Source organism: Prosthecobacter sp. (assembly GCF_034366625.1).
In the GTDB taxonomy this organism is placed as follows: Bacteria; Verrucomicrobiota; Verrucomicrobiia; order Verrucomicrobiales; family Verrucomicrobiaceae; genus Prosthecobacter.
This window is the reverse complement of record NZ_JAXMIH010000008.1, coordinates 633,741-965,713: the sequence shown is the minus strand read 5'-3', so window position 1 is coordinate 965,713 and position 331,973 is coordinate 633,741. Positions and strand designations below refer to the sequence as shown.

At 60.4% G+C, this 331,973-nt stretch carries 237 protein-coding genes, 1 tRNA gene and 1 pseudogene (1 of these 239 only partly in view); 107 read left to right on the top strand and 132 right to left on the bottom strand.

From position 1 onward, the window contains the following. Window positions 1–166: 166 nt before the first annotated feature. The 11 genes from U1A53_RS12180 to U1A53_RS12130 all read right to left on the bottom strand — a co-directional run bounded on the left by U1A53_RS12180 (window position 167) and on the right by U1A53_RS12130 (window position 19,801). Complete coding sequence (locus U1A53_RS12180) at window positions 167–1,573, bottom strand: DUF1501 domain-containing protein (protein WP_322281231.1); 1,407 nt, start codon at window positions 1,571–1,573, stop codon at window positions 167–169. Between the two features lie 31 nt (window positions 1,574–1,604). Continuing rightward, on the bottom strand, window positions 1,605–4,709 hold the full coding sequence (locus U1A53_RS12175; protein WP_322281228.1) for a PSD1 and planctomycete cytochrome C domain-containing protein: 3,105 nt from the start codon (window positions 4,707–4,709) through the stop codon (window positions 1,605–1,607). A 32-nt stretch (window positions 4,710–4,741) separates the two neighbouring features. Continuing rightward, window positions 4,742–5,503 carry a GntR family transcriptional regulator gene (locus U1A53_RS12170; RefSeq protein WP_322281227.1) on the bottom strand — a complete coding sequence of 254 codons (762 nt, stop codon included), beginning with the start codon at window positions 5,501–5,503 and terminating at the stop codon, window positions 4,742–4,744. Window positions 5,504–5,609: 106 nt separating this feature from the next. Beyond that, window positions 5,610–6,761, bottom strand: coding sequence for a sialidase family protein (locus U1A53_RS12165; RefSeq protein WP_322281225.1), 1,152 nt, complete (start codon window positions 6,759–6,761; stop codon window positions 5,610–5,612). 49 nt (window positions 6,762–6,810) lie between these two features. Beyond that, entirely contained in the window at window positions 6,811–8,040 is a 1,230-nt protein-coding gene (locus U1A53_RS12160) for a hypothetical protein (RefSeq protein WP_322281223.1), read from the bottom strand. A gap of 46 nt (window positions 8,041–8,086) precedes the next feature. Then, complete coding sequence (locus U1A53_RS12155; protein ID WP_322281221.1) at window positions 8,087–9,649, bottom strand: hypothetical protein; 1,563 nt, start codon at window positions 9,647–9,649, stop codon at window positions 8,087–8,089. Further along, window positions 9,646–11,139 carry a right-handed parallel beta-helix repeat-containing protein gene (locus U1A53_RS12150; protein WP_322281220.1) on the bottom strand — a complete coding sequence of 498 codons (1,494 nt, stop codon included), beginning with the start codon at window positions 11,137–11,139 and terminating at the stop codon, window positions 9,646–9,648. Before U1A53_RS12150 ends, U1A53_RS12155 begins: the two co-directional genes overlap by 4 nt. A gap of 3 nt (window positions 11,140–11,142) precedes the next feature. Then, window positions 11,143–14,649: an FAD-dependent oxidoreductase gene (locus U1A53_RS12145; protein ID WP_322281218.1), complete on the bottom strand. Its 3,507-nt coding sequence runs from the start codon at window positions 14,647–14,649 to the stop codon at window positions 11,143–11,145. 57 nt (window positions 14,650–14,706) lie between these two features. Beyond that, on the bottom strand, window positions 14,707–16,626 hold the full coding sequence (locus tag U1A53_RS12140; RefSeq protein WP_322281216.1) for a nucleoside hydrolase: 1,920 nt from the start codon (window positions 16,624–16,626) through the stop codon (window positions 14,707–14,709). A 57-nt stretch (window positions 16,627–16,683) separates the two neighbouring features. After that, a complete protein-coding gene (locus U1A53_RS12135) occupies window positions 16,684–18,117 on the bottom strand; it encodes a sulfatase (protein ID WP_322281214.1) in 1,434 nt (477 codons plus the stop codon). A 4-nt stretch (window positions 18,118–18,121) separates the two neighbouring features. After that, window positions 18,122–19,801 (bottom strand): FAD-dependent oxidoreductase, encoded by a 1,680-nt coding sequence (locus tag U1A53_RS12130; protein ID WP_322281213.1) that lies wholly within the window; start codon window positions 19,799–19,801, stop codon window positions 18,122–18,124. A 145-nt stretch (window positions 19,802–19,946) separates the two neighbouring features. Between U1A53_RS12130 and U1A53_RS12125 the strand changes: the two genes are divergently transcribed. Next, a complete protein-coding gene (locus U1A53_RS12125; protein ID WP_322281211.1) occupies window positions 19,947–23,702 on the top strand; it encodes a PQQ-binding-like beta-propeller repeat protein in 3,756 nt (1,251 codons plus the stop codon). Window positions 23,703–23,707: 5 nt separating this feature from the next. On the opposite strand, the gene U1A53_RS12120 is transcribed toward U1A53_RS12125, so the two are convergent. From U1A53_RS12120 to U1A53_RS12100, 5 genes are all read right to left on the bottom strand, one after another. Beyond that, window positions 23,708–25,303, bottom strand: coding sequence for a hypothetical protein (locus U1A53_RS12120; RefSeq protein WP_322281209.1), 1,596 nt, complete (start codon window positions 25,301–25,303; stop codon window positions 23,708–23,710). Further along, window positions 25,300–26,754, bottom strand: a complete 1,455-nt coding sequence (locus tag U1A53_RS12115; RefSeq protein WP_322281207.1) for a sulfatase — start codon at window positions 26,752–26,754, stop codon at window positions 25,300–25,302. Before U1A53_RS12115 ends, U1A53_RS12120 begins: the two co-directional genes overlap by 4 nt. A 4-nt stretch (window positions 26,755–26,758) precedes the next feature. Further along, on the bottom strand, window positions 26,759–28,234 hold the full coding sequence (locus U1A53_RS12110) for a sulfatase-like hydrolase/transferase (RefSeq protein WP_322281206.1): 1,476 nt from the start codon (window positions 28,232–28,234) through the stop codon (window positions 26,759–26,761). Window positions 28,235–28,287: 53 nt separating this feature from the next. Continuing rightward, window positions 28,288–29,823 carry a sialate O-acetylesterase gene (locus U1A53_RS12105; protein ID WP_322281205.1) on the bottom strand — a complete coding sequence of 512 codons (1,536 nt, stop codon included), beginning with the start codon at window positions 29,821–29,823 and terminating at the stop codon, window positions 28,288–28,290. 185 nt (window positions 29,824–30,008) lie between these two features. Then, window positions 30,009–31,046 (bottom strand): substrate-binding domain-containing protein, encoded by a 1,038-nt coding sequence (locus U1A53_RS12100; RefSeq protein WP_322281203.1) that lies wholly within the window; start codon window positions 31,044–31,046, stop codon window positions 30,009–30,011. A 103-nt stretch (window positions 31,047–31,149) separates the two neighbouring features. On the opposite strand from U1A53_RS12100, the gene U1A53_RS12095 reads away from it, so the two are divergent. From U1A53_RS12095 to U1A53_RS12015, 17 genes are all read left to right on the top strand, one after another. Beyond that, complete coding sequence (locus U1A53_RS12095; protein ID WP_322281201.1) at window positions 31,150–31,893, top strand: RraA family protein; 744 nt, start codon at window positions 31,150–31,152, stop codon at window positions 31,891–31,893. A 2-nt stretch (window positions 31,894–31,895) separates the two neighbouring features. After that, a complete protein-coding gene (locus U1A53_RS12090; protein WP_322281199.1) occupies window positions 31,896–33,068 on the top strand; it encodes a hypothetical protein in 1,173 nt (390 codons plus the stop codon). Beyond that, window positions 33,065–33,877 carry an aldolase/citrate lyase family protein gene (locus tag U1A53_RS12085; RefSeq protein WP_322281197.1) on the top strand — a complete coding sequence of 271 codons (813 nt, stop codon included), beginning with the start codon at window positions 33,065–33,067 and terminating at the stop codon, window positions 33,875–33,877. The genes U1A53_RS12090 and U1A53_RS12085 overlap by 4 nt, the downstream gene beginning before the upstream one ends. A gap of 8 nt (window positions 33,878–33,885) precedes the next feature. Then, the gene (locus U1A53_RS12080; RefSeq protein WP_322281195.1) at window positions 33,886–35,085 is read left to right on the top strand and encodes a sialidase family protein; all 1,200 of its coding nucleotides are present in this window, start codon (window positions 33,886–33,888) and stop codon (window positions 35,083–35,085) included. A gap of 56 nt (window positions 35,086–35,141) precedes the next feature. Further along, a complete protein-coding gene (locus U1A53_RS12075) occupies window positions 35,142–35,951 on the top strand; it encodes a ThuA domain-containing protein (protein ID WP_322281193.1) in 810 nt (269 codons plus the stop codon). Window positions 35,952–35,997: 46 nt separating this feature from the next. Next, window positions 35,998–38,055 carry a serine hydrolase gene (locus U1A53_RS12070; protein WP_322281191.1) on the top strand — a complete coding sequence of 686 codons (2,058 nt, stop codon included), beginning with the start codon at window positions 35,998–36,000 and terminating at the stop codon, window positions 38,053–38,055. An 80-nt stretch (window positions 38,056–38,135) separates the two neighbouring features. After that, window positions 38,136–39,545, top strand: coding sequence for a sulfatase-like hydrolase/transferase (locus U1A53_RS12065; RefSeq protein ID WP_322281190.1), 1,410 nt, complete (start codon window positions 38,136–38,138; stop codon window positions 39,543–39,545). 75 nt (window positions 39,546–39,620) lie between these two features. Continuing rightward, window positions 39,621–40,799 carry a sialidase family protein gene (locus tag U1A53_RS12060; RefSeq protein ID WP_322281188.1) on the top strand — a complete coding sequence of 393 codons (1,179 nt, stop codon included), beginning with the start codon at window positions 39,621–39,623 and terminating at the stop codon, window positions 40,797–40,799. 48 nt (window positions 40,800–40,847) lie between these two features. Then, entirely contained in the window at window positions 40,848–41,522 is a 675-nt protein-coding gene (locus U1A53_RS12055) for a GDSL-type esterase/lipase family protein (RefSeq protein WP_322281187.1), read from the top strand. Window positions 41,523–41,534: 12 nt separating this feature from the next. Next, on the top strand, window positions 41,535–42,890 hold the full coding sequence (locus U1A53_RS12050) for a sulfatase-like hydrolase/transferase (protein WP_322281185.1): 1,356 nt from the start codon (window positions 41,535–41,537) through the stop codon (window positions 42,888–42,890). 8 nt (window positions 42,891–42,898) lie between these two features. Continuing rightward, on the top strand, window positions 42,899–44,110 hold the full coding sequence (locus U1A53_RS12045) for a hypothetical protein (RefSeq protein ID WP_322281183.1): 1,212 nt from the start codon (window positions 42,899–42,901) through the stop codon (window positions 44,108–44,110). A gap of 30 nt (window positions 44,111–44,140) precedes the next feature. Beyond that, window positions 44,141–44,950, top strand: coding sequence for a glycerophosphodiester phosphodiesterase family protein (locus tag U1A53_RS12040; protein ID WP_322281182.1), 810 nt, complete (start codon window positions 44,141–44,143; stop codon window positions 44,948–44,950). 9 nt (window positions 44,951–44,959) lie between these two features. Then, on the top strand, window positions 44,960–46,987 hold the full coding sequence (locus U1A53_RS12035) for an FAD-dependent oxidoreductase (protein WP_322281180.1): 2,028 nt from the start codon (window positions 44,960–44,962) through the stop codon (window positions 46,985–46,987). A gap of 5 nt (window positions 46,988–46,992) precedes the next feature. Further along, window positions 46,993–49,035, top strand: a complete 2,043-nt coding sequence (locus U1A53_RS12030) for an FAD-dependent oxidoreductase (protein WP_322281179.1) — start codon at window positions 46,993–46,995, stop codon at window positions 49,033–49,035. Between the two features lie 142 nt (window positions 49,036–49,177). Beyond that, complete coding sequence (gene pelA, locus U1A53_RS12025; RefSeq protein ID WP_322281178.1) at window positions 49,178–50,986, top strand: pectate lyase; 1,809 nt, start codon at window positions 49,178–49,180, stop codon at window positions 50,984–50,986. A 63-nt stretch (window positions 50,987–51,049) separates the two neighbouring features. Then, window positions 51,050–51,937, top strand: a complete 888-nt coding sequence (locus U1A53_RS12020; protein WP_322281177.1) for a right-handed parallel beta-helix repeat-containing protein — start codon at window positions 51,050–51,052, stop codon at window positions 51,935–51,937. Window positions 51,938–52,003: 66 nt separating this feature from the next. Continuing rightward, on the top strand, window positions 52,004–54,109 hold the full coding sequence (locus tag U1A53_RS12015; protein ID WP_322281175.1) for an exo-alpha-sialidase: 2,106 nt from the start codon (window positions 52,004–52,006) through the stop codon (window positions 54,107–54,109). A gap of 8 nt (window positions 54,110–54,117) precedes the next feature. On the opposite strand, the gene U1A53_RS12010 is transcribed toward U1A53_RS12015, so the two are convergent. The 12 genes from U1A53_RS12010 to U1A53_RS11955 all read right to left on the bottom strand — a co-directional run bounded on the left by U1A53_RS12010 (window position 54,118) and on the right by U1A53_RS11955 (window position 104,115). Continuing rightward, window positions 54,118–55,020, bottom strand: coding sequence for an alpha/beta hydrolase (locus tag U1A53_RS12010; RefSeq protein ID WP_322281174.1), 903 nt, complete (start codon window positions 55,018–55,020; stop codon window positions 54,118–54,120). Between the two features lie 376 nt (window positions 55,021–55,396). Then, window positions 55,397–56,392 carry a hypothetical protein gene (locus U1A53_RS12005; RefSeq protein ID WP_322281172.1) on the bottom strand — a complete coding sequence of 332 codons (996 nt, stop codon included), beginning with the start codon at window positions 56,390–56,392 and terminating at the stop codon, window positions 55,397–55,399. Between the two features lie 141 nt (window positions 56,393–56,533). Then, window positions 56,534–57,181 (bottom strand): dTMP kinase, encoded by a 648-nt coding sequence (gene tmk / locus U1A53_RS12000; protein WP_322281170.1) that lies wholly within the window; start codon window positions 57,179–57,181, stop codon window positions 56,534–56,536. 200 nt (window positions 57,182–57,381) lie between these two features. Then, window positions 57,382–58,902, bottom strand: a complete 1,521-nt coding sequence (guaA, locus tag U1A53_RS11995; RefSeq protein WP_322281168.1) for a glutamine-hydrolyzing GMP synthase — start codon at window positions 58,900–58,902, stop codon at window positions 57,382–57,384. A 42-nt stretch (window positions 58,903–58,944) separates the two neighbouring features. Further along, window positions 58,945–60,402, bottom strand: coding sequence for an IMP dehydrogenase (gene guaB, locus U1A53_RS11990; RefSeq protein ID WP_322281166.1), 1,458 nt, complete (start codon window positions 60,400–60,402; stop codon window positions 58,945–58,947). A 67-nt stretch (window positions 60,403–60,469) separates the two neighbouring features. Further along, window positions 60,470–61,171 (bottom strand): Verru_Chthon cassette protein D, encoded by a 702-nt coding sequence (gene vccD / locus U1A53_RS11985; protein ID WP_322281165.1) that lies wholly within the window; start codon window positions 61,169–61,171, stop codon window positions 60,470–60,472. A 50-nt stretch (window positions 61,172–61,221) separates the two neighbouring features. Then, window positions 61,222–62,439: a Verru_Chthon cassette protein C gene (vccC, locus tag U1A53_RS11980; RefSeq protein ID WP_322281163.1), complete on the bottom strand. Its 1,218-nt coding sequence runs from the start codon at window positions 62,437–62,439 to the stop codon at window positions 61,222–61,224. Further along, on the bottom strand, window positions 62,436–62,927 hold the full coding sequence (gene vccB / locus U1A53_RS11975; protein WP_322281161.1) for a Verru_Chthon cassette protein B: 492 nt from the start codon (window positions 62,925–62,927) through the stop codon (window positions 62,436–62,438). The genes vccC and vccB overlap by 4 nt, the downstream gene beginning before the upstream one ends. A 32-nt stretch (window positions 62,928–62,959) precedes the next feature. Then, entirely contained in the window at window positions 62,960–67,837 is a 4,878-nt protein-coding gene (vccA, locus tag U1A53_RS11970) for a Verru_Chthon cassette protein A (protein WP_322281159.1), read from the bottom strand. 137 nt (window positions 67,838–67,974) lie between these two features. Continuing rightward, window positions 67,975–99,390, bottom strand: a complete 31,416-nt coding sequence (locus tag U1A53_RS11965; protein ID WP_322281157.1) for an autotransporter-associated beta strand repeat-containing protein — start codon at window positions 99,388–99,390, stop codon at window positions 67,975–67,977. 327 nt (window positions 99,391–99,717) lie between these two features. After that, window positions 99,718–103,131 (bottom strand): PVC-type heme-binding CxxCH protein, encoded by a 3,414-nt coding sequence (locus U1A53_RS11960; protein ID WP_322281155.1) that lies wholly within the window; start codon window positions 103,129–103,131, stop codon window positions 99,718–99,720. A gap of 102 nt (window positions 103,132–103,233) precedes the next feature. Continuing rightward, complete coding sequence (locus U1A53_RS11955) at window positions 103,234–104,115, bottom strand: glycoside hydrolase family 25 protein (protein WP_322281153.1); 882 nt, start codon at window positions 104,113–104,115, stop codon at window positions 103,234–103,236. A gap of 109 nt (window positions 104,116–104,224) precedes the next feature. Between U1A53_RS11955 and U1A53_RS11950 the strand changes: the two genes are divergently transcribed. Beyond that, the gene (locus U1A53_RS11950; RefSeq protein ID WP_322281151.1) at window positions 104,225–104,806 is read left to right on the top strand and encodes an NAD(P)H-dependent oxidoreductase; all 582 of its coding nucleotides are present in this window, start codon (window positions 104,225–104,227) and stop codon (window positions 104,804–104,806) included. Window positions 104,807–104,828: 22 nt separating this feature from the next. Here the strand turns inward: U1A53_RS11950 and U1A53_RS11945 are convergent, their stop codons facing one another. The 4 genes from U1A53_RS11945 to U1A53_RS11930 all read right to left on the bottom strand — a co-directional run bounded on the left by U1A53_RS11945 (window position 104,829) and on the right by U1A53_RS11930 (window position 106,266). Next, window positions 104,829–104,975 carry a hypothetical protein gene (locus U1A53_RS11945; RefSeq protein ID WP_322281149.1) on the bottom strand — a complete coding sequence of 49 codons (147 nt, stop codon included), beginning with the start codon at window positions 104,973–104,975 and terminating at the stop codon, window positions 104,829–104,831. A 73-nt stretch (window positions 104,976–105,048) separates the two neighbouring features. Beyond that, entirely contained in the window at window positions 105,049–105,606 is a 558-nt protein-coding gene (locus U1A53_RS11940) for a YaeQ family protein (RefSeq protein WP_322281147.1), read from the bottom strand. Between the two features lie 118 nt (window positions 105,607–105,724). Then, window positions 105,725–106,018 (bottom strand): type II toxin-antitoxin system RelE/ParE family toxin, encoded by a 294-nt coding sequence (locus U1A53_RS11935; RefSeq protein ID WP_322281145.1) that lies wholly within the window; start codon window positions 106,016–106,018, stop codon window positions 105,725–105,727. After that, a complete protein-coding gene (locus tag U1A53_RS11930) occupies window positions 106,015–106,266 on the bottom strand; it encodes a type II toxin-antitoxin system ParD family antitoxin (RefSeq protein WP_322281144.1) in 252 nt (83 codons plus the stop codon). Before U1A53_RS11930 ends, U1A53_RS11935 begins: the two co-directional genes overlap by 4 nt. A 48-nt stretch (window positions 106,267–106,314) precedes the next feature. On the opposite strand from U1A53_RS11930, the gene U1A53_RS11925 reads away from it, so the two are divergent. Beyond that, on the top strand, window positions 106,315–106,443 hold the full coding sequence (locus U1A53_RS11925) for a hypothetical protein (RefSeq protein WP_322281142.1): 129 nt from the start codon (window positions 106,315–106,317) through the stop codon (window positions 106,441–106,443). Window positions 106,444–106,763: 320 nt separating this feature from the next. Here the strand turns inward: U1A53_RS11925 and U1A53_RS11920 are convergent, their stop codons facing one another. Next, the gene (locus tag U1A53_RS11920) at window positions 106,764–107,393 is read right to left on the bottom strand and encodes a hypothetical protein (protein WP_322281141.1); all 630 of its coding nucleotides are present in this window, start codon (window positions 107,391–107,393) and stop codon (window positions 106,764–106,766) included. A 226-nt stretch (window positions 107,394–107,619) separates the two neighbouring features. On the opposite strand from U1A53_RS11920, the gene U1A53_RS11915 reads away from it, so the two are divergent. Next, entirely contained in the window at window positions 107,620–108,414 is a 795-nt protein-coding gene (locus tag U1A53_RS11915; protein ID WP_322281140.1) for an HNH endonuclease, read from the top strand. Between the two features lie 80 nt (window positions 108,415–108,494). Here the strand turns inward: U1A53_RS11915 and U1A53_RS11910 are convergent, their stop codons facing one another. From U1A53_RS11910 to U1A53_RS11890, 5 genes are all read right to left on the bottom strand, one after another. Continuing rightward, window positions 108,495–108,836 (bottom strand): PQQ-binding-like beta-propeller repeat protein, encoded by a 342-nt coding sequence (locus U1A53_RS11910; protein WP_322281139.1) that lies wholly within the window; start codon window positions 108,834–108,836, stop codon window positions 108,495–108,497. 149 nt (window positions 108,837–108,985) lie between these two features. Then, entirely contained in the window at window positions 108,986–109,903 is a 918-nt protein-coding gene (locus U1A53_RS11905) for a glycosyltransferase family A protein (protein ID WP_322281138.1), read from the bottom strand. 59 nt (window positions 109,904–109,962) lie between these two features. Further along, the gene (locus U1A53_RS11900; RefSeq protein WP_322281137.1) at window positions 109,963–111,453 is read right to left on the bottom strand and encodes an exopolysaccharide biosynthesis polyprenyl glycosylphosphotransferase; all 1,491 of its coding nucleotides are present in this window, start codon (window positions 111,451–111,453) and stop codon (window positions 109,963–109,965) included. Between the two features lie 212 nt (window positions 111,454–111,665). Next, window positions 111,666–113,759, bottom strand: a complete 2,094-nt coding sequence (locus tag U1A53_RS11895; protein WP_322281136.1) for a TonB-dependent receptor — start codon at window positions 113,757–113,759, stop codon at window positions 111,666–111,668. A gap of 94 nt (window positions 113,760–113,853) precedes the next feature. Beyond that, the gene (locus tag U1A53_RS11890; RefSeq protein WP_322281134.1) at window positions 113,854–115,287 is read right to left on the bottom strand and encodes a protein adenylyltransferase SelO family protein; all 1,434 of its coding nucleotides are present in this window, start codon (window positions 115,285–115,287) and stop codon (window positions 113,854–113,856) included. Window positions 115,288–115,569: 282 nt separating this feature from the next. On the opposite strand from U1A53_RS11890, the gene U1A53_RS11885 reads away from it, so the two are divergent. The 5 genes from U1A53_RS11885 to U1A53_RS11865 all read left to right on the top strand — a co-directional run bounded on the left by U1A53_RS11885 (window position 115,570) and on the right by U1A53_RS11865 (window position 119,074). Next, the gene (locus tag U1A53_RS11885; protein WP_322281132.1) at window positions 115,570–116,031 is read left to right on the top strand and encodes a hypothetical protein; all 462 of its coding nucleotides are present in this window, start codon (window positions 115,570–115,572) and stop codon (window positions 116,029–116,031) included. A 61-nt stretch (window positions 116,032–116,092) separates the two neighbouring features. After that, window positions 116,093–116,989, top strand: a complete 897-nt coding sequence (locus U1A53_RS11880; protein WP_322281130.1) for a metal ABC transporter substrate-binding protein — start codon at window positions 116,093–116,095, stop codon at window positions 116,987–116,989. 2 nt (window positions 116,990–116,991) lie between these two features. After that, the gene (locus U1A53_RS11875) at window positions 116,992–117,417 is read left to right on the top strand and encodes a hypothetical protein (protein WP_322281128.1); all 426 of its coding nucleotides are present in this window, start codon (window positions 116,992–116,994) and stop codon (window positions 117,415–117,417) included. Continuing rightward, window positions 117,414–118,211: a metal ABC transporter ATP-binding protein gene (locus tag U1A53_RS11870; RefSeq protein ID WP_322281126.1), complete on the top strand. Its 798-nt coding sequence runs from the start codon at window positions 117,414–117,416 to the stop codon at window positions 118,209–118,211. Before U1A53_RS11875 ends, U1A53_RS11870 begins: the two co-directional genes overlap by 4 nt. Before the next feature lie 8 nt (window positions 118,212–118,219). After that, window positions 118,220–119,074: a metal ABC transporter permease gene (locus tag U1A53_RS11865; RefSeq protein ID WP_322281123.1), complete on the top strand. Its 855-nt coding sequence runs from the start codon at window positions 118,220–118,222 to the stop codon at window positions 119,072–119,074. A 66-nt stretch (window positions 119,075–119,140) separates the two neighbouring features. Here the strand turns inward: U1A53_RS11865 and U1A53_RS11860 are convergent, their stop codons facing one another. Beyond that, window positions 119,141–121,462 (bottom strand): FAD-dependent oxidoreductase, encoded by a 2,322-nt coding sequence (locus U1A53_RS11860; RefSeq protein WP_322281121.1) that lies wholly within the window; start codon window positions 121,460–121,462, stop codon window positions 119,141–119,143. 86 nt (window positions 121,463–121,548) lie between these two features. On the opposite strand from U1A53_RS11860, the gene U1A53_RS11855 reads away from it, so the two are divergent. The 3 genes from U1A53_RS11855 to U1A53_RS11845 all read left to right on the top strand — a co-directional run bounded on the left by U1A53_RS11855 (window position 121,549) and on the right by U1A53_RS11845 (window position 123,874). Continuing rightward, window positions 121,549–122,550 (top strand): LacI family DNA-binding transcriptional regulator, encoded by a 1,002-nt coding sequence (locus U1A53_RS11855; RefSeq protein ID WP_322281119.1) that lies wholly within the window; start codon window positions 121,549–121,551, stop codon window positions 122,548–122,550. A gap of 81 nt (window positions 122,551–122,631) precedes the next feature. Further along, the gene (locus U1A53_RS11850; protein WP_322281117.1) at window positions 122,632–123,159 is read left to right on the top strand and encodes a restriction endonuclease; all 528 of its coding nucleotides are present in this window, start codon (window positions 122,632–122,634) and stop codon (window positions 123,157–123,159) included. An 82-nt stretch (window positions 123,160–123,241) separates the two neighbouring features. After that, on the top strand, window positions 123,242–123,874 hold the full coding sequence (locus tag U1A53_RS11845; protein ID WP_322281116.1) for a DUF1080 domain-containing protein: 633 nt from the start codon (window positions 123,242–123,244) through the stop codon (window positions 123,872–123,874). A gap of 6 nt (window positions 123,875–123,880) precedes the next feature. On the opposite strand, the gene dacB is transcribed toward U1A53_RS11845, so the two are convergent. Beyond that, window positions 123,881–125,260: a D-alanyl-D-alanine carboxypeptidase/D-alanyl-D-alanine-endopeptidase gene (gene dacB, locus U1A53_RS11840; protein ID WP_322281115.1), complete on the bottom strand. Its 1,380-nt coding sequence runs from the start codon at window positions 125,258–125,260 to the stop codon at window positions 123,881–123,883. A 56-nt stretch (window positions 125,261–125,316) separates the two neighbouring features. Between dacB and U1A53_RS11835 the strand changes: the two genes are divergently transcribed. Genes U1A53_RS11835 through thiS form a run of 4 tightly spaced genes read left to right on the top strand, consistent with a single transcriptional unit; the run spans window position 125,317 to window position 127,527 of the window. Continuing rightward, window positions 125,317–125,748 (top strand): hypothetical protein, encoded by a 432-nt coding sequence (locus U1A53_RS11835; protein ID WP_322281113.1) that lies wholly within the window; start codon window positions 125,317–125,319, stop codon window positions 125,746–125,748. An 18-nt stretch (window positions 125,749–125,766) separates the two neighbouring features. After that, on the top strand, window positions 125,767–126,114 hold the full coding sequence (locus tag U1A53_RS11830) for a VOC family protein (protein WP_322281111.1): 348 nt from the start codon (window positions 125,767–125,769) through the stop codon (window positions 126,112–126,114). A 46-nt stretch (window positions 126,115–126,160) separates the two neighbouring features. After that, window positions 126,161–127,300, top strand: coding sequence for a 2-iminoacetate synthase ThiH (thiH, locus tag U1A53_RS11825; protein ID WP_322281109.1), 1,140 nt, complete (start codon window positions 126,161–126,163; stop codon window positions 127,298–127,300). A 26-nt stretch (window positions 127,301–127,326) separates the two neighbouring features. Beyond that, on the top strand, window positions 127,327–127,527 hold the full coding sequence (thiS, locus tag U1A53_RS11820) for a sulfur carrier protein ThiS (protein ID WP_322281107.1): 201 nt from the start codon (window positions 127,327–127,329) through the stop codon (window positions 127,525–127,527). A 283-nt stretch (window positions 127,528–127,810) separates the two neighbouring features. Here the strand turns inward: thiS and U1A53_RS11815 are convergent, their stop codons facing one another. The 5 genes from U1A53_RS11815 to U1A53_RS11795 form a co-directional block, all read right to left on the bottom strand. Next, complete coding sequence (locus tag U1A53_RS11815) at window positions 127,811–128,200, bottom strand: transposase (protein WP_322281236.1); 390 nt, start codon at window positions 128,198–128,200, stop codon at window positions 127,811–127,813. Window positions 128,201–128,398: 198 nt separating this feature from the next. After that, window positions 128,399–129,448, bottom strand: a complete 1,050-nt coding sequence (locus tag U1A53_RS11810) for a hypothetical protein (RefSeq protein ID WP_322281105.1) — start codon at window positions 129,446–129,448, stop codon at window positions 128,399–128,401. 42 nt (window positions 129,449–129,490) lie between these two features. Continuing rightward, a complete protein-coding gene (locus tag U1A53_RS11805; RefSeq protein WP_322281104.1) occupies window positions 129,491–130,891 on the bottom strand; it encodes an alkaline phosphatase family protein in 1,401 nt (466 codons plus the stop codon). A gap of 98 nt (window positions 130,892–130,989) precedes the next feature. Beyond that, on the bottom strand, window positions 130,990–131,373 hold the full coding sequence (locus tag U1A53_RS11800; protein ID WP_322281102.1) for a DUF3307 domain-containing protein: 384 nt from the start codon (window positions 131,371–131,373) through the stop codon (window positions 130,990–130,992). Window positions 131,374–131,458: 85 nt separating this feature from the next. Beyond that, window positions 131,459–131,914, bottom strand: coding sequence for a cyclic nucleotide-binding domain-containing protein (locus tag U1A53_RS11795; RefSeq protein ID WP_322281100.1), 456 nt, complete (start codon window positions 131,912–131,914; stop codon window positions 131,459–131,461). A gap of 255 nt (window positions 131,915–132,169) precedes the next feature. Between U1A53_RS11795 and U1A53_RS11790 the strand changes: the two genes are divergently transcribed. From U1A53_RS11790 to U1A53_RS11780, 3 genes are read left to right on the top strand one after another with little or no spacing between them, the layout of a single operon-like run. Beyond that, entirely contained in the window at window positions 132,170–132,655 is a 486-nt protein-coding gene (locus tag U1A53_RS11790) for a TQO small subunit DoxD (RefSeq protein WP_322281098.1), read from the top strand. Between the two features lie 47 nt (window positions 132,656–132,702). Beyond that, window positions 132,703–134,172, top strand: coding sequence for a Gfo/Idh/MocA family oxidoreductase (locus tag U1A53_RS11785; protein ID WP_322281097.1), 1,470 nt, complete (start codon window positions 132,703–132,705; stop codon window positions 134,170–134,172). 39 nt (window positions 134,173–134,211) lie between these two features. Continuing rightward, window positions 134,212–134,940, top strand: coding sequence for a discoidin domain-containing protein (locus tag U1A53_RS11780; RefSeq protein ID WP_322281095.1), 729 nt, complete (start codon window positions 134,212–134,214; stop codon window positions 134,938–134,940). 155 nt (window positions 134,941–135,095) lie between these two features. On the opposite strand, the gene U1A53_RS11775 is transcribed toward U1A53_RS11780, so the two are convergent. Beyond that, on the bottom strand, window positions 135,096–135,470 hold the full coding sequence (locus U1A53_RS11775; protein ID WP_322281093.1) for a YkvA family protein: 375 nt from the start codon (window positions 135,468–135,470) through the stop codon (window positions 135,096–135,098). A 117-nt stretch (window positions 135,471–135,587) separates the two neighbouring features. Between U1A53_RS11775 and mtnA the strand changes: the two genes are divergently transcribed. Continuing rightward, complete coding sequence (gene mtnA, locus U1A53_RS11770) at window positions 135,588–136,682, top strand: S-methyl-5-thioribose-1-phosphate isomerase (protein ID WP_322281090.1); 1,095 nt, start codon at window positions 135,588–135,590, stop codon at window positions 136,680–136,682. Between the two features lie 80 nt (window positions 136,683–136,762). Further along, window positions 136,763–137,152 (top strand): hypothetical protein, encoded by a 390-nt coding sequence (locus U1A53_RS11765; RefSeq protein WP_322281088.1) that lies wholly within the window; start codon window positions 136,763–136,765, stop codon window positions 137,150–137,152. Between the two features lie 75 nt (window positions 137,153–137,227). Here the strand turns inward: U1A53_RS11765 and U1A53_RS11760 are convergent, their stop codons facing one another. The 3 genes from U1A53_RS11760 to rpsO form a co-directional block, all read right to left on the bottom strand. Next, on the bottom strand, window positions 137,228–138,661 hold the full coding sequence (locus U1A53_RS11760) for a Gfo/Idh/MocA family oxidoreductase (protein ID WP_322281086.1): 1,434 nt from the start codon (window positions 138,659–138,661) through the stop codon (window positions 137,228–137,230). A 139-nt stretch (window positions 138,662–138,800) separates the two neighbouring features. Further along, on the bottom strand, window positions 138,801–140,954 hold the full coding sequence (locus tag U1A53_RS11755; protein ID WP_322281085.1) for a polyribonucleotide nucleotidyltransferase: 2,154 nt from the start codon (window positions 140,952–140,954) through the stop codon (window positions 138,801–138,803). Between the two features lie 176 nt (window positions 140,955–141,130). After that, window positions 141,131–141,391 carry a 30S ribosomal protein S15 gene (gene rpsO / locus U1A53_RS11750; RefSeq protein WP_322281083.1) on the bottom strand — a complete coding sequence of 87 codons (261 nt, stop codon included), beginning with the start codon at window positions 141,389–141,391 and terminating at the stop codon, window positions 141,131–141,133. Window positions 141,392–141,584: 193 nt separating this feature from the next. Here rpsO and leuB point away from each other — a divergent pair, with 193 nt between their 5' ends. Together leuB and U1A53_RS11740 are read left to right on the top strand one after the other, a co-directional pair. Further along, window positions 141,585–142,691, top strand: coding sequence for a 3-isopropylmalate dehydrogenase (leuB, locus tag U1A53_RS11745; protein ID WP_322281081.1), 1,107 nt, complete (start codon window positions 141,585–141,587; stop codon window positions 142,689–142,691). A gap of 445 nt (window positions 142,692–143,136) precedes the next feature. Then, window positions 143,137–143,685 carry a hypothetical protein gene (locus U1A53_RS11740; protein ID WP_322281079.1) on the top strand — a complete coding sequence of 183 codons (549 nt, stop codon included), beginning with the start codon at window positions 143,137–143,139 and terminating at the stop codon, window positions 143,683–143,685. A gap of 11 nt (window positions 143,686–143,696) precedes the next feature. Here U1A53_RS11740 and U1A53_RS11735 read toward each other — a convergent pair whose 3' ends face one another. Then, window positions 143,697–144,653, bottom strand: a complete 957-nt coding sequence (locus U1A53_RS11735) for a D-2-hydroxyacid dehydrogenase (RefSeq protein WP_322281078.1) — start codon at window positions 144,651–144,653, stop codon at window positions 143,697–143,699. A gap of 76 nt (window positions 144,654–144,729) precedes the next feature. Between U1A53_RS11735 and U1A53_RS11730 the strand changes: the two genes are divergently transcribed. Then, complete coding sequence (locus U1A53_RS11730; RefSeq protein ID WP_322281077.1) at window positions 144,730–145,527, top strand: ThuA domain-containing protein; 798 nt, start codon at window positions 144,730–144,732, stop codon at window positions 145,525–145,527. 12 nt (window positions 145,528–145,539) lie between these two features. Here U1A53_RS11730 and U1A53_RS11725 read toward each other — a convergent pair whose 3' ends face one another. From U1A53_RS11725 to araD, 3 genes are all read right to left on the bottom strand, one after another. Further along, complete coding sequence (locus U1A53_RS11725; RefSeq protein ID WP_322281075.1) at window positions 145,540–147,114, bottom strand: FAD-dependent oxidoreductase; 1,575 nt, start codon at window positions 147,112–147,114, stop codon at window positions 145,540–145,542. A gap of 66 nt (window positions 147,115–147,180) precedes the next feature. Then, on the bottom strand, window positions 147,181–147,375 hold the full coding sequence (locus U1A53_RS11720) for a hypothetical protein (RefSeq protein ID WP_322281074.1): 195 nt from the start codon (window positions 147,373–147,375) through the stop codon (window positions 147,181–147,183). Between the two features lie 64 nt (window positions 147,376–147,439). Next, window positions 147,440–148,138: an L-ribulose-5-phosphate 4-epimerase AraD gene (gene araD, locus U1A53_RS11715; protein ID WP_322281073.1), complete on the bottom strand. Its 699-nt coding sequence runs from the start codon at window positions 148,136–148,138 to the stop codon at window positions 147,440–147,442. 124 nt (window positions 148,139–148,262) lie between these two features. Between araD and U1A53_RS11710 the strand changes: the two genes are divergently transcribed. The 6 genes from U1A53_RS11710 to U1A53_RS11685 are packed head-to-tail and all read left to right on the top strand — an operon-like array spanning window position 148,263 to window position 156,346. Beyond that, window positions 148,263–149,264 (top strand): MoxR family ATPase, encoded by a 1,002-nt coding sequence (locus tag U1A53_RS11710; RefSeq protein ID WP_322281071.1) that lies wholly within the window; start codon window positions 148,263–148,265, stop codon window positions 149,262–149,264. A gap of 12 nt (window positions 149,265–149,276) precedes the next feature. Further along, window positions 149,277–150,197, top strand: a complete 921-nt coding sequence (locus U1A53_RS11705) for a DUF58 domain-containing protein (RefSeq protein ID WP_322281070.1) — start codon at window positions 149,277–149,279, stop codon at window positions 150,195–150,197. Next, window positions 150,194–150,754 carry a DUF4381 family protein gene (locus tag U1A53_RS11700; RefSeq protein ID WP_322281069.1) on the top strand — a complete coding sequence of 187 codons (561 nt, stop codon included), beginning with the start codon at window positions 150,194–150,196 and terminating at the stop codon, window positions 150,752–150,754. Before U1A53_RS11705 ends, U1A53_RS11700 begins: the two co-directional genes overlap by 4 nt. Further along, window positions 150,751–151,779: a VWA domain-containing protein gene (locus tag U1A53_RS11695; protein ID WP_322281068.1), complete on the top strand. Its 1,029-nt coding sequence runs from the start codon at window positions 150,751–150,753 to the stop codon at window positions 151,777–151,779. The genes U1A53_RS11700 and U1A53_RS11695 overlap by 4 nt, the downstream gene beginning before the upstream one ends. Before the next feature lie 5 nt (window positions 151,780–151,784). Beyond that, entirely contained in the window at window positions 151,785–153,797 is a 2,013-nt protein-coding gene (locus tag U1A53_RS11690) for a VWA domain-containing protein (RefSeq protein WP_322281066.1), read from the top strand. Between the two features lie 5 nt (window positions 153,798–153,802). Continuing rightward, the gene (locus U1A53_RS11685; RefSeq protein WP_322281065.1) at window positions 153,803–156,346 is read left to right on the top strand and encodes a BatD family protein; all 2,544 of its coding nucleotides are present in this window, start codon (window positions 153,803–153,805) and stop codon (window positions 156,344–156,346) included. 12 nt (window positions 156,347–156,358) lie between these two features. Here the strand turns inward: U1A53_RS11685 and U1A53_RS11680 are convergent, their stop codons facing one another. Then, window positions 156,359–156,889, bottom strand: a complete 531-nt coding sequence (locus U1A53_RS11680) for a ferritin (RefSeq protein WP_322281063.1) — start codon at window positions 156,887–156,889, stop codon at window positions 156,359–156,361. A 164-nt stretch (window positions 156,890–157,053) separates the two neighbouring features. On the opposite strand from U1A53_RS11680, the gene U1A53_RS11675 reads away from it, so the two are divergent. Next, window positions 157,054–158,325 carry an MFS transporter gene (locus tag U1A53_RS11675; protein ID WP_322281061.1) on the top strand — a complete coding sequence of 424 codons (1,272 nt, stop codon included), beginning with the start codon at window positions 157,054–157,056 and terminating at the stop codon, window positions 158,323–158,325. Here the strand turns inward: U1A53_RS11675 and U1A53_RS11670 are convergent, their stop codons facing one another. Continuing rightward, window positions 158,326–158,703, bottom strand: a complete 378-nt coding sequence (locus U1A53_RS11670) for an ATP-dependent Clp protease adaptor ClpS (RefSeq protein WP_322281059.1) — start codon at window positions 158,701–158,703, stop codon at window positions 158,326–158,328. It abuts the gene before it with no gap. A 140-nt stretch (window positions 158,704–158,843) separates the two neighbouring features. Between U1A53_RS11670 and U1A53_RS11665 the strand changes: the two genes are divergently transcribed. Next, window positions 158,844–159,101: a hypothetical protein gene (locus U1A53_RS11665; RefSeq protein WP_322281058.1), complete on the top strand. Its 258-nt coding sequence runs from the start codon at window positions 158,844–158,846 to the stop codon at window positions 159,099–159,101. 13 nt (window positions 159,102–159,114) lie between these two features. Here the strand turns inward: U1A53_RS11665 and U1A53_RS11660 are convergent, their stop codons facing one another. Next, window positions 159,115–159,666 carry a hypothetical protein gene (locus U1A53_RS11660; RefSeq protein WP_322281057.1) on the bottom strand — a complete coding sequence of 184 codons (552 nt, stop codon included), beginning with the start codon at window positions 159,664–159,666 and terminating at the stop codon, window positions 159,115–159,117. Window positions 159,667–159,793: 127 nt separating this feature from the next. Here U1A53_RS11660 and U1A53_RS11655 point away from each other — a divergent pair, with 127 nt between their 5' ends. The 4 genes from U1A53_RS11655 (at window position 159,794) to U1A53_RS11640 (ending at window position 165,439) form a co-directional block, all read left to right on the top strand. Further along, window positions 159,794–161,353 (top strand): PA14 domain-containing protein, encoded by a 1,560-nt coding sequence (locus U1A53_RS11655; protein WP_322281056.1) that lies wholly within the window; start codon window positions 159,794–159,796, stop codon window positions 161,351–161,353. 20 nt (window positions 161,354–161,373) lie between these two features. Next, complete coding sequence (locus tag U1A53_RS11650; protein WP_322281055.1) at window positions 161,374–162,885, top strand: hypothetical protein; 1,512 nt, start codon at window positions 161,374–161,376, stop codon at window positions 162,883–162,885. Window positions 162,886–162,988: 103 nt separating this feature from the next. Continuing rightward, window positions 162,989–163,711, top strand: coding sequence for an ABC transporter ATP-binding protein (locus U1A53_RS11645; protein WP_322281053.1), 723 nt, complete (start codon window positions 162,989–162,991; stop codon window positions 163,709–163,711). 9 nt (window positions 163,712–163,720) lie between these two features. Next, window positions 163,721–165,439: a hypothetical protein gene (locus U1A53_RS11640; RefSeq protein ID WP_322281052.1), complete on the top strand. Its 1,719-nt coding sequence runs from the start codon at window positions 163,721–163,723 to the stop codon at window positions 165,437–165,439. A gap of 9 nt (window positions 165,440–165,448) precedes the next feature. Here the strand turns inward: U1A53_RS11640 and U1A53_RS11635 are convergent, their stop codons facing one another. Further along, window positions 165,449–166,015: a hypothetical protein gene (locus tag U1A53_RS11635; RefSeq protein WP_322281051.1), complete on the bottom strand. Its 567-nt coding sequence runs from the start codon at window positions 166,013–166,015 to the stop codon at window positions 165,449–165,451. Between the two features lie 67 nt (window positions 166,016–166,082). Continuing rightward, window positions 166,083–166,781, bottom strand: a complete 699-nt coding sequence (locus U1A53_RS11630; RefSeq protein WP_322281050.1) for a M23 family metallopeptidase — start codon at window positions 166,779–166,781, stop codon at window positions 166,083–166,085. A 67-nt stretch (window positions 166,782–166,848) separates the two neighbouring features. Between U1A53_RS11630 and U1A53_RS11625 the strand changes: the two genes are divergently transcribed. After that, window positions 166,849–168,267, top strand: coding sequence for a DUF362 domain-containing protein (locus U1A53_RS11625; RefSeq protein ID WP_322281049.1), 1,419 nt, complete (start codon window positions 166,849–166,851; stop codon window positions 168,265–168,267). Between the two features lie 7 nt (window positions 168,268–168,274). Here U1A53_RS11625 and U1A53_RS11620 read toward each other — a convergent pair whose 3' ends face one another. The 14 genes from U1A53_RS11620 to purD all read right to left on the bottom strand — a co-directional run bounded on the left by U1A53_RS11620 (window position 168,275) and on the right by purD (window position 184,794). Then, window positions 168,275–169,879, bottom strand: coding sequence for a tetratricopeptide repeat protein (locus U1A53_RS11620; protein WP_322281048.1), 1,605 nt, complete (start codon window positions 169,877–169,879; stop codon window positions 168,275–168,277). Then, entirely contained in the window at window positions 169,879–171,786 is a 1,908-nt protein-coding gene (locus U1A53_RS11615; protein ID WP_322281046.1) for a HEAT repeat domain-containing protein, read from the bottom strand. The genes U1A53_RS11620 and U1A53_RS11615 overlap by 1 nt, the downstream gene beginning before the upstream one ends. A gap of 7 nt (window positions 171,787–171,793) precedes the next feature. Continuing rightward, window positions 171,794–172,135 (bottom strand): hypothetical protein, encoded by a 342-nt coding sequence (locus tag U1A53_RS11610; RefSeq protein WP_322281045.1) that lies wholly within the window; start codon window positions 172,133–172,135, stop codon window positions 171,794–171,796. Next, a complete protein-coding gene (locus tag U1A53_RS11605) occupies window positions 172,132–172,608 on the bottom strand; it encodes a hypothetical protein (RefSeq protein ID WP_322281044.1) in 477 nt (158 codons plus the stop codon). The genes U1A53_RS11610 and U1A53_RS11605 overlap by 4 nt, the downstream gene beginning before the upstream one ends. After that, the gene (locus tag U1A53_RS11600) at window positions 172,598–173,410 is read right to left on the bottom strand and encodes a hypothetical protein (protein ID WP_322281043.1); all 813 of its coding nucleotides are present in this window, start codon (window positions 173,408–173,410) and stop codon (window positions 172,598–172,600) included. Before U1A53_RS11600 ends, U1A53_RS11605 begins: the two co-directional genes overlap by 11 nt. Next, window positions 173,407–174,579 carry a DUF58 domain-containing protein gene (locus U1A53_RS11595; protein ID WP_322281042.1) on the bottom strand — a complete coding sequence of 391 codons (1,173 nt, stop codon included), beginning with the start codon at window positions 174,577–174,579 and terminating at the stop codon, window positions 173,407–173,409. Before U1A53_RS11595 ends, U1A53_RS11600 begins: the two co-directional genes overlap by 4 nt. Before the next feature lie 12 nt (window positions 174,580–174,591). Then, a complete protein-coding gene (locus U1A53_RS11590; protein ID WP_322281040.1) occupies window positions 174,592–175,527 on the bottom strand; it encodes a MoxR family ATPase in 936 nt (311 codons plus the stop codon). Then, on the bottom strand, window positions 175,524–178,352 hold the full coding sequence (locus tag U1A53_RS11585) for a hypothetical protein (RefSeq protein ID WP_322281038.1): 2,829 nt from the start codon (window positions 178,350–178,352) through the stop codon (window positions 175,524–175,526). The genes U1A53_RS11590 and U1A53_RS11585 overlap by 4 nt, the downstream gene beginning before the upstream one ends. Window positions 178,353–178,451: 99 nt before the next feature. Next, window positions 178,452–179,201, bottom strand: coding sequence for a protease complex subunit PrcB family protein (locus tag U1A53_RS11580; protein WP_322281037.1), 750 nt, complete (start codon window positions 179,199–179,201; stop codon window positions 178,452–178,454). A gap of 33 nt (window positions 179,202–179,234) precedes the next feature. Then, window positions 179,235–179,630: a hypothetical protein gene (locus tag U1A53_RS11575; RefSeq protein WP_322281036.1), complete on the bottom strand. Its 396-nt coding sequence runs from the start codon at window positions 179,628–179,630 to the stop codon at window positions 179,235–179,237. Window positions 179,631–179,654: 24 nt separating this feature from the next. Next, a complete protein-coding gene (locus tag U1A53_RS11570) occupies window positions 179,655–180,182 on the bottom strand; it encodes a hypothetical protein (protein ID WP_322281034.1) in 528 nt (175 codons plus the stop codon). Window positions 180,183–180,187: 5 nt separating this feature from the next. Beyond that, window positions 180,188–180,958: a hypothetical protein gene (locus U1A53_RS11565; protein WP_322281032.1), complete on the bottom strand. Its 771-nt coding sequence runs from the start codon at window positions 180,956–180,958 to the stop codon at window positions 180,188–180,190. A 114-nt stretch (window positions 180,959–181,072) separates the two neighbouring features. Beyond that, complete coding sequence (locus tag U1A53_RS11560) at window positions 181,073–183,469, bottom strand: tetratricopeptide/SEL1-like repeat protein (RefSeq protein WP_322281031.1); 2,397 nt, start codon at window positions 183,467–183,469, stop codon at window positions 181,073–181,075. A gap of 74 nt (window positions 183,470–183,543) precedes the next feature. Further along, a complete protein-coding gene (gene purD, locus U1A53_RS11555; RefSeq protein WP_322281029.1) occupies window positions 183,544–184,794 on the bottom strand; it encodes a phosphoribosylamine--glycine ligase in 1,251 nt (416 codons plus the stop codon). A 138-nt stretch (window positions 184,795–184,932) separates the two neighbouring features. On the opposite strand from purD, the gene U1A53_RS11550 reads away from it, so the two are divergent. Next, window positions 184,933–186,468 carry a DUF1549 domain-containing protein gene (locus U1A53_RS11550; protein ID WP_322281027.1) on the top strand — a complete coding sequence of 512 codons (1,536 nt, stop codon included), beginning with the start codon at window positions 184,933–184,935 and terminating at the stop codon, window positions 186,466–186,468. A gap of 100 nt (window positions 186,469–186,568) precedes the next feature. Here the strand turns inward: U1A53_RS11550 and U1A53_RS11545 are convergent, their stop codons facing one another. The 3 genes from U1A53_RS11545 to U1A53_RS11535 are packed head-to-tail and all read right to left on the bottom strand — an operon-like array spanning window position 186,569 to window position 190,092. Next, window positions 186,569–189,508, bottom strand: a complete 2,940-nt coding sequence (locus tag U1A53_RS11545) for a M28 family peptidase (RefSeq protein ID WP_322281025.1) — start codon at window positions 189,506–189,508, stop codon at window positions 186,569–186,571. Window positions 189,509–189,526: 18 nt separating this feature from the next. Beyond that, entirely contained in the window at window positions 189,527–189,868 is a 342-nt protein-coding gene (locus U1A53_RS11540; RefSeq protein ID WP_322281024.1) for a DUF5615 family PIN-like protein, read from the bottom strand. Continuing rightward, window positions 189,865–190,092, bottom strand: coding sequence for a DUF433 domain-containing protein (locus U1A53_RS11535; protein WP_322281023.1), 228 nt, complete (start codon window positions 190,090–190,092; stop codon window positions 189,865–189,867). The genes U1A53_RS11540 and U1A53_RS11535 overlap by 4 nt, the downstream gene beginning before the upstream one ends. A gap of 122 nt (window positions 190,093–190,214) precedes the next feature. On the opposite strand from U1A53_RS11535, the gene U1A53_RS11530 reads away from it, so the two are divergent. Then, window positions 190,215–193,796 (top strand): PVC-type heme-binding CxxCH protein, encoded by a 3,582-nt coding sequence (locus U1A53_RS11530; RefSeq protein ID WP_322281022.1) that lies wholly within the window; start codon window positions 190,215–190,217, stop codon window positions 193,794–193,796. Between the two features lie 4 nt (window positions 193,797–193,800). Here the strand turns inward: U1A53_RS11530 and U1A53_RS11525 are convergent, their stop codons facing one another. Both U1A53_RS11525 and U1A53_RS11520 read right to left on the bottom strand, forming a co-directional pair. Continuing rightward, window positions 193,801–194,703 carry a DMT family transporter gene (locus tag U1A53_RS11525; RefSeq protein WP_322281020.1) on the bottom strand — a complete coding sequence of 301 codons (903 nt, stop codon included), beginning with the start codon at window positions 194,701–194,703 and terminating at the stop codon, window positions 193,801–193,803. A gap of 225 nt (window positions 194,704–194,928) precedes the next feature. Next, window positions 194,929–197,835: a patatin-like phospholipase family protein gene (locus tag U1A53_RS11520; protein WP_322281018.1), complete on the bottom strand. Its 2,907-nt coding sequence runs from the start codon at window positions 197,833–197,835 to the stop codon at window positions 194,929–194,931. A 261-nt stretch (window positions 197,836–198,096) separates the two neighbouring features. On the opposite strand from U1A53_RS11520, the gene U1A53_RS11515 reads away from it, so the two are divergent. Continuing rightward, a complete protein-coding gene (locus U1A53_RS11515; protein WP_322281016.1) occupies window positions 198,097–200,061 on the top strand; it encodes a TIR domain-containing protein in 1,965 nt (654 codons plus the stop codon). 282 nt (window positions 200,062–200,343) lie between these two features. Here U1A53_RS11515 and U1A53_RS11510 read toward each other — a convergent pair whose 3' ends face one another. The 5 genes from U1A53_RS11510 to U1A53_RS11490 all read right to left on the bottom strand — a co-directional run bounded on the left by U1A53_RS11510 (window position 200,344) and on the right by U1A53_RS11490 (window position 206,191). Then, window positions 200,344–200,814 (bottom strand): hypothetical protein, encoded by a 471-nt coding sequence (locus U1A53_RS11510; RefSeq protein WP_322281015.1) that lies wholly within the window; start codon window positions 200,812–200,814, stop codon window positions 200,344–200,346. Between the two features lie 87 nt (window positions 200,815–200,901). Beyond that, complete coding sequence (locus U1A53_RS11505) at window positions 200,902–201,855, bottom strand: WD40 repeat domain-containing protein (protein WP_322281014.1); 954 nt, start codon at window positions 201,853–201,855, stop codon at window positions 200,902–200,904. Between the two features lie 8 nt (window positions 201,856–201,863). Beyond that, entirely contained in the window at window positions 201,864–203,189 is a 1,326-nt protein-coding gene (locus U1A53_RS11500; RefSeq protein ID WP_322281012.1) for a DUF1501 domain-containing protein, read from the bottom strand. A gap of 9 nt (window positions 203,190–203,198) precedes the next feature. Continuing rightward, window positions 203,199–205,310, bottom strand: coding sequence for a DUF1549 domain-containing protein (locus tag U1A53_RS11495; RefSeq protein ID WP_322281011.1), 2,112 nt, complete (start codon window positions 205,308–205,310; stop codon window positions 203,199–203,201). Beyond that, window positions 205,307–206,191, bottom strand: coding sequence for a hypothetical protein (locus U1A53_RS11490; RefSeq protein WP_322281009.1), 885 nt, complete (start codon window positions 206,189–206,191; stop codon window positions 205,307–205,309). Before U1A53_RS11490 ends, U1A53_RS11495 begins: the two co-directional genes overlap by 4 nt. Window positions 206,192–206,398: 207 nt before the next feature. On the opposite strand from U1A53_RS11490, the gene U1A53_RS11485 reads away from it, so the two are divergent. The 3 genes from U1A53_RS11485 (at window position 206,399) to U1A53_RS11475 (ending at window position 209,953) form a co-directional block, all read left to right on the top strand. Further along, window positions 206,399–207,778 carry a UDP-glucose 6-dehydrogenase gene (locus U1A53_RS11485; protein ID WP_322281008.1) on the top strand — a complete coding sequence of 460 codons (1,380 nt, stop codon included), beginning with the start codon at window positions 206,399–206,401 and terminating at the stop codon, window positions 207,776–207,778. Window positions 207,779–207,906: 128 nt separating this feature from the next. Further along, the gene (locus U1A53_RS11480; RefSeq protein WP_322281006.1) at window positions 207,907–209,178 is read left to right on the top strand and encodes an amidase; all 1,272 of its coding nucleotides are present in this window, start codon (window positions 207,907–207,909) and stop codon (window positions 209,176–209,178) included. Window positions 209,179–209,182: 4 nt separating this feature from the next. Further along, window positions 209,183–209,953 carry a hypothetical protein gene (locus U1A53_RS11475; RefSeq protein WP_322281004.1) on the top strand — a complete coding sequence of 257 codons (771 nt, stop codon included), beginning with the start codon at window positions 209,183–209,185 and terminating at the stop codon, window positions 209,951–209,953. A gap of 30 nt (window positions 209,954–209,983) precedes the next feature. On the opposite strand, the gene asnB is transcribed toward U1A53_RS11475, so the two are convergent. After that, on the bottom strand, window positions 209,984–211,936 hold the full coding sequence (asnB, locus tag U1A53_RS11470) for an asparagine synthase (glutamine-hydrolyzing) (RefSeq protein ID WP_322281002.1): 1,953 nt from the start codon (window positions 211,934–211,936) through the stop codon (window positions 209,984–209,986). 176 nt (window positions 211,937–212,112) lie between these two features. Here asnB and U1A53_RS11465 point away from each other — a divergent pair, with 176 nt between their 5' ends. The 7 genes from U1A53_RS11465 to U1A53_RS11435 all read left to right on the top strand — a co-directional run bounded on the left by U1A53_RS11465 (window position 212,113) and on the right by U1A53_RS11435 (window position 226,482). After that, on the top strand, window positions 212,113–219,834 hold the full coding sequence (locus U1A53_RS11465; RefSeq protein WP_322281000.1) for an SDR family NAD(P)-dependent oxidoreductase: 7,722 nt from the start codon (window positions 212,113–212,115) through the stop codon (window positions 219,832–219,834). After that, the gene (locus U1A53_RS11460) at window positions 219,831–221,183 is read left to right on the top strand and encodes a condensation domain-containing protein (RefSeq protein WP_322280999.1); all 1,353 of its coding nucleotides are present in this window, start codon (window positions 219,831–219,833) and stop codon (window positions 221,181–221,183) included. Before U1A53_RS11465 ends, U1A53_RS11460 begins: the two co-directional genes overlap by 4 nt. A gap of 6 nt (window positions 221,184–221,189) precedes the next feature. Continuing rightward, entirely contained in the window at window positions 221,190–222,131 is a 942-nt protein-coding gene (locus U1A53_RS11455) for a fatty acid desaturase (protein ID WP_322280997.1), read from the top strand. 170 nt (window positions 222,132–222,301) lie between these two features. Next, a complete protein-coding gene (locus U1A53_RS11450; protein WP_322280995.1) occupies window positions 222,302–223,711 on the top strand; it encodes an alpha/beta fold hydrolase in 1,410 nt (469 codons plus the stop codon). A 22-nt stretch (window positions 223,712–223,733) separates the two neighbouring features. Next, on the top strand, window positions 223,734–224,438 hold the full coding sequence (locus U1A53_RS11445; protein WP_322280993.1) for an ABC transporter ATP-binding protein: 705 nt from the start codon (window positions 223,734–223,736) through the stop codon (window positions 224,436–224,438). Window positions 224,439–224,552: 114 nt separating this feature from the next. Further along, on the top strand, window positions 224,553–225,668 hold the full coding sequence (locus U1A53_RS11440) for an ABC transporter permease (protein WP_322280991.1): 1,116 nt from the start codon (window positions 224,553–224,555) through the stop codon (window positions 225,666–225,668). A 19-nt stretch (window positions 225,669–225,687) separates the two neighbouring features. Next, window positions 225,688–226,482, top strand: a complete 795-nt coding sequence (locus U1A53_RS11435) for an outer membrane lipoprotein-sorting protein (RefSeq protein ID WP_322280989.1) — start codon at window positions 225,688–225,690, stop codon at window positions 226,480–226,482. A 10-nt stretch (window positions 226,483–226,492) separates the two neighbouring features. Here the strand turns inward: U1A53_RS11435 and U1A53_RS11430 are convergent, their stop codons facing one another. From U1A53_RS11430 to U1A53_RS11420, 3 genes and pseudogenes are all read right to left on the bottom strand, one after another. Then, window positions 226,493–228,241, bottom strand: coding sequence for an alpha/beta hydrolase fold domain-containing protein (locus U1A53_RS11430; protein ID WP_322280988.1), 1,749 nt, complete (start codon window positions 228,239–228,241; stop codon window positions 226,493–226,495). A gap of 7 nt (window positions 228,242–228,248) precedes the next feature. Continuing rightward, entirely contained in the window at window positions 228,249–229,907 is a 1,659-nt protein-coding gene (locus U1A53_RS11425; RefSeq protein WP_322280986.1) for an EF-hand domain-containing protein, read from the bottom strand. Window positions 229,908–230,012: 105 nt separating this feature from the next. Further along, window positions 230,013–230,393: pseudogene (locus U1A53_RS11420) on the bottom strand (hypothetical protein). A gap of 64 nt (window positions 230,394–230,457) precedes the next feature. Here U1A53_RS11420 and U1A53_RS11415 point away from each other — a divergent pair. After that, window positions 230,458–230,610, top strand: a complete 153-nt coding sequence (locus U1A53_RS11415) for a hypothetical protein (RefSeq protein WP_322280985.1) — start codon at window positions 230,458–230,460, stop codon at window positions 230,608–230,610. A gap of 319 nt (window positions 230,611–230,929) precedes the next feature. Here U1A53_RS11415 and U1A53_RS11410 read toward each other — a convergent pair whose 3' ends face one another. Further along, complete coding sequence (locus U1A53_RS11410; RefSeq protein ID WP_322280984.1) at window positions 230,930–232,018, bottom strand: substrate-binding domain-containing protein; 1,089 nt, start codon at window positions 232,016–232,018, stop codon at window positions 230,930–230,932. Window positions 232,019–232,138: 120 nt separating this feature from the next. Between U1A53_RS11410 and U1A53_RS11405 the strand changes: the two genes are divergently transcribed. The 8 genes from U1A53_RS11405 to U1A53_RS11370 all read left to right on the top strand — a co-directional run bounded on the left by U1A53_RS11405 (window position 232,139) and on the right by U1A53_RS11370 (window position 240,733). Further along, complete coding sequence (locus U1A53_RS11405; RefSeq protein WP_322280982.1) at window positions 232,139–232,738, top strand: nucleoside monophosphate kinase; 600 nt, start codon at window positions 232,139–232,141, stop codon at window positions 232,736–232,738. 6 nt (window positions 232,739–232,744) lie between these two features. Next, complete coding sequence (locus tag U1A53_RS11400; protein ID WP_322280980.1) at window positions 232,745–233,800, top strand: fructose-bisphosphatase class II family protein; 1,056 nt, start codon at window positions 232,745–232,747, stop codon at window positions 233,798–233,800. A gap of 105 nt (window positions 233,801–233,905) precedes the next feature. Then, window positions 233,906–235,246: an aspartate aminotransferase family protein gene (locus U1A53_RS11395; protein WP_322280979.1), complete on the top strand. Its 1,341-nt coding sequence runs from the start codon at window positions 233,906–233,908 to the stop codon at window positions 235,244–235,246. A 7-nt stretch (window positions 235,247–235,253) separates the two neighbouring features. Beyond that, window positions 235,254–236,723 (top strand): M81 family metallopeptidase, encoded by a 1,470-nt coding sequence (locus U1A53_RS11390; RefSeq protein ID WP_322280978.1) that lies wholly within the window; start codon window positions 235,254–235,256, stop codon window positions 236,721–236,723. 65 nt (window positions 236,724–236,788) lie between these two features. Beyond that, window positions 236,789–237,760, top strand: a complete 972-nt coding sequence (locus U1A53_RS11385; RefSeq protein ID WP_322280977.1) for an amidohydrolase family protein — start codon at window positions 236,789–236,791, stop codon at window positions 237,758–237,760. Further along, window positions 237,741–238,487, top strand: a complete 747-nt coding sequence (locus tag U1A53_RS11380; RefSeq protein ID WP_322280975.1) for an SDR family oxidoreductase — start codon at window positions 237,741–237,743, stop codon at window positions 238,485–238,487. The genes U1A53_RS11385 and U1A53_RS11380 overlap by 20 nt, the downstream gene beginning before the upstream one ends. Window positions 238,488–238,496: 9 nt before the next feature. Continuing rightward, window positions 238,497–239,774, top strand: a complete 1,278-nt coding sequence (locus U1A53_RS11375; RefSeq protein WP_322280973.1) for an MFS transporter — start codon at window positions 238,497–238,499, stop codon at window positions 239,772–239,774. Then, a complete protein-coding gene (locus U1A53_RS11370; protein WP_322280971.1) occupies window positions 239,744–240,733 on the top strand; it encodes a kelch repeat-containing protein in 990 nt (329 codons plus the stop codon). The genes U1A53_RS11375 and U1A53_RS11370 overlap by 31 nt, the downstream gene beginning before the upstream one ends. 6 nt (window positions 240,734–240,739) lie before the next feature. On the opposite strand, the gene U1A53_RS11365 is transcribed toward U1A53_RS11370, so the two are convergent. The 15 genes from U1A53_RS11365 to U1A53_RS11295 form a co-directional block, all read right to left on the bottom strand. Next, entirely contained in the window at window positions 240,740–241,900 is a 1,161-nt protein-coding gene (locus U1A53_RS11365; RefSeq protein WP_322280969.1) for an acetyl-CoA C-acyltransferase, read from the bottom strand. Then, the gene (locus tag U1A53_RS11360) at window positions 241,897–243,429 is read right to left on the bottom strand and encodes a malonate decarboxylase subunit alpha (RefSeq protein ID WP_322280968.1); all 1,533 of its coding nucleotides are present in this window, start codon (window positions 243,427–243,429) and stop codon (window positions 241,897–241,899) included. Before U1A53_RS11360 ends, U1A53_RS11365 begins: the two co-directional genes overlap by 4 nt. Next, window positions 243,426–244,187: an SDR family NAD(P)-dependent oxidoreductase gene (locus U1A53_RS11355; protein WP_322280966.1), complete on the bottom strand. Its 762-nt coding sequence runs from the start codon at window positions 244,185–244,187 to the stop codon at window positions 243,426–243,428. The genes U1A53_RS11360 and U1A53_RS11355 overlap by 4 nt, the downstream gene beginning before the upstream one ends. A gap of 5 nt (window positions 244,188–244,192) precedes the next feature. After that, window positions 244,193–244,966, bottom strand: a complete 774-nt coding sequence (locus tag U1A53_RS11350; RefSeq protein ID WP_322280965.1) for an SDR family oxidoreductase — start codon at window positions 244,964–244,966, stop codon at window positions 244,193–244,195. 5 nt (window positions 244,967–244,971) lie between these two features. Beyond that, window positions 244,972–245,781: an aldolase/citrate lyase family protein gene (locus U1A53_RS11345; protein ID WP_322280963.1), complete on the bottom strand. Its 810-nt coding sequence runs from the start codon at window positions 245,779–245,781 to the stop codon at window positions 244,972–244,974. Window positions 245,782–245,784: 3 nt separating this feature from the next. Continuing rightward, the gene (locus tag U1A53_RS11340) at window positions 245,785–247,356 is read right to left on the bottom strand and encodes a hypothetical protein (protein WP_322280961.1); all 1,572 of its coding nucleotides are present in this window, start codon (window positions 247,354–247,356) and stop codon (window positions 245,785–245,787) included. A 14-nt stretch (window positions 247,357–247,370) separates the two neighbouring features. Next, window positions 247,371–248,093 carry an RraA family protein gene (locus U1A53_RS11335; protein WP_322280960.1) on the bottom strand — a complete coding sequence of 241 codons (723 nt, stop codon included), beginning with the start codon at window positions 248,091–248,093 and terminating at the stop codon, window positions 247,371–247,373. Between the two features lie 9 nt (window positions 248,094–248,102). Beyond that, entirely contained in the window at window positions 248,103–249,650 is a 1,548-nt protein-coding gene (locus tag U1A53_RS11330; RefSeq protein ID WP_322280959.1) for a sialate O-acetylesterase, read from the bottom strand. Window positions 249,651–249,711: 61 nt separating this feature from the next. Beyond that, a complete protein-coding gene (locus U1A53_RS11325) occupies window positions 249,712–250,626 on the bottom strand; it encodes an alpha/beta hydrolase (protein WP_322280958.1) in 915 nt (304 codons plus the stop codon). 6 nt (window positions 250,627–250,632) lie between these two features. After that, window positions 250,633–252,228: a hypothetical protein gene (locus U1A53_RS11320; RefSeq protein ID WP_322280957.1), complete on the bottom strand. Its 1,596-nt coding sequence runs from the start codon at window positions 252,226–252,228 to the stop codon at window positions 250,633–250,635. Then, window positions 252,225–253,754, bottom strand: a complete 1,530-nt coding sequence (locus tag U1A53_RS11315; protein WP_322280956.1) for a hypothetical protein — start codon at window positions 253,752–253,754, stop codon at window positions 252,225–252,227. Before U1A53_RS11315 ends, U1A53_RS11320 begins: the two co-directional genes overlap by 4 nt. 2 nt (window positions 253,755–253,756) lie before the next feature. Then, a complete protein-coding gene (locus U1A53_RS11310; RefSeq protein ID WP_322280955.1) occupies window positions 253,757–254,899 on the bottom strand; it encodes a sialidase family protein in 1,143 nt (380 codons plus the stop codon). Between the two features lie 15 nt (window positions 254,900–254,914). Then, window positions 254,915–256,024, bottom strand: coding sequence for a sialidase family protein (locus U1A53_RS11305; protein ID WP_322280954.1), 1,110 nt, complete (start codon window positions 256,022–256,024; stop codon window positions 254,915–254,917). Window positions 256,025–256,049: 25 nt separating this feature from the next. Continuing rightward, a complete protein-coding gene (locus U1A53_RS11300; RefSeq protein ID WP_322280953.1) occupies window positions 256,050–258,548 on the bottom strand; it encodes a kelch repeat-containing protein in 2,499 nt (832 codons plus the stop codon). Between the two features lie 17 nt (window positions 258,549–258,565). Then, the gene (locus tag U1A53_RS11295; protein ID WP_322280952.1) at window positions 258,566–259,555 is read right to left on the bottom strand and encodes a Gfo/Idh/MocA family oxidoreductase; all 990 of its coding nucleotides are present in this window, start codon (window positions 259,553–259,555) and stop codon (window positions 258,566–258,568) included. A gap of 257 nt (window positions 259,556–259,812) precedes the next feature. Between U1A53_RS11295 and U1A53_RS11290 the strand changes: the two genes are divergently transcribed. Continuing rightward, on the top strand, window positions 259,813–263,421 hold the full coding sequence (locus U1A53_RS11290; protein WP_322280951.1) for an autotransporter-associated beta strand repeat-containing protein: 3,609 nt from the start codon (window positions 259,813–259,815) through the stop codon (window positions 263,419–263,421). A gap of 106 nt (window positions 263,422–263,527) precedes the next feature. Here U1A53_RS11290 and U1A53_RS11285 read toward each other — a convergent pair whose 3' ends face one another. The 3 genes from U1A53_RS11285 to U1A53_RS11275 all read right to left on the bottom strand — a co-directional run bounded on the left by U1A53_RS11285 (window position 263,528) and on the right by U1A53_RS11275 (window position 267,263). Continuing rightward, the gene (locus U1A53_RS11285; protein ID WP_322280950.1) at window positions 263,528–265,063 is read right to left on the bottom strand and encodes a YifB family Mg chelatase-like AAA ATPase; all 1,536 of its coding nucleotides are present in this window, start codon (window positions 265,061–265,063) and stop codon (window positions 263,528–263,530) included. Window positions 265,064–265,131: 68 nt separating this feature from the next. Then, window positions 265,132–266,700 carry a DEAD/DEAH box helicase gene (locus tag U1A53_RS11280; RefSeq protein WP_322280949.1) on the bottom strand — a complete coding sequence of 523 codons (1,569 nt, stop codon included), beginning with the start codon at window positions 266,698–266,700 and terminating at the stop codon, window positions 265,132–265,134. An 80-nt stretch (window positions 266,701–266,780) separates the two neighbouring features. Next, entirely contained in the window at window positions 266,781–267,263 is a 483-nt protein-coding gene (locus U1A53_RS11275; protein ID WP_322280948.1) for a GNAT family N-acetyltransferase, read from the bottom strand. Between the two features lie 160 nt (window positions 267,264–267,423). On the opposite strand from U1A53_RS11275, the gene U1A53_RS11270 reads away from it, so the two are divergent. Beyond that, the gene (locus U1A53_RS11270; RefSeq protein WP_322280947.1) at window positions 267,424–268,254 is read left to right on the top strand and encodes a L,D-transpeptidase family protein; all 831 of its coding nucleotides are present in this window, start codon (window positions 267,424–267,426) and stop codon (window positions 268,252–268,254) included. Between the two features lie 12 nt (window positions 268,255–268,266). Here the strand turns inward: U1A53_RS11270 and U1A53_RS11265 are convergent, their stop codons facing one another. From U1A53_RS11265 to U1A53_RS11250, 4 genes are read right to left on the bottom strand one after another with little or no spacing between them, the layout of a single operon-like run. Next, window positions 268,267–269,118 carry a nitrilase-related carbon-nitrogen hydrolase gene (locus tag U1A53_RS11265; protein ID WP_322280946.1) on the bottom strand — a complete coding sequence of 284 codons (852 nt, stop codon included), beginning with the start codon at window positions 269,116–269,118 and terminating at the stop codon, window positions 268,267–268,269. Between the two features lie 21 nt (window positions 269,119–269,139). Beyond that, the gene (locus tag U1A53_RS11260; protein WP_322280945.1) at window positions 269,140–269,268 is read right to left on the bottom strand and encodes a FeoB-associated Cys-rich membrane protein; all 129 of its coding nucleotides are present in this window, start codon (window positions 269,266–269,268) and stop codon (window positions 269,140–269,142) included. Between the two features lie 10 nt (window positions 269,269–269,278). Then, a complete protein-coding gene (feoB, locus tag U1A53_RS11255; protein ID WP_322280944.1) occupies window positions 269,279–271,363 on the bottom strand; it encodes a ferrous iron transport protein B in 2,085 nt (694 codons plus the stop codon). Next, window positions 271,360–271,590, bottom strand: a complete 231-nt coding sequence (locus tag U1A53_RS11250) for a FeoA family protein (RefSeq protein ID WP_322280943.1) — start codon at window positions 271,588–271,590, stop codon at window positions 271,360–271,362. The genes feoB and U1A53_RS11250 overlap by 4 nt, the downstream gene beginning before the upstream one ends. Window positions 271,591–271,782: 192 nt before the next feature. Here U1A53_RS11250 and argH point away from each other — a divergent pair, with 192 nt between their 5' ends. Genes argH through tatC form a run of 3 tightly spaced genes read left to right on the top strand, consistent with a single transcriptional unit; the run spans window position 271,783 to window position 274,930 of the window. After that, entirely contained in the window at window positions 271,783–273,150 is a 1,368-nt protein-coding gene (argH, locus tag U1A53_RS11245) for an argininosuccinate lyase (RefSeq protein WP_322280942.1), read from the top strand. A 5-nt stretch (window positions 273,151–273,155) separates the two neighbouring features. Beyond that, a complete protein-coding gene (locus U1A53_RS11240) occupies window positions 273,156–273,758 on the top strand; it encodes an NUDIX hydrolase (RefSeq protein WP_322280940.1) in 603 nt (200 codons plus the stop codon). A 38-nt stretch (window positions 273,759–273,796) separates the two neighbouring features. Next, window positions 273,797–274,930, top strand: a complete 1,134-nt coding sequence (tatC, locus tag U1A53_RS11235) for a twin-arginine translocase subunit TatC (RefSeq protein ID WP_322280938.1) — start codon at window positions 273,797–273,799, stop codon at window positions 274,928–274,930. A gap of 71 nt (window positions 274,931–275,001) precedes the next feature. Here the strand turns inward: tatC and U1A53_RS11230 are convergent, their stop codons facing one another. After that, window positions 275,002–276,249 (bottom strand): hypothetical protein, encoded by a 1,248-nt coding sequence (locus U1A53_RS11230; protein WP_322280937.1) that lies wholly within the window; start codon window positions 276,247–276,249, stop codon window positions 275,002–275,004. Window positions 276,250–276,373: 124 nt separating this feature from the next. On the opposite strand from U1A53_RS11230, the gene U1A53_RS11225 reads away from it, so the two are divergent. The 9 genes from U1A53_RS11225 (at window position 276,374) to U1A53_RS11185 (ending at window position 285,657) form a co-directional block, all read left to right on the top strand. After that, window positions 276,374–277,096, top strand: a complete 723-nt coding sequence (locus U1A53_RS11225) for an isoprenyl transferase (protein ID WP_322280936.1) — start codon at window positions 276,374–276,376, stop codon at window positions 277,094–277,096. A 60-nt stretch (window positions 277,097–277,156) separates the two neighbouring features. Next, entirely contained in the window at window positions 277,157–278,587 is a 1,431-nt protein-coding gene (locus U1A53_RS11220) for a sigma-54 dependent transcriptional regulator (protein WP_322280935.1), read from the top strand. Between the two features lie 71 nt (window positions 278,588–278,658). After that, complete coding sequence (locus U1A53_RS11215; protein ID WP_322280933.1) at window positions 278,659–279,351, top strand: DUF1080 domain-containing protein; 693 nt, start codon at window positions 278,659–278,661, stop codon at window positions 279,349–279,351. Between the two features lie 129 nt (window positions 279,352–279,480). Next, window positions 279,481–279,873: a four helix bundle protein gene (locus U1A53_RS11210; protein ID WP_322280931.1), complete on the top strand. Its 393-nt coding sequence runs from the start codon at window positions 279,481–279,483 to the stop codon at window positions 279,871–279,873. 37 nt (window positions 279,874–279,910) lie between these two features. Then, window positions 279,911–281,095, top strand: coding sequence for a metabolite traffic protein EboE (gene eboE / locus U1A53_RS11205; RefSeq protein WP_322280929.1), 1,185 nt, complete (start codon window positions 279,911–279,913; stop codon window positions 281,093–281,095). 139 nt (window positions 281,096–281,234) lie between these two features. Then, the gene (locus tag U1A53_RS11200) at window positions 281,235–283,226 is read left to right on the top strand and encodes a bifunctional aldolase/short-chain dehydrogenase (protein WP_322280927.1); all 1,992 of its coding nucleotides are present in this window, start codon (window positions 281,235–281,237) and stop codon (window positions 283,224–283,226) included. A gap of 786 nt (window positions 283,227–284,012) precedes the next feature. Continuing rightward, complete coding sequence (locus tag U1A53_RS11195) at window positions 284,013–284,255, top strand: hypothetical protein (protein ID WP_322280925.1); 243 nt, start codon at window positions 284,013–284,015, stop codon at window positions 284,253–284,255. A gap of 74 nt (window positions 284,256–284,329) precedes the next feature. Further along, a complete protein-coding gene (locus tag U1A53_RS11190) occupies window positions 284,330–285,205 on the top strand; it encodes a hypothetical protein (RefSeq protein ID WP_322280923.1) in 876 nt (291 codons plus the stop codon). A 44-nt stretch (window positions 285,206–285,249) separates the two neighbouring features. Beyond that, window positions 285,250–285,657: a DUF2721 domain-containing protein gene (locus U1A53_RS11185; RefSeq protein WP_322280921.1), complete on the top strand. Its 408-nt coding sequence runs from the start codon at window positions 285,250–285,252 to the stop codon at window positions 285,655–285,657. A gap of 15 nt (window positions 285,658–285,672) precedes the next feature. Here U1A53_RS11185 and U1A53_RS11180 read toward each other — a convergent pair whose 3' ends face one another. The 9 genes from U1A53_RS11180 to U1A53_RS11140 form a co-directional block, all read right to left on the bottom strand. After that, on the bottom strand, window positions 285,673–286,284 hold the full coding sequence (locus tag U1A53_RS11180) for a lysophospholipid acyltransferase family protein (protein ID WP_322280919.1): 612 nt from the start codon (window positions 286,282–286,284) through the stop codon (window positions 285,673–285,675). Between the two features lie 34 nt (window positions 286,285–286,318). Further along, window positions 286,319–286,957 (bottom strand): (d)CMP kinase, encoded by a 639-nt coding sequence (cmk, locus tag U1A53_RS11175; protein ID WP_322280917.1) that lies wholly within the window; start codon window positions 286,955–286,957, stop codon window positions 286,319–286,321. Continuing rightward, complete coding sequence (gene aroA, locus U1A53_RS11170; RefSeq protein ID WP_322280915.1) at window positions 286,954–288,339, bottom strand: 3-phosphoshikimate 1-carboxyvinyltransferase; 1,386 nt, start codon at window positions 288,337–288,339, stop codon at window positions 286,954–286,956. Before aroA ends, cmk begins: the two co-directional genes overlap by 4 nt. Before the next feature lie 6 nt (window positions 288,340–288,345). Then, window positions 288,346–289,209, bottom strand: coding sequence for a prephenate dehydrogenase/arogenate dehydrogenase family protein (locus U1A53_RS11165; RefSeq protein WP_322280914.1), 864 nt, complete (start codon window positions 289,207–289,209; stop codon window positions 288,346–288,348). A gap of 115 nt (window positions 289,210–289,324) precedes the next feature. Continuing rightward, the gene (locus U1A53_RS11160) at window positions 289,325–289,816 is read right to left on the bottom strand and encodes a hypothetical protein (protein WP_322280912.1); all 492 of its coding nucleotides are present in this window, start codon (window positions 289,814–289,816) and stop codon (window positions 289,325–289,327) included. Window positions 289,817–289,847: 31 nt separating this feature from the next. After that, the gene (dnaN, locus tag U1A53_RS11155; protein WP_322280910.1) at window positions 289,848–290,945 is read right to left on the bottom strand and encodes a DNA polymerase III subunit beta; all 1,098 of its coding nucleotides are present in this window, start codon (window positions 290,943–290,945) and stop codon (window positions 289,848–289,850) included. Between the two features lie 106 nt (window positions 290,946–291,051). After that, entirely contained in the window at window positions 291,052–291,741 is a 690-nt protein-coding gene (locus tag U1A53_RS11150) for a hypothetical protein (protein ID WP_322280909.1), read from the bottom strand. Window positions 291,742–291,763: 22 nt separating this feature from the next. Beyond that, window positions 291,764–291,839: transfer RNA gene (locus U1A53_RS11145), tRNA-Ala, on the bottom strand. 70 nt (window positions 291,840–291,909) lie between these two features. Then, window positions 291,910–293,625, bottom strand: a complete 1,716-nt coding sequence (locus U1A53_RS11140; protein ID WP_322280907.1) for a hypothetical protein — start codon at window positions 293,623–293,625, stop codon at window positions 291,910–291,912. Window positions 293,626–293,808: 183 nt separating this feature from the next. On the opposite strand from U1A53_RS11140, the gene dnaB reads away from it, so the two are divergent. Continuing rightward, a complete protein-coding gene (gene dnaB, locus U1A53_RS11135; RefSeq protein ID WP_322280905.1) occupies window positions 293,809–295,320 on the top strand; it encodes a replicative DNA helicase in 1,512 nt (503 codons plus the stop codon). A 4-nt stretch (window positions 295,321–295,324) separates the two neighbouring features. On the opposite strand, the gene mscL is transcribed toward dnaB, so the two are convergent. From mscL to U1A53_RS11105, 6 genes are all read right to left on the bottom strand, one after another. After that, complete coding sequence (mscL, locus tag U1A53_RS11130; protein ID WP_322280903.1) at window positions 295,325–295,789, bottom strand: large conductance mechanosensitive channel protein MscL; 465 nt, start codon at window positions 295,787–295,789, stop codon at window positions 295,325–295,327. 82 nt (window positions 295,790–295,871) lie between these two features. Continuing rightward, window positions 295,872–297,710: an acyl-CoA dehydrogenase family protein gene (locus tag U1A53_RS11125; RefSeq protein ID WP_322280901.1), complete on the bottom strand. Its 1,839-nt coding sequence runs from the start codon at window positions 297,708–297,710 to the stop codon at window positions 295,872–295,874. A 24-nt stretch (window positions 297,711–297,734) separates the two neighbouring features. Beyond that, entirely contained in the window at window positions 297,735–299,771 is a 2,037-nt protein-coding gene (locus U1A53_RS11120; RefSeq protein WP_322280900.1) for a 3-hydroxyacyl-CoA dehydrogenase NAD-binding domain-containing protein, read from the bottom strand. A 35-nt stretch (window positions 299,772–299,806) separates the two neighbouring features. Then, the gene (locus U1A53_RS11115) at window positions 299,807–301,078 is read right to left on the bottom strand and encodes a thiolase family protein (protein ID WP_322280899.1); all 1,272 of its coding nucleotides are present in this window, start codon (window positions 301,076–301,078) and stop codon (window positions 299,807–299,809) included. A 4-nt stretch (window positions 301,079–301,082) separates the two neighbouring features. After that, entirely contained in the window at window positions 301,083–302,570 is a 1,488-nt protein-coding gene (locus tag U1A53_RS11110; RefSeq protein WP_322280897.1) for an AMP-binding protein, read from the bottom strand. After that, on the bottom strand, window positions 302,524–303,558 hold the full coding sequence (locus tag U1A53_RS11105; protein WP_322280895.1) for a patatin-like phospholipase family protein: 1,035 nt from the start codon (window positions 303,556–303,558) through the stop codon (window positions 302,524–302,526). The genes U1A53_RS11110 and U1A53_RS11105 overlap by 47 nt, the downstream gene beginning before the upstream one ends. Window positions 303,559–303,643: 85 nt before the next feature. Between U1A53_RS11105 and U1A53_RS11100 the strand changes: the two genes are divergently transcribed. Genes U1A53_RS11100 through U1A53_RS11090 form a run of 3 tightly spaced genes read left to right on the top strand, consistent with a single transcriptional unit; the run spans window position 303,644 to window position 304,966 of the window. Next, entirely contained in the window at window positions 303,644–303,916 is a 273-nt protein-coding gene (locus U1A53_RS11100; RefSeq protein ID WP_322280893.1) for a hypothetical protein, read from the top strand. Beyond that, window positions 303,913–304,374, top strand: a complete 462-nt coding sequence (locus U1A53_RS11095; RefSeq protein ID WP_322280892.1) for a periplasmic heavy metal sensor — start codon at window positions 303,913–303,915, stop codon at window positions 304,372–304,374. Before U1A53_RS11100 ends, U1A53_RS11095 begins: the two co-directional genes overlap by 4 nt. Window positions 304,375–304,420: 46 nt before the next feature. Next, window positions 304,421–304,966: an RNA polymerase sigma factor gene (locus U1A53_RS11090; protein WP_322280890.1), complete on the top strand. Its 546-nt coding sequence runs from the start codon at window positions 304,421–304,423 to the stop codon at window positions 304,964–304,966. 3 nt (window positions 304,967–304,969) lie between these two features. Here the strand turns inward: U1A53_RS11090 and U1A53_RS11085 are convergent, their stop codons facing one another. After that, window positions 304,970–307,246 (bottom strand): carbonic anhydrase family protein, encoded by a 2,277-nt coding sequence (locus U1A53_RS11085; RefSeq protein ID WP_322280888.1) that lies wholly within the window; start codon window positions 307,244–307,246, stop codon window positions 304,970–304,972. An 89-nt stretch (window positions 307,247–307,335) separates the two neighbouring features. Between U1A53_RS11085 and U1A53_RS11080 the strand changes: the two genes are divergently transcribed. From U1A53_RS11080 to U1A53_RS11055, 6 genes are all read left to right on the top strand, one after another. Beyond that, entirely contained in the window at window positions 307,336–308,262 is a 927-nt protein-coding gene (locus U1A53_RS11080; RefSeq protein WP_322280886.1) for a LysR family transcriptional regulator, read from the top strand. Between the two features lie 108 nt (window positions 308,263–308,370). Then, window positions 308,371–309,852, top strand: coding sequence for a SulP family inorganic anion transporter (locus tag U1A53_RS11075; protein ID WP_322280884.1), 1,482 nt, complete (start codon window positions 308,371–308,373; stop codon window positions 309,850–309,852). A 6-nt stretch (window positions 309,853–309,858) separates the two neighbouring features. Further along, window positions 309,859–312,900, top strand: coding sequence for a DUF2309 domain-containing protein (locus U1A53_RS11070; RefSeq protein WP_322280882.1), 3,042 nt, complete (start codon window positions 309,859–309,861; stop codon window positions 312,898–312,900). A gap of 7 nt (window positions 312,901–312,907) precedes the next feature. Next, window positions 312,908–314,269 carry a proton-conducting transporter membrane subunit gene (locus tag U1A53_RS11065; protein WP_322280881.1) on the top strand — a complete coding sequence of 454 codons (1,362 nt, stop codon included), beginning with the start codon at window positions 312,908–312,910 and terminating at the stop codon, window positions 314,267–314,269. Continuing rightward, window positions 314,266–315,594, top strand: a complete 1,329-nt coding sequence (locus U1A53_RS11060) for a proton-conducting transporter membrane subunit (protein WP_322280879.1) — start codon at window positions 314,266–314,268, stop codon at window positions 315,592–315,594. The genes U1A53_RS11065 and U1A53_RS11060 overlap by 4 nt, the downstream gene beginning before the upstream one ends. Window positions 315,595–315,674: 80 nt before the next feature. After that, the gene (locus tag U1A53_RS11055) at window positions 315,675–317,153 is read left to right on the top strand and encodes a SulP family inorganic anion transporter (RefSeq protein ID WP_322280877.1); all 1,479 of its coding nucleotides are present in this window, start codon (window positions 315,675–315,677) and stop codon (window positions 317,151–317,153) included. Between the two features lie 4 nt (window positions 317,154–317,157). Here the strand turns inward: U1A53_RS11055 and U1A53_RS11050 are convergent, their stop codons facing one another. Next, window positions 317,158–318,546: a sigma-54 dependent transcriptional regulator gene (locus U1A53_RS11050; protein ID WP_322280875.1), complete on the bottom strand. Its 1,389-nt coding sequence runs from the start codon at window positions 318,544–318,546 to the stop codon at window positions 317,158–317,160. A 170-nt stretch (window positions 318,547–318,716) separates the two neighbouring features. Here U1A53_RS11050 and U1A53_RS11045 point away from each other — a divergent pair, with 170 nt between their 5' ends. The 6 genes from U1A53_RS11045 (at window position 318,717) to U1A53_RS11020 (ending at window position 325,275) form a co-directional block, all read left to right on the top strand. After that, window positions 318,717–319,439 (top strand): class I SAM-dependent methyltransferase, encoded by a 723-nt coding sequence (locus U1A53_RS11045; protein WP_322280873.1) that lies wholly within the window; start codon window positions 318,717–318,719, stop codon window positions 319,437–319,439. 65 nt (window positions 319,440–319,504) lie between these two features. Beyond that, window positions 319,505–319,915, top strand: coding sequence for a C4-type zinc ribbon domain-containing protein (locus tag U1A53_RS11040; RefSeq protein WP_322280871.1), 411 nt, complete (start codon window positions 319,505–319,507; stop codon window positions 319,913–319,915). A gap of 2 nt (window positions 319,916–319,917) precedes the next feature. Continuing rightward, window positions 319,918–321,600 (top strand): solute carrier family 23 protein, encoded by a 1,683-nt coding sequence (locus U1A53_RS11035; protein WP_322280869.1) that lies wholly within the window; start codon window positions 319,918–319,920, stop codon window positions 321,598–321,600. A gap of 87 nt (window positions 321,601–321,687) precedes the next feature. Further along, complete coding sequence (locus U1A53_RS11030) at window positions 321,688–323,529, top strand: SulP family inorganic anion transporter (RefSeq protein WP_322280867.1); 1,842 nt, start codon at window positions 321,688–321,690, stop codon at window positions 323,527–323,529. A 45-nt stretch (window positions 323,530–323,574) separates the two neighbouring features. After that, entirely contained in the window at window positions 323,575–324,504 is a 930-nt protein-coding gene (locus tag U1A53_RS11025; protein WP_322280865.1) for an SPFH domain-containing protein, read from the top strand. Between the two features lie 39 nt (window positions 324,505–324,543). Next, on the top strand, window positions 324,544–325,275 hold the full coding sequence (locus U1A53_RS11020; RefSeq protein WP_322280863.1) for a DUF2490 domain-containing protein: 732 nt from the start codon (window positions 324,544–324,546) through the stop codon (window positions 325,273–325,275). Between the two features lie 3 nt (window positions 325,276–325,278). On the opposite strand, the gene U1A53_RS11015 is transcribed toward U1A53_RS11020, so the two are convergent. Both U1A53_RS11015 and U1A53_RS11010 read right to left on the bottom strand, forming a co-directional pair. Continuing rightward, window positions 325,279–326,589: a sensor histidine kinase gene (locus U1A53_RS11015; RefSeq protein ID WP_322280861.1), complete on the bottom strand. Its 1,311-nt coding sequence runs from the start codon at window positions 326,587–326,589 to the stop codon at window positions 325,279–325,281. A gap of 5 nt (window positions 326,590–326,594) precedes the next feature. Next, the gene (locus U1A53_RS11010; protein WP_322280860.1) at window positions 326,595–327,236 is read right to left on the bottom strand and encodes a response regulator transcription factor; all 642 of its coding nucleotides are present in this window, start codon (window positions 327,234–327,236) and stop codon (window positions 326,595–326,597) included. A gap of 104 nt (window positions 327,237–327,340) precedes the next feature. Here U1A53_RS11010 and U1A53_RS11005 point away from each other — a divergent pair, with 104 nt between their 5' ends. Further along, on the top strand, window positions 327,341–329,410 hold the full coding sequence (locus U1A53_RS11005) for a TonB-dependent receptor (protein WP_322280858.1): 2,070 nt from the start codon (window positions 327,341–327,343) through the stop codon (window positions 329,408–329,410). Window positions 329,411–329,445: 35 nt separating this feature from the next. On the opposite strand, the gene U1A53_RS11000 is transcribed toward U1A53_RS11005, so the two are convergent. From U1A53_RS11000 to U1A53_RS10990, 3 genes are all read right to left on the bottom strand, one after another. Further along, window positions 329,446–330,735 (bottom strand): hypothetical protein, encoded by a 1,290-nt coding sequence (locus U1A53_RS11000; protein ID WP_322280856.1) that lies wholly within the window; start codon window positions 330,733–330,735, stop codon window positions 329,446–329,448. Between the two features lie 69 nt (window positions 330,736–330,804). Further along, window positions 330,805–331,797 carry a zinc ribbon domain-containing protein gene (locus tag U1A53_RS10995; RefSeq protein ID WP_322280854.1) on the bottom strand — a complete coding sequence of 331 codons (993 nt, stop codon included), beginning with the start codon at window positions 331,795–331,797 and terminating at the stop codon, window positions 330,805–330,807. 12 nt (window positions 331,798–331,809) lie between these two features. After that, window positions 331,810–331,973: the final stretch of a GYF domain-containing protein gene (locus tag U1A53_RS10990; RefSeq protein WP_322280853.1), read on the bottom strand. Its footprint extends 517 nt past the window's final position; the window shows 164 of its 681 coding nt (coding positions 518–681); its start codon lies off the right edge, out of view; the stop codon is at window positions 331,810–331,812.

The window sequence follows — 331,973 nt, the reverse complement described above, 5'->3', positions numbered from 1 at the left end:
AGCCTTGCGGCCACCCTCAAGCAGCGCGACTGCGTCGCGCTTGAACTGCTCGTCAAAGGTGCGTTTTGTCGTTGTCGTCTTGTTCATGTCGGTTTGGGTTGTCACCCAACTTTTGCTGTCCACATAAACGAAGAAGGCTCATTCTACTGCCTATCTCTGGGTGAAATCATGCTCCTAGCAGCTTTGTAAAAGGATGCCCTTCGTTTTGGTCAATGCGCTCGGGCCGGCCCATGTGGGGGTAGATGAGCCGGGTGTGATCAATGCCCAGCAGATGCAGGATCGTCGCGTGGATGTCGTGGACGTGCAGTCGGTCTTCCACGGCATACAGGCCGAGTTCGTCCGTGGCGCCATGGGTCCGGCCGCCTTGCACCCCACCGCCGGCCATCCACATGGTGAAGCCCGTGGGGTTGTGATCGCGACCATCGCCCTTTTCACTCATGGGCGTGCGGCCAAACTCGCCGCCCCAGATGACGAGCGTCTCCTCCAGCAGGCCGCGCGCCTTGAGATCCGTCAGCAGTCCGGCGATGGGTTTGTCAACGGAGTGGCAGAGCCGCGAGTGTTTGGCCTCGATCCCGTCGTGGCTGTCCCACTTGCTGCCGGCACCGCTGTAGAGCTGAACGAAGCGCACGCCAGTTTCCACGAGACGGCGGGCGAGAAGACAGTTGCGGCCAAAGGTGGCGGTAGCCTCGTCGTCCATGCCATAGAGCTTTTTCGTGGTCTCGGTTTCCTTGGTCAAATCAACCGCGCCGGGCGCTTCGGCCTGCATCTGGTAAGCGAGTTCGAAGCCCCGGATGCGCGCCTCCAGTTCGGTGTTGCTGGCGCGGCTGGCGTTGAAATCACGATCAAGCGCACCTAGCAGATCGAGCTTTTCGCGCTGCTCGCGGCGATCCACGCCTTTGGGGTTGTCCAAGTATTTGATCGGTGTGCCGTCGGAGTGAAACTCCACTCCCTGATACACGGCTGGCATGAAGCCGTTGCCCCAGTTGCGCACACCGTTCACGACCGTGGCCTCACTGTCTTTGATGACGACAAACGCGGGCAGATTTTTGTTCTCCGTGCCGAGTCCGTAAGAGGCCCAGGCACCGAGCGAAGGGCGGCCACCAAAGAGGGAACCGGTGTTCATCGAGCACACACCGCCCGCGTGATTGATGCCGCTGGAGGCGCACGAATGGATCACGGCGAGGTCATCGGCATGACGGGAGACATGGGTGAACCAGTCGGATATCCACAAGCCGCCCTGACCGTGCTGCTTCCAGGTGCGTTTGCATTCAAGCAGAGGCGACTTTGCCTCTCCCGCCGCCGTGAGCGGAGTCTTGAAACTCGCGGGCAGTGATTGACCGGCCAGCCGGTTCAGCAGCGGCTTGTGGTCGAAGGTGTCGAGGTGGCTCGGGCCGCCTTCCATGAAGAGAAAGATGACGCTCTTCGCCCTGGCGGCGCGTTGTGGCAGGCGCACCGGCGCGGCCTTGGCCTCGTCGCCCATGAGCGCCGCAAGCGCGACGGCGCCGAAGCCGCAACCGGCAGTTTGCAGGAAGTCTCGGCGCGAGGTGGGGAGATCGTAGCGATGGCAGTGCATGGCCTTGGGAGAACGGGGTGATTTGACGACTTTAATGAAGGTAGAAGAACTGGTTCGTGGTCAGCAGCATCTGGCAGAGACCGGTCATGGCCTTGAGCAATGGGTCATCATCCTGCGCGGCCTGGGAGTCCGCCCCGCTCCAGGTGAACTGCGAGCTTGGCGGATCAGCGGCACGCCAGATGAAGAGGCCGGCATTCCATTTCTCGGGATCGGTGTTGAGCGCGTTGTCGGCGGTGTGGCCCGCCACGATTCGCAGGGCCTCGATCTGGCCGTCCCATTGCCGCGTCGGCGTGCGCTTGCTCAGACCGCCGAGGAAGATCGGTGAAGCGCCTTGGCTGATCTTCGAAAGACGGTCCATCGGCACCACGGCGGACTGCGCAGCGGCCCCGGGCGTGTCGAGATCACGCACGGTGAAGGTGACGCTGTGTCGGGCGCTGGAAACCTGCACCGCGATGTGATAGCGGCGGCCCACCTCGATGTGGATGTCAGAAGCCACGACCTGATAGCCAATGTTCGCATTCTCGTCCTCGCCAACCAATTGCATGAGGATGTTGCGCGGCTTGTAACGCGACTTTTGACCGGTGACATCAATGCTCCAGCCAAAGGATTCCAGGCTGGCCTTTCCGCCATCCCAATGCGAGACCAGGGTGCGCAGCTCGGCATTCACATCGACGCTGTCGAGCTTCACGATGGATTCGACGGTGAACTCGTCGCCCTCCCTCTCGCTGGCACGCACGAGCAAACGTTCATGTGGGCTGTTGAACTTAAATCCCCTGCCAGAGTCGCCACTTTCAGCGACTTCGGTGCCGGGGGCGGCTGGCTTGGCCCTGCCCATTTGCGTCTGGAGGAAAGCATTCGCCGTGGCCCGCTCCTTCTCCGTGGGGAGTCGTCCCAGCACTGCCAGCCAGACGTCGTCGATGCCCTTCACGCTTGAAGCGAGCTTCCGAGCGCGGGCGCGCACCCAGTCGCCATTGAGCAGTTGCAGCGCCTGTGTCGGCGTCGTCGTGCTCTGCCGCTCGGCGGTGCTCGCAAAACCGGCCGGCATGTCGAGAGCGAGCAGCAGATCGTTCGGGCTGTTGCGCTTCTTCCGCGTGTAAACCGAGCGGCGTGTGCCATTGCCGTCGCTGGCAGGTCCTCCGGCCGTGAGATCGAGTTCGCCGCTGACCGCCAGCATGGCGTCGCGCACCTGCTCCGCATCCAGGCGGCGCGGATTGAAGCGCCACAGATAGCGGTTCGCTGGATCGACCTTTGCCGCCGTTTCATCCGGCTCGCGCCGCGCTGTCTGACGATAGGTGGCAGAGAGCATGATCTCGCGATGCAATGCTTTGAAATGCCAGCCTCCAGCCACAAACTTCGCCGTGAGAAAATCGAGCAGTTCGGGATGCGACGGCGGCTCGCCCAGCGTGCCAAACTCACTGGCTGACGAGACGATGCCGCGTCCAAAATGATACTGCCACACACGATTCACGATGACGCGTGTGGAGAGCGGGTTGTCCGCCCGCGTGATCCAGTCGGCGAGCGCCCTGCGGCGTCCGGTGGAGGTCTGCGTCGGCGTGATCTTTGGCGGCTTCGGGTCCACGATGGCAAGGAAGCCGGGTTCGATCGCCAGATCGCCCTTGCGTGTCATCAGCCTGTTGGCAGGCGCTTCCGGCCCCGCATCCGTGGCCACAAAGGCATCAGCCAGTGGTTTCGGTTTCAGGTGCTGGAACTTGTTGAGTTCATCCTTGAGCGCCTTGTATTCCGCCTTGGCTTCTTCACTCTTGATGTCCTTCATCGGGTCAAATGACCCGCGCGCGAAATCCAACTGGCGCTCACAGAGTCCGGCGAGCTGTTTCTCCAGCGCATCACGCTGGTCCGCGGGCTTGAACGTCATCGCCTGCAAGTCCTCGGTGAAACTGACGCGCCAGGTTTTCACCCGCGCGTCGATGTCTGGCTTGGTGAGCGCATCCATCTTGGCGCGGATTTCAGCCGTGGCCGCCTCCCACCTGGCCTCCTGCTCATCAAAGGCCTTCTTCTCCGCCGGAGTGGCCAGCTTCAAATCGTCGCGCCAATGCACCGGCGTGAAAAAGGCGCGGAGGCGGTAGTAGTCCTTTTGGAGAATGGGATCGAACTTGTGGTTGTGGCAGCGCGCGCACCCCATGCTCAGGCCGAGGAACAGCTCGCCTGCGGTGTCCGTCATGTCGGTGAGAATCAAGTCCCACTGACCGCGCACATCGCGCAGATTGTATTCATACACCGGATGACGCAGGAAGGCGGTGGCGACGAGCACCGCTGGATCATCCGGGGCGATTTCATCGCCCGCGAGCTGCTCGCGCACGAACTGATCGTAGGGTTTGTCGTCGTTGAACGATTGGATGACGTAGTCGCGATACGGCCAGGCATGGGGACGATAGGCGTCCTGGTTGTAACCATCACTCTCCGCGTAGCGCACGAGATCCAGCCAATGCTGCGCCCAGCGTTCGCCATAGCGCGGGCTCGCCAGCAGCGCATCGACCAGCTTTTCATAGGCGCGCGGATCTTTGTCGTTCACAAAGGCGTCCATCTGATCCTTCGTCGGCGGCAGGCCGTGAAGGTCAAAATACACGCGTCGCGCCAGTTCATGCCGGTCCGCCTCGGGTGCGGGCGTGAGCTTCCGTTCATCACGCTTTTCCGCGATGAAACGGTCAAGGTCATTGCGCGCCCATTGCCCGCCCGCCTGCGGCGGCGACACCTTCGCCACGGGCTGAAAGAACCAGTATTTGCGCTGCTCCTCCGTGAAGCCGCCCTCGGTCACCACCACCTTCTTCAAGGCATCGTCGGGCCACGGCGCCCCCATCTTGATCCACTTTTCCAGAATCGCGATCTCGGCGTCCGGCAGCTTTTTCTTGGGCGGCATCTGGAAGTCATCGTTCGCATAGCGCACCGCTTCGATGAGTGCGGACTTTTCCGGCTTCCCCGGCACCAAGGCAGGGCCGGTGTCGCCACCCGATTTCAGATAGCCAATATGGTCCACCCGCAGGCCGCCCTTCTGCTTTGTGTTGCTGTGGCATTCATGGCATCGGTTCACCAGGACGGGCCGCACTTCCTTCTCAAAGAAAGCCAGCGCCACACGCTGCGCATCATCGTCCGCCATTGCCACGGTGGTAGTGGCAGCCATCCAGAGAAGCAGATGAGTTAAACGTGTCGGGTTCACTTTGAAAATGGGTTGAAAACGTTCACTGGCACGGCGTGCTCACCCGTCTTGCCGGGACGTCCATTCCTGGCGCGGGAGGCTGCTGTCGGCATGGTCCCCGAGGCTTGCGGGGCATACCATTCGATGGAGTCTTTGATGTGCTGAGCCATCACTTTGGCGGCCATCTCCGGCTGGCGGTCAGCCAAAGTTTTGAGCACCTTCGCGTGCCCCATCACGCTGAAGCGGCGGAGATCGGGGGCCATATTTTGCTGGAGGCTGTGGATGTGGGTCAGCGCCATCTCGAACTGCCAGCGGACGCATTGCCAGAGCGTGACCAGCCGTTCATTTCCCCCGCACTTCATGATGTGTTCATGCATGGCGATGTCCAAGGCGCTGAACTTCACACCCGTCGCCGCCTTCTCCTGGGCGGTGATGCTTCGCTCGATCCATCGGGTGTCCTCATCGGTCCAACGGACCGCCGCCAGCCGAGCCCCCATCGACTCCAGGGCGATCCGGGCTTCGACGATTTCGACCACGTCCTTTTCCTCCAACATCCTGACGCGGGTTCTGCCGGTCGTCTCAAACTGAACCAGCCCCGCACGTTCCAGCTCGATCATCGCTTCCCGCACCGGCGCACGGCTGACCCCGAACCGTCCGGCCAGTGCCGGTTCCGCGAGCGCCTCACCCGGCTTGAACGTGCCGGAAATGATGTCACGACGCATCTGCGAGGCAATGTCATGGGCGAGATTGCGTCGGGGCTCAGAGCGATTCTTTGGCATGGTGCAGCAGTGTTAAAGTGTCGACAGTTCACAGCTACGGACAAAACTGTCGACACTTTCAATCAAATGCTTGGCCATTGCCGACGAGGTCAGTTCGCAATCGAAGCTACTGCGTGACCCATTCCAGATTGAAGCGCGCGCAGTCGATGGAGCTTTCGGCTTCATACAAACAAAGCACGGTGCCATCCGGCAGAACGGCGAGGTCGGAGTAGGCGGCTTTGCCGGGATCGAGGACTTTGTTCACCGGCCAGGTCTTGCCATCGTCGCGGCTGAGCTTGATGCAGAGATTCTCGCGCTTGCCACGACCGGCGGGAACTTCTTTACCGTCTTTGTCGAGCGGGAGGCGATGCGGATTGGAAAACAGCAGCGTGCCCGGCTTGGACGGATGCGAGACGATGCTGGCCATGCAGACCGGCTCCCAAAGCTGGTCATGAAACACCGGCTTGCTCCAGCCCGTGGCTCCATCCGCGCTGGTGGTGATGAGTTTGCGATTCGCCTGCGACACGCTGCGAGCGACGAGCATCACGCGACCATCGGACAACTCGGCGATCATCGTTTCGTTCGGATTGCCGAGATCGCCTTCGTTCGGCAGGCAGAGATCGCCGGCCTTCCAGGTCTTGCCGTGATCATCGCTGTAGATCGTGGCGGCAGCAGAGGGCTTGTGATCGCCTTCCTTGCCATAAGCCAGCCAGATCGGCACCACGAGCCGTCCGCTTTTCATCTGAATACCATGCCCCGGCCCCGTGGCGATGACCTTCCAGTCGTAATGCCGCCGAAACGGCTCAAACGTCGCCGTGATGTCCACGGGCGCGCTCCAGGTGAGGCCGTCATCGGTGCTGCGGATGGAGTAACAGCGCGCGTAGTTGATGCAGTAGAGAAACTCAATCGTACCCGTCTCGCGATCCACGATGGCGACGGGATTGTTCACCGTCTGCTCGCGTTCGCCGCCTTCCTTCTTGCGCGGATTGCCTTCCAGCCGTGCGCCGTGATGAGCGATGTGTTTGCCCGCCTCCCAAGTCTTCCCACCATCGGTCGAGCGCCGCAGATGAATCTCGATCTCGCCCCAGTCAGAGCTGTTATTCTTCCTCGCCTCGCTGTAAGCCAGCACCGTTCCCTTCGTGGTGACGACGATGCCCGGAATGCGATACCGCGCGATGCCGTTCATGCCGGGCGGGAAGACAGCAGACTTTTCCAGAAATGGTTCGGCGGCATGGAGTGCGCTGAAGAAGAAGGCACAGAGAAGAAGATGAAGTTTCATGGGGGATGAGTTCGGCGTGTGGTTGTTCGGCTTCGATTGCCAATCAAAGCTACTCCTCCGGTTCAGGGGTGAGTTTCAGCGCAAGGCTGCGGAAGTTTTTCACGCGGTGGAAGGTGGCGTGATCGGCATCGTGCTGGTTCGGTGCCTTGATGCTGCTGCGGGCGATGATGGCGAGGTCATCGCCATCAATGACAGGCCGCGCATACATGAAGGACTGCGAGATCTTGCCCGCTTGCGCCACGCAGCCCGCCTGAAACCAGTTCATGCCATCGACGCTGTATTGCAGCATCAGGAAGCGGCGGTCATTGCCTCCCAGTCCACTCGCGTAGCGGACATTGCCACGTTTTTCGCCCTCGCGGAACCAATCGAACGCGCCTTGCCCATCGACGACGAGGTTCGCCGTGGCCCAGAACATCTTTGACTGCTCATCCCAAATGACGCAGAACTTCAACTGCCCGCCGGGCATGGGATGAAACTGGGTGAACTTCAAATCAATCGGGCCGCCCTTGTCCTCAAAGTCCAGCACCGCGCAGAGTCCCGTCGTTGACTGGCGCTTGGGCTTCACGGTCATGAGCACGCGCAGCCTGCCCTGCACCTCGATGACGTTTGGCTCTAGATACTGGCTCGTGAGTTTGTCGAACTGCGGATTCGTCATCGCCTCAGGCACGCCGGGAAACGGCACGGGCTCGGACATGCGCCACGCCTTCGGATTCATCGGATCGCCGCTCAAATCACCCGCGATGACACGCGGTCCGCGCAACTTGCCGAGCGAAAGATCGTCCGTGGCCCAGTAGAGCCGGTCGGCGTGCTGCACCATGCCGGTGTGGCAGTTCCAGAAGTGGCCCGTGAACAACGTCACCGGCTCCGACCACGTCTTGCCGCCATCGGTGCTCTTGAGCAGCAGCAAATCGTCATTGCGCACCTTCGTGCCACCTTTGTTGGTGAGGAGATACAGCGCTCCGCCATGCAAAAAGGGCGCTGCGGAATAGTAGGGCAGTTGTGATGCAGGCTGCCACGTCTGACCGCCATCGCTGCTGCGCAGGATGTGCGTGACACTCTGCGTGGCCCGCCGCTCCTTGCTCCATTCCTCACGAGGAACCACCGGCACCACGGCAACGAGTGAGCCATCATCCAGTCGCACAAGGCCCGGACCTTCGACATAGCGCTCGCGATCTGGATTGTGAAAAACGATGCGGTAATCCTGCGCGAGCGGTTTTGTCTGCGCGTGAATGACCAGAGGCGTTAGCAGCAGGAAGGAGAGGAGAAGGAGCGATTTCATGATGGGGTGGAACAGTTTGCTGCCGGAGAGGTCAGATGGTCTTCCATCAATCGATCAGGTAGCTGTAGAGGTCTCCATTCTCCAGATGGAAGCGGAGGCGGATGGGCACGCCAGCAGGCAGGGTATCGGCATTCTTCCATTGGATGGCCAGCTTCACGGAATCCTGTTTTTCGATGACGCTGGATTCCTTTTCATATCCTTTGATGACCTGCCCGGCGGCGTCCAGCACCTCCACGCTGAGGCTGCCATTTTTGACATCGGCATTGATGAAGAGGCGCGTTCCTTCAGGGACAAACTCATGCGTTTCGATGATTCCCGGCTCCTGCTTCTTCTTTGGCCGCAAGGAAGCCAGCCCGTCGATCCGCCAAACTGCCCGGGCGATGGACTGTTGCTTTTCAGGCCCAAGCCCGCCATGAGGCGTGGTCACGGCAGTGTAATACATCCACATTTCATCACCGACGAAGACGGGGGTGTTGCAAAGGCCAAAGATGCTTCCGGCATCATAGGGATGCGGTCCCAATGGAATCACCGGACTCCTGTCGGAACACCGGTGCCAATGACGGCCATCACGGCTGTGGACCAACTGCACATCAATGATCCCCGTGGCGGAGCGTTTCCGTCCATCGACTTCATCGTTGCCAAACAAAGCGGAGGGAGGTTCGACCCGTCGAAACGGAGTGACAAAACCCAGCCACTGCCCCGCATAGGGAAAGGCGGAGAGATTGTAAAACTCCGAGTAGGTGCCGCCTTTCAGCTTCTTTGCCGCACGATTGTCCAGTTCATCCGCCACCATGACGGGCTGTGGCTCGGACCAGTTTTCCATGTCCTTGCTGACGGATAAAAAGACCTGCCGAATCCCCACCACACGCGGGTCACCCTGACGTTTGTGAAAGGCGAGGTATTCGCCGGTCACCGGGTCCTGCGACAGGGTGATGGTATCGCATCCCAGCAAAATGGGCTCTGGTTCGACGGTCCAACGCAGGCCGTCGGGAGAATAGGCCGCGTAGTAAAGGCGATGCAACTTGTCGCGATACCAATCCACCATTTCAAACTTGTCTTTGAGACGCTGGACTTTGGCATCATCCCTGTCCATGCCTGCATTGCCGACCGCCTTGTATCGCTTTTTGGGGTCTGTCTCGAACTTGTCCTCGATGATGCTAGGGCTGTGCAGATGGAGATCCGTCTCGTTCGTTTTACCCATGATCTTGAGAACGGGTCGCTCCCACTGAATGCCATCTTTGGAGGTCGCGAAAAGGACGCTGCCGGGGTCCGCATACCACATCCTGAAGGCACCCGTTTTTTCATCACGCAGCACCGTGCCGTAGATGTTGACGCGTTTGTCCAAGAACCCCTCCGTGTTCCGCACCTCCCATGGCATTTCTGCCTCCAGCACCGGACGGTCGAGTTTCTTGGCAGGGTGGACCACTCGTGTGACTCCCTGCTTCTTTTTGATCATCAGATCGTCCACGAAAAGCTGCTTCTCTCCTTTTTTCAAAGAAGGTGCTGACGGGCGTTTCACGATGGCATTTTGAGAAGACAAAAGTGCCGGAAGCAGCATGGCGCAGCTCAAGGTTAGCAGTGTGCTTTTGGCAGTGGAGGATCGTTTCATGGAGCTTCGGTTTTCTTCATCACAACATTCCCGGTCAGGACAGTGTCCGTGCCTTTGTCGGTGACGGGGGCAGCCGTCACATTGTCACGGATGATGTTATACCTGGCACCAGGGGCGATTTCGAGCGTGCCGTTGACATGGGTGTTGCTGCTCCAGATCCAGTTGCTTGCTTTCAGCATCATGTTGCCAGCCTGACGCAGCATGTTGCCCCGCACCACGACATGGCTTGAAGCCATCGTCTCCTGGGGTTCGGAGAGCAGCGCCCCCTCGCAGACATTGTCCGCAAAGACGATGTCCCGGATGGTGGTCCTGCCAGAGGTGCGCACATCGCAAAACTGAACATCCCCATCGAAGACATTGCCCGAGACGGCAATACCCTCATACACGCAGGAGAGCGCTTCGGGGCGGGTCACAAACCTTACGGTGCATTTGCCATGCGTGTGCTGGTTGCGAAAAATATTCCCCGTGACCACCACATCGCTGATTGTTGATCGCAAGGGCAGCGGCTCCGTGCGGAAGATCAGGCAGGGCAGCACCGCCTTCTTGGATACCTCCGGCATCGGCTCCACATGATTGCCACTGACGCGGATGTGATGCGAGCCTTCGGTGATGTTGATGCCCGTCCGGGTGAAATGGACGATGTTGTCGCGGATCTGCACGTTGCGACTGCCAAAGATCACCTGCGGTCCATCCACCACATTGACGATGTGATTGTCCGCAATGAGGCCGCCGTTGCATTCGGCCAGTTCGACCGCCTTGTTCCCGCAAGTCTCAATGTAGTTGTTATACACCTGCCAGTTTTTGAACTGGGTGGCCATGCGGTCGGCATCGAAGTAACCGGTGCGCACTTTTTCAGGGTCAACCGCCGCCTCTTTGGCTTCCTCTGCTGGGATGACATACTTGGCCAAATACATCGCTGTGGCCGCCTTGGTGCAGCCTGCCGCCTGTTTGGCATCATAGATCCAGCAATGACGAACAGTGATGTTGTCGCATGACAATAGGAGCGATTCCTTCTCATCCAAACGCGCATTGAAACCCATGATAGAACCGCCGCCGATGGCTTTGTCATTGCCGGTGTAGCGCAGGTGCTCGATCACCACATTGTGTGCTGGCACCGTAGCCGATCCGATCCGCACCGGGAAATAGCGCAGGTCATTCGGCGGCGTTTTCGGGTCCAAGTAGATGTGCGTCGCGTGCCCCTGTCCTCGCAGTGTGATGTTACTTTTAATGATGACCGTTTCATCATCCGCATGACGCGACAGTTTGAAGTCACCAGCTCCGAGCAAGACCACTCCGCCACCCGCTGAAGCGACCTTGTCTATGGCCTCCTGAAGGATGGAGTCGGCAATGGCATCAGGGCCTGGAGCTGGAACCCGCAGCTCAAATCCGCTGGCAGAAGCCAGGGGTTTGCCCTGCTCAGTCGGACCTGCGGCAGATGCCAGAGCGGCGTTGAAAAGGAGGAGGGTAGTGAGGAAAATGATCTGCTTCATAACTTACTGGGCGCTCAGTTTATTCCACATCGCAAGCATCACTGCGCCGCGAGTTTCTTTCGTCTGTGGAGTTGGATTCACTTCAGCTTCTTGAACAGCCTTCGCGAGCTGCATCGGCTCCAGCGTGCCTTTTTGGAGGTTAGAGAAGCCTTTCTCCCACGCTGCCTTCACGGCTTCCGTGATCGGAGCATCAAGTCTCGCATCGTAGCTGGCAAAAAAGCCTTTCGTGCCAAAATACTGCGCGGCAGGCACGCGGGGATCGTCAGAGGTCACATCAAGGTCGTTGAAGAAGCTGATCATCACGCGACTGGTGGCGAGTTTGCGGATGAGGAGATCGGGATCGAGCTTTCCCGGGGTTGTTTGGCCTTTCACGGCGAGTCCGGCAGCGAAGCCGGCACTTTCGCCGAGCTGCATCCAGCATGGTTCCAAACGAATCGCACCCCAGCCGACATGCGATGCCGAGATCGCCACAGGCACGAGCAAGTTCTCGACCTCATTCGACAACAACGAGCGATACGGCACCTGCGCGGGGCGGGATTCCTCGCCGAGAAAGAGGATGCCGTCCGTGTTGCCGCCGGGAGCCTTGCGCGGCAGGCAGGCGACGGAATCGACCGGCCAGTCGGTCATGGCGATACTGTCGGTGTGAATCGGTGTGCGGGCGATGCCGTCGGCGATCACGTTGTCCTGCTCTTTAAAAACATAACGCCCGACGAGACGCCGTGCTTCGCGAACGTATATCTCGTAAGGCGCGTGGTGATTGTCGGGGAACTCATCGGCGGCGAGGCCGTAGTTCTCGAACTGCTTGCGATCTTTTTCCGGTGCTTCGGGATCGTTTTGCACCCACCACAGGCGCATGAGCATGCCTTCGAGGTAGCGCTTTGAAATGGCCTCGCGTGTGGGCCAGTCGGCGCCGGGATACTCGTTCTGCGGGCCGATGAGGCGTCCACCGTTCCAGGCAACCTTCTTGTTCGGCAGGTTCGGCACGAAACCGCCGCCACCAGCGGCTTTGGCGATGGCGACATCGTAATTCGCGGGCTTCGTGACCATGATCTTGTTCGCCGGATCACGCGTGAGCACGAGGCGGTAGTTGTAGGCCATCACGCTGCCATCGGCCTCGCCGCTTTGCGGGCCTTCGACGATATCGGCGGTGGCGTGGCTGTTGTAACGGATGTTCAGCGTGCCTTCATCGGCAGCTTTGGGGAAGCCGCGCTGGCCGGGTTCTTTGTGGCGTTCCTGGGTGTAAATGACGCCTGCGTGCTTCTCGCCGTATTGCGCGCGCGATTCACGGCCAATCTGCGTCTTCACGTCTGCGGCGGCCATGAGATCGCCCTCATACATGCCATCGGCGAAGACCTTGCCACTGACCGTGATCGTGCTCTCGCCATGCATCGGCTTGAGGGTGACGTTTTTGATCAAAGCTCCGTCGCGCTCCGCCTTCGTGACGATGTAGCCGAGCAGCACAGTCAGCGTCTTCTCCTTCTCGACCATCTGATTGAAAAGCATCTCCGCGATGCGCGGCTCGATCTTTGGGCGGTCGATGTGCGCACGACTGGTCTTGCTCGGCATCGAGAGGATGTGCTGTGGCGATTTCTCGCCGTAGGTCTTCGCATAATACTGCGCCGCGCTGGTAATCATCTCACCATAGATCGGCGAGCGCAGACCATCATAGGGTGCCTCCCAGCCGCCTGCTCCGCTGGTGGAGAAACCACCGAGGTGCTGCGTGTGGTTCACCAGCAGGACGCTCAAGCCTTCACGAGCCGCACGCACCGCACAGGCGATGCCGCCTGGCGTGCCGCCGATGACGACGAGGTCATACGATTTGCCATCCACGTCCTGAGGCTTCGCGGCGCTCTGCAAAAGCATCGGCGGCGGGATTTTTACCGGCACAGGCGCGGCGCTCGTCTTGATGGGAAAACCAGCGTCGGCGCGTGTGTTGCGCTCCGCAATGGCCTCGGCCTCCGGCACGAGTTGCAGGCCATCGACGACGACATAGCCATCCGCGCCCGCGTTTGAAATTTCGATGCTGCCCGATTTGCCTTTCGCAAAGGCAAACACGCCGAGCGAACGCGGAATGCCGTCCTCCAAACACGCTTCGCGCTGGTTCTGCGTCACGACTTTCTCGCCATCAGCACCACGAATGGTGATCTGCGCCTTCTGCGCCCGATTCGATGAATGCACATAAAGCAGCCGCACCTCATAGTTGCCATCCGCTGGAATCTCAGGCGTGAACTTCGCCACCGCGTCCGACTTCTTCGCGCGATCATCATGACGATACGCTGCGCCGACGAGTGGCGTGAGCTTGTCAGCCAACTTCCACGTGCCGGTGAACTCCGCCGCGTCGTCGTCGAGCACGATGCCCGCCGTTTTACGCTCCGCAGTCGCGTTCGTCGTCTTTTCCGCCTTGTCCGTCTCCGCGAGCATGAAGCGCGTGCTCACCACCGAGTTCTGCTCCACACCGGGGCGATACTTGATGTAAGTCGTCGCGACAATGGTGCCATCCGGCAACAGTTCGAGGCCCGGATAACCGCAATCGCTGCCTTTGTGGCTGTGCAGCAGCTTGATTTTGTATTCGCCATCCGTGCCGCTGACGATGTCCTCGTAACGACCAACCCATGCGACGAAATGCGCACGCGTAGGGCTATCCTTGCCCATGTCGCGGAAGGCGATGACGAGCCTGCCATCGGGCAGATAGACGTGCTTGTGGCGGTCGCCATGCAGGCCCGGCGGCAGCCCCTTCACCTCCGACCACGTCTTGCCCTCGTCATCGCTCGTGATGAAGTGAGCAGGCTGGCTGCGGATATTTTCGCGGATGAGGCAGAGCAGTTGTTTGCCATCCGGCGAACGCACGACCTCCGGCTCGCAGGGCTTCAAATCGCCGAGATCAACGAGCACGCGCCACGGACTCCACGTCAGCCCGCCATCAGTCGATTCGCTCTGCGTGACGACGTTCGATTTCGTGTCCTTTGTCTCGCCGGGACGACGAATGTTGGACAACCCGATCAGTTTCTTCCCGCCCTCCACTGGCATGATCGTGCAGAAGGGCATCACGCACTTCAGGCCGTTGCTCTGCATCGGCGACCACGTCTTGCCCTCATCGGTGGAAACGGACTGCTGCATCGTGCCATCCGGCCCTTGCCCGGCATAAACGATGAGCCGCGCCGCGCCCTGCGGATCGGTGAGGCGATAGATCGCCGGGCAGTTTTTCACCTTCCACCAGTTCTCCGGCACCGACAGCTCCTCGCTCCATGTTTTGCCGCCGTCATCACTCCGCTTCAGCGGCCCCGCCGTGCCGCCATGGCCGTGCGTCCACACACAAAACATCGTCTTCCCATCCGGCATCAACAAGGTCGTCGGATGGCCTTGATAGACCTCCGCCGTGCCTTGCGCGATGATGACGTGGCGCTGCGTGTCTTGAGAGAGATCGACCGTCGGCAACGGTGATGCAGCCTGCGTGATGAATGCAGGCAAAAGCGCGAAGAAGGACAGCCAGGGTTGGGAGATGCGTTTCACTCTCTCAACACGTCAGCGATGCGTGGCGGCTATCTGGTAAGTTTGGAAGACCACTTGTCAGCGCAGGCGCACCATGGCCTTCCTCACGGAGAAGGCGTCATCGCCGGAAAAGACGAGATGCAGCGTTTTGCCGTCGGCGCTCATCCATTTCGCGGGGAAGTCGCCGTGCTCGCCGGGGCCGGTGTCCCATTGCGGAGTGAAGAAGGCGGTTGTCCATGGTCCCCATGGCTCCGGGGCGTCGTAGATGGCGAAGCCGCCGGTGAAGCGGGTGTCACCGCGATCATTCGTGACGCCAGGAGACTGCGGAAGGTGCTGCCACCAGAGGTAGCGCTTCAAAGGAGCGCAGTAGGTCATCGCGGAGCGAAGGCAGGAGCCTGGATGAGTGAAGACCGGGCCCCGCTGTGTGATGTCATTCGTCCAGACCGGCTGGCCACTGGCGTCGAGCTTCGCGAAGAACTCCCACGCTTCACGCTGTGTGAGCTTGTCTTTTGGTGCGCGCATCAGGATGAAACGATCCGCCGGTGTGTCGGCGCGTGGATCATCGTGCGAGTAGGCATACACAAACGCATCACGCGCCCCGGCGTAGTCTTTGCCGAAGTTCACAAAGCCCATCATGCCGAACTCGGCGAACTTCCAATCCGCGAAGGTCCAGGTCTTCGCATGATCCTGCGACCACGCGAGCTGTGCCATCGCGCCGTTGTTGTCCGCGTGGCCGAGCCAAAGATTCAGCACGCCATCCACGCAGAGCATGCCCCAGCCCTTCTTACCTGCGCGACCTTGACCGAGCTGCTCGGCGGCGGAACGCACATTCATGCCAGTAAAATCATTGGGCGAGCCAGTGATGCGCGCGAAGCCCATGCTGAGCTTCTTCTCCACCTTCGGCACGAAGCCTGTGCCGTCGCCCCAGGTCGTGTAGAGCGCGTCATCGTCCGCCCAGGTCAGCGGCCAGTTGTCGCCATCTTTTGCGGCGCGGATGATGCTCTCCTTCGGCGACCAGTCGATGCCTGCGATGACGGGACTCGGCGGATACGGCGGCATGAGCAGCGTCTTCGCTGGAGCGATTAGCAATTGGTTCAGCGTTGCCTCGACATGCGGGTCGTTGTTCCGCTTTTTCAAAAGATAACGCTGCCTGCCATCGGTGGCGGGCTGCCAGTCGAAGGCCATGTCCTCGCGTAGATCCATGCGGCCCGGTGCGGAGATGTCCCAGCAATCCGACAAGCCGCGCACCGCATGCAACACCGTCGCGAGATCGGCCACATGTCGATTCTTCGTCGTGCCGCCGAAGTAGTGCTCATAGGCGCGGCGCACGGGATTGTCAGTGGGTGTCGTGGCGAGTGATTCGCCGATTTGCAGGCCGCTGGGCACGGAGCAAACCTCGCGCCCCGCAAAGACGACTTCGCCGGGCCAGTGATGGATGACGAAGTGAGCGGAGGCCGCATCGCGCTGAAAGTTCACGTTGCCGAGCTTGAGATCATCCTTCGGTGGCTTGCCGATGAAATTGCCGCCCATGCAAATCCAGCGCGCGACCTTGCTGCGGACCAAATCGGCTCCGCCGGGCGTTTGCAGCAGGTTTTTGAGATTCGTGAGATAACCAACGGTGACGATCACGACCGAGTGATCCGGTTGTTTCGCCAAAATCTCGCGATACACCGTCACCGCGTCCGAAACTGCCTCCGCCGAGGTCACGCGATGCTGAAACTCCTTCGCGATCTGCGCGGCGAACTTCGACTTCTCCATCACACCCGCGCCTTTGACCATGCCGAGTGGCAGATCGGGCCTGCCGCGATAACGATTGATCGCATCCACCGTCGCGATGGAGTTCACCTCCGGCACGCTCGTCACCGTGGCGAGGATTTCGCACTCACCGCGATCCGCCAGCGCGTGCAGCACCGCCATCGCACCCGCGTCATCGCAGTCGGTGAGCATGTCGGTGTCGAAGATGATCTTCACCGGCGCTGCGGCGATATTTGTCAGCACGCTAATGCTCCACAAAAGGGCCAATAGCCAAATATTGGATGGAATGGTTTTTTTCATTCACTTCGCCTTCCTTTTCTTTTTCGGTGAGACCGGTGTCGGGACATGCTCGGGCTTCGCGGGATCGTAGTTCGGATTCGGCAGCGGCATCTGCGCTCCGATTTCATTGCGCCATGCATGGAGGCGTTCACGGAGTTGTTTCGCTTTCTCCGGCTGTGCGGCGGCGAGGTCGTGCTGCTCGCCGAGGTCGGCTTTGAGATCATAAAGCTCTACGTGCATGTCGTTGTAGAACTCGATGAGCTTGAAATCGCCGCTGCGGATTGCGCCGAAGGGCATGGAGCCGCCGAGCTGGTAGTGCTGATGATGCGGGTAATGCCAGAACAGCTCGCTGCGGATGATGGTGCCGCTTCCGCGCAGCAGTGGCACGAGGTTGAGACCATCGCGGCCTGATGCGCCGGTGGTGGAGCTTGAGGCCACGGGCGGAACGCCGGTCATTTCGAGCAGCGTGGGAAAGACATCCATCGTGATCGTCGGCGTGTCGGAGATGCTGCCGGGTTTCGTCACTCCAGGCCAGCGCACGATCAACGGCACGCGCAGACCGCCCTCGTAGGCCGAGCCTTTGCCGACACGCAGTGATTTGTTCGCCGTGGTGGGCACGCGGCCGCCGTTGTCAGAGGTGAAGATGACGAGGGTGTTCTCCGTGAGCTTGTTTTCCTCCAGCGCGGCGAGCACGCGGCCCACGGCGCTGTCCAGGCTCTCCATCATGGCCGCGTAGCCCGTGTTTGTGTGCATGAGGCCGGGCTTGAGCTTCGCCTCGTATTTCTTCACCAGATCGGCACGACCTTGAACCGGCGTATGCACCGCGAAATGCGGCAGGTAGAGGAAGAAGGGCTTGTTCTTGCTCCGCACGACGAAAGCCGCTGCCTCCTCGCCAAGTCGATCGGTGAGGTAATCGCCGTCCTTGCCCTCCGTGAGCGTGGGAATCTTCCACGGAGCGATGTAACTCGGCGGTGAACCGGAATTCGTGCCCGCAATGTTCACGTCAAAGCCCTGCTTCTCTGGCACATGCTCTCCTTCACCGAGGTGCCACTTGCCGATGCTCGCCGTGGCATAACCAGCCGATTTGAAGACCTCCGCCAGCGTGATTTCATCCAGCGGCAGAAACTTCGTCCACTCGGGAACGAGCAGCTTCGGATTCTCCGGCATGCGGCCAGGAATCCAGTCGGTGATGTGCGTGCGGGCGGGATATTTACCCGTCATCAATGCGGAGCGCGTGGGCGAGCAGACCGTGCAGGCCGCGTAGTTCTGCGTGAACTTCATGCCCTCACGCGCGAGCCGGTCAAGATGCGGCGTCTCATAAAAATCACTGCCGTAGCAGGCGAGATCACTCCAGCCGAGATCATCAGCGAGAATGAGCACAACATTCGGCTGCGCTGAGAATGACGACTGAAGAATGCCGAATGACGATAGCAGAAAAAGGATCGCGAGCTTCATGGCTCTATTTGCCAGACCACGTCAGCACTTGTCCATCCTTTTCCAGGCGTGCCTTCAGCTTGGCGTAGTCCACCTCTTGAGCGGCGACTTGATCATCCATGGCGAAACAGGCCGCTGTGGCCGCGCTTTGGCTGGTACACATGAAGACCGGCTCCATGCGGATGCTGGCAAACGCGACGTGGCTGCTGCTCAGGGCGAAGGTGACGAACAAATTTTCACACTCGCTCCGCTTTGGCACGATGGCGTCGTAGCCCACGGCATACGGCGGCGCACCATCGCGCCCTCCGGCGACCTTGCCTTCACGAGCGAGCACGCCGTCCTTCACGATGCGGCGGATTTCATGCACGTCGGTGCCGTAGCTGCCGAGTCCGACGGATTTTGTCACGGGCTGCCGACCAAAGGTGTGATGCTCGGTCATCACGAGATCGCTGATCATGCGCCGGGCCTCACGCACATAGATTTGATGCGGCCAGCCGCCGTTGTCGGTGAACTCGTCTTTTGGCAAACCGAAGCGCTGCATGTCCTTGCGCACCTTCTCCGGCACACGCGAATCAGTCGCGAGGAAGTGCAGCAGGCCACGGTGGTAGTCCTCGTGCTCTTTGGCGATCTTTACTCGGTCGGTATAGCTCGCCTCCGGCCATGCGTGACTCGCGCCGGGCAGATTGCCGCCAAAGGTGGCCGTATTAAAATCCCACTTGTCGTTCGGCAGCGGATCGTGCTTCGAGAACCAGCGCAGGTCCATGTCATCGCCGATGGCGAGGCAGGCTTCGATGAACCGTGCGACGATCTCATAGCGCTTCGGATCGTAATCCGACGGTGGCGTGATCGGGATCATGTTTGCAGGGTTCGTCGTCAGGCAAAGGCGGAAGCAATAGGCCTGCACGCCCGGCGCAGGATCACCCTGTTTGCCGAGATCGCCTTCGTTGATGAGCGGTAGCAGTCCGCTCTTCGGATCGCCCTTCACCACATAGGGATCGAGCGGGAAATCGCGATCCCACACGCCCTGACCACCCGGCACACGACCATGCGGCCCAGGTTTGAGATGGTTCGTGCGCGGGATGTATTTCTCCGTGTAATGAATGCCATTGAGCGTCTCGCCATACTTCGCATTGCCTTCGCGCATGAGCGTGTAGCTCACACCGGCCTTCGCCATCAGATCGCCCTCGTAACTCGTGTCGATGAAGACCTTCGCGCGAAACACATCACCATTCTCCATGACGAGCTCGGTGATGCGCGCGCCTTCCTTCTTCACTGAGTCCAGTCGCGCTCCGAAATGCACCTTCACGCCCGCCTCCTTCGCCATGTCGGTGAAGACCTGCTCCGCCTTGTGCGGCTCGATGGCATACGCGCCGCCCGTGGCCGGACCACCTCCGCCATCACCTTTAAAAGCCTTGTCCCAGGCCAGCGTGACACCCACCGTCGCCGCCAGCTTCGTGAAATACTCCCGCGCAATGCCGCCCACCGAACGCGGATCGCCAATGTCCACAGCGCTGAGCCCGCCACTGGTCATACCGCCGAGATGCTTGCCTGGCTCGGCAAGGACAACCGACCTGCCCATCCGTGCGCCCTGCACCGCCGCCGCCGCGCCGCCGCTGGTGCCGCCATAGACACAAATGTCCGATTCGATGACTTCAGCCGCGCATGTGGAGGAAACGAAGGCCAAGGCAAGCAGGAGAGATTTCATAAGGTTGGATTGAACCAGACGAACCAACCCCGCACGCCTTGCTGGTCAAGAAGCCTGACCAGCCGCCACATCGAAAATTCAGCACCACTCTTTCATCCGACATTCCAGGCAATGTTCACCCATGAGACACGTTGAATCAGGCCCGATGAAATGCCTGCTCTTGCTCCTGCCACTTCTCTGCCTCACCACACATGCCGCCGACTGGCCGATGTGGCGTTTTGATGCGGGGCGCACGGCTGCTTCCGATGAAAAACTACCCGCGAAGCTCCAACTCGAATGGGAGCGTGCTTATTCGCCGCGCGAGCAAGTGTGGGATGATCCACTGAATCACGATCTGATGCCCTACGACCGCGTGTTTGAGCCAGTGGTGCTCGGAAACAAGCTGTTCATCGGTTTCAATGATCGCGACAAGGTCGTGGCGCTCGATTTGAGCACGGGTGCGGAGGCTTGGTCCTTTTTCACTGGCGGGCCGGTGCGACTGCCGCCGGTGTGCTGGCAGGGGAAAGTGTACTTCACCAGCGATGACGGGCATCTTTACTGCGTGAACGCTGACGATGGCAAAGCGGTGTGGTCCTTCAGCGGTGCGCCATCAGCGCGGAAGGCGCTGGGCAATCGCCGTCTCATCTCCGCATGGCCTGCGCGTGGTGGTCCGGTGATCCGCGATGGCAAGGTGTTCTTTGCCGCTAGCATCTGGCCCTTCATGGGCACGTTTCTTTATTCGCTGGATGCGGAAACGGGCAAAGTCGTGTGGGTGAACGACGGCACGGGTGCGGATTTCATCAAGCAACCGCACAGCGCGTCTTCCTTTGCCGGTGTGGCTCCGCAAGGGGCCATGCTGGCGACGCAAGACACGTTGCTCGTGCCGGGCGGACGCTCCGTGCCTGCGGGTTTCGATCTCGCGACGGGTGCCATGAAATACTTCCATCTGAACGATGGTGGCAAAGGCAATGGCGGCTCCTTTGTGGCCTCGGGCGACAAGCATTTCTACGTCCACACCCGCGAACGTGGTGTGCGTGTCTATGATCTGAAAACGGGTGTCGCAGGCAAATCGGTGATGAACGAGCCGGTTATCGATGGCAGTCGTCTCTTTGATTCCGACGCGGAAAAGGTGCGCGAACTCGGCACGAGCGAAAAAGTGCTCTGGGAAGTTAAAGCGGATGGCTCTGGCGATCTCATCAAGGCTGGCGATCACCTCTACGTCGCAGGCAAAAGCAGCCTCAGCGCCATCGTCTTGGCTGAGAAACCCAGCGTGGCATGGACTCTGGCAGTCAAAGGCGAGGTGCGCCGACTTCTCGCCGCGAATGGAAAGCTCATCGCGGTGACTCTGGATGGTCGCATTCAGGTGTATGGAGAAGGAAAGAGCATCGGACGCCTCGAATCAAAGCCACAGAAGCTCGCTGCTAATGCTGTGCCGATTGCACAGACCTTGCTGGAGAGAGCAGGAGACGAAGGTGGCCATGCGTTGATCTTCGGCACGGAGGATCGAGCCTTGATCGATGCACTGCTCGCCGGATCGCAGATGCAGCTCACCGTCGTCGAGCCAGATGTCGAGAAGGTGGATGCTTTGCGCCGTGAATACGACGCGCTCGGCCTTTACGGCACACGCATCACATTTCATGTGGGCGATGCGCTTTCCTTCCAGGAACCCCCTCACTTTGCGCATCTCGTCATCTCACCGACTGCGCATCTCACCGCCGCTTACGCCTCCGTGCGGCCCTATGGCGGTGTGATGCTCTGCCGAGGCGCGGCGGATGCGAGCGGGCTGGAGAATGGGAAGGTCGAAAAGCTCGGCGCAGACTTGCTCATCACCCGCGAAGGCGCACTGCCCGGTGCGGCGGACTGGACGCATCAGTATGGCGACATCGGCAACACCGTGAAGTCCGACGACAACCGCGTGCGTGCGCCGCTCGGCGTGCTGTGGTTCGGGGGTAGCTCAAACATGGACGTGCTTCCGCGTCATGGTCACGGCCCGCCTGAGCAGGTGGTGGGCGGACGCCTTTTCATCCAGGGCATGCACAGCGTCAGCGCGCGTGATGTTTATACCGGTCGCGTCATCTGGAAGCACGACTTCAAAGACCTCGGCACCTTCGGCATCTATTACAACGAGACCTACGCCGACACGCCGCTGAGCACGGCCTACAACCAAAAACACATCCCTGGCGCGAATGGTCGCGGCACGAACTACATCGCCACCGAGGACGCCGTCTATGTGGCGCTGAAAGGCGAGTGCCAGATGCTCGACTCACGCACCGGTGAGCTGAAAAAGACGATCAAACTGCGTGAGAATGCCAAAGATCCCGCGCAGTGGGCCTTCATCGGTGTGATGGAAAATCTGCTCATCGGTGGCGATGACTTCGCGCACTTTAGCCTTCAGTTTGGCACGGTGAAAAGCCGCACGAGCGCCCCCATCGAGGATCTTTCCGCCAGCGGAGGTCTCGCCGTGCTTGATCGCCATAGTGGAAAGCTGCTTTGGCGTGTGAAAGCGCGGCACAGCTTCCTGCACAACGGCATCGTCGCTGGCAACGGTCGCATCTACTGCATCGACAAGCTCACCGCTCATGCCGAGAACCTGCTGGAGCGGCGCGGCGCTGATCTGCCGAAAGATTACCGCGTCATCGCCCTCGATGCGCACACGGGAAAAGTGCTGTGGGAGCAGGAGAAGGACATCTTTGGCACCTGGCTCGGTTACTCCAAGGAGCATGATGTTTTGCTGCAAGCCGGAGCCAAGGCGAGTGATCGCATCTCATCGGAAGTCGGCGATGGCATGATCGCTTATGAGGGCAAAACAGGCCACGTGCGCTGGCAGGATCTGAAGCGCGTTTATACCGGCCCCTGCATCCTGCATAACGAACTCATCCTCACCGGCGCGAACTCCTACACCAGCTCCGGTGGCGCTTTCAGCCTGCTCACCGGCGAGCCGCATTTCGTGAAAAACCCGCTCACCGGCAAGATGGAGCCGTGGCGGCTGAACCGCACCTATGGCTGCAACACCATCATCGCCAGCGAGCACCTGCTCACCTACCGCAGCGGCGCGGCGGGCTTCTACGATCTCGACAGCATGAGCGGCACCTCGAACCTCGGCGGCTTCAAATCCGGCTGCACCTCCAACCTCGTCGTGGCGAATGGCGTGCTCAATGCGCCCGACTACACCCGCACCTGCACCTGCGCGTATCAGAACCAGACCTCGCTCGCGCTCATTCACATGCCCGAGATGGAGATGTGGAGCTACAGTCAGTTCGGACTCGATGGCAAACAAGGCGACCGCATCCTGCGCGCTGGTATCAACTTCGGCGCTCCCGGAAATCGCCGTGCATCCGACGGCACTCTCTGGCTGGAGCATCCACACGCCGGCAGCGGCAATGCACCGCAGCTCGGCGTCGAAGGCATCGACAAAGAGGTGACGTGGTTCCGCCGTCACAGCTCGCAAATCGATGATGCTGGCAAAAGCCAGCCATGGATCGCCGCCTCCGGCTTCATCGGCGAAGGGGAGATCATCATCACACCATCGCTCCGCAGACCACTGCTCGTGAAGCCCGTCAAAAAAACCGACGACGATGACGACGACAAGCCAGGCAGCAAAAAGAAAACAAATGCCAAGGCCAAACCTGCCACGCCAGCCGTGCAGGAGCCGCTGCTCAAGATCGACTATCCGCCTCTCCCGCACACCGTCCGTCTGCACTTCAGCGATCCCGACAACCTCCCTCCCGGCGACCGCATTTTCAATGTCATGCTGCAAGACAAAATCGTGCTGGAGAACTTCGACCTCGCCAAAGAAGGCGGCAGCGTCGTGCGCGAGTTCAAGAACATCCCCAGCGGCGCAGAGCTGCGCATCAAGCTCCAATCCGCCGTAGGCTCCAAGGCCCGGCCCGTGTTGTGCGGCGTGGAGTTTGCCGCTGAATAGGCTGATCAGGCATTTTGTCCCACCGCCAGATCGACAAACACGACAGAAACCGGTTCCCCGGTCTTCTGCGTGACTTCGAGGCTGTTCTTGCCTTCACGCAGCAATCGCGCAGGCACGATCCAAGCACGCAGTTCATCCGGTTTCGCGATCATGGATGGATAAGGCACGGCAAAGGGTTCCGAGACATCGGTGGAAGCAGAAATGGCCTCGCCGTTGAACGTGGCGATCCATTCGCCATCGCCGAGCGGCTTGTCGGCTTGAATGCGCACCCGCGCGTCGTGCTTCCAACCGTCAGCGGGCGCGGCGAGGTCAAAGTTAAACTTCGCAGGCTTGTTCAGTTCAATCTTGCGTGGCACGGACAGTGGCTTCGCGCCGGGAGAACGCCAACCGTATGCAATGAACCAATGCTGTGGCTGCCGAGCGAGGGTTTGCGGGTCACGCAGCGCTTTGAGCGCTTCAAACGGCGGCTCTCCGAAAATACCACGGCCTTCGCCCTGACCGTGCTGGCGGTAATAGGCAAAGTTGAACAGGCTGATGCCGTCCGCGCCGCGTGCATAAGCCAGATGCGCCGCAGTGTGCAGATGTTCGCGCGTCGCACGACGAAATGGAAACACGTCATAACCAGCCTGCACTTTGTCGCCCTTCCAGATCGTGTGGCACAGCTCGAAGTAGAGCGCTGCACCTTCGGTTTGTTTGCGAATGACGGCCAGATCATGCTGCTGTGTGGTGAAGTAGTGCGCGGAAGCGTTCACCATGTCGAGCCCGGCGGCGACGAGTACTTTCAAATCGAGTCCGAGCACATCAAGCGCGGGCAGGTAGCATGGCACACGCGCGCAAAGCCAGCGATTCGGCCCGAGCATCTGCCGCACTTCTTTGACGAGGTCTGTCATGATCACGCGGCGTTGCTCCAGCGGTGTTTCCTCGCGAAAGTAGCTGTAGAAGCGCAGGAAATCGAGCTCCAGGCCGTCGAGGTCGTAGTTCTCGCAAAGCTCGCGGATCAGCGCGAGCTTCTGCGCCCGCACCTCGGGCACGGCGAAGTTGTGCACGAGATCAGCGCCACGCTGCGAACCGGGCTTGATGCGATACTCGGGATGCTCCGCATAAAACTTCGTCACGCTCATGCCGATGCTGCTGCCCGGTTTGTCGCCTGGCTTGGGATCGACGAACTCCTTGTGATGCGCGTCGTTCATGCGGAAGGAGACGAATGCCGCCTGTCCCTTGGCGCGGCAGCGGTCGATGAAGACCTTCACCACATCGCCACCATTGAGCACAAACTGGCCGAACGAATCCGGCTTTTGCGCATAACGCTGCCTGATCCACGCATAGTGTTCCGCCAACGGCAGCACCTTGCTCGACCACATCGGCACCATTCCCAGCCCAGCCTGGAGAAAATGCGCGTCCACCAACCCCGCCACCTCATCAACCGATGCTTCGAGCATCTCCTTGCGGAAGGGCTCTCGCGCCTGATGAAACGGACTGACGCAGGAGGTGATGTTCGTCGTGTCGTTGCTGTAAAGAACGCGAAAGGGAGCCTTGCGCGGTGAATCCGCCGCAATGAGCGGCGTGGCGGCGAGTGTGTGGAGAAAGTGGCGGCGGTTCATGGCAGCGATGCTTTCCAACCTACTTTCAACTTCTCAGCAAGTTCCTTCAGCGTCTCCGCATGTTCTGAATCACCAGCAAGGTTGGTCGTCTCCTGCGGGTCGTTGAGTTCATCATACAGCTCGGTGCCCGCAGGCTGCTGCTTCAAATCGTGCCACTCCGTGTATCGCCAGCGTTCGGTGCGGATGCTGCGGCCGGTGTAGGGCGGTTTGCCGGTGCGGAGGTATTGGCTGAAGGCGGCTTTTTTCCACGGTTGATCAGGCTTTTCGAGCAACGGGGCAAAGCTGGTGCCTTCGAGATGCTTCGGCAGCGGCAATGCGCACAGCTCTGCCAGCGTGGGATAGAGATCGACCAACTCCACGAGGGCTTTTGAGCGCTGGCCTGCTGTTTTCATGCCGGGAAGGCTCACGATGAGTGGCACGCGGGTGCCGTTCTCGAAGTTGGTCATTTTCGTGAAGACGCCGTTTTCGCCGAGGTGGTAGCCGTGATCGCCCCAGAGCACGATGAGCGTGTTTTCACGCAAACCGAGCCGGTCCAGCTCATCGAGTACGCGACCAAGCTGTGCGTCCATGAAGCTCACGCAGGCGCGATAGCCGCGGATGAGATTCAAAGCCATCGCGTCCGTCACCTTGCCGTTCTCAGGCACGGTGCCGTAGCTGCGCAGCTCGTAGTTGTTGTGAAAAGCAGGCTCCGGCGCGCCTTTGGGGCGCTGCGCATTTGCGGGGAGCTGGATCGACTCCGCCGGATACAGATCCCAATACTTTTGCGGGCAGGTGAAGGGCAGATGAGGCTTCACGAAACCGACGCCGAGGAAAAACGGCTGCCCACCGGCTTTGAGGCGCTGGAGTGTCTCAATGGCTTTTTCAGCCGTCTGAGCATCAGGATAGGAGCCATCCGGCTCGTCCGCAGCCTCAAACGGCGCCGCGCGGAGCTGCTTCGGCTGCTTGGCTTTCGGCAGCGCCTTGAGCTGCTTCACATAATCGAGCGATTCTTTCGTGAACCAGTGTCGATACGGCTCGCCATGATACCACGCCGGCTCGCTCCATGATTGCGGATCATCGCCCGGCTCGCGCTCGCTGTGGTGGAAGATTTTGCCGAGGGAGAGGCTGGTGTAGCCGTGATTTTTGAAATGCTGCGGCAGTGTGACCACATCCGGCATGTTCGGCCGCATGAAGTGCTGGTTGTCGAGCACACCGGTCGTGTCCGGCCTCGTTCCGCTGAGCACGCTGCTGCGCGACGGATTGCACACGGCGACCTGGCAGTAGGCGCGTTCAAACAACATCCCGCCTGCGGCGAGCTTGTCGGTGCTGGGTGTTTTCATGTGCGCGGCGCCGTAGCAGTCGAGTTCCGGTCGCAGATCATCCACGGCGATGAAAAGGACGTTCAGCGGCTTCGCCGCGAATGACGAATGCAGAATGACAAATGACGAAATCGAGAAAAGCAGTCGGCGCATGAGATCAACGTTGTTTGGATTTGGCTTCCGCCTCGCGCAGGCGCTGGACCTTGGGCTTGTAACCGGCGGAGGCGTTCACCTGGGTGGAACGAAGGTGCGTCAGCAGCTTTTCGCGCATCGCATGGAGGGTTTCGCGATGCTCGGGCGCGGTGGAGAGGTCCTTCTGCTCCAGCGGATCAGCTTCGAGATCGAAGAGGTATTCGCGTTCCTCGTCGGCCCAGTATTTGAAATGATCATCACGCGCCATCATGCGCAGTGGCACCTTGTCGCCGATCTCACTGACGGCGATGGGGCGGATGCGATCTTTTTCGCCGCGAGCGACGGGCAACAGCGATTTTGCAAAACGTCCGGGCGTCAGCTTGCCACCGACCGCCTCCACGATGGTCGGATAAATGTCCATCATCTGCACCGGAGCCTTGCTGCGGCCTGTCTTGATCTGACCGGGCCAGCGCAGTACCATCGGCACGCGCACAGACTCCTCATAAAAGCGGCCCTTCGTCAGATAACCATGCGCGCCCATCATTTCGCCATGATCGGCGCTGATGGCGACCAAAGCACTGTCCCAGGTGCCGCGTGCTTTCATTGCTTCGACAAGCCTAGCCACGCAATCATCCACCAGCGCTAGTTTGCCGAGGTAGTTCGCCAGCATACGCTTCGTCTTCTCGTGATTGAGCGCCCTCCCCTCGCGCAGATACTTCTCCGGCACATTGGCGGGCAGCGTGAGCTTTTCAGGATCGAACATCGTGGCGTAATCACCCGGCGCATCCAGCGGCGGATGCGGTGAATGCAGGCTCACCACGAGGCAGAGCGGCTTCTCCTTCGGCTGCGCGCGGATGAGATCAACCGCGAGGCCCGTGGTGAAGACATCATGATAGTCCTCCGCTTTCACCACGCTCGCACGAGGCGCGAACTCGCCACTCACATAGCGCCCGTGCAGGTCATCGGCCACGGCTTGGAGCAGGCCGAGCTTTTGCAGATGCTGCGAGTAGGGATCACGCCCCTTCGTCGAGTCCGGCGGGCCGGAAATGTCCGCCACATGATCCAGACCCAGCGCCTTGAAGAACGCGCCGCTGTTCTTGAACTGCTCATGCCACGCCGGACCTGCCGTCCAGTGCGTCTTGCCGATCTGTGCCGTGGTGAGGCCCGCACGCTGGATGTCGAGAAACATCGGCGCGTCCTCCGGCTTCGGATAATAACCCGTCGCATTGCCCCACAGCCCGTGGCCTGCATTGTGCGGATACAAGCCCGTGAGCAACGACACGCGAGCAGGCATGCACACCGGCGATGTGACATAGCACGCATCAAAAATCATGCCCTCCGCCGCGATGCGGTCCATGTGCGGCGTGCGCACCTCCTTGTTATCCCAACCCGTGAATCGCGGACTCCATTGATCCGCGAGAATAACGAGCACGTCCGGCTTGTCGGCAGCGGTGAGCAGATGGCTGAGGGCGAAAAGTGAAAAGACAAGCGCACGTCGCATGATCGCTGTGAACGTAAAGCGGGTGGGTTTGTGTCGTCGAATCGACGCAAAAACTACTCGGTGCTGAATGGCGAGGCTGGCAAATCGGCCGCGTTGACGAGATTGCCCTTGGGATTGGCCGCCCACGAGTAGCGCACGACTTTGGGGGCTTTGATCTCGGTGCTGGAGACGATGACTTTGTCGCCTTCGATCCAGGCATCGGCCCAGACGAATTTTTTGTCGTCGCCAGCAATGGCGAAGCCTTCAAGTGTGCCTGACCTGGCTTTTAGGCCGGTCGCTTGATCAAAGGTGAGCGTGATGTGATCAGCGGCGATCACGGCAGATTTGAAAAGCGGGCCGGACCAGATGTCGATGCTCTTTTGATACACGTCATGCAGCACGACGCGGGAGAGTCGCGCGGCGAACTCGGTCTTGTTCGTCGGGTGGCCTTGCTTCGAATCACCGATGTCCATCGTGATCGCCATGCCAGTGTGCGGCACTTGCAAGGCACGGCGCTGGCCGTCACGCACCGACACGCCCCAGCCGGTGGGTTCGCTGGGGAATTTCTGCGGCGTGGCGAAGGCCGGGATCTGCACCCAGGCAAAGTAAAACTCGTCGCCCCAGCGCTTGCGCCAGTCGGCAATCAGCGTTTGAAGCTGCGCGCCATACAGACCAGTGAATGGCCCCGCCGCGTTGCGCTCGCCTTGATACCAGATGACGCCGCGCATCGTGTAAGGCACGAGCGGGGCGATCATGCTGGCAAAGAGGCCGCCGGGCTTCATGACTTGCAGGTTCTTGAAGGGGGACGGCGCTTTGGGTGCGGGCTGTTTGGCTTTGAGAGCGGCGGAGCGAACCTTCAGCCATGCGGCTTTGGCATCGAGAAACTTCTTTTGCTCGGTTTCGGGAACGAAACCATCGAGGCGCTTGGTCCAGTCATCGAGCAGCGGTTTGAAGTCGGGCACGGCTTGTTGTGCAGAAAGGCTCGTCCACGCTTCAATCGGCGTGCCGCCAACAGCAGAGGTCAGGATGCCGACGGGCTGCTTGATCTCAGTCAGCAGGTCACGGGCGAAGAAGTAGCCCATCGCTGAAAAATCGGCCACGGTCTCCGGCGAGCACACGCGCCACTTGCCGGGGCGATCCTGCGCGAGTTCATCGTCAGGCACCGGCAGCTCATAAATGGCTAACGGAGCGTCATGCACAAAGACGCGGATCTCAGGATGCTTAGCGGCGGCAACTTCAGCGTCCGCGTTGTCCACCTTGCCATGCAGCTTGCCATTGATCTGCATCGCCATGTTCGACTGGCCGGACGCGAGCCACACCTCGCCCACGAGCACATCCTGGATGACTTTGTCGTTGATGAGCAACGTCTGTGATTTTGCATTTGGAGTCAGCAGATCGAGTTTCACCTGCCACTCGCCTTTCGCGCTGGCCTTCGTTGTCTTTTTCTGCCCTGCGAATTCCACTGCGACTTCTTCATCCGCGACCGCCCAGCCCCAAATCGCGACGGGCTTGCCAGCTTGAAGCACCATGTGATCGGAGATGACTGCGGGCAGCCGAACCTCCGCAAACGTGCAGGTGGCGGACAGGAGCAAGGCAGGGATGTATTTCATGGCGATGAATGACGTGAGGGGGGCTTTAATGTTTCTGGTAAATGTGGATGACCATACGTAAAGAACCGAACGCAGGAGTTGCTCCGATCAAACCATGATTGATCCATTGACCGATGATGGGAAGGATTACTGATTTGAAGATTGTTGGAATGGAATAGAATGGACTATCCCTCCGATAGAAATGTTCACACCGTCTCCCCACGCCGTAGATCTGGCATCAAGCGCACTGGCTTTGTGCTTGTGCGCCCGGTTTGAGCGAGTTCCAAAACGAGACGCGTCAGCCGCTTCGCAAACTTTGCGGCATCCGCCGAGTAGCGCGTCACATGCGGCACCACATGATCGAGAAACGCATCGTCATCGCGTGACACCACCGCGAAATCACGCGGCAGCTTGTGCCCACAGCGCAGCAGGTGCGTGATGACTGTCAGCGTGTGAATGGAACGGGCCACGACAAAAGCCGTCGGTGCCGGCTTGCGCTTCAGCAACACATCAAGATGCTCCACGACTTGCTCGGAAGTTTCGTGATGCTCGATCACGATCGGCGTGGCAGCGGATGTCGTGAAAGCTTCGCGAAAGCCGTGCTCACTCTCCGCATCGCCACCGTGGGAGGAGCCAGGCAGCAGCAGCGCGATCCGCCGATGTCCCTTCTGCATCAGCATGGTTGCGGCATGACGACACGTCGCCCGGTAGTCGAGGTCCACCGATGGCAGGTCGATTTCATCCGCACATGATCCGGCGATCACCGCAGTCACGCCTTGATCGACAAACCAGCGTTGCATCGCCGGAGTCGAACGAAAGAGCACCCAGGCCGCAGCCTGCACCCGCTGCGTCAGTTTCTTCAGCCCGCCCGCAGGCTTCGCCACAAAGCAGTGTGCGCTCGGATGCAGCTCCAATTGATAACCTGTCTCCGCCAGCAGCTCGCGCAGTGCATCCAGCCAAAACAGCACAAACGGCGGCATCGCCTGCTGCGGCACGGGCGTCAGCAGTGCGATCACGCGTGATGACTCAGCCTTGCCGCTCGATTTCGGCCTTGAGAGGATCTGCCGTTTCTTGTTCTCGACTGCACCGATCACACCTTCGCGCTCCAGTTGCGCCAGCACCGCACGCAGCGTCGGGCGGCTGATGCGCAGCCGCGTGCAAAGCGTTCGTTCTGACGGCAGCACTCCCGTCCATTCGCCGCGCAGCAGTGCCTCTCGGAGAAAGTCGGCGCTGTGCGTAAGCAAAGAGGGCCTGGGTGGGACGGCGTGCATGATTCGGCCCGCATCATGCCATGGTCATCCCGTTTGACCACGGAGAATTCACCTCAGATGTCGTTTCAATGAAGCCATGCTACCGCACTCCGACCTCCTCCAACTCAAGCGCTGGAACACCCCGACCATCTACAATGGCTGGGAGCAGATCACCAGGCGCGATCCCGCCGCCGATGCGTTCAACCTTGAAGAAACCCGCGACTTCATGCCGCAGATGGGGTCGATGGTCGGCTATGCCATCACCGTGGTGATCGAGCCGAGCAACAAGGCGCATCGCGAGGCCAATCCCGACGGCTGGAACGAATACCGCCGCTATGTAGCCTCTATTCCAGGTCCCAAGATCGTCTGCGTGCAGGATATCGACAAACCGCGCACGATTGGCGCATTCTGGGGCGAGGTGAACAGCAACATGCATCGCGCTCTTGGTTGTGTGGGCACCATCATTGACGGCGCGATCCGCGATGTCGATGAAATGACCAACGCCGGCTTCAAAGCCCTCGCCCGCCGTCTCTGTGTTGGCCATGCGCACGTCCATCCCGTACGGTGGAACTGCGAGGTCGAGGTCTTTGGCCGCAAGATCGTCCCCGGCGATCTCATCCACGCCGATAAGCACGGCTTTCTCGTCATCGCGCCCGACGAGCAACCCAACATCCTCGAAGCCTCCCGCTTCATGGATGCCAACGAATGCCAGACCGTCATCCCCGCCGCCCGCAACAGCGCCGGACTCAGCAGTGACCAAGTCCTTGCCAATCTCGCTGAGGCGGGCGCGCAGTTCGGCAGGAACGCCAAAGCCAAATTCCAACGCCAAGGAGAATGGTAAGCATGAAAACGATCTGTATGCTGTTCTGCGGTTGCGTCTCGGCTTTCGCCGCAGACTTCCGCATCGAAAACAGCACCGTGCTCACCAGCAGCGGCGCTTATCACTGGTCACAGTCGCGTCCTGCCATCCTACCCAGCAAAGTCATCGTCACGACTCAAGAGATCGAAAAACGCGGCTCCCACGGTTATCGAGACATCTACCTCACCGAGACCACCGACAGCGCAAAGACCTGGAGCACGCCCAAACGCATCGACGCGCTGAATCGCCGCCGCTTTGAGGACGGCATCGAGCGTGTGATGGGCGACATCTGCCCGCAATGGCATGCCGCGACGAAAAAGCTGCTCGTCACCGGCAAATGCTTCGGTTTTCTCGCCAACGCGTACGACAACAAGGCCAAGGACGACCGCTCGCAGGAGCGCGTGGCCTATGCCGTGTATTCACCTGATACGCAGCAGTGGACCGGCATGAAGATCATGGCCATGCCGGAGAAAGATCACGCCGGGAATCCGATCATCGAGCCAAACGCCGGCTGCAATCAGCGCCACGACCTCCCGAATGGCGACATCCTCCTGCCCGTGCGCTACCGCGCTGATCCGAAGTCGCGCGTTTACACCACCATTGTCGCGCGCTGCACCTTTGATGGAGAAATGCTGACCTATCGCGAACACGGCAGTGAGCACACCATCAGCATCCCTCGCGGCCTGTATGAACCCTCAGTTTGCTCGTTGAAAGGCCGCTATTTTCTCACCATGCGCGGCGAGCAGAACGGTCGCGTCACGCGCAGCAAGGACGGCATCAACTACGAACCCACCGTCGAGTGGAAATTTGATGATGGCACCCCGCTACTGAGCGCAAATGCGCAGCAACACTGGATCACCCACGGCGACAAGCTCCACCTCATCTACAGCCGCAAAAGTGCGAACAACGACCACGTCTTCCGCAACCGCGCCCCCATTTTCATCGCCGAAGTTGATCCTGAGAAGCTGCACGTCATCCGCGCCACCGAGCAAGTCCTCATGCCCGAAACCGGCGTCGATCTCACCGGCGGTTTTGCGCCCGTCGATGTGAATGAAAACGAAACCTGGGTCATCAGCTCCGAGATGGCCTTCCCCGAGGCCCGCAAAGACGAAAGCAACCGCGTGCTGCTCGCCAAGATCCTTTGGAACAAGCCATGACCGCCACCGAACTCGCCCAATCTCTCCACACAGGACGCACCGTGTTCGGCACGCTCATCGTGTCGCCCTCGCCACGCTGGCCGGAGGTGGTGCGCGGCTGCGGCCTCGACTTCGTGTTCATCGACACCGAACACATCGCGCTCGACCGTGCGGAGCTGTCCTGGATGTGCCAGACCTACACCGCGCTCGGTCTGCCGCCGCTCGTGCGCATTCCATCGCCTGATCCGTATGCGGCCACGATGGTGCTCGATGGTGGCGCTGCCGGAGTCATCGCGCCGTATGTCGAAACCGTCGAGCAGGTGCAGCAATTACGCGGAGCGGTGAAACTCCGCCCCATCAAAGGCCAGCGCCTCCAGCAAATGCTCGCCGGTGCCGCGCCAGAGCCTGAACTCGACGAATACATGCAAGCGGGAGTGAAGAATCGCCTGCTCATCATCAACATCGAAAGCGTCCCCGCCATCGAAGCCATCGATCAAATCCTCGCCGTGCCCGGCATTGATGCCGTGCTCATCGGTCCGCACGATCTCTCGTGCAGTCTCGGCGTGCCGGAGCAATGGGATCACCCGAAGTTCCTGACCGCCTGCGAAACGATCTTCCGCAAAGCCCGCGCCGCTGGGATCGGCGCAGGCATCCATTTCTGGGGCAGCATCGAGCAGCAGTCGCGTTTCCTGGCCCTCGGAGCGAACATGCTCATCCACAGCGCCGACATCTCCCTCTTTCAAAAGCATCTCCGCCTCGAACTCGACGCCATCCGCGCCACCGCAGGCATCACGCAACCAATTTCCAACTCCAACACCGCTCTTATCTAATCCCAACCATGAAAACAAAAGTCCTCTCTGTGTTCCTCTGTGCCCTCTGTGGTGTACTCAATGCCGCCGAGCCCTTCATCGGCAAACAAGACCTCTTCGTCGCTGGCGAAGATCCCGCCTACAACATCTACCACATCCCCGGCATCGTCGTGACCGCCAAAGGCAGCGTGCTCGCCTGGTGTGAGGCGCGCAAAAGACCCGCTGGCGTCAGTGACTGGGACGACATCCGCATCCTGCTGCGCCGCAGCACCGACGATGGCAAGACCTGGAGCGCTCCGAAAAGTATCGCCAATGTCGAGGGCCCGAAGCAGAAGAACCCCTTCGCCCTCAAGATGAAGAACGTCGATCCCAACGACGTGACCTACAACAACCCCGTCCTCATCGCCGACAAGGACGGAACGGTTCACATGCTCTTCTGCCTCGAATACGAACGCGTGTTTTACCAGCGCAGCGAGGACGATGGCGTCTCCTGGAGCAAGCCGAGCGAGATCACCGCCGCGTTTGCGGCCTTCAAGAAGGACTATGACTGGAAAGTGCTCGCCACCGGGCCGAATCACAGCATCCAGCTCAAAACCGGCCGCCTCGTCGTCCCCGTCTGGCTCTCCACCGGAACCGGCGGCAATGCGCATCGCCCCAGCGTCACCGCCACGATCTACAGCGACGATCTGGGCAAGACTTGGAAAGCAGGCGACATCGCCGTGCCTTGCACCGAGGAATGGATCAACCCGAACGAAACCGTCGCCATCGAACTCAACGACGGCAGTGTCATGCTCAACGTGCGCAGTGAATCGAAGGCGCATCGCCGCCTCGTCACCATCAGCAAAGACGGAGCCACCGGATGGAGCACACCGAAGTTCGATGACGCGTTGCTCGAGCCCATCTGCATGGGCGGCATCGTGCGCTATAACCATGGCGGCAAGAGCCTCATCCTCTTCTCCAATCCGCACAACCTCGACAAAGAGAAGGGCAAGGCCGAGCCCGGCAAAAACCGCGACCGCAAAAACGTCAGCGTAAAGATCAGTCGCGACGAAGGCCAGACATGGCCCGTGAACAAACTTCTCGAAGACGGCCCCAGCATGTACTCCGACATCGCCGTCACTCAGAGCGGCACCATCCTCTGCTTCTATGGTCGTGGCACCAAGCCCGGCTTTGCCGGTGCTGGGCTAACTCTCGCACGCTTCAATCTTGAATGGCTTGAGCAGCCCTGAATGAAATGAGTGCATCTGGAGAGCGTTGGTGTGATCATCCCAACCACGCCCTCCCGATGAAAAAGCTTCTCGCTCTTGTTCTTACCACTCTGCTTGGTCATGCCCACGCGCATGACACGGCCACACCTTCCACGCCCGGCAGCGGCACAAAGGTGCTCGTCTATTCCGACACCGCCTTTTACCGGCATCCCGAGATTCCGGGCATCAACCGCTGGCTGGTGCTGCTCGGACATGAAAACGGCATCGAGGTGGACATCACCGAGCATCCGCAAGACCTGATGCCGAAGGTCCTGGCGAAATACGATGTGCTCCTGCTCAACAACGCCAACGAGCTCGACAAAGTCATACCCGAGGCGCAGCGCAAGTCTGTCGAGGCTTGGTTTGCGAGTGGCAGGAAAGGTGTCGTCGGCCTGCACGCCGCACTGGTCCGTCAAACCGGCTGGCCCTGGCTGAACCAACTCGGCGGATGTGACTTCAACAGCGACTCGGACTACAGCAAGGCGAAGGTGACGGTGGACCCTGCGGCGAAAGATCATCCCGCCGTCAAAGGCCAGCCCTCGGAGTTCTGGATCGAAGCCGACTGGACCAACCACGACCGCAGCGTCACGAGCCTGCTAGGCTTCTCCGTCCTGTTGCGGGTGGATGAAACGACCTTCACTCCTGTGCGCGATTTTTTCAAAACACGCGGTGGCAAGCCCATGGGTGCAGACCACCCGATTGCCTGGACCCACGAGCCTGCGGCAGGCGGGCGCTTCTTCTACACCGAGTTCGGCCATGACCTGCGATCGCTGAGCACACCCTTCGTCCGCAGCCATATCCTCGCAGGCATCCGCTGGGCCGCAGGCGCGGCGAAAGCGGCGAAGTGATCTCCTTGGGCAGGGAGCCTCGCCTGCCTTGCGAGATGAACGCCTCATGCGCGTTCCTTGGGTCATGCGCTCACGGATTTTGTTGCTCTTACTGCTGCTGCCCCACCTCCTGCCGGGAGCGGATGTTCCCGGTGCCGATTGGACATGGGCCACGCCGGCGGAGGCAGGGCTGGATGAAACAAAGCTCGCTGCCGCCCGCGACTACGCCCTCACCGGCGGCGGCTCGGGCTGCATCATTCATCATGGCAGGCTGGTCATGTCGTGGGGCGATTTCAAACAGCGCTACGATTTGAAATCCACCTCGAAGTCCTTCGGTGCCGCGGCGCTCGGGCTCGCCATCACGGATGGCAAGATGAAGCTCACGGAGAAGGCGAAGCAGCATCACCCCGCCTTCGGTGTGCCGCCGGAGGCGAATGCGCAGACCGGCTGGCTCGATGAGATCACCCTCTGGCATCTCGCGTCACAGACGGCGGGGTTCGACAAGAAAGGCGATTATGTGCCGCTGCTCTTCAAGCCGGGCGCGGAATGGAGTTACAGCGATGCCGGGCCCAACTGGCTCGCCGAATGCGTCACGCTCGCGTACCGCCGCGATGTCGATGATCTCATGTTTGAGCGCCTCTTCACGCCGCTGGGCATTCAGCGCACGGATCTGGTCTGGCGGAAGCACGCCTATCGCCCCGATTTGATCGATGGCATCAAGCGCCGCGAGTTCGGCTCCGGCATCAGCGCCAATGCGGATGCGATGGCGCGCTTCGGCCTGCTCTGGTTGCGTGGCGGTGATTGGAATGGCAAACAGATCCTCCCACGCGATTACATCGACAAGGTGCGCACCACACAGCCCGGCGTCCCCGGCCTGAACGTGCGCAATCCCGAGCACTATGGCCACGCATCGAGCCACTACGGCCTGCTGTGGTGGAACAACGCCGACGAGACCCTCGAAGGCGTGCCGCTCGACACCTATTGGACTTGGGGCCTCTACGACAGCCTCATCATCGTGATGCCCACGCTCGACATCGTCATCGCCCGTGCCGGGAAATCTTGGAAGCGCACGGCAGGCGCGGATCATTACGAGGTGCTGCAGCCCTTCCTGTTTCCCATCGTGAATGCCGCGAAAGCGGGCAGTGCCAAGACTGAAACCAAATCCGCTGCTGTCACTTTTCCGTCCAGCCCGATCATCGCCGGCATCGAGTGGGCACCTGCGGATACTATCATTCGTCAGGCCAAAGGCAGCGACAACTGGCCGCTCGCCTGGGCCGATGATGACGCGTTCTACTCTGCCTATGGCGATGGCAAGGGCTTCGCTCCCTTCGTGGAGAAAAAGCTCAGCCTCGGCCTGGTGAAGATCACTGGCTCACCGCCGGACATCGTCGGGACCAATCTGCGCTCCGCCACAGCCGAGGCGCTCGGAGATGGCAAACATGGCCGCAAGGCCAGCGGCATCCTCTGTGTGGAGGGCGTGCTCTACATGCTCGTGCGCAATGCCGCCAACTCGCAGCTCGGCTGGTCCGCCGAACACGGCGCAACGTGGACTTGGGCGGATTGGAAGTTCACCGAGAGCTTCGGTTGCCCCGGCTTTGTGAACTTCGGCAAGAACTACGCCGATGCGCGCGACGGTTTTGTTTACATCCATTCCCACGACTCCGACAGCGCCTACGAGCGTGCAGACCGTTTCGTGCTGGCGCGTGTGCCGAAGGACAAGCTGCGCGACCGCTCCGAGTATGAGTTCTTCGTTCGCACCGGCCAGGACGGCGCGGCGCTGTGGTCTGCTGACATCACGCAACGCGGTGCGGTGTTCGCCAACCCCGGCGCCTGTTATCGCTCCAGCATCTCCTATCATCCCGCGCTCAAACGCTACCTCTGGTGCCAGACCGGCCTGGGAGAGGACACGCGCTATCGTGGCGGCTTCGCCATTTACGATGCTCCCGAGCCGTGGGGACCATGGACCCTCGCGTTTCACACCGATGAATGGGACGTCGGCCCCGGCGAGACGATGCACCTGCCCGTCAAATGGATCAGCGCCGATGGCTTGACGGTTCATCTCGTCTTTTCCGGCGACGACTGCTTCTCGGTGCGTCGTGGCACGATTCGCATGCACAAGCCGTGATGATCAGTGCTTGGGAAAACTGTTCGCGAAGAATTCGCCCGCGCTGACGTTCATGGGCGCGAAGTCACGCTGCATCCGCCATGAAACCTCTCATTTTATTCCTCCTTTCCGCCTTCTGCTTCCTGCACTCGTCTTTTTCGGCTCCGCCGAATGTCGTGCTCATCATGGCGGATGATCAAGGCTGGGGCGACACGGGTTACAACGGCCACCCTGAACTCAAGACGCCGAACCTCGACTCGCTCGCGGCGAGCGGTCTGCGCATGGACCGCTTTTACACCGCGCACTTCAATTGCTCGCCCACGCGTGCGAGCGTGATGACGGGGCGGCATCCGCATCGCATGGGCACCTTTAGCCCCGGCTCACCGATCCGTGCGCAGGAGGTGACGGTGGCGAAGGTCTTGCAGTCTGCAGGTTATGCGACGGGGCATTTCGGCAAATGGCATCTCAATGGCAAAAACGGTGACCGGGACACAAAGACCGCACCCGGTCGCGCGATCCTTGCCGATGATCCGCTTTCGCCGGGCAAGATGGGTTTCGACACGTGGCTCTCGGCGGACAATTTTTTCGATCTCGATCCCGTGCTGGGCCGCGAGGGCGTGCCGGAGAAGTTTCAGGGCGACGGCTCGGACATCGTCACGGATGAGGCACTGAAGTTCATCCGCAAGCAGGCCGGGGCGAGCAAGCCGTTCCTGGCGGTGGTGTGGTTCGGCAATCCGCATACGCCGCACGAGGCGCTGCCGGCGGACAAGGCGGCCTACAGCACGCTGCCCGAGGCATCGCAGAACTACTACGGCGAGCTCACGGCGATGGACCGCAGCGTGGGCCGGTTGCGCGCGGCTTTGCGCGAGCTGAAGGTGGCTGACGACACGCTGCTCTGGTATTGCAGCGACAACGGCGGCGCGGCCGGCCCGAAGAGCACGGGCAATCTGCGCGGCTCCAAAGGCACGCTGTGGGAAGGCGGCGTGCGCGTGCCAGGCCTCGTCGAATGGCCTGCGCGCATCGCGAAGCCCGCCGTCAGCACCGTGCCTTGCTCCACGCTCGACATTTATCCCACGGTGCTGGCCGCGACCGGCGCGAAAGCGGAGAAACAAATCCAGCCGCTCGATGGCCACAGCCTGCTGCCGCTTTTCGACCAGCCGATGACGCAGCGCGAGAAAGCCATCCCGTTCTGGGCTGATGCGCGACGCGACAACGCCCATGCGACACTGCTCGACTGGCCCTACAAGCTGCACACCAACGCCATCAACAGCAAAGACAAGAAGGGCCGCAAAGGTGGCGAAAGAACACCCCTGCTGCTCTTCGATGTTTCCAAAGACCCGAATGAAACCACGGACCTCGCCGCTCAAGAGCCTGAGCGTGTGAAGCAGATGACCGCTGCACTCGCTGAATGGAAAACGTCGGTGCAGAAGAGCCTCGCCGGAGGCGATTACGACACGCCACTCGCACCCGCGCCTGAAGCACCACGCAAGAAAAAGAAGGCGGCGAAGTAGCAGGAGAAGGGAGCGCAGACATGGTCAGCGTGTTTGACCAGTGAGAGGCATCGTCGCATCACGTTTATGCACTCCATGAAATTTGCCACCGTGCTGCTGTGCGTCCTTTGCACATGCCTCAACGCCGCCGAGCCGTTGTTCGAGACGCAGCGTCTGTTTGCCCTCACGCCGAAGAACAAGCCGAACTACCGCATCCCCTCGATCATCCAGGCTCCGAACGGCGACATCCTCGTCATCTGCGAGCGCCGCAACGATGGCATCGGCGACATCGGCAATCACGACATCGTGATGAAGCGCAGCGCGGACAAAGGCAAGACGTGGAGCGATGAGATCCTCATCCTTGATGATGGAAACCGCGTGTGTACGGATCTCACCGTCGGTTTGGACCGCGAGACAAAGAAGCTGTGGCTGTTTTTCCTGCGCGACAAAAAGCAGTTCGCGCATCTCACCAGCACGGACAACGGCCTGACATGGACCGGGCCGGTGGTGATCCACGAGCAGGTCATCAAGCCCGAGTGGCAGACGCTTAAAGGCAAGGGCGAGGAGACCAAGGGCAATCCGAAGAGCCACGCGGTGCAGTGGGAAAAAGGCTGGGTGCAGCGCTACGGCTGCGGTCCCGGCAATGCGATGGTGCAGCTCAAGTCCGGTCGTCTGCTTGTTCCTGCAAGACATCGCGAAGACATCGGCAAAGGCCGCCTGCGCAGCTTCGCGCACTGCTTTTACAGCGATGACCACGGCGCGTCATGGAAGCTCGGCGGCACCATCGGCATCAACACGAGTGAGTGCCAGTTCGTCGAGTTGAACGACGGCAGCGTGCGCGTGATCTCGCGCAACGAAAGCAGCGAGGACTCGCCCGACAACCTCCGCCACCTCACCGCCATCAGCAAAGACGGTGGCGTGACGTGGGGTGATCTCCATCGCCTCGAAGAACTCATCACCCCGCGCTGCCATGGCTGCGTGGAGCGCTTCGATGCGAAGACGCTGCTGTTCTCGAGCCCCGCTTCACCGTTTCGCCAGAAGGAGCATCCGTATGGCCGCTACAACCTCACCGTCCGCATCAGCCCCGATGACGGCGAAACCTGGACCGCAGGAAAAACTATCTGGCCTCATCCGGGGTCGTATTCTGACATCGTGGTGCTCGATGACAAAACGATCGGCTACATCTACGAACGTGCGGACAAGGGCAGCACGCACTACTGGGACGAGCTGCACTTCGCACGCTTCAATCTAGAGTGGCTCACGCATGGGCGGTGAAAGTGGATGACCGCAATATCCTCACCGAATCTCCGTTTCGAGACGGCGATGACGACCACACCCTACCCAAGCTTCTTCCATGCCGCCGCTCTGGCGTTGCTCTTCCTCGTTCCTGCTCACGCTGAGACACCCGCGACCAACCGCTTTGAGAAAGACATCGCCGCCTATGAGCAGGCGGACAAAGCCAGCCCGCCTGCAATCGGCGGCATCCTTTTCACCGGGGCTTCTGGCATCCGCATGTGGAAAACGCTCGTGCAGGACTTCGCGGGACTGCCGGTGATCAATCGTGGCTTTGGTGGCTCCCAACTCTCGGACTCCATCCACTTCCTCGACCGAGTCACGCTGCGCTACCGGCCCCGGATCATTGTCATCCAGGCCGGGGGCAATGACCTCAACGGCGGCAAGTCGCCCGAGCAGGTGCTCGCCGACTTCAAAACCTATGCCGAGAAGACCCGCGCAGCTTTGCCGGAGGTGAAGATCGTGCTGCTGAACATCGGCCCAAGTCCGAAGCGCTGGCAGCAGCGTGAGAAGCAGAAGCAGGCGAACCAACTCACACTCGACTACATCAAGGCCGGGAAGAACCTCGTGTACGTCGATCTCTGGCCGGACTCCATCGGCGCGGACGGGCTGCCGAAGCCAGAGCTCTACATCGAAGATCAGCTCCACCCGAGCGCAGCAGGTTTCGCCCTGCGCACGAAGCTGATCCGCCCCCATCTCCAGTAGCCACACACTCTCATGAAAACCTGCCTCATCCTTCTCTCGTCACTCGCTCTTCTCCATGCGTCGTTTTCGGCGCAGCCCAATGTCGTGCTCATCATGGCCGATGATCAGGGCTGGGGTGACACGGGCTACAATGGCCACCCCGAACTCAAGACACCGAATCTTGATGCGCTGGCCGCGAGCGGTCTGCGCATGAACCGCTTCTATACCGCGCATTTCAACTGCTCTCCCACACGCGCCAGTGTGATGACGGGGCGGCATCCAAACCGCATGGGCACCTTCAGTCCTGGCTCGCCTATCCGTGCACAAGAACTGACGGTGGCGAAGGTCTTGCAGTCCGCAGGCTATGCGACGGGGCACTTCGGCAAATGGCATCTCAATGGCAAGAATGGCGACAAGAACACGACCACAATGCCGGGCCGCGCGATCATGGCGGATGATCCGCTTTCGCCGGGCAAGATGGGTTTTGATGAATGGGTTTCGGCGGACAATTTCTTCGACCTTGATCCCGTGCTCGGCCGCCAAGGCGTGGCGGAGAAGTTTCAGGGCGACAGCTCGGACATCACCACGGATGAGGCGCTGAAGTTCATCAAGAAGCAGGCCACAGCGGGCAAGCCCTTCCTTACCGTGGTGTGGTTTGGCTCACCGCATGTGCCGCATGAGGCACTGCCAGCGGACAAGGCGCTGTACAGCACTTTGTCGGAGGCAGATCAGAACTACTACGGCGAGATCACCGCCGTGGATCGCAGCGTGGGTCGTCTGCGTGCAGCCTTGCGTGAACTGAAGGTGGCCGACAACACGATGCTTTGGTACAACAGCGACAACGGCGGTGCCAACGGCCCCAAGTCCACCGGCAACCTGCGCGGATCGAAAGGCACGATGTGGGAGGGCGGCGTGCGCGTGCCAGGCCTCGTCGAATGGCCCGCGCGCATCACGAAGCCCTTCATTAGCGAGGTGCCATGCTCTACGCTCGATATTTACCCGACCGTGCTCGAAGCCACCGGTGCGGTGGCGCAAAACCAAGTCCAGCCGCTCGATGGCGTGAGTCTGATACCGCTGTTCGATCACAAGACGGAAGTGCGCAGCAAAGCAATCCCGTTTTGGAATCATGCGGGCAAACAACCCGGCCACGCCACGCTGATCGACTGGCCTTACAAGCTGCACACGAACCCCGTGGCGGGTCGTGACAAGAAAGGCAAGAAGGGTGGCGAAGCACTGCCTGCCATGCTGCTCTATGACATCTCCAAAGACCCGAAGGAAACCACCGACCTCACCGCACAAGACCCCGAGCGCGTGGTGAAGATGACGTCCGCGCTGGAAGCGTGGAAAGAGTCCGTGGAGAAGAGCCTCAGTCGCGCGGACTACAAGTAATGACTCCTATGAAACCGATCACCTTTCTCTTCATCTCATCGCTCGCGATCATCGCATCTGCCGCGCCTGACGCGACCACGCCGTGGGAAACACCGCCCGGCTGGACGGAGACACGCGGTGGCGAGGGTGGGAAGGTTGTGCGCGTCACTACACTCGCAGCCAGCGGCGCAGGTTCATTCGCGGAGGCGATCATGGCGAAGGGACCGCGTGTCATCGAGTTCGATGTGGCGGGTGTCATCGACCTCGGCGGGCGTTCTTTGAAGATCTCGAACTCGCAGGTCACGATCTCGGGCGAGACAGCGCCCAGCCCTGGTATCACGCTCATCAATGGTGGCTTGGGTGTGAGTGCGAATGATGTGATCATCCGACATCTCCGCATCCGTCCTGGAGCGGGCAAGCGGGCAAAAAAGAGCGGCTGGGAGGTGGACAGTCTGGCGACGAATGCCGCGCATGATGTCATCGTGGATCATTGCTCGATCACCTGGGGCACCGATGAAAACCTCAGCGCCTCGGGGCCGCGCTTTGAGGGCAAGACGCCGGATGAATGGAGGAAGAACACCTCCCGCCGCATCACCTTCAGCCAGTGCATCATCGGCGAGGGGCTGCATGACTCTACCCACGCCAAAGGCCCGCACTCGAAGGGATCGCTCATCCATGACAACACGTCCGACATCGCCATCCTCGGCAATCTTTACATCAGCAACGATGACCGCAATCCGCTCTTCAAAGGCGGCGCGCGTGGCGTGGTGGTGAACAACCTCATCCAGAATCCAGGGCGTCGTGTGATGCAGTTCGCGCTCAATGCCGGAGAATGGAAAGGCAAGGAGTGGCAGCGGGGCCAGATGGTCGTCATCGGCAATGTGGCGCGTCGAGGTCCGAGCTCGCCCAGCTCGACGCCGTTCATCGATGCCAAAGGCCCGTGTGATCTTCATCTGCACGACAACCTGTATTCCGATGTCAGCGGCGCGGCGCTGCCCGTGAAAGTCAGCGACACAGACAGCGAGCTGCATCTCGTGAAGGAGCCGCCGCTCTGGCCGTCACGATTGAAGGCAAAGCCTGCCAGCGACACCGCCGCATGGGTGCTCTCAAATGCGGGTGCTCGCCCATGGGACCGCGATGACACGGACCGTCGGCTTGTCGAAGAAGCACGCACGGGTGGTGGCAAGATCATCCATCACGAATCCGAGGCCGGGGCTTCTTCCGGCTCAAACCAACGCTGACTGAACGTGCGAGATTGATGCAAAAACACCATGATTGATCGACTGCTGCTCACCGCACTTGTTTTCGTGTGTTTGGCGCAGGGCCACGCCGAGGACATCAAGATGCCCTCACGCGGACTTTGCGCGCATCGTGGCGCGATGAGCACGCACCCGGAGAACACAATTCCCGCCCTGGAAGAAGCCATTCGACTCGGCGCACACATGATTGAATTCGACATTCAACTCACCAAAGACGGCGCGCTCGTCCTCATGCATGATGCCACGATTGATCGCACCACGAATGGCAAAGGCAAGGTTTCCGATCACACGCTCGCCGAACTCAAGGCGCTCGATGCTGGCAGCAAGATGGGGAAAAAGTTTGCTGGCACACGCATTCCCACGTTTGAAGAGGCGCTGGCCGTGTTTCCGAAGAACGTCTGGCTCAACTGTCACCTCAAAGGCGGAGCCGACGTCGGCGCAGCGACGGCCAAAGTCATCGACAAAGCAGGCCGCAAGCATCAGGCATTCCTCGCCGCCACCGCATCTGCCGCCAAAGACGCTCGTGCGGTCGTGCCCGACATCCTCATCTGCAACATGGAGCGCCAGGGCGACTCCATGGCCTATGCGCAGGAAACCATCGCGATGAAGGCGCAGTTCATCCAGCTCCTCGGCAAAGGCGAGATGCCTGTCGAGGCCGTGAAGCTGCTCAACGCCGCCGGAGTGCGCGTGAATTACTACCATGACGAGTCTCCTGAAGGTCTCCGCCGCCAATGGAACGCCGGAGTGAACTTTCCGCTCGTGAATAATCTTCCTGCTGCCATTCCTGTGGCGCGTGAGTTTGGCATTCAGCCGCTCCAATAGATTCTCGTTATGCATGCACGTCTTTTGTTCATTCTGCTCGGTTCTTTCTCCGCCTTCGCCAGCGAGGCTGATCTCGTCATTTACGGCGGCACGCCCGCTGGATTGAGCGCGGGGATCATCGCCGCGCGTGAAGGAGCCTCCGTGGTGATCATCGAGCCGACGAAATGGATCGGCGGCATGGTCACGGGCGGGCTTTGTCGCACGGATGTGGGGAAAGAGCAGACCATCGGCGGCTTTCCGCGCGAGTTTTTCACCCGTGCGGCGGCTGCGAAGCCTGGCAGTGAGATGTGGTATGCGGAGCCGAGTGTGAACCTGGCCACATTTCAGGAGATGCTGAAGGAAGCGGGCGTGAAAGTCATCACAGCGCAGTCTTTGAAGTCGATCACGAAAAAAGGCGCGCGCATCACCAGCCTGACCACAGCGGATGGCACGACCTACATCGGAAAGGTGTTCATCGATGCGAGCTACGAAGGCGACCTCATGGCGGCGGCCAAGGTGAGCTACATCGTCGGGCGCGAAAGCCGCGCGCAGTATGGCGAGCCGCTCGCGGGCTATTATCCGATGCCAATTCGTCCGCGCACCGTGGAGGTGATGGAGAGCGACTGCCCGAGCATCGGTGGCAAAGGCCCGGCCTACATCCACGGCACACCCGCGAGCATCTCAGGTCTCGGTGCCGATGGAAAACCGATCTTTGGCGTGTTCCCCGCGTCCAAACTCCAGCCAGGTGATGCGGATCATCGCACGCAGGCTTACAACTTCCGCATCTGCGTCACGCAGCGGCCGGACATCTTCGTGCCGTTTCCGAAGCCCGCGAATTACGAGGCATCGCGCTACGAGCTGCTGCTGCGTTTGATCCAGGCTTTCCCCGGCGTGCGTTTTGGACGCCTCTTCCACATCGGCCTGACTTCGCACGGCAAGTACGACCTCAATGCGCAGGGTCTGTTTTCCACCGACTATCCCGGTGCGAACTTCGACTATCCCGATGGTGATGCGGCCACGCGTGCGCGCATCTGGCAGGACCACATCGACTTCACGCAGGGCATGTTTTGGTTCCTCGGTCACGATGAACGCGTGCCGCGGAGCCTGCGCGAGCAGGCGCTGAACTGGGGCCTGTGCAAAGACGAGTTCGCTGACAACCATCACTGGCCCTACGCGCTCTACATTCGCGAAGGCCGCCGCATGATCGGCGAACACGTCATGGTGCAGAAGGATCTGCAAACCGACATCTTCAAGGAAGATGGAGTCGGCATGGGCTCCTTCCTCATCGACTGCCACATCGTGCAGCGCATCCTCGCCGAGGACGGCACCGTGCGCGATGAAGGCAGCTTCCAGGACACGCCTGCGCTGCCGTATCAGATCGCCTACCGCAGCCTCACGCCGAAGCGAACCGAATGCGAAAACCTGCTCGTGCCCGTGTGCCTCTCCGCCAGTCACATCGCGTATTGCTCTCTGCGCATGGAACCCGTTTATATGGCCCTCGGTCATGCCTGCGGTCTTGCTGCCGTGCAGGCGATTCATGGCAAGTCCAGCGTGCAGGGCATTGATGTGAAAGCACTGCGCGAAAAATTGCTCGCACAGAAGGCCGTGCTTGAGCTCCCCGAACTCGCGAACATGCCGCGCTCCGCCAAACTTCCCGGCATCGTCATGGATGACTCTCAAGCCACGCAGACCGGTCACTGGACAGGGAGCACCTATGGCAATCCCGTCGATGGATCGAGTGTCCACGATGCGAATGCCGAGAAAGGCAAACTGAGCATCACCTACACACTTAGAGTGCCAGCCAGTGGCAGATACGAAGTGCGCGTGTCGTATGCTGCTGCGCCGAATCGAGCCAGCAACGTGCCCGTGAGCATCCAGCATGCCGATGGCACCGCTGCTGCCGCGGTGAATCAAAAGCGGAAGCCGCCCCAAGACGATCTGTTCATCAGCCTCGGTACTTTCCGGTTCGACAAAGACAAGCCCGCCGTCATCACCATCCGCAACGACAACACTGACGGCATTGCCGGCGCAGATGCCGTGCAACTCTTGCCCAAATGAACGTCATGAAGCTCCTCGTGTTCATCCTTTTCACGAGTTCAGCCATCGCTGCTGAACTCTCCACCACCGATGTCTGCATCTACGGCGGCACCTCAGGCGGCGTCATCGCCGCTGTCGAAGCCGCACGCCTTGGTAAGAAGACGGTGCTCATCGAATCAACCCAACGTCTCGGCGGCATGAGCAGTGGCGGGCTTGGCATGACGGACAATGGCTCCACCGAAACCATCGGCGGCTTGTCGCGGGAGTTTTATCAGCGCGTATATCAGTTCTACCTCAAGCCGGAGAACTGGAAGTTTCAGAAGCGCGAGGACTACCTCGCCTGGCTGCCGAAGATCTGGGGCGTTGACGGGCCGCGCATGGAGGAGATCAAGGCGCAGTTCCTGTTTGAGCCGCGCGCAGCGAAGGCCGTCTTCGATGAAATGGTGCGCGAGGCCGGTGTGCAGGTCGTGTTTGGTGAGCGGCTTGATTTGCAGAAGGGCGTGGTCAAGGACGGCCAAAGAATCGTCAAGATCGTCATGGAAAGCGGGCGCGAGTTTGCAGCAAAAGTCTTCATTGATGCGAGCTATGAAGGCGACTTGATGGCGAAGGCGGGTGTGAGTTACATCGTGGGTCGTGAGCCGAACTCGAAGTATGGCGAGACGCTCAACGGCACGTTCCCCTTCACGCCCGCGCCATTCCCGAAGATCAGTCCGTATGTGATCGTGGGTGATCCAAAGAGCGGGCTGCTGCCGCGCGTGGCATCCAAACCACCAGCGCCCAAGGGCAGCGGCGATCATCGCGTGCAGGGCTACAACTTCCGCGTCTGCCTCACCGATGTGCCGGAAAACCGCGTGACCATCGAAAAGCCCACCAGTTACAACCCGCTCGACTACGAACTGCTCGCCCGCCACATCGCCACGATGAAGGACGTGAGGCCCGGGCCGGCCAAGCACGCGGGCGTCGGCCTGCGTGGCAAGGGTGGTAACCTGGGCATCAGTTTCCATCTGGTGCCGAACCGCAAGACCGACTCCAACAACGGCAGCGAATTCGGCAGCGATGTCTATGGCCCCAGCTACGAGTGGCCCGAGGGCGACCACGCGAAACGCGAGCAGCTTTTCCAGCTCCACAAAGACTACACGCTCGGCCTGCTCTGGTTCCTTGGACACGATGAGCGTTTGCCCATCGAGGTTCGCACCGAAATGCAGCGCTGGGGACTCGCGAAGGACGAGTTCACCGACACCGGCCATTTTCCGCATCAAATCTACGTCCGCGAGGCACGCCGCATGATCAGCGACTACGTCGTCACCGAACATGATGCCAAAGGAGGTCCGCACGCCGAGGATGGCGTCGCGCTGGCCTCGTATCCGCTCGATTCCCACGGCGTGACGCTCTATGTCGATGAAACCGGCCTGCTGCATCGTGAGCGCGGCTTTTTCGTCGGCGGTTTTAGTGCATTTCCGATCAGTTACCGCTCACTCCGACCCAAAGCGGATGAATGCGTCAATCTTCTGGCGATTAGCTGCCTCTCAGTTTCGCACGTGGCCTACGGCTCCGTGCGCATGGAGCCCGTCTTCATGATGCTCGGCCACGCTTCCGGTGCCGCCGCTAGCATCGCCATTGATCAAGACGTCACGCTGCAAAACGTGCCATATGCGCTGCTGCGTGAGCGCTTGCTCGCCGAGAAACAAATCCTGGAGCACAAAGCACGTGCCGCGAAGCCCGCCGCGTCAGCCAAGCCTGAATCCACAACCGCTATGGCACCCAACGAGCAGCTTGTGGCCGATGTGAAAGCGCTCGTGGAGAAGAAGATCACCGAATCTGGCGACTACTGGCTCGCCAACGCGCAGAAAGGCCGGAACTGCGATGGCATGCAGGTCCAAGCCCTGCTCATGAAGATGGCGGCCCACTTTGAACCCGTGAGCACATTCGCCGATGCGCTGCGGGTTCTCGCCGCACACAAAGTCCTCGCATCCGCCGCCTACTGGCAGGAACGCGCTATCGCCCACCGCAAATGCAGCGGCGACAATGTGCGCACCATCATTCGGAACTTTGTCCGTCTCGCAAAATAGACTGCGGGACAAATCTTCCGCCTCATTCGATATGAAAACCAACCTGCTATTTATCGCAGCCCTGCTGCTCGCTCCGTTGACGAATTCGAGAAGGCCAAAGGTGTCACGAAGAAGAAATGAAACATCAATCTGGTTTCCAATCATGACCTCACTTCGTCTGTTCCGCTGTCGATTCCTTCTCCAACTCGCGCTCGCACCTGCCGTCATGGCAGCAGGCACGCACGATTTTTTGGAGAAACCGGAACCGTGGTATGGCTCAGCGGAAGCGCAGACGATCGCGGCAAATATTCTCTCGTATCAGTCCGACTACGGCGGCTGGCCAAAAAACATGGACCTGACAGCCGCGCCGTTTGCCGGACAGCGGGTCGATCTCGTGGGCGAGTTCAAGCCGATCTTCGACAACGGTGCGACGACCGACGAGGTGCGCTTCATGGCGCGGATGTTTCGTGCGACCAAGGAGCCGCGCTACCGCCGCGCGGTCGAGAACGGGCTCGACTACATCCTCATCGCACAATACCCGACGGGCGGCTGGCCGCAGAATTATCCGCCGGACACGACGTATCATCGGCACATCACTTTCAACGACGGCGCGATGGTGCGGATTCTGGAACTGCTCCAGGAGATCACGAACGGGACCGGCTTCGACTTTCTCGAGGCCGACCAGCGGCGCGCGGTGCAGTCCTCTTTCCAGCGCGGCATCGAGTGCATCGTGAAGTGCCAGATCAAGATCGATGGCCGGCTCACGGCGTGGTGCGCGCAGCACGATGAGATCGATCTCAGGCCGCGACCGGGCAGGCGCTTTGAATTGGTGTCGCTCAGCGGAGCGGAGTCGGTGGAGGTGGTGAAATTCCTCATGAGTCTCGAGCGGCCAGGGCCGGAAATCGTGCGCGCCATCGAGTCGGCGGTCGCATGGTTTGAATCCGCGCGGATCGAAGGCTGGCGAGTGGACCGGCGTCCGGAGGAAACAGGGGAGACCCATCATTTTAAGGCGACCAAAGACCCCACGGCGGGGCCGCTGTGGGCGCGCTTTTACGACCTCGCCACGAACCAGCCGATCTTCTCCAGCCTCGATAGCAAACCGTGGCTCGGCATGGAAAATATCGGCAGGGCGCGGGGCATCTACGCGTGGACTGGCCGCTGGCCGCTGGCGCTGCTCGAGAATGACTTCCCGGCGTGGAAAGCGCAGTTCGCGAAAACCGGTCCCGGTCCGGACACGCCCGCCTGGCAGCCGAAGGTGCGCATCGCGCTGGCGGGCGATTCCACGGTGAAGGATGAAGGCGGCTGGGGCTTCGGTTTCAAAAAGCGGCTCGGTGCCGATGTGCTGTGCGAGAATTTCGCGGGCGGCGGTCAAAGCTCGAAAAGCTTTCGTGACACGGGCCTGTGGCAAAAGACGCTCGCCTGCAAGCCGACGTATGTGCTGATCCAATTCGGCCACAACGATGGCCCAGGCAAAGGTGCGAATCGCGAGACCGACCCGGCGACGACTTACTCCGCGAACTTGGCGCGTTTCATCGCGGAAGCGCGGGAAGCGGGCGCGAAGCCGATCCTCGTCACCTCCCTGGCGCGGCGCATTTTTCAGTCTGACGGAAAACTGCGCGGCGAACTCGCACCCTATGTCGAGGCCGCGAGAAAAGTCGCTGCGGAGCAGCACGTTCCGCTCATCGATCTGTATGCGCGCAGCGTCGAACTGATCGAGAAGCTCGGCCCGGCCGGCGTGGAGCCTTTCGAGCCGAAGATCCTGCCGAAGCCGGCCAAGGAACCCGCGACGGTCGCTGCACCCAAGCCCGCGCCCGCCGACATCGACATCCCCGCGCCTTCTGCCAAGCCGCGCCACGACGGAACCCACCTCACCGCGCGAGGCAGCATCGAGTTCGGCGCGATGGTCGCGGAAGAACTCCTGCGGGTCCTGCCCGAGACCCAAGTCGCATTGAAGCCAGCACTCACAAAATAGAGCCACCGACGAAACAGGCGGCCGGGCTTGCCAGATAGAAGAGCGCTTCGGATGTTGTTCTCCATGCCAATGCGCTCTCTCACCAATTCGTTGCTTTGGTTCGCCGCCCTGACGGTCTCGCTTCATGCCCAGGAAATCCGTCGCAAGCCGCTCATCTTGTCCCAAGGCGGCACAGCGGAGAAACCGGCGGTGTTTGATGGCAAGGGCATGATCATCGACCTCGGGATCGACATCACGGCGCACGATTGGATCAAGGACGGCGACGTGTGGTCCTCGCGCGGCCCGTTGAAAAATCATCCGCCGGTGGACGACGAGCAGCGCGCCGGATTGTTCATTGACGAGGTGCCGCTGCGGATCACTCGCGACCGCGAGGCCGAAAAGAAATCCGGCGTGGCGAAGAAGGTCATCTTTGCGGCACCCGAAGCTCTGCAACCGGGCCAGATGGGCTGGTCGGAGGATGGCTCGCTCTATTTCCGCTGGCCGAAGGAGAAGAAACCGGGCGAGGCGCACATCTTCCAGCCGCCACCGGGTTTGGCGAGCGGCGTGGTGATCGCCTGCTCCCACATCACCGTGCGTAATGTGACTGCCATGCACGCGGCCAATGATGGCTTCAACATTCATGGCAATCGTGTCGGCATCCGGCTGGAGAATGTGAAAGCACTCTCGAATGGCGACGAGGGCATCAGCGCGCACGAAACCGTGCAGATGGACGTGGTGGACTCCGAGATCGCGTGGAACGGCTCCGCAGCCGGTGGCGTGGCCGATGTGAACGACTCCGTCACGACCTACACGAACTGCGAGCTGCATCACAACGTGAACGCCGCCTTCCTCTTCGATGGCAAAGCGCATCGCGTGACGAACTGCGTCATGCATCATCAGGACAAGGACATCGTTGTCCGTGGCGAAGGTGTGACGGTGGAGCAATCGGGCAACGTGTGGCGGAAAGAGTGAGGTGGTCATCCGCCATGACCAGCAACAACAGGGCGTGTCACCCGTCTTGAGAGTATGTTTCCAACCATGAGACTTCTCGCCCTCCTGTTCCTCGCCGCAGGGTTCCTGCATGCGCTCGAACCACTGCCGCTGATGGACACGGTGGTCGTGAACGGCATCGACATCAGCGCCAAAGCGCCGCCCAAGGAGCTGGTGATCGACAAGGGCATGGGATTGCTCCTGGTGGAGGCCGTCAAAGGCCAGGTCGTGCATCGCACGCAGACGCGCATTCTAGAAACACGCGCCACGATCACGCCGAAGGGCGATTTCCTGCTCATGTTCCCGGAGGGCGATCATTACGCCAAAAGCAAGGGGGAGAAGATCAACTCGATGATGGCCTGCCGCTCCACGGACAAGGGCAAGACCTGGAGCGCGCCTGCCGTGGCTTATGACATCCCGTATGGTCAGCATGGCTTCATTCCACTGATCCCACGCGGCACGCAACGCATCCACTGCTTCGGCACGCAGCCGATTCCAGGCAAATGGACGTGGGAGGAGGGCAAACGCGAGAACGCGCCCATCGGCTGGCGCACCTCTGATGACGACGGGCACACCTGGTCCGATGTGAATCTCATCGAGCCGGTGAATGATCCGAGCTTCATGGGCATGTCCGTCATGCGCATGACCGAGACGGACGCGGGCACATGGCTCCTCGGCTCACATCTCGCCGACTGGTCGAAAAAGCCCTTCACCACGCAGCAGTATCTCCTGCGCTCCGAAGACAAGGGCAAGACATGGGCCGTGCTGCCGAATGCGCGTCCGAAAGGCTGGTTCGCTGAAGGCTTCAATCGGATGGATGAGGGCCGCCCGCTGAATCTCGGCGGCGGCCGCGTGCTGTTCATGTCACGCACGCCGCAGGGGCATCTCTTCACCGCCTGGAGCAAGGATGACGGCAAAACGTGGACCGAACCCGCGCCAAGCACACTCGTGCATCCCGACGCGCCGCCGATGCTGTTCCCGTTGTCGGATGGCAAGACACTCGTCGCTTTCCATCACAACAAAGTCCCTTCGACCCATCATGGTGACCTGAGCGACCACGCCGAGTTGATGAAGATGCGCAGCGAGGTCTGGGTCTCGCTCTCCACCGACGAAGGCCACACCTGGAGCGAGCCGCGCTTCCTGCTCGCCAACGCCGCCGCTCCAGTTCACAAGGTCAGCGGCTTCAACTCGCAGTGTTCCTACATTGACGCGTTCACCGAAAACGGCGTCATGCATCTCTTCATGCCGCATCGCTGGCAGCAGGTGCTGCATTTGACGATCAAGGAGGACGCGTTCAGCAAGCTGCCGACGAAAGCGCAGTTGCAAAAGATCGCCGCGCCCGCCGCGAAGACTCCAATCTTCACCACCGCCATCTCGGCGAAACTGGAGCCGACACGTCGCGTGATTTACAAGAAGGTGGGCAGCCGCGAACTGGCTCTCGACATATTCGAACCAGCCGATTTAAAGAAGGGTGACAAACGCGCCTGCTTCGTCGCCATCCACGGCGGCGGCTGGACCAGCGGATCACCGCGTTCCATGTATGTCTTTGCCGATCATTGCGCAAAGCTCGGCATGGTGGCCCTCAGCGTGCAATACCGCCTCTACAAAGCGAAGACGCCCGTGACGGTGTTCGAGTGCGTGAAGGATGCACGTGCCGCCCTGCGCTATGTGCGCGCTCATGCGGCGGAGCTGGGCATCGACGCACAGAAGATCATCGCCAACGGTTCCTCCGCCGGTGGTCATCTCGCCGCTGCGACAGCCATGTTTGACGGTGTGGATCACGCGAATGAAAACCTCGGCGTCTCCTGCCACCCGAACGCGCTCGTTCTCTTCTCGCCAGTCATCGACACATCGCCGGAAGGTTACGGAAGCGCGAAAATCGGCGAACGCTGGCAGGAACTCTCCCCCGCGCATCAAGTGTGCGCCGGACTGCCGCCCACGCTGCTGTTTCACGGTGATGGCGACACCACCACGCCAATCCTGGGTGCCCGCATTTTCGCCGATGCCATGAAGAAGGCCGGCAATCGTATCGAGTTCGTGTCACCGCCCGGAGCCATCCACACTTACATGTTCAAAGATCCAGCCCTGCATGAAGACACGCTCAAAAGAATGGACGCGTTCTTCACCTCGCTTGGATTTGTGAATCCCCAATGACCTGGCAGCTATTTTTTGATACCACGCAGGTGTTCATCAAACCAATCGGCAAAAGCGATGTAATCCGGCTGGCGATCCGGCCAGCCGTGCGCGGCACCGGGTTTGACGACGAGTTGGGCGATGACACCGGCTTCTTTCGCCTTGGCGACGAAAGTTTCCGCCTGCTGGATGGGCACGAGGAAGTCCTGGTCGCCATGGATGATGAAGGTGGGCGGGAGTTTCGCGGTGATGTGATAGATGGGCGAGACTTCCTTGCCGAGACGCTGGCGGCCTTCGGGGGTGTCGGATTCGGCACCAAAGGCACCTTTGTAGTTCTTGAGCGTGCCGACACCGACGGCGTCTTCGCCGGGCTTGCCGTAGTTGAGGAAATCCGTCGGTGGATACAGGCAGGCGATGGCCTGGATGGCGCTGCTCGCGCGATCAATCGGATCTTTGGCCTTCGGATCGCCCGGGCCGCCATACACGCCCATCGTGAGCGAAAGATGCCCGCCCGCGCTGCCACCGCTGATGCCGAGTTTGTCGGGATTCACGTTCCACTTCGCGGCGTTGTGTCGGATGAAGCGGATGGCGCGGTGAATGTCCTGCGTGATCTCCGGGATGATGAACTTCGGCTGGCAGCCATGCCGCACGGAGAAGACCGTATAGCCGCGCTCCAGGAAGGGCACATAGTAGTCCGGTGTGTTCGGCGAATAGCCCGACACCCAGCCGCCGCTGACCATGTACACGATGCCGAAACCATTCGGCTTCTCCGGCTTGATGACATCCAGCGTCAGTGCCACGCCGAACTTGCGGCCATACACGACATCTTCCGTGCGCGTGTGCGTCGGGATGACTGGACGCTTGATCTCAGCATGAAGTGAGAGGCTGCTGAGCAGAAAGACGAGAGCGAGGCGGCGGCGACTGGATTTCATGAGTGCGGGAGAATACACAACGTGTGAGAGGAGGCGGCAGAAGAATTAGCTAACAAGTCGGAAGCTGTTTCCTTGAGATGATTGAAACAACTCTGCTGTAAGCCACTCACTCGTGCCACGTATCTCATGAAGAATTTGCATCAACTCATCCACCTCTTCCTCTGAGCAAATTCTCCAATCTGCAAGCCCCCAAGTCAACACCTCGCAAAGAATGTCATCGGGTAAAACTGCACCATTTCTACATCGCCAGATAATACCGCTTGAACGATTGGTAGGGCTTGAGCAACCATGATTTAAATGGGTGGATACAGACCAACAAAAACACTCTGGCTATTTTCCCGTTTGAAACAAAAAATGAAGCAGCATGAGCGCGTTGCTAGGCTCCAAAGGCTTCGATGAAGCAGACTTCGAGGGCTAGGCCTTCGTTGACGTTGGTGTGCAGGTGGCTTTCGAGCTGGCGGAGAACGCGGATGCGTTTGGCGACATCGCCTTGCTCCCATTTGGTGGCGAGGGCGGCGGTGGCTTCCTGATACTTGGGAAGATCAAGATGCTCGGCTCCGGCCTGCTGGCGGGCGACATCGCCCATCCAGGAAAGGAGAAGTTCCATCAAAGATGTGCGCTGCTGGAGGTATTCGGCTTCGATCTGGGCTTCGACCTGTTCTTCGCGTTGTTTGAGCCACGCGCCGTCGGTAGTCTTGCCGTAATGGTCCTGCTCGCGCTCGAAGTCGGCTTCCTGGTCTTTTTTGATCGAGTCGTGCAGGTCTTCGAGGATGTCTTCAAAGTCTTTTTTCAAGGCGAGCGCGGTGGAGATGCTGCCGCTTTGCTTGGATGCCATCTGTTTGAGCACAGCGAGGAGTTTGCTCTCGTGCTCGGTGAAGATACGCGCGCCATCGGGTGCCATGAGGCCGATCTCGATGACGCGGGACTGGATGGTGGGGAGAAGCTGCTGCGGCTGCGTGCTTAGAAGCAACAGCAACGTGCGCGGTGGCGGCTCTTCGAGGGTTTTGAGGAAGGCGTTCTGCGCCTGGACGTTCATGCGCTCCGCATCGACAATGACGGCGAGCTTCCAGCCGTTCGGCGCGGCTGTGCGGTGGATCATCTTTTCCAGGAAGCGGATGGTGCCGGGATCGTCTCCGTCGTCGCCGATGGTGATGCGGCGAGATTTGCTCTGCGGGCGCAGGACGATGGCCCCCTGCCCTTCCCATGCCTCCAGCGTGCCGCATTTCGTGCCAACCATGAGGTCGAGCACATTGGCGGCGAATTGCTCGTGCTGCGCGGCTTTGGGGCCGGTGATGAGATACGCATGCCCAAGGCGGCCGTTGTCACGGGCGCGGCCGAGAAGCTGAAGGGCGTGGTCGCTCTTAAACGGCATGGGAAGGAATGACGAATGACGAATGGTCCATTCTCCGTAGCAAGACTGCGAAGGATGAACGAATGGCGAATGAATGACGAGGCATGGGAGGAACGTGATTCATGTGGTGGTGCGACGCGGAATGATCGAGGACGAGGACGATTAAAGCGAGATTTGAGCGGTAAGGAGATTCCAGATGGCTTCGTGGACGGCTTCGGGGGTGGCGGAGGCGTCAATGATCTTCACGCGTGAGGGATCAGCGCGGGCGACTTCGAGATAACCTTGGCGGACTTTTTCGAAGAAAGACTGCGGCTGGCTCTCGATGCGGTCGAGTTCGCGGCCGGTTTGATGAATGCGCTGCCAGGCGGTGGCGCTGTCCATGTCGAGGACAAGCGTGAGCTGTGGCAACGTGCCGCCGATGGCGAAGGCGTTGATGGCGCGGACGCTCTCAAGCGGAAGACCGCGGGCGATGCCCTGATAGACGGTGGTGGAGTCGAGGAAGCGGTCGAGGATGACAAACGCGCCGGATTCGAGGAGCGGGCGGATTTTTTCGCGGACGATCTGCGCACGACTGGCGGCGAAGAGGAGCAGCTCCGTCTCCGGGGTCATGCAGTGGCCTTCTTTGGCGTGCTGGAGGAGATGGCGGATGCTTTCGCCGATCTCGGTGCCGCCGGGTTCGCGAAGAACTTCGACTTTGCGGCCAGATTTTTCGAGACGCTCGCGCAGGAGTCGAATCTGCGTGGATTTGCCGCATCCTTCGGAGCCTTCGAAGGAGAGGAGGAAGCCGGGGGATGGTGTGGTGGCGGGCATTGGACTCGTTCTCGTTCTCCTACTCGAACTCGTCCTCGATCAAAACGTGAACGATGGGTCAGTCGCGATGGAGGAACTGAGAATGGAAAACTGAAAATGGCTTTGTGCTGCGGTGCTGACTTCTGTGGCTCGGACCGCTGAGGTGTTGGCGAAGTGGTAGAATCGATGACGAGTGCGAGTAGGAGGACGATGACGATGGATCACTCCCACTCGATGCTCGCGGGCGGTTTGGTGCTGATGTCGTAAAGCACGCGGTTCACGCCTTTGACGCTGTTGAGGATCTTGTTGGAGGCGTTGCGGAGGACGCTGTAGGGCAGCTCGACCCAGTCGGCGGTCATGGCGTCTTCGCTGATGACAGCGCGGAGGGAGATGGCCTGCTCGTAGCTGCGTTCGTCGCCTTTGACGCCGACTGTTTTGACGGGGAGCAGCGCGGCGTAGGCCTGCCAGGTCTGCTCATACCAGCCGCTGCGGCGGAGTTCGCCGATGAAGATGGCATCGGCCTGCTGGGTGATGTGGACGCGCTCGGGAGTGATCTCGCCGGGAATGCGCACGGCGAGGCCGGGGCCGGGGAACGGATGACGCCACAAGGCGCGGTGCGGGATGCCGAGGCTGGCACCGAGGGCGCGGACTTCGTCTTTGAAGAGTTCGGCGAGCGGTTCGAGCACTTTGCCCTGCTCCTTGAGTTCCATGATGCGATCGACGCGGTTGTGGTGCGTTTTGATTTTGCTGGCGATGCTGCCGCTGGTGGCGCTTTCGATCACGTCGGGATACAGCGTGCCCTGGGCGAGGAGTTCGACGTTGTCGGCGACCTTCCAGAATTCCTCGACGAAGAGCGTGCCGATGATGCGGCGTTTTTGCTCGGGGTCGGTGACGCCTTTGAGCGCGCCGAGGAAGATGGCGCTGGCGTCGATCTGCTCGATGGGGACGCCGACTTCGCCGAACAAGGTTTTCACCTCGGCGGTTTCATTCAGGCGCATGAGGCCGGTGTCGATGTAGATGCAGCGCACCTTGACGCCGGCGTGCGAGAGGAGCACGGCGAGCACGGTGCTGTCCACGCCGCCGGAGACGCCGCAGATGACTTCACGGCTGCCGACCTCGGCTTTGATGCGCTCGATCATCTGCGCTTTGAACTCCTGGATGTCGAACCTGGCGAGCTGCGCGCCGCTTTTGGTGAGGAAGTTCTTCAGGATGGCCGTGCCTTCGTGCGAATGCGTGACCTCGGGATGGAACTGAATGCCCCAGCAGCGATCGGACCATTTGAGGGCCACAGGAACGGCGTCTTCGTTGGTGGCGATGACTTGGGTGGTGCTGGCGAGGTTTGCACAGGTGTCGCTGTGGCTCATCCAAACCTGGGACTCATGCGAAATGCCGCTGAAGAGGTCTTCGTGATCGGTGACGACGAGTTTGGCAGGTCCATACTCGCGGGTGACGCCGGGTTTGACGGTGCCACCGTGCTTGATGTTGAGGAGCTGCATGCCGTAGCACACGCCGAGCACGGGAACGCCGAAGGCCATGAGTTTGGCGTAATCGACATCCGGCGCGTCTTTTTCCGAGGTGCTCCGAGGACCACCGGAGAGGATGATAGCACCGGGGTTTTGCAAATTGGCAAGTTCCTCAGGCGGATACAGGTGCGAGACGAATCCAAGCTCGCGAACGCGGCGGACGATGAGCTGACTGTACTGGGAGCCGTAATCGAGTACGGCGACTTCTTGAGGGGTCATGAGGGGAGATGACGAATGCAGAATGACGAATGACGAGGCCGATCAATGCGGCTCGTAATTCACGGGTTCTTCGGTGATGACGACATCGTGCGGGTGGCTTTCTTTGAGTCCGCCGGCGGTGATGCGGACGAAGCGGGCCTTGGCGCGGAGCTCGTCGAGGGTGTTGGCACCGACGTAGCCCATGCCGCTGCGCAGACCACCGATGAGCTGGAAGACGACTTCGGCGAGCGGGCCTTTGTAGGGCACGCGGGCTTCGACGCCTTCGGGAACGAGCTTGCCGGAGGAGTTTTGGCCGTAGCGGTCCCCAGCCCCTTTGCGCATGGCCTTGAGGCTGCCCATGCCACGGTATTCCTTGAAGGTGCGCCCCTGCCACTTGATCATGTTGCCGGGACTTTCGGACGTTCCGGCGAGCAAGGAACCGAGCATGACGAGATCGGCGCCGCCAGCGAGGGCTTTGACGATGTCGCCGGAGTAACGGATGCCACCGTCAGCAATGACGGTGACGCCTGCGGACCTGCAAACGTCGGCGACTTCCTGCACGGCGCTGAACTGGGCCATGCCGACGCCGGAGATGATGCGCGTGGTGCAGATGGAGCCGGGACCGACGCCGACCTTGATGGCGGAGACGCCTGCTTTGATGAGATCCTGCGCGCCATCGGCGGTGACGACGTTGCCTGCGACGATGGGGACGTTGGTGCCGAGATTTTCGCGAAGACGGGCGATGACACTCATGACGCGGCTGGTGTGGCCGGTGGCGGCGTCGATGAAGATGGCATCGGCACCAGCGGCGAGCAGGGCCTTGCCACGATCCACGCAATCATCGCCCACTCCGACGGCACCGCCGACACGGAGCTGCCCGTTGGCGTCCTTGGCGGCGTGGGTGAACATCTGGCGCTTTACGACATCCTGCTTGGTGATGAGGCCGGCAAGCTTGCCAGCGGCATCGACGAGCGGGAGTTTCTCGATGCGGTGCGTGTAGAGGATCTTGAGCGCGTCCTCGTAGCTCGTCTGCGGCGTGCCGGTGGCCAGACGAGCACGCGGCGTCATGATGGCAGACACGGGCGTGGACTCGTCGTCGATGTACCACATGTCACGGCTGGTGACCATGCCGACGAGAATGCCACTTCCGTCGATGACAGGAAAACCGCTGACGCCTTTCTCGTGCATGAGCCGCTGGAGCTCGCCAAGTCGCGTCTCCGGGGTCACGCAGTGAGGATTCTGGATGACAGTGTTTTCGGAGCGCTTCACGCGGGCCACCTGCTCGGCCTGGAGGTCGATGGGAATATTCCGATGGATGACGCCGAGGCCGCCCTCACGCGCAAGGGCAATGGCGAGCTCGGCCTCCGTCACGGTGTCCATGGCGGACGAAAGGATCGGCACGTTGAGGCCGATGGAGGCCAGTTTGGTGGAGACATTGACGTCTCCGGGCAGCACGGCGCTGTGCGCCGGAAGAAGAAGGACGTCGTCGAAACTTAAAGCGAGAGAAGGCAGATCACCCATACGCCATTCAAGCGGTGATCAGGCGGCTGTCATGCGGAAATTTGGCCGTCAGAGAAGATGAAAGCGATCAGAATCCTGGCTTGTAATTGCGCGCCTTGCCGGTGAAAGGGTCGATCTGGATGGTGTAAAAATTCTTGGGGAGATTGGCGGTTGTTATTTCCTGACCGTTGTCAATCGTGATGGTGAAAAAGCTCGATGGGAGTGTTTGATAGGCGAGGCCCGCCAGTCCGTCCGCTGTCTCCTCCACTTTGCGGCAGGAGCCGTCTGTCATGAAGCGGATGGCGTTGTACTCGGCACCTTCAACGCCGGAATAGCCGATGGCACCGCCACCCGGCTTTGAATCTGGAAGACTCGCGCCTGAAAGCATGGGGGACAATTCCTGGTCAGTCACGATGATGATGCCTTCTGGAGTCCGGGTCAGATTGTTGACGGGCACCAAAGTTTCGACGACATCACCATCCTCTTCTGTTGTCAGGGTCACCTTGAACATCTGGTAAGCCCGGAAGTTCGTGTTGGTGTCGAGTCCTTCGGCAAATTTGAAAAACCGCACTTCGACAGGGACATTCTGTGCATAAGCCATCTGCTGGGCTTCGGAGATGGCACCGAACAAAGTATCACCTGCGGAAGTGAGCCTGCTCGACTGCATGGTTCGCATCAGCGCCGGGGTGGTGAAGGCGAGCAGCAGCACGATGATGGTCACCACGACCAGCATTTCAATCAAGGAGAAAGCAGCGCACTGCGCGCTCCGGCGTTTGCAAGGTGACGGCATGAATTTGGATTCGATTGTCATGGCTGTAGCGGCCCTTTCTCCTCAGGCGTTCATAAACTCCAACGTGATTGCTTGAGCGCGATGGTAGTGGTAAAGACGCGATAATTGAGCTTGTTGGAAAGGAGCAATTCCTCCAATTCCCCCTGGCTGTCTTCGGTGCCTTCCAGTTCTTTGGCGAAATCCGAGGCTTTTTGAAACATCCCGCCCACCTTGCCAAGAACCTTCTCCCGCAACTCTTCATTTTCTTCGCGTGACAGCGTTTCCCCGCCCATCTGATCCAGTGCAATCATGGTCACCTTGAGCAGGGGCGGCAGCAGGTGCTGGGTTCCTTGCGGATTTGCCGAGGAGGCCGAGGCGCCAGGATTGATGGTGAGCGTGGAATCCCAGATGTAGTTTGGCGCGATGTCATACGGGTTGCCGGCATTGCCGGTAACTTCCTGCTGAGGCGAGATAATGAGGGCGAGAATGTTTTCAGCCACCGGACGCGTGAAGGCCCTGCTCGCGGTGGTTTCATTGTCCTTCACGATGCTGGTCAGCGCGCCCGTCTCCCCCTCCTGAAACCATTTCTTCCCGTTGTTGGTGCCGGTTTCATTATCCACCAGAGGTCTGAGGGAGGAATCGTAGATCCTGTTCATCTCGGCGGTGGGGCTGTATTCCATGAGACGCATGCGGAACCGCAAGGGAACCGAGGTGAGCGTACTGAGAAAAGGCGGACGGAAAGGCTCGTCGCTGCCCCATTCGACGAAATAACCACGACCACACATGAGATTGACCATGTTTTCGGTGTTCACATCGCCGGTGCCGGCCACGACCAGCTTAGTGACCCCGAGCGGTGCCTGGAAAAAAACGCCGTGGCCAGGATAATTCTGGCTGTTGGCCGCCGCCAGGGGCAGAAGCCCGGTGGTAGGACCGCAGACGAACTGAAGTTCAGACTGCCTGACGTAGTTTTTCGCCTTGAACTTCTTCTCGCCCGCGATGTCCGTCCCCAGGGGATCGAATTCGTTTTCCCAGTAGGTGTTCAGCGTAGCCTGACTGAGGGTGCGGGAGATGACATCAAAAGCCATGCGCGCCTCACGGAACTGCGAGACACGTGAATTGGTACGCACCCAGGTGCGCTGCACGATGCCAATGACCTGGGTGACCACGAGCATGAGGATGACGAGAAAGGTCATCGAGACGAGCAGTTCGATGAGGGTGAACCCCTTCGCACCACAGACAAAAGTCCGCCTGAGAAGAGGGGTGCGGGCATATCGGAATGAAGCAGTCATTTTGAAATGGAGGTGCTCGCACGGGTTTTGGCCACCAAGTGGTTATAGGTGGCATAGGTGAATTTTTTTTCAGGATCGAAATCAAACTCCGTGCTGCTGGTGTTGGCGATTTTGACCACCACACGGCGGAGAAATTTCTGGCTGGATTCTGTTTTGGGCAGGGCGGCAGGCAGGGAGTAGTCCATCTGGGCAACCAGGGTGATTTCGGTTGATTCGGAGTCAACCTCCACACCCTGATCATTGAAAAACTTGCGCTCATCATTGCCGGTCGGCATCTTGTCCCACCGGGCGTTCTCCAGATCACGCACGATCTGCTCCAGAATGTTGCTGTGGGCGGCCATTTGGGCCGTTTTGCGCGACACCTCAAGCCCCTGTGGCAGCAGCCCGAGGAAGGTGATGATGGCGAGGGCGGCGATCGCCACGGCGAGAGTCACCTCGACCAGCGAGAACCCTCTACGTGACGAAGCGATGTTTTTTTGAAACTTCATGTTGATGGCAAAAGCAGGATTGTGAAAAGGCATCAGGGGCTGAAGCGCTTGCTTTCGAGGGCACGGAACCGATAAAAAGACTCCAGCGGCGCCGATGTGAGCGGATTGCCTGCTGAGCCGGCGTAATCAGGGATGTCGGGCGAATTGTTTGGATCGATGTAGCGCTCAATGAGGGTGGAGCCGCGATACTCACTGAGCACTGCATCCTTGCTGGGATTGAAGACATCCGGAGCAGTGGAGCGCGCCTTCCGCAGCATCTGGGCACGCACATGGACACGGAAGGTGTTGCTGCGGGTGGTCAGACGGCTGTAGAGGTTCGAGTAGGGCCGCTCACGCACATTGTCACCCGTGGCACGGTTGTCCGACCAAAACGAATCCATGCTGGATTTCCGGATGGACGGACTATTCATGGGTTTGGACACATTGCCGATCAATGGTCCGGTCTTGTCCTCCGGCACCAAGTAAATCTCACAGATCTGGCTGGCGGCACGGAACAGGCCGCGCGTGAGTGTGTTGAGGCCGGTGTTGTTGGCGAAGCGCTCCTCGAACTGGCGCAGCGTTTCCGTCACGTCGATGGGACGATGCCAGTAGTGGCTGTCGTTCTTCTCATTCCAGTAGTTGTCATCCCAGGCACCGGCACCGCTGACGGGTTTGAAGGATTTGCTCTTATTGATGTGGCCCAGGGGGACGGCGGTCATGAATTCCCCCTTCATCACCGCGTGCATGCCGGTGGCGCGGGTGATGTGGGTGAAGGGCATGATCTGGTAGTTCATGTTGACCCTGCCGGCGACGGAAAGCGGCTCGCTGATGGCGTAGGGTTCGACCACGGGCATGAAGAACATGTCCAGGAGGAAGTGGTCCTTGGGATTGTACTCACCCGGATGGGTGGTCTTGCTGCCGCCCACCCCGCTATAGTTCGAGTGGGGCCGGAACAGGAGCGTCTGCCAGGGCTTGTAGTCAGTGGTTGCCGGGCTGGCAGCGGCAGGGATCGATCCGCCCTTCCAAGCCTGCGTGGGCAGCGAGCCAAACATGACCGGGGAACTGATCAGACGGTTGGGGGTCATGTAGATGCCGCTGCGCCAGTCGTCATTTTGCTCCCAAGAATCGAAGAAATAGGCTGAACGATAGCGTTTGGTGATGTTGCCCCGTTCCTGATTGCCGACGTAGAAGTTGCCTTCATCCGGCTTGTTGATGTAAGGGCCTTCACGGGTGTTGGTCAGGCCGGTGTCAAAGTCACCAAAGCTCTGGGCGGCCCTGGCCCAGGCCACCTGGCCGGGCAGGTCCGGCTGCCGTCGATTGTAGTCACCGCTGGTTTGGTCAACCGTCCTGCCGGTGGGGTTGTTGTTATTGTCGAACAAGAGGTTGTAGTTGGCTCCATAAACCAACTGCAGGCTTGTATCCACCGCAGGAGCCGTGGGAACCGTGACGGAGGGGAGATTGCTTGAGGCGGGGACCGCCAGTCTGGAGCCTGCCACCGAGTTTCCGCTGAAATTGGTGAAGCTGTGAACGCTGCGCACGCTGGTTTGCCAGCCTGGATGCGGCTGCCAGTAGGTGGCGGGCACATCATACATGGCGGCAAGGATGCGGTAATCCCCCATGGTGGGAATGAAGGTGCGGGTGACGTCGCTGACACCGTCCGGGATGATGCTGACGCCATTGGCGGCGTACGGCGGTGCAGGCGTGGCGGCAGCGGCACCTGTATCCAGCCTGCCGCGCAAAGACTGCTGGACGCGGTTGTCCGCCACCCCCGCAGGAATCAAACGGGGAGGCTGGATCCACATGGATTCTCCTGACTTCCCATAGTTCGGGTTGATCCTGCCGGTCATCTGCCCGAAGCAGCCTTCAAAATTGTAGCACCAGTAGTGCGGTCCCTGGCGCGCGCGGGTGTACCTTCTGCGGCCATACTGATCCTCCGTGATGGCCAGCCAGGGATTGCCCACACCGCTGCCCGGCTCCGCACCGGTCAGGCCGGGGGTGGGAAGAGAGGTGGCACCGGCATCCGAGAACTGTATCCTGATGATCTGGATGGGCTGGCTGCTCTCCCAGTTGTGGGTGTCGTAGAGTTTGATGACAAACTCGCCCGTCGGGAATGTCAAAGACATATTCGTGTCGCGATTAACCGTCAGGAAGTTGCTGGTCATGCCGTAGTTGGCCAAGGCATTGTGCCCGGTGGGGTTGGAGGTGTCATAGTTGCGGTCAGATCCCAGCATGACCTGCCCTTCACCGCTGACCGGGCGCCCGCCACGGTTGCCGCAGATGACGGACGGACCCGCGTGGCCGCCCAACGGAGAAACGAATCCAGTGGTGGAGTCATAGATGTTGGCGTCAGACTTGACCGCAATGCTTCCTGTCGTGTCGAAGATCCGCTTATTATCCAGCTTGATCTGTCCGATGTAATCACCATCCAGAACGATGGTGTACTCGGGGAAAAACTTCGTCCAGCCGACGCTGGGGCAGAAGGCCTCCAGCAGAATGATGGCCTGCACGCGCTTCTGGGTTTCTGTGAGCGGGGTGTCGGCGGCGAGGGTCATGTTCCAGTTCTCCGGATAGTAGGCAGGATGCTTGGAGGGGTGCCATTCCGGGTGTGCCGGGTCGATGGTGGTGCCATAAAGGAGGGCATTCTGCGTGGCGACCAGAGGGGGAAAGTTGGAGTACCAGCGCGCTGTTCCAGCACCTGCCGGGGGGGTCATGCCCGGGTAGGCCTCCGCCCATGTATAGGGCGGCTGAGGCTGCCCGGGTTCAACATTAACGGCGGGATCAATGCGAACGCTGGAACCGCCGCCGCTCAAGGTTCTGCCTGGGCCAAAGGCGGGGTTTAAGTTGGGGTCATTCTTGCCATCCGCCGTGCAGATGACCTGGATGCCCACTTCGGAGAGGGTGAACATGCGGCCAAAACCTTTGTAGCTCTTGCCCGACTTTCCCCACACGGCGGGAGACACCTGACCGTGGCCGGGGAGAACGCCGGTGTCGTCACTGCGGGTTTCATCCACATTCATGCTGGTAGCGGGCCGGGTGAGGCGCTGATCGGTGAACGTGACAGCCTTGGGCCGCGTAGTATCGCGCGTGTTATAAAGAGCCGTCCCAGATTTGTTATTGCCATCCCTGCCATCGTTGCTGCGCGACAAAACGCCATCGTAGAGATTGGTGCAGCGGATGTAGTCGAAGAACTGGACGGCGAGCTGGTTTACATTATCCGCACCGTACTTCGTGGCATAATTGAGGGAGTTGCCGAGGTTGGTGGTGGTTCTGGGCCAGGAAAGGCCGGACATCTGGGCGGCCAGGTAGTCCAGCAACTGGCTGTTGCGCTGAAGCCCATTGGTCCCCTTCAGGTCATAAGTTGAATCATAGGATCTGGAACGACGGAAGATGTAGCTCTTCTCGACGGAACCGCCCGAGGTGGAGGCCACGCCCTTGATGGAAGAGCAGAGGGCGATCATGTTGTCGAAGTTGGTGCGCTTTTCGTTGTTTTTATTCTCATTTTCATCGACCGGCCACATGCAGATGCGCGGCAGGCCAAAGATGCTGAACTCGGGAGCACGGCTGTGGGCGGTGAGGAAGAATCTGGAGCGCTCCAGGACATCGTGATCAAAAAGAACACGGCCACCGGCAATTTCATATCTGGCCGGCTGCCTGCCCTTTTTTGAGACGAAATCACCGTCCTTGAAGAGCATCTCGTCCACGCTGGCATAGAGCCGTTCCGATCTGGCGGTGGAGGAGTCGATCGCCAGTGCCGCTGTTTCACCGACGTTGACGTCATCTCTGGCAAAAGGCCGGGTGCCGGCCAAGGAGCCGCCCCCCGCGATTTTGGGTGTCATGGCATAAATATATTCTTTGATGTCAAGGATCTGGCTGGTGGTGACACCGCTGCCTGGAAGATAGGGGTCCAAGCGGATGTTGGGGGCCAGAACCGAGCTCAAAGCCACGGTGGCGGGGTGTCCCGGATAGCGCTGATACTCCCCGGTGGCGGCGGTGAAATGCGCCCACATGCGATCCCGGTCATTAAAATAGAACGGGGTGCCCATGAAAGTCGGCTCGGAAGCCGTGTTGATGTTGACCTTGCAGGACTCATCGTCCGTCCAGAAGGCGATGCGGCCCACAATGGGGTTGTCTGCGGATGCTTCGATGCCGGTTGAGCTGACAAAATGGTCGGTCTCGTCCAGGGCGCCCAAAGTGCCGTCCTGCAGCACATACATCCATTCCACTGGCATGGGGAGGCGGAGTCTGGAATCGTCGCCCTGGGCATCCGCAGGCAGCACCACCTCAGAATAGGTCACTGTGGTGCCAGCGCCTGAGGCTGTTTTCTTGGCATAGGAGAAACCCTCCACCCGGCTGTCCGGCTGTCCTGCGGACGGCGTCTGGGAGCCGAGGTAGTTCCAGCCGGCGCGCGGATCGATCACGGGAAAATAAACGGCCGGTGCGCCTGCGGTGAGCGAAGGCCTGATCACCGGTTCGTTGAGGTCCACAAAGCGAGCATTTTTTTCCTTCCAGTTGGCAGGAATCTGGTGCGCAGATCCAAACACGAGGGCTTCGTTGGATCCAGTCACCTTCATCTGGGAACTGGAGTAGAGCTTGTAGGCCGACTTGAAGGTGCCGTTGGCATTGTACACCCTGACCATGCCCGGCTGAGTGGCATGGAAGGTTCTGTTTGAATAAGAATACTCCTGCGAGTTGTTGACGGGGTCAAAGTGACCGTTCTGGATCTGTGCCTCCACCACCGAGACGGCCGTGTCTGCAAGCTGCTTGGCCGACCGGCCTGCCACATAGCTTTGAGTGGCCTTGTATTCCGTCTGCGTGAGCGAAAAGATGGCCACCATGAGGATGGACAACAGCGCGACGGTGGTGATGACCATGATGAGCGCCATGGCGTGACGCCGTTTCTTCTGGGGAGAAGTGAGATGCTTTGCATTCATAAAGGTTCCTGGGTTGAATTTCGTGAATTAGCGAAATGTTATCAAAAATGTGCAGCGAAGCACAAGGTATTTATGTTGTAACTACAGACCCTTGCGCATTCGCTAGTGTTCAAACCCGCCACCACGGCCAGGCATTTTTACCAGCGCCGACGCCTCCTCCAGCCCAACGCCAGAAAGCCGAATACGAGGAGCAGCAGCCGCCCAGGTTCAGGGACAGCCACCATGATGGTTCCTGCGCTGTAGAGAGCGCTCAAATCCCAGAATCTACCGCTGCCGAGGTCTGGCAGATCCACGAAGTTGTTGCTATAGGTGCCGGTCAGGTTGCTGAAGGTTCCGCTCGGAATGATTCCCGCCCAGTCGATCAACTTCCACGTGTCCCCCGCATTGAAGTTGCTGGGAACCAGCCCCCCAAGGGCGGCCACCGTCAGCTTCGAAGTTCCCGTCAGGGTCACCGCACCACCGGTGCCGCTCAAAATGAGGCGATCTCCCTCGCTGAGCGAAGAGATGGCGGAGCCGTCGTTCTGGAACAAGTCGAGACTCAAGATGCCGGAAAGCGTGAGGACGCTGCCGGTCTGCAACTCAATGCCAAAAGTCTGCGCACTGCCGCTTCCCGGGGTGCCAACGGCCAGGGTTGCACGTATGCCGGCATTCTCATTGATGCTGATGTCGTTGCCAGCCGCCAAAACGATGGCCCCGGAGCCAGCCAAGGTGGCACCGGCCTGAACGACGACATTGCCGGAGCCGGTACCGGAGCCCGAGCTGTTGTTCACCAACAGGGTGCCCTGGGAAACGGTGGTGGTGCCATGATAGGTGTTGGCCCCAGAGAGCGTGACCACGCCAGCACCAGTCTTGAGCAGGGAGAGGATGTCATCTCCAGCTCCGGTTCCGCCATCCGCCTCACTGATGACACTATTGACGCCACTGAAGGCCACGCCAGCACCAGTGCTGGTGCCAGAGTTGATGGTGAGCGTCTTGGTTTCCTGAACTCCTGCCTGCACATCCTGTAGAGTGACGGTATTGGTGAAGGTAACCGGATTGGCGGAGACAATGGTGGTGGTTCCCGAACCATTGGCGTTGATGTCGATGGCCTGGGTGACCGAGGTGATGGAGGCGTGATTGATCTGAAGGGTGACATTGGGATTGGCCGCGTCCTCAATCCAGAACACTGGATCCGTGCCGGTGGCGTTGACAGCAGTCACGCTGGGGGCCGCCATGAAATAGGTGGCACCACCAGTCACGGTCACCTGGGTTCCATGGAGCATGTTGGCAGTGGTTTTGAAATCATCCACGCGGGCAATGTTCATGGTGCCGTCAGGGTTCAACTGCACCACACGGTAGATGCCGTTGCGCTCTGGATTGGCCACCTCATCCTTCACGAGGATGCGCACGTTGACGTCCGCACTGGTGAAGGTGTGCCCGCCCAGGGTGGTACTGACGTTGTAGAATGCCCCGGCCCCTGCATTGGCCGCACCGCCGCCGTCCACCTCGCCGTTGCCGTCGGCGACAAACACACCCCCGAGGGCGTAGCGATTGTTGGAAGTAAAGCCAATGGTGCGCTCCACGCCCAGCACGGAGCTGCCATTGGTCGCATAGCTGGCATTCGCCAGGGCAAAGGTGGCGTCGCCGAGCTCGATGGTGGTGCCGCCAAGGGAGTTGAGATTGTTGACCAGCACCGTGCCGTTGCGCACCACCGTCCCACCATTGACGGCCGTGCCGCTGGCGCCGGTGGAGGTGCCGTAGGAATTGGCATTGAGCAGGCTCACCGTGCCGCCACCGATGACGGTGAAGCCGCCGGTGCCGGTGATCTCACTGTAGCTGACCGTGGTCGCGGCAGGAGTGGCGAGGAAAACATTGCGCTGGAGTGCACGATTCAAAGTGACCGTGCCATTGACAGCCACCGAAGCCGCCGATGTCTGGAACACCGAGATGCCCTCGCGGTTGACGCTGCCAAAAGTCAGGTCATTGAACTGGGTGAGGGAGTTCCCCTGGAACGCCAGCGTCAGGGCCGCCTGCTGCGAACGTGTATCCGTCGTCGTTCCAACCTCCACCGTTCCGGTTCCAAACGAGGAGTTTCCTGTTCCGATCAGAGTGCCTTCGGCGAGAACCGTCCCGCCTGTATGGCTGTTCGCCCCGCCAAGCGACAGCACTCCCAGCCCGCCTTTGATGAGGCTGCCGCCCTCGCCTTGAAGAGTTCCGCTCATCACCGCATCCACTGCGGCGGAGCCGCGACCGCTGGTGACCTCGATCAAGCGCGATTTGCCGCCCAATTCGATGCCGTTAACGAAGGTCACCGTCTTGTCAGCATCCTGGGCGCCGAGGAGCAGCGAATCATTGTCAGGAACAAAGCCGCCGGCACCCCAGACGAGCATGCCACCGCTGCCTCCAATGTTGACCGAACGGTCCAGCGTGTAGGCTGCAAAGCCGCCACTGCTGGTCCAGTCCACCTGCGTGGCACCCGTGCCGAGGCCGAGGGTGAAGTTGCTGAAATTGAGTCCCAGCACACCGCCATCAAGGCGCAGATGACTGCTGGAAGGCAGCGCCCCTGCGGAGTCCAGGCGCAGCACACCACCCTGGATGAAGGTGGTTCCGGTATAGGTGTTGCTGCCGGAGAGCGCCGTGGTGCCGTCTCCCGACTGCACGAGGTTGATCGCACGGCCTGCGGCCGCATTGTCCGCAATGATGGAGCCGATGCTCAGCGCCCGCAGCGGATTCCAGTTATGCACGATGAGATCGGCGCTGGTACCATCCGTGTTCAACAGGCCGCTGGTCAGGATGCCGCCGACGATGGAATTGTTGTGACTGCCCGCATGCGTGGTCTGAAGAATGGCACCACCATTGAGGGTGAGGGTGCCGCCGATGGTGAGGGTGCTGGTGGCGAGGGCGTCCACATACAGGACGGCATTGTCCTGGCTGGCTGAAACAGGATTGCTCAGAGTGACGGTGCCATTGACGGCGTCCACGGCGGTGATCGTGGTTCCTTCCGGGATGTTGCTGCCACGGATGATCTGGCCCACTTCGAGACGGGTGACATTGATGTCCGTGATCACATTGCCAGACGCCGTGGTGTCCCCGGTGGTCGAGGAACTGCTGTTGAAGAAGCGAATCGTGTTGACTGAGGCGACGTCCGCAGTGGTGCCATTGAAGGCGTCCACGCTCAGGGCACCGTCCATGACGTGCTGGGTGGCCGTCCAGTCCGCCGGATTTCCCTGAATGGTGTGCGCCGCCGTGCCACCGATGGAGATGTTGTCGGAGGCAATCACATTGAAGGCAACCTGATTGAAATCGACAAAGGCAAAGTAGTTGACCCCCGGATTAAGGATATCAATCGCGGTCTGATAGACCGCCCGCGGGATGACGACCTGCTGGTCAATCCCGAACTGACCCGCCAGGGTGATGATGGCGGCGCCGGCGCCAAAGACGGAGTCTTCCGCGAAGAGAATGGTGCTGCCCTTGCCGAAAGCGACCGGCTGAGGGTTGTTCAGATCCTGCAGGTTAAGGGTGGTATTGGTCGTGCCAGTGGCGGTGACACGGATGACCGAGGCGCCTTCGTTAACCACCAGCGCTCCCGGCATGTTCTGGGTGAGGCTGACGGAGGCGGAGCCAACCACCTCCAGCTTGCCGCCGCCCAGCGTGAGCGACCCCACATCACCGCGCACGAACTGGTCACCGAACGTCGGTTGCAGACGCAGGGTTCCGTCCTCCACCCTCAATTCTTCCAGCCCATAGCTGCCCGAGTTGGGCGTGACCGTTCCGAGCAGTTCCAGCACGCCCGCGCCCAGCTTGCGGATGACGTAATGATCCTCGGTCGTGGGCGTCGTGAAGTTGCCCCCGACGGTCAAGGTGGAGTAGGCGTTGCCGACATCCCAGATGGCGTCCGCATTGATGGTGAAACCTCGGTCCGTCCGTCCTGAAAGGCCGTTGTATTGCAGAACACCCCCATTGAAGACCACATTGGCGGCAGCATTGGTGGAGGCCCCCAGATTGCTGCGGTTGTCGGCAAAGACGAGGGTGCTGGTTCCCGAGAGCACCGCAGGCACGGACAGCACCACCTGCGTGGTGCCGAGGATGGCGGCGACGGTGGCTCCTTCCGGAATGCCCAGACCGCTGACCGCCTGTCCCACACTCAGACCTGTCGTCGAACCGACGCCCACCGTGGTGCTGCCGAGTGTCGTGGTGGCACCGTTGACGGTGGCACCAATGGTGGTCACGCCAAAGGTGCGGTTGTTCTGGTTGGTATTGGTCACCGGGTTGGTAATCTCCACCAGATGGTCGTCGAGGATTCTCGCAATGGTCGATCCGCCCACAATGCCATCCCCGCTGATGGTCTGCCCGACGATGAGACCCAGCGTGCTGGCAACCCGCACCAGCGCACCGCTCTGCGTGGTCGAAGACAGCGTTCCCGAAATGAGGCCGGGGGAGCCATAGGTGATATCATTCCGCGTGCCAGAGGCGGTCGCCGGCTGATTGATGGTGAAGGTGGTGGCGTTGACGATGGTGTCGATCACCGAGCCGCCAACAATGCCGAAGGGTCCTGAAACCGACTGTCCCGGAGTCAGCCCGGCGGTGCTGGCCACGGTGATCGTGGCGCTGCCGTTGGTGATGGTGGAAGTGATGCTGCCGCTCTGGCCAGACGCCGCTCCATACGTCAGATCATTCGTGGCGGTCAGGACCGCACCATTGGAAACCGTGAAGGTGTTGGTGCCAGTGATCGCGGTGATGGTCACGGGGGCAAGGAATCCGGTGCCGCTGACCGTCTGTCCAAAAGTGAGGCCATTGGTGGTGCCCACGCTGATGGTCCGGCCGAGGGAGACGTTGGTGGAGGTCAGCACTGTATTGGCTGCCAGACCTTCGATGGCCAACTGGCTGATGGTCAGGATGCCGGCATTGAATGTGTTGGCCCCCGTGTAGGTGTTACGACCAGAGAGGACCAGACTTCCCACACCGAGCTTGTCGAGGCCGTTGGTGCCACCCGTGCCATTGGCGATGACCGCGGCGATCTTCAGCAGTCCGGTGCCGGTGTTGTTCTGGATCACGGCCAGGTTCTGCCCGGCGCCCGCTCCGGTGGCGATGGTTCCCGTGCCGCTGATGAGGCCGCTGTGTGCCGCCATGTTGGGGGTGAACAGAATGCCACCGGACTGAATAAGATTCACACCGCTCAGCGTGACCACATAGGGTGTGTTGGCGGAGCTAGGCGTGCGATTTGCATCCGGGGAGGTGTTGTTGAAGCGCAGGGTATTCGTTGTGCGCGCGTTTTGGGTGCTGTTGCCGACAATGTCCATGTTCGCGTTGGTGACCCAGTCATTGGCTGTGGCAGCAGGAATGAAGGCACCACTAAGGGTGTAGGAGCCGTTAGCAAGACCACGGATCAGGCCATTCTGGTTGGCCGTCACCGTGCCGCCAGCGTCATTGGTGGTGCTCTTGGTGGCCCATGTGCTGCCGCCCACCGTGGCCCAGCCGCCGATGATACCATTCACATTGTTGGAGTCGGTGCTGGCGATGTCGTTCTCGCTGAGATTGAGAGTCGCACCCGCAGCCCGACTGATCGCATTCATCTGCAGGATGGCGTTGCCACTGATGCGGCTGATGCTGTTCGCGCCCGCATTCAGGGTGACGCCGGAAACGATCTCCACATGCTCGGCCGCCGAGATTGCGCCGACAACACCATCTCCTGCAAGCTGAAGTGCACCACCGAGACGACTGCCACCCAGGATCAGAGCCCCCTTGTCAGACAGTTTGCTGAGGTTGCTGGTGGAATAGTCGAGTCTGAGCGTGCCCGCCTGCACCGTGTGATTCGGAACACCCGCCGTGGTTGCGGCCGCTGGGAAATCGCGGGTCGTCAGATCCGCCTGCCCGCTCAGGATGAGCGTGCCTTCACCAAACTGGATGATGCCGCCCGCACCGCCGAGCGTGTTCTTCAGGTTGAGCATGGCACCCGTGCCAACGTTGATGGACGAGTCTGCGGTGACAAAGACTGAACCAGCCCAGGAACTGCTGCCGGTGGTGGCTGCGAGCGTGCCTCCCGCCAGGTGCATCTGATCGACGGTATTATAAAGGACGTTTCGCAGATCCACTGTGGCGTTCAGGCTGCCAAGAACGTTGCTGGTGTTCGTGCCGCCGCCGATCACCACACCGGCACCAGCCTGGGCACCGAAAGCTCCATCCGCCGTGGCGGCCAGGATGCCCGCCAGCACCAGTGTCTCGCCCGAATAGCCGTTGGTACGGCCCACCACCCAGGTGCCGTTGCCGATCTTGGTCAGAGAGGTGGGCCCGTCCGCGCCATCACCCAGCACGAGATTGAACACGTTGCTGCCGCGGTTGGACCCGCCCAGGGTCAGGGTGCGCGGCCCGCTGCCGGAGAATTCCACCACCGGAGACAGCCCGGCGAAGCCCATCTGCAACGTGGCCTCAAGACGGCTGCCATCAGCGACGATCATGCCGGCAGCTTCACCCGCACCGAGGGTGAAGGAGTGGTCCGTGAACATGGATGACGCTCCGGCATAGCGCAATACCCCCCCGTTGAGCACGAGGTTGGCGGCGGCATTCGAAGACACACCAATGCTGCTGGCGAACCCAGCGATGTCCAGGCTTCCGACATTGACCGTGCCGCCATTGATGACGGTGGCGCCGCTGTAGGTATTTAGAGAGGAAGCCAAGGTCAGGACTCCATTGCCGGATTTGACGAGGGAAACCGATCCCTGCAGGGCGTTGCCATCACGAATCAATCCATTGAACACGGTGGAGACGGACTGGTTGACCACCAGTGTACCTCCGCTCACGCCGTTGTTCGTGACCGTTCCAGCGCCGCTCAGGCTGGTCACCATCGTACTGTGATCGTTGAGGTTGAGGGTTCCTCCCGCCAGATTCAAGGCATAACCGGTGGCGGCGTTGAGCGCCGTATCGCTCAGCAGCGTCAGGGTGCCGCCCGATACCGTCACGGTGCCGGCCAGCGTGCTGGTTCCCCCGATTTCCAAACGGCCGGAGGTGACAACGATGTTCCCCGTCAAAGTGTTGTTGCCAGTCAGGGTCACTCCCGAGCCAATCACACGGATCTGGCCGATGGTGTTGTCTCCGGTGAGCCGGATGGTGTTGAACCCGCTGTAGGTCAGATTTCTCGTGGCGTCCGAAATGGCGGGGGTGGAAAGTTCAAAATGCGTCTCGTCAATGATGCTGGCGATGGTGGTGCCCGCCGGGATGTCATCAAGATTACCATCCAAATCCAGGTCGTTGCCGGTCACAACGGCGCCGATCTGGAGACCGGAGGTGGAGGTGACCGTGACCGTCGTACTGCCGTTGGTGAAGGTGGAACTCAGCGCGCCCGTCGTCGAGTTGTTGGCACCTTGCGTCTCGATGCCACCGGAGAGGTCATGGTTGCCCTCGACCAGCAGGACACCCGTGACACCGCTGGAAGCGCTGAGGATCAGCCTGCCGCCGACGCCATTGATGGGGCTGCCGCCGATCTTCAGGGTCCGGTTGCTGCTCACACTGAACACGGCGTCTCCGCCATTGATGGTGATGCCGCGGTTCGGGTCATCCAGGGCAAAATCACCGGTGGCCAGGAGCCTGCCGCCGTTGAACGTCAATTGGTCGGCGGTCAGGCTGACTGGATTGGCGCCGAGATCTGACTCACGCGCAATCTGGACGGTGCCTTCGTTGAGGTAGGTTCTGCCGGTGTAGGTGTTGAACAGACCATAGCTGAGACCGACATTGGTGCCGCTGGCTGTCGGGGTCTCGGAAATCACCACCGTGTTGTTGCCAGTGTTGATGCTGACGATGGTCGCTCCGGCGGGGATGTTGGCACCGGAAACACGGGCACCCACCACCAGATCGGCCACGCCGCCGCCGCCTGTCACCGTCAGCGTGGTGCTGCCGTTGACATACGACGTGGCACGGTTGAAGCCGGGACTGAGCACCAGCACACTGGCTCCTGACTTCACCACGGACACCGCATTTGCCCCGTTGTTGGCAATGATGCTATTGACGTTGAGCTGGTTGGTCGGCAGATGGAAGCTCAGTTCATACGGGGAAAGTGATCCCCCATAAGTCCCGGCAGTGAGTGTCCCTCCCGTGATGGTGTGGGTGGCCCGCGTGGAGAGGATACCTCCGCTGTTGACGATGAGCGTGAGTCCGGGATTGATGGTAAGCGTGCGTCCGGTGGTGTCCTGGATGTTCAGGGAGTGGATGGTCGTGGGCAATGTCACGGTCTGGGCGGAACTCAGTTTAACGTTGTCCGTGCTGCCCCAACTGCCGGTTCCGGCGGTCTCATAACTGCCTTCCGCCAGCGCCACGATCTGGTTGCTGCCGTTGATGGCGGCCCACTCGCGGAACTGCGTCTGGTTGCCGCTCACATCCCTGCTGGTGGAGCGGATCGCCCAGCCGCCGATGATGTTGTTGGTGTTTGCCAGGCCGCTGGAAACGGTAATGGTGCCGCCAGTATCAAAGGTGCTGCTGAGGGAATCGAAGGTCAGCGTGGATCCCGCCGCACGGGTGCCAAAACTGACAAACGTCAGGGCGTTGCTGGCGGCGTTGATATTGACGCTGCTAACATAGCTGGCACCGCCGAGCAGGGACAATGCGCCGACGGTTTCGGAAGAGGTGACCGCACCACCGCCACTTCCGGTCAACATGAAACGCCCAGAGTGGAGGTTGACCGCAGTGGCGTCGCCCAGGCGGTTGCTGTTAGTCGTCCCGCTGCCATTGCTCAGTTCCAGTCCCACTAAGCTGGTGGTGCGCGTGTCGCCCGTGCCATAGATGTTGATGGCGGTGGTGGCCGCGCCCAGTGCCCCGCTGGCACCGAAAATGTTCATGTCGCCAAGCCGGAGATTGACAGCTCCGGTGACCGCGCTGGCGGAGGAGATGTTGAGAATGGCTCCATCAAGCACATTGTCCCCCGTTCCCACGACGTTGAGCCCGCCTTGAACGGTGAGGGCGGAGTTCCAGTTCACCGTGGTCAGCGCCGTGCGGGCCGTGAGGTTAAACGCGCCGGCGGTGCTGGTGGCGGAGTTGAAATTCGTCGTGCCGCCTTCGAGCACGGAAATGTCGCCGCCAAAGTTCCCCGAGCGGTAGGTCAGGCTCAGGTTGGTGCCGGGGGAAGTGGGTGCGGCGGAGAGCTGGTAGGTCGTGGGGCTGAGAATCTGCTGAATGACGGCCCCGGCGGGAATGCCAGCGCCGGAGACCGCCATATTGGCGACGAGGCCCTCCGTGCTTGCCACGGTCACGGTGGTGTTGCCGCTGCTGTAGGTGGAGTTCAGCGCCGGATTGCTGAAATTGAGGTTGAGCGTGCCGGTGCCGCCGTCACGGACGAAGGCTCCGGTGCCCGCCGCCACCCTGGCAAAATTCCAGGTGACGCCGTTGTTGATGCGCATGACCAGCGTGCCGCTGTTGGAGATGGTCCGGGGTCCGGTCTGTGCGGCGGCACCGCCATTGCTGTTGCCGAAGTTGGTGGTACTTTCGAGCACCAAGGTGGCACCAGAGTTGATGGTGGTGCTGCCACTGTAGCTGATGTTGCCCAGCGCGAGCACCTGCGTTCCGGTGCCTGCAACAACGAGGTTCAAGACGCCGGAGCCGGTATTGTTGGCACGATCACGCATGAAGCCGTTGTAGTAGTTCACGCCGCTGGTGTTCAACGTCAGGGTGCTGTCGGACATGAGGTTTTCACCCTCCGTATTTTCAATCACCCCGCTGGCGGTGAAGTCGGAGAGGCCGCCCACGGTGTCGCTGAAGCCCATCAGCTTGAAGTAGGGGTTATTGCCGCCGTTGCCGGTGGCGAAACCGCCAACCCCGCCATCAAAACTGATGATGGAGGTGTCGGCGATCTGGTTGTTGCCGCCCAGATGCACCACGGTGCTGCCCAGCCCACCCTGGCTCATGTTGCCAAGCTTGAGGTTGCCGATGATGGCCCCGTTGACGATGTCTGTGCCAAAACTGGTGACGACCCCCGTTCCCGCGCCTGTCGCAGTCGTGGAGAGGACAAACGTGCTGGCATTCGTGATAGCGGCCACCGTGGTGCCCACCGGGATGTTGGCGTTGCCGGTGATCGGCATGCCGACGTAGAAACCGGCGGTGTTGCCACCGGTCAGCGTCACCGTGGCGGAGCCAGAGGCGGTGGTGGCGGAGTAGGAGCCAAAATTCGTGCCCACGCCAGAGACTGTCGCGGTGGCGGCCGCAGAAATGACAAAGGTGGTGTCGTTGGTGATGCTGGAAATCGTGGCGTTGACCGGGATGTTGGGATTGCCGCTGATGCGCATGCCCACAAAGAGGTTCGAAGTGCTGCCGCTGGTCAGCGTGACAGTGGTGCTGCCGGAAGAGGTGGAGATGCTGGCTCCGGCCAGGAGAGATGCCGACTTGGCCAGCACGAGCTGCGGATTGGTGGCGTCGCCAAAGCCACGGCTGAACACCGTGGTGAGGCCCGTGTAGGTGTTGGCCGCCAGACCGCTGTAAGTGACACGCCCGGCCCCCATGATGGTGACATCCCTTGCCCCGCCGTCCTGGGAGATAGCACCGCTGATGTCCAAACGCGCACCCGCGCCACCGGAGTTCACGTTGATGTTGAGACCACTGGACAGCAGCACGGGGGCGTTGATGACATCAATGCCCACCGAGTTGGAATTCGACAGCACCTTGCTCAGGAGCGCGCGGCCATAGTCGCCATTGTCGAAGTTCAGACTGCCACCAGTACCTGGACGGATTTCAAAGTGATTGCTGTTGTTCTGGTCGCCGATGATGATGATGCCGGCTTTCTTCGTGCCATCCAGCGTCACCACGGCATTGGAGGTGATGTTGGAGGTGAGATTGACGATGCCGCCGATGGAGTTCGGCGTTGTAGCGGGCCGCCAGTTGGTGGCGGTGTTCCAACTGCCGCCCCCGGCCACGTTGTAGCTGTTCATCAAAACCGGGATCACCGAAGGCTGAGTGATGATGGTGAAGATGCCATAGGTGGCGAACTGGCTGACGTCATAAACCAGACCACCGCTCAGCGTGGGCAGGATCAGATCACCACCACCCGAACCGCCGCTGCGGTAGTTGGTGCCCACATTAAAGGAAGACACGGCGTCAAGATCCAGCCAGTCGCCAAGGTCAAACACCTGTCCGCTGGCGGCCGCAGCCACGAAACCACCATCCACAATGGTGAACGTGTTGTGATTGAGGATCAACGCGCCATTGATGACGATGGAGTCATGCGCACCGGCGGGGACCGCCGTTCCATTCCAGGAGCTGGGTCCGGTTTCGACGACCTTGAGGTCACGATGGCCGCCGATGGAGTCATACTCGCCGGAGAGGAGCTTGGTGAGGATGGTTGTGTCGAGCAAGGTGCGGCTCACAACCTGGAAGCTGGAGAAGGAGCCGTCATTGAGCGTCAGATTGCCATTGAAGGTGAGGGTGCCGATGCTGGCACCTGCATTGTCTCCTGGCTGGAGCACCGCACCGCTGTTGAAGACATGATTTGTGCCATCCGTGAAGTTGTTGCCGACGGTTCCGGCCGTGCCGTTGATAAGGCCGCTGCCTGCCAAAGTGGCCGCAGCATTGACCGTGGTGGCCCCCGTGCCCGTCCGACCGACGTTGCTCAAGCCCACCTGCAGAACGCCCGCATTCACCACTGTGGCGCCGGTGTAGGCATTGGAATTGTTCGAGAGCCGCAGAGTTCCCGCTCCTTCCTTGATGACACCACCGCTGCCGGCGGTAATCGCGCTGGTGATGAACGTATTGCCCGCACCGCCGAAGGTGACACTGCCATTGGCCGCCATGTCCACATTTCCGGTGCCGATGGTGAGAGTCGTGCCGCTGTTGACGACATCCACGCGGCCACCTCCGGCGCTGACGGTGAAGCCGCGGGTGAAGGTGTCGGTATTGCCAACATAGGAGAGCGTGCCCTGCGTGGACGCGCCGCCCAAGATGACGGCGGAACTGGCGCTGCCGATGTTGCTGCCCGCACCGACGATGTCTGAAGCCACCAGAGTGCCTGCCTCGATGGTCGTCGTTCCTGTGTAAGTGCTGGAGCCGCTGAGCTGCCAGGTGTTGGAGCCTTTTTTCAAGAGGGAGGTGGCATCCGCGCCGTTATTGCCGATGAGGGCTGCCAGCACGTTGACAATGGCGGCATCGCTCGTGCCGGTGAGCGTGAGGGTGCGAGTGCCGACACCGGTGAAGGCCATGCTGCCGGTGTTCGAAAACACCAGTGCGCCGGTGCCGGAGGCGTCCAGGCCGCCGGCAGTGGCACCAGCCCCCAGGGTGAACAGACGGTCCGTGGTGGCTCCGGTTCCGGTGTAGCGCAGGAAGCCGCCGTTGATCACCAGATTGGCTGCAGCGCTGCTGGAGGCGCCGATGCCGCTGGCGATTCCCCCGTTCTGGAGGTCCGTCGTGCTGAGGATGCCGCCGGTAATGGTGGTGACGCCCGTGTAGCCGTTGCCGGGAGCGGCATTGAGTACGAAATTCTGCTCGGTGACGGGGGCGCTGATGACAAAGCTGTCTGGGGCCAGGATCGTTTCCACCGTGTAAAGGCCTTCAGGGTCCGGGGTGCCCTGCGCGTTCACCCTCGTGCCGGCCATCAAGCCGTTGGTGTCCACACCATTAATGGTGGTCGTGGCCGCAGGGGTGCTGATGACCATGCTGTCGGCGGATTCGATGCTATCGATGGTGTAGATGCCCTCGGGGTTGGGGGTGCCATTCCTGTCCACCGTGTCGCCCACCATGAGAACGCTGGTGTCCGCGACGGTCACGGTGAGAGTTTCACCATCCCAACTGGCGGTGATGGAGTCGGAGGGAAGAATGTCGATGACGGTGTAATCGAAACCAGGTCCTGATCCGACATTGCCCTGGGCATCGGTCATGGTGACATTTTCCTGAAGGCCACTGGTATCCGCGCCATCAATGGTGATGACATCCTCGGCAGGCACGATGGCGGCCTGGCTCAACCGGAAGGTTCCTGCGCCATCCACGCCGATGGAGAAAACAAAGGTGCCGGCAGCAATGCCTTCTCCGGTGATCAACTGGTTCACAATCAGGCCGTCCGTGTTCGTATTCCTGACGATGGTTGGTGTCCCTCCTTGGATCGTGCCGGACAGTCCAACAATGGCATTGTTGGGAGCCAGCACCCAGGTGCCGTCACCCGTTTTAGTGAGAGAGGTTTTGTCCGCAGGTGCGGTGCTGAAGTCACCCAAAGCCACCACCAATGTGTTAAGACCTTCATTGGCACCGCCGAGCGTGAGCGTGCGCGCCCCGCTCTGGCCGTTGAAGCCCATGGACTGCACACCGGCGAAGGTCAGCGCACCCGTGTTAAACTCATTAACAAAGGTGCCGGAGGCCTCGATGGTGCCGCCGGAGGAGCCGATGGAGAAGATGCGGGTGGTGCTGGCTGTGCCTCCCGTATAGCGCAGCGTTCCGCCATTGATCACGAGGTTTGCCGCGTCGTCACCCGAGGCACCGATGCCACTGGCGGAGCCGCCGTTGGCCAGGGTGGTGACGGCAAGCACGCCACCATTGATGGTCGTGGCACCGGAATACGTGTTCGCTCCGTTATTGAGCAGGAGCGTGCCTGCGCCCGCCTTGGTGAGACTGAAACCGAAGAGGTTGTCACTCACCAGGCCATCGACCTTCAGGGCATTCGCGGAGTTGATGGTCCAGATCTGATTGGAGCCAAGCCGCACGTTGCTGTTGATGGTGTGAGCGCCACTGAGAGCCTCGGTGGTGATGCCTGCGCCGATGATGGTCAGGGTATTGTCGTTGATGGTCACCGCAGCGGTGGCTTCATCACGGAAGGTGAGGCTGGCGATGGTCCGATCACCCGCCAGGGATGTGGTGAGGTTGGTGGCCCCCGTGTCGGTGGTGAAAGAGACATGCGTGAAGGCTCCCGGGATGCCGCCGAGCGGGGTGGTGCCCGCCTCATTGGAGAACCAGTTGGTGCTGGTGGCCCAGGAAGTGTTGGTGGTGCCCTTCCAATAAGCGTTTTCAAACGCGGCAGCAGTCACTTTGAGAGCCACCCGGGCGGCAGAACCGACGAGGGCGGTCTCGGCCCCTGCACTGGTGAGCATGACCAGGTCCAGGGAGTAGGGGTTGGAGCCCAGGATGATGGCGTTGCTGGCCAGGGTGAATGCCTCGGCAAAGGTCGGGTCGCCCAAGGTCAGACCGCCCGAAAGGAAGGTGATGAGGTCATAATTACCAATCGTGAGGCTGGTGATGCCGGTCTGCGGCAGGATGGCGACGGTGGCACCACTTTGGTTGACCGTAATGCCCCGGGACACCGTGATGGTGTCCGTATTGTTCGCCACCAGGCCTGAGCTGGCGCCGAGGTCGAAGGTCATGCGCACCGTGGGGTCAGCATTGTTCGTCGAGCCGATGATCAAGCCCTTATTGCCCGCAAAGCTGTCCTGCTGCTGAAGGGCGAAGGTGCCTGCCGAGTTATTGTTGGCCATGGTGAAGGAAGAACCGGCATTCAAAGTAAGCATAGAGCCGGCGGTTCCTGCTCCCGGGGCTGTACCCGTGTTGTAGGTTCCCGTGGTCAGCGCACCAAACGTGGCGCCGTTCTGCACGGTGATGGCGGTGTTGGCCAACCCGCCGGTGGTCACGGCCAAAGTGCCGCCACTGACCGTGGTGGCACCGGTGTAGGTGTTGGTTGCGCTGAGCGCCCAGGTGTTGGTGCCTGCCTTCGTGAGCGTGGTCAACCCCGAGCCGTTGTTGGCGATGATCTTGCCGAACACATTGACGAGGGTGGCGTTCGCGGTGCCGGTGAGCGTCAGGCTGCGGGCTTGGTTGGTGGTGCCGTAGGCCAGGGTGGTGATGTTGGCGGCGCTGATGGTGAGGGCGCCTGAACCCGAGGCATCCACCGTCGCGCCCCCCGCGCCAATGGTCAGTGAGCGGTTGGTCGTCGAGGTGACGCCGGTATATTTCAACGTGCCTCCATTGAGGACGATGTTGGCGGCGGCGAAACTGGCCGCACCAATGCCGCTGACAGCGCCACCGTTGCCCAAAGTGCTGATGCTGATCGTTCCCCCGTTGATCGTGGTGGAGCCGGTGTAGTTGCTCAAAACGCCGCTGAGGGTGAGCGTGCCGCTGCCTTCTTTGACCAACGCGAACAGATTGGAGGTTCCGGTCAGCACACCGGAGAACTCGGTGCTGGTGTTGTCACCACCCACGGTCAGGGTCGAAAACAAGTTAGGAAACCCGGCGATGGAATTGTGGCTGTTCGTGACCACCCCGTCGCCCGCCAGGGAGCCGATGCGCTCATGACGTCCGGCCATGTCCAGCATCGCCCCGGCGTCGATGATGACGGCAGAACCATCCGGGATCACCAAGTTGTCCGCCCCTGCCGCGAGGGAGCCCAGCACCAATATGCCGTTCTTGATGTGAGTGGTGCCACTCCAAGAGTTGTTGCTATTGGTCAGCACGAGAATGCCAGCGCCGTCCTTGGTGAAATTCACCCCGTTGGTGATCTGGCCGCTGATGTAACCGGAGGCCCACGGGCTGCTCACCGTGATGGTGCGCGAGCCGCCGCCAAGATTCACGCCCCCGGTCAGCGTCAGGTCATAGTGCTGGTGCCAGGTCGGGCTGTCGCCGCCGAAGGTGAAATCCCCCGCCAGGGTCACGGCATTGCCAACCACGGTGCTGAGCCGGAGGAAGTTGGCCGCGTTGGTGCTGTTCATGGCATGTGAGAGCGTGAAGTTGGTGTCGGAGTTGATGCTCGTGATGAACGATCCAGTGCGCACCCCGCTGCCCACCACCGCCTGACCGACGGCCAAGGCCAGGCTGGTGGCCGTGCTGCCGGTGTTGATGATGACATTGGCGCTGAGATTGGTGGTGTTCATCGAGGGGGCCAGCCGGTTGGCAGCCTGGATGATCGGATTCGTGCCAGGGCCGCCGCCACCGAGGGTCAGCATGCCTGTGCCAATCGCACCGCTGGTGAGCGCGCCGGGGGTGCCCACGGTGTTAAGGCCAAAAATGAGCGTGCCATCCTTGAGATGGAAGCCGTGGGCATAGGTGCTGGCGCCGAACAAGGCCAGCGAGCCGCTGCCCTCCTTCGCAATGGCGGCCCCGGTGCTGCTGATTTTCGAGGTGATCACCAGACCGACGGGCGAGAGACCGGAGACATGGATGACCGGGGCGGCATTCGAGAACTGTACCAACGAGTTGTTCGCATTGTTCGTGGCGGCGGCGATGAGCGGTGTGGTGCCGGGGTTATTGTTGACGACCGTGATCGCATTGGCGGCGGTCAGGTTCAGAGTGTGCAGCGCGGTGGGCGCGTTGAATCGCACGGCTGGCTGGGCGACGCCGCCCTCATTGTTGAAGGAGAGGCTGGCGAGCGTGGTGGTGGTGGCGCCATAGTTGGCAAAGCTCAGAGTGGCGCCGCCGTTGAGCGTCACATTGCTGGTCGCGGCAATCTGGCCGGTGGTGATGTCGAACTTGTTGGTGTTCATCGTCACCGTGGAGTTGTTGATCACCAGATTCCCAGGAATCATGATCCGGACGGCATCAGCATTGAGATTGAGCGTGCCTTGGTTGACATAGGTCGTGCCGGTGAAGTCGTTGGAGGGACTGTTGGCAGTGATGTTTCCCAGCGTCAGTGTGCCACCGCCGCTTTTCACCAAGTCAATCGCACCCGTGAGCCTGGTGTTGAAGGTGGTGGTGCCCTGATTGACGAAGACGAACAGCTCGGAGCCGCTTGCGGTCAGTGCCGACGCCGCATTGGCGGATACGATGTTGGTGGCCTGTCCCGTGTTGGTCAAAAGGCCCACGCCAAGGGTGAGCGTCACTGCGGTTGTGCCGCTGCCCAGAGTGATGGTCTGAGCAGCACCCCCATTGGCCATGCGCAGGGAATTGACACCCTTGGAGAGAGTCAGGGTTCGATTGGAGGTGTCATTGATGTTCCACGTCGCTTGGGTGGTGGTGGAGCTGAGGTCACCGCCGTTGTAGGCCGGAAACACATTGCCACCAGCAAAGACATTGCCACCCACAACGGAACTCAGTTCCCCCACGCCCACACCATCTTTGTAGGTGGCGAAGCTGTTGCCATTCACGACCGCCCAGCCACCGATGATCCCGTTCGTCAACTGCGTGGCGGAGAAACCTGCGCCGTTCACGGCGGAGATGAGCACCCTGGCGTTGTTGTTGTTGCCGGAGCCGCCCATGCCCACGTTGGAGACGAAATTGACGACGCCGTGGTCCGCCGCAGCACGCTGCAGATTGCCGATGGTAAGCTCCACCGCGCTGCCGGCATTGAACGTGGGGAACACATTGATGATGCTGCCGCCGCGCTGGATGGCGACGTTGTCGAAGGCCACCGTGGTGTCAAACGAGCCGCCGCCCTGGATGGTAAAGGTTCCTCCCTGAAGATTGAGAGGGACGCTGGCCGCCACACGAACTGGATTGGAGTTGTCCAGCGGATTGAGGCCCCGGTTCTCCCACTGCAACTGCGAATAATTCACCGACACCGAGGAAGTACCGGAGAGCGTACCGCTGTCACGCAGGGTGAGCGTGTTGCCGCTCACGATGGTGGCCCCGGTGTAGGTGTTGGCGTTGCTGAGGATCAGGTCGCTGTTGCCGCTCTTGTTGAAGCCTAGGTTGCCGGTGAGGCTGCCGCCAAAGACGCCGCTGCCCGTATTGACGGTCAGCATGGCCGCTGTGGCGGAGCTGTTGGTGATCTCGCCCCCGACTGGCAGCGCGTTGGCGGTGCCCAGGGTGCCAAGCATCTGGCTCCCGCCATTGAGGTCCACTTTGCCGCCATTCATGTACAAATTGGAATACGCGGCCACATGCGAGGTTGCGGTGAGGTCCGGCCGCACCAGACCAAGAGAGTCATTCGAACCATCGAGCATGAGCGTGCCTTCGTTCACGATGGTGTTGCCATAGTAGTAGCTCCTGGCACTGAGCGTGAGCGTGCCGGCTCCTGATTTGACGAGACCACCGCCCACGTTCCACAAAATGCTGCTGATGTTGAGGTTCGTGTTTTCGCCGATGGTGTGGAAGTAGAACCAGCCGCTGTAGGCACCCAGGCCGGGGGTGGTGATGCCGGCATTGCCCTCGAAAGCTATGACACCGCCCGTCCGCACAAATTCGGTCAGAGGACCGGCGTTCACAAGGTTCCCAGCCCAGCGCCCCTGGAGGCCAAAGGCCTCTGAGGAATATCCGGCAGACGAGGAGACGCCGATCCCGCCACCATTGAGCAGGCGCACGCTGTTGATGGCCGCATTGAAGCCGTTGTTGATCACCTGGTTGGAATTGAGGGAGAAATTATCCTGCGAGAGGTTCGCCAGCGTGGTGCGCATTTCATTGTCCGCCAGCGGCCTCAGATAGCCGGAAACCGAGTCCTTGGTAACGAAGGCTGTGCCCAGACCGGTCAGGGAACGGTCCGCGATGATGTCCGGACGGGTATTCATGGTGAAAGTGCCGTTGCCGGTGTTCAACTGCGTGAACAGGAGTGGGAAGTTGGTGACCGCAAGGTTGGCAAAACCGTTTTGCTGTCCGGAAACACCGACCGCGTTGAAGTTGCCTCGCAGCAGCATTGTGCCGCCCGTGCTGATGCTGGAGAGATTCGTCACCGTCAAAGTAAGATTGCGGCCAGGATCAGCTTCCAGATCGAGCAGGCCGCCACCATTGGCCACCGTGAGCGTCGTCAACAGTTCCGTGGTGTTGACGCCGCTGTTGCCGACGATCCTGAGCGTGCCACCGCTGATGTTGAGAGTGGAGTTGGCCACACTGGTGAGGGGCGAGGCCAGACGGTTGTTGGCGTTGGTACTGGTGGTGCTGTTGTTGTCGAGCAGGAGAGTGCCGCTTCTTTGGATCGTCTGGGTCGGCATCAGTGCCTTGCCGGCCGCTCCAGAGTAGGCCAGTGTGCCTTGGGAAATGGTGACGGTGCCGGTGGAACCGCTCAGCGGGTTCTGCGTGCCGGTGATGGTCATGGTGCCGGTGCCCACCTTGTTCAGGAACACCCCGTTGGGGACGCCGTCATTGAATCGGTTGATCTGGCCGGAGAAGGTGGAGTCGTTGTTGTTGAAGCCCACCGTCAAAGTCTGCGCGTTGGCCACAGTGTTGTACACCGAGCCGCTGCCGCCCAAGCCCCCCCAGACCGTGGCCTGGCCGTTCAGGTTGAGGGAGGTGCCAGCGCCGAGATTCAAGTCCGCGAAACGGGAACCGCTGTTGAAGGCCCCGGACTGAATGTTCCCCGCCGTCACGTTGACCGCGCCGGTGAAGGTGGACTGGTTGATCTGCAGCACGCCGTTGCCATTCTTGGTAAAGCCGCCCGAAGACCCCACCACGCCGCCCATGATCAGGCCCGGCGTGGTTGGTGCGAAGTTGGTGAAGCTGTTGAAGTCGTAGGTGTTGACCGTGACGGTGTTGGCCGTCGGCCCCAGATCAATGCGACCGACCAACAAGGGCGCGGCAGCAGGATTGAAGGGAGTGGAGACGATGCCGCCCGCACCGATGGTCAGCAGTCCCTCGCCGGAACTCACCGTGGGAACGGTGGTGCCGCCACCATTGCCATTGAAGACAAGACCTTGCAGCGTTTGCTCGCCCGCGAGCACCAACAGACCGGTGCCGTTGATCGTGACGATGTTGCTGGAGTCGATGACCCCACCCGCCTGCTGCGCCAGGATGCCGCTGCCGGAGTTGTAGCCGCCATTGATGGTGATGCCGCCACCGGCGATTGATCCGGTCGCACCGATGATCAGCACACCACCATTGACCACCGTGCCGCCGGTGTAGGTGTTCGTGCCGTTGAGGGTCAGATTGGCCGCGCCATCACTGCCAGAGAACACCATGCGCACAGCCCCGGTGCCGTTGTTCACGATGGCCGCATCGATGACGGCGGTGCGGTTGGTGCCGCCATAGGGCAACGCGTGAACATACAGATCGCTGGCGACGTTCAGCGTCCCGCTGGTGATGGTACCGTTGGTGATGGTGATGTTGCGATTGTCACCACTGTGGGCCAGCAGCAAACCGCCACCTTGGAGCGTCAGTTGGAAGCCGCCGAGGTCCACCGTGGTCTGGGCAGCACCGGGATTGACCATGGCAAAGGTGTTGACCGTGGTGTCGGCCACCAACGGCCCCACGCTGGCGGTGGCGCGAATGTTGTCCGTGGCCAACGGAGTACCGTTGAGTGTATTGATGGAGTAACCGGCATATCCGACTTGGTTGAGGCGCCCGACCCCCACCGAGGCCAGTGTGAACACTAGGCTGGCCACCCCTTCTCCGCTGGCGGCAGTCGTGTTTGAGATGGTGAATGTGGTGCCGTTCACGATCGAGGTGATGTACGAACCGAAGGGGATGTTGCCGCCCGAAACCGCCATCCCGATGCTCAGACCAGCAGTGCTGGCGGTCGTGACAGTCTGGCTGCTATTGGCGGTCGTGGAGCTGAGTGTGAATGTTGCAGGTGGTGCATAACTGGCAAATTCACGGTCCACCACCGCCCACGGGCCGATAAGGTTGTTCGTGAGACCGGCACCCACCGTGCTGGTGGACACGTCCGTGCCATTGAAGTTGAAGGTGGGGATGATAATCCGGCCGTTGCTGCCAATCGCACCGAGACCGTTGTCCGGGAAACGCAATGTGGCGGTCGATCCAACCGGACGAATGAGCGAGAGGATGTTCAACGTGGCCGAATTGATGCCCGTGCCGCCGTTGGCCGCCTGAATCATGTTGTAGCCCTCCGCCAGGATGACATTGCCCACCGCCTGCGAGGTTTCGGCCTGAATCCGTCCCTGATAGACCAGGCTGCCGCCGCGCAGGGTGATGTCGGCAGCGAGATTCACCCGGTTTGCCAAGGCGAAGATGACGTTGTCGTTGAGCTGCAGGTAGGCGTAGTTGACAGCGATGGAGGAGGTGTTGGTCAACCGTCCGCCATCAGCCAGCAAATTGACACCACCGGCAAAAACGGTGGCTCCGCTGTGGGTGCTCTCGTTCAGGAAATTGTATTGCTGCGGGCTGCTCTTGAGGAAGCTCATGGCTCCTTTGCCGGCATCCTCCTTGATCACCCCGCCCCAGTTGAAGCCGCCGTTGTCCGCTCCAATGATGAAGGCTGCCTGATTGACAGAGCTGTTGGTGACGGTGCCCGCATTGCCCTGCAGCGCCGCGCCATCACCGCGGATGCCAAAGACGAACTGGGAGGTTCCATTCAAGTCCAGCGTGGCCCCAGGAGCGATGAGCATGAACTGGTTGGGCGTCAGGGTATTGTTCCCGCCGCCGAGTTTCACCGTACCGGCGTTGATCGCAAAATTTCCCGTCAACGTCTGGCCACTGAGATTGGCGACGCCCGCCCGATCATCCGGCGCATTGATGACAAGAGTACCCCCAAGGTCTTTGACAAACCCACTGCCGCCAGTCAGGAGACTGTTGCTGGTGAGTGTCGTGCCTCCGGCCACGGCCAGATAGGCCTGCACGTTGAAGTGGATTCTCAGGGCCTCGTTGAGGGTGTTGGAAGCCCCTGTGTTGAGGATGGCACCAGCGGCGAGAGTCAGCGTGGCCCCCTGGGTGGTGATGCCGCTGCCGAGGTTGATGCCCGTGCCGCTGAGCTTGAGCGCATTGACGGTCCTGCTCGTCGTGCCCACGAAAACCGGCGTTGCGGTTAGGTCCATGGTCGCCGTGGCGGCGACAACGGTCGGCGGCGGCACCACCAGTCCGGTGTTATCGATGATGTTGTTCGTAACGTAACCAGTGAATGTCTGGATGCCGTTGGTGTTGGCCGCTGTGCCATTGTGATTATAGGAGACAAAGTCCGTCCCATTCAGGGTCGCACGTTGAATCACATTGTTGATCATCCCCAGAGTGCCCGCTGCTCCCGGCGCATTGGTAAAGATGATTCTGTTGTTGGCGTCCACCCCCAGCCCAGCCCCCGCGAAAAGAGTGCTCGAATCACCACCGTTGTTCCATTGGAGGAAGGTCGTCAGATTGGTTCCAGCACCACGAGTAGAGGTAATGACATTGGTCTTGCCACGATTGGTGGTCAAAGCGCCAAGTGTCTGACTGTATGCCCCGGTGCCGCCAAGATAAGTCAGCGCGCCACCGTTCAACGTGACCGCACGAGCGCCAGAAAAATGGGTGACCGCCGCTCCCGCGCTGTCGTCGATCAACAGCACTCCAGAAGGCCCCTGTATCGTGATTGTACCCGTTCCACCGATGGTGACTCCGGTGCCGGTGATTTTGAAAGTTCCCTCGTTGACGACCAGCGCGCCGACAAATGCAGCGCTGTTCACGTTCAGCGTGGTCATGCCGCTGCCCATCTTGGTGATCGAGCTGACCGCTCCAAAGCCGGTGGTGGTCTTGTTGATTGCTCCCGCACCGGCAAACGTCAGCGCTTGTGCGCTGCTAAGGGTGCCGGTCAGATTGAGCGTTGTGCCTGAGTCCGCGCCGATGGTCGTGGCCGATCCAAGGGTAATGGTGCCGCTGACCGTGCTGGTACCGGAGAATACCTGCAACGCGCCACCGTTGTTGATGCCTGATCCGTTCAAGGTCAACGGTTCGGCGATGCTGACCCCACTAAGTTGCAGAGCGGCCCCGGTGCCCGTCACCGTCGTAGCGCCGGCGGTCGTGCCCAAAGCACTGGCGTTGGACACTCGGACTGCTCCAGCAGCGATAGTGAGCGTGCCGGTCCATGTCGTGTTCGCCGCAGCCAGCTCCATTGTGCCATTGTCATTTTTTTGCAACGCGTTGTTCACCGCCCCAAGGGTGAATGCGGTGTTCAAGGTCAGGGTATTGCCAGCCGTCACTTCAATGGCATTCAGTGCCTGGTTGAGGATGATGGTACGGCTGGTGGCAAAAGTTCCCGTGGCGCGTAATCCCACGCCGGTGGCGGCATTCACATTGAGCCGCACCTGATTGGCCAGATCGCCCAGCGCTCCATTGTTGCCGACTGAGACGATGCCGCCTTGGATGTCGATCATCTTCCCGGATCCACCGAAGCTATTGGAGGCACTGCCGAGCACCAAGGTGCCCGTGCCAATTTTGGTGATGCTAAACGCGCCAGAGACGACTCCCGCGAGGGTCAAGCCCTGCACCACGTTGGAAACCGAGGCGATGGAAACGCTGATGAGCTGATCGGCACCCAAGGTGGCCGCACTGGTGATTTCAAGACCATAGCCGGTGTTGTTGGTCACCATCAACGGACCACTGGTAAAGCTGGTGCCGCTGGCACCGGCGATCTGGATCTTCTTGTTGGCCGCCGTGGTGAAGAGCGGCAGGTAAGTGGTGCCCAGCCGCCCGACGGTCAGATTCACCGGACCGCTGGAGGTCAGCGTGACCTTGCTGTCGATCGTCTCGCGTGATCCGGTGCCGTCGCCATCATTGAGCAGCGCAAGATTGCCGGCATCATTGAGGCTGGCATCAAGGGTAAGAGCGATGGTGTTTCCCGCAACCACGGAACCCAAAGCCAGCGTGCCAAGGCCTTTCTTGGTGATGGTGATGGCACCGGCCGAGGTCTGGCGGGTAATAATCCCAAGCGCCGCCGTCATGCCGGGGTTGATCACATTGATGGTGACAGCGCTGGGCAAGGTGACCGTGCCGCTCAGGGTCAGGTTGCTGCCTGTCGCCACAGTGCTGTTGAACCTGAATTCCCCCGTGGAGGTCACTGAAACCGGATTGCCAATCACCTGATTGGCGCTGGTCAGCAGCGTGAGATTGTTTGCTCCCGACAGGGTCAATGTGCCGGTGCCAAGCGGGCCGGCCGTGACCACACCATTGGTGTCATCGTTAAAAACACTGCTGGAGCCAAAGAGAATGCCGCCGTTCTGCAAATCCACCCCGCCGTCGAAGGTGTTGGCCCCCCCCAGTTGCAGGATTCCATTGCCCGTTTTGTCAATGCTGGCACCAGCGCCGGTCATGATACCAGTGATGTTCAAAGTGGGCAGCAACGGCGCCAGGCTGACCCCATTGGCCGTCACCGCGCTGACATCGAAGATGTGGGAGGGACCGGAACTGAGTGCCAGAGACCCCCGTCCGGCAAAGGTCAGGGGGGCAAAGCCGCCCGCCACCGCATAGGTCAGCGGCACACTGGCATTGGTGACCGTGGCCGTGGCGGCCGTGCCATTGACGGAAAGGGTGAAGTGCGTGCTGTCCACGATGGCGGCGATGGTCGCTCCATCCGGAATGCCTGCGCCCCTGACCGGCGCACCGACCGACAGACGTGCGGTGGACGCCACAGTGACCGTCGCGCTGCCGCTCACCGTACTCGACGAGATAATCTCCTGGCTGAAGGTCAGTGTCGTGCCGGTGCCCGTCACATTGGCGGAAAGCGTGATGTGTCGGCCATCCGGGATGGCGGCAATCGTTGTCCCGGCGGGAATGCCGGTGCCGCTCACCCCAGTGCCGACCGCCAGACCTGCGGTCGATCCCACGAGGACCGTTGGACTGCCAATGATGGCGCTGGAAGTGAGAATGCCGGTGCTGATGGTCGAAACGCTGCCCAGATTGGAAGAAGTCGCCGTGATGCCGCCGCTTAGGGTCAGAGTGCCGGTGCTGATGCTGAGCGTGGGGGTGTTGCCGCCGGTGTTGTTGACGACTAAACCGCCCAGCGTCTGATTGAAACCATTCAAGTCAAGGGTGGAACCGCCCAGCAGTGAAACGGTGGCTCCGCTGGCAACCTGATTGGACGCACCGAACTGAACCAGAGTTGAGTTCTCCATGAAGCCATTACCATTGGTGCTGAAGCCGCCGGTGATCGTCAGATTGCCTGTACCGAAGGCCTGCCCGGCGGACCGCGCCACGACCTTGCCGGCATTCACAAAGGTTCCGCCGGTGTACGTGTTGCTGCCGGTCAGGAACACCTCGTTGGTGCCAAATCTGGTGCCGCTTCTGCCTTCGGCCCCATTGATGACGAGGGTGACGGCTCCGGCGCCATTGTTCACAATGTTCGCGCTGACCACCAGATCCCGGTTGTAGGGATCCTGGCCATTAAGGTAATTCAAGGCATGCAGATAAAGATCGGCGGCAGTGCCGGGCGTCCCGCCGGCCGTCAACGAGCCATTGGCGATGGTGACTGGCATGGAAAGGGCGCTCAAAAACGTCTGGTCCGAGGGGCCCGAAATGTTGGCGCTGGCGTTGCCCGCCAGCGTGATCGTGGTCCCGTTGACGGCGGTGACTGTCGATCCGAGCAGTGAGGATCCCACCACCAAGGTCGATGGCAGGCCGCCCACAATCACCGTCGGGCTGCTCGTCGAACTGCTCACCACAGATACAGTTCCAGTAGAATCAAAGCCCTGCGAAGCGATCAGGCCACCGCTCACCAGGTTGAGGGTTTTATTGTTCAGATCCAGCGTGCTGTTGCCGGAGACGAGCATGGCCAGGCTGTTCACCGTCCGATCTGCCGTCAGCGAAACGGTCTGCGGCAGCGTGAGCGTCGGATTGGCTGCGGTGAGATCCCGGGTGATGGCGAACTGGGTACCATTGATGATGGCTGACACCTGGGAACCGTTAGGGACTCCGGTCCCCAGCACGGCATCTCCCACCCTCAGATTGACCGTGCTGGCGACGGTCAGAATGTTCTTGCCGATGCTGCCGGTGGAGGTCACGGCGGGGAAAGTCATGCGGATGTTGTCCGCCGCCCCTCCGGCGTTGATATCATTGGGGGAATAGCCGGCATAACCGACCGTGTTGAGCGCCCCGACGCCGGTTCCCGGTGTGTAGCTGGCAAACTCACGTTCAAACACCGCCCAGCCGCCGATCAAGTTATTGACGAGACCGGCTCCCACGGTGGTCGTGGGGAACCCGTTGAGATTGTCGAAATAAACGCGGGCGCGCTGATTGTCGATGGTGCCATCCACGTTGAGGAATCTGAGTGTGCCGTGCGAGCCGGGCTGCTGAGTGAGATCCGTAAAGGTGATCGTGGAACTGTTGATGCCGGTGCCCGGTTCGGCGACATCAATGACGCTGTTGCCTCCGGCAAGCGTCAGCGCCCCAAAATCCTCAAAGCCCTCGGAGCCAAAACGCGCACGGTATTGCAGCATGCCCCCGCGCAGTGTGATTCCAGCCGCATCATTGATGCGGGTGTTGATGTTCTGATCCAGAATGCTGGTGGCGTTGCCGTTGGAAATCAGCAGCGTGGCCTGGCTGATTTCGATGGCGGAAGTACCCTGTAGCGTGGCGGTGCCGAGAAGCTGGGTGCGCCCGCCGTTCAGCAACGTCGGCCCGGTGTAGGTGTTGGCGGTGTAGATGTTCCAGTCGCCAAAGCTGCCCGCAGGCGTGGCGCGCACCAGCGCGATGTCACTGTCTGCTAGAACAGCGTTGCCAATCTTGCCGGAGAAGCTGCCGCCCGTGACCATCCCCAGCGTGGCCATGGAACCAGAGGTGTTGATGACAGTTCCGCCCGCATCTGGGATGAAGTTGGCGTTCTGGGCGGTCGCCATGTCCGTGCGGAAGGAGCTCACCACCTGCGCATTGCCGTTCAGATCCAGCGTGCCGCCCTGAAGAGTGAAATCATTGTTGTAGAAAATCGTATTGGTCCCGCCAGCCAGTTTCAGCGTCCCTTGGTTGAGCCGAGTGCTGCCAGTGTAGTAATTCGTCGAGGACAGAGTCAGCTCACCCGCACCGGATTTCGCCATCCCGCCGGCCGAAGCCACGATCGCGCTGGAAATGTTGAGATTGCCGAGGGCATGAACGATCAATTCACGACTGCTCGTCGTGCTGAGGCGTCCGCCAACGATCCCGACATTGCCGGTGAAAGCCAGCAGGCCCCCGCTGTCCAGCGTCAGCGTCTGGCTGCTTTGCAGGGTGACCTTCCCGCCACTGGTGAGTGTGAGGGAGTTGGCGGTCAGCACATTGCCGGTGAGTCCCGCAGACAGGGTCTGATTGGTGGAAAGAGACACGTTCATTGGCAACGGCGTCACTAAACCACCGCCCTGGCTGTTGGTGAGCGTGAGCACAAATTCGGATGCCGTCAGGGCACGCAACTGGCCGTTCACTGTGTCCGCCGTGGCGAACGAGTCTCCCAACTGGTCGAACGTCGAATCAATGATCGCATAAGGGAGAATGCCCTTGTTGGCCGTCCCGGCCACACCTGCCTGACCGAGGTTGAACAGATAACCGGCCCCCGTGGCCTGGATGGTGGCTGTATCGGCTCCCGCCACGGCACCAAGATTGCTGCCGCGGAACAGTACGGTGCTGCCGGCATTACGCGTCACCGCACCCGTGGTGAAGTTGGCCTGTCCGGTCGCTCCCGCAGTCAGGGTGATGATGGTGTGCCCCGGATTGAAGGTCAGCGTTCCCGTGGTGGTTTCCGTCGAGGTGGCGCTGGCCCTGCCATCATAATTGACCAAGGCTCCATACAGATTGAGGGTGCGATTGCTGAGGCGATTGATTGTATTGGTGGCGTTGTTGTCCAGCCACAGCGTTCCTCCAAGTGTCACCACCACTGTGCCAGCGCCGCCGCCGGTGCCGGGCACCCCCAGGGTTCCCGCACCGTTCAAGGCCAGCGTGCCTTGGTTCACATACACGTTCTGACCGGAGAAAATGTTCGCCGCAGTCAGGTTCCAGGTGCCACTCCCGACTTTCGCCAGTGAATAGATGCCATTCGCCAGAGTGCCGTTGTGCGTCATGGCAGTGTCTATGAAGCCCGTGCCTGCGCCTGTGAGGCCGATCCATGACCCGCGTCCGGTACCGGCGGTGCCGACCCGCCCGGCGATCTCCCCAGTGATATGCAACGAACCGGCGTCCACCCCGATCAGCGCGGCACGCATCTGGTTGTCCGTCCCGCTGGCACCAGAAAAAGTAATGGCTCCCGACCAGATGTTGTTCCCCGAAACACTGCGCAGGGCACCACCGGCGTTGATGCCGTTGGAGGTGTTGTTATTGCCGGGACTGAACACCAGGGTCTCACCGATATTGATGTTCCCGGTCAGCTCCAAGGCCGCCGCCACGTTGGCGATGAGCGTGCCGGCTGTTGTGACATTGGTGGAAGGATTGAAGCTGGCAGTGTTGCCAAAAACCCCCGCATTGTTGACCCTCACCACGCCCTGACCCACGGTCAGGTTGCCGTTCCAGTCCGTCTGATTTTGGGTGAGCACCAGCGTGCCCAGGTCGTTCTTCTGCAGGTTGTTGGTGGCAAACGGAATCGAGAACGCCGCGTTCATCGTCAGCGTGTTGCCGGCGGTGACATCCACCGCATTGTTCGCTTGGTTCAGAATAATGGTGCGGGTGGTGGTGACGTCGCCGATGATCCGCAGACCCGCGCCACTTGCGGCGGGAACATTCAACCTCACCCGGTTTGCCGCAGCACCGAACGCTCCGTCATGGGAGACCGCCAGCACGCCGCCGGTGACTTCGATCTGCGGCGTCACGGTGGTTAGTCCTGAATTGGCTGCGTTAAGGTTCTGACTGATCTGAAACGTCGTGCCGTCAATGATGGCGGAAATGACCGTATTGGCCAGGATGCCAGCCCCGCTAACAGGCTCGCCCACCACCAAGAAGGCGGTGGTGGCCGTGGTCAGTTGGTTGGATCCAGAACTGCCGGTGGTGCTGATGTCGAACCCGCCGCCAAAGTCGTTCCCGGCATTGTCGAGCACCAGGGTGCCGTTGCCCGCCTTGACAAAGGTGGCGCCTCCGGTCAGAACTCCGCTCAGCGTCAGCCCCGGCACCACGTTGGAGGTCGAAGCGTTGTTGACGATGATCGTTGGTGCGCCGCTGAGTGTGGTCTGTCCAGTCACCTCAAATCCGTAGCCGTTATTGTTGGCCACCGTGAGCGTGCTTCTTCCCAAGGCGAGCGTGGCCACTTGGGACGTCTTGTTGGCGGCCTGCGTGAACAGGGGAGCCTGTGACGTTCCCAATCGTCCCACGGTCAGGGTGCCATTGCCCTGCATCGTCAGGTGCAGGTCGTAGGCGAAGTTCTCCAGCCCGCCGGTCCCGTCCCCATCCGAACTCAATGACAGCGTGCTGTTGATGCCCAAGTTGACATCATTGCCCTTGAGCGAATTGGCAGTTTCCACCCGCAGCACAGCACCAGGCCCCACATCCACATCTCCGTCAAAACCCGTATTGTCTCCCCGCAGCGCCACGATGCCGCGCGCAGCCGTGCTAAAGCCGACCAAGGGTGTCGGCAGCACCAGACTCAGCGTCACATTGCCCGTGCCGGTCGCACTGGCGGAAAGGGTGAATGTGGTTGGGCTGTCGATGGAGAGAATGGTCGTTCCACCGGGGATTCCGCTGCCACTGACAGCAAGCCCCGCCGCCAGTCCCTCGGTGCTGGCCACCGTCACCGTCGCCGTGTTGTTGAGCGTGGCGGGGAGCACTCCCACCGCAGGCTGCGCCGTTGTGGCGAGACTGGAGGCCAGCGGCCCCTGCAGACTCCCCGCATTCATCAAAGTGGACCGAATCAGCAGATTGGTATTGGTGCCGCCGCTGATGTTTCCGGCAATCGCAAGCGTGGCACCTGGGTCGGTGGCTGGACGACCGCCGGAGATCGCATCCAGCGTCAGGGTCAAACCAGAACCGATCACAATTGTTTTTCCAACTCCTCCCAGCGTGGTCGTCGCCGCATTCACAACGCTCTGAATCGTCGCATTTTGCTGAACCGTGACCGAGTTGGCAAACGTCGGTCCCGTTCCTGTCAATGTGGCGCCCTTGGAATCCAGAATCAATCCACCTCCGTTGAGCTTGATGCCTGCGCTGCCGATCGGATTGAAGGCTCCGGAAGCTGTGCCGCCCACCAGCACGAGGTTGCTGTCCTGAATCTCTATGGTGGTTCCCGATTGAAGAGAATTGGCGCTCGCCGTCCCGCTGAAATACAAACGACCGGCACCCGTTTTGACAATCGTCATGGTTCGACCTTCATCGGAGACCACCCCGTCGAACGCCACGTTCGGATCGGCGGCAATCGTCACCGTGCCATTGCCCCCCGCCGCATCCCCAAACAAGGTCGGCGTTGTGCTCGGTGTTTCCGCCGTGCCGCCGCCAAAGCGCAGCGTCTGGCCGAAGCCATCCGAATTTCCGGTGATCAACGCGCCGGTGAGAAGGCGCGATTCAACGGTCAATGTCCGGCCCGTGTTCAGCATCAGCGCCCCCATCTTGGCCGAGGTAAAATCATCGCCGATCAGCTTGATCGTCGCATTCCCGGTGAGATGCACCTCGTTGCCCAGAAAGATCGCATTGCTGGAACCGGCGGCTGAATTGGTCTCCGCCTGTAGCAGGGGAATGACGGTGCGAGCGTTAGCCGTGTCAGGGCCGGAGTAGCCCAGGTTCATGGAACCGCCGCCTGTTCCCTGCACATAATCCACACGTATTTCATGCAGCCCTTTGGCCAGACTGACCGGTGCGCTCGACAAATCCGTGGCTCCCTTGCCACCATCGTTGTTCAACACCAGCACGCCGTCGATGAACACTCTCGCGCCATCGTCGGGGCTGCCAAAGAAGGAGTATTCGCCCGCACCGCTGATGTCCAGCTTGCCCACCCATTGCACCCCGTATCCGGGCAGGGTTACAACCGCCCCGGCGGCATTCGTATAGCGTATCGAAGTGGATGCCGCATTCCCGCCCAAAGTTCCAACCACATGGGTCGGACCCACCGGAAGTGACAACGAGGCCAGTGCGGGCGTCACCGTCACCGTGGGATTGGCCCCGGTCAGGCTGTTGTTGATGGTAAACTGAGTCCCGTTCACGATGGAGGCGATGATTGATCCTACCGGAACACCCGCTCCGGAAACACTCTGCCCCACGGCGATGGTACTCGTGGGAATGTCCACCCCGGGAATCGGATTGATGGTGATGAGAGTCGCTCCGGAGGAGGCGGTGGTACCAAGCGTGGTCGTCGGCAGCACCTTCCCCGTGGCGATCTGGCTAAAGTCCACCCGGCTGGAGTTGCTGGTGCCATTGGGAGTCGCTGCCGTGATGGTATCAAAAACGCGCCCCGAGATCCCCGCTGCCTGGTTCGCGGTTCCCCGCAGTTCCAGCGTCGCTCCACCTTCCAGGGTCAGCTTGTTAGCGAGGCCCAGAGGCCCCAGAGGATTCGGATTCGCGGTGGCAATGAGCGCCTGGATGGTTGTCCGATTCTTGAGGGTGATGCCGCCCGTCAAGTTGTTGGCAAAGGGCACCGTGCCTCCGCTTGGAATGGCACCCAGAATCAGCCTGCCTCCAAAAGATCCCACTGTGCCGGTCTCCTCAAACTGAACCACCAAGCCCTGGTTCCCGGTCAGTCCGGCCGTCAGCGTCGCCGTCAAATCTTCGGTGAAGGAACTGGAATCACCCACAAAGGTGATCGTAGGCACCCCCGAAGCCACTTCCAGGTTCAGCAGAGTCATGTCGTCCTGTGCGGAGAGTTCGACGCCCCCCACCTCAAACCTCAAGCCTCCGGCGGTGATATTTTCAGTAAGCGTCACCAGACTCGGCCCGCCCAAAAAAGTTTGAGCGGCATTGCCGAACGCGGCAATGTTAAATGCACCGTTGTCCCAAGTTGTCGCATCGAGGTTCACATCAGCATCGGGATACCAAGTCTCGTCTGTCGTGTTCCAATCAGCGTCGTATTGCGGATTCCCGGCATCCCCTGGCTCCCCCCAGTAAAACGTGGCTGACTGGAGCGGTGTGGCGACTTGCAGGCAGAATACCAGCACGGTCATGAACCAGCCGAGCAGGAGGCGATGATGGCGAAGTGTTTTCATCAATAGGATTGTCTGTAAATGGCGGAAGGATTGTTTGAAAGGCGGCAAAGAACGAGCGGCTCAGAAAGTCGGCCTGAGAGCCTGAAGCAGCGACCGGCGATCACCGGCAGGGCGCATGAAAAGGTCACAGCATGATGGCAGGACGAGCATCTCGTTTTCTGTCAGGCGGTTGGGGCGTTTTCTCATGGGGCTGCAATGGAACGGCTGGGGCTGGAAACTCTGCAGGGTAAGACAGAGATTTCAGGCTTCGCGTTCAGAATAGCGAAAACGCATCGTGTGCGTCAATGCAAATACATGGGCATTACCAAATTTCAGCTCTGCAAAACCTCACGGCACTGCCACAGCGGCACCATCTAGGATTTCCACCCGCAAACCCGCCGCATCTCCGGCATCTCGCGTCACCAACACGCTGATTCGGTGTGTTCCAGCGGCCAAATCAAGATCCTGTTGCGGATTCAGTTCCTTCAGTTCCGCGCCATCCACCGCGACAACGATTCCCTTCACCACACTAAAGCCCAGTTTCACCCTCCCGGCACTGTCCAGCTTGAGGCCAAACTGCACGATTTTTGGAAACCATGGGTACATTTTTTGTGCCGCAGGCAAATCGGCCAGCGGCAAGTCGCCATTCACCTGGCTGAACGCGATTTGCCACGGATACGCGTATTTTTCGTCGTTCAGCGCAAAGCTGCCCACATGGCGCACATGATCGATGTCCTTCTGCTCCATCTTGCCCATGGCTTTCCAAGTGCGGACATAACGATTCGGCTGCGTCTTGTAGGCCCCTTCCCGGCCCAGTTCGGACAGAAAGCGCACCAGATCGACGAATTCGTCCTCTCGCAGGCTGGCGGTCATGCCAGGCGGCATCATGCTCACCGGGCTCATCTGGCGGCTGGCGATGGCCGCTTTGGCCACTTTGACGATCTGATTGGCCGGGTCACGAATCGTCAACTCTTCCACGCCGTCGTTCACGAGGCCGCCGGAGACGACTCCGCCGTCCTTTTTGCTGACGATGACCATGTGGTAGCCCTCTTTGATCTTCTTGCTCGGCTCCAACATGCTTTCGATCAGATAATCCACCGGTGCGCTGGCTCCAATGCTCACCAGATTCGGCCCCAGCACCCCGCCCGACTCGCCAATCGCGTGGCAGGTCATGCACAAAAGTTGCTGGCGGCGGTAAACCGCCTCGCCGCGAGCTGGGTCGCCGTTCTTCTTCACTTTTTCGACCAAAGCGGCCATTTCCGGCCCGGTGAGCGGCTTGTCCATCTGCTTCACCCCGCCTGCGGTTTTCAACGCATCGGCCAGAGGTCCTTGAATGCCGCGTGAGGTCACCATGCGAATGCCTTCGACCGCCACGAGGTCAGGAATCGTCTTGCCGGCCAGTTCCTTCGCCAGCACGCCCGGAAGCTGCTTGTTCTTCAAAAACGCCGTCAAAACCGGCTTCGCAGCCTCCACCTCGGCCTTCGCCAAAAACTCCACCGCGCGCTTCGCCGCCAGTTGCGGCCCCACGGTGGTCAAACCGTCGATCATGAGACCTCGCAGGCCGCCGTCGGTCGATTCCATGAACAGCTTGTCGAACAAATCCCGCGTCTTCACCCCGCCGAGTGCCGTCAGGCCGCGCGTCGCTCCATCACGGATCGCCGGGATCGTTTTCGCGTCGGTCAGCAGCGCCACCAACTTCTCACGCGCTGGCTCCACCTTCCAAAGTCCCGCCAAAATCGCCGCACGATGCACCACATGCGGCTCGGGGCGGTCAAACCACGCCATCACGGTATCCTTGGCCCCTTCCGGAATGATTTTGCGATCCGTCGCCGCCTTCACCAGCGCGTCCTGCAACCCGATGTAGTAAGCCCCCATCGCCGCATCATTGACCATGTCGCTCAAAACCTTCGCCTGCGCCGCATCGGCCGCATCACCGGCCATGCCGAGCACCGCCGCTGCGTCTTCAACGCTCAACTTGCCGCTCTTCAGCGCTGCAAACAACGGTGGCAGCGCATCGCTGCGTCCCGTGCTCTTCATCGCATACACCAGGTGCTTCGGACGCTCGTCCAGCTTCAGCTTGCCATTCGCCACCAAAGGCATCCAGATGTCCGCCTGCTCGCGACAGGTCAGTTCCAATAAAAAGTCGAGCGGCTCATCCATCGGCTGATCGAGCACCTTTAGCGCCACACTGATCCCTCCGGGCGTGCGCATGTCCGCCAGCACCGCCAGCGCCCACAGGCGCACCTGCGCATTCTCATCCGTCACGGCTTTCTCCAGCACCTTCATCGCATCCGGCAGTTCCTTCCAGCGATGGCTCAAAATCCGCAGCGCCGCCGCACGAATCCGTGCATCACCATGCTCCACCAGTGGCCGCCACAGCTTCGCCGAAAATGCATTCACGCCCTCGCGTGCCCATGCCGCTTCGAGCAGCGCATGCGCATCCTCAAGCTTCGTCACATCCAGCTTCGCCGCCCACGCATCGATCTCCGGCACCACCTTCGCCGCGCCTTGATCCCGCAGCTCACGCTTCGCAAAGCGCCGCACATAATTGCGGTCACTTTTCAGCATCTCCAGCAACTCACCCGTCGCCGCGCCCGCAATCTTCGGCTTCGCGCTCAACGGACGGCCCTTCGCCGTCACCCGCCAGATGCGGCCATGCTCATGATCACGCCGCGCATCACGGAAATCCACCTCGCCATGCTGGATGATCGGATTGTACCAGTCGGCGATATAAAGCGCTCCATCCGGTCCCATCTTCACGTCGATGGGACGAAACGCACGATGCGTACTCGCCAGCACATCTGGCATCTGCTTCGCGATGTAGCTGCTCCCGCTCGCCGTCAGCTTGAAACGGTTCACGCGATTGCCACGGAAGTCGTTCAACACAAACGTCCCCTGCCAGTCCTCCGGAAAATGCGGATCTTCGATGATCTCCAGCCCGCACTGCTTCGGCTGCCCTGGACTGAGTCCGTGCAAAATCCGCTTCGCTCCCGGCGACGTGGAAAACACCGAGCCTGGAAAAATAAAATTCACCCCTTCACCGCCCGCCCCATCACACGCGAAACTCTGGCCCCAGCGATCAAATTCAAAGCCCCATGGATTCACCAGCCCTTTGCTGATGATCTCCGCCCGACGCGTCTCCGGCCGGAATTCCCAAATGCCACCGCCCATCAGCCGGCGGATGCCATGCGGCGTCTCCATGTGCGTGTGGATGTAGATCGACTGGTTAAAATACAGCATCCCCTCCGGCCCCCAGCGCATCGTGTGCAGCAGATGATGCGTGTCCTCCGTGCCAAAGCCGCTGAGCAAGATCGTGCGCTCATCCGCCTTCAGATCACCGTTCGTGTCCTTCAAAAACAACACCTCCGTCGAGTTCGCCACATACAGACCGCCATCACCCGGCGCCAGCGCCGTTGGAATGTGCAGCCCGTCCGCGAACGTTGTCGATTTGTCCGCCTTGCCATCGCCATCCGTATCTTCCAGCACCACGACTTGGTCCTTCGCCTCCTCGCCCGGCTTGATGTGCGGATACGTCGAACTCGTCACCACCCACAGCCTGCCCTGGGCATCCCAGTTCATCTGCACCGGCTTCTGAATCATCGGCTCCGCTGCGAACAGGTTCACCTCCAGGCCCTCCGGCACCACAAACGACTTCAACTCCGCATCTGGATTCGCATCCGGCAAATCGGCGACGGAATTCGGCTGCGAAGCGCGTGCAAAACCAATCGAACAAACAAAAATGAGGGCAAGGCGGGAGATCATAAAGGGAAGCCGCAGATTACGGCCCTGCCCCGCCATTTTGGCAAGCATTCTCTCGGCGAAATCAGAAGTCTGAGAGCATCTTGATCGGGAAGCCTGCCCACCTCACCGCCATGCACTCACCGCCGACGCATGCTCACGATAAAACCGCTCAAACTCCGCAGGCGAACCGTTGAACAAGTTGCGATCACAAAAATGCCGAAGTGACGTCCGTCCGCCGCTGCGCGTGAAAGCACCGCCCACCTGCCCGGAAAATTCCATGGCCGCCAGCGCCGTCTTCGGCCTGCCGCTCAGATCGCCGCAGTATTGCCAGAACGTCCAGTCACCGAACACCCGCGGCACGCTGAATGTCACCCGCGTGTCCGGCTGCTCGCCATAGCGCGGCACCCACAGGCCGCATTCCCGCAGCACCTGGCGTTCGCTGGCGGACAGCGCCTCCAGTTCCTGGCACTGCCGGGCAAATGCAGCGGTGCCCGGCGATGGCACGCTGCAATACAGCAGCGGCCACACACCGGTGCGACCACTCACCCTCTGCGCCGCTCTGGCGAGTTCGGTCCACGACACACGATCCGCACCCTCATTGTCCAGCACCAGCATCACCGGGTGATTCGCGGTGCCGTTGCGCCGAGCCGTCGCCGCCACCACGTTCGTGAAACGCTGCATCTGCGCCCCCACGCTCTCACGGCGTTTGAGGTAATGATACGCGCCCCATTTCAGACCCGCCACACGTGCCGATCGTTCCCGCCGCGCATAGTCCACGTCCGTCTTCGTCCCGCCGAGTGTCGCACGGTGAATCATCAACTCCACGCCCATCCGGCGAAGCTGGTCAGGGCGGATCACCCCACCATCGTGGCCAAAATCCACGGTGTTGTTCAAACACCGCCGCGCCGCGCTAAGCGACATCGTCTCCGTCCGGATCGGCGAGCAGCCCGCCAGCAGCAGCACGGTGACAGCACCCACGCAGAAAGACACACGCCGTAAATTCATCCCGCCGGTTTAACCGGAGCACCAGCACAACGTCAATCTCCAAAACACACCGGTGGCGCGCTCACAGTTTCCATCGCCAGTGACTTCTGGCAGGCGTATGCCATCTCACATGAACCCACCCAAAATCCTCGCTTTCGCGGGCAGCACGCGCTCCGGCTCCTTCAACAAGCAGCTCATCCGCGTCGCTGCCGATGCGGCACGTGCCGCCGGTGCCGAAGTCACCCTTCTCGATCTGCGTGATCTCCCGCTGCCGCTGTTCGATGGAGATTTCGAGACCGAGCACGGCCTGCCCGACAACGCCAAAAAATTGAAGGCCCTCTTCCGCGACCACCACGCCTTCCTCATCGCCGCCCCGGAATACAACAGCTCCATCACCGGCGTGCTCAAGAACGCCCTCGACTGGGCCTCCCGCAGCGAGTCCGACGACGAACCCGCGCTCTCCGCCTATCGCGGCAAAACGGCCGCGCTCCTCAGTGCTTCGCCCGGCGCGCTCGGCGGTCTGCGCGGTCTCGTCCATCTGAGGGCCATGCTTGGCAACATCGGCGTCATCGTCCTGCCGGATCAAGTCGCCCTGCCCAAGGCCCACGAAGCCTTCGATGCCGCAGGCCAGCTCAAGGACGAACGCCCGGCCAAACAAGTCACCGCCCTGGCCCAAGGACTCGTGAGCTTCCTGAAAAAGCACCTCGCCTAACAACCACGTCAGCGCGGTGCAGCTAGGCATGCACGGCCAGACTGCGACGGGCCTTCGACTTGAGAAATTCCAGCGCGGTTCCCACGCTGCGGTAGCTCTCCAGTTCCTCCGCCTCGGCCTTCGTCAGTTTTCTCTTGGCTGCTAAGCCGAAAGTGAAGTCCGTTTGCAACCTCTGTTATTTCAACCTCCAACTGCCCCCATCCGCCTCTGCTTTCGTGTCCTTTCGTGTGTTTCGTGGGCCATCACTCTCCGCCAAACAACCGCACCGGCGTGATCTCCACGCTGCGCTCACCTTCCCCCACAAACAGCACGCCCTCTTGCAGCGTGATTTGCAGATCCATCGACCGCGCCGCCAGCGCGCCCAGCGCTTGGGCTTGCGCCGCCGGGAGCTGCCACACCGTCAGATTGTTCACGCGGGAAAACCGTCCCGCCAGCGCCGCCCACCACGCCGGTGCCGTGCTGCCGAAGCTATACACCGTCACCCGCTTCGCCCGGCCGCACACGCGCACCAGCCGCTTCTCCTCCGGCTGTCCCAGCTCGATCCAGTGTTCCGTGAGGCCCGTCAGATCTTGCTGCACCAGCGCCGGTTCATCCGCTTCCCACATGTCTTTGCCAAACTCCAATGTTCCCAAGTCATTCGTCGCTGGCGCATTCAGCACAAACGCCAGCAGCCGCACCATCATCCGCTCCTCCGTCTCCGACGGATGCCGCGCAATCGTCAGCGTGTGATCGCTGTAGAGATTGCGATCCAGATCGGAAAACGCCACACCTGCCCGGTAAATGATTGCCTTCAGTGCCATGGGTTGAGGTAGGGTCTGGTCAAGGCGTGGTCAAGAGGTCATGGCTTGCCTCAAGCCCAGCCCACCGCAGGTGATCCTACTCGTCCTCGTCCTCAATCTCGGCTCTTCGGGGCAATGATCACTGCAGCTCATGCACCGCATCTCTCGCACCATGCAGCACGCGGACGACTTCCAGCACCTCGCCTTGACGATACACGATCAAATAATTCCTCCTCACTGTGTGAAACCACAAATCGTGCACCGTCAGATCCCGTCTGCGATGGCCTAGTGACGGCAGGTCCGCCAATCGCTGCACCTCGGTGCGAATATCCGCCTCCAAAGCATCCGCCGCCTCAGGATTGTCCTCCGCAATGAACATCCAGATGTCCTGCAGATCACTGTGCGCCGCATGGCTGTATACCAGTTCCCTCATGCGCCCGCACGCCACCGCTGCTTGAACGCCGCCATCTCCTCCCGTGACTGCTCGGCGGTCAAAACGCGGCCTTCCTCCAGATCACGCAGTCCCTCGTCGATCTTCGCCGAGGCCACCGCCTTCCAGCGTTCCTCCTGCCGCATCAACCCCAGCGACTCCACCACCACCTCATCCGCATTGTGATACAGGCCGGAGGCGATCTTCTGGCTCACGAACGATTCCAACGAAGCTGGCAGTGTCACAGTCATGCGCCAGTGTCTCCACCAGCCGTAAAACTGTCAAGCCTCACGATCGACATGCTTACCACGAGGGTCGTCCTCGACGTGGCGCCTTCAAGCCCACCGCAGGTGATCCTCCTCGTCCTCCTACTCCTCCTCGTCCTCGATGATCTCTGCCTCACCCCCAAGGCTCCGATGCCCCCCTAGGCCCCCCCCCGGCCCAGCATCTCCCTCATTCTCAATTCTTTGCCCAACTTCTGGCACCGCCGCGTTCAAGTCTACCCCGCCGTCATTCACGCTCGTGACTCAACCTCGCCGCGTCTTTCTACAAGCCTGCATGGTCCTGGTTCAGGCCTGCGCACGCACGATTCAAGCTTGAGCACGCAGGGTGCAAGCCTGTGATCGCGGTCCGTGGCGGTCCAGATCGGACAACGCAACGCACGCCCGGTGAATGGTCGCCTTGCGTCAGGCTTAGGCCCGTGTTGAGCACTAGAAAGGCGAATCAGTGAAATCGGTGGATGAACCATTCAATTTCCCGACTGCTTGTGTTTCGATTCCTCCCCGTTCTTCATGATCTCCTCCTTCGCTTTGTTGAAAACTGAACGATAGCGCTTGAAACAGGCTTCTTCTTGCCGATCGAGCGCGCGCAGTGTGAGGTCTCTCTTCCACCAAATAATTACGGCCATGACCAGGAATAAGATGACCCCTCCACAAAGACACCGACCGTCGCCTTTGTGCGAAGAGAGACATTGGGCAGCCATCAAGGCGAATGCGCCGAGAATCCATGCCCACTGCACAGTGAGAAACGCGATCAAGTAATGCCAAGTTCCACTATTGTGCTCTCGAAAGCTCTCAGGAATACAGTCGGAGTAAAAGGCAGAATGCCAGATGTCGAACGCCTTATTCTCATGGCTCCCTTCTTCCTTCAAATCATATGCCTGCTTAATTTTGTTTAAAACCGTTCGTCTCTTGTGGTTGTAGCCAAACCATTGCTCCCAGATACATCGCACTATCTGATTCAGCATATAGCCGAACCCAAATGAAGCCGCCGCCGCAAAGAACGGTGCGTTGTCCGACTCGAAGCCATGTGGGAAAATCAGCCACCAAGCAAACGCTGCTATTCCACCAGGAATTGTAAACCAAATAAGCTCTTTCATTGCTGGCCGTTTTGTTTTGTAACAGCGTGATGAAACGTGATCCCGGACTATTTGCAACATTTCACTCGTTCATCGCCCAGTATTTGCAGTTCCCTCCAGAGAAGAAACATGAAAGCCAGTCTTGGTGATGTGCGATTCAAATGATGAATGCATACGCAGCCGAATCGCAGAGGTGTTTTCCCGGAGAACCCGTTGCCATGGCGATGGAACGGCGCACTTTCCCAGCATGGCAACGCGGAAAAATTGGACGCGCGACGAATTGTTGGTCGTGCTCAATCTCTATCACAAGCTCACCTTCGGCCAGATGCATGCGAGGCAGCCAGTGATCATAAGCCTTGCTGAAAAGCTTGGACGTGGTGCAAACAGCGTCGCTCTTAAACTTGTTAATTTGGCATCCCTCGATCCCGTCCTGAAACTTCGCGGCATCAAGGGTATGGCGAATGCAAGCGCACTCGATCTCGTCGTATGGAATGATTTCCATGCCGATCTCAATGAAACTGTTCCTGCCAGCGAGGAGGCCTTGCGAAAAATATTTGATCTTGATGAAGGCAGTGAGCTTGAGGTGCTTCCGAATGAAGGTGTCCGCGTTAGAAGGTGCCCGCAGGGTCCCACAGAAGCAGTCGTGACCGTGAAACAACGCCGTGGTCAGGAATACTTTCGCGATGCGGTGGTGAACAACTTTGGCGGCCGCTGCGGAGTCACACAGCTTGGTGTTCGGGAGCTTCTGGTCGCTTCTCACATCCTGCCGTGGGGATCACATGCGAATGAGCGCCTGAATGTTCGCAACGGGCTGTGCCTCTCGCGATTGCATGATGCGGCCTTTGATCGTGGTTTGATTGCGTTCGATGACGATTTGCGGCTGCTGCTTTCCAAGCGCCTGAAACAGGAGCTGCCACAACGGGCCATTGCCGAAAGTTTCGCTGCTTATGCAGGCGAAGCGTTGATTTTACCGGACGATGCGGCTTTGCCGGATCTGGCGTTCATTGCTGAGCACCGGAAGAAGATTTTCAGCAATACATGAAACCAGCAGAAGCGGACATAAGTGTCCGCGCTCCCTTCACCGTCGTCTTCAAGACGCGGTCGAGGACGATGCCTGACCGCCTAAGCCGCAGTCGTGGTCGTGGTGGCGGCAGCAGCCGCTGCCGCATCCGCCGCAGCAGCAGCGAGGAGGTGGGCGCTGGAGCTACCATGGACGGAGACGAGGCTGGCGACGCCGAAGCCGAAGCCCTTCATCTCGTTCATCCAGAGCTGCGCTCCCGTGAGGGGATCGAGCGCATAGGTGTAGCCCTGTACGCTGACGATGAGGCGGTCGCCATCGAGCAGGAGGGTGGTGTAGCTGGAACCGGAAGGGGCGGTCCAGTCCCACAGGATCTCGCCGCTGTCCCGATGCAGGGCGGCGACGCGTTTGTTGAAGCCGGTGAAGAGGAGGTCGGAGAGGTGCATGGTGTTGTGGGGTGGCAGTTCGTGGTTCGTGGTTCGTTGGGAGCCGTGGCGGGACAGGAGCGGAGGACGTGGGCGGGGCCAAGTGGAGGTTTGCGCGCGTTTTGGAACCGGGAGGATGCCAGGCATGCCGGAACTGGAGTCCGCCCGTTTCAATCCTTCGGAAACCGGACACCATCCCGCCACCCCAGCCCCCAGCCTACTGGCAGCGCGATCAACCACAGCAGACGACCGCCGCTGGATTTCAGCCCGCGAAACTGCCGCACCAGCCCCACCCCGCTGAGCCAGGCAAAACGGCTGTACTGCACCGCAGCCCGCAGCAGACGCAGCGGCGCGAGGAAAGACCAGCCGCTCTCCAGATCGAGCACCATTTTGAACATCAGCCGGTGGCCAGCGGCGTTCGTGCGCGGATTGGAGCGGCCATGCACAAGCGAGGGCGCGTCCGTCCAGTAGATGCGCAGTTCCTCATTGATGTGGCGTGTCTTGAACTGACGCGACACCTGGCACCAGATGAAGGACTCGGGGATGAAGTTGCCCGGCACATCCGCAGGATAGGGAAACTGGCGCAGCACATCGAGCCGGAGAAAGCCCCACTTTTCACCGCGCACCTTGTGGCGGTATTCCAGTTCGGCCGCAGAGCAGTCGAGCGGATCGGCCGGAAAGGGTGTGCCAACCCTCTGCCCGTTTTGATCACGACACAGACCAGTGACACCGGAGAAGGCATCGCGCTGCGCGGTTGGGATGCTTTCCCATTGATGCTGCAAACGCTCCAGCGCCTGCGGCACGCAGCCGTCGTCAGAATCGAGCTTCAACCACAGCTCACCGTGGGATTCACGCAGCGAAAGATTGTGTGCATGGTGGGCACCACGATGCGGCATGGGCAGATAGCGCACGGGAAAGCCGGCCTCGGCCTGATAGCGCCGCATCAACTCCGCCGTGCCGTCGGTGGAGCCGTCGTCGATCACCAGCCACTCAAAATCACGGCAGGTCTGGGCTTGCAGGCTTTCAAACACACGATGGAGCGTGTGCGCGCGATTGTAGGTGGGCGTGTAAACCGTGAAAAGCGGCATGGGGTGGGTGACGAATGTCCTCGTCCATGGCCGGACGCCACCACGAATTCACGCAATCCTCAATAGGCGTTGTCGCGCTTGAAGAAGGTGAGCAGCATGACCTGGAGATCGAGCCAGAGGCTCCAGTTTTCGAGATACCAGAGGTCGCACTGGATGCGCTCGCTGAGATCGGTGTCGCCACGCAGGCCGTTGACCTGCGCCCAGCCGGTCATGCCCGGTTTGGCGTGATGGCGGGCGTTGTAATGCGGAATCTGGTGCTTGAATCCGGCGATGAGTTCCGGGCGCTCAGGCCGCGGCCCCACGAGGCTCATCTCGCCCTTCAAAACGTTCCAGAACTGCGGCAGCTCGTCGATGTTCCACTTGCGCATGAACGCGCCGATCCTGAGACGACGTGGATCGTCTTTGACACACCATTGGGCGCCGGAGGCATTCTCGGCGTCGATTTTCATGGAGCGAATTTTGATGATCTCAAACGGCACGCCGTTGCAACCCCAGCGACGCTGGCGGTAGAAGACGGCGCCCGGTGATTCCAGCCAGACCATGGCGCTGAAAATCGCGATGACGGGGGCGCTCAAAACGAGCCCAATCACGGCGCCAACGATGTCAAGGGCACGCTTGACCATGACATTGAGCGTGTCATCCAGCGGCAGACGTGTGACACCGAGCACCGGCGTGCCGGCGATGGTTTCGAGGGTGAGACCGGACACAAAAACCCGGAAACAGGAGGGGATGACCTTGAACTGAATCATTTCACGCTCGCAGAGATTGGCGAGGGCGATCATCTGCTCGCGAGGACCGTGCAGATCCGCCACCACGACCATGTCCACCGCTTGAGTTGAGATCAGGTGCTCCACATCGTTGAGTTCTCCCAGACAGGGAAGGCTCTCATCGGCAGGCCCGCCATCTTCGCTGCTGCCGGTGTTCACCCAGCCCAGGAGGTCAAAGGCGCATGCCCGGTCGCGTTTCAACGTCTTCCACAGGCTCACCGCCTCGGCATTCCAGCCGACAAACAGCGTGCGCTGCTGCAACGCCTCGATGCGTCCCGGTGCACGCAGGCAATGCATGAAAACCGAACGCCAGCCCAGGATCAGCAGCAGCGCGGTGGCACCGTTGAGCATCACATACACACGGGAGATGCTGGGCTGCAGTTTCAAGGCCAGTGTGATGGCCAGGAAACCTGCGGTCCAGACGAGAATGCCTTTCGCGATCTTTGAAGCCACCCAGCGGCTGCGCAGCAGAACATTCTGGTGATAGACGTCCTGCCATCCCAGCACCAAGACGAGCGTGAGACTTCCCAAGGCCATGTGACCGCCGTACTGGCGGAAGGTCATCGCATCAAAATTGCCGAAATCCCGAATGATGGAGTGGAACCGCAACCAGTAGGCCGCATAGGCGGCGAGTACGGCCATGACCAGATCTCCCAGAATGCTGATGAGCACCCAAAAGTGCGGTGACACCTGCTCATTCTCCCGCCACGCACGCCGTGCCTCCAAAGCCTGGAGAGTTGAGCCTGCGCTCAAGATACTGGCGGTGGAGTTTGTGGAATTCATGCTCTAGTCGAGGTTATTGTATTGAAATTATATTCAATCGAGCCAAGACAGCAAGACATTGTTATGAAAATTATCTTACTTTTGGTTTACCAGTTCATATTGGAGGCTCAAAAATGAGAAAGTGGCAATGAATGCTTCCAATTCCGAATAACATCCTGCAAAGACAGAGCTTCGCCTCGCTTGAGGATTCCTCATCCCACCAACAAGTTGGCTCAAAACGTCATTTTCATACCAGCCACAATGCCACGGCCTGGCAGCGGCACACGTTCTTTGAGGAAGGAGGTGTGCTCACGGGCGTCCTCGTTGGTGAGGTTCATGCCTTTGACATACAAATCGATGGTCGTCGGCCCCTGCACCACGCGATAGCTCAGCGTGAGATTGACGAGGAAGTAACTGTCAGTCCCAAACTCGCTGGCGGCCACACGAGCCTGGGGAGCGGCATAAATGCCCTCCAGCTTCGCGCCAAATGGTCCACGCTCGACGATCAATGCGCTGGAGAGATGGAACGGCGGGATGCGCGGCAGCGAGCGTCCGGTGCTGGCGTCACGTGCGCGGACGGCGTCGGCCTTGAATTCCCAGTTCAGGTTCGTGGTTGCCTGCTGCTCCGTAGTGACGGGATGCAGCAGATGAAAAGTAGTCTCCAGTTCAGCGCCGATGAACTGGGCCGCCACAGCCGTGTAAGCATACTCAGGCGTGTCGCCGATGAGATCACCGTCCGTGTCCACCATGACACCGGTGGGGAACTGGCCGATGAAGTCGTTGTAGCGGTTGTAGTAGCCGCTGACGCTACCCGTGACCCAGCCGGTGCGTTTGCGCAGGTTCAAATCAAAGCCAAGCGAGCTTTCCACGCCGAGATCCGCATTGCCGACCTCGAAGGTGTTCGTCGCCAGATGCGCACCGTTGGCATAGAGTTCCTGGCTGGTCGGCGCACGTTCGGCATGCGTGACAGTGAACGCGGCGGAGTACTCGTCATTGGGATTGAAGACGACTCCCACCGAACCGCTGAAGTTGTCAAACGTGCGGCTGCGCGCCGGGCCGAAGACATCGTTGTCCAGCGCCTCCACCGAGATGTGGTCGTAACGACCGCCAAACTGGAAGCTGAGCGGTCCCCGCGTGATGTCCTCAAAGAAGAACAGCGAGTTCGACTGCGTGATGTTCGGCGGCAGAAACGCCTCCGCTCCGGCGATGAGAAAATCGCTACGGTCCGATTGAAAACCCACCACGCCTTCCATGCCCGCGATCTTTTCATGCTTCACCTCCACACGGGCGTCATAGCCGTCGTTTTTGAACACGGTGTTGTCCATGCCGTCCTCGTATTCCACATGCTCGTAATCCGACCACGCAAAGCGGTAGCTGATCTCCTTGATGCGTGGCAGCGGCTTGTAAAAGGCACCGCGCACATCCAGACGCGTCTGGTTCAGATCGATGAAGACTGAAGGCTCCGCCGGTGACCCGTAGAGTGAGTGAAACTCCGTCCACGCGAAACCCACAAAGCCACCTTCCCAAACATAGCTCAGACCACCGGAGACGCCCTCCGAGCGCAGATGGCTGTTTGGCACGTTCTTGCTCGGCTCCAGATCACCCGCTGGCAGCGGATTACGCTCCTGCTCGCCCACGGTGCGTGCGTTTCCCGGAATGTGGAAATCTTCCGCCGCCCGTGTGAATGCCTCCACATGAAAGGCCAGTCCTTTCCAGCCGCCTTCGAGCATCGCATTCGACTGATAGCCGCTGTCCACGGAGGAAAACCGTCCGCCCATCGAGCCACGGATCGTCCCATCAAGTTTTTCATCCACGATGCGCCCGTCGATCGCGTTCACCACGCCCCCGATGGCGTTCGAGCCATACAGCAGCGTCGCCGGACCGCGAATCACCTCCACCGACTTCAAATTTGCCACATCAAAGCTCACCGCATGATCTGGGCTGGCCGAGGAGGCGTCGATGGTGTTCAGTCCGTTCTGCAAAATGCGCACGCGGTCCCCATCCAGCCCGCGAATGATCGGCCGACTCGCCGCCGGCCCGAAATACGAACTGCTCACCCCCGGCAGCCGCGCCAGTGTCTGCCCCAGGGACGGCTCAATCGCCAGATTCAACGGCTGCCCAGTCAGTACCGAAGTCGCCTGCGCCTGCTGAAACAGCGGTCGGTCCAGCGGGGCAGAAATAACGATTTCATCCATCGCGATCTCAGACTGCAACGTCGGCTGACTCGCAAGTTTCTCGATGCGAGAAGCTGTCTGGGCCGTGCTAAAACCCACAGCAGTCAAAGACAGCGCAGCGGTTAAAAAATACGAAGGCAGGGGAATTTTCATGGGCGTGGATTCGAATGATCCACCCATTTATTGCAATCATATTGCAATTGCAAACTATTTGTATTTAATCCCCTCTCCCACCATAGCCAACGGATCATGTCCCGCAGAACGTCTGATACCCGGTCGAATCCGCAGGCTCACTGAACTCAGGCAAATCCTGGGTGTGATCATAGGGATCGGCCAGCACCGTCAACAAACGCTGCATAGGATTCAGATCGCCATGCTCCGAGGCGGCGGCCAGCGCTTCCTCGACTTTGTGATTGCGGGGAATGAAGGCGGGATTGTGCCGACGCATCAGATCAGTCACATCACTGGCCGATTGTGGCTGCCGCTTGAGCCGTTCGGACCACCGCTGATGCCATTCCAGTGGCTCCAGGCGGCCATTCGTCAGATCACGGAAGGTGTTCGTGAAATCCGCCTTCGTTTCCTGCATCCATTCAAGCAGCGATTGAATCAACGCCGTGTCATCGCTCTCCGCCGTGAACAAGCCCAGCTTCGCCCGCATGCCTGCGAGCCAGTGGCGCTTGAAACGCGCCTCGAAACTCCCAATCGCCTCGTTCGCGATCTCGATGGCCTGTTTTTCATCGTCGTGAAACAACGGCAGCATCGCCTCAGCCAGCCGCGCTAGGTTCCACTGCGCGATGTGCGGCTGATTGCCATACGCGTAGCGACCATTGCGATCAATCGAGCTGAAGACCGTGGCCGGATCATATGCGTCCATGAACGCACACGGCCCATAGTCGATCGTCTCGCCGCTGAGGGCCATGTTGTCCGTGTTCATCACGCCATGAATGAAACCGACGTGCATCCACTGCGCGATCAACGTCGCCTGCCGCTCCATCACGGCCTCAAAGAATGCTGCATAGTCACCTTCAAGCTCGGGGTAGTGTCGCTGCCTCGTGTGATCCGCGAGTGCTTGCAACGCATCCTTCTCCCCACGCGCCGCCGCATACTCAAATGTGCCCACGCGAATGTGACTGGCCGCCACGCGTGTGAGCACCGCGCCGGGCAGTCCACCATCCTGCCGCCAAACTTTTTCACCCGTGCTGACAACCGCGAGGCTGCGCGTCGTCGGAATGCCCAGCGCATGCATCGCCTCGCTGATGATGTATTCCCGCAGCATCGGCCCCAATGCCGCGCGACCATCCCCACGACGCGAAAACGGCGTCGGGCCCGGTCCTTTGAGCTGGATGTCAAACCGTGCGCCACTCGGCGTCATCTGCTCGCCAAGCAGGATCGCCCGTCCATCGCCCAGCATCGTGAAATGCACGTATTGATGCCCCGCATAGGCCTGCGCCAGCGGTTCCGCACCCGGCGGCAGCGCATTGCCCGCAAAGATCGCCGCATCGTTCAAGTCGTCCGTATTCAGTCCCAAAGCCTCCGCCAGTGGTCGGTTCAGCACCACCATCTTCGGCTCACTCACCGGCGTCGGATTGATCCGCATATGAAACGACTGTGGCAGCCGCGCATAGGAGTGATCCAGCCGCCAGCCGGCTGGTGAACTGAGTGTGTCAGATGAGTTGGGCATGCAGACGTTGTAGCGCGGAATTCCGATTCCGCGAAGGAGACGAGCCCGGCAGCAGCGTTTCCTGCCAGAAAAGGAACTGATTCAGGAGGGGTTTTTATTCGTGCTCATTCGCGGATATTCGCGGCCATTCGCGTTGAGACCTGAAGGCATGAGCCATTTTTTAACGCGAATGCTCGCCAATGAGCGCGAATATCCGCGAATTTGAGTTTTTGGAGAAGGAGTGCTGAATAGTTTTTCCTCCAGCCCTTGGCCAGACGACCAATCAATGCAAAATGCCGCCGAATGGCCACCAAACGCTCCAAAAAAGCCACCCGCGCCGAGCTTGAGCTGAAACAGCTCATTGCGGCGGAAGCCCCTGCCGACCTGCGGCAAATCCAGGCCGTCCTCGGCAAAGTGCAGATCGCCATCGCCGACTACCTGAAATCCGGCGCACCGCTCAAGATCACGCTCAACCCCGTCGAGATCCTCAGCGCCATCGAAGCGGCCATCCGCGAGGCCGAGGGCCACCCCAGCCCCTGGCCCGACGGCGCCGACGCCCGCACCTTCTTCATCCACGGCCTCTACGACGACCTCATCCAGCAGCCCAGCAACATCTTCGAAACCAAGCGCTTCCCCGACGGCACCGACCGCTACCTCCCCATCAGCCCCGCCACCTGGAAAGCCTGCCTCGAAAAACTCCGCACTCAGATCATCGAGGCGGGACTGAAACTCGCGAAACGGAAAGCAGCCAAGCGCAAAGCCTAATTCGCAATCAAGTTGCAACAACGGCGCCTGGCGGTTACTGGTGCCCAAACCAGCCACCGCCATGAAAACCATCCTCGCAGCTTTTGCGCTGTCTCTCGCCATCGGTCAGGCCGCTCCTCTCAAAGTCGCCTCGCTGCATCCCATCGTGGCCGATCTCGCCCGGCAGGTCGGCGGCGCGAATGTCGAAGTCATCGAAATCCTCAAGCCTGGCGGTGACATCCATCACTTTGAGCCAGCACCAAAGGACATCGCCGCGATGCGTGGCTCCAAATTGCTGCTCGCCTCCGGCAAGGAACTCGAAACCTACCTCGACAAGCTGCGCGACAGCCTCGGCGCTAGCATCAAGCTCGTCGAAGTCGGCGAAAAAATCCCCTCCATCCCTTACGTCTGCAATCACGATCACGGCGATGGCGACCATGATCACCATCACGGCCAGTTTGACCCGCACTGGTGGCACAGCGCCGAAAACATGAAGCGCGCCGCCCGCATCGTGGCCGATGAACTCAGCGCCGCCGATCCCGCGAACGCCGCTGCTTACGAAGCCGGTGCCAAGGCCGCCTCCAAGCGCTTCGGCGAACTCAAAGTCTGGGCGCAGAAGGAAATCGCCAAGATCTCCCGTGCAGACCGCAAACTCGTCACCGCGCATGCCGCCTTCGGTTACTTTTGCAAAGAGTTCGGCTTTGAACCCATCTCCCTCCTCGGTGTCGGTCGCAGCGACGATGCCGACTCGAAACACGTCGCCGAAACCATCGCGGAAATCCGCGAGCATGGCATCAAGGCCGTCTTCCCTGAAGACCAGGCCAATCCCAAAGTTCTCGCCGAGATCGCCCGCAGCACTGGCGTGAAGATTGGCGATCCGCTCATCGCTGACGGCACCGCCAAGACCGCGCACACCTTTGAAACGATGCTCGCGCACAACGTCCGCGCCCTCGTCGCTGCTCTTGCTCCCGCGAAATAATCATGCGTGGCTTTCCGCCCATTCAGATTTTTCTGCTCTGCCTCGCGTTCATCGTGCTGGCGGTGCCGCTGAGCCATCTGACTGGTAACACCAGCAACGCCAAGGTCGTCAAAGTCGCCGCCAAAGACACCCAAAGCGTAAAAGCGCTGCTGCGTCTGCGTTTTGCTCATAAACCAACCACGCTGAGCCTCAAGATCGCCGACAAGGAGCTGATCACGAACGCCGACACTTCGCCGCTCGAAGTTGATGCCGTGCTGCCTTCCACCAAGGATGGCGTCGATGTCTTCCTCAGCGCCACCTGGCCGGCAAACACACCCGACACCGCCCTCACGCTCGAACTTGAGCCCGACGGTCTCGAAGCACGCAGCGAGACACGCTGGTCCGCCGCAGGCAGTCTCGATGAAGTCATCACCTTCTCTTGGAAATGACCGCCGCAGCCTCCCATGTCAAAACCAAGGAACACGTCTGTTGGGGCGGTGGTGGCAAACACACGCATCATCATCGTCTCGAAGTCGTTGATTTGAGCGTGCATTACCAGGAGGTGCATGCCTTGGAAAACATTCGCTTCGCCACCGAATGCGGTCGCAGCATGGCCCTCATCGGACCCAACGGCGCAGGCAAAAGCACCCTGCTTAAATCCCTCGCCGGACTTATCCCCGGTGACAGCGGCAAGATTCTCTGGCGCGGCAAGCCGCTCACCCGCAGCAGCCACGAAATCGCCTACTTGCCGCAGCGTGGCGACATCGACTGGAACTTCCCCATCACCGTGCGCGGCCTAGTCGAAATGGGCCGTTACCCGAATCTCGGCTGGTGGCGGCAATATTCGCGTCACGATGCCGAGATCGTCGAACGCGCGCTCACCAGCATGGAACTGCGCGATCTGCAGGACCGCCAGATCAGCGCCCTTTCCGGCGGTCAGCAGCAGCGCGCCTTCATCGCCCGTGCGCTCGCTCAAGAGGCTCACGTTCTGCTGCTCGACGAGCCCTTCACCGGCCTCGACAAGCCCGCGCAGGAAAACCTGAGCCGTCTCTTCAAAGAACTTACTGCCGAAGGCCGCCTGCTCATCGCGAGCCATCACGATCTGCAAACCGTTACCGGCAACTTCGACGACATCCTCCTCATTCGCCGCCATCAAGTCGCCTTCGGCCCTGTCGCCGACGCCTTCACGCCCGCGAATGTCGCCAGCGCCTACGACAACCCGGATCAAGCATCCAGCAACTAGCCACGAGCATGCCGCTGCCCACGATCACCGACTTCCTCGCCGAACCCATCGCCAAACGCGCCCTGCTCGCGTGTTTGATGATCGGTTTCTCCAACGGCTTTGTCAGTGCCTTCGTCGTGCTGCGCAAATCCGCGCTCAAGATCGGCACCATCTCGCATTCCTTGCTGCCAGGACTCGCCGTGGCCGTGTTGATCGCCGGCCTCTCGCAATGGAGCGCTCTTATTGGTGCCATCTTCGCCGCGCTCATCGTCGGGCTCGGCTCCATCTTCCTTTCCCGCACTTCCCGGCTCGATCAAGACACCGCCATGGGCGTGCTTTACACCACTGCCTTCGCCGCCGGCCTGCTGATCCTCAAAAATCTCGATGTGCGCCAGAAGCTTGATGAATGGCTCTTTGGCAGCATCATCGGCATGGCCGACTCCGACCTGTGGATCGCCTTCGGCATCAGCGCCATCGCCGTCATCACCCTCACCGCCTTGCAGCGCCCGCTGCTCATCTACCTGTTCGAGCCGAACATCGCCGCCAGCCTCGGCGTGCCCGTGCGTTTGCTAAACTACGCCACCTTCGCCGTCACCATCCTCGTGCTCGTGTCCTCGTTGCAAGCCGTCGGCTGCATCCTCAGTGTCGGCCTCATGGTCGCTCCCGCCGCCACGATTTATCTCCTGACTAACAACGCCCGCACCCTGTTCTGGGGCGGCGGGATTTTGGGTGCTGTCGGCTCCGTGATCGCTTTTTTCCTCTCGTATCCGCTCGGCTGGAGCGTCAGCGCCACCATCATCGTCGTCCTCGGCACCTTTTTCCTCCTCGCTTACATTTTCAGTCCGAAATACGGACTGTTCAGCAAACGAAGAGGCGTGGCATAGGCCAAGGAGAGGGGGACTCTGTCCCCCTCTAAACCCAACGCGGGGACAGAGTCCCCGCCTCCTTGACTACTTGGCAGGCAGCACCTGCACAGCGTCGAGATGCACGTTTCCACCGGCACCAGCGGTGCGGAAGATGACGGCGGCCTCTTCACCGGCGGTGAACTTGAAGGTGCCCAGGCTGTACGCGCCCTGCGGCAGCGGGGCGGGCTTGGTTTGGTTCACCGTCACGGTTTTTTCGCCATCGGCGCTGAGCACGCTCACCGGAGTGGTCTTCCCGCGATTCTCATGCGGCTGGAAGAAAATGCGCACCTCGTAGCTGCCCGTCTGTTTCACGCTGAAGGCGAAACGTGCGCTGGCGTTCTTCTCGCTGCCGTAGCTGTAGTATTCGCCGACAAAAGGCTTCAAACCTTCGCCGTGCGCCCACTTGCCGTTGAGCTCGGCTTCGGTGTCGTCGATGACAATGCCTTCGAGCTTCTTCGGGTCGATGCTGTCGGCAGAAAGGGTGATGTCGGGGAGCTTTTTAGCGTTTTTTGGCAGGTAGAGATCGCCTTCGAGGTTGTCACGGCGCATCGCGCCAGGCTTGTTCATGAGATCCTTCAAAATATCGAGATACTGCTCATACACACCGCGCGGCGTGGTGTGGTGGCGCACGCAGATCCACGCGGCCTTGCCCACGACCTCGCCCATCATGCCGCAGGTGCGCATGACACGCGTGCTGCCCAGCGAGTTGCGATCAACGCTGATCGTGCGGCCCGCCATGAAGAGATTGCCGATGTCCTTGCTGTAGAAGCAGCGATAAGGCACGGGATAACCGTTTTTACGGTCCGTGTGCTTGCCGAACTCGGCGCGGCTGATGAAGGGATTGTCCGGGAAGTTCTTCGCATATTGCTCCTTCGGATAATGCAGATCCTGGTCCCAGGTCGTCGGCACGCAACCATCGGGATGAATGATGCCTTTCACCATGTCCTCACCGTTGAGGATCATATCGCCGACGATTCGACGCGATTCACGCGGTCCGCCGATGTAGGCCAGCCAGGTGAGGTCATACTGCGCATATTTGTCGGTCAGATTCGTTTTGAGAGCCGAAACAGCGCCATAGACGGCGCGGAAGTTGTGATCGCGGATGAGTTCGAGATCGTTGATCGGGTGCTTGTCGAAGCCGCTCTCCCAGAACCACTCGCCATGCAGGTATTCCTCAGGATTTGGCACCGGCGTGTAGCCGAGATCGAAACCGGCCATGTTTGCGGCATTTTTCTTGCCCACCGGAGCCATGGCTTTCGGCTCCGGGAAGTCCTCCAGCTTCAATGGCAGCGCCCAGGGGGTGGCAGGCCATGTGACCGGCTTTTTGAGGTTCTGCATCACCCACATGTTGCTCATGCCCATGCGGCCCTTCTCCTCCATCATGAACTCCGCACCTGCCAGCGCGCCCACGCTTCCGTGGCCGGTGCAATCGACGAACAGCTTGCCCACAAAGCGCGTTTCCTTGCCGCTCTTCGTGTCGAGGCCGATGACGCTGCGGATGTTCTTTTTGTCCGCGTGCAGCTCGACGCCATAAACGTGCGTGTTGAGAAACAGCTCGATGCTTTTCTCCGCCTTCACCGTGTCTTCCTTGAGCTTGTCGTTGAATTCATCCGGCGAAGCAGCCGGACTGTTGCTCGCGCGATCTGCGAACTCCTCCACGATTTCACCAAGATGCGGATACAACCCGCGACGCGTGCCGCCCATCGCCCACACCTGGATTTCGCTCGAACCATTGCCGCCGAGCACCGGACGATTTTGAATGAACGCCACCTTCAAACCCTGACGCGCACCCGAAATGGCCGCGCCCATGCCGGAATAGCCACCACCGACGACCACCAGATCATACTCCGGCGTCTCCGGCGCTTTCTCCGGCAGGCCGAGCATCTTTCTGCGCATCTCCGTCGTCGGCGTGAAGCCCGCGTCATCACTCAACACGATGGCGTCCACGCGACCGTCAAAGCCCGTGAGGTCATGCAAAGAGATCTTGGCTTTGCCGGACACTTTGACCGGTCCCGCTTTCTCCCACTGCCAGTCTTTGCCCGTGGTACCAAATTCATGCTTCAGCTTCTCGCCATTCACGCTGATCTCGAAACGTCCCGGAGCCCCCGGCGCATCCCACGGCCCCACCCAGTTCTTGGTGCGCGCCCAAAGTGTGTATTCACCCGCAGGCAGCTCGATTTCCGTCTCCGCGTCCTTTACCGTCTTCCCCATGCCATGCGCCATCAGGTAAGGCGATCCCATCACATCAATGAACTGCGTGTCCAGCACCCAGCCTCCGGGATTGGTGAAGGATTCGGCTTCGATCCACTTCGGTTGCGCATGCGCAGCGGAAAAAGCGATGAGTGAGGCTAGAAGGGCGGTTTTCATGACAAGAGGCGGGTTGGTGGAACGGGCAGCCATAAACGAACACAGGCTGTTGGCGCAATCAATTCGCTTCTGTTACGGTAACAGCCGTGTCCCGTCCTACTTTAAACGACATCGCCCGCGCATTGGGCGTTTCAAAAATGACCGTTTCCCGCGCTCTGCGTGGCGAGAAACATGTGGAGGTGGAGTTGCGAGAAAAAATCGTGCGGACGGCTGAGAAACTCGGCTACCGGCCCGATCCAGACATTGCGAAGCTCATGACGCACATGCGGCGCACGCGACGGGCGGCGGCGCCACGCACGCTGGCCTTCATTTGGGCCGAGCGTGAGGCGGATGAGATCGCGCGGTCATCGTGGTCACAGCAACTCGTCCTCGGTGCGCACAGGCAGGCAAAGAAGCTCGGTTTCCAGCTCGAAGAATTCCATCTCGCCGCACGTGGCATGACGGCGCGGCGGCTTTCGAGCATCCTCGAAGCACGTGGCATTCCCGGACTCATTCTCTCGCCGCTGATCTCGCGCAGTCGCGGGCATGTCTCGATAGCATGGGACAAATTCAGCAGCGTGGTGATTGGTCTCGGCTACGCACGACCGCAACTGCACCGCGTGCATCATCATCACTTCCTCGGCATGATGACGGCCCTGCGCATGCTGAAGAAGCAGGGCTTCAAACGCATCGGCTTCTACTGCGGCAGTACGATCAATGACCGCATGTTCCGTGCGTGGTCAGCCAGTTTTTTGGCGCATCATCCGCTGACGAAACCGGATGAACTGCTGGCGCTGCGCAAATCGCCATCGCGAACGGATTTCCTCGCATGGATTCGCTCAGCGAAGCCGGAAGTGGTCATTGATGGCGGCCATGTCGTCCAAAAATGGCTCGAATCGGTGCCCAAGGTGCAGCGTCCGCGTCACATCACTCTCGCTTGGCGCTCCGATCACCCCGAAGTCGCCGGCATCGATCAGCAGGCCGACGTTCTCGGTGCCGCGGCAATCGATCTGCTCGTGGCGCAGTATCAGCAGAACGAACGCGGTATTCCCGAGGCTCCGAAGATCGTGATGACCGAGGGCGCGTGGCGGGACTTCAAACACCTCTGAATAAATCAAAAGAATTGGAGGTGTTAGCTGGAAGCGAATTCCCGTCATTGATTTTCTGTACTCAGGTAACACAGTCGTCATATGAGCATGACGACCATGGGGGCCGGCAGATCAGGGGCCACCACCAAGACAACGGAAGACTCTCCAATGGATGAATTGCTCTTCCAACAAGAGAGCGAGGCTCCTCTCTTTGTGACCGACATCAATGATGAGGTGAAACGTTTCTTTGCCCGTCATCCAGAAAGACTGCATGACCTTGCCCCTCGGAAGTTTGAAATTCTCATCGCCGACATCCTCAAAGATTTAGGGTTCGAAACGCAGCTTACCCAGGCGACGCGAGACGGAGGGCGTGATATTTATGCCTTTATCCGTAACGCCGCGACCAGCTTTCTCATGTTCGTCGAATGCAAAAAATGGAAGGATAACGTCGGCATTGAAATCGTGCAGCGACTGCACGGAACCTGCACAATCAACAACGCCGACAAAGGCATGATCGTGACGACGTCATTCTTCACCGAACCCGCTAAAGCGGAGCACAAGAAAATCGCTACCAAAATGGAGCTGGTGGACTTTACGAAGTTTAAGGATTGGTTGATGCGCTACAAATGAACCGAAGCCTTCCTTGAGGCGAACTAGGTGACGATTTCATTGTGGGTCTGGTGTAGATGTGCATGTTTGCAAACTACCAGCCATGAAAACCCGCTTTCTCTTCGCCGCTCTCGCCCTTGCTATCTCGATTCCTGCCTTTGCGGAGGAATGGGTGTCGTTGTTCGATGGCAAAACGATGACCGGCTGGAAGAATCCGTATGAATGGGGCCAGATCGAAGTCGTGAACGGCGAGATTCACCTCACGGGCGAGAAGAAGTTCTTCGTCGTGACCGAGAAGACTTATGGCGACTTCATCTTTGAGGGCGACATCCTGCTGCCGGAAGGCCAGGCGAACAGCGGCTTCATGTTTCGGGCGCATGTCGAAAAGAACAAGGTCTTCGGCTACCAAGCCGAGGTGGACGGCGATGCGAAGCGCAAGTGGAGCGGCGGTTTGTATGATGAAGGCCGCCGCATGTGGTTCGCCAGCCCGATCAAGGGTAACAAAGAGAGTGAAGATGCCTTTCGCGCTCGTGCGGGCGATGCGTTCAAGCGCAACGACTGGAACACCTACCGCATCGAATGCCGTGGCAAGCATCTCAAGATTTTCGTCAACGGCGTGCTGACGACTGACGTGGAAGACGAAGTCGATGCCAGCGGCATGATCGCCATCCAGCATCACGGTGAGAAGGGGCAGACCTACAAGTTCCGGAATCTGCGGATTCAGGAAGTGAAGTAGCCGCCGCTACAGCCCCAGCATCGCATCCGTCAGCCGCTGGTTGAGTTCGGAAACGACTTTGCCATCGGCGTAGTGATTCACCATGAAGGCGAAGCAGAACTCTTCGCCAGATTTGCCCGTGACATAGCCAGTGACCGTTCGCACGCCGGACATCGCGCCGCCCTTCCAGCGCAGGCCGTCTTTGGACAGCAGCGATGCCTTGTAGACGGCTCCCTGCGGACCTTTGCCAGCGAGAAACTGTAAACACGCGAGATCGAGCGGGCGGATGAAGTCAGCGCGAGCCAGGCCGCAACCGTCCTCCATGCGCAGGCCGATGAAATCGAGCCCGCGCGGCTTCCAATGCTCGCGAATCACGACATCGGGCGCTTTGCCGGCCTTCAAGCCCAGCATGCGGAAGACGCACTCGGTTTCGTGATTGTCGGAAGTGGCGTGGATGCTGGTGACGATATCGGTCAAGGATGGCGACTCGTGTTTCAGCAGTTCGTGCTCGGGTTTGTTGTTCCCGCTAGCTGCTTCATTGATTTGGATGCCTGCCGTCACGAGCACCCGGCTGAAGTGATGCGCGATGAAACGTTCGGGATCAGGCACGGCTCCGGTCACTTGAAACTTCGCGGCCCCGAGGGGCACCGTGCCACGCAGGTGGACCTTCGTGGTGCTTTCACCGCCATGAATGACCACGCCGTCCCCGGAACCGGTGGGTCCGGTGGTCACTTCATTCTTCCAGGCAATTGCAGGAAGCTCGGTGCTGATACCAAGCAGCTCCGCAGGAGTGCCGACGGCTGCTCCAGCGCGAAACACGAGAATGTAGCGATTGTGATTGAGATTGAGGCCGGACACCCCGCTGCCGTAGCCGTTGCCGATGTCACCCCAGTTCCAGAAGTCGCCGTAAAGACTGCCAGAAAAGAGGCTCGCATCGCCACGAACGCGGCCCGTGATTCGTTTCAGCCCGCGTTTTTTCAAGTCCGCTGCCCACGCCTGCAAATCTGCCATCGCCAGCATCGGATCACCGCCGCCGACAATAACGAGATCACCTGCGATCGTGCCGTCCTTCATGGGCGCGGTGGATTTGAGCGTGGTGGTGAAGCGGAAATCAGGACCAAGAACTTCGAGGGCGGTGGCGGTGGTGAGCGTTTTGAGGCTGGAGGCGGGAATGAAGGCGGTTTGAGCATTGTCCTCCATCACCACCTCGCCCTGCGCATTGATGAGGCAGAAGCCGATGGCAGCACCGGCGAGCGCAGGATTGGCACGCGCCTCCTTCAACAAGGCGACAATGCCGGGAAAACGCGGCAGTGGCGGCGTTTCGATTTTCGGCGGTACAACTTCGCGAGGCAGGAACAGCGAAGCCGCGAGCGCCAGGAGAAGCAGGATGATCAGGACATTCTTCACGCGGGACACAGTGGGCGCGGCTTGCGGTTTTGCCAAGTGCGTCCAGCTTCCGCGGTATGATCCGGCCAGAACACATCATTGAGTTCGCACAAACGCCGCCAGCCTCGTTTTGCTATGCGGCATATTGTGGCGACAAGGATTTGGATGCGACGTTGATCGAAGCTTTCTCCACCTGCGGCCCGGAGGTGCTGATGCTGGTGGCGATGGACGAAACAAACCTCATTCTGCAGGTGCGCGATGGCGTGCGGCGCCTGCCGCGCAACTCGATCCGCGAACTCAGCGTGTATCCGGTGCTGCCCGCGAAGGCCTGCGGCCATGTGCAGATGAATCTGGAGCTGGATGCAAAGGACCCCAGAAACTACCTCGAGTTTTTCATGTGCGGACCGCATAGCGAGGCGGTTGAGCACTGGTGCATGGACAAAGCCACGCAGATTGCCAACATGCTCGGCGTGGCGGTACAACTGCTGGAACCCGGACACGATTGCTAAATCTCTTCTCCCAAGACGATGAAACCCGAAAAAGTGAAATTCATGATCATGGCCGCCGACATGAAGCGTGCGGTGGCCTTCTATCGCGATGTGATCGGCCTCGAAGAAATCTTTGTGAGCGATTTCTGGACGGAACTGCGGCATGGCGACGCGATTGTGGCCCTGCACGGCGGTCACGACGGCTCGCGCAATCCGACGGGACTGAGTTTTCAATATGAGGACGTGCTGGCGATGGCTGAGAAGGTCACAAAGGCCGGTGCCACGATCCTTCAATCGCCGCAGCAGCGGGAAGGCGAGCCGATTTTGCTCGGTGTCTTCCGTGATGCCGAGGGCAACGAGGTCTTCATGACGCAGTATGTTGGGTGATTGTGGATTGCAGATGCCGGATTGCGGACTATCCAAAGCAGTCCAGATGCAAACCTCCTTCATTCCCACGCTTGATGCCCTCCCACAGCGCAAATCGCCGCTGATGGAGCGGTTTGCGGCGTTGCTGGAGTCGAAGGGGCCGGCGCAGATCGAGGCGATGGCGCGGGAGTCGAGGATGATCACGCGGCGGAATTTTGGGAAGACGATGCGGCTGTTTGCGCCGCTGTATGTTTCCAATGAGTGCGTGAACAACTGCAGCTACTGCGGCTTCTCGCGGGACAACAATGCGATCCTGCGCGTGACACTCACGGTGGATCAAGTCGTGGCCGAGGCGAAGCATCTCGTGGCACAGGGCTTTCGGAATATCCTGCTCGTGGCGGGGGAGCATCCGCGGTTTGTGAGTGATGGCTATCTGGAGGAGTGCATTCGGGCGCTGCGTGATTTGGTGCCGACGATTGGCATCGAGGTCGGGCCGATGGAGGCACCGGAGTATGAGCGCATGGTCAAGGCGGGCGCGGAAGGACTCGTGGTGTATCAGGAGACGTATGATCGCGGCGTGTATGAGCAGATGCACACGGCGGGGCCGAAGAAGGACTTCGACTGGCGGCTGGCGTGCCCGGAACGTGGTTATGCGGGTGGATTTCGTCGCATCGGCATCGGCGCGTTGTTTGGATTGAGCGACTGGCGGCTTGAGGCGCTGCGACTGGCGGCGCATTTGGAGCATCTTTATAAACACTGCTGGAAATCGACCTTCACGGTGGCGTTTCCGCGCTTGCGGCCGGCGGCAGGTGGATTCACCCCGATGACGGATTTTCCGGACTGGGCGCTGGTGCAGACGATCTGCGCGTTTCGCCTCACGTTCCCGGAGGTGGGCATCATTTTGAGCACGCGTGAGTCCGCACCGCTGCGCGACGCGCTGGCCCCGCTGGGCATCACGGTGATGAGCGCGGGCAGTCACACCGAACCGGGAGGTTACACGGGCGCAGGGAACGACGACCTGCATCTCACCGTGCGCGGCAAGCGCGTCGAAGTCGAAGTGAAGGCCGACACGAATCGTGCGGAAGGCCAGTTTGGCATCGCGGATCAGCGTTCGGCGCAAAGCGTGGCCGAGATGCTGCGCCAGAGCGGTCTTGATCCCGTGTGGAAGGATTGGGATGCGTCGATTCTCGCAACGATGATCGCTTGAGACCATTTCAATCATCCTGACCAGCCATGAAGATCACTTTGAACGGAGAGAAACGTGAGTTTGAAGCACCGCAGACGGTGAAGTCGCTGCTGGTGACTGTAGGACTCGCAGGCAAGCCGGTGGTGGTGGAGCAGAATCAAGCCGCGCTGCTGCCGCGTGAGATTGAGACCGCCACGGTGAGTGATGGCGACGTGATCGAGATCGTGCAGATCACGGCGGGGGGTTAGATCCGGTTAGCGGTGCCGCAGGGACAGTTGAAACGGAGGTTTGAACCGCTGATATGACGCTAATGAGACGCTGATAACGGAGATTTATTATTAGCGTTCAATCAGCGTCTTATCAGCGGTTGAATGACACGGCGCTAAGGAAAAAGGCAGGCAGTGTTTTGTCGGCGCGATTGGAGGCCCAACGGGCCGAAGGATTCAGCCCAGGGCGATAGCCCTGGGATTGCGTGCCACGACCACCGATTCACCCAAGGTCGCGCTCCAACGGAGCGCGGGAGGGCGTGATTCAATCCCACACATGCCGTTCGTCGAACTCAATGCCGTGTTTAACGAGGAATTTGCGGTATTCGTCCTGGAACGTCATCATGCGATGATGCTCGCGCTGGCGGCGGATGTAATCGCGCACGTCCTCGACGGCAGACGGGCTGACGGAGAAGGCACCGTAGCCGTTCTGCCAATGGAAAGGGTGCAACTCGGGCCGTTGCTCCTGGAGCCAGAGGTTGGAACCGGTTTTGAGCTGGCCTACGACATCGCTCAACGTCTCGGCGCGGGAGGCGAGGAAGAGGAGGTGCACATGATCCGGTTCGGAATTGATCTCGACCGCCGTGCCGCCGAGATCGCGGAGGATGCCGCCGAGGTAGGCGTGGAGTCCGGGGCGAAGATCGTCGGGGAGCAGGCGCTCGCGGTTCTTCGTGCTGAAGATGAGTGGACGTAGATTTTGGCGAGCGATTGGGGCATGGCGGCGGCAAGGACGTTTTCCCGCGCTCCTTCAGAGCGCAACCGAATGAGAACGGGCCGAGGTGATGCGCAACTCCCAGGGCTGGTGCCCTGGGTTGAGTCCTGGCCCGTTGGGCCGAACAGCCTGAATCCGCCGTCACTTTTTTGAGGGCTTAACTCCATATGCTGGGTGCGCCTCTAGTCTCGCGAGCCATGCTTCCCAGCCCTTTTCAAAATCATCAAGATCTTCCGGCCTATTGCGCACCCAGAGACGTTTGGATTTCACGTCAAGCCAAGCCGCGCTACCCGTCTGATTGTTAGAAATGGTAGTGCGATAAGACACAAGATCGGCAGTGTCGTGAGCGAATGGAACGAGTTTGTTTTTCTTGTCCATCAGCCAACCATGCATTCTCTGCGCAGTTTGGTCGCTTACTGGGTAGCTCCGTGTTTCAATCTTAAAACCGTCCATGGCGACGATTCCCTGATCTTTGGTGGTTTCGATAATGACACGATTTTCGATTTCTCGCAGCCAAGCCCTTAGTGAACCACGCGTGACATCAGTATTAATGACGACCAAAGAGTGAATATCGGGTCGGTAGTCAGCATAGGTTCCCGCAGGAAATGGAATCCCCTGCTCCATTAAATGCTTCTCCGCCGCCATCCATTCTCCCTCCTTGCCAGCAACATCCGGTTTGGGGAGGCGGCAATAATCAGCCGCCTTTTCACTCAACACATAAACACCGTAAGAGACAACATAAGGATTAAGCGTGTCGTAATTGGCGACCAGTATGTGGTTACCAGACAGATGGATATGTGTTCTGGTTAGCATCATCAGATAGCCGAGCGTTTTGGCAACAGTTTCCCCCGCAGGGGCCTCGTAACTTATGCGTGACTCATTGTGTCGAGCCGACGAATCCACATAAAATGTGACACTCACACCAGACGATCCACAGCCATCCGCCAACGCCTCAAAAGCTTCATAAACATTCACGTCTTTAACTTTGAATTCCCGCAGGATGAGAGTCTGCAAAGCTACTATCGGGTGTTTACCGGGATCAGGGCGGATAAATGCCAGTTTTTCATGTTCACGCAGTCGCAGAACGCGTTCTTGATAACGATCCCATTCCTCAGGTTGGTAGAATGGGTCAATCCCCAGCAAATTTCCTGCCACAAGAATAAACAGACCGACACAGGCAGATGGTTTCATTGTTTAAGTTTTCAAAATCTTGCGAACCAAGGCAATCTATAATCACAACCCCACATTGCCATACCCATGCCCGCTGGAGCAGAGGCGGAAGAGGTGGTTGCAGACTTCGTGGGCGGCGAGGATGCCGGTGCGGGGGAGCTGGTCGAAGTCGCCGATGAGAACGGGCCAGTCGCTGCGGTCTTCGGGGATGCGGCCGTGGGAGCCTTTGACGAGCGATGCATCGAGCGGGATGACGTCCATGAGCATGCGCTGACCGATGGCTTTTTTGGCGAGCTTGCCGGCGATCTTGAGCTTGGGCCACTTGAGCTGCGGATCGAGGAAGAGCTCGACGGGGTCGTAGCCGCATTTGCGGTGGATATCGACGCAGCGGGCGAAGTCGGGGGCTTTGCGGTCGTCCTGCCAGTAGTAGTAGGTGAACCAGCTCTTGGCGTCGGCGATGGCGATGAGATCGCCGCTGCGTTCGTGATTGAGGCCGTGGAGATGTTTTTCCATCTTGCCGAGCACCTGGGCGACGCCGGGCGTGGTTTCGAGCGCACCGCGGACGTTGGCGAGGAGGCTCTGATCGTTCACATAGACATGGGCGATCTGATGATCGGCGATGGCGAAGGCTTTGGAGCCGCCGAGGTCGAGGGTTTCGCGGCCCAGCTCGTCTTTGATGCTGAGCCAGCCGCGTTCGCGGAAGACGCGGTTCAGGTGGATGGGCTGTTCGACGTTGGTGATGCCGTATTCAGAGAGGAGGACGACTTTGATGTTCCGCGTCTCGTAGAAGCGGATGAGATCGCCGACGACGTTGTCGATCTGGCGCAGGTCGAAACGGATTTTTTCCATGTCGATGCCGACGCGCTGGAGGTTGTAGTCGAGATGCGGGAGGTAAACGAGCGAGAGGCCGGGCCAGTGCTTTTCCTCGATCCATTTGGCGCTTTCGGCGATCCAGATGGAGGATTTGATGTCGGAGCCGGGGCCCCAGAAGCTGCGGAAGGGGAAGGGCCCGAGGTCTTTTTTGATGCGGTCTCGCAGCGGCATGGGCTGCGTGTGGATGTCGAAGACCTTGCGGCCATCGGCGGGATAGAGCGGACGCGGCGTGATGGAGATGTCGGCGGTGGAATACATGTTGAACCACCAAAACAGCTTCGCGCAGGTGAACTGCGGATCGACACGGCGGAGCGCCTCCCACAGTTTTTCGCCCTGCATGAGCTGCTCGGGCTGCTTCCAGAAGCGGTGCTCGGCGTACTCGCGGTCATACCAGCCGTTGGCGACGGCACCGTGATCACGCGGCAGTCTGCCGGTCAGATAAGTGGCCTGGGCTGTGCAGGTGACGGCGGGGAGCACCGGCTCGATGAGCGTGGAGCGGTTGCGCTCCAGAAACGCACGGATCGCCGGGGTGTGCTCGCCGATGAGCCGCGTGGTGAGGCCGACGACGTTTAAAATCGCTGTCCGCTGCATGAGGTCGGAGTTTCAAGTTTCAGGTTCAAAGTTTCAAGTTCTGCCAGTCATGAACGTGTTAAGGCGAACTTGAAACCTGAAACTTCAAACTTGGAACCTCAAACCAGCATGGCCGCGATGACGTAGCCGATCTTGCAGATGCAGTGCAGGGCCTGATCCTGATTGAGCGTGGTCCAGTTCTCACACTTGGCGTAGTCGATGATCCAGTGCAGGACTAACTCGATGCAACCGACGACAAAACAGCCGGTGATGGCCCAGACGGTGGCTCCGTGGATCAGGCAGTGCGCCGTCATGCAAACGGGCCAGATTCCCACCGGTCGCGTGGGATCCTGTCGCTTCATGAGCAGGTGGCGGTTTTTGCAGGAGGAGAGGAACTCACCCTGCAAAGGATAATCCATCAGCGCGTGGCCGGCGAACAGCAGGAAAATGAGCTGGAGGGCTTCCAGCGAATTAGTGGGGGGAAATGGCAACAGGCCGGACATGGGGTAATTTACCTATTCGCGGGCTGCGGACCTCCCGGCGCGCTGTGTTCATGCGCGCCCAAGTCCGCTCACACCGATCACCGCATCATGCGCTGTAGAAGGCGGCGATCTTCTCATTCACCGCACGCAGACGATGGGAGATGGTGCGGCCCACGCCGATAAGCAGCCAGGCGGCGGCTCGTGGATATTCGTTGATGTACCCTTCGAGGCTTTCCCCGTCGATGCGCCAGACTTGGGAAAATTCGACGGCAGTGACACTGGCGCTGGCGACGTTCGGATCGAGCAAATTGATTTCTCCAATCGTTTCGCCTTTCTGAATCGAGCCGAGGAGCACCTTGTGGCCGCCACGCATGGCGGTGGCGTGGAACTTGCCGGAGACAACGAAGAAGAGGCTGTTCTGCTGCTGGCCTTCCTCAATGAGGTGCTGGCCGGGCTGCACGGGAAGGAATTCGCCGTAGCCGCTCAGGATGTCACGATCCTCGTCGCCGAGGGGTTCAAGAATGCCTTGGGCAGGGAGCTTGGGAGTCGAGAGTGAGCTCATGGGAGAGTGTTGGGATTGAATTAAGCCGTCTTTTTTAAGCGGAGATGCCCTGAATGGCAAGCACGGCGAATAGGAAGCCTCAGAATCCGACATTCGCCACGAAGCCGGGACATTCGAGCGTGAGAGCGGTTCTCCAGCATTTTCATCTGCTGTGTTCGTTCATATTTGCGAAGCATCCGCCCTCTAAATTCTACTGGATTTCCAAGTCCAACGGTTCAGAATCGCCCTCCCATCAACCAGCAACCCAACCTATTCATGTCTGACTCTTCCTCCTCCAATTGCTGTGGCAATTCTGGCTACGCCTTTGCCCACCTCCTCCTTCGTCTTTGGGTCGGCATGCGTCTGTTCATGGCGGGCCTCGACAAGTTTCGCTGGGGCAATGGAGCCACCACCACGTTTGGTCTGGAGAATTATCCGAAGAAAACCGAGCCGCTGGCCAAGCTCATGGCGGACAACAGCTTCCTCCCTGAGGCAGCGTGCAAAGGCTTCGCCGCCAGCATTGGCTACGTCCTCATTCCGGTCGGCATCTGGGTGGCCATCGGCATCTGCACCGAGTTCGGGCTCCTTGCCGCCGGCCTGGTGTTCCTCGCGCTTGGCTTCGGTCTTGCCGCATTGCCGGATGACACCGAAGTCGTCACCAACATCGGCCTCTCCGTCCTCATCGTGGCCGCGGCGCTCGTGACCTCGAAGGCGAAGACCTTCTCCCTCGATGGCATCCTTGCTCGCAAGAAGTCCGCCTAACGGCTGCCAGCGTATCGGCCAGTGAACCCACGCGCCTGATTGCACCTATGAATTCCCAGCCTCTCCCCTCTCCCACAGCCACAGCGCCGCTGTCCCGCTTCATGGATCGTCGCGGCTTCCTCCGCACCAGCGCCCTGACCAGCAGCGGCCTTTACCTCGCCACCAGCAAAAGTGCCGTCGCGCAGCAGACAGCCCCGGGCCGCACCATCAAGTGCGCCCTCGTCGGCTGCGGCGCGCAGGGCAACAAAGCGCTCCGTGTTGCCTCCAAAGACGTGCCCGGCATCCAATGGGTGGCTATGTGCGACATCTGGAAATACTCCATCGCCCAGGCGCGTGGCGGCTTCCTCAGCGAAAACAAGCACCAGGTCGAAGGCGAGATCAAAATCTACGAGGACATCAATGAGATGCTCGACAAGGAGCCGTCCATTGAGGCCGTCTTCATCGCCACGCCCGACTTCCTGCACGCGCCCTATTCGCGCCTCTGCCTCGAAAAAGGCAAAAGCGTGTACTGCGAAAAAATGATGAGCAACACGCTCGACGGCGCGCGTGACATGGTGCGCGCTGGCAAGGCGAACAGCGGCATCTTCCAGATCGGCCACCAGCGCCACTCGAACCCGCGCTACATCAACCTGCGCGACAACATCATCAAGCCCGGCAAGATGCTCGGCCGCGTCACCCACGCTTATGCGCAATGGAACCGCGGCGTCTCCGGCAGCGCCCCTCAGGGAGCCGTGAAAGGCTACGACATCCCCGCTGACGTTCTCGCGAAGCACGGCTACGGCAGCATCGAAGAGTTCCGCAACTGGCGTTTCTTTTCCAAATACGGCGGCGGTCCGCTCTCCGATCTCGGTGCGCACCAGATCGACATGTTCAACTGGATGTACGAGTCCACCCCGGTCTCCGTCATCGCCTCCGGCGGCGTCGATTACTTCGACGGCAGCGAAGGCCGCCCGAAATTCGAGCTGCCTGACAACATGATGTGCATCTACGAATTCAAAACCCCGCAGGGTGCCCTCCGCGCCTACTACCAGGTGCTCACCACCACGGGTTCCCAAGGTGCGTATGAAAAGCACATGGGCGTCGGTGGCACCGCCATCATTTCCGAACTCGACACCTCCGGCAACCAGCTCTACGCCGAACCCGGCCAGGCTTGGGACGAATTCGCCGGTGGTGAAAACCCGCCCATTCTCAAGGCCGCCGACAAAGCCAAGAACAAGTTCTGGGAACATCCCCGCGACTGGGAAAAACCCAAAGCGCCATCCTACGGTGCTGTCAGTGTCGCCGATGTGCGCGAGAGCAAGGCCCTGGCCCAATGGGAACTCGGTGTGAAGCTCAGCCGCAAGCCGCACGCGCCGCATGTGCAGAATTTCATCGAAGCCGTGCAGATGAAGAAACCCGAGCATCTCACCTGCAACGTCGAAGCCGCCTTCAAATCCTGCGTCACCGTGCTCAAGGCCTACGAATCCATCAAGACCGGCAGCAAATACATCTTCACCCCCGAAGACTTCCAAGCCTAAACAATCCAGGATCCAGCATCTAGCACCCACCACTCCCCCATGAAAAACAGCATCCACATCCTCACGGGCCTCGCGCTCGTCATCACCCTTGCCTCCTGCGGCAAGACCGAAGACAAAAAGGCCGAAGGCGCCGCCGCTGCTCCTGCAGCCGCCGCCGTTCCAGCCGGTGACCTCGAAGAAATCAAACTCGAGTTCCCCAAGCCCATGTTCATCGGCACCCCGGTGCCTGCTGAGCTGCCAAACCTCGAAAAAGCCGACCCAAGCAAGGTGGTGAAGTCCTTCCAGGCTCCCAAGGGCACTGTGAACCTCGCCAAAGGCAAGAAAGTCAGCAGCTCCGACTCTGCTCCGATCATCGGCGATCTCACCCTCGTCACCGACGGCGATGCCGATGGCGCTGACGGTTCCTTCGTCGAGCTCATGCCCGGCAAACAGTGGGTGCAGATCGACCTCGGCGCTCCGGCCAACATTTACAAGATCGCCATGTGGCACTACCACAAGCAGGCCCAGGCCTACATCGACGTGCTCGTGCAGGTTTCTGACGACGCTGAGTTCAAGACCGGTGTCACCACCCTGTTCAACTCCGACCACGACGACACCTCCGCCCTCGGCAAAGGTGGCGATCCTGCTTACGTCGAAACCAACCACGGCCGCGTCATCGACGCCAAAGGCACCAAGGCCCGCTACGTGCGCCTCTGGAGCAACGGCAACACCAGCAACGACATGAACCACTACTGTGAAGTTCAGGTCTATGGCACCCCTGCCAAGTAAGCCGAATCAACATCCCGTTTGATCCACCGCCGTGCAGCGCCCCTGCACGGCGGTTTTTTGTTCGTAGTTCCGGCTTCAGCCGGTTCTGGCGTGAAACACGTGATACTCGTCTCCAGACCGGCTAAAGCCGGGACTACAATACTGGGAGCCAAGCCTCAAACATCCACCACCTTGCCGCCTCCACCCTTCGTCTTCGCCGCCACCCACTCCTGATAACGCTCAATCTCCCGCTGCACCAGTTTCAGGCAGAACGCCACCACCGTCGCATCATCCAGATACCCCACGCCCAGCAGCACATCCGGCAGCACATCCGCTGGATTGAGCACATAGAGCAGCGCCAGTGACACCGCGCTGATCGCCCAGTAGGGAACCTCGCGGTAGGAGCCGTTCCAGTAATCCTTCACCATGCCCAGCATGATCTTCCCCTGCTCAAACAGCGTCTTGAGCTTCGGCAGCTTGCCCTCGATGTCTTGTGCGCGCTGGCTGACTTTCTCGATGCTCAGATCGTGCTCGCCTTTGGTGGTGCTCATGCGGGAAAAATAAGCGGATGCGCTGATGAAGTCCAGTTGGCAGTGGAAACTGCCATTGTGCCGGTCAATAGCTCTGGTGTTCATTGACCTTGCCGCCGGCCTCCTGAATCATCCGCCATGCACATCCACGGCCAGCCGCACCGTTCCATCGAAGCCGATCACGCCACGCGCGCGGCCCGCATTCTCGATCAGACCTTCCTGCCGCATCACGTCGAGTGGCGTGATCTCCAGACGATGGAGAACGCCGCCGAGGCCATCCAAGTCATGCGCGTGCGTGGCGCGCCACTCATCGGTGCCACTGCCAGCTTCGGCATGTTCTTCGCGCTGCGCGATGATGCCTCCGACGCTGCTTTGCAGCGTGCTTATGACGTTTTACACGCCACACGCCCCACCGCGGTGAATCTGCGCTGGGCACTGGATCGCGTGAAGCGCGTCGTCTCGCCGCTTCCAGTCGAAAAACGTGCCGACGCGGCCTGGAGCGAGGCTTTGGCCATCTGCGATGAAGACGTGCGGACCAATCACGCCATCGGCAGACACGCTCTGGAGCTGTTCCGCGCCATCCAGTCGAAGAAAGCCGACCCCACCACGCCGTTGAACGTCATGACACACTGCAATGCCGGCTGGCTGGCCGCCGTGGACTGGGGCATGGCGTTGGCACCCGTTTATCAAGCACACGACGCAGGCATGAACATCCATGTTTGGGTCAGTGAGACGCGACCGCGCGGCCAGGGAGCCTCGCTCACCGCCTGGGAGCTGCGCGAGCACGGCGTGCCGCACACCTTGATCGTCGATAACAACGCCGGACACCTCCTCCAGCGCGGTCTCGTCGATCTTGTCATCGTCGGGGCCGACCGCGTCACCGCGCAGGGCGATGTGGCGAACAAGATCGGCACCTATCTCAAAGCGCTGGCCGCCAAAGCCCACAACGTGCCGTTTTACGTCGCCCTGCCCGCCAGTACCATCGACTGGACCATCATCGACGGCATCCGCGACATCCCCATCGAGCAGCGCAGCGCCCACGAAGTCACCCACATGTCCGGTTTGAACGCCGAAGGCATGCGCCAGGAAATTCTGATCACTCCCGCAGGCACCCAGGCCCGCAATGATGGCTTCGATGTCACGCCTGCCAGCCTCGTCACGGCGCTCGTCACCGAGCATGGTGTGTTCGGGGCAAATGTGGAATCCCTGAGGCGATTGCAGAGCAAGCTTTGAAAAGAGCAGCGCAATCGGAAGCCACTTTTTGTCATCTCCGGGCTTGTTTCGGTTCGGAAGTCGTGGAGGCTCGCTTTGCTATGAAACTCACACACATTCTTCTGATCGGGCTGCTCGCGGGCGGCCTCACCTCATGCAACAAAAAAACACCGGAAGCCGCCAAGGCTGCCGAAGACACCAAAAAGGCGACGGAAGCTCTCAAAGAAGCCGTCAAGTCCAGCACTGACGCCGCCGCCAAGGAATTGGAGATCGCCAAAGCTGATGCTGCGAAGAAGGCTGCGGAATTGAAAGCTGCGGCTGAAAAAGAAGCCGCCGCGCTCAAGGAAGCTGCCGCTAAAAAGGCCGCTGAAGCCGCCAAGGCCGTCGAAGACGCCGCCAAGAAGGCTCAGGAAGCCCTCACGCCTCCTGCTCCTGCCACACCGCCAGCGGCTCCCGCTGCGCCTCCGGCAGCTCCAGCGCCTCCAAAATGATTGCCGTTCATCTCTGAACCACGCGAGAGCGTCAGGATCACTCCTGACGCTCTTTTTTGTCGTCGTGCGGCGAGATCAAACCGCCTGCGGCACCTCATAGCCCGCGCGATACTCACGCGTGAGCAACGCCAGGGCCTCAGGAGTCGCCGTTTCGCCGATGAAGGTTTCCTTTGCGGCATCCAGCTCCAGCAGCGGCCCCATTTTAATGTCGAGCTTCGCGGCGTCGAGCTCGTTGCGGCCCAGATGCTCGTGGAAATCGGCGATCACGTCGTTCCAAGGCTGGAAATCCTTCACGACGGCCTCGGCCTGCTCGCGATTGTATTGCTGACCGAGACGATAGGACAGATTGCCCAGATGACACCACGCGCTGGAGTAATGAATGGCTTCGATCTCGGCCTTCAGCTCCGCCTGTTTGCGGCTGCGGATGGCGGCGATGAAATTGGCCGCGTGCGTTTTGCCGCCGTCGCCTTTGAAGGTGTGGAGCTTATTTCCTTCGGCGTCATAAGCCGTGCCACCGCCACGACTGCCGGTGTAGTAGCCGCCCTCGCACTCAATGATGAGGAAGGCTCCGGTGCGACGACGCAGATACACATCTGGAGCCTTGATGTCTTTCTGCCGTGGCAGGTTGTGGAAATCAACGATCACCGGAATGTCGCCCGTGTCCATGTAGGCGAAGTGCGTGTTCGGCGTCTCGCCCGCGTCGTCCCAGGCAAAACGTCCGCCACCGGCGATCACACGCTTCGGCAGCGTGACCTTGTCGCGGAAGACGACGTTGCGCAGGTCGTCGAGAATGTGCGGTCCCCAGTTGCCCATCTCGCCGTTGCCGGTGTTCCAGTCCCAGTGCCAGTCGTAGTGGAACTTTTTGCGGAAGATCGGTTCATCCTTCGCCGGGCCGAGCCACAGGTCGTAGTTCAACGTGGACGGCGGTGCCAGTGGTTCGGCCTGCTTGCCGATGGTGGAACGCATGCTGTAATGGTTGCAGCGCACATACTTGATCTTGCCGATCGTGCCCGCGTCCAGGAAGCCCTTGATCTCGTCCTGCAGCGGATCACTGCGCTGCTGCGTGCCGCCTTGCACGATGCGGTTGTACTTCCGCGCCGCTTCCACCAGCTTGCGGCCTTCCCAGATGTTGTGGGAGATTGGCTTCTCCACATACACATCCTTGCCCGCTTGCAGCGCCCAAATGGATGCCAGCACATGCCAGTGGTTGCCGGTGGAGACGACCACGGCGTCGATGTCCTTGTCCTCCATCACCTTGCGCAAGTCCTGCGTCGTCTTCGCCTGCGGATACACCTTCTTCGCCCGATCCAAAGCCGCCGTGTCAGGATCGCACAGGTAAGCAATCTCCACGCCCGGCACCTTCGCCATGCGGCTCGCATTCCCCATCCCCTGACCACCCAGACCGATGGAAGCGATGCGAATCTTGTCATTCGCCCCCAGCACGCGGGTGGCGGACAAAGCAGTAAAAGCGAGAGCGGATTGCGTGATGAAGGAGCGACGTGAGGTCATGGCGGTGAGTGGTTGGTGCGTATGGTTTTTGCCAGAACGCCGTCTTGGGCGCAACTCATTCCTCAATCCATCGCGAACACAAAAAAGGGGCCGCAGTTACGCGGCCCCTTCGTGGTTTGGATTATGTGGCAGGTGAGGCTTAGCCGAGGTCTTCGGCAGGAGCGGCTTCGCCAGCGGCGGCAGCGGCGTCTTTTTCCTTCATCGCGGCCTTGCGGCTCATTTTCACGCGGCCCTTGTCGTCAATGCCGAGGCACTTGGCGGTGACGATGTCGCCGACCTTGACGACGTCTTCGGTGCGGTTGACGCGGAAGTCGGCGAGTTCGCTGATGTGGATCAGCCCGTCCTTCTTGCCGCCGAGGTTCATGAAGGCGCCGAAGTTCGTCGTGCTGACGATCTTGCCGGTGTAGATCTTGCCGACTTCGATTTCCTGGGAGGTGCCGCTGATCATTTCGATCGCGCGTTCGATGCCTTCCTTGCGGTTGGAATAAACGTACACCGTGCCGTCGTCCTCGATGCTGATTTCAGCGCCGGACTCGGCCTGGATGGCCTTGATGTTCTTGCCGCCAGGACCGATGAGCTCACCGATCTTGTCAGGGTTGATTTTGATGATCTCGATGCGCGGGGCATACTTGCTCAGCGGCTTGATTTCGCCGATGGCGGCGTGCATGGCCGAGAGGATGGTGGTGCGGGCGCTCTTGGCCTTCACGATGGCTTCCTCGAGAATGCTCAAAGGGATGCCGGGGAGCTTGAGGTCGAGCTGGTAGCCTGTGACGCCTTCGCTGGTGCCGCAGAGCTTGAAGTCCATGTCGCCGAAGTGGTCTTCGCTGCCCAGGATGTCGATCATCGTGAGGTAGCGGGACATCTTGTCGCTGGAGTCGAACTCGGAGACGAGGCCGACACTGATGCCAGCCACAGGGCGGATCAGAGGCACGCCTGCATCCATGAGCGCCATGACGCCGGAGCACACGGAGGCCATCGAAGTGGAGCCGTTGGACTCCATGACCTCGCTGCTCACGCGCATGGCGTAAGGGAAGACTTCCTTCGCAGGAATGACGGGAGCGATGGAACGCTCGGCGAGAGCGCCGTGGCCGATTTCACGACGATTCTGACCGCCGAAGCGGCCGGTTTCACCGACGGAGAACGGAGGGAAGTTGTAATGCAGGATGAAGCGCTTCGATTCTGGGCCACCGGCGTAGGTGTCCATTTCCTGGGCTTCATCAGCGGGAGCGAGCGTCGCGATGGCGAGCGCCTGCGTTTCGCCACGCGAGAAGATGGCGGAACCATGCGTGCGGGGAAGCACGGAGGCTTCGCCGTAGAGCGTGCGCAGATCGTCGAGACCACGGCCGTCGCAGCGGTTCTTCTTGTCGAGGATGCTGATGCGGAAGGCTTTCTTCTGGAGGTAGTCGAATGCCTGGCTGATTTCGAAGCCGGTGGCTTCGGGGAACTTGGCCTTGATGGCTGCTTCCGCTTCGTCCTTCAACGCGCCGACGGCTTTGCCGCGGGCAACTTTGGAAGGCGTGTAAAGCGCGCCTTCGATGCGGTCACCCGCGATCTGGTAGGCGATTTCGAGCAGCTCATCTTTGACGAGCATGAGAGGGACTTCGCGCTTGGCTTTGCCAGCCAGTCTGGCCAGTTCAACCTGGGCGGCCACGATCGGCTGCACCTGAGCTTGCGCAAAGTGGAGGGCTTTCACGAACTCGGCTTCAGGCAGCTCATTGGCCGCGCCTTCGATCATGATCACGTCCGTGGCATTGCCGACATAGACGAGGTCGAGATCGCTGTCGAGACGCTGCGTCTGTGTCGGATTGGCAACGAACTCGCCATTGATGCGGCCGACGCGCACCGCGCCCACCGGGCCGGCGAACGGGATGTCGGAAACGCAAAGGGCGGCGGAAGCGCCGTTCATCGCGAGGATGTCGGGATCATTTTCGCCATCAGCGCTGAGGAGCAGGGCGACGATCTGGGTGTCGTAGAGGTAGCCTTTCGGGAACAACGGGCGCAATGGGCGGTCCGTCATGCGGCAGGTGAGGATTTCCTTTTCGGTGGGGCGGCCTTCGCGTTTGAAGTAGCCACCAGGGAAGCGGCCTGCGGCGGATGCCTTTTCTTTGTATTCCACGCTGAGCGGGAACCAGTCCTGGCCTTCTTTCAGCTTGGTGGCGGAGACGGCGGTGACGATGACGATGGTGTCGCCGAGACGAACGGTGACGGCTCCATCAGCGAGCTTTGCGAGCTTGCCGGTTTCGATTTCAATGGTGCCCTGTCCGAGGGCGGCGGTTACTTTGTGTATGGCCATAGGTTGGCGTGTGTGTGTTGGTTTGTGTTTGGGTGAAAATAATCCCGGGCTTCAGCCCGTCGGGGATGCGCGATGGCGCATCATGCAGCGTGAGCATCGGCTATCGCCGACATGCTGGTGGAAGCCTGAAACAGAAAAGGGGCGATGCTTGTGGCATCACCCCTCGTAAAATTCTGTTAGCGGCGCAGATTCAGGCTCTTGAGCAGCTTCTGGTAACGTTCTACAGCGGTCAGCTTCAGGTAGTCCAGCAGCTTGCGACGACGTGCGACCATCTGAAGGAGGCCGCGACGTGTGGAATGATCTTTCTGATGCGCGGCGAGGTGCTGCGTCAGATCGTTGATTCGCTTCGTCAAGAGGGCCACCTGGACGTCGGCGCTGCCGGTGTCCTTGTCGTGGATCTTGAAGGAGGTGGAATCGGGGAGGGTTGCTTCGCTCATGGTTTGGTTGAATGGCCGGACAACTTGTCAGGCGGTGTGTGTTCTAGGATGTGGGGCCGCGAAGGAACCATAGAAGCCTTTTTTGGCAAGGGGAAGTTTACGGCTTTGTGAACAAGATTTCCTCCTGTTCGGCCCCATCCCGGCGCTTGCCTACGGCCTCATCCTCATCCATAAACCGGCCCCCTTTCAATATATGTCACGCACGTTCAAACTCGCAGTCCTCCCCGGAGACGGCATCGGCCCTGAAGTCATGGCCGAGGCGCTCAAAGTCCTCGACGCCGTCGCCGCCCGTTCCAGTCTCACCTTCGAATACAACCACCAGCTCGTCGGCGGCGCTGCGATCGACGCCGTGGGCAAGGCCCTCCCCGCTGAAACCGTCGCCGCCTGTGAAGCCAGCGATGCCATCCTGTTCGGCTCCGTCGGTGGCCCGAAATGGGAAAAGCTGCCCCCGAACGAGCAGCCCGAGCGCGGTGCCCTGCTCCCGTTGAGAAAACATTTCGGCCTCTTTGCCAACCTGCGCCCCGGCATCTGCCACCCTGCCCTGACTTCCTCCTCCCCCATCCGCCCCGACCTCGTCCAAGGCGGCTTCGACGTGCTCTGTGTGCGTGAACTCACCGGCGGCATGTACTTCGGCCAGCCGAAAAGCCGCACCGTGCTCCCCGATGGCGACATCGAGGTCATCGACACGATGGTGTATAAAAAGAGCGAGATCGTCCGCATCGCGCACGTCGCCTTCAAAGCCGCGCAACTCCGCCGCAAACACGTCACCAGCGTCGATAAAGCCAACGTCCTCACCAATTCCGTCCTCTGGCGCGAAACGATGGTCGAAGTCGCCAAGGAATACCCCGACGTCACCCTCGCGCATCTCTATGTCGATAACGCCGCCATGCAGCTCATCAAAGCGCCGCGCAGCTTCGACGTGCTCGTCACCGAAAACCTCTTTGGCGACATTCTCAGCGACGAAATGGCCATGATCTGCGGCTCCCTCGGCATGCTCGCCAGCGCCAGCCTCGGCAAACCGAAAGGCGACGGCCTCTACTTCGGCCTCTTCGAGCCTTCCGGCGGCACCGCCCCCGACATCGCCGGCATGGGCATCGCCAATCCCATCGCCCAGATCCTCTCCGTCGCCCTCCTCCTGCGTTTCTCCCTCGGCCTCGAAAAAGAAGCCCTTCAGATCGAAACCGCCGTCAAAAAAGTCATCGACGCCGGCCTCCGCACCGGAGACATCTTCAGCGGCGCTCCTGGCACCAAGAAGGTCAACACCAAGGAGATTGGCGAAGCGATCATCGCGGCGCTGTGAGCTTCAAACTCGTCAGTCTAGCAGTTGAATCGACCCCCAGCATGGATAATTCTAAGTGAATGGAATCGCCTCAACTCAATTTCACATCGACTTCCGCACCGGTCGCGAAACCGCCCTCACCGGCGCGGCCTTCGGGGCAGGAGAACGCGCAGCTTGCTCTGCCCTTAACCGACAGCGAGCGCAAGGCATCCAGGAGGCAGCTCGATCAGCTCCATCCCGGGAATCGCTTTCGGCTGATGTTTGGGCAGCCCTTGTTGCCTCAAGGGCACGCGACTGGGCCGTCCCGCTCGTCAGTTTGAGCGGCCTCGGGCTTGGCCTGGACCGCGATGGCATGCTGACTTCACGCTTCCTGATTCCTCTCAAAACCGGAGCCGAGGCATCCCCCTTCGCCGATCTGGAGTGGGGAGTCGTTTACAAGCTCTTTCCTCTGCACAGCAACGGCGGCTTGGGAAAGACCTTCGAGATTGAACGTGATGCCGAGCGCACTGGATTCTCGATGAGCGTCCGCGATGCCGTCCTCGCCGAGACTATCGAGAAACTCATGGTTTTGCACGATGCTGGCGCACACCCCACCGAACTCGTCGGCTTGGACGAGCATGGAGATTACCTGATCGCCAAACAGCCCCTGGCCCAATCCTTCGGTGACATCGAAAGCGAACGCGATGCGACGATTGCCAAAATTGACACCGCACGACCACAAGCGATCGAAGCAATGCGCGCCGTGCCTTGCAAGGCCAGCTTTAAGCGCCCGGTCTGGATCATCTGGTGCGATGAACGCGCCTGGGTGCTCAGTGACCTTCACCCCGGCAACGTCATGCAAAATGCCAACAGGCAGTCATGCATCATCGACGCCCTGCTGGCACCAGTCCCGCCAGGCTTGATTTCGACCGACCGCTTGCTCGCCGAGGCAGTCGCCGATGCTCGCTTATGGCGTGAAACCGGCGTTCTCCCAAAACGCAAAGCATTCGAAGACGTGAACGATGATGATCTGTGAGCAGTCCGCTCTCAAGGATTCACCACATTCACCGGCTTCCCCGCCAGGTACGCCCTCAAGTTCGCGGCGGTGATGTCGATGAGGCGGGCGCGTGATTCGCGGCTGGCCCAGGCGACGTGCGGGGTAATGAGGCAGTTTTTCGTGCTGAGCAGCGGATTGTCCGCTTTCGCAGGCTCCACCGACAGCACGTCGAGTCCGGCACCGGCGATGCGGCCTTCGTTCAATGCCTGGGCCAAAGCGGCTTCATCCACGAGCGGACCACGGCCGGTGTTGATCACGAATGTCTCGCGCTTCATCAATCCGAGCGTGCGCTCGCCGACGAGATGCTTCGTGGCATCGGTCAGCGGGCAGTGCAGGCTGATCACGTCTGACTGGCGGAAAATATCGTCGATCTCAGCGGCTTCGACGCCTGCGGGCGGTGCTTCTTTCCAGGTGCGCTTGGAAGCGAGCACCTTCATGCCAAAAGCCACGCCGATCCTCGCCACCGCACCGCCAATTTCGCCATAACCGATGATTCCCAGCGTGCGTCCGGCTAGTTCGATGATCGGATGGTCCCAGTAGCAAAAATCCGGGCATTTCACCCAGCCACCCTGCTCCACACTCTTCGCCGCATGGCCGACATGATTCGTCAGTTCCAGCATCAAAGCGATCACATGCTGCGCGACCGCCGGTGTGCTGTAGCCCGGCACATTCGTCACCACGATGCCGCGTTCCTTCGCGGCCACGACATCGACCACATTAAAGCCCGTGGCCGTGACACCGATGTATTTCAATTCTGGCAGCGCTGCGATGATTTCACGCGTCAGAGGGGCCTTGTTCGTGATCACAATTTCCGCCCCGGCACAGCGGGCCACGGTTTCATCCAGAGGCGTGCGCGGATAGACGTCGCAGAGAGCGATGGCTTCGAGCGGTTGCCAGGAAAGGTCACCTGGATTCGCGGTGTGGGCGTCGAGAAGAACGATTTTCATGAGAAGGGCGGCATGCTTAGCCGAAAAAATAGAATTTTGGGAGAAAAAGTCATCACCTGACGATAATGCTGCCGCCATGCGCCCAACTCTGCTCTTCCTTCTCTCCCTCACCTGCCTGCTTGCCTCCAGCATCCGGGCCGAAGATGTGAAACCACTCAAAGTCCTCATGGTCTGCGGCGGCTGCTGTCATGATTACGAAAACCAGAAGCTGATCCTCAGCGAGGGCATCAGCGCGCGGGCGAATGTCGAGTTCACCATCGTGCATGAGGAGGCGCGGGTGAAGGATGACCGCACGCATCAGATCAGCATCTACAAGGAAGCAGGCTGGGCGAAAAAATATGACGTGGTCGTTCACAACGAATGCTTCGGAGCGGTGACGGACGTGGCGTTTGTCGATGGCATCGCCAAAGCGCATTTCGAAGGCGTGCCCGCCGTGATGCTGCACTGCTCCACGCACAGTTACCGTGCCGCGAAGACCGACGAGTGGCGCAAATGCCTGGGCCAGACCTCGATGAGCCACGAAAAGAACCGCGATCTCAAAGTGCGGAACGTGGCCGAGGAGCACCCGATCATGAAGGCTTTTCCCAAAGAGTGGCTCGACCCCAAGGACGAGCTCTACAAGAACGAGAAGCTGTGGGAGAACTTCAAGCCGCTGGCCACCGCCTTCGGCGAGGACACGCAAAAGGACCATCACTGCATCTGGACGAACCAATACGGTGCAGGCCGCGTGTTCGGCACCACGCTCGGTCACAACAACAGCACGATGCAGGATCCGGTTTACCTCGATCTCGTCGCACGCGGCCTGCTTTGGGCCTGCGACAAGCTCGACGAAAACGGCAAGCCGCTGCCGGGCTACGAGTCGAAGCAGAAGTAAGCCGCGACAGCCTCAAGCCTGCGCGGTGAGCACTTCCTTCACCGCACGCAACGCGGACTCCAACGCGCCCTGCATCCAAGTGTGCGCGAGCGACGCGTGCTCACCAGCGAAGTGGATGCGGCCTTCGGGTTCGAGCAGATGCCGATGCAGCGCGCCGTGCTGGCCGGGATTGAACCACGCGAAGGCTCCGCCGCTCCACGGATGGCGATCCCAGCTCCAACCGATGGTGCGCGTGACCATGCCGGGCACGGAGAGCTGCGGATGCACCTTGCTCAAATGCGCGAGCACCACGTCACGCTGTGCAGTGGGTTCGAGCGCACCGAGGCGTCTTGCCTGCTGTCCCCATGAGTAGGAAGCGAGAAAAACGGATGGTTTCGCAGAAACAGCAGGGTCTTTGGCCTGCGCGTTGTCCGCCGGGTAGTAAGTCGTCGCGGTTGGCATATCGGTGAAGGTGCCGCCGCCGTAAATACCGTCGTCTGTTTCCCAGAAGCGGCGTTTCGTCACCGCGAGCACCTTGGTGGAGGAGTCGTAGATGAGCTGGCGGATGCTGCGCAGCTTCGCGCCGGAAAAGCCGGGTGTCTCGATACGACCGAGCACAGGACATGGCAGCGTACAGATGAGGAAATCACCCTCCTCACGTTCCTCCGCGCCGTTGTTCGCGCGATTGCGAAAAACAGCGGCGGCGCGTTTTCCGTCCGCGCTTTGCTCGAGTCGAATGATCTCGCAGCCCGTACGCAGTTTGGATTTTAGCTGCGACACGAAGGCGGTAGCGAAGCGATCTGTGCCGCCGACTATCTCGTCGAACGTGAGGTTCCACACATTCTCCATCTCCTCACGCATGTGCTCGGTGGCGGCGCTGTCGAGCAGGGCTTCCTGGCCCCAGATCACCGCCGCCAGTTCAATGGCTTCATCGGAAAATCCATCCGCCTCCAGCAACTGCCGCAGCGACAGCCTGTCGAGCGCCTGGCACGCGGAAGTGGTCGGGTGGGGAGCGAGCATGTCAGCCTTCTCGGCGGCGGAGAGTTTTTCCAAACGGCTCACTACCGATACCTTCCACATGTCCGCCGGTGACATCTTCCGCTCACGCTCACTGAGTGCGAAGTGCGGTTTGAGCGTGTCCAGATCCTTGAGCCGTGCGCGGTGGCCACGCAGATAACACCAGGCGTTGTCGTTGGTGTAAACGAAGGGCCTCAGCGCCACGCCCAGCTCTTTGAGATAATGCCGCGTGATCTGATGCGACTCTGGCACACGCATGGCCCCGGCTTCGCCGTAAAGTCCATCTTGCAGACGCAATGTCCGCACGCGGCCACCGACGTGACTTCCATCTGCTTCCAGGATCACGCACTGGTGGCCGCGTTTCTCCAATTCGTAGGCGGCACACAAACCGGCGAGACCAGCTCCAGCGATGATGATCTTGAGCGGCTTTCCGGTCTTTGTCGCCGCATTCACGTCGGCGAAAAGCGGTGCGACGCTCAGTGGTGCCGCCGACGCCAAGGTGAGCAGACGCAAAAATTCACGACGCGAAGCGGCAGGCGGAAACGCCGCAGGCACAGCGTCACCGGTTGGAGCGTGTGAGGCGTTTGGCATGCGCGGATTCTCTCACACGCGTCCGGCGTCTCAACGGACTTTTCGTGTCAATTCCCCTTTTTGTTCCTACCGAAGGTTTTCCATCTCCAGTTCCATGTCCTCGGTTTCACGTTCAGGCGCGCGTTTGTACTTCTTGGGATTGAAGACCTCGCTGTGCGTGTGCTTGTAGCCGGCGGGGTCGAGTGTGCGCCAGATTTCATGACGCTTCTCAGTTGTACAAGCTGCGAATACCGGCAGGATCAGCAGTGCGGGAACGCTCAAGCGGCGGGAATTTGAGAATGAATGACTGTGTTTCACAAGGCGGCGATGTTTGGCTGCTTTTTGACTATTTCTGTCCGTAATACGCCCCCGGCCCGTGTTTGCGCAGATGATGTTTTTCCAAAATGTGCGCCGGGAGTGATTCCATCGCCGAATTGAGTGAAAACGAGCCGAGGGCCATGTGGGCGCACATTTCGAGGGCGATGCTGTTGTTGAGCGAGTCCATGGCGTTTCTGCCGAAGGTGAAGGGCGCGTGGTGCAGTTGCAGCACGGCGGGCATTTCGAGCGGATTCAATTTCAGCTCACGCAGACGCTCAACGATGGCGACGCCAGTGAAGTGCTCGTAGTCCCCGGCCACTTCCTCCGGCGTGAGCGCACGCACGATGGGCACGGTGCCGTGGAAATGATCGGCATGCGTGGTGCCGAAGCACGGCAGCTCGCGTCCGGCCTGCGCGAACATCGTGGCATGCAGGCTGTGCGTGTGCGTGATGCCGCCGATGTCGGGAAATTCACGGTAAAGCACCAGATGCGTCTTCGTATCGGAGGAGGGCCGCAGTTTGCCCTCCACGACTTTCCCCGCGAGATCGAGCACGACGATGTCGGCAGGCTTGAGCGCGGAATAATCAACGCCGCTCGGTTTGATCGCCCACAGACCAGATGCACGGTCGATGCCGCTGACGTTGCCCCAGGTCAGACGCACAAGGCCGCTGGGCTCAAGGGCACGGTTGGCGTCACAGACTTGTTCGCGAAGGTCGTTGAGGGTCATTCACGGCATCAAAGCCGGAACCTCCCGCAATTCCAGCAACATAAACAGGCATGAGCGGCGTTAATACGCTGATCCTTGAAGGTTGACGGGTGATGCCGCCCCGTTGACCAGTACTCACCTTCACATGCCTGCCCCTGCCGCCCCCCCTGCCGTTCCTGATCAGGAAGCCATCATCCAAGCCTCCTCCTGGGTGGCTCCTCTCCGAACCGAAATCGCCCGCGTGCTGATAGGTCAGACGGCGCTGGTGGACCGCCTGCTGGTGGCGCTGCTGACCAACGGCCACGTCCTGCTTGAAGGCGTTCCCGGCATCGCCAAAACGCTCGCCGTGCGCACACTCGCGGGCACTTTGCGTGCGAAGTTCCAGCGCATCCAGTTCACGCCTGACCTGCTGCCAGCGGATGTCATCGGCACGATGGTGTATCATCCGAAGGACGGCACGTTCACGCCACGTCTCGGCCCCATTTTTGCCAATCTGGTGCTGGCGGACGAAATCAACCGTGCTCCGGCGAAGGTGCAGAGCGCCCTGCTCGAATCCATGCAGGAACGCCAGGTCACCATCGGCGAGCACACCCACAAGCTGCCTGATCCCTTCATGGTGCTGGCCACGCAGAACCCCATCGACCAGGAGGGCACCTACACGCTGCCTGAGGCTCAGCTCGACCGCTTCCTGCTCAAAGTACGCGTCACTTATCCGACGCCGGTCGAAGAACGCCAGGTGCTTGATGCGATGGCCACTTCCGCGCCGAAGCTGGATGTGAGCCAAGTGACGGACGTCGCCACCATCAGCGCCAGCCGCATGGTGGTGAACGACCTTTTCATGGATGAAAAGATCCGCGATTACATCGTCGCCCTCATCCATTCCACGCGTCATCCCGAGACGCTGGCACCGCATTTGAAGCTGCTCATCCGCTGCGGTGCCTCGCCACGCGGCACGATCAATCTCGCCCTGGCCGCCAAAGCGCTGGCCTTCCTCAACGGCCGCAATTACGTCATTCCGCAGGACATCAAAGACCTCGCCCCCGACATCTTGCGCCACCGCATTCTGCTTTCGTATGAAGCCGAGGCCGAGGGTGTGACTGCGGAAGACGTGGTCAAGACGCTGCTCGACAAGCTGCCGGTTCCTTAAACCGCCCACACCGTGAACCGGGAAATTGCGCAGAACGACAACGACGCCAGGCTCACGCGCATTCTCAAGCGCGTGCGGCGCATCGAACTGCTCACACGTGGCATGGTGAAGGAAATGCTCGGCGGGCAGTACCACTCGCGTTTCAAGGGCCAGGGCATCGAGTTTGACGATTTTCGCGAGTACCAGCCCGGCGATGATGTGCGCTTCATCGACTGGAACGTCACCGCGCGCATGAACGACCCCTTTGTGCGCAAGTACGTCGAGGAACGTGAGCTGACGGTGATGCTCTGCGTCGATGTCAGTGGTTCCGCCGACTACGGCAGCCAAGAGGACTCCAAACGCGAGCGCGCGGCGGAGATCGCGGCGGTGTTTGCCTTCAGCGCCGTGCAAAATCAGGACAAGGTCGGCCTCACGCTGTTTTCCAACGGCATTGAGCAGTACCTGCCCGCACGCAAAGGCGCGCCGCATGCGCTGCGCATCCTGCGCGATATTTTGAACAACGAACCGAAGCAGCAGGGCACGGACATCAAGCCCGCGCTCGACCTCGCCCTCGAACGCATCGCGCATCGGGCGCTGGTGATCGTGATTTCGGATTTCATCACCCCGGATCACGCCTGGGAGAAGAGCCTGCGTGCCGTGGCGGCCAAACACGACGTGGTGGCGGCGCAGATCATGGACCCGCGCGAGATCACCCTGCCGGACGCGGGCCGCGTCTGCCTCGAAGACCCGGAAACCGGGGAACAAATCCTCGTCAACACCTCCCATCCGGCCGTGCGCGCGCGTTATGAGCAACGCGTGACCGAACGACAGAACGCCCTGGTGCATCTGCTGCGCCGCAGCGGAGTGGAACGCATCACCGTGCGCACCGATGAGGATTACGTGCCGGCCTTGAAGGCGTATTTCCGCTCACGCAAAAGGAGGAGGCGCCGATGAAAACCACGCTGCTTCTCGTGAACACACTGCTGGCACAGTTTCCGGGCCCGGCACCGCTGCCGCATCCGCAGCTTCCGCCGCCTGAGAGCGTGGACCTGCCGCCGCCGTGGTGGATTCCGTGGGCCGCCGCCCTCCTGCTGGTGCTATTGATCGCGATCATCGTGTGGCTGCTGGTCCGGCCGAAGCATCTGCCGCCGGCACCGCTGCGCCAGCCGTGGAGCGCGGCCTTTCGCGCGCTGAATGATCTGCGCACCCGCGCCCAAGCCATTCCGCCCCAGGACATGGGCCACCGCGTTTCGCAAGTTCTGCGGCGCTATCTGCAGGAGCGCTACGCCGTGCCCGCGCCCTCCCGCACGACCCACGAAATTTTCGACGGCAGACCAGAACGGCTGCCAGGGGTGCCGATCCCTCGCACCCAGGGATTGTGGCGTGAGCGTTTTGAGCCCGTCGCGCACCTGTGTGATGACATCTCGTTCATGCCTGCTCCACGCACCCAGGAGGAATCAACCGTGCTCATCGATCAAGCGCTTGCACGCATGCAGGAGGAGAAACCATGACCATCCCCGGCATCCCCAATTTTCAGATTCTGCATCCGCTGTGGCTGCTGCTGCTGCTGTTCGTGCCATTGCTGGCCATGCTGCGCGGTGCGCGCGGCAGACGCGCGGCGATCAAGTTTCCCACCACCTCGCTGCTGCGTGATCTCGGCCGGCCAGCACGCAACGGTCTCGGCGGCTTCATCTTTGGCCTGGTCCTGATCAGCCTCACCTTTGGCATCGGGGCGCTGTCACGTCCGCAGAAGGTGCTGTCGTTTGATGAGGAAAAGGCCGAGGGCATCGCGATCATGCTGACCGTGGATGTCTCACTTTCGATGCTGATCGAAGACTTCTACATCGGCGGACAGCCCGTGAATCGTCTCACCGCCGCCAAGCGCGTGATGGCGGACTTCATCAAGGGCCGCAAAAGCGATCGCATCGGCATCGTGGCCTTTGCAGGCGAGACCTACCTCCCCTGCCCGCTCACGCTCGATCGCGACTGGCTGATCAACAATCTCGACCGTGTGCAAACCCAGCGCGTGGGGGATGGTACCGCCATTGGTTCTGGCATTGCCTCCGCCGCCAACCGCATGCGTCGTGAAAAATCACCCAGCAAGGTCATCGTGCTGCTGACCGATGGGGCGAACAATTCCGGCCGTCTGAGCCCGCAGGATGCCGCGAAACTGGCCGCCACGCTCGGCATCAAGATCTACACCATCGCCATCGGCACGCCGGGCATTCACAGCATTCCCGATCCAAAACGCGGCACCTTCACGCCGGTGGGCCAGCAGTTGTTTGATGAAGGCACGCTCAAAGAAGTAGCCGCCATCGGCAGCGGCCAGTTCTACATGGCGCAGAACCTCAGTTCCCTCGGCGATGTGTTCGCCACCATCGACAAGCTCGAAAAAACCAAGATTGAGCGGCGCAAAATCACCGAGACCGATGAATTGTTCCCGTGGCCGCTCGCGGTTTCCGCCATCGCGCTGTTTCTGGCCCTGCTGCTGTCGCTGACGGTCCTGCATTCGGCCCCTGAACCGGTCGCCACCTGATTTTCATGACCTTTGCCCACGAACATCTGCTCTGGTTCCTGCTGATCATTCCCGCGCTCATGGGATTGAAGCTGTGGGTGGATGCGCACGGCTCGCAGGCAGAGCGCCTGTTCACCGCGGCACGGCTGCGGCCCGCGCTTGTCATCGGCAGGTCGCTCTGGCGCTCATGGTTCATTTACGCGCTCTATGCGTTTGCCATGGCCTGCATCATCGTGGCCGTCGCCCAGCCGCGCTGGGGCGAGGAACGGCTCGAAGTGCCTGACAAAGGCCGCAACGTCTTCATCGCCATCGACACCTCGCGCTCCATGCTCGCGCGTGACGTGCCGCCGGACCGCCTTACCCGTGCGCGGCTGGCCGCGCACGACTTGGTGATCGAACTCGCCGGTGAGCGCGTCGGCCTGCTGGCCTTCGCCGGGCGCGCCTATCTCCAGGCACCGTTGACGACCGATCACGACGCCATCATCGAATCGCTGCTGGCCTTCGACCATACCATCATCGAGTGGGGTGGCAGCAACATCGGCGATCTGCTGGATGTGACGCTACGCGCGATCAAAAACCTGCCGAAGAGCAATTACGCACTGGTCATTTTCAGCGATGGCGGTGATGCGGATGCCAACCTCGTCCCCTACATCCAGCGCCTCACCACTGCGGGCGTCATCGTCGTCACCGTCGGCGTTGGCACGGAAGGCGGCACGCTCATCCCCAATCCCGAGATCGACGGTGACTACATTCGCGATGAGGCCGGCAATGTGGTGCGTTCGCGCCTTGAAAGCGGCGTGCTGCAGCAGCTTGCCTCCGCCACCGGCGGGCGTTTCCTCAAACTCGGCGCCCAGCCGCTCAATCGCAATTCCATCCTGCCCGTGCTCAACCGCCTGACCGAGCAGCAGTCCGCCAACCGCCAGACTTCGCGACCGATTGAGCGCTTTGCCTGGCCGCTCGGTCTGGGTATAATCCTCCTCATGCTCGCCTGGATCATCAGCTCCCTGCCCCGCCCCTCCGCACGCCCGGTCATGCTGGCGCTGGCCGTCGCCGCCTTCGCCCCTTCACCGTCCGCGCATGCGTTCAATATCCGCGAGACGCTCGCCTCCATTTTCAAGCCGGGCGGTCCGACGCCCGCGGATGCCAGTGAAGCCCTCCAGAGCCGTGATTTCGCCCGCGCCCGCAATCTTTACGAAAAGCTGCTGAAGCAGAAGGGCTACGGCGAAGCCGCGCGCCAGGAACTGCTGTACGGCCTAGCCGCCACCGAGCATGAGCTCACCAACTACGATGGCAGCGTGAAGAACTTCAGCGAGGTGCTGCACACGCAGGACCAATCCCTGCGCGCACGCGCCCACCGCGGCATCGGCCACACGCTTTACGATCAAGGCGCCCGCGGCCTGCAGCAGCAGCCGAAGATCACCATCCAGCGCTGGACGGATGCCCTGCGCCACCTCGATGCCGCGCTCGAACTCGACCCTGACAACAAAGAACTGCGCGAGAACCGCGATCACGTGGCCAAAATGCTCGACGAGCTTCGCAAGATCATGAAGCAGATGGAGGAGCAGCAGGGCAACAAAGGCCAGAAGGGTCAAAAAGGACAAAAGGGCCAGCAAGGTCAGAAAGGCGAAGGCCAGGAAGGTGAAGAAGGCGACGAGGAAGGCGCTGGCAAGCAAGGCAGCGACCCCAACGGCGAAGGCGAGAAAAAAGAACAGGAAGGCAAAGGCGAAAAGAAGGAGGCTGACGACGGCATCGGCGGCAAAGACGCCAAAGAACTCCCCGAAGGCCGCCTGCAAGCCGCCGGTGGTGACAAAGAGGGTGAAAAAGACGGCCAGCAGGGCAAGCAAGGCCAGAAACCCGGCGACGGCGGCGATGAAAAGAAACAGACGGCCAAAGGCACTCTTCCCACCGACCAGCGCAATCCGCGCACCGGTTACACCCCCGGCGAGGCCGAGGGCATCATCCGCCAGTACATGGACGAGATCACAGCGCCGCCGACCAATCGCTACCACACCCCGCCCGTGAACAAAAAAGACTGGTGAACCGCATGCCCGCCCTCCCGACACTCTTGATCAGAACAGGCGCGCTGGCCTTGGCGCTGCTGACCGGCGGCAGCGCCACTGCGGCGACGGTGCGCGCGTACTTGCAGCCCGACCGCGCGCACACCGGCCAGGTGGTCACTTACGTCATCACGGTGCAGAACGGCACCGTGCAAAGCGTGCCGCAGTTGCGGCTGCCGGTGCAGGTCGGCATGAACTCCGGCCTCTCCTCCGCGCAGAACATCGAGATCCGCGGCAATCAGCGGATTTTCTCCACCCAGCTCTCCTGGGGCGTCGCCGGCACGGAACCGGGTGAATTTGTCATTCCGCCGCAGGAAGTGCAGGTGAACGGGGAAATTCTCAAGACCAACGAGGTCCGCCTCATCGTTTCCGAGTCTCCCACTCCCGCCACGCCGCCGAATTCAGCCGATGACGCCAACGTGCCGCTGTTCCAGATCGAAGTCGGCAAAACGGAGGTCTATCAGGGCGAGGTCGTGCCCATCAGCGCCAGTCTGTTCGTGCCACGCAGCGTGATGCTGCGCCGCGTCGGCCTCATCGAGGTGACCAAGAACGACTTCGCCATCGCCCGCTTCCCGCAGCAGGCCGACCAGGCGGAGACCGTCATCAACGGCGTCGGCTACATCGTCATCACCTACCGCAGCACGCTGTCCGCCCTGCACGCGGGCGAGTTGAAAGTAGGCCCCGCCAACTGCGAGCTGTTGTACGAAGTGTATGACCAGGATGACCCGCGTCAGATGCGCCGCAGCCTGCCCTTTGGCATGATCATGGGCAACGCCGAGACGCGCAAACAGGTGGTCAAAAGCCAGGAGGTGAAGGTCAAGGTGCTGCCACTGCCTGCCGAGGGCAAACCCGCGAACTTCAGCGGTGCCGTCGGTGATTTCAGCATCAGCGCCACCGCCACGCCGAACGAACTCGCCGTGGGCGATCCGCTGGCCGTGGACATCACGATTGATGGCAGCGGCAATTTCGATGCACTCAATCCGCCCAGCCTCATGCCGCCCGACGGCTGGAAGGCCTATCCGCCGCGCCGCTACAACGTCGATGGGCCGGTCGATCCGAACATCACGCCCACCGCGCAGCGCCGCATCGGCTATTCGATGGTGTTTGTGCCGGAAAAGGTGCATGCCGAGCTGCCGCCGTTTGAACTGAGCTTCTTCAGCCCCACGGAAAAAAAATACGTCGCCGCCCGCACCGCTCCCATTCCGCTGCGCGTCACGCCCGGCGCGGCGATCGCCGCTGCCACTGGCACGACGGGCAGCAGTGGCACCGAGGCGCCCAAGCCGCCGCCTGTGCAGCAGCCGAAGCCCAACATCAGCGACATCCTCATGACCGTCCCCGCGAAGGCGAACTGGCTGAACACCGCCACCGTCAGCGCACCGCTCACCACCAGCGCGCGCTTTTGGGCGATTCAGTCCATTCCGGCGGCACTCGTGATCTTTGCCACACTCTTCGCATGGTTCCGACGCCATCGAGAGGAAGTCACCCACGGCCTGCGTGGCGAGTTGCAGCAACTATGGCGCGGACTCGAGCAGCAAAATCTGGATGATCGTGAATTCCTCCAGCGTGCCGCCCATTTCATCCATCGCAGCCAGCCCGGTGAGGTTCAGGACGCGGAGTTGAAGCAGATCCTCCACCGCTATGAAACGCAGAGCTTCACCGCCGTGCCGGTGGCAGCAGAAGCGCTCGGCACGGGCGAACGCAGCCGCATTTTGACCATGCTGGCACCGCTGCTGAGACGCGCGGCCCTGTTCATCGCCGCTTTGGCCACGCTCACGGTTCATGCCGCCGCCGCGGACGAATCTCCCGACGAGCTTTACCGGCAAGCGCGTGAGGCTTTGGAAAAAGGCAAGTTCACCCAGGCGCAGTACCTCGGTGAATCGCTCACCCGGCAGAATCCGCCCGCTTTGAGCGCCGCCGTCTTCTCACTCATCGCCCATGCACGCTACCGGCAGGAAGATCTGGGCCGCGCGGCCATGTGGTATCAGCGCGCGCACTTGCTGGAACCGGCGAATCCCGAGGTGCGGCAGAACCTGCGGCATCTCGATGAGAAGCTGCGCTTTTTCCGCTTCCAGGAAGAATCCCCGCTGGCCGAATGGAGCCTGCTGCTGGGCAAAAACACCTGGATCATCGCCGCCTCGGCCGGTGTGTGGCTCATCCTGCTGGCCATCATGCGCTGCATCCTCGCCTCCTCTCGCAAGTCCTCCGGCGGCACCTGCGCCCTCGTCTTCAGCGTCGTGGGCATCCTGCTCTTCATTCCCTCCGCCACCTTCGCCGCCATCCGCCCCGAACCAGGCCAGCGCGTGAAGGATGTCATGGTCGTCACCGCCAAGGAAGTCAGCGCCTACACCGCCGCCACGCTCACCTCCGGCAGTGTCATCGACATTCCCCCCGGCAGCCAGGTGCGCCTGCTGGAAAAACGCGGCGCCTGGAGCTACGTCGAAATCCCCAGCGGCACCGACCCCGTCCGTGGCTGGGTCGAATCCGCCACCTGCACGCCACTCTGGCCGTGGGAGGTGACGCTGTTGCCGTGAGCAGACTGGCGATTACGCGCCCGCGCCGCCACCGGACCGGCCACCACCACCGCCCGGACGGCTGCCGGCCTCGCGGTCGAGCACCAGCAGGCTGGCAGTGTCATTGTCGGCGAGTTTGAGGCGGTCGAGCATGTCGCGCACGATCTTCTCCTCCTCCATCTGCTCGTTGAGGAACCAGAGCAGCAGATTTTTCGAGGCGTGATCCCGCACCTGCTCGGCGACTTCAAAGAGATCGTTGATCTGCTGGGTGACCTTCTCCTCCTGCTTCAGACTGTGCTGGAAGACATCGATGGGTGATTTGAAGTCCGCCTTGGGCTTGGCGATGGGCTGGAGCTCGACCTTCGCGTCGCGATCGGCGAGGTATTGGTAAAACTTCAGCGCGTGCATGGTCTCCTCACGGCTCTGGGTGAACATCCACTGGGCAAAGCCCGCGTAGGCCGTCTGCTCAAACCATGCGGCCATGGCGAGGTAAACGTAGCTGGAGCTCATCTCGTTGTTGATCTGCTCGTTGAGGAGTTTGGTGAGTTTGGAATTGAGTGTCATGACGCGCGTTGGGTTTGGGTGTGACGTGATTGAACCAGCAGTGGGAACGCAGCGCAAGGCTGCTCGGATGATTTTTTATGCAGGCAGAATGCTGCTGCAAGGCGGAGTGAGGGACGATTCACTTTCCTTTGGGCCAGCCTGCGCCACGATGAATGCCTCCCGCGATGCCCCAGCCCGCCGCATCACCCCATCACGAACATCACCCGCAGGTCGTGCGGCGAAATTTCCTCTGCCACTGCCTGGAGGGTGGATTGTACATGGGCGGGGTGGCATTTCTCCAGCCGGAAACGGTGATGCCGAAGATGGTGGAGCAGCTCGGCGGACGCTCCGCGATCATCGCTATCATGCCGGCGCTCCTGCCGGCCGCCTTCGCCATGGCGGGGCTGTTTGTGTCACCGCTGGTAGAGCGCCTGACACGCTTCAAGCCCTGGGTGATGACCTTTGGCCTGCTGCAACGACTGCCGTATCTCATCGCAGGTCTGCTGTTGTGGTTCATGCAGGATGCGGGCGCGTGGCTGCTGCCGGTGGTGGTGCTGACGCCGGTGATCTCCGGCCTGATCGGTGGCATCGGCGTGGTGGCGTGGATGGAAATGGTCACGCGCATGGTACCGGAGCGCATCCGTGCGGCGGGCTGGGCCGCGCGTTACATCACCCAGGCCTGCATCGGCATGGGGGCAGGCGCGGTGATCCATCAGGTGCTCACACATGCGCCTGGGCAGCGCGGCTACGCGATTCTGCATCTGGCCACCTTCGGCTTTTTGTTCCTGTCCTGGCTCTCGCAGGCGTTCATGCGCGAGCTACCCGCCGCGCATCACTATCATCCGCCTGCCGGCAGCTACTGGAGCTATCTGCGCAGCCTGCCGGGCCTGCTGGGCGCGCAGCCTCAGCTTCTCAAGATGATCGCCGCACGCTTCACCGGCATGGGTTATTTGATGGTCGTCTCCTTCCTCACGCTGCACGCGCTGCACACCACGGGCAGACCGGAGGCGGATGAGGGACACTTCGTTTCTTTCCAGAACATCGGCACCATCCTCGGCAGCGTGCTCGCGGCCTGGCTGGGCTATCACCGCGGCGGCAAGGTGCTGCTCATCCTCTCGCGCCTCGTCTGCGTGGTGATGTGCGTCTGGGTATGCCTGACTCAGTCGTTCAGCGGCTTCACCGCCGCCTATTTCGTCCTCGGTTTTGGTCTGTTTCTGGACCGGGTGGGAGATCTGACGCTCACCGCCGAACTCTGCCCGCCGGAGCGACGTTCCACGCTCCAGGCCGTGCTCGGCTTCTGCAATGTGTGGGCGCTGCTGCTCGCCACCAGCCTCGGAGGCGTGATCTACTCCATGAGCGGCTCGTTTTACCTCGTCGCCTGTCTTGCGGCAGTCCTCTCGCTCGTTTCCATTCTGATCCTGCGCGGAATTCCCGAGCCACGCGAACGACGTGCGTAGCTACTCCGCGCACTCGATGGTCGCACGCATGGAGACCTTGCACTCCGGCACACGTTTGTCAGGACCATACTCCTCGATCTGCTGCTGGCGCAGTTCCGCCAGCTCCTTGTGAACTGTCGCGACGATCACGCGTCCGCTGGCATGCACCTCCTTCGCCATTTTCAGCGCCAGATCGTGCGCATGGCCAAAGATCGCTCCCAGCATCTCGATGACATATTCGTGCGTGTGAACTTCGTCATCCAGCAGGATGACATGCCACGGCGGCTCCAGCTCGGGCGGAGCTGTCTGCGGCAGCGAGCGCGGCTGGTGCGGGGCGACCTGGGGCCTCTTCGGAACCACCGGAGCCGTGGCACAGCGGATGTCAGCGTTGGAAAACATTCTTGGCTCACTATGCCCCGGCCCCGCTGTCTCTCAAGCGTCCTCCGCATCCAACCCATGACTGCGATTTGCTGCGCCAGCTTTGCGCTGAGGGCAGTGAATGCTTGCCGGAGGGCGTGGGGGCGTGACAATCATGCTCCATGAATCCTTCCATCTGCCGCACTCTCAGCACGATCTGTTTCCAGGCGGGCATGCTCTCCATCCTGCTCTCCATCTGGATCTGGTGGTTTCTCAATGGCGACTCTCCCGAAGAGCAGGCGCATGCCGAACGCTTCGGCATCTTCATCGGCTTGTGGGCGCCCACGCTGCTGATTCTCTCCAACCGCTTCGACCGCTACGCCGACAAGGCCAAGGAACTGCCCGGATTGAAAGACAACGACGAAACAGACGCCGCCTGACCGGGCAGGCGTTTTACATCGGCTCGCGGCCTGTGGCCTCGACAAACTGCTGGCGCAGACTGCTGTAGGCCTGCTGCCATTCATCCACCACCCGCTGCAGTTCCATCACCTGCTTTTCCAGCGTGGTGATGCGTGACTGTTGCATGACATCCCCCGCGCCGGATTTTTCATCCGTTCGCCCGGTGCCGAGCAAGGTCGTGGCCGCGCTGCGCACATGATGCGGGCTGGCCTTGAACCAGCCCAGCTCGGACAGCCGCGCCTCTGTGTTGTCCAGACAGTTGATGATCGTCACGTTCTCGTCGATTTCCCCCGTGGCCAGAAACTCCTGGATCGTCGCCACGTTCGTCGGGCCATAGAGGTAATTGTCCGGCATCTGCACCAGCAGATCCATCTGCAGGTCTGGAATCATCGGTGCACGCTGCCAGCTCATGCGGTTATCACTGGAAATCTTGTCGAGCGGCGAAATTTTCGCATCGGCAGCCCAGCCGCGCATTGTTTCGAGATCGATGGGGCCATAGACTTCCTTGTCCGAGGCTTTGAGCAGATGCCAGGTGCGTTCGTGCATGCCCTAGATAATCAAATTCATGGGCCTCCGCCAAGCTCAAAGTGCGGCTGAATTCGATGGCGGACGGATTTGACGCCGCCGCTTCCCTGCAAGACAGCGCCCATGCCCCTCGTAAATCCGCGCCTCCATGATCCGCCCTCTGCTTGTCCTCCTTTTCACCGCCACGAGTCTTCGCGCTGCCGGTCCCGCCGTCTTCACCCTCAAAACGATGACGGCGCAGATGAAGTACGACGCCAGCGAGCTGCTCGTGCAGCCCGGCCAGGCAGTGAAAATCTTTTTCGAAAACGGCGACGACCTCCCGCACAACCTCGTCTTTTGCCAGCCCGGCACCGACACCGCCGCCATGGCGATGAAGCAGATGGAAAAACCCGAGGAAGCGCTGAAACGCAACTGGCTGCCCGATGACAAGCGCATCTGGCTGAGCTCCAAAATGCTCAATCCGCATGAAAAACAGGAACTGAGCTTCACCGCACCCGAAAAACCCGGCAGCTACCCCTACGTCTGCACCTTCCCCGGCCACGCGCTCACCATGCGCGGCGAGATGAAAGTCGCGCCCGCAGGCGACATCCTGCACGATCTCCAGTTCGCCCTCTACCTCGGCAACTGGAAGCAGTTGCCGGATTTTTCCGAACTCAAACCGCATCGCGAAGGCAAGGTCGAGGACAATCTCCTCCAGGTGAAGCTCGACGACTACAAAAACGAGTTCGGCGTCGTTTACACCGGCAAGCTCATCGCGCCGAAGAAGGGATCCTATCGTTTCTTCCTCGCCAGCGACGATGGCGCACGCATCCTCATCGATGGCAAGGAGGTTATCAATCACGACGGTGTTCATCCTTCCAGCGACATTAAGGAAAAGGGCCTCTCGCTCGACAAAGGCGCGCATGAGTTTCGCCTCGAATACTTCCAGGGCGGCGGGCAGATCGAACTCTACGCCGCATGGAAAGGCAGCGACTTCCAGATCACGCCGCTGTCGAAATGGCTGCATCCGCACTGGAAAGGCGGGGCCAAGAAGCAGAAGGAGTTCGATCCCATCCCCCTCGTGGCGAAGGGCGAACCGGTCATTTACCGCAATTTCATCCAAGGCGCGGGCAACCGCGCCATCGGCGTCGGTTATCCCGGCGGCATCAATCTCGCCTGGAGCGCCGAGAGCATGAACCTGGCCCTCATCTGGCGTGGCGCGTTCATTGACGCCGCCAAACACTGGAACTCACGCGGCGGCGGCCACGAGAAACCGCTCGGCTACGACGTGCTCCAGCCCACCGGCGAAGTCACCCCCGCCTTCCATGTTACCGACAAAGCCGACGCCGAATGGCCAAAGTGGGACAAGATGAAGCGCTTCGACGGCTTTGAATGGAAAGGCTACACACTCGATGCCCAACGCCTCCCCACCTTCCGCTACACCTGGCAGGGAGCCGAGATCGAAGAATCCTTCGCCACCGAAGGCAACGGCAACAAGGCCGACAGCATTGCCAAACTCATCCGCACCGTCAAAGTCAGCGGCACATTGCCAGCCAATGCCTGGTATCGCATCGGTGTCGGCTCGTTTGAAGCCAAGGACGATTCGTTCGTGTTCAAAAGCCCCAAACCTTACCGCGTCACCGCCACAGGAGCCCAGCTTGCCGGCCAGAATCTCGTCATCCCCGCCAAAGCCAGCACAATCACGATCACTTACCAGTGGGCTCAGTAATCCTTCGCCAATTCACTGCCATGAAACGCATTCTTTCTTTGCTCTTAGCCCTTGGCCCTTCGCTTTGGGCCGCTGATCCCGCCGAAGCCGACTACTACAAGATCACCACCTTCCAGACGCCCAAGGAAACCGCGCTCGAAGTTGGCTCCATCGATCTCTTGCCAGATGGCAAACTCGTCATGGGCACACGACGCGGCGAAATCTGGATCGTCAGCGGTGCTGGCAGCAGTGATCCTTCCAACGTGAACTACAAACTCTTTGCCAGCGGCTTGCACGAGGTGCTGGGCATCGCCTACAACCCCAAAGACAAAAACATTTACGCCACCACGCGCCATGAGATCACCCGGCTCAAAGATGTGGATGGCGACGGCCGTGCCGATGTCTTCGACAACGTGAATGACAGTTGGGGCGTCTCTGGCGACTATCACGAGTACGCCATCGGCTCCAACTTCGACAAAGCAGGCGATCTCTGGGTCACGCTCTGCCTCACCGGCTCCTTCAACAGCTCCGTGCCCTTCCGTGGCTGGGCTCTGCGCATCAAACCCGACGGCACCATGGTTCCCACCTGCTCCGGCATCCGCAGTCCAGGCGGCATGGGTTTCGACGCCGATGGCGAGGTCTATTACTGCGACAACCAAGGACCGTGGCACGGCTCCTGCACGCTCCAGCATCTCGTTCCCGGCAGCTTCCAAGGTCATCCCGCAGGCAACATCTGGTATGACAAAGCCCCAAACATGGGTCCGCGCCCGATCGATCCCGTCCCCGAAGCTTTCCAAGGCGAACGCAGCCGCAAAGAGGCCCGCCCCGGCGGCGATCCCGACCGCATGGTGAAGGAACGCGAGCGCATCAAAGAACTCCTCCCACCCGCCGTGTATCTCGTTCACGGAAAAATCGGCAACTCCGCCTCCGCCATCATCTGCGACCTCAGCGCTGGCAAATTCGGCCCGTTCAGCAAACAACTTTTCGTTGCCGATCAGTCCCACAGCAATCTCAGCCGCGTCTTCCTCGAAACCATCAATGGCATCAAGCAGGGAGTCGTCTTTCCCTTCCGCGGCGGTTTCGCCAGTGGCCTGATCGGCGGACGCATGGATGAGGAAGGCCGGGTCTTCGTCGGCGGCAGTGATCGTGGCTGGGGCGCGCGCGGTGGAAAACCCTTCTGCTTCGAAAAGTGTGAGTGGACCGGCAAAACGCCCTTCGAAGTGCATGAAATGCGCGCCAAGCCCGATGGCTTCGAACTCACCTTCACCCAGCCCGTTGATCCCGCCACCGCCGGCGATGTGAAGAGCTACTCCATGCGTGAGTTCACCTATGCCTACCGCGAGCAATACGGCGGCGATGAAATCGACGAGATACTGCCAAAGATCACCGCCGCAAAGGTCGCCGAAGACGGCAAATTCGTCCGCCTCACGATTTCGCCGCTCACCAAGGGCCACATCCATGAGCTTCACCTGGACGGCGTGAAGAATGCCGAAAAACAGCCGCTGCTCCACACCGTCGGCTACTACACGCTGAACGAGATTCCGGCGAAGTAGCGGTTCAAGGCGTCAAGCCCCGTCAAGGTGGTCAAGCATTGTTCCTGGAACTTTGCTGTCCATTCCTTGACCTCTTGACCACTCCTTGACCTATTCCACCGCAATGCACATCGAACTCAACGACCTGTCGAAACGTTTCGGCAGAACGACCGCCCTCGACCACGTGGATCTCAATGTGCCTCCGAGTTCGATCATCGCGGTGCTCGGAGAGAATGGCGCTGGCAAATCCACGCTGCTGTCGCTGCTCGGAGGTGTGCTGGCTCCTGATCAGGGCCTGATCCGCTACGACGGGCAGACGTTCAGCCGCGAGAAGCTGGAGCTACGCAAACGTCTGCTCTTCACCCCGGATGTGCCGTTCATGTTTATGGATCGCAGCATCGCGGCCAACATCGCCACCTTCGCTTCTCTTTATGACGCTCGAGTGGAAGAACACGACGCGGAACTCACGCACATGCTTGAGGAAACCAGCATCGCGGCGCTGCTGGACCGCAGTGCGGGCTCCTTGTCACGCGGCCAGCTTTGGAAGGCGTTCATGGCCTGCGTCACCGTCGTGCGGCCTGAATTGTGGCTCGTGGATGAACCATTCGCCTCCGGCATGGATGTGATCGGCATGGGCGTGTTCCGCCGGCTGGCGCGTAAGCTTGCCGACACGGGCGGCACGCTCATTTACACCACGCAGATGGTCGATCTGGCTGCGGAATTTTCCGATCATGTGTGCGTCCTGCGGCAGGGACATGTTGTTTTATGGGAAACGAGCACCCGTGTGCGGGAAATGATCGCATCCGCGCCCGAGGGCCAGGAAAATGTGCTGCGCGGCCTGCGCTGACCTCCTCCCATGTTTTTTCATCATCCAGAAAGCGAAACCACCCTCCGGCGCATGGCGCGTGCTGCGCTGTATGGCGTGGTCATGGAGAAAAGCGACATCCGCATCTGGCCGCGCCTCAAAGCCGCGTTGAAATTCGTGCTGTGGGAATTGATCATCGGCTGGTTCGTGCTCGTGCTCTGCGGTTTCCTTCATCCGGTGTTCCGTGATGCTGGGTGGCGGGACTTCATGCTCGCGGGTGGCGTCACCGCCACCGCGTTGCTGCTGAACGCGCGCCTCATGCGGCTGCTGGACTCCAGCCCCACTGTGATCGCACTTTATCATCTGCCCGTGAGCGGACGCGACATCAACCGTTGGGCGCTGGGTGAAACATTACGTCACAGTCTCGCACTGCTGCCGCGCATGCTGGTGGTCGCCTTTGCCTGGCAGGGCTTTCCTGCACTGGCCGCCGCATGGCCGCAGGTTCTGGCCGTAGGCGTGCTGCTGTGGCTCGTCATGCTGGCTTGCGTGATGCTGAACAACGAGCCGCTCGTTTTGAATCTGCGCGTGGCCCACGTCTGGCGTGTCGTCCTGCTGACCTGGCTCATGCTGCTACTCTATGCCTGGTGGCGGGAAAAATCTCTCTCCCACGCCACCAGCCTACCGTCTTGGATTCCCGCATTGTGCGAACCCGCCTCCTGGCTGCTCCCCACGAAGTGGGCCATGCACGGTGTATTACACGAATCGTCCGCCATGCTGACGCTTGTCTGCCTGGGACTCGGAGCCTGGTTGTGGCGGCGTTTCCCGGACAAAAATGCCGCCGTCTTCGACCAGACTCTGGAAGGCTTCATCCAGCCCGGCTCTGATGATGGGGATGACGAAACATGGAATGAATCCGGGGCCGCGCCTGTGACAGCGCCGGAGGTGACTGACGAGATTGTCACCGCACTTGGTAGTGTATCTGAAAAAATCAGCCGCATCATGGCACGAGAGACGTCCAAAGCCTGCACCGGCTGGATCGAAAAACTGACCTATGCCTCGTTGCGCGGCAGGGATCGCATGCTCGCTCCGATTTTGATCGGTTATGATCCCGGCTGGACCACCCGTTGGTGGCTGGCGCTGCGCCTCTGCATTCTGCTGCTCGTTTTGGGCTATACCTTGTTCGAGTTCGGCACGAGTTGGATCACTCCTGATGCTATGGAGCCATGGTTGTGGATCGCTCCGCTGGCCTTGCTACTAGGCTTGGGGTATCCGCTTTCAAATTCCATCCCGATGGCTGTAGAATCGTGGCCGCTGGGACAACACGCCATGCCCTGCTTCGCAGGATTGCCAATCGGTGTCCGCGAACTGATGCGCGTCTCCTTCCGCGTCACAGCCGTGCGGACGCTGGGCGCGCTCACGCTCGCCCTGCCGGTGCTGGCGGCTCAATGCTTCATCCTGAAACAGCCGGAGCGCATTCCCGCGCTGCTCGTGACAGCGGCGAGTCTCAGCGCGTGCTGGATCATGGCTCGGCCAGCCTTCATTTATTATCGTCTACAACAAGTTTCCCGTCCGGCCAGAAGCGCCGTGCTCAGCCATTGGTGCTGGTATCTCGTTCTCGCGCCGCTCGCGCTCGGGCTGGTATTTTCTTTTGTCCTGGCCATCGCGATGCCTCTCTTGCCTGCGCTAGGTGCCGGGCTCTGCGCCCGATGCATGTACGGCATCTTTCATGGGCGTGCCCGCTCTCGAAAACTCGACTGGGTGTCCGATTGAACCTTCCCACTATTTCAGCGGCTTCGCCTTCGGCACGCTCATCAAGTGGAACTCCGGTTCTGGCTTCTGCTCCACGATCTGTGCAGTGGAGACCGGTTCCGCGCGCCGCACTTCGAAGACAGGACTGCTCTGCGTGGCCAAAGGCAGCTCCGCACGCCGCACTTCTTCACCCTGTAGTGGCTTCACCTTCACCCCGTCCGGCAGTTCAGCCCGGCGCACCTCCTCCTGTGCGTTCACCACGAGGACCGGGGCCGAGTAATGCTTCACCGCCGCCGTGATCACGGCCAAACGGGCGGGAGCGACACTCATGGCCGTTTCCACAATTTTGCGCACCTGCGCCGGCTCGGCGTTCACCGCGTCGATCGCCGCCGTCACGATCTCACCTGCACAGGATTCGTTAATGACCAATGCCTCCTCCAGCCGCATCACCAGTTTGTCAGGATTCGCCCGGATCGCTGCGAACAGCTCCGCACAAAGCATTTCACAGGTGAGCCGCGCCGGTTTCGATTTCACCGGCTGGGCTTGCGCCTGTGATGTCACAAGACACAGCAGGCAGAATAGACAAATCAAACGCATGGGTTGGAGAATGGATGAGGGAATGACGGATTCAATGCGGCTTCCTTCAAATCGTCTTTCACGACATTCAGTCTTTTTGTGGCGCCGGGTTCAAAACCTCCCCTCCAGCACCTCGGTGTGCTCGAATGAACTGTTCGGGTGAGACACGGTTCAAGGCCGTGTCAGCATATCCCTGGCCAGGATTCACATACGGCCCAATTCTCACCTCGAAATGCAGATGGGCCAGCGGCGCTGATTTCGCCGTGCCCACCGTGCCGATTGGATCTCCACGCTGCACGATCTGCCCCATGCGCACACGAACCGACTCCAGATGCGCATACATCGTCTGCACCACAGGGCCAAGTTCATCTCCCTCCGGCAGGCGATGCGCGATGAGGATCATTTTGCCCCAAGTTTCATGCGGAATGCCCGCATACACGACTCGTCCTGCTCCCGCCGCGTAAACGGGATCACCCAGGTCGGAATTCTCGCCGCCGATGCCGTTCAAATCATCGCCCAGATGCCGTTCGATGCGAAACGCCCGCGCATTGTAGGTGAATGCGCCGTGCTCCGAACCCAGCGGCATGTCGAACCGCGTCGCCAGCGGCAGCGTGGCCGTTTCACGCGGCGTCAGCCTCACAAACGCCGGGTCGAGCGGCTTCGGTTTCACGGCGGAGTCGGGCAAATCTTCCAACCGTGGTCCCAGCCGCTGCCAGATCACACCGACAACCGCTGCCGCGAGGGCAAGGGTCAAAATCACGCGCATGATCCGCATCACTTTCTTCATGTCGGAGATTCGGCGGATGCCGCAGCGTTGCAAAGAGAACGTGCCCCCCTTAAATAGCCCCATCTTCGTGAACACGCCCTCCCCTTCCTCGTTTGGTTCTCCCAAAGTCTCCGTCTTCAGCGGCAAGGCCAGCTACGACGATGCTGATGCCCTGCGTCAGCAGATCGAGGCCGCCATCGCCGCGCTGGATCTTCCCGGTGATTTCATCAAGCCGGGCGACCGCGTCGTCCTCAAGCCAAACTGGGTCAAAGAACACAACGCCAGCAAGCCCGAGGATGAAAACGGCTGGCTCACCATCATCACGCATCCCGCCGTCGTGCGCGAAGTCGCCCGCTGGGCCGCAGGCAAGCTGCAAGGTCATGGATCTGTCACGCTGTGCGATGCACCTCAAAGTGATTCGTCCTTCGCCACTATCCGCCGCCTGCAACGCCTCGACGATCTCATCACCGATCTCACGCGAGAGTTCCCCGGCGTCGCCTTTCTCCTGTTCGACATGCGCTGTGAGGAGTGGACCATCGATGACGGCGTCACCATCGCCAAACGCGAGCTGCCCAGCGATCCCTCCGGTGCGGTGGACATCCATCTCGATGCCGACAGCGAATTCCTCGGCCATCCTGGCCTCGGCAAGCTCTATGGAGCCTCCTTCGACTTCGCCACGACGAACCGCCAGCACACCGACCCGCATCACGAATACCGCATCTGCCGCACGCCGATGAACGCGGACGTGCTCATCAACATTCCCAAGCTCAAGACGCACAAGAAAGTCGGTCTCACCGTCGCGCTCAAAAATCTCGTCGGCACCACGCCGCGCACGAACTGGCTGCCACGCCACACCGAAGGCACGCCCGCCGAAGGTGGCGATCAGTTCGCCGAATCCTCCGCCAAACGCGCGCTCGAAGGCACGCTCATGCGCACTGCCAAAAAGATCCTCTTTGGCCGCTTCTTCCTCTCCAAGCTCTTCGTCCCGCTCAAAAAACTCGGCCGAGTCATCTTCGGTGACACCAAGGAAGTCGTCCGCTCTGGCAACTGGCACGGCAACAACACCGCCTGGCGCATGATCCTCGATCTGCACAAATGCTTCTTCTACTTCGACGGCACTGGCAGACGCCGTGAGAAGCCGCTGCGCTACCTCACCATCGTCGATGGCATCATCGGCGGCGATGGCGACGGCCCCATGTCCTGCGATCCCGTCGCAAGCGGCGTCATCCTCGCCGGCACGCACCCCGTCGCCGTCGATTGCGTCAGCGCCCAGCTCATGGGCCTCAATTGGAAAAAAACCCGCCTCCTCAACGACGCCTTCGCCATCCAGCGCCTCCCCATCACCGGCTTCGCTCCCACCGACATCACCGTCGCCTCCAACAAGCCCGAATGGACCGGCCCCTTTGAGCAAATGCGCGATTGCTTCGAATTTCGCTGCCACTTCGGCTGGGCCGGGCATCTGGAAAGCGATGAACGGCTGGCGAAGCAGCCGAAGAAAGCCGCTTGAGCCGAATTCAATTCGGGAGCTTCCCGCCGCGGCCACGCAGGAAGAACGGAACCAGCAGCAACGCGCCATTGAGGGCGAGTCCAAACAGTCCGCCGACTACGCCCTGAATCACTCCGACCCACGTGCCGAGGTCCAGCTTCTTGAAGTCATCGACGGAAGCAACGTCGACGTAAATCACGAAGGCCACACCGGCCACCATGAGAGCGCAGCCGCGCAAGGCCGGGCTGAGTCCCACGCGCAGGATCATGACTGCCAGCAGCGCCATGCATGCCTGGATGGCGACACGCGGGCTATCGACCAGTGGAGAGGTGATGCCGAGTTGTTTGCCCAGCAGCCACAACGCGGCACACCAGAGGATGAATTCCATGAACGCGTGCGAGTTTTTGCGCTGGTTCACTAGCTCAGGTCGCAACGTGACGGCTTTTTTCTCCGCAACGCCCGCCTCCTTCTTCCAACCGAGGCGTTCCGTCGCTATGCGCAGATTTTCCCAATAGACCGGCTCCGTGGGAACGGCATCGGCAGCCAGTTTGAAGGCCACGGCGGCATTGGTGTAGTCCTTGGCATCCAGCAGCAGGCAGCCGAGGTAGTTGCGTGCCGTGGCGTAGTCTGGTTTGCGTTCCAGAAGATTTCGCACCGCTTCAAGCGCAGCCGTGGCTGATCCTGCCTTGTCGAGGCAGCGCACGGCCTCCATCCGTGAGTCGTCATCATCTGCTTCGAGAATGATGGCCTGCTGATAAGCCGCGGCCGCCTCGGCATGACGTTTCTGATCCTGCAACAACCGGCCGAGGTTGCGATGGAACAATGCCTTGCGTGGATTGAGCCGGATCGCCTCACGATAGGCGTTGATGGCATCGTCGAAACGCTCCAGCCGGTCGGCATACACGCCGATGTTGTTCCACAGCAGTGACTCGGAGGGATCGTAGGCAAGCGCACGGCTCGCGACCTCCAGAGCGCGTTGCGTCTGGCCCAGCTTGTTCAGGCAATAGGCCAGATCCATGTGGGCGGTGATGTCTTTGGGATGCTGCCGGAGATACTCCTCAAAATACGCAACAGCCCCCTGATGGTCACCCGCATCCATTTTGGCATGAGCGGAATCCAGCGGCGAAGGAGCGGCAGGCTGCGGAGGCGGAACGGGCGGAGGTTCAGGAGCCTTCGGCGGCGGTGCAGACGCTGGTGGCGAAGAAACAGGCTCAGGAGGTGGCACCGGCTTGGGTTCCGGTTTGGCGACGCGTTTCCTCGCCGGTTCATCGCCGCCATCACTCACACCCAACGCTTCTTGCGGTTGGCGTGCAGGACGAGACGCCTTGGGCTCCGAGGGAGCGCTGGATTTGTTCTGCAGCGGTTGCGTTGCAGGCGGCGCTTTGACGGCGGGCAATGCTTCCACCTGCACCACAAGGGCCAGCGCCTCGGCCTCACTGAGCAAGCCATCCGTCGCGCCGAACTGATGCTTGTAGTAGTAGTCGTGAACGAATCGCCGCACCGCGTCTCCGGGCAGCACGCTTGTGGCATGCGCGGCGATCTCGCCCGGCGTGGCATTGCCCGCAGGCAGGGCACCGCGGGCCGAGAGCACATTGCGCAGGCGCGCCCAGAGTTCGTCGTGTTTGGCGTGCATCAGGAGCCTCTCTCAAATTGTTCAACCCAGGCCTGCGCGGTGGCGACAACATCCGGAGCCAGCGACTCGCCGTAGGCGGAGGGATAGTAATACTCAAACACAAAGCGGCTCACCTCGCGGGTGCCAAGCTGCTCATCGGCACGACGCGCCAGATCGCCCGGCGTGGCCGCATCATCCGTGGGAACACCACGTTTTTGCAAACAACTCTGCACCCGCTTCCACAGCGCCACATGATCCACCGCGGCAGACGGAGGCGTCTGAGGTTGTTCCGGTGGAGGCTCTGGAGCAGCGGCGGCCTTGCATTGCTGCACGAATTTCGCACCGCGTCGCTCCTCGACTTCGGCGAGACATTCCCGATCGGTTTCGGTGGCGAGCCATGCGCGCAGTTCTGTTTCTGCTTCGGAGTTGTTCAGCGAACTCAGAATGGCCAGCGCGTCACGCCGGTCCGCCCAGCCGCCGCTTTCATGCAGTTTCCGCGCGACATTCAGTGCTTTCTCGTCGCTGGCGAGCACACTTTGCCGCGCTTCGAGCCGTGCGGCGCTGGAAGAGCAGCGAAGCAGGTGCTGCGCTGCCAGTTCCGCAAGCTGCACAGGATTGCGGCGGGAGAGAAAAGGCGTGAACAGGCTCGGCTTGCCGGTGGACCATTCGCCCTCGATCCAGGACGCCAGCAAATCGTCCAGCGCCGGATACTGCGTCTGCTCCAGCAATTCCACCGCCTGCGGTTTCCAGTCGATGCCTTTGGCGAGCGCCTCACGCACGCTTGCCCACAGTTGCGTGCGATCACCGGCGAGAATGAGCCGCAGCAGCTCGGCGGCACGCGGCATCTTTTGCGCGTGACGCAGCATGGCCGCCAGCCGGTTCAGTTTCGGTATGCTCGGATCTCGCTGAGAAGACGAAACGAACAAATCGTAGCATGGCTGCGTGAGGCAAAGCTGCGCATAGGTGGCGAGATCATCGGAAGTGCCGTGATCGAGCAAAACAGGATAAATGTTCTCACGATGCCGACGTGTGATCTCCGTATCCGCGTAAACCTCACGCGCCTTGGCGGCGTCCTGCGACTCCGCCTGTTCCTCCGGTCCGGCGGGCTGTCCTAGCTCGCTGGTGAAACAGGTTTCGTCATACCACTGATATTGGACGGCGGGGTCGTCATCGTCTGACACGAGGTAGCTCGCACGTCGGGTGGCCTTGCGTGAAGGCGTGCGCACGAACTCCGCCACAGCCTGCGCGGCCGCTGGCAGGATGATCTGACGCAGCCATCCGAGCGAGGTCCCTATCTCGTCAAAACTTCCACTGTTCATGATCACCTTGTGATGATGCCGGACGAGATGCTCCTGCAATTCACGCCGCGCTGCGAGCCCCGCCGGTTGCTGGCTCTGCTCCAGAAATCGTTCCGCCCAGGCGGGGCGTGCCTTGTCGAGTTCCTCACGTTGCAACTGACGAAGAGCGCTCTCCAACACGGGACGGGCCATGTCTTCGAAGTACGTCTGACAGGCCAGCGGGTCGATGGCCTGCATGATCTCAATCACCCGGCCCATGCGCCAGGCTTCGTTGTAGTCGCGCACATAACCACGAGCGATGGCGGCCAGAGCAGGCAATGCGCTGGCGTGATGTGGATTACCGAGGGATTTGGCGACTTCCTCGTCCAACCAGCCATTCGCATCCTGCAACAACGTCATGAGATGATCCGTGGCGCGGCGGTCCTTGACCATGCCCAGGGCACGAACGGCCGTCACGCCGGTGGCGCTGTTCCGGTCGCGCGTGTGCTGAATCAGGCAGGCGATGGACTCGTCGCTGGGAGGCAGTTTCCCAAGCTCGGTGATGCTATCATACTGATCCATGCGCGAAGCATCGTGCGACCGGCGCACCAACTGCGCGATCTGGCGTTTGAGGAGGAACTCGGAGAGCATGGCGAAATCAGGCGGGGGTGCCGGACACTGGCCGGTGCTGGCAGATTTGGCAAAGCGGACGATGCGTGGATTTCCCATGCGTGTCGTCGCCGGCAGTCGCCGCGCGTTTTTCAAAAGAGTCCAACAGCGCCGTGGCCTCGGCCTCGCTCAGACTGCCGGTCGTCTGCCCAAAGCGGGCCGGATAGTAGAAGCCGTCCACAAAACGCCGCACGCGGTCATCGCCGTCGGTCTCGTGGCAATGCAGCGCGATCTCATGCGGCGTGAGCGGCTCTGAACGCAGTGGCATGCGTCCCTGCTCGCGCAGAAGGGCGAGAAGTCGCGTCCAGAGTGCTTCAGCGGCCGGGATCATGAAGATTGGGATGAATCGTTGCCGTTTCCTGACCGTCTTCGACGCCATTGTAGAAACGCCAGCGCCATCAACGCGCCTGCGGCAGCCCAGGGCATCCAAGGGCGGATGAGCAATTCCCACAGCGGTGGCAGTTCGGCCACCACGGAGGGATTCGGCTTGCTCGGACCTCCGCTGCCAGAAGAAAAGGACGTGGAGGCCTCGGGTGCTGGCGGTGGCGGAGGTTCGTCGATTTTCGGCGGCGGCGGAGGTGGCTCAGGAGGAGGAGGTTGTGGTGGTGGTTTCGGCTTTGGCTCGGGCTCCGGTTCCTGATTGATCGGCCCGGGCTCATCCTTGGGGCGATCAATCGGCACGGGTGATGGCTGCTGGTCCGCACCGCCACGCATCAGCAACAGGCCAGCACTTGCCGCGATCAACGCGATCAAAGCGGCGATCAGAAACCACTGGCGTGGCAGAACTGGACGGTCAGAGGACATCGATTTTCAAAGGATGATCGCGGCTTTGATCCAGCCGTGGTACCAGACACAACGGCGAACTGCGGTAAATGCTGCGCGGCCAGCGCACGAGGCTGGCTTCGCCAAAACGCCAGCAAGCGATGACGAGACAGAAGAAACCGGGCACGATCAGCGCCACATGCAGCGCAAGCGCGCCTTCGCCGTTGCGAAGCGCGAGCGCATGCAACAGCGCCCACAGCAGCACCACAGCCACAAACTGGCGCTGGCGACGCAATGCCATGCGAATCACGAGAAAAATCATCAACCCGGCGATGGTGAGCGCAAACGCAGCCGGCACACTGGCTAATGAGGTCCATGACAAGCTGATGACCCAGCCGATGCAGGCCACACGCTGCCATATCCGCACGACATCCGCAGCGGCCTTGCCGACAACCGTGACCACGATCCAACTCAGCACGAATCCACCCGCCAGCCAAGCGAGAGCAGATGTTGATCCCCGTGCGCTGATGCATGCGAGCATCGTCCAAACGATATAAATCATCAGATACCGCCTCCTGCTGCCCAAAGGTTCAACCTGCTGGGCGGCAAGTCCGGCAAACGCAGCCGTTTCGAGTATCGCAACGATTCCCGTGACATGCCATCCCGGCACCACATTGGCGATCCATGCCAGAGTCAGCGCACCCAGCACCGGCCACACATGCCACGAATCGGCGAACAAAGCGGCTTCAAATCGTTCCTCACCGGCGTGGCGCAAGAACTCCTGCGGTGTCTGCCCGGCGGCATCACGTTCCTGCTCATAAACTTCGCGGCCCGGCGCTTTCATGAGTCCACCACCTCCCGCACGAGTGACATCTGCCAGTCCGGCGTCACGCTCAGCACCGCGAGACGCGGTTGGCGCCTTTCCTCCGCGATTTCACGCAAGCTGATGAACAAAACCGCCGCCTCGCCGAGTCCGGCCTGTTTGCCCAGCAGTTGTTGGACCGCTTTGCGCGATGAAATCGGCTTCACACGTGCCAGCAACGATTCCAGGCGGGCCAGATCGCGCACGGGATGTTGAATCCGCAGGTCACGGGCCTTCCCGTCGGCATCCAGAAAACGAAACCGCACCCTATACTTGCGTCCGCACAACAAACGGCACAGCGCCACGCTGAAGGACAGGGATTTCTCGTGCCGGTAGAGCAGCAGCTCACGATCTTCCTCGTCTTCGGCGATGCCGGTGTCGAGCACGAGGCACACATCATCATCGGTCGGATCTTCAAACTCTCGCACCGCGAGTTCCATCGGATACTCCGGCATGCGCAGCGACGTGACGAGATGAATGTGCCGCGGATTGTCACCCGCGCGATAGGAGCGCACGCCAATGAAGTCCTCCATCGCCGCCGGACTGGCATGTTGTCGCCCGGCGGCATGACGGCGGCCGATCAGCAACTGCACCGCACGATCCTGCAGCCGGTAAACCGCAGGCAACGCGAGCATGCGATGTTGGAGCAGGAAAATCTGCTCGCACACCACCAGGCTGCCCGGAAAGCAGCGGCGCACGCGCAGGTCCACGATTTCATGCTCGCCACGCATGTTGATCGTGATGCTCCACTCCAGCTCCACCGCCTCACGCGGCGCGAGCTGTGGCGTAATGAACGGCGGTGAGGGCAACATGCGGCCGTCGGCACGCACGCGGACATGAGATTGCAGAAACAACGCAGGGCGTCGCCGATGTGCGTTCACCAGACGCAAGCGCAGTGTGACGATGCCAAGCGCGTGGAAATCCTCTGGCAGGCGCAGCACCTCGCACAGCAGTGAATCACCTGCTCCATGCGTCAGAAACGTAGCCGCCGCCACCCAGCCGGCTCCGAGCAGCAACAGCACCGCCACGACCTTCGACGCATCGGGATGCGGAGACACCTGTGCCACGATGATTCCAACCACCAATGCCGCCACACACCACGCGGCGGTGGTGTGATCGAGAGTGGCGTCATTTCGCGTGGGCTTGAGCATGGGATGAGAGCTTCAAATTCCGGGCACCTTCACCGTCGCGATGATGCGCCTGACGATTTCCTGCTTCCAGGCGGTCGTGCTGAGCGTCTCCTGGGACGTGCTGGCAGGAAACACCCGATGAGGCAGCACATGCTGCGCCAGCAGCTTGATGTCGTCGGGAATCACATAGGCACGCCCTTGCACCAGCGCATAGGCCCGCGCCAGATGCATCAATTGCAGGCCGGAACGTGGACTCGCACCGATCTGCAACGCCTCATCACCACGCGTGGCACGCACCAGCGCCAGGATGTAATCGATGAGCGACTCCGCAAGCTTCACCTCCGGCACCTTGGCCATGATGCCGCGCAGCGTCGCCGCGTTCATGACGGGCTGAAGGCTTTGAATCGGGTCCGTTGTAGCGCGTGCGAGCAGGATGCGCTTCTCCTCCGCTTCGTCGGGATAACCGGGTGAGAGCAGCATCTGAAAGCGGTCGAGCTGCGCTTCTGGAAGATCATTCACGCCGCGATGCTCCACGGGATTCTGCGTGGCAATCACCATGAAGGGATCGGGCAACTGGTGCGTTTCGCCTTCGATGCTGACCTGCCCCTCACCCATGGCCTCCAGCAGCGCGCTTTGCGTGCGCGGCGTGGCGCGGTTCAGCTCATCGGCCAGCACGATGTGGCCAAACACCGGCCCCTGACGGAACTCACGCGTCCTTGGATCGACATAGCCCGTGACATCCACCGGCAGCAGGTCGGGTGTGCATTGGATGCGCTTGAAGGTGCAGTCCACTGAACGCGCGAGCGCGCGTGCGAGCATCGTTTTTCCCACACCGGGCATGTCTTCGAGCAGCACATGACCACGCGAGAGCAAGGCGGCGAGGACAAGGCGGATGGCATCATCCTTGCCGATGATCACCGTGGAGATGTTGCGTGCGAGCGTGTCGAGTGCCGAATGGATCTCTTTCATGAGGAATGGTGATGAGATTGGGAGGATGAAAACAACAGCGGACGGCTGCCGAGTATCAGCGGCACCACCCAGCGCGAAAGCAGCACCAAGAGCAAACCGGCGGCAAGCGTCCACGCCGCCCATGCCAGCGGAGCTGCGCCGCCAAACTGCACCAGCAAACGCTCGCCCAAGGCAGAACCAAGCAAGCGTCGGCACGCCATTCCAACCGCATTGGCGGACACGCCGCTTTGCCACAGCGCCACAAGCATGACGAAGCCGCAAAGCTGCCCGCCCACGAAAAACGCGGGCACCCAGCCGCGATGCCCTGGCACCGCAGGCCGGACACGCCGGATGCACGCGAGGATCAAACTCCCCGTCAACGTGAGCAGAGCCGCCACGCCCGTCAGCACCAGCACGGCCACCACGAGCCTCGTCCACGGCACTTCACCCTCGCGCCATGCCGCCAGCAGCGGCAGCACCAGCAAACAGAACAATCCTGCCGCCGTCAGCGCATGGCCCAGCAACGCCGCCCTGCCGACACCTGCGTACACCTTCTCACAGTGACGGCAGCTTTGAGACGCCCCGATCTGCTGCCAGTCCCAGCGCCGCAAGGACGCGCCGAGGAGCGCCACACCCAGCAGCACGCCAGCCACCAGCACTCCCGTGCGAAACATGGGACCGCCCGGCATGGGCGTGGTTCCAATTTCAAAGGCGAGCGCCGCGTGATCGCCCTGCTCCTCAAAATCGAGCGTTGAAGCAGCATCGAGCAAAGTGGCGCCGGTCAACGCGGCCGGAGCCGCCGTGCGGCCCGAGAAATCAATCTTCTCCGCGACCTTGAACACAGCACCGCCACCGAAGCCACCACCGATGTCCCACCAGACGCGCTGCTCATCATCAAGCGGAACGAGACGCTCTCCTTCGTAACAAACACGAACCACGTTGGGACGAATGCTCCGCAAAGGCGGCTGCTCCGGCCAGTCCGCCTGCCGTGGCAGCAAACGGATGCGCTCGGCCAGGCCAGGATGCTCACGCACGAGATACTTCGCCGCCACATAGGCCTTGTACACATTCTGTAGGCGTCCCAGTTCAGGCAGGCGATCGACGTAGAAGTGCCAGTTGCGCGTAAAGTGGTCGCTGACAGCCTTGCACGCGGGAGGCTGGGGAAAAACATCCTGATGCGTGCCGGATTCCCGGTAGGTCACGTAGAGCTTCGGACGGATCTCCGCCAGACTGAGCCGTCCGTGCGCATCCACCACGCTGGCCTCATCGAGTTCGAAATTCGCACGACCTGAATGATGTTCATGACGATTGAGCCAGGTCGGATTGAAATCGGGCAGCTCCCAGGCGGGAGAGGGAGCCACATCGGGCCAGTGTTGGAAAAAGCCGGCTGCCACCGCCTTGATCGCCATGTCCGCTTCATAAAGAATCCAGCCCAACTTGGAATAGCGCAGCCAGTTGGGTGAAAAAACCAGCTTGCAACTGATGTCCCGGCCTTCGTTGGCCGCGGCAAACAACCCGGCATCAAGGTCATAGGCGGTTGCGTAGTAATAGCTGCGGTTGCCGCGCTGGATCGGCTGTGAACACAGGCTGCGCACCCGGGCGGCAAGTTGCTCTGTGCTGTATTTTCCGCGCAGTTTTTCGGCAAACCGGCTGCCAGAATTGTCCCAGTCCTCGATGCGCGACGGGTCCATGCTGAAAAAAGGCTCGTGTTCCTCGACCGCGAGCCGCAGCACATCGGCAAACACATCCATGTCGAAGGCCTCCTCCGACTTCTTGCCGCTGACCACCAACCGTCCGCGCACGGGATCGTAGGCGACCGAGTCGATGTCGAGTTTCAAGGCGAGTTCGTCAGCGCGTTCACCATTGAACTTGATGCCTCCAGGTTCCTTCAGAAGCCGCCCACGTTCGATTTTGCGTTCAGCGGCGAGAACTTTGTCCCTCTCGTAATCCGCCACCATGATGCGGTAGCTGAGATCGGAAAGCGTGTTCTCCTTTCGCAACAACGCCTCGGCTTGCATGGAATCAGACCATGAGATCGCCACGGCCGACACCATCAGGCGGGCGCCTGTTTCTGCGAGAACCTTGTTGAGCGCCAGCACGCCTGATCTGTTGGTCTGGGGATTGAGCACGCCTCCCAACGTGGTGGGCGATGATGTGTTGATGGTGGGAAGCTTCAGCAGCGTTTCCGAAACCTCCTTGCCAGCCTTGGTCCCCCACCTCATGCGCTCGTCCTTGCCCTCGACCGTCGCCGCTTTGAGCGCATAGAGCGCGCTCAACGCCGTTCCAGTCAGGCAATCCATCTTTTTCTCGTCCCCATAGGCCCATTCTTTTCGCTGCACGAGTTGCGCGGGGCGCTTCAAATGTTCGACAAGGGCGATCGCCTCATCCAGCTTCGCCTGATACGATCTGGCATACTCAGGATCAGCGGCGCGTCCTTCGGCGCGATGCTTTTCCAAGTCCTTCTCCGCCTTGTAGGCTTTCTCAACGGCTTCAGCGACATAGAGCACATACGGAAGGTTCGAGCGCAATGGAACAACCGAGAGTTTGTCGAGGTTCACCGCCTTCGTGATGTCGCGTGCCGCGCTGAGCACCGACAGCTCCTTGAGCGTGTTCATGCCGAAATCCTCCATGTCCTGCGCCGCCTGCCACTGCGCCTCCGAAACGTGGCCGCGCTCCACCTTGTCGCGCATCTCACGGTAGGCGCTCAGTTGCTTGTCATAATGCTCGCGGTCGGCCTGAAGTTTCCGCATAGCGGCGTCATCCGCCGCCTTCACGCTTCCGACAGTCAGCAGCAGTGCCAGCAGTGCCGGCATTTGAACGCTCTTCGCAGCAGTGAAGGTCCGCATGGAAAGGAGCGTAGCGACAGTTTGAAAATTTACGAAGATATTTCCACCTTCTGCTCCTCTTTCAGCACGAAGAAGCCGGACACTTGGCAGGGGCAGTCGTCACTCCTGCTTCTTGGTCTCCACCTGCAGGGCTGATTTCGGCACGATGGCGATGACCCAGGGATGGGTGATCACCTGCGTCACGAAGGTTTCAGGGGAAGGCGGGCCGTCGGTATAAACGATCACCAGCTTTCCGTCGCGTTCGGCTGCGCTGACGACCTGCGGTTTGAAGCCGCCCGTAAGTCGTTCGCCGACGGCGATGAAAATCGCCATCTCGTGCGCTTCATCCAGGGCTTGCGGCGCAGGACGTCGCATTCGTTCCCAAAAGCTGGACCACCTGTCCTGCGACTTGATCAGCTGTGTCGAGAACTGCGCATCGCCTTCGTATTGCCCGCGCCACTGAGGAATCTCACTGGCAGACGCCGGCTCAAAGCTGTGCCCTCGTGCCCCCAGACCATAACTGCCGTCGTTTTCGTTCTTGCCCAGATAAGCGCGGTAACTTTTGCCTTTTTCCAGGATGATCGCCTCGCTGGGTCCGGGCTGCGTTTGCTTTACGGAATGATAGAGGATCTGGAGCGTGTCCCCGGGCTTTAGACCGGAACTGGAACGCTCAACCGCTGCGACCTTCGCGCTGATGGTGATCGCGGCTCCCTCGATCTTGACCTCCAGAGCCTGGATCGTAAGCGCTTCGGGGCTTTTTGTCTTCAAGTCTGCATACACGGCGGGAGGCAGCTCGGCATGCGCCGCCGGAGTGCTGGCAAAGAGCAGCGCGAGACCTGCCAGCGCAGGGAGCAAAGGTGAGTGAATCATGGGAACGAGAGGTGCGGAATGGTTTTCGATGTGCTAACTGCGGCGCTTGAAGAAGCGCGAAACAAACGGGACGGCCACGGCCGCGAGCAACACATAGATCATCGTGTTGCTCCGTTGGCGGGACTGCTGCTCCTCGGCGAGGCGCTCGTTGGCACGTTGCAACTCGGCCTGGCGCTGACGCTCCTCAGCAAGGCGTTTCTCCTCCGCCTGGATCTGCTCAACGCGTTCTTTTTGCGCGATGCGATCGGCCTCGATCTCGGCAGGGGTGCGTTGCGGAATTTTGATGGGATTGCCGTTTTGATCCTTGGGTTCCGGGGCGGTGGGAATGCCTTCAAGAGTGCCTTTGAGACCCAGGCCGCTCTGCGCGAGCACCGGGAGGCTGAGGAGGATGGCGAGGCCAAAAATAAAAACTCGTGTGAGAGTGGTCATGGTGATCGGTGATGAGGGTTGTTATCAACCCGCCTTTCCGCGATGTCTGGCCGCTTGAGTGTCGCTCTTCGCGGCAGCGGTCGGCAGCCGCTCGATTTTCGTCGCTTTCAAAATCAGAACGGGGCCGCGTTCGAGATAGTTCTTCTTGAAAACCCTTCCCGTGATCCGCGCAGGACCTTCGTGAATGCTGGCGGCGTCCAGGCCCGAACAATCCACCTCGATCTGCTGCGGCCCGGTCTTGGTTTGATATTCGAGCACCCAGCCGGTGTGTTCACCGCCAATCCCAGCCATGCCGCCCTTGAGCTTCCCGCTGAGGGAAACCTCAGCGCCCTCCTTGACGGCCTGTTTGTTCTCCCGGGCGGAATTGTCCACCTCGGCCAGGCAGATGATCTCACCTGCTTCATTCCGGGTCGGACAGTGCCTTGAATCAGTTTTTTCAACGCTGGCGAAAGCCGCAAAAGAACTGAATGCGGCGAAGATTCCGACTACCGTTGCCGCTGACGATTGAAGAGATGATTTGATCGCATTCATATTTTTCAGATGTGACGACATTCTGTTCAATTTACCACCCTCGAGAGATATTGGCGAACGATGCTGCCGTCGTGTGCCGAAACCTCCAGATGGTAGAAATGCAGTCCTCCCGTGCGCGGAGCAGGATCAAAGGGGAAAAACTCGTCTCCGGCTGGCCGACTGAAACGCCAAAACAAAGCATCGGTCTCGCGATCATAGCCAATGGCTGTCTCAAATGAAGTTTTGGCAAAGCCGTGCAGTTTGGCGACCTCCTTCGCTTTCTTCAGCGGCACCAGCGGGAGCGCCCCTTTTTTCGACGTAAAGGCCGGCAGATCAATCTCTTCAAACACCGAGCCGTCCTCGCGCAACCCAATCTGTGCCACATAGGATTCCACACCTGAATCCGGCAGGCTCCAGGTGAACTGGATGTCATACATTCTAAAGTCCGAGGCGTTTTTTGAAGTGGCTCGACCGCGCATTTCCTCTGCATCAGCCTGCCTTCCTGAACTGAATTTGAGGTCAGCGTAAAACTCCCGCCCAAGCCTTGATTTGAGATGAGCCTGCAACTTCCCGAGAACGCCCGCTGGCAGAGCATCGAGCGAGGTTAGCGGCTTGGCCTTGTCTCCCATGAAATACCAACCGGCGCTCTTGGACACTCCCGCATTTTTGCCGTCTTGCACGTCAGCAGACGGTGCCGCGCTCCCCTGCCCTGCTTGCATTAAACATAGCAGCATGGAGATCAGACAGCAGGAGCGATATGACGTCATCATTTTCGATGTTTCGTTTTGATCACCACCTAAACTAAAAATTATGAGCATTGAACGCCATGCTCAGGCTGGGCTGACTGCGTGAAAGCATGGTCGAACAGGAAACAAAGGTCAATGTCGTTCTGGGCGTCTGCATCCCCGCTCGCACCCCATTCAGTTTCTCCATCACTCCCCCATCCACAGTCGGTAGCCTTCGAGTTCGTCTTCCTCGACCGTGGACTGCTGGATGAACGTGGCCTTCCAGCCTTGAAAGCCGGCTTCCGAGATAGGCGCGTGCCCCACCCCCAGAAACAGCGTGCTTTCATCCACCTGGGCAGGCGGCGAGGTCAGACGATTGCCATAGAGCCGCACATGCACCGCTCCGCCGCCCTGCTTCAGCACCTTCAGGATCGAAAAATGGCCGTCATCGTCCTGTGTGCAATAGAGGCCGCCTTCAACCGGGTGAGGTTCTGATTTCAATGCCATGCTCTTTGATGATGCGCGATCCTGCTCGTCCGCCTTGCGAATCCATTTGGCGGCTTCCTCGGCATCCATGGGCACGCCATCGCCTTCCGCGTAGCAAAGACCGAGCAGGCGCTGCGCGTCAGCATGTCCTTGTTCAGCAGCTTTGCGAAACCAGCGGGCCGCTTCAGCGTGATCCTCCGGCATGCCCTCGCCGCCGTAGTGGCGGCGGCCCAGTTGATATTGCGCCTCGGCGTCATTGCTTGATTCAGCGAGGAACTGCCAGCAAACATTCACGCCATGAGCCGCCTGCTGATGCCCCAAACGTTCGGCCTCCTGAAAACAGGCCAGCGCTCCATTGATCTGCCCGCAGGATAACCAGGCGGCTCCTTTCAAGCCCCAGATCTCTGGTGAATTCGCCGCCGAAGCATCCGTCGCGAGGACATGATCATACACAGCCTGCTCCTCCTCAAAGCGCTCCAAAGCGTGAAACGAGAGCGCCTTGTTGCGCCAAAGCGAAGCGGCCACACTTGGATCAAGACCCGCCAGACGATCCGCACCGAGCGCCATAGCACGATCACAGTGCGCGATGGCTTCTTCATGGCGGCCGGCCTCACGCAGAAACGCCGCTTTGAAAATCAGCGCCTCGCCGCAGAGCGGATCCATCTCCAGCGCATAATTGAAACAGGTCTCCGCCTCGGCAGTCGATGCCTCCTCGTCGCGCAGCAGTTGCTTTCCACGTCTGCACCAGCGCTGCACTTCGGCGCGAATGACTTGCTGTTCCAGCCAGCCAGCATCACCACAGGAAAAAATCTCGCGCTCCCTGGCATGGTAGAAAGTGGGACCATACTCCCATTCCTCGTTCCAGTTCCGCAGGTAGGGCACGATGCCGGCATAGGCCTGGCCATTGCTATGATCCACCAATGCGACAAAACAGCCCGCATCGTCCTCCGACAGCGCGGGAGCGAAGTTGAGCGTGTCTTGCCCCGCACCACGGCAACCGTGATAAAACACGGCGCAGGCACGAATCTCGTCTTTTCTGGCAGCAGCACGGAATCGCTGCTGAAAGAGCGCGACCGCCTCCTCCACCGTTGGCATGACGCCTCCGAAGTCGTCGGAGGTGAGCGCGAAACCGTGAATTTCACCATTCAGATCCATCGTGGCGGCAAGCGGAGCGAGCGAGTTCTTGCGGTGCAGCGCTTTGAGCAACCCAAGTTGATCATGCACCAGCGCCACCAGGTCGAGGTTGATTCCCCCATCGGAAGCCGCCTTGACATCCGCATCATCGGCCTGCGGCAACGATTCTGTCTTGGCCTTGTCCTGTGGATGCCGCTCCTGCCATTCTTTTTCGAGTTGGGCGTGTCGAGCAATCTCTTCCTTGCACTTCGGCTGTCCAAATTCGCTCGTATAAACCTCACGGTATCCGTCATCGATTGTCGCGCCGACACCCGCGACCACATATTTCTTCACCAGGCGCGACTCCACGCCACGAAACTTCTCCAGCGCCGCCTTGGACTCCGCAGTGCCCAAACGCTCCAGAGCGGCGAGCGCATCTTTCACTTCCTGATGGTAGCCGCTCTTCAGCGCGCACTCCAGCCACTCTGGCACGAGGCCATTTTGAAGTTTGGACGTCGTTTGGGATACTTCGGCCAACAGATCGTTGGCATCCGGCGTGTCGATCACCCGCAGCATGCTGCGAACATGCTGCAGCTCTTCTAGCAGCCTGTTGTTGAATCTTTTCTCCACTTCCGCAGCGATCTGGCGCAGAGCCTCGCTAAATACCGGCATGGTCTCCGACGCGATCTGCTGGAGGAACGGCTGCAATGCACTCGCCGAGAGAAAACCCAATGCCACCGACCGCATGTCCGTTCCCACGCATGCCAGCAGTGCCCGAGCACCCGCCACATTCTGACTGAGCTTCATGCCCTCCATGGCCTTGTAGCGCACCTTCCACACCTGTTTGGCATCCAGGGCGATCTGGCTGTAGCACTTCAGCGACTCGGGTTTCTGCGGCAGCGCCATGAGCGCGACCAGCGACTTCTCCCTTGCGCTCGGCAGAGCCCCGGGGGCCAGTACTTGATCGATGGTCTGCTGGATCTTCGAAGGAGTGAACGGCCACATGCAAAGAGCGTAACTGCGACCTGTTTATTTAGGAAGACATTTTCACCCAGCACCTGATCACCCTCTGACTGACATCACTCAAAATGCATCTTCCCGATGTCCGAGCGCCGTTGCATACCATCGAACGTGATCTTCGCGCTCTCGGCATATGCTTTTTCCCGCGCTTCGACTCGCGTCGCGCCTTGAGCCACTACGGCGAGCACACGACCGCCGTTCGTCTCGAACTGACCGCCTGCATTCCGCTTCGTGCCGCAGTGATAAACACGTGCGCCGCTCACCGCGTCCAAACCTGAAATCACATCACCACTGTGCGATGAAGCCGGATAACCCGCGCTCGCGGTGATCACGCAGATGCTCCAGCCGGGCGCGAATTGAATCAACTCCGGTTTTAGATTCCCCTTCGCCGCTTCAAACGCATAGGTCGCAAAATCACCCCGCAGCATCGGCAACACGGCCTCAGCCTCGGGATCGCCAAAGCGGCAGTTGTACTCGATCACCTGCGGCCCCGTGGGTGTTAGCATGAGTCCGAAATACAGGAAGCCGCGATACTTCAAGCCGTCCTTCAAGATGCCCTGCACCGTCGGCTGCACGATCTCGCGTTCGATGCGCTGCATCAGCGCCGGTTCCGCCAGTTCCAGCGACGCCACCGCGCCCATGCCACCTGTGTTCGGTCCTTGGTCGTTGTCGCGGATGCGCTTGTAGTCACGCGCCGGCATGAGGATCTGATACGACTCATCGCACACCGATGCGAAAACCGAAATCTCCGGTCCCGTGAGGCATTTTTCGACGAGCAGATCGCCCGCGCCGAAGCAGCGCTTCTCCATCACATCATCGACGAATGCTTCCGCCTCCGCCTTGTCCGTGCAAACCGCCACGCCCTTGCCAGCAGCCAGTCCGTCGAACTTCAACACGATGGGCAGCTCCCTCAGCGCTGCCTTGGCCTCCGTCGCGTTCGTGCAGATCATGAAATCCGCCGTCGGGATGCCGTGACGCTGCAAAAACTTCTTCGCGAACGTTTTCGACGCTTCAAGCTGAGCGATCTCCTTCTTCGGACCCCAGCACGGAATCCCCGCCTCAGCGCATAGATTCGACAAGCCACGATCCTTTACCAGCCACGCCTCCTCGCCCGCCACACAGAGGTCGATGCCATTCTGCGTCATCCACGCGATCAATTCCGGCAATCCCGCCACGTCCACCCGCGTCGCCAGCTCCTCAATGGCATCGCTGCCTGGATACGCGAACAGCTCATGCTTCTGCGGCGACTCACTGAGAGCCGTGATGAGTGCATGTTCGCGTCCGCCTTTGCCAGTAACGAGGATTTTCATGGGACGCGTTCCTTAGCGAGTCGTTCGGACTGCGCAAGCCTCCTGAAGGTTGCCTTGTTCCTGCGGAACAGGACATCCCTTGTTGCGCAGCAACAAGGCAACTCTAATGAACCGGGAAAACCGCACGTTGCAGCGAGCATGAAACACCTGCTTTGCGGTCTTGCCTTCACCACCTCAGCCCTCGCCGACACCACGCAGCAGGCCGTGGCGCGTGTCGATGCCGCCCTGACGCGTGATTTTCAGCAGGCGCTGGCACAGCAGCGAAGCCGCAACAACCCACTGCCGCCCACGCCGGTGCTTTCCGCGGCGGATGATGCCGTGTTCCTGCGTCGTGCGTGCATCGACATCGCCGGACGGTTGCCGCGCGTGGACGAGGTGCGCGCCTTCCTCGCCGATCAATCGCCTGACAAACGCGCACGCCTCACCGATGCGTTGATCAAAGAACCAAGCGCGGTGGAAGCGCGCTTCCGCATGCTGGCCGAGGCGTTTCGCGTGAAGGACGACGACGCGCTGGCCGCCTGGCTCAAACAAGCCGCCGCAGATGACCGTCCGTTCGATCAAATCGTGACTCACATCGTCGGCAGCGGCCTGCTCAGCCAGCGTGACGGGAACAACCCGCTACGCACGGCCACCGAGGTCGCCTACGCGGTGCTGGGGGAGGATCTACACTGTGCCCTTTGCCACGATCATCCTTTCAACGATCACACCGAGTTGGAAGCCTATCAGTTCGCGGCATGCTTCACTGCCAGTGACGAGTTTGACAACGTCCGGCTGCCCATGGACTACAAGTATCGCAATGGAAAGCCAGGAGAGATCGTGAACCCCAAGTTGATACGCCTGACCCGCGAAGCACCTCCTGAGATGAAAGACCGCAAGGATCCGCGCATGCAGGTGGCCCAATGGATCACCACCGAGAGCAGCCATCGCTTTGCCACCATCGCCGCCTTGCGTGTCTGGAGCAGTCTCTTTGGCATGCCGGGTCTTGATGTGGATCGCACGGTTGGAGGAGTCGATCCCGCGCCTGCATGGCATGATGTCCGCGCCGACACGAGAGTCATCTACAGCCGCAACTGCTTTACCACTCCGGCAAGTGACCGCGCCACATGGATCGGCGATGATTTTTCTCGTGGCACGTTGCTGGATGCTTATGTTGCCCTGGGTGATGAGTTCCGTCTTTGCGGCCACCGCATCGGTGAGTTTCAGCGCATTCTCGCCCGCACCAACGCCTACAACCGCGCTGGTTTTGATCATCGTCGGCAATGGATGTTCGGCACACGTCTTGTGCCCGCTCCCAAAATCCGTCGTCTGCCCGCCGAAGTGGTCTGGGACACGCTCTCAGTAGAAAAAAGCCACCAACTCCCGCAGGTGCCGCCTGCGGAGCACCCGCTGCGCATGCTGGGCCGCAGCACACGCGAATGGATGGACGAAAGCTCGGCACCCATCTCACACGAGCTCGTGCGATTCATGCTGAACAGCGCTGATGTCGAAAATGCCGTCGCTGCCGGTCCGGCGGGCATCAGCATCGAAGATTTGTTCCTTTCCATCCTCGGCCGTTATCCCAGCGGCATCGAAAAGGCGATCGCCCAGAACCATCACTACGCGTCGCCCGAAACCGCCTCGCAAGACATCGCCTGGGCTTTGATCAACACGGCGGAGTTCATGTTCAGGCCATGATCAAATTCTGAACTGATTATCCCCACAGAGATCACTGAGAGACACCGAGGCATGGTTTCAGAACTCTGTGCTCTTCCGTGTTCTCTGTAGTTGACTCAAGTCAGTCCCGCGACCCCGGCGTGATCTTCATCTCCACCTCCTTGCCGTCGCGTTGGACGGTAATGGTGCTTTCCTTGCCGATCTTGAGGTCGCCCATCACATAAGTGTAGTCATAGATGTTCGCGATGTCCTTGCCGCCGAGCTTGATGATGATGTCACCAGCTTTCACGCCAGCTTTAGCGGCGGGGCCGATGGGTGAGACGCCGCTGAGTTTCACGCCTTTGGTGTCGCCTTGGGCATAATCGGGAATCGTTCCCAAATACGCACGCAGGCCGGTGCGCACGCCGGAGTTCTTCGGTGCCTCCATCGTGATGTAATCAGGCGCGGCGTCGGCAGTGGCGATGCCTCTCGCGATGAGGCCCATGAGCTTGGTGATCTTCGCGGCGTTGGCGTAGTCAATCTTGTCAGCAGTGTCACTGGGCATGTGATAATCCGCATGCGAGCCGGTGAAAGCGTTCAGCGTCGGGATGCCCTTCAAATAGAACGCGGTGCTGTCGGTGGGCAGGTGGGCGTCGTTTTGCGTGGTGATGGGCAGACCGATGGGTGCGTTACGTTTTTCGATCTCCTTCGCCCATAGCGAGCTGGAGCCGAGACCTTGCAGCACGAGCGTTTTCTGGAAACGGCCGATCATGTCCATGTTCAAGCACGCGGCGAACATGCCGGTGAGCTTCGCGCTGGCATCGCCCTTGATCATCTTCGCGTAGGCTTCGACGAAATGGTTGCTGCCGAGCAAACCAAGCTCCTCACCGCTCCACGCGGCGAAGATGATGTCGCGCTTGAGCGTGAGCTTGCCCTGCTTCTTCAAATCGGCCAGCCACTGGGCGATTTCGAGCACCCCGCCGACGCCAGAGGCATTGTCATCGGCTCCGTGATGAATTTTGTTCACTTCATCACCCTTTGCACGCGAGTTCGAGCCGCCGCTGCTGCCAAGGTGGTCGATGTGCGCGCCGACAATAAGCGGCGCGACGTGTGGGTCGGGCTTGTCGCCGTAGGGCAGCACCGCGAGCACGTTGCGGCCCTTCTTTTTCTCCTGCTGGATGACGATGTTCGCACTCAGCGTGCCTTTGCAGTCGATGCCGCCCATGAGATCGCCCGTGTCGAGCTTGTCCTGGAGTACCTTGAGCGTCTTGCCGCTGCCTGCGAGCAACTTGTCACCCAACGCATCTGTCACGCTGATCGCCGCGATGCCGCTGGTGGCCAGCGAGGCATCAAACGTCATCGGCGCGAGCTGCTGCACGACTTTGGAGTTCGGCCCGCTCACGACGATCAAGCCGCGTGCGCCCTTCTGCCGCGCCGTGAGCGCCTTGTAGCGCAGGCTGGAGTAGCGGCTGAGTTCGTTGCGCCGCTCCTGCGTGATGCCCTCCGGCAAGTAGCGGAACACGAGCACCCATTTGTCCTTCACGTCGAGATGCGCGTAGCTGCTGTAAGCTTCGATCTTTTTGCCATCGGTGCCGGTGGCTTCTTCCGGCGTTTCGATGCCGTAACCGGCGAAAACGATGTTGGCGGTTTTGACTTCGCCGTTTTTGGAGAAGGAGAGCGGTTTCCAGTCTTGATCCACGGTAAATGGGCCAAAGAGAGAATGAATCGTATTGCCCTTGTGATACACCAGCAAGTTGCCTTCACCAAGCGCGACACCAGCGGTGAAGTCGAAGTTGTCGAAATAGGTGTCGTCATCGCCAAAGGGCGCGAGGCCGATTTGTTTGGAAACATTCGCGAAATACTGCGTGGCGAGCTTTTCGCCCTCCGTGCCGGTGAGACGACCACCGAGTTCATCGGAGGCCAGATAGCTGATGTGCTGCTTGAGATCGGCGTCACGAATGTCAGCGGCTGTTTGCGAAAAGTCAGGCGTCTTGACCTCCTTGACGATCTTGACCTCTTGACTCAGCTCCAGCGCCACCCGCGCATGATCGTGATCCCAATCCGCCATGTAAATCTGCGATTGGCCGCCAGAGCTTCTCCCGCTTGTCCAGGCGAGTTTTTTGCCATCGGGCGTGAAGACCGGGAGTCCGTCGAAACCATCCGTGGTGGTCACGCGGACGGGCGCGTGCTTGCCGGCGGCATCGACGATGTAGAGTTCGAAGTTCGCGAAGCCCTGCAAATTCGTGGTGAAGATCAAATACTCGCCGCTGGGATGGAAATACGGTGCCCAGCTCATCGCGCCGAGCTTGGTGATGGCTTTTTGATCGCTGCCGTCGGCATTCATCGTCCAGACTTCTGCCACGTCGCCCTTCGGGGTGAAGCGACGCCAGCAGATGCGTTTGCCATCGGCGCTGAAGAACGGCCCGCCGTCATAGCCGGGGGCGTCAGTGAGGCGCTTCACATTCGAGCCGTCGGCATCGGCGGTGTAGATCTCCATGAAGTATTGCTTGTCGATCTTCAGCCGCTCCTCGTCCTCCTTGCTCAGCTTCGTTTCATAAGCCTGCCGATTGCTGGCGAAGACGATCTTCTTCCCATCCGGCGACCAGCCGCCTTCGGCATCGTAGCCACGCGTGTTGGTGAGATTCTTGAGCGACTTGTCGGCGAGCGAGTATTCCCAGATGTCGTAGTGCTCGTCGTAGTCCCAGGCGTAACGACGCACCTTGGCGTTCTTCCGCTCCTCATACTCCGCCTGCTGGAGCTTTTTCGAGTCGGGATCGGTGTGCGTGCTCGCAAACAGCACGCGTTTGCCGTCGGGATGAATCCACGCGCAGGTCGTCTTGCCCATGCCGGGCGAAATGCGCTCCTGATCGCCCGTTTCGAGGTCCATCAGGTAGATTTGATAAAACGGGTTCCCCTCCTCGCGCTCAGATTGGAAGATCATCTTCGTGCCATCGGCATTGAAATAGCCCTCACCCGATCTTTTGCCCTCAAAGGTGAGCTGGCGGGTATTCGTGATGAAATCGGCCTCCGTCTGGGCAAAGACGGCGGTAGTGATAAGGCTGAAGGAAAGCAGAAAGCGCATAGTTGATCAAAAGAACGGTCAAGGGCCGGAGATTTCGACCAAATCATCACCACTTTGCAGCATTTGCACCGCAGTTTGCAAATGAGTGGTCAGGATGAGTTGCAGGGCCGCCTCCGACGTGTTGCCGCAAGTGAGCCAGATAATCTGCGGTGGTGGTCCGAGACGGTGGAGCATGTCCACAAAATCACGGTCCTTGGTCAGCACGACGGCGTTTGCAGTTCGGGCTGCCTCGAAAATGACGGTATCGTCAGCATCGCGCAGCCCAAGGTCGCGCAAGGGAGTTGCCGTGAAGCCAGGAAACTGCTGGTTGATCCAGCGGGCGAGTCGCGGTGACAGTTGCGCATCGAGCCAAAGAATCATGCGGCGGCGAGCACGGGGTGATCCACCCGACGGCGAGCGTAAGAGACAGCGGCCTTGATGTCATCCGCTTCGAGATCCGGCATCTCATCAAGGATCTCGACGGCAGTGAGGCCGTTGGCGAGGAGATCGAGCACATCCGTGACGCGGATGCGCATGCCTCGGATGCACGGGCGTCCGCCGCACTGGGCAGGATTCACGGTGATGCGTTCAAGCAGAGTCTGCATGGGCGGAGTGTAGGCCCCTCCGGCGAGGACTTCAAGCCTGCAACAGGCTGGCAGATGTTCACTAAACTTTGCGCATGCATCCGGCGGCAAGCCGCGTTTGATCCGCCCGTCCCTTTCCAACCATGCGCACACTCCCCCTGCTCGCCCTGTTTTCCCTGCTGGTCTCTGCTTCCGCCGAACCGGTGTCGTTGTTCGATGGCAAAACACTCAACGGCTGGGACGGCGAGAAGACCAAGGTCTGGCGGGTGCAGGATGGCGTGATCGTGGGTGGCTCGCTGGAGGGAAATCCGCAGAATGAGTTCCTGACATCGAAGAAGGTGTATCGGAACTTCATCCTAAAGCTGCAATACAAGCTGGAGGGTACGGAGGGGTTTGTGAACGGTGGCGTGCAGTTCCGCAGCGTGCGCATCCCGCAGCCGCCGAACGAGATGTCGGGGTTTCAGGCGGACATCGGCGCGGGTTACTCCGGCTGCCTTTACGATGAATCGCGCCGCAAGAAGATGCTGGCGCAGCCGGCGAAGGAACTGATCGAGAAGGCGGAGAAGCCGGGTGAGTGGAACCAATACATGATTCGCGCCGAGGAGCAGCGCATTCAGCTTTTCGTGAATGGTGTGCGCACCGTGGACTACACGGAGCGTGAGCCGGGGATCGACCTGAAGGGGCTGATCGCGCTGCAAATCCATGGCAAGTGCAAGGCGCAGATCTCCTTCCGCAACATCACCATCGACGCGCTGCCAGACGCGATGGTACCGGAGGAAAAGGATGTGCTGAACCGCTTCGGCAATCCGGGTTCGGGCGTGGCGAAGCATGCGCCGTTTCAGGATGGAAAGTTCACTTTGGAGGCGAATGAAGTCATCGTGATGGCCGGACAGGAGAATCTGGTGCGTGATCAAAAGGCTGGTGATCTGGAAGCAGTGCTGGGCATGGCCTTTGCGGCGAAGCAGCCGCGTTTTCGCTCGATGGCCTGGGAAGGCGACACGGTGTATGAGCAATGGCGCGATTTGAACTTCGGCGACTGGAAAGCACAACTCGACGCGGCGGGCGCGGGCATCGTGATCGCGCAATTCGGGCAGGTTGAGTCGTTTGATGGCGTGAAGCGGATCACGGAGTTCAAATCGGCGTATCATCGGCTGCTGGATCAGTTTGCGTCGCACACGCCGCGCATCGTGCTCGTGTCGCCAATGCCGTTTGAGAAGCCGGTGGCGTCGCATACGCCGGATTTGACGCTGCGGAATGCGGATGTGAAGGCGTATGCGGAAGCGGTGCGCGAAGTGGCAAAGCAGCGCGGCGCGATCTTTGTCGATCTGTTCACGCCGCTGTCGATCCCGGCGGCCAAGGCGCGCATCACAGACAACGGACTGCATTTGAATGCGCTGGGACTGCGGACAGTGGCGCGCGAGATTGCGCAGCAGCTTGGGGCTTCAGCGAGTGATGCGGATGATCTCACGGCACTCAAAGCGGCGATTGTGGAGAAAAACCGCCTGTGGTTCGACTGCTGGCGTCCGGCGAACTGGTCCTTCGTTTACGGCGACCGTGTGACGCAGATGTTTGGCAAGCCGGCGCAGGATGCGCCTTCGCTGCGGGAGAGCTTTGAAGCACGCAAGCCTCTGGTCGCGAAGCTGGATGCGCGAATTCATGCGCTGGCGAAAGGCGAGAAGGTGGAAGACGGGCTGAAGCCCGAACTACGAACGATCACCGAGACGGTGCTCACGCCCGAGCAGCAGATGGCCGCATTCACCGTGGCGGAAGGTTATGAGATGAATCTCTTCGCCTCAGAGGTGGAAGGTGTCGCCAAACCAACCCAATTCTCGTGGGATGAGCGTGGGCGGCTGTATGTGGCGTGTTCGCCGACGTATCCGCAGGCGCTGCCGGGCGTGAAGCCATCGGATTTCATCCTGGTGCTCGAAGACACGAATGGTGACGGCAAGGCGGACAAATCGACGCGCTTTGCGGAAGGTCTGACGATGGTGCAAGGCGTTGAGCCGGGTGCTGGCGGCGTTTATGTGTGCGACTTCGACCAGATCGTGCATTTGAAGGACACGAATGGCGATGGCAAGGCGGATGAGAAGACCGTGCTGTTCTCCGGCTTCGGCATTGGCGACACGCACCAACTCGCGAACTCGATCTGCCATGGTCCTGATGGCGCGCTGTGGTTCACGCAGGGCCTGCATGCCTTTTCACGCGTGGAAACGGCCCATGGGCTGGCGCGGCTGGAGAAAGCAGGCGTTTGGAAACTGAATGCGCGCACGCAGAAGATGGAAGGCTACTTTAACGGGGGCAAGGCGGGTCACAACTGCTGGGGCGTGGCGTTTGATGACTACAATCAGGTCTTTCACAAGAGCGGTGATCGCCCGGCAGGCTATTACAGCGTGCCTGGACTCGTGGCGCTGGCTGATCCCGATGAATACCACCCAACTGGGGCGCTGTTTGATTCCAATCCGAAGACGAACAGCCTCGAATTCATCGGCACGAAGGCGCTGCCGGATGACATTCAGGGCTGCGCCTTGATCGGCGGCTACTTTGGCAGCGTGGTCGAGCTGCATCGGCTGGAAGATGATGCGTCGGGCTTCAAGAGCTCGCAGTTGCCGAAGTTGGTGAAATCGAGCGACACCTCGTTTCGGCCGGTGGATGTGAGCATCGGCCCGGATGGTGCGATGTATCTGTGCGACTGGTTCAATCCGGTGATCGGCCACTACCAGGCCAGCTATGCCGATCCGCGTCGTGATCGCACGCATGGCCGCATCTGGCGCATCACGGCGAAAGGCCGTACGCCAGTCAAACAACCCGCGCTGACGGAAATGAAACCGGCGGAGTTGCTCGAACAACTGAAGTCGCCGGAGCGCTGGACGCGCTATCAGGCGAAGCGGCTGCTGTTTGATGCGCCAGCGGATGACGTGTTGAAAACGGCGGATGCTTTCATCGCCAATAACGACGACGAGCACTTGCTGATGGAGGTCTGTGGCGTGTTTGAATCGCATGAATCGCCGCGGGTTGAATTGGTGAAGCGTTTGTTGAAAGCGAAGGATGCTCGCGTGCGCGCTTATGGTGCGCGGGCGGCTGGATCACTGGAGCTTTTGGCCCAGGCGGTGCGTGACGAGCATCCGCGCGTGCGATTGGAGGCCGTGGTGGCCTGTGCGCGTGTTTTGAAGCCGGAGACCGTCGAAGTGGTCGTGCAAGTACTCGACAAGCCGACAGACAAGTTCATCGACTATGCGCTCAAGCAGGTGGTGAAGAGTTTGAAACCGTTGTGGCAGCCACAGTTGGCTGCTTTGAAGCTGGGCAATCATGCAGCCTATGTGAAACAGATCGCGAGTGCGGCAGCAGTGGTCGAGCATCCGGGGAAGCTCGTGTATGATGCTCTGTGCTTGAATTGTCATCAGCCGGAGGGCAAAGGGCTGCCGGGGATTTATCCTTCGATTGCGGGCAGTGACTGGTCGGCTGGCAATCCTGAGCGGCTGATCAAGATGCTGCTGCACGGCCTCAGCGGGCCGATTCGCGTGAATGGTGAGGAATTCAAACAGCTCGCGCCGCTGCCGATGCCGCCGATGGGTCTCAACGACCAGCAGATCGCCGATGTACTGAGCTACGTGCGTGCGAATTTCAACAACAAGGCCGCCGCAGTGACGCCGGAGCAGGTGAAAACAGTGCGCGCGGCCACGGCGGACCGCGCGGCGTTCTGGACGCAGGATGAACTGACGAAGTAGCGCTTCAGGCCGCCGTTTTCCTCGTTCTTCCTCCCACCACGGTCTGAAAGCTGCCCCACAGCACGAGGATGGAGCCAATGACCTGCGGCGTGGTGAAGGTTTCGGCAAACAGGCTGATGCTGCAGATCGTGATGATGACCGGCACGGTGACTTGAAAGGCTCCACCCGCGGCGACAGAGAGATAGCGAAAGCCTTCCGTCATCGCAAGCTGGCCGAAGGTGGCGCACATCGCCGCGGCGGAGAGCAGCGCGACATCCGTCCAGTTTAGCGAAGTGAAATTCATCCACGCGATGGGCACGGCAAGCAGCACGCCATACACGCACTGCGAAGCGAAAATGGTGGCGCTGGTTTCCGTGCGCGTGAGCTGACGAATGACCACCACGACTGCCGCCGCGAGCACTGCGCCGACCAGGGCGATGATTTCATACTGCCCAAACTGCGTCAGCGTGCCCGGAGCCATGCCCGTGAGCAATCCTAGACCGAACAACGCCAGCAGAATGCCACCGAGCTTCACCAAACCGAGTCTCTCGTGCAGAACGAAGGCCGCCATGATCGCGGCAAAGACCGTCCAGGTGTTGCCAATAAGCGTGGCCTTCCCAGCCCCGAGCGGACCGATGGTGACATAATACGCAGCCGTGCCGATGGCTCCCAGGATGCCGCGCGAGGCCAGTAGCCAGCTTTGAAACGAGCGCCGCAGTTCCAAAGAACCCGCAGGCGCGAACAGCACAACGGTCACCAGCAATCCAAGCACGGCGCGAAACGCGAGCGACATCCAGGGATCGACATGACGGCTGGAAGACAGCACCTTGAGCAGCAGCGCATTGCCGGTGAAACAGGTCAACGAGACGAGCATCGCGATCGTGCCGTGCCGTGAATGATATTGGAGTTCAGATGTATGAGTGCTCATGGAGGCGCCGGTCTGAGGGCTACCTTCTGGCATCATGTGTCTGATCGTTTTTAAATGATGATCGCTTTCAGCGCAGGTTCCTCAAACCGTGGAGTTAGTCATGCCAAAAGGCGCGTACCGTTTTTACAACGGCACGAATCGCAATTCGGCTGGCAGGTTTGAGGTTCATCAGACGTGCGGAGAGTGGCGCTGACAACGGCTGACGCAACTCGGAATTTCAATGACCTATTTGGCCGCCTTCGTGTGTTTGACCACGGCTTCGTCGTTGTCGGGCAGCAGGTGGCTGCATAGAGATTCAAACCACTCGCTCAAATTCTCCGGCTGCTTGTCCAGCAGTTCGTCACGAAAGAAGCTCTCCATAGCGCATTCGCCAAGATGTCGATAAGCCTCGAACTGAGCTTCATCGAAGATCTGATCTCCCGTGGTCTCGTGCGGGAAAAATGGGTTTTCGCGGCGGTAATCCAGCACATAGACCGGTTCCGTGCCGGTCATCGCCAGCTTGAGATAAAGCATCCAGCCCAGTTTCGCCTTCTCCGGCGGATGATTCGCCTCAGGCTCGTAGTCGATCTTCACCAGCAGTCCGTAGGCACGGCAGTTCTTTTCCGGCAGCAGGGCCAGGTCGAGCAGATCGTAGTGCATGCAAATGCCCAGATCGATCTCCGCGTAGCGTTGGAGGCGGATGAGATCCGTGCATTCCATGCCCGGCTCCTGGCCGCCATCCACACAGACGATGAACTTCGTCTGACGGCGCAGCAGTTCATAGACGGCGAGATTCTCGATGTGACCACCGTCCGAGAGATTCAGGTAGCGATTCTTCTCGCTCATAATGCCAAACATCTCTCTGAGAAAATACCAAGGCCCGGGCTTGTTCCATGGCGAGTTCTCGCGGACGGCTTTGTCGCTCCAGCGCAGCCAGTAGCCGAGACGCACATTGAAGAGCGTCATCAGGAAGCGAAAGTTCGGCAGGGACTTCCAGCCCATGCTGGTCGATGCGGCCGCACCGGACACCGCCATGGCGGTGCCGAGGTCGAAGTGCGGGTCCACCGCCACGACTTCGGCAGTCTTCTTGTAGCCCGTGAGCGGCGAACCGCAGAACAGCCGGCTCGCCACAAAGAAATCGCTGGCGCGACCACGGAGGTTCTTGTTGTCACTGCTCGGCACGTTCAACGTCATATTGAGCAAGTGATAGGGGGCTGTGAGATCCTTGTTCATGGACTCAAACCGCACGCGTTGCAGCACCTCGGCGCGGCCCTGCACTTTCTCGCCCGACAACCAGCGCTTGATGCACTGAAGTTTCTCCTGCGCCTCCGCAATACGCCGCACCATGTAGCAGCCGCACAGGCTGTTCCGGTAGTAGATGTGCGGAGCCAGCGTGTTGATGTTCACCCCCAGCCAGCCCCAGGCGGTGATCCCGAGCGTGACCAGCAGAACCCACCCGGCGCTCCACTGCGTTTGCGCCTCCGTCCAGAAATCAACAGACGGAACCAAAAAAGGCATGCCCATGAACGAAACGGTCGGCACCAGCTCAATCGTCCTGCCGAGGCCCATGCGATTGCCCACGGCGAGAAACACCAGCAACAGGAGGAGCGGGCCGCTGATGATGAACAGCTTCACCGCCAGTTTCCTCAACAGTTCCCTGCGAGGGGCCAGCCGGGCCGCCAGCAGGCCCAATCCGGCCGAAAGCATCCCCCCGGCGGACACCCCCAGCAAATCGTTGATCTTCTTGGAGTGGAACCAGTCCGGATTGATTTCGTTCACGAACTTTCTCAGCATCTCGTAGCCGTAAAACAGTGTTGGGATGCAGTTCACAAATGCCGTCGCCAGGAAGAGCACTCCGATCCACGGCGTGAGCCGCTCCAAGCAGTTGCGTGCGATCATGCCCGATGACTTGGGATCTGCGCCATGGGTGAACATTTTCACCACCGGCTGGACGGCCCAGGTGACCACCAGCGCTACGCCGAAGAAGATCGCCACCGAAGCCGCCGATCCTTGGCTCCAGTCCGGATGTGCAAAGGTTCCGGTCGTGATGGTCCCTCCCCACAGCCATATTTGCAGATGATAGGCGATCAAAGCCGCAAACAATGGCAACGGAAGCAGCATCAGCATGTTCCAGAGAATACCGCTGATGAGCAGCCCGCCGATTTCCAGCTTGGTCGTCAGCCCGCCATTCAGCAGATACTTGCTGTTGTTCCGCAAATGCCGCACCAGCCCGGATTCGATGCCTTCCTGCCGTTGAAACACATCATCGATCTTTTTGACCGCTGAATCCTTCGTGTTCGATGACTCGTCACCTTCCTGCCGCGTTCCAAGCGCCGTGCTGAGAAAAGTGCCCAAATAGCCGCCGCCGGACACCGTGGAGAGGTAGTCGAAGCGCCGGAACAATCCAAGCTGCACCAGCACCTGCACGATGCCCAGACAAAACGTCGCCGAGCGGATGCCGCCGCCGGAGAGCGCCAGACCGGAGACGTTGGAAACATGGGATTCCTTGTCGCCCATCTGCAACATGTTCAATGCAGTTCGGCGTGCGAAAATCTCTTTTCGCTCCTCCTCGACGATCTGGTCCAGCGTCACGTTCCCCGCCACTTCCACCTCATCACCCACGCTCAGTTCCAGATCGGTTCCCAAAGAAACACCCAGCGGCCCCCGGCACTCCTTGCTTAACTGCTCCAGCAATCGCTTCGCCGGCTGCACCAATGCCTCGATGGTCACACCCTTGGCATCCTTATCCTTTCCCTGCCGCATCAGATCAAACGCCTTCTGATATCCCAGCAAATACGGCTGCAACTCCCGCAGTTCCGCTCGAAACAATCGCCGCACCTGCGGATCACGAAACTTCGCCAGCGGCTGCCCATCCTTGTCCTTCAAATTCGCGTCCGGCACCATCCACCCATGCCAGCGCGCCGTGAACGGCCGGATCGTGTGATTGAGCATCCGCCCCGCCACTTCCTGAAACTTCATCGCCTCCGGATTCTTCTCCATCAACTCCCGCGTTTTGCCAAAGAGCGCATGAATGCTCCGCGCCGCCGTCTCTTCATCGCCGGAGCGATAGTGGAGGCGCTGCGTAGTGATGCGGGTGGCGAGTTCGACCCAAAGAGAATGCGCGGCGGTTTTGTCAGAAGGTGTGATGGGCATGGTCGGAAAAGGCAAGAACATCAAAGTTGCGCCTCATGGCTCGTTTTGAAAAGAAAAAACCTGCGGCAGTTCTTCATAGGAAGTAAGAGGCGGCGTACGTTCGAATACCCAAGTCTTTTTGTCGAACGTTGCGATTAGCGCCAGGCGAAGCACATCCTGGAAAAACTTCGGATGGTACGCCGCACCTTTTGCAATTCTGTAAATCAATGCTTCCAATGGCAGCCCATATATAATAAGAACCCCGCAATAATTGTTACGGATATGGCCAACAACTACGCCTTTGTTTCCTGCGACATTGTCTCGCATTCATCGGAGCCAAGTTTGCAGAAGCAAACGGACAACGTCGCGGCAATCAATGAAATTGTCGGCGATATAATGCGAGTTGCACAACCAGGACAGGTCATTTGGGCGTCGGGTGGCGACGGCGGTCATGTTGCATTTCCCCAGGAGGGGACAACCCAGGGCGCGTTAAAGTTAATACTGGGCCTTCGCAACTGGTCGATACAAGCAGGCGTCCGCCTGCGGATCACTGGAAGCTGTGGTGTTGCAGAGTCGATCAAAGGCGCAGACGAGCGTGTGCAATTAGTTGGCCTCGGGATCAATCTGGCAGGAAGGCTCCTGCCATTCGGGGATCCGGAACGGGTCATAGTTACGAAAGAATTCAAAGAATGGATTGAGGCCGGGCATGGCGCTTCGGAACAAGGGATCAGCTTCCATGAAGAACATCACATCCAGCCTGCCAGCATGCCCGGCCAGACGGTCTTTCTCCTCTCCGCAACTGGGGTGTTCCAGTCAACGTGGGAATGTTCGCTGCCCCCCAGCCGCATTCTACTTCGTGAGGCCGTGGAAGCCGGCCAGTACTTTGAGGTCGTATACCAGTCCAAGAGGCTGCTTGAAATCGATCCGCAAAATCGTCTTGCAAAAAATGCGCTGCGTGAATTGGCAACCAAGGGCATTCGTCACCAGCAGGAGCAAAATCTGATCGATGATCTTCTGCGTGACGCGCAGTTCGGGTTCGAAATAGTGAGTGCAAGCGCCTTAGTGGAGCGCCGCCGCGGTGAGACGATCTGCGAGCATGGTGACCATGGAACAACGATGTTTTTAATCCTCAAGGGGCACGTTGGTGTGTTCTTCCCGAAGAAAGAGCCGTCTGAAGCCATTCCCTCAAAACTCCTTTTTATGGGCCCTGGAGACTTGGTTGGGGATCTCGCATTTGCCTTGCATCGACCACGAACCGCCACGCTGATATGCATGGAGGACTCAGCACTGCTCGCTTTTAATCCAGACGAACTGTTTGTGAGATTTGGCCAGTCTGAGGTCGGAGTGCCGCTTGAGGCAAACTTTCGTCGAAAGCTCTTGTCCAAGATCATTGAAAACATGTGGAGGACCACAAATTACTTTCCTGGCATTTCTGAGTCCGAAGAGATGTCGCAATTGCCCGCGCGTCCATGGATCACATTGCTTAATAATGCAAAGGAGGAGGACATACCCTGGAACCGTGGAGTCATCGACTTCAAAGAGTATGAGCCTGAATTCGAAGGCATCTGCATCCTCGCAAGCGGCCGCCTGCGGCTCAGTGATGCAGACCATATGCTGGAAGGCAAGGATTACCCGATCCTTACCGCACACTTCCGGGGGGAAATCGTGAAGCGGCTAGGGCAGTGTCAGCTTTTGGAGGACGTCAAACTGGTGAGGATTTCCCGGCGGGGGGTGATGGCGCTGGGATCTGTTGCCTACGGTTTCATAATCCAGCGCTTGCGCGAAAACACCCCAGCCCACGACAGGAAGTCAGGGTTGGGAACGCGCGGACGACAATTTGACGTGTTTTTGAGCCACCACAGCGGAGACAAGAATTTTGCGCGTGAATTAAAGCAGCAACTACTGCGTAAAAAACTGACTGTCTGGTATGATGAACACGAGCTTCCACCAGGCGTTCCCTGGCAGGCATCGCTGGAGATGGGGGTGAAAAATTCAAAGAGCATCATTATCCTTGTTGGTGGCAATGGTTTGGGTGATTGGGAATCTGAAGAGATGCAGATCGCCCTTGGCCTTGCCGTTCGGGACAAGCGCCCCGTGATTCCCGTGCTATTGCCAGGCACTGGAGAAAAGCCCGATTTACCATTGCTTCTTGGAAATCGCACATGGGTGGATTTTCGCGCAGGCTTCTCTGAAGATGCGTTGAACAAACTCATCTGGGGAATCACTGAAAAGAACCCCAATGGCTAGGCCGCGTTTGAAAAACACTCGACAGCCATATCGGAGCCAGCCAACGCCGGGGGCAAATGGAGAATCAAGGCCAGAAAGCAGGAACTCACGGTGGAATGCTTTGCTCTCCAGAATGTGCAGGTGCTGTGCAAAATGATGGTCGTGCGTCGAATCAAATCTGGCGCTGCCAGATCCATGCACATGGACTTCGGAAAATGCTTCACCATCATACGATGGCGGACACAGAGGGTTCAGCTTTCACAGCACGTCAAATAGTGGCGGCTTACGTTTTGAGTGGTCAGTTCATTGTTGTTCCAGGCCCGTCAAATCCTCCACACACGCCATCGCGGCGAGAGCTTGGGTGTAATGTCGGAGCTGCGGTTGTAGGGTGGTGAGTTCGGTGCGGAAGGCCTGGCATTGCGCCGCATCGCTGAAGGCTCCGGCGAGGGACAGTTTGTGCCACTTGGCCGTGAAGGGGCGGATGATCTGGTTCAGGACGGGGATGGCGAGCTTGGCGAATTCGTTGCTGGGGCCGTGCTTCCGCAGGATCTCGCGGGTGAGCGGAAAAATGGCAAAGACGCTGTCGAGGGCGGTTTTTTCATCGCCGTGCTCGACGGGCAGGGCCTGTGTGGTGATGCGGGTGAGCAGCTCGACGTACAGCTCCCAGGCGGCGGCTTTGTCGGGATCGCTGGGTTTGAACTCGCCCTCCATGAAGCCGAGATTGAGTTTCAGGGAGGACAGGCCCCATTTTTGCAGAAAGTCACCGCGCTTCATGGGGCATGATTCTGATAACTGCCCGGCAGTCCGGCAAGTTTTACCTGTTCTTAGGCAAAAGATTTTTCTGACGGCCGGAATGCCTCATCAACGGTTCGATGCAGGAGCCTCGGCGAGATTCCACACCTTCACGTCACCATTCCACGCGCCAGTGACGAGATGATTGCCGTCAGCACTAATGGCTAGGCGGTAGATCCAATCCTGTGACGCTTGCCAGGAGTGCAGGACGCGGTCGCTGTCGGCGTCGATGATACGGACGAGGCCTTCCTGACCGGCGGAGAAGAGGTGGTCGCCCTGGGGATGCCAGGCGAGGGCAAACACAGCGCCGTCGTGATGGCGGACGATGCGCACCATGCGGCCGATAGCGGGCTGCCACACACGCACGGTCTGGTCGGCACCGCCGCTGGCACAGTAGTTGCCCGTATGCTGCGGACGGAAGGCGAGGCAGTGAACGGCGTCGGTGTGGTGTGCGAGAGTACGTTCGAGTTTGTCAGTTGCGGTGTCCCAGATTTTCAGCGTGCGATCGGCACCGGCGCTGACGAGCAGTTTGTCATCGGGACTGAAGGCGACGGCGAAAACGGGGCGCGTATGGTCGGACAAGGTCATTGGCTGCGTCAGCGGCGTGTCTTTTCCCACGACGAACACGCGCACGGACTGATCATGACACGCTGCCGCGAGTTTGCCGCCGGCGTGAGTCCAGGCGACGGCAGTGATGAGATCGGCGGCCTCCTCCCAGCGTGCGGCAATGCGTTTCGTCTGCCAGTCAAACAACAACACACTTCCTTTTTCTCCTGGCACGCCACCGGCAACGGCGAGCCAGCGGCCGGATGGATCAAAGGCGGCAGCGGTGATCTTGGGCCAGTCGAGTTCGAGCAGTGATTTCGGCATCGCCTTGTCGTCTAGATCGCGAATGACGAGGCCAAAGGCAGTGTTGTAAACGAGCTGCTTGCCGTCGGGCGTGAAAGTCAGGGCGGTGACGGGCACAGCATCGACAGCGCAGCCAACCGTGGTTAGCAGAATGAAAGCGATCAGCGTTTTCATTATGCCATTCATGTCAGCTCGCTCACAAACTCGCCGCCGGTGAGGATTTTCATCGGCCGGCCCGCTGGAGTTTGATACTCGGCATCGGTGTCCACACCGAGCAGGCCGAGAATGCTCTGCGCGATGTCTTCGGGACGGACGGGGCGTTCGTCGGGGGTTTCGCCGTGGGCGTCGGTGCGGCCGATGAGCTGGCCGCCGCGCACGCCGCCACCGGCAAAGCAGGCAAAGCCCGCGCGCGGCCAGTGATCGCGACCGGCGATGCTGTTGAGCTTCGGCGTGCGACCAAACTCGCCCATCATCACGACCAGCGTGCTTTCGAGCAGGCCGCGTTCGTGCAGATCGGTGAGCAAGGCGGCATAGGCGCGATCCATGTCCGGCACTTTGCCGCTGCCGGGAAACTGAGCATCCGGAAGGGTGCGGGCGATGTCCTGATGCGTGTCCCAGCCGCGATCCACCACGCTGACGAAACGCGAACCTGCTTCCACCAGCCGCCGAGCGAGCAAACAACCGGCGCCGATGCGCCGATGACCGTAACGCTGGCGCGTTTGCGGTGCTTCCTGCTCCAGATCAAAGGCGGCACGGGCGACGGGTGAGGCGATCAATTGATGAGCCTGTTCAAAGAAGCGGTCACGCGCACGGGTGTCGTCGCTTTCTTCCAAAGTGCGGGTGAATTGATCAAGCTGTTGCTGCATGGAGCGGCGTTGTTCGACGCGGTCGAAACTGATCCAGTCGGGCGGTTGCAGATCGCGCACGCGATAGCCGGGCTTGGAGGGATCGCCGCCGATGGCAAACGGTCCGAAGGCCGCAGGCAGATAACCGGCGCGCAAGGACGGCACGCTGTCGGGAATCGTCACATAGGGCGGCAGCGCGGCTCCATTCCCACCTTCGCGCGCAACGATGCTGCCAAGGCTCGGATATTGCAGCGCAGGCGTCGGGCGATGGCCGGTCAGCAGGTAATGGCTGCCGGTGTCATGATTGCCCAGCTCATGCGTGAGCGAGCGCACCAGCGCGACATGCTTCATCACACGCGCGGTTTGCGGCAGATGCTCGCAAAGCTGAATGCCCGCCACATCAGTCCCAATGGCCTTGAACGGGCCGCGGATTTCCACCGGCGCGTCAGGTTTTGGGTCAAAGGTGTCGAGATGACTCGGCCCGCCATCGAGCCAGATGAGAATGCAGGACTTCGCTTTAGTCTTCGGCGACGCTGCTGAGGCTTGGAGTCGCAACAGATCGGCCAAACTGAGTCCAAACGCGGACATCAGGCCGACATGCAGGAAATCACGGCGCACGATGCCATCGCAGCGGCGGAGCGGAGATGAAGATGAGGCATTCATGAGGGTGATTTAATGAACGAAGGCAAATGCGCGGCTGTTGAGCAGCGCCCAGAGCAAATCTTCGCCAAAGGCAGCACGGTTCTTCGCGCGTGAGGCCTGCGCCAGCCAGTGGGTGCGTTCTGCGGTGGTCGGCATGCGGCTCAGGGCGCGCAGATAAAACGATTCGATCATCACGGCGATGTTGTCATCCTTTCGTTGTGCCACGGACTCGCGCAGACTGCGGTTAAAGTCCTCGCCATTGAGCAGATGCAGCGCCTGTGACAAACCGCCTCCAAAGAGCGCGGGATTGCCGCATTCGTCGGTGCGCGGGCAGCGGCCCAGCACGTCGAGAGTGTAGGATTCCGCCGCCGGATCGTGCATCTGCACCGCGCGCTTTCCGTCCGGCAAAAAACTGCCTCCAATGACCTGGGACAGCGCATCGGCCAAAACGGGGCCGGTCAGCGGCTTGACGCGCGCATGCGAGCCAAATTGATCGTCAAGGCGGTTCACACCGCTGGAGGTCGAAGCGAGCTGATAAGCGCGTGAGGCCGCAATTGTGCGCACAAGATGCCGCAGATCGTAATCATGCTTCACGAAGTCATCCGCGAGCGCATCCAGCAGCGCAGGCATGCTGGCGGGATTGCTGGCGCGCAGATCATCCACCGGTTCGACCAGCCCACGTCCCATGAGATGCTTCCAGACGCGATTCACCAGAGTGCGAGCGAAAAACGGGTTCTCAGCGCTCACTGCCCACTCCGCGAGCAACACACGACGATCAGAAGGAAGCTCCGCGGTCGGTAAATCGCCCAGCGTGCGCGGCAGCATTGGTTTGCGTGTCTTGGGATGCTCGACTTCGCCGCGATTCTTCAAAACGACTCGCGTTCCCTCAAACGCGGTCTGCGCGAACCAGCCCGCGAAGGAATAATAGTCATCCATGCTCCAGCGGTCGAATGGATGATGATGGCAGCGTGCGCAGGCCAGTCGCACACCCAATAGGGAGCGGCTGACAAACTCGCCCATGTCGCGCGGATCGGTGGTGAGGCGGTAAAAATTCGCCGGACCGTCGCGCGTGATGTCGCCCTGGCCGGTGAGCAATGCTTTCACGACACCATTGAGCGGTGTGTTGCGTGCGATTTGCTGATGCAGCCAGTCGTGATAGGTCCGCGCGCCTTCAGCGCCCTGTTTCTTTGAGGAAATGAGCAACACATCGGCCAGACGCATCGTCCACACATCGACAAACTCCGCGCTGCCGAGTAAACTTGCGATCACAGCCTCACGCGCAGCGGTTGAGTCAGGGTGGGCGAGAAAATCGCGTGCTTCGGCCTCCGTTGGGAGTCTTCCAGTCACATCGAGATGCACACGTCGCAAAAAAGTGGCCCCGTTTGAAAGTGGCGAGGCTGGCAGATGCAGACGACGCAGTTCTGCGGCGATGTGTTCGTCGATGAAATGGGCCGGTGTGAAATCGAGAGCCGTTTCATCCGCTTGAAACGGCACGGCGGCACGCACCGCCGTGACCTGTCCGCCAAAGCGGATCATCACGGCACCGGCTCCACGGCGCAGCATTTTCACCACGCCTAAAGAGGAGACTTCGGCCACGGCATCAGCATGACTGTCGTAAAGTGCCAGCGCGGTCACATCACCTGCCGTGCCATCGGAATAACGAGCGGTGACCCGCAGCGGCAGCGAATCACCGGGCGATTGGAGCAGCAGATCGGCTGGTTCCACGCTCAGGCCGGTCACAGCAAGCGTCGCCGCGCCTAAAGAAGCACCATCGGCGATCCACCGGCGCAGTGTGTCATAGTTCGCGGAATCAATCGTCAGCTTGCGGCCACCCTTGTGCTTGATCGTGCGCGAGGCTTTGCGCAGCAGAAGGCTGCGAGCGGGATCGGCCAGATCGACGCGACGTCCGGCCAGCTCGCGCGTGATGGCGGCGTGATCGTGGGCGGCATCGTAGCCGAGCAGGCTCAGGCTGAAGCCGCCCTGTCCGGTGGCCGCGCCGTGGCATGCGCCGGTGTTGCAGCCCGACTTGGTGAGGATGGGCAGGATCTGCGTGGCAAAACTCCATGACGGCTCCGCACCTGTCTTGAGGTGCGGCATGAGCACCGCGCCCGCAAATAACAGAAGCCGCCGGGGTGTGATCATGGCTTCTTGAGTTCTTCGAGAAACGCCTCGCCCTGCTTGACCGCATAGGGAGTGCCGTAGCGGTCTTTGAAATGCAGGATGCGCGTCCAGCCGTCGAGAGCCTGCTTTTTTAAATCGGCGTTGTCCTTGATGTGCTCGCGCACCTCCTGGAGCATGCGGTCGATGGTGGCATCGTCGTTTTCTTTGCGGATGTAGCTCCGCAGCATGGACTGAAGCTTGCCATCCGTGGGCACCGCGCCGGGAAACGGGTCTTTGCCCTTGGCCGCCATCGGAAGTTGGGCCATCTCACCTCGTTGCGGCTGCGCGGCGGCGATTTCTGCGACGGTGGGTGGCTTTTCATCGCCGATCATCTTGGCAATCGCACCGATCACACGTTCCGCATCAGCGATGCCAGGCTGCACCAGTGCAAAGCTGGCCTGCGCCTTGTTATCCTTCGCGGCAATGATCGTCATGAGGCATTCCTTGTTGAGGCCGTAGTTGCCCGGCCCTTCCGCGCCATCCACCGACAGTGTCGGGCGGCCCTTGAGCTTGATCGAATTCAGTGCGGGCGCGTACTTTTCCATCCCGCCGACACGTTCGGCGGCGAGGAAGACGAACTCCGTTTTGAGCCGGTCTTTGAATTTGCCGCCGTACTCATCCACCGCGCGCATCAGCGGCAGCATGGAGCGCTCCAGGCCATGCACAAACACCAGCACGGTGGGCGCGCCGTTGTTGAGTGTGATCACATCGCACTCCTTGCCCGCATCCGCACCGATGATGTCCACCGATTTGAACGCCGTCGTGGCCTCGCCCGGCTGCGGGCCGGAGAACACGGGATCAGCGGCGCTGAGCGGGAGTGTGATGATGAACGACAGCAAGCAAGAGGATGGCAGGAGTTTCATGCGACGGATGAAGGCGTGTTGTGGTTGTGCGCGGGCGGTCAAACACCCGGGCAGAACATTGGATGCTCTCATTTATCCACGATCTGCCTCGACCACACCATTGCATATTTTGCTCAACTGCTCAAAAGTCCGGCCTCGCGCCAGCCCCGGCCGATGAAGGCACCGGTGCGTGAACTGACCCTCAACTGACTGACCCGACCTCCCCTCATGAGAATTTGCTGCATCGGCGCCGGCTATGTCGGCGGACCCACCATGGCGATGATCGCCGCCCAGTGCCCCCACATCCGTGTCGATGTGGTGGACCTCAACGCCGATCGCATCGCGGCCTGGAACTCCGACGAGCTGCCCATTTATGAGCCCGGCCTCGATGATCTCGTCCGCCAGGCACGCGGGCGGAACCTGTTCTTCTCCACCGCGGTCAAAGAGTGCATCCACGACTCCGACATCATCTTCGTCAGCGTCAACACGCCCACCAAGACCTTCGGCGTCGGCGCGCACAAGGCCGCCGACCTGCGCTTCGTCGAGTCCGTCGCGCGCACCATCGCCGAGGTGGCCGAGGAGCCGAAGATCATCGTCGAAAAGAGCACCATCCCGGTGCGCACCGCGCAGGCCATCCAGACCATCCTTGGCGCGAATGCCAAAGGCTTGCAGCATCAGGTGCTCTCCAATCCTGAATTCCTCGCCGAAGGCACGGCGGTGAAGGATCTCAGCAAGCCCGACCGCATCCTCATCGGCGGGGAGCAGACCGAGGCCGGCCTGGCTGCCGTGGAGACACTCGTCAGCGTCTATGCCAACTGGGTGTCCCGCGAGCGCATCCTCACCACGAACTTGTGGTCCTCCGAGCTGTCCAAGCTCGTCGCGAACGCCTTCCTCGCGCAACGCATCTCCTCCATCAACAGCATCTCCGCTCTCTGCGAAAAAACCGGCGCGGACGTCGATGAAGTCGCCCGTGCCATCGGCTCCGACTCGCGCATCGGCTCGAAGTTTCTCAAGGCCTCCGTCGGCTTCGGCGGCTCATGCTTTCAGAAAGATGTGCTCAACCTCGTTTATCTTTGCGGGCATTTTGGCCTGCCCGAAGTCGCCGCTTATTGGGACCAGGTCATCATCATGAACGACTGGCAGAAACACCGCTTCGCCGAGCGCGTGCTGCGCACCTTGTTCAACACCGTCACCGGCAAACGCATCGCCGTGCTCGGCTTCGCGTTCAAGAAAGACACCAACGACACCCGCGAGTCCGCCGCCATCTACATCTGCCGCGACCTGCTGGAAGAACGCGCCAACGTTTCGATCTACGACCCGAAGGTCACCACCGCGCAGATCTGCAAAGATCTCGCCATCCAGGCCGACGAACCCAACGTGGAGTTCGCCACCAGCGCCGTGCAGGCCGCCAAAGGCGCGCACGCGCTGCTGGTGCTCACGGAATGGGATGAGTTCCGCCAGCTCGACTTCGAGGCCATCTACCAGTCCATGGTGAAACCCGCGTGGATCTTCGACGGTCGCAGCCTGCTCGATCACGCGAAACTACGCCAGACCGGCTTCAAGGTGTACAGCATCGGCAAGCCGCTGTCTGACGAGGCGGCAAGGTAATCTCAGTAAGCACACCCACATCCCGGCTGTGCAAACCGCGCTGACGCAATGGAGTGTTCACCCCATTGTTGTCGCTGAGCTGCGGCATCATCATGCATGCTCTTATGATGAACAAGCGTCGCAGCGACATGACTCACTCGATTTTTAGCGTGCTGTTACTGCTGATCTTTTTCAATGGCTGCGCATCTTCGCAGCAAAGGCAGGTGAAGCGCTCTCGTGAGCATGCCTTCATCGCCTACTGGCCCCCTCCTGCCGGCAGTACCGGACTTCGGCTGGCGGTCAAAGACAACATCGACATGAAAGGCCGGGTCACTTCGGCAGGATCTGAGTATTTGGCGAAGAACAGTGCTCCAGCGGCACGGGATGCGCCGTGTCTGGCGCTGGCGCGGGAACGGAATGTGCGGGTCGTGGGGAAAACAAATCTCACGGAGTTTGCAGTGACAGTTTCCGGTGAGAACCGCTTTTTTGGCAGTCCGCGAAGCCGTCTGGATGGCAAAAATGAGGTGATCCCCGGAGGTTCTTCGAGCGGCTCGGCCATGGCGGTGGCCACGAACATGGCAGATGTGGCGTTTGGCACGGACACCGGCGGCTCGATCCGCGTGCCGGCGGCCTGCTGCGGCGTTTACGGCTTGAAGACGACTTATGGACTCGTTCCCATCAAGGGTGTATTTCCCATCTCACCGAAGCACCTGGACACGGTGGGTCCGCTGGCCCGCAGCATCCATCATTTGGTGCAGGGTATGGATTTGCTGGAACGAGACTTTGCAGCCCGATATGAACAAGCCGTCGCAGACAAACCTTCGGCCCGGCACATCACCATCGGACGGCTTTATCTGAATGGGACCGACCCGGAGATCGACAAGGCTATTGACGCCGCGCTTGCAGCAAGAGGATTCAAGGTCATCAAGCTCAACAAGAGCTTTCAGGCCAAGTGGAAGCAGGCAGAGGAGGACGGCAAAGTGGTGGCGCTGGCAGATGCCTGGCTCAACGACGCCCAATACTCCGACAAGAAGGGCGTGAGCCTCCTGACGAAGCTTGTCATCATGTCCGGAGAGCTGGAATATAAGGGCGAATACAAAGCAGCGATAAAGCGAAAGGCCGCATGGCAGCGTGACCTCCGCCAGATCTTCAAACAGGTGGATTTCATCGCCGTGCCGACTCTGCAAGGACTGCCGCCCAAAATGCCGTTCTGGGGCTCGGACGCCGTGTTTGAATGGCGGGTATTCGACATGCAAAACACCGTGGGTGTGAATTTCGCGGGCAATCCTGCCCTGGCGATGCCAATCGCGATGCCGCCCAAAGGAAAGACCGTTCCCATGACCAGCTTGCAGCTTGTCGGCCCACGTCTCAGCGAGGCGGAACTCCTGAACGCTGGACGATTGATCGAAACCAAACTCTAATTGCATGCACCTTTCTACTTCTCTACAAGCCCTTGTCATCGCCACGATGCTGCTGCTGACCTGCTCAGCAGGCCGCGCCCAGTCCGCCAACGACCTCATCGGCAAGGGCGATGTCTTCGATCGCGCCTTTCAGGCCAACAGAGCGCTCAACTATTATTTGCCGGCCGCAGAGCTGGAGCCAAAGAACGTCCCCCTGCTGGTGCGCATCGCGCGGCAGTACCGCCATCTGATGACCGACGCCCGGACGAACGAAGAGAAGCTCCGGCTCGGCGGCATCGCCTTGGGCTATGGGCAGCGTGCAGCGGCACTTGCACCGAACGATTCCGAAGCGCAGCTCTCCCCCGCCATTACTTATGGCAAGATGCTACCGCTTCAGGGCAGCAAGGAACAAGTGGACGCCTCGCCGCGCATCAAAGCAGGAGCCGACAAGGCGATCCGACTCGATCCGCGCAACGATGTGGCCTGGCATGTGCTCGGCCGCTGGCATCAGGCGCTCGCTAACATTGGCGGACTCAAGCGCGCTCTGGGTGGACTCATTTACGGCAAGCTGCCCACTACCACAAACGAAGCTGCCGTGACCTGCTTCGACACAGCCATCGCCATCAATCCCAACCGGCTTCGCCACTACATCGAGCTGGGGCGCACCTACGCGCAGATGGGAAAAAACGCCGAGGCGCGGCTGTTCATCGAGAAAGGTCTCGCGATGCCCAACATGGAGCACGACGATCCTGAATTGAAGCAGCGCGGACGTGAGGCGTTGGCAAAGCTGCCGTAAACGAGTTTTTCACTCGTTCTCTGAACCCATTTATCCCACCGAAGTCGGCAAATCCGCTAGCGATCCATCAATGAACGTGTGATGCCAAAGCTGCGTCGCCACCACCGCCGCGAGGCCCATCTCCACCGAAAGTCGTGGCAGCGATCCGACTCGCATTCCACGAAACGCCTTCCGCCAATGCCGCGCCTGAGCGACATCGAAGTAGCCGGTGCGGCGAAGGGATTCTTCGCTGAGCAGTTCGCTGACAAACTTCGGCTCAGGATCGATGTGAAAGCTGTCCAGCGGCGCACGGAAGATGACCTTGTGCCGCCGTGCGATCTCTTTGGGCAGCCAGCGCTCGGCGACGAGACGCAGCAGGTGCTTGTCGCGAAAGCCGTTCAGCTTCCAGCGCGGATGCAGTTTCGCTGTGAAGTCGAACACGTCTTCATCGAGAAACGGATAGCGCACCTCCACCGAGGAGTGCATCGCCACGCGATCTCCCTTCGCTTGCAGCAAATGCCCGGCCAGCGTGACCCGCGCACCGACCCACAGGCCACGGTTCAGCGGACTCCAGTGCTTCGCACGATCCAGGTTCATCCCGAGATCATTCCAAGGTCGCGCTTGCTCCAGCACCTCGCGCATCGGCTCGCCATAGAAGCGCAGCTTGGAGAGCGCTAGCACGCCATAGCTGTCGATCCACGCATTCGGGCCACCGACGGCATCTTCCCACATCTCCCGGCTCGTGGCAGGGTAGTGCGGCACTTTGCTGATACGGAGAAAGGCACGGCGCACCTTGTCGCTCAATCGCAGGCCCGGAATGACATCCATCGCACCGAAGATCTTCGCGATCTTGTACCAAGGATAACCCGCCAGCCATTCGTCCGCGCCTTCGCCCGTAAGCACCACTTTTTGTCCGCAGGCATGCACGCGCTTCGCCAGCATGAGCAAGGCCGCGCATGAGGTGTCTATCACCGGTGCCTCGGCGGCCTGGATCAATTGCGGATACATGTCCAGCGCATCGCTGGCGCGAAATTCCTGCACGATGGGTGCCTTCGTGCCGATGTGTTTGGCCGTGTTATTCGCCGCACTGAGCTCATCGAGCTTCGGATCGTCCACGCGGATCGTGTAGGTGTTGATGGCGGTGCCTTTGAGCTTGCAGGCTATCGCCACGATCATGCTAGAGTCCAGTCCGCCCGAGAGATACGCACCCACCGGCACATCCGCGCGCAGCCGCTTGTCCACGGCCTTGAGCAGGATGTCTTCAAACTCATCCACCAGCTTGCGCGGATCGGCTTGAGGGTCTTCATCGCCCTGATTCGGGAAATCCATCGTCCAGTAGGCGCGCTCCTTGATCGGCTCCACATCCCCCGGTGTGATTTGCAAATAATGCCCCGCAGGCAACAGCCGCACACCTTCAAAACACGTCGTCGGTCCAGGCATCGCTCCAAAGGTGAAGATGTGATCGAGACCGTGCAGATCCGCCTTCGCCGTCACCATGCCTGATGCCAGCAGTCCTTTGATCTCGGAAGCAAACAGCAGCCAGTCACCCTGCCGTGTCCAATAGAGTGGCGAAATGCCGAAACGGTCCCGACCCAGCGTGAGCTGATGTCGATGCACATCATACAAGGCTACCGCAAACTGACCGCGCATCCGCTCAAACATGCCTTCACGGCTCTCCTCCCACAGATGCGGGATGATCTCTGTGTCGCAGTGCGTGTGCAGATGATGCCCGCGTCCGACCAGCTCCGCCCGCTTCTCCGGAAAATCAAAGAACTCGCCATTGAAGACCGTGAACGCGCTCTGGTCCTCATTGCACATCGGCTGCTGTCCATCCGCCAGACCGACGACACTCAACCGTCGCGAAGCCAGCGCCACCCCCGGGCGATGCAGGAAGCCCTCCTCATCCGGCCCGCGATGAATCAGCGCCCGCGCCATCCGTTCGACCACACCTTCGGACACCGTTCGCCTACCGGCCAGGTCCATCACGCCAGCTATGCCACACATGCGGTCTGCTATCGTTCGGTTCGGTGGTCACAATCAATCGTTATCTGGCAAGGTAGGGTTTCACCCCATAGCGATCCAAGGGCGCGTCAGGTATTTAAGGAACACACAACCACCTCAATCGAGGTGGCGAAGACGGACTCATGCAGCGGAGCCGTGAACTCTTTCCCATATCAAACATGCCTACACTCGAACATTCCGCTCCGCCGCCCTCGCCTGCAACGCCAATCACGAACAAGGAGGGCATCGCCATCATCGGGATCGGCTGTCGCTTCCCTGGTGGGGTGAATGACGCGGAGTCGTTCTGGAAGCTGCTCGAGGAAGGCCGTGAGGGGGTATGCGACGTGCCAGCGGATCGCTGGAATGTGGAGCGCTTTTATGATGCGGAGCCGGGGCTGGTGGGCAAGACCGTCGCCAAACGCGGCGGCTTTATCGAAGGGATTGACCAGTTTGATCCGCAGTTCTTTGGCATCTCGCCGCGTGAGGCGCCTTACATTGATCCCCAGCAACGTCTGCTGCTCGAAACGGCATATGAAGCGATCGAAAATGCCGGTTTGGTGCTCGATCTCGACAAAGGCACCGACATCGGCGTGTTCGTCGGCATCTCGCACAATGACTATCAGGGCTTGCAGCACACCGCCACGGATCGTGCGGGCATCAGCGCGCACACACCCACGGGCAGCGCACACAGCATCGCGGCGAACCGTATTTCCTATTGTTTGAATCTGACCGGTCCGAGCATCGCGATGGACACAGCGTGTTCATCCGCGCTGACGGCGGTGCATGTCGCCTGCGAGCACATTCTGGCGGGGCGTTGCAAAACGGCGATGGCCGGAGGTGTCACCGTGATGATCACGCCGGATGGCTTCATCGGTTTTTCGCAAGCCGGGATGCTGTCACCCGAAGGCAAGTGCAAGGCCTTCGATGCCTCGGCGAATGGCTTCGTGCGCGGTGAAGGCGCGGGGATGGTGCTCATGAAACGGCTCTCGGATGCCATCGCCGATGGTGATCCGATCCATGCGGTGATCATCGGCTCGGCGGTGAACTCGGATGGTCACACGAATGGCATCTCGCTGCCAAGTCCTGAAGCCCAGGCGCAGCTCGTGCGCGATGCCTGCGCGGTCGCCGGAATTACACCGTCACAAATTGACTATGTCGAAGCACATGGCACGGGCACGGCGGTGGGAGATCCCATCGAAGCTCATGCGCTAGCTGAGGCATTGTGTGCCAACCGCACGGCGGATGCTCCGCTGGTCATTGGCTCGGTGAAGACTAATCTTGGCCACTTGGAAACGGCATCCGGTGTGGCCGGACTGGTCAAGGCTGCGCTGGTGCTCAAGCATGGACGGATACCGGCCAGCCTGCATTTTGAAACACCGAATCCGAACATTGATTTCACGGCACTGAAGCTGCGCGTGCCGGTGGTGAGTGAAGCATTTGCGAAAACGGGCGATCTTCGTCTTGCTGGCGTCAATTCCTTCGGCTTTGGCGGTTCCAATGCGCATGTGATCCTGTCGGAGGCACCAAAACAGGTGCCGCGGGCGCATGTGAACGCTGACACAGGTCGCGCATGGCCTTTAACACTCTCCGCACGTTCGGAGGAGGCGCTGCGGGCCGCGGCATGGCAGTTGAGCGTGTGGCTGGATGATCATTCAAAGCTGAATGGCAGCTCGCCGCTGCTGCCGGACCTCACCTACATGCTCGGCGCTCGGCGCAACCATCACTCGCATCGCCTCGCGCTCACGGCGCGCACGATTGGCGAGATGGTGCAGGAACTCAGCGCCTTCTCGACCGGACAACCCGGTCCACGCATGCGCACCGCCTTCACGCCGCGCCGCGAACAGGCTGCGCGTGTTGTCTTTGTCATGAGCGGCCAAGGCCCGCAGTGGCAGGGCATGGGCCGCGAACTCATGCAGCATGAGCCGGTCTTCAAACGCATGATAGAGGCCTGTGACAAGGCCATGCGTCCATGGGCCAAGTTCTCACTGCTGGAAGAACTGGATCTACCCGAAGCCGAGTCGAAGATGCAGCGCACCGAGATCTCGCAACCTGCGATCTTCGCCATGCAGATGGCGCTCGCGGCGCTCTGGCAGTCATGGGGCATTCAGCCCGCCGCAGTCGTGGGCCACAGTGTGGGTGAAGTGGCGGCTGCCTGTGTGGCAGGCATTCTGACGCTCGATCAAGCCGCAAAGATCATCGTGTATCGCGGGCGTTTCATGGATGAATGCTCAGCGGCGGGTGGCACCATGCTCGCCGTCGGCTTGAACGCGGATGAGGCGCGGGCGCTCATCGCCCGGCATGATCACACGGTGAGCATCGCCGCGTTCAACGGCCCGCGTTCACTCACGCTGTCGGGATTGAAGACTTCTCTGGAGGTCATCGCCGCCGAATTGGAGTCGCAGGGCATTTTCGCACGCTTCCTGCAGGTGAGTCATCCCTTCCATCATGCGATGATGCAGCCCGCCGCCGATGAGTTGAAAGCGGCGCTGGGCCAACTCACACCACACGCCGAAACGATTCCGTTCTTCAGCACCGTCACGGGTCAGCGTCTCGATGGAGCGTCTTGCAATGCGAACCACTGGTCACGCGGCGTGCGGCAGCCCGTCGAGTTTGCCTCAGCGATTGGCGCACTATCGGAATTTGGTGTCGCTGCCTGGCTGGAAATCGGCGCGCATCCTGCCTTGGTGCGTTCGATTCAGGAATGCCTCGCGGAAAGTGGCGCGAAGACCGCCATCATGGCCTCAACACGGCGCGAACGTGAACACGAGTCTTTGCTCGAAACGGCGATGGACCTGCATCTTGCCGGTGTGGTGCTCGATTTCACCGCGCTCACGCCATCGCGGCGGCATTTGGATCTGCCCGCCTATGCATGGGACAAGAGCCGCTGGTGGAATGAGTCCAGCGACACGCGCGAAGGCCGTCTGGCCCCCGGTGGTCGCGGGCTGCTCGATGTGCGGTTGTCACGCGCCACACCGACGTGGATCACGCGGCTGGACAACCGCCACATGGCCTTCCTGAAAGATCATCGTGTCGAAAACCTCATCATCTTTCCAGCCGCAGGCTTTGTCGAGATGGTGCTCGAAGCCGGTGTGCAGTTGTTTGAGGGCAAAGCCTTCGTCATCGAAGACTTCGAGATTCGCAAGCCGCTCATCCTGCCCGATCCGCCGTCCGGCCTGCTGCTGGAGCTGACGTATGATCTCGAGGAGCGCACGTTCTCGATTCAGAGCAAATTTGAAAGCGGAGCCTCATGGTCCACGCATGTCGTGGGCTCGATGCGCGGCGAGCGCACCGAGTCATCCTTCTCCACGTCGGCTTGGGAGGCATCCACTTTGCCAAACGTCGGCCTCGATACCTTCTACGGTCACATGGCCGACATGGGCCTGCGCTACGGCGAGGAGTTCCGACCCATTCGCGAGTTGTCGGCGGGCACTGGCAAGTCCTCAGGTCGCGTATCGTTGGGCGCTGCGATTGCACCGCGTGCGGCCGAGTATCCGCTGCATCCCGTGCTCTTTGATGGCGCGCTGCAAATCTTCTCCGCTGGTGCCGCAACGATTGAAGGCCGCACGGCTGGACTTCGACTCCCCGTGCGTTTTGCCCGCATCTTGTTCCTGCGTTCGCCAGGGGCATCCAGTCTCGTGCGTGCCGGTGTGAAGCAGGCCAACGATGAGTTCGTCGAAGGCGGCATCGAACTCTTTGACGAATCCGGCAAGCCCTGCGTGCGCATCGACGGCTTCCGCGCCATCAGCGTGGAAGGAGCCAAGCGCACGGGCAAAACCGGCAAAGGCCGCGATGTGACTTACCATGTGGCTTGGGAAAAACGTCCCACGAGTCCACGAGCCGCTTCACCTGCTCCCGTGGCCTTGACCCGACTGCATGATGTGGCGCAGCAAGCGCTGGATGAAGTGCTCGACATGCGCGGACGTGGCAATCTGGATGCCGCCAGTGCCGCAGGCGACAAACTTACCGCCGCACAAGTCGCGAGCGGCCTGCGAGACATGGGCGCTGGCTGCACCGAGGATGAAATCTTCACCGCCGAGTCACTGAGCGTGGCAGAGTCCATGCGTCGATCGTTTGAGCAACTGGCAGACAACTTGGTGTCATTGAATCTGCTCACGAAGGAGCAAGGTGGCTATCAAACCACGCCCGAGTTCACCGAAGCAGCAGACAGCGCGTCTCAACTGCTTAGCGAGAGCCTCGGCAAGTATCCAGGCCATCTGCCGGAGGCCTTGCTCTGTGGTGCCACCTGCGCGGACCTCGGCCCCATCATGCGCGGGGAAAAAGAGGCTGTGCAGGTCTTGTTCACCAGCGGTGGCGCTGATTTGCTCGATCAATTCTATGGCGATGGCCTCGTCACAAGTCCCTGGCTAGCCGCCATCGGTAGCGCGGTGGCGGAGGCTGCGCGTCAGCTTCCTGAAGGACGCGGCCTGCGCATTCTGGAGATCGGCGCAGGCACTGGCGGCCTTGCTTCACAGGTGCTACCGCTCATCGAGCGTGGCGTGCATTCGTATATCTTTAGTGATGTTTCCGCAGCCTTCTTTCCCGCTGCGCGTCAAAAGCTGGCCGCTTATCCCGAAGTCGAGTTTCATACCTTCGATCTCGAAAAACTCGGCAACGAGCAGGAATTCGATCTCGGCTCCTTCGACATCATTCTCGGCACCAACGTCATCCATGCCGTCAGCGACGTGCGCTATGCGCTGCGCAATATCAATCACCTCCTCGCTCCCGGCGGCAGCTTGCTCTTTGTCGATGTCGCCACGCCTCATTTGTGGCTGAACGCCGTCTTCGGCCTCACCAGCGGCTGGTGGCGCTTCACGGATCGCGATCTGCGTCCGCATCATCCGCTGCTGGAGCGCGAGCAATGGCAGAAAGTGCTCAGTGAAACCGGTTTCAGCGAAACCGCATCACTCTCGGGTCTGATCCGCTCCCAAGGCGGCGAAAGCCTCATCGGCCTCATGGCCCGCAAGCCATGGAGTCAGCCAGCCGCGATTGCGCCAGCTATTGTCGAAGCACCTGCCGAGAAGTCCTGGCTCGTCTTCGCTGATTCGTCCGGTCTTGGCGAAAACCTCGCCACGCAACTCCGCCTCAGTGGTGTGCGCTGCCGCATCGCACATCGTGGCACTGCCTTCAAATCAGAAGGAGTGGATGCATTCACCCTACGGGCCGAAGCACCCGAAGATTGGAAGCACCTGCTGCTAGCCTGCGCCGATGAAGCCCCTGAGCGCTTTGTCTTCCTGTGGAGTCTCGATGAAACCGATCCGAGTGCAGACATGCTCGGCACCGATGGTTTATTCCATCTGACTCAGGCAATCGAAATCATTCATCCAACCGCCAAACTGCACCTGGATGTCATCACACGCGGCGCACAAGCCATCGGACGTGATCATTCCATCGCCCTGGCACAAGCTCCATCCATCGGCCTGATGCGAGTGATCGCCAACGAGCACAACAACTTCACCTGCCGTGGTATTGATCTGCCCTCTGAGGCCTCAGCCACCGACAACGCGCTGGTTTGGAACGAACTGCTTCAAGAAGACGCCGAGCGCGAAATCGCCTTCCGTGGCGAGGCACGTTATGTGAGGCGCGTCACTCGCGGCTTGGAGCCAAGAGAGCAGGTTTTGGATCGCAACGTGCCGCTGAGGCTCGAATCCCGTGAGCGCGGGCTGCTTGATGCGTTGCGTCTTGTTCCCTTCGCACTGCCGCCTTGTGGCGCAGGCGAGGTGGTGATTGAAGTGAAGGCCGCAGGCATGAACTTCCGCGATGTGCTCAAGGCGCTCGCACTTTATCCCGCCGAGACAGCCGATGCGCGCATCTTTGGCGATGAAGTGGCCGGCGTGGTGAAAACTGTCGGCGCTGGCGTCACGCATGTGAAGGCCGGTGACCGCGTGTTTGGCCTCGCAGTCTTCGGCCTTGCCACGGACTCAATGGCACGGGCTGGTGATGTGCGCCTCATCCCAGACGGCTTGTCGTTTGAAGAAGCAGCGACGCTGCCTGTGGTCTTCATGACCTCCTGGCATGCTTTGAAAACTGTGGCGCAGTTGCAGCCGGGCGAGCGTGTGCTCGTTCATGCAGGCGCAGGCGGCGTGGGCATGGCGGCGATTCAAATCGCGCATCATCTCGGCGCGGAAGTCATCGCCAGTGCGGGCAGTGCGGCCAAGCGCTCGCTGCTCACCGTCCTCGGCGTGAAGCACGTCATTGATTCGCGTCGCGCTGACTTTGCGGAAGCCGTGATGGAAATCACCGATGGCAAAGGTGTGGATGTGGTGCTGAACGCGCTCGCCGCCGAAGCCATCCCAATGGGTCTCTCATGCCTCGCACAATTCGGGCGATTCATCGAGATTGGCAAGCGCGACATCTATCAAAACAGCCGCATCCCGCTCTGGCCCTTGCGGAAGAACGCTTCTTTCCATGTCGTCGCGATGGACGCGATCTTCAGTGGCGATGAAAAGCGCACGCGCCAGATCTTGGAAACCATTGCTGAATTGGTCGAACAAAAGGCGCTGCAACCGCTGCCGTTCCGCTCGTTCCCAGCCTGCCGAATCGACTCCGCCTTCCGCCTGATGGCGCAGGGCAAACACACCGGCAAAGTCATCGTGTCCTTCCCCGAGCCTTTTGTGGCAAGGCATGGCGAACCTCTGGTTCCCGCGTTTGAAGTAAAGCCGGATGGCACTTACCTGATCACCGGTGCTTTTGGCGGCTTTGGCAAAGTGCTGGCCGAATGGCTTGCAGACTGTGGTGCCAAACATCTCGTGCTCACCAGCCGCAACGGCGCTGCCACACCTGCGGCGGAAGCCTTCCTGATCAAGCTGCGTGCTCGCGGCGTCGATGTGGAAGTCGTGAAGGCCGATGCTGGATCACAGGCCGACGTGAAGCGTCTGCTGGGAGATATTTCATCACTCGGTATCCCTTTGAGAGGTGTGTTTCATCTCGCCATGGCCATTGATGACGCGCCCATGGCAGCGCTCACTCGTGATCGCATGATCAAGGTGATCGCGCCGAAAGCACATGGCGCCTGGTTGCTGCATGAAGGCACGCTGGGCATGGACTTGGACTGCTTCGTGATGTTCTCCTCCCTGGCGAGTGTCTTTGGCAACTCCGCGCAGGCCAACTATGCCGCCGCGAACGCCTTCCTCGATGCGCTCGCACATCATCGTCAAGCCATCGGCCTGCCTGCGCTCGCGATCAACTGGGGCGCGCTCGGAGGCGAAGGCTATGTGGCCCGCAACGAACGCGTGGCCGAATATCTGGCCCTGCACGGCACCACGCCGCTGTCACCCGGCGAAGTCGTCGTGCTGGTGGAGTCCTTCCTGAATGCCGGAGCCACGCAAGCGCTGGCGATGCGTGTGGACTGGTCGAAGTGGCGTCAATCCTACCGTGGCGGCCAGGAAAGCCCGCTGCTGGAGCGCATCTACGCCGCTGGTGTTGATGCACCGGAAACAAGCGGTGCCAAAAGCGACTGGCGGCTCAAGATCGAGTCCGCCGCGCCCGCAGATCGCACCGAAGTCATCGGCCAGGCCGTGCGCGATGTCGTGGGTTCCGTCTTGCGTGTGAAACCCGAAGGCCTCCGCTTTGACCAGCCTCTCACCGACCTCGGCCTCGATTCGCTGATGGCCGTCGAAATCGAAAACTCCATCGAAAGCTCCATCGGCGTCGCTTTGCCGCCCGCCAGCCTGATGCGCGCCCGCACCATCGGCCAGATCGCGACCTTGATCGCCGAGCACATGGGCGCGGCCAAAGGTGCCACGCCTGTTCCCGCAGTGATCGTTGTGGAACCAGCGGCGGCTGAAGATGTGGATCTCGATGCGATTTCCGACGAGGACTTGGATCAGTTGCTCGGTGCCGACACCCCTGTGGACCGCCCCATTCATGCCGAGGAGGCAGCCTTGCTGGAGGTGCGCGCGTGAGCCCCCCGATAGCCGAGGACAAGCGAACGCGGCTGAAACGCTGGCTGGACAGCGGCAAGGCGGCGCTGCATCCGCTGACCTTTCCGCAGCGCGAGCTGTGGGAAACGTCGCCCGTGCCGGTCTCGGACAAAACCAACACGATCTGCTGCCTCATCGAGATCAAAGGTGCGATCACCGCGCAGGACTGCACGGCCGCGATGCAGCGCGTAGTGAACCGTCATGAGGTGCTGCGGCTTTCATTCCTGCCGAGCAAAGACCGGGCGGTGCAGATGATCCAGGTGCAGAGCGAGCCGGTGATGCGGTTTCGTGATCTGGCATCGTCATCATCGAGTTCTGAGGCCATGGATGCAGCAGCGCGTGAAACGTTCGATGCGCCCTTCGATCTTGTGCAGGGACCACTGTATCGCGTGGAGGTGCTGCGACGCTCACCGACGGATCATGTGCTCGTCGTGGCGATTCATCATGCGATTGCGGATGGCTGGTCGCTCGGCGTCTTGGTGCAGGATTTATATGCGGCTTATGCGCAGGTGCTGTTAGGCGCGAGCGGCGGACTGCCGCCTGTGCCGCAGTCCTACATGGCCTGGGGCGCTGCTGAGCGTGCTTTGTGGCAGCCTGCGCTGCTGGAGCAACGAGCGGCGTTTTGGAAAACGCATCTCGCTGGTTCCACGCGGCTTTGGGATGATCGCGCAGATGCGCTGGATGAGTCGGATCAATTGCAGCGGCGCATTGCCGGTGTGTCTGCCGAGCTGGGTCTGGCGGTGCGTGATTTGGCACGGCGCACCAGCGCCACGCTGTTCAGCACCTTGCTCGCGGCCTTTCAGATCACTCTGTCGCGATGGACCGGCGTGGCGGATATCGTGGTGGGCACGCCGGTGGCGAATCGCGCACGCCAGGAAGTGCGCGAGACGATGGGCTACTTCTCCAGCATCGTGCCCTTGCGCGGGCAGGTGGATGACAGCCGCACATTCTCCGACAGCCTCCGCTCCGTGCATCAAACGACGATGGATTGCTTTGCCAATGCCATGCCCTTTGCCGAACTCGTGAGCGCACTCGATCCACCGCGAATGCCGGGCCGCAATCCCATCTATGAAGTGCGTTTCGCGTTGCAAAACCAGCCTGTGCCGGATCTCGCGGTGGCGGGCTTTTCGGTCCAGCTCAAGATTCGCGCCACCGGCACGCCGCGCTTCGATCTCGCCTGTGAAATCACTGAGGAAGGTGATGGCCTGGAAGTTGTCTGGTTGTTCCGCTGGAGCCGCTTTTCTCAATCTGAGATCGAGGATCTTCATCGCCTCTTTCTCACCGTCCTCACCGCCGTCTGCAGCTCGCCAGACAGCCGTCTTTTCACTTAACCCTCGATGAACACCTCGTCATCCATCGAACCTCATTGGGTCAGCCGTTCGGCGTTTCAAATCGTGGTCTTTCTCTTTCTGTTCACCGAGATTGGCCTGGCCGCAGCCCTGTATCGCGATGCATCGCTCTGGGTGGTGATTCCGCTGGTCTTGCTCGCCAGTCATCTCATGCATGGAGCGGCGGTGGGGTTTCATGAGGCGACGCACGGGCTGCTGAGGCGAAACCGGCGTTTCAATGAGTTTGATGGCGTGCTGCTGGGTGTGTTCAGCTTCATGAGCTTCAGTCTTTACCGTGCGGCGCATCAAACGCATCACGCCTACTTTGCCACGGAGCGGGATGAGGAGCTGTGGCCATTTGTGTTCACAGAAAAGCCACGCTGGGCACGAGTGCTCGCAGCGGTGCTCGAACTCACGCTGGGCTTGTTTTTTACGCCGTTTTTGTTTCTGCGGTCGTTCCTGCGTGCAGGTTCGCCGATTCGGAGCAAAAAGGTGCGGCGTCGCATCTGGATGGAGCTGACACTGATGGTGGTGGTATGGATCGGCATTGTCGCGGCGGTGGCGTATGCGGAAGTGTGGCGCTATTTTGTGTGGATGTATCTGGTCCCTGCCGCTGTGGCCGCAAACCTGCAAACGTGGCGCAAATATATCGAGCATGTGGGTTTGACGGGCGGCACGGTGAACAGCGCGACACGGAACATCGTTTCGGAGGGATGGTGGGGCCGAGTGGTGGCTTTCACGCTGCTGCATGAGCCGTTTCATGGCGTGCATCATCTGCATGTCGGGCTTTCGCATGCGGAACTGCCCCAGCGAGCGGCAGAACTGCTGCCAGTGAGCCCCGAGGAACGGCCGCCCTTTCCAAGCTATCGCCATGCGATGCTCGACATGCTTCGCAGTCTTGCCGATCCGCGCGTGGGCGCTCACTGGCACACGTCTCGTCTCCAATCATGAAGCCAATGCGCCATGTCATCTTCATCAGCGTGCTCATCACCGTTTTCCCGGCGTGCCAGGGGCTGAAGACGGCACGTTTGGAGCAGGCCCGGCAAGCGTGGCAGGTCATGCAGATGGAACCGCCCGGTACCGTGACCGTGCAAAAAGCCTTGAAGAAGTATGATCGCGCCGTGGCAGCCGTGGTGAAGTCGCTCCGCAACAACGAAGGAGCAGACGCATGGGCCAAGGAGATTCAGTTGGACGGAGCACGGCCATGGCGGCTGACATTCGATGTTCCGCACCGCACTGGTTCAGCACGGACATTGGCACTGTCGGAGTTCGCTCATTGCCGGCTTGCCGCTGAGGTGAAACTGCACGGGTTTGACCGCGCGGTCGCGCATGACGGACTTGGTGTTCCGGTGGTGATGGCACAAAATGATCCGCGCCGCGTAGCCGGGCCTTTTCATCCTCCAAACGGCGAGTTTCTACCGGCGACTGCGGTGTTGGAATTTCCTGCCGCCGCTCCGGGTCAGCCTGCCGAGGCGAGACTGCGTTTTTATAATCCCCTGGTTGTGTCAGAGCTAAAAATGGGACGGCATTCCCAGCCACTGGCGGAGAACCTCACCGCCGCGCTGCAGTTTTCTTTGACCGATTCGACCCTCGACGAGAACGGGCCCGACAAGCTGAGCCCGTCAGCGTCTGGCGAGGATGAGTCACAGTTATTCTTCCTCAACCGCTACGACAGCACCAAAGTGCCGGTCGTGTTCGTGCATGGCATGCGCTCGGGGCCGAGTGTGTGGAAAAACGCCGTCAACGAGCTGTTCGCCGACCCTAAACTCCGCCGCCGCTACCAGCCGGCGTGTTTCGTTTATCCATCCAAGCTGTCCATTCCGGCATCGGCCGCGCGTTTGCGTGAGCTTCTCAAAGCTTCACGAGACCGGCTCGATCCAGGTCATCATGATGCAGGATTTGGCCGCATGGTGCTGGTGGGGCACAGCATGGGCGGATTGCTGACGCGCATGCAGGTCATTGATTCCGACAGCGATTTTTGGCGATCCTTCTTCACCGCTTCGCCAGAAAAAATGGCAGGCCAGATCGATGCCAAGACCCAACGCATGCTGAAGGAAGGCTTGTTCTTCGAACGCCAGACCAATATCAAGACCGTTGTGTTCATCAGCACGCCGCACCAGGGCAGTGTCCTTGCCAACAATGGCATTTTGCGAACTCTGGTGAAGCTCATCCTCTTCCTGCCAAAGACAGCACGGCAGCGCTTGAAAGCACTCACGAAACTGCCTGCCGTCTTCATCCATCCGACCTTGCGCTCATTTCATGACTGGGGCGTGGAGGGAACCGAGAACCTTGCCACCAAGCACCCTTACTTCATCGCTCTGGCGCGTCACCCTGCTGGTGTCCCGTTTCATTCCATCATTGCCACTCGAGGCAAAGTTGATTACCGCAATGGCAGCGACGGCATCGTGCCCTACTGGAGCGCGCATCTTGATGAAGCCGCATCCGAAACCATCGTGCCCTATCCACACGGATGCCTGGAGAAGCCAGGAACGGTGCAGGCGGTGATGAAAATTTTGAAAGGCACCCGATGAGCACGCGCCTTCCCCTTCAACCATGAAATCCCCCCCCCAGTCCGAATTTTGTGTGTCACATGAATGTGTGTTCGAGGCGAGGGGATTGAAAAAAGAATATGATGACGGTCGCGTGCAGGCGCTGCGTGGCGTGGACTTTCAAATCGCTCAAGGCGAATTCGTCGCCGTCATCGGCCCGAGCGGCTGTGGCAAGACGACGCTGCTGCAGATGCTGGGCGCGCTCGACGTGCCCAGTGCTGGCATCCTCCACTATCGCGGCAGCTCGCTGCCTGATCTGCCTGATCTCTCGGCTTACCGTGCGCGTGAAATTGGCTTCATTTTTCAGTCCTTTCATCTGCTGCCGACCTTCACCGCCTTGGAGAATGTACAGATCCCGATGTTTGAAACGGAAATCTCGGCCTCGGAGCGGAATGATCGCGCCATCGAACTGCTCAAGTCCGTCGGTCTGGAGCATCGCTTGCAGCACTTTCCCTCGAAACTCTCCGGCGGAGAGAGGCAGCGAGTCGCCATCGCCCGCAGCCTCGCCAATGGGCCGTCGGTGCTGCTCGCTGATGAACCGACGGGCAATCTCGACAGCGAAAACACCGGGCACATCCTGGAACTCATCATCCGGCTCCAGCGTGAGCAGGACATGACCTTGGTGCTGGTGACGCATGATCTGAACATCGCACGCATGGCCTCACGCACGATCCAAATGAAGGATGGACGGATTGTGAATGACGAATAAAATCCCAATGAACCAAACTCCAAGCAACCCAGCGTTCTCCGAGATGCCTATGATGGTGCCCTCTTGGGTCACACATTCGTCATTCGGAATTCGTCATTCGGAATTCGTCCCATCATGACCTTCCTCACCATCGTCGTGCGCGGCCTGCTGCGACGCCCTGTTCGCACCGGACTCACTCTTGTCGGCATCTCCATCGGCATCGCCGCAGTCGTGGCGCTGGTCGGCATCTCGCGAGGGTTTGAGCAAAGCTGGGCGACGGGGATGAAGTCGCGCGGCACCGATGTGGTGGTCAGCAACATGGGCGCCACGCTCACGCCGAAGCCCTTTAGCGCCACCGTGCGCGACCGCATCGCCAGCCTCCCGCAGGTCGCCGCCACCTGTGTCATTTTTGTCGATCTGACGAGCATTGAAGATTCCTCGATGATGGTCGTCTCGGCCCGCGAGTGGGGCGGCTTTTCATGGCAGAACCTCAAACTGATCTCCGGCAGAATGCCAAAGGACGCGATGGAACCCGTGGTCGTCCTCGGCCAGACGGCCGCGGAGGTGCTCAAGAAAAAAGTCGGCGATCCCATTCAGATCGAGGCCAAAGAATTGTCCGTTGTCGGCATCGTAGATGGTGGCGCCATGGTGGAGAACGGCTCGGTGATTCTGTCTCTGCCGTTGTTTCAGGAAATGTCGGGGAATGAGGGCAAGATCAACGTCATCGACCTCCGTGCCACTCCAGGTATGAGCGAGGACGAGGTACGGCGTCTCTGCGAGCAGATCAACACGCTCATCCCGGAAGCCCGCGCCATGGTGGCGGGCGAGCACCTGGGCAACAGCCAGGCGTATCGCATCATTAGCGCCATGAGCTGGGGTACCTCGCTGCTCGCGGTGATCGTCGGCGTTCTCGGCGTCATGAACACGATGCTCATGACCGTGTTTGAGCGGAAGCAGGAGATCTGCATCCTGCTCGCCATCGGCTGGAAGCGTGCCCGCATCATCCGCATGGTCTTGTGGGAATCGGCGTTGCTCGGTCTGCTCGGCGGCATTGCCGGTGTCCTCATCGGCTCCGTGGGAGTGCGGTTGATGGAGAAACTGCCGGCCATCCACGGCCTGTTGGAACCCGATCTTAGCGTACAGCTCATGTTCTTCTCCGTGGCCATCGCCGTCGGCGTCGGCGTGATCAGCGGCCTTTATCCTGCCTGGCGCAGTTCACGCCTGACACCCAGCCTTGCCATGCAGGGCTGAACCTCACCCCCCACCTTCTATGAAACCCTCTATCTCGCTGCTTGTCTTCGCTCTCACTGCTTTTCAGACCCACGCCGCCGACAGCCCGCCTGCACTGTCCGCGAGCGACCTTGCCGCCAAACTCAGCGCCTTGCAGCAGGATGGTGCGTCCTTCGTGCGCCTGAAACTGGAGGTGAAAGGAGCCACGAAGGTCTCGCTGCAACTCCAGATCAAGCAACGCCGCACCAAAGCAGCCACCGAGGTCGTTTACCAGATCCTCTGGCCCAAAGAGCGGCTGGGAGAATCGGTGCTTTTGCGCAAAACAGGCAGTCAAGCCGGCACTGGCTCGATCTTCGTGCCGCCCGCCACGGTGCGTGCCCTCGACAGCTCGCAGATGAAGGAGGCGTTGTTTGGCAGCGACCTGACCTATGCGGATGTGCTCGAAAACTTCTTCGCCTGGGAAAATCAGGCCATCATTGGCACCGAAATCGTGGACCGCGTGAGCTGCCAGATCCTCGAATCCAAACCCGGCAAAGGCCAGCGCTTAAGTTATGCAAGCGTCCGCAGTTGGGTGGACTCACGCCGTTTCGTGCCGCTCCGTATCGAAAAATACAACGCATCAGGCCAGCTCGCCCGCCGCATCGACAGCGGCCGTATCGTCACCGATGACAGCGGCCGCCACGTCCCCACCGGTCTGACCGTGAGCGACCCGCAAAAAGGCTCCGTCACAGAACTCGATGGCTCCAAGCTCAAACACGATGTGAGCTACACCGACGCCGAATTCACTGCCGAGGCTCTCAAGCAAGTGACCACGCCGCGCTCCGCCGGGGAGTAGCAATTCGACGCTAGTTCAGCTCCCACGCCCGCAGGTTGTCAAAGACGACTTCTTCATTGTCTCGACCCGAGACGCGGAACTCGATGCCGGGCTTCTTGACGCTGAAATCGCTGCTGGAAACGCGCAGGGGTTCCTTGCCCTCGATGCGCGCGACGACATCAGCGCCCTTGGTTTCGAGCAACAACGTGTACCACTGGCCCTGCTCGAAGTTCGTTGCGGCGGACGCCAGCGCCTTGCTGCGCGAATTCGGGTCCGACTTGTCGTTGTGCTCGGTGATGTTCCACATTCTCGGCGTGATCATGACCGAGAACAGATGACCATGTTTGCTAAGCTCGCCCGGCGGCGGATTGCAACTGATGTTGATGCCGCGTGCGCCGGCGAATTTGAAGTCGATCTGGATGGCGGCGTTCTGCATCGGTTGCTCACGGTTGAACAGGCCCAATCGCCCATCTTCGCTTTTCATGCTCGCATGCAAAACGCCGTCGGCGACGCTGAGTCCGCCAGTCTTGCCAGTCCAACCTTGGGAGAGCGCGTCGCCGTCGAAGGTCTCTTCGAGCAGCAACTGGCCTTTCTTGCCGAGGGTCAGTTCGAGTTTGGTGGATGACACATCACTGGTCTTTGCCTTTTCTGGAATCGGGGCAGGTGCGGGCGTGGGTTTCGTCTCTGGAACGACGCCGCGTTGGCGTCGTGGTCTGGATGCGCTGGTGTCCGATGAGATGGTGATGCTCTCGACCGGCTCACCGTTGTATTTCTTGAGATCGCCTGAGAGCACCTCGGGAGCTGGTTGTTTGTCGATGATGCCGATGCGCGTGAAAAAATCCGTCGCGTAGTTCAACCAGGCGAAGTCCCTCGGCTTGGTCCGCGCAATGCCATGCCCGCGACCCTCGGCGAGATACATCTCAAAGGTGACGTCCGCTGCCTTCGCCTGGTTGTGCAACAAGATGCCGTTGGCCAGTTCAATGTCGGCGGTGCCGGAAAACATCACCGTCTTCGGCCACAGCTTGGTGACGTTTTGCGCAGGCGAGAGTTTTTTGGCGAGATCATCGCCGAGCAGGCGCTGGAAGGCGAAACTGCGACTGCCATCGACGAGACTGGCGACAGGATAGTAAAGCAGCAGCGCATTCGGCGTGCAGGAAACACTCAGGTCGTCGCTGTCACTGCTCGGCGCTTCAGCGGCAGCGGTGCAGGCCGCGATGTGTCCGCCCGCCGAGCCGCCGCCGACGATGAGACGTGCTGGGTCCGCGCCGAGTTTGGCGCAGTTGGCACGCACCCAGCGCACGGCGCTGCGCGCGTCTTCGGCGCACTTGTCGAGCATCGTGCCCTGGCGATTGCACGCGCGATAATCAGCGAGTCCGACCACGACGCCATTCTTAGTGAAGTGATCCGCCTCCCTGACGCATACAAAAGGGCTGCCGCCACTCCAGCCGCCGCCGAAGAAGAACACCATGACCGGGCGCTTGTCGTTCTCCGACCAGCTCTCGGGCATCTTGAAATAGATGCGCAGTTCACCCTGCGGCGTCTGCTTGTAGGCAAACTCTTGGTAGCCACGCTGCGTGCCTTCGGCGGAAAGTTCGGCGAGATACGTCTTCGGATCAAAGGTGCCGCCTTTGTTCTTCTTGGCTCCGCGCGCAGCCATGCGTGAGGCGATGTCTGGCGCTGCGGCCGTCGCGGGCGTTGGCTTGGTCGCATCCTCTGCGTGTGAACAGGCAATGGCGCAGAGCGCCAGGCCAACAGTTGCTGCAATGGTTTGGTAAATCATAGTCTGTTCAGGGCAAGGTCAGCGTCGTGACGCTGAATGGCTCGATGGACAAGGACGCCGCGCTCTTGTCGCCGACGAAGGTCTTCAATGATCCACCCGTAGTTGTGAGCGTGTCGCCGGAGACGGACTCGATGTGAACGCTCGCATCCGAGGCGAGGGGCTTGCCATCCACGGTGATAGCATTCAACGCGATGGCGAGCCCGCGATTGAGGATGCAGAGATACTTTTTGCCGTCTGGTCCCGCACTTGCGAGCGCCTTGACAACTTCCATCGCACCTTGTTTTTCCACACCCCACACCCCACACCCCACACCCACACCCACACCCACAACGGCAGCGGTCAGCAGTGATTTGTCGCCGCTGTAGAACTGCCGGAGCGGCTTCGCATAGAGATAAGGCGACCACAGCGCGATGTCCTGCTGGTAGGTCACGCCACCGCCACTGCCTTTGCGTTTGCCCGAGGTGAGATCACTCATCAACGGCACCGACCATGTCGCGACTTCGAAGTAGTTGTCGTGCGTCGCATTGTATTCGGTCATGAAGAACAGGAAGTTCACCGAGTGCAGTCCTTCGAGGGCGGTGTTGCGATCCGCGTGCGTGCCCCATTGCAGCATGAACATCTTTTTGTCGGCTCCCCAATCATTCGCATAAGCCTTGATCTCCTTCTCAGGAAAGCTCTGCACAAACGCATCATAATCGCCGAGTCGCTGCTCGGGAGTCTTTACTTCACCGCTGCCGCGTTTGCGCATCGCCGCACTGGCGAACTCCGTCCAGCCGTATTGCGCGAAGTCATCAATGCCGGGGACTTGGGCGACATCCCGGTTCCATTGCCGGAAGGACTCGGGCACGCCCGATTTTCTGCCGACCGGCGTGCTCCAGCCGACGATGCGTACCTTCGGATACTTCGCTTTGAGCAACTCGATAATCGGTTTGATCTTGGCGATGTAGTCGGCGCTGCTCTCGAACCTGAAGGCACCAAGTTGCACCTCCATGCCGAGCACGACCGTTTCGACCGGCACCTGTGTGTCCGTCATCTTCTTCATATACCAGTCGAGTTCTTCGACCGTGCCGTTGGGGATGTTCGGGATGAACACCGCATGGCCGCCCATCGGCTTCATGAAACCGAGGTATTGCAGGAAGAAGTCGGGCGAGCCGACCTTGTTGATGCGGTGATCACTGCCGTGCTTTGACTGTGCGATTTCTTCCTCCTTGATGTTGAAGCCGCCGGTGCCAGTCGGATGATGATACGACGATCCGCCTGGAAACAGGAAGGTGTTGAACTGCAGTTCGCCGAGCGCCGCGAGATACTCCGGCTTCTGCACCAGATCGAAGATGAACATCTCCGCGCAATTGATGCCGTAGATCTTCGGATTGATCGGCACCGGGTTCGCCGACGTGAGCTTGATGGTCACTTTGCCTGCGGGCGCGGGCGTTTCGGCGGGAACGATGGTGGAAGGTGTTGAAGAAGTCGTGCCACCACTCTGCATTTCGCCCCTGAACTGACGAAACTCGTCGGTGGACAGTTTGCCGTCATGATTCAAGTCGGCGGCAGGGAAACGCGTGACCAATTGTTGAAGGCGTTCGTCAACGGCTGTGGGAGTGGCCGAGAACGCAAACCCACTGCAGAAAACGGAGATGGCGCAAAGAATGGTGGCGAGTCGCTTCATGGGGGGCGTGCGCCGAAAGCGACATGCCACTGCATAAACAGCTCCGGCAGCCAAAGGTTGTGGCCGGTTTGCGGGATGACTCCTGTCTCCAGCGCCGCTGGAACGCTAACTCCACATCTTCCGGTCCAGCGTGCGGTAGCCGATGGCTTCGAGGATGTTGTCGGCGATGATTTTATCGTGACTGCCGAGGTCGGCGAGGGTCCGTGCGACTTTGAGGATGCGGTCGTGAGCGCGAGCGCTGAAGTTCATCTAGCTCATGGCGTGTTCGAGGCAGCCGGCGGCTTCGGCATCGAGTTCGCAGTGTTTTTTGATGAGGCGCGGCGTCATGGCGCTGTTGGTGTGGACGCCGGGATGTTTGGCAAAGCGTTCCTGCTGGAGTTGGCGCACGGATTCGACACGCTGGCGGACGGGGCCGGAGGCTTCCCCGCCGTCGCGAGAAGCAAGCGCCTTGTAATCGACGAGAGGAACTTCGACGTGGAGGTCGATGCGATCCAGAAGCGGGCCGCTGATGCGTTGGCGATATCTTTGCCTCGGTCCCCACGAGAAGCGGGTGAAGAGTTACCTAGAGGCACCCGAGACTCTCGGCGAACACCTGCGGAAGCGCCGCCTCGACCTCCGGAAGACCCAGGAGCAGACAGCGGCCCGGTTCGACATCTGCGTCACCGCTTACAACGACTGGGAGGCCGACCGGGCGCGCCGGTAATCAGCAAGTGGCCTGAAATCATCAAGTTTCTCGGCTATGATCCCACCCACCCCCGAAGGATCTCGACGAAGCCCTGACTGCGCTCGAAAAGAGGCACGGCCTGCCCAGAGTCCAACTGGCGGCGAGACTTGGAATCGAGAGGAAAACATTGTTCAAGTGGCTGGGCGGCAAGACAGTCTCATGTCCGAGAGCTCGCAAGAAGGTTTTGGCTTCTCGACTCTCTGGAGCCGAATCGCTCGGGCTTTTCATGGATAAATTGATCATGCACTGAGAACCGACAGTGCCCAGTTCGGCCTCGATTGCTCAAAAGGTTCATTCGCTAAATCGATTCACCAGAAACAAAGGCGGGCATGAGGCGAATGGCGTCTGCGGGCACGGTGCTGGTTTCAGCAAGCTGCCGGACGGCGAGGGCGACGCGACTGGCGAATTGAGCAGGCTGGATGGCGTAACGAGCGATGGTAGGGCTGGCGGCGTCAAGAATGGGATCGTTGTCACGGGAAAGTACTGTGACATCCTTGGGTATCCGCCTGCCCCGACGCATGAGGTGCATGGCGACTGTCAGGGCATGCGTGGCACCGCCTACGAGGTAGGCGGTGGGAGGATTCGGCAAACGCAGACACTCGTCGATCAGGATGCAGAGATGCGATGTCGTGGTGTCGTGACGCAAAACCTGGATGTGCGCCCCTGGCATCCCTTTCAATGCATCACGCAAGCCTTCCTCGCTGGCAATGTCACCACCATAGATGCCTTTGTGCAGCACCAGCGCGATGCGGCGATGCCCTTTGCGCCAGAGCAGGCCGCCCGCATGATGGCAGGTGGCGTGGAAGTCCACATCCACCGATGGCATGCTGATTCCGGGGGCGCTAGATCCCAGAATGAGACAAGTGAGCTTCTGGCGGCTGAACCAGCGCTGCATCGGCTCCTGAGCGCTAAGGACGATCCAGATCATGCCCGGATGTTCGGCCACGAATTGGGCCAGCACACGGCCTGGATTCGCGGTGTAACAGGCAGGGTTGATATGAAACTGCACGACGCAGCCGGCAGCAGTCAGCTTGGCACGCAGGGTGTCCATGACGAAGGAGATGCGCGATGGCAGGGAGAGAAAGGAACCAGGCATGAGAATGCCGATGGTCTTCTTTCGAGCGTTCTCAACTTTGCTGCTACTGCGGCTTTTGATGCGGCGGCGCTGCCGGCCGCTGACCTCCAGCCAGCCTTTGCGCTGCAATTCTTCGAGTGCCGGACGCAGTGTGCGGCGGCTGACCTGCAGGCTCTCGCACAGCTCGCGTTCACCCGGCAGATGCTTCTGCCAATGGCCGTTCCGAATGCCCTCATAAAGGCTTTCCACGGTCTGAGCGACGAGCGACAGGCGCTGCGGCAACTTGGGGGTTGAAAAAGCCTTGGTCTTCATCTGGTGCCATGACGTGACCAGGAGTAATCACTCGTTTCTGTCGATGTAGCAAACAGAATCTTGTGCGCCATGACGCCGCTCCACGCGCTCATGGCCACAAATCCATTAAACCAACCGACCATGCAAAGATACACCGCCATTCTTCTTTTTGGGCCTCCCGGCAGTGGCAAGGGAACTCAGGGCAAGGCTCTCGGCTCGCTCCCCGGCTTCTTCCATTGCTCCTGTGGTGATGTCTTCCGCGCCATGGACGTGCGTACGGAACTGGGTCGTGCCTTCCTTGAATACTCCGGCAAGGGACAACTCGTGCCAGATGAGATCACGATCAAGCTCTGGCTGGCACGGATTAAGAGCTGTGTGACAACACGGGCCATAAAACCGGACATGGACAGACTTGTCCTGGATGGCATTCCGCGCAATCCGCATCAGGCGGAACTCATGGATGCCATGGTCGATGTGGAGCATGTTTTCCATCTCAGCGGAGTGCCGCGCGATGAGATCGCTCTGCGGCTGAAGAAACGCGCGCTCAAGGACAACCGCCTGGACGATGCCAGCGATGCGGTGGTGAAGCGTCGCCTCGAAGTCTATGAGGCCGAGTCCATCGAGTTGCTGAATCACTATCCACCAGAGCGCATCACTCATGTGAACGCCACTCAGCCACCGCATGTCGTTCTCAACGACATTTTCAAAACCGTCATCGAGGCGGAGAAACAGTTCGCCTAGAACGACATGAGCGATTCATCAACGATCAACGACGATACCGAACGCACACTGGAGTTCGAGTTTGTGCGCGCCACAGAGAATGCCGCCCTCAATGCCATGACTTGGCTTGGCAAAGGAGACAAAAATGGCGCTGACGCGGCGGCCTGCGATGCCATCTACGGCATCTTTGACCGCATGGACTGCTGCGCCTCCGTGATGATCGGCGAGGGAATCAAGGATGCAGCCCCCGGCATTTTCCTCGGCGAAAAACTCGGCAGGTGGACCTCCGGCAGTCCGCATTTCGACATCGCCCTGGACCCGGTTGATGGCACCACCAACATCGCGCATGGGCTGCCAAACTCGATCTCCGTCATCGCCGCCAGCATTACCGGAGACGGTCAGAGCCATGCCATGTGCCACCTGCCTTCCTTTTACACAGAGAAACTGGCCTGGGGACCAGAGGTGGTGTGCTGGCTGGAGAAAGCCGGCCTCAGCATCGCTCTCGACGATCCTTTGCGCCTGACGCTCAACCGCGTGGCCACCGCTCTGGACAAACCGTTGGGCAAGCTCGTCGTTTGCACTCTCAACCGTCCACGCAATCAGCACATCATCGTGAATCTGCGTGAATGTGGCGTGGGCGTGCGTCTCATTACCGATGGTGACATCACCGCCGCTCTCGCACCGTCGATGCCGGATTCCGGCATTGATCTTTACGTCGGCATCGGTGGTGCCACCGAGGCCGTGCTTACCGCCGCAGCGCTCAAGACACTTGGCGGCGACATGTTGGTGCGAATGTGGCCGCGAGATGAAGCAGAACTGGCCTCGCTGCTCGAAACTCACTCGCATGAGGAGATCTATGCCGTTCGGCAAACGAACGATCTTGTCAGCGGCAGCAGCGCCGTTTTTTGCGCTACCGGCATCAGCGACAGCCCGCTGCTGCCCGGCGTGAAAATGACGGGTAACAAGGCCGTCACATCCTCCGTCCTTCTGCGCGCCCACAGCCGCACCGTCCGCTATATGCGCACCGTACATGACATGGGCCACAAGTTCATGCCGCTGAGAAGCACGGGTCCGGGCTCATGAAAACAGCACTCTGGTCACTCAAAGCAACCAATGCCGGATGCTTGTCATCAGGCCTGCCCCCGGGTTCCTTCTCACCCGCAGAAAACCCATGAACACGATTTCTTAATGACTGATCGCTACACGCATTCCCGTCGTCTTTACGAACGCGCAACGCAAAGCATCGCCGCAGGTGTGAACAGCGGCATCCGCAAGATGGAGCAGCCCGTGCCTCTCTACTTTCAATACGGCAACGGTCCGCGCGTATGGGATGTGGATGGCAATGAGTACATCGACTTCCAGATCGGCCAGGGTGCGCTGCTTTACGGCCATGCGCCCGCTGGCATGGCGGACGCCATCGCTGCGCAGGCAAGGCTCGGCACGCATTGGGCAGCGCAGTCGGAGCTGGAGATCGAGGTGGCCGAGCGCCTGCAGGCGATGATTCCCTCGGCGGAACTCGTGCGATTTAACAACTCCGCCACCGAAGTCGTGCTCTCGGCACTGCGCCTGGCACGCGGACACACTGGGCGTCCCTTGATCTTGAAGTTCGAAGGCGCGTATCACGGCTGGGCGGATGAAGGTCTCGTCGGCTTCTGTCCCCCACCGGACAAATGGGGCGATGATGAATCCCCGACGCATCTGCATCCCAGCCATGGCGTCATTCCAGAGGTGCTGGACACTTTTGTTGTCTGCCGCTGGAATGATCCCGATCATTTGCGTCGTCAGGTGGAGAAATATCGAGGACAAATCGCCGCCATCATCTTCGAGCCGATCATGTGCAACACCTGCTGCATGGAGCCCGTGCCGGGCATGATCGAAACGATTCGAGAACTGTGCGATCGCGATGGCATATTGATGATTGCCGATGAAACGATCACCGGCTTCCGTTTCGGCCCCGGCGGTGCGCAGAAGCATTTCGGTTTCGTGCCGGACCTGACGATTCTCGGCAAGGCCATCGGCGGTGGCGTGCCGTTTGCCGCGCTGGTGGGCAAACAAAGCGCCATGAAGAAGGTCATTGATGGCACCGTCGTTCATGCGGGAACCTTGAATGGCAATCCACTCTGTCTAGCGGCCAGCAAGTGGTGCCTTGATCATGTGCTGTCTCTGGGAGACTCGCATCCTGAAACCGTGATCAAGCTGGGGCAGAAACTGATGAGCGGACTTCGTGCTCTGGCTGATCAGCATGGTATTCCGCTTCGTCCACAAGGGCCCGGGCCCGTGTTCCATGCCGTCATGCTGAAGCCCGGCTGCGCCGAGGGACCGGTGCGTGATTACCGTGACTATGTGAGGCGACAGGATGCTCCGCGCTGGGCGCATCTGCGCCGCTGTCTTCTGGAGGATGGCGTGCGTGCCATCGAGCGCGGTCTGTGGTTCGTCAGCCTGGCTCATCGTGAGACAGATGTGGACGAGGCTTTGGAAAAGGCATCGCTCAGTTTTGCCAAACATGCCGTCGAGTGGTCAGCAGCCTGATGCAACCATGTTCAAGCGTGTTCTATTCGCCGGCCTGTTTCACGAGACACACACGTTTCTCGAAGGAAGCACGCGCCTCAGCGACTTCACCATCACTTGTGGCAGCGAAATGCTGCGCTGCTCGGGCGACAGCTCACCCATGGGCGGAGCGCTGGATTGTGCGCGGGCCTTTGGCTGGGAGATCATCCCAGCGGCGGATTTCCGCGCCACTCCAGGAGCGATGGTGGAGGACGAGGTCATCGAAGCCTTTTGCCACGAGCTTTTCAAACGACTGCCGCTTGCGGTCGATGCCGTGTATCTCGTGCTCCACGGGGCGATGGTGACGCCCTCGTTTGATGATGTGGAGGGCGAGATCCTGGCGCGGCTGAGAGCCAGGATCGGCCCTGATGTTCCCATCTTTGGCGTCTTCGATCTGCATGCCAATTTCACCCAGCGCATGGCGGATCTGGCCAACTGCCTCGTCGCGTATCGTGAGAATCCTCACGCGGATGCCCGGCGAGCCGCGCAGATCGCCGCCACGCTGCTCCAGCGCTGCCTGACGACGCGGCAGGTGCCGAGGATGTTCTGGCAGCATCCGCCGCTGATGTGGCCGCCCACCGGCACGGCCACGGCATGCGAGCCGATGCTGTCACTAGAAAAAATGGCGCGGGAGATGGAGTCCACGCGCGAGTTCTGGGCGGTGAATGTCTGCGCAGGCTTCTCCTTTGCCGACATGCCGGACGCGGGTGTGAGTTTCGTCATCGCCACTCTGGGAGACGAAGCTCAGGCACGCGCCGCCTTGCAAAAACTATGGGATCTCGCGATGACGAAGAAAGCAGAGGGCAATATGACGGATGCATCGGTGAACGAAGTCTTCGCAAAGCTCGATCTCACATCACCAGGACTCACCGTGCTCGTCGAAGCCTCTGACAACATCGGCGGCGGCGCTCCTGGCGATGGCACGGGCCTGCTGCGTGCCTTGATCGAACGCCAGACCTCCAACGCGGCCATCTGCATCAATGATCCCGAGGCGGTTCGTCGGCTGCGCACGATAGCGCCAGGGCACAAGACCACTTTGACCGTGGGCGGGCGCTCCAGCCAGCTTGATGCCGGTCCCGTTTCTCTCACAGTCGAGCTGCTGCGCTCAGGCGATGGCAAGTTCGAGCTGGAGGACAAGCGCAGCCACCTCGCCAGCATGTGCGGCGATCATTTTGACATGGGTGAGTGCGCCGTCGTGCGTCATGCCGGGCTGACCATTCTCCTCACGAGCCACAAGACACCGCCCTTCGATCTCGGCCAATGGCGCAGCCAGGGCATCGAGCCACGCGATCTCTCCGTGATCGGCGTGAAGGCCGCCGTCGCGCACCGCCATGCCTACGATCCCATCACCCAACAAATGTGCTGGGTGGACACACCCGGTCCCTGCACCAGCCAGTTGAAGTCACTGCCGTTTCGCAAAGTCCGCCGTCCGATTTATCCGCTCGATGAAATAAGGTAGGAAAATTACCAAACTCAGAACTCTGAAAATCTTCCTACCAACAAATTTTCCTACCTCAACTCACCATGATCATCGACTGCCACAATCACATCGGAGCGGACATGCTCTTCTACCTGCACGGCGATTTTCCGTATGCGCAGCAGCTCGTGGACATGACGCAGGTCGGTGGCTCGCTCGGCATCACTCACTGGATCGTCTTTCCCTTCGTCTCGTATGCGGCGATGGACGTGACCAAGTTCCGCAGTGGCGGGATCGGCTTCGGCAATGGCCTGGAAACCGTGCCTTACGCCTTCGAGAACCGCCGTATGTTGGAGGAGTGCTATCGACTCTTTCCTGAAGAAGGCCGCAAGACGCTTCCGTTTGTCATGGTGGACCCTATGCGCCACACCGACGCGCAAGCCGCTGAGCTTGTGAAACTGCGCGCTGAATACCGCATCCACGGCATCAAGATTCAAAGCACGATCATCCAGGCTGACATCAAGCGCCTCGCGCATGAAGGCCAAGTTTTCCTCGATCTCGCCCGCGAATGGGACGCGCCCTTCATCATCCACAGCAGCGTCGCAAAGGATGATTTATGGGCCCAGGCGCACGACATCCTCGACCTCGCCGAAGCCAACCCCGACATCCGCTTCTGCGCTGCGCACTCTTGCCGCTTTGACAAGGAATGTCTCGACCGCGTGCAGGCGTTGCCGAATGCTTGGTTCGACAACTCCGCCCACTGCATCCACTGCGAAGGCGCGGTGGGTGATATGCCCTACATCGCCCCTAAAAGCCGCCGTTTTGACAGCGCCTATAGTGATCCCGCGCGTGTCATCGCTGATCTCGCTGCCGCGTATCCGCACAAGTTCATGTGGGGCAGCGATTCGCCCTTCTACAGCTATGCGGCGGCCATCAGCGGCGAAGTCGTGAAGCTCATCAGCACCTATGAGCGCGAGGTTATCGCCCTCAAAGCCGCAGGTGAGGAAGTCGTCCGCCGCATCGCCGCCACGAACACTCTGAACTACCTCAAGCTCCCTGATGAAAGCATTCTCTCTTGAAGGACATGCCGCGCTCGTCAGCGGCTCATCCCAGGGCATTGGAGCAGCCATCGCCGATGGTCTGGCGGAGTGCGGTGCCACTGTCGTGAGGCATGGCCTGCAAAACGACCCCAGATGGGCCTCATACGTCCCATGTGACCTATCCGTACCATCCGCGCCAGCACAGCTCATTGAGCAGGCCTTCTCCCTCCAGCCATCGCTCGACCTCCTCGTCTGCAATGCCGGCAGCTTCTTCGACACGCCCTTTCTCGACATGACAGAGGCCGAGTGGGAGAAAACGATGTCGCTGAACCTCCGCGCCACTTTCTTTCTCGCGCAGGCTTTCGCGAAGAAGCGCGTCGCGCTCGGTGGTGGTGGCAGCATCGTCATCGTCTCCTCCACGAACGGCTTTCAGGCCGAAGCCGATAGCGTCACGTATGACACGAGCAAAGGTGGCCTGGTCATGATGACAAAGTCGCTCGCGGCCTCGCTCGCGCCGCATGGCATTCGCGTGAATGGCATCGCGCCGGGCCTCATCCGCACGCCCTTGACGCAGACGTGGATGGAGCCACGCGCACAGGACCTGCTGAAGAACTACGAGAAGAAAATCCTGCTCGGCCATGTCGGCCAACCGCAGGATTGCGCGGGTGCGGCCGCCTTCCTGTGCTCGCCTGCCGCCAGTTACATCACTGGGGAGATCATCGTCATCGACGGCGGCCTCACCACCGCTCAGATCGGTCGTCTTTAACTCACCCTCATGCCTGCTACATCCAATGCTTTTTCCGATGCAGCAGACGCACGCCTGCCTTCACGCGCCTGGCTCATCGTCGGCTTGCTCTGCGTGGTCGCCTGCCTGAACTACCTCGACCGTGTGATGCTCACGACGATGCGGGATTCCGTGAAGTCGGCGATTCCGATGACTGATGCGCAGTTCGGCCTGCTCACGTCGGTGTTTCTGTGGGTCTATGGCCTGTTGAGTCCTTTTGCGGGCTTCCTCGCGGACCGTTTGAGCCGGACCCGTGTCATCATCGGCAGCTTGTTTCTTTGGTCGCTCACGACCTGGGTCACAAGCCACTGCGTCACTTTTGATCAGTTGCTCATCACACGTGCCGTCATGGGGCTGAGCGAGGCCTGTTACCTGCCTGCGGCACTCGCTTTGATCGCAGACTATCACCGTGGATCGACACGTTCGCTGGCGGTCGGTATTCACAACTGCGGCGTCAGCATCGGTTCCGGTCTCGGCGGCATGGGCGGTTGGCTGGCGGAGCGCCATGGCTGGAGCTTTGCGTTCAGTTTGTTCGGCATCATCGGCGTTGTTTACTCCGTGCTGCTGGTCTTCGGCCTGCGCGATGCGCCACGTCAAAGCGATGCCTCGTCCACATCAGCGAGCACCGAGGAAAAAGTGAGCTTCCTGCCTGCGCTGCGCAGCCTGTTCAGCCAGCGCTCCTTCATCGTGTTGCTGGCGCATTGGGGACTCATGGGACTCGCCGCCTGGGGCATTGTGGGCTGGATGCCGACGTATTTGCAGCAGCAGTTCAATCTAGGCCAGGGCGAGGCCGGATTCGCGGCCACGGGTTATCTTCAAATCTCCACCGTCATCGGTTTGATCATCGGCGGAGCTTGGGCGGACCGTTGGAGCCGCAAGCATGAGCGCGGGCGTCTTTACGTCGCGATCCTCGGCATGTGCATCGCCGCACCTGCCATCTTCCTGACGTCGAACACGGAAACCTTTGGCATCGCCATCACAGGACTGGTGATCTTCGGCTTCGCCCGTGCCTGCACGGATGGCAACACCATGCCGATCCTCTGCATGGTCTCTGATTCACGCTACCGCGCCACCGGCTTCGGCGTGCTGAATCTCTTCGCCTGCGGCATCGGCGGCCTCACGATCTATGCCGGTGGTGCGTTGCGCGATGCCAACGTGAACGTGCGCCACATGTTCGAGTTCTCCGCCGTCGGTCTGCTCGTCTGCGCCGTGCTGCTTTCCTTCATCAAACCCCAATCATGCAAAACCAACACGCCAACACTCCCCTGATTCTCGGCCTCGTGAGCAGTCTCACCATGGCGCACGCCGCCACCTGGGAAAAGCTGCCGCCGCTGCCCGAACCCGCCGCTGGCTTCGTCGCCGGATGTGTGAATGGCAAGATCATCGTCGCAGGCGGCACGAATTGGAGCGATGGCACGAAGCGCTGGCTCGACACCGTGTGGCTCTTTGATCCCGCGACGAATCAATGGACCCTCGGCCCCAAGCTGCCGCACTCCGTCGCCTACGCCGCTTTTGCCAGCGATGGCACACGTCTTTACTTCGCTGGTGGAGCCGATGGCAAACAAGGGCGCAAAGAGATCTATGCGCTTGATGACCAGTTCAAACTCACTCGCCTTGGCGATCTCCCGCAGCCTGTCGTGTATGGCGCTGGTGCTCTGCGGGATGGTCAGTTGCATGTCTTTGGCGGCACACCTGATCCCGACGACTGGAGCAAGGGAAGTAACAGCCTCTACGCCATCCATTTGACCACTGGCAGCACCTCCACACTCGCCGCGCTTAAAGAACTGCCAAACCCTATCGGCATCCCTGCCGTGACTGCAATCGATAATCATCTCTATAGCTTCACCGGTGCCTGGATTGATGCCAGCCAGCAGGCCCACAACGCCACCGCCGCTTTTCAGCACGAGATCGCATCAGACGCCTGGAAGAAGCTCGCCGAGTATCACGAAGCCATTCGCGGCGTCTTCAGCGTGCCGCTGGACGAGTATCGCATCTACCTCGCTGGAGGCTACAGTAGCGTGACAGCGGGATTCGTCGCCAAAGCCTGGATTTACGACCTGCGCACCCATCAATACAACGCGTCCACACCGATGCCACTGGCCGTGAACACCACCTTCGTGAGATGCGGCGAGTTCATCCACCTCCTCGGTGGCGAAGACCAGATGAAGCACCGCTCTGACACCTGCTGGCGCATACGTGCCAGCGACTTGCTGGCTGAGAAGCCGTGAGGTGGTCTAACGCTCTATCGCCATCGCGATGCCCATGCCGCCGCCGATGCAGAGGCTGGCGATGCCGCGATGGAGGTTCAGGTCTTCCATGAGGTGTAGCAAGGTCACGAGCACGCGGGCACCGCTGGCACCGATGGGATGACCGAGGGCGATGGCCCCGCCGCGTTGATTCAGCTTATTCGGATCAAGGCCGAGCTGCTGGGCACAGGCGAGGGCTTGGGCGGCGAAAGCTTCGTTGATCTCGATGGCGTCCACTTCGTCGAGTTTCCAGCCGGTTTCCTCGCACAGACGACGGATGGCATGAACGGGGCCGAGGCCCATGGTGGCGGGATCGCAGCCGACAGCGGTGCTGGCGATGATACGGGCGCGTGATTGCAGGCAGTGCTCTTGGATCGCGGAGGCGGAAGCCAGCACGAGCAGCGCGGCACCATCGTTGACGCCGGAGGCATTGCCTGCGGTCACGCTACCGTCTTTGCGGAAAGAAGGCTTGAGCTTGGCGAGCTTTTCCAGCGTGGTGTCGGCACGCGGATGTTCGTCGTGCTGCACGATGCCTTCGCGGGCTTCGATGGGCACGATTTCGCGCTGAAAGGCATCGCGACTGGCAGCGGCGCGTTGCTGGCTGAGGAGGGCAAAAGCGTCCTGTTCAGCGCGGGTGATGCCGCAGGTGTCAGCGATGCGTTCAGCGGTCTCGCCCATGCCGAGTTTGAGCACGGGATCGGTCAGACCATCGGCCAGGATGGCATCCACGAGCGTGCTGTCGCCGAGTTTGCAGCCGCTGCGCAGGTCAGTAGCGTAATGCGGGGCTCGGCTCATGGATTCGACGCCGCCGGTGAGCACGAGCGTGGCTTCGCCGGAAGCGATGGCATCGGCAGCGAGCGCCACGGCCTTCATGCCTGAGCCGCAGACCATGCTCGTGACAAACGCAGGCACACTCTGCGGCAAACCGAGCCGCAGGCCGAGCTGACGCGCCACATTCATGCCTGAGCCAGCGGTGAGCACCTGGCCGAGGATGACCTGGCTGATGGCAGGCTTCAGCGCCTCCGGCACGATGGCTTGCGCGACAGGAAGCGCGAGATCAGCCGCCGATAGTGAGCGCAGGCCGCCGCCGAGCCGACCAATCGGCGAACGTCGTGCAGCGGCGATATAAACAGGTGTGGAGTAGATCATGGGTGCGTGGCGAAACAGTCTGGGGGCATCGCTGTCGTCGAGGCGATGATTGGCGTGAATTCCATCTGGTCGAGCACCTGCGTTTGCAAGTCCACACCGGGGGCCAGCTCGGTGAGTTGCAGACCTTGCGGGGTGAGGGCAAAGACGGCGCGCTCCGTGACATAGAAGACCTCCTGCCCGCGCTGCAGCGCCGTGGGGCCATGGAAGCAGACGTGCTGGATGCTGCGCACGAACTTGGGATGGCGGCCTTCTTTAGCAATCTCGAGCTGACCATCTTTAACCGCGACCTCCAGCTCACCAGCACGCAGAGTGAGGCAAAACACGAGCCGCCTGGCGCTTTGGGCAATGTTCACAAAGCCGCCGACACCGGCGAAGCGTCCGGCGAAACTGGTGACGTTCACGCTGCCTTCCGCATCCACCTCCACCGCGCCGAGCACCGCGATGTCGATGCCGCCGCCGTCGTAGAAGTCGAACTGCGAGGGCTGATCAATGATCGCCTCGGGGAAGTGGCTGCATCCAAAGCTCAAGCCGGATGCAGGCACGCCGCCGGTGGGACCGCTCTCGACCGTGAGCGTGAATTCCTTCAAGCGCCCAGTCTCTGCCGCGACCATGGCCACACTTTCGGGCAGGCCGATCCCCAGGTTCACGATGTCGCCTGCGCGAATCTCCTTCAGTGCACGCTGACCGATGATCTTGCGCTCGGAGAAGCCCATCGTCGGCAAGGTGAAGCCATCGCTGCGCGAAGTGACCAAGGACTCGTCAAACGTGACGCCAAAGGTCTGATCATGCTGTGCGCCATCGCTGACGACGATGTAATCCACCAGGATGCCGGGCACGCGCACGGACTTAGGATCAGCAAATGAATCCACTACCTTCTCCACCTGCGCGATGACGATGCCGCCGTGATTCTTCGCCGCTTGTGCGATAGGCAGCACCTCACCGATCAAACCTTCGCGCTCCATGCTCAGGTTGCCACGCGCATCGGCGGTGGTCGCGCGGATGAGGCCGACGTGGATGGGCACGGGCTTGTAGCGCAGCCAAGTTTGCCCATCCAGTTCGATGCGCTCCACCAGCGGCTGCGTGGTCCGCGCGTTCATGCGGCCACCGCTTTGCGCGGCATCAATGAACGTGTTCAAACCCACCTGCGTGATGAGTCCGGGACGCTTGGCCGCGATCTCGCGCAGCAGCACACTGAGCACGCCCTGCGGGAAGTTGTAGGCCTCGATCTCGTTCGCGAGCGCCAGCGCACCGAGCTTTGGCGCGAGGTTCCAATGCCCGCCGATGACGCGTTTGATCAGCCCTTTATGCGCCAGATGATTCAAGCCTCGTTCACCACGGTCTCCCTGCCCCGCGCAGTAGTAGAGCGTGAGATCGTTTGGCGTGCCAGTTTGCAAAAACCGACGTTCCAAGGCCGACGTGAGCATCTCGGGATGGCCCGCGCCGACAAATCCACCCACGGCAACCGTCGCGCCGCTGGGGATGGCGGCGATGGCTTCATCCGCGCTCACTTGAAGCGCTGCGGCCCTCATCCGCGCCAGCCTCCGTTCACTTCGATCGTTTGACCTGTGACATACGAGGCCAGCGGCGAGCAGAGAAAGAGCGCCACATTCGCGATCTCCTCCGTGGTGCCGAAGCGGCCCAGCGGCACGTTCTTGATCATCTCGGCACGGACATTTTCAGGAATGGTCGCCGCCATCGCGGTGTCCACCACGCCGGGCGCGATGGCATTGGCGCGGATGTTTCGTCGCGCTGCCTCGCGACTGAGCACGCGCATCATGGCTTGCACGCCAGCTTTGGCCGCCGCGTAGTTCGCCTGACCGTAGAAGCCCTGGATCGCCGCGATGCTGCCCATGCTGACGATGGCCCCGTGATCGCGCATGATTTCGAGCGCGAATTTGCAGCACTGGAAGACGCCCGTGAGATTCACATCGATCACCGCGTCCCATTCATCCATCGACATCTTCGCGATGGTTCGATCACGCAGGATGGCGGCGTTGTTGATGAGGAAATCGAGGCCGCCATGCGCCTGCTGGATGCCTGCCATCATCGTCTGCACGGCCTGCGTGTCGGCCACATTGGCCACTGCTGCAAACGCGCTACCGGAACGCAAGGCGTTGAGTTCATCGGCGATGCATTGGGCGTCCTCGCCCGTGCTGCCGATGCCTGGATGATTCAAAACCACGGTGGCGCCCGCCGCATGAAACGTGCGGGCCATCTGCGCGCCGATGCCTTGTGAAGCGCCCGTGATGAGGGCGACCTTGCCAGTCAGATCTATGCTGTGACTCATGAGATTTATTTCGCTGTGTAGCCGCCATCCACCGGCAGGTTCACGCCCGTGATGTAAACAGAGGCATTGCTCAAAAGGAAGATCAAAGCGCCGCCAAGGTCGTTTTCATCGGCCATGCGGCCGAGCATGGTGTGCTCGCTGAAGCGCTGCACAAACAGCTCCGGTTGGTTGTTGAAGAAGCCGCCGGGGGAGAGGCAGTTCACCCGCACGTTCTTCGGTCCGTAGAGCGCCGCGTAGAAGCGGGTGAGGTTCAACATGCCGCCTTTGTGGAAGAAATAATCCGGCGGCATGTCGCCCATGTTGGTGCCTGCATACAGCTCGTAGCTCGGCCCGATCATTCCCTGGATACTGCCGATGTTCACGATGCTGCCGCGTCCGACCTCAGCCATGGCGCTGCCGAAGTGACGATGCATCAGCATCAAGCCCGTGGCATTCACCCGCATCGAGTCCTCCCATTGCTCGACCGTTCCCTGCGCGCCTTTCATCGGACGCAGCACGGAGTTGTTCACGAGGCCATGCAGTGGGCCAAAACGCTCCTCCAGGCGTGCCTTGAGCGCGATAATCGAGGCTTCATCGCCTTGATCGAAGCCCTCAGCGAAGACCTTGTGCCCGCGTGCGGTTTCTTCATCGGCGACGACTTGCAGCTTGTCCGCATTGCGCGAGGCGATGATGAGCGTGGCACCGGCTTCAGCCAGCGAAGCCGTAAGGCCGCGACCGAAGAGTCCTGCGGCACCAGTGAGGAGGATGGTGTGGTCTTTGAGTGAGAATGAAGGGAGCATAAGTGCTACTTGGATTGGTAAACGGAGTCGCTGGCAGCAGCCTTGTTCTGGCCGTTAAAATTGCTAACGATGGTCTTGAAGGCGTTGCCCAATTCTACCACGTCCGCGCCGAGGGTGAAAATGCGCACGCCTTCCTCGATGAGCTGGTCCTTTTGTCCGAACAGTGACGCAACAGCGGCGTGCTTGCCATGCTTGATGGCAGCAGCGTGAACGCGCTTGCGGGCGGCGACGACCTCCGGCGAGGTGACCTGACCGAGTTTACCGATACGATGGCTGAAATCGCCCGCGCCGAAGAGCAATGCGTCAAAACCAGGCACGGCAGCGATTTCTTCGACGACTTCGAGCGCTTCAGGACTCTCGATTTGCAGAATCACAAACTTCTCCGTGTTGCAGTGGTGGCAGTAGTCAGCGAGCGACACTTGGCAGAACGAACCGTCCATGTTGCCGCCATCGAGCGGCTTGGAGCCGAGCGGGCGACAGCGCACCATGTCCACCACATTGCGGACTTCATCCGAGCTGGTGATGTGCGGGACCATGATGGCGGTGGCATCACACTCGAAGGGCTTGTTGTAGTCGCTGTAGCCGCCTTTGCTGACACGCACGATGGTGTCCATGTCATGCAGCTTCGCGGCGCGGATCTGATGCTCCAGATTGAGCCAGTCGTTCGGCACATGCTCGTTGCACAGCCACACGGCGCTGGCTCCGGCGAGTCCTGCCAGCTCAATGATCCGTGGGTCGTTGAGGTTGATCTTGATGACGGTGGAGTTCTGGCCGGAGCGCAGTTCTCGGAGGATTCGGGAGGGGCGGAGTTTCATGATTTATCGGAGAGTGATGGCAAAGACGTCAGCCTTTTCGAGATGCAGGCGGATGTGATACTTGGCAGGTGGCAGATCCGTCAGCTTCTTGTCCTTCCAACTGAAGCGATAGCGCAGCGCGTCCTTCTTCAGCGGCACGCAGTTCTCCTTGTCGAAGCCGGGCACACGATAGCCGTCTTCATCGAGCAACTCGGCCCACACAGCTCCATCAGCAGCGTTGGCATTCACATAGATCTCAGTGCGGCCCTTGAGGTCCATCGGCTTGAAGGTAATCTGACCGATGGTCGGCGGCTGTTTCACTTTCGCCGTGGGTGCCTCAGGCTCGGGGCGAATGCCTGCGAAGCGATCCAGCGGCAGTGTGGCGAGGCCGACGCCGCTGGTTTGTTGATCGCCCGTGATGTCAGTGCCGCCGCCGATGGCACCGCTGCTGTAGGCACCATAGTAAAAGCGCATTTCGTTACCGTGGACGATCATGTTGGCGTTCGTGACGATGGTGCCGCTGTCAAACTGCTGCCCTGGACTGCGCGGGATGAAGTAGGCCTCGCGAAAGGGGCGCTCCCACTCGAAGCCATCGCGACTAATCATGAGCTCGATGTCCATCACACCTTTGTTCGCACGATCCAAGATTTGATTCAGGCTGAAGTAGCGCTCGCAATGGATGAATACCGGCGACGTGTGAAATTCCAGCGCTCCATCGGCATCATCGGGCGCACAGACGAGCTGCGGCTTCGTCCAATGCAGGAAATCCGTGCTTTGACAGCGGCCCATGCCGTGCTTCCAACCTAGACCGCCGTCAGGTCCGCCGATCCACATCTTGCCATAGATCACGAAGGTCTTGTGCTTCGGATCATAGATCACATCCGCAGCATCAGACAGCGACATGGGCAGCAGTGCTTGCCTGCGCACGCGCCCATCGTTCGACTTGGTTTCGCTGTAAGGATTCTCGCCAGCGAAGGGCGGCTGCTTCTTTTTAGCACCGTAGAAGCAGCGATAAAACGGTGCTTCCGGGTGTTTCGTCCAGTGGATGCCATCCGGTGAGTAGGCGACGTGCAATCCAGCCCACACCGAGCCATCGGCATCCTTGGACCAGTCGTTGAAGGCCATCTTGTAGCGCTTCGCAGCGTCTTTCTCGCGCTCATCCACGATCACGGAGTTGCAATAGCGGTCGCCATACACGCCGCTGCCGATGAGCACGATGTTGGTGTTCTTGTCGCCATTGAAATCGAACAGGCCGAGATAAGGCCGCGTGAAAGTGATGCCGTCATCGGATTCGGCATAGCACACCACGCACTCGTGCGTTTTGAGCTGCGCCCGCTTGCCGCCGTAGCCCTGATACCAGAGCTGATACTTACCCGTCTTCGCGTCGCGATGCACGCTGGTCCAGCCGATGGTCAACTCCCACGGCTTCACCTCGGCGATGAGCGGGTTTTTCGCATGGCGCAGAGGCGTGTTCATGAAGCGCCGTGTCCCAGAACGATAGAGCACCTCATGATCATCGACCATGAGGATGGTGCGCTCCGCTGCGAGCAGGCTGGAACAACTGAGCAGCAGGGCGAGAAATGTGTGTGTTTTCATGATGTTGGTTGGCATCAGCGTGCAGCACCGCTGACGCAGTCGTTGAAGCCGCATTTCTGCACGAGCGACTGCACATGCGCGCGTTTCTCGGCGGGTGATTTGTCGGTGCGGCGCAGGAACATGTGCGCCTCGTGCTCGAAGGCGCGATTCTTGATCGCGTAGCCTGCCAGATCGCGAATGCAGTCCGGCGGGATGCGGATGACGCCATTTTGATCCGCGTGGATGACCTCGCCTGGAGTGATGGTCACGCCACCGACCTCCACGGGTCGGTTGATGAAGCGAAAGCGCAGCGCCTCGTGATGCACGGCGCGACCTCGGCAATACACCGCGAAGGGAGTGGTCATGATGCCCGCGATGTCGCGCACGCGGCTGTCGCTGACCAGACCGACACAGCCGACGGAGAACAGAGTCTTTGCCATGCCATCGCCGATCATGCATTCATGTTCGGGGCGTGAGCCCACCGCCTTGGCCACGAGAATGCTCGGCAGGCTGCTCTGGCGCATCATTTCCAGCAGCTTCCAGTAAAGCTCCGTGTCACCCGGTTCGCCCGGCGTGCTGCTGTCGATCTCCGCGGTGAAGGCCACGCCGATGGTGGGACCTAGCGGTGGCGTGACGGACTGAATCTCGCCGCTGAGGTAGTATTGATGCGGCGGCACAGGACTGATGTAGCCGATGGTGTTGGCAAGCAGGGGCGTGTCGAAGTCGCGGAGTTCGTGAAGGAGATCGGCTGTCATCATGAAATGGGTTCAAGGCTTGGTGGCTGGAGGTGTTGTCTCCCAATCATCCGTGCGGAAAGGCGAGGCAGGCAAGCCAGCGCCGTTGAAAAGGTTGCACACAGGATCAGCGGCCCACGCATAACGCACGGCCACTGGCTGCGGCACGTTGGGCGCGGAGACGATCACCGTATCGCCCTCAATGCGAGCCACAGCGGGCTTCCAGGCACGATTGGCACCGGCAATGAGAAAGCCTTTGAGTTCACCACCCTTCGCCATCAGTCCACCCTCGGTGTGGCGGAAGCGCAGCACGATTTCGCTGCCGCGCACCTCATGCTGAGTGAACAACGGCCCGGAGATAGCGGACACCTTCTCTCCACACACTGTGCCCAAGACCCACAGCGCCAGGCGGCGGCCCACATCCTGTTTGTTTTTCGGGTGAAGGTCACGCGACTCGCCAATGTCGATGGTGATCGCCATGCCCGTCTTCGGCAGATCCAGGCACTTCATTTGCACTTCGCGGATGTCGGCATAGCTGGGCGTCTTCCGCACATTCGGGAGCTGCACCCAGGCGAAAGGCAGTTCGCTTCCCCAACGCGCTCGCCAGTCGGTCACGAGCAGGCGCATCTGGGTCTCGTAGAATGGCGAGCGCTCGGGGGTGCAGTTGCTCTCGCCCTGATACCAGACGATGCCGCGCAAGGCATAGGGTATGAGCGGCGCGATCTTGCCATTGAACAAGCCGCTAACGTTCATCGCTCCCAAGTGACTGCCATACGGATGACTCGGCTGCTTTGGCAGCGGCTGCTTGTCCGCTTTCGCCTTCTCCACCGCCAGCTTCCACTTCGTCATCGCCGCTTCGTAATGCTTCTCCGCTACCGCACGATCAAACGCCGCCATCAAGCGATCACGCTGCGCAAAAAAGGGTTTCAACTCGGCGCACTGCTGCTGCGTTTCCAAATCGAGCCAGGACTCGATCAAAGTGCCTCCAGCGGAAGAATTGATCAGCCCCAACGCACTCCCCAGGCGCTGGTGCAGCTCACGGCCAAAGTAAAACGCCACCGCCGAGAAGTCTCCCACCGCTTCCGGCGAACAAACGATCCAGGAGCCATGGCAATCACTCTGCGGTGAAGTCGAACGACCATCAGCGACGGTGAACATGCGGATCTGCGGCAGCGTTGCAGCCGCACGCTCCTTCTCATAATCCTTCGAGGCGCTTACCGTCATCACCATGTTTGACTGTCCGGCACACAGCCACGTTTCACCAGCCAGCACATCCTTCACTGAGAGAGTGTTCGTCCCTTTGACGATCATTTCCAAAGGTTCGCTGCTTTTCAAAGGATCGAGCTTCACCTGCCATCGGCCATCGGCTCCTGCTGTCGTTGTCTTTGCCTGTTCTTCGATAGAGACCGTGATCTGCTCCCCTGCCGATGCCCAACCCCACACCGGCGCTGACGCATCCTGCTGAAAAACCATGTGATCTGAGAACAACGCAGGCAGCCGAACCTCGGCATGTGAGGCACTCATCGCGAGACAACACAGCAAGATGCCGATGAAGGCGTGTGGGCGGGCCGGTGATTTCATGTGCTGGGTCTCGGTGGTTATCTTGGTCTTTGAAGAATGGCGGACAAGCTTGGGTCTCTGGTCACTGATTGACGCCAGATGACGGCTTGAGCAGATGCGTCAGCAGAAACTCCTCTGGCTTGGGCGTTGATGTCGTGGCCTTGTCCTCAATGCGCAGAATGCAGGTGCCGCCCACAGCGGTGACCTTCTCCTGAAATTTCAGGCCAAACAAAGCATGATGAATGGCGCTGCCTGGCGACGTGGCTGGCAGCGGATCAACGCGTGGATTGGAAATCAGCACGGGCGGATCATCGGCGCTCACATGCGTGATCGGCGAAAACTCACGCAGAAGCTTGATCCATTCCGCTCGCGGCTTCTTCACTTCATCCAGCTTCTTCGCCCCGACCGCTCGGGCGATCATGGGATGCTGCAACACCTGATCGCCTACCCATTCGGTGATGATCTTCGGCTCCAGGCAGGTTTGTGGCGACATGCCGACAGCGGCATGGAACCGGCTGGATTCGCGTTCTACAGGATCTTTGCTGCGTGGATTGGCCAGATCATCGTGACAGGCGAGCCAAAGGGTCGTGCATCCTCCGGCTGAGATGCCGTAGGCACCGAAACGCCGGGGATCGAGCTTCCACTCACTCGCCTTGCTGCGGAGGAACTGCACAGCGCGTGCCGCGTCATGCACGGGCGCAGGAAGCGGCGAGATAAGGCTGTAACGGTAATTGATCGAGGCCACGGACACGCCCTTCGCGTGCATCGATTTCAGCAAAGTGAGCGGTACATCCTTCTTATCTCCTCCGGCCCAGCCGCCGCCGTGGATGAAGATGACCAGCGGCGTGACGGCGTCTGATTTCGCCTGCCACAGATCCAGCTTGTGACGCTCATGGGTGCCGTAGCTGATGTCCTTGAAGGTAATTTCAGGCACGACCTCGGTTTGTGCTAGAAGACACGACACGGTGAGAAAGAGATAAGTAATCAGCAGTCTCATGGCGGTTTATTTGAGTGTCACTGCAAACAGATCTGCCTGCTCCAGATGCACGCTCAGCATGTAGTTCCCTGGAGGCAGATCACTGATCTTTTTGTCCTTCCACGCGGCCTCGAAGCTGATGTCATCCGTCTTCATTGGCACGGCGTCTTCTTTCGTGAAGCCGCGCAGGCGGTAGCCGTCTTTGTTGAGGATTTCGAGACGCACCGAGCCTTTGGAAGCATCCGCATTGAGTGTGATGGTCTTCACGCCGGTAAGATCGAGCGCCTTGAGCGTGACGTTGCCGATGGTGTTCACGATCTTGGGCTTGCCTTTCTTCTGCGCCTTCACGGGCGAGTCGGGATTGATGCCGATGGCGGCAAAGCGGTCGCGTGGCGTGGTGACGAGGCCAACGCCGCTGTGGTAGTCTTTGCCGCCGAGCTTCTGCTCGTTCAGTCCCACGCCGCCGATGGCTGTGCCGCGATAGCCGCCGTAGTAGAAGCGCATTTCCTTTTCGAGGATGACCGGTGTGCCGTTCGTGATGACTGACCCGGCATCGAAACGCCCCGGCGCACCGCGAGGAATCGCAAAGCTGCCCTGCAGGCTGCGATCCCAGCGGAAGCCATCGCGGCTGGACATGAACTCCGCATCCATCGAACCCACCGAGCGATCTAGTATTTGGTTCAGGGAGAAATACATGCCGTTGTAGGTGAACACCGGCGAGGTGTGGAATTCGATCTGCGGCGCATCGCGGTCATTCACCGTGGTGATCAGTTCGGGCTTGCTCCAATGGATGAAGTCTTTGCTCTCCATGCGGCCCATCGCGTGCTTCCAGGCCAGCGTGCCGTCGGGCCACGGCGTCCACATCTTTCCATAGGCCACGAACGCCTCGCGGCGCGGATCGTAGAGCACGTCGAGTGCGTCCGACATGCACAGCGGCGAGCGCCAAGCGCGGCGCACCGTGCCGTTCTTCTGCGGTGTCTCCACATAGCCGTCCTCATCGGCGAAGGGCAGCTCCATGCCCTTGCTGCCAAAGGAGCACTTCGACACGATGCCGCCCGCGTGCTTCGTCCAATGAATGCCATCGGGTGAAAATGCCACATGCGTGCCCGATCCGCCTTCCGCGCCCTCTTTAGGCGTCCAGTCATAGTAGGCCATCTTGTATCGCTTCATCGGATCAGGATCGCGCTCGTCAAAGACCACGCTGTTGCAGTAGCGCTCGCCGTAACCACCGCGCACGCCGATCAGTACAATGTTGGTGTCCTTGATCTCATAGAAGGGAAACAGCCCGAGGTTCGGCTTCGTCCAGTTGATGCCGTCCATGCTCTCCGCATAGCAGACGACGTTCTTCATCACCTTGTCCTCCACCCGCCGCTCCTGATAGGCCTGATACCAGAGCTGATGCTTCCCCGTTTTTGGATCGCGATACACACTCGTCCAGCCGAGCATCGCCTCCCAAGGCTTGTCCGGCGCGATGACGGGATCTGGTGAGTGCCGCTTGAACTCCACCACATGACGGATCGTGCCTGGGCGGTAAAGTATGTCCTCGTCATCGACGAGCAGGAGGGTGCGCTCGGCGGCGTTGAGGCTCGCGCAGAGCAGGACAGTGATGAGTGCGGTTTTCATGGCTTGATTAAATCGAGTGTGAGGGCAAAGACTTCAGCACGATCTAGATGAATGCGGATCATCACCTCGCCTGCGGGGAGCTTGGTGAGGTCGGCGTCTTTCCAGGTGACGCGATGGCGCAGGTGATCGCCAGTGATGGGGACGGCGTCGGCTTTGGTGAAGCCGGGGAGGCGGTAGCCTTGGGCATCGAGCAACTCGACGCGGACGGCGGCCTTCACGGCGGTAGTGTTGACGGTAATGGTTTTCACTCCGGCAAGCGAGCGAGGTTTGAGCGTGATCTGGCCGATGCGCTCCAGCGGCTTCAGGCCAGCGAAACGATCCAGAGGCAGAGTGGCGAGTCCGATGCCGGTTTTAGGCAGCTTCTTCTTCGATCCCCATTCGGATTCGGTTCCGCCAAAACCCCAAGGGTTCTCCGCGCCGCCGAAGTAGAAGCGGATTTCGTTTTCCAGGACGACGGGTGTGGCATTGCTCCAGATGCGACCGGTATCGAAGGCGTCTGCTTTGCCAACAGGAAGAAACATCGTGTCACGGAACGGACGCGACCAGGTGAAACCGTGATCGCGGCTGAGCGCGAGTTCGACGGGCTGCAGGCCGTGTGTTTCAAAGTCGGCGAGCTGGATGAGGCCGAACCACACGCCGTGATGCACGAAGGCTGGCGCGCTGTGAAGTTGCACGCCCTGGCGTGTGCCGGGATACGCGCCTGGGCGCACACCGTCGTGCTCATCGGGTGCCATGACGAACTGCGCGGGGCTCCATTGGATAAAATCATCGCTCTCGGTGCGGACGACGGAGCGCTTCCAGAAAGTGCGACCATCAGGGCCATCAATCCATCCTTTGGCGATGACGACATATTTCTTCCGCACGGGATCGTAGGTCGCGTCGATGACATCGCTGACGGAGTTCAGCAGGCCGAGCGGCGTGGTATCGCCCGCGAGTGGCGGGTCGGTGATACGCCCGTAGTTCCCGCGCAGCACGGGACCGGGATGCTTTGTCCAATGAATGCCGTCGGGCGAGAAGGCGACATACATGCCGCCATTGCGACCACGCGGCTCCTTGGGATCGGTGGGCGCGACTTCGGGTTCGGGGATGGACCAGTAGGCCATTTTGTAGCGCCGCGCCGGGTCTCCACCTGGAGTATCGACAACGACGGAGGCATTATAGTGGTCGCTGCTGGTGAGCACCACATTGCGGTCTGGGATGCCTTTGAAGGTCAGGATGTCCAGCTCAGGTTTTGTCCATGAGATACCGTCCTTCGACTCCGCATAGCACACCACGCTTCCCGCGCCGCTCATCTGATACCACATCTGATAACGACCCGAGGTGGGATCGTGATACACGCTGCAATAGGCGACCTGATGCTTGAGCGAGGGGCCGACGAGCAATGGATTCGCCTCATGACGCACTGGCTGATGCAGCACGCGCTTCGTGGCGGGACGATACAAAATATCGTGGTCGTCCACGAACAGCAGGGTTTGCTCTGCTGCGGCACAACAGGAGGCGAAGAGAAAGAGGAGAATTCGTTTCATGACTAGTTCGGAAGCTTCCAATGGGCCTGACGCAGAACGGCGTTCTTATTATCCTTCAGATGCTCATACCAAACGGTGAGCAGTGAGCCGTCGGCCAGTTCAACGGTGCTGGGGTAGCCGATATCGCCGCTGGTGGCATCGCCCGAGACGATGATCGCTTCTGACCAGGTGCTGCCACTGTCACGGCTGACACGGGCTTGATTGCCGATGGGTGCGCGGCGGTGACCGTAGCTCATGAGCAGTGTATTATCGCGCAGCTTGAGCAAGTGCGAGGGATAACCCCAGACACCGATGCTGTGCGGCACGCTCCAGGTTTTGCCACCATCGTCGGACTCGGTTTGCAGGGTCTCTTTGGTGTTCTTTTTTCCGTGATGACGGATGTGCGCGATGATGCGGCCATCCTTGGCCTGCACGGCGTGGAGTTCATGATAGTCGTCCGTCACGTTGTCGCCGGGACGGGTCGGGATTTCGGCGATCCAGCACCAGGTGAGGCCGTCATCGGTGGATTCACAGGCACCGATGCGCTTCTTTTCATTCCAGAGTTCCTTGCCGACATAGAGCAGACGTCCATCCGCCAGAACGGTGGGTCCGTGCGGGCTGTTGACGAGCGTGGAAATCGGTGGCGACCAAGTGAGGCCCTTATCTGTAGAGCGCACGAGCCATTCGCCAGGCTGAGTTTTGCGTTGCTCATCGGTGAGGCGTGCATGAGCCGCATTCCAGGCGGGCAGCGTCTCCACATTGACGAAGTTCGAGGGCTTACCTTCCTTGAGCAGGTTCATCTGAATCTCATAGGCCGTGGAGGTGAAGGTGGTGACCAGCAGCGTGCCTTTGGGTGTCTCCAGCGCGCCGGCATCGCGATCATCCACATCGGTGTCGAGGATGGAGCGTGGGAAGGTCCACGTTTTGCCTTCATCACGCGAGATCATCATCTCCACGCGGCCAAAGGGGCACACATGACCGTGACGCCCGCCGGAAACGACGACGATGAGCGTGCCGTCCTGCTTGCGCATGAGCGTGGGCCAGCCGTGGTAATACTGCGGCTGCTGGGAGATGACCTTCGTCTCGATGACGCTGGCCTGATCAGCCGCGAATGAAGATGAAGTGAGGCCAATAAGCAGGCCAAGGAGAGGAAGTGTGTGTTTCATGGAAGTTGTGTTGAGTTAGCGGTTCAAAGTCCAGCGAGCCTGCATCAGCACGGCTTTGTGAGCGTCTTTGGGCGTTTCATACCAGACGGTGAGCAGGGAACCGTCGGCGAGTTCGGCGCTGCTCGGGTAGCCGAGGTCCCAATTGGCGGCGTCATCGGTCAGGATGAATTCCTCCGACCAATGGCGGCCATGATCGGTACTGAACTTGCCCCGAATGCCAAATGGCTCCTGCCGCCAAGTGTAAGTCATGAGCAGCGTGCCATCGCGCAAGCGGATGAGGTGCGAGGGGAAGCCATCGGCCACCTTTCCCTTCTCCGTCCACGTCTTGCCACCATCGGTGGAGATGATCTGCGAGGTGTTCTGCTGCGTCTTCTTGTTGATGACGAGCTTGTCACGCACCTGCACAATGATCGTGCCGTCCTTGGCTTGAACGGCGTGAAGCTCCCCCGCACGCACCGGCATCTCGGAGACTGACTTCCAAGTCAGACCGTCATCCTCCGAAACATACGCGATGGCTTTCTTGCCATTCGAGGTGGCGTAAAACAGCCGACCATCGAGCAGGTTGATCGGCCCATGCGGGCTGTAGCCCAGAACACGATAACGCGGCGACCAGCTCAGCCCGCCATCCGTGGAACGCTGCATCCAGTAACCTGTCTCCGCCTCTTTCTGTGCCTGCGTGGTGGCATCGTCCATCGTGTGCCAGCGTTTCAGCATCGCCGGTGTTTCTTTGCCAAACGTCTCGTTCAGCAGCCGCTCAGGCGCGTTCATGTGAATCTGATAGGCGAACGAGTTGAACATCGTGGCAATCAGCGTGCCTTTGCTGGTCTCAAGCATGCCGGAGTCGCGGTCATCAAGCGCGCTATCCGCCAGCACACGCGGCAGGGTCCAGGTTTGACCATCATCGCGTGAAGTGATCATCTCCTGACGACCGTAAGGACAAACGTGAAACTCACGCCCACCTGAATAGACCACGATAAGGTCGCCATTCGCACGACGCGCCAGCGTGGGCCAGCCATGGTAAAAGTACGGCTGCCGGGAAATGATTTGGGTCTCGATGACTTTCACCTGCGGCTCGGCTGAGTGCAGGGCGGTGGTCAGGAGCAGGATGGCGATGAGGGGGCGCATGGTGAGGGGGTCGCTTGGTTGTGTATCAATCCGCAAAGCGCATGGCATACAGATCAGCGTCTTTGAGCTTCACGCGGAGGCGGATCGCCTTTCCTTTGAGAGCGGAAACATCGAGCGCTTTGGCTTCGAGTTCGTCGCCGTAGAGTTCGGCCATGGTGGCGAGGACTTTGCCGGACTCGTCGAGCGCCTCGATCTGCACGGAGCCTGCGGCGGAGGTGGCGTAGTTGAGGATGAGCTGGCTGCCGGTGAAGGTGAGCGGCCTGGTGGTGAACTCGCCGCCTTTGGCATTGGCGTGCATGGAGGCGAAGCCCTGCTTGCGCACGGTCACGCGCCTCATGCGGTGGTCGGCGCTGCGGTAGTGCTCGCTCACATAGAGAGACCATTCATTGGGCGCGGTTTCGATGATTCCGGCGGCGGTCATTTGATTGCGGTCCGTCCAGTTCTTTGGATCGGGACCGGGACGCACCCAGGCTTCGCGAAAAGCGCGGCTCCAGTTCACGCCATCACGGCTGCTCATGAAAACAGCATCGGAGACGCCCTTGAACTTGTGCTCTGTGATCTTCTGGCGCGTGACGACATAACGCTTCGGAAAGGACAGCAGCAGATGCGGCGCACCAGGGCACGGAACCGTGGCGGAGGTGTAGAAATGCTCGGGCTGCACATCGGCGGCGTAGCGGTTCAGCGTGGCATCACTCCAGGTCAGAAAGTCGGCGGAATGACTGCTCTGGATGTCGCGAATCTTGTTGGTGAAGATGCGGGTGTAGCTGGCATAGCGCTTTCGTGGCGCATCCCAGAAGGCGACGTTCTGCGAGTCGAACGCGCCCTTGGTCATCACCATCTGCGGGCTGATCTTGTGCCAGCGAAGGCCATCGGGCGAGGCAAAGGCATAGAGACCGCCAGGTGTCTCGCCGGTCATCCAGTTCTTGCCGGGTTCCTTCACGCCGCCGAGGCCTTTGTAGCGCTCGCCGGGCTTCGCTTTCGGGTTGGTGTCGAGAAACGCGGCAAAGTTGTGCGACTCGACGCCGCGCCAGATGACGTTGTTGTCCTTGGTGCCTCCCGCTTCGATCAGACCGAGCTTGGGACGGGTGAAATGAATGCCATCATTGCTCTCAACGACACAGGTGACCTGATCCGCTGAGTGGTCCGAACCGCCTGCGGAGCCGCGATAGTAGAGCCGCACTTTTTCACCATCCTGAATGGCGGAGAAGTAGCCGCAGGTCGGTCCTTCCCAAGGTTGATCGGTGGTGAGCACGACCTCGCGCTTCACCGGCTCATGCAGCTTCAAAGCAACGCCGCTTTTCTCGGCGACGAGGTATTCGTCCACAAACAGCTCCCAGCGCGAGGCGATGTTGAACGGCTTTGCCACCGGCAACGGCTTCGGCTTGATCTTGCCGACGAGGAAGTGGTTGAAGTGGCTGCCGCCGGAGCCTTCACCACCTGCCACATAGATCGTGTCGCCGATGATGCAGACACCGGGATCATTGAACATCGCGCCGGGCGGCAGCGGGCTCGTGCTGCGCAGCCAGCGGTTCTCCTGCGTGTCATAGACGAAGGGCAGGTCATTCCACCGCGCACCAGCTCCACCGACCGCGATGATGTAGCGGTTATCAAAGGTCTCGCCCTCCCAGCCGGAGATGGAATAGGGGAAGTCGGCGAGACGCTGCCATTCATTCTTCGCGGGATCGTAGCTCAGCGCTTCTTGCAGGCGCTGGCGTCCCTTTTCATTCCACGTCACACCGCCGAGCATATAAAACTTCCCGCCCGCGACAGCGGAAGCGGTCCAGCCGCGCGGGCTGCCGGGAATCGGCGCGCGCTGCTGCCAGCCGTGACCGGGTTTAGCTAGATCGAGGACGTTGGTCACGCCTTGAATTGTCTTCGGGCTGTAGCCTTTCTCGGCGATGTCATAGTTGTTCCCGCCCGCCACGATCATGAAGCTGCCCGCACGATCCGCCGCCATGTGCGTGACCGGCACGGTCAGCGGAGCCACTGTTTGCCAGGCCAGCGGGGTCCTCGTGACATCCAGTCGATAGACCTCGGCAGACGGTAATGTGGGGCGGTCTTGAATGGCACCGCCGAGCACATAGACAGCATCCTCTGTGGCGATGGCGCGTGTGTACTCACGACGCGCGGGAAGATCAGGAAGCTGCGTCCACTGATCCGTCGCCGGATCATAGCAGTGCGCCCAGCGCGAGGTGCGGTAGGCAGTGTCCTGCGTCTTGTCACCCTCAGGGATGAAGCCGCCTGCAAAGTAGATCTTCCCACCCACCACCACCATGCCCGCGCCGCTGACGCCTGCATGCGGCCCCTTCGCGATGAAGGGCATCTCTTTCACGGTCCAGACGATCTCGCCGAACACCGGCAGGGCTTTCAGTTCGTCTGGCATCTCGCGTGACAGCGCCTTGTCGATGCCTGCCGACTGCACCGCCGCCTCGCGAGCCAGTTTACGGGCGGCCATGCGCGGATCATCGGCGGCGTTGATGTCAGCTAACAAGGTCAGGAACAGGAGGGGAAAGGGTAGTTTCATAGGTGTGGAAGCGGTAATCAGGAGATACAGACAAGCTGCCGCGTTTTCGCTGATCGCAACGCTGCTTCGTTAAATTTGAGCGTCTGCACAGCTTCTTCAAAGGTACAGAGCGGCGTGGGCCTGCCCTCAATGCCATCAATAAAGGCATTCGCTTGCGCGGTGAAGAGTTCGTCGCGCTCCAGCGGCGGCGTCTGCTGCCAGGTCCAGTCTTTGTCGCCGTGCTTGATGAAACCCCAGCGCTGCTGATGGATTTCGATCTTCACACTGCCGCGTTCACCATTGATGAGGATCGTGTTCTCATTGGGAGCCTGAAATTGCGTCATGGCATAGCTGACCGGCACCTCGCCGTGTCTGGCGGCGATGTTGACTGTGTCCTCCACGGTCACGCCTTCCAGCGCTTGATGCGCCGCATCACAGAAGACCCGCGTGCAGGGGCCGATGAGCCACTCCACCACATTCACCACATGCGTGAGCGCGTCTTGGATGGCGCCGCCGCCCTGCTCATGCCGCGCGTAATAGGTGTCGCGATACGCTGGCCGGAAAGTGGGGAAATGCTGGCCCGCCGTGCTGCTGGCGTGAAGCACCTTGCCGATCTCACCGCTGCTCACATAAGCCCGCGCCGCGCCGATCCACGGCATGAGGTGATACACATACGCCACGCCGAGAAACCGCTGCGATTGAACGAGGGCTTCGCGTGTTTGTGAGACGAGCGCTGTGTCGAACGCCAGCGGCTTCTCAATGAGCACATGAAGTTCGAGGGACAGCGCCTTCATGGCAATCGGCAGGTGGAGATGCGCGGGCGTGCAGATCACCCAGGCGTCGAACCGAGACTTTGACAAAGCTTCGTCGAGAGAAGCAAAGACAGGAACCCCGTAGCCGTTTTTCATGGCGGCGAGCAGCGCCGGGTTGGTGTCGCAGGCGGAGGCGGCGCAGCGTCCGGTTTTCTGAAAGCAGCGCAGGTGGCGCTCGCCGATGCTGCCGCAGCCGATGATAAGAATGGAATGCATGAGGGTGCGAATAGAACGCCTCCCGCTGCCGCCAGCCATCGTCATAGCATTGGTAACATATGAGCACCAACGTCTGACACGGTGATCTGAAAATCTGGTCATCACATGTTGCCAATGCTCGCGCCTTGTTGGCTTGGCGGCGTGGCACGACATGAGCGTCGTGAGACAGGTCCATGAGTTCTCCTCAACACCATTCGCTTATGAAATTTTTCAGTGAACACCTCTCAGCACGCAGGCTTGGCATTGCAACCGTCCTCTTGCTCTGGATCTCCAGCGAAGGCAAAACAGACGCAGTTGATTACATATTCAACGCCACGTCCGGCACAAGTTCCTGGAGCACCACCACTGTATGGACACCAAACGGCACGCCAGGCATCGGTGACAACATTGACGCCACGCTGATCGCCAGTGGTGGCGCGACGCTCAACGTCGGCGGCATCAGCCGGACGATCAACAACCTGACCAAGACCGTGGCGAACCGCTGGAACATCGGCGGGGGTGCCGCGACATTGGGCACACTGAACATCGGCGACCTCACGCTTGCCACGGACAACATGATTTTTTTCAATGGCAGCGGGGGTGGCGGGCTGGAGGTGAACGCGGCCAACCTCACGATCAACACAGGAGGTGGTCTGTACTTTGGCAGCACCTCGCTCACGGCTTCGAATTCCAGCCGTGGTCTGACGGTGAGCGGGACCACGATGCTCACAGGTGGATTTTTGCGGATGAATGTTTCCAACGCCAGCAGCAACAGCTATGCGCTTGGCCTTCTGGACGTGAGCGGAGCCGCCGTGGTGACACTGAATAACGCTCCAGCAGGAAAAGCAGCGTCCACCGCAAACATCGGCGGGCTGAACGGCTCGGGTGGATTCGTCCAGACCAACCTCGCAAACAGCCAGTTTGGAAATGTCGCCACACTTGCGATCACCAACACAAGTGATCACTCATCCGCCACAGTGCTCCGGGACGGAGCCAGCACCGCTCACGGTGGGACGCTCCACCTGACGAAAGCCGGCGCGGGCACTCAGACCCTGGCTGGAGTCAACACTTACACCGGGGCGACCACGATCACGAACGGCGTTTTGAAAATGGGCGACGCTTCAGCCCTCGGCGCACGCACCGGCATCCTGGCCATCAACACGAACACGGGCACCAATGTCTCTGCCACCGGCACCCTGGATCTGGGAGGCCAGACAGACGTTATCGAGGTCATCCGACTCAATGGCACAGGTTTTGGCGGGAATGGCGCACTGATCAATTCGGGGACCGCAGCCAGCATTGTAAGCGGCGTGGCCTCGATCACTCAAACAGCAAGTGGAAGCGTGCCCGCAACGCTGACCCTCTCCGGCGGCGGGGGCACAGGCGCGACGGCCACGGTAGCCATGGGCGTTACCTCAGCTTCCTTCACCATCAATGGAGGAACCACTGTGTACTCCGCAGCCCCCACCGTCACGATCAGTGGCGGAGGGGCTGGAATCACCGCCACAGCCACCGCGATTCTCAGTGGTGGTATCGTGACCGGAATCACCATCGTCACTCCCGGATCGGGCTACACCAGCGCGCCTGTCATTTCCTTTTCTGGAGGCACGGTGACGACCGCCGGCACCAACCCATCGGGCACGGGCAACGCGACCAGCTTCACACCCTCTTCCTACAGCATCACCGCCACGGGCTCCGGCTACACCAGCGCCCCCACCGTTGCTTTCAGCAACGGCACCTTCGCCGCGACCACGACGCTTTCGGGCATCGTGCTGGAAGGCGATAGCAGCATCGGTGGCAGTGGCGACATCACAGTCGATGGCGTGGTGAGCGAGAGCGGCGGCTCACGTACGCTGACAAAAGTCGGCGCGAATGTGCTGACGCTCACCAACACCGGCAACAGCTACACCGGCGGAACGATCATCGACGGCGGCACCGTCAGCATCGCCGCTGACACAGCCCTTGGCACCGCCCCAGGAACGCCAACTCCGGCGCATCTTACATTCAATGGCGGTACGCTCGCCACCACGGCGACGCTTGCCTTGAACTCCAATCGCGGCATCTCCTTGGATGCTTCCGGCGGCACGGTGGATGTTGCCGCCAGCACCACGCTGAGCTATGGCGGCATCGCGGCAGGCACAGGGTCATTGACCAAGACGGGAACAGGCACGCTGATCCTCTCTGGTGTCAATACTTACAGCGGCAGCACGGTGGTCAACGCCGGTGTCCTGAGCATCGCCGCAGATTCTGGATTGGGCACTGCACCTGGAGCCGCGACTCCGGCCCATCTCACGTTCAACGGCGGCACGTTGGCAACGACGGCGGATATGACACTCGCATCGACTCGTGGCATCTCGCTGGGCGCTTCCGGCGGCATGTTCGATGTCGCCGCCGCCACCACGCTGACTCATGGCGGTATCATTGCGGATGCAGGCGGCCTGACCAAGACGGGGACGGGCACGCTGGCTCTGTCCGGTGCCAGCAGTTACTCTGGCGCGACCGCCGTGAATGCCGGCACGCTCGCCATCTCAAACAACACCGCTCTAGGCACCGTTGCAGGAGGCGTGACCGTCCCCAACCTCGCCACACTCCAGTTGTCCGGCGACATCACGGTGGGTGACGAGGCGCTCTCACTCACTGGTGATGGCACGATCGCAGGTGTCGGCGCGCTGGTGAACCTCAGCGGCAGCAACACTTGGGGCGGCGACATCAACGTGACTGCCGGAGCCACACGCATCAACTCTGATGCGGGCAACCTGCTGATCACCGGTGACATCACCACCAATGGCACCGGCAACTTGAACGTCGGTGGCAATGGCGACATCGAGATCAGCGGCGTCCTCACCGGGCCGCTGATGCTGTTCAAATCCTCCGTTGGCGGCGGGACGCTGACGCTCAGCAATCCGAACAACAGCTACTCCGGCCGCACCACCATCGCCGCAGGCACGCTGAAGGTTTCCACCGAGGGCAATCTGGGCGCCGCGCCAGGCGTTTTCTCCTCGATCAACGTGCGGATACGCAGCGGCGGCACGCTGCAAACCACGGCGGACATGTCCCTTGGCGCCAATCGTGGCATCACCATCAGCAACGGCGGCGGCGCGATCAACACCGACACGGGCACAACGCTCACGGTGAACAGCCGCATCTCCGGCACCGTGGAAACCGACATCTTCAGCAAGACTGGCGGCGGCACGCTAGTGCTTGCAGGCGCCAGCACCTACATCGGTCCCACACAGGTGAATGCGGGCACGCTGATGGTCACCAACACCACCGGCTCTGGTGCCGGCACCGGAGCCGTGAGCGTCATCACCGGCACACTCGCTGGCAATCACACCAGCACCGGCAACATCGCCGGTTCCGTCATCATCGGTACCGGCAGCGCACTTTCCCCCGGCAGTGACACCAGTTCCGCAACGCATGGCATCGGCACGCTTAAATTCACCGCCGTGGATCTGCAAACTGGCAGCACCGGACGCCTGAACATCGAAGGCGCGACCAGTTTCGACCGCGTCCTCGTCAGTGCGAGCAACGGCCTCACCCTGAACGGCAGGCTCAGCATCACCACCAGCCTCACCGGCCTCGCCTTCGACACCGCCTTCGCCGAGGGCAATTCGTTTGATCTGCTCGACTGGACGGACCTGCTCGGCGGCACTTTTGCGGTGGGCGACAACCTGCGCAATGGCAGTAGCGACGACACCAGCCAGTTCGACCTGCCTGACCTCACCACACTCAACCGTGCCTGGGATATCAGCCAGTTCCTGAGCAATGGCACCATCATAGTCAGCGCCGTGCCAGAACCAAGCCGTGCCGTGCTGCTTCTTTTCGGGCTTGTGCTTCTGTTCACTCAGCGGCGTCAACGCACTGCATACTACCCGATGAGAATGTGAACTCCATGCATCTCAACGTAGGTAATCTCATTCTCCCGTATCAACATTCAAACGGACATAATGGAACCATCACCCCGGCATTGAGCAGAACAACCGGGGGCCGTGCTCAGGTCCACATCTTCCGGTCCAACGTGCGGTAGCCGATGGCTTCGAGGACGTTGTCAGCGATGATTTTTTCGTGACCGCCAAGATCGGCGAGCGTGCGGGCGACTTTGAGGATGCGGTCGTGGGCGCGGGCACTGAAGTTCATCTCTCCCATGGCATGTTCGAGGCAGCCGGCGGCTTCGCTGTCGAGTTCGCAGTGCTTTTTGATGAGGCGCGGTGTCATGGCGCTGTTGGTGTGAACGCCTGGGTGTTTGGCAAAACGCTCCTGCTGGAGCTGGTGCACGATTTCGACGCGTTTGCGGATGGGATCGGAAGCTTCACCGCCGTCGTGAGAGGCGAGCGCCTTGTAATCGACAAGCGGCACTTCGACATGGAGATCGATGCGGTCGAGAAGGGGGCCGCTGATCCGCTGGCGGTATCTTTGGATGATGGGCGGGCCGCAGCGACATTCGCGCTTGAGATCGCCGTAGTACCCACAGGGACATGGATTCATGGCGGCGACGAGCATGAACTGAGCGGGAAAGGTGACGGTGCCTGCGGCGCGGGAGATGGTGACTTTGCCATCTTCAAGCGGCTGGCGCAGGACTTCGAGGGTGCTGCGGCGAAACTCGGGAAGTTCATCGAGGAAGAGGACACCGTTGTGGGCCAAAGAGACCTCACCAGGACCGGGATTGCTGCCGCCGCCGAGCAAACCGGCATCGCTGATGGTGTGATGCGGCGAACGGAAGGGCCGTGTGGCAACGAAGGCGTTGGATTCGGTGAGAAGACCCGCAGCGCTGTGAATCTTGGTTGTTTCGATGGCCTCTTCCTCGCTCATGCCGGGCATGATGGTGGCGATGCGTTTGGCGATCATCGACTTGCCGGTTCCTGGCGGTCCGATCATGAGAATATTGTGTCCACCGGCCACGGCGACCTCGATGGCGCGTTTCGCATCGCCCTGGCCTTTGACGTCGCAGAAGTCGATGTCGTAATGCGAAGCGGCGGCAAAGAATTCGGTGGCCCTGCACGGCTCGGGGGCGATTTCGATCTCGCTTTTGAGGTAATCGACGGCTTCGCGCAGATTGGCGACACCTATGATGTCGATACCAGCGACAACGCTGGCTTCGGCGGCAACACGTTTGGGGACGAGCAGGCGTTTGCGGCCTTTCGCACGTGCTTGCAGCGCGACGGCGAGCAAGCCGCGCACCGGACGCAGTTCGCCATTGAGGGCAAGTTCGCCGATCATGGCTGTCTCACCGAGCATCTGAATCGGAATACGGGCTCGGTGGGAGATGAGGGAGATGGCGATGGGCAGATCGAAACCAGGGCCTTCTTTTTTGAGATCAGCCGGAGCGAGATTCACGGTGGTGACGCCATCGTTCATGATGAAACCGCTGCTGCTGATGGCGGCGATGACACGCTCGCGGCTTTCCTTCACTGAAGTGTCCGGCAGGCCCACGATGAACATTTTGGGATTGCCGCCCGCGTCGTGCGATTCGATTTCAATCTCGACAGCGTTGACGCCGACAAGCGTGGCGGAGTAGGTGCGGGCAACCATGTGCCTGCGAGTATGGGAGCGCGACGCCTAGGCCGCAAGAGACTATCTGCGAAGCAACAGCCCAAGCTTTACCGCCGCCGTGTCTTTTTGTTGGCGGGGAGGATGGCGCGGGCGCGGTCTTCGTCGTCGAGAGCAGTGGTATATTTATAGTTGAAGCCGTCGAGCTTCCGACGCTCGATCTTCTGGCCGATGAGGCGCTCGATGGAGGCGACGTTCATGAGTTCGTCGGCGGCGAAGAGAGTGAAAGCATCGCCCTCCTTCTGCGCGCGGCCGGTGCGGCCGATGCGGTGGACGTAGTCCTCGGAGTGCTCCGGCACCATGTAGTTGATGACGTGGGTGACACCGCTGACATCAAGGCCACGGGCAGCGAGGTCGGTGGCAACGATGATTTCGAAGTCGCCATTGCGGAAGCCCTGGAGCGCTCGCTCGCGGTCTTTCTGGCCGATGTCGCTGTGCATGACGGCGGCCTTGTACTCGCCGAGGCGGTCGATGGCGGCGTAGAGCTTGTCGGCCTGCACCTTGGTGCGGGTGAAGATCATGACGCTCTCGAAATGGGTCTGCTTCAGGATGGCAAGGAGCAGCTCCTCGCGCTGATCGCCGGCGACGGGATACATGTAGTGGCTGACGGTCTCGGCGGCGGAGAAGCGGATGCCGACCTCGACACTTTCGGGATCTTTGAGGGCGAAATCGGCGAGGTTCTTGATCTGCGGGGGCATGGTGGCCGAGAAGAACAATGTCTGGCGCGTGGCGGGCGTCTTTTCGACGATACGGCGTACGTCGGGCAGGAAGCCCATGTCGAGCATGCGGTCCACTTCGTCGAGAATGAGAACTTCAATGCCGCGCAGGTCGGCGATACCTTCGCCCATGAAGTCGAGCAGGCGACCCGGTGTGGCGACGACGATATCGACGCCTTCCTGGAGGCCTTTGCGCTGTTTTTCGTAGCCGACGCCGCCGTGGACGAGGAGTGCGCGCAGGCCGGTGTGCTTGCCGTATTTTTCAAACTGTTCAACGACCTGGGCGGCGAGCTCGCGCACGGGTTCGAGGACGAGGACACGGAATTTTCCAGGAGCGCCGAGACGTGTCAGCGTGGGCAGGGCAAAGGCGGCGGTCTTGCCGGTGCCGGTCTGCGAGGCACCGATCACATCGCGGCCTTGAAGAATGATCGGAATGGAAAGTTCCTGGATCGTGGTGGGCTTTTCGTAGCCCGTTTCACGTACGGCAGCGAGCACCGCAGGCGAGAGGCCGAGCACTTCAAAGGCCGCCGGGAACGGCCCTTCGGGCACTGGTGGTGGGGCAGGCGGAGCGACTGGGGCGTGATTTTCGCGGACGGGCTTGTCCTCACGCGGGCCGCGATCACGGGGTCCGCGTTTTTCATCGTGACCCCGGCCGCGTGGCGGGCGGTCGCCACGCTCAGGGCGGTCACGGCGGGGCGCGTGTTCACGCGGAGCATCATGCGGGCGTTTGTGCGCATGAATGGTGGCCGGATGATGCGGGTGGTCTTTCGCATGCTCTTTGGCCGGCACCTTGGCTGCATCCTTCTTTTTTCCTCCGCCAATGGCACGTTTCAGTCCTGCTTTGAAGCGACTGAAAAGGGAGGGTTTCTTCGGGGCGTGGTCGGGGCGGCGGGGGGTGGTCACAAGCGTGTCAGGAGGGATGGGCAAGGTCTATCGGCCATTTTGAGGGACAATGCAAACCCGCAGACAGAGGCGAGACGGCCTCACAGCTTCATCGCGTAATGCACCTGACGGGCGACCTCCTCGAAGCCGCAGCTCGGGTACAGGTGCTGGCCGATGGCGTTCGAGGCCATCGTTTCGATCTGCGCGAGCTTCATGCCCTGCGCGCGCATGTAATCGAGCGCGTGCTGGATCAGGCGGCGTCCAAGCCCCAAACCGCGGGCACTCTCCACCACCGCGATGTTTGGGATGCGTCCACGTGCGTTCGTATGATCAATGCGGGTGGTGATGTAGCCCAGAATCTCGCCACCACGCTCCGCCACGAAGCAACCCTCGCGACATTGTGCCACATCGTCATCAATGTGATCTGCTTTGCGTGCCTTCCAGTCTCTCCCGCCCCATAGGCCGAATTTGTGCTCCAGCATTTGTTCCAAAGCCACGCTGCCGAAGGACTCCACAGTGATCCGCCGGAGCTGAGGCAGGTCTTTGTCGTGATAGGGGCGGATGAAGAGCGGTGAATCGTCCATGGTGGGCAATAAGGGCGGAATGGATGGCGGCCCGGCCGGTTGAGCAAAGCATCAATCGTACAAATGGCACGAGTCTTGCGAAATAGAGAGATGAACCCCGTCGTTTAGGGGGTATAATTTAGTATTGCGAATATCTTAGTTTGTATCATTCTTGTAACACATGCTGTTTTTTAGCCGGACTTCTCAGAACTCTCAACCCACCGCCCGCCTGCTCAAGGTTGGGGCGTTCGTACTGCTGACCGGACTCCTCAGCCAATGCACCTCTTCTCCGAAAGGGGATGTCGTGGTCAGTGTGAAGGAGCAGAAGCTCGGCATCTACAGCCAGGGCAAGCTGACGAAACAGTATGTCATCTCCACCTCGAAATTCGGGCTTGGGGACCAGAAAGGCAGTTATCGCACCCCGGTTGGGCAGCATGAAATCATCGCCAAGATCGGCCAAGGACTTCCGGCGGGAGCCGTTTTGAAAAGCCGCCGCTGGAACGGCGAAGTGCTCAAACCCAACGCCCCGGGGCGCGATCCCATCGTTTCACGCATCCTTTGGCTGAAAGGGACGGAGAAGGCCACTAAGAACGCTGCCAACCGTTTCATCTACATCCATGGCACGACTGAAGAATGCCGCCTTGGCACCCCCGCCAGCTACGGCTGCGTGCGTATGGGCATGAAGGACGTAGTCGATCTTTTCAACAACGTGAACATCGGCGCCAAGGTCGTCATCACCAAAGGCGGCCTGCCCCGCGATGAAAAAGCGGCCGAGGCAGTCTATGCTGATGATGGTTCTCCTTCACTCATGGCTCCGGTCACAGGTGCTCAGCCGCTCGAAATCGCCAAGCTCGTGCCGACTGCTGGCGAGAAGAAACGTGCCGAGGAAAACGAGGCGAAGGCAAAGCAGAAGGCAGGACCAGAAAAGCCCGTCGCCAAGCCCAAATCCAAATCGCACTCTGACACCAAGGTGGCTGGCCAATCTTCGTCCAAATCAAAAGCGAAGGCCTGATGCGGCGCGGACTCAGCCGAGCCTGACTTCAAAATCGGGCAGAGACTCGAGCAACGCCGGATTCGTCTCCTGTTTCATGCGGCGCATGACTTCGAGATCCCGCGGGGAGATGACCACCCGCTGCTTGTGAATGCCGCTTTCGAAAATCTCACCCTCCACCCAGCGTGGTGAATCACGAAATGCGGCCTGGGAAGGAAAATAAACCGCTGTGCGGCCCACATTCTCATCAATCAGCTCCGACGCCGCTTTGCCCGTAAGATGACAAACGCCAACGACACTGCCCATCTCCACCGCACGCGCTGAAGCACAGCGATCCACGCGTTCGACGCCTAAAACCGTCTCCGTGGCACTCGGAACCAGCACCACATCCACTCCCCTGCCCCGCAGGCTCACGCTGATCTCGGGAATCTCGATGTCGAGACAGATAACGACCGCAAAACGCAGTCCGGCAAATTCCCAGAGGCGCAGTTCTGTGCCCGGCGCAAAATCAGACTCCCACGGCGTGAGATGCAGTTTGTCCTGATGCAGCAGTTGATCGCCCACGAGGATCGGGGCGCGATTTCGCAACGCACCAGACTCCACATCCCAAAAGGGTGCCGTGCCGAGCACCACGGCCTTGCCTGGACGAATCAGGAGGGAGCACAAAGTCGGAAACAGCTCGCTCCAGAACACTTCGGCCACACGTTTCAGAGATTTCGGCTCCACCAACGGCTCCAGGCCCATCCAGGTGAACTCCGGCAGCAAAACGATATCCGCGCCCTCACCCCACGAAGTCTCAACACACTCCACAACGACTGCCGCAAAAGCCGCCGGTGATTTCGCGACAACGCCGGGATCAAAGGTGCAGAGGTCGAGCGTGATCATACGCGTCACTCAACCTGCCCCTCACTTCCCGCAACCGCAACTCCCACCGCAGCCCGGCTTCTTGCGACGTTTGGCCGCACGAGCGATGAAAAGCGCCACGGTGACGATGATGACCGCGATGGCGGCGATGGATTGCCAGTTTTCGTCCATAAGCGTGAGTTCAGTAGCCCAAACCAGTGCCAATCTGGAAGATGAGCAGACTTAATAGATACGCCGTTCCGGTCATGTAGCCGAGCTGAAACATCGCCCATTTCCAACTACCGGTCTCGCGCTTGACGATGGCGATGGTGCTGACGCACTGCATGGCGAAGACGTAGAAGACAAGCAGGCTGATGCAAACAAGCGGGGTATAGACGGCGCGGCCATCGGGACGGCGTTCGGCGGCGAGTTTGTCGCGCAAGGGCTCGAGATTTTCGTCGTCCTCGCTCTCGACGGCATAAACGACGGACATGGTGGAATTGAAAACTTCACGCGCGGCGAAACTGCCGATGAGTCCAATGCCGATCTTCCAATCGTAGCCGAGTGGCGAGATGGCGGGCTCGATGAACTTGCCCGCGCGTCCGGCTAAGCTGTTTTCAAGCTGGAGTGCTTTGTCCTCGGTGTTGCTCTTTGGATAGGTTGAAGCGGCCCAAATGAGTATAGAGATGCCGAGGATGATCGTTCCGGCACGCACGAGAAACATACGCGCGCGCTGCCAGACATGCAGCAGGATGGATTTGAGCGCCGGCATCTTATAGGACGGCATTTCGAGAATCATGGGGCTGGCACTGCCTTTCATGACGAACTTGTTGAAGACCCAGGCAAAGAAAAAGGCTCCGAGCGTGCCAAGCGAGTAAAGTCCGAGCATGATCCCGGCTTGCACGAAGGCACCAACCTCGCCCACCGGGAACAGCACGCCGATGAGCAGCGAGTACACGGGCAGACGCGCCGAACACGACGCCAACGGAGCAATCAAGATGGTGATGAGCCGGTCCTTCGGGCTGTCGATGGTGCGCGCGGCCATGACGCCGGGAATGGCGCAGGCATACGAGCTGAGGAAGGGCAGGAACGATTTGCCGTTGAGGCCGACCTTGCTCATGGCCCAGTCCATGATGAAGGCCAGACGCGACATGTAGCCGGTGTCCTCCATGATGCCGATGAAGAAGAACAAGATCAAAATTTGCGGCAGGAAGATGACCACGCCGCTGACGCCTGGCACCACGCCGTTGACGATGAGATCGCGGAAATCGCCGGGAGACATCAAACCTTCCACCCACGCGCCAAGCTGGGCAAAGCCGGCCTCGATCCAGCCCATGGGGCCTTCGGCGACCTTGAAGATGAGGAAGAACAGCAACCCGAGCACGAGCAGCAGATTCACAAAGCCGAGCACGGGATGCAGCAGGATGCGGTCGAGCTTGGTGGTGGTGGTTTCGATCTCCTGGTCGGGCCGTTTCAAGACCTGCGCGCAGAGTTCCTCGATGCGGCGGTAGCGTTCGGCCACGAGCGCATCCTCCCAGCCGGGAAAATCGGCCTCCATGCGGCTGCGCAGCTCGTGAATGCGGCCGATTTGCGTGTCCGCGATGCCGTAGTGCGTGGGATCGTGATCGGAGAGCAGGTAAAGCGGCTCCAACAGACTGGAGCGCGTGTGAATGGCTCCCGCTTGGCGCATGGCATCACGGCTGTGCTCCAAGGCAGCCTTCACGCCTTCAGGCAGTGCGGCGTTCTGCCACTTGGGTGGTGTGATGTCTTCGCGACTGAGAGCGAGCTTGAGTTCGATGAGGCCCTCGCCGCTGACAGCGTTTGTTTTGACGACGAGAACACCGAGAATCTCGGTCAATTTGGCCGCGTCGATGCGCCACTCGCGTTGCTCGGCCACATCGGCCATGTTGAGCACCAAAATTGTCGGCAGGCCGAGTTCGAGCACCTGGCTGACCATGTAGAGATTGCGCTCGAAGTTGGCGGAATCGACCACGCAGACCACGCGGTCTGGACGCGGCGTTTCGGGCCGGCGGCCGAGCAAAACATCGCGCAGCACGGCCTCATCCGGCGAACGAGCGTTCAGGCTGTAAGCGCCCGGCAGGTCGATGAGGCGAAGTTTTTTGCCGTGCTGGGAATAGCACTCGCCGATCTTCTTCTCGACGGTGACGCCAGGGTAATTCGCCACTTTTTGCTTCAATCCCGTGAGCAGGTTGAAGAGCGTGGTTTTGCCCGAATTCGGGTTTCCCACGATGGCTATAAGAGGTGTCTCGGCAGCGGCGGCACTCATGCAGCGGAGATGGCGATAAAGGCCGCCTCGTGGTTGCGCATGGAAAGATGGGAGCCGCGCACACAAATCTCGATCGGCTCGCCCAGCGGAGCACGCCGGGTCACTTGGACACGGGTGCCGGGCACGATACCCATCTCACGCAGACGCGTGAGGCAGGAACGGCCGGTGGGCATGGCCTGAACGATGGCGCTGGAGCCAACGGGGAGTTCAGCAAGGGTGGCGGGCATGGGAAGGAAACGGTTCTGCAATTGAGACTCTGTCGCAAACTTTGAAGGGAGATTAACAAGAAGCGGGATTCTGGCAAATGCGGACTTGCGGCAGATTTTGCGCTGCCAGTTGCTGGAAACGGCCATATCTCGCACTTCGCCACGGCGGTTGCGCCTGGGGCGAAAGCCGCTAGTCTGCGCGCCCTCGAAATTATGTGGAAAGGCCGTTTTGCTCAGGAAACCAGCGCTCTCGTGCAGCGCTACGGAGAATCCGTGTCGTTTGACTGGCGGTTGTTCGCCCATGACATCGCCGGTTCCATCGCGCACTCGAAAGGGCTGCTCAAAGCGGGCATTTTGACCGCCGAGGAGCAGCAGAAGATCGAATCCGGGCTGCTGGAAATCCGTCACGAGATCGAAAAAGGAAACTTTGAGTTCAAGGAGTCGCTGGAAGACGTCCACATGAACATCGAGTCCGAACTGACCAAGCGGATCGGGCCAGCAGGCGCGAAACTGCACACGGCACGGAGCCGGAATGACCAGATCGCGACCGATGTGCGGCTTTACTGCCGCTCGGCGATTGATTCGATCCTCCAACACACCCGCGCGATGCAGGCAGCGCTGATCGAATGCGCCGAACGTGGCAACGATGCAGTGATGCCGGGCTACACGCATCTGCAACGTGGGCAGCCAGTGCTCTTTGCTCATCATCTGCTGGCCTATGTCGAGATGCTGGATCGTGATGCGGCACGTCTGGCCGACTGCCGGAAGCGGCTCAACGTGATGCCGCTGGGCTCTGGCGCTCTCGCTGGCAGCACGATCATCCTCGACCGCGAATTCGTGGCGCAGCAGCTTGGTTTTGACGGCGTGACGCAGAACTCAATGGATGCGGTCAGCGACCGTGATTTCGTCGCGGAGCTGCTGTTCGCGATCTCCTTGCAGGGCGTGCATCTGTCCCGCCTGAGCGAGGATGTGATCCTGTGGGCGAGCGCGGAATTTGGTTTTGTGACGCTGAGCGATGCGCACACGACGGGTTCGTCGTTGATGCCGCAGAAGAAGAATCCCGACGTGGCGGAACTCACGCGTGGCAAGTCGGCGCGGCTGATTGGCAACCTCATGAGCATACTGACGCTGCTCAAGGGCCTGCCGATGACCTACAATCGCGATTTGCAGGAGGACAAGGAGCCGCTGTTTGATTCCATCGACACGATCTCGATCGCCCTCGAAGTTTTCACCGAAATGATCAGCGGCATGGACGTGAACCGGGCCAAAACGACCGCCGCAGCGAGCGATCCAATGCTGCTGGCGACGGATCTGGCCGATTATCTCGTCAATCACGGCGTGCCGTTCCGTCAGGCCCATGAAGTGATCGGCAAACTCGTTGCTTACTCGATTGAGCAGAAGCGAGGGTTTGGCGAAATGAAGCTGGAGGAGTTCCAACGCTTCTCGCCGGCCTTTGCAGCCGATATGACGGCCTGTTTGAACCTCGAAACCGCCATGATCGCACGGAAGGGCATCGGCGCCCCCTCACCGCAGAATGTGAAAGCCCAACTCGCGCGCTGGCGTGCGGCTTTGAACGCGTAACTGGCATGCAGATCCCGGACTTCGATCTCTACACTCCCGGAGCCGAGCCTGGCTGGCGGAAGACGCGCAGTGAAATGACGTTTGAAAATCCGCATGTGAGTGTGGAGCGCGCGTGGTTCACCACGCCGAACCGCCACGAAGAAGTGCCGTGGATGGTGGTGCAACGAAAGGCCGCCGTGGCGATTGCGCCAATGCTGGAAGATGGGCGGTTCGTGATGGTGCATCAGGAACGCCTGCCGGTGATGCAGACCATGTGGGAGTTTCCGGCCGGGCAGATCGACACGGAAGTCACCCGCGAATCGATCATCTACACCGCGTTGAACGAACTACGCGAAGAATGCGGCTGCGCCCTGGACAACGAGCACGGCACGCTGGAGCCGCTGGGCTGGTATTTTCCTTCGCAAGGTTTCACCGATGAGATCGTTTATCTTTTCACGGCGAAGCCCGTGTGTGTCGTCAGCCGTCCGGAACCGGATGGAAGCGAGCACATCAGCGACGTGCGGTTGGTCAGCGCGGGAGAACTGCGTGGGATGATTGCTGCCAATGCGATCACCAACGCCCTGACGCTGGCTCTCTACGCGCGGATCGCGGCCCAAGGACTGCCGTAGTCCTATTGCATCCGCAACCCCCTTCCCTTTTCACTCCCATGTGGTCCGGCATCCTTCAAAAAGTCTTCAAAGTTCGCGAAAAAGTCGCCCTCAATCTCGGCGGCAAAGGCGATGAGGAAAAACCGTTCCTCGAACATCTCGAGGATCTGCGCACGATGATCGTGCGCATCGTGATGACGCTGGTGATTTCCACCATCATCACGTTTGTCTTCTACAAGGAGCTGTTCAAAGGCATCCTCTACCCGCTGGTGCTCTCCGGTCTGGTTAAATCGCTGGAAGAAGCACAGGGCTACCTCATCAACACCGGCGTGGCCGGGCCGTTCATGATGGCGATCAATGTCTCGCTCATCGCCGCAGTGATCATTTCCTTCCCGCTGCTGCTGATTTATCTGCTGCAGTTCATCCTGCCCGGACTGAAGCCGAAAGAGAAAAGACTGCTGTTTCCTGCCATCGGCATCGGCACGGGGCTGTTCCTCGGCGGAGCCGCGTTCGCCTACTGGGTGGTGTTGCCGAAGGCGCTGCTGTTCTTCGACCAGTTCGCCGAGAGCCTGGGGGCGAAGCAGATGTGGGAACTGAGCGAGTACATCACCTTCTCCACACGTTTCATCCTGGTCTTCGGCATTTCATTTGAGCTGCCAGTCATCGTGATGGCGCTCGTGAAGCTCGATTTCCTCAACTTCAAGCTCATGAAGTCCACCTGGCGTCATGCGCTGGTGGCCATCACCCTCTTTGCCGCTGTCATCACGCCGACACCGGACGTGCTGACCCTGATGCTGATGTCCGGGCCGCTCTACGTGCTCTATGCCATCTGTGTCTGGCTGGCTTACATCTTGGAGAAAAAAGACCGCGCCGCCTTCCCCGAATACTACGCCGAAATCGAGAAGGACGAGAAGGAGCTGGAGCAGTCCACCGGCGACGACTGGGACAATGAAAACTACAATCCTTGGTCGTCCGCTGATGACGAGGACGATACGAAGGCCGATTATCAGGCTCCTGCCGCCACGCCGTCCGCGCCGCCACCCGAAGTCGAAAAACCCGAGGAGGAATACCTGGGCGAAGACCAAAGCTCGCAGATGCCTGATGAAGATCCGGCCAACGCGCCGACCCGGGAAATGACCCTGGAAGAACTGGCCCGCGAGGATGAGAAGCGCTCCGGTGATGCGCCGAAGTAAGTCGGGTATGAAGTTATGAGTGAGGGGTTAGGCGTGCTGGCGCACAGCACGCTTAACTCCAACTCTTTGACTCATTTCTCCTGCGCACCTTCGCAATCGATCACCAGCAGGCAGGGAGCATCGGCCTGCACATCGAGTTTGCGCACGAGCAATCGTGCCAGATAGGCCTTCCCCCATTCGGTCTCACGATCCAGAAATCGTCCGAGGGGTGTGTCGCGCTCCACGCAGGCGACGAAGTGCGGATCGCTGTTGGCAGAGACTTGAACGTCGAAGGTGAGGTATTTGGGCCGCAGCTCAGCCGGAATGTCCAAACCGTGGCTGGGCCTCAGGCCGACGTGGAACCAGGCGGCCTCAGCGTCCTGCTGGTTCATGAAGGAGGCCAGCGTGGCCGCGTGCGTTTCAAACAGCAGCGGCCAGTGGATGCGGCGCTTGCCATCAGCGCCGGTCTCGAGACGAATGAGCGCCCCGTTGGGGCATTTCGAGGTCACCACCTTAAACAACGGCGCGGGCTGCCCGCCTGGCACGAATAGCGGCATGCCGGGAATGCGTGCGAGCAGGCGCAGTTCTATTTTTCCCGCCGCTGCCGCTCCAAACTGCGCTTCGATCTCGGCGCTGTGTTTGCCTGCGTCGTGTATGCACGCCGCGCGGCGCTCCGGGGTGTCGGCGGCGAAGAATTCCGTGACCAATGCCTTCACGTCAGCGGAGATGGCCGTGATATCCGGTGGTTCCACCCAAGCATGGGCGGTTTCCGTCCTGGCGACGATGGGAGTCTGGCGAATTTCCGCCATAACCGGCGGCGGTGATGCCGCGGCTGATTTCGAAATAGCCGGTGCGTTGGCCTGATCCCACCACAGCCAGACGGCGGCTCCGCAGACGACCAGAAACGCCAGCATGATGAAGGCACCGCGCCACGACGAGGTGCGCAGGTGCGGCAGAGTCATGTTTTCCTGTGAAGGTGGAGGCGGCGGCGCGCCCGTCGGCATGAGCGCCTGCGAATGCTGCAACGTGGCGCGTGCAATGGATGCCGTGGGAGTTTGCACCGGCATCGTCTGCCCGCCCGGCCAGGCCGCCGGTTGTGGCGCAGTGTTCTGGGGCGGCTGAAACACGGGAGCCGTCATGTTTTGCAGCGGCTGGGTCTGGGAGACACGCCGCCGCACCTGCATCACCCCAGCCACCTGGGCCTGGGTGCCAAAGTGCCCGCGCGGCGCATTATGCGCGCAGTGCGGGCACTGCGCCATGCCCTCCATGCTCTGCTGCACGGAGAGAAACGCCTGGCCGCAGGCCGGACAGATCAGGCTGGCGGTGATGCCGGGATTCATCGTGCGCAAAACCTAACGCATGCGCCGGTTGTTGCGCCAGATGATTCATTCAATCCCTCCCCAGGAGCTTTGAAGACAGAACTTTCTAGCGTCACGGACGTCCTGCGGTAGGTTTTCCCTCCGCATGAGCCGCCCCAACGATGATTTGAAGCCCGTCCCCCGCCATATCGCCATGATCATGGACGGCAACGGTCGTTGGGCCAAAGAACGCGGCCTGCCGCGCACGGAGGGGCATCGAGCCGGCGCGGAAACCGTGCGGCGGGTGGTGGAATGCTGCGGGGAGATCGGCGTCGAGTTCCTCACGCTTTACGCCTTTTCTGCGGAGAACTGGAAACGTCCGAAGCGCGAGGTCGAGGCCTTGATGAAGCTGCTGGAGTTCTTTCTGCGTGGTGAACTGCCGCTGATGATGAAGCAGAACGTGCGCCTTCAAGCCATCGGCCGCCTGCACGACCTGCCCCAGTCCTGCCAGACGGAATTGCACCGCTGCATCGAGAACACGGCGCAAAACACCGGTCTCACGCTGATTCTCGCGCTGAGCTACGGTGGCCGCGAGGAGATCGTCGATGGCGTAAAAAGCCTGCTGCAAAGCATCGAGCGCGGCCACCTCGACAAGGCAATGATCGATTGTGAGGTCTTCAGCAAGCACCTCTACACGCGCTACTACCCGGACCCCGACCTGCTGATCCGCACTAGCGGCGAAATGCGGCTGTCAAACTTCCTCCTCTGGCAGCTCAGCTACACGGAATTCTACATCACCGAAAAACTCTGGCCTGATTTCTCCAAGGAAGACCTGAAGGCCGCCATCCGCGCCTTTCACCAGCGCCACCGCCGGTTCGGGGGGGTGTGAGGAATGTTGACCTCCCCTCCAATTGCTGCGATAACCCTCATTTCACCCACTCACTCTCTAATGCCAGATAACCCGGACACCCACATCATCATCGTGGATCCAGAAGCCGACTTCCTCGCTTGGGCTGCGGCCCATCTGAAGGCACCCGGGGTGTCCATCAGCACTTTTGAGCGAGCCGAGGACGCGCTGGCATCCTATCAGAAAAAGCGCTCCGACCTGCTCCTCTCAGAGGTCCGGCTCAATGGCACGACCGGCATTGAGCTGCTCAAACGCCTGCGCCAGACCGATCCGCAGTCCATGGTGATCCTGTTCAGCGGCACGGCCACCACCAGCCACGTCATCGAGGCCATGCGCCTCGGCGCCTACGACGTGCTGGGCAAAGAACGCCTGCCCTACGAGTTGCGCACCGTGGTGGAAAGCGCACTCACTTCCATCGAAGCACGCCGCGCCACCCGTGCCCAGACAGCCGAAGTACCGACGGAATCCATCCAGGAGACCATCATCGGCCGCTCCGGTCCGATGCAGGAGGTCTTCAAGCTCATCGGCCGCGTCTCACGCTCCGACGCCCCGGTGATGATCACGGGCGAAAGCGGCTGCGGCAAGGAACTCGTCGCCGGGGCCATCCACAAGTTCAGCCCGCGTGCGCAGAAGGAATTCGTCGCCATCAATGTCACGGCAATCCCCGACAACCTGCTGGAAAGCGAGATTTTTGGCCACGAAAAGGGCTCCTTCACCGGGGCGGTGAACCTGCGCGTCGGCCGCTTTGAGCAATGTGACGGCGGCACGCTCTTCCTCGACGAAATCGGCGACATGCCCCTTGCCGTGCAGAGCAAGCTGCTGCGCGTGCTTCAAGAGGGCCAGTATTCCCGCGTCGGCAGCAACCAGACACTCAAGACGGACGTGCGCGTGCTCGCCGCCACCAACAAGAACCTCGAGGAGGAGGTCGCGAAGGGAAACTTCCGCGAGGACCTGTTCTACCGTCTCAACGTCGTGCGCATTCACATCCCGCCGCTGCGCGAACGCCGCGAAGATGTGCGCCTGCTGGCCGAATTCTTCCTCCACCGCCTCTCCCTGCGCCGCCGCGGCCCGCAGATGCGCTTCACCGATGATGCGCTCGACATGCTCGACGCCTACGACTGGCCCGGCAACGTCCGCGAACTGGAAAACACCATCCAGCGTGCCTGCGCCCTCTGCAATTCGGACGTTCTCCTGCCCTCCGACATCCCGCTCGGCAGCAAAGGCTCGCGTCATCACTCCCCCACCAATACCGTCACCCGCATGCGCGACGCCCTCAGCATGCTCGTGAACATGGCGGAAAAATCACCCGACATCGAGCTGCTGCCCTGGGTCGAGCGCGAGCTCTCCCGCATGGCGTACCGCCATTTTGAAGAGGATGCGGATCGCACCGCCAAGTTCCTCGGCGTGAACAACACCGCCCTTCAGGGCCACTTGAGCACACCTGCGGTGAAAAAGGCGAAAAAGGCCAGCTAGTCCCGGCCTCTGCAAGGGCGCTGGACAGCCACCGTGCCGCGCTGTAAAACAGCCGCCCTATGAAAAAACTCATGACTCTTTCCGCCATCGCGGGATTGCTGGTGTCTGCTGCGTCATTCGCGGCGGACAGTAACGACGGCTGGACGTCCCTGTTCAACGGCAAGGATCTCAGCGGCTGGAAATCCAGCGAAGAAACCCCCGGCTGCTTCACTGTCGTGGACGGCCAGCTTAAAGTCAGCGGCGGTCGCGCCCATCTTTTCTACGTCGGCGAAACCGGCGAAGCCAAGTTCAAGAGCTTCGAACTGAAGATGAAGGTCAAAACCACCGCCGGCTCCAACAGCGGCGTGTACATTCACACCAAGTTCCAGGACAAAGGCTGGCCGGATGCCGGCTACGAGTGCCAGGTCAACAGCACCCACACCGACCCCAAGAAAACCGGCAGCCTCTATGGCGTCATCAACATCCTCGCCCTCCTGCCTGACCAGAAGGAACCCCAAGGCGGCAAGCACATCAAAGTGCCCCTCGCGCCGAGCAAGGACGGCGAATGGTTCGACTACAACATCAAGGTCGAAGGCAAGCACATCACTCTCAAGGTCAACGGCGAAACCACCGTGGATTTCACCGAGCCTGAAGGCTGGGATCCCGCCAAGGAGCTGAAAGGCATGCCCGGCCGCAAGCTCAGTGAAGGCACCGTCGCCCTCCAGGGCCACGACCCGAAGAGCACCGTGTTTTACAAGGACATGTTCATCAAGACGATCCCGTAATCTGCCGGACAGATGATTTGAAGCGAAGCGGGCGTCTTACCGGACGCCCGCTTTTTTGTTCGCGGTTCGCGGTTCGCGGTTCGCAGTTCGCGGTTTTCGTCGGCGTGTTCTTGGTTAAGGTCGCGAGCGATGAGCATTCGGCGATTTGAAGACATTGAAAGCTGGCAGATGGGCCGGGATATCTCCCGGCAGGTCTATGAACTGGCCGCTGTCTCTGCTCTCAACCGTGATTTCTCCCTCAAAGACCAGATGCTGAGATCATCCGGCTCCATCATGGACAACATCGCCGAAGGGTTTGATGCCGGCAGCAATCGGGAATTCGTCAGGTTCCTGCAGTATTCAAAAAGATCCTGCTCGGAGCTGCAGAGCCAGCTTTATCGCTGCCTGGATCAAAGCTACCTCACTCAGGCGAACTTTCAGACGTGGTACGATCTCATCGACAATACCCGGAACAAAATCGGCGGCTTCATCAAGTACCTCACTCAGAACCTGGAACAACGCGCCATCAACGATCCCCGCTAACCGAACAACAAACCGCGAACCGCGAACTGCGAACACAATGCTCCTCAACCACGGCATCCACCTCGGCTACTGCACAAACATCCACCGCGGTGAGACGTGGGAAGAAACCTGGAACGGACTCAAGAACTACACACTCCGTGTCAAAGACCGCGTCAGCGGCGGGAAACCGTATGGCATCGGTCTTCGGCTGAGTCAGCAGGCCGCCGTGGAATTGAGCGCTCCAGGCAAGATCGACGAGTTCAAGGCATGGCTCGACGCGAACGGCTGCTATGTTTTCACCATCAATGGCTTCCCCTATGGCGCCTTCCATGGCACGCGCGTCAAAGAGCAGGTGTTCAAGCCGGACTGGAGCACGCAGGAGCGGCTCGTTTACACAAACCTGCTGTTCGACATCCTCGCGCAGCTTCTCCCGCCGGGCGTCAGCGGCAGCGTCAGCACGCTGCCGGGTTCCCACAAGACCTTCGGCGTCGGCGCGGATGAATTGGTTGCGATCTTCACGAATCTGCGTTTGTGCCGCGAACACATCGAAACAGTCAGCACGGCGAGCGGGCACGACTTGCATCTCGGCCTCGAACCCGAACCGCTGGGCTTGTTCGAGACCAGCGGCGAGACGCTGAAGTTTTTCGGCCTCTATTTGGACCGCAATCCGCGTGATCACGACTTCTTCAAGTTCATCGGCCTCAATTACGACACCTGCCATCTCGCCATCGAATTTGAGGAGGCCAAAAAGGCCCTCGACCGCATCACCGGGGCCGGCATCCGGCTCAGCAAGCTGCACTTCAGCTCCGCGCTTAAACTCAAACCGACCGCCGAGAACGTCGCGAAGCTCCATGCCTTCGATGAACCCGTCTATTTTCATCAGGTCATCGCCAGTTACGGCAAGGACGAGCCCGTACGGCGTTTCAAGGACCTCCCCGATGCGTTGAAATTCGCCCAGACGAATCCCAACGAACTCGGCGAGGAATGGCGCGTCCACTTCCACATCCCCATCCACGCCCAGCCCGGCGGCGGTTTCGACAGCACGCGGGATCATTTGATCGGCGCGATGGACTGGCTGGCCACGAACCCAGCGAAATGCCAGCATATCGAGATGGAAACCTACACCTGGGAAGTCCTGCCGCCCGAGATGCGCAGCGGTGATGTCGTGGATCAGTTGGTGAAGGAGTATGAGTGGACGCTGGGAGAGATGGGGAAGAGGGAACTGATGGTCAAGGAGGCCTGATGGCCGTCAAGAAAGGGTCAAGGGTGTCAAGCGTCGTGTGGCAGACCTGCTTGACCACTTCTTGACCCTTTCCTTGACCTCTTGACGCCTTGACATCCCCCCTCCCTTCCCCCAAGTCTGCCACTCCCATTTCCCCCACATGCAATCCCTCTGGAACGACCAAGAAGCCGCCACTTTCGGCACCGATCTGCTCGGACAACGCGTTTACACCTCCCGTCTGCTCGGTCGCAATCCCGCCTTGGTCCTCCATGGCGGTGGCAACACCTCGGTGAAGGTCACGGAGCAGGACTTTTTCGGCGATTCCGTCGATCTTTGCTACGTCAAGGGCAGCGGCTGGGACTTGGCGACGATTGAACGCGCTGGTTTCTCCCCCGTGCGCATGGCGGCGCTCCTCAAGATGTCCCAACTCGCCACCATGAGCGATGAGGACATGGTGCTGCAGCAGCGCGCCGCGATGACGAACCCGAACGCGCCCGCCGCGAGCATTGAGGCGATCCTGCACGCCATCCTGCCCTTCCGTTTCGTCGATCACAGCCACGCGAACGCCATTTCCGCGCTCACCTGCGCCGCCGATGGCGAGGCACGCGTCAAGGAACTCTACGGCAAGCGCGTCATCATCGTGCCCTACGTCATGCCGGGCTTCATCCTGGCCAAAACCATCGCCGAACTCATCGCTGGCCGCGATCTGAAGAAGGAAGGCATTCAGGGCATGGTCTTGCTGAAGCACGGCCTGTTCACGTTCGATGACGACGCGCGCAAGAGCTACGAACTGCACATCGAAATGGTCACGATGGCGGAGGAGTATCTTGAGAGGAGCGCGGGCACTCTTGCCCGCAGTTCTGAGCGGACAGGAGTGTCCGCGCTCCCTTCTGAAGACCTCATGGCTTTGGCAAAACTTCGTCAAGCAGTGTCCAAGGTGCGAGGCGTCCCTCAAATCGCCCGCATCAACGCTTCGCCTGAAGCCGTCGGCTATGCGAACCTTCCGAACGTCGCCGAGTTCGGCACACGCGGCCCGCTCACGCCGGATCACAGCATCCGCACGAAGCGTGCACCCGCGTTCATCGGCGAAGACATCGACGCGAGTGTTCAGAAGTTCGCCGATGACTACGCCGCCTACTTCAATCGTCACGCCAAAGGCCAGACGATGCTCGATCCGGCCCCGCGCTTCGCGATCTGGCCCGGCAAAGGCATCGTGAGCTTCGGCGACACATTGAAGGACGCCAAGATCGTCGCTGACATCGCCGAATCGACGGCTGCGACCGTCCAGCTCGGCGAACGCGTCGGCGGTTGGGAGCCGCTGCCGGAGAAGGACATCTTTGAGATCGAATACTGGGATCTCGAACAGGCCAAATTGCGCAAAGGCCCGGCCCGCAAGGTGCATCAGGGCAAGGTGGCGCTCGTCACGGGTTGCGCGGCAGGCATCGGCTTCGCCATCGCGGAGTCGCTGGCCGAACAAGGCGCGCAGGTCGTCGGCCTCGACATCGACAAGGACATCCCTGAGATCATGAAGAAGATCGGCGGCATCGGCATCGTCGTGAACCTCACGGAGGACAAGCCCGTCCAGGACGCGATTGATTTCACCGTGCGCGAGTTCGGCGGTATCGACATCGTCGTCAGCAACGCCGGCATCTTCCCGAAGAACGATCATCTCGACGCCATGGCCCAGACGGATTGGGACCGCACCCTCATGATCAACCTCACGAGCCATCAGAAGCTCATGAGCAAGGTCATCCCGTTCGTGAAACAAGGCATTGATGCCAGCATCATCTTCGTCGGCAGCCGCAACTTCAAAGCCCCCGGCCCCGGTGCCTCCGCGTATTCATGCAGCAAGGCCGCGCTCACCCAGCTCTGCCGCGTCGCCGCGCTCGAACTCGCCCCGCACCAGATCCGCGTCAACATCGTGCACCCCGACGCCGTGTTCGACACCAAGCTCTGGACCCCCGAAGCCCTGCTCAAGAGCGCCACGCGCTACGGCATGACCGTCGAGGAATACAAGACCAAGAACCTCATGAAGGTCGAGATCAAGAGCAAGGACATCGGCAACATGGTGTCCGCCATGGCCTCCCCGCTCTTCGCCAAAGTCACCGGCGCGCAGATTCCGGTCGATGGCGGGAATGACCGGGTGATTTGAGCTGGAGCGCGAAAAAAGTTTACGTCTAAGGATCGTCTAAAAGACAGGCGATACTGGGGAAACAGAAGATATCTCATCTCTCGTTTATTTCACGTTGCTGCCACGCTGCTCGATATTTGTTTACTCGGTCTTTCTGTGACTATGGTAAGCAGGCATGAAACCCAGGCGCAAAAACAAGCCGTCGTCTCAAGCCTCTGAAACACTCTGTTCGAGAGTCCGCCCATGGGTAAAACTGATTGCCGCAATTGCAGCAACCGCTGTTTTCCTCATCCTGTGCTTCGATCCGACAGCAAACGCTTGGTCCGTGTCGCTTGTTCTGCTTTTCTGCCTCATCTTGTTTGGCGAAAAGACTCCTTCGGAACGGATTGCAGGCATCCTTCGGAATTTTTGGCGATGATCCAATCGCTCCGCTCAAACCACCTTCTGCGGCTCGGTTTTCTCGCAAACGGTAAGACCTCAGCGGAGATGGACGGAACCCCGTTGCGGTTCGCGCTTGAGAGGATGGGGTGGACGATCGGGTTCCCAGGGTTCTGCGAACCCTGGGCTGCATGACGGAAGGCCGGTGGCCTTCGCGGGCGGGGCGGAGGTGTGACGGGGGCGGCGGTGTCTGGCAGTACGTTGTTCACGCTTCAGCGTGATGGGGAAGAGCCGGGACACGCTGAAGCGTGAACAACGAACGTAGAGGCGATGCCGCAGTGTGAAACGGTGGTTGAGAGGGCGGCAGCGTCTTGTGGGTTCACTGCAACGGCTTTTGAACCTGATGAAACGCCTGTATGGAATACTGCGATGGCTTTCGGGCTGGATGAAACGGCTGGAGGTGGTGCTGCATCGGCTTTTTGGACTGCTGCTTTGGCTGAAGGCATGGTTGCTGCGGCTGGATTGGGTACTGCTTTCGCTTTTTGGGCCATTGAAACGCCTTTGTCTGGGTCTGCGGTGACTGCAGAGGGGGAAAAAGTGGCTGCAACGGGTCAGGAAGGTGATGCAGCATCCCAAAAAGTGGTTTCAGGCAGGCAGCCAGGGATTGCATGAGTGAATGTGGCTGGATTTTGGGATGGGAAGGCACATCATGGCGGCATGCAGGGTCGGCGATGCAACTTCCGGCCTTGGACGCATGCCATGGAGTTCTGGGAGATCACTTCAAAGCGGGCACAGCAGACGCTGGCGGTGTGGAGTCGTCACGCACCGGCATTACACGCACACAGGGGATGACGGAGCTGCGGCAGATGATCCTGGGCTTCGAGCCACGAGTGCAGGCGCGGGTGGCGGCGCAGGCGGATTACTGGGAGGTGTTTTACCACGGGCAGGCGGCGTTGCGTGACTTGAAACAACTGGGCAAACGGGTGGCGCTGATCCTGCACGGGCATCTGGATGACGACACGCCGCTGATGCGGTCGCTGCATGGGGTTTATGAGACGGCACCACGCACGGAGGCGACGATCCTGCGGCGCGTGCGGGAACTGCTGCCGCTGTGGGAGCGGGTGAATGCGGCGCTGGGGCCGGTCACCCTCATGCTGCGTGGCCGGGTGCTGGATGTGGCGGCGGTGCGGGAGCTGCTGGAGGCGCATGCGCGTGCCGTGCAGACGATTCAAGACAAGGCGGCGGTGCTGAAGCAATGCCGCGCGGCTTTGCGCAGGCATGAGCGGATGACGGACCGGCTGAACAAGCGCTGGTATCAGGTGGCGAAGGCGGGCGCGGATGAAGGCACCGCGCTGGCAGAGGCGCTGCGTGGCATCACGACGACGGCGGGCGGATGGGCGGCTGCCAAGGCGGTGATTCACACGAAGCCGAGGGCGGGTATAAGGGTGCCGCGGCGGCGGGCTTTGCGCTGGACCTGGCACCAGCGCCAGAGGACGGCGTCACGTATTTTGGACAGGGTCAGAGGGCCACGCTACCGGTGGAAGGCGCGCAGGCTGTCGAGGTGGCGGAGCGAGATGACGTCGTGGGCGGGCTTGTTGAAGGCTGGCTGCCATGAGGAATGACGAATTCAGAATGACGAATGAGGAATTGGGATGAAAAGAAGGGCATGACCCTGCCCGAACTGCCCCTTTCCACCCCTTCCCTGCTGTTTCCGGCGATCTCGCTGCTGATGCTGGCTTACACGAACCGGTTTCTAGGACTGGCGAATGTGGTGCGGGGGCTGCATGCGAGCTGGCAGAGCACGCAGGAGCCGATGCTGCTGAAGCAGATTCAAAACATGCGGAAGCGCATCCAGATCATCAAGCACATGCAGTCGCTGGGGGTGCTGAGCCTGATGTTTTGCGTGGTGAGCACGACGCTGATCTTCTTTGACCGGCAGACGGGCGGGCAGATCACGTTTGGCATGAGCCTGCTGCTGATGCTGGGCTCGCTGACGCTGTCGCTGGTGGAGATCCAGATGTCGGGAACGGCGCTGGATTTGCAGCTTCGCGATGTGAAGTGCCGGGAGGAGTAGAACCTTGAGGTGCCGTCAGAGACTCAGCGAGGCGATGCGGGTCATGACTTCGTCGGCGAGGACCTGATAGAGGTCTTTGCCGGTTTGGGAGTAGCTTGTCAGATCAGGCTGCCAGAGGTCGCCGATGACGAGGGTGATGCGGGCGGGGCGAAGGGTTTTGGCACCACGGGGGTAGGCTTCGTAGGCACCGAAGAGGCGGACGGGGAGGACGGGGGCCTGGCCTTTGGCGATGAAGAGGCCGACGCCGGCTTCGGCGGGCTGGAGGTGGCCATCGAAGCTGCGGGTGCCTTCGGGGAAGATGAGGACTTTTTCGCCGCTGCGCAGGAGGCGGATGGTGCTCTTGAGGGCGGTGGTGTCGGGTTTGTCGAGGTCCACACCAAGCACCTGCCAACTGCGCAGGAGCGCCCCCATGAGAGGGTGATTGAAGAGGCTCTTGCGGGCGAAGGAATGGACCACTTCATCGAAGGCCTGGCCGACGAAGGGAGGATCGAGAAAGCTGACGTGGTTGCAGGCGATGAGGGCGGGGCCGGGGAAGTGCAGTTTTTCCTCACCGATGACGCGGAAATCGAACAGACCGCGGGCGATCTCGCGGAAGATGCGACGGCCGAGGCGGTAGCTGAAGTTCATCGTTGGTTCGCGGTTCTCTGTTCGCGGTTGGCTGTCAGAGTTTCAGCGCTGCGATCACCTGCTCGACGGCCTGGTCGAGGGTGATGTGGGAGTTGTCGATGACGGTGGCGCCGGGGGGGATGATGAGGGGGCTGTGTTTGCGCTGCTTGTCGATGCGGTCGCGCTCGGCGACCTGATCGGCATGGCCCTGGGCGCTGCGGCGGCTGGCGCGGACTTCCTCGCTGGCATCGACGTAGATTTTGTGCGGGCTGTCGGGGAAGACGACGGAGCCGATGTCGCGGCCTTCCATGACGAGCGAACCGAGGGCGACGAGGGCACGCTGGTCGGCGACGAGGCGCTCACGCACTTCGCTGACGCGGGCGATGAAGGAGACGGCGCGGTTGACGGGGTCGCTGTTGAGCTCGGCGTCGGTGAGGATGTGGCCGGCGATGCAGACCTGGGTTTTGCCTTCGACGACGGGAGAGTCGATGACGATGCCGGCGGCAGCAGCGCGGACGGCCTCGGCGTCCTGAGGATCAATGCCGGCTTTGAGCACGGCCCAGGTCATGGCGCGGTACATGTTGCCGGTGTTCACATAGGTGAAGCCGAGACGCTGCGCGACGAGGCGGGCGATGCTGCTTTTGCCGGAGGCGGCGGGGCCGTCGATGGTGATGACGGGATGCGACGCGCTCATGATGATTTGGCGCGGTTCATTTTGTCCACCAGCGGCTGCGGGACGGTGGACATGACGTGGATGGGGCGAGCGCCGGTGTCGCCGAGCAGGAAGAGATCGAGATGATGCTCGAAGCCGGGGTAGGAGGTGGAGATGCACTCGGTGCCTTCGATGGTGGTGGTGCCTTCGGCGAACATGCCGGCGACGAGGAAGGCCATGGCGATGCGATGGTCCCCCCAGCAGGGCAGCGTGGCTCCCTGCAATTTCGCGCCGCCTTCGATCTCCATGCCGTCGGGATGCTCGGTGACGGTGACGCCCATGGCGCGGAGGTTTTGCGCGACGGCGGAGATGCGGTCGGTTTCTTTGACGCGGAGTTCGGAGGCGTCGCGGATGAGCGTCTTGCCACGGGCGAGAGCGCCGGCGACGGCGAGGATGGGCAGTTCGTCGATGACGTTGGGAATTTCGCTGCCGCCGATGACGGTGGCGTTCAAATCGCCGCCGCGGACGATGATGTTGCCGCGAGGTTCGCCCTCGGCGTGGGTTTCGGAATTGGTGACGAGAGCGCCCATGCGCAGGAGGACGTTGATGACGCCGGTGCGGGTGGGATTGAGGCCGACGTTTTTGATGGTGATCTGGGATCCGGGAGAGGCGGCGGCCGCGACCATCCAGAACGCGGCGCTGGAGATGTCGCCAGGCACGACGATGTCGGTGGCACGGGGTTCCTGGCCGCCATAGACGCTGACGCAGTCGTCTTCACGCAGCCATTTGATGCCGAAGTGGGTGAAGAGGCGCTCGGTGTGATTGCGAGTGGGCACGGGCTCGACCACGGTGGTTTTGCCGGAGGCGAACAGGCCGGCGAGGAGGATGGCGCTCTTCACCTGGGCGCTGGCGACAGGGAGCTTGTAGTAGATGGATTTCAACGGAGCGCCTTGAATGGTGAGCGGCGCGCAGATTTTCTCGCCCTGACCGGTGATCATGGCCCCCATCTGAGCGAGAGGGTCAGCGACGCGCTTCATGGGGCGCTTGGAGAGCGAGGCGTCGCCGAAGAGTTCGGTCTTGAAGTCCTGACCGGCGAGGATGCCGGAGAGCAGGCGGATGGTGGTGCCGGAGTTGCCGCAATCAATGGGCTTGGACGGTGCCTTGAGCTTCAAACCGTTGCCGGTGATGGCGAGTTTGACGAGGCCGACGCCTTCGACTTCCTCCAAGGGCTCGACGGTGGCGCCGAGGGCCTGCATGGCATGCACGGTGCAGAGGCAGTCCTCACTGGGCAGGAAGCCTTCGATGACGGTGGTGCCCTTCGCGAGTCCGGCGAACATCGCGGAGCGGTGGGAGATGCTTTTGTCGCCAGGAACGGTGATTTCGGCGGGGATGCTTTTGAGTTTCTTCGACTTGAGGCTGGCCATGATGCGTCAGACCGCCGGAAGGAGATCGCGCAGGGCTTTGGCCTGCGTGAGGAAACGGCGGAGAGCTTCTTCGTCCATGCTCTGGAGCATTTCAAGAAGCTCTCGCAGCGCGCCGGAGGCATCCTGGAGCGCGGCGATGACCTCGGTGCGGTTTTGCAGGAGAATGCCGGCCCACATTTCGGGATCACCGCCAGCGACGCGTGTGGTGTCGCGAAAACCGCCGGCGGAACTGTCGAGCACGCTGGCGTCCTTGCCGAGGGCGGCAAGCGTGGTCAGCACGGCCATGGTATGCGGCAGATGGGAGATGCGGGCCACGCAGTGATCGTGTTCCTGCGGCGTCATCTCACGCACACGGCAGCCAAGCTTGATCCAGAACGCGCGCAGACGGTCGAGGTGCGCACGCTGCGTGCTTGCGGTCGGCGTGAGCAGGCAGGCGGCACGATGAAACAGATCCCCGCTCGCATGCGCGAGGCCGGTGCGCTGCGATCCTGCCATGGGATGACTGCCGAGGAAGGCGGCCTTGGTTCCCGCAAAGACCGGCTCCAGCGCAGTCACAACGCTGCCTTTCACACTGCCCACGTCGGTCACGATCAAATCATCCGCCAGGTCGCATGAGGCGATCTGGCGTGCGATGTCCGGCATGTGCTGGATCGGCATGCACAGCACGGCCAGAGAAGCGTCTCGAATGGTTTCGGCAATGTCGGTGGAGGCAGTGACGGCGGGCAGCTCCCGCCTGACCTCCTGCACGGCGTCCTCACGGCGTGCCCAGACGCGGATTTCCATGCCTGGCATGCGCTGCTGGATTGTTTTGACCAGCGATCCGCCAAGCAAACCGGGGCTGAAGATGGCGATGGAACGTTCGATGGACACGAAGCGAAGAAGGGGAAGGCATTCCACGGCACGAACGGGGTCGGCCAACAGAAATCAAGGCTTCCTCACGCCGCGCTCGATTTGACTGGACGATCCCTGGCGACCGGGCCGGGGATCAAGGCACGCGGAAGATTTTGCCGGTGTATGGGCAGCGAGCCTTCTGGCCGGACTGGAAGTCGCGCACATCAATGGCCTGACCATTTGGATCAAACGGGCTTTTCACAAAGCCGGGCTTGCCCGTAATGCGGGTAGCAAAGGGAATCTCGGCGGGAGCAGGAGGCGGAGTCGGATTGGTGGGCGGAGTGTTGCCAGGAGGTGTGACCGTCACCGGAGGCGGGGCTGTGGTTGCACCAGTCGTTGGTGGAGGTGTGACGTTGTCACCCGTCACTGGAGCATTGGGATTCGGTGGCTGCACTGCCGCAGCATTGGGATCCGCCATGTTCACCCCTTCGAAGTACTGGGTCTGCTCTGGTGGCACGCCATAACGAGGCGGCACATCAAGCGAACGACCACGCGGGCCTCTTGGCGGAGGAGGTGTGGGACCGTAGCATGCGGTCAAACTGGAGGCGATCGCTAACAGCAAGAAGGCTTGCAGGTGACGTTTCATGGCGTGTTCAGGTTGGGGAAAAATGGCGGGATCAGGCGTTCACACGCATGGGCATCAGCACATAGAGGAAGTTCGTGCCGCTGCGCAGCACGCCGGGGCTGATTTCATCAATGAGATGCAGATGAACCTCGTCGGCACTCAGGTTTCGCAGCGGAGCCATCGCAAACTCCGGATTGAAGGCGATGGTGATCGACGCGCCCTTGTAATTGATGGCCAGCGTTTCACGCGCCTCACCCACATCAGGCGAGGAAGCAACGATTTCGACGCTGCCGGGCGTGAAGATGAATTTGATCGAATTGGATTTTTCCGTGACGAGCAATGACACACGTGAAATGGCCCGGAGGAAAGCCTCGCGCTCCAGCGGGATGCGCTCCTTCGATTCGCCGGGGATGACCTGACGGTAGTTCGGGTAGTTGCCGTCGATGAGCTTGCTGACGAGCAGGCTGTCGCCGAGATCGAAACCGACCTGAGAACCGGTGACACGAATGGCCACTTCGCCAGAGTCGCCCAGCAGGCGGGAAAGCTCGTTCACGGCCTTGGTGGGCACGATGATATCGATTTCCTGGCTCTGCGGGAACTCCAGCTCCTGCTCGACCATCGCGAGGCGGCGGCCATCAGTGGCGACCATCGTGAGGGCGTTGTCCTTGAAGGAGAACAGGATGCCGTTGAGCACGTAGCGCGTTTCGTCAGTGGAAATGGCGTAACTGGTCTTGCGCAGGCAATCGCGCAGCACCTGCTGCTCGATGCGGAACTCACGCGCATCATCGAAGCGGGGCAACGCGGGGAATTCCTCGCTGGTAAGGCCGAGCACTTTGAAATAGCTGGGACCGCTGCGGATGGAGGCGACGTTTTTCTCATCGACCTTCACTTCAATTTCCTCCGACGGGAGTTCGCGGATGATGGTGGCCAGCCGGCGTGCCGGGAGGGTGGTGGCGCCGGGCTCATCGACCTCGGCAGGCACTGAACAGGTCACACCGACATCGAGATCGGTGGTGGTGAGTTCGAGCATGCCATCCTTCGCCTTGAGCAGGACATTGGAGAGAATGGCGAGTGTGGTGCGCGAACTGACCACGTGCTGAACCTGGTTGATGGCTCCCAGGAAGGATTCCTTGCTGATGGTGAACTTCATATAAAATGCCTGCTTTGGGGCGATTTGTTAACAAACCCCGATGAAACGGCAAGGATATTGAGCGGAAAAATCCGGGTGTCTAACTGCAATCTGAATTCCTTCATATTCAGGGCGGACTCAGTTTTCGTGGTGAGGACTCAAATCGGGCCGGGACGGAAACGCCAAAAACCTGAGGTTTGGTCTGCGGAACAGGTGATGCCGCCGGGGCCAGATGGTTGAAGAAATCGTCAAAACGCAGGCTGCATTGCAGGCGGCGCTGGCTGCCATCAATCTTCGGATTCACCTGAATGACAGCTTCGGCAAAGGGTGCTTGTGACTTGATCGCCTGGGCACGCGTGCGGGCTTCTTCAAGACTGAGTGTTTTGTCCTTGATGACGGCGTTCAGGTTTTCGAGGGCCGCCTTGGTGACCGGGTGCCATAGCCTGGCCCAGACTTCAGGCGTCACCGTCACCGTCTGCACGTTCGTCCAACGCTTTTCCGCAGGTGTCTCCTGCTCCCAGAATCCAACGATGAGCAGAAAAGCCTCGTCGATCTCAAACTGCCGCAATGCATCTCCCAGGCCAATGGGCGTGCCATGCTTGGCAGCTTTGGGGTTCACGGGAATGCGACCGTGATCAGGATTGGCCTCGGCGGGGATGTCCCATTTTTGCGTGTAATTCTTTGGCTGATAGCCGCCAAAGAAGGTGTCGCGCAGCCATTGCTCAAACAGCAGGCCGTGACTTTGCACTTCGCGCGCGGCGGAATCCGGCGGCAGAATGATGGCGGCCGCCATAAAAAGGATCAGCAGTGGCTTCATGGCGGTGATCCTGTGCGAGGTTTGGTGGAGCATAGCGGGTTCGAACCGCTGACCTCCTGCATGCCATGCAGGCGCTCTACCAACTGAGCTAATGCCCCGGAAATAAAACCGGCTCCCCTTGGATTTGGGGAGCCGGAGACTAGCAAAGGCGTCTGTTTTGACAAGCGCTTATTTCTTCTTTGAAGCACCACCTTTGGTGGGAGCGGCTTCAGGAGCCGGAGCTGCAGGCGCAGGTGCACCCGCCTGAGGCTTCGGCAGTTTCTCATAGATTTTTTTCGACTCGGCCTTGTCAGCATCAGACATTTTGGCTTCGAGCTGGGCGATCACGTTTGCAGTCACATCAATATCCGCCTTGTTGCCGCTGGCTTTGGCAAGGTCATCCGCCTGCTTGGCGTAGGCCCAAGCGCGTGGAAGCTCCGGTGTGCCGGGAACCACACCCACTGCATACAGGTTGGCAAGACGGAGCATGGCCAAGGCATTGCCCTGCTGGGCTGCGTCCGAGAAATGGCCTGCGGCCACCGTGCGGCTCTGACGCACACCAGCGCCCTGTTCATAGAGAATGCCGAGGGCAATCTGGGCAGGAGCAAAACCCATGTCGGCGGCACGCTGATACCAGCCTGCTGCAGCCACAAGGTCCTGAGTGGTGCCCGTGCCGTTGGCATAGAGGCCGGCGAGACGGTTCATGGCCTGCGCGATGCCGGCAGTAGCGGCCTTCATGTGGAAGGTGAAGGCTTTCACTGGATCCTTGTCCACCACAGTGCCGGTTTCATAATAGACGCCGACATTGTAGAAGGCTTCGGCCAGGTTGTTCTGCGCCGCGAGGCGGTAGAGGTCGAGGGCACTCTTGGGGTTTGGCTGGATCAAGACGTTCTCTTTGTCGTCACGCTTGCCCTTGGGATCTTTGACAATGCCGGTTTCAAACGCGTTGCCGAGGCGGAAGAGCGCCTGCGGATCGTTGCCGTTGGCGGCCTTGGTGTAGTATTCAAATGCCTTGGACACATCCTGCTTCACGTCAGCGCCATCAGGTCCGACACCATTTTCATAAATCTGGCCGAGAATGCGGTTTGCGGCAGCAAGACCTTTTTCGGCAGAGTCATTGAACATCTTCAGGGCGGCGGCCACATCCTTCTTCACCAGCTTTGGACTTTCCTTGGTGTCAGGATCGCCATTCAACAAACGAGCACCGTAGGTGCTGAGGGCGACTGCATTGCCCTGCTTGCCTGCTTCCATGAGGTAGTCGAGCGCCTTCTGATGATCCTGCGGGACGCCTTCCACGCCTGCGGAGTAAAGCTGTGCCAGGCCAAGAGTGGCTTCGCCGTCACCAGCCTTGTTGCCTTTGTCGAGCAGTTCCTTTGCTTTCGCTACGCTCTTTTCGACCACTACCACTCCTTTATCGCCTTCCGTGACACCTTGCAGGTGCAACTGGGCAAGCATCCGGCGGGCGACCTTGTTGTCGGCGGTTTCGGCTTCCTTGATCAGTTTGATGGCTTCCTTCACAGCGTCTGGGTTTTGCGCACCGGCCTGCATCAGTACTTGGGCGAGCTCCGATTTCGCGAGGATCTGGCCTTTGTCGGCAGCCTTGCGAAAAAGTGCCGCCACTTCATTGATGTTCGCACCGCTGAGCACGCCCCAATGGGCCAGCGCGTAGATGGCGTCTTTGTCATCCTTTTGAGCCAGCTCGCGGACCTTCGCGACGGCGTCATTGAATGACTTGTTGATGTCCGTGTTGTTGGCTCCTGGATTTGCCTGAACTTTGTCCTGTTCGGACTTGAGGCTTGTCAGGATCTCGACAAATGCGGGGGAGGCTCCGGGCATATCGGCAGTATCGATGCCTGCGACCGCGACGAGAGCCGCGAGTTTGAGTTTGAGGGCTGTGAGTAACATATATGGTTGTTAGTGAGAGGGGGGGCGTTTGACCCGGCTTTTCGGGAAGCGTTCATTTTTCAGGATAAACCCCAATTAAATCAAGCATTAGCTAAAGTTTTTTGCTTGGGATGACCAAACCATCTCCACAGCCGGCTGGCATTGACTCCCTCCCCCCGCCCTGCCATTCTGGCTATCCTACCCATGGCCGACACTTCTCCCACCAGCGCTGCCCCCCCCGTCTCTGCCAGTGGTGCCTCCACTCCTTCGCGAGGCCCGGAAAACTTCAAAAAACGCAACGAAATCCCCTCCGCAGAGGAACTTCTCGCCTCCTTCAACCGCGCCCTGCCCTTCAGCGATGAGGCCGAGAAAGGCGTGCTTTCCTGCCTGCTCCAAGATCCCGTCGAGCGCCTCAGCGAATGCCGCGTAACGCTTCCCGCGCTCGCGTTTTACCACGACGCCAACCGTACCATCTACGAGAAGCTGCTGGAGTTTTACGACAAAAACCTGCCCGTCGATCCCGTCACGCTCACCCACGCGCTACGTGACCAGAACCTGCTCGACAAAGTCGGCGGTGCTGCCGCGATTTCGGAGCTTTTCGCCTTCGTTCCGATCCCCTCGCATTTCCCATATTATAAGAAGATCGTTCTCGACAAGCACATCCTGCGTGAACTCATCCACGCCAGCTCACTGAACATCCATCACGCCTATGAGCACGGGAAGGAGCAGATGGATGAGAATATCGACACGGTCATCGACCATGCCGAGCAACGCGTGCTTGCCGTGCGTGAATCCGTCGGCGCTCAAGAGGGCATCAAATCGCTCTCCACGCACGTCATGGATGCCATCGACAGCATCCAGTACATGCTGGAGCACCCCGGCCAGCTCCGCGGCCTCTCCACAGGCTACAGCAAGCTCGACGCGATGAGTTCCGGCCTGCAAGGCGGTGAAATGTTCGTCATCGCTGCACGCCCGTCGATGGGTAAAACCTCGCTCGCGATGAACATCGTCGAGCACATCGCCGTGGACTGCAACACACCCTGCGCCGTCTTCAGTCTCGAAATGAGCGCAACGATGCTTGTCCGTCGTCTCCTCGTCTCCCGCGCACGTCTGAGCATGCAGGATCTCTCCCGCGGCCTCCTTTCTCGTGCTCAGCAGGATGCGCTCGCCAAAGCCACGCGAGATCTGCAAAAAGCACAGATCTTCATCGATGAAACGCCCGGTCTCGACATCATGGAGATGCGCGCCAAATCACGCCGCCTCAAAAAGCAGCATGGCATCCAGATGATCATGATCGATTATCTTCAGCTCGTCACCAGCGGCAGTCGTCGTGCCAAAGACAACCGTCAGATCGAAATCGCCGAAATCTCCGCTGGCATCAAAGGCCTCGCCAAAGAACTCAATGTTCCCATCATCGTCCTCGCCCAGCTCAACCGCGCCGTCGAATCCCGCAAAGGCCAGCGCCCCGTGCTCTCCGACCTCCGCGAATCCGGCTCCATCGAGCAGGATGCCGACGTCGTTGGCCTCCTGACCCGTTCCGATTACGCGGGAGCCAAGATGGAAGTCGAAGACGAGGAAGCCGAGGAAAAGAAAAAGGGCGAGGCCATGCTCATCATCGCCAAAAACCGCAACGGCCCCACCGACGACGTCCCGCTTCGCTTCATCGACCACGCCATGCGTTTCGTCGAGCGCAGCGAAGAAGCCGAGTCGCCATAGCGTCCTATTTTTTCAGCAGGTCGCGGATTTCCGTGAGCAACACAATGTCTGCGGCAGGCACAGGCGGCGGCGCCTCGGCTTCTTTTTTCTTCGTCAGTGCCATCAGCTTGTTGATTGGCTTCACGATCACAAAAAAGACAACCGCCGCCGTGATGAGAAAGCTGATCACAGCACCCATGATAAGGCCGAGATCGAGCTCGATGATCTTGGGCACCGTTTCCATCACCGCCTTGCCGCTATCCATGACCGGCTTTCCATCCGCGCCCAGCTTTGCCACCTCGACCATCGTTTCCTTGATCGGGATTGTCAGCTTGGGACTCGGACCACCGCCAAACAGCGCCAGCATTGGCTCCACGATCCCTTTCGAAAAAGCCGTGACGATGCCGGTGAACGCCGCGCCAATGATCACACCAGTGGAGAGATCAATGACGTTGCCTTTGAGGATGAATGCCTTGAATTCTTTGAGCATATGGGTGGATGATTGCAGGTGGATGTGACCGGTTCTTCGAACCGGTCACGTATTAATCCAACCAGCATCATTTCACGCCAGTCTAAACTTCCTGCGCCACCTTCCAGCTCTCGGAATCGAGCCCGACGCGCAGCTTGGCAAAGCTCGCCGCGATGCGCTCGCGGGTGACTTTGCCAAAGAACTTCACCAAGCGCACCAGTTTGTCGATTTCGACCTCTGGCATCGACGAATCCGTGAATCTGGACTCAGCGTGCGCCAAAGTGCAGCTCCACACGAAGAGTTCTGCTCCAACATCAACAAAGTGGCCGAGCAAAACCTGCCGCTTTTCGAGTTTCGGGCCGTTGAGGGCCATCGCGAGGAACAAATCACGTGCCAGCTTGCGACCAAGCCGGGCAACGGCATCGAGATCACCCTGCAAGGCAGGATGCAGATGTTCCTTGGCATCACCAGAACCAAACGGCAGCCATTTCATTGGATACCAAATCGCGTAAAACCTCGCGGCACGCATTCCGGCCTTCACACGGGCTTTCCACGGCAGCGTCGAGTTCACCGCTTCAGCGCCCAGCCGCAAATGCGGCTCCAACGCCTCGCGAGCGATGAAGAGACGCATGATCTCGCTGCTGCCCTCGAAAATCGTGTTGATGCGTGAGTCGCGGAACAGACGTTCCACCGGCTCCGGCACTTCGCCACGCGCCTTGAGCGATTGCGCCGTTTCAAAACCGCGCCCGCCGCGAATCTGCATCGTGTCATCCATGATGCGCCATGACTTCTCGCTGCCCCACAATTTGCCGATGGCAGCTTCGAGGCGCACGTCAGCATGCTTGTCCTTGTCCACAAGAGCAGAGACATAACGCACGACGCTCTCCATCGCAAAAGTGTCGGCGGCCATGCGGCTGATCTTGTCCGCGATGGCCGCATGGCGGCCTATCGGCTGTCCCCACTGCTCGCGGCTTCGCGCCCAGCGCGTGCTGATGTCGAGGCAGCGCTGTGACAAGCCCGTGCAGGCGGCCGGAAGCGTGATGCGTCCCGTGTTCAACGTCGTCAATGCCACTTTGAGGCCGCGACCCACACCCCCGAGCACATTGACCGCCGGCACGCGCACGTTTTCAAAACGAATGACCCCGTTGTAGAGCGCCTTGAGGCCCATGAAGCGGCTGCGGTGAATGATTTCGACGCCTGGCCAGCTTGTTTCAACGATGAAAGCCGAAGTGGCATGCGGTTTGCCAAGCAGCGGCGTTTTCGCCATCACCACGATCATTCCGGCCTTCGTGCCATTCGTGCACCACAGCTTCTCGCCATTGAGGACGTATTCATCGCCATCAAGCACAGCCTCCGTCTTCATCCGCGCCGGATCGGAGCCGACATCGTTTTCGGTCAACGCAAACGCGCTGATCTCGCCACGTGCGCAACGCGGCAGGTATTTCGCCTTCTGCTCCTCCGTGCCGAACAAAATCAACGGCTGCGGAGCTCCAATCGACTGATGCGCGGACAGCAATGCCGCCAGATTGCCGCATCGGCTGCCGAGCAGCATCGCAGAGCGCGAGTAATTCGTCTGCGACAGCCCCAAGCCTCCATATTTGACCGGAATCTTGATGCCGAAGGCCCCGATCTTGGCGAGTTCGTTCAACAACTCGTCTGGAATCTCCCCCGTGGCGTCGATGGCATCGGGATCGGCAAATTTGTCGAGCACAGCTTCGAGACGATGCAGAAAGGCATCGCCCTGGTCGTAATCTTCGACGCTTTGCTTTGGAAACGGCAGCAGCTTGTCGAAGTTCGGCTCGCCAAAGAAGATGCCGGCGGCGAGACCGGTGTTGCGCCGCTCGTCGCGGGCGGCTTCCGCCATTTCAAGCGCGGCACGCTGGCCCGCGTTCATGCGGGAGGTGTCGATGAGCGTTTTGGTTTCTTCCAGAGTTGTTTTCATGGCCTTGGTCTCCAGTTGAGGGTTTCAATAATCAATCATGCCCGTGTCCCGGGCGAAAGTGATGGGACCGCCGCGGAACGGCGGGTAACCGGTGCCGAGAACCATCGCGAGGTCGATGTCGGCGGCGGTGCGAGCGATGCCTTCTTTGAGACACCGCATGGCCTCCTGACTGAGCAGGAGCGCCAGATTGGTCCGAATGCTCTCATGCCGCGGCAGGTCAAAATGCGTGGCTGGTGAAATTTCCTTGCCGTTTTCATAGCGGTAGAAGCCCTGGCCGGTTTTTTTGCCGAGATGGCCGGCGGCGACGAGCTTGTCGAGCGCATCGGACTTCGGAAAACGATCCGGGAAGGCGTCGGCGAGTGTTTTGGCCACATGCATGGCCACATCCAGGCCGATCTCGTCGAGAAGGCGCATCGGGCCCATTGGCATGCCGAATTCGAGCATGGCCTCGTCGATGTCCTTCACCGGAATGCCCTTCTCGTACAGACGCACGGCTTCCATGAGATAAGGGACAAGAATGCGGTTAACGAGGAAGCCGGGGCTGTCTTTGACAACCACGGGCGTCTTGCCGAGCTTCTGCACGAAGCTCACTGCGGTGGCGAGCACATCGGGTGCGGTCTCCGGCAGCGTGATGATTTCCACCAGTGGCATGCGATGCACAGGATTGAAGAAATGCAGGCCGATGACGCGCTCAGGATGCGGCACGGTCTTCGCGAGTTCAGCGACAGACAGTGCGCTGGTGTTTGTGGCGAGGATGGTGTCGCTCGAAACACGAGCGGCGAGATCAGCGAAGATTTTTTTCTTCAGATCCATGCTCTCCGTGGCCGCTTCGATGACGAGATGATGACGATTCAGCGGCACGGGCGTGTGCGTGGTGTTGATGCGGTCGAGTGTATCGCGGGCCTGCACCTTCGTGACCAGCCTGCGGCGCGCGGCTTCTGAAACGAGGCCATGAATTCGTTCCAGGCCACGCGCGAGGCTGTCGGAGGTGACGTCCGTCATAAGGACCCGTACGCCACGCGAAGCTAGTACGTGCGCGATGCCCGATCCCATCACGCCAGCGCCGATGACCACGGCATCGTGAATGGGAATCGCCGTCCCAACGACAGCGGGACGCTTGTTGGCTTCTTCGCGCTTGAAGAAAAGGTCGATGAGCCGGGCCGAGTCGTTGCCCTTGATGAGTTCCGCCACGGCCTCACGCTCCAGGAGCAAACCCTCGTCGATTTCACCATGCACAGCATGAGTGACGACTTCGATGGCCTTTGTGATCGAGGGATAAAGCCCGCGCGTTTTCGCCAAAGCCTTCTTCGTGGCGAAACGGCGGATGATCGGCGAAAAGAGGTTTTCGAGGCGGAACCGAGGTTCAGGCCGTTTTTCGCGTGCGAGACGGCGGGCGAGTGTTTCGAGATGCTCGGGAGCCACGACATGGCTGACGAGGCCCGCATGTTTCGCCGCAGAGGCGCTGAGCAGTTTGCCGCTGGTGATGAGATCGAGCGCCTTGCGCACACCAATCAGCCGCGGCAGCCGCGTGGAACCGCCCCAGGCGGGCAAAATGCCGAGCTGTGTCTCCGGCAGGCCGATCTTCGTTGATTCGTGATCGCTGGCGATGCGCCAGTCGCACGCGAGGGTGACTTCAAAGCCGCCGCCCATGCATGCGCCGTGAATCGCGGCGATTTTCGGCACAGGCAGCCGTGCGAGGCGGTCAAACACAGCCTGCCCGAGCCAGATGAGATCATTCACGCGGGCATGCGGCATGCTGCGAATGGCTTTGAGGTCCGCACCAGCCACAAAGATACGATCTTTGGCACTGCGAAGCACCAAAGCCTTCACGCGGGTGTCATGTTCGAGAGATTCCAGGTGGTGGTTGAACTCACGCAGCGTTTCCTCATTCCAGACATTCGCGGAGGACTTGGGTGAGTCGAAAACAAGCCAGGCGATACCGTCGTGATCCACGTCGAGCCGGAAGTGCTTCGCGGGGATGGGATGACCGTGGACGATGCCCTCCAGCACATGCGGAGGATCGTGAATGACGGAGGGGCGGTCAAGAAGGAGCGTTTTCATGGCGTTGAATAGGATGCGGTTGATGAGCTTGGAATTCATAATGCTTCGAGGCAGGCGGCCATGCCTTGACCTCCGCCGACGCAGAGACTGACAACGGCACGTTTGGTGTCGGTGGCGTGGAGTTGGTTGAGGGCGGTTTGGACGAGTCTGGCACCACTGGCACCGACCGGGTGGCCGAGGGCTATGGCACCGCCGCAGGCGTTGATCTTGGCGGGGTCTATTTCACCGAGTGGTGCTTCCAATCCGGCTCGGCGCGCGCTGGCAGGATCGGCGAGACATTTCATGACAGCGAGCACCTGCGCGGCGAAGGCTTCGTTGATCTCGATGACATCAGCGTCACCCAGCTTCCAACCGCTGCGATGCAAAGCCGCATCCATGGCACGGACAGGACCGAGCCCCATGCGAGACGGATCGCAACCAGTGGCGGAATAGCTGACGAGACGCCCGAGCGGCTTCCAATTGTGCGCCGCAGCGGCTTCTTCGGTCGCGACGAGCAGGGCGACGGCACCATCGGTGATTTGCGAGGAATTGCCCGCCGTGACACTGCCAGTCAGCGAATCAAAAAGCGGTTTGAGTTTGGCGAGTTTTTCGAGGCTGGAGTCAGCACGAATGCCGTTGTCGGTGGCGACTACGTTTTTTCCCAGAACGGGGGCGATTTCCTGATTGAGGAGGTGGTTGGCCTGCGTGGCCCGCAGATGGCTGCGCATGGCGAAGGCGTCCTGCATGTCACGCGTGATGCCAAATTCGCGAGCGAGCACTTCGGCGGTCTGGCCCATGTTCAAATTGGAAACAGGATCCGTGAGGCCAAGTTTGATGCCGATCACGGGCGCGAAGTCAGCCGGACGGAAATTCAACGCGGCTCTCGCGCGGCCCGTGAAATCGCGGGCACGGCTCATGGCGGTGAACTTGGCCACGGCAGGGCGTGAGAAGTAGAACGGCATGTTGCTCATGCTTTCGGTGCCGCCGACGATGAAGACTTCACCCTGACCGGCGCACATTTTGGCGTGCGCGAGCGTGAGCGCCTCCAAACTGGAGGCGCAGTTGCGATGTACCGTCATAGCGGGCTTCGATTCGGGCAAACCCGCACGCAGAGCGATGACACGAGCGATGTTCATGGCTTCCGGTGGCTGACCGACACAGCCGATGATGGTTTCATCGACGAGCATGGGATCGATGCCGGTGCGTGTCAGCAACGCGGCAACAGCATGGCGGCCGAGTTCGACGGCGTCGAGGTGCGCGAGATCCGTGCCTGCTCGTGAAAACGGCGTGCGGACTGCGGCGACGATGACAAGTGAGGGAGTTTTCATGGCGTTAGGAACTGAGGGCCACATGAGATGCGGCGGTGTGGGCTTTGGGGCGGTGATCGACGAGCTTTTCCTCTTTGAGGAGGCGGCCAACCCCCAGTTGCTCGCGGAGTTCGGCGAGCGTGTGGAAGTGGAGTTCGTTCGGTGTGATCTCGGTGGCTTCGTGGAAACGGCGGGAGACGGCGAGTTCGAGATCCGCCTCGTGGACACCGGGCTCGGCGGTGAGGTGGAGATGAACTTCGTCGGTGTCGAGGGCGTCGTCATTGCGCTTGCGCAGCTCGATCTGCCAGGCGGCGATGCCCTTTTGATCATCGAGCAGGTGTTCGAGCAGATTGAAGTTCACGAGCGTGCCTTTGAGCTTGTCGATGTGCAACTCGCGGACCTCGCTGACACGGGAGATGGGGCCAAGCAAACGCGGGCAGGTGCGGCCACAGTTGGGGCACTTTTCCCAGGTGAGGCCGCCTTCGGCAATGTCGCCGGTGCGGTAGCGCAGGACCACGGTGCCGCGCGCGTCGAGTGGCGTGAAGACGATCTCGCCGGGGCGACCATCGGGGACGGGTTCCCCGGTTTTCGGGTCGATGATTTCGACGAGGCCAAGATCCGGGCTGAGGTGATAGCCGCTGGCATCGTGCGACTCACCGACACATTCAGGAAAGGCCATCTTCGCCTCGGTGAATCCGTAGGTGGCCATGACATGCACATCGGGGCTGCCGAGAGCTGTGGCGAGATCACGCAGGCGTGCGCGGAGGCCGTCGGCCACCTTTTCCCCACCGAGAACGATGCGTTTCAGATTGGTCCAGCGTTTACCGGTTTCGACGGCCTCACGCAGCACATGGTAAATGAAGGTGGGCATGCCGATGAGGATGTCCGGCTGGATTTTGTCGATGAGCTTGATGTTGCCATCGGTGCCGAGCGTTTTGCCGCCGCCGGTGCTGAGCATGAAGGTGCCAAAGCCGAGTCCCGCATGATGCGCCAGCCAGAAGGCGAGGTGAGGCGCATAGGGGAAGAGATTCATGTGGCGAAACTCGCGCTGCGAGCGCCCAGCGAGCATCAAACGCGTGCCGCTGATGTCGAGATTATGGAGATCGTGCTTTGTGTAGAGAAACGGCACGGGATCGGCGCTGCGACCGGTGGTGCTGGTGAGCAGAATGGGACGGAATTCGGCCTCGGCATGCTCCTTGGCGGCGTTTCGACCATGCAGCAGCACATCGAAGATCATGCCGGGCTCACGACGTAACGCGGCCTCATTGGGCATGAGCACGAAGTCACGCGGATTGGCAAGATCCTGCTTCGAGGTCAACGGCACGCGACTCCAGTCTTCGAGTGATTTGATGTCATGCGGATCAATGCCGTGTTCTTTGAACATGCGACCGTAATGCGCGCTGAACGGGATGACGCGGTGGTTCAGGTAGTCGCGCAGACGCGCGAGCTGCCAGTGGTGCCAGTCTTCAGGCGGCGAGGCATTCCAATCGGGTGTGTGATGGAGCAATTTCATGGCTGATTGTCTCCTGGTTGAGTTGGGTTGGCGAAAGTAGTTCACGGATGGCAGGCAGCGCGGCTTCGGCGGCATCGCGACCGGCCTGCAGGTAGTGCCCGAAATTTTCAAAGTCGTGCCACGTCGAGGTGGTGAAACGCGGATGGATCACGACATCGGCGGCAGCCTCCTCTTTGGCGATGAGGCGAAGCTGGGCGGCCATCAACGCGCGACGGAAAGTGTCGAGGACATTTCCAGCCGCGAGGAGGTTCAGCTTGCGCCAGAACAAACGGAAGATGCGCGAGATGAAGTTGCCCGTTGTCTTGTCGCCCGTAACGAGGGTGCCATCGAGACCTGCTTCGAAATCGCCGGGCATCGGCATGACGTTCACGGCGATGATATGGTCGAGATGAAGTCGATTTTTGAGCAGGGTGACAGGCAGTGGCTCCGAAGTGCCGCCATCGGTGAAACGGCGGCCATTGAGATGCACTGGAGCGCAAATGGCCGGAATGGCGGCGCTGGCATGCACCGCATGCGAAACGAAGCCGGAATCAAAGACATGCGGCGTCAGACGGTCGAGATCGGTGGCGATGACGAGCAGCGGCTTGTCGAGATCAGCGAAGGTCTTGGTGCCGAGATCACGCTCGAAATGTCGGCGGATTTTTTCGCCGCGAATCAGGCCCTCGGAAGGCGGAATGACGTAATCGAGCAGTGCTTTGAGAGCTTTGCGGTCTTTGATTTCGCGCGCACGGGCTTCGAGCTGCTCCCCATTGAGTCCGGCGGCCCACAGCGCCCCGACGTAGGCCCCCATGCTGCACCCCGCGATGGCGGCGATGGGGATGTTATTTTTTTCCAAAACCTGAATCACCCCTGCATGGGCCAGACCGCGCGCCCCGCCGCTGGAGAGCACCAAGCCGATGCGAGGCGTCTTTTCTCCCCCTGTGCCGTGTTTCATGCCTTCTTCGACACGGCTCCATCCTCGAAAGGGCGGATGGAGGTTGGCGTTCATGGCCTGCGGTGGTTGTTACCTTATTCGACTCCAAAGGCCGAAATAGTTTCAAAAATTGTGTCATAATGTGCTTACAATTCCTCCGATGAATGAAAACGAGCTTGATCACATGCTCAAACGCGCCGCGATCACCGGGGCCATGACCGGCATTTCGCTGGGGAGCGAGGTGATGGCGCGCGTCCGTGTCGATGAAGGACGGGCGAAACGCTGGCGCTCCTTCGTGCGCTGGCTGCTGATTCTCGCCGCCATTTCGGGCGTTGTGACGGCCGGAATGGTTGGCTGGTCGATGGCTCTGAGGGATACGACGCACACGACACCGCCGACGATGAATCTTTTCCGTGAGGGTGCCAAACCATGACCTCACGTGGGAAATGGATGGTGGCCGCGATGCTGTTCTCCGTCGTTCTGGCCGGCGGAACCGCCTGGCTGGTCACCGACTGGACACTGCACCGTCATGGTGAAAGCCATGCACACGATCATGCGGAGCCGGACTTCCATGCCTGGATGCACGAGCATCTCGACATCACGCCAGAACAGCATGAAAAGCTGGAGCCGATCGAGGCGGAGTTCGAGCAACGTCGAGTGCGCCTGAGGGGCGAGATTCGCGCGGCAGGGCGCGATTTGGCGGCCGCCATCGAGACAGCAGACGTCAATGACGACGCCTTGAAATCCGCACTGGAGAAGCTGAACAAGGCTCAGGCCGAACTGCAACACGCCACGCTGGAGCATTTCTTTGCGATGAAACGTTACCTGCGTCCTGCGCAGGCAAAAAAACTGGTGGAATGGACGCATGACAGCCTTGCCCGCGAGCATTGACTTCCCCCTGCCCTCCACGAATGCCGCAGGCACTTGCGCGGTTTCTTTGGAGCAGGAAAAAATACGCGCTGCGCAGGCCGGGGACATGGCGGCGTTCGAATGGATCCTGCGGGAACACGAGGAGCGCCTGTTCGGCTTTTGCTGCCGCTGGCTGCGCTGTGTGGAAGATGCACGCGAGGTGTGCCAGGACGCATTCGTGCGCGCCTGGCAGGCGCTGCCGGAATTCGAGGGAAGATCGCGCCTCTCGACGTGGCTGTATCAGATCGCACTGAACCTGTGCCGGGATCGCGCCAAAACACGCGCCTCAAGGCAGCGGGAGAACACGATCGCCCTCGCCGAAATCGAACAACCGCCGCTCTGCCCCCAGCATGCGCCAGACACGAGTGCGGAACTGAAAAGTGAACTGCAAAAGCTGGACCGTGGCCTTGCCGTGCTGCCGGAAAAACTACGCGCGGTGCTGATGCTCACCACGATGGAAGGCATGAACCATGAGGAGTGCGCCCAGGTGCTGAACTGCTCCACGCGTAGTGTGGAGGGCCGGGTTTATCGCGCACGGCAGATGTTAATGAAATGGTGGGACGAAGAGAGTTGAGGCTCAGCCCGCCCTCGTCATGGGCAGATGCAGTTTTGCCAGGCTGGATTCCTGCGTCTGAAAGAACGTCACCTCGCCCGTTCCCACATCGTACAGCGCTCCAACGACGGCGATTTTCCCCTCGCTCACCATTTTGTCGAGCGCAGTACTGCGCTCGCGGATGACGTGGATGGTGCGGATGACATTGCGGCGGGAAACCTCGTTGGAATAGGCTGCTTTCTCGCCGGGCAGCCATTGACCCGGTTGCTTGCAGGTCTTCAGGTCGATGGACTGCTGAATCTCGGTGACGAGCCCGTCGAGATTGCCGCAACCAGTGGCCTCGGCGGCGGATTTCCGGCTGCAAATCAGATCCACGGCCGCGTTCACCGCGCCGCAACTCGTGTGGCCCATGACGACGATCAGCTTCGATCCCGCGACGACGCAGGCGTATTCCATGCTGCCAATGAGGTCTTTGGCGGCGATGTTTCCCGCCACGCGCGCGCTAAAGATGTCGCCAAGTCCGAGATCAAAAATAACCTCCGCCGGTGTGCGGGAGTCTATGCAACTAAGCACCGCAGCCATCGGGAACTGGCCTGACGCCGTAGCGGTCACCTGACGGCTAAAGTCACGCTGGATGCGCTCACCTGCGAGGAACCGGCGGTTTCCTTCCCGCAGAATGTCCAGCACTGTGGCTGGAGTGAGGCTGCTCTGCACCTCGCGGCTGGTGTAATCGATAAACTGGATGTGGTCGTTGAAGGCGTAGTGATCCTTGAATCCGACGAGGCTAACTTCCACGCCATGCGCCTTCGAGGTCGTGTTTTGGAAGTCGGTGATGAGGTCGCGGATGTCCGGGTCGATGTAGTCCGTGCTGCTTGCGTCGAGCAGCACATGGCCGCCGCGCGGCACATCATGCAGCGTCTTTTCGATGGTGGCGCGGTTGAGAAAGCTCACTTGGTTCGCCAGCTCGATGCGCAGCACGTCACCGGAGGTGTGTTTTTCCACGATGCGGCGCAGCGGGCGGCGCAGGTTGCTGTGCAGGATGAACAGAATGCTGATCCCGAGTCCGATAAGCACGCCCATGAGCAAGTCCGTGACCACGATGGCCGCGATGGTCATCATGAAGGGCAGGAACTGCCGCGATCCCTCGCTCCACATCTGCTTGAACAGAGCCGGGCTGGCGAGTTTGAGGCCGGTAACGATCAAGATGGCCGCCAGCGCCGAAAGCGGGATTTCGTTGAGCCACTGCGGCACAGTGATCACACACAGCGTCAACAACACACCATGCAGAATGGCGCTGAGCTTGGTTCTGCCGCCCGCGTTGATGTTCACCGACGAACGCACGATCACACTTGTCATCGGCAGGCCGCCAATGAGGCCCGCCGTGACGTTGCCGATGCCCTGCGCGATGAGTTCGCGGTTCGGCGGCGCCTGATGCTGATCTGGGTCAATCTTGTCCACCGCCTCCAAATTCAGCAGTGTCTCCAGCGTGGCGACGAGAGCGATGGTCACCGCCGCCTTGAGGATCGCCGGATTGCCAAACTGCGCGGCATCCGGGAACTGCATGAAGCCGAGGAACGCCTGGATGTCCTTCGCCACCGGCACCTGCACGAGATGACTCGGCTCGATGGTCCACGCACTGCCCATCTGACGCAGTATCATGTTGATGCCCACGCCGAACACCACCACCACCAATGCGGAGGGCACCGGGCTCTTTTTCAACGTCTTGCTGCGATCCCACAACATCAGCACGAGAATGGACACCAACCCGATCAGCGCAGCACCGGGCTGGATGTCGAAAAGGGAGGACCAGATCTCCGTGAAGGTGTTTTCGTGGTCCGGCTGGTCAAAGCTCATCTCACCCTCCGCATCAGCATCATGGCCGAAAACGTGCGGAATCTGCTTCAAGATCAAAATGAGGCCAATGGCCGCCAGGAGGCCTTTGATGACGCTCAACGGGAAGAAGGCCGCGATGAAGCCCAGGCGAAACACACCCATCAAAATTTGAATCACGCCCGCAACAGCCACCGCAGCCAGAAAGGCCTCAAAACTGCCCAGAAGCGTGATCTGTGCCGCCACGATGGCCGTCAGGCCCGCCGCCGGTCCGCTCACGCTTTTTTGGGAGCTGCTGATAAGCCCCACCACGATTCCTCCCACGATACCGGAGATCAAACCGGAGAAGAGCGGCGCATTCGACGCGAGGGCGATCCCGAGGCATAAAGGCAATGCCACGAGGAATACCGCAATGCTCGCGGTGATGTCTTTCGGCAGAGTGACAGCAAAGGGGGCTTTGTTGTAGGACATACTGGAGCGGCAAATCCTGGTAAGGAATCAAACTTTGACAATTTCGATGTTTCAAAGCTACATTTCGTAAATTCCGAAGAATCAAACCGATGAACGATCCGCACCTCAATTATCACCATCTGCGCCTGTTTTGGGAAGTCGCCCGCGCCGGCAGCCTCCGGGCAGCCGCAGCGCGCCTGCATCTCTCGCAGCCGACGATCAGCGCCCAGATCAAGGCGCTTGAAAAGAACCTCGACGAACAGCTTTTCGACCGCACCGGCCGCGGCATGAAGCTCACGCCGCAGGGCAGGCTCGTCATGGAGTGCGCTGCGGAGATTTTTTCCCTTGGCACGGAGATGGTGCGCTCGCTGCATGGCCTCGGCAGCACGCGAAACCTGCGGCTGAACATCGGCATCACCGATTCCCTGCCGAAACTCGTCGCGTGGCGGCTCATTCGCCCGGCGGTGAAGGCGTTTCCGAATTTGCAGCTCTCCTGCGCGGAAGGCCATGCTCAGGAACTGCTCGGCTCGCTCGCCTCGGGAAGACTGGATGTGGTTTTGTCGGATGAGGCCGCACCATCGTCGCTGCCCGTTAAAGCGTTCAATCATCTCCTCGGCGAATCGCCCGTGGTCTTCTGCGCGGCTCCGGCGCTGGCGAAGAAATTGAGCAAGAACTTCCCTGCCTCGCTAAAGGACGCCCCGGTGCTGCTGCCGGCCAGCCGCACGGCCTGGCGGCATGAAATCGACCGCTGGTTCGACTCGCATCGCATCCGTCCGCGCGTGGTGGCGGAGTTCGATGATGCCGCGCTAATGAAAACGGCCGCTGCGGACGGCATGGGCCTGGCCCCCATCGCCGCAGCGGTACTGGATGAGGCGGTGGACCGCTACGGCCTGCTGCCGGTGGGTCGCCCGGTGCGCTGCGGCTTTTCGTGTCATCTCATCACCCTGGAACGTGCCATGCGGCATCCAGCGCTGGCAGTGATCGCCGCAGAGTCGAAGAGCGTCTTCAGCTCGACGAGATCCCGGCGGGTGGTATGACTTCGTTTTTATCGAAGTGTCTGATAGATATGTTGGAATGGTCAAAGTGACCCGCCAGCCTTATAAGGGACGATCTTTAGCTGTAGAACATCCCCAAGTCTCATTCACATGACCAGCACACTCCGCCGTGATCTTCCCGCCTCGCTTGTGGTCTTCTTGGTCGCCGTGCCATTGTCGCTCGGCATCGCGCTGGCATCGGGGGCGCCGATCATCGCCGGTCTCATCGGCGCGGTGGTGGGTGGCATTGTGACGGGCCTGCTGGCGGGGTCACCGCTTCAGGTCTCGGGACCAGCGGCAGGTCTGACGGTCGTAGTGGCAGGTTTGGTTGCAAAATTTGGATGGGAGACGATGTGCTTGATCACGGCTTGCGCGGGCGCGCTACAGTTGGTGCTCGGCTGGTTCAAGGTAGCACGCGGGGCACTCATCATCGCGCCCGCCGTGGTGCATGGCATGCTCGCGGGCATCGGCATCTCCATCGCGCTCGCGCAGATGCATGTCGTGCTGGGCGGGTCGCCGCAGAGTTCACCGTTGGTGAATCTGCTTGGGATACCAAAGCAGCTCGGCGCGATGAGCACGCAAGCAGCTATTCTTGGCCTCCTGACCATCGCGATCCTGATTGTGTGGAAGAAGCTGAAGGTTCCCTCGCTCAAAGCCATCCCCGGGCCACTGGTGGCCGTGGTCGTGGGCACTGTGGTGTCCATCGTCATGAAGATGGACGTAAAGCGCGTCGATCTGCCAGAAACCTTCGCACTCACCAAACTGACGCCGCCTGCCGACTGGGGTGCTTTCACCATCGCGGTCATCACTGTCGCCTTGATTGCCAGCATCGAGTCGCTGCTCTGTGCGGTCGCCACAGACAAGCTGCACTCCGGCGTGCGCTCGAATTTGGACAAAGAACTCAGCGCCCAGGGCACGGGCAATCTCGTCTCCGGCCTGCTCGGTGGTCTGCCGATCACCGGCGTCATCGTGCGTTCGTCGGCGAATATCATGGCCAATGCCGCCTCACGTTGGTCGGCGGTGTTTCACGGAGTGTGGGTTCTCATCTTTGCGCTCTTTCTTGGCGGTGTGATTGAGCAAATCCCGTTGGCCGTGCTCGCGGGCCTGCTCGTCCATGTCGGCATCAATCTGGTGAACCTCCATCACATCCGAGAGCTCACGACACACAACGAGGCGCCGATCTACTACGCCACCGTGCTTGGCGTGACCTGCGTGAACCTACTTGCCGGTGTCGGTATTGGTTTGGGTCTCAGTGTCTTCTTCCTGCTGCGTCGCTTGTCGAACACCGACGTGCAACTCGAGCAGCGCGAAGGCAAATGGCACGCGAAGATCGGCGGCACGCTTACCTTTGCCTCCGTGCCGAAGCTGAACGGTGAGCTGTCAAAGATACCCGCTGGCCACAACGTGGACATCGACCTCGCTGTCGATTTCATCGACCACGCCGCCTTTGAAGCCCTGCACGGCTGGCGTGAGAATCACGAGAAGACCGGTGGCCATGTCGATATCGACGAAACACATGAGGAATGGTACAAGCCCGCGAAAAATGGCACCCCGCGAAAAGGCAAGTCCCTCCCAGCCGCCTCCAAAGCCTGATCCGTCATGCCTGACACCCGCCAGCACCTTGCGCACCAGATTCAGCACGCGGCGTATTTGCTGCCGGCGCAGGGGCCTATCGGCGTTTTCATTCATCACAACACGCTGCATGCCTTCGAGCATCAGACCTTTGATGAGGCAGTGCGCACGGGCTCGCGGGTCTTTGGGTGCGAGCCGTATCTATCAGAGGATCGTTACCGCGAGGAGCTGACACGGGGGCGCATTCGCTTCGACGAGCTGCGGGCCGTTTTGCAGCGTGATCTTGGCGAAAAGGCCGCGCAGAGCATGCATGGCTTGTCGAAGCGGCTCGATCTGCGCCTCGCGATGCTCCAGCATCCGCTGCGCAGTGGCGATGGACGCGAACTCGACTGGTTCATGGCGGAAACGGACGCGCTGATAAAGGCGCGGCGCGATGTGGCCGAGGTGGAGCGGCGGCGGCTCATCACCGAGACGCGTCATTGGGTCATGCGCAGGCTGCGCGGTTCGCTGCCGGGTGTGGAGCGGCCTGCGTGGATCGACGACCTGTTCTTGCGCTTCAAAGAAACGCGCATCGAAGACTGGAGTGACGAACGCTGGGAGGCCTTCACGATGACCGCGCTGTGGGAAGTTTGTCGTGAAGGGGTGCGTCTCGCGGGCGAGCGCACACCGACGACGAAGCCGCTGATCCGTCATCGCGATCTGCTCGACGCACTCGGCGGCATGGACAGCGATTTGCTCGTCAATGACGTGCTCATTCGCTTCAGCTCGGCATTTCTCGATCAAGGCATCGCTCACTGGGCGCTGCCGGAGCGTGACGCGGGTTTCTTCACGTCGTTCTGCGCTCTGCATGCTCAAAGCAGCGCATCCTCCGCGTGGTGGATGACCGGCGTGTGCGAGGAGGTGACGCGCTTGCAAAATGACAAGGTCACTGCGCTCGCCTGTATCGAGGAATCCCTCGCTGCGCTCGGCGTGAGGGCTGATGAAGTTGAGAACTTCCTCTCCGCGACGCTTCTCGCGCTGCGTGGCTGGGGCGGCATGATCTGGCATGTGGAGCAGCGTGCGGACCGCGTGCATCATGCCGTGCCGGAGGGTACGCTGATCGACTTTCTGGCCGTACGCCTGCTTTTGGAACGATTCGCGGTTCAGGCTGCAGCGACGGCCAGCATCGGCTATGAAGGTGCTTTGGCCGAAATGCGTGAAAAACTCGCTGCGCAGCTCCCCTCGGCCATTCCGAACTGCGACAAGCAACGCGCCTTCCTCGTGTTCCAACTCGCGCAGGTGCTCGGCTGGACGCCGGAGCAGCTTTTCCATCTTGAAACCGCCGACTGGGCCGATTTGTTCGATGAAGTGGAGGGCTTCGACGAGCTGGAGCGTCGCCGCGTGTTTCATCTCGCGTATGAGCATCGCTTCCGCGTGCAGACGCTCGATGCGCTGGCCTCGCGACAGGGCCGCAACGTCAAACCGAAGGGCCGCCCGTCGTTTCAGGCCGTGTTCTGCATCGACGAGCGCGAGGAGTCGATCCGCAGGCATGTCGAGGAAGTCGCACCGACTGTGGAAACCTTTGGCGCGGCGGGTTTCTTCGGCGTGGTGATGTACTATCGCGGCGCGGCCGCAGCGGACTTCACGCCGCTGTGTCCCGTCGTCGTGCGTCCGCAGCATTGGGTTTCCGAGGTCGTGGATCGTCGCCTGCTCGATGAAGAAAAACGCCGCAGCGGCGCACGGCGTCGTCTCGGCATGGCGCTGACGAGTTTTCATGGCGGCAGCAGGCGCATCGTGAGCGGTGCGTTCTTCTCCGCCGCGTTTGGATTGCTCGCCACGGTGCCGTTAGTGGCGCGCGTGGTGTTTCCACGGCTCACGGCACGGTTTCGCGGCTTCTTCGGCAGCTTCATCGCGCCTCCTGCGGTCACGCGGCTCAAACTGGAGCGCAGTTGCGAGAAGGCCTCGCACGAGGATGAGGCGCACGGCTTCCTGCCGGAAGAAATGATCAATATCGCCGAGCGCATCCTGCGCGACATCGGCCTCACAGCGAATTTTGCCCGCGTGGTGCTCGTCTTCGGCCACGGCTCCACGAGCATGAACAACCCGCACGAGTCCGCGCATGACTGCGGTGCCTGTGGCGGCGGCGTGGGCGGACCGAATGCGCGTGCTATTGCCGAGATTCTCAACGATCCGCGTGTTCGCGGTGCTTTGAAGGAGCGCAGCATCGAGATTCCCACCGACACTGTCTTCATCGGCGGCCTGCACAACACGGCGAACGACAACATCACCTTCTCCGACGTGGATCGCGTGCCGCCGACGCATCAGTTTGAGTTTGAAGTGGCTTGCAAGGCCGTGGACGAGGCCGTGGAACGCAACGCGCACGAACGCGCCCGCCGTTTCGGTTCCGCGCCGCTCGGACTCACGCAAACGGCGGCGAAACGGCACATGGAAGGCCGTTCCGAAGACCTCTCTCAAGTGCGGCCCGAATGGGGCCATGCGACGAACGCCATCTGCATCGTCAGTCGGCGTGAAAAGACGCGCGGGCTCTATCTCGACCGTCGCGCCTTCCTCGTCTCGTATGATCCGACGCAAGATGACGCGGAGACGGCCATCCTCGCACGCATTCTTGGCGCGGTGGTGCCAGTGTGCAGCGGCATCAATCTCGAGTACTACTTCTCCTATGTCGATTCACCCGGCTGGGGCAGCGGCTCGAAGCTCCCGCACAACATCACAGGCCTGCTCGGCGTCATGGATGGCGCGATGAGCGACCTGCGCACCGGTTTGCCATGGCAGATGGTGGAGATTCACGAGCCGGTGCGGTTGCTGTTCGTCATCGAGACGACGGCGGAGGCATTTTTGGCGATCATGGAGAAGAACGACGCCATCAAGACGATGGTCACGAAGCTCTGGGTGCAGGTCGCTCTCATGGACCCGGCCACCAGCGCTTTGAGCGTGTGGCATGACGGCCAGTTCGAGCCTTATCAATTCCAAGCCGGCCCGCTGCCTGTCGCCGCCTCCTCTAAAGAATGGTACACCGGCTGGCGCGATCACTTGGAGTTCGCGGAGATCGTCGCCGCCGTCCCCGCATGAACTGAACATGAGTGATACCGCCCAACTTCTGACCGCTTTCGGCCTGTCCATCGTAGCAGCGCCGGTGCTGCTGCTGGCGGTGTTCTTTGGCGCGTTTCTGACGAACCGCCGCCTCGGGGAGGAACTGATCGGCAGGCTGATCCAGGGCACAATGAGTGTGAGCCTGCTCTCAGCGCTGGCCGCCTCCGCGATCATGCTGTGGCATCGTGTGGCGCAGCATCCCATCGAGCTGGGCGACTGGGTGATCACGGCGCACTATCATTTGAAATTCGAGTTCGTGCTCGATCTCCTCTCGCTCTCCTATGTGATGCTCACGCTGGTGCTGTGCGCGGTGATCGGCGCCTTTTCCACGCGCTACCTGCACCGCGAACCTGGCTACCAGCGCTTCTTCGTGCTGTTTGCCATCTTCCTGCTCGGCATGGTCACCGCGTCGCTGTCCGACACGGTGGAGACGCTGTTTGCAGGTTGGGAAATGGTGGGACTGTCCTCCGTGCTACTGATCGCGTTCTTCCAGGAGCGCCCGTCGCCGCCACGCAACGGCCTGCGCGTGTGGGTCGTCTATCGCATCTGCGATGTCGCGCTGATGCTCGCGGCCATTTTGATGCATGAAATCAACGGCGGGGGTGACTTTGACCACCTCGTCGGTGACCAGGCATGGCCCGCGCATGATCCGCTGCTCATCGGGCCGCACTTCACAATGCTCGGCGTGCTGTTCGTCATCGCCGCAGCGGGCAAATCCGCGCTGGTGCCCTTCTCCGGCTGGCTGCCGCGTGCGATGGAGGGGCCCACACCATCGAGCGCGGTGTTTTATGGCGCGCTGAGCGTGCATCTCGGTGCGTTCTTGCTGCTACGTGTGAGTCCGGTGCTCGACAGCTCGATCTGGCTGCAAGTCGCCGTCGTGGTGCTCGGCTTGACGACCTCCGCCTTCGCGTATCTCGCGGGACGTGTGCAAAGCGACATCAAATCCGCGCTTGCCTTCGCATCGCTCACGCAAGTGGGCATCATCATCGCCGAAATCGGCCTCGGCTTCCGTTACCTCGCGCTGCTGCATCTGCTGGGCCACGCCTGCTTGCGCACACTGCAATTCCTGCGCGCGCCGAGCTTGCTGCACGATCATCACCAGCTCGAAAACGCCATCGGCAGCCGGCCACGCGAGGAAGGCGTGATGTGGGAGCAAAAACTGCCTTTGAGCATGCAGCGCTGGCTTTACCGCTTCTCGCTGGAGCGCGGCTATCTCGACTCCCTGCTCGAAAAGTGCGTCGCGCGTCCGTTTGTGGCGCTGTTTCGCGGTTTGGACGAGTTGGAAACAAAGTGGGCAAAGCTGCTCGATGGCGAGCCCAAGGCGAAGGAGGCGCCGCGTGACCTATGAGCGACTTTTCCTGGCTCGAACTCACGTTGCTCCTGCCGCTGCTCGGCGCGGTCGTCGCTGCCTTTATCAAAGTGCCCGCCGTGGCCATGCGTACGAGTTTGGGCTTTTTCATCGCCACACTGATCACCGCGACAGCAGCCAACCTGGCCTTCGCCGGCACCAAGATCGCATGGCTGAAGCATTTCGCCGTCGATGATCTCGCCGCGCCGATGCTGCCCGTGCTGGCGCTGCTGCATTTGCTGACGCTGCTCGGCACGGCAAAGTCGCGTGTGTCGCCAATGTTCTGCGTGCGGCTGCTGATCGCAGCCTTTGTGAGTCTCGCAGCGGTCACATGCCAGACACCGTGGATGCTCGTCGCGCTGCTAGTGCTCGGCGTGCTCGTGCCGCTGTGGGATCTGATGAGTCGCGGCCAGCCGGTGCGTGGTTACTTGATCCACATGGGTTTGTTTGTCGTGCTGCTCGTCGTGGGCTGGCAGTTCGCGGGTAAAACCACCGGCTACGGATTGCTCCTGCTCGCGCTGCTGTTGCGCGGCGGCATCGTGCCGCTGCACGGCTGGCTGCCCACGCTGTTCCAAGGTGCGGCCTATGGCACGGCGATGGTCTTTGTGCTGCCGCTGATGGAGGTGCTCGCCGCGCTGCGCCTGCTGCTGCCCTCGACGCCTGAGTGGATGCTGAACGCTGCGAGCATCGTCTGCCTGATCACCGCCGTGTATGGCGGCGGCATGGCCATCGTGCAAAACGAGGTGCGGAAGTTCTTCGCGCATCTCTGCCTCAGCCAGACGGCGCTGGTGATGTTCGCGGTGATGCTGCACACCTCGAACGGCCTCACCGCCGCGCTGTGCCTGTGGATTTCGTCATCCCTCGCGCTTGCCGGCCTCGCCTTCTCCGTGCGTGCGCTGGAGGCGCGCTTCGGCGCGCTTTCGCTGCGCGAACATCACGGCTTCTATCAGCAGGTGCCCGGCCTCGCGGTTTGCTTTTTGATCACCGGACTCGCCAGCGTCGGCTTTCCTGGAACGATTGGCTTTGTGCCGATGGAACTGCTCATCAGCGGCAGCGCCGACCAGGGACTGTGGGTCAGCGGCACGCTCGCCATTGCCGCCATGTTCAACGGCATCGCCATCATGCGCGCCTATTTTGCGTTATTCACGGGAAAGCGCCCCACGACCTCCGTCTCGCTGCAAAAGACGCCGCTGGAGCGTGCTGGCATCGTCGTTATCGCGCTGATGGTCTTCCTTGGTGGATGGTTCTCGCCCGGCATGGTGGCGTCGCGCCATGAAACAGCGGACAAGCTGCTGGAGCGGGCGGTGCAGGCCATGCGGCGCTGATTTACCGGCGGCAGGTGAGTCAGAATCCCCTGAGAAAGGGATAGGTCAATGGGTGCGGGCTCGGTAACGTCGTCAGCTTGATGAACTCTCTCCGCCGTGACCTTCCCGCCTCTCTTGTTGTGTTTCTTGTCGCTGTGCCGCTGTCGCTCGGCATCGCGCTGGCTTCGGGAGCACCGATCATCGCGGGGCTGATCGGTGCGGTGGCGGGCGGGATCGTCACGGGGCTGCTGGCGGGGTCGCCCTTACAGGTTTCTGGACCAGCGGCGGGTTTGACGGTGGTAGTGGCCGGTTTGGTGCATCAGTTTGGCTGGGAGACGATGTGTTTGATCACGGCCTGTGCGGGTGTGGTGCAGTTGTTGTTGGGCTGGTTCAAAGTGGCACGTGGAGCGCTCATCATCGCGCCAGCGGTGGTGCATGGCATGCTGGCGGGCATCGGCATCTCGATCGCGCTGGCGCAGATTCATGTGGTGCTCGGTGGTTCGCCGCAGAGCTCGCCGGTGGTGAATCTGCTCGGCATTCCGAAGCAGCTTGGCCTGGTGAACACGCAGGCGGCGATTCTCGGCTTCCTGACCATCGCAATTCTGATCGTGTGGAAGAAATTGAAGGCGCCGTCTTTGAAAGCCATCCCTGGACCGCTGGTGGCGGTGGTGGTGGGCACGGTGGTGTCGATCGTCGCGAAGATGGACGTGAAGCGTGTGGATCTGCCGGAGACCTTTGAGCTGACGAAACTCGCACCGCCGGAGCATTGGGGGCCGTTTGTGGTCGCGGTGCTGACGGTGGCGATCATCGCCAGCATCGAGTCTCTGCTGTGCGCGGTGGCCACGGACAAGCTGCACTCCGGTGTGCGCTCAAATCTGGACAAAGAACTGCGTGCGCAGGGCACGGGCAATCTCGTCTCCGGTCTGCTCGGCGGCCTGCCGATCACGGGCGTGATCGTGCGCTCTTCGGCGAACATCATCGCCGGTGGTGCTAGCCGCTGGTCGGCCATTTTTCATGGCGTGTGGGTGCTGATCTTTGCCGTTTTTCTCGGCACTGTGATCGAACAAATCCCGCTGGCGGTGCTGGCGGGCCTGCTGGTGCATGTGGGCATCAATCTGGTGAACCTGCATCACATCCGCGATCTGCACACGCACAACGAAGCGCCGATCTACTTCGCCACGGTGCTTGGCGTAACGGGTTTGAACCTCCTGGCCGGTGTCGGCATCGGCTTGGGCCTTTCCGTGTTCTTCCTGCTGCGCCGGCTTTCGTCCACTGATGTGAAGGTCGGGCAGCGTGAGGGCAAATGGCATGTGCGCATCGGCGGCACGCTCACCTTTGCCTCCGTGCCGAGCCTCAGCGCCGCACTGGCAACGATTCCGGCCGGGCATCCGGTGGACATCGACCTCGCCGTCGATTTCATCGACCACTCAGCCTTTGAGGCCCTGCATGGCTGGCGTCAAAATCATGAGAAGACCGGCGGTCATGTCGATATCGACGAAACGCACGAGGAATGGTACAAATCCGCCACTGAAGGCAGGCCTCGCAAAGGCAAATCCGCACGTCCTTTGGCGGCCTCCTGATGGCTTACGGCTTCAGCGTTTGCTTCGGCAGCTTGTCGAGCTTGTAACGCTGGATTTTGTATTGAAGCGCACGACGGCTGATGCCGAGGGTCTTGGCGGCTTCTTCCCGGTTGGAAGTCACCTTGAGGAGCGTCTGGCGGATAAGTTCGGCCTCGACTTGTGCCAACGTCATGCCGGCCTGGATGGCGATGGCATGTGGCTCGCGCTTTCCCTGATGCATGGAGGGTGGCAGATCATCCAGACCGATGGCGGAGTGAGGCACGGTGACGACGAGACGCTCGACGAGATTGCGCAACTGCCGGACGTTGCCAGGCCAGCGCAGGGTTTGGAAGAGGCTCAAGACCTCGGGTTTGAATTTCTTCGGCCGACGATGGTGCTTGGTGCAGAAATGATCGGTGAAGGTTTTCACCAAGGGCGCGATGTCCTCCACGCGCTCGCGCAGTGGCGGCATGCGAATGGAGACAATGTTCAGCCGGTAAAACAAGTCCTCACGAAAACGTCCGCCACTGACGGCCTCGACTTCAAGATCACTGTTCGTGGCGGCGATGATGCGGGCGGTGGCGCGCTCGACTTTCTGACTACCGACAGGGCGATAAGTGCCGTCTTCGAGCACGCGGAGGAGGTCGCCCTGGCCTTTGCGTGACAGGTCACCAATCTCATCGAGAAACAGCGTGCCGCCCTGAGCGAGTTGGAAGCGGCCTTTGCGGTCGCCGATGGCTCCCGTAAAGGCACCGCGCACATGGCCGAAGAGCTCGGCTTCGATCAGGTTCTCCGGCAACGCAGCGCAGTTCACGGCGATGAAGGGCTGTGCTTTGCGACGGCTTTTTTCATGAATGGCGCGGGCGACGACCTCCTTGCCTGTGCCACTTTCACCTTCGATGAGCACAGTGACATCGGTGGGGGCAATCTGCTGGATCAGGCGGTTGATTTCCCGCATGGCGGCGCTGCTTCCAGCGAAAATATCGGGATCGGAACGACGGCGCAGACGCAGTTTGATCTGCTGGTCCTCGGCGACAAGCGACTGATGCTCCAAGGCCTTGCGCACGGACTCGACAAGCTGCGTTGCATTGATGGGCTTCGAGATGTAGTCGAAGGCGCCTTTGCGCATGGCCTCCACGGCGGTGTGGATGGTGCCTTTGTCGCTGAGGAAGATGAACTGCGTGTCCGGGGTGATGCCGCGCACCTTTTCCATGAGCGCCAAGGCGTCGATGCGCTGCGCGTCGAAGGATTTGACCACGACGTTGAACAGTTCGCCGGAGGCCAGGTTCAGCGCGTCAGACTCATGCGAGGCCACGGAGACTTGATAGCCGACTTTGGCCAGAACATCGCGAATGACGCGGGCAGAAGCCGCATCGCGATCCAGGACAAGGATGTGAATATTGGCGGGCTGCATGGATGCCAATCTAGCCTGCACTCAGAATCTTCCACAAGTGCAGTTTTTGCACGTATGACCAGTTCTCGAAAAGCCGCCCAAAACAGGCTCAACGCTGGCAGCCTTGATCCACAAGGGCTGGGGCGTCAGGAAGACCAGTTGGCCCCTGAAATGCAATGCAGACCGATGCCATGCCAGCCTCATCCTTCAAAGCCACCAAGTCTCCACGCATTCAATCCGGCAACGAATTCCTGCAAGCCTTCAAGGATCATGAGTTCGACCAGATTTACCCCGAAGCCATCCGCAGGCTGTCCACCACTCACTGGAGTCCGGTAAATGTCTGCCGCATGGCCGCACAGCTCCTCGTCGTCGAGCCGGGAACCAAGGTGCTGGACATCGGCTGCGGTCCAGGAAAGTTCTGTGTCATCGGTGCCACCACAACGAAAGGTCATTTCACCGGTGTGGAACAGAGAGAGAAACTGGCTCGAATCGCTCGCGACATGGTGAGGAAGCATAACATCCCGCGTGCGGACATCGTGCATGGCAACACCCAGGACGTGAACTTTCGCGACTTTGACGCCTTTTATCTCTTCAATCCGTTCCAGGAAAACATCCTGCCCTCGTTGCGGATCGACTATGACGTGGAGTTGGAGCCCCAGCTTTACACCGACTACACCGCGCATGTGCAACAGCAGCTCATGCGGATGCCGATGGCGACACGCGTCGTCACCTACTGTGGAGACTGCACGGAAATTCCCGACTGCTACGCCTGCGTGAAGACTGCCTTCAATGAAAAGCTGAAGCTTTGGGTGAAAAAACACCCTGCTCCGGATTACGCCAGGCCCGGCCCCCAACAATCCGCTGACGACAAAGACGCCATTCCGTCGAGAGTCAGTGAACTGGTCACGGCATGAAATTCTCTCTGTCCTGGCATGAAGTCCTCCGACGTCCCTTTCCTGACACTCAACCAACCCATCCTATGAAACAAATCGCCAATCTCATCGAAGACCTCGGCCAGCTCAACGAGCTGGATACCACCAAACGCCGCCTGGAGGCCAAATCCTCCGAGTTCAAGAGGCTCACCCTGGAGGCCACAGGCGTGCGCGAGCGCCTGCCCACCGCCATCCTACATCACTACGACCTCCGCATATCCAGAGGCAAGCGTGGCGCGGCCAAGATGAGCAACGGCACCTGTGGAGGCTGCCACCTTTCGCTGCCCAGCGGCCAGCTATCAGAGCTGCGCCGAGATGATGAGTCCCTGCAAGTCTGCGGTAATTGCAGCATTTTCCTCCTTCCCGAAGATCCAAAGCCTCAAGAAGCTCCGCCGCCCGCAGCGGCGGAGCCTGCAACCAAGCCGCCACGAAAACGCAAAGTTAAAGCCGTCACCTGACCATGAAAGCCTCCCGCCTTGAATCCTTCGCTCCCAAGTCCGTCGTGGCTCTACGGGACTACAGCTTGAGGAAATTCATCGCGGATCTCATTGCGGGGCTCACCGTCGGCCTGGTTGCTCTGCCACTGGCGATGGCCTTTGCCATCTCATCGGGCGTGCTGCCGCAGGCGGGGATTTACACGGCGGTCATCGCCGGTTTCCTGATCTCGGCCCTCGGTGGATCGCGCACGCAGATCGGCGGGCCGACGGGGGCGTTTGTCGTGGTCGTGGCCGGGATCGTGGCAAAGCACGGCATTGACGGCCTTTACATGTGCACGCTCATCGCAGGCGTGCTGCTCATGATCCTGGGCCTCACCGGCCTCGGCACAGCGATCAAATACATCCCGCGTCCGGTCGTGATCGGCTTCACCAATGGCATCGCGGTGTTGATCGCCAGCACGCAGATCAAGGACTTCTTCGGCCTCCAGATCGACAAGATGCCGGGCGAGTTTCTCGGTCGCCTGGAGGCAATCTTCGCGCACTGGGGCACGCTTTCACCAACGGCCACAGTGGTTTCGTGCCTGTCACTCGGGGTGCTCATCGTGTTCATGAAGTGGATCAAGCGCGTGCCCGGCTCCATCGTCGTACTACTGATCGGCACGGCCATCGCCTGGGGCTTCCATCTGCCCCTGGAGACCATTGAAACACGCTTCGGCGGCATTCCCTCGGGACTGCCGCAGTTTGCTATCCCGACCTTCCGCTTTGATCTCATCCTGCCGCTGCTCTCGCCTGCGCTCACCGTGGCGATGCTCGGTGCCATCGAGTCCCTGCTCTCCGCCGTCGTCGCCGACCGCATGTCCGGCGACCGCCACAAGCCGAACGTCGAACTCTTCGCGCAAGGCGTGGCAAACGTGATGTCGCCGCTGTTTGGTGGCCTGCCAGCCACCGGAGCCATCGCCCGTACAGCCACAAACATTCGCTCCGGCGCGCAGACACCCGTGGCAGGCATGATTCACGCGCTGGTGCTGCTGCTCATCCTGCTCGTTGCCGCACCGCTGGCCAAACACATCCCGCTGACCGTGCTGGCCGCCATTTTGATGATGGTGGCCTACAACATGGGCGAGTGGGCCGAGATTCCGGACATCCTCAAGCTCAGCAAGGCCGACATCGCCGTGTGGTTCATCACCTTCGCTCTCACCGTGCTGGCGGACCTCACCGTGGCGGTCGAGGCCGGCATGGTCATGGCGGCGCTGCTTTACATCGTCAAAGTCACCGGCTCCACCACCGTCGCCCGCGTCACACCCGAATATGTCGAGGCCGGCTTCTCCCACAGCCTGCAAATGAACCCGCTACCTGAAGGCGTGGCCGCCTACCGCATCCATGGCCCGTTTCTCTTCGGTGCCACGGACAAGCTCAGCGTCATCGAAGAGGAGTTTGACACGCTTCCACCCGTGGTGCTGCTGCGCCTGCGCAACATGACCGCCATCGACGCCACCGGCCTGCACTCGCTGGAACACCTGGCTGAACGCCTCGTGGCCTCCGGCCGCCACCTCATTCTGTGCGGCATGCGGTCGCAGCCTGCTAAACTCATGACGCAGGCTGACTTCCACGATCACATCGGCGGAGAGAACATCTGCCCAAGCCTCAAAGCCGCCGTCGAACGCGCCCGGGAGATTTTGAAAACCACCCCCTCCAGCGGGGGCTGATTATCCCCTTTCAAGGCTATACCTTTGCGGGGCTGAAGTGCGGTTATTGGAGGCAGTTAAAACTCCATCGCATCGCATCCCCCAGCAATGTCTCACACCGCCGAACCCAGCCTCGTCCATCCCACTGCGCCTTCCGTGACTGGCTTGAGCGGTATCAAACCGCACAAGAAGCGGAATCTCTCCAACGAGTTGATCGCCAACAGCGGCCCGAAAAAAGCCGCCGTTTTCACGCTCGAAAATTTGAAGCGTGACGCCCTCGCAGGCTCCATCACCGGTCTGCTCGCCGTGCCGCTTACCGTCGGTATCTGCCTCATGTCCGAGTATCCGATCGAGACCGGTCTGATGACCGTCATCTTCGCCTGCCTGATCGGTTTCATCACCTTCCTGTTCAAGCCGGGCAACTACGTCGGCACGCCCGGTGTCGCCGCCGGCCTCGCGCCGGTGCTGGCGCTGAGCATTCACAAGTTCGGCATGGAAAACATGCCCTTCCTCATCTTCCTCACTGCCACATCCCAGGCTATCGCGTGGAAGTTCAATCTCCAGCGCTTCATCCTCAAAGCCATCCCCGCGTATCTCATCGAGGGTCTGCTCGCAGGCATCGGTCTGAAGATTGCACTCAAATTCCTGCCCTACACCTACGGCATTCTGCATGAGACTCACGGTCACGAATGGCTCAGCATGGAGCGCATCGAGATGATCGGCCTGTCCATTGCCGCGCTGGCGCTCTTCCTGCACCTCTTCGGCAAGTACAAGGCCAAATACCCGGCCATTCCGTATGTGGCCGTCATCATCGTGGGCATCGTTGCCGGCATCTATCTGAAGCTGCCCATGCTCCACATCGAGCACTCGCCTTTCAAGCTGGCGCTGCCCTTCCCGGACTTTGCGAAAATCCCGCCCGCCATGCTGCTGGAGATCGTCGGTTACTCGCTCATGCTCTCGCTGATCGACGTGATCGAGCAGGTCACCAGCAACTCCGCGATCGAGAAGCTCGATCCGCTGGGCCGTCCGGCTAACACGAACAACAGTCTGCTCGCCATCTGGATCGCCAACATGGGCTCCAGCTTCTTCGGCGGCATGACCAATCTCGACGGCCTCGCCAAAAGTGCGACAAACGCCCTCGCCGGTGCCGTCACCAAGATGTCGAATCTCTTCACCGCGCTCGTCCTTCTCGTCTTCGTCATCGACCCACACCTGCTGGAGCACCTGCCGTATTTCTCACTCGCCGTACTCATGATCTTCACGGGATGGAAAATGATCGCCGGGCTCGTGCATGTGGCATCACACGGCAGCTACGCGCTGCTGCTGGCGCTGTTCTGCGGTATCCTCACCTATACCGAGGGCATCTTTGAGGGCCTGATCGTTGTGCTCGTGCTGCACTTGTTCATCAACTTCGTCATCTTCCGTCACGAGCACATTCCGATGATCGACATCCTCAAAAAGTTGATAAGCAAATTCAGCGAGCAGATCGATCCACGCAGCACAGACACCCTGCTCGTCCACAAGGACCATGCCGTCGGCGGACTCCGCTACAGCAGCATCAATCGCAATCCTGCGGACAAGAAACTGCTCACCGATTTCATCAACGACTGGGCCTTTGGCGTCAACCAGCACAGCCTGCCCGCCGTCGTTGGCTGCTACGACTACCAGGGCCTGCTCTGGGGCACCTTCGCCAAGGAGTTGCGCGAGGGCCACAACAAGATCAAAGGCTACTTCGAGCACCTCTTTGAACTGGAGAATGTGCATGTCGAGTTCAAGAGCGGTGAGGTGCGCCAGTACAAGGACATCTACATCCAGTCCGGCAAATACATCTTCACTTTCGACCGCAAGAAGGAACGCATCAGCGTGCCCGCCCGCTACTCCTTCGTCTGCAAAAAGGAGCGCAACGGCTGGTTCATCCTTGAGCACCACTCCTCCGAGTTTCCCGCCTGATCTCATCCCTCAAACCCTTTCCACAAACCACCACCGCCAAAATCCATGATACCCGCCGCCATCATCCTCGTCGTTCTCATTCTCCTGAGCGCCACCATCATCAAACAGGGCTCCGTCGGAGTCGTCACCCGCTTCGGCAAATACCAGCGACTCATGTCGCCCGGAATCAATTTCAAAGTACCACTGTTTGAAGGCGTGTTCCGCAAAGTCTCCGTGCAGAACCAGTCCATTGAACTCGAATTCGAGGCCATCTCGCTCGACCAGGCCAATGTGAACTTCAAATCCCTCATCGTCTTTGCCGCGCAAGACTCGTCCGAGGAAACGATCAAGAAAATCGCCTTCCGCTTCATTGACGAGAAGAGCTTCATGCAAACCCTCGTCCGCAGTGTCGAAAGCTCCATCCGTGCCTTTGTCGCCAACAAAAAGCAGACCGAGATCCTCGTCCTGCGCGCTGAAATCATCGGCGCCGTCACCGATCACCTCGAAGAATCGCTCAACAGTTGGGGCTACCATCTCCTCGGCCTCCAGATCAACGACATCTCCTTCGATGAAGCCATCATGCGCTCCATGTCGCAGGTCGTTTCCAGCAACAACATGAAGCTGGCCGCCGAGAACGAAGCCCAGGCTCAATACCTCATCAAAACCCGCGCTGCCGAGGCCGAAGCCCGCGCCATCCGCGTCAAAGCCGAGGCCGAGAAGGAAGCCTCCGAACTCAAAGGTGCCGGCAATGCCCGCTTCCGCGAGCAGGTCGCTGAAGGTCTCGCCAACGCCGGAAAAACCATGCAGGCCGGCGATGTGCCTCCCGGCTTCATGCTCTTCACCATGTGGATCGACGGCATGAAATACATCTCCGAGCACGGCAAAGGCAACGTCATGTTCTTCGACGGCTCCAACGAAGGCATGGAACGCACCATCAAGCAGATGCAGGCTCTCAAGACGCTCGACAAACGCTCGCTCGAAGCTGCCGCGCATTGATCAGCCGTCATCGTTGCGTAATACAGGGTCAATTTTTCCATGAAACGCGCCCTGTTCATCCTTCTCGCCCTCGTCGGCGGCGCATCTGCCGCCGACCACACCGAATCCAACAGCAATCTCTGGCTCAACTATGTCGGCGATCATCCGCTGTTTGGCAGCAAGTGGGGCCTGCACCTCGAATCGCAGATCCGCCGCGCTGATTTCGGCGAGAACTGGCAGCAGCTCCTCCTGCGCCCCGGCATCAACTACACCATCAGTCCGACGCTGACCGTCAGCGCCGGCTACGCCTGGGTCGAAACTCATCCGTATGGCGACATCCCCGTCGCACATGAGTTTCCCGAGCATCGCCTCTGGGAGCAGGCCGTGATCACGCACAAGGTGCTCGGCCTCGACTGGACGCACCGTTTCCGTCTCGAACAACGCCGCATCGGCGAAGTGGTGCTGCAGAACGGCGGATGGGACGTGCAAAACTGGCGCTATGAAAATCGCATCCGCTATATGCTGCGCACCACTATTCCGCTCAGCGACGACAAAAAATGGTATCTCGCCCTGTGGGACGAGCTCTTCTTCAACTTCGGCAGCAACGTCTCCATGAACTACCTCGACCAAAACCGCGCATTTATCGGCCTCGGCCGCCAGTTGAGCGACACCACGAAGCTGGAGATCGGCTTCATGGAACAGACGGTGCAACGCCGTGGCGGCATCGTTTGGGAAAACAATCACACCATCACGGTGTGGCTGATGTCGAAGCGGCCATTTGGGAAGTCCTGATGCCTATGCCTCTGGCGCTGCCAGCCGCAGCGGCACTTCCACGACGATGCGCAGCCCATTCGGCTGCACGGGCTGGAGATCGAGCGTGCCGCCGCATTCACGTGCGCGCGCCTGCATGCCGATGAGGCCCAGACTGGCCGGGGACTCCTGCCGGTCGGGCGAAAGGCCAAGCCCATTGTCCTGAATCGTCAGGCGCACAATCGCCACCTCCGCTTCGAGCGTGATGAGCACTTTGGTGGCTTGAGAGTGACGCGCGATGTTTGTCAGTGCCTCCTGGGCGATGCGGAAGAGATGCGTCTCCGTGTCACTGTGCAGGCGCTGCGCCAGCCGGGACTCATATTCGACTCCCACTCGCACACGCTGGCCAAATTTCTCGGTCAACCAGCGCAGGCCGGCATCCAGGCCGAAATCATCAAGAATCACCGGCCGCAGCAGTTGTGACAGCTCACGCACGTTCGCGATGGATTCATCCACCAGGTGCAGGCAGTCAGCGCGTAGAGAATCAAAGTCCCGCGTGGCTCCTTTGGTCAGGTTTGATCGCACGGCAGCCAGCGACTGGCCCAGCTCGTCGTGCAACTCATGGGAAAAGCGGCGTGCCGTCTCCTCCTGCGTTTGCAGCATGTGCCAGGAGACTCGGTTCAGCTCGTCAGACTGCCAGCGGATGCGGTGGAGGCTTTTGCGCGTGAATCCAACCGTCAACAACGCGCAAATCGCCGCGAGAACGAAGCTGGAGCCCAGCAGCAGCGCCGCATCATCACCCAGTTCCTGTGATTGCTGTTCGATCTCACGCTCCGCAGCCGCAAGGCGGTCGGAACTGGCCTGGACGAGCTTGTTGACCAGATCCACCACATGATCGTGATGCTTGAAGAGCGACTCCAGATTTTCCCGCGGCATGGCGGCACCTGTTTCCAGCACGCGGTGCGCCTCGTGAGTGAAGGCTTTGACGCTCGCCTCAAGATCCCGCCACAGCGCCTCACCCGCCGCCGCGCGTGCCTCACTGGAGAGACGTGCGAGCTGTTTGTCGCTCTCATCGAGATCCCGCAGCAGTGCCGCGTGATCCGGCGGCTTCGGCTGGAACTGGGCGAGCTGATGCAGCACCTCGGTCATCGCATTCTCCTCCATCTGCACGTCATGCACGAGGCGTGCGATGAGAAGCTGATCACGGGCGAGCTGCGCCACGCTCGCACGAATGCGCTGACTCTGCCGCACGGCGATGAGGCCCGCCGCACCCAGCAGCGTCATCACCAGCACAAATCCCAGCGCCAGCACGCGCAACACATTGCTCTCGGTGATACGGAAAAAGGTGAGGGCCATGGAAGTCAGTCAATCAGGCCATTGCGGACCGCGAAGCGCACCAGTTCACCGATCGAGTGCAGATTCAGCTTCTCCATGATGCGGCCTCGATGCGCCTCGACGGTGTAAACGCTCAGACTCAGCGCGGTGGCGATCTCCTTGTTCGTCTTGCTCTCCGCGATCATTTGCAGCACCTCGCGCTCGCGTGGAGAGAGCAGATCGATCGGGTTCGTGACGTGTTTGCGGTAGTCGTCGAGCACGGCATCGCTCACTTCGGGGCTGAGCCAGCCTTTCCCGACCGCCACGGCACGCACGGCATCCAGCAGATCTTTTTCATCGCAGTCTTTGAGCAGATAGCCCTTGGCACCGGCCCGCAGCATCTCGCGCACATAGACGGAGTCCTTCTGCATCGACAGCGCCAGGATGCGGGTTTTCGGCAGCGCCTTGGAAATCTGCCGCGCGGCCTCGATGCCATTGAGCTCCGGCATCGTCACATCCATCACCACGACATCGGGCGTGAGCTTTGAGGCCATCTCGACAGCCTCCCGGCCATTGGAGGCCTCGCCCACGACCTCCATGTCCCACTGCGCGGCCAGGATCATGCGGAAGCCGTTGCGTACGACGGCGTGATCATCGGCCAGAAGAATGCGCGTCTGTTTGGTTGCCATGAGATGGCGAAACTAGCCGCGGGCAGGTCAAAGATCAAAATCTGCCGTCATTTCATGGGTTCAGCTCAAAAAGGTCGTCCAAAAAGGCGACCACCGTCCTTCGCATGCCGTTCCGCCATCCCTTCCCCATCTCCCTCGGCATCCTTGTGCTGCCGTTCTGTCTTCAGGCGCAAACACCAGAACCACCAGGCCAGCCCACCGAGCTGAAGGAAATCATCATCGAAGGCAAGGCCGAGAGTTTGATCGGCGTCGCCACCTCGGCCTCGAAAGGCCAGACGAGTGCCAAGGAGCTGCTCGAAAGGCCGTTTTCGCGCCGCGGGGAGCTGCTGGAGAGCATTCCCGGCTTCATCGCCACGCAGCACAGCGGAGATGGCAAGGCGAACCAGTATTTCCTGCGCGGCACGAACCTCGACCACGGCACCGACTTCCTGATGTATGTCGATGGCATGCCGGTGAACTTCCGCAACCACGCGCACGGCCAGGGCTATGCGGATGTGAATTTCATCATCCCGGAACTGGTGGGCGAGCTGGAATACTGGAAGGGCAATTACTTTGCCCAGCATGGCGATCTCAGTTCCACCGGCGCCGCGCGCTTCAAGCTGCTGGATGAGCTGCCGCAGGGCATCCTGACATCCACTTGGGGCGAGTATGAGTTCTCACGCACGCTGATCGCGGACACGATCCAGGCCGGTACTGGAAAACTCACGGTGGCGCTGGAGCACCAGTTCTACAACGGCCCGTGGGCGCTGAATTCGGACGCCACGCGCTGGAACGGCTTGCTACGCTGGCACTGGGAGGACGGCACGGACAGGATCAACATCACCGCCATGGGCTACCAAGGCGACTGGACCTCCACCGACCAGATTCCGCAGCGTGCGATTGACGCCGGCATGATCGACCGCTTCGGCTTCATCGACCCAACGAACGGCGGCAACTCGCGGCGCTACAGCCTGGCGTTCGACTGGACGCGTGAAGAAGGCCGCACCACCACGCGGGCAAACGCGTACGTGGGCTACTATGATCTCGACCTGTTCTCGAACTTCACCTACTTCATGGACAACGCCGCCCCTGTTGGCGACCAGTTCGAGCAACAGGACCAGCGCTGGTTCATCGGCGGTGAACTGGCCCGCGACTGGCGCTTTGACGCGCTGGGCCATGAGCAGCGTTTCACGCTCGGCGTGCAGTTGCGTGGCGAATGGATGAACGGACTCGGTCTGTACAACACCATGAATCGCGACCGCTTCAACGTGGTGCGCAAGGATGACATCTTCCAGGCGACCTACGGTTTGTACTCCGAGCTGGAGTTCAAACCCACCGGCTGGCTGCGCATCATTCCAGGCGTGCGCGCGGATTTGATCCACTTCGATGTGCAGCACAGCACGCTGCCGGAAAACACCGGCACGCTTTCCAAAGGCATGGTCAGCCCGAAGCTCAGCGTCGTGTTCGGGCCGTGGGCGGACACGGAGTTCTATGTCAACGGCGGACTCGGCTTTCACAGCAACGATGCACGCGGGGTGAACATCGTCACCGATCCCTCCACGGGCGGCCCGGCCGATCGCGTGGATCCGATGGTGCGCACTTACGGCGCTGAATTTGGCATTCGTAATGAATCCATTCCGAAGATGGTGAACACGCTCTCGTTCTGGCTGATGCGCAGCGATTCAGAGCTGCTCTATGTCGGCGATGCTGGAAACACCGAACCCGGACCGGCATCCCAACGCTACGGTGTGGAACTGGCCAGCTACTGGCGGCCCACCGACTGGGCTACGGTGGATCTCGAGGCCACCTGGACGGACGCGCATCTGCGCACCGCCAATCCTTCCAGCGAGGAGATTCCCGGCTCCATCCCCTACACCGTCAATGCGGGCATCACGCTTGGCGGACCCGAAGGCTTCTTCGGCTCGCTGCGCGGCCGCTACTTCGGCCCACGCCCGCTGCATGAAACGAGCGATGTGCAGGCGCGCGAATCTTTTCAAGTGAACGCCCGCGTCGGCTACCGCCGCAAGAACTGGGAAGTCGCGGTGGACTGCCTCAATCTGATCAACCGTGCCGACAATGACATCGAATACCTTTACGAAAGCCAGCTTCCTGGCGAATTGGCTCCGGTGACAGACCGCCACATCCACCCCATCGAGCCACGCATGTTCCGCGTGTCGGTGACGTGGCGGTTTTAACGGATGGGAAAGGAGCGGGACCATCCTGGTCCCGCCTACTCCTTGAATTCCTCGCGGTCTGGAATGCGCGTGAAGGCGATTTTCGTGCCCGAAAACGTGCGCACCGTGTCCGGCGTGAAGCCGATGACCACCGAATCGCGTCCGTACTTCTGATTGATCTTGTCCAGCAGGCGGCTGAGGTGCTCGCGTTGATCTTGGGAGGCATTTTGGCCATAGGCAGCAAACAATTCGAGCTGCTGCGGCTGGGATTCCGCTTCCAGCCCCATCAGGGTCACGGAAACTTTCTTCACGCGCTGCCAGCGGGCCTGTTTCATCACGGTCTGCCACAGTTCGGCCAAAACACGGGCCAGCACGATGCTGTCGCACACGGGATCAAACTTCGTCTGCGCCTCGCAGCGCGGCCCCTCCTCCGTCCGCACGCTCAGGTGCAGATGCGTGGCACGGTAGTGCATGCGGCGCATGCGGCTGGCCGCCTTGAGCAAAAGACGCCGCGCCACAATGCCCGCCTCTGGCGGTGTGCGCAGTTCCGGGGCCAGCACATGGCTGTGTCCCAGCGTGCGATGCTGCGCCGGCGGATCATCCTCCGAGGCACCGCCATGCAGCGCATGCCAGAAGCGATCTCCGCACACACCACCCCAGGCACGGTGCAACGTCTCACGCTCCGCCTGCCACAAGTCTGCCATCGTGCGGATGCCGCAGGCATGCAGCCTTGGTTCCATGCGGCGGCCAATGCCGCACAGATCGCGCAATTCCAGCTCCAGCAGCCTTCCCGGCAGTTCTTCCGGCAATAGCACCACCAGACCATCCGGTTTCTGCATGTCCGAGGCCACCTTCGCTAAAAAGCGATTCGGCGCCAGACCGATGGAGCAGGTGATGCATTCGCCCACACGCTCGCGCAGGCCACGCTTGATGCGTTTCGCCAGATCCACCGCCGCAGGCAGCGGTCGACGCGGCGTGTCCAGCTTGCAGGCCATTTCGTCGATGGAGCAGATCACATGCACCGGAAAGTGCCGCTCTACTTCTTCAATGATCTTGTGGTGGAAATCGACATACACATCATGGCTGGCTTCGACCAGTTCGAGTTCCGGACAGAGGCGCCTTGCCTCGCCGATGTTCGTGCCCGTCTTGATGCCAAACTTCTTCGCCTCATGGCTCGCCGCGATGGCGCACGTCGAATCCGTCATCACCGGCACCACCGCCACCGGTTTGCCCCGCAGTTCCGGGTGCAACTGCTGCTCCACGCTGGCGAAAAAGCTGTTCAGATCGAGGAACAGCCAGTCCACGAGGGGCGCGGAGGATTTGGCGGTAGAAGCAGGCGGCGGCATGCCTGATTCATGCCGCAAACCACGGGCTGTTCAACAGAACAGTTTTTGAGTTGGGTGCGAGCTCCGGTATCAGATCAGCACGGAGCCGATCACAGAAGCGATGACCGTGCTGGCGACACCTGCGACCACCAGCAGGATGATGCCCGCCGTCGTGTCTTTGCCGGACACGTCCTGCAACGCTGCCACCGTGCATACCGCGACCCAAAGGGTGACAAGAATTCCGAGTGCGGGAACCAGCGTGAGTACCAAGCCCGCCTGTGCATACACCATCGCGCGGAACCATGCGGCGGGCGGCAGATCCACTTTTTGCTGCGTCTTCGCCACCCAATGCACGGCAAACACCGAACCCACCCAGCTCAACACGCGGATGACCATCAGCTTGATCGTAAAACTGGAGCCGTAACCAAACAGGCTGCCGATGCGCAGGCCGATCGTGGAGATCACGATCAACAGAGCGGCCGTGCAAATCGCCTCGGTCATCAGCGATCCACGCGACGCGGCGGCGCGGTAAACATCCTTGTGCATGAGAGCGCCGCGCACGAGCCTGCCCGCTCCCTCAATGAACGGATTCATCTGGCCGCCAGCCTGCGCAGAAAAGCTGCCGGCAATCTTGTCCGCAAGCGCGCTGGTTTGCACGCGGAACGCCCACATGGAGGTCTGCGGCGGCAACGCACAATCCACCGAGGCGGCTGCAAGCATCGCTGCAGCGTTGACACCCCCGGCGGTGCCTGTGCTCGTCGTCGCAGGAGCCGGACCGTCCTGTGGCCGGTCAGACATGCGTTCCATACGGCCATGCGGGTTGGCGCGGAAGCTGATCGTCATGCCCGACGCGGGAGGCGGAAGCACCAGTTCCTCCTCCTGCTGCGGAGCCAATGGTGGCGGAGTTGCCTGAGCCTGTCGGGCGTGTTGCGGCTCATCACGTACGATTTTGGACACCGGCTCTTGCGCAGGCATTGCCCCAGGCAAGGGCGGCGGCGCGGCGGCTCTGCGATTCGACGCACCACAACCGGGGCAGAATTTTGCCTCGTCGGCATATTGGCGTCCACATTTGGGGCAGAACATGGCGGAGAGGGGTTAAGTTTTCAAAGGTGTGCCGCAGTCAGGGCAGAAGCTGTCCTCTGGACTGGTCACACGACCGCAGGAGGGGCATGTCGTGGATGCAGCCTTGCCCTTGGACTTGGTCTTCGAGCTCTTCTTCGTCGGTGGCAAGGGCGGCGGGGCGGGCGCGGCATTCTCCG

What these genes read in the sequence shown, in the direction of transcription:
- U1A53_RS12180 (WP_322281231.1), bottom strand. Translation starts at nt 1,573, where the DNA reads ATGCACTGCCATCGCTACGATCTCCCCACCTCGCGCCGAGACTTCCTG.
- U1A53_RS12175 (WP_322281228.1), bottom strand. Translation starts at nt 4,709, where the DNA reads ATGGCTGCCACTACCACCGTGGCAATGGCGGACGATGATGCGCAGCGT.
- U1A53_RS12170 (WP_322281227.1), bottom strand. Translation starts at nt 5,503, where the DNA reads ATGCCAAAGAATCGCTCTGAGCCCCGACGCAATCTCGCCCATGACATT.
- U1A53_RS12165 (WP_322281225.1), bottom strand. Translation starts at nt 6,761, where the DNA reads ATGAAACTTCATCTTCTTCTCTGTGCCTTCTTCTTCAGCGCACTCCAT.
- U1A53_RS12160 (WP_322281223.1), bottom strand. Translation starts at nt 8,040, where the DNA reads ATGAAATCGCTCCTTCTCCTCTCCTTCCTGCTGCTAACGCCTCTGGTC.
- U1A53_RS12155 (WP_322281221.1), bottom strand. Translation starts at nt 9,649, where the DNA reads ATGAAACGATCCTCCACTGCCAAAAGCACACTGCTAACCTTGAGCTGC.
- U1A53_RS12150 (WP_322281220.1), bottom strand. Translation starts at nt 11,139, where the DNA reads ATGAAGCAGATCATTTTCCTCACTACCCTCCTCCTTTTCAACGCCGCT.
- U1A53_RS12135 (WP_322281214.1), bottom strand. Translation starts at nt 18,117, where the DNA reads ATGAAGCTCGCGATCCTTTTTCTGCTATCGTCATTCGGCATTCTTCAG.
- U1A53_RS12130 (WP_322281213.1), bottom strand. Translation starts at nt 19,801, where the DNA reads ATGAAATCTCTCCTGCTTGCCTTGGCCTTCGTTTCCTCCACATGCGCG.
- U1A53_RS12125 (WP_322281211.1), top strand. Translation starts at nt 19,947, where the DNA reads ATGAAATGCCTGCTCTTGCTCCTGCCACTTCTCTGCCTCACCACACAT.
- U1A53_RS12120 (WP_322281209.1), bottom strand. Translation starts at nt 25,303, where the DNA reads ATGAACCGCCGCCACTTTCTCCACACACTCGCCGCCACGCCGCTCATT.
- U1A53_RS12115 (WP_322281207.1), bottom strand. Translation starts at nt 26,754, where the DNA reads ATGCGCCGACTGCTTTTCTCGATTTCGTCATTTGTCATTCTGCATTCG.
- U1A53_RS12110 (WP_322281206.1), bottom strand. Translation starts at nt 28,234, where the DNA reads ATGCGACGTGCGCTTGTCTTTTCACTTTTCGCCCTCAGCCATCTGCTC.
- U1A53_RS12105 (WP_322281205.1), bottom strand. Translation starts at nt 29,823, where the DNA reads ATGAAATACATCCCTGCCTTGCTCCTGTCCGCCACCTGCACGTTTGCG.
- U1A53_RS12095 (WP_322281201.1), top strand. Translation starts at nt 31,150, where the DNA reads ATGCTACCGCACTCCGACCTCCTCCAACTCAAGCGCTGGAACACCCCG.
- U1A53_RS12090 (WP_322281199.1), top strand. Translation starts at nt 31,896, where the DNA reads ATGAAAACGATCTGTATGCTGTTCTGCGGTTGCGTCTCGGCTTTCGCC.
- U1A53_RS12085 (WP_322281197.1), top strand. Translation starts at nt 33,065, where the DNA reads ATGACCGCCACCGAACTCGCCCAATCTCTCCACACAGGACGCACCGTG.
- U1A53_RS12080 (WP_322281195.1), top strand. Translation starts at nt 33,886, where the DNA reads ATGAAAACAAAAGTCCTCTCTGTGTTCCTCTGTGCCCTCTGTGGTGTA.
- U1A53_RS12075 (WP_322281193.1), top strand. Translation starts at nt 35,142, where the DNA reads ATGAAAAAGCTTCTCGCTCTTGTTCTTACCACTCTGCTTGGTCATGCC.
- U1A53_RS12070 (WP_322281191.1), top strand. Translation starts at nt 35,998, where the DNA reads ATGCGCGTTCCTTGGGTCATGCGCTCACGGATTTTGTTGCTCTTACTG.
- U1A53_RS12065 (WP_322281190.1), top strand. Translation starts at nt 38,136, where the DNA reads ATGAAACCTCTCATTTTATTCCTCCTTTCCGCCTTCTGCTTCCTGCAC.
- U1A53_RS12060 (WP_322281188.1), top strand. Translation starts at nt 39,621, where the DNA reads ATGAAATTTGCCACCGTGCTGCTGTGCGTCCTTTGCACATGCCTCAAC.
- U1A53_RS12055 (WP_322281187.1), top strand. Translation starts at nt 40,848, where the DNA reads ATGACGACCACACCCTACCCAAGCTTCTTCCATGCCGCCGCTCTGGCG.
- U1A53_RS12050 (WP_322281185.1), top strand. Translation starts at nt 41,535, where the DNA reads ATGAAAACCTGCCTCATCCTTCTCTCGTCACTCGCTCTTCTCCATGCG.
- U1A53_RS12045 (WP_322281183.1), top strand. Translation starts at nt 42,899, where the DNA reads ATGAAACCGATCACCTTTCTCTTCATCTCATCGCTCGCGATCATCGCA.
- U1A53_RS12040 (WP_322281182.1), top strand. Translation starts at nt 44,141, where the DNA reads ATGATTGATCGACTGCTGCTCACCGCACTTGTTTTCGTGTGTTTGGCG.
- U1A53_RS12035 (WP_322281180.1), top strand. Translation starts at nt 44,960, where the DNA reads ATGCATGCACGTCTTTTGTTCATTCTGCTCGGTTCTTTCTCCGCCTTC.
- U1A53_RS12030 (WP_322281179.1), top strand. Translation starts at nt 46,993, where the DNA reads ATGAAGCTCCTCGTGTTCATCCTTTTCACGAGTTCAGCCATCGCTGCT.
- pelA (WP_322281178.1), top strand. Translation starts at nt 49,178, where the DNA reads ATGACCTCACTTCGTCTGTTCCGCTGTCGATTCCTTCTCCAACTCGCG.
- U1A53_RS12020 (WP_322281177.1), top strand. Translation starts at nt 51,050, where the DNA reads ATGCCAATGCGCTCTCTCACCAATTCGTTGCTTTGGTTCGCCGCCCTG.
- U1A53_RS12015 (WP_322281175.1), top strand. Translation starts at nt 52,004, where the DNA reads ATGAGACTTCTCGCCCTCCTGTTCCTCGCCGCAGGGTTCCTGCATGCG.
- U1A53_RS12010 (WP_322281174.1), bottom strand. Translation starts at nt 55,020, where the DNA reads ATGAAATCCAGTCGCCGCCGCCTCGCTCTCGTCTTTCTGCTCAGCAGC.
- U1A53_RS12005 (WP_322281172.1), bottom strand. Translation starts at nt 56,392, where the DNA reads ATGCCGTTTAAGAGCGACCACGCCCTTCAGCTTCTCGGCCGCGCCCGT.
- tmk (WP_322281170.1), bottom strand. Translation starts at nt 57,181, where the DNA reads ATGCCCGCCACCACACCATCCCCCGGCTTCCTCCTCTCCTTCGAAGGC.
- guaA (WP_322281168.1), bottom strand. Translation starts at nt 58,902, where the DNA reads ATGACCCCTCAAGAAGTCGCCGTACTCGATTACGGCTCCCAGTACAGT.
- guaB (WP_322281166.1), bottom strand. Translation starts at nt 60,402, where the DNA reads ATGGGTGATCTGCCTTCTCTCGCTTTAAGTTTCGACGACGTCCTTCTT.
- vccD (WP_322281165.1), bottom strand. Translation starts at nt 61,171, where the DNA reads ATGCCGTCACCTTGCAAACGCCGGAGCGCGCAGTGCGCTGCTTTCTCC.
- vccC (WP_322281163.1), bottom strand. Translation starts at nt 62,439, where the DNA reads ATGACTGCTTCATTCCGATATGCCCGCACCCCTCTTCTCAGGCGGACT.
- vccB (WP_322281161.1), bottom strand. Translation starts at nt 62,927, where the DNA reads ATGAAGTTTCAAAAAAACATCGCTTCGTCACGTAGAGGGTTCTCGCTG.
- vccA (WP_322281159.1), bottom strand. Translation starts at nt 67,837, where the DNA reads ATGAATGCAAAGCATCTCACTTCTCCCCAGAAGAAACGGCGTCACGCC.
- U1A53_RS11965 (WP_322281157.1), bottom strand. Translation starts at nt 99,390, where the DNA reads ATGAAAACACTTCGCCATCATCGCCTCCTGCTCGGCTGGTTCATGACC.
- U1A53_RS11960 (WP_322281155.1), bottom strand. Translation starts at nt 103,131, where the DNA reads ATGATCTCCCGCCTTGCCCTCATTTTTGTTTGTTCGATTGGTTTTGCA.
- U1A53_RS11955 (WP_322281153.1), bottom strand. Translation starts at nt 104,115, where the DNA reads ATGAATTTACGGCGTGTGTCTTTCTGCGTGGGTGCTGTCACCGTGCTG.
- U1A53_RS11950 (WP_322281151.1), top strand. Translation starts at nt 104,225, where the DNA reads ATGAACCCACCCAAAATCCTCGCTTTCGCGGGCAGCACGCGCTCCGGC.
- U1A53_RS11940 (WP_322281147.1), bottom strand. Translation starts at nt 105,606, where the DNA reads ATGGCACTGAAGGCAATCATTTACCGGGCAGGTGTGGCGTTTTCCGAT.
- U1A53_RS11935 (WP_322281145.1), bottom strand. Translation starts at nt 106,018, where the DNA reads ATGAGGGAACTGGTATACAGCCATGCGGCGCACAGTGATCTGCAGGAC.
- U1A53_RS11930 (WP_322281144.1), bottom strand. Translation starts at nt 106,266, where the DNA reads ATGACTGTGACACTGCCAGCTTCGTTGGAATCGTTCGTGAGCCAGAAG.
- U1A53_RS11925 (WP_322281142.1), top strand. Translation starts at nt 106,315, where the DNA reads ATGCTTACCACGAGGGTCGTCCTCGACGTGGCGCCTTCAAGCCCACCG.
- U1A53_RS11920 (WP_322281141.1), bottom strand. Translation starts at nt 107,393, where the DNA reads ATGAAAGAGCTTATTTGGTTTACAATTCCTGGTGGAATAGCAGCGTTT.
- U1A53_RS11915 (WP_322281140.1), top strand. Translation starts at nt 107,620, where the DNA reads ATGGCAACGCGGAAAAATTGGACGCGCGACGAATTGTTGGTCGTGCTC.
- U1A53_RS11910 (WP_322281139.1), bottom strand. Translation starts at nt 108,836, where the DNA reads ATGCACCTCTCCGACCTCCTCTTCACCGGCTTCAACAAACGCGTCGCC.
- U1A53_RS11905 (WP_322281138.1), bottom strand. Translation starts at nt 109,903, where the DNA reads ATGCCGCTTTTCACGGTTTACACGCCCACCTACAATCGCGCGCACACG.
- U1A53_RS11900 (WP_322281137.1), bottom strand. Translation starts at nt 111,453, where the DNA reads ATGAATTCCACAAACTCCACCGCCAGTATCTTGAGCGCAGGCTCAACT.
- U1A53_RS11895 (WP_322281136.1), bottom strand. Translation starts at nt 113,759, where the DNA reads ATGAAAATTCCCCTGCCTTCGTATTTTTTAACCGCTGCGCTGTCTTTG.
- U1A53_RS11890 (WP_322281134.1), bottom strand. Translation starts at nt 115,287, where the DNA reads ATGCCCAACTCATCTGACACACTCAGTTCACCAGCCGGCTGGCGGCTG.
- U1A53_RS11885 (WP_322281132.1), top strand. Translation starts at nt 115,570, where the DNA reads ATGGCCACCAAACGCTCCAAAAAAGCCACCCGCGCCGAGCTTGAGCTG.
- U1A53_RS11880 (WP_322281130.1), top strand. Translation starts at nt 116,093, where the DNA reads ATGAAAACCATCCTCGCAGCTTTTGCGCTGTCTCTCGCCATCGGTCAG.
- U1A53_RS11875 (WP_322281128.1), top strand. Translation starts at nt 116,992, where the DNA reads ATGCGTGGCTTTCCGCCCATTCAGATTTTTCTGCTCTGCCTCGCGTTC.
- U1A53_RS11870 (WP_322281126.1), top strand. Translation starts at nt 117,414, where the DNA reads ATGACCGCCGCAGCCTCCCATGTCAAAACCAAGGAACACGTCTGTTGG.
- U1A53_RS11865 (WP_322281123.1), top strand. Translation starts at nt 118,220, where the DNA reads ATGCCGCTGCCCACGATCACCGACTTCCTCGCCGAACCCATCGCCAAA.
- U1A53_RS11860 (WP_322281121.1), bottom strand. Translation starts at nt 121,462, where the DNA reads ATGAAAACCGCCCTTCTAGCCTCACTCATCGCTTTTTCCGCTGCGCAT.
- U1A53_RS11850 (WP_322281117.1), top strand. Translation starts at nt 122,632, where the DNA reads ATGAGCATGACGACCATGGGGGCCGGCAGATCAGGGGCCACCACCAAG.
- U1A53_RS11845 (WP_322281116.1), top strand. Translation starts at nt 123,242, where the DNA reads ATGAAAACCCGCTTTCTCTTCGCCGCTCTCGCCCTTGCTATCTCGATT.
- U1A53_RS11835 (WP_322281113.1), top strand. Translation starts at nt 125,317, where the DNA reads ATGATCCGGCCAGAACACATCATTGAGTTCGCACAAACGCCGCCAGCC.
- U1A53_RS11830 (WP_322281111.1), top strand. Translation starts at nt 125,767, where the DNA reads ATGAAACCCGAAAAAGTGAAATTCATGATCATGGCCGCCGACATGAAG.
- thiH (WP_322281109.1), top strand. Translation starts at nt 126,161, where the DNA reads ATGCAAACCTCCTTCATTCCCACGCTTGATGCCCTCCCACAGCGCAAA.
- thiS (WP_322281107.1), top strand. Translation starts at nt 127,327, where the DNA reads ATGAAGATCACTTTGAACGGAGAGAAACGTGAGTTTGAAGCACCGCAG.
- U1A53_RS11810 (WP_322281105.1), bottom strand. Translation starts at nt 129,448, where the DNA reads ATGAAACCATCTGCCTGTGTCGGTCTGTTTATTCTTGTGGCAGGAAAT.
- U1A53_RS11805 (WP_322281104.1), bottom strand. Translation starts at nt 130,891, where the DNA reads ATGCAGCGGACAGCGATTTTAAACGTCGTCGGCCTCACCACGCGGCTC.
- U1A53_RS11800 (WP_322281102.1), bottom strand. Translation starts at nt 131,373, where the DNA reads ATGTCCGGCCTGTTGCCATTTCCCCCCACTAATTCGCTGGAAGCCCTC.
- U1A53_RS11795 (WP_322281100.1), bottom strand. Translation starts at nt 131,914, where the DNA reads ATGAGCTCACTCTCGACTCCCAAGCTCCCTGCCCAAGGCATTCTTGAA.
- U1A53_RS11790 (WP_322281098.1), top strand. Translation starts at nt 132,170, where the DNA reads ATGTCTGACTCTTCCTCCTCCAATTGCTGTGGCAATTCTGGCTACGCC.
- U1A53_RS11785 (WP_322281097.1), top strand. Translation starts at nt 132,703, where the DNA reads ATGAATTCCCAGCCTCTCCCCTCTCCCACAGCCACAGCGCCGCTGTCC.
- U1A53_RS11780 (WP_322281095.1), top strand. Translation starts at nt 134,212, where the DNA reads ATGAAAAACAGCATCCACATCCTCACGGGCCTCGCGCTCGTCATCACC.
- U1A53_RS11775 (WP_322281093.1), bottom strand. Translation starts at nt 135,470, where the DNA reads ATGAGCACCACCAAAGGCGAGCACGATCTGAGCATCGAGAAAGTCAGC.
- mtnA (WP_322281090.1), top strand. Translation starts at nt 135,588, where the DNA reads ATGCACATCCACGGCCAGCCGCACCGTTCCATCGAAGCCGATCACGCC.
- U1A53_RS11765 (WP_322281088.1), top strand. Translation starts at nt 136,763, where the DNA reads ATGAAACTCACACACATTCTTCTGATCGGGCTGCTCGCGGGCGGCCTC.
- U1A53_RS11760 (WP_322281086.1), bottom strand. Translation starts at nt 138,661, where the DNA reads ATGACCTCACGTCGCTCCTTCATCACGCAATCCGCTCTCGCTTTTACT.
- U1A53_RS11755 (WP_322281085.1), bottom strand. Translation starts at nt 140,954, where the DNA reads ATGGCCATACACAAAGTAACCGCCGCCCTCGGACAGGGCACCATTGAA.
- rpsO (WP_322281083.1), bottom strand. Translation starts at nt 141,391, where the DNA reads ATGAGCGAAGCAACCCTCCCCGATTCCACCTCCTTCAAGATCCACGAC.
- leuB (WP_322281081.1), top strand. Translation starts at nt 141,585, where the DNA reads ATGTCACGCACGTTCAAACTCGCAGTCCTCCCCGGAGACGGCATCGGC.
- U1A53_RS11735 (WP_322281078.1), bottom strand. Translation starts at nt 144,653, where the DNA reads ATGAAAATCGTTCTTCTCGACGCCCACACCGCGAATCCAGGTGACCTT.
- U1A53_RS11730 (WP_322281077.1), top strand. Translation starts at nt 144,730, where the DNA reads ATGCGCCCAACTCTGCTCTTCCTTCTCTCCCTCACCTGCCTGCTTGCC.
- U1A53_RS11725 (WP_322281075.1), bottom strand. Translation starts at nt 147,114, where the DNA reads ATGCCAAACGCCTCACACGCTCCAACCGGTGACGCTGTGCCTGCGGCG.
- araD (WP_322281073.1), bottom strand. Translation starts at nt 148,138, where the DNA reads ATGACCCTCAACGACCTTCGCGAACAAGTCTGTGACGCCAACCGTGCC.
- U1A53_RS11710 (WP_322281071.1), top strand. Translation starts at nt 148,263, where the DNA reads ATGCCTGCCCCTGCCGCCCCCCCTGCCGTTCCTGATCAGGAAGCCATC.
- U1A53_RS11700 (WP_322281069.1), top strand. Translation starts at nt 150,194, where the DNA reads ATGAAAACCACGCTGCTTCTCGTGAACACACTGCTGGCACAGTTTCCG.
- U1A53_RS11695 (WP_322281068.1), top strand. Translation starts at nt 150,751, where the DNA reads ATGACCATCCCCGGCATCCCCAATTTTCAGATTCTGCATCCGCTGTGG.
- U1A53_RS11690 (WP_322281066.1), top strand. Translation starts at nt 151,785, where the DNA reads ATGACCTTTGCCCACGAACATCTGCTCTGGTTCCTGCTGATCATTCCC.
- U1A53_RS11685 (WP_322281065.1), top strand. Translation starts at nt 153,803, where the DNA reads ATGCCCGCCCTCCCGACACTCTTGATCAGAACAGGCGCGCTGGCCTTG.
- U1A53_RS11680 (WP_322281063.1), bottom strand. Translation starts at nt 156,889, where the DNA reads ATGACACTCAATTCCAAACTCACCAAACTCCTCAACGAGCAGATCAAC.
- U1A53_RS11675 (WP_322281061.1), top strand. Translation starts at nt 157,054, where the DNA reads ATGCCCCAGCCCGCCGCATCACCCCATCACGAACATCACCCGCAGGTC.
- U1A53_RS11670 (WP_322281059.1), bottom strand. Translation starts at nt 158,703, where the DNA reads ATGTTTTCCAACGCTGACATCCGCTGTGCCACGGCTCCGGTGGTTCCG.
- U1A53_RS11665 (WP_322281058.1), top strand. Translation starts at nt 158,844, where the DNA reads ATGAATCCTTCCATCTGCCGCACTCTCAGCACGATCTGTTTCCAGGCG.
- U1A53_RS11660 (WP_322281057.1), bottom strand. Translation starts at nt 159,666, where the DNA reads ATGCACGAACGCACCTGGCATCTGCTCAAAGCCTCGGACAAGGAAGTC.
- U1A53_RS11655 (WP_322281056.1), top strand. Translation starts at nt 159,794, where the DNA reads ATGATCCGCCCTCTGCTTGTCCTCCTTTTCACCGCCACGAGTCTTCGC.
- U1A53_RS11650 (WP_322281055.1), top strand. Translation starts at nt 161,374, where the DNA reads ATGAAACGCATTCTTTCTTTGCTCTTAGCCCTTGGCCCTTCGCTTTGG.
- U1A53_RS11645 (WP_322281053.1), top strand. Translation starts at nt 162,989, where the DNA reads ATGCACATCGAACTCAACGACCTGTCGAAACGTTTCGGCAGAACGACC.
- U1A53_RS11640 (WP_322281052.1), top strand. Translation starts at nt 163,721, where the DNA reads ATGTTTTTTCATCATCCAGAAAGCGAAACCACCCTCCGGCGCATGGCG.
- U1A53_RS11635 (WP_322281051.1), bottom strand. Translation starts at nt 166,015, where the DNA reads ATGCGTTTGATTTGTCTATTCTGCCTGCTGTGTCTTGTGACATCACAG.
- U1A53_RS11630 (WP_322281050.1), bottom strand. Translation starts at nt 166,781, where the DNA reads ATGAAGAAAGTGATGCGGATCATGCGCGTGATTTTGACCCTTGCCCTC.
- U1A53_RS11620 (WP_322281048.1), bottom strand. Translation starts at nt 169,879, where the DNA reads ATGCACGCCAAACACGACGAACTCTGGGCGCGCCTGCGCAATGTGCTC.
- U1A53_RS11615 (WP_322281046.1), bottom strand. Translation starts at nt 171,786, where the DNA reads ATGCTCTCCGAGTTCCTCCTCAAACGCCAGATCGCGCAGTTGGTGCGC.
- U1A53_RS11610 (WP_322281045.1), bottom strand. Translation starts at nt 172,135, where the DNA reads ATGATCCCGGCCGCTGAAGCACTCTGGACGCGACTTCTCGCCCTTCTG.
- U1A53_RS11605 (WP_322281044.1), bottom strand. Translation starts at nt 172,608, where the DNA reads ATGTCCTCTGACCGTCCAGTTCTGCCACGCCAGTGGTTTCTGATCGCC.
- U1A53_RS11600 (WP_322281043.1), bottom strand. Translation starts at nt 173,410, where the DNA reads ATGAAAGCGCCGGGCCGCGAAGTTTATGAGCAGGAACGTGATGCCGCC.
- U1A53_RS11595 (WP_322281042.1), bottom strand. Translation starts at nt 174,579, where the DNA reads ATGCTCAAGCCCACGCGAAATGACGCCACTCTCGATCACACCACCGCC.
- U1A53_RS11590 (WP_322281040.1), bottom strand. Translation starts at nt 175,527, where the DNA reads ATGAAAGAGATCCATTCGGCACTCGACACGCTCGCACGCAACATCTCC.
- U1A53_RS11585 (WP_322281038.1), bottom strand. Translation starts at nt 178,352, where the DNA reads ATGCGGACCTTCACTGCTGCGAAGAGCGTTCAAATGCCGGCACTGCTG.
- U1A53_RS11580 (WP_322281037.1), bottom strand. Translation starts at nt 179,201, where the DNA reads ATGATTCACTCACCTTTGCTCCCTGCGCTGGCAGGTCTCGCGCTGCTC.
- U1A53_RS11575 (WP_322281036.1), bottom strand. Translation starts at nt 179,630, where the DNA reads ATGACCACTCTCACACGAGTTTTTATTTTTGGCCTCGCCATCCTCCTC.
- U1A53_RS11570 (WP_322281034.1), bottom strand. Translation starts at nt 180,182, where the DNA reads ATGTCGTCACATCTGAAAAATATGAATGCGATCAAATCATCTCTTCAA.
- U1A53_RS11565 (WP_322281032.1), bottom strand. Translation starts at nt 180,958, where the DNA reads ATGCTCATAATTTTTAGTTTAGGTGGTGATCAAAACGAAACATCGAAA.
- U1A53_RS11560 (WP_322281031.1), bottom strand. Translation starts at nt 183,469, where the DNA reads ATGTGGCCGTTCACTCCTTCGAAGATCCAGCAGACCATCGATCAAGTA.
- purD (WP_322281029.1), bottom strand. Translation starts at nt 184,794, where the DNA reads ATGAAAATCCTCGTTACTGGCAAAGGCGGACGCGAACATGCACTCATC.
- U1A53_RS11550 (WP_322281027.1), top strand. Translation starts at nt 184,933, where the DNA reads ATGAAACACCTGCTTTGCGGTCTTGCCTTCACCACCTCAGCCCTCGCC.
- U1A53_RS11545 (WP_322281025.1), bottom strand. Translation starts at nt 189,508, where the DNA reads ATGCGCTTTCTGCTTTCCTTCAGCCTTATCACTACCGCCGTCTTTGCC.
- U1A53_RS11540 (WP_322281024.1), bottom strand. Translation starts at nt 189,868, where the DNA reads ATGATTCTTTGGCTCGATGCGCAACTGTCACCGCGACTCGCCCGCTGG.
- U1A53_RS11535 (WP_322281023.1), bottom strand. Translation starts at nt 190,092, where the DNA reads ATGCAGACTCTGCTTGAACGCATCACCGTGAATCCTGCCCAGTGCGGC.
- U1A53_RS11530 (WP_322281022.1), top strand. Translation starts at nt 190,215, where the DNA reads ATGCGCACACTCCCCCTGCTCGCCCTGTTTTCCCTGCTGGTCTCTGCT.
- U1A53_RS11525 (WP_322281020.1), bottom strand. Translation starts at nt 194,703, where the DNA reads ATGAGCACTCATACATCTGAACTCCAATATCATTCACGGCACGGCACG.
- U1A53_RS11520 (WP_322281018.1), bottom strand. Translation starts at nt 197,835, where the DNA reads ATGCCCATCACACCTTCTGACAAAACCGCCGCGCATTCTCTTTGGGTC.
- U1A53_RS11515 (WP_322281016.1), top strand. Translation starts at nt 198,097, where the DNA reads ATGGCCAACAACTACGCCTTTGTTTCCTGCGACATTGTCTCGCATTCA.
- U1A53_RS11510 (WP_322281015.1), bottom strand. Translation starts at nt 200,814, where the DNA reads ATGAAGCGCGGTGACTTTCTGCAAAAATGGGGCCTGTCCTCCCTGAAA.
- U1A53_RS11505 (WP_322281014.1), bottom strand. Translation starts at nt 201,855, where the DNA reads ATGAAAACGCTGATCGCTTTCATTCTGCTAACCACGGTTGGCTGCGCT.
- U1A53_RS11500 (WP_322281012.1), bottom strand. Translation starts at nt 203,189, where the DNA reads ATGAATGCCTCATCTTCATCTCCGCTCCGCCGCTGCGATGGCATCGTG.
- U1A53_RS11495 (WP_322281011.1), bottom strand. Translation starts at nt 205,310, where the DNA reads ATGATCACACCCCGGCGGCTTCTGTTATTTGCGGGCGCGGTGCTCATG.
- U1A53_RS11490 (WP_322281009.1), bottom strand. Translation starts at nt 206,191, where the DNA reads ATGAAACTCCTGCCATCCTCTTGCTTGCTGTCGTTCATCATCACACTC.
- U1A53_RS11485 (WP_322281008.1), top strand. Translation starts at nt 206,399, where the DNA reads ATGAGAATTTGCTGCATCGGCGCCGGCTATGTCGGCGGACCCACCATG.
- U1A53_RS11480 (WP_322281006.1), top strand. Translation starts at nt 207,907, where the DNA reads ATGACTCACTCGATTTTTAGCGTGCTGTTACTGCTGATCTTTTTCAAT.
- U1A53_RS11475 (WP_322281004.1), top strand. Translation starts at nt 209,183, where the DNA reads ATGCACCTTTCTACTTCTCTACAAGCCCTTGTCATCGCCACGATGCTG.
- asnB (WP_322281002.1), bottom strand. Translation starts at nt 211,936, where the DNA reads ATGTGTGGCATAGCTGGCGTGATGGACCTGGCCGGTAGGCGAACGGTG.
- U1A53_RS11465 (WP_322281000.1), top strand. Translation starts at nt 212,113, where the DNA reads ATGCCTACACTCGAACATTCCGCTCCGCCGCCCTCGCCTGCAACGCCA.
- U1A53_RS11455 (WP_322280997.1), top strand. Translation starts at nt 221,190, where the DNA reads ATGAACACCTCGTCATCCATCGAACCTCATTGGGTCAGCCGTTCGGCG.
- U1A53_RS11445 (WP_322280993.1), top strand. Translation starts at nt 223,734, where the DNA reads ATGAAATCCCCCCCCCAGTCCGAATTTTGTGTGTCACATGAATGTGTG.
- U1A53_RS11440 (WP_322280991.1), top strand. Translation starts at nt 224,553, where the DNA reads ATGACCTTCCTCACCATCGTCGTGCGCGGCCTGCTGCGACGCCCTGTT.
- U1A53_RS11435 (WP_322280989.1), top strand. Translation starts at nt 225,688, where the DNA reads ATGAAACCCTCTATCTCGCTGCTTGTCTTCGCTCTCACTGCTTTTCAG.
- U1A53_RS11430 (WP_322280988.1), bottom strand. Translation starts at nt 228,241, where the DNA reads ATGATTTACCAAACCATTGCAGCAACTGTTGGCCTGGCGCTCTGCGCC.
- U1A53_RS11425 (WP_322280986.1), bottom strand. Translation starts at nt 229,907, where the DNA reads ATGAAGCGACTCGCCACCATTCTTTGCGCCATCTCCGTTTTCTGCAGT.
- U1A53_RS11410 (WP_322280984.1), bottom strand. Translation starts at nt 232,018, where the DNA reads ATGAAGACCAAGGCTTTTTCAACCCCCAAGTTGCCGCAGCGCCTGTCG.
- U1A53_RS11405 (WP_322280982.1), top strand. Translation starts at nt 232,139, where the DNA reads ATGCAAAGATACACCGCCATTCTTCTTTTTGGGCCTCCCGGCAGTGGC.
- U1A53_RS11400 (WP_322280980.1), top strand. Translation starts at nt 232,745, where the DNA reads ATGAGCGATTCATCAACGATCAACGACGATACCGAACGCACACTGGAG.
- U1A53_RS11395 (WP_322280979.1), top strand. Translation starts at nt 233,906, where the DNA reads ATGACTGATCGCTACACGCATTCCCGTCGTCTTTACGAACGCGCAACG.
- U1A53_RS11390 (WP_322280978.1), top strand. Translation starts at nt 235,254, where the DNA reads ATGTTCAAGCGTGTTCTATTCGCCGGCCTGTTTCACGAGACACACACG.
- U1A53_RS11385 (WP_322280977.1), top strand. Translation starts at nt 236,789, where the DNA reads ATGATCATCGACTGCCACAATCACATCGGAGCGGACATGCTCTTCTAC.
- U1A53_RS11380 (WP_322280975.1), top strand. Translation starts at nt 237,741, where the DNA reads ATGAAAGCATTCTCTCTTGAAGGACATGCCGCGCTCGTCAGCGGCTCA.
- U1A53_RS11375 (WP_322280973.1), top strand. Translation starts at nt 238,497, where the DNA reads ATGCCTGCTACATCCAATGCTTTTTCCGATGCAGCAGACGCACGCCTG.
- U1A53_RS11370 (WP_322280971.1), top strand. Translation starts at nt 239,744, where the DNA reads ATGCAAAACCAACACGCCAACACTCCCCTGATTCTCGGCCTCGTGAGC.
- U1A53_RS11365 (WP_322280969.1), bottom strand. Translation starts at nt 241,900, where the DNA reads ATGATCTACTCCACACCTGTTTATATCGCCGCTGCACGACGTTCGCCG.
- U1A53_RS11360 (WP_322280968.1), bottom strand. Translation starts at nt 243,429, where the DNA reads ATGAGGGCCGCAGCGCTTCAAGTGAGCGCGGATGAAGCCATCGCCGCC.
- U1A53_RS11355 (WP_322280966.1), bottom strand. Translation starts at nt 244,187, where the DNA reads ATGAGTCACAGCATAGATCTGACTGGCAAGGTCGCCCTCATCACGGGC.
- U1A53_RS11350 (WP_322280965.1), bottom strand. Translation starts at nt 244,966, where the DNA reads ATGCTCCCTTCATTCTCACTCAAAGACCACACCATCCTCCTCACTGGT.
- U1A53_RS11345 (WP_322280963.1), bottom strand. Translation starts at nt 245,781, where the DNA reads ATGAAACTCCGCCCCTCCCGAATCCTCCGAGAACTGCGCTCCGGCCAG.
- U1A53_RS11340 (WP_322280961.1), bottom strand. Translation starts at nt 247,356, where the DNA reads ATGAAAACACACACATTTCTCGCCCTGCTGCTCAGTTGTTCCAGCCTG.
- U1A53_RS11335 (WP_322280960.1), bottom strand. Translation starts at nt 248,093, where the DNA reads ATGATGACAGCCGATCTCCTTCACGAACTCCGCGACTTCGACACGCCC.
- U1A53_RS11330 (WP_322280959.1), bottom strand. Translation starts at nt 249,650, where the DNA reads ATGAAATCACCGGCCCGCCCACACGCCTTCATCGGCATCTTGCTGTGT.
- U1A53_RS11325 (WP_322280958.1), bottom strand. Translation starts at nt 250,626, where the DNA reads ATGAGACTGCTGATTACTTATCTCTTTCTCACCGTGTCGTGTCTTCTA.
- U1A53_RS11320 (WP_322280957.1), bottom strand. Translation starts at nt 252,228, where the DNA reads ATGAAAACCGCACTCATCACTGTCCTGCTCTGCGCGAGCCTCAACGCC.
- U1A53_RS11315 (WP_322280956.1), bottom strand. Translation starts at nt 253,754, where the DNA reads ATGAAACGAATTCTCCTCTTTCTCTTCGCCTCCTGTTGTGCCGCAGCA.
- U1A53_RS11310 (WP_322280955.1), bottom strand. Translation starts at nt 254,899, where the DNA reads ATGAAACACACACTTCCTCTCCTTGGCCTGCTTATTGGCCTCACTTCA.
- U1A53_RS11305 (WP_322280954.1), bottom strand. Translation starts at nt 256,024, where the DNA reads ATGCGCCCCCTCATCGCCATCCTGCTCCTGACCACCGCCCTGCACTCA.
- U1A53_RS11300 (WP_322280953.1), bottom strand. Translation starts at nt 258,548, where the DNA reads ATGAAACTACCCTTTCCCCTCCTGTTCCTGACCTTGTTAGCTGACATC.
- U1A53_RS11295 (WP_322280952.1), bottom strand. Translation starts at nt 259,555, where the DNA reads ATGCATTCCATTCTTATCATCGGCTGCGGCAGCATCGGCGAGCGCCAC.
- U1A53_RS11285 (WP_322280950.1), bottom strand. Translation starts at nt 265,063, where the DNA reads ATGGTTGCCCGCACCTACTCCGCCACGCTTGTCGGCGTCAACGCTGTC.
- U1A53_RS11275 (WP_322280948.1), bottom strand. Translation starts at nt 267,263, where the DNA reads ATGGACGATTCACCGCTCTTCATCCGCCCCTATCACGACAAAGACCTG.
- U1A53_RS11270 (WP_322280947.1), top strand. Translation starts at nt 267,424, where the DNA reads ATGCTGTTTTTTAGCCGGACTTCTCAGAACTCTCAACCCACCGCCCGC.
- U1A53_RS11265 (WP_322280946.1), bottom strand. Translation starts at nt 269,118, where the DNA reads ATGATCACGCTCGACCTCTGCACCTTTGATCCCGGCGTTGTCGCGAAA.
- U1A53_RS11260 (WP_322280945.1), bottom strand. Translation starts at nt 269,268, where the DNA reads ATGGACGAAAACTGGCAATCCATCGCCGCCATCGCGGTCATCATCGTC.
- feoB (WP_322280944.1), bottom strand. Translation starts at nt 271,363, where the DNA reads ATGAGTGCCGCCGCTGCCGAGACACCTCTTATAGCCATCGTGGGAAAC.
- U1A53_RS11250 (WP_322280943.1), bottom strand. Translation starts at nt 271,590, where the DNA reads ATGCCCGCCACCCTTGCTGAACTCCCCGTTGGCTCCAGCGCCATCGTT.
- argH (WP_322280942.1), top strand. Translation starts at nt 271,783, where the DNA reads ATGTGGAAAGGCCGTTTTGCTCAGGAAACCAGCGCTCTCGTGCAGCGC.
- U1A53_RS11240 (WP_322280940.1), top strand. Translation starts at nt 273,156, where the DNA reads ATGCAGATCCCGGACTTCGATCTCTACACTCCCGGAGCCGAGCCTGGC.
- tatC (WP_322280938.1), top strand. Translation starts at nt 273,797, where the DNA reads ATGTGGTCCGGCATCCTTCAAAAAGTCTTCAAAGTTCGCGAAAAAGTC.
- U1A53_RS11230 (WP_322280937.1), bottom strand. Translation starts at nt 276,249, where the DNA reads ATGAATCCCGGCATCACCGCCAGCCTGATCTGTCCGGCCTGCGGCCAG.
- U1A53_RS11225 (WP_322280936.1), top strand. Translation starts at nt 276,374, where the DNA reads ATGAGCCGCCCCAACGATGATTTGAAGCCCGTCCCCCGCCATATCGCC.
- U1A53_RS11220 (WP_322280935.1), top strand. Translation starts at nt 277,157, where the DNA reads ATGCCAGATAACCCGGACACCCACATCATCATCGTGGATCCAGAAGCC.
- U1A53_RS11215 (WP_322280933.1), top strand. Translation starts at nt 278,659, where the DNA reads ATGACTCTTTCCGCCATCGCGGGATTGCTGGTGTCTGCTGCGTCATTC.
- U1A53_RS11210 (WP_322280931.1), top strand. Translation starts at nt 279,481, where the DNA reads ATGAGCATTCGGCGATTTGAAGACATTGAAAGCTGGCAGATGGGCCGG.
- eboE (WP_322280929.1), top strand. Translation starts at nt 279,911, where the DNA reads ATGCTCCTCAACCACGGCATCCACCTCGGCTACTGCACAAACATCCAC.
- U1A53_RS11200 (WP_322280927.1), top strand. Translation starts at nt 281,235, where the DNA reads ATGCAATCCCTCTGGAACGACCAAGAAGCCGCCACTTTCGGCACCGAT.
- U1A53_RS11195 (WP_322280925.1), top strand. Translation starts at nt 284,013, where the DNA reads ATGGCTTTCGGGCTGGATGAAACGGCTGGAGGTGGTGCTGCATCGGCT.
- U1A53_RS11185 (WP_322280921.1), top strand. Translation starts at nt 285,250, where the DNA reads ATGACCCTGCCCGAACTGCCCCTTTCCACCCCTTCCCTGCTGTTTCCG.
- U1A53_RS11180 (WP_322280919.1), bottom strand. Translation starts at nt 286,284, where the DNA reads ATGAACTTCAGCTACCGCCTCGGCCGTCGCATCTTCCGCGAGATCGCC.
- cmk (WP_322280917.1), bottom strand. Translation starts at nt 286,957, where the DNA reads ATGAGCGCGTCGCATCCCGTCATCACCATCGACGGCCCCGCCGCCTCC.
- aroA (WP_322280915.1), bottom strand. Translation starts at nt 288,339, where the DNA reads ATGGCCAGCCTCAAGTCGAAGAAACTCAAAAGCATCCCCGCCGAAATC.
- U1A53_RS11160 (WP_322280912.1), bottom strand. Translation starts at nt 289,816, where the DNA reads ATGAAACGTCACCTGCAAGCCTTCTTGCTGTTAGCGATCGCCTCCAGT.
- dnaN (WP_322280910.1), bottom strand. Translation starts at nt 290,945, where the DNA reads ATGAAGTTCACCATCAGCAAGGAATCCTTCCTGGGAGCCATCAACCAG.
- U1A53_RS11150 (WP_322280909.1), bottom strand. Translation starts at nt 291,741, where the DNA reads ATGAAGCCACTGCTGATCCTTTTTATGGCGGCCGCCATCATTCTGCCG.
- U1A53_RS11140 (WP_322280907.1), bottom strand. Translation starts at nt 293,625, where the DNA reads ATGTTACTCACAGCCCTCAAACTCAAACTCGCGGCTCTCGTCGCGGTC.
- dnaB (WP_322280905.1), top strand. Translation starts at nt 293,809, where the DNA reads ATGGCCGACACTTCTCCCACCAGCGCTGCCCCCCCCGTCTCTGCCAGT.
- mscL (WP_322280903.1), bottom strand. Translation starts at nt 295,789, where the DNA reads ATGCTCAAAGAATTCAAGGCATTCATCCTCAAAGGCAACGTCATTGAT.
- U1A53_RS11125 (WP_322280901.1), bottom strand. Translation starts at nt 297,710, where the DNA reads ATGAAAACAACTCTGGAAGAAACCAAAACGCTCATCGACACCTCCCGC.
- U1A53_RS11120 (WP_322280900.1), bottom strand. Translation starts at nt 299,771, where the DNA reads ATGAAAACGCTCCTTCTTGACCGCCCCTCCGTCATTCACGATCCTCCG.
- U1A53_RS11115 (WP_322280899.1), bottom strand. Translation starts at nt 301,078, where the DNA reads ATGAAAACTCCCTCACTTGTCATCGTCGCCGCAGTCCGCACGCCGTTT.
- U1A53_RS11110 (WP_322280897.1), bottom strand. Translation starts at nt 302,570, where the DNA reads ATGAAATTGCTCCATCACACACCCGATTGGAATGCCTCGCCGCCTGAA.
- U1A53_RS11105 (WP_322280895.1), bottom strand. Translation starts at nt 303,558, where the DNA reads ATGAACGCCAACCTCCATCCGCCCTTTCGAGGATGGAGCCGTGTCGAA.
- U1A53_RS11100 (WP_322280893.1), top strand. Translation starts at nt 303,644, where the DNA reads ATGAATGAAAACGAGCTTGATCACATGCTCAAACGCGCCGCGATCACC.
- U1A53_RS11095 (WP_322280892.1), top strand. Translation starts at nt 303,913, where the DNA reads ATGACCTCACGTGGGAAATGGATGGTGGCCGCGATGCTGTTCTCCGTC.
- U1A53_RS11085 (WP_322280888.1), bottom strand. Translation starts at nt 307,246, where the DNA reads ATGTCCTACAACAAAGCCCCCTTTGCTGTCACTCTGCCGAAAGACATC.
- U1A53_RS11080 (WP_322280886.1), top strand. Translation starts at nt 307,336, where the DNA reads ATGAACGATCCGCACCTCAATTATCACCATCTGCGCCTGTTTTGGGAA.
- U1A53_RS11075 (WP_322280884.1), top strand. Translation starts at nt 308,371, where the DNA reads ATGACCAGCACACTCCGCCGTGATCTTCCCGCCTCGCTTGTGGTCTTC.
- U1A53_RS11070 (WP_322280882.1), top strand. Translation starts at nt 309,859, where the DNA reads ATGCCTGACACCCGCCAGCACCTTGCGCACCAGATTCAGCACGCGGCG.
- U1A53_RS11065 (WP_322280881.1), top strand. Translation starts at nt 312,908, where the DNA reads ATGAGTGATACCGCCCAACTTCTGACCGCTTTCGGCCTGTCCATCGTA.
- U1A53_RS11060 (WP_322280879.1), top strand. Translation starts at nt 314,266, where the DNA reads ATGAGCGACTTTTCCTGGCTCGAACTCACGTTGCTCCTGCCGCTGCTC.
- U1A53_RS11055 (WP_322280877.1), top strand. Translation starts at nt 315,675, where the DNA reads ATGAACTCTCTCCGCCGTGACCTTCCCGCCTCTCTTGTTGTGTTTCTT.
- U1A53_RS11050 (WP_322280875.1), bottom strand. Translation starts at nt 318,546, where the DNA reads ATGCAGCCCGCCAATATTCACATCCTTGTCCTGGATCGCGATGCGGCT.
- U1A53_RS11045 (WP_322280873.1), top strand. Translation starts at nt 318,717, where the DNA reads ATGCCAGCCTCATCCTTCAAAGCCACCAAGTCTCCACGCATTCAATCC.
- U1A53_RS11040 (WP_322280871.1), top strand. Translation starts at nt 319,505, where the DNA reads ATGAAACAAATCGCCAATCTCATCGAAGACCTCGGCCAGCTCAACGAG.
- U1A53_RS11035 (WP_322280869.1), top strand. Translation starts at nt 319,918, where the DNA reads ATGAAAGCCTCCCGCCTTGAATCCTTCGCTCCCAAGTCCGTCGTGGCT.
- U1A53_RS11030 (WP_322280867.1), top strand. Translation starts at nt 321,688, where the DNA reads ATGTCTCACACCGCCGAACCCAGCCTCGTCCATCCCACTGCGCCTTCC.
- U1A53_RS11025 (WP_322280865.1), top strand. Translation starts at nt 323,575, where the DNA reads ATGATACCCGCCGCCATCATCCTCGTCGTTCTCATTCTCCTGAGCGCC.
- U1A53_RS11020 (WP_322280863.1), top strand. Translation starts at nt 324,544, where the DNA reads ATGAAACGCGCCCTGTTCATCCTTCTCGCCCTCGTCGGCGGCGCATCT.
- U1A53_RS11015 (WP_322280861.1), bottom strand. Translation starts at nt 326,589, where the DNA reads ATGGCCCTCACCTTTTTCCGTATCACCGAGAGCAATGTGTTGCGCGTG.
- U1A53_RS11010 (WP_322280860.1), bottom strand. Translation starts at nt 327,236, where the DNA reads ATGGCAACCAAACAGACGCGCATTCTTCTGGCCGATGATCACGCCGTC.
- U1A53_RS11005 (WP_322280858.1), top strand. Translation starts at nt 327,341, where the DNA reads ATGCCGTTCCGCCATCCCTTCCCCATCTCCCTCGGCATCCTTGTGCTG.
- U1A53_RS11000 (WP_322280856.1), bottom strand. Translation starts at nt 330,735, where the DNA reads ATGCCGCCGCCTGCTTCTACCGCCAAATCCTCCGCGCCCCTCGTGGAC.
- U1A53_RS10995 (WP_322280854.1), bottom strand. Translation starts at nt 331,797, where the DNA reads ATGTTCTGCCCCAAATGTGGACGCCAATATGCCGACGAGGCAAAATTC.